General features: G+C 61.9%; 422 protein-coding genes, 5 tRNA genes, 2 other RNA genes and 7 pseudogenes (2 of these 436 cut by a window edge). 235 read left to right on the top strand and 201 right to left on the bottom strand.

Translation table 11 applies throughout. The features are described 5' to 3' along the window. From R6G97_RS19760 to R6G97_RS19790, 7 genes are all read left to right on the top strand, one after another. A protein-coding gene (locus tag R6G97_RS19760) for a PLDc N-terminal domain-containing protein (protein ID WP_043213707.1) crosses the window boundary here: on the top strand, window positions 1-57 show its 3' portion. Its footprint begins 156 nt before the window's first position; only the last 57 of its 213 coding nucleotides appear in the window; its start codon lies off the left edge, out of view; the stop codon is at window positions 55-57. A gap of 118 nt (window positions 58-175) precedes the next feature. Continuing rightward, window positions 176-673 (top strand): GNAT family N-acetyltransferase, encoded by a 498-nt coding sequence (locus R6G97_RS19765; protein WP_090342220.1) that lies wholly within the window; start codon window positions 176-178, stop codon window positions 671-673. 125 nt (window positions 674-798) lie between these two features. Then, complete coding sequence (locus R6G97_RS19770; protein WP_232092029.1) at window positions 799-2,895, top strand: sensor domain-containing protein; 2,097 nt, start codon at window positions 799-801, stop codon at window positions 2,893-2,895. Between the two features lie 244 nt (window positions 2,896-3,139). After that, on the top strand, window positions 3,140-4,018 hold the full coding sequence (locus tag R6G97_RS19775; RefSeq protein ID WP_043213699.1) for a DMT family transporter: 879 nt from the start codon (window positions 3,140-3,142) through the stop codon (window positions 4,016-4,018). A 278-nt stretch (window positions 4,019-4,296) separates the two neighbouring features. Further along, window positions 4,297-6,549: a catalase/peroxidase HPI gene (gene katG, locus R6G97_RS19780; RefSeq protein ID WP_317847394.1), complete on the top strand. Its 2,253-nt coding sequence runs from the start codon at window positions 4,297-4,299 to the stop codon at window positions 6,547-6,549. A gap of 250 nt (window positions 6,550-6,799) precedes the next feature. Next, window positions 6,800-8,011 (top strand): M24 family metallopeptidase, encoded by a 1,212-nt coding sequence (locus tag R6G97_RS19785; protein WP_043213695.1) that lies wholly within the window; start codon window positions 6,800-6,802, stop codon window positions 8,009-8,011. Between the two features lie 152 nt (window positions 8,012-8,163). Then, entirely contained in the window at window positions 8,164-9,492 is a 1,329-nt protein-coding gene (locus tag R6G97_RS19790; protein WP_090342229.1) for an MFS transporter, read from the top strand. A 159-nt stretch (window positions 9,493-9,651) separates the two neighbouring features. Here R6G97_RS19790 and R6G97_RS19795 read toward each other — a convergent pair whose 3' ends face one another. Then, a complete protein-coding gene (locus R6G97_RS19795; protein ID WP_253132681.1) occupies window positions 9,652-10,650 on the bottom strand; it encodes a GlxA family transcriptional regulator in 999 nt (332 codons plus the stop codon). Window positions 10,651-10,778: 128 nt separating this feature from the next. Between R6G97_RS19795 and pssA (R6G97_RS19800) the strand changes: the two genes are divergently transcribed. Next, on the top strand, window positions 10,779-12,149 hold the full coding sequence (pssA, locus tag R6G97_RS19800; protein ID WP_442800208.1) for a CDP-diacylglycerol--serine O-phosphatidyltransferase: 1,371 nt from the start codon (window positions 10,779-10,781) through the stop codon (window positions 12,147-12,149). Here the strand turns inward: pssA (R6G97_RS19800) and R6G97_RS19805 are convergent. The 3 genes from R6G97_RS19805 to R6G97_RS19815 all read right to left on the bottom strand — a co-directional run bounded on the left by R6G97_RS19805 (window position 12,133) and on the right by R6G97_RS19815 (window position 14,823). After that, the gene (locus R6G97_RS19805; protein ID WP_090342236.1) at window positions 12,133-12,642 is read right to left on the bottom strand and encodes an HvfX family Cu-binding RiPP maturation protein; all 510 of its coding nucleotides are present in this window, start codon (window positions 12,640-12,642) and stop codon (window positions 12,133-12,135) included. The genes pssA (R6G97_RS19800) and R6G97_RS19805 overlap by 17 nt on opposite strands. Window positions 12,643-12,799: 157 nt before the next feature. Further along, window positions 12,800-14,086 carry an ATP-binding protein gene (locus R6G97_RS19810; RefSeq protein WP_043213686.1) on the bottom strand — a complete coding sequence of 429 codons (1,287 nt, stop codon included), beginning with the start codon at window positions 14,084-14,086 and terminating at the stop codon, window positions 12,800-12,802. Further along, the gene (locus R6G97_RS19815; RefSeq protein WP_102082333.1) at window positions 14,083-14,823 is read right to left on the bottom strand and encodes a response regulator; all 741 of its coding nucleotides are present in this window, start codon (window positions 14,821-14,823) and stop codon (window positions 14,083-14,085) included. The genes R6G97_RS19810 and R6G97_RS19815 overlap by 4 nt, the downstream gene beginning before the upstream one ends. Window positions 14,824-15,039: 216 nt before the next feature. On the opposite strand from R6G97_RS19815, the gene R6G97_RS19820 reads away from it, so the two are divergent. Together R6G97_RS19820 and R6G97_RS19825 are read left to right on the top strand one after the other, a co-directional pair. Then, a complete protein-coding gene (locus tag R6G97_RS19820) occupies window positions 15,040-15,312 on the top strand; it encodes a DUF2790 domain-containing protein (protein ID WP_043213683.1) in 273 nt (90 codons plus the stop codon). Continuing rightward, window positions 15,302-15,832, top strand: a complete 531-nt coding sequence (locus R6G97_RS19825) for a thioredoxin family protein (RefSeq protein WP_052352489.1) — start codon at window positions 15,302-15,304, stop codon at window positions 15,830-15,832. The genes R6G97_RS19820 and R6G97_RS19825 overlap by 11 nt, the downstream gene beginning before the upstream one ends. A 31-nt stretch (window positions 15,833-15,863) precedes the next feature. Here the strand turns inward: R6G97_RS19825 and R6G97_RS19830 are convergent, their stop codons facing one another. Together R6G97_RS19830 and R6G97_RS19835 are read right to left on the bottom strand one after the other, a co-directional pair. Beyond that, window positions 15,864-17,009, bottom strand: a complete 1,146-nt coding sequence (locus tag R6G97_RS19830) for an MFS transporter (RefSeq protein ID WP_102082334.1) — start codon at window positions 17,007-17,009, stop codon at window positions 15,864-15,866. Window positions 17,010-17,116: 107 nt separating this feature from the next. Beyond that, window positions 17,117-18,799: an amidohydrolase gene (locus R6G97_RS19835; protein WP_317847396.1), complete on the bottom strand. Its 1,683-nt coding sequence runs from the start codon at window positions 18,797-18,799 to the stop codon at window positions 17,117-17,119. 232 nt (window positions 18,800-19,031) lie between these two features. Between R6G97_RS19835 and R6G97_RS19840 the strand changes: the two genes are divergently transcribed. Beyond that, complete coding sequence (locus tag R6G97_RS19840) at window positions 19,032-19,655, top strand: TetR/AcrR family transcriptional regulator (RefSeq protein WP_043213676.1); 624 nt, start codon at window positions 19,032-19,034, stop codon at window positions 19,653-19,655. A gap of 51 nt (window positions 19,656-19,706) precedes the next feature. On the opposite strand, the gene R6G97_RS19845 is transcribed toward R6G97_RS19840, so the two are convergent. Together R6G97_RS19845 and aroQ are read right to left on the bottom strand one after the other, a co-directional pair. Then, window positions 19,707-20,555 (bottom strand): shikimate dehydrogenase, encoded by an 849-nt coding sequence (locus tag R6G97_RS19845; RefSeq protein WP_317847397.1) that lies wholly within the window; start codon window positions 20,553-20,555, stop codon window positions 19,707-19,709. After that, window positions 20,552-21,001: a type II 3-dehydroquinate dehydratase gene (gene aroQ, locus R6G97_RS19850; protein WP_043213671.1), complete on the bottom strand. Its 450-nt coding sequence runs from the start codon at window positions 20,999-21,001 to the stop codon at window positions 20,552-20,554. Before aroQ ends, R6G97_RS19845 begins: the two co-directional genes overlap by 4 nt. Window positions 21,002-21,227: 226 nt before the next feature. Between aroQ and R6G97_RS19855 the strand changes: the two genes are divergently transcribed. The 3 genes from R6G97_RS19855 to R6G97_RS19865 are packed head-to-tail and all read left to right on the top strand — an operon-like array spanning window position 21,228 to window position 26,897. Beyond that, a complete protein-coding gene (locus R6G97_RS19855) occupies window positions 21,228-22,469 on the top strand; it encodes a TolC family protein (protein ID WP_232095236.1) in 1,242 nt (413 codons plus the stop codon). Window positions 22,470-22,527: 58 nt separating this feature from the next. Beyond that, on the top strand, window positions 22,528-23,742 hold the full coding sequence (locus R6G97_RS19860) for an efflux RND transporter periplasmic adaptor subunit (RefSeq protein WP_090342249.1): 1,215 nt from the start codon (window positions 22,528-22,530) through the stop codon (window positions 23,740-23,742). A gap of 14 nt (window positions 23,743-23,756) precedes the next feature. Beyond that, on the top strand, window positions 23,757-26,897 hold the full coding sequence (locus tag R6G97_RS19865; protein ID WP_317847398.1) for an efflux RND transporter permease subunit: 3,141 nt from the start codon (window positions 23,757-23,759) through the stop codon (window positions 26,895-26,897). Between the two features lie 31 nt (window positions 26,898-26,928). On the opposite strand, the gene R6G97_RS19870 is transcribed toward R6G97_RS19865, so the two are convergent. The 8 genes from R6G97_RS19870 to R6G97_RS19905 all read right to left on the bottom strand — a co-directional run bounded on the left by R6G97_RS19870 (window position 26,929) and on the right by R6G97_RS19905 (window position 35,486). Next, window positions 26,929-28,257 carry an MFS transporter gene (locus tag R6G97_RS19870; protein ID WP_090342257.1) on the bottom strand — a complete coding sequence of 443 codons (1,329 nt, stop codon included), beginning with the start codon at window positions 28,255-28,257 and terminating at the stop codon, window positions 26,929-26,931. Window positions 28,258-28,436: 179 nt separating this feature from the next. Then, a complete protein-coding gene (locus tag R6G97_RS19875; protein WP_145997246.1) occupies window positions 28,437-29,144 on the bottom strand; it encodes a hypothetical protein in 708 nt (235 codons plus the stop codon). Window positions 29,145-29,336: 192 nt separating this feature from the next. Next, on the bottom strand, window positions 29,337-31,487 hold the full coding sequence (locus tag R6G97_RS19880; RefSeq protein WP_182818832.1) for a TonB-dependent receptor: 2,151 nt from the start codon (window positions 31,485-31,487) through the stop codon (window positions 29,337-29,339). Window positions 31,488-31,555: 68 nt separating this feature from the next. Beyond that, a complete protein-coding gene (locus R6G97_RS19885) occupies window positions 31,556-31,963 on the bottom strand; it encodes a DUF2946 domain-containing protein (protein ID WP_043215091.1) in 408 nt (135 codons plus the stop codon). A gap of 78 nt (window positions 31,964-32,041) precedes the next feature. Further along, window positions 32,042-32,815: a ParA family protein gene (locus R6G97_RS19890; RefSeq protein ID WP_043215089.1), complete on the bottom strand. Its 774-nt coding sequence runs from the start codon at window positions 32,813-32,815 to the stop codon at window positions 32,042-32,044. 119 nt (window positions 32,816-32,934) lie between these two features. After that, window positions 32,935-33,285 (bottom strand): hypothetical protein, encoded by a 351-nt coding sequence (locus R6G97_RS19895; protein WP_182818834.1) that lies wholly within the window; start codon window positions 33,283-33,285, stop codon window positions 32,935-32,937. Between the two features lie 81 nt (window positions 33,286-33,366). After that, on the bottom strand, window positions 33,367-34,941 hold the full coding sequence (locus R6G97_RS19900; protein ID WP_317847399.1) for a sensor domain-containing diguanylate cyclase: 1,575 nt from the start codon (window positions 34,939-34,941) through the stop codon (window positions 33,367-33,369). A gap of 65 nt (window positions 34,942-35,006) precedes the next feature. Then, a complete protein-coding gene (locus R6G97_RS19905; protein ID WP_317847400.1) occupies window positions 35,007-35,486 on the bottom strand; it encodes a hypothetical protein in 480 nt (159 codons plus the stop codon). A 242-nt stretch (window positions 35,487-35,728) separates the two neighbouring features. Between R6G97_RS19905 and R6G97_RS19910 the strand changes: the two genes are divergently transcribed. The 3 genes from R6G97_RS19910 to dgt are packed head-to-tail and all read left to right on the top strand — an operon-like array spanning window position 35,729 to window position 38,547. Beyond that, a complete protein-coding gene (locus R6G97_RS19910) occupies window positions 35,729-35,920 on the top strand; it encodes a hypothetical protein (RefSeq protein ID WP_043215077.1) in 192 nt (63 codons plus the stop codon). Then, entirely contained in the window at window positions 35,914-37,284 is a 1,371-nt protein-coding gene (locus R6G97_RS19915; protein ID WP_317847401.1) for a B12-binding domain-containing radical SAM protein, read from the top strand. Before R6G97_RS19910 ends, R6G97_RS19915 begins: the two co-directional genes overlap by 7 nt. A gap of 42 nt (window positions 37,285-37,326) precedes the next feature. After that, window positions 37,327-38,547: a dGTP triphosphohydrolase gene (gene dgt / locus R6G97_RS19920; protein WP_070575457.1), complete on the top strand. Its 1,221-nt coding sequence runs from the start codon at window positions 37,327-37,329 to the stop codon at window positions 38,545-38,547. A 14-nt stretch (window positions 38,548-38,561) separates the two neighbouring features. Here the strand turns inward: dgt and R6G97_RS19925 are convergent, their stop codons facing one another. Beyond that, window positions 38,562-38,912: a response regulator gene (locus tag R6G97_RS19925; RefSeq protein ID WP_043215070.1), complete on the bottom strand. Its 351-nt coding sequence runs from the start codon at window positions 38,910-38,912 to the stop codon at window positions 38,562-38,564. A gap of 230 nt (window positions 38,913-39,142) precedes the next feature. Between R6G97_RS19925 and R6G97_RS19930 the strand changes: the two genes are divergently transcribed. The 5 genes from R6G97_RS19930 to R6G97_RS19950 are packed head-to-tail and all read left to right on the top strand — an operon-like array spanning window position 39,143 to window position 45,630. Further along, complete coding sequence (locus R6G97_RS19930; RefSeq protein ID WP_317847402.1) at window positions 39,143-42,598, top strand: response regulator; 3,456 nt, start codon at window positions 39,143-39,145, stop codon at window positions 42,596-42,598. Then, window positions 42,595-43,416, top strand: coding sequence for a CheR family methyltransferase (locus tag R6G97_RS19935; RefSeq protein ID WP_043215065.1), 822 nt, complete (start codon window positions 42,595-42,597; stop codon window positions 43,414-43,416). Before R6G97_RS19930 ends, R6G97_RS19935 begins: the two co-directional genes overlap by 4 nt. Next, window positions 43,413-43,988 carry a chemotaxis protein CheB gene (locus R6G97_RS19940; protein WP_043215061.1) on the top strand — a complete coding sequence of 192 codons (576 nt, stop codon included), beginning with the start codon at window positions 43,413-43,415 and terminating at the stop codon, window positions 43,986-43,988. Before R6G97_RS19935 ends, R6G97_RS19940 begins: the two co-directional genes overlap by 4 nt. Continuing rightward, window positions 43,982-45,208, top strand: a complete 1,227-nt coding sequence (locus R6G97_RS19945; protein WP_090342283.1) for a hybrid sensor histidine kinase/response regulator — start codon at window positions 43,982-43,984, stop codon at window positions 45,206-45,208. The genes R6G97_RS19940 and R6G97_RS19945 overlap by 7 nt, the downstream gene beginning before the upstream one ends. 44 nt (window positions 45,209-45,252) lie before the next feature. Continuing rightward, the gene (locus tag R6G97_RS19950) at window positions 45,253-45,630 is read left to right on the top strand and encodes a response regulator (protein WP_043215057.1); all 378 of its coding nucleotides are present in this window, start codon (window positions 45,253-45,255) and stop codon (window positions 45,628-45,630) included. Between the two features lie 1,003 nt (window positions 45,631-46,633). On the opposite strand, the gene msrQ is transcribed toward R6G97_RS19950, so the two are convergent. The 9 genes from msrQ to mrcB form a co-directional block, all read right to left on the bottom strand. After that, window positions 46,634-47,242, bottom strand: coding sequence for a protein-methionine-sulfoxide reductase heme-binding subunit MsrQ (gene msrQ / locus R6G97_RS19955; RefSeq protein ID WP_090346734.1), 609 nt, complete (start codon window positions 47,240-47,242; stop codon window positions 46,634-46,636). Beyond that, window positions 47,242-48,255 carry a protein-methionine-sulfoxide reductase catalytic subunit MsrP gene (msrP, locus tag R6G97_RS19960; protein ID WP_317847403.1) on the bottom strand — a complete coding sequence of 338 codons (1,014 nt, stop codon included), beginning with the start codon at window positions 48,253-48,255 and terminating at the stop codon, window positions 47,242-47,244. Before msrP ends, msrQ begins: the two co-directional genes overlap by 1 nt. Window positions 48,256-48,332: 77 nt before the next feature. Further along, window positions 48,333-49,184 carry a CDP-diacylglycerol--serine O-phosphatidyltransferase gene (gene pssA / locus R6G97_RS19965; RefSeq protein ID WP_043215775.1) on the bottom strand — a complete coding sequence of 284 codons (852 nt, stop codon included), beginning with the start codon at window positions 49,182-49,184 and terminating at the stop codon, window positions 48,333-48,335. A gap of 153 nt (window positions 49,185-49,337) precedes the next feature. Continuing rightward, complete coding sequence (gene ilvC, locus R6G97_RS19970) at window positions 49,338-50,354, bottom strand: ketol-acid reductoisomerase (protein ID WP_043215774.1); 1,017 nt, start codon at window positions 50,352-50,354, stop codon at window positions 49,338-49,340. Between the two features lie 58 nt (window positions 50,355-50,412). Then, a complete protein-coding gene (gene ilvN / locus R6G97_RS19975; protein WP_003250040.1) occupies window positions 50,413-50,904 on the bottom strand; it encodes an acetolactate synthase small subunit in 492 nt (163 codons plus the stop codon). A gap of 1 nt (window position 50,905) precedes the next feature. After that, the gene (locus tag R6G97_RS19980) at window positions 50,906-52,630 is read right to left on the bottom strand and encodes an acetolactate synthase 3 large subunit (RefSeq protein WP_043215778.1); all 1,725 of its coding nucleotides are present in this window, start codon (window positions 52,628-52,630) and stop codon (window positions 50,906-50,908) included. A gap of 409 nt (window positions 52,631-53,039) precedes the next feature. Further along, on the bottom strand, window positions 53,040-53,372 hold the full coding sequence (locus tag R6G97_RS19985; protein ID WP_043215773.1) for a YqcC family protein: 333 nt from the start codon (window positions 53,370-53,372) through the stop codon (window positions 53,040-53,042). Further along, window positions 53,369-54,142 carry a tetratricopeptide repeat protein gene (locus R6G97_RS19990; RefSeq protein ID WP_090346739.1) on the bottom strand — a complete coding sequence of 258 codons (774 nt, stop codon included), beginning with the start codon at window positions 54,140-54,142 and terminating at the stop codon, window positions 53,369-53,371. Before R6G97_RS19990 ends, R6G97_RS19985 begins: the two co-directional genes overlap by 4 nt. A 25-nt stretch (window positions 54,143-54,167) precedes the next feature. Then, on the bottom strand, window positions 54,168-56,489 hold the full coding sequence (gene mrcB, locus R6G97_RS19995; RefSeq protein WP_090346742.1) for a penicillin-binding protein 1B: 2,322 nt from the start codon (window positions 56,487-56,489) through the stop codon (window positions 54,168-54,170). A 153-nt stretch (window positions 56,490-56,642) separates the two neighbouring features. On the opposite strand from mrcB, the gene R6G97_RS20000 reads away from it, so the two are divergent. Together R6G97_RS20000 and R6G97_RS20005 are read left to right on the top strand one after the other, a co-directional pair. Next, window positions 56,643-58,205 carry a bifunctional aminoglycoside phosphotransferase/ATP-binding protein gene (locus R6G97_RS20000; RefSeq protein ID WP_182941816.1) on the top strand — a complete coding sequence of 521 codons (1,563 nt, stop codon included), beginning with the start codon at window positions 56,643-56,645 and terminating at the stop codon, window positions 58,203-58,205. 213 nt (window positions 58,206-58,418) lie between these two features. Continuing rightward, window positions 58,419-58,697: a TfoX/Sxy family protein gene (locus R6G97_RS20005; protein ID WP_043210034.1), complete on the top strand. Its 279-nt coding sequence runs from the start codon at window positions 58,419-58,421 to the stop codon at window positions 58,695-58,697. A gap of 185 nt (window positions 58,698-58,882) precedes the next feature. On the opposite strand, the gene R6G97_RS20010 is transcribed toward R6G97_RS20005, so the two are convergent. From R6G97_RS20010 to R6G97_RS20025, 4 genes and pseudogenes are all read right to left on the bottom strand, one after another. Beyond that, window positions 58,883-59,770 carry a ChaN family lipoprotein gene (locus R6G97_RS20010; RefSeq protein WP_043210035.1) on the bottom strand — a complete coding sequence of 296 codons (888 nt, stop codon included), beginning with the start codon at window positions 59,768-59,770 and terminating at the stop codon, window positions 58,883-58,885. 12 nt (window positions 59,771-59,782) lie between these two features. Then, a pseudogene (locus tag R6G97_RS20015) lies at window positions 59,783-60,496 on the bottom strand (heme ABC transporter ATP-binding protein); the annotation flags it as partial. A gap of 53 nt (window positions 60,497-60,549) precedes the next feature. Beyond that, on the bottom strand, window positions 60,550-61,533 hold the full coding sequence (locus R6G97_RS20020; RefSeq protein ID WP_317848170.1) for a FecCD family ABC transporter permease: 984 nt from the start codon (window positions 61,531-61,533) through the stop codon (window positions 60,550-60,552). Between the two features lie 50 nt (window positions 61,534-61,583). Further along, window positions 61,584-62,459, bottom strand: coding sequence for a heme/hemin ABC transporter substrate-binding protein (locus R6G97_RS20025; protein ID WP_043210041.1), 876 nt, complete (start codon window positions 62,457-62,459; stop codon window positions 61,584-61,586). A gap of 152 nt (window positions 62,460-62,611) precedes the next feature. Between R6G97_RS20025 and R6G97_RS20030 the strand changes: the two genes are divergently transcribed. Then, window positions 62,612-62,929: a Rieske (2Fe-2S) protein gene (locus R6G97_RS20030; RefSeq protein WP_070576466.1), complete on the top strand. Its 318-nt coding sequence runs from the start codon at window positions 62,612-62,614 to the stop codon at window positions 62,927-62,929. On the opposite strand, the gene sfsA is transcribed toward R6G97_RS20030, so the two are convergent. After that, on the bottom strand, window positions 62,919-63,632 hold the full coding sequence (sfsA, locus tag R6G97_RS20035) for a DNA/RNA nuclease SfsA (protein WP_070576470.1): 714 nt from the start codon (window positions 63,630-63,632) through the stop codon (window positions 62,919-62,921). The two genes, R6G97_RS20030 and sfsA, sit on opposite strands and share 11 nt — an antisense overlap. After that, window positions 63,632-64,804 carry a pyridoxal phosphate-dependent aminotransferase gene (locus R6G97_RS20040; protein ID WP_043210048.1) on the bottom strand — a complete coding sequence of 391 codons (1,173 nt, stop codon included), beginning with the start codon at window positions 64,802-64,804 and terminating at the stop codon, window positions 63,632-63,634. Before R6G97_RS20040 ends, sfsA begins: the two co-directional genes overlap by 1 nt. Before the next feature lie 211 nt (window positions 64,805-65,015). Here R6G97_RS20040 and dksA point away from each other — a divergent pair, with 211 nt between their 5' ends. From dksA to R6G97_RS20105, 13 genes are all read left to right on the top strand, one after another. Further along, on the top strand, window positions 65,016-65,462 hold the full coding sequence (gene dksA / locus R6G97_RS20045) for an RNA polymerase-binding protein DksA (protein WP_043210050.1): 447 nt from the start codon (window positions 65,016-65,018) through the stop codon (window positions 65,460-65,462). A 63-nt stretch (window positions 65,463-65,525) separates the two neighbouring features. Continuing rightward, window positions 65,526-66,413 carry a tRNA glutamyl-Q(34) synthetase GluQRS gene (gluQRS, locus tag R6G97_RS20050; RefSeq protein WP_090346753.1) on the top strand — a complete coding sequence of 296 codons (888 nt, stop codon included), beginning with the start codon at window positions 65,526-65,528 and terminating at the stop codon, window positions 66,411-66,413. 154 nt (window positions 66,414-66,567) lie between these two features. Continuing rightward, window positions 66,568-66,744, top strand: coding sequence for a hypothetical protein (locus R6G97_RS20055; RefSeq protein WP_003250005.1), 177 nt, complete (start codon window positions 66,568-66,570; stop codon window positions 66,742-66,744). After that, entirely contained in the window at window positions 66,728-69,703 is a 2,976-nt protein-coding gene (locus tag R6G97_RS20060; RefSeq protein WP_168166402.1) for a sensor histidine kinase, read from the top strand. The genes R6G97_RS20055 and R6G97_RS20060 overlap by 17 nt, the downstream gene beginning before the upstream one ends. A gap of 4 nt (window positions 69,704-69,707) precedes the next feature. Then, window positions 69,708-71,162, top strand: coding sequence for a sigma-54-dependent transcriptional regulator (locus R6G97_RS20065; RefSeq protein ID WP_043210058.1), 1,455 nt, complete (start codon window positions 69,708-69,710; stop codon window positions 71,160-71,162). Window positions 71,163-72,075: 913 nt separating this feature from the next. Further along, window positions 72,076-73,464, top strand: a complete 1,389-nt coding sequence (locus R6G97_RS20070) for a polynucleotide adenylyltransferase PcnB (protein ID WP_317847405.1) — start codon at window positions 72,076-72,078, stop codon at window positions 73,462-73,464. Between the two features lie 2 nt (window positions 73,465-73,466). Then, window positions 73,467-73,946, top strand: a complete 480-nt coding sequence (folK, locus tag R6G97_RS20075; RefSeq protein ID WP_043210062.1) for a 2-amino-4-hydroxy-6-hydroxymethyldihydropteridine diphosphokinase — start codon at window positions 73,467-73,469, stop codon at window positions 73,944-73,946. A 250-nt stretch (window positions 73,947-74,196) separates the two neighbouring features. Beyond that, window positions 74,197-74,997, top strand: a complete 801-nt coding sequence (gene panB / locus R6G97_RS20080; protein WP_043210064.1) for a 3-methyl-2-oxobutanoate hydroxymethyltransferase — start codon at window positions 74,197-74,199, stop codon at window positions 74,995-74,997. Continuing rightward, window positions 74,994-75,857 (top strand): pantoate--beta-alanine ligase, encoded by an 864-nt coding sequence (gene panC / locus R6G97_RS20085; RefSeq protein WP_317847406.1) that lies wholly within the window; start codon window positions 74,994-74,996, stop codon window positions 75,855-75,857. The genes panB and panC overlap by 4 nt, the downstream gene beginning before the upstream one ends. A gap of 141 nt (window positions 75,858-75,998) precedes the next feature. After that, the gene (gene pgi, locus R6G97_RS20090) at window positions 75,999-77,663 is read left to right on the top strand and encodes a glucose-6-phosphate isomerase (protein WP_043210071.1); all 1,665 of its coding nucleotides are present in this window, start codon (window positions 75,999-76,001) and stop codon (window positions 77,661-77,663) included. 256 nt (window positions 77,664-77,919) lie between these two features. Further along, window positions 77,920-79,854 carry an acetate--CoA ligase gene (acs, locus tag R6G97_RS20095; RefSeq protein ID WP_043210073.1) on the top strand — a complete coding sequence of 645 codons (1,935 nt, stop codon included), beginning with the start codon at window positions 77,920-77,922 and terminating at the stop codon, window positions 79,852-79,854. A gap of 31 nt (window positions 79,855-79,885) precedes the next feature. After that, window positions 79,886-80,755: an oxygenase MpaB family protein gene (locus R6G97_RS20100; protein ID WP_043210159.1), complete on the top strand. Its 870-nt coding sequence runs from the start codon at window positions 79,886-79,888 to the stop codon at window positions 80,753-80,755. A 78-nt stretch (window positions 80,756-80,833) separates the two neighbouring features. Beyond that, window positions 80,834-83,770 carry a DUF748 domain-containing protein gene (locus tag R6G97_RS20105; protein ID WP_317847407.1) on the top strand — a complete coding sequence of 979 codons (2,937 nt, stop codon included), beginning with the start codon at window positions 80,834-80,836 and terminating at the stop codon, window positions 83,768-83,770. Between the two features lie 119 nt (window positions 83,771-83,889). On the opposite strand, the gene R6G97_RS20110 is transcribed toward R6G97_RS20105, so the two are convergent. Beyond that, window positions 83,890-84,303 (bottom strand): VOC family protein, encoded by a 414-nt coding sequence (locus tag R6G97_RS20110; RefSeq protein WP_317847408.1) that lies wholly within the window; start codon window positions 84,301-84,303, stop codon window positions 83,890-83,892. Between the two features lie 60 nt (window positions 84,304-84,363). Between R6G97_RS20110 and R6G97_RS20115 the strand changes: the two genes are divergently transcribed. After that, the gene (locus R6G97_RS20115) at window positions 84,364-84,678 is read left to right on the top strand and encodes a putative quinol monooxygenase (RefSeq protein ID WP_317847410.1); all 315 of its coding nucleotides are present in this window, start codon (window positions 84,364-84,366) and stop codon (window positions 84,676-84,678) included. Window positions 84,679-84,789: 111 nt separating this feature from the next. Here the strand turns inward: R6G97_RS20115 and R6G97_RS20120 are convergent, their stop codons facing one another. The 16 genes from R6G97_RS20120 to rlmE all read right to left on the bottom strand — a co-directional run bounded on the left by R6G97_RS20120 (window position 84,790) and on the right by rlmE (window position 100,759). Then, window positions 84,790-85,143, bottom strand: coding sequence for a BON domain-containing protein (locus tag R6G97_RS20120; protein ID WP_043210081.1), 354 nt, complete (start codon window positions 85,141-85,143; stop codon window positions 84,790-84,792). A 258-nt stretch (window positions 85,144-85,401) separates the two neighbouring features. Then, window positions 85,402-87,507: a polyribonucleotide nucleotidyltransferase gene (gene pnp, locus R6G97_RS20125; protein WP_043210083.1), complete on the bottom strand. Its 2,106-nt coding sequence runs from the start codon at window positions 87,505-87,507 to the stop codon at window positions 85,402-85,404. A gap of 251 nt (window positions 87,508-87,758) precedes the next feature. After that, window positions 87,759-88,028, bottom strand: a complete 270-nt coding sequence (gene rpsO, locus R6G97_RS20130; RefSeq protein WP_011532144.1) for a 30S ribosomal protein S15 — start codon at window positions 88,026-88,028, stop codon at window positions 87,759-87,761. A gap of 149 nt (window positions 88,029-88,177) precedes the next feature. Next, complete coding sequence (gene truB, locus R6G97_RS20135; protein WP_043210085.1) at window positions 88,178-89,095, bottom strand: tRNA pseudouridine(55) synthase TruB; 918 nt, start codon at window positions 89,093-89,095, stop codon at window positions 88,178-88,180. A 3-nt stretch (window positions 89,096-89,098) separates the two neighbouring features. Beyond that, the gene (rbfA, locus tag R6G97_RS20140; protein WP_043210088.1) at window positions 89,099-89,497 is read right to left on the bottom strand and encodes a 30S ribosome-binding factor RbfA; all 399 of its coding nucleotides are present in this window, start codon (window positions 89,495-89,497) and stop codon (window positions 89,099-89,101) included. Window positions 89,498-89,612: 115 nt separating this feature from the next. After that, the gene (gene infB / locus R6G97_RS20145) at window positions 89,613-92,147 is read right to left on the bottom strand and encodes a translation initiation factor IF-2 (protein ID WP_043210090.1); all 2,535 of its coding nucleotides are present in this window, start codon (window positions 92,145-92,147) and stop codon (window positions 89,613-89,615) included. Between the two features lie 27 nt (window positions 92,148-92,174). Next, window positions 92,175-93,656: a transcription termination factor NusA gene (nusA, locus tag R6G97_RS20150; protein ID WP_043210092.1), complete on the bottom strand. Its 1,482-nt coding sequence runs from the start codon at window positions 93,654-93,656 to the stop codon at window positions 92,175-92,177. Window positions 93,657-93,715: 59 nt separating this feature from the next. After that, entirely contained in the window at window positions 93,716-94,174 is a 459-nt protein-coding gene (gene rimP, locus R6G97_RS20155; RefSeq protein WP_043210161.1) for a ribosome maturation factor RimP, read from the bottom strand. Window positions 94,175-94,303: 129 nt separating this feature from the next. After that, window positions 94,304-94,380: transfer RNA gene (locus tag R6G97_RS20160), tRNA-Met, on the bottom strand. Window positions 94,381-94,478: 98 nt separating this feature from the next. Further along, window positions 94,479-94,564, bottom strand: a tRNA-Leu gene (locus tag R6G97_RS20165). A 21-nt stretch (window positions 94,565-94,585) separates the two neighbouring features. Then, on the bottom strand, window positions 94,586-94,978 hold the full coding sequence (gene secG, locus R6G97_RS20170) for a preprotein translocase subunit SecG (RefSeq protein WP_317847415.1): 393 nt from the start codon (window positions 94,976-94,978) through the stop codon (window positions 94,586-94,588). A gap of 4 nt (window positions 94,979-94,982) precedes the next feature. Next, window positions 94,983-95,738, bottom strand: a complete 756-nt coding sequence (gene tpiA / locus R6G97_RS20175; RefSeq protein ID WP_102082016.1) for a triose-phosphate isomerase — start codon at window positions 95,736-95,738, stop codon at window positions 94,983-94,985. Window positions 95,739-95,804: 66 nt separating this feature from the next. Then, window positions 95,805-97,145 (bottom strand): phosphoglucosamine mutase, encoded by a 1,341-nt coding sequence (gene glmM / locus R6G97_RS20180; RefSeq protein ID WP_043210097.1) that lies wholly within the window; start codon window positions 97,143-97,145, stop codon window positions 95,805-95,807. Between the two features lie 16 nt (window positions 97,146-97,161). Continuing rightward, complete coding sequence (gene folP, locus R6G97_RS20185) at window positions 97,162-98,013, bottom strand: dihydropteroate synthase (RefSeq protein WP_043210099.1); 852 nt, start codon at window positions 98,011-98,013, stop codon at window positions 97,162-97,164. Between the two features lie 8 nt (window positions 98,014-98,021). Next, window positions 98,022-99,929, bottom strand: a complete 1,908-nt coding sequence (ftsH, locus tag R6G97_RS20190) for an ATP-dependent zinc metalloprotease FtsH (RefSeq protein ID WP_043210103.1) — start codon at window positions 99,927-99,929, stop codon at window positions 98,022-98,024. A 203-nt stretch (window positions 99,930-100,132) separates the two neighbouring features. Then, a complete protein-coding gene (gene rlmE, locus R6G97_RS20195) occupies window positions 100,133-100,759 on the bottom strand; it encodes a 23S rRNA (uridine(2552)-2'-O)-methyltransferase RlmE (RefSeq protein ID WP_043210105.1) in 627 nt (208 codons plus the stop codon). A 102-nt stretch (window positions 100,760-100,861) separates the two neighbouring features. On the opposite strand from rlmE, the gene yhbY reads away from it, so the two are divergent. Next, the gene (yhbY, locus tag R6G97_RS20200; RefSeq protein ID WP_023378620.1) at window positions 100,862-101,170 is read left to right on the top strand and encodes a ribosome assembly RNA-binding protein YhbY; all 309 of its coding nucleotides are present in this window, start codon (window positions 100,862-100,864) and stop codon (window positions 101,168-101,170) included. A gap of 12 nt (window positions 101,171-101,182) precedes the next feature. Here yhbY and R6G97_RS20205 read toward each other — a convergent pair whose 3' ends face one another. The 8 genes from R6G97_RS20205 to grpE all read right to left on the bottom strand — a co-directional run bounded on the left by R6G97_RS20205 (window position 101,183) and on the right by grpE (window position 111,607). Further along, complete coding sequence (locus tag R6G97_RS20205) at window positions 101,183-101,632, bottom strand: MFS transporter (RefSeq protein ID WP_317847417.1); 450 nt, start codon at window positions 101,630-101,632, stop codon at window positions 101,183-101,185. Beyond that, a complete protein-coding gene (greA, locus tag R6G97_RS20210; RefSeq protein WP_080642091.1) occupies window positions 101,610-102,092 on the bottom strand; it encodes a transcription elongation factor GreA in 483 nt (160 codons plus the stop codon). The genes R6G97_RS20205 and greA overlap by 23 nt, the downstream gene beginning before the upstream one ends. Then, complete coding sequence (gene carB / locus R6G97_RS20215; protein ID WP_043210112.1) at window positions 102,089-105,310, bottom strand: carbamoyl-phosphate synthase large subunit; 3,222 nt, start codon at window positions 105,308-105,310, stop codon at window positions 102,089-102,091. Before carB ends, greA begins: the two co-directional genes overlap by 4 nt. Before the next feature lie 106 nt (window positions 105,311-105,416). Next, a complete protein-coding gene (carA, locus tag R6G97_RS20220; RefSeq protein ID WP_043210113.1) occupies window positions 105,417-106,553 on the bottom strand; it encodes a glutamine-hydrolyzing carbamoyl-phosphate synthase small subunit in 1,137 nt (378 codons plus the stop codon). 320 nt (window positions 106,554-106,873) lie between these two features. Further along, on the bottom strand, window positions 106,874-107,680 hold the full coding sequence (dapB, locus tag R6G97_RS20225; RefSeq protein WP_043210115.1) for a 4-hydroxy-tetrahydrodipicolinate reductase: 807 nt from the start codon (window positions 107,678-107,680) through the stop codon (window positions 106,874-106,876). Window positions 107,681-107,693: 13 nt separating this feature from the next. Continuing rightward, window positions 107,694-108,818: a molecular chaperone DnaJ gene (gene dnaJ / locus R6G97_RS20230; RefSeq protein ID WP_043210117.1), complete on the bottom strand. Its 1,125-nt coding sequence runs from the start codon at window positions 108,816-108,818 to the stop codon at window positions 107,694-107,696. 207 nt (window positions 108,819-109,025) lie between these two features. Then, entirely contained in the window at window positions 109,026-110,951 is a 1,926-nt protein-coding gene (gene dnaK, locus R6G97_RS20235; protein ID WP_043210119.1) for a molecular chaperone DnaK, read from the bottom strand. A 101-nt stretch (window positions 110,952-111,052) separates the two neighbouring features. Then, window positions 111,053-111,607, bottom strand: a complete 555-nt coding sequence (gene grpE, locus R6G97_RS20240) for a nucleotide exchange factor GrpE (RefSeq protein WP_043210121.1) — start codon at window positions 111,605-111,607, stop codon at window positions 111,053-111,055. Between the two features lie 194 nt (window positions 111,608-111,801). Here grpE and recN point away from each other — a divergent pair, with 194 nt between their 5' ends. Next, entirely contained in the window at window positions 111,802-113,475 is a 1,674-nt protein-coding gene (recN, locus tag R6G97_RS20245) for a DNA repair protein RecN (RefSeq protein WP_043210122.1), read from the top strand. 127 nt (window positions 113,476-113,602) lie between these two features. Here the strand turns inward: recN and fur are convergent, their stop codons facing one another. After that, window positions 113,603-114,007 carry a ferric iron uptake transcriptional regulator gene (gene fur, locus R6G97_RS20250; RefSeq protein WP_043210124.1) on the bottom strand — a complete coding sequence of 135 codons (405 nt, stop codon included), beginning with the start codon at window positions 114,005-114,007 and terminating at the stop codon, window positions 113,603-113,605. Between the two features lie 97 nt (window positions 114,008-114,104). Here fur and R6G97_RS20255 point away from each other — a divergent pair, with 97 nt between their 5' ends. Then, complete coding sequence (locus tag R6G97_RS20255; RefSeq protein WP_043210127.1) at window positions 114,105-114,635, top strand: outer membrane protein assembly factor BamE; 531 nt, start codon at window positions 114,105-114,107, stop codon at window positions 114,633-114,635. 90 nt (window positions 114,636-114,725) lie between these two features. Here the strand turns inward: R6G97_RS20255 and R6G97_RS20260 are convergent, their stop codons facing one another. Together R6G97_RS20260 and R6G97_RS20265 are read right to left on the bottom strand one after the other, a co-directional pair. Next, the gene (locus R6G97_RS20260; RefSeq protein ID WP_043210129.1) at window positions 114,726-115,034 is read right to left on the bottom strand and encodes an RnfH family protein; all 309 of its coding nucleotides are present in this window, start codon (window positions 115,032-115,034) and stop codon (window positions 114,726-114,728) included. Beyond that, window positions 115,027-115,461 (bottom strand): type II toxin-antitoxin system RatA family toxin, encoded by a 435-nt coding sequence (locus R6G97_RS20265; RefSeq protein WP_043210130.1) that lies wholly within the window; start codon window positions 115,459-115,461, stop codon window positions 115,027-115,029. The genes R6G97_RS20260 and R6G97_RS20265 overlap by 8 nt, the downstream gene beginning before the upstream one ends. 163 nt (window positions 115,462-115,624) lie before the next feature. Here R6G97_RS20265 and smpB point away from each other — a divergent pair, with 163 nt between their 5' ends. Continuing rightward, window positions 115,625-116,107, top strand: a complete 483-nt coding sequence (gene smpB / locus R6G97_RS20270) for an SsrA-binding protein SmpB (RefSeq protein WP_043210132.1) — start codon at window positions 115,625-115,627, stop codon at window positions 116,105-116,107. A gap of 114 nt (window positions 116,108-116,221) precedes the next feature. Here smpB and R6G97_RS20275 read toward each other — a convergent pair whose 3' ends face one another. Then, window positions 116,222-116,989 carry an FCD domain-containing protein gene (locus R6G97_RS20275; protein ID WP_043210135.1) on the bottom strand — a complete coding sequence of 256 codons (768 nt, stop codon included), beginning with the start codon at window positions 116,987-116,989 and terminating at the stop codon, window positions 116,222-116,224. Window positions 116,990-117,243: 254 nt separating this feature from the next. Between R6G97_RS20275 and R6G97_RS20280 the strand changes: the two genes are divergently transcribed. From R6G97_RS20280 to R6G97_RS20325, 10 genes are all read left to right on the top strand, one after another. Beyond that, window positions 117,244-118,914: a lactate permease LctP family transporter gene (locus tag R6G97_RS20280; RefSeq protein ID WP_070576509.1), complete on the top strand. Its 1,671-nt coding sequence runs from the start codon at window positions 117,244-117,246 to the stop codon at window positions 118,912-118,914. Window positions 118,915-118,977: 63 nt separating this feature from the next. After that, a complete protein-coding gene (gene lldD / locus R6G97_RS20285; protein ID WP_043210138.1) occupies window positions 118,978-120,123 on the top strand; it encodes an FMN-dependent L-lactate dehydrogenase LldD in 1,146 nt (381 codons plus the stop codon). Window positions 120,124-120,195: 72 nt separating this feature from the next. After that, window positions 120,196-123,006, top strand: coding sequence for an FAD-binding and (Fe-S)-binding domain-containing protein (locus R6G97_RS20290; RefSeq protein WP_317847418.1), 2,811 nt, complete (start codon window positions 120,196-120,198; stop codon window positions 123,004-123,006). 180 nt (window positions 123,007-123,186) lie between these two features. Continuing rightward, window positions 123,187-123,480, top strand: a complete 294-nt coding sequence (locus R6G97_RS20295) for a hypothetical protein (RefSeq protein ID WP_043210142.1) — start codon at window positions 123,187-123,189, stop codon at window positions 123,478-123,480. Between the two features lie 89 nt (window positions 123,481-123,569). Continuing rightward, window positions 123,570-123,961: a transfer-messenger RNA gene (gene ssrA, locus R6G97_RS20300) on the top strand. Window positions 123,962-124,149: 188 nt separating this feature from the next. Next, window positions 124,150-125,406, top strand: coding sequence for an integrase domain-containing protein (locus R6G97_RS20305; protein WP_185279967.1), 1,257 nt, complete (start codon window positions 124,150-124,152; stop codon window positions 125,404-125,406). 964 nt (window positions 125,407-126,370) lie between these two features. Next, window positions 126,371-127,768 (top strand): YfjI family protein, encoded by a 1,398-nt coding sequence (locus R6G97_RS20310; RefSeq protein WP_317847419.1) that lies wholly within the window; start codon window positions 126,371-126,373, stop codon window positions 127,766-127,768. Further along, window positions 127,752-128,111 (top strand): hypothetical protein, encoded by a 360-nt coding sequence (locus R6G97_RS20315; RefSeq protein ID WP_185279966.1) that lies wholly within the window; start codon window positions 127,752-127,754, stop codon window positions 128,109-128,111. The genes R6G97_RS20310 and R6G97_RS20315 overlap by 17 nt, the downstream gene beginning before the upstream one ends. Then, window positions 128,089-129,069 carry an integrase domain-containing protein gene (locus R6G97_RS20320; RefSeq protein WP_185279965.1) on the top strand — a complete coding sequence of 327 codons (981 nt, stop codon included), beginning with the start codon at window positions 128,089-128,091 and terminating at the stop codon, window positions 129,067-129,069. The genes R6G97_RS20315 and R6G97_RS20320 overlap by 23 nt, the downstream gene beginning before the upstream one ends. Continuing rightward, complete coding sequence (locus R6G97_RS20325; protein ID WP_033701633.1) at window positions 129,066-129,341, top strand: hypothetical protein; 276 nt, start codon at window positions 129,066-129,068, stop codon at window positions 129,339-129,341. Before R6G97_RS20320 ends, R6G97_RS20325 begins: the two co-directional genes overlap by 4 nt. Window positions 129,342-129,409: 68 nt before the next feature. On the opposite strand, the gene R6G97_RS20330 is transcribed toward R6G97_RS20325, so the two are convergent. The 9 genes and pseudogenes from R6G97_RS20330 to hsdR form a co-directional block, all read right to left on the bottom strand. Next, window positions 129,410-132,448 carry a DEAD/DEAH box helicase gene (locus tag R6G97_RS20330; RefSeq protein ID WP_317847420.1) on the bottom strand — a complete coding sequence of 1,013 codons (3,039 nt, stop codon included), beginning with the start codon at window positions 132,446-132,448 and terminating at the stop codon, window positions 129,410-129,412. After that, window positions 132,449-134,494 carry an EH signature domain-containing protein gene (locus R6G97_RS20335; RefSeq protein WP_317847421.1) on the bottom strand — a complete coding sequence of 682 codons (2,046 nt, stop codon included), beginning with the start codon at window positions 134,492-134,494 and terminating at the stop codon, window positions 132,449-132,451. Beyond that, entirely contained in the window at window positions 134,491-135,255 is a 765-nt protein-coding gene (locus tag R6G97_RS20340) for an OmpA/MotB family protein (RefSeq protein ID WP_185279962.1), read from the bottom strand. The genes R6G97_RS20335 and R6G97_RS20340 overlap by 4 nt, the downstream gene beginning before the upstream one ends. Next, window positions 135,255-137,600, bottom strand: a complete 2,346-nt coding sequence (gene zorA / locus R6G97_RS20345; protein WP_317847422.1) for an anti-phage ZorAB system protein ZorA — start codon at window positions 137,598-137,600, stop codon at window positions 135,255-135,257. The genes R6G97_RS20340 and zorA overlap by 1 nt, the downstream gene beginning before the upstream one ends. 57 nt (window positions 137,601-137,657) lie before the next feature. Further along, a complete protein-coding gene (locus tag R6G97_RS20350) occupies window positions 137,658-138,734 on the bottom strand; it encodes an endonuclease NucS domain-containing protein (protein WP_185279961.1) in 1,077 nt (358 codons plus the stop codon). Window positions 138,735-138,751: 17 nt separating this feature from the next. Next, a complete protein-coding gene (locus R6G97_RS20355) occupies window positions 138,752-140,431 on the bottom strand; it encodes a restriction endonuclease subunit S (protein ID WP_317847423.1) in 1,680 nt (559 codons plus the stop codon). Beyond that, window positions 140,428-141,912: a type I restriction-modification system subunit M gene (locus tag R6G97_RS20360; protein WP_185279959.1), complete on the bottom strand. Its 1,485-nt coding sequence runs from the start codon at window positions 141,910-141,912 to the stop codon at window positions 140,428-140,430. Before R6G97_RS20360 ends, R6G97_RS20355 begins: the two co-directional genes overlap by 4 nt. A gap of 2 nt (window positions 141,913-141,914) precedes the next feature. Continuing rightward, window positions 141,915-142,316, bottom strand: a pseudogene (locus R6G97_RS25020) (HNH endonuclease); the annotation flags it as partial. Between the two features lie 435 nt (window positions 142,317-142,751). After that, window positions 142,752-145,124: an EcoAI/FtnUII family type I restriction enzme subunit R gene (gene hsdR / locus R6G97_RS20370; RefSeq protein WP_185279958.1), complete on the bottom strand. Its 2,373-nt coding sequence runs from the start codon at window positions 145,122-145,124 to the stop codon at window positions 142,752-142,754. Window positions 145,125-145,935: 811 nt separating this feature from the next. Here hsdR and R6G97_RS20375 point away from each other — a divergent pair. From R6G97_RS20375 to R6G97_RS20390, 4 genes are all read left to right on the top strand, one after another. Next, a complete protein-coding gene (locus R6G97_RS20375) occupies window positions 145,936-147,141 on the top strand; it encodes a tyrosine-type recombinase/integrase (RefSeq protein ID WP_049296426.1) in 1,206 nt (401 codons plus the stop codon). Between the two features lie 140 nt (window positions 147,142-147,281). Continuing rightward, window positions 147,282-152,180 (top strand): DEAD/DEAH box helicase, encoded by a 4,899-nt coding sequence (locus tag R6G97_RS20380; protein WP_317847424.1) that lies wholly within the window; start codon window positions 147,282-147,284, stop codon window positions 152,178-152,180. Between the two features lie 481 nt (window positions 152,181-152,661). After that, window positions 152,662-152,877 carry a helix-turn-helix transcriptional regulator gene (locus R6G97_RS20385; protein ID WP_054881519.1) on the top strand — a complete coding sequence of 72 codons (216 nt, stop codon included), beginning with the start codon at window positions 152,662-152,664 and terminating at the stop codon, window positions 152,875-152,877. Then, window positions 152,877-153,932, top strand: a complete 1,056-nt coding sequence (locus tag R6G97_RS20390; RefSeq protein WP_054881518.1) for an AAA family ATPase — start codon at window positions 152,877-152,879, stop codon at window positions 153,930-153,932. The genes R6G97_RS20385 and R6G97_RS20390 overlap by 1 nt, the downstream gene beginning before the upstream one ends. A gap of 205 nt (window positions 153,933-154,137) precedes the next feature. Here the strand turns inward: R6G97_RS20390 and R6G97_RS20395 are convergent. After that, window positions 154,138-154,245: pseudogene (locus R6G97_RS20395) on the bottom strand (IS3 family transposase); the annotation flags it as partial. An 857-nt stretch (window positions 154,246-155,102) separates the two neighbouring features. After that, the gene (locus R6G97_RS20400) at window positions 155,103-156,089 is read right to left on the bottom strand and encodes a bile acid:sodium symporter family protein (protein WP_043214969.1); all 987 of its coding nucleotides are present in this window, start codon (window positions 156,087-156,089) and stop codon (window positions 155,103-155,105) included. An 80-nt stretch (window positions 156,090-156,169) separates the two neighbouring features. On the opposite strand from R6G97_RS20400, the gene R6G97_RS20405 reads away from it, so the two are divergent. The 4 genes from R6G97_RS20405 (at window position 156,170) to R6G97_RS20420 (ending at window position 159,309) form a co-directional block, all read left to right on the top strand. Then, window positions 156,170-156,964: an AraC family transcriptional regulator gene (locus tag R6G97_RS20405; RefSeq protein WP_043214970.1), complete on the top strand. Its 795-nt coding sequence runs from the start codon at window positions 156,170-156,172 to the stop codon at window positions 156,962-156,964. Between the two features lie 20 nt (window positions 156,965-156,984). Further along, the gene (ampC, locus tag R6G97_RS20410) at window positions 156,985-158,130 is read left to right on the top strand and encodes a class C beta-lactamase (RefSeq protein ID WP_317847425.1); all 1,146 of its coding nucleotides are present in this window, start codon (window positions 156,985-156,987) and stop codon (window positions 158,128-158,130) included. A 334-nt stretch (window positions 158,131-158,464) separates the two neighbouring features. Beyond that, window positions 158,465-158,797: a hypothetical protein gene (locus R6G97_RS20415; protein WP_070572416.1), complete on the top strand. Its 333-nt coding sequence runs from the start codon at window positions 158,465-158,467 to the stop codon at window positions 158,795-158,797. 89 nt (window positions 158,798-158,886) lie between these two features. Next, on the top strand, window positions 158,887-159,309 hold the full coding sequence (locus R6G97_RS20420) for a group II truncated hemoglobin (protein WP_043214976.1): 423 nt from the start codon (window positions 158,887-158,889) through the stop codon (window positions 159,307-159,309). Here the strand turns inward: R6G97_RS20420 and R6G97_RS20425 are convergent. From R6G97_RS20425 to R6G97_RS20435, 3 genes are all read right to left on the bottom strand, one after another. After that, window positions 159,300-159,605, bottom strand: coding sequence for a hypothetical protein (locus R6G97_RS20425; protein WP_043214979.1), 306 nt, complete (start codon window positions 159,603-159,605; stop codon window positions 159,300-159,302). The two genes, R6G97_RS20420 and R6G97_RS20425, sit on opposite strands and share 10 nt — an antisense overlap. A 222-nt stretch (window positions 159,606-159,827) precedes the next feature. Next, the gene (locus R6G97_RS20430) at window positions 159,828-160,016 is read right to left on the bottom strand and encodes a hypothetical protein (RefSeq protein WP_043214981.1); all 189 of its coding nucleotides are present in this window, start codon (window positions 160,014-160,016) and stop codon (window positions 159,828-159,830) included. 138 nt (window positions 160,017-160,154) lie between these two features. Further along, entirely contained in the window at window positions 160,155-160,475 is a 321-nt protein-coding gene (locus R6G97_RS20435) for a YbjQ family protein (RefSeq protein ID WP_070572421.1), read from the bottom strand. A gap of 145 nt (window positions 160,476-160,620) precedes the next feature. Between R6G97_RS20435 and R6G97_RS20440 the strand changes: the two genes are divergently transcribed. Both R6G97_RS20440 and R6G97_RS20445 read left to right on the top strand, forming a co-directional pair. Continuing rightward, window positions 160,621-161,676 carry a tetratricopeptide repeat protein gene (locus R6G97_RS20440; protein WP_253132695.1) on the top strand — a complete coding sequence of 352 codons (1,056 nt, stop codon included), beginning with the start codon at window positions 160,621-160,623 and terminating at the stop codon, window positions 161,674-161,676. An 80-nt stretch (window positions 161,677-161,756) separates the two neighbouring features. Further along, on the top strand, window positions 161,757-163,361 hold the full coding sequence (locus R6G97_RS20445; RefSeq protein WP_317847426.1) for an ATP-binding protein: 1,605 nt from the start codon (window positions 161,757-161,759) through the stop codon (window positions 163,359-163,361). Here R6G97_RS20445 and R6G97_RS20450 read toward each other — a convergent pair whose 3' ends face one another. After that, window positions 163,362-163,799, bottom strand: a complete 438-nt coding sequence (locus R6G97_RS20450; protein ID WP_043214990.1) for a nucleoside deaminase — start codon at window positions 163,797-163,799, stop codon at window positions 163,362-163,364. Between the two features lie 154 nt (window positions 163,800-163,953). Here R6G97_RS20450 and R6G97_RS20455 point away from each other — a divergent pair, with 154 nt between their 5' ends. Both R6G97_RS20455 and R6G97_RS20460 read left to right on the top strand, forming a co-directional pair. Beyond that, a complete protein-coding gene (locus tag R6G97_RS20455; protein WP_182940914.1) occupies window positions 163,954-164,643 on the top strand; it encodes a type 1 glutamine amidotransferase domain-containing protein in 690 nt (229 codons plus the stop codon). A gap of 129 nt (window positions 164,644-164,772) precedes the next feature. Next, a complete protein-coding gene (locus tag R6G97_RS20460; RefSeq protein WP_317847427.1) occupies window positions 164,773-165,579 on the top strand; it encodes a CSS-motif domain-containing protein in 807 nt (268 codons plus the stop codon). Between the two features lie 18 nt (window positions 165,580-165,597). Here R6G97_RS20460 and hppD read toward each other — a convergent pair whose 3' ends face one another. Continuing rightward, window positions 165,598-166,674, bottom strand: coding sequence for a 4-hydroxyphenylpyruvate dioxygenase (hppD, locus tag R6G97_RS20465; RefSeq protein WP_043214998.1), 1,077 nt, complete (start codon window positions 166,672-166,674; stop codon window positions 165,598-165,600). A gap of 308 nt (window positions 166,675-166,982) precedes the next feature. Here hppD and R6G97_RS20470 point away from each other — a divergent pair, with 308 nt between their 5' ends. Continuing rightward, window positions 166,983-168,569, top strand: a complete 1,587-nt coding sequence (locus R6G97_RS20470; protein WP_043215001.1) for an EAL domain-containing protein — start codon at window positions 166,983-166,985, stop codon at window positions 168,567-168,569. Window positions 168,570-168,602: 33 nt separating this feature from the next. Then, window positions 168,603-169,490, top strand: a complete 888-nt coding sequence (gene rarD, locus R6G97_RS20475) for an EamA family transporter RarD (protein WP_043215003.1) — start codon at window positions 168,603-168,605, stop codon at window positions 169,488-169,490. Here the strand turns inward: rarD and R6G97_RS20480 are convergent. Beyond that, complete coding sequence (locus R6G97_RS20480) at window positions 169,453-171,024, bottom strand: TerC family protein (protein ID WP_043215005.1); 1,572 nt, start codon at window positions 171,022-171,024, stop codon at window positions 169,453-169,455. The genes rarD and R6G97_RS20480 overlap by 38 nt on opposite strands. Before the next feature lie 248 nt (window positions 171,025-171,272). Between R6G97_RS20480 and R6G97_RS20485 the strand changes: the two genes are divergently transcribed. After that, window positions 171,273-171,857 carry a LysE family translocator gene (locus tag R6G97_RS20485; protein WP_317847428.1) on the top strand — a complete coding sequence of 195 codons (585 nt, stop codon included), beginning with the start codon at window positions 171,273-171,275 and terminating at the stop codon, window positions 171,855-171,857. A gap of 2 nt (window positions 171,858-171,859) precedes the next feature. Here R6G97_RS20485 and R6G97_RS20490 read toward each other — a convergent pair whose 3' ends face one another. From R6G97_RS20490 to R6G97_RS20510, 5 genes are all read right to left on the bottom strand, one after another. Then, window positions 171,860-172,639, bottom strand: coding sequence for a helix-turn-helix transcriptional regulator (locus tag R6G97_RS20490; RefSeq protein ID WP_090342518.1), 780 nt, complete (start codon window positions 172,637-172,639; stop codon window positions 171,860-171,862). Between the two features lie 30 nt (window positions 172,640-172,669). After that, entirely contained in the window at window positions 172,670-173,707 is a 1,038-nt protein-coding gene (locus tag R6G97_RS20495; protein ID WP_139205731.1) for a lectin MOA-related protein, read from the bottom strand. A 154-nt stretch (window positions 173,708-173,861) separates the two neighbouring features. Next, on the bottom strand, window positions 173,862-175,280 hold the full coding sequence (locus R6G97_RS20500; protein ID WP_090342507.1) for a short-chain fatty acid transporter: 1,419 nt from the start codon (window positions 175,278-175,280) through the stop codon (window positions 173,862-173,864). Window positions 175,281-175,437: 157 nt separating this feature from the next. Continuing rightward, the gene (locus R6G97_RS20505; RefSeq protein ID WP_070572443.1) at window positions 175,438-176,094 is read right to left on the bottom strand and encodes a CoA transferase subunit B; all 657 of its coding nucleotides are present in this window, start codon (window positions 176,092-176,094) and stop codon (window positions 175,438-175,440) included. A 35-nt stretch (window positions 176,095-176,129) separates the two neighbouring features. After that, window positions 176,130-176,828 carry a CoA transferase subunit A gene (locus tag R6G97_RS20510; protein ID WP_043215587.1) on the bottom strand — a complete coding sequence of 233 codons (699 nt, stop codon included), beginning with the start codon at window positions 176,826-176,828 and terminating at the stop codon, window positions 176,130-176,132. Between the two features lie 119 nt (window positions 176,829-176,947). Between R6G97_RS20510 and R6G97_RS20515 the strand changes: the two genes are divergently transcribed. Then, window positions 176,948-177,853 (top strand): LysR family transcriptional regulator, encoded by a 906-nt coding sequence (locus R6G97_RS20515; protein ID WP_317847429.1) that lies wholly within the window; start codon window positions 176,948-176,950, stop codon window positions 177,851-177,853. After that, window positions 177,841-178,662 carry an aldo/keto reductase gene (locus R6G97_RS20520; protein WP_317847430.1) on the top strand — a complete coding sequence of 274 codons (822 nt, stop codon included), beginning with the start codon at window positions 177,841-177,843 and terminating at the stop codon, window positions 178,660-178,662. Before R6G97_RS20515 ends, R6G97_RS20520 begins: the two co-directional genes overlap by 13 nt. A gap of 50 nt (window positions 178,663-178,712) precedes the next feature. On the opposite strand, the gene R6G97_RS20525 is transcribed toward R6G97_RS20520, so the two are convergent. The 4 genes from R6G97_RS20525 to lexA are packed head-to-tail and all read right to left on the bottom strand — an operon-like array spanning window position 178,713 to window position 184,452. Continuing rightward, window positions 178,713-181,814 (bottom strand): error-prone DNA polymerase, encoded by a 3,102-nt coding sequence (locus tag R6G97_RS20525; protein WP_442800209.1) that lies wholly within the window; start codon window positions 181,812-181,814, stop codon window positions 178,713-178,715. Next, a complete protein-coding gene (locus tag R6G97_RS20530; protein ID WP_317847432.1) occupies window positions 181,790-183,208 on the bottom strand; it encodes a Y-family DNA polymerase in 1,419 nt (472 codons plus the stop codon). The genes R6G97_RS20525 and R6G97_RS20530 overlap by 25 nt, the downstream gene beginning before the upstream one ends. A 6-nt stretch (window positions 183,209-183,214) precedes the next feature. Beyond that, window positions 183,215-183,835, bottom strand: coding sequence for a translesion DNA synthesis-associated protein ImuA (gene imuA / locus R6G97_RS20535; RefSeq protein WP_317847433.1), 621 nt, complete (start codon window positions 183,833-183,835; stop codon window positions 183,215-183,217). Further along, window positions 183,835-184,452 carry a transcriptional repressor LexA gene (gene lexA, locus R6G97_RS20540; RefSeq protein WP_043215574.1) on the bottom strand — a complete coding sequence of 206 codons (618 nt, stop codon included), beginning with the start codon at window positions 184,450-184,452 and terminating at the stop codon, window positions 183,835-183,837. Before lexA ends, imuA begins: the two co-directional genes overlap by 1 nt. 93 nt (window positions 184,453-184,545) lie before the next feature. Between lexA and R6G97_RS20545 the strand changes: the two genes are divergently transcribed. After that, window positions 184,546-185,205, top strand: a complete 660-nt coding sequence (locus R6G97_RS20545) for an HAD family hydrolase (protein WP_090342393.1) — start codon at window positions 184,546-184,548, stop codon at window positions 185,203-185,205. Here the strand turns inward: R6G97_RS20545 and R6G97_RS20550 are convergent. Beyond that, window positions 185,202-185,528: a hypothetical protein gene (locus R6G97_RS20550; RefSeq protein WP_317847434.1), complete on the bottom strand. Its 327-nt coding sequence runs from the start codon at window positions 185,526-185,528 to the stop codon at window positions 185,202-185,204. The two genes, R6G97_RS20545 and R6G97_RS20550, sit on opposite strands and share 4 nt — an antisense overlap. Window positions 185,529-185,674: 146 nt before the next feature. Here R6G97_RS20550 and R6G97_RS20555 point away from each other — a divergent pair, with 146 nt between their 5' ends. Beyond that, window positions 185,675-186,403, top strand: a complete 729-nt coding sequence (locus R6G97_RS20555; RefSeq protein WP_317847435.1) for a DUF899 domain-containing protein — start codon at window positions 185,675-185,677, stop codon at window positions 186,401-186,403. Between the two features lie 940 nt (window positions 186,404-187,343). On the opposite strand, the gene R6G97_RS20560 is transcribed toward R6G97_RS20555, so the two are convergent. Both R6G97_RS20560 and ggt read right to left on the bottom strand, forming a co-directional pair. After that, entirely contained in the window at window positions 187,344-188,225 is an 882-nt protein-coding gene (locus R6G97_RS20560) for a LysR family transcriptional regulator (RefSeq protein ID WP_043211342.1), read from the bottom strand. Between the two features lie 78 nt (window positions 188,226-188,303). Further along, entirely contained in the window at window positions 188,304-190,133 is a 1,830-nt protein-coding gene (ggt, locus tag R6G97_RS20565; protein ID WP_182940926.1) for a gamma-glutamyltransferase, read from the bottom strand. Window positions 190,134-190,308: 175 nt separating this feature from the next. On the opposite strand from ggt, the gene R6G97_RS20570 reads away from it, so the two are divergent. Further along, the gene (locus tag R6G97_RS20570; RefSeq protein WP_253132700.1) at window positions 190,309-190,956 is read left to right on the top strand and encodes an ankyrin repeat domain-containing protein; all 648 of its coding nucleotides are present in this window, start codon (window positions 190,309-190,311) and stop codon (window positions 190,954-190,956) included. A 21-nt stretch (window positions 190,957-190,977) separates the two neighbouring features. On the opposite strand, the gene pobA is transcribed toward R6G97_RS20570, so the two are convergent. Further along, window positions 190,978-192,165: a 4-hydroxybenzoate 3-monooxygenase gene (pobA, locus tag R6G97_RS20575; RefSeq protein ID WP_317847436.1), complete on the bottom strand. Its 1,188-nt coding sequence runs from the start codon at window positions 192,163-192,165 to the stop codon at window positions 190,978-190,980. A gap of 168 nt (window positions 192,166-192,333) precedes the next feature. Between pobA and R6G97_RS20580 the strand changes: the two genes are divergently transcribed. Genes R6G97_RS20580 through R6G97_RS20590 form a run of 3 tightly spaced genes read left to right on the top strand, consistent with a single transcriptional unit; the run spans window position 192,334 to window position 194,610 of the window. Further along, on the top strand, window positions 192,334-193,230 hold the full coding sequence (locus tag R6G97_RS20580; protein ID WP_090342376.1) for a helix-turn-helix domain-containing protein: 897 nt from the start codon (window positions 192,334-192,336) through the stop codon (window positions 193,228-193,230). 55 nt (window positions 193,231-193,285) lie between these two features. Continuing rightward, complete coding sequence (locus R6G97_RS20585) at window positions 193,286-193,690, top strand: MerR family transcriptional regulator (RefSeq protein WP_043211252.1); 405 nt, start codon at window positions 193,286-193,288, stop codon at window positions 193,688-193,690. A gap of 20 nt (window positions 193,691-193,710) precedes the next feature. Next, window positions 193,711-194,610: a hydroxymethylglutaryl-CoA lyase gene (locus R6G97_RS20590; protein WP_090342373.1), complete on the top strand. Its 900-nt coding sequence runs from the start codon at window positions 193,711-193,713 to the stop codon at window positions 194,608-194,610. Window positions 194,611-195,149: 539 nt separating this feature from the next. On the opposite strand, the gene R6G97_RS20595 is transcribed toward R6G97_RS20590, so the two are convergent. Continuing rightward, window positions 195,150-195,680, bottom strand: coding sequence for an MgtC/SapB family protein (locus tag R6G97_RS20595; RefSeq protein WP_043211255.1), 531 nt, complete (start codon window positions 195,678-195,680; stop codon window positions 195,150-195,152). A 157-nt stretch (window positions 195,681-195,837) separates the two neighbouring features. Here R6G97_RS20595 and R6G97_RS20600 point away from each other — a divergent pair, with 157 nt between their 5' ends. From R6G97_RS20600 to mapR, 3 genes are all read left to right on the top strand, one after another. Beyond that, complete coding sequence (locus tag R6G97_RS20600) at window positions 195,838-196,077, top strand: DUF3203 family protein (RefSeq protein ID WP_043211257.1); 240 nt, start codon at window positions 195,838-195,840, stop codon at window positions 196,075-196,077. Window positions 196,078-196,196: 119 nt separating this feature from the next. After that, entirely contained in the window at window positions 196,197-197,603 is a 1,407-nt protein-coding gene (gene ccoG / locus R6G97_RS20605) for a cytochrome c oxidase accessory protein CcoG (protein ID WP_317847437.1), read from the top strand. Window positions 197,604-197,642: 39 nt separating this feature from the next. Beyond that, complete coding sequence (mapR, locus tag R6G97_RS20610; protein ID WP_090342361.1) at window positions 197,643-199,052, top strand: GntR family transcriptional regulator MpaR; 1,410 nt, start codon at window positions 197,643-197,645, stop codon at window positions 199,050-199,052. Window positions 199,053-199,106: 54 nt separating this feature from the next. On the opposite strand, the gene R6G97_RS20615 is transcribed toward mapR, so the two are convergent. The 6 genes from R6G97_RS20615 to R6G97_RS20640 all read right to left on the bottom strand — a co-directional run bounded on the left by R6G97_RS20615 (window position 199,107) and on the right by R6G97_RS20640 (window position 205,400). Then, on the bottom strand, window positions 199,107-199,853 hold the full coding sequence (locus R6G97_RS20615; RefSeq protein ID WP_043211264.1) for an SDR family oxidoreductase: 747 nt from the start codon (window positions 199,851-199,853) through the stop codon (window positions 199,107-199,109). Between the two features lie 178 nt (window positions 199,854-200,031). Further along, window positions 200,032-201,567 carry a DHA2 family efflux MFS transporter permease subunit gene (locus R6G97_RS20620; RefSeq protein WP_043211265.1) on the bottom strand — a complete coding sequence of 512 codons (1,536 nt, stop codon included), beginning with the start codon at window positions 201,565-201,567 and terminating at the stop codon, window positions 200,032-200,034. Beyond that, window positions 201,564-202,757: an HlyD family secretion protein gene (locus R6G97_RS20625; RefSeq protein ID WP_102082600.1), complete on the bottom strand. Its 1,194-nt coding sequence runs from the start codon at window positions 202,755-202,757 to the stop codon at window positions 201,564-201,566. The genes R6G97_RS20620 and R6G97_RS20625 overlap by 4 nt, the downstream gene beginning before the upstream one ends. Before the next feature lie 28 nt (window positions 202,758-202,785). Continuing rightward, the gene (locus R6G97_RS20630) at window positions 202,786-203,259 is read right to left on the bottom strand and encodes a MarR family winged helix-turn-helix transcriptional regulator (protein WP_043211269.1); all 474 of its coding nucleotides are present in this window, start codon (window positions 203,257-203,259) and stop codon (window positions 202,786-202,788) included. A 98-nt stretch (window positions 203,260-203,357) separates the two neighbouring features. Then, window positions 203,358-203,990, bottom strand: coding sequence for a response regulator transcription factor (locus R6G97_RS20635; RefSeq protein WP_102082599.1), 633 nt, complete (start codon window positions 203,988-203,990; stop codon window positions 203,358-203,360). 12 nt (window positions 203,991-204,002) lie between these two features. Continuing rightward, window positions 204,003-205,400, bottom strand: coding sequence for a sensor histidine kinase (locus tag R6G97_RS20640; protein WP_317847438.1), 1,398 nt, complete (start codon window positions 205,398-205,400; stop codon window positions 204,003-204,005). Window positions 205,401-205,590: 190 nt separating this feature from the next. On the opposite strand from R6G97_RS20640, the gene R6G97_RS20645 reads away from it, so the two are divergent. The 3 genes from R6G97_RS20645 (at window position 205,591) to R6G97_RS20655 (ending at window position 210,155) form a co-directional block, all read left to right on the top strand. Beyond that, on the top strand, window positions 205,591-207,213 hold the full coding sequence (locus R6G97_RS20645; protein ID WP_043211273.1) for an acyl-CoA synthetase: 1,623 nt from the start codon (window positions 205,591-205,593) through the stop codon (window positions 207,211-207,213). 20 nt (window positions 207,214-207,233) lie between these two features. Then, window positions 207,234-209,003 (top strand): acyl-CoA dehydrogenase C-terminal domain-containing protein, encoded by a 1,770-nt coding sequence (locus tag R6G97_RS20650; protein WP_090342347.1) that lies wholly within the window; start codon window positions 207,234-207,236, stop codon window positions 209,001-209,003. 150 nt (window positions 209,004-209,153) lie between these two features. Then, window positions 209,154-210,155: a FecR family protein gene (locus R6G97_RS20655; RefSeq protein ID WP_043211277.1), complete on the top strand. Its 1,002-nt coding sequence runs from the start codon at window positions 209,154-209,156 to the stop codon at window positions 210,153-210,155. Window positions 210,156-210,228: 73 nt separating this feature from the next. On the opposite strand, the gene R6G97_RS20660 is transcribed toward R6G97_RS20655, so the two are convergent. Next, window positions 210,229-211,548 (bottom strand): Na+/H+ antiporter family protein, encoded by a 1,320-nt coding sequence (locus tag R6G97_RS20660; RefSeq protein ID WP_043211279.1) that lies wholly within the window; start codon window positions 211,546-211,548, stop codon window positions 210,229-210,231. A 586-nt stretch (window positions 211,549-212,134) separates the two neighbouring features. Here R6G97_RS20660 and R6G97_RS25025 point away from each other — a divergent pair. From R6G97_RS25025 to R6G97_RS20675, 4 genes and pseudogenes are all read left to right on the top strand, one after another. After that, window positions 212,135-213,100: pseudogene (locus tag R6G97_RS25025) on the top strand (PDC sensor domain-containing protein); the annotation flags it as partial. A 102-nt stretch (window positions 213,101-213,202) separates the two neighbouring features. Next, window positions 213,203-213,958, top strand: a complete 756-nt coding sequence (locus R6G97_RS25030; protein WP_371906685.1) for a methyl-accepting chemotaxis protein — start codon at window positions 213,203-213,205, stop codon at window positions 213,956-213,958. Between the two features lie 90 nt (window positions 213,959-214,048). Next, complete coding sequence (locus R6G97_RS20670) at window positions 214,049-215,062, top strand: ABC transporter substrate-binding protein (protein ID WP_043211284.1); 1,014 nt, start codon at window positions 214,049-214,051, stop codon at window positions 215,060-215,062. Continuing rightward, the gene (locus tag R6G97_RS20675; RefSeq protein WP_043211287.1) at window positions 215,059-215,907 is read left to right on the top strand and encodes an ABC transporter permease; all 849 of its coding nucleotides are present in this window, start codon (window positions 215,059-215,061) and stop codon (window positions 215,905-215,907) included. The genes R6G97_RS20670 and R6G97_RS20675 overlap by 4 nt, the downstream gene beginning before the upstream one ends. Window positions 215,908-215,942: 35 nt before the next feature. Here the strand turns inward: R6G97_RS20675 and R6G97_RS20680 are convergent, their stop codons facing one another. The 4 genes from R6G97_RS20680 to R6G97_RS20695 form a co-directional block, all read right to left on the bottom strand. Continuing rightward, window positions 215,943-217,034: a DUF1615 domain-containing protein gene (locus R6G97_RS20680; RefSeq protein WP_415369156.1), complete on the bottom strand. Its 1,092-nt coding sequence runs from the start codon at window positions 217,032-217,034 to the stop codon at window positions 215,943-215,945. Beyond that, window positions 217,031-217,582, bottom strand: a complete 552-nt coding sequence (locus R6G97_RS20685; RefSeq protein ID WP_090342336.1) for a hydrolase — start codon at window positions 217,580-217,582, stop codon at window positions 217,031-217,033. Before R6G97_RS20685 ends, R6G97_RS20680 begins: the two co-directional genes overlap by 4 nt. A gap of 83 nt (window positions 217,583-217,665) precedes the next feature. Further along, a complete protein-coding gene (locus R6G97_RS20690; RefSeq protein ID WP_090342332.1) occupies window positions 217,666-218,385 on the bottom strand; it encodes a thioesterase II family protein in 720 nt (239 codons plus the stop codon). Window positions 218,386-218,395: 10 nt separating this feature from the next. Continuing rightward, the gene (locus R6G97_RS20695) at window positions 218,396-218,617 is read right to left on the bottom strand and encodes an MbtH family protein (RefSeq protein WP_043211294.1); all 222 of its coding nucleotides are present in this window, start codon (window positions 218,615-218,617) and stop codon (window positions 218,396-218,398) included. 166 nt (window positions 218,618-218,783) lie between these two features. Here R6G97_RS20695 and R6G97_RS20700 point away from each other — a divergent pair, with 166 nt between their 5' ends. Beyond that, window positions 218,784-219,401, top strand: a complete 618-nt coding sequence (locus R6G97_RS20700) for a LysE family transporter (protein WP_317847439.1) — start codon at window positions 218,784-218,786, stop codon at window positions 219,399-219,401. Window positions 219,402-219,404: 3 nt separating this feature from the next. On the opposite strand, the gene R6G97_RS20705 is transcribed toward R6G97_RS20700, so the two are convergent. After that, window positions 219,405-219,809: a hypothetical protein gene (locus R6G97_RS20705; RefSeq protein WP_043211298.1), complete on the bottom strand. Its 405-nt coding sequence runs from the start codon at window positions 219,807-219,809 to the stop codon at window positions 219,405-219,407. A gap of 218 nt (window positions 219,810-220,027) precedes the next feature. Here R6G97_RS20705 and R6G97_RS20710 point away from each other — a divergent pair, with 218 nt between their 5' ends. Next, entirely contained in the window at window positions 220,028-220,888 is an 861-nt protein-coding gene (locus R6G97_RS20710) for a CAP domain-containing protein (RefSeq protein WP_043211300.1), read from the top strand. Window positions 220,889-220,922: 34 nt separating this feature from the next. Here the strand turns inward: R6G97_RS20710 and R6G97_RS20715 are convergent, their stop codons facing one another. Next, window positions 220,923-221,900: a GlxA family transcriptional regulator gene (locus tag R6G97_RS20715; protein ID WP_090342325.1), complete on the bottom strand. Its 978-nt coding sequence runs from the start codon at window positions 221,898-221,900 to the stop codon at window positions 220,923-220,925. A 101-nt stretch (window positions 221,901-222,001) separates the two neighbouring features. Here R6G97_RS20715 and R6G97_RS20720 point away from each other — a divergent pair, with 101 nt between their 5' ends. Both R6G97_RS20720 and R6G97_RS20725 read left to right on the top strand, forming a co-directional pair. Then, window positions 222,002-222,613, top strand: coding sequence for a LysE family translocator (locus R6G97_RS20720; RefSeq protein ID WP_182818872.1), 612 nt, complete (start codon window positions 222,002-222,004; stop codon window positions 222,611-222,613). 47 nt (window positions 222,614-222,660) lie between these two features. Continuing rightward, window positions 222,661-222,990: a cupin gene (locus tag R6G97_RS20725; protein WP_043211307.1), complete on the top strand. Its 330-nt coding sequence runs from the start codon at window positions 222,661-222,663 to the stop codon at window positions 222,988-222,990. On the opposite strand, the gene R6G97_RS20730 is transcribed toward R6G97_RS20725, so the two are convergent. Then, entirely contained in the window at window positions 222,978-224,348 is a 1,371-nt protein-coding gene (locus R6G97_RS20730) for an MATE family efflux transporter (RefSeq protein ID WP_317847440.1), read from the bottom strand. The genes R6G97_RS20725 and R6G97_RS20730 overlap by 13 nt on opposite strands. A gap of 103 nt (window positions 224,349-224,451) precedes the next feature. Between R6G97_RS20730 and R6G97_RS20735 the strand changes: the two genes are divergently transcribed. From R6G97_RS20735 to R6G97_RS20745, 3 genes are all read left to right on the top strand, one after another. Continuing rightward, the gene (locus R6G97_RS20735) at window positions 224,452-225,066 is read left to right on the top strand and encodes a TetR/AcrR family transcriptional regulator (protein WP_182818868.1); all 615 of its coding nucleotides are present in this window, start codon (window positions 224,452-224,454) and stop codon (window positions 225,064-225,066) included. Between the two features lie 180 nt (window positions 225,067-225,246). After that, a complete protein-coding gene (locus R6G97_RS20740) occupies window positions 225,247-227,664 on the top strand; it encodes a glucose/quinate/shikimate family membrane-bound PQQ-dependent dehydrogenase (RefSeq protein ID WP_317847441.1) in 2,418 nt (805 codons plus the stop codon). Between the two features lie 135 nt (window positions 227,665-227,799). Continuing rightward, entirely contained in the window at window positions 227,800-229,068 is a 1,269-nt protein-coding gene (locus tag R6G97_RS20745; protein WP_043211311.1) for a carbohydrate porin, read from the top strand. A gap of 48 nt (window positions 229,069-229,116) precedes the next feature. Here the strand turns inward: R6G97_RS20745 and argE are convergent, their stop codons facing one another. Then, window positions 229,117-230,280 (bottom strand): acetylornithine deacetylase, encoded by a 1,164-nt coding sequence (argE, locus tag R6G97_RS20750; protein ID WP_182940950.1) that lies wholly within the window; start codon window positions 230,278-230,280, stop codon window positions 229,117-229,119. After that, complete coding sequence (locus R6G97_RS20755) at window positions 230,273-230,947, bottom strand: DUF1028 domain-containing protein (protein WP_317847442.1); 675 nt, start codon at window positions 230,945-230,947, stop codon at window positions 230,273-230,275. Before R6G97_RS20755 ends, argE begins: the two co-directional genes overlap by 8 nt. A gap of 300 nt (window positions 230,948-231,247) precedes the next feature. On the opposite strand from R6G97_RS20755, the pseudogene R6G97_RS20760 reads away from it, so the two are divergent. Next, a pseudogene (locus R6G97_RS20760) lies at window positions 231,248-232,604 on the top strand (flavin-containing monooxygenase). Beyond that, window positions 232,604-233,020, top strand: a complete 417-nt coding sequence (locus tag R6G97_RS20765) for a RidA family protein (protein ID WP_043211317.1) — start codon at window positions 232,604-232,606, stop codon at window positions 233,018-233,020. Before R6G97_RS20760 ends, R6G97_RS20765 begins: the two are co-directional and overlap by 1 nt. Window positions 233,021-233,131: 111 nt before the next feature. Here R6G97_RS20765 and R6G97_RS20770 read toward each other — a convergent pair whose 3' ends face one another. Together R6G97_RS20770 and sodC are read right to left on the bottom strand one after the other, a co-directional pair. After that, window positions 233,132-234,037 (bottom strand): LysR family transcriptional regulator, encoded by a 906-nt coding sequence (locus R6G97_RS20770; RefSeq protein ID WP_043211318.1) that lies wholly within the window; start codon window positions 234,035-234,037, stop codon window positions 233,132-233,134. A gap of 234 nt (window positions 234,038-234,271) precedes the next feature. Continuing rightward, window positions 234,272-234,787 carry a superoxide dismutase family protein gene (gene sodC, locus R6G97_RS20775; protein ID WP_043211320.1) on the bottom strand — a complete coding sequence of 172 codons (516 nt, stop codon included), beginning with the start codon at window positions 234,785-234,787 and terminating at the stop codon, window positions 234,272-234,274. 182 nt (window positions 234,788-234,969) lie between these two features. On the opposite strand from sodC, the pseudogene R6G97_RS20780 reads away from it, so the two are divergent. Continuing rightward, window positions 234,970-235,233 (top strand): annotated as a pseudogene (locus R6G97_RS20780) (short chain dehydrogenase); the annotation flags it as partial. A gap of 67 nt (window positions 235,234-235,300) precedes the next feature. On the opposite strand, the gene R6G97_RS20785 reads toward R6G97_RS20780, so the two are convergent. From R6G97_RS20785 to R6G97_RS20825, 9 genes are all read right to left on the bottom strand, one after another. Continuing rightward, window positions 235,301-235,525, bottom strand: coding sequence for a hypothetical protein (locus tag R6G97_RS20785; protein WP_043211321.1), 225 nt, complete (start codon window positions 235,523-235,525; stop codon window positions 235,301-235,303). Window positions 235,526-235,835: 310 nt separating this feature from the next. Continuing rightward, a complete protein-coding gene (gene ureG, locus R6G97_RS20790) occupies window positions 235,836-236,462 on the bottom strand; it encodes an urease accessory protein UreG (protein ID WP_317847444.1) in 627 nt (208 codons plus the stop codon). 11 nt (window positions 236,463-236,473) lie between these two features. Continuing rightward, window positions 236,474-237,148 carry an urease accessory protein UreF gene (locus R6G97_RS20795; protein ID WP_317847445.1) on the bottom strand — a complete coding sequence of 225 codons (675 nt, stop codon included), beginning with the start codon at window positions 237,146-237,148 and terminating at the stop codon, window positions 236,474-236,476. Then, on the bottom strand, window positions 237,148-237,693 hold the full coding sequence (locus tag R6G97_RS20800) for a HupE/UreJ family protein (protein WP_317847446.1): 546 nt from the start codon (window positions 237,691-237,693) through the stop codon (window positions 237,148-237,150). The genes R6G97_RS20795 and R6G97_RS20800 overlap by 1 nt, the downstream gene beginning before the upstream one ends. Before the next feature lie 19 nt (window positions 237,694-237,712). Further along, on the bottom strand, window positions 237,713-238,192 hold the full coding sequence (ureE, locus tag R6G97_RS20805) for an urease accessory protein UreE (RefSeq protein WP_043211326.1): 480 nt from the start codon (window positions 238,190-238,192) through the stop codon (window positions 237,713-237,715). Window positions 238,193-238,201: 9 nt separating this feature from the next. Further along, window positions 238,202-239,905, bottom strand: a complete 1,704-nt coding sequence (gene ureC / locus R6G97_RS20810; protein ID WP_043211328.1) for an urease subunit alpha — start codon at window positions 239,903-239,905, stop codon at window positions 238,202-238,204. Then, window positions 239,902-240,219, bottom strand: coding sequence for an urease subunit beta (locus R6G97_RS20815; protein ID WP_043211329.1), 318 nt, complete (start codon window positions 240,217-240,219; stop codon window positions 239,902-239,904). The genes ureC and R6G97_RS20815 overlap by 4 nt, the downstream gene beginning before the upstream one ends. Before the next feature lie 10 nt (window positions 240,220-240,229). Next, a complete protein-coding gene (locus R6G97_RS20820; RefSeq protein WP_043211330.1) occupies window positions 240,230-240,532 on the bottom strand; it encodes an urease subunit gamma in 303 nt (100 codons plus the stop codon). A gap of 10 nt (window positions 240,533-240,542) precedes the next feature. After that, a complete protein-coding gene (locus R6G97_RS20825) occupies window positions 240,543-241,376 on the bottom strand; it encodes an urease accessory protein UreD (protein WP_182940963.1) in 834 nt (277 codons plus the stop codon). 310 nt (window positions 241,377-241,686) lie between these two features. Here R6G97_RS20825 and R6G97_RS20830 point away from each other — a divergent pair, with 310 nt between their 5' ends. From R6G97_RS20830 to R6G97_RS20840, 3 genes are all read left to right on the top strand, one after another. Beyond that, on the top strand, window positions 241,687-242,706 hold the full coding sequence (locus R6G97_RS20830) for a branched-chain amino acid aminotransferase (protein WP_070574590.1): 1,020 nt from the start codon (window positions 241,687-241,689) through the stop codon (window positions 242,704-242,706). A gap of 226 nt (window positions 242,707-242,932) precedes the next feature. After that, window positions 242,933-243,613, top strand: coding sequence for a response regulator transcription factor (locus R6G97_RS20835; protein WP_043211335.1), 681 nt, complete (start codon window positions 242,933-242,935; stop codon window positions 243,611-243,613). Beyond that, complete coding sequence (locus tag R6G97_RS20840; RefSeq protein ID WP_102082587.1) at window positions 243,591-244,982, top strand: sensor histidine kinase; 1,392 nt, start codon at window positions 243,591-243,593, stop codon at window positions 244,980-244,982. Before R6G97_RS20835 ends, R6G97_RS20840 begins: the two co-directional genes overlap by 23 nt. A 77-nt stretch (window positions 244,983-245,059) precedes the next feature. On the opposite strand, the gene cysS is transcribed toward R6G97_RS20840, so the two are convergent. Together cysS and R6G97_RS20850 are read right to left on the bottom strand one after the other, a co-directional pair. Continuing rightward, window positions 245,060-246,442, bottom strand: coding sequence for a cysteine--tRNA ligase (gene cysS / locus R6G97_RS20845; protein WP_043211339.1), 1,383 nt, complete (start codon window positions 246,440-246,442; stop codon window positions 245,060-245,062). Window positions 246,443-246,451: 9 nt separating this feature from the next. After that, window positions 246,452-248,155, bottom strand: coding sequence for a glutamine--tRNA ligase/YqeY domain fusion protein (locus R6G97_RS20850; protein WP_070574585.1), 1,704 nt, complete (start codon window positions 248,153-248,155; stop codon window positions 246,452-246,454). A gap of 236 nt (window positions 248,156-248,391) precedes the next feature. On the opposite strand from R6G97_RS20850, the gene R6G97_RS20855 reads away from it, so the two are divergent. After that, the gene (locus R6G97_RS20855) at window positions 248,392-248,892 is read left to right on the top strand and encodes a peptidylprolyl isomerase (RefSeq protein ID WP_043215507.1); all 501 of its coding nucleotides are present in this window, start codon (window positions 248,392-248,394) and stop codon (window positions 248,890-248,892) included. Then, window positions 248,889-249,611 (top strand): UDP-2,3-diacylglucosamine diphosphatase, encoded by a 723-nt coding sequence (locus R6G97_RS20860; RefSeq protein WP_317847447.1) that lies wholly within the window; start codon window positions 248,889-248,891, stop codon window positions 249,609-249,611. Before R6G97_RS20855 ends, R6G97_RS20860 begins: the two co-directional genes overlap by 4 nt. A 42-nt stretch (window positions 249,612-249,653) precedes the next feature. On the opposite strand, the gene pvdQ is transcribed toward R6G97_RS20860, so the two are convergent. Next, window positions 249,654-251,969, bottom strand: a complete 2,316-nt coding sequence (pvdQ, locus tag R6G97_RS20865) for a bifunctional acylase PvdQ (RefSeq protein WP_317847448.1) — start codon at window positions 251,967-251,969, stop codon at window positions 249,654-249,656. A gap of 197 nt (window positions 251,970-252,166) precedes the next feature. On the opposite strand from pvdQ, the gene R6G97_RS20870 reads away from it, so the two are divergent. Continuing rightward, window positions 252,167-252,535: a fe2+ zn2+ uptake regulation protein gene (locus tag R6G97_RS20870; protein WP_043215512.1), complete on the top strand. Its 369-nt coding sequence runs from the start codon at window positions 252,167-252,169 to the stop codon at window positions 252,533-252,535. A 36-nt stretch (window positions 252,536-252,571) separates the two neighbouring features. Here R6G97_RS20870 and R6G97_RS20875 read toward each other — a convergent pair whose 3' ends face one another. Continuing rightward, a complete protein-coding gene (locus R6G97_RS20875) occupies window positions 252,572-252,766 on the bottom strand; it encodes a hypothetical protein (protein WP_043215515.1) in 195 nt (64 codons plus the stop codon). A 409-nt stretch (window positions 252,767-253,175) separates the two neighbouring features. Between R6G97_RS20875 and R6G97_RS20880 the strand changes: the two genes are divergently transcribed. Then, the gene (locus R6G97_RS20880) at window positions 253,176-253,556 is read left to right on the top strand and encodes a Mor transcription activator family protein (protein WP_043215517.1); all 381 of its coding nucleotides are present in this window, start codon (window positions 253,176-253,178) and stop codon (window positions 253,554-253,556) included. 123 nt (window positions 253,557-253,679) lie between these two features. Here the strand turns inward: R6G97_RS20880 and R6G97_RS20885 are convergent, their stop codons facing one another. From R6G97_RS20885 to R6G97_RS20895, 3 genes are read right to left on the bottom strand one after another with little or no spacing between them, the layout of a single operon-like run. Next, complete coding sequence (locus R6G97_RS20885) at window positions 253,680-257,354, bottom strand: translocation/assembly module TamB domain-containing protein (protein WP_317847449.1); 3,675 nt, start codon at window positions 257,352-257,354, stop codon at window positions 253,680-253,682. Continuing rightward, entirely contained in the window at window positions 257,351-259,093 is a 1,743-nt protein-coding gene (locus R6G97_RS20890; protein ID WP_090342285.1) for an autotransporter assembly complex protein TamA, read from the bottom strand. Before R6G97_RS20890 ends, R6G97_RS20885 begins: the two co-directional genes overlap by 4 nt. A 52-nt stretch (window positions 259,094-259,145) precedes the next feature. After that, window positions 259,146-259,796, bottom strand: a complete 651-nt coding sequence (locus R6G97_RS20895) for a GNAT family N-acetyltransferase (protein WP_317847450.1) — start codon at window positions 259,794-259,796, stop codon at window positions 259,146-259,148. A gap of 162 nt (window positions 259,797-259,958) precedes the next feature. Here R6G97_RS20895 and xthA point away from each other — a divergent pair, with 162 nt between their 5' ends. Next, window positions 259,959-260,771 (top strand): exodeoxyribonuclease III, encoded by an 813-nt coding sequence (xthA, locus tag R6G97_RS20900; protein WP_043215524.1) that lies wholly within the window; start codon window positions 259,959-259,961, stop codon window positions 260,769-260,771. Window positions 260,772-261,061: 290 nt separating this feature from the next. Here the strand turns inward: xthA and R6G97_RS20905 are convergent, their stop codons facing one another. The 6 genes from R6G97_RS20905 to R6G97_RS20930 form a co-directional block, all read right to left on the bottom strand. After that, the gene (locus R6G97_RS20905; protein WP_317847451.1) at window positions 261,062-262,063 is read right to left on the bottom strand and encodes a DUF6538 domain-containing protein; all 1,002 of its coding nucleotides are present in this window, start codon (window positions 262,061-262,063) and stop codon (window positions 261,062-261,064) included. 78 nt (window positions 262,064-262,141) lie between these two features. Continuing rightward, window positions 262,142-262,238, bottom strand: an RNA gene (ffs, locus tag R6G97_RS20910) — signal recognition particle sRNA small type. 119 nt (window positions 262,239-262,357) lie between these two features. Next, complete coding sequence (ligA, locus tag R6G97_RS20915; RefSeq protein ID WP_043215539.1) at window positions 262,358-264,712, bottom strand: NAD-dependent DNA ligase LigA; 2,355 nt, start codon at window positions 264,710-264,712, stop codon at window positions 262,358-262,360. 99 nt (window positions 264,713-264,811) lie between these two features. Continuing rightward, window positions 264,812-265,684, bottom strand: a complete 873-nt coding sequence (gene zipA / locus R6G97_RS20920) for a cell division protein ZipA (RefSeq protein ID WP_182818294.1) — start codon at window positions 265,682-265,684, stop codon at window positions 264,812-264,814. Between the two features lie 203 nt (window positions 265,685-265,887). Continuing rightward, window positions 265,888-269,376, bottom strand: a complete 3,489-nt coding sequence (smc, locus tag R6G97_RS20925; RefSeq protein ID WP_317847452.1) for a chromosome segregation protein SMC — start codon at window positions 269,374-269,376, stop codon at window positions 265,888-265,890. A gap of 3 nt (window positions 269,377-269,379) precedes the next feature. Continuing rightward, window positions 269,380-270,039, bottom strand: a complete 660-nt coding sequence (locus R6G97_RS20930) for a GntR family transcriptional regulator (RefSeq protein ID WP_070574271.1) — start codon at window positions 270,037-270,039, stop codon at window positions 269,380-269,382. Between the two features lie 268 nt (window positions 270,040-270,307). Here R6G97_RS20930 and xdhA point away from each other — a divergent pair, with 268 nt between their 5' ends. From xdhA to guaD, 4 genes are all read left to right on the top strand, one after another. After that, a complete protein-coding gene (xdhA, locus tag R6G97_RS20935; RefSeq protein ID WP_182818285.1) occupies window positions 270,308-271,762 on the top strand; it encodes a xanthine dehydrogenase small subunit in 1,455 nt (484 codons plus the stop codon). Further along, window positions 271,755-274,154, top strand: coding sequence for a xanthine dehydrogenase molybdopterin binding subunit (gene xdhB / locus R6G97_RS20940; RefSeq protein WP_090345974.1), 2,400 nt, complete (start codon window positions 271,755-271,757; stop codon window positions 274,152-274,154). The genes xdhA and xdhB overlap by 8 nt, the downstream gene beginning before the upstream one ends. A 74-nt stretch (window positions 274,155-274,228) precedes the next feature. Further along, window positions 274,229-275,074, top strand: coding sequence for a xanthine dehydrogenase accessory protein XdhC (gene xdhC, locus R6G97_RS20945; protein ID WP_102081740.1), 846 nt, complete (start codon window positions 274,229-274,231; stop codon window positions 275,072-275,074). Window positions 275,075-275,084: 10 nt separating this feature from the next. Then, complete coding sequence (guaD, locus tag R6G97_RS20950; protein WP_043215799.1) at window positions 275,085-276,389, top strand: guanine deaminase; 1,305 nt, start codon at window positions 275,085-275,087, stop codon at window positions 276,387-276,389. Here guaD and aqpZ read toward each other — a convergent pair. Together aqpZ and R6G97_RS20960 are read right to left on the bottom strand one after the other, a co-directional pair. Next, a complete protein-coding gene (gene aqpZ, locus R6G97_RS20955; protein ID WP_090346012.1) occupies window positions 276,386-277,084 on the bottom strand; it encodes an aquaporin Z in 699 nt (232 codons plus the stop codon). The two genes, guaD and aqpZ, sit on opposite strands and share 4 nt — an antisense overlap. A 238-nt stretch (window positions 277,085-277,322) precedes the next feature. Beyond that, window positions 277,323-278,078, bottom strand: a complete 756-nt coding sequence (locus R6G97_RS20960; RefSeq protein WP_043215798.1) for a GntR family transcriptional regulator — start codon at window positions 278,076-278,078, stop codon at window positions 277,323-277,325. A gap of 359 nt (window positions 278,079-278,437) precedes the next feature. Between R6G97_RS20960 and R6G97_RS20965 the strand changes: the two genes are divergently transcribed. Beyond that, the gene (locus R6G97_RS20965; protein WP_070574284.1) at window positions 278,438-279,787 is read left to right on the top strand and encodes an NCS2 family permease; all 1,350 of its coding nucleotides are present in this window, start codon (window positions 278,438-278,440) and stop codon (window positions 279,785-279,787) included. 98 nt (window positions 279,788-279,885) lie between these two features. Here the strand turns inward: R6G97_RS20965 and R6G97_RS20970 are convergent, their stop codons facing one another. From R6G97_RS20970 to R6G97_RS20995, 6 genes are all read right to left on the bottom strand, one after another. Next, window positions 279,886-281,304 (bottom strand): amino acid permease, encoded by a 1,419-nt coding sequence (locus R6G97_RS20970; protein WP_167358113.1) that lies wholly within the window; start codon window positions 281,302-281,304, stop codon window positions 279,886-279,888. 625 nt (window positions 281,305-281,929) lie between these two features. Beyond that, window positions 281,930-282,997 carry a 23S rRNA pseudouridine(2605) synthase RluB gene (rluB, locus tag R6G97_RS20975; protein ID WP_043214311.1) on the bottom strand — a complete coding sequence of 356 codons (1,068 nt, stop codon included), beginning with the start codon at window positions 282,995-282,997 and terminating at the stop codon, window positions 281,930-281,932. 212 nt (window positions 282,998-283,209) lie between these two features. Then, window positions 283,210-283,971 carry an SMC-Scp complex subunit ScpB gene (gene scpB, locus R6G97_RS20980; protein ID WP_317847453.1) on the bottom strand — a complete coding sequence of 254 codons (762 nt, stop codon included), beginning with the start codon at window positions 283,969-283,971 and terminating at the stop codon, window positions 283,210-283,212. A 23-nt stretch (window positions 283,972-283,994) separates the two neighbouring features. Continuing rightward, complete coding sequence (locus tag R6G97_RS20985; RefSeq protein ID WP_167358115.1) at window positions 283,995-284,693, bottom strand: segregation and condensation protein A; 699 nt, start codon at window positions 284,691-284,693, stop codon at window positions 283,995-283,997. Between the two features lie 125 nt (window positions 284,694-284,818). Next, a complete protein-coding gene (locus R6G97_RS20990) occupies window positions 284,819-285,448 on the bottom strand; it encodes an L-threonylcarbamoyladenylate synthase (protein WP_043214365.1) in 630 nt (209 codons plus the stop codon). Beyond that, window positions 285,445-286,320 (bottom strand): PHP domain-containing protein, encoded by an 876-nt coding sequence (locus R6G97_RS20995; RefSeq protein ID WP_317847454.1) that lies wholly within the window; start codon window positions 286,318-286,320, stop codon window positions 285,445-285,447. The genes R6G97_RS20990 and R6G97_RS20995 overlap by 4 nt, the downstream gene beginning before the upstream one ends. Window positions 286,321-286,387: 67 nt before the next feature. Between R6G97_RS20995 and R6G97_RS21000 the strand changes: the two genes are divergently transcribed. The 6 genes from R6G97_RS21000 (at window position 286,388) to R6G97_RS21025 (ending at window position 290,438) form a co-directional block, all read left to right on the top strand. Then, window positions 286,388-286,984 (top strand): septation protein A, encoded by a 597-nt coding sequence (locus R6G97_RS21000; protein WP_043214319.1) that lies wholly within the window; start codon window positions 286,388-286,390, stop codon window positions 286,982-286,984. A gap of 1 nt (window position 286,985) precedes the next feature. Further along, window positions 286,986-287,285 carry a YciI family protein gene (locus R6G97_RS21005; protein ID WP_090345991.1) on the top strand — a complete coding sequence of 100 codons (300 nt, stop codon included), beginning with the start codon at window positions 286,986-286,988 and terminating at the stop codon, window positions 287,283-287,285. 96 nt (window positions 287,286-287,381) lie between these two features. Then, window positions 287,382-287,768 carry a translation initiation factor 2 gene (locus R6G97_RS21010; RefSeq protein ID WP_090345993.1) on the top strand — a complete coding sequence of 129 codons (387 nt, stop codon included), beginning with the start codon at window positions 287,382-287,384 and terminating at the stop codon, window positions 287,766-287,768. 7 nt (window positions 287,769-287,775) lie between these two features. After that, window positions 287,776-288,453 (top strand): response regulator transcription factor, encoded by a 678-nt coding sequence (locus tag R6G97_RS21015; protein ID WP_043214326.1) that lies wholly within the window; start codon window positions 287,776-287,778, stop codon window positions 288,451-288,453. 170 nt (window positions 288,454-288,623) lie between these two features. After that, window positions 288,624-289,040, top strand: coding sequence for an LTXXQ domain protein (locus R6G97_RS21020; RefSeq protein ID WP_043214328.1), 417 nt, complete (start codon window positions 288,624-288,626; stop codon window positions 289,038-289,040). A gap of 60 nt (window positions 289,041-289,100) precedes the next feature. Beyond that, complete coding sequence (locus R6G97_RS21025) at window positions 289,101-290,438, top strand: sensor histidine kinase (RefSeq protein WP_317847455.1); 1,338 nt, start codon at window positions 289,101-289,103, stop codon at window positions 290,436-290,438. A 33-nt stretch (window positions 290,439-290,471) separates the two neighbouring features. Here R6G97_RS21025 and R6G97_RS21030 read toward each other — a convergent pair whose 3' ends face one another. Next, window positions 290,472-291,029 (bottom strand): nitroreductase family protein, encoded by a 558-nt coding sequence (locus R6G97_RS21030; protein ID WP_043214331.1) that lies wholly within the window; start codon window positions 291,027-291,029, stop codon window positions 290,472-290,474. A gap of 159 nt (window positions 291,030-291,188) precedes the next feature. Here R6G97_RS21030 and R6G97_RS21035 point away from each other — a divergent pair, with 159 nt between their 5' ends. Beyond that, on the top strand, window positions 291,189-292,643 hold the full coding sequence (locus R6G97_RS21035) for a TrkH family potassium uptake protein (protein WP_043214333.1): 1,455 nt from the start codon (window positions 291,189-291,191) through the stop codon (window positions 292,641-292,643). Here R6G97_RS21035 and R6G97_RS21040 read toward each other — a convergent pair. Further along, complete coding sequence (locus R6G97_RS21040) at window positions 292,600-293,655, bottom strand: AraC family transcriptional regulator (RefSeq protein WP_043214335.1); 1,056 nt, start codon at window positions 293,653-293,655, stop codon at window positions 292,600-292,602. The genes R6G97_RS21035 and R6G97_RS21040 overlap by 44 nt on opposite strands. A gap of 155 nt (window positions 293,656-293,810) precedes the next feature. On the opposite strand from R6G97_RS21040, the gene R6G97_RS21045 reads away from it, so the two are divergent. Further along, on the top strand, window positions 293,811-294,122 hold the full coding sequence (locus tag R6G97_RS21045; RefSeq protein ID WP_043214337.1) for a DUF962 domain-containing protein: 312 nt from the start codon (window positions 293,811-293,813) through the stop codon (window positions 294,120-294,122). A 5-nt stretch (window positions 294,123-294,127) separates the two neighbouring features. Here the strand turns inward: R6G97_RS21045 and R6G97_RS21050 are convergent, their stop codons facing one another. After that, window positions 294,128-294,940, bottom strand: a complete 813-nt coding sequence (locus tag R6G97_RS21050) for a UDP-2,3-diacylglucosamine diphosphatase (protein ID WP_317847456.1) — start codon at window positions 294,938-294,940, stop codon at window positions 294,128-294,130. Window positions 294,941-295,193: 253 nt separating this feature from the next. On the opposite strand from R6G97_RS21050, the gene R6G97_RS21055 reads away from it, so the two are divergent. Beyond that, a complete protein-coding gene (locus R6G97_RS21055; protein ID WP_090345996.1) occupies window positions 295,194-295,958 on the top strand; it encodes an AraC family transcriptional regulator in 765 nt (254 codons plus the stop codon). 146 nt (window positions 295,959-296,104) lie between these two features. After that, complete coding sequence (locus R6G97_RS21060; RefSeq protein WP_102081737.1) at window positions 296,105-296,995, top strand: DMT family transporter; 891 nt, start codon at window positions 296,105-296,107, stop codon at window positions 296,993-296,995. On the opposite strand, the gene R6G97_RS21065 is transcribed toward R6G97_RS21060, so the two are convergent. Then, window positions 296,996-297,277 (bottom strand): SelT/SelW/SelH family protein, encoded by a 282-nt coding sequence (locus R6G97_RS21065; protein ID WP_043214349.1) that lies wholly within the window; start codon window positions 297,275-297,277, stop codon window positions 296,996-296,998. It lies immediately after the preceding gene. 68 nt (window positions 297,278-297,345) lie between these two features. Here R6G97_RS21065 and R6G97_RS21070 point away from each other — a divergent pair, with 68 nt between their 5' ends. Continuing rightward, the gene (locus R6G97_RS21070) at window positions 297,346-299,532 is read left to right on the top strand and encodes a patatin-like phospholipase family protein (RefSeq protein ID WP_090345998.1); all 2,187 of its coding nucleotides are present in this window, start codon (window positions 297,346-297,348) and stop codon (window positions 299,530-299,532) included. A 38-nt stretch (window positions 299,533-299,570) separates the two neighbouring features. Here the strand turns inward: R6G97_RS21070 and R6G97_RS21075 are convergent, their stop codons facing one another. Together R6G97_RS21075 and recQ are read right to left on the bottom strand one after the other, a co-directional pair. Next, entirely contained in the window at window positions 299,571-300,008 is a 438-nt protein-coding gene (locus R6G97_RS21075; protein ID WP_043214353.1) for a MarR family transcriptional regulator, read from the bottom strand. 116 nt (window positions 300,009-300,124) lie between these two features. Next, window positions 300,125-302,263, bottom strand: a complete 2,139-nt coding sequence (gene recQ, locus R6G97_RS21080) for a DNA helicase RecQ (RefSeq protein ID WP_317847457.1) — start codon at window positions 302,261-302,263, stop codon at window positions 300,125-300,127. Between the two features lie 256 nt (window positions 302,264-302,519). Here recQ and R6G97_RS21085 point away from each other — a divergent pair, with 256 nt between their 5' ends. Both R6G97_RS21085 and R6G97_RS21090 read left to right on the top strand, forming a co-directional pair. Next, the gene (locus tag R6G97_RS21085) at window positions 302,520-303,107 is read left to right on the top strand and encodes a YecA/YgfB family protein (RefSeq protein WP_043214359.1); all 588 of its coding nucleotides are present in this window, start codon (window positions 302,520-302,522) and stop codon (window positions 303,105-303,107) included. Window positions 303,108-303,114: 7 nt separating this feature from the next. After that, window positions 303,115-303,480, top strand: a complete 366-nt coding sequence (locus R6G97_RS21090; RefSeq protein ID WP_043214361.1) for a YbaN family protein — start codon at window positions 303,115-303,117, stop codon at window positions 303,478-303,480. A 3-nt stretch (window positions 303,481-303,483) separates the two neighbouring features. On the opposite strand, the gene R6G97_RS21095 is transcribed toward R6G97_RS21090, so the two are convergent. Together R6G97_RS21095 and R6G97_RS21100 are read right to left on the bottom strand one after the other, a co-directional pair. Further along, window positions 303,484-303,825, bottom strand: a complete 342-nt coding sequence (locus tag R6G97_RS21095) for a cupin domain-containing protein (protein WP_052352502.1) — start codon at window positions 303,823-303,825, stop codon at window positions 303,484-303,486. Window positions 303,826-303,984: 159 nt separating this feature from the next. After that, a complete protein-coding gene (locus R6G97_RS21100; RefSeq protein ID WP_317847458.1) occupies window positions 303,985-310,440 on the bottom strand; it encodes a retention module-containing protein in 6,456 nt (2,151 codons plus the stop codon). 516 nt (window positions 310,441-310,956) lie between these two features. Here R6G97_RS21100 and R6G97_RS21105 point away from each other — a divergent pair. The 3 genes from R6G97_RS21105 to R6G97_RS21115 all read left to right on the top strand — a co-directional run bounded on the left by R6G97_RS21105 (window position 310,957) and on the right by R6G97_RS21115 (window position 316,036). After that, window positions 310,957-312,330, top strand: a complete 1,374-nt coding sequence (locus R6G97_RS21105; RefSeq protein WP_090345527.1) for a TolC family outer membrane protein — start codon at window positions 310,957-310,959, stop codon at window positions 312,328-312,330. Between the two features lie 75 nt (window positions 312,331-312,405). Next, window positions 312,406-314,541 (top strand): type I secretion system permease/ATPase, encoded by a 2,136-nt coding sequence (locus tag R6G97_RS21110; RefSeq protein WP_182943353.1) that lies wholly within the window; start codon window positions 312,406-312,408, stop codon window positions 314,539-314,541. A 142-nt stretch (window positions 314,542-314,683) separates the two neighbouring features. Further along, the gene (locus tag R6G97_RS21115; protein WP_043214847.1) at window positions 314,684-316,036 is read left to right on the top strand and encodes an HlyD family type I secretion periplasmic adaptor subunit; all 1,353 of its coding nucleotides are present in this window, start codon (window positions 314,684-314,686) and stop codon (window positions 316,034-316,036) included. Window positions 316,037-316,123: 87 nt separating this feature from the next. Here R6G97_RS21115 and uraH read toward each other — a convergent pair whose 3' ends face one another. Continuing rightward, a complete protein-coding gene (gene uraH, locus R6G97_RS21120; protein ID WP_043214849.1) occupies window positions 316,124-316,477 on the bottom strand; it encodes a hydroxyisourate hydrolase in 354 nt (117 codons plus the stop codon). 389 nt (window positions 316,478-316,866) lie between these two features. Here uraH and puuE point away from each other — a divergent pair, with 389 nt between their 5' ends. The 7 genes from puuE to R6G97_RS21155 all read left to right on the top strand — a co-directional run bounded on the left by puuE (window position 316,867) and on the right by R6G97_RS21155 (window position 323,843). After that, entirely contained in the window at window positions 316,867-317,793 is a 927-nt protein-coding gene (gene puuE, locus R6G97_RS21125) for an allantoinase PuuE (protein ID WP_043214851.1), read from the top strand. Then, entirely contained in the window at window positions 317,793-318,308 is a 516-nt protein-coding gene (gene uraD, locus R6G97_RS21130) for a 2-oxo-4-hydroxy-4-carboxy-5-ureidoimidazoline decarboxylase (RefSeq protein ID WP_043214853.1), read from the top strand. The genes puuE and uraD overlap by 1 nt, the downstream gene beginning before the upstream one ends. Window positions 318,309-318,401: 93 nt before the next feature. Further along, window positions 318,402-318,905, top strand: coding sequence for an ureidoglycolate lyase (locus R6G97_RS21135; RefSeq protein WP_043214855.1), 504 nt, complete (start codon window positions 318,402-318,404; stop codon window positions 318,903-318,905). Between the two features lie 45 nt (window positions 318,906-318,950). Continuing rightward, window positions 318,951-320,279: a urate hydroxylase PuuD gene (locus R6G97_RS21140; protein WP_043214857.1), complete on the top strand. Its 1,329-nt coding sequence runs from the start codon at window positions 318,951-318,953 to the stop codon at window positions 320,277-320,279. Window positions 320,280-320,434: 155 nt separating this feature from the next. Next, window positions 320,435-321,787, top strand: a complete 1,353-nt coding sequence (locus R6G97_RS21145; protein WP_043214859.1) for a nucleobase:cation symporter-2 family protein — start codon at window positions 320,435-320,437, stop codon at window positions 321,785-321,787. 134 nt (window positions 321,788-321,921) lie between these two features. Beyond that, a complete protein-coding gene (locus R6G97_RS21150) occupies window positions 321,922-322,707 on the top strand; it encodes an outer membrane protein OmpK (protein WP_043214861.1) in 786 nt (261 codons plus the stop codon). 353 nt (window positions 322,708-323,060) lie between these two features. Next, window positions 323,061-323,843 (top strand): outer membrane protein OmpK, encoded by a 783-nt coding sequence (locus R6G97_RS21155; protein WP_043214863.1) that lies wholly within the window; start codon window positions 323,061-323,063, stop codon window positions 323,841-323,843. Window positions 323,844-323,943: 100 nt separating this feature from the next. Here the strand turns inward: R6G97_RS21155 and R6G97_RS21160 are convergent, their stop codons facing one another. After that, on the bottom strand, window positions 323,944-324,858 hold the full coding sequence (locus tag R6G97_RS21160) for a DUF808 domain-containing protein (protein ID WP_317847459.1): 915 nt from the start codon (window positions 324,856-324,858) through the stop codon (window positions 323,944-323,946). Window positions 324,859-324,988: 130 nt separating this feature from the next. Between R6G97_RS21160 and R6G97_RS21165 the strand changes: the two genes are divergently transcribed. Next, window positions 324,989-325,600, top strand: a complete 612-nt coding sequence (locus R6G97_RS21165) for a TetR/AcrR family transcriptional regulator (RefSeq protein WP_043214865.1) — start codon at window positions 324,989-324,991, stop codon at window positions 325,598-325,600. A 179-nt stretch (window positions 325,601-325,779) separates the two neighbouring features. On the opposite strand, the gene R6G97_RS21170 is transcribed toward R6G97_RS21165, so the two are convergent. Further along, complete coding sequence (locus R6G97_RS21170) at window positions 325,780-326,220, bottom strand: GlcG/HbpS family heme-binding protein (protein WP_043214867.1); 441 nt, start codon at window positions 326,218-326,220, stop codon at window positions 325,780-325,782. A 258-nt stretch (window positions 326,221-326,478) separates the two neighbouring features. On the opposite strand from R6G97_RS21170, the gene gcl reads away from it, so the two are divergent. The 8 genes from gcl to R6G97_RS21210 all read left to right on the top strand — a co-directional run bounded on the left by gcl (window position 326,479) and on the right by R6G97_RS21210 (window position 336,032). After that, a complete protein-coding gene (gene gcl / locus R6G97_RS21175) occupies window positions 326,479-328,254 on the top strand; it encodes a glyoxylate carboligase (RefSeq protein WP_043214870.1) in 1,776 nt (591 codons plus the stop codon). A gap of 57 nt (window positions 328,255-328,311) precedes the next feature. Next, window positions 328,312-329,094: a hydroxypyruvate isomerase gene (hyi, locus tag R6G97_RS21180; protein ID WP_043214871.1), complete on the top strand. Its 783-nt coding sequence runs from the start codon at window positions 328,312-328,314 to the stop codon at window positions 329,092-329,094. 169 nt (window positions 329,095-329,263) lie between these two features. Beyond that, window positions 329,264-330,157 (top strand): 2-hydroxy-3-oxopropionate reductase, encoded by an 894-nt coding sequence (locus R6G97_RS21185; RefSeq protein ID WP_317847460.1) that lies wholly within the window; start codon window positions 329,264-329,266, stop codon window positions 330,155-330,157. Window positions 330,158-330,325: 168 nt separating this feature from the next. Further along, window positions 330,326-331,600, top strand: coding sequence for a glycerate kinase type-2 family protein (locus R6G97_RS21190; RefSeq protein WP_070576725.1), 1,275 nt, complete (start codon window positions 330,326-330,328; stop codon window positions 331,598-331,600). Then, a complete protein-coding gene (gene pyk, locus R6G97_RS21195; RefSeq protein WP_289717079.1) occupies window positions 331,597-333,012 on the top strand; it encodes a pyruvate kinase in 1,416 nt (471 codons plus the stop codon). Before R6G97_RS21190 ends, pyk begins: the two co-directional genes overlap by 4 nt. 183 nt (window positions 333,013-333,195) lie before the next feature. Then, the gene (locus R6G97_RS21200; protein ID WP_043215651.1) at window positions 333,196-334,071 is read left to right on the top strand and encodes an urea transporter; all 876 of its coding nucleotides are present in this window, start codon (window positions 333,196-333,198) and stop codon (window positions 334,069-334,071) included. A 44-nt stretch (window positions 334,072-334,115) separates the two neighbouring features. Continuing rightward, complete coding sequence (locus tag R6G97_RS21205; protein ID WP_289717078.1) at window positions 334,116-334,940, top strand: ion transporter; 825 nt, start codon at window positions 334,116-334,118, stop codon at window positions 334,938-334,940. A gap of 93 nt (window positions 334,941-335,033) precedes the next feature. Beyond that, window positions 335,034-336,032: a sulfate ABC transporter substrate-binding protein gene (locus R6G97_RS21210; RefSeq protein WP_289717077.1), complete on the top strand. Its 999-nt coding sequence runs from the start codon at window positions 335,034-335,036 to the stop codon at window positions 336,030-336,032. 70 nt (window positions 336,033-336,102) lie between these two features. On the opposite strand, the gene R6G97_RS21215 is transcribed toward R6G97_RS21210, so the two are convergent. Beyond that, the gene (locus R6G97_RS21215) at window positions 336,103-337,029 is read right to left on the bottom strand and encodes a class I SAM-dependent methyltransferase (protein ID WP_289717076.1); all 927 of its coding nucleotides are present in this window, start codon (window positions 337,027-337,029) and stop codon (window positions 336,103-336,105) included. A 149-nt stretch (window positions 337,030-337,178) separates the two neighbouring features. Next, window positions 337,179-338,078 carry a DMT family transporter gene (locus tag R6G97_RS21220; RefSeq protein WP_289717075.1) on the bottom strand — a complete coding sequence of 300 codons (900 nt, stop codon included), beginning with the start codon at window positions 338,076-338,078 and terminating at the stop codon, window positions 337,179-337,181. A gap of 133 nt (window positions 338,079-338,211) precedes the next feature. Between R6G97_RS21220 and R6G97_RS21225 the strand changes: the two genes are divergently transcribed. The 3 genes from R6G97_RS21225 to R6G97_RS21235 all read left to right on the top strand — a co-directional run bounded on the left by R6G97_RS21225 (window position 338,212) and on the right by R6G97_RS21235 (window position 341,398). Next, window positions 338,212-338,649 carry an Lrp/AsnC family transcriptional regulator gene (locus R6G97_RS21225; protein ID WP_043215643.1) on the top strand — a complete coding sequence of 146 codons (438 nt, stop codon included), beginning with the start codon at window positions 338,212-338,214 and terminating at the stop codon, window positions 338,647-338,649. A 471-nt stretch (window positions 338,650-339,120) separates the two neighbouring features. Next, entirely contained in the window at window positions 339,121-340,656 is a 1,536-nt protein-coding gene (locus R6G97_RS21230) for an NCS1 family nucleobase:cation symporter-1 (RefSeq protein ID WP_102081318.1), read from the top strand. Between the two features lie 13 nt (window positions 340,657-340,669). After that, window positions 340,670-341,398 carry an aspartate/glutamate racemase family protein gene (locus tag R6G97_RS21235; RefSeq protein WP_197853247.1) on the top strand — a complete coding sequence of 243 codons (729 nt, stop codon included), beginning with the start codon at window positions 340,670-340,672 and terminating at the stop codon, window positions 341,396-341,398. A 105-nt stretch (window positions 341,399-341,503) separates the two neighbouring features. Here the strand turns inward: R6G97_RS21235 and R6G97_RS21240 are convergent, their stop codons facing one another. The 5 genes from R6G97_RS21240 to R6G97_RS21260 form a co-directional block, all read right to left on the bottom strand. Further along, window positions 341,504-341,743: a hypothetical protein gene (locus tag R6G97_RS21240; RefSeq protein WP_090345516.1), complete on the bottom strand. Its 240-nt coding sequence runs from the start codon at window positions 341,741-341,743 to the stop codon at window positions 341,504-341,506. A gap of 7 nt (window positions 341,744-341,750) precedes the next feature. Then, window positions 341,751-342,203, bottom strand: coding sequence for a hypothetical protein (locus tag R6G97_RS21245; RefSeq protein ID WP_043215635.1), 453 nt, complete (start codon window positions 342,201-342,203; stop codon window positions 341,751-341,753). Between the two features lie 133 nt (window positions 342,204-342,336). Continuing rightward, complete coding sequence (locus tag R6G97_RS21250; RefSeq protein ID WP_043215633.1) at window positions 342,337-342,675, bottom strand: FKBP-type peptidyl-prolyl cis-trans isomerase; 339 nt, start codon at window positions 342,673-342,675, stop codon at window positions 342,337-342,339. A 72-nt stretch (window positions 342,676-342,747) separates the two neighbouring features. Continuing rightward, a complete protein-coding gene (locus R6G97_RS21255) occupies window positions 342,748-343,155 on the bottom strand; it encodes a GFA family protein (RefSeq protein ID WP_043215631.1) in 408 nt (135 codons plus the stop codon). Window positions 343,156-343,294: 139 nt separating this feature from the next. Further along, the gene (locus R6G97_RS21260; protein ID WP_317847461.1) at window positions 343,295-343,855 is read right to left on the bottom strand and encodes a hypothetical protein; all 561 of its coding nucleotides are present in this window, start codon (window positions 343,853-343,855) and stop codon (window positions 343,295-343,297) included. A 49-nt stretch (window positions 343,856-343,904) separates the two neighbouring features. Between R6G97_RS21260 and R6G97_RS21265 the strand changes: the two genes are divergently transcribed. Then, window positions 343,905-344,588: an SLATT domain-containing protein gene (locus tag R6G97_RS21265; RefSeq protein ID WP_317847462.1), complete on the top strand. Its 684-nt coding sequence runs from the start codon at window positions 343,905-343,907 to the stop codon at window positions 344,586-344,588. Here the strand turns inward: R6G97_RS21265 and R6G97_RS21270 are convergent. Next, the gene (locus tag R6G97_RS21270; RefSeq protein WP_317847463.1) at window positions 344,549-345,418 is read right to left on the bottom strand and encodes a hypothetical protein; all 870 of its coding nucleotides are present in this window, start codon (window positions 345,416-345,418) and stop codon (window positions 344,549-344,551) included. The genes R6G97_RS21265 and R6G97_RS21270 overlap by 40 nt on opposite strands. Before the next feature lie 101 nt (window positions 345,419-345,519). On the opposite strand from R6G97_RS21270, the gene R6G97_RS21275 reads away from it, so the two are divergent. Beyond that, window positions 345,520-345,744: a hypothetical protein gene (locus tag R6G97_RS21275; protein ID WP_110160040.1), complete on the top strand. Its 225-nt coding sequence runs from the start codon at window positions 345,520-345,522 to the stop codon at window positions 345,742-345,744. A gap of 48 nt (window positions 345,745-345,792) precedes the next feature. Here the strand turns inward: R6G97_RS21275 and R6G97_RS21280 are convergent, their stop codons facing one another. The 3 genes from R6G97_RS21280 to R6G97_RS21290 all read right to left on the bottom strand — a co-directional run bounded on the left by R6G97_RS21280 (window position 345,793) and on the right by R6G97_RS21290 (window position 347,404). Next, window positions 345,793-346,518: a hypothetical protein gene (locus R6G97_RS21280; protein WP_317847464.1), complete on the bottom strand. Its 726-nt coding sequence runs from the start codon at window positions 346,516-346,518 to the stop codon at window positions 345,793-345,795. Continuing rightward, the gene (locus tag R6G97_RS21285; protein ID WP_212627848.1) at window positions 346,515-346,760 is read right to left on the bottom strand and encodes a hypothetical protein; all 246 of its coding nucleotides are present in this window, start codon (window positions 346,758-346,760) and stop codon (window positions 346,515-346,517) included. Before R6G97_RS21285 ends, R6G97_RS21280 begins: the two co-directional genes overlap by 4 nt. Window positions 346,761-346,822: 62 nt before the next feature. After that, complete coding sequence (locus tag R6G97_RS21290) at window positions 346,823-347,404, bottom strand: hypothetical protein (RefSeq protein ID WP_232889755.1); 582 nt, start codon at window positions 347,402-347,404, stop codon at window positions 346,823-346,825. 239 nt (window positions 347,405-347,643) lie between these two features. Between R6G97_RS21290 and R6G97_RS21295 the strand changes: the two genes are divergently transcribed. Further along, window positions 347,644-348,195 (top strand): hypothetical protein, encoded by a 552-nt coding sequence (locus R6G97_RS21295; RefSeq protein WP_317847465.1) that lies wholly within the window; start codon window positions 347,644-347,646, stop codon window positions 348,193-348,195. On the opposite strand, the gene R6G97_RS21300 is transcribed toward R6G97_RS21295, so the two are convergent. The 13 genes from R6G97_RS21300 to R6G97_RS21360 form a co-directional block, all read right to left on the bottom strand. Next, complete coding sequence (locus R6G97_RS21300; RefSeq protein ID WP_317847466.1) at window positions 348,182-348,691, bottom strand: hypothetical protein; 510 nt, start codon at window positions 348,689-348,691, stop codon at window positions 348,182-348,184. The two genes, R6G97_RS21295 and R6G97_RS21300, sit on opposite strands and share 14 nt — an antisense overlap. Before the next feature lie 81 nt (window positions 348,692-348,772). Further along, on the bottom strand, window positions 348,773-348,934 hold the full coding sequence (locus R6G97_RS21305) for a hypothetical protein (protein ID WP_317847467.1): 162 nt from the start codon (window positions 348,932-348,934) through the stop codon (window positions 348,773-348,775). 2 nt (window positions 348,935-348,936) lie between these two features. Next, window positions 348,937-349,398, bottom strand: a complete 462-nt coding sequence (locus R6G97_RS21310) for a single-stranded DNA-binding protein (RefSeq protein ID WP_317847468.1) — start codon at window positions 349,396-349,398, stop codon at window positions 348,937-348,939. 10 nt (window positions 349,399-349,408) lie between these two features. After that, complete coding sequence (locus R6G97_RS21315; protein WP_317847469.1) at window positions 349,409-349,906, bottom strand: siphovirus Gp157 family protein; 498 nt, start codon at window positions 349,904-349,906, stop codon at window positions 349,409-349,411. Then, entirely contained in the window at window positions 349,903-350,655 is a 753-nt protein-coding gene (locus tag R6G97_RS21320; RefSeq protein WP_317847470.1) for a hypothetical protein, read from the bottom strand. Before R6G97_RS21320 ends, R6G97_RS21315 begins: the two co-directional genes overlap by 4 nt. Window positions 350,656-350,946: 291 nt before the next feature. Further along, a complete protein-coding gene (locus R6G97_RS21325) occupies window positions 350,947-351,303 on the bottom strand; it encodes a hypothetical protein (protein WP_233458187.1) in 357 nt (118 codons plus the stop codon). Next, on the bottom strand, window positions 351,300-351,521 hold the full coding sequence (locus R6G97_RS21330; protein ID WP_200928619.1) for a hypothetical protein: 222 nt from the start codon (window positions 351,519-351,521) through the stop codon (window positions 351,300-351,302). The genes R6G97_RS21325 and R6G97_RS21330 overlap by 4 nt, the downstream gene beginning before the upstream one ends. Continuing rightward, window positions 351,518-352,066, bottom strand: coding sequence for a hypothetical protein (locus R6G97_RS21335; protein ID WP_200928618.1), 549 nt, complete (start codon window positions 352,064-352,066; stop codon window positions 351,518-351,520). Before R6G97_RS21335 ends, R6G97_RS21330 begins: the two co-directional genes overlap by 4 nt. Further along, on the bottom strand, window positions 352,063-352,266 hold the full coding sequence (locus R6G97_RS21340; RefSeq protein ID WP_200928617.1) for a hypothetical protein: 204 nt from the start codon (window positions 352,264-352,266) through the stop codon (window positions 352,063-352,065). Before R6G97_RS21340 ends, R6G97_RS21335 begins: the two co-directional genes overlap by 4 nt. Next, window positions 352,263-352,682 carry a hypothetical protein gene (locus R6G97_RS21345; RefSeq protein WP_200928616.1) on the bottom strand — a complete coding sequence of 140 codons (420 nt, stop codon included), beginning with the start codon at window positions 352,680-352,682 and terminating at the stop codon, window positions 352,263-352,265. Before R6G97_RS21345 ends, R6G97_RS21340 begins: the two co-directional genes overlap by 4 nt. Window positions 352,683-353,077: 395 nt before the next feature. After that, window positions 353,078-353,263, bottom strand: coding sequence for a hypothetical protein (locus R6G97_RS21350; RefSeq protein ID WP_317847471.1), 186 nt, complete (start codon window positions 353,261-353,263; stop codon window positions 353,078-353,080). Next, window positions 353,260-353,445 (bottom strand): hypothetical protein, encoded by a 186-nt coding sequence (locus R6G97_RS21355; RefSeq protein ID WP_317847472.1) that lies wholly within the window; start codon window positions 353,443-353,445, stop codon window positions 353,260-353,262. Before R6G97_RS21355 ends, R6G97_RS21350 begins: the two co-directional genes overlap by 4 nt. Before the next feature lie 64 nt (window positions 353,446-353,509). Next, entirely contained in the window at window positions 353,510-353,962 is a 453-nt protein-coding gene (locus R6G97_RS21360) for a hypothetical protein (protein ID WP_317847473.1), read from the bottom strand. A 538-nt stretch (window positions 353,963-354,500) separates the two neighbouring features. Here R6G97_RS21360 and R6G97_RS21365 point away from each other — a divergent pair. Further along, window positions 354,501-354,827: a DUF1654 domain-containing protein gene (locus tag R6G97_RS21365; protein WP_317847474.1), complete on the top strand. Its 327-nt coding sequence runs from the start codon at window positions 354,501-354,503 to the stop codon at window positions 354,825-354,827. A gap of 59 nt (window positions 354,828-354,886) precedes the next feature. Here the strand turns inward: R6G97_RS21365 and R6G97_RS21370 are convergent, their stop codons facing one another. The 4 genes from R6G97_RS21370 to R6G97_RS21385 all read right to left on the bottom strand — a co-directional run bounded on the left by R6G97_RS21370 (window position 354,887) and on the right by R6G97_RS21385 (window position 358,362). Further along, window positions 354,887-355,123 (bottom strand): hypothetical protein, encoded by a 237-nt coding sequence (locus R6G97_RS21370; RefSeq protein WP_317847475.1) that lies wholly within the window; start codon window positions 355,121-355,123, stop codon window positions 354,887-354,889. Window positions 355,124-355,821: 698 nt separating this feature from the next. Continuing rightward, complete coding sequence (locus R6G97_RS21375; RefSeq protein WP_317847476.1) at window positions 355,822-356,142, bottom strand: STAS-like domain-containing protein; 321 nt, start codon at window positions 356,140-356,142, stop codon at window positions 355,822-355,824. Then, window positions 356,105-357,208 (bottom strand): ATP-binding protein, encoded by a 1,104-nt coding sequence (locus tag R6G97_RS21380; RefSeq protein WP_317847477.1) that lies wholly within the window; start codon window positions 357,206-357,208, stop codon window positions 356,105-356,107. Before R6G97_RS21380 ends, R6G97_RS21375 begins: the two co-directional genes overlap by 38 nt. 347 nt (window positions 357,209-357,555) lie before the next feature. After that, window positions 357,556-358,362, bottom strand: coding sequence for an XRE family transcriptional regulator (locus tag R6G97_RS21385; protein ID WP_063912525.1), 807 nt, complete (start codon window positions 358,360-358,362; stop codon window positions 357,556-357,558). 103 nt (window positions 358,363-358,465) lie between these two features. On the opposite strand from R6G97_RS21385, the gene R6G97_RS21390 reads away from it, so the two are divergent. From R6G97_RS21390 to R6G97_RS21545, 32 genes are all read left to right on the top strand, one after another. Beyond that, the gene (locus R6G97_RS21390) at window positions 358,466-358,681 is read left to right on the top strand and encodes a helix-turn-helix transcriptional regulator (protein ID WP_009397152.1); all 216 of its coding nucleotides are present in this window, start codon (window positions 358,466-358,468) and stop codon (window positions 358,679-358,681) included. A 30-nt stretch (window positions 358,682-358,711) separates the two neighbouring features. Continuing rightward, entirely contained in the window at window positions 358,712-358,900 is a 189-nt protein-coding gene (locus R6G97_RS21395) for a hypothetical protein (RefSeq protein ID WP_317847478.1), read from the top strand. A gap of 19 nt (window positions 358,901-358,919) precedes the next feature. Further along, window positions 358,920-359,099 carry a hypothetical protein gene (locus tag R6G97_RS21400; RefSeq protein ID WP_317847479.1) on the top strand — a complete coding sequence of 60 codons (180 nt, stop codon included), beginning with the start codon at window positions 358,920-358,922 and terminating at the stop codon, window positions 359,097-359,099. Window positions 359,100-359,266: 167 nt separating this feature from the next. Continuing rightward, window positions 359,267-360,004 (top strand): Rha family transcriptional regulator, encoded by a 738-nt coding sequence (locus tag R6G97_RS21405; RefSeq protein ID WP_317848171.1) that lies wholly within the window; start codon window positions 359,267-359,269, stop codon window positions 360,002-360,004. Continuing rightward, entirely contained in the window at window positions 360,004-360,843 is an 840-nt protein-coding gene (locus R6G97_RS21410; RefSeq protein WP_317847480.1) for a DnaT-like ssDNA-binding domain-containing protein, read from the top strand. Before R6G97_RS21405 ends, R6G97_RS21410 begins: the two co-directional genes overlap by 1 nt. Further along, a complete protein-coding gene (locus R6G97_RS21415) occupies window positions 360,833-361,639 on the top strand; it encodes an ATP-binding protein (protein WP_317847481.1) in 807 nt (268 codons plus the stop codon). The genes R6G97_RS21410 and R6G97_RS21415 overlap by 11 nt, the downstream gene beginning before the upstream one ends. After that, complete coding sequence (locus R6G97_RS21420; protein WP_317847482.1) at window positions 361,639-361,902, top strand: hypothetical protein; 264 nt, start codon at window positions 361,639-361,641, stop codon at window positions 361,900-361,902. Before R6G97_RS21415 ends, R6G97_RS21420 begins: the two co-directional genes overlap by 1 nt. Further along, window positions 361,892-362,083 (top strand): hypothetical protein, encoded by a 192-nt coding sequence (locus R6G97_RS21425; RefSeq protein WP_224455890.1) that lies wholly within the window; start codon window positions 361,892-361,894, stop codon window positions 362,081-362,083. The genes R6G97_RS21420 and R6G97_RS21425 overlap by 11 nt, the downstream gene beginning before the upstream one ends. After that, a complete protein-coding gene (locus R6G97_RS21430; RefSeq protein ID WP_317847483.1) occupies window positions 362,076-362,546 on the top strand; it encodes a hypothetical protein in 471 nt (156 codons plus the stop codon). Before R6G97_RS21425 ends, R6G97_RS21430 begins: the two co-directional genes overlap by 8 nt. Next, a complete protein-coding gene (locus tag R6G97_RS21435; protein ID WP_096010387.1) occupies window positions 362,543-362,842 on the top strand; it encodes a response regulator transcription factor in 300 nt (99 codons plus the stop codon). The genes R6G97_RS21430 and R6G97_RS21435 overlap by 4 nt, the downstream gene beginning before the upstream one ends. Beyond that, window positions 362,833-363,435, top strand: a complete 603-nt coding sequence (locus tag R6G97_RS21440) for a recombination protein NinG (RefSeq protein WP_317847484.1) — start codon at window positions 362,833-362,835, stop codon at window positions 363,433-363,435. The genes R6G97_RS21435 and R6G97_RS21440 overlap by 10 nt, the downstream gene beginning before the upstream one ends. Then, on the top strand, window positions 363,432-363,563 hold the full coding sequence (locus tag R6G97_RS21445; protein ID WP_269806472.1) for a hypothetical protein: 132 nt from the start codon (window positions 363,432-363,434) through the stop codon (window positions 363,561-363,563). Before R6G97_RS21440 ends, R6G97_RS21445 begins: the two co-directional genes overlap by 4 nt. Next, window positions 363,554-364,144, top strand: coding sequence for a hypothetical protein (locus R6G97_RS21450; protein WP_317847485.1), 591 nt, complete (start codon window positions 363,554-363,556; stop codon window positions 364,142-364,144). Before R6G97_RS21445 ends, R6G97_RS21450 begins: the two co-directional genes overlap by 10 nt. A gap of 129 nt (window positions 364,145-364,273) precedes the next feature. Next, on the top strand, window positions 364,274-364,600 hold the full coding sequence (locus tag R6G97_RS21455) for a hypothetical protein (protein WP_026034491.1): 327 nt from the start codon (window positions 364,274-364,276) through the stop codon (window positions 364,598-364,600). Continuing rightward, complete coding sequence (locus R6G97_RS21460) at window positions 364,597-364,908, top strand: hypothetical protein (protein WP_317847486.1); 312 nt, start codon at window positions 364,597-364,599, stop codon at window positions 364,906-364,908. The genes R6G97_RS21455 and R6G97_RS21460 overlap by 4 nt, the downstream gene beginning before the upstream one ends. 49 nt (window positions 364,909-364,957) lie before the next feature. Continuing rightward, a complete protein-coding gene (locus R6G97_RS21465) occupies window positions 364,958-365,566 on the top strand; it encodes a putative metallopeptidase (protein ID WP_317847487.1) in 609 nt (202 codons plus the stop codon). A 31-nt stretch (window positions 365,567-365,597) separates the two neighbouring features. Further along, entirely contained in the window at window positions 365,598-366,074 is a 477-nt protein-coding gene (locus tag R6G97_RS21470; protein ID WP_317847488.1) for a DUF2280 domain-containing protein, read from the top strand. After that, complete coding sequence (locus tag R6G97_RS21475; protein ID WP_061203090.1) at window positions 366,046-367,347, top strand: terminase large subunit domain-containing protein; 1,302 nt, start codon at window positions 366,046-366,048, stop codon at window positions 367,345-367,347. Before R6G97_RS21470 ends, R6G97_RS21475 begins: the two co-directional genes overlap by 29 nt. An 8-nt stretch (window positions 367,348-367,355) precedes the next feature. Next, window positions 367,356-368,780 (top strand): DUF4055 domain-containing protein, encoded by a 1,425-nt coding sequence (locus tag R6G97_RS21480; protein WP_317847489.1) that lies wholly within the window; start codon window positions 367,356-367,358, stop codon window positions 368,778-368,780. Continuing rightward, the gene (locus R6G97_RS21485) at window positions 368,770-369,816 is read left to right on the top strand and encodes a minor capsid protein (RefSeq protein ID WP_317847490.1); all 1,047 of its coding nucleotides are present in this window, start codon (window positions 368,770-368,772) and stop codon (window positions 369,814-369,816) included. The genes R6G97_RS21480 and R6G97_RS21485 overlap by 11 nt, the downstream gene beginning before the upstream one ends. Before the next feature lie 57 nt (window positions 369,817-369,873). Continuing rightward, the gene (locus R6G97_RS21490; protein ID WP_061550555.1) at window positions 369,874-370,242 is read left to right on the top strand and encodes a Gp49 family protein; all 369 of its coding nucleotides are present in this window, start codon (window positions 369,874-369,876) and stop codon (window positions 370,240-370,242) included. An 86-nt stretch (window positions 370,243-370,328) separates the two neighbouring features. Beyond that, window positions 370,329-371,039, top strand: coding sequence for a hypothetical protein (locus R6G97_RS21495; RefSeq protein ID WP_317847491.1), 711 nt, complete (start codon window positions 370,329-370,331; stop codon window positions 371,037-371,039). A gap of 12 nt (window positions 371,040-371,051) precedes the next feature. Further along, complete coding sequence (locus R6G97_RS21500) at window positions 371,052-372,020, top strand: major capsid protein (RefSeq protein ID WP_197853544.1); 969 nt, start codon at window positions 371,052-371,054, stop codon at window positions 372,018-372,020. 48 nt (window positions 372,021-372,068) lie between these two features. After that, entirely contained in the window at window positions 372,069-372,671 is a 603-nt protein-coding gene (locus R6G97_RS21505; protein WP_317847492.1) for a hypothetical protein, read from the top strand. 39 nt (window positions 372,672-372,710) lie between these two features. Continuing rightward, on the top strand, window positions 372,711-373,103 hold the full coding sequence (locus R6G97_RS21510; protein WP_317847493.1) for a protein singed: 393 nt from the start codon (window positions 372,711-372,713) through the stop codon (window positions 373,101-373,103). A 2-nt stretch (window positions 373,104-373,105) separates the two neighbouring features. Beyond that, the gene (locus R6G97_RS21515) at window positions 373,106-373,489 is read left to right on the top strand and encodes a glutamate 5-kinase (RefSeq protein ID WP_317847494.1); all 384 of its coding nucleotides are present in this window, start codon (window positions 373,106-373,108) and stop codon (window positions 373,487-373,489) included. Further along, a complete protein-coding gene (locus R6G97_RS21520; RefSeq protein WP_317847495.1) occupies window positions 373,489-373,908 on the top strand; it encodes an HK97 gp10 family phage protein in 420 nt (139 codons plus the stop codon). Before R6G97_RS21515 ends, R6G97_RS21520 begins: the two co-directional genes overlap by 1 nt. Beyond that, entirely contained in the window at window positions 373,905-374,327 is a 423-nt protein-coding gene (locus R6G97_RS21525) for a hypothetical protein (RefSeq protein WP_317847496.1), read from the top strand. Before R6G97_RS21520 ends, R6G97_RS21525 begins: the two co-directional genes overlap by 4 nt. A gap of 203 nt (window positions 374,328-374,530) precedes the next feature. Further along, window positions 374,531-375,058, top strand: a complete 528-nt coding sequence (locus R6G97_RS21530) for a KilA-N domain-containing protein (protein WP_317847497.1) — start codon at window positions 374,531-374,533, stop codon at window positions 375,056-375,058. 169 nt (window positions 375,059-375,227) lie between these two features. Continuing rightward, window positions 375,228-376,388, top strand: coding sequence for a phage tail tube protein (locus R6G97_RS21535; RefSeq protein ID WP_289331673.1), 1,161 nt, complete (start codon window positions 375,228-375,230; stop codon window positions 376,386-376,388). A gap of 69 nt (window positions 376,389-376,457) precedes the next feature. Then, complete coding sequence (locus R6G97_RS21540) at window positions 376,458-376,946, top strand: hypothetical protein (protein ID WP_317847498.1); 489 nt, start codon at window positions 376,458-376,460, stop codon at window positions 376,944-376,946. A 2-nt stretch (window positions 376,947-376,948) separates the two neighbouring features. Further along, window positions 376,949-377,191, top strand: a complete 243-nt coding sequence (locus tag R6G97_RS21545; protein WP_317848172.1) for a hypothetical protein — start codon at window positions 376,949-376,951, stop codon at window positions 377,189-377,191. Here the strand turns inward: R6G97_RS21545 and R6G97_RS21550 are convergent. Continuing rightward, on the bottom strand, window positions 377,188-377,796 hold the full coding sequence (locus R6G97_RS21550; RefSeq protein WP_317847499.1) for a hypothetical protein: 609 nt from the start codon (window positions 377,794-377,796) through the stop codon (window positions 377,188-377,190). The genes R6G97_RS21545 and R6G97_RS21550 overlap by 4 nt on opposite strands. 211 nt (window positions 377,797-378,007) lie before the next feature. Here R6G97_RS21550 and R6G97_RS21555 point away from each other — a divergent pair, with 211 nt between their 5' ends. The 16 genes and pseudogenes from R6G97_RS21555 to R6G97_RS21630 all read left to right on the top strand — a co-directional run bounded on the left by R6G97_RS21555 (window position 378,008) and on the right by R6G97_RS21630 (window position 391,933). Next, a complete protein-coding gene (locus tag R6G97_RS21555) occupies window positions 378,008-378,304 on the top strand; it encodes a hypothetical protein (RefSeq protein ID WP_070085613.1) in 297 nt (98 codons plus the stop codon). Between the two features lie 58 nt (window positions 378,305-378,362). Next, window positions 378,363-383,222, top strand: coding sequence for a phage tail tape measure protein (locus R6G97_RS21560; RefSeq protein ID WP_317847500.1), 4,860 nt, complete (start codon window positions 378,363-378,365; stop codon window positions 383,220-383,222). Then, window positions 383,219-384,133: a hypothetical protein gene (locus tag R6G97_RS21565; protein WP_317847501.1), complete on the top strand. Its 915-nt coding sequence runs from the start codon at window positions 383,219-383,221 to the stop codon at window positions 384,131-384,133. Before R6G97_RS21560 ends, R6G97_RS21565 begins: the two co-directional genes overlap by 4 nt. Next, window positions 384,133-385,773 carry a WD40/YVTN/BNR-like repeat-containing protein gene (locus R6G97_RS21570; protein ID WP_317847502.1) on the top strand — a complete coding sequence of 547 codons (1,641 nt, stop codon included), beginning with the start codon at window positions 384,133-384,135 and terminating at the stop codon, window positions 385,771-385,773. Before R6G97_RS21565 ends, R6G97_RS21570 begins: the two co-directional genes overlap by 1 nt. Continuing rightward, window positions 385,770-386,282: a DUF4376 domain-containing protein gene (locus R6G97_RS21575; RefSeq protein WP_317847503.1), complete on the top strand. Its 513-nt coding sequence runs from the start codon at window positions 385,770-385,772 to the stop codon at window positions 386,280-386,282. The genes R6G97_RS21570 and R6G97_RS21575 overlap by 4 nt, the downstream gene beginning before the upstream one ends. Window positions 386,283-386,369: 87 nt before the next feature. Then, entirely contained in the window at window positions 386,370-387,275 is a 906-nt protein-coding gene (locus R6G97_RS21580; protein ID WP_317847504.1) for a DUF4214 domain-containing protein, read from the top strand. Between the two features lie 100 nt (window positions 387,276-387,375). Then, the gene (locus tag R6G97_RS21585; RefSeq protein WP_317847505.1) at window positions 387,376-387,846 is read left to right on the top strand and encodes a hypothetical protein; all 471 of its coding nucleotides are present in this window, start codon (window positions 387,376-387,378) and stop codon (window positions 387,844-387,846) included. Then, the gene (locus R6G97_RS21590; protein WP_274119267.1) at window positions 387,843-388,025 is read left to right on the top strand and encodes a hypothetical protein; all 183 of its coding nucleotides are present in this window, start codon (window positions 387,843-387,845) and stop codon (window positions 388,023-388,025) included. The genes R6G97_RS21585 and R6G97_RS21590 overlap by 4 nt, the downstream gene beginning before the upstream one ends. Beyond that, window positions 388,022-388,471 carry a DUF1353 domain-containing protein gene (locus R6G97_RS21595; protein ID WP_317847506.1) on the top strand — a complete coding sequence of 150 codons (450 nt, stop codon included), beginning with the start codon at window positions 388,022-388,024 and terminating at the stop codon, window positions 388,469-388,471. Before R6G97_RS21590 ends, R6G97_RS21595 begins: the two co-directional genes overlap by 4 nt. 186 nt (window positions 388,472-388,657) lie before the next feature. Beyond that, window positions 388,658-389,107 carry a carboxymuconolactone decarboxylase family protein gene (locus R6G97_RS21600; RefSeq protein ID WP_217191372.1) on the top strand — a complete coding sequence of 150 codons (450 nt, stop codon included), beginning with the start codon at window positions 388,658-388,660 and terminating at the stop codon, window positions 389,105-389,107. Window positions 389,108-389,278: 171 nt separating this feature from the next. Beyond that, complete coding sequence (locus R6G97_RS21605) at window positions 389,279-389,488, top strand: hypothetical protein (RefSeq protein WP_317847507.1); 210 nt, start codon at window positions 389,279-389,281, stop codon at window positions 389,486-389,488. A gap of 23 nt (window positions 389,489-389,511) precedes the next feature. Beyond that, complete coding sequence (locus tag R6G97_RS21610) at window positions 389,512-389,718, top strand: hypothetical protein (RefSeq protein ID WP_317847508.1); 207 nt, start codon at window positions 389,512-389,514, stop codon at window positions 389,716-389,718. Window positions 389,719-389,837: 119 nt separating this feature from the next. Next, complete coding sequence (locus tag R6G97_RS21615; protein ID WP_317847509.1) at window positions 389,838-390,146, top strand: hypothetical protein; 309 nt, start codon at window positions 389,838-389,840, stop codon at window positions 390,144-390,146. Next, window positions 390,136-390,360 (top strand): annotated as a pseudogene (locus tag R6G97_RS21620) (hypothetical protein); the annotation flags it as partial. The gene R6G97_RS21615 and the pseudogene R6G97_RS21620, both read left to right, overlap by 11 nt. A gap of 442 nt (window positions 390,361-390,802) precedes the next feature. Beyond that, a complete protein-coding gene (locus R6G97_RS21625; protein WP_317847510.1) occupies window positions 390,803-391,210 on the top strand; it encodes a hypothetical protein in 408 nt (135 codons plus the stop codon). A 423-nt stretch (window positions 391,211-391,633) separates the two neighbouring features. After that, entirely contained in the window at window positions 391,634-391,933 is a 300-nt protein-coding gene (locus tag R6G97_RS21630; RefSeq protein WP_317847511.1) for a hypothetical protein, read from the top strand. Window positions 391,934-392,116: 183 nt separating this feature from the next. Here R6G97_RS21630 and R6G97_RS21635 read toward each other — a convergent pair whose 3' ends face one another. Continuing rightward, complete coding sequence (locus R6G97_RS21635) at window positions 392,117-393,235, bottom strand: SH3 domain-containing protein (protein ID WP_317847512.1); 1,119 nt, start codon at window positions 393,233-393,235, stop codon at window positions 392,117-392,119. 376 nt (window positions 393,236-393,611) lie between these two features. Between R6G97_RS21635 and R6G97_RS21640 the strand changes: the two genes are divergently transcribed. The 9 genes from R6G97_RS21640 to R6G97_RS21680 all read left to right on the top strand — a co-directional run bounded on the left by R6G97_RS21640 (window position 393,612) and on the right by R6G97_RS21680 (window position 405,391). Then, window positions 393,612-394,562: an ABC transporter substrate-binding protein gene (locus tag R6G97_RS21640; RefSeq protein ID WP_317848173.1), complete on the top strand. Its 951-nt coding sequence runs from the start codon at window positions 393,612-393,614 to the stop codon at window positions 394,560-394,562. A gap of 75 nt (window positions 394,563-394,637) precedes the next feature. Then, entirely contained in the window at window positions 394,638-395,489 is an 852-nt protein-coding gene (locus R6G97_RS21645) for an ABC transporter permease (RefSeq protein ID WP_070571041.1), read from the top strand. A gap of 11 nt (window positions 395,490-395,500) precedes the next feature. Continuing rightward, window positions 395,501-396,319 carry a quaternary amine ABC transporter ATP-binding protein gene (locus R6G97_RS21650; RefSeq protein ID WP_442800219.1) on the top strand — a complete coding sequence of 273 codons (819 nt, stop codon included), beginning with the start codon at window positions 395,501-395,503 and terminating at the stop codon, window positions 396,317-396,319. 12 nt (window positions 396,320-396,331) lie between these two features. Then, window positions 396,332-397,855 (top strand): histidine ammonia-lyase, encoded by a 1,524-nt coding sequence (gene hutH / locus R6G97_RS21655; protein ID WP_090343994.1) that lies wholly within the window; start codon window positions 396,332-396,334, stop codon window positions 397,853-397,855. Window positions 397,856-398,264: 409 nt separating this feature from the next. Further along, window positions 398,265-398,747, top strand: a complete 483-nt coding sequence (locus R6G97_RS21660) for a formate dehydrogenase subunit gamma (protein WP_102082767.1) — start codon at window positions 398,265-398,267, stop codon at window positions 398,745-398,747. Next, window positions 398,741-400,300: a formate dehydrogenase beta subunit gene (locus tag R6G97_RS21665; RefSeq protein WP_102082759.1), complete on the top strand. Its 1,560-nt coding sequence runs from the start codon at window positions 398,741-398,743 to the stop codon at window positions 400,298-400,300. The genes R6G97_RS21660 and R6G97_RS21665 overlap by 7 nt, the downstream gene beginning before the upstream one ends. Further along, window positions 400,297-403,182 (top strand): formate dehydrogenase subunit alpha, encoded by a 2,886-nt coding sequence (fdhF, locus tag R6G97_RS21670; protein ID WP_090343996.1) that lies wholly within the window; start codon window positions 400,297-400,299, stop codon window positions 403,180-403,182. Before R6G97_RS21665 ends, fdhF begins: the two co-directional genes overlap by 4 nt. Continuing rightward, window positions 403,179-403,394 carry a formate dehydrogenase subunit delta gene (locus R6G97_RS21675; RefSeq protein WP_070571044.1) on the top strand — a complete coding sequence of 72 codons (216 nt, stop codon included), beginning with the start codon at window positions 403,179-403,181 and terminating at the stop codon, window positions 403,392-403,394. Before fdhF ends, R6G97_RS21675 begins: the two co-directional genes overlap by 4 nt. A 179-nt stretch (window positions 403,395-403,573) precedes the next feature. Then, window positions 403,574-405,391, top strand: coding sequence for an ABC transporter ATP-binding protein/permease (locus R6G97_RS21680; RefSeq protein ID WP_182942665.1), 1,818 nt, complete (start codon window positions 403,574-403,576; stop codon window positions 405,389-405,391). Window positions 405,392-405,397: 6 nt separating this feature from the next. Here the strand turns inward: R6G97_RS21680 and R6G97_RS21685 are convergent, their stop codons facing one another. Beyond that, window positions 405,398-406,615, bottom strand: coding sequence for an MFS transporter (locus R6G97_RS21685; protein WP_317847514.1), 1,218 nt, complete (start codon window positions 406,613-406,615; stop codon window positions 405,398-405,400). Window positions 406,616-406,759: 144 nt separating this feature from the next. After that, window positions 406,760-408,043, bottom strand: a complete 1,284-nt coding sequence (locus R6G97_RS21690) for an arsenic transporter (protein WP_090344002.1) — start codon at window positions 408,041-408,043, stop codon at window positions 406,760-406,762. A 386-nt stretch (window positions 408,044-408,429) separates the two neighbouring features. Between R6G97_RS21690 and R6G97_RS21695 the strand changes: the two genes are divergently transcribed. The 5 genes from R6G97_RS21695 (at window position 408,430) to R6G97_RS21715 (ending at window position 413,462) form a co-directional block, all read left to right on the top strand. Continuing rightward, window positions 408,430-410,670: a TonB-dependent siderophore receptor gene (locus tag R6G97_RS21695; protein WP_317847515.1), complete on the top strand. Its 2,241-nt coding sequence runs from the start codon at window positions 408,430-408,432 to the stop codon at window positions 410,668-410,670. Between the two features lie 76 nt (window positions 410,671-410,746). Next, a complete protein-coding gene (locus R6G97_RS21700) occupies window positions 410,747-411,034 on the top strand; it encodes an iron transporter (RefSeq protein WP_102082756.1) in 288 nt (95 codons plus the stop codon). Further along, complete coding sequence (locus R6G97_RS21705) at window positions 411,031-412,560, top strand: PepSY-associated TM helix domain-containing protein (RefSeq protein ID WP_317847516.1); 1,530 nt, start codon at window positions 411,031-411,033, stop codon at window positions 412,558-412,560. The genes R6G97_RS21700 and R6G97_RS21705 overlap by 4 nt, the downstream gene beginning before the upstream one ends. Beyond that, entirely contained in the window at window positions 412,557-412,889 is a 333-nt protein-coding gene (locus R6G97_RS21710) for a DUF3325 domain-containing protein (RefSeq protein ID WP_317847517.1), read from the top strand. The genes R6G97_RS21705 and R6G97_RS21710 overlap by 4 nt, the downstream gene beginning before the upstream one ends. A 36-nt stretch (window positions 412,890-412,925) precedes the next feature. After that, window positions 412,926-413,462, top strand: a complete 537-nt coding sequence (locus R6G97_RS21715; protein WP_090344009.1) for a histidine phosphatase family protein — start codon at window positions 412,926-412,928, stop codon at window positions 413,460-413,462. 74 nt (window positions 413,463-413,536) lie between these two features. On the opposite strand, the gene R6G97_RS21720 is transcribed toward R6G97_RS21715, so the two are convergent. Both R6G97_RS21720 and R6G97_RS21725 read right to left on the bottom strand, forming a co-directional pair. After that, the gene (locus tag R6G97_RS21720; RefSeq protein ID WP_043215886.1) at window positions 413,537-414,322 is read right to left on the bottom strand and encodes a sulfite exporter TauE/SafE family protein; all 786 of its coding nucleotides are present in this window, start codon (window positions 414,320-414,322) and stop codon (window positions 413,537-413,539) included. A 140-nt stretch (window positions 414,323-414,462) separates the two neighbouring features. Next, window positions 414,463-415,086, bottom strand: coding sequence for a helix-turn-helix domain-containing protein (locus tag R6G97_RS21725; RefSeq protein ID WP_317847518.1), 624 nt, complete (start codon window positions 415,084-415,086; stop codon window positions 414,463-414,465). Between the two features lie 112 nt (window positions 415,087-415,198). Here R6G97_RS21725 and R6G97_RS21730 point away from each other — a divergent pair, with 112 nt between their 5' ends. Genes R6G97_RS21730 through R6G97_RS21740 form a run of 3 tightly spaced genes read left to right on the top strand, consistent with a single transcriptional unit; the run spans window position 415,199 to window position 417,848 of the window. Continuing rightward, the gene (locus R6G97_RS21730) at window positions 415,199-416,335 is read left to right on the top strand and encodes an NAD(P)/FAD-dependent oxidoreductase (RefSeq protein ID WP_182815881.1); all 1,137 of its coding nucleotides are present in this window, start codon (window positions 415,199-415,201) and stop codon (window positions 416,333-416,335) included. 12 nt (window positions 416,336-416,347) lie between these two features. Next, complete coding sequence (locus R6G97_RS21735) at window positions 416,348-416,725, top strand: RidA family protein (RefSeq protein WP_043215883.1); 378 nt, start codon at window positions 416,348-416,350, stop codon at window positions 416,723-416,725. 58 nt (window positions 416,726-416,783) lie between these two features. Then, window positions 416,784-417,848: a YkvI family membrane protein gene (locus tag R6G97_RS21740; protein ID WP_043215880.1), complete on the top strand. Its 1,065-nt coding sequence runs from the start codon at window positions 416,784-416,786 to the stop codon at window positions 417,846-417,848. A gap of 154 nt (window positions 417,849-418,002) precedes the next feature. Here R6G97_RS21740 and R6G97_RS21745 read toward each other — a convergent pair whose 3' ends face one another. Together R6G97_RS21745 and R6G97_RS21750 are read right to left on the bottom strand one after the other, a co-directional pair. Beyond that, window positions 418,003-419,262 carry a PDC sensor domain-containing protein gene (locus R6G97_RS21745; protein ID WP_317847519.1) on the bottom strand — a complete coding sequence of 420 codons (1,260 nt, stop codon included), beginning with the start codon at window positions 419,260-419,262 and terminating at the stop codon, window positions 418,003-418,005. Window positions 419,263-419,410: 148 nt separating this feature from the next. Continuing rightward, entirely contained in the window at window positions 419,411-420,289 is an 879-nt protein-coding gene (locus R6G97_RS21750; protein ID WP_317847520.1) for a LysR family transcriptional regulator, read from the bottom strand. A gap of 101 nt (window positions 420,290-420,390) precedes the next feature. On the opposite strand from R6G97_RS21750, the gene R6G97_RS21755 reads away from it, so the two are divergent. Continuing rightward, window positions 420,391-420,819, top strand: coding sequence for a PACE efflux transporter (locus tag R6G97_RS21755; RefSeq protein WP_070573973.1), 429 nt, complete (start codon window positions 420,391-420,393; stop codon window positions 420,817-420,819). Between the two features lie 13 nt (window positions 420,820-420,832). Here R6G97_RS21755 and R6G97_RS21760 read toward each other — a convergent pair whose 3' ends face one another. From R6G97_RS21760 to folD, 7 genes are all read right to left on the bottom strand, one after another. Next, a complete protein-coding gene (locus R6G97_RS21760) occupies window positions 420,833-421,897 on the bottom strand; it encodes a hypothetical protein (RefSeq protein ID WP_317847521.1) in 1,065 nt (354 codons plus the stop codon). Window positions 421,898-422,105: 208 nt separating this feature from the next. Continuing rightward, the gene (locus R6G97_RS21765) at window positions 422,106-422,795 is read right to left on the bottom strand and encodes a GntR family transcriptional regulator (protein ID WP_274094037.1); all 690 of its coding nucleotides are present in this window, start codon (window positions 422,793-422,795) and stop codon (window positions 422,106-422,108) included. A 14-nt stretch (window positions 422,796-422,809) separates the two neighbouring features. Next, window positions 422,810-423,514 (bottom strand): FadR/GntR family transcriptional regulator, encoded by a 705-nt coding sequence (locus tag R6G97_RS21770; RefSeq protein WP_070573979.1) that lies wholly within the window; start codon window positions 423,512-423,514, stop codon window positions 422,810-422,812. 62 nt (window positions 423,515-423,576) lie between these two features. Beyond that, window positions 423,577-424,890, bottom strand: a complete 1,314-nt coding sequence (locus R6G97_RS21775; protein ID WP_043213472.1) for a C4-dicarboxylate transporter DctA — start codon at window positions 424,888-424,890, stop codon at window positions 423,577-423,579. A gap of 238 nt (window positions 424,891-425,128) precedes the next feature. Beyond that, complete coding sequence (locus R6G97_RS21780) at window positions 425,129-428,047, bottom strand: NEL-type E3 ubiquitin ligase domain-containing protein (RefSeq protein WP_317847522.1); 2,919 nt, start codon at window positions 428,045-428,047, stop codon at window positions 425,129-425,131. Next, window positions 427,999-429,087: a dermonecrotic toxin domain-containing protein gene (locus R6G97_RS21785; RefSeq protein ID WP_317847523.1), complete on the bottom strand. Its 1,089-nt coding sequence runs from the start codon at window positions 429,085-429,087 to the stop codon at window positions 427,999-428,001. The genes R6G97_RS21780 and R6G97_RS21785 overlap by 49 nt, the downstream gene beginning before the upstream one ends. 136 nt (window positions 429,088-429,223) lie before the next feature. Then, the gene (gene folD, locus R6G97_RS21790) at window positions 429,224-430,078 is read right to left on the bottom strand and encodes a bifunctional methylenetetrahydrofolate dehydrogenase/methenyltetrahydrofolate cyclohydrolase FolD (RefSeq protein WP_043213476.1); all 855 of its coding nucleotides are present in this window, start codon (window positions 430,076-430,078) and stop codon (window positions 429,224-429,226) included. A gap of 288 nt (window positions 430,079-430,366) precedes the next feature. On the opposite strand from folD, the gene R6G97_RS21795 reads away from it, so the two are divergent. The 10 genes from R6G97_RS21795 (at window position 430,367) to R6G97_RS21840 (ending at window position 439,923) form a co-directional block, all read left to right on the top strand. Continuing rightward, a tRNA-Arg gene (locus R6G97_RS21795) sits at window positions 430,367-430,443 on the top strand. A 51-nt stretch (window positions 430,444-430,494) separates the two neighbouring features. Further along, window positions 430,495-430,570: transfer RNA gene (locus R6G97_RS21800), tRNA-His, on the top strand. 56 nt (window positions 430,571-430,626) lie between these two features. After that, window positions 430,627-430,711 (top strand) — tRNA-Leu (locus R6G97_RS21805). Window positions 430,712-430,901: 190 nt separating this feature from the next. After that, window positions 430,902-431,201: a DUF6388 family protein gene (locus R6G97_RS21810; protein ID WP_317847524.1), complete on the top strand. Its 300-nt coding sequence runs from the start codon at window positions 430,902-430,904 to the stop codon at window positions 431,199-431,201. A gap of 249 nt (window positions 431,202-431,450) precedes the next feature. Then, window positions 431,451-432,764 carry a trigger factor gene (gene tig / locus R6G97_RS21815; RefSeq protein ID WP_070573986.1) on the top strand — a complete coding sequence of 438 codons (1,314 nt, stop codon included), beginning with the start codon at window positions 431,451-431,453 and terminating at the stop codon, window positions 432,762-432,764. A 92-nt stretch (window positions 432,765-432,856) separates the two neighbouring features. Further along, entirely contained in the window at window positions 432,857-433,498 is a 642-nt protein-coding gene (gene clpP, locus R6G97_RS21820; RefSeq protein ID WP_043213484.1) for an ATP-dependent Clp endopeptidase proteolytic subunit ClpP, read from the top strand. Between the two features lie 108 nt (window positions 433,499-433,606). Continuing rightward, window positions 433,607-434,890 (top strand): ATP-dependent Clp protease ATP-binding subunit ClpX, encoded by a 1,284-nt coding sequence (gene clpX, locus R6G97_RS21825; protein ID WP_043213487.1) that lies wholly within the window; start codon window positions 433,607-433,609, stop codon window positions 434,888-434,890. A gap of 154 nt (window positions 434,891-435,044) precedes the next feature. Beyond that, a complete protein-coding gene (gene lon / locus R6G97_RS21830; protein ID WP_043213489.1) occupies window positions 435,045-437,441 on the top strand; it encodes an endopeptidase La in 2,397 nt (798 codons plus the stop codon). 153 nt (window positions 437,442-437,594) lie between these two features. Next, window positions 437,595-437,867: a nucleoid-associated protein HU-beta gene (gene hupB, locus R6G97_RS21835; RefSeq protein WP_317847525.1), complete on the top strand. Its 273-nt coding sequence runs from the start codon at window positions 437,595-437,597 to the stop codon at window positions 437,865-437,867. A gap of 184 nt (window positions 437,868-438,051) precedes the next feature. Beyond that, window positions 438,052-439,923 (top strand): SurA N-terminal domain-containing protein, encoded by a 1,872-nt coding sequence (locus tag R6G97_RS21840; protein WP_043213490.1) that lies wholly within the window; start codon window positions 438,052-438,054, stop codon window positions 439,921-439,923. A gap of 59 nt (window positions 439,924-439,982) precedes the next feature. On the opposite strand, the gene R6G97_RS21845 is transcribed toward R6G97_RS21840, so the two are convergent. Continuing rightward, window positions 439,983-441,023: a patatin-like phospholipase family protein gene (locus R6G97_RS21845; protein WP_043213492.1), complete on the bottom strand. Its 1,041-nt coding sequence runs from the start codon at window positions 441,021-441,023 to the stop codon at window positions 439,983-439,985. A gap of 159 nt (window positions 441,024-441,182) precedes the next feature. Here R6G97_RS21845 and R6G97_RS21850 point away from each other — a divergent pair, with 159 nt between their 5' ends. The 3 genes from R6G97_RS21850 (at window position 441,183) to R6G97_RS21860 (ending at window position 443,160) form a co-directional block, all read left to right on the top strand. After that, window positions 441,183-441,461, top strand: coding sequence for a hypothetical protein (locus R6G97_RS21850; protein WP_043213493.1), 279 nt, complete (start codon window positions 441,183-441,185; stop codon window positions 441,459-441,461). 14 nt (window positions 441,462-441,475) lie between these two features. Next, window positions 441,476-442,243: a CHAD domain-containing protein gene (locus tag R6G97_RS21855; RefSeq protein WP_102082608.1), complete on the top strand. Its 768-nt coding sequence runs from the start codon at window positions 441,476-441,478 to the stop codon at window positions 442,241-442,243. A gap of 119 nt (window positions 442,244-442,362) precedes the next feature. Then, window positions 442,363-443,160, top strand: coding sequence for an acyl-CoA thioesterase (locus R6G97_RS21860; RefSeq protein ID WP_102082609.1), 798 nt, complete (start codon window positions 442,363-442,365; stop codon window positions 443,158-443,160). Window positions 443,161-443,170: 10 nt separating this feature from the next. Here R6G97_RS21860 and R6G97_RS21865 read toward each other — a convergent pair whose 3' ends face one another. The 3 genes from R6G97_RS21865 to R6G97_RS21875 all read right to left on the bottom strand — a co-directional run bounded on the left by R6G97_RS21865 (window position 443,171) and on the right by R6G97_RS21875 (window position 446,000). Beyond that, window positions 443,171-443,539 carry an Mpo1-like protein gene (locus R6G97_RS21865; protein ID WP_102082610.1) on the bottom strand — a complete coding sequence of 123 codons (369 nt, stop codon included), beginning with the start codon at window positions 443,537-443,539 and terminating at the stop codon, window positions 443,171-443,173. A gap of 75 nt (window positions 443,540-443,614) precedes the next feature. After that, window positions 443,615-445,093, bottom strand: a complete 1,479-nt coding sequence (locus R6G97_RS21870) for a methyl-accepting chemotaxis protein (RefSeq protein ID WP_102082611.1) — start codon at window positions 445,091-445,093, stop codon at window positions 443,615-443,617. A gap of 109 nt (window positions 445,094-445,202) precedes the next feature. Further along, window positions 445,203-446,000, bottom strand: a complete 798-nt coding sequence (locus R6G97_RS21875; protein WP_090346865.1) for a TatD family hydrolase — start codon at window positions 445,998-446,000, stop codon at window positions 445,203-445,205. 159 nt (window positions 446,001-446,159) lie between these two features. Here R6G97_RS21875 and R6G97_RS21880 point away from each other — a divergent pair, with 159 nt between their 5' ends. The 4 genes from R6G97_RS21880 to greB all read left to right on the top strand — a co-directional run bounded on the left by R6G97_RS21880 (window position 446,160) and on the right by greB (window position 449,262). After that, entirely contained in the window at window positions 446,160-447,563 is a 1,404-nt protein-coding gene (locus R6G97_RS21880) for a transglycosylase SLT domain-containing protein (protein ID WP_043213505.1), read from the top strand. Window positions 447,564-447,675: 112 nt separating this feature from the next. Beyond that, a complete protein-coding gene (locus tag R6G97_RS21885) occupies window positions 447,676-448,113 on the top strand; it encodes a DoxX family protein (RefSeq protein WP_043213508.1) in 438 nt (145 codons plus the stop codon). 273 nt (window positions 448,114-448,386) lie between these two features. Continuing rightward, entirely contained in the window at window positions 448,387-448,695 is a 309-nt protein-coding gene (locus tag R6G97_RS21890) for a hypothetical protein (RefSeq protein WP_043213510.1), read from the top strand. A gap of 87 nt (window positions 448,696-448,782) precedes the next feature. Further along, window positions 448,783-449,262 carry a transcription elongation factor GreB gene (gene greB / locus R6G97_RS21895; RefSeq protein WP_090346863.1) on the top strand — a complete coding sequence of 160 codons (480 nt, stop codon included), beginning with the start codon at window positions 448,783-448,785 and terminating at the stop codon, window positions 449,260-449,262. Window positions 449,263-449,434: 172 nt separating this feature from the next. Here greB and R6G97_RS21900 read toward each other — a convergent pair whose 3' ends face one another. Together R6G97_RS21900 and R6G97_RS21905 are read right to left on the bottom strand one after the other, a co-directional pair. Further along, a complete protein-coding gene (locus tag R6G97_RS21900) occupies window positions 449,435-451,942 on the bottom strand; it encodes an ABC transporter permease (protein WP_253132776.1) in 2,508 nt (835 codons plus the stop codon). Next, entirely contained in the window at window positions 451,942-452,616 is a 675-nt protein-coding gene (locus R6G97_RS21905) for an ABC transporter ATP-binding protein (RefSeq protein WP_317847526.1), read from the bottom strand. Before R6G97_RS21905 ends, R6G97_RS21900 begins: the two co-directional genes overlap by 1 nt. Before the next feature lie 10 nt (window positions 452,617-452,626). On the opposite strand from R6G97_RS21905, the gene R6G97_RS21910 reads away from it, so the two are divergent. The 3 genes from R6G97_RS21910 to R6G97_RS21920 all read left to right on the top strand — a co-directional run bounded on the left by R6G97_RS21910 (window position 452,627) and on the right by R6G97_RS21920 (window position 454,653). Continuing rightward, on the top strand, window positions 452,627-453,232 hold the full coding sequence (locus R6G97_RS21910; protein ID WP_197853743.1) for an arylesterase: 606 nt from the start codon (window positions 452,627-452,629) through the stop codon (window positions 453,230-453,232). Between the two features lie 58 nt (window positions 453,233-453,290). Next, complete coding sequence (locus tag R6G97_RS21915) at window positions 453,291-453,572, top strand: hypothetical protein (RefSeq protein ID WP_043215816.1); 282 nt, start codon at window positions 453,291-453,293, stop codon at window positions 453,570-453,572. Window positions 453,573-453,678: 106 nt separating this feature from the next. Next, window positions 453,679-454,653 carry a L,D-transpeptidase family protein gene (locus R6G97_RS21920; RefSeq protein ID WP_043215815.1) on the top strand — a complete coding sequence of 325 codons (975 nt, stop codon included), beginning with the start codon at window positions 453,679-453,681 and terminating at the stop codon, window positions 454,651-454,653. Window positions 454,654-454,805: 152 nt separating this feature from the next. On the opposite strand, the gene oprI is transcribed toward R6G97_RS21920, so the two are convergent. Further along, window positions 454,806-455,057, bottom strand: coding sequence for an outer membrane lipoprotei OprI (oprI, locus tag R6G97_RS21925; RefSeq protein ID WP_003259780.1), 252 nt, complete (start codon window positions 455,055-455,057; stop codon window positions 454,806-454,808). Between the two features lie 492 nt (window positions 455,058-455,549). Between oprI and R6G97_RS21930 the strand changes: the two genes are divergently transcribed. Next, on the top strand, window positions 455,550-455,710 hold the 5' portion of the coding sequence (locus R6G97_RS21930) for a GNAT family N-acetyltransferase (RefSeq protein ID WP_043215814.1). It continues 121 nt past the right edge of the window; the window shows 161 of its 282 coding nt (coding positions 1-161); it begins with the start codon at window positions 455,550-455,552; its stop codon lies off the right edge, out of view.

Genomic DNA, 455,710 nt, shown 5'->3' on the forward strand with positions numbered 1-455,710 from the left:
TGGGCCTGGAAAGGGCCGCGAGCGGTCAAGGGCAGGGCGGTGCTGGAAGAACGATGATGGCCAGGGCCGCATCGCCTTGCGCCGCAGGCTGTCGCCAGTTCCCAGGGGGAATCCGGGGCGCAACGCGCCCCGCGAACTTCGCTAGAATCCCACCTCTTTTTCGCCGAGCCACACCATGCACGCCCCCCTCCAACTGCTCCAGACCTCCGCCGACCAGGCCGAGCTGATCCGCAACCTCTACCAGTTCTACGCCTACGAGTCCTCCGACTGGGAAGCCGAAGACGTCGAAGTGGACGGGCGCTTCTATATCCACGAAGAACACCTGGTCCGGTATTGGCAATCGCCCGGCTGGAGTGCCAGCGTGATCTTGGTCGATGGCTTCATCGCAGGCTTTGTGCTGATCGAGCGCAGTGAGCTGCCGGGGCTTGCGGCCACGGAACTCGCCGACCTGTTCATTCTCAAGCGCTATCGCCGCCAGGGCATCGGCAAGGCCATTGCCCAGCAACTGCTATGCAGCGGTACAGGAGACTGGCTGCTGCGCTGCTACGCCCAAGACCCGCCTGCAGTGGCGTTCTGTCGCGCTGTGCTGGCGGACTTGCCCCGTGCCTGGCGGGCTATCGCCCTGGACGATGAGCCGCTGCTGCTCAACTTTCTGGTCTCGCCCGTCCACTGAGCTGACCATAAATTTTTGTGACGCACTTCACAAAACGCTTTCGGCTAACGGCATAATGCCAGCACTTGATGACTTCGATCCGGCCCTGACAGGCCGGCATGTTCCGTGCTGCCATAAGGTAAATCATGACGCCAGTCAGCCCCGACCTCATGTACCGGCTGTTGATCCAAAGTGTGGCGGATTACGCCATCTACCTATTGACCCCCGATGGCAGGGTGGCCAACTGGAATCCCGGAGCGCAGCGGGCCAAGGGGTATTCGAGCGAGGAGATTGTCGGCAAGCATTACTCGCTGTTCTACCACGAGGATGAACGTGCTGCGGGGCTGCCGCAGCAGAACCTCGAGCAGGCCCGGCGCACCGGTCGCTTCGAGGCCAGCGGCCTGCGCCTGCGCAAGGACGGATCGGCGTTCCATGCCCATGTGGTGATCGACGCGGTGCACGACGACCAAGGGCAACTGGTGGGGTTCGCCAAGACCACCCGCGACATCTCCGAGCACCGGCGCCAGGAGGCCGAGCTGCGCCAGGCCAAGCAGTTGGCCGAGCAGTACAGCCAGGAAATGGCCGACCTGTCGCGTTTTCTCGACTCGGTGATCGCCAACATCCCAGCCAGTGTCATCGTCCAGGACCTCGACAGCCAGCGCATCCTGCTGGCCAACCAGCAAGCCGAGCAGCTGTTTGGCGCTCAGGGCACATGCATGGTCGGCCAGTTGCCCGAGCAGTGCCTGGCACCTGAAGCTGCCCAGTACCTGACCCAGCAGCTGGCCCGAGGCGCGCGCAGCGTCAAGGGTTATGCCGATGAGAGTCGCGTGGCCACAGCGCTCGGCCTGCGCACCTTGCGCAGCAGGACGTTGCTCAGCCAGAACCGCGAAGGGCAGGCTGACTACGTGCTGTTCGTGGCCGAGGATGCCACCGAGGAACTGGCGGCCCACGCCCAGATCCACTACATGGCGCACCATGATGCGTTGACCGGCTTGCCCAATCGCACCCTGTTCAGCGAGCGGCTCAAGCAGGCGCTGGGCCGCGGCCAGGACAGCGGCAAGTTGACCGCGACCCTGTGCCTTGACCTGGATAACTTCAAGAACATCAACGACTCCCTCGGTCACGCCTTCGGCGACAAGCTGCTGCGCGCGCTGGGCAAGCGCCTGCGCCGCGAGTTGCGCGAGCACGATACCCTGGCCCGGCTTGGCGGCGATGAGTTCGCCGTGGTCCTGGCCGGGCTGGATACCCGCGAGGCCGCCTGCCATACCGCCCAACGCCTGATCGAGGCGATCAGCCCGCCGTTTCGCATCGAAGGGCATCAGTTTTCGGTGGGCGTGAGCATTGGCATCGCCCTTGCGCCGGACGATCATGGCCAGGCCGAGCAACTGCTCAGCTATGCCGACATGGCCCTGTACGAGGCCAAGCGCAACGGCCGTAACCGCTACGAATGCTTCAGCGTCGAGATGGATGTCGCTGCCCGCCAGCGCCGTCTGGTGGAGACCGACCTGCGCACCGCCTTGCACCTGGGGCAGTTGCAGTTGCACTACCAGCCAGTGGTGGACCAGCAAACCAACAGCGTCACCGGCTACGAAGCCCTGCTGCGCTGGGAGCACCCCACCCGTGGCATGGTCATGCCCATGGACTTCATCCCCATCGCCGAGGAAACCGGGCTGATCCACGAGATCGGCACCCGCGCCCTGAATCTGGCCTGCCAGGAAGCCGCCACGTGGGAAGGCACCCAGACGGTATCGGTGAACCTGTCCGCCGTGCAGTTCAAGAACGCCAACCTGGTACAGACCGTGGCCCTGGCCCTGGCCGATTCGGGGTTGGCGGCGCAGCGGCTGGAACTTGAGATCACCGAGTCGGTTTTATTGGGCAACAGCGAGGAAAACGTACGCACTCTGCGGGCGCTCAAGGATCTGGGGGTGTCGATTTCCCTCGACGATTTCGGCACGGGATATTCATCGCTCGGGTACTTGCGCTCGTTTCCGTTCGACCGGATTAAGATCGACAAGTCGTTCGTCCATGACATGTGCGACAGCCGCGAAGCGATGTCGATCATTCGCGCCATCACCGAACTGTCCAACAGCCTGATGATCAAGACCACTGCCGAAGGGGTGGAATCGCCTGAACAGATGCGCCGCCTGGCGGCGGAAGGGTGCTCGCATTTCCAGGGCTACCTGTATGGCAAGCCGGCGCCAGCGAGCCAGCGGCTCAGGAGTGTCGTGCCCGTGCAAGGCTGAAGCTCGGCGGTGCTTGCTTGGCGGGTGAACTCGCCCCACAGGTTCGGTGTCGCTCTCAATTGCACCGCATAGGAGCGGGTTTACCCACGAACCGGCCGGAGCAGGTGGAGGCGGAACCCACACTGGCAAATCCGGTCGATCAGCGAACACAAACCCGTGCACGCCGATTTCTCATCCCGGTGCATCTCTTCTAGAATCCGCCCATACCTGCGCCGGCCCTGCCACGCGCGCCGTCGAGAGCGCCATGAGTTCCAGAACCCCGCTGTCCGGAGTCAACCAACCGCTGCGCGGCATCGCCCTGGTGGTCGTGGCAACGTTCCTGTTCGCCAGTCACGATGCGCTGTCGAAGTTCCTCGGTGGCTTGTACCCGATCGTCATGGTGGTGTGGGCGCGCTATCTGGTGCACACCCTGCTGATGGCGGGGATCTTCCTGCCCAAAGCCGGCATGGCAGTACTGCGAACCCGCCGGCCGCTGCTGCAGACCCTGCGAGCCCTGAGTCTGCTGAGCACCAGCCTGCTGTTCACTGCAGGCTTGCAGTATCTGCCGCTGGCCGAGGCGACGTCGGTCAACTTCCTGGCTCCGGTGCTGGTCACTGCGCTCTCGGCACCACTGCTAAAGGAGCGGGTCTCCCTCGGCCAATGGGTGGCGGTGGTGATGGGCTTTATCGGCGTGCTGGTGGTTGTGCATCCGGGCGGGGCGATGTTCACGCCGGCGATCCTCTTCCCCTTGGGCTCGGCACTGGGTTTTTGCTTCTATCAATTGCTGACCCGCAAGCTGTCCGCCTATGACTCCCCGACCACCAGCAACTTTTACGCCGGGCTGTGCAACACCCTGGTGCTCAGTGCCCTGGTGCCGTTCTTCTGGCAACTGCCCCACTGGAATCACGCCTTGCTGATGCTGGCCTTGGGCGGCTGCGGCATGACCGCCCATCTGCTGCTGACCCAAGCCTTCCGCTTCGCCGCCCCAGCCTTGCTGGCGCCGTTCAGCTACTGTCAGATCGTTTTCGCAGGGCTGTTGGGGCTGGTGATTTTCAGCCAGGTACCTGAAACCAGCAGCCTGGTGGGCATCGCCATCATCTGCCTGAGTGGGTTGGGCGCAGCCTGGATGCAGCGCGGCAAGTGAACCTCGGCCCCCGAAAGTCCCAGCCTATTACCCCCACATAGCCACTCTATTAGAAACCTGCCGCCGCTCGGCTAGTCTTCATTCTGCCCCGTGACAACGGCGGGTGGGCGTGGGCAGGGATACCCCTCGGGGCGCCTGCTTTTTCCGCCGTTGACGAGCCTGTGTCGGGCTTTCGCCGACGCGACCTGATGAGGGGGCGCATGAGCTTGCGTGCTCAGCCGATCGAACACCTGGCCTAGACCGGGAAATCTGGACAACCGACCCAAAGGTACACGCAGATGTCGAACGAATCGAAATGCCCGTTTCATCAAACCGCGGGTGGTGGCACCAGCAACCGTGACTGGTGGCCGGACCAGCTGAACCTGAAGATCCTCCACCAGCATTCTGCCAAGTCCGACCCGATGGATGCCGGTTTCGACTACGCCAAAGCGTTCAAGAGCCTCGACTTCCAGGCCCTCAAGCAGGACCTGCACGCCTTGATGACTGACTCCCAGGACTGGTGGCCCGCCGACTTCGGCCACTATGGCCCGCTGTTCATCCGCATGGCCTGGCACAGTGCCGGTACCTACCGCATCGGCGATGGTCGCGGCGGCGCAGGCTCTGGCCAGCAACGTTTCGCGCCGCTCAACAGCTGGCCGGACAACGTCAGCCTGGACAAGGCCCGGCGCCTGCTCTGGCCCATCAAGCAAAAATACGGCAACAAGATCTCCTGGGCCGACTTGATCGTGCTCACCGGCAACGTCGCCCTCGAATCCATGGGCTTCAAGACCTTCGGTTTCTCCGGCGGGCGCGCAGACGTATGGGAGCCGGACGAAGACGTTTACTGGGGCTCCGAGAAGGTCTGGTTGGGAGGCGACACGCGCTATGGCAAGGCCCAAGCCCCAGGCCAGGGCGACCTGGTGGCCGAGCCGCAGAAGCACGGTGAAGAAGAAAGCCGCACCCTGGGAGGGGAGCGTAACCTGGAGAACCCGCTGGCTGCCGTGCAGATGGGGCTGATCTACGTGAACCCGGAAGGCCCGGACGCCAATCCCGACCCTGTGGCCTCGGGCAAGGACATTCGCGAGACCTTCGGGCGCATGGCCATGAACGATGAGGAAACCGTGGCCCTGATCGCCGGCGGACATGCCTTCGGCAAGACCCACGGCGCCGGCCCCGCCGACAACGTAGGCCCTGAGCCAGAAGCCGCAGGCCTTGAGCTGCAAGGTCTGGGCTGGCAGAACAAGTTCGGTACCGGCAAGGGCGGCGACACCATCACCAGTGGCCTGGAAGTGACCTGGACGTCTACCCCGACCAAGTGGAGCAACGAGTACCTGGAGAACTTGTTCAACTTCGACTGGGAACTGACCAAGAGCCCGGCCGGTGCCCACCAGTGGCGGCCGAAGAACGGCGCCGGGGCAGGACAGATCCCCGATGCCCACGATCCTTCCAAGCGTCACGCGCCGGCCATGCTCACCTCCGACCTGGCCCTGCGTTTCGACCCGATCTACGAACCGATCGCCCGGCGTTTCAAGGACAACCCCGACCAGTTGGCTGATGCCTTCGCCCGTGCCTGGTTCAAACTGATCCACCGGGACATGGGCCCGCTGTCACGCTACCTGGGCCCGGAAATGCCCCAGGAGGTGCTGCTCTGGCAGGACCCGATCCCGCCGGTGGACCACCCGCTGATCGACGATCAAGACATCGCCGCCCTCAAAGCCAAGGTGTTGGCCTCGGGCCTGAGCGTCGGCGAACTGGTCTCCACCGCTTGGGCCTCGGCCTCGACCTTCCGGGGTTCGGACAAGCGCGGTGGTGCCAACGGCGGCCGCCTGCGCCTGGCGCCGCAGAAGTTCTGGGCAGCCAACCAGCCTGAACAATTGGACAAAGTGCTCAAGGCGCTGGAGAAGATCCAGAGTGAGTTCAACGCCTCGGGCAAGAAGGTTTCCCTGGCTGATTTGATTGTGCTGGCGGGCTGCGCCGCGGTGGAAAAAGCTGCCAGGGACGGTGGGCACACAGTCAATGTGCCGTTCAGGCCTGGACGCATGGACGCCTCCCAGGAGCAGACCGATGTCGAGTCGTTCGGTGTGCTCGAGCCCTTGGCCGACGGTTTCCGCAACTTCACCAAAGCCCGCTACAGCGTCAAGGCTGAAAAACTGTTGCTGGACAAAGCCCAGTTGCTGACCCTCACCGCACCGCAGATGACCGTGCTGATCGGTGGCCTGCGGGTACTGGGCGCCAATGTCGGTGGCAGCCGACACGGGGTCTTTACCGACAAGCCCGGTGTGCTGTCCAACGACTTCTTCCGCAACCTGCTGGACATGAGCGTGGAGTGGAAGCCGACCTCGGCGGACAACGAAACCTTCGAAGGTCGCGACCGCAAGACTGGCCAGGTGAAGTGGACCGGTACCCGCGTCGACTTGGTGTTTGGCTCCCACGCCCAGTTGCGGGCCTTGTCGGAGGTCTATGGCAGCAGTGATGGCCAGGACAAGTTCGTGAAGGACTTCGTCGCTGCCTGGGTCAAGGTGATGGAGCTCGATAGGTTCGACTTGAAGTGACCGTGGCTTGAGGGGCCTGTGCGCCCCCTATCGCGATACATGGCCGCCCCACAGGTGCTGCGCACGCCATTGCGCTGTGCCTGTGGGGCGGCCTTGTGTCTAGGTGATCCGCAAAAAGGCCGCCAAGGAGCGGTGGCCGTTTCGCCAATTTCAGGTCGGATAGATACAAAAGCGCCCTTGATCGTTCTGCTGCAATGCATCCCAGGCAACCGGCCTGAACAGCATGCCCATAACGACAAGGAAACCCACCATGCAAATGCCCAAGACCCTGAAGATCCACAATGGCGAGAAGGCCAAACCCACGTTCTGCGCCCAGGAATACGCTGCCCGCCAAGCCCGCCTGCGCGCCTACATGGCCGAGCATGACATCGAGGCGGCGATTTTCACCTCGTACCACAACGTCAACTACTACAGCGACTTCCTCTACTGCTCGTTCGGGCGCCCCTATGCGCTGGTGGTCACCCAGGACAAGGTGGTCTCGATCAGCGCCAACATCGATGGCGGCCAACCCTGGCGGCGGACGGTCGGCACCGACAACATCGTCTACACCGACTGGCAGCGCGACAACTTCTTCGTCGCCATCCAGCAGGCCCTGCCGCTGGCCTCGCGCATCGGCGTGGAGCATGACCATCTCAACCTACAGAATCATGCCAAGCTCGCTGCCTGCTATCCCAAGGCCGAGTTGGTCGACATCGGCGCGCCTTGCATGCGTATGCGCATGATCAAGTCCGCCGCAGAGCAGGCGTTGATCCGTCAGGGCGCGCGTATCGCCGATATCGGTGGCGCGGCAGTGGTCGAGGCCCTGCGCGATCAGGTGCCTGAGTACGAAGTGGCGCTGCATGCCACCCAGGCAATGGTGCGCGAGATCGCCCGCAGCTTCCCTGACGCCGAGCTGATGGACACCTGGACCTGGTTTCAGTCCGGGCTCAACACCGATGGTGCTCACAACCCGGTCACCAGCCGCACGGTGAGCAAGGGCGAGATCCTCAGCCTCAACTGCTTCCCGATGATCGCCGGTTACTACACTGCGCTTGAGCGCACCTTGTTCCTCGACCACTGTCCGGACGAGTACCTGCGCCTGTGGCAAGCCAACGTCGAGGTGCACGAAGCGGGCCTGAAGCTGGTGCGTCCCGGCATCCGCTGCTGCGACATCGCCCGCGAGCTGAACGAGATTTTCCTTCGTCATGACCTGCTGCAGTACCGCACCTTCGGTTACGGCCATTCCTTCGGCACCCTGAGCCATTACTACGGGCGCGAAGCGGGGCTGGAGCTGCGCGAGGACATCGACACCGTCCTCGAGCCAGGCATGGTGGTGTCGATCGAGCCGATGATCATGCTGCCCGAAGGGCACCCCGGCGCGGGTGGCTACCGTGAGCACGACATCCTGATCGTCAACGAGCACGGTGCCGAGAACATTACCCATTTCCCGTACGGGCCGGAGCACAACATCATCCGCAAGTGACCCTCGGGCACGGTCGCGGGCCTGCCCGCGACCTTCCCGCCAGTGACCGCTCGACCCTGCCGCCAATTACAAGAACAGAGGGTATCCGTCATGTCCCAGCGTCATTCCGTTGTGCCGAAATCTCGTTTGCTGCCCGCCCTGGGAGGTGCGCGATGATCACCATGAGCGCCCGTCACCTTGACCTCCCGGCACAGGACGCCGAACGCCAGGCGCTGCGCAAGGCCGCGCGAGCCAGCTTCATGGGCAACTTCGTCGAATGGTTCGACTATGCCGCCTATGGCTACCTGGCCACCATCATTGCCGCCACGTTCTTCCCCGATGCCGACAAGACCACTGGCCTGCTGGCCACCTTTGCAGTGTTTGCCCTGTCCTTCATCGTCCGGCCGTTGGGCGGGGTGGTCTGGGGACATTTCGGTGACCGCCATGGGCGGCGCAACGCGCTGTCGTGGTCGATCCTGATCATGTCGGTGTCGACGTTCTGCATCGGCATATTGCCCAGTCATGCGCAGATCGGCGTGTGGGCACCGTGCCTTTTGCTGCTGATTCGCCTGGTGCAGGGTTTTTCCGCCTCCGGCGAGTATGCCGGGGCCTCGGCGTTTCTGGCCGAATACGCGCCAGCAGGCCGTCGCGGGCTGTACACCAGCATCGTGCCGGCCAGCACTGCCGCCGGGTTGCTGTTCGGCGCCGCGTTCGTCGCCGCCTTGCATGCGCTGCTCAGCACCGAGGCCTTGCACAGCTGGGGGTGGCGCCTGCCATTTTTGCTGGCTGCACCGTTCGGCCTGGTGGGGCGCTATATCCGCATGAGTCTGCAGGACACGCCCAAATTCCTGGAGATGGAGCAGCGCCTGGAAAGCAAGGGCTGCGCGGGCGCCACACCGCTGCGCGAATTGCTGACCCTGCACCGGCGCAGTGTGCTGATCGGCATTGGCGTGACCTGCCTGAATGCGGTGGCCTTCTACCTGCTGCTCAGCTACATGCCCACATACCTGTCCAACGAAATGGGCATGAGCGAGCGCGACTCGTTCATTGCCTCGACGGTGTCGCTGGCAACTTACATCGGGTTGATCTTCCTGATGGGGCGCTTGTCGGACCGCTTTGGTCGCAAGCCCATGCTGGTGGTCGCCTCGCTGCTGTTTCTGGGGCTGACGGTGCCGCTGTTCAGTTTGCTCGATCATCAGCCGCTGTTGGTGATCCTGGCGATCCAGATCCTGTTCGGTGCGATGCTGGCGATGAACGACGGCACCTTGCCCTGCTTGCTGGCGGAGATTTTTCCCACACGTGTGCGTTTCAGCGGGTTTGCCTTGAGCTTCAACATCGCCAACGCGCTGTTCGGTGGCACCGCGCCGTTCATTGCCACCTGGCTGATCCAGGTCACTGGCAACAAGCTGGCCCCGGCGGGCTACCTGCTGGTCGCTGCGGTGGTGGCACTGGTGGCTATGCTGGCCTGCCGGGAAACGGCGCATCGTGCGTTGCAGGATTGACTGCGCAGAGCGCCCAGCGCTCCCAACCGGTAGGACGGGTGTTTGCGAGCAATCCAGAACCTGTGGGAGCGGGGTTCACCTGCGAACATCGGCGGAGCCGGTGCCAGGTGCCGCCGGGAAACCTTGTTCGAGGTGAACCCTACCTTCGTTAGCAACCCGTCAGTGCAACGACGCCTGTCGCCGCTCTCCGAGCGGTGACAGACCAAAGAACCGGCTGTAGCTCTTGGAAAAATGCGCAGGCGAGGTAAAGCCACAGGCCAGGGCGATTTCCCGCACCTGGGCGTCGCTGCGCAGCAGCATCTCCCGCGCCCGTGACAGACGTAGCTCCAGGTAGTACTGGCTGGGGGTGCGCTGCAGGTACTTGTGAAACAGCCGCTCCAGTTGGCGCACCGTCACCTCGTTGAGGGTTGCCAGCTCTTCCAGCCCCAGGGGTTCTTCCAGGTTGGCTTCCATGATCGCCACCACCTGGCTTAGCTTGGGTTGCGCATTGCCGAGGCGGGTGCGCAGCGGAACCCGCTGGCGGTCACGCTCACCACGCACCCGGTCGCACAGCAACAGCTCGGCCGCCTTGGCGGCGATGGCTTGGCCATCGGGCAGGCGGGCGACCAATTGCAACATCATGTCCATGGCGGCCACGCCGCCGGAACAGGTGTAGCGGTCGCGATCGAGCTCGTACAGTTGGTTGGAGATGACGATGCCGGGGAAACGCTCCTTGAGCGCTTCGATGTCTTCCCAGTGGATGGTGCAGCGGTAGCCTTTGAGCAGCTGCGCCCGTGCCAGCAGGTAGCTGCCCGTGCAAATTCCACCCAGGGGTACCCGCTGGCGGGCGAGTTGTCGCAACCAGTCGATCAGCCGGCGGCTGTCACGGTCGTTGGCAATGGGGTTGGCACCTACCACGAACAGGGCATCCAGTGCGGGTGCGTCGGCGATGCCATGATCAGGCAGCACGCGCATGCCGTTGCTGGCGGTCACAGGTTCCGGCGTGGCGGCGACGACTACGGTGCGAAACAACGGGCGGCAGGCGGCCAGGTTGGCCATGCGCAGGGTCTCGACCGCCGAGGCCAGGCCGATGGTGGTGAAGTTGGGTTGTACCAGAAAGCCGAACGTCCTGGGTGGGGGGAGGGGGGAGGCAGGCTGCGCAGAGCAGGGCTGGACCATGTGCGATTTACCTGTGCAAGCTGAGGCGTCGTTGTTTCCGGGCTATAAGAAAAAACCAGCCTTGAGGAATTCTTGTTGTTCTATGCCGTGGCCGGCCCGATAGTACACCCGGATGACAAGGGGCCGGAATGCCCACGACCCGGAGCCCCTTTTGCACAGGAGACGACCGCTTGAACCGTAAATCCGTGCCGGTACCCCAGGAAGGCTTCGCCCTGGCCCCCGGTACCATCGAGGTGTTGCCCGATGCGGCGAGCTACCGCACTCGCTTGCTTGAGCTGATTGCCAGCGCCACTCAACGTATTGTCATCGTCGCCCTGTACTTGCAAGAGGACGAGGCCGGCCAAGAAGTGCTCGACGCCTTGTACCAGGCCAAGGCGGCACGACCAGCGCTGGAGGTTCTCGTCGTCGTCGACTGGTTCCGGGCCCGGCGCGGCTTGCTGGGGGCGGGCCGGCAACCGGGCAACGCGGCGTGGTACCAGGCCCAGCGTCAACGCCGAGGCCTTGATGTGGTCATCCATGGTGTGCCGGTACAGACCCGCGAGCTGTTCGGCGTGCTGCACCTCAAAGGCAGCATCATCGATGACCAGGTGCTGTACACCGGGGCGAGCCTGAACAACGTCTACCTACACCGCTTCGACCGCTACCGGCTGGATCGATACCACCTGTTCCACAATGCCGGGTTGGCTGACGCCATGGCCGGCCTGGTGCGGCAGATACTGGCAAGTACCGCGACACCGCGCCTGGACTTGCCTGCACCGCCGACGACCAAACGCCTGCGTGGTGCGATTCGCCGGCTGCGAGCGCGTTTGAGGCACATGGCCTACGACCTGCCCGTGGCTCCGGCCCGGGAAGGGCTGCGGGTGATCCCTCTGTTGGGCATCGGCCGAGGCAATCCGCTCAACCGCAGCGTGTGCGCGCTGCTTGCGGCTGCGCGTTCGCAGATCGTGCTCAGCACACCGTACTTCAACCCGCCCCGTGTACTGATCGCCGAGATCGACCGGGCGCTGGCCCGTGGGGTGACGGTGGAGATGATCATCGGTCACCGAACCGCCAACGATTTCTACGTCGCCCCCGGGCAACCCTTCACCGCCAGCGCCGCCTTGCCCTATCTGTACGAGGACAACCTGCGCGCCTTCGCCCATCGGCGCCAGGGCGCCATTGCCAGCGGCCAGCTGCAGGTGCGGATCTGGAACGATCCGGGGCACACCTTCCATGCCAAGGGCGTGTGGATCGACGAACGCTACAGCTTGCTCACCGGCAACAACCTCAATCCCCGTGGGTTCAATCTGGACCTTGAGAACGGCCTGTTGATCGATGACCCCCAGGGACAGTGGCTCGCCCCCCGTGAGGCCGAACTCGAAAGGATCCGTCGGCACGCCCCCCGGTTGTCGTCGGCCGAGGAGCTGGGCGAGGCCGGCGAACACCCGCGCGAAGTGCTCAAGCTGCTGCGGCGGCTGCGCTACAGCCGCCTCGAGCCATTGATCAGGCGGGTGCTCTGACGCTCATTGGCTGGAACCGGCCGCGCAGCCAGTGATCCAGGCTCAGGCGGCCGGCCCCTTTGAGCAACAGTGGCAGCAAGGCCACCAGATAGATGACCGGCAGCTTGAAGTTGCCGTAGCCCTGGTTGGTAATCGCATAGCCCTGGGCAAGCTCGGCCAAGCTCGACCACTGCGCCGGCCAGTGCACCGCGGCGATAGCCACTACTGTCACCACCATCAGCACGGCCGAGGCCAGGCGCGTGCCCAGGCCGAGCAGCAGCAACAGCGGGCAGATCAATTCAGCCCACAGCGAGAGCTGCCAGTTCACATTGGCTGGCAATAGGTTGAACGGGAAGGGAAAACTCGCTTGCAGATCAGTGAACCAGTTGGCGCCGTTAAATTTCTCGATACCCGATTCGAAGAACTCCCAGGCCAGGAACAGGCGCAGGGGCAGGTCGGCGCTCCAGGTACCGAGGCGATCCAGGGCGTTAAAGGCGCGGGGCAATGCGTTCATGGTCAGGCTCTCTTGTCAGCAGGTTGGAGAACTCGAGCCCTGGGGGCTCGAGGTGTGACAAGGAGTGTGTGCGGCGAGGGTATCTGCAGTGTGTCCAGGGCAGTGGCGTTATGTATCGGCGTGTAGTCGAAGCCGGGGCCGGGACGCGGCCCCCACGTCATTTGAGCTCGATCTGCGCGCACAGCCCGCCGCCAGCGCGGTTGCTCAAGGTCAGTTGCCCTCCCATGGCCTGGGTCAGTTGCTGAGCGATCGCCAGCCCCAGGCCGGTACCTCCGGTGCTGCGGTTGCGGGAACCTTCCACCCTGTAGAACGGTTTGAGCACTTCGGCCAGCTCATCGGCGGGAATGCCAGGCCCTTCGTCGAGCACACGGATCAACGTGCCGTTCCCGGTGTGTTCCACCTCAAGCTGCGCGGCACCTGCGAACTTCAGCGCGTTGTCCACCAGGTTCACCAGCACCCGGCGCAGGGCATGGGGGCGGGTGTGGAGGGTGACATCGGTGGCACCCAGGCGCTCGACCTTGGCGCCGCTGTCCTGGTAATCGAAGACCAGGCTGTCGAGGAAGGCATCGAGCTTGATGCGGCAGGGCGCCTCGGTGCTGCTGTCCATGCTGCGCGCGTACGCCACGCCTTCGCGCACCAAGTGTTCCATGGCGCTCAGGTCGCTCCAGAGTTTGTCCTTCTCCAGGCCGTCGTCCATCACCTCCACCCGCAATTTCATGCGCGTGATGGGGGTTTGCAGGTCATGGGAGATGGCCGCCAGCAGTTGCATGCGCTCTTTGAGGTAGGCCGCGATGCGCGCCTGCAGGGCGTTGAAGGCGACGGCCGCGTAGCGCACCTCTCGGGGGCCGCTTTCGTCCAGTTGGGGGCCGGGTTTGTCCGGGTCCAGATCGTCCACCGCACGGGCCAGCCGGGTCAGTGGACGGATCGCCAGACGCACGGCCAGCCAGGTGCAGCCCAGCAGCACCGCCAGCTGGATCAACAGCACCACCGGCAGCCATTTGGCCAAGGGCACGCCGGCTGGCGTGACGTCGATGGTCAGCGGCGCGCCGTCCGCCAGGCGCAAGTGGGCCTGAAAATGCGCAATGGGGCCCGGGATCTCCTGGAAGGTCAGGCGATAATCCTGGCCGATCGCCTTGACGATCGACTCGGCGGCCATGGGCGGGTCCTCGCTGGCCATGGCCTGGCCACTGAGGCCTTCACTGAGTTGATAGCGATAATTTTGCCGTTGCAGGCGTGGCAGCCAGGCAGCACGTTCGTTTGCTGGCAAGCGCTCAAGGATCGCCACCGAGGTTGCCACGTCTTGCTCCAGGTTGTTGAGCATCATCGAACGGCTGCTGACATAGCGCTCGTAGAACTGCAGGCCGAACGACAGCCCGTAGGCCAGCACCAGCCCGGTGAGAAAGATCAGCGCCAGGCGCGAGGCAAGGGTACGGGGCCATCTCATGACGGCGACTCGAGTAACTGCACCGGCAGGGAGAACACATAGCCCTCGCTGCGTACGGTTTTGATGCAGGTGGGTTCGCGGGCGTCGTCGCCCAGACGTTGGCGCAGGCGGCTGACCAGCAAGTCGATGGAGCGGTCGAAGATATCCGCCTCGCGGCCCTGGGTGAGGTTGAGCAGTTGTTCGCGGCTGAGCACCCGCTGGGGGTGGTCGAGAAACACCCGCAGCAGGCGATACTCCGCGCCGCTCAGGGCCACCAGGGTGCCGTCGGTGTCGAGCAGGTGGCGGGCGGTGGTGTCCAGCCGCCATTGGCCGAAGCCGATCAGCCGGCTGCTTTCGCTGATGGTCAGGTTGGGCGGCAGCATCCGCGTGCGACGCAGCACGGCGTTGATGCGCGCCAGCAGTTCACGCGCCGAGAAGGGTTTGGTGAGGTAGTCGTCGGCCCCCATCTCAAGGCCAATGATGCGGTCGGTCTCATCGTTGCGTGCGGTGAGCATCAACACAGGCGTGTTGCGGTGCTTGCCGGCGCGCAGTTCACGGCACAGCAGCAGGCCGTCGTCGCCGGGCATCATGATGTCGAGCACGATCAGGTCGACCGCGTTGTTCTCCAGGAAGGCGCGCATTTGCCGGCCATCGGCGACGATGCTGGTGCGCAGGCCGTTCTTCTTCAAGTAATTGCCGACCAGCTCGCGGATTTCGCGATCGTCGTCGACGATCAGGATGTGATCGACATGTTCCATCGGAGGGTTCCTGTACAGGGTTGGATAGGCGCAGTGTACCGAGCGTTGTGGCCCTTGCGGACCGGGCTTTGTATTGCAGTGTATCCGTCGGCGGTGCAGATACAGCACAAGGCAATAGGAGGCCTTTGCGGACACAGCCCGGATACCCGCCAGCGGTGAAATGGCTCTCGACCGGGGAAGACTCCCCACCGCATAAACACTCGCAGGAGAGATGCCATGACCACCAAGACTTTTGCCATCGCCGCCTTGTTTGCCTTGTCCAGTTTGGGCGCCATCGGTGCCCAGGCAAGCCCGCAACCGATGCAGGACAACGTGATGCAATACCGCTATGGCGATCATCTGGATATTCAGAAAGTACTCTCTACCCAGGACGACCAGGCCAACGCCTGTGGCGTGGTCACCACCCGCATGGATTACCTGGACTCCCACGGCCAGCGTCAGAGCGTCGAGTACCGTACCTACGCCACCGGCGGCTGCCATGAAAATTGACCGGCGCATGCTGATCAAGGTCGGCGGGTTGGGCATGGGACTGGTTGGGCTTGGCCTGGCCGGTTACCTGGCGGCGCGGGACGGGCAGGGCGCCATGCCTTCGCTGGCCGGCGCCAGCCAGTGGCTGAACTCGGCGCCGCTGGATGCCCCGGCGCTCAAGGGCAAGGTGGTACTGGTGGATTTCTGGACCTGGGATTGCGTCAACTGCCAGCGCAGCCTGCCCTATGTCAACGACTGGTCTCGGCGCTATGCCGACCAAGGGCTGGTGGTGATCGGGGTGCATACGCCGGAATACGACTATGAGCATGATCTGGGCACCCTGCGCCAGAAGGTGGCCAGTCTAGGCATCGGTTATCCGGTAGCGGTGGACAACGACTACCGGATCTGGAACGCCTGGGGCAACCAGTTCTGGCCAGCCCATTACTTCATTGACCGTCAGGGACAGGTGCGCCATGTGCATTACGGCGAAGGCGGCTATGACGGTCAGGAGAAGGTGATACAGGCGTTGCTGGCTGAGTGACCGCGTATCTTGGGGCGCTTGGCGCCCCTTTTCATAGGGCCTTCTGCCGCTCGCGCATGCCCGCCATGCACTTGAGCAGAAAACCGATGGTCACCGCACTGGCTGCGGTGATGAAGATCGAAGGCTTTCCGGTCACCTGCAACAGCATCGAGATGAACGCTGGCGCAACTGCAGCCGCACTGGCCAGCGTGATCGGCACCAGTGGGGTGAACTGGCCTTGGGGGTCGTTGGTGGCGATGGCGCCCATGTAGTAGCTCAACGCCAGGGCCCAGCCGAAGTTCAGGATGAACAGCGCCACGAACAGGCTGATCGCGCTCGGTGTACCCCCGGCGAGCAGGACGATGGCCAACAGCACCAGCAACGAGCCAAGGCCGATCATCGGCCCGCGGCTGACCCGTGCCCCCAACAGGCTCGGCAGACCCGAGCCAGGCAGGCCGCCCAGCACGCCCATGCCGAATGCCCAACCCACCTCCACGGCGCTCAGGCCTTGGTCATGCCCCAGCTGATCGAGGAAGCCCCAGACGCTGTAGATCGCCAGTTGCAGGAACAACATACCCAGCAATGAATAGCGGCCGATGCGCGCCGATCCCTGACCGCTGGCGGCCAGCACGGTGCCGCGGGTGACGGCGTGGCAGACCGGTAAGGCGATGCAACTGACGCTGATCAGGCCGAACCAGCCCGCCATCGAGGCGATTGCCAGCGAACTGCCGAACGCTTCGGCCACCAGCGGCAGGGTGGCGGCTGAGAACGCGAAGATGCCTGTCTGCAGGAACAGCACCAGGCCAAAGGAGCGGTCCTGTCCCGGCAGGCGGCCGAGGTCGTTGAGGGCATTGGCGTACAACAGGCCCCCGCCAATCCCCGCGAGCAGGCGCCAGGCAAGTACCGGGGTGAAGCTGGCGCTTTGCGCCGTGAACAGATTACAGGCCAGCGCCAGCAGCGCGGCCAGTAGATAGACGCGGCGCTGGCTACCTTGCCGAGCCAACAAGGGGCTAAGCAGGGTACCCAGGACCAGGCCACCCATTTCCATGGCGATCACCAGGCCTTGCTGGCTGAGGGAAAGGGCCAGGCGTTCGGCCAGCAGGCCGATGAACATGGGTTGAACGCCAATTACGATGATGGCCGTGCTGGCGATGAAGATCAGAGAAGCACGCTGGAGCCGGGAATTGTTGTTGTGCATTGTGGGGTCCCGATGAATGAAATGGCTGATGCGTGTCGCAGTGGAGCGCCCCGCAGCCCGCGCGTTGGCGCGACACTGCGAAGCGGCTTGGGACGAAGGGCCTGGGCTCAGGTCAGGGCGCGGCTCAGCTGGTCATGGGTGACTTGGCCGTTCATCAGGGTCAGCAGAACCTCGGTCTTGCCGATCTGGTAGCGGTCCAGCTCGAACAAGTCCTGTTCCAGAATGATGATGTCCGCGCGCTTGCCTTCGCTGATCGAGCCGATCTCTTTCTCCAGGCCCAACTGGTAGGCGCCATTGATGGTGTAGGCGGCGATCAGCTGGGGGATGCTCAGCTTCTCGTGGATGTCCGGCATCACCGGGGCATCGGGCTCGCCCGCCAACTGCCGGGTATGGCCGGACTCGATGTGCTCCACCGGTCGATGCTGGCAGCGGCACTGGCAGGCCAGCCCGTCCATGCCGATGGACACGGTCACGCCCTGTTCGATGAAGCTGCGGAACCTGTACATCGAGGCCCAGCGCTGCGGGCCATAGGACTTCTGGATCGCCTGGGTATAGGCGTCGACCACACCCCACTGCAGCTGGGTATTGGCCATTACGCCGATGCGGCGAAAACGCGGGATGTCGTCCGGGTGGGTGAGGAACGCGTGGGTGATCACATGGCGACGGTCACGTGGCGGGTTGCTCGCGCTGACACGCTCGAACACATCCAAGGCCATGCGCACGGCGCCATCGCCCACGGCGTGGACCATCACATCGATGCCGTTGAGGTCGGCCTCGCGCACGTGCCGCTCGAAGGTTTCCTCCGGCATGGTGGTGCTGCCGCAGCTGTGCGGCTTGTCACAGTAGGGCTCGAGCAGGTAGGCGGTGTGGTTCATCTCGGTGCCGTCGAGCATCAGTTTCAGCGCCTGGGCCTTGACCAGAGGGCTTGCGTACTCAGCGCGCAGGGCCTTGAGACTGGCCACCGGGTCCGGGTCGGTGCCCATGTCGATGTAGCTGCCGACCACCCGGAGCTTGAGGCGTTGCTCGTCTTCCAGGCGCATCAGAGTCTGGTACAGCAGCGACTGATCGCCGCTCGGGTCGAGGAAGCCTGCGTCGAACACGGTGGTGATGCCGGCGGCGACCAGTTTCTCCTGCCACAAGGCGATCGAGCGCAGGTACAGATCGATGCCGACAGGCAGATAACCCAGGTCGCTCAGGCGCTGCATCAGTAGCGAATAGGCCGCGCCATCGACGATCAGGCCGGTGGGTTCGCCGGTGTGCGGGTCCTTCTCGAACCAGCTGGCGCCTTCTTCCACCGGTGGCGTGTCACGGTCGATGCCTGCCAGCTCCAGGGCCTTGGAGTTGACCCACATGGAATGGTAGTCGGTGGACAACAGGCACACTGGCTTGTCGGCACAGATCGCGTCCAGGGTTTCGCGGCGCAGCATGTCCCCAGGCACCAAGGCCTGGACCCAACCCATGCCGGTGATGGCCTTCTCGTTGGGGTTCTCGTCCACGTAGCGCTTGAGCGCAGCCAGCACCTGATGGGGGTCTTCATGGTTGACGAAGGCCTGATGGGCGAACGCGGTGGTGGAAAAGTGCCAGTGGGATTCGACGAAACCTGGCAGCACCAACTTGCCCTGGGCGTCGAGCATGCGCGTGGCAGGGCCCTTGAAAGCCAGCACGCTACGGTCGTCGCCGACATGCACGATACGCTCGCCGCGCACCGCCACGGCGCTGGCCCAGGGGCGGTGCGGATCGACGGTGTAGATACGGGCGTGGTGGATGATCAGGTCGGCATGTTCAGTCATGGCGGTACTCGTGGGGCTGGGCGAGGGAGGGCCGCGGACGACAGGCGAGGGTAGGCATTGCAAGGCTCCCGCTGGTTGTTGTTGTCGGGCAGGGTGCGGCCGGTACGGCGTGGTCAGTCGATCACGTGGAAATATTCTTTAATCCATAAAAACTTTTAGTCAATAAAATTTTTAATCGAATGAGTTTGCCGTTATGCTGGGCGCCCACCCGCCAACGCCAGCCAGGAGAGCCATGAGCGGATTGCGCGAACAACAAAAGGCCCTGCGCCGCCAGGCCATCAGTCAGTCGGCCCTTAGCCTGTTCGAGAGCCAAGGGTTCCAGACCACCACCATGGAGCAGATCGCCCGTTCGGCGGCGGTCTCGGTGCCTACGGTCTTCGCCTATTTCGGCAGCAAGCAGGAGATCCTTCTGGAGAAACTGCGCGAGGCGGATCACCGCGCCATCAGCGCCGCGCGCCAGCGCATCCCCGAGCTGGACGACCCGATCGACACCATTTGCTATTTCGAGCGTTGCCTGACCGAGTTCGCCTTCGAGGTGCTGTCGCCTGCGTTGTGGCGCGAGATCCTGCCCCAAGTGATTGCGCTGCTTGGGCCTGATCAGTCGGCGTTGCCTGCGCCCTACAAGCGGGTCAACGATGCGTTGGTGAGCGAGATCGCTGCGCTGTTGGACGAGCTGCGCGGGCTGGGCAAGTTACGCGCCGATCTGGATGTCGACTATGCCGCCTTCATGCTCAACGACTATGGGCACCTGCAACTGCTGCGCCTGTGCCGCAGCGAGCCCATGGACTTGGAGCGGTACTGGCGCGAGGTGCGTGAATCGACTGCGTTCATGGTGCGTGGGATGCTGCCCGCCTGATGACGTGCAATCTGCTTCGCGGGTACGGCGATGTACCCGCGAGCAGGTACCTCACCCCAGGCGTGCGAAATGCGCTTGCATGCGCCCGGCATCGGCGATTCGGCCGGTGAACAGCTCGAATGCCTTGACTGCCTGGAATACCGCCATGCTGCTGCCATCGAGCGTGCGACACCCCAGCGCCCGGGCATGGCGCAGCAGCTCGGTTTCCAGCGGGAAATAAATGATTTCGGCCACCCACAGCTGGGCATGCAGCAGCGCCACGGGCAGGGGTGTGCCGGGCAGCTTGGCCATGCCCACCGGGGTGGTGTTGACCAGCCCGTCCGCCGTAGCCATGGCGGCAGCCAGGTCCGTGCCAAGTGACGCCCGGCCTTCGCCGAAGCGGGCGCTGAGGTTACCCACCAGCGCCTGGGCGCGCGCGCTGTCCACATCGAACAGCACCAAATGGCGTACGCCTTCACCAAGCAGCGCATGAGCCACCGCCGAGCCCGCGCCGCCGGCGCCCATCTGTACCACCTGGTCACGTGCCACATCCGGCAGGCCCCGGCGCAGGCCTTCGGCAAAGCCCAGGCAGTCGGTGTTGTGGCCGACCCGCTTGCCGTCTTTGAGCACGACAGTGTTCACCGCACCGATGCCTTCAGCCTCTTGCGACAGCTCATCGAGCAGCGGCAGGATCGCCTGCTTGAACGGGTAGGTGATGTTGAGGCCGGTAAACCCGGTGCGCTGGGCCGCATCCAGCAGGCCGGGCAAAGCGCTGTCATCCAGGCCCAGCTGGTCGGCGTCGATCAACCGGTACAGGTAGCGCAAGGCTTGGGCGTCGCCCTCGTGCTCGTGCAGCGCCGGGGTCCGCGAGGCTTGGATACCACGGCCGATCAGCCCGGCCAGGACAGTGTTCGGGTTCATCCGCGTGGCTCCTTGAGCAGTTGGGCGAAATGCGTCAGGGCCAGGCGGTAGCCGTGGCTGCCAAGGCCACAGATCACGCCCACGGCGATCGATGACACGAAGGAGAGGTGACGGAACGGCTCGCGCTTGTGCACGTTGGAAAGGTGCACCTCGATGACTGGCAACTCGCTCGCCGCCAAGGCATCGCGAATGGCTACCGACGTGTGTGTCCAGGCGCCGGGATTGATCAGAATGCCGGCACAGCGTCCGCGTGCGGCGTGTGTCCAGTCGATCAGCTCGCCTTCATGGTTGGTCTGGCGAAATTCGATTTCCAGGCCGAGCGCGTGTGCGCAGTCGGCACAGCCTTGGGCCAGGTCGGCGAGGGTTTCCTGGCCATACTGGTCGGGCTCGCGGGTGCCGAGCAGGTTCAAGTTGGGGCCGTTGAGCACGAGGATTCGGGGCGTCATGGCGGGGCATCGCTTTGTTGTTTTTGGATGCCTCGATATATGTACCACCTGGTTAGTTTCGTCAATTTCCTTCGTTTGCCCCGCAGCGAATGTGTGCGGTTATCGGATAGTGTCGTCCTTCGGCCTCCCTTTCAAAATTGTAATTTTGCCGCCACCGAGCCGATAGGCGGCGCTCTTTACAGTCCCTCGCCATGCTTTCCGACGCTTGCCGACGAGGACTTCAAACGTGCCGCGCAACCGGTTCATCCCCCGCAGTACCGCCTTGTTCTGTCTACTGCTGGCTGGCCTCGCTGCGCCCAGCCTGCGCGCTGAGCAGCGCCTGAGCCTGCCCCAGGCGATCGAGGCCGCCTTCGCCCAGAACCCCGACCTTGCTGCCGCCGGCCGCGAAATCGGTATCGCCGAAGGTGAGCGGCGCCAGGCGGGGCTACTGCCCAATCCAGAGTTGTCCTGGGAAGCCGAGGACACCCGCCGCGATACCCGAACGACCACCGTGACCCTCAGCCAAGCCCTGGAACTGGGCGGCAAGCGCGGCGCACGCATCGACGTGGCCGCCGCCGGCCAGAGCGTCGCCCAGCTGGAGTGGGAGCGCCAGCGCAATGGCCTGCGTGCCGATGTGGTGCAGGCCTTCCATGCCGCCTTGCGCGCCCAGACCGCCCTGGAGTTGGCGCAGCAATCCCAGGCCTTGATCGAGCGCGGCCTGCGGGTCGTGCAAGGGCGGGTGAAGGCGGGACAGTCCTCGCCGGTCGAGGCCACCCGCGCCCAGGTTCAGCTGGCCCAGGCGCAGGCGCAGGTGCGCCGTGCCGAGTCGCAGCGCGTCGTCGCCAATCAGTCTTTGGCGCGGCTGACCGGCAGCCCGCAGGCGGCCTTCGCTCGCCTGGATACGAGCCAGCTGTCGCCGGGCCCGGCACCTCGCGCCCAGACCTTGCTCGACAAGGTGTCGCAAACCGCCGAGTGGCGCCTGGCAGAAGCGCAGATCCAGAGAGGGGAGGCGTCCCTCGGCTCGGAAAAAGCCAAGCGCATCCCCGACCTGACCGTGAGCCTGGGCAGCCAGTACAGCCGTGAGGAGCGTGAACGGGTCAACGTGGTCGGTCTGTCCATGCCCCTGCCGTTGTTCGACCGCAACCAGGGCAATGTGCTGGCTGCCGCGCGCCGCGCCGACCAGGCCCGTGACCTGCGCAACGCCGTGCAGTTGCGCCTGCACAGCGACACCCGCAGCGCCGTCAGCCAGTGGGCGTCGGCAATGCAGGAGGTGCAGGCCTATGACCGCACCATCCTGCCTTCGGCGCAGCAGGCTGTGGACACCGCCACCCGTGGTTTCGAGATGGGCAAGTTCGCCTTCCTCGATGTGCTCGATGCCCAGCGCACGCTGATCGAGGCACGTGGGCTGTACCTGGAGGCCCTGGCCTCGGCAACCGATGCCCGTGCTCAGGTCGAGCGCATCTACGGCGACCTTGGCCCAGACCGTTGACCGAGGCCTGTCTCGCCCGTCTGCACCGATGCCATCGGCAATCCCTTTAGGAGCAACCATGCAAAACACCCGCAAACTCGCCATCCTGGCCGCTGCCATCGCCGTGATCGGCCTGGGCGGCCTGGCCTGGACCCAATCCATCGGCCAGGCTCCTCAAGACACCCAGGGCGAAAACAACCCTACCCATGACAGCCCGCAGCAAGACGATGGTCATGCTCACGCCGAGGGTGGCGATGAAGGGCATGAGGAACAGGAGGGCAGCCTGCACCTGTCCGCCACCCAGATCGAAGCCGCTGGTGTGCAGTTGGTCGCTGCCGCGCCGATGACCTTGGGCACCGCTATCAGCTTCCCTGGCGAGATCCGCTTCGACGAGGACCATACCGCTCATGTAGTGCCCCGTGTGCCCGGGGTGGTGGAATCGGTGCACGCCGACCTGGGCCAGCCAGTCAAGCGTGGACAAGTCCTGGCGGTGATCGCCAGCCAGCAGATCTCCGATCTGCGCAGCGAGCAGCAGGCTGCCCAGCGCCGCGTGGAACTGGCGCGGTTGACCTTCAAGCGCGAACAACAGCTGTGGCAGGAACGTATCAGTGCCGAACAGGACTACCTGCAAGCCCGCCAGGCCTTGCAGGAGGCCGAAATCGCGCTGACCAACGCCCAGCAGAAAGTCGCCGCCGTCGCTCCGGCCGGCGCAGGCAATCGCTACGAGCTGCGCGCCCCCTTCGACGCCGTGGTGGTGGAGAAGCACCTGACCGTCGGCGAAGTGGTCGACGAGACCAGCAACGCCTTCACCCTCTCGGATCTGAGCCGGGTCTGGGCCACCTTTTCGGTCACCCCGCGTGACTTGGGCCGGGTCACGACCGGGCGGACGGTCACCGTGAGCGCGCCGGATCTGGGGGCTCAGGTCCAAGGCCAGGTCAACTATGTGGGCAGTCTGCTGGGCGAGCAAAGCCGCGCAGCCACTGCCCGTGCCACCTTGGCCAATCCCAACGGCGCCTGGCGTCCGGGGCTGTTCGTCAATATCGCGGTGAACGTCGAGCGCTTCGATGCCGCCGTGGTGGTACCAGAGGCAGCGCTGCAAACGTGGGAGGAACAGACCGTCGTGTTCGCCCGCACCGACGAGGGTTTCCAGGCCCGCCCGGTGAAAACCGGCCGACGCGACGCAGGCCAGGTGGAAATCACCGACGGCCTGGCGGCCGGCACCCAGGTGGCGGCCGCTGGCAGCTTCGTTCTCAAGTCTGAGCTCGGCAAGGGCTCGGCCGAGCACAGCCACTGACTGGGGACCTCTTCATGTTCGAACGCCTGATCCAATTTGCTATCGAGCAGCGCCTGGTGGTGATGCTCGCTGTGGTGCTGATGGCTGCCGTCGGCATCAACAGCTACCAGAAGCTGCCGATCGATGCGGTGCCGGATATCACCAATGTCCAGGTGCAGATCAACACGGCCGCGCCCGGCTACTCGCCGCTGGAGACCGAGCAGCGCATCACCTTTGCCATCGAGACCGCCATGGCCGGCCTGCCGGGGCTCAAGCAGACTCGCTCGCTGTCGCGCTCGGGGCTGTCCCAGGTGACGGTGATCTTCGAAGACAGCACCGACATCTTCTTCGCCCGCCAGTTGGTCAATGAGCGCCTGCAGGTGGCCCGCGAGCAGTTGCCCGCCGGCATCGAAGCGGCCATGGGGCCGATCTCCACCGGGCTGGGTGAGATCTTCCTGTGGACCGTCGAGGCCGAGCCAGGGGCGCTCAAGGACGACGGCACGCCCTATACGGCGACTGACCTGCGGGTGATCCAGGACTGGATCATCAAGCCACAACTGCGCAACGTGCCGGGTGTGGCCGAGGTCAACTCCATCGGCGGCCATGCCAAGCAATACCTGATCGCTCCGGACCCAAAACGTTTGGCGGCCTACAAACTCACGCTCAACGATTTGATCGGCGCCTTGGAACGCAACAACGCCAACGTCGGCGCCGGCTACATCGAGCGCAACGGCGAGCAACTGCTGATCCGCGCCCCGGGTCAGGTGGCTTCGGCTGAGGACATTGCGAACATCGTCATTTCCAGTGTCGACGGCGCGCCGATCCGCGTCAGCCATGTCGCCCAAGTAGGCCTGGGCCAGGAGCTGCGCTCCGGTGCGGCCACCGAGAACGGCCGCGAAGTGGTGTTGGGCACGGTGTTCATGTTGATCGGCGAGAACAGTCGCACGGTGTCCCAGGCGGTGGCGCGCAAGCTGGCCGACATTAACCGCACGCTGCCCAAGGGGGTGATGGCCGTGACGGTCTACGACCGCACCAACCTCGTGGAAAAGGCCATCGCCACGGTCAAGAAGAACTTGGTGGAGGGCGCGATCCTGGTGATCGCGGTCTTGTTCCTGTTCCTGGGCAATATCCGCGCGGCGTTGATCACCGCGATGGTCATTCCGCTGTCGATGCTGTTCACCTTCACCGGCATGTTCAACAACAAGGTCAGCGCCAACCTTATGAGCCTCGGGGCCTTGGACTTTGGCATCATCGTCGACGGCGCGGTGGTGATCGTCGAGAACGCCATCCGCCGACTGGCCCACGCCCAGCAGCGCCACGGCCGCATGCTGACCCGCGCCGAGCGCTTCCATGAGGTGTTCGCTGCCGCCCGCGAAGCGCGCCGACCGCTGATCTATGGCCAGCTGATCATCATGGTGGTGTACTTGCCGATCTTTGCCCTGACCGGCGTCGAGGGCAAGATGTTCCACCCCATGGCGTTCACGGTGGTGATGGCCTTGCTGGGGGCGATGATCCTTTCGGTGACCTTCGTGCCTGCGGCCATTGCCCTGTTCGTCACCGGCAAGGTCAAGGAAGAAGAGGGCGTTGTGATGCGCACCGCCCGCCAGCGCTATGCATCTGTCCTGGCCTGGGTCCTGCGCCAGCGCACGCTGGCCTTCGCCGGCGCCGCCTTGCTGGTGGTGTTGTCCGGTGCATTGGCCAGCCGCATGGGCAGCGAGTTCATCCCCAGCCTCAGCGAGGGCGACTTCGCCCTCCAGGCCCTGCGGGTACCGGGTACGAGCCTGAGCCAGTCGGTGCAGATGCAGCAGCGCCTGGAACAGATCATCATCGCCCAGGTGCCGGAGGTGGAGCGGGTATTCGCCCGCACTGGCACTGCCGAGATCGCCTCTGACCCGATGCCGCCGAACATCTCCGATGCCTATGTGATGCTCAAACCGCGCGAGCAATGGGCCGATCCCGGCAAGCCGCGCGAAGCGCTGATCGCCGAAGTACAGCGTGCCGCGGCCAGTGTGCCGGGCAGCAACTACGAGTTGTCCCAGCCGATCCAGTTACGATTCAACGAGCTGATTTCCGGCGTGCGCAGCGATGTGGCGGTGAAAGTGTTCGGCGATGACATGGACGTGCTCAACCGGATCGCCGCGCAGATCGCCGCTAGCTTGCAACAAGTGCCGGGCGCCTCCGAGGTCAAGGTGGAGCAGACCACCGGCCTGCCGGTGCTGACCATCGACATCGATCGCGACAAGGCCGCCCGTTACGGCCTGAACGTGGGGGATGTGCAAGACGCCATTGCCATCGCCGTCGGTGGCCGTACCGCCGGTACCCTGTACGAAGGCGACCGACGCTTCGACATGGTGGTGCGCTTGTCCGAAACATTGCGCACCGATGTCGACGGGCTGTCGGGCCTGCTGATCCCCGTTCCGGCCAGCAGCGCCGCGGGAGCTGCGCAAATCGGGTTCATCCCGCTGTCGCAGGTGGCCACGTTGAATTTGCAATTGGGGCCGAACCAGGTCAGCCGTGAGGATGGCAAGCGGGTGGTGGTGGTCAGCGCGAACGTGCGTGGTCGTGACCTGGGTTCGTTCGTCGAACAGGCCGAGCAACGGCTGATCGACGAGGTGCAGATTCCAGCGGGCTACTGGACCCGCTGGGGTGGCCAGTTCGAGCAGTTGCAGTCGGCGACCGAGCGCCTGCAGGTGGTGGTGCCGGTTGCATTGCTGCTGGTGATGGCGTTGCTGCTGATGATGTTCAACAACCTCAAGGACGGCTTGCTGGTGTTCACCGGCATCCCGTTCGCCTTGACCGGCGGTGTGTTGGCGCTGTGGCTACGTGACATCCCGCTGTCGATTTCCGCCGGGGTCGGGTTCATCGCATTGTCCGGGGTCGCGGTACTCAACGGACTGGTGATGATCGCCTTCATCCGCAACCTGCGTGAGGAAGGGCGCACGCTGCATGCGGCGATCGAGGAAGGGGCACTGACTCGCCTGCGACCGGTACTGATGACCGCTCTGGTGGCCTCGCTGGGGTTCATCCCCATGGCCCTGGCCACCGGGACCGGCGCCGAGGTGCAGCGACCGCTGGCGACCGTGGTGATTGGCGGCATCCTGTCGTCCACCGCCTTGACCTTGCTGGTGCTGCCGGCGTTGTACCAGTGGGCGCACCGGCGTGAGGAGGCGGCTTGAGCCGCCCCACACGCCGCACTTTGCTCAATCGCTAGGGTATCGCGCGCGCAGGCTGGCGCTCGCCGGCGTCCTCGTGCAGAGAGATCCGCGAGGTCTCCGGCAGTGCCAAGCCGCCCACCAGCGCCACCAATGCGATCACCACCAGGTAAAAGGCCGGCGCCAGGCTGCTGCCGGTCTGGCTGATCAGCCAGGTGGCCACCAGAGGCGCGGTGCCGCCGAACAGGGTGTAGGCCACGTTGTAGGTGATCGCCGAGGCGGTGTAGCGGGTGCGGGTCGGGAAGGTCTCCGACAGCAACGCCGCGGTGACCACGCCACTGAGCAAGGCACCGACGGCCAGCAGGATCACCCCCAGCAACGCGCCGGACATCGAGCCGGAACTGGCCAGCCAGTAGGCCGGGAATACCGCCACCATCACCCATAGGCAGGTGAAGCCGATGGTCTTGCGCCGCCCGACCCGGTCGGAGAAGGCGCCGGCCAGCGGGCAGCCGACCGCGGCGAACAGCAGCGCCACGGTGGTCACCAGCAGCGACTGGGCGCGGCTCAGGTTGCCGACCATCTGCAGGTAGGTAGAGAAGTAAGTGGTGAACATGTAGAACGACAGCGCGGTCAGCGAAATGAACGCGCCCAGGTTGCGGATCGCCCTGCCGTGGTGGCGCAGGGTTTGCTTGAGCGGCGAGTGGCTGTGTTCCTTGCCCTCGGCCATGGCCTCGCGAAAGGCTGGGGTTTCCTCCATCCGCCAGCGCAGGTAGAGGCCGACCAGGCCTAAAGGCGCGGCGATCAGGAACGGAACACGCCAGCCCCAACTGCTCATGGCCTCGGGGGTCAGGCTCGCCTCCAGGGTGTAGGCAATCACTGCCGCGCAGGCGAAGGCGGAAAAGGTCGAGACCGGCACAAAGCTGCCGTAGAAGGCCCGTTTGTCCTGCGGTGCATGTTCCATCAGATAGGCGCAGGCGCCGGCGTACTCGCCGCCTGCGGAAAAACCTTGCAGGCAGCGCGCCACGGTGAGCAACAGCGGCGCCGCCAGGCCGATGCTGGCGTAGGTCGGCAGCAGGCCGATCAGGGTGGTTGAGCCGGCCATCAACAGGATGGTCAGCGACAGGATGCGCTTGCGACCCAGCCGATCGCCCAGCGCGCCGAACACGATACCGCCCAGCGGTCGCAGGGCGAACGCTACGGCGAATACGGCAAAGGTCTTGAGCAAGGCGACGCTGGCATCTTCGCCTGTGAAGAACAGGCTGGCGATCAGCGTGGCGAGAAAGCCATAGACGGCGAAATCGAACCATTCGACGAAATTGCCGATGGCCGAGGCGGCGATCACCCGGCGCAAGGTGGCGGGGGATACCTCATGGGGTACGGACATTGGGATGTTCTCCGGTCTTCAAAGGCAGCCTGGGCGCAAGTGCCGTGGTCAGGCCACGGCATCGTTGTTGTGAAGACCAGTAGAACGGCAGGCGGGAGGGCGCGCTTTTTCGTGGGCGACATCGGGATACCTGTTTTGGCCTGCAGGGCGCCGGAGGGCGTTCTGTGCAATCGAGACGGCTATTGGCGGCCGACTTTCCAGGGGGCGTATTCAACGACCGCATGATTTTCTGCAGGCGCCTGCGCCTCCAGCATGAAACTAGGCATGTCACGCAGGTCGAGTTGCATGCAGCGACGGCTCAGGTCGGCTTGCAATTGCCCATCCAGGCGAAAGGCATCGGTTCGCTGCGGTACGGGGGCCAGATCAACCAGGCAACCGGTGACTTTGCCCTGGGCGTCGGCCTGGTAGCGGATGACCGCCTGGCCAACGCTGTCGACGGGTTGCTCACGCATCAGTTGCTGCCAGAAAAATGCCTTGCGCGCTTCATGGATCCGCCAGGGGTGATCGCTGGCCAATGTCGGCCAGGGCGCGACTATCACGATGGGGGCAGTGATCTGGACGGTCTCTTCGCCTCCATACAGCTCGCTCGGCACCAAGGGATAAATGGTCTTCCAGCATTGCCGTTCGACTGCGCGGGCCAGAACCGGATAGGCGGAACGGACCACTTCAGCAGGCAGCTTGGCGGCGTACTCCGGTTTGCCGGGCTGGGTTGAACAGGCGACGGGGCGGGACTGGCGATCGAGGGTGACCTTGAGATCGACTGCCCCGCTAAGCTTGCCTTGGGTTGCGGTCGTTACGTCGTTGGCAAGGACAGACTGCATGGCCTCGATAAAGGGCTTCTCGGCTGGGGTGACGGTCGATGCCTGGCAGGCTGCGAGCGAGAGCATGCTTGCCCATAAACACAAGTGGAGCGGGTAGGCGTGTAAGAAAGCGGGTCGCACGGGAACATCCTTGGTCGATAGCCAAAGCGTTCATGCTCCGGCGTAGTGAGAGAGGCGTGCGGGATCTTAAAGGGGTTGAGCAATGGCGGAAAAATACAATGTGTATTGAGATTTTTCCGCCAGCTTTCGGTCCGCCACTCAGAAGCGCAAGTCCATCGCCACCTCGACGGTACGCGGCGCGCCCATGTAGTACTGCCCGCCATACGCCTGTTTGGCATACAGCTCATCGGTGAGGTTGCGCACCCGAGCGGTGAGGGTGGTGTGCGCGTCCAGCCGATAGCGGGCAAAGCTGCCCAGCAATGTGTAGGCCGGCGCTTGCAGGGTGTTGGCGTTGTTGGCGTACACCGAGTCGACGTAGCGCACGTCCACGCCCGCCGACCAAGCCGAGGTGAAGCTATAGGTCAGCCACAGGTTGGCGACGTTGGCTGGCACGTTGACTGGGGTGTTGCCTTTGCGCGAGACCGACTGGCCGCCGGCCGCTTCGTTGAAATCGTCGTATCGGGCATCGACATAAGCGTAGTTGCCCTCGGCCAGCAGCTTGGGCGTGACCTGCAGCCGCCCCGACAGCTCGATGCCGCGGGAAGTCTGCTGGCCAGCCTGGACCATCACGTTGGGGTCGTTGGAATCGCGCACGGCAAAGTCCTTGCGCACGATCTGGTACACCGCCACCGTCGCTGCACCCCTTCCGTCGAGGAAGTCGAACTTGCTGCCAGCCTCCCACTGCTCGCCCTTGGAGAGGTCGAACAGGCCGACGTTGGAGTAGGTCGCTGCGGCCAGCGAGCCGGCGGGCAGGTCGGCCGCGGTGCTGTACTGCATGTAAACGCTCGCAGCAGGTGTCAGCTCGTAAGTCAGGCCGATGCGCCCGCTCAACGGCTCCCAGCGGCGCTCGAAGAAGGCCGGGCTGGTCGGCGAGACAGGACCATAGTTGGTCACTTGCATGTCCAGGTAGTCGTAGCGCAGACCGGTGAGCAGGGCCAGGCGGTCGGTCAGTTGCAGGCGGTTCTCGGCGAACAGGGCGCGGTTGGTCACCTCGTTGTGACGCTGCTTGGTCAGGCCTGCGTTCACGCCGGGGATGTCATCGAAGCTGCCCGGGTCGAAATGCGCTGGATCGACGACATCACGCCAACTACCCGAAGTGGGGTAGAGGGTCTGGCGCATGCGCGAATAGTCCAGGCCCAAGGACCACTGACTGGCGAGGCCCAGCACTTGATCATCGTGGCGCAGTTCGATGCGGTCACCCAGCAGACGCTGTTCGTGGCGTTGCAGGTAGGGGCTCGAGCGCACCACGTTACCTGCGTCGTTGTAGGCGTAGCTTTCGAGGTTGCGGTAGTCGCGCTGAGCGTTGTAGTGGTACAGGGTGTTCTGCACGCTCGTCGTGTCGCTGATCTGGTAATCGAGGATCGAACGCAGCCAACGAACCCGCTGCTCATAGCGGCCATCGGCGACGTTGTAGTTCTCGAAGCGCCGGCTGCGGTCGATCTTCATCGTGCTGCGCCCGGGCAGGATGGGCGAGCCCCAGTAGGGGCTGTCTTCCTTGTCTTGCTGGTATTCCAGGGCCAGGGTGTGGGTGAGGTCGGGGGCAAGGTCGCTGAGCACGGAGAAGGCCAGGCTGTCGGTCCAGCGTTCGTTGCGGTCCACGTATCCGTTTCCATGGCCACGGCTGAAGTCCAGTCGGGCGAAATGCCGGGCGTCGGCCGGGTTGCTGGCCAGGGCCTGGTTGATGCCGAAGGCGACTTCCGAATCGTCGTAGCTGCCATAGCGCACCCGGCCGTCGAAGGTCTGTTCATCACGGCTGGCCAGCTTGGTGATCGTGTTGATCGAGCCTCCCACGGCGCCTGTGCCATGCAGGAACGACGACGGCCCGCCGATCAGTTCGACCCGGTCGACGACCCAGGCGTCCACCGGGCGGGTGGCGCTGCTGTAGCCCAGGTTGATGCCGTTGTAGAGCTGGGTGACCTGGTTCTGGGTAAAGCCCCGGTAGGACACGAACCCACCGTAGCCCGGATTGGCCGACGCGTTCACGCCGGTCATGGTGTTGAGTACGTCCTGGGTGTCCTTGGCATCACGTTCCTCGATCACGCGGCGGTCCGAAACGCTCACCGAGGCTGGCGTCTGCCGCGCAGTCAGGCCCAATCGGGAGCCGGTCTGGATCGGCTCGTCCAGTTGCACGCCACTGGGTGCCTCGCGTTCGCCATCGATGGTGGTGGCGGTCAGTTCGACGGGGTTGGCTCCCGCCCAGGCGTAGCTGCAGGTGCCCATCAGGAGCACCAGGGAAGTATTGCGGATCATGTTGTCAGGGATTCCACGCAAAGGTCATGGCTGGCCACGACCGTGCACGCGAAAGCACCCGGTCGAGGTCAGGCTGAAGTTGCTGCTGCGAGGAAATCGGAGGGGGAGGCGCGAGGGTTGAGGGCAGGGCGCAGGTAGCGCGGTGGCGGTTGCGCCCAGCTGCGCACCACGATCGGCGAGGGCGAATTGCCTTGGGCCTGGGTGAAAGTCCAGGCGCTGCTGGTCAGCGGTACTGCCAGGGCGAAGGAAGAGCACACTGGGCAATCGAGCTGCGCCATGTGCGAGTCGCTGCCGCTGTCGCCTAGGTCGACGGCCGGGCCGTGGTCACTCGACAGCGAGCAGAACCCGCCTTCCAGTCCGGACAGGCGAAGGCCACTCATCTGGCCATGGTGCAGGCCGCACAGCAATAGGCTGAACAGGACGCTGGCATAGAGCGTCCAGGCGGTCAACACACGTGTCCGGCGCAAGGTTTTCATGGCGGCGAATCTACCATTCGGACGAACGGTCGTGATGTGGTGGATTGTCGCAGCATGGCGCCCAGATGCTGCGCCGGTTCAGGCTGCCCGCTCCAGCACATCCAGCAGATCGACGAACTCCTGGGACAAGCGGTGTCGGGGCGCCAGGTGTACAAGCGGCATCGCCGCTTCATGGGATTGGCGCATCTTGATCGAACTGCTCAAGTACACCGGCAGCACCGGCAGCCCCTCGGCGCGCAACTGATCGACCAGGGTTTGGTGCAGGGCCGTACGCCCGGCGAACTGATTGACCACCACCCCTTCGACCACCAAGTTGGCGTTGTGGTCCTGGCGCAGTTCCTCCACTTCCACCAGAACACTGCGTAGCGCCTGGCGCGAAAAACTGTCGCAATCGAACGGGATGAGTAGCCGCTCGGCCGCCACCAGGGCACTGAAGGTATAGAAGTTCAGGGCTGGGGGCGTATCGATGTAGATGCGCTCGTAATCATCCGACAGCTGCACGAGCAATTTGCGTAGCTTGTTGATTTTGAATTTGCTTTCGAGCTTGTGCTGCAGGTCGGTGAGGTCCTGGCTGGCGGTGACCAGGTGCAGGTTGTCATAGCGTGTTTCGGTGATCGTCACGCGGTGCTTATTGCCGGCCGCCGTGGTGGTCAAGGTCTGGCGGAAGAAATCGGTGATGCCGGCAGGGATTGCATCGTGGGCAAGGCCGGTCAAGTAGTAGGTGGCGTTGGCCTGCGGGTCCAGATCGACCAGCAAGGTTCGATAACCTTCGGCGGCGCTGGCGGCAGCGAGGTTACAGGCGATGCTGGACTTGCCTACACCGCCTTTGTGGTTGAACACGACACGACGCATGGTACTTCATCCCTGATAGGTTGCAGATCGAGGTCAATCCTATGACCGTAAGATGACAGTATTAAGACAAGGCTTGTTACATGTCGGGCAGAGGCCCTGTACTAGAGCAGGTGCAGGCCTCAGGGTGCTTCACGATCATCGTGGATGTCCGAACCGCCCGAGGTGCCGGCGTCATCGACATCGCCGCTGTTGCCGGTGCCCGGGCCTTGGTCGCCCTTGCTGCCTTGGGAGGTGCCGTCGCCGCCGGTGTTGTCGGTGTCGTTGGCATCGGTGCCACCGTTGCCGCTGCCCGTGGCATCACCTGGAGTGCCAGAGCCCATGGCACCGCCGTCGCGATCGATGGTGCCGGTGCCGGGTATCTGCTCGCTGGGAGTGCGTACGGTATTGGCAGTGCCGGCCGCCAGCGCCAAAGGCGCGCTGGCGCCCAGACACAGGGCAAGGCTCAATGAAAGCAGGTGTGGGTGTCTCATGGCACGTCTCCTGGGTCAGGTCTGCGTGCATTGGAACCCTCGATGCCAAGGTGGGTGCCGAAACCGCGACGGACGGTGCCCTCAGTCACTGGTCATCACGCGATTGCGCCCGGCCTGCTTGGCCGCGTAGAGCGCCCGGTCGGCGCGGTTGAGGGCTTCGCTGGGCGCCTCGTTGCTGTCTGCTTCCCAACGCGCCACGCCCAGCGAGAGCGTCACCGCACCCACCGGCTCGATGGGGGTATCCTGCACGCCCTTGCGCAAGCGCTCGGCCACGGCGAGGGCGGCTTGCAGGCTGGCGTCGGGCAGTAGCATCAAGAACTCTTCGCCGCCGGTGCGGCACAGCACATCGCCTTCCCGGCAACAGCGGCGCATCAGTTCGGTCAGTCGACGCAGCACCTGGTCGCCCACCTCATGCCCATGGCCATCGTTGACCTGCTTGAAGTGGTCGATGTCCAGTGCCACGACGCAAAAGTCACAGGCTTCAGCCTCCAGCAGCGACAGGCTGAAGTCCAGGTGGCGACGGTTGCCCAGGCCGGTGAGCGGATCGGTCTGGGCTGCCCGGTTGAGCCGGCCGATGCGCTCCTGCAACAGGTTCAAGCCAAACAGCAGCGCTCGCTTGAGCTCGGCGGCTTCGAAGTACCAGGCCTTGACCCGTTGCAAGCCCTCGGCCGTTCCGGGACGGTCCAGGGCGCGTGCACTGGCGGCCAGTTGTTGCAATGGTCGAGTGATGGCCACGGTCAGCCACCAGAGCACCAGGCAGCCCAGCAGGGCCAGCGGCGCGGAAATGCCGACCACATCGAGTATCAGGCGCTTGAGTGGGGCGACGGTTTGCGCCAACGGCTGCTGGGCAACGATGCCCCAGCCCGTGCTGGGCACGGTGGCGAAGCCCGCCAGCATGTCCACGCCGGTGCTGTTGCGCACCTGCTGCGTGCCATTGCCCAGGGCCTCCAGTTCATCGATCAACGCATTGCCTTGGACCACTGTGCCCACGCGCTCGGCATCCGGGTGATAGAGCAGGCGTCGGTTGCGATCGACCGCATAGAGGTAGGAGCCATCCTTGTAGAAATGCTCGCCTAGCAGGCTTTTGAGAATGTTGTGCTCGCGCAGGTACAGCGTGCCGCCTACATAACCAAGGTAGCCACCCTTGGCGTCGAAGATAGGTTGCGATAGCACCACTACCAGGTTGCTGGCGGTGGAAAGAAACGGCGTCGACACCAACGCGTGCCGTTCGCGCAGTGCCTGGGTGGCGCCAGGGGTCTGCAGGCGGGCACCGATCATCTTTCGCAGCGGCGCCGGTGAAATGGCCTGCAGGACGCCTTGGGCATCGACCACGAACGTCGAGTTGAAGGCGCTGCTCTGGCGCAGCAGCCGTTGGGTTTCGTTCTGCATCGCCAAAGCATCGTCGAGCTGGCGGCCCTGGACCGAAGCACTGAAGGCCAGTTGTTGCAGGGCGTTACCGAGGAACATCTCGGTGATCGAGGCCAGTTTCGCGGCGTACACCCGATTGGCTTCCAGCGCATGGTCGATCAGCAGCTGGCGCTGCACGCGGTAGCTGGCGAAGTAGCTGGTCAGCAGCATCACGGTGGCGGTGAGTGCCGCAAGTACGAGAATCAGCGTGCGCAGATCCAGGCGCAGGCCTTTCTTGGTGTGTGGCAATCCTGACCTCTTGGGCGGGGAAGAGAAACAACCTTACCTGTTACAGGGCTCAGTCGCAGCCGTTTTCACTCCTGGGAGGTTTCCAGCTCGCTCAGTTCGTCCTCGACCTTCTGCATGCGTTGCTCGGCCAGGGCCTGCACCTGCTCGTCGCTGGCGCTTTCGCGCATAAAGGCGGTCAGCTTCTCGCTAAGGCGCTTGCCTTCGTCGCTGTTCTCCAGCGCCTTGGCTTTCTGCGGATCGTGTGTGGCGGCGACGATGAGGTCGAATTCGGCATCGCTGAAGTGCTGTTCACTGTAGAGCTTGAACAGGTCCTGACGCTGGTCCTCGGCGGTGAGGTGCTTGCGCAGCACGGCCTGGATCTGTTGCTCGGACAACTGCGGATGTTTGGGTGCGAGCAGTGTGGCGATCTTCTCGATGTTGTGCTCGTAGGCTTCCTGCAGCGGCAGGTTGGCCAGGATCTTTTCTTCGCGGGTGGGTTTCTGGTCGCAGGCGGCGAGAGTGGCGAGCAGCAGCAAGGGGAGCAGCAGGCGAGGGAAGCGAGCCATGAGGTAAGCCTTGGTCAGGTTGGACGGCAAGTGTACTTCAGAACACCGACAGGCTTTCGATCCATCGACAAGAAGGTCTGTGTCGGTCGTTCAGTCGTGCGTTGTAAGAAGGCGCTTGGCTTTCCAGGCGTTGTCTAAACACTGCGTTTTTGACAGGTCGGAGTGGCCTGGCTGAAGGTGTCCAGACCGAGGCAAAGGATGCCAACGGCTAACGAAAGGCCCTCATCACCTGGGATGCGACCATGAAGAAATGCGTAGTGTATGGCGATCTGATGTCTGATCGCGCCGCAGAGCAATACCCCACGATCACCCTTTGTGACGGCTGCATCGAAGACGACCGCAAAGCCGGTGAAGCCGGCCAGATACTCTTCGTGCAGGGCGAGTCCGAGGACGGCGAGTGTGACTGGTGTGCCCGAGAACTCGGCGAATGCTGATCGGCGCGGGACGTGTACCGGTGCTGTTCGTGTCCGCCGGCCTGCTGCGCCCCAAGAAGCGGGATCACGCCCTGGCCCGTCGGCAGCTGTACCTGAACTACGGCGCGTTAGGTCTGGCGACCCTGTGTCAGCGAAACGGTCTCGAGACCCTGTTGGTGCATGGCGAACACGAGGCTCCCGTTGCGCTCGCCGAGCGTCTTCACCGGCAAGGGTTGCTCCGGGTCGATGCGCCGTTGATGCTGTCGATGACCAGCTTCCATGCTCTGGAGTGGGCGCGCGTGTTCTGTTCTGCGGTCAAGGGCATGGAGCCACGGGTGCGTATCGTACTCGGTGGGCGATGGGTGACAGGGCCTGACCGGCAATGGCTGCACGGCAAGCTGCCGCTGGTCGATCGGATCGTTCAAGGCTTGGGTGAAGACCTGTTGCCTTCGTTGCTGGGGTTTCAGGGTGCATGGGATGGGCGGGCCGCTGGGCTCAACCATCTGCTGGTCGAGGGGCATCATCGTTATCAGCCCAGCATCGAGACCTCGCGCGGATGTGGCAAGGGCTGCACTTTTTGCCAAGAGCGAGACGTCCCGCTGCAAAAGCTCAAAGCCCCTGAACGGATCGCCGACGAGCTGCGCCAGCTTGCAGGCGACTATGGCGACCACGGCATCCATCCGTACTTCCAGTCGTCCTTCTTCCTGCCCAACCCGCGATGGGCCCAGGCGCTGGCCGAACAGGTCCAGCGCTGTAATGCCAGGATTCTCTGGCGCTGCGAGAGCCGGGTCGATGGCATCAAACCCGAGATAGTCCCAAGCCTGGCTGCGGCGGGCATGAAAGTCATCGACCTTGGCCTTGAGTCGGCGGCGCCCGAGCAGATCCTGGCGATGAACAAGGCCCGGGACCCGGCGCGCTACCTAGGGGCGGCGTCAAAATTACTGCAGGCCTGTGCCCGTCACGGCATTTGGGTCAAGGTAAACGTGATGCTTTACGCCGGTGAAACGGCGCACACCCTTGAGCAGACCCGACAGTGGCTCGATGCCCATGCCCATTGCATCAAGGGCGTGTCGGTCGGGCCAGTGGGGGTCTATGGCCCGCCCAGCCATTGTTCTGAGTTTCTGACGGCACTAAGGGCACGGGGCGCGACACCTGTCGACCCAGCAAGCGCCGAGGACTATGGCATCACGCAGTTGAACCTGAGCCCTGAACTGGACGCTGAGCAGGTGGAGCGCGAGAGCCTGGCGCTGTCCAGGCGCTACATGGCAAAGCAGGATTACTTTGATCTGAAGCGCTTTTCCTATTACCCACGCGATTACAGTGAGCAGGCGTTCGAGGCGGATGTCGCGACATCGGATGCGGCCTGCTTGCCGTTTCGGCCATAGCGGCCACGATGAGACTTACGTACAACCGAGGAAAGGGATGACATGTACGACAGCGATGTAAAGGCCTACGCCAAGGAACAAGAAATCGAAGCTGCAAAATTGGAGTACCGAGTCTTCGTCCATGACGATGGACGATCCAATGGGCGTCAGGAACTCATGCGCGACTATGCCAGGGTCCTGTACTCCTCTTCCTTCCGGCGCTTGCAAGGCAAGATGCAACTGCTGGGTATCGACGCCGGGCGCTTCAACCGCAATCGCCTCACCCACAGCCTGGAGGTCGCACAGATCGCGCGTTCGATAGCCATTGACCTGGCGCTCAATGACACTGTCGTCGCCGAGACTGCAGCGCTGGCCCATGACATCGGCAACCCGCCATTCGGGCACCATGGAGAAAAAGTGCTCAACGAACTGTGTGGCGACTGTGGCGGATATGAAGGCAATGCCCAGGCCTTTCGTATTCTGCGTACCCTGGAGCGCAAGCATCATTTGTACGACGGGCTCAACCTCAATGTCCGTACGCTGATGGCGGTGACCAAGTACTTTCATCGCCGGGAGGACAATCCGGCGAAGTTCCTCTACGACGAGGATTACCAGTTCCTCTGTGCCGAACTGGCGAAGCAGGGTTTCGAAGGCAGCAAAAGCATCGACGCCCAGATCATGGACCTTGCCGATGAAATCGCCTATGCCGCCCATGATCTGGAGGACGCCTTGAGTTTTGGTCTGATCAGCCTGGGAGAGATCCTGCACGAGTTCAAGATCAGCGACACCTTCGCCGAGGCGTATCCAATGATGGAGCAACTGGCGCAGGCGGTGCAGAACGATGCGATGTGCTCGCATCGACTGGGGTCGTCGGAAGAGTACGCCATGGTGTTGAAGAAGGAGCTGACCTCCAAGATCGTCAACACGCTGTGTTCGGACATCGGCCTGGTGGATGGCAAACTCGGTTACACGCGTTATGCCAAGTTGGCGGAGGGCCTCAAAAAACTCTTGTTCAAGGCCATCCTGCGCAAGAAAGACGTACAGCTCTACGAAAAACGAGGCGAGCAGGTGATCAAGGGGCTGTTCGAGGTGTACAGCGATGAGCGTTATAACGAGAAAAACAGGTTGCTGCCGCCGGAGCTTCGCTCACTCAAGGCGGACAGGCACAGGCTGATCATCGACTACATCGCAGGCATGATGGACCTGTACGCCATCCAGGAATACGAGCGCTATTTTGGCAAAGGCAGTCTGGATCGCTACTATTTCGGCGAGCGCCGACCCTAGGGCGGCGCCTGCGCTCAAGGCGTTCCCAGTATCCCCATCACCTTGTCGCGCAACTGATCGATACCAAAGGGCTTGCCAATCAGGTGCATGCCCTGCGGTACATCGAAGCTCTCGGCAAAACCACTGGCAAACAGCACGGGCAGCGCTGGACGCAGTGCTCGGGCCTTGGCTGCCAGTTCCTCGCCGCGCATGTCCGGCAGGCCTACATCGGTCATCAGTAGTGCCAATGGCTGGTTGGCGTCCTCGAGGATCTTCAAGGCCGCGGTGGCGTTCTCGGCTTCGATGGCGGTGTAGCCCAGTTCGTCGAGCACTTCGACCATCAACATCCGAACGATGTCGTCGTCTTCGACTACCAGAAGTTGCATGGGGGCGTCCTGTTCAGATGGGTTGTCCTTACTTGTGTGGGTGCGTACGTTGCAGAAGTTCCCCAGCATAACGGCCCCTGTCGATCGATGGAACGATTGGCGCCAGCAACCTTCAAATACTGGCTAACTGCCCTGTCAGAGCGGGCAAAGCTGGTTAGACTCGCTATAGCGTCCGCCTTGCGTAGTGGCCGCGATCCTTTCAATGGACTTTTTTACCCGGGCGTTTTCAGATGATTCAAGCAGCCTCGATGGATCAACAGAGCTTTCGCAAACTGTTGAGCCGCAACGTAGGGCTCCCCCTGGGGGTAGGCCTGCTGGGCGCCGTGGCTTTCGTCGCGGTGATCAACTACCTGCTCTCGGCCATGCAATGGGTCGAGCACACCGATCGGGTGATCGGCAATGCCAACGAAACCGTCAAACTGTCGATCGACATGGAAACGGGTATGCGCGGGTTCCTGATCACCGGGGACGAGCGCTTCCTCGACCCCTACGAAGTGGCCAAGCCTCGCATTTTCACGAGTCTGAAGGCCTTGCGAGCGATGGTGCAGGACAACCCGCAACAGACAGAGCGCATTGACCGCCTGGTGGCCCTGCAACAGGCCTGGAACGATTTCAGCAGCCAAATGATCGCCTCGCGGCGCAACCAGGGCGATTACCAGACTTCCATAGGCAATGGCCGCGGAAAGCGCTTGACCGATGAAATCCGCAAGGAGTTCGACGATTTCATCGTCACCGAGCAGCAACTGCGCATGGCGCGCAACGAGAAGGTCAACAGTGTCACGGTCTGGGCGATCACGGCCTTTGTGTTGTTCATCGTCACGCTCAGTGCCTTGCTGGCGTATCTTGGCCGTCGCGACCTGCTGCTGCTGTCGAACAGCTACGTGGACAACTTGCAGGCCCAGCGCCGCGCCACCGAGCGCCTGGAGCACCAGGCATGGCTGCGCAGCGGCCAGACCCAGCTCGCCGAACAGGTCCTGGGCCAACTGACCCTGGCGATGCTCGGCGACAATATCCTGCGCTTTTTCGCCAGTTACCTGGGCAGCGTGGTGGGGGCCTTCCATGTACGCGATGAACAAGGGCAACTGGTGCGTGTGGCCAGCTACGGCCTGGACACCGAACAGGCCCAAGGGCCATTGACCGCTGGTCAGGGGGGCCTGTTGGACGAGGCGGTCCGTCAACGGGCGCCGTTGCGCCTGGACAACCTGCCTGAGGACTACCTGCGGCTGAGCTCGAGCCTGGGCAGCGGTCTGCCACGCAGTGCCTTGCTGCTGCCGACCCACGACGATGGTCAGGTCAATGGCGTGTTGGAGCTGGGGTTCCTGCGGCCTTTGCAGGAGCGCGATGTGGAGCTGCTGCAGCAAGTGGCGGGCAGCCTGGGCATCAGCATAGAAAGCGCACGCTACCGACATCGCCTGCAGCAGGTACTGGCCGAGACGCAACAGCTCAACGAAGAGCTGCAAGTGCAGCAGGAAGAGCTCAAGACCGCCAACGAGGAGCTTGAGGAGCAGTCCCGCGTACTCAAGGAGTCCCAGGCGCATCTGGAGATTCAACAGGCGGAGCTTGAGCAGACCAACGAGCAGTTGGCCGAGCGCACCGATGCCCTGGGCCGCAAGAATGGTGAGCTCAATCAGGCGCAGTTGGAGCTGCAGGCCCGAGCCGAGGATTTACAGCGCACCAATCGCTACAAGTCCGAGTTTCTCGCCAACATGTCCCACGAACTGCGCACGCCGCTCAACAGCTCGTTGATCCTGGCCAAATTGCTGGCCGAGAACGCGCAGGGCAATTTGAGCAGCGAACAGGTCAAGTTCGCCGAATCCATCTATTCAGCGGGCAACGACTTGCTCAATCTGATCAACGATATTCTCGACATTGCCAAGGTCGAGGCGGGCAAGCTCGAAGTGCGGCCACAGGCCACCCAGGTCGATAGCCTGGCCGATGGCTTGCGCAGCTTGTTCCAGCCGCTTGCCCAGGACAAAGGCTTGGCGTTCGACGTACGACTTGAGCCGGGGGTACCGGCAACGCTGCTCACCGACCGTCAGCGCCTGGAGCAGATCCTGAAGAACCTGCTGTCCAACGCCATCAAGTTCACCGAGCACGGAAAGGTCAGCCTGACCATCGACCAGCATCAGGACCGTAGTGTCGTCTTCACAGTCCGTGACACCGGCATCGGCATCGCGACCGACCAGCACCAGGCGATCTTCGACGCCTTCCATCAGGTCGATGGCACCAGTAACCGCCGTTACGGCGGCACCGGTCTGGGGCTGTCGATCTCTCGTGACCTGGCGCGGTTGCTGGGCGGGCAGATCAAGGTCGAGAGCGCGCCAGGGCAGGGCAGCGCGTTCAGTCTTGTCCTGCCCGAGCAGCTCGAAGCCGATGAGGTAGGACCCTCTGCGCCGCGGGTGAGCGCGCCGGCGCCGACGCCACCGGCAACGCTGCCTGCCGCGCCGCCACCTGCCAAGGCACCGGCTTTTGCCGATGACCGCGAGCAGGCGCCGTTCGCCAACCGCTGCATCCTGGTGGTGGAGGACGAGCCAAGTTTCGCCCGTATCCTCTATGACCTTGCCCATGAACTGGGGTACAGCTGCCTGGTGGCCCAAGGGGCCGACGAGGGTTACGCGTTGGCCGCCCAGTACACGCCGGATGCCATTTTGCTGGACATGCGCCTGCCCGATCATTCGGGGCTGACGGTGCTGCAACGGCTCAAGGAACAGGCCAGCACCCGGCACATCCCGGTGCATGTCATCTCGGTGGAGGATCGCATCGAGGCGGCCATGCACATGGGCGCGGTGGGTTATGCAGTCAAACCGGCCAGCCGTGAGGAACTCAAGGCGGTGTTCGGTCGCCTGGAAGCCAAACTCACCCAGAAGCTCAAGCACATCCTGCTGGTGGAGGACGATGATCTGCAGCGCGAGAGCATCGCCCGCCTGATCGGCGATGAGGATGTCGAGATCACTGCAGTGGCTCTGGCACAGGATGCCCTGGCGCTGCTTCGCGAAAACATCTACGACTGCATGATCATCGACCTCAAGCTGCCGGACATGCTTGGCAACGAGTTGCTTAAGCGCATGACGTCCGAGACGATCCGGTCCTTCCCGCCCGTGATCGTCTACACCGGGCGCAACCTCACCCGTGAGGAGGAGGCGGACCTGCTCAAGTACTCGCGCTCGATCATCATCAAAGGCGCACGCTCGCCTGAACGGCTGCTCGATGAGGTCACGCTGTTCCTGCACAAGGTCGAATCGCAGCTCTCCCATGAGCGCCAGCGCATGCTCAAGACCGCACGCAGTCGTGACAAAGTGTTCGAAGGGCGCAAGATCCTTTTGGTGGACGATGATGTGCGCAATATCTTCGCCTTGACCAGCGCCCTTGAGCATAAGGGCGCCATCGTCGAGATCGGTCGCAATGGGCATGAGGCCATCGAGCGTCTGGAGCAGCACCCGGACATCGACCTGGTGCTCATGGACGTGATGATGCCCGAGATGGACGGCTACGAGGCCACTCGGTTGATCCGCCAGCAAGCGCGCTGGCGCAAGTTGCCGATCATCGCCGTGACCGCCAAGGCCATGAAGGACGACCAGCAACGCTGCCTGCAGGCTGGCGCCAATGATTACCTGGCCAAACCGATCGAACTGGACCGATTGTTCTCACTGATCCGTGTATGGCTGCCGCAACTGGAGCGAATTTGAGTAACGAACGCAACACCGATATCGAGATCCGGCTGTTGATCGAGGCGATCTACCTCAAGTACAGCTACGATTTTCGCGATTATTCCGGCGCTTCGATCAAGCGCCGGATCCTGCACGCCGTGCGCCAGTTCGATTGCCGCACGGTATCGGCCTTGCAGGAGCGGGTCTTGCACGATCCGGCAGCATTCATGCAGTTGCTGCAGTTCCTGACGATTCCGGTCAGTGAGATGTTCCGCGATCCTGAGCACTTTCTGGCCGTGCGCAGGGAGGTGGTACCGCTGCTGCGCACCTGGCCGTCGCTCAAGGTCTGGATCGCCGGTTGCAGCACGGGTGAGGAGGTCTACTCGATGGCGATCCTGCTGCGCGAGGAGGGTTTGCTGGAGCGCACCATCCTCTATGCCACCGACATCAACCCCCATTCACTGGAAAAAGCCAAGCAGGGTATCTACCCCCTGAAGGCCATGCAGACCTACGCCGAGAACTACCGCAAGGCTGGAGGGCGCCGGGACTTGTCCGAGTACTACACGGCCGCCTACGGCAACGCGATCATCGATAGCAGCCTGCGCGAGAACGTGACTTTCGCCGACCATAGCCTGGCCACCGACAGTGTGTTTTCCGAAACCCAATTGGTGTCGTGCCGCAATGTCCTGATCTATTTCAACAAGGCGCTGCAGGATCGCGCCTTGGGCCTGTTCCATGAGTCCTTGTGCCATCGTGGGTTCCTGGTACTCGGCAGCAAGGAGTCCTTGGATTTTTCCGCCTACAGCGAGCGCTTCGAAGCGCTCGTGCGGCCTGAACGGATCTATCGCAAGTCATGAGTGGCGTGGCGGCGGTGGTCATCGGTGCCTCGGCGGGCGGCGTTTCGGCGCTGTTGCAAGTATTAGGCGGGCTGCCCGAAGGTTTTGCCATTCCGGTGCTGTGCGTATTGCACCTGCCCGATGATCGCCACAGCCAGCTGGCCACGGTGTTGCAGCGACGCTTGCATCGACCGGTACATGAGGCCCGGGACAAAGAGCGCATCGTCGACGGGGTGATCTATGTGGCCGGACCCGGTTACCATTTGTCGATTGAACGCGACCTGACCCTGTCGTTGAGCCAGGAAGACCCGGTGCATTTCTCCCGCCCGGCAATCGATTTTCTGTTTCAGTCGGCGGCGGATGCCTATGGCGCCGGCCTGCTCGGCGTGCTGCTCACCGGTGCCAACGAAGACGGTGCCGAGGGTTTGCTTCAGATCAAAAACAGCGGGGGCCGGACCGTGATCCAGGACCCTCGCGACGCACAGGTCGCGCAGATGCCGGAGGCCGCGCTGGCCTTGCAGCAGCCCGACCATATTCTTTCCCTGAGTGGTATCGGGCATTTGCTCGCTACCCTGGAACCGCGCGCATGCTGAGCGATATCACCGCCAAACTGTTGATCGTTGACGATCTGACGGAAAACCTGTTGGCCCTCGAAGCCCTGATCCAGGGTGAGGACCGCGAAGTGCACCGGGCCCAGTCCGCCGAGCAGGCGCTGTCGTTGTTGCTCGAGCATGAATTCGCGCTGGCCATTCTCGATGTGCAGATGCCTGGCATGAACGGGTTCGAGCTGGCCGAACTGATGCGTGGCACCGAAAAGACCAAGAACATTCCGATCGTCTTCGTCAGTGCGGCCGGTCGCGAGATGAACTACGCGTTCAAAGGCTATGAAAGCGGCGCGGTGGACTTCATGCACAAGCCCCTGGACACCCTGGCGGTCAAGAGCAAGGTCTCGGTCTTCGTCGACCTGTTCCGCCAGCGCAAGGCGCTGGGGCGTCAGCTGGAGGCCCTGGAGCGCAGCCGCCAGGAGCAGGCGCAACTGCTGGCCGAGCTCGAAGTGGCGCGTGGCGAGCTGGAGCGCGCGGTGCGCATGCGCGACGACTTCATGTCGATCGTCTCCCATGAGGTGCGCACGCCGCTCAATGGCCTGATTCTGGAAACCCAACTGCGCAAGATGCATCTGGCCAAGGGCAATATTGCGGCGTTCAGTGAAGATCGCTTGCGGGCGATGGTCGAGCGTGACGAACGGCAGATCAACAGCCTGATCCGCTTGATCGAAGACATGCTCGATGTGGCCCGCATCCGTACCGGCAAGCTGTCGATCCGACCCAAGGCGTTCGACCTGGCGCAACTGGTGCGAGGGCTCGTGGAGAATTTCGCGGCACAGGCCGCGGCCCTGGAAACCCATCTCGAACTGGAGCGTTGCGAGGCGTTACCGGGAGAGTGGGACGAGTTCAGGATTGAGCAAGTGGTGGCCAATCTGTTGTCCAATGCCTTGCGTTACGGCGAACGGCGACCGGTGCGAGTGCGAGTGTTCGAGCACGACGCCATGGCCTGCGTGCAGGTGCAGGATCAAGGGATCGGCATCAGCGCGGCCAATCAGCAGCGTATTTTCCAGCAGTTCGAACGCGTCGCGACGCAGCAATCCAGCGCGGGCCTGGGGCTGGGGCTGTATATCTCCGAACAGATCGCCCAGGCCCATGGCGGACGCATTCATGTCGACAGCGAGGAAGGTAAAGGCGCGACGTTCAGCCTCTACCTGCCGCTGGCGGCACAACGTCGACAAAGCGACCAGACGCAGGCAACCTCTGCCTGAGGTGACGGTCTGATGGCCAAGTTATTGAATCCCAAGGCGAAGTCATGAGTGAAGATGCACAAGATGTCGTATTGGTCGTCGAGGATGAACCGGCGATTCGCATGATCCTGCGTGATTATCTGGCTGGGGAGGGGTATCACGTGCTGGTGGCCGAAGACGGTGAACAGGCCTTTGCCATCTTGGCGAGCAAGCCGCATCTGGATTTGATGGTGACGGATTTTCGTTTGCCGGGTGGGATTTCGGGGGTGGAGATCGCTGAGCCTGCGGTCAAGTTGAGGCCGGACTTGAAGGTGATTTTCATCAGTGGGTATCCGGCGGAGATCCGCGAGTGCCAGAGCCCGATTGCGCGGCGGGCGCCGATACTGGCCAAGCCGTTCGATCTGGATAGTTTGCGGGAGCAGATTCAGATTCTTTTGCAGTGAATCGTTGGTTTCTGTTGGTTTCTTGTTGGTGGGCTTATCCGATTGTTTTATCGACAGGTAGTCACCTTTCTGCCTTTACGGCGGGTCACTTTGGGTCTTGGCCAAAAGTAACCAAAAGCCGCGCGCCCTGCATCCGGCCCGGCGCTTCTCACCGGGTCCCCTCGCTGCGGTGTCTTGCGGGGCTACGCCAGCCTCCATCTCGCGACTTGGGCTACGCCGAAGGGCGCTACGCGCCTGCCCCTACAAACACCTCCACTCGGCCTGCTGATGGGGCGCAAGTTACGGGCGGCGCCTGGGCTGGCGTTGTTTCATTCAGTGGTTTTTGTGGTGAGCTTTTGGGCCTATTCGCGGGTAAATCGGGGCGCCGAACCGCCGCACACACAGGCTCACAGCTCTTGAGAACGGCGCTGTGCCTGTAGGAGCGGCGGCGCTCCTACCCGCAAATAGGCCGGAACAAACAGCCAAACAATTAACTTGTTTGCCGTTGCTTTTGATGCGCGATAGTCCAGACACCACCCATCGCGACCTCAGAAGGCCGAGTGAAGGTGTCTGAAGGGGCAGGCGCGCAGCGCCCTTCGGCGGTAGCCGAAGACGCGAGATGGAGGCTGGCGTAGCCAGCCGGAGGCCGCGAAGCCCCGCAAGACACCGCAGCGAGGGGACCCCGGAGCGCAGCGCAGGGGCCGGATGTGGGAGCCAGCGGTTTTTGCCTACTTTTGCCCAAGAGCAAAAGTAGGTCGCCGTAAAGGCGAAAAGCGCCGACCCGTTCAACTTCAACCGCTTAACTCGCTGCGATCTCTCGTAGCGGGAGGCGAATCATACAGCGTTAAAACCTGCTGTCAACTGCCTTTTTCACCGCTGCCGATCAGAAGACCGAAGCCCTTCCGATACTACCTGAAGCGTTCAACTCGTTGATTATCAAGGAGTTTTGCGTTTCGACTGCGTCGGAAGTGGGGCGCATTATAAGGGGATTCGAAACCCCGTCAACAGTTATTTCAAGAAAGTTTCAAACCGCCCTGCCCCGCCCCAGCAAACGAGGGACACGACGCCACACCGGCGGAATACGCACAAACATCAATACTGCCCCGACGGCGGCGTATATCACCCACTCTTGCAGATCTGAGCGAACGATCCAGAGGAAGTGCAGCAATCCCAACCCGAGAATCCCATAAGCCAACCGGTGCAACTTCTTCCATCGCGCGCCGAGCCTCCGCTGACTGTAACGATTCGACGTCGCCGCGAGCGCCAGCAGGCCAAGAAAGCCCAACACTCCCACAATGATGTAAGGCCGCTTGCGCAGCTCGACACCCAATTGCCCCCAGTCCAGCCCGAGGATGAACACAATATAGGAAGCCATGTGCAGGACGACGTAAGCGAAGCACCACAACCCGAGTTGCCGCCGCACGACTATCCAAGCGGGCCACCCTGTGAGTCTCTGCAACGGCGTCATGCTCAAGGTGACCAGCAAGAAGGTCAACGCGCCAAGACCCAGGCGATCTACCAAGATTTTGCCAGGGTCTGGTCCCAGCAGATTCATCGCCGCTTCATATAGCCACCAACCGGGAAACGCACACCCCACCAGGAAAATGGCCAGTCGAAACCAGGGATAACGCATCAGTAGTTCTTCCGCAGATCGAGCCCCGCATACAGCGACGCCACTTCATCGGCGTAGCCATTGAACATCAGGGTATCGCGCACATTGGGACTGAACAGCCCACTGGGCAAACGCCTTTCCCTGGCCTGGCTCCAGCGCGGGTGGTCGACCATCGGATTGACGTTGGCATAGAAACCATACTCCGTAGGCGCAAGACTCTCCCAGGTGGTGCTTGGCCGCTCTGCCACCAGGCTCATGCGCACGATGGACTTGATACTCTTGAACCCGTACTTCCATGGCACTACCAGGCGCAACGGCGCGCCGTTCTGATTGGCCAACTCCCGGCCATACATGCCTACCGCCAGAATCGCCAGGGGATGCATCGCCTCGTCCAGGCGCAGCCCCTCTACATAGGGCCAATCGATCAAGGCAAAGCCTGAGCGCTGCCCAGGCATGCTCTGTGGATCCTGCAGCGTCTCGAAGCGTACGTAGCGCGCCTTGGAGTTCGGCTCGACCTGCTTGAGCACCTGTGCCAATGGAAAGCCCAGCCAGGGGATGACCATCGACCAGGCCTCGACACAACGCAACCGATAGATGCGCTCTTCGAGCTGGTAGGGTTTGACGAAGTCTTCCAAGGCATAGCGACCGGGCTTGGCCACTTCACCATCGACCACCAGAGTCCAGGACTCGGTCTTAAGCGCACCGGCATTGGCCGCTGGGTCCCCCTTGTCGGGGCCGAACTCATAGAAGTTGTTGTAGTGGGTGGCGTCCTTGAACGGCGTGATCGCTTCGTCCTTGACCGTCACAGCCTGCCAGCGCGCGGCTGCCAGCTTGTCTGTGAACCAGGCAGGCGCGGCACCAGGCGCGACGTCGGCATAGCGCGACGCCTCGACAGCCGAAGCAGCACGCGGCAACGCGCCAAGGGCCAGCCCTGCCAGGGAAGCCCCAAGCATTGAACGCCTGGAAAGATAGAGTCTTTCGGGGGTGATCTCCGACGCTTTGCAATCGGACGATGTGGGAGACTTGATAAGCATGACGGCTCCACAGCACAGGCAACGGATGTACCTGTAAGACTATGGAGCCGGAGGGTTATTCCAACATTAACGCTTTGTCAGCTTTTGCGGCGACGACCACGCAGCAGATACTGCACAGGGCCGGAAATCGCATAGCCGAGGAAGATCAGCAGCAGGATTCGGGGCGGGTCGCTGAACACCACCGCGAACACCAGCACCACAGCGAGAATGGCCACGAAGGGCACGCGCCCCTTGAGGTCCAGCTCCTTGAAGCTGTTGTACTTGATGTTGCTGACCATCAGCATGCCGGCAGCGGCCACCAACAAGGCGACCAGGAACGACAGCTTGGAGCCCTGGATGCCATAGTCACTGAAGGCCCATACGGTGCCAGCGACCACACCGGCGGCAGCCGGGCTGGCCAGGCCGATGAAGTAGCGCTTGTCAGCCGTGCCGACTTGGGTATTGAAGCGCGCCAGACGCAATGCCGCACCAGCGACATAGATGAAGGCGACCATCCAGCCGACCTTGCCCATGTCGCCCAGCGCCCAGACGAACGCCAGCAAGGCAGGCGCAACGCCGAAGGCCGCCATGTCCGACAGCGAGTCGTACTCGGCACCGAAGGCGCTCTGGGTGTTGGTCATGCGCGCAACACGACCATCGAGGCTATCGAGGACCATGGCCACGAAGATGGCGATCGCGGCGAACGCGAAGTACTTGCTCGCTTCACGCGGGTCGCCGGCACTGAGGTAACCGTGCGCGCTGATGGAGCTGACGATGGAATAGAAACCGGCAAACAGGTTGGCGGTCGTGAACAGGTTGGGTAGCAGGTAAATGCCACGGTGACGGACCTTGCGCCCTTCGGCGTCATGCCCTTCTTCAATATGCTCATCGACAGGTAGCAGGCTTTCGGCGTCGGAGGGCTTATTCGGCTCTTCGGGACGTTCGCTCATGAAAAGTACCTTGCAACTGGGGTGGAAAATATTCGACACGGGCCTGCGAAACAGGTTCTGACGGCAAGCCACTGGTCGCTTTATACCAGAAGCAGGCCGCGTAAACGAAAAAACGCGGCCGAAGCCGCGTTTTTCATGTTACCGACGCAAGACTTAGTTCTTGGTCTTGTCGACGATCTTGTTGGCCGCGATCCAAGGCATCATGGAGCGCAGTTGCTCGCCGATGACTTCGATGCCGTGAGCGGCGTTGTTACGACGCTTGGCGGTCATCGATGGGTAGTTGGTGGCGCCTTCGGAGATGAACATCTTCGCGTACTCGCCGTCCTGGATGCGCTTCAGAGCGTTGCGCATGGCCTTGCGGGATTCTTCGTTGATGACTTCCGGACCGGTGACGTACTCACCGTATTCGGCGTTGTTGGAGATCGAGTAGTTCATGTTGGCGATACCGCCTTCGTACATGAGGTCAACGATCAGCTTCAGCTCGTGCAGGCACTCGAAGTAGGCCATTTCCGGCGCGTAGCCCGCTTCGACCAGGGTTTCGAAACCGGCCTTGACCAGCTCGACGGTACCGCCGCACAGAACGGCCTGCTCACCGAACAAGTCGGTTTCGGTTTCGTCCTTGAAGGTGGTTTCGATGATACCGGTACGGCCGCCGCCGACGCCCGAGGCGTACGACAGAGCAACGTTCTTGGCGTTGCCGGAGGCGTCCTGGTAGACGGCGATCAGGTCAGGGATGCCGCCGCCCTTGACGAACTCGGAGCGAACGGTGTGACCCGGAGCCTTCGGCGCGATCATGATCACGTCCAGGTCGGCACGCGGAACGACTTGGTTGTAGTGGATCGAGAAGCCATGGGAGAAGGCCAGGGTAGCGCCCTTCTTGATGTTCGGCTCGATTTCGTTCTTGTACAGGGCGCCTTGGAACTCGTCCGGGGTCAGGATCATGACCAGGTCGGCAGCGGCGACGGCAGTAGCAACGTCAGCGACTTTCAGGCCGTGGGCTTCTGCCTTGGCAACGGTGGCCGAACCTTTACGCAGACCGACGGTAACGTCCACACCGGAGTCCTTGAGGTTGCACGCCTGGGCGTGCCCCTGGGAGCCGTAACCGATGATGGCGACTTTCTTGCCCTGGATAATGGAAAGGTCGCAGTCTTTGTCGTAATAAACTTTCATGAAATACCCCTGTTATATCTCGGCTCCACGGAGCCATCACTGATTCTTGTATGCGTATTCAGATACTGAGCACTTTGTCGCCACGGGCAATGCCGGTGACGCCGCTGCGCACGGTTTCCAGGATCGACGCGGTGCCAATGGCCTGGATGAAGCTGTCCAGCTTATCGCTGGTACCGCTCAGTTGCACGGTGTACACACTGGCGGTGACATCGACGATCTGGCCACGGAAGATATCCGTGGTGCGCTTGATCTCGGCGCGCTGGGCGCCGGTGGCCTTGACCTTGACCAGCATCAGCTCGCGCTCGATGTGAGCACTCTCCGACAGATCGACGAGCTTGACCACTTCGACCAGTTTGTTCAGGTTCTTGGTGATCTGTTCGATCACTTCGTCATGACCAACGGTCGTCAGGGTCAGGCGCGACAGAGTCGGGTCCTCGGTCGGCGCCACGGTCAGGCTTTCGATGTTGTAGTTACGCTGGGAGAACAGACCGACCACGCGAGACAAGGCACCGGGTTCGTTTTCCAACAGCAGGGAAATGATGTGCCGCATATCAGGTACGCTCCGTCTTGCTCAGCCACATGTCACGCATCGAGCCGTCCTTGATCTGCATCGGGTAGACGTGCTCGGTCCTGTCGACCGCGATGTCGATGAACACCAGGCGGTCCTTCATCGCGAAAGCCTCTTCCAGTTTTGGCTTGAGGTCCTTCAGGCTGGTGATGCGGATACCCACATGGCCATAGGCCTCAACCAGCTTGACGAAGTCAGGCAGCGACTCCACGTAGGAATGCGAGTGACGGCCGCTGTAGGCCATGTCCTGCCATTGACGAACCATGCCCAACACACCGTTGTTCAGGTTGACGATCTTCACCGGCAGGTCGTACTGCATGCAGGTGGACAGTTCCTGGATGTTCATCTGGATACTGCCTTCACCGGTCACGCAAGCCACGTCCTGGTCAGGGAAGTTGAGCTTGATGCCCATCGCCGCCGGGAAGCCGAAGCCCATGGTGCCCAGGCCGCCGGAGTTGACCCAACGATTTGGCTTGTTGAAACGGTAGTACTGCGCCGCGAACATCTGGTGCTGGCCGACATCGGAGGTGATGAAGGCATCGCCCTTGGTCACTTCGCACAGGGTTTCGATCACGGTCTGCGGCTTGATGACGCTGCCATCGCCCTTGTCGTAAGGGAACAGGCCGCGGTCACCTCGCCACTCGTCGATCTGCTTCCACCAGGCATCGAGTGCCGCCTTGTCAGGCTGCTCGCCGATCTCCTTGAGGATGGTGAGCATCTCGGTGAGCACACTTTCGACCGGGCCAACGATCGGCACGTCGGCCTTGATCATCTTGGAGATCGACGCCGGGTCGATGTCGATGTGAATGATCTTGGCGTTCGGGCAGAACTTGGCCGGGCCATTGACTACGCGGTCGTCGAAACGCGCACCGACAGCGAAGATCACGTCTGCATTGTGCATCGCCATGTTGGCGGTGTAGCTGCCGTGCATGCCCAGCATGCCGATGAACTGACGATCGGTGCCCGGGAAGCCACCCAGCCCCATCAGGGTATTGGTGACCGGCAGGTTCAACGACTTGGCAATCTCGGTAAGGGCTTCGGAGCCGCCGCCAAGAATGACGCCACCGCCGGAATAGACCACCGGACGCTTGGCTGCCAAGAGCATCTCGGCCGCTTTGCGGATCTGGCCGGAATGACCGCGGACAGCCGGGCTGTAGGAGCGCAGCTTGACCTTCTTGGGATAGACGTACTCGAACTTCTCGGCCGGGTTGGTCATATCTTTTGGAATGTCGACCACGACCGGGCCTGGACGGCCGGATTGCGCCAGGTAGAAGGCTTTTTTCAGGACTTCGGGAATTTCCGAGGCATGCTTGACCATGAAGCTGTGCTTCACGATCGGCCGGGAAATACCAATCATGTCGGTTTCCTGGAAGGCATCGGTACCAACCATGGTGCTAGGCACCTGACCGGACAGGATGACCATCGGGATCGAGTCCATATAGGCAGTGGCAATGCCGGTGATGGCATTGGTCGCGCCTGGGCCGGAAGTCACCAGCACCACGCCGGCCTTGCCGGTTGCACGGGCGTAACCGTCCGCCATATGGGTGGCAGCCTGTTCGTGACGAACCAGGATGTGGTTGATCTCCGGTTCCTTGAACAGGGCGTCGTAAACATGAAGGAGAGCACCGCCAGGGTACCCATAGATGTGCTTAACGCCTTCGTCACGCAAGAAGCGGACGACCATCTCAGCGCCAGATAAAAGCTCCACGTTGTTCACCTCTAAAACGCCAGAATACCGCCCTCAAATGGACGGGTCTTAATAGGTTTACTGCCAAGCAGAGCATGAGCGAACGTCAGCACTGACTGAGCAAGTATTGGGAGCGCCCCAGAGTGTTGCGGGGGGTTCCCACCCAGCGCGAGGTAACGCGTTGCGGGGTGTTACAAGTCGGCGCGGGTGTGCGCCTCATGATCTGCTTAGCGGGTCTGCTTCTGGCAGTCCCTCTACAGCGGAATCTGGATTCTTCTGATTCGTCGCGCGCAAGTCAAGAAAAATTATTGCCAATTTTTCCCCAGGATGAATTCCTGCCACCACGAAAAAGGTGGTCAGCAGCAGGAAAATAAAGATTTCCAAAAAAAAGGGCCACAATCTGCGGCCCTTATAGGAAAAAAAGAAGAAATCAGGCGGAAGGACTGATCAATTGGTCAAATGCTGCCAGCAGACGTCTAAGCTCGCGACTCTGCTCTGGGCGATCGACGAACACCGTTTCGGCCATGACCAGAATGCCAGAGGCATTGGGCAACGGGTGACCGTGCTCGATGATCAGCTTCATACGCGGCAGGAAAATCCATTGCAGCCACTGCTCGAAGGTCATTACATCCACCGCGAACGGGACCACGCTGGCCAGCGCTTCGGCGCTGGGCACCTGTTCGCTCCACCAGCCCTGGACCTGCAATTCGCGCTCGATCAACAACAGATGATCGGCAATATCGAGGATGCGTTGCTCCATCACGAGGTAGTCCGCGCCTTCTGCCGCGCCAATGCCGCACCCTGGCTGTCCCCTTGCTTCTCACGGGCCTGGGCGATGGTGTTCCACAGCTCGGCCTGCAGGTCGGGACGCCCATTGGCGTAGGTCAGCGCACGACGTGCCAGTTGCTCAGCCTGCGCCGAGTCGCCCTGGGCCAGGCGCACCTGGGCCAGACGGAACAGTACCTGCGGCTCGCGCGGAGCGATGCGCTGGGCACGCTCCAGGCTCGAGGCGGCACCGTTGAAGTCACCACCGCCCTGTTGCTGCTGAGCGGTGGTCAGCAGCGCCAGCACCGGCCCATCGAGCTGCTCATCGGCCGACAGCCCGCCGGTGGCGTTGCTGCGCGGAATACCGGTCGGAGCGCTGGGCGTGCTGGACGCGCTGTTCATCGAGGCGATGTCGAACGGCTCGTCGGCAATCGGGTTGGGGTTGGTGGCGATCGGGCCGCTGCTCACAGGGCCAGGGGTGATTGGCCCAGTGCTGATTGGCGCAGCCGTACCGGCCGGGAAGGCCTGGATGGGCGCTGCGCCAGCGCCTTGCGGGATCACCACGGTCACACCGGAATCCTCAGGCAGGGACTGCGCCTGGCTGGTGCCTCCGCTGGGCTGGCGGGCAACGTTACGGTTGCTCGCAATTCGCTCACTGTTCGATACCCGGGTGCTCGAGTCCACCACGGGGATATTGCCGCGCGGAACGCTGGAGCACCCCTGGAGCACGGCAATCGCCGTCAAGGCAGGAAACAACCACTTGTTCACTTCACACCCTCTTCAAAGCTAGCGCTCAATTCATCCATCCCTTGACCCAGTCCATGACGGACTCCACTGGGTCTTGCGGGCCACCACAGGCAGCGCCGGCAGGCGGTTCACTTCCACGAATATACGGCATCTGCACCGCCCCCGGACAGCTACCGTCCGACCCCTGGCCGCTGTACGGGTCGATCCAGGCTTGCACCACGTTGTCCGGTTGCGGCATGTCCAGCGGCAGCGGGTCGGCTTTCTTCATGAAGCTGGTCCATACCTGCAAGGCACCCGTGGCACCGGTGAACGGCGTCTTGCCGTTGTCGTCGCGGCCCAGCCAGACCACCGCCAGCAAATCCTGGCTGAAGCCGGAGAACCAGCTGTCGCGCGAATCGTTACTGGTACCGGTCTTACCTGCCAGGGTCAGCGAACGGGGCAGCACGTTGTAGACCGAACGGCCGGTACCCTCGCGCATCACCCGCTGCATGCCGTTCTGCACCAGATAGATGGCACCTGGATCGAAGGTCTGCTGGATCTGGAACGGGTAGCGCTTGAGCGGCTCGCCTTCGGCGGTGAGCACACTGCGGATACCACGCATCGGCGTGTTGAAACCGCCATTGGCGATGGTCTGGTACATGGTCGCCACCTGCATCGGCGACATGCCGCCCGCGCCCAGCAGCATGGACGGGAACGCCGGCCAGTCGACCTTCACGCCCAGCCTGCCAATGGTCTTGATCACGTTGGGCACGCCCACTTCCAGACCGATCTTGGCGGTGGACAGGTTGTAGGAGTTGGCCAGCCCTTGGTACAGGTAGATGGTGCCGTGGGGGCGACGATCGTAGTTTTGCGGACGCCAGACCTGGCCGTCAGCGCCTTTGACCGAGAACGGCTCGTCCTGCACCCAACTGGTCAAGGTGTACTTGCTGGGTTGTTCCAGGGCGGTCAGGTAGACCGCCGGCTTGACCAGCGAGCCGATCGGCCGTACGGCGTCGATGGCGCGGTTGAACCCGGCGAAGCCGGCCTGCCGGCTGCCGATCAGCGCCTGCACCTCACCGGTTTCCGGATTGGTCACCACCATCGCCGACTCGACCTCATCGGCACCCTTGCGCCCGGCCAGGCGCTTGAAGGTCTCGCTCATGGCCGTCTCGGCCTTCATCTGCAGGATCGGATCGAAGCTGGTGAAGATACGCAGGCCTTCTTCGGTCAAGTCTTCGTCGCGATAGTCCTGGCGTAGTTGGCGCTTGACCAGGTCGAGGAAAGCCGGGAAGGAACTGTCGGCCAGACTGCCGCGCTTGGTCACGCCCAGCGGCATCTTTTTCGCCGCTTCGGCCATCTCCTGGCTGACCACGCCCTGCTCGGCGAGCAGGTCGAGCACCAAATTGCGTCGGGTGAGCGCACGCTCGGGATAACGACGCGGGTTGTAATAGGACGGCCCTTTGACCATCCCCACCAGCAAGGCGATCTGGTGCAGCTTGAGCTCCTGCAGCGGCTGGCTGAAGAAGAACTGGCTGGCCAGGCCGAAGCCGTGCACCGCACGCTGCCCATCCTGGCCGACGAATACCTCGTTGAGGTACGCCTCGAGGATCTCGCGCTTGTCGTAGTGCAGCTCCAGCAGCATGGCCATCATGGCCTCGTTCAGCTTGCGGCTGAGGCTGCGCTCGTTGGTCAGAAAGAAGTTCTTCACCAACTGCTGGGTCAGGGTACTACCGCCCTGGCGCATGGCGCCTGCGGAGGTGTTGACCCACAAGGCACGGGCGATGGATTTGGGCGATACGCCATGGTGGCTGTAGAAGTCGCGGTCTTCAACGGCGACCAGGGTTTCCAGCAGATAAGGCGGAACCTGGTCGATCTTGATCAGGATCCGGTCTTCGAGATTCTTGGGATAGATGCCGCCAATCATCAGCGGTTCGAGTCGCACCACATCCAGCTTGCCACCATTGGCACCGGACAGCCCGGCGACATAATCGCCGGAGAAACGCACGCGCACGAACTGCGCAGGTTCCATGCCCTCGTAGAACTGGAAGCCTCGGGTATTGAGGTCGACCGTGTTGCCGTTGACCGAGGCCGCGCCCGGGCCGTTGGCGGCCGCTTCACGACGATAGCCCAGGGCATCGAGCTCTGTGAGGAAGTCGTTGCGGCTCAACTTCTGGCCGACGAACAGCTCCAGCGGACGGGCGTATACCTTGGCCGGGATGGTCCAACGCTTGCCGGAGAACTTCTCCTGGACGACAGCATCGAGATAAACCGCGAAGCCGGCAAGCACCACCAGGCCGACCAGGCTGAGCTTGAGCGCCCAGCCCAGCCAGGCGCGGGAGCGGCCGGTCGGGCGTTTCTTGGGGGTACGGGAGTTTCGGGTACGAGTCATGGCGGCGGATTATACGCACTTTGATAAAGGCTAGTGGCCTGCGGGACGAAACGGAAAGCTCGCGTTCATCCGCCAGGATTTCCAGCTGTTTGCAGGGACGGCACCATTGACCATAATGGCGCTTTCGAATTCCCTGCCCCAGAAGGATTGCCCGTGAGCCAAGCCCTGATCAGCGCGCTGCAGAACCCCGCCCTCTATGCCCACCCGGTGGACGGGTTCCAACTCATCGAGACGCATATCTCCTGGGTGCTGCTGACCGGCGAGTACGCCTACAAGATCAAGAAGCCGATGAACTTCGGCTTCCTGGATTTCACCGAGCTGGACCAACGCCGTCACTTCTGCAACGAAGAGCTACGCCTGAACCAGCGCCTTACCGAGGGCCTGTACCTTGAAGTGCTGCCGATCACAGGAACGGCCGATGCTCCCCAACTGGGCGGCGCCGGCGCACCGATCGAGTATGCCTTGAAGATGCGCCAGTTCCCCCAAGGCCAGATGCTCAGTACCTTGCAGGCCAATGGCGAACTCAATGCCAGCCACATCGACCAGATGGCCCGCCAGATCGCCGAATTCCACCTGCAGGCGCCCAAGGTATCGGTCGACCATCCGTTAGGCACACCTGACAGTGTCATGGCACCGGTCGAGCAGAACTTCGAGCAGATCCGTCCGTTCCTCAGCGACAAGGCCGACCTGCAACAACTGGACAACCTACAGGCGTGGGCCCGCAGCAGCTTCGAGCGGCTTCACGGGTTGCTCGAGGCGCGCAAGGCCCAGGGGTTTATCCGCGAGTGCCATGGCGACATCCACCTGGGCAACGCCACGCTGATCGACGGCAAGGTGGTGATCTTCGACTGCATCGAATTCAACGAGCCGTTCCGCCTGACCGACGTCTATGCCGACACCGCTTTCCTGGCCATGGACCTCGAAGACCGCGGGCTGAAATGCCTGGCCCGTCGTTTCATCAGCCAATACCTGGAGCTGACCGGCGACTACGAAGGCCTGGAACTGCTCAACTTCTACAAGGCCTACCGCGCCCTGGTGCGCGCCAAGGTCGCACTGTTCAGCATGCCGGCCGATGCCGACGGCGTGCAGCGTGCCACCACCCTGCGCACCTACCGCAACTATGCCAACCTGGCCGAAAGCTACAGTGCCATTCCATCGCGGCTGCTGGCCATCACCCATGGCGTCTCGGCCGTGGGCAAGAGCCACGTGGCCATGCGTCTGGTCGAAGCCCTGGGCGCGATTCGTGTACGTTCGGATGTCGAGCGCAAGCGCCTGTTCGGCGAGCAACAGCAACAAAGCGCTGGCCAACTGCAGGCCGGCATCTATGACCAGGACGCCAGCCGCGCCACGTATCAGCGCCTGCATGAGCTGGCGGCGATCATCCTGCGTGCAGGCTTCCCGGTGGTGCTCGATGCCACCTACCTCAAGCTGGCCCAGCGCCAAGCCGCGGCCCAGGTTGCCAACGAAACGGGCGTTCCGTTCCTGATCCTCGATTGCCAGGCGCCCGACGCGGTCATCGCCAGCTGGCTGGCCCAGCGCCAGACCGAGGCTAACGACCCCTCCGATGCCACCCTGGAAGTGGTCAAGGCCCAACAGGCCAGCCGCGAACCGCTGAGCGCCGAAGAACTGCCCCACTGCAAGCGGGTGGACACACAGGAAAGCGCCAGCATGGACCAATTGATCGAGCAGATCCGCCAGCGTCTCCCAGGCATTTGAACGATTCATGAAGGGCTGCTCTTGCAGCCCTTTTTGCATGCCATCGCGACCGGGTAAAGCCACGCTCACAGATGCCAACGCCCGGTTTTCAGGGTGGCCCTCGTCGGGGGTCGATGGCAAAAGGCCGCGTATTTCCCAACCCCCGCTACACTCCTCTGAAACCTGCTCGCGATTTATCCCAAAGACCTCGTTCAGCCATCGCAAGGAGGCCCGATGAACGATGAATTGCAGCATCTGAGAAATCTTGGCAAGACCTCCGCGCAATGGCTTCATGCCGTCGGCATCCACAGTGCATCGGACTTGCGCCGCCTGGGCGCGGTAGGCGCCTACCAGGCTGTGAAGTCGCGGGGGTTCCGGGCATCGAAGGTGTTGTTGTACTCCATCGAGGCGGCACTGCTGGACATGCACTGGAATGATTTGCCGGTCGAGCGTAAACAAGCGCTCGATGAACAGCTGGACGCCAAAAGCCCTGTGCAAAAAAAATCAAAATAGGCGGGATGGGGGGATTGACCTATAAATGAGAATCGTTATGATTATCACAACTGGTCGCGAGACTGGTTGGATAACCTGAAAAGTCCTTGGTTCGGACGCTCAGATTATCTCCTCATCAGGCTAATCACGGTTATTGACCCGGCACTTTGCCGGGTCTTTTTTTGCCTCCGATAAACAAAGTCCGATCAACGACGCAATCGGGCGCAGTAGTCCTGTTCAGGCAAGGCGGCCGTGTACCAGACGTAGTCGGCCATGCCCGGCTCGACTTTTTCGCCCACCTCCACCAGTAACAACACTTTGGATTCGCCCTCTGCGCCCAGATCAGCCAGGTGCAGTGGCACACCCAAGTCCTTGCGCGCATGGTAGCTGCCGGTCAGCAACAGGGCCGGTTGTGGCGCGCCAAGGACGCGTTCGGCGATGCGGCGGTCGCGTTGCTGCTGCACGGCAAGCATGGCCGGCAGCTGGTTTTCCGGCAGCAATCCACAGTGTCCGGCGCGCACCTGGTCTAGCAGCGCAGCCTTGACCGCAGGTGCATTCGAGCGCGGCCCCTGCAACACCGGGGTGTCCCGATAAGCCTGACGCAACTCCTCCGGCGAAAGATTGGCCGCCAGCAGCGCAATCTGCCGATGCAAAGCCTCCTGCACGATCGGCCCATACCATTGCCAGTCCCAGCCGTCCTGCCAGGCCAGGGCTTTGGGCAAATCCTCAGGCATGACCGCCTGCCCTTGCACGGCATCGATCAGCGGTTGCTGCGAAGGCTGCAGCATCTCCAGCAACAGACTGCCCTGGGGGCGACGGGCCTCCAAGGCTCGCAACAGCCACAGCTGCAACGCGTGGTGATCGGGATTGTCGTGCTTCTCTCCCACCAGCACCCGAGGCGCCGGGGCCAGGTACGCAACTAGCTGCTCTGGCGTGAGCTGCTCACCCGTGGCCAGGTCACGGATTTGCCCCAGTTGTGCGCTATCGCGTCCTTCGCCGGCTTGCCACGCCGGCAAGTCGGGCAGGCTGGCCTGGCAGCCGGACAACACCAAAGCCAGCAGGATCGATAGGCCGGACAGCACGGGATGGCGCATGGGCAAAGCCTCCTAGCGGGTGATGATCAACGGATGACCGAGCTCCGGGTGCGGCTGCACCAGCACATCGATTCCAAATACCGCCTTGAGCGCGTCAGGCGTCAGCACCTGCTGCGGGGTGCCCAGCGCATGGCAGCGTCCCTGCTCCAGCAACAGGATCTGGTCACAGTAGCGCGCGGCGAGGTTGAGGTCGTGCAGAATCACCATCACCGCCGCGCCCTGGTCGGCAAAGCGCCGCACCGCTTGCAAGGTGGTGTGCTGGTGCAAGGGGTCCAGCATCGAAGTGGGCTCGTCCAGCAGCAGGGTGGCGCCCTCCTCCCCCGGCCACAGCTGCGCCAGCACCCGGGCCAGGTGAACCCGCTGGCGCTCGCCACCGGACAGCGCCAGGTAGCTGCGATCGACCAGGTGCAGGGCATCAGCCGCACCCAAGGCGGCGTGGACGATTTCCTGGTCGCGTTGCTGACCACTGGCGTGAGGCAGCCGGCCAAGCCCGACCACTTCTTCGACACCAAATGCAAACCCAAGGGTGGAAACCTGCGGCAGTACCGCCAGGCAACGAGCGCGTGCTTGGCCTGGCCAGTCCGCCAAGGTGCGACCACGCAAACGCACCTGCCCCTGACTGGGAGCCAGCTCGCCGCACAGCACGCCCAACAGGCTACTTTTGCCGGCCCCATTGGGGCCCAGTACACCCAGGACCTGCCCAGGACGCACGTGCAAGTCGATCGCCTGCAGCACGTCCTGGGTTCCGCGCCGCAAACGTACCCCTTGGGCTTCCAGCATCAGCTTCGCCCTCGTATCAACAAGAACAAGAAGAACGGCGCGCCGAGGAACGCAGTAACGATGCCAATCGGCGGCTCCGCCGGTGCCAGCGCCAGCCGGGCCACCAAGTCGGCGAACAAGAGCAAGGCGCCCCCTGCGAGCAACGAGGCAGGCAGCAGCACCCGATGGTCGGGGCCTGCCAGCAAGCGCATCAAGTGCGGCACTACCAAGCCGATGAAACCGATCAACCCCGCAGCCGCCACCGCAGCCCCCACGCCCAGGGCAGTACAGAACACCAGCTCACGCTTGAGCGACTCCACATCGATGCCCAAGTGCCGGGCCTCGGACTCGCCCAGCAACAGGGCATTGAGCGCCTGGGCGCGGCGTGGCAGCCACAGCGCAACCGCTGCTGTCACCAGCAGCAAGGGCCACAGGCGCTCGTAGCTGGCACCGTTGAGGCTGCCCAGGTTCCAGAAGGTCAAGGTGCGCAGCGTGGCGTCATCGGCCAGGTAGGTGAACAAGCCGACCGCCGAACCGGCCAATGCAGTCAGGGCGATGCCTGCGAGCAGCATGGTGGCGACGCTGGTTTGCCCGTCGCGCCGGCCCAGGCGATACACCAGCGCGGTCACACCGAGGCCGCCCACGAAGGCACAGCCCGACAACAGGTAAGGCGAGAACCACTCTGGGATCCCGCCCAGCCAGCTACCACCGACAATCGCCACCGCCGCCCCCAGCGCTGCTCCACTGGCCACCCCGACCAGCCCAGGATCTGCCAGAGGGTTGCGGAACAGCCCCTGCATCGTCACGCCGGACAGCGCCAGCACCGCGCCCACAGCCAGCCCCAGGAGGGTACGAGGCAAGCGGATCTGCCCAAGGATCATCTCGGCTTGTTCCAGCCCCTCGGCGTGAACCGGCACACCCAGCAGTCGCAGGCCCGCACGCAGGGTATCGAACAGCGGGAGGCTGACCGGCCCAAGCGCCAGCGACAACCAAACGGCCAACAGGCAAGACAGCGTCAGACAGACAAACAGCGCGCGGGACTGAACGCGGCCTCTCATTGGGCCTTGGCCACCGGATAGAAGGCCTCGGCCAGTGCGGTCAAGGTGGCTGGCAAGCGCGGACCAAGACCACCGACGAGCAAGGTCGGGTCCAGCGCTACCAGGCGCCTCTCTCGGACTGCCCGGGACGTGGCCAGCGCGGGGTTTTCCTTGAGCAACGCCTGCAGCGCCTGCTCGCCCTCGAGGCTGCGATCGGAGAGCACCAGCACATCTGGATCCAGCGCTGCCAGAGCCTCGACCGAGAAGTTCTTGTAACCCGGATGCTCGGCCAGGTTACGGGCACCGGCCTGGCGTAGCAGCCAGTCCCCCGATGTGCCCAGGCCTGCGATCAGGGGCTTGGCACCTGCATGCCCGACCAGCAGCAGAACCCCTGGCGCCTTCTGGCTGGCCTGGGCCTGCTTGACCCTGGCTTGCAGCGCATCGAGTTGCCGGTGGTAACCGGCGGTCAGCTCGGCGGCTTTCTGTTCGGCCCCCAGCAAACTGCCTAGGCGTTGGAGGTTATCGTCCACGGCGTCCAACTCGGCCTTGCTGGAGAACAACTCCACCCGCACCCCGGCCTTGCGCACTTGCGCCAGCACCGGCGGCGGCCCCATCTCCTCGGTGCCGACCAAGACATCCGGGCGCAGGCTGAGAATCCCTTCGGCGGACAATTGCCGTTGATAGCCGATGCTAGGCAGCGATTTGAGCGACTCAGGGTGCTGACTGGTGGTATCGACCCCCACCAGTTGCCGCTCCCCCCCCAGGGCGCTGATCCATTCACTCAAGGCGCCACCCGCACTGACCCAGCGCTGGGGTAGCTCGGCGGCCAATGCCTGGGTGGCAAGTACAAGACTTGCACACAGGACGATCAGGGCAGCGGGACGACGCATCATCGTTTTCCTTTACAGAAGGCGGGCCGCGCGCCTTGTAGCGGGCGACGGAACTGCGCACCATAGGCAGCCTGGCGCAGCGACTGCGAGCAATTTGATAATTGTTCGCATTGAGGCGTCAAGCCATCCCTTTGTCACATGAGCTGTCTGCTTCAATGCATTTCCTTTGCGCATCCCTCGATCTCGCCGAAGGCCACAGCCGCGCATTCAGCGTAGCGGGCGAGCAAGTTTTCGGCGTACGGCGTCAGGGCCAGGTTTACCTTTATCGCAACCGCTGCCCCCACAAGGGCATTCCATTGAATTGGGAGGCGGATGCTTTTCTCGATCAGAGCGCCAGCCTGATCCACTGCGCCCATCACGGCGCGTTGTTCCTGATCGAAAGCGGCGAATGCGTGGCCGGCCCCTGCGAGGGCGAACAGTTGCAGGCACTGGCCTGCCTTGAAGACAGCCAGGGCATCTGGCTCAAGGCGTGAGCAGCACCGGCAATGGCCTGTCGATGACGATCTGCTCGGCGTCCAGGCGCGTGCCGTAGGCCAGCACCTCCACGCCATCGGCCACTGCAGTGCGCAGGGCCTGGGCATAAGCCGCGTCGATTTCCTCGGCCGGACGCACCGCCTCGACACCGGTCAGGTTCACGCAATACAACTGCACCGCACGGATTCCCTGGCGCGCCAGGGCTGCGAGCTCGCGCAGGTGCTTGGCGCCGCGCTGGGTCACCGCGTCGGGAAAAGCTGCGACCGGCGTGTCCGGGTAGCCCAGGGTCACACTCTTGACCTCCACATAAGCCGGCCCCTCGGCGAACTCCAGACGAAAGTCCACCCGGCTGCCTTCCTCGCCATACGCCACTTCGCGCTTGAGCGCCGTGAACCCGGCCAGTTCGGTGATACGTCCGGCGCGCAGCGCTTCCTCCACCAAGGCATTGGCCCGCCCCGTGTTGACACAGGCCAGGCGCCCCTGGGGCGTCTCGCTGATCTCCCAGGTGCCGGGCAACTTGCGTTTGGGGTCGTTGGAGCGGCTGAACCAAACCTGCCCGCCCTCGCGCATGCAATTGAGCATCGAGCCGGTGTTGGGGCAGTGGATAGTCAGTTGCTCACCGCTGGCCAACTCGATGTCGGCCAGGAACCGTTTGTAGCGGCGCAACAAGCGCGCCTGTTCGAGTGCAGGGAAGAACAACATCAGCCTTGCCAGCTCCTCAGGCCACGTGCGATGCGTTGCACGGCTTCCTCAAGACGCGGCAGGCTCTGGGTGTAGGCGAACCGCACATGATGACCGGCCTGGTGACGACCGAAGTCCAGGCCCGGCGTGAAGGCCAGGTGCTCGGTTTCCAGGAAGTGCTGGCAGAAAGCGAAGGCATCGCCACCAAAGGCACTGATATCGGCATACAGATAGAAAGCGCCCTGCGGCTCCACGGCGATGCCGAAGCCCAGCTCGCGCAGCGCCGGCAGCAGAAAGTCCCGGCGGCGGGCGAACTCGGCACGACGTTCTTCCAGAATGGCCAGGGTCTGAGGTTCGAAGCAAGCCAGCGCGGCATGCTGGGCCATGCTCGGCGCACTGATGTAGAGGTTCTGCGCCAGCTTCTCGAGGTCCTTCACCGCGCTGGGCGGTGCGACCAGCCAGCCGAGGCGCCAACCGGTCATGCCGAAATACTTGGAAAAACTATTCAAGACGAACGCCTGGTCGTCCACCTCCAGCACGCTCGGTGCGTCCATGCCATAGGTGAGGCCATGATAGATTTCGTCCACCACCAGATGCCCGTGGCGCTCGCGGGTAGCCTTGGAGAGGCTGGCCAACTCGTCACGCTCGAGCACTGTACCCGTGGGGTTGGCAGGCGAGGCCACCAAGGCACCGACAGTGTCTTTGTCCCAGTAGCGGTCGACCAGGTCGGCCGTCAGTTGATAATTGACGTCCGGCCCTACCGGTACCAGTTGCGCCCCACCTTCGACCAGACGCAGGAAGTGGCGGTTGCACGGGTAGCCGGGGTCGGCCAGCAGCCAGTGCTTGCCCGGATCGACCAACAGACTGCTGGCCAGCAGCAACGCACCGGATCCGCCCGGGGTGATGAGGATCCGTTCAGGGTCGACGCTCACCCCGTAGCGCTGGTCGTAGAAACCTGCAATCGCCTCGCGCAGGGCGGGCAGGCCGCGGGCCGCGGTGTAGCGGGTGTGGCCCGAGGCCAAGGCCGCCTGGCCAGCCGCCACGATGGGCGTGGCGGTGGTGAAGTCCGGCTCGCCGATCTCCAGGTGGATGACATCATGGCCAGCCGCCTGCAGCTCATTGGCGCGCGCCAGCAACGCCATGACGTGGAAGGGTTCGATAGCGCGACTGCGTGCACTGTAGGGCTGAGCCATGGGCCTTCTCTCAATTGGGTCTAAACTGGTGATTCTACCCCTGCGAGGCATCGAACGTGCGGCTCGCACCGCTGTCAACTCCTAGGATCGGGCGGGGTAGCGCACCCCCGATCTATCTGGTAAGTTCGGCGGCTCGCAGTCGCAGGGCCGGCGGGTGCCGGAGATGGAGCAGCCTGCGCATTGGATCAGATGAGTGAGAGGCGGTCTATTCATGTCCACCGTAGAAAAGCAAAAAGCCGGTCAAACCATGTACGGTGTCGAACCCTATAAGGAAACGCCGGGCGAAGAGTACATGGGTGAACCCATGCGCAAGCATTTCACCAAACTCCTCAGTGCCTGGAAGCAAGAGCTGATGACCAGTGTGGATCGGACTGTAGACCACATGAAGGATGAAGCAGCCAACTTCCCGGACCCTGCCGACCGTGCCAGCCAGGAAGAGGAATTCGCCCTCGAACTGCGCAACCGGGATCGTGAACGCAAGCTGATCAAGAAGATCGACAAGACCCTGCAATCGATCCAGGACGAAGAGTACGGCTGGTGCGAAGCCTGCGGCGTCGAGATCGGCCTGCGTCGCCTGGAAGCGCGCCCAACCGCCGACCTGTGCTTCGACTGCAAGGAACTGGCGGAGAAGAAGGAAAAGCAGGTCGGCAAGGCCTGACCTGATTCCCACCTGAACGGGGCGCTCGATGCGCCCCGTTTCATTTATATAGCCTGCAAACCCATGAACGACTCCAGCTATATCGGGCGCTTCGCCCCCACCCCCAGCGGCTTTCTGCACTTCGGATCGCTCGTCGCGGCGCTCGCTTCCTGGCTCGATGCCCGCGCGGTGGGCGGACGCTGGTTGTTGCGCATGGAGGACACCGACCCGCCTCGGGAAATGCCCGGTGCACGGGATGCCATCCTGCAGACCCTGGAGCGTTACGGCCTGGAGTGGGACGGCGAGGTCGTCCACCAAAGCCAGCGCCACGAAGCCTATGCCGAGGTGGTCGAGCGTCTGATGCGCATGGGCCTGGCCTATGCCTGCACGTGCTCGCGCAAACAACTGGAGGGTTATGGCGGGGTGTATCCGGGGTTGTGCCGAAACGCCGGACATGCCCGCGAAGGCGCGGCGATCCGCCTGCGGGTGCCGGAGTTGATCTACCGCTTCACCGATCGCGTCCAGGGGGCTTTCGAGCAACACCTGGGACGTGAGGTGGGCGATTTCGTCATCCAGCGCCGGGACGGGCTCTACGCCTACCAACTGGCCGTGGTGCTGGACGATGCCTGGCAAGGCGTCACCGATATCGTGCGGGGCGCCGATCTCCTGGACAACACACCTCGCCAGCTCTACCTGCAGGAATTGCTGGGCTTCTCCCAGCCACGCTACCTGCACATCCCGCTGATCACTCAGCCGGACGGCCACAAGCTGGGTAAATCCTATCGCTCGCCACCACTGGCGGCCGATCAAGCTACGCCCCTGTTGTTGCGCGCCTTGCGGGCCCTGGGCCAGGCCACAGAGCCTGGCATGGAGCGCGCCAGCCCCGCCGAGGTGCTGACGGTCGCACGGCAGCAGTGGCGCCCCGAGGCGATCGCCCACAAATTGACGGTGCCGGAGGCTGACCTGCGCTGATCGAGCGTTCGCGCAGGCCCGTTGTAACAAGCGCGGTGCAAAAACCCAATAAATTCAAATTGTTGCCGAGCGAGGATGAATCCCGCTAGCATCGTCCCAGCCATTTGCGCCAATAATAAGTCCAAGCCCGCAGCGCCCAACCTTCGAGGCCAGCATGTACATCTATCGTTTGGTCCTGCTTCTGGTCGTGGGGATCTACCTGTTTTCCCCGGCCATCATGGACTGGTGGATCGAGCCGACCGGTGCCTGGTACCGACCCTACCTGCTCTGGCTGATCCTCATCGTCGTCACCTTCATTTTGCAGAGCCAACGAGATGCCGATGAGCTTTAGCCTGACCCAGATGATCCTGATCAGCGCCGCTTACCTGCTGGTGCTGTTCGGTGTGGCCTGGATCAGCGAGCGTGGGCTGATCCCGCGTTCGATCATCCGCCACCCGCTGACCTACACCCTGTCCCTGGGCGTCTATGCCAGTGCCTGGGCCTTCTATGGCTCGGTGGGCCTGGCCTATCAGTACGGCTATGGCTTCCTGGCCTGTTACCTAGGGGTATCCGGGGCCTTCCTGCTGGCGCCGGTGCTGCTCTATCCCATTCTAAAGATCACCCGCACCTACCAGCTCTCGTCGCTGGCCGACTTGCTGGCGTTTCGCTTTCGCAGCACGTGGGCCGGCGCGCTCACCACCATCTTCATGTTGATCGGTGTGCTGCCCCTGCTGGCCCTGCAGATCCAGGCGGTGGCCGACTCGATCAGCATCCTCACCGGCGAGCCGGTCAAGGCTCGGGTAGCCTTCGCATTCTGCGTGTTGATCATCCTGTTCACGATCTTCTTCGGCTCGCGCCACATCGCCACGCGTGAAAAACACGAAGGCCTGGTGTTCGCCATCGCCTTCGAATCGGTGATCAAGCTGCTGGCCCTGGGCGGTATCGGTCTGTATGCGCTGTATGGCGTATTCGGCGGTCCGCACCAGCTGGAGGTCTGGCTGCTGCAGAACCAGACTGCGCTGGCCGCACTGCACACGCCGCTGCAGGAAGGTCCGTGGCGAACCCTGCTGCTGGTGTTCTTCGCCTCGGCCATCGTCATGCCGCACATGTACCACATGGCCTTCACCGAAAACCTCAACCCGCGCTCGCTGGTCAGCGCCAGCTGGGGCCTGCCGCTGTTCCTGCTGCTGATGAGCCTGGCCGTGCCGCTGGTGCTCTGGGCCGGCCTGCGCCTGGGCGCGAGCACCAATCCAGAGTACTTCACCCTGGGCCTGGGCATCGCCGCCGATAACCCAGCGCTGGCCCTGCTCGCCTATGTCGGTGGCCTCTCTGCCGCCAGCGGGCTGATCATCGTCACAACCCTGGCCCTCTCGGGGATGGCCCTCAACCACTTGGTGCTGCCGCTCTATCAGCCACCGGCCGAGGGCAACATCTACCGCTGGCTGAAGTGGACCCGGCGCGCCCTGATCGTCGCCATCATCGCGGCAGGCTTCGTCTTCTACCTGACCCAGAACAATCACCAGAGCCTGGCCAACCTGGGCATCGTCGCTTTCGTCGCCACCTTGCAGTTCCTGCCGGGCGTGCTTTCGGTGCTGTACTGGCCGACTGCCAACCGCCGCGGCTTCATCGCCGGCCTGATGGCGGGCATCGCGGTGTGGATGGTGACCATGCTGCTGCCGCTGCTGGGCAATCTGCAGGGCTTCTATATCCCGCTGCTGGACATGATCTACGTGCTGGACGACACCAGCTGGCACATGGCAGCCATCGGCTCGTTGGCCGCCAACGTCCTGCTGTTCACCCTGATCTCGCTGTTCACCAATGCCAGCAGCGAAGAAGTCAGCGCTGCCGAGGCCTGCGCCGTGGACAACGTGCGCCGGCCACAACGGCGTGAGCTACATGCCGCCTCGCCCCAGGAGTTCGCCACCCAATTGGCCAAGCCCCTGGGCGCGAAGGCCGCGCAGAAGGAAGTCGAGCAGGCCCTGCGTGACCTCTACCTGCCCTTCGACGAACGCCGCCCCTATGCCTTGCGCCGCCTGCGCGACCGCATCGAGGCCAACCTGTCGGGCCTGATGGGGCCGAGCGTGGCCCAGGACATGGTCGAGACCTTCCTGCCCTACAAATCGGGCAACGAGAACTACGTCACCGAAGACATCCACTTCATCGAAAGCCGCCTGGAAGACTACCACTCGCGCCTGACCGGCCTCGCCGCCGAGCTCGATGCCCTGCGCCGCTACCACCGCCAGACGCTGCAGGAGCTGCCCATGGGCGTGTGCTCTTTGGCCAAGGACCAAGAGATCCTGATGTGGAACAAAGCCATGGAAGAGCTGACCGGCGTGGCTGCCATGCATGTGGTCGGCTCGCGTCTGGTCACTGTCAGCGAGCCTTGGCGCGGGCTGTTGCAGAACTTCATCAACATCCCCGACGAACACCTGCACAAGCAGCGCCTGGCCCTGGACGGACAGACCCGCTGGCTCAACCTGCACAAGGCGGCCATCGCCGAGCCCTTGGCACCGGGCAACAGCGGCCTGGTGCTGCTGGTCGAGGACCTGACCGAAACCCAGGCCCTGGAAGACAAACTGGTGCACTCAGAGCGCCTGGCGAGCATCGGTCGCCTGGCTGCGGGCGTGGCCCATGAGATCGGCAACCCTATCACCGGCATCGCCTGCCTTGCGCAGAACCTGCGCGAAGAGCGTGAAGGCGATGGAGAGATCATCGAACTCTCCAGCCAGATCATCGAACAGACCAAACGCGTTTCGCGCATCGTCCAGTCGCTGATGAGCTTCGCCCATGCAGGTGGCAGCCACCAGAACAGCGAGGAGCCGGTGTGCCTGGCCGAAGTCGCGCAAGATGCCATTGGTCTGCTGGCGTTGAACCGGCGCAATTTCGAAGTACAGTTCTTCAACCTCTGCGACCCGGATCACTGGGCCGAGGGTGATCCCCAGCGCCTGGCCCAGGTGCTGATCAACCTGCTTTCCAACGCCCGCGACGCATCCCCGCCCGGCAGCGCCGTGCGTGTGCGCAGCGCTGTGTGTGAGCACACTGTCGACCTGATCGTCGAGGACGAAGGCAGCGGAATCCCGAAAAACATCATGGACCGGCTGTTCGAGCCCTTCTTCACCACCAAGGACCCTGGCGAAGGCACTGGACTGGGGCTTGCTCTGGTCTATTCCATCGTGGAAGAGCATTATGGGCAAATCACCATCGACAGCCCGGCCGATATCGAACGCCAACGTGGTACCCGGATCCGCGTGACCCTGCCAAGGCATGTCGTAGCGACGTCCCCTGAAATTCGAGACCGTCGAGAGAATTGAATCAATGCCGCACATTCTGATCGTCGAAGACGAAACCATCATCCGCTCGGCCTTGCGTCGACTGCTCGAGCGGAACCAGTACCAAGTCAGCGAAGCCGGCTCGGTGCAGGAAGCCCAGGAACGCTTCAGCATTGCCACCTTCGACCTGATCGTCAGCGACCTGCGCCTGCCCGGCGCCCCGGGCACCGAGTTGATCAAGCTCGGCCAGGGCACACCGGTGCTGATCATGACCAGCTATGCCAGCCTGCGCTCGGCGGTCGATTCGATGAAAATGGGCGCGGTGGACTACATCGCCAAGCCCTTCGATCACGACGAGATGCTCCAGGCCGTGGCGCGCATCCTGCGCGACCGGCAGAACGCCCCGGCACCTGCCGCCGTCAGCGCCGCCGAGCCGCGCGCCAACGGCAAGGCAGTCGCCGCCGACAAGGCCAGCCCGGCCTCGGCCAACGGCGAGATCGGCATCATTGGCTCGTGCCCACCGATGCAGGACATGTTCGGCAAGATCCGCAAGGTCGCGCCTACCGACTCCAATGTCCTGATCCAGGGTGAATCCGGCACCGGCAAGGAGCTGGTCGCCCGCGCCCTGCACAACCTGTCGCGTCGCGCCAAAGCCCCGATGATCTCGGTCAACTGCGCGGCCATCCCGGAAACCCTGATCGAGTCCGAACTGTTCGGCCACGAGAAAGGCGCGTTCACAGGTGCCAGCGCAGGCCGTGCCGGCCTTGTCGAAGCGGCCGACGGCGGTACGCTGTTCCTCGATGAAATCGGCGAGCTGCCACTCGAAGCCCAGGCCCGCCTGCTGCGTGTGCTACAGGAAGGCGAGATCCGTCGGGTCGGCTCGGTGCAATCGCAGAAGGTCGATGTCCGTCTGATAGCCGCGACCCATCGCGACCTGAAGAACCTGGCCAAGGCAGGGCAGTTCCGCGAAGACCTTTATTACCGCCTGCACGTGATTGCCCTGAAGCTTCCGGCCCTGCGCGAGCGCGGCAGCGACGTCAACGAAATCGCCGATGCCTTCCTGGCCCGCCAGAGCGCTCGCATCGGCCGAGACGATCTGCACTTCTCCGCCGAGGCCGAGCAAGCGATCCGTCATTACAGTTGGCCAGGCAACGTACGCGAGCTGGAAAACGCCGTGGAGCGCGCGGTGATTCTCAGCGAGAGCGCGGAAATCTCCGCTGATCTGCTGGGCATCGACATCGAGTTGAGCGGCCTGGAGGACGAAGGGCCGTTCGACACCGCTCCGGCCGTGGCCGGCGCCGGTACCAACAACGCCAGCCATGAACCAACCGAGGACTTGTCCCTGGAAGACTACTTCCAGCATTTCGTCCTCGAGCATCAGGATCACATGACCGAGACCGAGCTGGCCCGCAAGCTGGGCGTCAGCCGCAAATGCCTGTGGGAACGACGTCAACGCCTGGGTATTCCACGGCGCAAGAGCAATGCCACTAGCGACAATTGATCCGCCCCTCCCCGCTACAGAGGCAGGAGGGTTTTCTCCTGCCTGCGCCTTCCTCCCCAAAACACCACGCAGCTCGTGAGAAACCCACTGTCTTGTGGTGCTCACTCGCGCCTATTCGTGGACGAACCCGCTCCTACAGGTACAGCGTGTCGATGAATGCGCCACGAAACCTGCGGGAGCGGGTGCCGCCACGAAGAAACCTACTCGCCGCACTGACATCGGCGTTGCCGGTGTTCCTCGGTAACAGCGCAGTTGCCCAAGGAATCTGTTACCCCACCCGCCCAGGCGTAACATCAGCCGAGGCGTACGGTAACGAAATTTCGACATTTTCTGCATGACACCGAAAGCACAGAACCCGCAAAGCCTTGATTTTGCTGGGTTTAGCAAAGTTGGCACGGCACCTGCTATATGTCTGGTACAAGAACAATAACAAGCACTGCAATCCAGAATAAGAACAAGACGAAACGGCTCACGCACAATAAAAACAAGACGGCGGAGGCGCAGCTAACTGATTCTTTTGGAGAGGAGTTGTGTTTGGGGCTTGCCCCACAGCCAGGCAGAGAACAACAAAAACTGCACTAAAAAGCAGCGCCTGAACTGGTTGGATCGAACGATCAGCATAACATCAGCGACCAAAGCAATCCGTTTGCTCTTCACCCCCGGGTTGGGGGTCGTCCACAAGCTTTGAGATTTGTGGGCAGGGCATCAACAAAAACAAGAAGCCCGGCAGAAAAACAATAAGAGCACGCAACGACTTTCCTGGGGAGCTTCGGCTCCCCATGTCGTTTCTCCCCCTCCAGCATCACCGCCAAAGCAGCGCCTACACCATTCCCCGAGTAAATGCTAGAATCCCCGCCCATCATGCGGCCATTCTCCTATTCTTGGCCGAACATTCCTTCAAACAGTGCATCCCATGCTGAAGAAGCTGTTCCAGTCGTTCCGTCCTCCTATCCGTGGTCAGCACCACAGGCGCACCACGCCTGAAGTGATCAACAAGAGCCAGCACTCGCTGCAACGCAGCCAGTTCAGCCGCCACGCGGTGAGTATCGTCGAGCGCCTGCAAAGCGCCGGTTACCAGGCCTATCTGGTCGGCGGCTGCGTCCGCGACCTGCTCCTGGGTATCAATCCCAAGGATTTCGACGTCGCCACCAGTGCCACTCCTGAGCAAGTCCGCGCAGAGTTTCGCAACGCTCGAATCATTGGCCGCCGCTTCAAGCTGGTCCATGTGCATTTTGGCCGTGAGATCATCGAAGTCGCCACTTTCCGTGCCCATCACTCCGAAGAAGATCAAAGCGATAGCCACCGCTCGTCGCACAATGCCAGCGGGCGCATTCTGCGCGACAACGTTTATGGCACCTTGGAAGACGACGCCCAGCGTCGTGACTTCACCATCAACGCGCTGTACTACGACCCGGTCAGCGAACGGATCCTCGACTATGCCAACGGCGTGCACGATATCCGCAACCGCCTGCTGCGCCTGATCGGTGACCCTACCCAACGCTACCAGGAAGACCCGGTACGCATGCTGCGAGCCGTGCGCTTTGCCGCCAAGCTCGATTTCGGCATCGAAAAGCACACGGTTCAGCCGATCCGCGACCTGGCTCCGCTGCTGCGAGAGATCCCGCCAGCGCGCCTGTTCGAAGAAAGCCTCAAGCTGTTCCTTTCCGGCCAAGGCGCAATCACCTTCGAGATGCTGGTGGACCTGCACCTATTCGACCCACTGTTCCCGGCCAGCGCCCATGCGCTGGAAGAACGCCCGACCTACACCCACACCCTGATCAGCCAGGCGCTGTCCAACACCGACCTGCGGGTCAAGCAAGGCAAGCCGGTCACCCCGGCCTTCCTGTTCGCTGCCCTGCTCTGGCCGGCGCTGCCGGGCCGCGCGCTGTACCTGCAAAGCCAGGGTGTGCCGCCGATTCCGGCCATGAACAACGCCGCCCACGACCTGATCGCCGAACAGTGCGCACGCATCGCGATACCTAAGCGTTTCACCCTGCCGATCCGCGAGATCTGGGACATGCAGGAGCGTCTGCCACGCCGCAGTGGCAAGCGCGCCGACATGATGCTCGACAACCCACGCTTCCGCGCCGGCTACGACTTCCTGTTACTGCGCGAAAGCGCCGGCGAGGAAACCGACGATCTGGGCCAATGGTGGACAGACTATCAGGACGCCAACGACAGCGAACGTCGCGACATGATCCGTGACCTGGGCAGCCGCGACGACGGTGCCGGTGCCGCGCCCCGCAAACGCAAGCGCAGTGGCAGCAAGCGCAAGCGCAGCGGCGACGAAAACTGGGATTGAACATGACGACCCGCGCCTACATTGGCCTGGGCAGCAATCTGGCCGAGCCCGCCGAACAATTGCGAAGCGCCCTGCAGGCGCTGGACAACGTCGAAGGTACCCGCCTGGCAGCCACCTCGGCTTTCTATACCAGCGACTCCCTGCTCCCCGGCCAACCGCGCTACACCAATGCCGTGGCCGCCGTGGACACCCATCTCGCGCCACTGGCGTTGCTCGACGCCCTTCAGGCCATCGAGCTTGACCAAGGCCGCGAGCGCAAGGAGCGCTGGGGGCCCCGTACCCTCGACCTGGACGTCCTGTTGTTCGGCGACCAAGTCATCGACGTGCCACGCCTCAAAGTCCCGCACTACCACATGCAGGCGCGCCCTTTCGTGCTCTATCCCCTGGCTGAGCTGGTACCCGCCGATTTCCACCTTGCCGACGGCCGTAGCCTGGCGCAATTGCTTGAGGCCTGCCCCTTCGTGGGTCTGGAACGCCTGTAATCCGGGCGTTTCGGACAACGGTAACGCCAGTAACACCCTGATCGTAACAATGCGGTAACAGGGTGATTGACTTCCCCCCCCTCGCTCACGACTATAGGCGTCCCGTGGCACCAAAGTGCCGCCTTTTTACCTATTTAGGCTCGGACGGACCTGTGCCCGAACATCACACACGATGATGTGCCGCTCCGGAAGATGATTACACGCGTTGTACGCAGTCGTTTTTCACAGCGCCTGAACGAGGATTTCCTACATGCCTGAAGTAACCCTGACCACCCTGCACGGCCTCAAGGCCAAGGGTGAGAAAATCGCCATGCTGACGTGCTACGACGCGACCTTCGCCAAGGCCGCCTGCGCAGCCGGCGTGGAAATACTGTTGGTGGGTGACTCCCTGGGCATGGTCCTGCAGGGCCATGACAGTACCCTGCCGGTCACGACCGCCGAAATGGCCTACCACACTGCCTGCGTCAAGCGTGGCAACGAGGGCGCCCTGATCCTCGCCGACCTGCCGTTCATGGCCCACGCCACACCTGAGCAGGCCTTCGCCAACTGCGCCACCCTGATGCAGGCCGGCGCCCACATGATCAAGCTCGAAGGCGCCGCCTGGCTGGCAGAGACCATCCGTCTGCTGGCCGAACGTGGCGTGCCAGTGTGCGCGCACATGGGCCTGACTCCGCAGACCGTCAATGTGCTAGGCGGCTACAAGGTTCAGGGCCGCCAGGAAGCCCAGGCTCGGCAAATGCGTGCCGACGCCATCGCCCTGGAACAAGCCGGTGCGGCCATGCTGCTGCTGGAGTGCGTGCCCAGCGACTTGGCCGCCGAGATCACCCAGGCGGTCAGCATTCCGGTCATCGGTATCGGAGCCGGCAGCGCCACCGACGGTCAGGTGCTGGTCCTGCATGACATGCTCGGGCTATCCCTGAGCGGGCGTGTGCCCAAGTTCGTGAAGAACTTCATGGAAGGCCAGCCGGATATTCACAGCGCCCTGGCTGCCTACGTGCAAGCGGTCAAGGCAGTCAGCTTCCCAGGTAGCGAACACGGGTTCAGCGCATGAATACAGTCAAGACCGTTCGAGAACTGCGCGCCGCCGTGGCACGCGCCCGCGGCGAAGGCAAGCGGATCGGCTTCGTGCCGACCATGGGCAACCTGCACAGTGGCCATGCCGCACTGGTGACCAAAGCCGCCCAGCGTGCCGATTTCGTGGTCGCGAGCATCTTCGTCAACCCGCTGCAGTTTGGCGCCGGCGAAGACCTGGACAAATATCCCCGTACCCTCGCCGCCGACCAAGAGCGCTTGCTCGAAGCCGGGTGCCACCTGCTGTTCGCGCCCACCGTCGAGGAGATGTACCCCGACGGCATGGCAGTGCAGACGCGCGTCAGCGTGCCGCAACTGTCCGAAGGCTTGTGTGGCGCCAGCCGCCCTGGACACTTCGAAGGCGTCGCCACCGTGGTCAGCAAGCTGTTCAACATGGTCCAGCCCGACCTTGCAGTGTTCGGCGAAAAGGACTTCCAGCAGTTGGCGGTGATCCGCGCCATGGTGCGCGACCTGAACATGCCGATCCAGATCATCGGCGAGCCCACCGTGCGCGCCGAGGATGGCCTGGCGCTGTCATCGCGCAACGGCTACCTGAGCCCGGAGCAGCGCGCTGCTGCGCCTGCGCTGTACCGAACCTTGAAGACCATGGCCGAGGCCATCACCAAGGGCCAGCGTGACTATCCCGCTTTGATTGCCGAGGGGCAGGTGCAACTGGTTGCCGCTGGGTTCCGCCCAGACTACCTGGAAGTGCGCCACGCCATGACCTTGCGCCCGGCAATGATCGATGACCGCGACCTGGTGATCCTGGCTGCGGCCTACATGGGCACTACCCGCTTGATCGACAACTTGTACCTGCACCTGGACGAAAAGACTGCGTGATACCTGGGGCGGAAGCTCGTGAGGGGGCGCAAAGCCCCCCATTCCTTCCTGACAGCCAATGCCTATAATGATGGCCAGCCTGCAACTGCCAGCAACTGTCTGTTGTCCAAGGCCCATCACGCACCAAGGAAAGCATCCGCAATGGCGTATTACCGTACCCCCCACGATGTGACGGCGCTGCCCGCCTGGCAGGCGCTCCAGCAACACCGCGACGCCATGCAGGGTTTCAGCATGCGCGAAGCCTTCGCAGCCGATCCCAAGCGCTTCGATCAGTTTTCCCTCAGCAGCTGCGGCCTGTTCCTCGACTACTCGAAAAACCTGATCACCGAGCAGACCCGCGATCTGCTGGTGAACCTGGCCAACCAGGTCGGGTTGGCCGATGCCATCAAGTCGATGTTCAGCGGCGAGATCATCAACGCCTCCGAAGGTCGTCCGGTCCTGCACACCGCCCTGCGCCGCCCGGTGGGCGACAAGCTCAGTGTCAATGGCGTCAATGTGATGCCGGAAGTACACAAGGTCCTCAACCAGATCACCGAACTGGTGGGCCGTATCCATGACGGCCTGTGGCGCGGTTACAGCGAAAAGCCCATCACCGACGTGGTGAACATCGGTATCGGCGGCTCCTTCCTGGGGCCGGAGCTGGTCTCCGAAGCCTTGCTGCCCTACGCCCAGCGTGGCGTGCGCTGCCATTACCTGGCGAACATCGACGGCAGCGAGTTCCATGAGCTGTCGGCCAATCTGCGTGCCGAGACCACCCTGTTCATCGTCTCGTCCAAATCGTTCAACACCCTCGAAACCCTGAAGAACGCCACCGCCGCGCGTACTTGGTACCTGGCCCAGGGCGGTTCCGAGGCCGAGTTGTACCGCCACTTCATCGCGGTATCGAGCAACAAGGCCGCCGCCGTGGCCTTCGGTATGCGCGAAGAGAATATCTTCCCGATGTGGGATTGGGTGGGTGGGCGCTACTCGCTGTGGTCGGCCATCGGCCTGCCGATCGCACTGGCCATCGGCACCGCAAACTTCAAGGAGCTGCTGTCCGGGGCCTATACCATGGACCAGCACTTCCAGACCACGCCGTTCGATAAGAACATGCCAGTGCTGCTGGCCCTGCTGGGCGTGTGGTACGGTAACTTCTGGGGCGCCCAGAGCCACGCGATCCTGCCGTACGACCATTACCTGCGCAATATCACCAAGCACCTGCAGCAGTTGGACATGGAATCCAACGGCAAGAGCGTGCTGCAGGACGGCACCCCGGTGAAAACCGATACCGGTCCAGTGATCTGGGGCGGCGTCGGCTGCAATGGCCAACACGCCTACCACCAGCTATTGCACCAGGGCACCCAGTTGATCCCGGCCGACTTCATCGTCCCGGTGGTGAGCTTCAATCCGGTGGCCGACCACCACCAGTGGCTGTACGCCAACTGCCTGTCCCAGAGCCAGGCGCTGATGCTCGGCAAGACCCGCGAGGAAGCCGAGGCCGAATTGCGCGCCAAAGGCCTGAATGAAGCGGACATCGAGAAGCTGGCACCACACAAGGTGATTCCGGGCAACCGCCCGAGCAATACCTTGGTGGTAGAGCGCATCAGCCCTCGTCGCCTCGGCGCGCTGGTGGCCATGTACGAACACAAGGTGTTCGTACAGAGCGTCATCTGGGGTATCAATGCCTTCGACCAGTGGGGCGTGGAGTTGGGCAAGGAGTTGGGCAAGGGCGTATACCAACGCCTGGTCGGCAGTCTGGAAGACAGCGCTGAGGATGGCTCCACCCAAGGCCTGATCAACTACTTCCGCGGTCGCCACCGCGGTTGATATAGGGTCGCTTTCACGGTACTGCATATCACTCGCAGATGTGCCCAGCGCCCCGTGGGAGCGGCTTTAGCCGCGAGTGCCGACCCGGCCTGTGCCATGCACCGGTACGCCTGCTTCGCGGCTAAAGCTCCACAGGTACGCTGACCACGCAACTCAATCACCGGGGCGGCCCTCCAGGGAACACCCCTACCTTCTACACTGTCCATCGAATAGCCGCTGCAGTCCCTCGCCCCTCACAAGAGCAGGACAACCCGCCATGTTCGATATCCGCAACTACCCCCAGGCCCTGGCCGTGAGCCAGTCCGCCGCCCTCTCCCCCGACGACTACCAGCGCCTCTACCGCCAGTCGATCGAAGATCCCGATACCTTTTGGGCCGAACAGGCCAAGCGCCTGGACTGGATCAAGCCTTGGTCGAGTGTGCAGCAATGCGATCTGAAGACCGGCAAGGCGCGCTGGTTCGACGGTGGCCAGTTGAACGTCAGCTACAACTGCATCGACCGCCACCTGGCCACCCGCGGCCAGCAGACGGCGTTGCTGTGGGAAGGTGACGACCCCAAGGACGCCAAGGCCATCACCTACCGCGAGCTGCACCGCCAGGTCTGCCGTCTCGCCAATGCCCTGAAGGCCCGTGGGGTGAAGAAAGGCGATCGTGTGTGCATCTACATGCCGATGATCCCTGAGGCGGCCTATGCCATGCTCGCCTGCACCCGCATAGGCGCCATTCACTCGGTCGTGTTCGGTGGTTTCTCACCCGATGCCCTGCGTGATCGCATTCTGGACGCGGACTGCCGCACGGTGATCACCGCAGACGAAGGGGTTCGCGGCGCCAAGCGCATTGCGCTCAAGCAGAACGTCGACAAGGCCCTGGCCAGTTGCCCGGCGGTCAGCAGCGTGCTGGTGGTACGGCGCACCGGGGCCGATATCGCCTGGAGCGAGGGCCGTGATCTCTGGTATCACGAAGCCACGGAACAGGCCGATGACGACTGCCCGCCCGAGGCCATGGAAGCTGAAGATCCACTGTTCATCCTCTATACCTCCGGCAGTACCGGCAAACCCAAGGGCGTGCTGCACACCACCGCTGGTTACCTGCTGCAGGCCACGCTGACCTTCAAGGTGGTGTTCGACTATCGTGATGGCGAGGTGTTCTGGTGCACCGCCGATGTCGGCTGGGTCACTGGCCACAGCTATATCGTCTACGGCCCCCTGGCCAACGGCGCCATCTCGCTGATGTTCGAAGGCGTGCCCAATTACCCGGACACCTCGCGCTTCTGGCAGGTGGTCGACAAACATCAGGTGAACATCTTCTACACAGCCCCCACCGCCCTGCGCGCACTGATGCGCGAAGGTTCGGCGCCCCTACAGAACACCTCCCGACAAAGCCTGCGCCTGCTCGGCAGCGTGGGCGAGCCCATCAATCCGGAAGCCTGGGAATGGTACTTCGAGGCGGTGGGCCAGAAGCGCTGCCCCATCGTCGATACCTGGTGGCAGACCGAGACCGGCGGCATCATGCTCAGCCCGCTGCCAGGCAACACCCACCTCAAGCCGGGCTGCGCTACGCAACCTTTGTTTGGCGTGCAACCGGTGCTGCTGGACGAAAAAGGCAAGGTCATCGAAGGCCCAGGCGCAGGCCTGCTGGTGATCAAAGCCAGTTGGCCCGGGCAGATCCGCAGTGTCTATGGCGACCATCAACGCATGGTCGACACCTACTTCAAGCCCATGCCCGGCTACTACTTCACCGGTGACGGCGCCCGTCGCGATGCCGATGGCGATTATTGGATCACCGGGCGCGTCGACGATGTGATCAACGTTTCCGGCCACCGCATCGGCACCGCCGAAGTCGAAAGCGCTCTCGTGCTCCACGACAGCATCGCCGAGGCCGCCGTGGTCGGCTACCCGCACGACCTCAAGGGCCAGGGCATCTATGCCTTCATCACGCCCATGAACGGCGTCACCCCGGACGACACGCTCAAGAACGAGTTGCTGGCCTTGGTCAGCAAGGAGATCGGCAGCTTCGCCAAACCCGAGCTGATCCAGTGGGCGCCGGCATTGCCCAAGACCCGCTCGGGCAAGATCATGCGGCGTATACTGCGCAAAATCGCCTGCAACGAGCTGGACAACCTGGGCGATACCTCGACCCTGGCCGACCCGACCGTGGTCCAGGGCTTGATCGACAATCGCCTCAATCAATAGACGGCCGCCCATGGCGGCCTGCGGGACCGCCATGGAAGCCTTACGCCGCCGCATCGAAACTCAGGTCATGAGCCTCACCGGGCTGGCCCTAGGCCAGCTCGACCTGGAATCCCCCAAAGGTGACCCGGGCCTGTTCGGCCCGCAGAGCATCAGTTGGCAGGTGCACGGCGACTTCCCCAGCATGCTCGTCGGCGGTATCAGCGCCTTGATGCTGCAACTGCTGCACCCTTTGGCCCTGGCTGGGGTGTGGGACCATTCCAACTTCCGCCAGGACCTGCTCGGTCGCCTGCGCCGCACCAGCCAGTTCATCTCCGGCACCACGTTCGGCTCGACCCGCGATGCCGAATGGCTGATCGAAAAGGTCCGCACCATCCACCTCAAGGTGGTGGGCACTGCCCCCGACGGGCGCCCCTATGCCGCCAGCGACCCCGACCTGCTGACCTGGGTCCATGTCGCCGAGGTCAGTAGCTTCCTGGCCGCCCACCTGCGCTACCGCAACCCCCATCTCAGCCGCGAGGCCCAGGACGCCTACTACAACGAGATCGCCCTGATCGCCGAACGCTTGGGGGCACGCGATGTACCGCGCTCGTGTCAGGCAGTCGAAGACTACTTGCAATGCATGCGCCCACAGCTGCTGTGCGACGCACGCAGTCATGAGGTGGTGGATATCCTGCTTGATGCCCCAGCTCCCAGCCGCATGGCGCAACCGGTCGGCAAATTGATGCTCAATGCCGGCATCGACCTGCTGCCGGACTGGGCCCGCGATATGCTCGATCTGCACCAGAATCCTCTTCAGCAGCGCATGATCCGCCTGGGCATCAATCGCATCGCTCCGGTGCTGCGCTGGGCCATGCGCAACGGCTCGGCACACCGGGCAAGACGGCGTATGGGACTCGAGTGAGGTTTTTGGTCGCTTCGTCGGAACCGTTTTAACGTGCCATACTCCAAGGCACCCCGCTTCAGACAGATGACGTCTTACATGCCCAAAGGATTGACGCGCGCCTTCGGCGCCATGCTGGCCCTCGTGGCCCTGTACAGCCTGCTTGGCTTTCTCATCATCCCCGGTGTCGGCCTGCGCATCGCCAACCAGCAACTGGCGCAATACGCCACGGTGCCGGCACACCTGCAACGTATCGAGTTCAACCCGTTCAGCCTCGAGCTCACGCTCTGGGGTCTGCAGATCGGCGAACCGGGCAAGGAGCAGGTGGGCTTCGAACGCCTCTATGCCAACCTCTCGCTCGACAGCCTGTGGACCAAGGCCCTGCACTTGGAGGCTGTCGAGCTGGACAAGCCACGCAACGAGGTGCTGTTCGCCAAGGATGGCAGCCTCAACCTGACCCAGCTGTTCAAACTGCCGCCCAGCGAGCCCAAACCTGAGGAGCCCGCAGGCGACCCCTTCCCGCTGCGCATCGGCAGCATCAAGCTCAACGAAGGCTATTTGCACTTCCAGGACCTGCGACCGAGCGAACCCATCGAGTTCCTCTACGACTCCATGAACCTGGAACTGAAGAACCTCAGCACCCTGCCCGACGACAATGCCGACATGGCGTTGGTGGCCATTGGCCCCAATGGTGGACGTATCGACTGGAGCGGTACCCTGAGCCTGGCCCCTATCGCCTCCGAAGGAACCCTCAAGGTCACCGAAGGCAGGATGAAAGCCTTCTGGCCCTATGTGCGCGATGCGGTTCCCCTGGTGCTGGAAGAAGGCATGGTCAGCTTGGACACTCACTACAAGCTCAATCTGTCCAAGGAAACCGAGCTGCTGCTGGACAACACCTCGGTGCGCGTCGCCCCCTTCGCCATCAAGGCACCGGACGGACGCCCGCTGGCGCGTCTGGCCAGTCTGGACGTGAGCGAAACTTCCATCGATTTGGCCAAACAACAGATCATCGTCGGCAAGATCCGCAGCGAAAAGCTCGAGACCTGGGCCGCCCTCGAACGCGACGGCCAGCTTGACTGGCAAAAGCTGTTCGCCAGTCAGCCGGCCAAGGCCACCCCGAAGGAAAAAGCCGAACCTGCCGCTGCCGAGCCGAGTGCCGAGGAAAAGGCCGCCAAGGAGCCGAGCAAGCCCTGGCAGGTGCTGCTCAAGGATGTGCAACTGCGCAACTATAAGGTACACCTGGCCGACCGTAGCCAGAAGGAGCCTGTGGCACTGGATGTGGGCCCGCTCAACGCCGACCTGCAGAACTTCGACAGCCTCAACCAGTCGCCCTTCACACTCAAGCTCGACACCGGGGTCGGCAAGCAAGGCAAACTGCAGGCGGCCGGCCAAGTCAATCTGGCGCCGGTCACCGCCAAGCTGGATGTCAGCACCCGTGATATCGACTTGCGCATGGCCCAGGCCTACATCAGCCCGTTCATCCGCCTGGAATTGCGCAGCGGCATGCTTTCCAGCGACCTGAAGGTCGATCTCAAGAGTACCGAACCACTGGCCTTCAGCGTCGGCGGCAAAGCCCAGGTCGGCCAGCTGCACACCTTGGACACCATCAAAAATCGCGACTTCGTCAAATGGCAGCAACTGGATCTGAGCGGTCTGTCGTATGTCCATGGCGATGCCCTGTCGATCGACAAGGTGGCGCTGTTGCAGCCCTATGCACGCTTCATCATCAATGAAGACCGCACCACCAACGTCGACGATCTGCTGATCCCTCAACCGGCCAGCGCACCCGCAACCAGTCAAACCAAGCCGGCCACTGCCAGCACTGAAAAGCCGCTGGGCATCCGCATCGGTGGCATCGACATCAACGATGGCTCGGCCAACTTCGCCGACCTCACCCTGACCCCCAACTTCGCCACTGCCATCCAGCAGCTCAACGGCCAGATCGGCACCATCGATAACCGAAAGCCGGCACCGGCCAAGGTCGATGTGAAAGGCAAGGTCGATCGTTACGCACCGGTGACCATCAAAGGTGCGCTCAACCCGTTCAACCCACTGGCCAGCCTGGACATCGCCACCAGCTTCAAACGCGTCGAGCTGACCACGCTGACGCCCTACTCCGGCAAGTTCGCGGGCTTCCGCATCCGCAAAGGCCGACTGAACCTGGACCTGCACTACCTGATCACCAACGGCCAACTCAAGGCTGAAAACAAGGTGGTGGTCGAGCAGCTGCAGCTGGGTGAGAAGGTCGACAGCCCCGATGCCGTGGACCTGCCGATCCGCCTGGCAGTCGCCCTGCTCACGGACACCGAAGGCAAGATCTCCATCGAGCTGCCGGTGACCGGCGACCTGAACAATCCACAGTTCAGCGTCATGCCGATCATCTGGCAAACCTTGCGCAATCTGGTGCTGCGCGCAGCCCAGGCACCGTTCAAGTTCATCGGCGGCCTGATTGCCGGCGGTGGCGCCGAGGATCTGGGTAATGTGGCATTCGCGCCAGGCTCCAGCGACCTCAGTGCCGACGCCCAGTCCGCACTGGACAAACTGGCCAGTGCGCTCAAGGAGCGCCCAGAACTGCGCCTGGAAATCGAAGGCACCAGTGCTCAGAGCAGCGATGGCCCGCTGATCGCCAAGCAACGCCTGGAGCGCGAGTACCAGGCGACCTGGTACAAGATCCTCCAGCGCCGCGGCGACAAGGTGCCAGCCAATGCATCGATGCTGGTGGTCGACGACAGTGACAAACCGGCGATGCTCGAGGGTATCTACCGCGCCCGTCTCAAACAGCAACCTCCGGCCGAATGGCAACAACTGAGCCGCGACGAACGCACCGCCAAGCTGCACGATGCGGTGATCAAGTCCTGGGCTGAAAGTACCGCGCTGTTGCGTCAGTTGGGCCAAGATCGGGCTGGCAGCATCAAGGACTACCTGGTGGACAAAGGTCAGTTGGAAGACGACCGGGTGTACTTCATCGATACCAACCTGGGCCAGGCTGAAAGCGATGGGCGGGTCATCACGCCATTGCACTTGGATGCCGAGTAGCCCGCCCCTGCAGGCACCTCGGGGTGCCCTTGGCCACCGGTGTCATCTTCGCGGGTAAACCCGCTCCTACAGAGGGTGTAGTGGCCCTGTAGGAGCGGAGCTACCCGCAAACCCTACCTTCAGACCAGCCGCTGTCCGGAAACCGCCGGGTGATACAGCGGCTGCACCTTGTTGCCGGCCGGGTCGAGGACATGGAAGCTACGCGCACCATCGCCATGATCGAATGGGCGATCCAGCAGGGTCACACCGTGCGCCTTGAAGTACAGGTACCAAGCGTCCATCTCCTCCACGCTGTCGACAATGAACCCATAGTGGTCCAAGGTCTGCAGGCCGTTGGCCGCACCCGCACCGCGCCCCAGGGACAGGTTGTCGTTACCGCAGGTCAGGTAGACCAGATCTTCGTGAGCCCGGTGCAGCACTTCCATACCAAGCAGGTCGACGTAGAAACGTTCGCACTCTTCCAGGTTGGGAACCAGCAGGGCGAGATGACGCAGACCATTCAGACGGCCAGGACGGGCAGGAAGATCAGACATGGACGCGGCTCCTTTTATGTATACAATTTGCGATCAAATTTAAAACAAAAGGATCGCTTTGTGTACAGCATCTTCATCAAGACCCGTGTAAAGAACGGCAGCGCTGAACAATTTCTGAACGCCATCAAGGTCAATGCGGCGGCCTCGGTGGCCAATGAGCCAGGTTGTCTGGTGTTCGATGTGTCACAGGACCGTCTCGATCCGGACGTGATCTACCTCTATGAGATCTATCGCGACGACGCCGCGTACGAGGCGCACACCCAAACCGCGCATTTCCGTGACAGCCGGCCATTGGTTGAGCCGCTGATCGTCGAGCAGGAATGCTTCGAGAGTGATGTGATCACGTTCAACCCTGTGCGTTTGGGCGGTGAATGAAAGTCGAAGGCCGCTGTACGGCCCTGTCGCTCGCGTCAACGCTAGCGAAAGGGGCGCACAGCGGCCCTCGATGAAAAGGTGGCCAAATCCTTTTGGCCGACGGGACAATCCTTACTCGGTTTTCAGGCCGTCAGCCGACACAGCCTGGACACCCTTGATAGCCTTGGCGATGGCAATCGCCTGTTCTTTCTGCGAGGCGGTGATCGCCACGTCAGAAGACAGGGAGACCACACCCTTATTGGTTTCGACCTTGATGTCGCTGCCAGGGATGCCTTTCTCTGTCATCAGGTCGGCCTTCACTTTGGTGGTGATCCAAGTGTCTTTAGTCTCTTCCTTGGCCTTGGTCACTTCACCGGCCGCCAGCGTCATTGGGGACGACTGGGCGGGCTGCTGGGCAAATGCCGCATTAGCCATGGTCAGAGTCAGGGCGGTGGCAGTAGCGGCAGCAATGGCGAATTTCTTCATGTGAGTCACTCCTGTTGTTCGAAAGGTCTGCGCCGTGGTTCCTGGCAGCAGGTAAACCTACCGTTGCATGTGCTGTGCCAGCTTTTCCGGATAAAAAATCTCTTTAAATTCAAATAGTTAAAATAATCGATTCGGATTGCGATCGTGCAATTTGCAAGGGCAGGCAAAATCCTGCATGCAAGATGCAAGTGGACCAAGGAAAAATCGAGGCGAAAAAAAAAAGGACCCTATTGGGTCCTTTCTTTCGCCTGAAGAGGCTTAGACGCCGGAGGCCTTGGCAGCCGCAACGTCCTTGATCGACAGTTTGATACGGCCGCGGTTGTCCACGTCCAGTACCAATACTTCGACTTCCTGACCTTCTTTCAGAACGTCTGTGACCTTCTCTACACGCGCATCGCTGAGCATGGAGATGTGCACCAGACCATCTTTGCCCGGCAGGATGTTGACGAAGGCGCCAAAGTCGACGATGCGCTCGACCTTGCCCAGGTAGATCTTGCCGATCTCGGCTTCAGCGGTAATGCCCAGGATGCGCTGCTTGGCCGCTTCGGCCGCTTCCTTGGTCTCGCCGAAGATCTTGATCGAACCGTCGTCTTCGATGTCGATCGAAGCCTTGGTCTCTTCGCAGATAGCGCGGATGGTCGCGCCGCCTTTGCCGATGACGTCACGGATCTTGTCGGTGTCGATCTTCATCGCCAGCATGGTCGGTGCGTTGGCCGACAGCTCGCTGCGCGACTGGGCGATGATCTGATTCATCTGGCCGAGAATGTTCAGGCGCGCTTCCAGGGCCTGGCCCAGGGCGATTTCCATGATCTCTTCGGTGATACCGTTGATCTTGATGTCCATCTGCAGTGCGGTAACGCCTTTGGCGGTACCAGCAACCTTGAAGTCCATGTCGCCCAGGTGGTCTTCGTCACCCAGAATGTCGGTCAGGACTGCGAACTTGTCGCCTTCCTTGACCAGACCCATGGCGATACCGGCTACAGGCGCCTTCATCGGTACGCCTGCATCCATCAGTGCCAGGGAGGCACCGCAGACCGAGGCCATGGAGCTGGAGCCGTTGGACTCGGTGATTTCCGATACGACGCGGATGGTGTATGGGAACTCGCTGTCGCTCGGCAGCATGGCCTGAACGCCACGACGAGCCAGACGGCCGTGGCCGATTTCACGACGGCCAGCGCCGCCCATGCGACCGCACTCGCCTACCGAGAACGGTGGGAAGTTGTAGTGCAGCATGAAGGCGTCTTTCTTCTCGCCTTCCAGGGTATCCAGCAGCTGGGCATCACGGGCAGTACCCAGGGTCGCGACGACCAGGGCCTGGGTTTCGCCACGGGTGAACAGGGCCGAACCGTGGGTCTTGGGCAGAACGCCGACTTCGATGTTCAGCGGGCGCACGGTGCGGGTGTCACGGCCGTCGATACGCGGCTTGCCGTTAACGATGTTCTCGCGGACGGTGCGGTATTCCAGTTCGCCGAAGATGTCCTTGATTTGGCCGGCGGTTGGGCCGGTTTCTTCATTGGACAAACGGGCGACGGCCTGGTCGCGCAGCTCACCCAGACGGTTGTAGCGATCGGCCTTCAGGGTGATGGTGTAGGCCTGGGAGATGGCCTCGCCGAACTCGGCGCGCACCAGGTTCAGCAGCTCGGTGTTGGCTGGGGCTGGCTGCCAGTCCCAAGTCGGCTTGCCGGCTTGGGCAGCGAATTCCTTGATGGCCTGGATCACGGCCTGGAACTCGTCGTGAGCGAACAGCACAGCGCCCAGCATCTGGTCTTCGGTCAGCTCTTTGGCTTCCGATTCAACCATCAGTACAGCGGATTCGGTACCGGCCACGACCATGTCGAGGCTGGAGGCTTCCAGTTGCTCGTACGTTGGGTTCAGCAGGTAGCCGGTGCTTTCGTGGAAGGCAACGCGGGCTGCGCCGATCGGGCCTTCGAACGGGATACCGGAGATGGCCAGGGCAGCCGACGTACCGATCATCGCAGCGATGTCCGGATCGGTCTTCTTGCTGGTGGAAACCACGGTGCAGACAACCTGCACTTCGTTCATGAACCCTTCAGGGAACAGCGGGCGGATCGGGCGGTCGATCAGGCGCGAAGTCAGGGTTTCTTTCTCGGAAGGACGGCCTTCACGCTTGAAGAAGCCACCTGGGATCTTACCAGCGGCGTAGGTCTTTTCCTGGTAGTGCACGGACAGCGGGAAGAAGCCCTTGCCTGGATCTGCCTGCTTGGCACCGACCACGGTCACCAGCACGGTGACGTCGTTGTCGACGGTGACCAGCACGGCGCCGGTCGCCTGGCGGGCAATGCGGCCCGTCTCGAGGGTTACGGTCGACTGACCGAACTGGAATTTCTTGATTACCGGGTTCACGGTTTCCTACCTTTTTTCAGTGGCTCTGGGGGGAACTTGTTCTTGCGAATTCTTGGGCAGAACGGGGAATCGGCCCCATTGACCGTCCAGATACAACACGAGGCTGGGAGCCTGGCCGCTGCGCGGTAAAACCGCTCAGCACAACCAGGCTGCCAACCTCGGAGATACGCGTGGCGTGCCTGACGCGAGTGCTGCCAGGCAGCACTCCCGAAACCTGCGACACGCCATGCACACCACTGGCCAGGACGCTATTAGCGACGCAGACCCAGGCGACCGATCAGGGCGCTGTAACGAGTGGTGTCTTTGCCCTTCAGGTAGTCCAGCAGCTTACGACGCTGGTTAACCATACGGATCAGACCACGACGGGAGTGGTGGTCTTTCTCGTTGGCCTTGAAGTGGCCTTGCAGCTTGTTGATGTTGGCGGTCAGCAGAGCAACCTGCACTTCCGGGCTACCGGTATCGCCGGCGGCTTGCTGGTATTCGGCAACGATCTGAGCTTTTTCTTCAACGCTGAGGGCCATTTGGCTTCTCCTGATAAACGGATCCCGCGGACGGTCTCCAATAGGCCAGGGACGAATCCCTGTATTAATGAGTAGAGGTGTGACCGTGCCTATTAACAGCCACCCTCGGTTCCGTACGCTTGGGCCAGGGCTTGGACGTACGGTTTCGATCATTCCGACCGAATCAGTCGACGCGGCGCAATACGCCCGTCTTCGCTCACCTCACCGATACCGATGAAGCGTTCATTGTGATCCTGTACTCGGACCATGCCGAACTGCGGCGCATCCGGCGCACGAACCGCCTGGCCATGCAGCCAGTAGAACGCGCTGTGCTCGGAGAGACGCACCAGTGGCCAATCCTGCAATCCGCTGTCGGACGGCATCAGGAAGCGATCAAGCGCTTCGTTGCCACCTTCGGCGTGGGCCTGCTCGAGCTCATCGAGGGTCACGGTCTGTGCCAGCTCGAAGGGGCCGGCCTGGGTACGGCGCAGTTGCGCGACGTAGGCACCACAGCCCAACGCCTCACCGATATCCTCCACCAGGGTGCGGATATAGGTGCCTTTGCTGCAACCGACCGACAGGCGAACCCGAGTGCCTTCGCACTCGATCAACTCCAAGCGGCTAATAGTAACAGAACGCGCCTCGCGCTCCACTACCTCTCCTGCACGTGCCAGCTTGTACAGCGGCTGGCCGTCACGCTTGAGGGCCGAGTACATCGGCGGTACCTGACTGATTTCACCGCGAAAACGTGGCAAAACAGCTTCGATATCTGCACGACCAACGGTCACATCGCGGGTTTGCAAGACCTCGCCTTCGGCATCGGCGGTACTGGTAGTCTGCCCAAGTTGCATGACTGTCTCGTAGCCCTTGTCGGAGTCGAGCAGGTACTGGGAGAACTTGGTAGCCTCGCCGAAGCACAACGGCAGCACGCCAGTGGCCAACGGGTCGAGGCTACCGGTATGGCCAGCCTTCTCGGCATTGAGCAGCCAGCGGACCTTCTGCAACGCGGCGTTGGAGGTGAACCCCAACGGCTTGTCGAGCAGGATGATGCCGCTTACGTTGCGGCGGATTCGTTTGACCTGAGCCACCGATTACTCCTCGGCGTCCGGCTTGTCGGCATCCTTGTGCAGGCGATCTTCCGCCACTGCACGCTCGATCAGCGCCGACAGGTGGGCACCGCGGCTGACGCTCTCATCGAAGTGGAAATGCAGCTGCGGTACGCTGCGCAGTTGCATGACACGCCCCAGGTGCAGGCGCAGGAAACTCGCTGCACTGTTGAGGGCCTTGAGGGTCTGCGGCACGGCATCGGCGCCATCCTGGCCCATGACGGTGATGAAGACCTTGGCATGGCCCAGGTCACGGCTGACATCCACGGCGGTGATGGTCACCAGGCCGACACGCGGATCCTTGACTTCACGACGGATCAGTTCGGCCAGCTCGCGCTGCATCTGATCGCCGATGCGTTGGGTACGGCTATATTCTTTTGCCATTCTTGCTACCTGTAACTAAAGCGGCAAACGCCCGGACAGGCTGGAGCCTGACCGGGCGTTACCTTCAGAGGCGCCGCAAACCGCCCAAGGGCGGGGCTTGCGCCCGGCACGGCCCTTACAGGGTACGTGCCACCTGGACTTTCTCGAAGACTTCGATCTTGTCGCCGACCTTGACGTCGTTGTAGCTCTTGACGCCAATACCGCACTCCATGCCCGAACGAACTTCGGCAGCATCGTCCTTGAAGCGACGCAGCGATTCCAGTTCGCCTTCGAAGATCACCACGTCCTCGCGCAGTACGCGGATCGGACGGTTGCGGTACACGGTACCCTCGATGACCATACAGCCAGCGATGGCGCCGAACTTCGGCGAGCGGAACACGTCACGTACTTCGGCGACACCCAGGATGTTCTCGCGAACATCGCTGCCGAGCATGCCGGTCAGGGCCTTCTTGACGTCTTCGATGATGTCGTAGATCACGTTGTAATAACGCATATCCAGACCTTCCTGCTCGACGATCTTGCGCGCACCGGCATCGGCACGAACGTTGAAGCCGAACAGCACCGCGTTGGACGCCAGCGCCAAGTTGGCATCGCTCTCGGTGATACCACCGACACCGCCACCAATCACGCGCACCTGAACTTCGTCGTTGCCCAGGCCCGACAGCGAGCCCTGCAGCGCTTCCAGAGAACCACGCACGTCGGTCTTGAGGACGATGTTGAGCGTCTTCTTCTCTTCCTGACCCATGGTCTCGAAGATGTTTTCCAGCTTGCCGGCGTGAGCACGGGCCAGCTTGACCTCGCGGTACTTGCCCTGACGGAACAGGGCGACTTCACGGGCTTTCTTCTCGTCGGCGACCACGGACAGCTCGTCACCGGCTTCCGGAGTGCCGTCCAGACCGAGAATTTCGACCGGGATCGACGGGCCGGCTTCCTTCACAGGCTTGCCGTTCTCGTCGAGCATGGCACGCACGCGGCCATAGTTGGAGCCGCACAGGACCATATCACCCTGACGCAGCGTACCGTCCTGAACCAGGATGGTAGCGACCGGGCCGCGGCCCTTGTCCAGGCGCGACTCGACCACGACACCACGACCAGGTGCGGTTGGCGTGGCGGTCAGCTCGAGGATCTCTGCCTGCAGCAGCACGGCCTCGAGCAGTTCGTCGACACCGGTACCCATCTTCGCGGAAACCTTGACGAACGGAGTGTCACCACCCCAATCCTCGGAGGTCACGCCTTCAACAGCCAGTTCGTTACGAATGCGATCGATGTCGGCACCCGGCTTGTCGATCTTGTTAACCGCAACCACCAGCGGAACACCGGCAGCCTTGGCGTGTTGGACGGCTTCGCGGGTCTGCGGCATCACGCCGTCGTCCGCCGCCACTACCAGGATCACGATGTCGGTGGCCTTGGCACCACGGGCACGCATCGCGGTGAACGCGGCGTGGCCAGGGGTGTCGAGGAAGGTGACCATGCCACGATCGGTTTCGACGTGGTAGGCACCGATGTGCTGGGTAATGCCGCCGGCCTCGCCTGCAGCAACCTTGGCACGACGGATGTAGTCGAGCAGCGAGGTCTTACCGTGGTCGACGTGACCCATTACGGTCACTACCGGTGCACGCGGCTCGGTCTCGCCTTCGAACTTCAGCGATTCTGCCAGGGAGTCTTCCAGAGCGGTGTCGCTGATCAGGGTCACCTTGTGGCCCAGTTCTTCGGCTACCAACTGAGCGGTTTCCTGGTCGAGCACCTGGTTGATGGTGACCGGGGTCCCCAGCTTGAACATGAACTTGACGACTTCAGCGGCCTTGACCGACATCTGTTGTGCAAGTTCGGAAACAGTAATCGTCTCGCCGATGGTCACGTCACGGATGACTGGACCGGTCGGGTTCTGGAAACCATGCTGGTTGCGCTTCTTCGGTTTGCCTTTGCCACCGCGACCGCGACGGAAACCATCGCTCTCTTCGTCGGTGGTACGTGGGGCCGCGCGAGGGGTCGGCGCCTTTTCCTTTTCCTTGACCTTGACCTTGATGGAAACGCGCGGGGCTTCGCCACGGCGCTCACCACCACGACGGTCTTCGTCACGGACACGGCTTTCGTTGCGACGAGTCTCGTCCTTCTTGCGCTCAGCGGCACGCGCAGCGGCATCTTCGGACGCAGGTGCCTCGGCAACAACCGGAGCCGGGGCCGCTACCGCTGCAGGCGCAGCTTTCTCGACAGGCGCTTGGGCTGCGGTTTCAGCCGCTTGACGACGCGCCTGCTCCTCAGCGCGCTGGCGAGCTTCGGCGTCCGCCTTCTCGCGTGCGGCATTCTCGGCTGCACGGCGCTCCTCCAGCTCGCGCTTCTGCTCAGCCTGGATTTCCTCCGGGCTGCGCTGCACGAATACTTTCTTCTTGCGTACTTCTACGCTGATGCTTTTGCTACCGGCGACACGCAGGGTGCTGGTGGTCTTGCGCTGCAAGGTGATCTTGCGCGGCTCTTCCGCCTTGCTCTTGTGGCTGCTTTTCAGATGAGTCAGCAAAACCTGCTTCTCGTTATCGGTCACTACCTGACCGGCGTCGGTGTGCGGCAGACCTGCCTCACGCATCTGCTGCAGCAGGCGCTCTACCGGTGCCTCGACCTCTTGGGCCAGTTCTTTCACCGTGACTTGCGTCATGCACTTCTCTCCTCAGGCCGCGCCTAATTACTCGAACCAATGGGCTCGGGCGGCCATGATCAACTTGCCGGCACGCTCTTCGTCGATGCCGTCGATGTCGAGCAGATCGTCAATCGACTGCTCGGCCAGGTCTTCGCGGTTAACCACGCCGCGCACCGCCAGTTCCGCCGCCAGATCCTTGTCCATACCCTCGAGGGAGAGCAGGTCGTCGGCCGGATGGGCGTCTGCCAGTTTTTCTTCGGTAGCGATGGCCTTGGTCAACAAACGGTCCTTGGCACGAGCGCGTAGCTCGTTGACGATTTCCTCGTCAAAGCCATCGATGTTGAGCATTTCTTCCAACGGTACGTAGGCAATTTCTTCGAGGCTGGTGAAGCCTTCGTCGACCAGCACTTGGGCCAGCTCCTCGTCGACTTCCAGTTCCTCGATAAAGTTGCGCAGGATGTCGCCGGTTTCTGCTTGTTGCTTGGCCTGGATGTCCTTCTCGGTCATCACGTTCAGGGTCCAGCCGGTCAACTGACTGGCCAGGCGAACGTTCTGACCACCACGGCCAATGGCTTGGGCCAGGTTGTCTTCGGCGACTGCGATGTCCATTGCATGGGCATCTTCATCAACGATGATCGCCGCGACTTCAGCCGGCGACATGGCGTTGATGACGAACTGCGCCGGGTTCTCATCCCACAGGACGATATCCACGCGCTCACCACCCAGCTCGCCGGATACGGCCTGGACGCGCGAACCACGCATGCCGATGCAGGCACCTTGCGGGTCGATGCGCTTGTCCTTGGAGCGGACGGCGATCTTGGCACGCGACCCCGGATCACGGGAGGCGGCCATGACTTCGATGAGACCTTCAGCGATCTCTGGCACTTCGATGCGGAACAGCTCGATCAGCATCTGCGGCGCGGTGCGCGACAGGATCAGCTGAGGGCCGCGGTTCTCGGTGCGGATTTCCTTGAGCAGTGCACGCAGGCGGACACCGACACGGAAGGTTTCGCGTGGGATGATGTCCTCGCGGGCCAGCAGGGCCTCGGCGTTGTTGCCAAGGTCAACGATGACGTTGTCGCGGGTCACCTTCTTGACGGTGCCGGAGATGATCTCGCCAACACGCTCACGGTAGGCATCGACCACCTGGGCGCGCTCGGCCTCGCGGACCTTCTGCACGATCACCTGCTTGGCGGTCTGGGCGGCGATGCGGCCGAATTCGATCGACTCGATCTTCTCTTCGATCACGTCTCCGACCTTGGCATCAGGGTGGGTCTCGTGGATCTTGCTCAACCAGGTTTCGATCGCCGGATCATCCAGATCGGCTTCGTCAACCACGGTCCAGCGACGGAAGGTCTCGTAGCTACCGGTGTGGCGGTTGATCTCCACACGCAGGTCGACTTCGTCCTCAAAACGTTTTTTGGTTGCAGTGGCCAGGGCCACTTCCAGCGCTTCGAAAATGACGCCGGGTGGTACACCCTTTTCGTTGGATACCGATTCAACAACCAGCAGTACTTCTTTGCTCATCGTACGCCTCGCCTTGCGCAAGCCATTGGGCCCGGATAGTCCGCCGGGCCCGGCACGTCTCAGTCAAAACTGGGAATAATATTGGCCTTGTCGATCGAGTCGATCGGCAACAGGAACTCATGGTTGTCCACCTGGACCACCACATCCTGATCCTCCACACCGCGGAGAAGGCCCTGGAAGTTACGACGACCTTCGAAGGGCGTACGCAGCTTGATCTTCACTTGTTCGCCGGCATGCGAGGCAAACTGTTCCAGAGTGAACAGCGGGCGGTCCATGCCAGGAGAGGATACCTCGAGGGTATATTCGTTGGTGATCGGATCTTCCACATCCAGAATGGCACTGGCTTGGCGACTGACAGCTTCGCAATCGTCCACCAGGATTCCGCCTTCCTTGTCGATATAGATGCGCAGGACCGAATGCTTACCCTGGGAAACGTATTCGATCCCCCAGCATTGATAGCCCAGACCCTCGACCACCGGGGCCAACAAGGCCTGCAACTGTTCTAGCTTGCTCGACACCTGAACCCCCTCGTGCATGCTGTGCAAATAAAAAATGGGCAAAGCGCCCATCCCTGAAAGCGCCGTTGGACAACGGCGCAAGAACTGTTCAGCTAGCAAAAAGCCCCTGAAAAGGGGCTCCGCTGAAGCTGGTTGCGGGGGCTGGATTTGAACCAACGACCTTCGGGTTATGAGCCCGACGAGCTACCAAGCTGCTCCACCCCGCGACAAAGCTGGGGCGAAAGTATAAGACCGAACCCGCTACAGGGTCAATCTAACCTCCACCTGCAAGAAAGCCCGCTAAAGCGGGCTCTCATGCTTCAATTGGTACCGAGAAGGGGACTCGAACCCCTACACCCTATGGGCACAACCACCTCAAGGTTGCGTGTCTACCAATTCCACCACCTCGGCAATACTACTTCTTGAAACCCGTTACTTCTGCTCTTCGGTTGGAGGAGTTACGTCACCAGCGTTGGTGGCTTCACTCTTCTTCTCCTGGAGCACCGGTACATCATCATTTACTGCCGGCTTCTGCTCTTTGACTTCCAGAACCGCTGGATCTGGCAGACCTGCTTGAGTCAGCTGATGAGCTTTCTCTTTAGCGAAGTATCCTAACCCAAGAGCAGTCAAAAAGAAAGTGGCAGCAAGTATAGCAGTAACTTTACTCAAAAAGGTAGCGGAACCTTGGCTTCCGAACACAGTATTTGAAGCACCTGCGCCGAAAGATGCACCTGCTTCCGCACCTTTACCCTGTTGCAACAGAACCAGCACTACCACAGCCAGTGCAGCCAACAGATGAAAAACAACTACGACTGTTTCCAGCATTTGTTCAGTTTCCTGCGGCGCGACAAATTGCACCGAATTCGTCTGCGTTCAGGGACGCTCCACCAATGAGCCCCCCATCGATATCCGGCATGCCGAACAGTTCGGCCGCATTGGCCGCCTTCACGCTGCCGCCATAAAGAAGCTGCACTTTCGCGGCAACTTCGGCGTCCTGCGCCGCCAGCTGGGCTCGAATGGCTGCATGCACATCCTGAGCTTGCTGAGGCGTCGCCGTCAGACCTGTACCGATGGCCCAAACAGGCTCATAGGCAATTACAGCGTTGGCAAAAGCGGCAACACCGAATTCATCGATGATACTGCTCAGCTGACGCCCAACCACTTCCAGCGTCTTGCCTGCCTCGCGCTCCTCAAGGGTTTCCCCCACACAGAGCACAGGCTTCAAACCACTTGCCTGAGCGGCTGCGAACTTGCGATTGAGTACTTCATCGCTTTCGCCAACGATCTGGCGACGCTCCGAATGCCCGACCAGCACAAGCTTGCAGCCTGCTTCAGCCAGCTGACTCGGCGCAATCTCGCCAGTCAGCGCGCCCTGCTCGGGCTGTACAGCAGAATTCTGTGCGCCGACGGTGATTCCCTTGCCCTGCAACCCTTCAATCACTTGATTGATGAACAGCGACGGCGGAAACACCGCGACTTCCACTCCGCTCGGCAAGGCCAGATTGCTCAAGCCTTCGGTCAGCTCAGCGACGCTGGCGCGGGTACCGTGCATCTTCCAGTTACCAGCTACCATGGGGCGACGCATGCTTTACCTCGTCGGTCAAAGTGGGCGCAGATCTTACCCAACCGGATCTGCGCTGGCAAGCCTATTTCAGGCACAAACTTCAGCGACCAATTTGGCCAAGGCTTCGGCATGACCGCGGACCTGGTTTTCGTCGTCGCCTTCGACCATCACTCGCACCAGAGGCTCGGTACCGGACTTACGCAGCAGCACACGCCCGCGCCCGGCCATGGCCTCGGTGACCTTGGCGCTGGCCTCTTGCACGGCAGGGTTCTCCAGTGGGTCCACCTTGCTCGCGCCAAAGCGCACATTGATCAGCACCTGCGGGCACTTGCGCAGCCCCTGGCGGGCCTGAGCAAGCGTCTCGCCCCGGCGCTTGAGCGCCAGCAACACCTGCAGCGCGGCAATGATCGCATCTCCGGTGGTGGTGTGATTGCAGCACACGACGTGTCCAGAATTCTCGCCGCCGAGCTGCCAGTCGCGCTCGAGCAGCTCGGCCATCACATAACGATCACCCACCTTGGCCCGGGCAAACGGAATGTCCAGGTCCTTGAGCGCCAGCTCCAAGCCCAAGTTGCTCATCAGCGTGCCGACCACACCGCCCTGCAGCTTGCCTCGATCTTTCAGGTCGCGGGCGATGATGAACAGCAGCTCGTCACCATCAACGATGGCGCCGGTATGGTCGACCATCAGCACACGGTCGCCATCACCATCGAAGGCGATCCCAAGGTCGGCATGGCCCACCAATACGGCGGCCTGCAGCGACTCGATATGGGTCGAGCCGCAGCCTTCGTTGATGTTCAGCCCGTCAGGCTGGGCATGCAGTACGGTGACGTCGGCGCCGAGCTCACGGAACACGCTTGGCGCCACCTTGTAGGTAGCACCATGAGCACAATCGACCACCAGCTTGAGCCCCTCGAAGTTGGTACTGGTGGGCACGCTGCTCTTGCAGAACTCGATGTAACGGCCCGCCGCGTCGTTGATGCGGGAAACCTTGCCCAGCTTGCTGGACTCGACCACAGTCATCGGCTGATCGAGCAGTTCCTCGATCATCAGCTCGACCTCGTCGGGCAATTTGGTGCCTTGGCCGGAGAAGAACTTGATGCCGTTATCATCGTGTGGATTGTGCGAAGCACTGATGACAATGCCGGCCTCTGCATGGAAGGTTCGAGTCAGGTAAGCGATCGCCGGAGTCGGCATGGGGCCGAGCAACATCACATCGGCACCAGCGGCAGAGAGGCCCGCTTCGAGCGCGGACTCGAACATGTAGCCCGAAATCCGGGTGTCCTTGCCCACCAGGACGCGGCAATTGCCCTGCTTGCGGAACGCCATGCCCGCTGCCCACCCCAACTTCAGCATGAAGTCAGGGGTGATCGGGTATTCGCCGACGCGGCCACGAATACCGTCGGTACCAAAGTATTTTCTGCTCATAGGGACTCCAATGTTCTTATTCGGCGTTCTGCACCGCAGTGATCATTCGCACCACGTCGACGGTCTCGGCCACATCGTGCACACGCAGGATGCTGGCTCCCTTGGTCATGGCCAATGCGGCCAGCGCCAGGCTGCCGTAAAGCCGCTCGCCAACGGGGCGATCGAGCGTGAGGCCGATCATGCTCTTGCGCGAGACACCGACCAGCAACGGCCGGCCCAGGCGATAGAGCACTTCCATGTGTTTGAAGAGGCTGAGGTTGTGATCGAGCGTCTTGGCAAAGCCAAAACCCGGATCGAGGATGATTCGGTCAGCGGCAATCCCTGCGACGGCGCATGCGGCCATCCGCTCTTCAAGATAGCGCGTCACGTCAGCGGAGACATCGTCGTAATGCGGATTGTCCTGCATGGTGCCCGGCTCGCCGCGCATGTGCATCAGGCACACCGGCAGACCCGTGTCGGCGGCAGCATCCAGGGCACCATCACGCTCCAAGGCCCGTACGTCGTTGATCAATCCCGCACCCAGCCGAGCGGATTCGCGCATGACTGCAGGCGTGGAGGTATCGACCGAGATGATGACGTCGAGCCGGCTGTTGATTGCCTCGACCATGGGCGCCACTCGCTCCAGCTCTTCGGTCGGCGACACCGCTCTAGCGCCGGGACGCGTGGACTCGCCGCCGATGTCGATCAGCGTCGCGCCGGCAGCCACCATCGCCTCGGCATGGCGCAAGGCCTCGTCGCGCTGATTGAAGCGCCCGCCATCGGAGAAGGAATCAGGGGTGATATTGAGGATACCCATGACATGGGTACGGGACAAATCAAGAACCCGGTTGCCGCAAGGCAACCGGGTCGGGTACTGCTGTGAGGTCATAGATGCCCTTAGTGTTGAGCCGCTGGACCGCCGATTGGCGACTCCGGACGATCATCTTGGGAGGCCTGGTTGCCGGAGGTGCCGGCATCATTATCCCAATCGCGCGGTTCACGCGGCGTACGACCGGCCATGATGTCGTCGATCTGATCGGCATCGATGGTCTCGTACTTCATCAAGGCTTCGGCCATGGCGTCGAGCTTGTCGCGGTTGTCGGTGAGGATCTGCTTGGCGGTGGCGTAGCAATGGTCAATGATGCTGCGCACTTCGGAGTCGATCAGCTTGGCAGTCTCACCCGAGACGCTGGCATGCTGGCTCGCCGCACTGCGACCGAGGAACACCTCGCCCTCTTCTTCGGCATACATCAGCGGGCCGAGCTTCTCGGACAAGCCCCACTTGGTAACCATATTCCGGGCAATCTGGCTGGCGCGCATGATGTCGTTGGACGCACCGGTTGTGACGCCATCGAAGCCCAGGGTCATTTCTTCAGCGATACGGCCACCGTACAGCGAGCAGATCTGACTGACGAGCGCCCGCTTGGAAAGGCTGTAGCGGTCTTCCTCAGGCAGGAACATGGTCACACCCAGCGCACGACCGCGCGGAATGATCGAGACCTTGTAGACTGGGTCATGCTCGGGAACGAGACGACCGACAATGGCATGACCTGCCTCATGGTAGGCGGTGTTCTGTTTTTCCTTCTCGGACATGACCATGGTCTTGCGCTCGGCACCCATCATGATCTTGTCCTTGGCCAGCTCAAACTCCTTCATCTCAACCAGACGCTTGCTGGCGCGCGCGGCGAACAGAGAAGCCTCGTTGACCAGGTTGGCCAAGTCGGCACCGGAGAAACCTGGCGTACCGCGGGCGATGACGGCGGCGTTGACGTTCTCGCCAACCGGCACCTTACGCATATGCACCTTGAGGATCTGCTCACGACCGCGGATATCCGGCAGACCGACCACCACCTGACGGTCGAAGCGACCGGGTCGCAGCAGCGCAGGGTCGAGCACGTCAGGACGGTTGGTGGCAGCGATGACAATGATGCCATCGTTCATTTCAAAGCCGTCCATCTCCACCAGCAACTGGTTGAGGGTCTGCTCACGCTCGTCGTGACCGCCGCCCATGCCGGCGCCACGGTGGCGGCCAACGGCGTCGATCTCATCAATGAAGATGATGCAAGGGGCGTGCTTTTTCGCCTGCTCGAACATGTCGCGCACACGGCTGGCGCCTACACCGACGAACATCTCGACGAAGTCGGAACCGGAAATGGTGAAGAACGGCACCTTGGCCTCGCCCGCGATGGCCTTGGCCAGCAGCGTTTTACCGGTACCGGGCGGGCCGACCATCAGCACACCACGCGGGATGCGACCACCCAGACGTTGGAATTTGCCCGGATCGCGCAGGAACTCGACCAGCTCGCCGACTTCCTCCTTGGCCTCATCGCAACCCGCGACGTCGGCCAAAGTGGTCTTGACCTGGTCTTCGGACAGCAGGCGCGCTTTGCTCTTGCCAAAACTCATCGGGCCGCCCTTGCCGCCCGCACCGCCTTGCATCTGGCGCATGAAGAACATGAACACGGCGATGATGACCAGGATCGGGAAGCTGGCCACCAGCAACTGAGTCCAGATGCTCTGCTGTTCCGGCTGCTTGCCTTCAACCACGACATGGTTGTCGACCAAGTCGCCGATCAGGCCATTGTCGGTGATGGCCGGACGAACGGTCTTGAAGTTGTCGCCATCGGTACGCTTGCCGGTGATGACATAGCCGTCGACGGTAACACGCTCGACCTTCCCGTCCTTGACCTGCTGAATGAAGTCGGAATAGTTGAGGGTCTGCGGCTCGTTCGGGCTGGAGAAGTTGTTCATCACCGTCACAAGGACAGCCGCGATGATCAACCACAGGATCAGATTCTTTGCCATGTCGTTCAATTAGCTACCCTCTGAGGTCGGCGCACGACGCAGCCGTGCCTCGCATGATATTCACCGCCCTAACTTACTACATTACCTACGCATCCGCAGGCGCCGTCTGTAACCCTTTGTGAAAGCTAGACTACACGAAGTTCGGACGATCCTGACGGAACCGCCGATTGGAAATAACTATCGGCCGATCCGCAAAACGCCTCTCACGCCCCCTTGAAGCCGCGTCCCAACAGGTACTGCTCACGGGAGCGATCACGCGACGACGACGGTTTGCGCATCTGCACCTTGTCGAACTTGCCACGTACGTCCTTCAGGTACTGGTCGAAACCTTCGCCCTGGAAAATCTTGATCAGGAAATCCCCACCCGGGCGAAGCACGCGGCACGCCAAGTCCAGGGCCAGCTCGCAGAGGAACATGGCACGCGGCATGTCCACGGCGGGCGTACCACTCATATTGGGGGCCATGTCTGAAATCACAAGGTCCACATGCGAATCGCCCACCGCCTCGAGGATCCGTTGCAGCACTTCATCCTGGGTAAAGTCGCCCTGAATGAAGGTAACGTCGGGGATCGAGTCCATTTCCAGGATGTCGGAGGCGATCAGCCGCCCTTGACCACCAATCAGACGACTGGTCACCTGCGACCAGCCACCCGGCGCGGCACCGAGATCGATCACGCTCATGCCGGGGCGGATCAGCTTGTCCTTTTCCTGGATCTCCAGCAGCTTGTAGCTCGCGCGCGAGCGATAGCCATCCTTCTGCGCCTGCTTGACGAAAGGATCGTTGAAATGCTCTCTCAGCCAGTTATGGCTGCTCTTGGAACGTTGCGCCACGGGGCACCTCGATGATTAGCGTCGTGATTGACTGGGCGGAGCCACGGGCCCTCGGGTAAAATGGCCGCCAATTTTACAGAATCAGACGAAAAGGGTCAGATTATGCCGCTCAATAACGAGCAGAAGAAACAATACAAATCGATTGGTCACGACCTGAAGCCGGTCTTGATCGTCGCGGGCAATGGCTTGAACGAAGGCGTCATCGCCGAACTGGAACGCGCACTGACCGATCATGAACTGATCAAGGTCGAAATCCGCTCGGAAGATCGCGAAGAGCGCGCTGCCGCCATTGCCGAACTGTGCAAGGCCGGCCGCGCCGAACTGGTACAGACCATCGGCAAGAAAGCGCTGATCTATCGCAAAAATCCGCAGCCGAACAAGCAGCTGTCCAATATCCACCGTTACAAGTGACGGTGGCTCCGGTCAGTGGCGCGATGGACGCGCCCTGACCGGGACCGGTTGGGCCACCAGCACGATGCCGGAGAAGCCCAGCACTAAAAAGCAGAACATCTGCCAACGCTCACCCACGGAAATCCCGTAGCGCAGCGTGTAATAGCCAACACAGGCACCGAAGCCGAGCAAAATCATCTGCCCACGGAACTGTCGCCACCAGGCCGCCAGACCGTCTACCCTCGCCAATACCGCCAGCTGGGTCATCAGGCCAAGCAGCGCGACGCCGATCAACCAGCGGTCAATCTGGGCAGCCACATCCTGCACCAACAAGGGCGCAAGGCCCGTCACCTTGAGTGCCGGCACCAATCCCACATGAAAAACCCACAGGCCACCGACCCAGAATACCTGGGCCAGTTGCCAGAGGATGCCCTCAAGGGACGGCGCGCGTAGGCGCCGGTCAGATGTGCTTGACTTCGACAATCTCGTACTCGACCGTGCCGCTTGGCGTGTTGACGACGACGGTGTCACCTTCTTCCTTGCCGATGATGGCACGGGCAATCGGCGCGCTCGCCGAGAGCTTGCCCTTCTTGATGTCCGCCTCATCCTCACCCACGATCTGGTAGGAAACCTGATCGCCGGTCTCAGTGTTCTCCAGGTCCACGGTGGTACCGAAGATCACCTTCCCGGTGTGGGCAATGGTGGTGACATCGATCACCACCGAGTTCTGCAGACGCCCTTCAATATCGCGGATACGCGCCTCGACCATACCCTGCTCTTCACGAGCGGCATGGTATTCGGCGTTTTCCTTGAGGTCGCCCAGCTCCCGCGCTTCACCGATCGCCTGGCTCAGGCGCGGACGCTCGGTCTTGCTCAGGAAGAGCAGTTCCTCTTCCAGGGCGCGAGCGCCCTGGACGGTCATTGGGTACTTGGTAATGCTCATGCTTTGAGTCCTGCGTGCAGATCCTGCAAGCGGCGAACGGTCTTCTCGGGACCGAATTTCAGCGCTTCACAGATGGCTTCACCAGCCGCAATGGTGGTCGTGCAGTAGATCTTGTGCTGCAGCGCATTGCGACGAATCGAGTAGGAATCGGCGATCGACTGACGACCTTCGGTAGTGTTGATGATCAGCGACACTTCGTCGTTCTTGATCATGTCGACCACGTGCGGACGACCTTCGGTCACTTTGTTCACACGGCGCACCTTCAGGCCAGCCGCCTCGATGACCTTGGCGGTGCCTGCGGTAGCAACCACTTCGAAGCCTAGGGCGATCAGGTCGCGAGCGACACCCGCAACCTGCGGCTTATCGTCGTCACGCACGCTGATGAAGGCGGTACCACCGCTTGGCAGCACTTCGCTGGCACCCATCTGGGCCTTGGCGAAGGCTTCACCGAAGCTGTCGCCGACACCCATGACTTCACCAGTGGATTTCATCTCAGGGCCGAGGATCGGGTCAACACCTGGGAACTTCGCGAACGGGAAGACGGCTTCTTTGACGCTGTAGAAGTTCGGAATGATTTCCTGGGTGAAGCCCAGCTCTTTCAGGGTCTTACCAGCCATGACTCGAGCCGCGATCATCGCCAGCGAAGTGCCGATGCACTTGGAGACGAACGGTACGGTACGCGAGGCGCGTGGGTTGACTTCGATCACGTAGATCTTGTCACCCTGCAGGGCCAACTGCACGTTCATCAGACCGACGACACCCAGCTCCAGAGCCATTTTCTTGACCTGAACGCGGACTTCGTCCTGCACTTCCTTGCTCAACGAGTAAGGTGGCAGCGAGCATGCCGAGTCACCGGAGTGAACACCGGCCTGCTCAATGTGCTGCATGATCGCGCCGATCACCACGTCAGTACCGTCGCAGACCGCATCCACGTCCATTTCAATGGCGCAGTTGAGGAAGTGGTCGAGCAGTACCGGACTGTCGTTCGAGACCTGCACCGCTTCACGCAGATAGCGCTTGAGCTCGTCCAACTCGTAGACGATCTCCATGGCACGACCGCCCAGTACGTAAGAAGGACGCACCACCAGCGGGTAGCCGATGCCGCCAGCGGCGCTGATGGCTTCTTCTTCGCTGCGCACGGTGGCGTTTGGCGGCTGCAGCAGGCTCAGACGCTGAACCATCTGCTGGAAGCGCTCGCGGTCTTCGGCGCGGTCGATAGCGTCCGGGCTGGTACCGATGATCGGTACGCCGGCTTCTTCCAGGGCGCGGGCGAGTTTCAACGGGGTCTGGCCGCCGTAGTGAACGATGACGCCCTTCGGTTTCTCGACGCGGCAGACTTCCAGCACGTCTTCCAGGGTCAGCGGTTCGAAGTACAGACGGTCGGAAGTGTCGTAGTCGGTGGAGACGGTTTCCGGGTTGCAGTTGACCATGATGGTCTCGTAACCATCTTCACGCAGCGCGAGGGCAGCGTGTACGCAGCAGTAGTCAAACTCGATACCTTGGCCGATACGGTTCGGGCCACCACCCAGGATCATGATCTTGTCACGAGTCGATGGGTTGGCCTCGCACTCTTCCTCATAGGTCGAGTACAGGTAGGCGGTGTCGGTGGCGAACTCGGCAGCGCAGGTGTCGACGCGCTTGTACACCGGGAACACTTCGAGCTTGTGACGGTGACGGCGCAGGTTCTTGTCGGTGATGCCGAGCAGCTTGGCCAGACGCTGGTCCGAGAAGCCCTTGCGCTTGAGGCGCAGCATGTAGTCCTTGTCGATCGACGACAGAGCCAGGGTCTTGACCTTCTCTTCTTCCTTGATCAGGTCTTCCATCTGCACCAGGAACCACATGTCGATGCCGGTCAGGTCGAAGATCTGCTCGCAGGTCATGCCAGCGCGCATGGCGTCGGCGACGTACCAGATACGCTCGGCGCCTGGCACGGTCAGCTCGCGCTTGAGGATACTGTTGGCTTCCGGGTTGGCCAGGTCGACTTTCGGGTCGAGGCCGCATGCACCCACTTCCAGACCACGCAGGGCTTTCTGCAGGGACTCCTGGAAGGTACGGCCAATGGCCATGACTTCACCCACGGATTTCATCTGGGTGGTCAGGCGGGCGTCGGCTTTGGGGAACTTCTCGAAGGCAAAGCGCGGCAGCTTGGTGACGACATAGTCGATCGACGGCTCAAAGGACGCCGGGGTACGGCCGCCGGTGATGTCGTTCTGCAGTTCGTCGAGGGTATACCCCACCGCCAGCTTGGCGGCGATCTTGGCGATCGGGAAGCCAGTGGCCTTGGAGGCCAGCGCCGAGGAGCGCGATACACGCGGATTCATCTCGATCACGACCATGCGGCCGGTGTTCGGGCAGATACCGAACTGGACGTTGGAACCGCCGGTTTCGACGCCGATCTCGCGCAGTACCGCCAAGGAGGCGTTGCGCATGATCTGGTATTCCTTGTCGGTCAGGGTCTGCGCTGGTGCAACGGTAATGGAGTCACCGGTATGCACACCCATCGGGTCGAAGTTCTCGATGGAGCAGACGATGATGCAGTTGTCCTTCTTGTCACGGACAACCTCCATTTCGTATTCCTTCCAGCCGATCAGCGATTCGTCGATCAGCAGCTCCTTGGTCGGCGAAAGGTCCAGACCACGGGCGCAGATCTCTTCGAACTCTTCACGGTTGTAGGCGATGCCGCCACCTGTGCCACCCATGGTGAAGGACGGACGGATGATGCACGGGAAGCCCAGGCGCTCGAGCACCGCATTGGCTTCTTCCATGCTATGGGCGATACCGGAGCGCGGGCACTCAAGGCCAATGGCCTTCATCGCCTTGTCGAAGCGCGAACGGTCTTCGGCCTTGTCGATGGTGTCGGCATTGGCACCGATCATCTCGACGCCGAATTTTTCCAGAACGCCGTGGCGCTCCAGGTCCAGGGCGCAGTTCAGCGCGGTTTGGCCGCCCATGGTCGGCAGCAGTGCGTCAGGGCGCTCTTTTTCGATGATCTTGGCCACCGACTGCCACTTGATCGGCTCGATGTAGGTGGCATCGGCCATGGCCGGGTCGGTCATGATGGTGGCCGGGTTGGAGTTCACCAGGATGACGCGGAAACCTTCCTCGCGCAGGGCTTTACAGGCCTGGGCGCCGGAGTAGTCGAATTCGCAGGCCTGGCCGATCACGATCGGGCCAGCGCCGAGAATCAGGATGCTTTTGATGTCTGTACGTTTTGGCATGGTTGTCACTCAAATCCGCGGGTCAGTCGGCAAGCCGTCTTGAACAATCTGGGTCAGGCGCTTCCGGGCGCGGCACTTGCCGCCCCGGGGCCTTGATGCAGGATGCTCAGCGGCGCTTGGCCATGGCATCGATGAAACGATCGAACAGTGGCGCGACGTCGGTCGGGCCTGGGCTCGCTTCAGGGTGGCCCTGGAAGCTGAACGCGCTCTTGTCGGTGCGCTCGATGCCCTGCAGGGTACCGTCGAACAGCGACTTGTGGATGGCGCGGACGTTGCCCGGCAGGGTGGCTTCGTCGACGGCGAAACCGTGGTTCTGGCTGGTGATCATGACCACGCCGGTGTCCAGATCCTGGACCGGGTGGTTGGCACCGTGATGGCCGTGGCCCATCTTGACAGTCTTGGCGCCAGAAGCCAGGGCTAGCAACTGGTGGCCGAGGCAGATACCAAAGACCGGAATATCGGTCTCGAGGATGTCCTTGATCGCCTGGATCGCGTAGTCGCATGGCTCGGGATCGCCAGGGCCGTTGGACAGGAATACGCCATCCGGATTAAGGGCCAGGACTTCGCTGGCAGGGGTCTGGGCCGGCACGACGGTCAGGCGGCAGCCACGGGCAACCAGCATGCGCAGAATGTTCAGCTTGACGCCGTAGTCGTAGGCCACCACGTGATAGGGCAGGTCCGCAGCTTCCAGAGTCGGGTGGCTGTCGGTTGCCAGATTCCACACACTGGAGCGCCATTCGTAGCGTTCCTTGGTGGAAACTTCCTTGGCCAGGTCCATACCCTTGAGGCCTGGGAAGGCGCGAGCAGCGGCGATGGCGGCTTCTTCGCTGATGTTGTCACCGGCGAGGATGCAGCCGTTCTGGGCGCCCTTTTCGCGCAGGATTCGGGTCAGGCGACGAGTGTCGATGCCAGCGATGGCGACGACATTATTGGCCTTGAGGTAGTCAGGCAGCGACTGGGTGTTGCGCCAGTTGCTGGCCAGCAGGGGCAGGTCACGGATAACCAGGCCAGCGGACCAGACACGGTTCGACTCGGCGTCTTCCGGTGTAGTACCGGTATTGCCAATGTGCGGGTAGGTCAGGGTAACGATTTGCTGCGCATAGGAAGGGTCTGTAAGGATTTCCTGGTAGCCGGTCATAGCGGTGTTGAATACCACCTCACCAACGGTCTGACCGTCGGCACCGATAGCTTCACCGCGGAAAATACTGCCGTCGGCAAGGGCGAGTATGGCTGGCTTTGTCAAGAAGACCTCCCGTAAATCAAGCATGAAAGGGCGATCGCAGGTTGCAAAAAAGCGGAGTGACGTATGGACACGTCACCCCGCTTTCATGTGCTGAATTCAATTCGCTGCGCGCTTTTAGTGGACACACTAAAGCTGTAGCTTACAGAAAATTACGTTTTAGGTCTACCGCGTATGTGTCTCTGAAACACAGGAATGCGACAGGCTGACATCGGCGACTCCTTCACGGGTGGCCCGCCCTCCCACAAAAACCGCGCCGCACATCAAAGCGACGCTATTGCTGTAGGAGCGGGCTTGCCCGCGAGGCGCCTCTCTAACTTGCTTTAACGCAGCTCGAGCACGTCCTGCATGTCGTACAGGCCTGGCTCGCGCCCCTCCAGCCATAGCGCGGCACGCACCGCCCCCTTGGCGAAGGTCATGCGGCTGGAGGCCTTGTGAGTGATCTCCACGCGTTCGCCTTCAGCGGCGAACAACACGGTATGGTCCCCCACTACATCACCGGCGCGCACCGTGGCGAAGCCGATGGTCTTACGATCGCGGGCACCGGTCTGCCCCTCACGCCCATAGACCGCCACTTCTCCCAGATCACGACCCAACGCCTGGGCAACTACTTCTCCCATACGCAAGGCAGTACCCGAAGGTGCATCGACCTTGTGGCGGTGGTGCGCCTCGATGATCTCGATATCCACCTCGTCGCCCAACACCCGCGCGGCGGTATCCAGAAGCTTGAGGCAAAGATTGACGCCGACGCTGAAATTGGCGGCAAAGACAATCGGAATCTCCTTGCCCGCCTCGGCCAACTGCTCTTTTTCCTCTGGCGTGAAACCGGTAGTACCAATCACCATCGCCTTGCCTGCCTTGCGACAGAAGGCGAGGTTCTTCAGCGTCACCGACGGGTGAGTGAAGTCGATCAGCACATCGAATTCGTCAGCGACCTTGGACAGATCACTGGAGATTTCCACACCGATCCGCCCCAAGGCCGCCAGTTCGCCGGCATCGGCCCCGACCAGAGAGCTGTCCGGACGATCAATGGCCGCCGTCAGGCCAGCCTGGGGCGCCTGTTGCTGCACAGCCTCGACAAGGGTCTTGCCCATCCGTCCCGCCGCGCCCATTACCGCAATACGTCGCATAGCCTGTTCCTTGTCAGAGATCGCCGAAGAAGCGCTTCACACCCTCGAACCAGCCACTGGCCTTGGGCGAATGGGAGCTGTCGCCCTGCAACGAGTCGCGCAGCTCCTCGAGCAGCTCGCGCTGACGTCGACTGAGGTTGACCGGGGTCTCCACAGCCACTCGGCACAGCAGGTCGCCAGCCCCGCCACCGCGCACAGGGGCTACGCCCTTGCCACGCAGACGGAATTGCTTGCCGGTTTGAGTGCCTTCCGGAATCTTGAGCTTGACCCGACCATCGAGGGTGGGCACTTCCAGCTCACCACCCAGGGCCGCATCGGTGTAGCTGATCGGCACCTCGCAGTACAGGTGCTTGCCGTCGCGCTGGAAGATAGCGTGCTCACGCACACTGATGACGACATAGAGGTCACCGGTCGGACCACCATGGGTCCCCGCCTCGCCTTCGCCAGAAAGACGAATGCGATCGCCGGTATCGACACCCGCCGGCACCTTGACCGACAGCGTCTTGTATTCCTCGACACGTCCCTCGCCATGACAGGCGGTGCAAGGATCGGTGATGATCTTGCCTTGGCCATGGCAGCGCGGGCAGGTTTGCTGCACCGAGAAGAAGCCCTGCTGCATGCGCACCTGACCGATGCCGCCACAGGTTGGGCAGGCCGACGGGGTCGACCCCTTCTTCGCACCGGAACCATCGCAAGGCTTGCAGTTGACCAGGGTTGGCACACGGATGCTGACCGTAGTGCCGCGCACGGCCTCCTCGAGGTTCAGCTCAAGGGTGTAGCGCAGGTCGCTGCCGCGCTGCGCACCGCCACGGGAGCCGCCGCGCCCACCACCGAAGAAGTCACTGAAGACATCACCGAAGATGTCCGAGAAGTTAGCGCCACCAAAGCCGGCACCGCCACCACCCATGCTCGGATCGACGCCGGCATGTCCGTACTGGTCGTAGGCTGCGCGCTTGCTGGCATCGGACAGAACCTCGTAAGCCTCGTTGGCTTCCTTGAATTTGTCTTCCGATTCTTTATCGCCCGGGTTGCGGTCCGGGTGGTACTTCATCGCCAGGCGGCGATAGGCCTTCTTGAGGTCACCTTCGCTGGCGCCGCGCTCGACACCCAGGACCTCATAAAAATCACGCTTTGCCATAGGTCATTGCACTCTTGGGGGCATTCGGCGCGTTCATGCGCTTGCTGCGCCACGCCGTCAGCACCTGCCACCACACGATTGCGCCCTGACAGATGCTGTAAAAATTCTCGAATTCCAGACACACCAACGCGGGAGCAAGCCCCCGCGCGGCGACATCCTACCAGCTCACCGACATCAGACGATGAGCTGGCCGACAACATGCAGGGATTACTGCTTGTTGTTGTCTTTTACTTCTTCGAACTCGGCGTCGACCACGTCATCGTGCTTGGCTTCCGGCTCGGCCTGCTGTGCGCCGCCCTGAGGCTGTTCGGCCTGTTGCTCGGCGTACATCTTCTGGGCAACCGGCGCGGAGACCTTGGACAGTTCCTCGACCTTGGCATCGATGGCAGCCTTGTCGTCACCCTTCAGGGCAGCTTCCAGTGCAACCACAGCCGCTTCGATCGCCGCTTTCTCTTCGGCAGTGGCCTTGTCGCCAGCGTCGGTGACCATCTTGCGGGTCGAGTGAACCAGCGCATCACCCTGGTTACGAGCAGCGGCCAGCTCTTCGAACTTGCGGTCTTCCTCGGCGTTGGCCTCGGCGTCACGCACCATGCGTTCGATTTCCTCGTCGGACAGACCCGAGTTGGCCTTGATCACGATCGACTGGGACTTGCCAGTGGCCTTGTCCTTCGCGCTCACGTGCAGGATGCCGTTGGCATCGATGTCGAAGGTCACTTCGATCTGCGGAACACCACGCGGGGCCGGCGGAATGTCGGCCAGGTCGAATTTACCCAGCGACTTGTTCTGCGCAGCCTGCTTGCGCTCACCTTGCAGCACGTGAATGGTCACGGCGCTCTGGTTGTCATCAGCCGTCGAGAACACCTGCGACTTCTTGGTCGGGATGGTGGTGTTCTTCTCGATCAGCGCAGTCATCACGCCACCCATGGTTTCGATACCCAGGGTCAGCGGGCTGACGTCCAGCAGCAGAACGTCCTTGACGTCACCGGCCAGGACCGCGCCCTGAATGGCAGCACCCATGGCGACGGCTTCGTCCGGGTTGACGTCCTTGCGCGCTTCCTTGCCGAAGAAGTCGGCAACGGCCTTCTGTACCAGCGGCATACGGGTCTGGCCGCCGACCAGGATCACGTCGTCGATCTTGCTGGCGTCGATACCGGCGTCCTTCAGAGCGATGCGGCAAGGCTCGATGGTACGGTTGACCAAGTCCTCGACCAGCGACTCCAGCTTGGCGCGGGAGATCTTCACGTTCAGGTGCTTAGGACCGGTCGCATCTGCAGTGATGTACGGCAGGTTGACGTCGGTCGACTGAGCGGAGGACAGCTCGATCTTGGCCTTTTCAGCAGCTTCCTTCAGACGCTGCAGAGCAAGCGGATCGTTCTTCAGGTCCATGCCGGACTCTTTCTTGAACTCATCGACGAGGTAATCGATCAGGCGCATGTCGAAGTCTTCGCCACCCAGGAAGGTGTCGCCGTTGGTGGCCAGTACTTCGAACTGGTGCTCACCGTCGACTTCAGCGATTTCGATGACCGAAACGTCGAAGGTACCACCACCGAGGTCATACACGATGACAGTGTGGTCACCCTTGGCCTTGTCCATGCCGTAGGCCAGTGCAGCGGCGGTCGGCTCGTTGATGATGCGCTTGACGTCCAGACCGGCGATGCGACCGGCGTCCTTGGTGGCCTGGCGCTGGCTGTCGTTGAAGTAGGCCGGCACGGTGATGACCGCTTCGGTCACTGGCTCGCCGAGGTAGTCTTCGGCGGTCTTCTTCATTTTCTTCAGGACTTCGGCGCTGATCTGCGGCGGAGCCATTTCCTTGCCGCTGGCTTCGACCCAGGCGTCACCGTTGTTGGCCTTGACGATCTTGTACGGAACCAGCTTGATGTCTTTCTGCACGACATCTTCTTCGAAGCGACGGCCGATCAGGCGCTTCACTGCGAACAGGGTGTTGTGCGGGTTGGTGACGGCCTGACGCTTGGCCGACTGGCCAACCAGGATCTCGCCATCGTTGGCGTAGGCCACGATCGAAGGGGTGGTACGCGCGCCTTCAGCGTTCTCGATGACTTTGACGTTACCGTTTTCCAGAATGGAGACGCACGAGTTGGTGGTCCCCAGGTCGATACCGATGATTTTGCCCATGTTTACTCTCCCGAAACTTGAATTAGGTTGCAGCGGCTACATTGGCCAACTGCGGTAATACTTGAATGCTTGACACCTAGATGGGGATGCCCGGAAGGATTTCAAGCCTTTTCATCAATCGACGGCTGGGGGGCTGCCGGCGCCTTGCTGACCACCACCATGGCGGGACGCAGCAGCCGGCCATTGAGCAGATAGCCCTTCTGGAACACCTTGAGCACGCTGTTCGGCTCGACGTCGGCGCTTTCCTGCATGGCCATGGCCTGGTGGTGCTCGGCGTTGAACGGCTCGCCGTGCGGGTCGACAGCCTCGAGGTTGTAACGCTTGAGGGTGTCGTGGAACATCTTCAGGGTCAGCTCGATGCCTTCGCGCATCGGCTTGATGGTCTCGTCGTCGGCGCTGGACAGCTCCAGGCCACGCTCCAGGCTGTCGATCACCGGAAGCAAGTCGCCCGCGAACTTCTCCAGGGCGAACTTGTGGGCCTTCTCGACATCCTGCTCGGCGCGACGGCGGATGTTCTGCAGTTCGGCGGCAGCGCGCAGGGACTGATCCTTGGCGGCGGCCAGCTGCTCCTCGAGCACCTGGACGCGGGCACCGAGATCCTCTGCACCAGCCTCTTCGGCGTTAAGGTTCTTCTCATCCAGCTGTTCGTCAGCCATTAGGTTTCTCCTCCGCAATTTCTGATATGCGAGCCCAGGCTCGTCTTGTCTTGCCGGCTATATGGGGCCGGAAAAACAAGGTTCAAGGGCCAACGCTGTTTTCCCATGACGATATTGATCGCCCGGCGGGCATTGTCAGCCCGACGAAAAGCACTGTATAAATAACCAGACATGACCCTTCGGGAGCCGCCCTCATGCTGGTGCACCTGTCCATTCACAACTACGCCATCGTCGAGCACCTCGACCTCGAACTTGCCCGCGGCATGAGCGTGATCACCGGCGAAACCGGCGCCGGCAAGTCGATCATGCTCGACGCCCTGGGCCTGGCCTTGGGCGATCGCGCCGACAGCGGCGTGGTACGCCCTGGCGCAGACAAGGCGGACATCCTCGCCACATTCGACCTGGACGAGATTCCTGAAGCCCGTGCCTGGCTGGCCGAGCGCGACCTGGACAACACCGGTCCCTGCATCCTGCGCCGGGTCATCACTGCCGAAGGACGCAGCCGCGGCTATATCAATGGCACCCCTTCCCCCTTGGGCGATCTCAAGGCCCTGGGCGAACTGCTCATCGATATTCATAGCCAGCACGAACACCAGTCTCTGTTGAAAACCGACACCCATCGTCGCCTTGTGGACGAGTACGCGGGCGCCATCGACCTGGCCCGTCAGGTACAACTGGCTGCCCAGCGCTGGCGCCAGACCCGCCAGGAGCTGGAGCGCCTGTCCAACTCCGGCGACGAGCAACGCGCCCGTCACCAATTGCTCAGCTATCAACTCGAAGAGCTGGACAACCTTGGCCTGGGCGAAAATGAACTGGAGCAACTGGAACAGGAACATAAAAGCCTGACCAACGCCGAGGCCCTGTTCGGTATCTGCCGCCAGGTGATCGACCATTGCAGCGAAAGCGATTCCGGCAATGTGCTCAGTGCACTGACCACCAGCCTCAATCGCCTGACCGCCGTCGCCAACGCGCCCAAAGCGCTGGGCGAGGCCGCCAATCTAATCGCCAGCGCACAGATCCAGGTCGAGGAAGCCGTGGGCGAACTCAACCGCTTCCTCGATCACTTCGATGCCGACCCCATGCGCCTGCAAGCCCTGGAGGAACGCCTCGACACTATCTACACCCTGGCACGCAAGCACCGCGTGCACCCGACCGAGCTTCCTCACCTGCAACAGCGCTTGATGGACGAGCTGGAAGGGCTCAACGCCAGCGACGAATCGATCGAGCGCCTGGGCGAGGAACTGGCCGCCTATGCCCAGCATTACCAGACCAAAGCCCTCGAGCTCAGTGCGTTGCGCCAGCAGGCGGCCAAGCAGCTCGCCACGGCCGTTGAACAGGAGATCCAGCGCCTGGGCATGCCCGGCGGGCGTTTCTGTATCGAACTCACGCCCTATGAAGGCAGCGAGCTTTCGCCCCATGGCCTGGAGGTGGTCGAGCTGCTGGTGAGCGCCAACCCGGGCCAGCCACTCAAGGGCTTGGCAAAAGTGGCGTCAGGCGGCGAGCTGTCGCGGATCAGTCTGGCGATCCAGGTGATCACTGCGCAAACCTCGCGCATCCCCACCTTGGTGTTCGATGAAGTGGACGTTGGCATCGGCGGCCCTACCGCAGAAATTGTCGGCCAGCTGTTACGTCGGCTGGGCGAGCGCGGCCAAGTCCTGACCGTGACCCACCTGCCCCAGGTCGCAGCCCAAGGGCACCATCATCTGTTCGTGCACAAGGTACGCAACAGCGATACCACTCATACAGCAGTGGCCAACCTGGGCAAGCGCGAGCGGGTCGAGGAGGTGGCGCGGATGTTGGGCGGCATCGACCTCACCAAGGAATCGCTGGCCCATGCGCGCAAAATGGTGGTCACAGGTAAGGCCTGAGTTGTTCGGAAATTAAGGCGCAGCGCTGGCGGGATCGGGCCTATGTATGAATAACAACGAGTCCCCCGCAACCTAAAAACAAAAGGCGACCCGAGGGCCGCCTTTGTTTTGTTAACGATATAAATCGTTACTTTTTCTTGCGCACATAGAGGACCAGGTTATGGTCAACCAGCTCGTAGCCGTGCTGGGCAACGATCTCTTTCTGGCGCTTTTCGATCTCTGTATCCACGAACTCGATGACTTCACCAGAGTCCACGTTGACCATATGGTCGTGGTGGCCGCCGTCAGCCAGCTCGAAGACCGCATGACCGCCGTCGAAGTTGTGGCGAACCACCAGACCCGCCGCTTCGAACTGGGTCAGTACGCGATACACGGTTGCCAGACCGACGTCTTCACCGGCTTCCATCAGTGCCTTGTAGACGTCTTCGGCGCTCATGTGGCGCTGCTCCGTGGAGTCGAGCATCTGTAGAATCTTGACTCGAGGCAGGGTCACCTTGAGACCGGCTTTGCGCAATTCGCTATTTTCAACCATGGTCAGCTTTCTCGCCGATGCTGCTTCGCAGCTTCTCTTAATACGGGTATGATCGGGGTTTACGTTGTCCAGCCAAGATAGTGGAAGTCGCCCACCGATGCAAAACACCAAGCTCTTGCTAACCAGCCTCACCCTAGTGGGACTGCTCGCACTCGCCGGTTGCTCGTTTCCCGGGGTTTACAAAATCGACATCCAGCAGGGCAATGTCGTTACGCAGGACATGATAGACCAATTGCGCCCCGGAATGACCCGCCGCCAAGTAAGGTTTATCATGGGTAACCCACTGATCCAGGACACGTTCAATACCAATCGCTGGGATTACCTCTACAGCCTGCAGCCTGGCGGCGGCCAGCGTCAGCAAGAGCGCATGAGCATTTTCTTCAACGACAGCGATCAATTAGTCAGCCTGTCCGGCGACTTCATGCCAGGCGTGAGCCGCGACCAGGAAATCCTCGGCGGCAGCGGCGACACCACCGTCAGCCCAGCCACTCAACCGGCCCAGCCAAGCCAACCGGAAGAAAAACCGGCCAAGCCAGGCTCGTTGGAAGAATCGATCCAGAAAGAAATCGACACTATCGAGACCACGCCGGTCCCGACACCAGCACCGCTGGAAACCTCCCCGCAATAAGCGCGGCGAGACAAAAAAGCCCGGGCAATGCCCGGGCTTTTTATTGCCTGATCGACTTAAGGACCATTGTGTGCCCAACAAGCATCAGGCCTATCCCTGCCGCGCAGCTCTCGCCTTGGCGGCACGCAGCTTGCGCACTTCCTTCGGATCCGCCAACAACGGCCGGTAGACCTCCAGACGATCCCCCTCCTCGACCTGATGCGCAAACGGATCATTCACCACCTTGCCGAAGATCCCCACCGGGCAAGCCTCGACGTCCAAGCCCGGCACTTGCTCGGCGAGCCGAGAGTGGAGCAACGCCTGATGTACGGTTGTGCCTGCGGGCACCACGCACGTCAGCAGCCACTGACGCTCGGCAGTGGCGTATACGACCTCGATGTTCAGGTTTGCCTCAGCCATTGAGTTGCTTGGCCCGCTGGCAGAATGCATCGACCAGCGTGTTGGCCGCCTGGTTGAACAGAGGGCCGAGGGTAGCGCGCACCAGAGGGCCGGCATAATCGAAGGACAGGTCCAGGCTGATCTTGCAGGCCTTATCGCCCAATGCCTTGAACACCCACAGGCCATGCAACTGGGTGAACGGCCCTTCCTCCAGATTCATTTCGATCGACTGCCCAGGTACCAGCACATTACGTGTGACGAACTGCTGGCTCATGCCGCCCTTGGCCACTTCCAGCTTCGCCCGCATGTGCGTGTCGCTGGCTTCGATCACGGTCGAGGCCGAGCACCACGGCAGGAATTTCGGGTAGCTGGCCACGTCATTCACCAGATCGTAGAGCGCCTGGGCAGGGTACGGCAGCAGGGCAGAGCGTTGAATATGGGTAGTCATCCAGGCGTCACTTCCAAGGCAGGGCGGCAGCGCTTTCTAAGCACATCGAAAACAGTTCCCTTCGAGGGAACAGGCCCTGCATTGTCCGGGATTCATCCTACAGGCTCAAGCACACCTAAACCCCGTAGCCGCCGACGCAGCGACTGCCTATAATGCGGCCCCTATGGCTAAGCAAAAGAAACATCCGACCGGGACCATCGCGCAAAACAAAAAAGCGCGACACGATTACTTCATCGAACACAAGTTCGAGGCCGGACTGGTCCTGTCCGGTTGGGAAGTAAAGAGCCTGCGGGCCGGCAAGGCGCACCTGACCGACAGCTACGTGCTGCTCAAGGACGGCGAAGCCTGGCTGTTCGGCAGCCACATCACCCCGCTGACCACCGCCAGCACCCACGTCATCGCCGACCCCACCCGCACCCGCAAGCTGCTGCTGAACAAGCGCGAGCTCGAACGCGTGGAGGCTGCCGTGGCACAGAAGGGCTACACCTGCGTAGCCCTCTCGCTGTACTGGAGCAAGCACCTGATCAAGTGCGAAATTGCACTGGGCAAGGGCAAGAAGGAGTTCGACAAGCGCGACACCCTGCGCGAGCGCGACTCCAATCGCGAGATCCAGCGCACGATGCGCAACAAGGGCAAGGGCGAGTAAGCCCTCCCTGCCTGTGCAAGTCTATTCGCGGGTAAACCCGTTCCTACAGGGACAGCGACGGCGACCCTGTAGAAGCGGGTTTACCCGCTAAACGCCTACACAAAGCAACCCATCTCAACGCCCGCTGCGTCGCTCTGCGCGTGCTACACGCTGGGCCTCCTGCTGCGCTTCTTCGAGCACTTCCTGCACGTACAGAATGTGCCGGCTCGAGACCTCCCGCGCATCGTCTGCCCTACCCTCGATGATTGCCCGATACAACTCGCGATGCTGACTGATCAGCATGTCGCGGGTCTCGCTGCGCTGTTGGTACATACCGCCGATATTGGTCACCACGTTGCGCTTGAGCAGGTCGAACAAGCCGCGGATGGTATGGAGCAGCACTGCATTGTGACTGGCCTCGGCGATCGCTAGGTGAAAACGCGCATCGGCCGCCCCCTCCTCCGCCCGACTGACCTCGTCGACACGGGCATAGCAGTCCTGCAGCGCATCGAAGGCAGCCTTGAGCCGCTCACGGTCAGGCTCCGTGGCCCGCTGGGCCGCATAGTAGGCACAGGAAGCCTCCAGCGTATGGCGAAACTCCAACAGGTCGCGCTGAGCCTCGGGGTTGCGCTCGAGCAGCTGCAGCAACGGATCGCTGAACGTTGACCCCAGTGCCTCGGCCACATAATTGCCACCGCCCTGGCGACTGACCAACAACCCTTTAGCCACCAGCTTCTGGATCGCCTCGCGCAACGAAGGCCGGGATACGCCAAACTGCTCCGCCAACACGCGCTCGGCCGGCAGGCGCTGCCCTGAGGTCAGCGTACCTTCGAGAATCATCCCTTCCAACCGATCGACGATGTCGTCGGACAGGCGCCGTTGGCGGACCTGATCAAAAACCATCACATGCTCTCCACAATCCCCACGCACTTAGGGGGGCGTCCATTCTCGCCGATCCACAGCGTATCGACACCCATCAGTTGACGATTTCCCCTGCCCATCAGCCGGCCATTCATCGGCATCCGACCAAAGTTTTGCCCAGGACAAATTGACACAGCCTCGATAGCGCTTTTAACCTAGCGACCAGTCATTGTAAATTGGTATTACCAATTATCCAATGCCAGTGCCTGACCAACAACAATTAGGGGCCACCCCATATGCAAACCTGGCAACAACTCTATAGCCCGCTTGGTAGTCTTGGCCTGTCCGCGCTGGCGGCGGTCATTCCCATCGTGTTCTTCTTCCTGGCCTTGGCGGTGTTCCGCCTCAAAGGTCATGTCGCCGGCAGCATCACGCTGGCCCTGTCGATTCTGGTTGCGATCTTCGCCTTCCAGATGCCTGTCGACATGGCCCTGGCCGCTGCAGGCTACGGCTTCCTCTACGGCCTGTGGCCGATTGCCTGGATCATCGTTGCCGCGGTGTTCCTCTACAAACTCACGGTCAAGAGCGGCCAGTTCGAAGTGATCCGAAGCTCCGTGCTGTCGATCACCGATGACCAGCGCCTGCAGGTGTTGCTGATCGGCTTCTGCTTCGGCGCCTTCCTCGAAGGCGCGGCCGGCTTCGGTGCCCCGGTGGCCATCACTGCCGCGCTGCTGGTGGGCTTGGGCTTCAACCCGCTGTATGCTGCCGGCCTGTGCCTGATCGCCAACACCGCCCCGGTGGCGTTCGGCGCCCTGGGCATTCCAATCATCGTTGCCGGTCAGGTCACCGGAATCGACGCCTTCCACATCGGCGCCATGACGGGCCGCCAGCTGCCACTGCTGTCGCTGTTCGTGCCCTTCTGGCTGGTATTCATGATGGATGGCCTGCGCGGCGTGAAGGAAACCTGGCCAGCCGCCCTGGTGGCCGGCCTGAGCTTCGCCATCACCCAGTACTTCACCTCGAACTTCATCGGCCCTGAGCTGCCGGACATCACCTCGGCACTGGCCAGCCTGATCGCCCTGACCCTGTTCCTGAAAGTCTGGCAGCCCAAGCGCGCCTTCGCCGAAGCCAAAGGCAGTGTCGGCGCGGCCGTGGTCAGCAGTGGCGGTAGCCAACCTTCGCCATACAGCTTCGGCGAGATCTTCAAGGCCTGGTCGCCGTTCCTGATCCTGACCGTGCTGGTCACCATTTGGACCCTCAAACCGTTCAAGGCAGCCTTCGCCCCGGGCGGCGCGATGTACAACTTCGTGTTCAACTTCGCCATCCCGCACCTCGACCAGTTGGTGATCAAGACCGCGCCGATCGTCACCGCGCCGACCGCCATGCCGGCGATCTTCAAGCTCGACCCGATCTCCGCCACCGGCACAGCGATCTTCCTCTCGGCACTGATCTCGATGTGGGTCCTCAAGATCAACGTAAAAACTGGTCTGACCACTTTGAAGGAGACGTTCTGGGAGCTGCGCTGGCCGATCCTGTCGATTGGCATGGTCCTGGCCTTCGCCTTCGTCACCAACTACTCGGGCATGTCCTCGACCATGGCCCTGGTGCTGGCCGGTACGGGTGCTGCATTCCCGTTCTTCTCGCCGTTCCTGGGCTGGCTGGGTGTGTTCCTGACGGGCTCCGACACGTCGTCCAACGCCCTGTTCAGCTCACTGCAGGCCACCACCGCGCACCAGATTGGGGTCAACGACACCCTGCTGGTGGCCGCCAACACCAGCGGCGGCGTGACCGGCAAGATGATCTCCCCGCAGTCCATCGCCGTGGCCTGCGCCGCCACCGGGTTGGTGGGCAAGGAGTCTGACCTGTTCCGCTTTACCGTCAAGCACAGCCTGTTCTTCGCCACCATCGTCGGCCTGATCACCCTAGTCCAGGCCTACTGGCTCACCGGCATGCTGGTTCATCACTAAAGTGAAAGGTGCCGGGCGCCTTGGCGCGCCCGGCAACGATCCCCACCCACGCTGCGAGAATCCATGATCATTTCCGCCTCCACCGACTATCGCGCCGCGGCCCAACGCAAGCTGCCTCCGTTCCTCTTCCACTACGCCGACGGCGGTGCTTACGCCGAATACACCTTGCGCCACAACGTCGAGGATCTGGCCAGCATCGCCCTGCGCCAGCGCGTATTGAAGAATATGTCCGAGTTGAGCCTGGAAACCCGGCTGTTCGACGAAACCCTGAGCATGCCCGTGGCCCTGGCACCGGTCGGTTTGACCGGTATGTACGCGCGCCGTGGCGAGGTCCAGGCCGCACGGGCGGCGGCGGCCAAGGGCATTCCCTTTACTATGTCGACGGTCTCGGTGTGCCCCATCGAAGAAGTTGCCCCGGCGATCGACCGGCCCATGTGGTTCCAGCTTTATGTCCTCAAGGATCGCGGCTTCATGCGCAACGCCCTGGAGCGGGCCAAGGCCGCTGGGGTCAAGACGCTGGTGTTCACCGTCGACATGCCGGTGCCCGGCGCCCGCTACCGTGATGCCCACTCCGGCATGAGCGGCCCGAACGCGCCGCTGCGTCGCATCTGGCAAGCGATGACTCACCCGCAGTGGGCGTTGGATGTAGGCCTGCTGGGCCGTCCACACGATCTGGGCAATATTTCGAAGTACCGCGGCAACCCCACAGGCCTGGCGGACTACATCGGCTGGCTGGGTGCCAACTTCGACCCGTCCATTTCCTGGAAGGATCTGGAGTGGATCCGCGAGTTCTGGGATGGCCCGATGATCATCAAGGGCATCCTTGATCCCGAGGATGCCAAGGACGCAGTGAAGTTCGGTGCCGACGGCATCGTCGTCTCCAACCACGGCGGCCGCCAACTCGACGGGGTACTGTCCAGTGCCCGCGCCCTGCCGGCGATTGCCGACGCGGTCAAAGGCGACATCAAGATCCTTGCCGACTCCGGTATCCGCAATGGCCTGGACGTGGTGCGCATGATCGCCCTGGGCGCTGACACTGTGCTGATCGGTCGCGCCTTCCTCTATGCGCTGGCCACCCATGGCGAGGCCGGGGTGAAGAATTTGCTCGATCTGTTCGAGAAAGAAATGCGCGTGGCCATGGTCCTGACCGGTGCCAAATCCATCAGCGAAATCACCCGCGATTCGCTGGTCCGCGAACTGGGCGCCTGACGCCTGCACGAAACTGCCTGATTGACCGGGGCACGCAGCGCGACAGACGCTGTGGCCCCGAGAGGAGATTGCATGAGCTTGCCCGCCGCGTTCCTGCGAGATGCCCAGCGCCTGATTCCCGCCGAGCGCCGCTTCGATGACCCGACCTCGACCCTGGCGTTCGGCACCGACGCCAGCTTCTACCGGCTCATCCCAAAGCTGGTGGTGCGCGTCGAATCCGAGGACGAGGTGGTGGGCCTACTGCACCTGGCCCAGCGCGACCGTGTGCCGGTCACTTTCCGGGCTGCAGGCACCAGCCTGTCCGGCCAGGCCATCAGCGATTCGGTGCTGATCGTTCTAGGCGATAACTGGAACGGTCGTCAGATCCGTGGCCAGGGCGAGCAGATCCGGCTGCAACCCGGCGTCATCGGTGCCCAGGCCAACGCCTGGCTCGCGCCTTATGGGCGCAAGATCGGCCCGGATCCGGCCTCGATCAACGCCTGCAAAATCGGCGGCATCGTCGCCAACAACGCCAGCGGCATGTGCTGCGGCACCGCTCAGAACACCTACCACACCTTGGCCGGTATGCGCATGGTGCTGGCCGACGGCACCTGTCTGGACAGCGAGGACCCGGCCAGTGTCGCTGCCTTCAGCCAAAGCCACGCGTCGTTGCTGGACGAACTCGCCCGCCTGGGCCGCGAGACCCGGGCCAACACGGCGCTGGCCGAGCGCATCCGGCACAAGTACCGGCTGAAGAACACCACCGGGCTGTCACTCAACGCTCTGGTGGACTACGACCAACCGCTGGATATCCTCCAGCACCTACTGGTCGGCTCCGAAGGCACCCTGGGCTTCATCAGCGCGGTCACCTACGACACCGTGCCCGATCACCCGCACAAGGCCAGCGCCCTACTGGTCTTCCCCTCGGTGGAAAGCTGCTGCCGCGCCGTGACCGTGCTCAAGCCACAGCCGGTGTCCGCCGTGGAGCTGCTTGACCGGCGTAGCCTGCGTTCGGTGCAGGACATGCCCGGCATGCCTGCCTGGGTGAAGGGGCTGTCGACCAATGCCTGCGCCTTGCTGATCGAGTCCCGCGCCGCCAGCCAGAGCCTGCTCCACGAGCAGCTCAGCCAGATCATGGCGGCCATTGCCGAGTTCCCCCTGGAGCAACGCGTGGATTTCAGCGAAGACCCGGCGGTGTACAACCAGCTGTGGAAGATCCGCAAGGACACCTTCCCCGCCGTCGGCGCGGTGCGCCAGACCGGCACGACGGTCATCATCGAGGACGTGACCTTCCCCATCGAGCAACTGGCCGAGGGTGTCAATCGCCTGATCCAGCTGTTCGACAAACACCGCTACGACGAGGCGATCATTTTCGGCCACGCCCTGGAAGGCAACCTGCACTTCGTCTTCACCCAGGGCTTCAACAGCCCTGAGGAAGTGGCGCGCTACCAGGCCTTCATGGATGACGTAGCACAACTGGTGGCCGTGGAGTTCGGCGGCTCGCTCAAGGCCGAACACGGCACCGGACGCAACATGGCGCCCTTCGTGGAGCTCGAATGGGGCCAGGACGCCTATCAGTTGATGTGGCAGCTCAAACGCCTGCTGGACCCCAACGGCATCCTCAACCCCGACGTGGTGCTCAGCGAAGATCCAGATATCCATCTCAAGCACCTAAAGCCCCTCCCTGCAGCCGACGAGATCGTCGACAAATGCATCGAGTGCGGCTTCTGCGAACCGGTGTGCCCCTCCAAAGGGCTGACCCTGAGCCCGCGCCAGCGCATTGTCATGTGGCGTGATATCCAAGCCAGGACCCGTGCTGGCCTCGATACTCGGGAGCTACTGAAAACCTATCAATACCAGGGCATCGATACCTGTGCTGCCACCGGCTTGTGCGCCCAGCGTTGCCCGGTGGGCATCAATACCGGTGAACTGGTGAAGAAACTGCGAGGCCAGGCTGCCGCACATGGCCAGGCCGCCAACTGGCTCGCAGAACACTTCACTACCGCTCTGCGCGGCGCTCGACTGACCCTGGCCGCCGCCAACGGTACGCGCAAGCTGCTCGGCGCCCCACGCCTGAGCCGCTTGAGCGCCTCCCTGCGCAAAGCCAGCAATGGGCGCCTACCCCAATGGACCCCCGCCATGCCCCAAGCGGTTCGCGCCGTCGATATCGCGCCGGCAAGCCATGATGCTCGCCCACGGGTGGTCTATCTCGCCGCCTGCGTCTCGCGGGTGATGGGGCCGTCAGCCGGGGATCGAGAGCAAAGCTCGCTGCTGGATAAAACCCGCGCACTGCTGGAAAAAGCCGGCTATCAGGTGGTGTTCCCCGAGAACGCCGACAGCCTGTGCTGCGGCCAGCCCTTCGCCTCAAAAGGCTATGCCGAACAGGCCGAGCACAAGCGCCAGGAACTGATCAACGCGCTATTGCACGCCAGCCGTGGCGGCCTCGACCCGATCTACTGCGACACCAGCCCCTGCACCCTGCGCCTGGTCCAGGATTTGGCCGATACCCGCCTGGACCTGTACGACCCGGTGCGCTTCATTCGCACTCACCTGGTCGAGCGCCTGACGTTCACTGCGCAGGACGAGCCCGTCGCTGTGCATGTCACCTGCAGCACCCAACATCTGGGCGAAAGCCAGGCGCTGATCGACCTGGTGCGTCTGTGCAGCAAGCAGGTGGTGATCCCCGAGGGCATCCATTGCTGCGGTTTCGCCGGCGACAAAGGCTTCACCACACCGGAACTCAACGCCCACTCGCTGCGCAGCCTGAAAGATGCCGTGCAGTACTGCAGCGAAGGCATCTCCACCAGCCGCACCTGCGAGATCGGTCTGTCCAGCCACAGCGGCATCGACTATCACGGGCTGGTCTATCTAGTGGACCGCGTCACGCGAGCGCGCAGCCTTTAAGGCCGCCAGGGCGGCCTGACTGCCTCTCACGCATGAACCCGCCCCCCTGTGGGAGCGGGTTTACCCGCGACGAAAACATCCGGCAGCAACAGTACTACCCATCAAATGGAACCCAGGCAAAACCTGCGCAGTCCACCGTTACAGGCCCACCTTCCAGAGGCCATCACGAGGAGACACCCCATGAAAGGTACTGCGCTTTCCGCCCTGTTCGCGGCCGCAACCCTGCTGGCCTCGCCGGTGTTCGCCGACGAAGACCTCTGCGCCATCAACCTGCAAAAAATCGACGACAACATGGCCACCCTCGGCACGACCTCCGAAGGCTTGGACAAAGCCATCACCGAGCGCGTCGACAAGGCCAAGGCCGCCCAGGCTTCCGGCGACACCAAGGAATGCATCGCCATCACCAGCCAGGTACTCGAACGCATGGAAAAAACCGAGAAAGGCAGTGGCTCCAGCAGCGGCAGCGGCTCCTGACGCGCAATCGGCGCAGCTGTCGACGCCGGGCGTGCAAACGCGTATACTGCACCCACGTGTCGAAAGGCACGTCAGCTAGAGCTGAGTGTGGGGCCGATTAGGATTCGACGCCGGTATCGAAACTCTAGGTGCATGCCGAGTTGGTAACAGAACTCGTAAATCCACTGTTGCAACTTTCTATAGTTGCCAATGACGAAAACTACGAGGGCTACGCTCTCGCTGCGTAAGCAGCTGAGCCCGCTCTCCTGGTAGCTTCGGCTCCAGCAATCACCAGGGGATGCCTGTAAACCCGAAGTGATTGTCATACAGAACAGGATCGCCGCGTAGTACGTTGTGGACGAAGCGGCTAAAACTTACACAACTCGTCCAAAGCACCCTGCCCGTCGGGCGGCTGCGGATTAACTCAGTAGACACGGCTAAGCATGTAGTACCGACAGCGGAGGACTGGCGGACGGGGGTTCAAATCCCCCCGGCTCCACCAAATTATCAAACAAAGACGTCCACGGACGTCTTTTTTTGTGCCTGGAAGTTAGTTAAATCAAGGGTTTACTGCTCTTTTGAGGGCCACAACGGTTTTTTGAGTTCCAGCCATCCCGGTATTCCCGGTGGTATTCCAGCCTACCTGGGGCTAATCTTGGGAATACCAAAAGGTGTCAGGGAGCTTCTCCCATGTGCGCTCAAACAGCTCGTCTCTCCGACCGCCAGCTCAAGACGGTCAAGCCCAAAGACAAGGACTACGTCCTCACGGATGGCGACGGTCTGCAGCTTCGCGTCCGGGTCAACCGCTCGATGCAGTGGAATTTCAACTACAGGCATCCGATCACCAAGAATCGAATCAACATGGCGCTCGGCTCCTATCCTGAGGTCTCTCTGGCGCAAGCACGGCGGAAAGCGGTTGATGCTAGGGAAGTACTTGCTCAGGGGATCGACCCCAAAGCTCAGCGCAATGATCTCGCACAGGCCAAGCTAGCCGAGACGGAACATACGTTCGAGAAAGTAGCTACCGCCTGGTTCGAGCTGAAAAAGGACTCGGTCACGCCGGCCTATGCCGAGGACATCTGGCGTTCACTCACTCTGCACGTTTTCCCGAGCATGAAATCGACTCCGATCTCGGAAGTGAGCGCACCGATGGTGATCAAGATCCTTCGCCCCATCGAAGCCAAAGGCAGCTTGGAAACCGTGAAGCGGCTTAGCCAGCGCCTCAACGAGATCATGACCTACGGGGTCAATTCGGGAATGATCTTCGCGAACCCGCTCAGCGGGATTCGGGCGGTGTTCAAGAAACCGAAGAAAGAAAATATGGCGGCGCTTCCACCCGAGGAGCTTCCTGAGCTGATGCTGGAAATTGCGAACGCCAGCATCAAGCGCACGACCCGCTGCCTGATCGAATGGCAGTTGCACACCATGACTCGCCCTGCCGAGGCAGCGACTACTCGCTGGGCAGACATCGACTTTGAAAAGCGAGTCTGGACTATCCCACCGGAGCGGATGAAAAAGCGCCGCCCGCACAGCATCCCGTTAAGCGATCAAGCCATGTCATTGCTGGAGATACTGAAGTCCCACAGTGGTCATCGAGAGTACGTCTTCCCGGCAGACCGAAACCCCCGTACTCATGCCAATAGCCAGACCGCCAACATGGCGTTGAAACGCATGGGCTTCCAGGACCGCTTGGTCAGCCACGGCATGCGCTCGATGGCCAGCACCATATTGAATGAACATGGGTGGGACCCGGAGCTCATCGAAGTGGCGTTGGCGCACGTCGACAAGGATGAGGTACGCAGTGCCTACAACCGAGCCGACTACATCGAGCGACGCCGGCCGATGATGGCTTGGTGGAGCGAGTACATTCTGAAGGCGTCGACGGGCAATCTCTCGGCCAGCGCAATGAATGTGCCCAGAGATCGGAACGTAGTACCTGTCCGATAGGACGGCGACAACGGCGACACTGGCGACAGACCGCGTGCCATCTACATCCTTGCCGTCTGAGCGGATGGCGACAGTCGCCAACTCGCCTCGATTTTGGCTTCTCCGGCTAAGCCCGTGAGCATGGGGAGGCTTCGCATCCCCATGCTCACGGGCTAACACTAGAAAAGCGACAAACGGCTACTTTGCCACTGACAGCCACCGACTTCCAAAGCACGCCAGAGGAGGTATCTGGCGCATTTCCATGTGCCCTTCACCAATTGACCCGTGCTGCGGTGACCGATAGAACGAAGGTTCAAAGCGCTGCCTTAGGCAGCACCCCAGATGACCAGAGCCTTCAAGGTCATGCCGCTAACCCGGTGGTTCATCCTAAAGTGCGATTCGCGCCCGGAGGCTCGCACGGTCATTCGCCAGAATGATGGACGCCCTCTAAACAATCCGCCTAGTGCGGCTGCCCGCTAACCCTTTAGCCCTGCAGCAACGAACCTGCTCGGCCAACGTTTTGCGCCAACCGCGCGCCCGTCTCTTTTTCCAGAAAAGAGACGGGCGCTCCTACCACTGCTGCAGCCCTCATCGCACATGGCTTCGCGGCAATTTCCCTCGTGACAATCGGCGTGACAAACGCCGATGTCACCAGCCACAGCGCTGTAGATGATGGTGCCGCAGACCAGGGAATGAACTGCACCTGACTGACAGTCAGGCATGCCCCGGTCATCGCATTGCTGCGTTCACCCGACTCAGGATCTCGCGGCGCTGGTCTCGTCAGCCAGTGCAGCCTCCACCCGCCCACCGCTATCGGTGCTCAGGAGGCCAGATCATGAGATGCCCTTGCTCCTGGTCGTAAGGAGCCGCCAGTCCCGCGTCAGTGGACACCCTCACAGGTCGCAGGGGCCTTGATCCCTGATAACACTCAGCATTCTTGGCGGGATGACGTGAGGGAGAGATCGGTAATTTATGGAGGACGGCTATGCAACTGTGCGAAGTACAAGGGCCACCACGCCCCTTGTTGGAACAGCAGATTACGCCCCTACCCTATCCGGTCGCGGCGCTGGGCGATCTTTTGGGCCCGGCCGTGGAGCGTATGGCCGATGTGATCGGCGTGCCCTGCGCCATGGCCGCGCAATCCGTTCTGGCCACGGCAGCTTTGGCGAGCCAGGCGCACGGCAATGTTCACCTCGACGGCCGAGTCTATCCGTTGTCGCTGTACTTGCTGACGGTGGCTTGCTCGGGTGATCGCAAAAGCGCGGTGGACCATATTGCGCTGCAGGCCGTACGCGACTGGGAAAGACAGCAGTGGATCGCTTATGGCGAACAGCTCAAGGCGCACCGTGCTGCAATGAGCCTCACCGCGAAGTCACCGACCCTGAAAAAGTCAGCACAGCTAGCGCTGGACGGCCAACCTGAACCTGTCCAACCAAGACTGCTTACTGCTGAGCCGACCATTGAGGGCCTAGTCAAAAGCCTGTGCCACGGCTTGCCCAGCATGGGGCTGTTCAGCGATGAGGGGGGGCAGTTTTTGGGCGGCAGCACCATGAGCAAGGACAACATGATCAAGGCGATCACTCACTTGGCGACGCTGTGGGACGGCAGCCCGATTGATCGGTCGCGCGCGATGGCAGGGGAAAGTCTGCGAGCCTATGACCGCCGTCTCAGCATGCACTTGATGCTGCAACCCCGCCTGGCCGACCGCTTGCTTCAGGACGCAGATATCAAAGACCAGGGCATCCTGGGGCGCTGCCTGATCAGTTGGCCCGAGCGTCTGGTTGGACAACGGCTGTACAAAGCCATCGACCTGACCCGAGATCCAAAGGTGCACCTTTACCAGCAGCGCATTGCCGCGCTGATGCAGAAGCCTTGGTCACGCCACAAAGATGGTGGCCTCCACCCTGCGGCCCTGGAGTTGAGCCCCCGAGCCCGTGAGGCCTGGATTGCCATTCACGACACCATTGAATGCGAGTCAGGAGAATTCGGCGAGTTGGTCAACGTACAAGCTGCCGCGGGCAAAGCCGCCGCGAACGTATTACGCATGGCTGGTGTGATGGCGGTGGTTGAGGAATCGACTTTATTGGAAGACATGCACATTCAGCGCGCCTCTACGCTGATGGACTACTACCTGGCCGAGAACCAACGACTGACTGAACAAGAACCGCTGAATAAGCTTCGTGCAGAGGCCGATTGCCTGCTGCGCTGGTTGATAAAGAAGAACTCGCCACCGTTTCGCCTCCGCGATATCACACGCAACGGCCCTCGCTTTGCCCGTAAAAGCACGCGGCACACCTTCGAGTTATTGCTGCAACTGGTTGCCCATAACTGGCTGAACAATGACGGGGACATATTCGAGGTGCGCCATGTTCCGGCTCAATGACGCCGTGCGCCGCTATCGAGCGCAACATCGCTCGCCGACCGAGTTACGGAGTGTCGCCGCCACTGCCACCACTCTGTCGCCACGTGCCAATCCAGATGCGGCGGGGGTTGTCGCCAGTGTCGCCGCTGTCGCCGCTCCAACATCTGAGTCAATCGACCTCGCTCGGCTTATCGAGCAGTTGCAAGAAGAAGGGGCTCTGCTGCAACACAGCGAGAACGCTCTTCTCGTCCGCCCAGCACACTGGGGACAGTTGGACTGCATCGGTCCCCACTGGAAAGCCCTGCTGCTGCACCTACAAACCAACGATCAAGGTGAAGATAATGGCGCTGGTCGGTCGGCGTGACGGTCGCAACTTTGGCTATGGTCGCCAACTGAGCTATGCCGGGCGGCAGGCACTCGAGGATATGTTCGCAGGCGGCCACTTCGCCACCGTGAAAGCACACAGCGATCGCTGGCAAGCCTTCGTGCGCTGGTGCCGGTCAGAGAACGGCCCCGGTTACAACGATGCGCGCCAGATTGATCGACATACGCTGGAGGACTACGTCGCATACCTGCGCCAGCAGGTCCAGCAAGGCGAGCTGTGTATCGCCACCGCGCAAAACCACCTGAGCAGCGTTAACCGCACCCTTGCTGCGCTGCGCGGTGATCAGGATGTGAGGATCGCCAGCCCGAGTCAGGCGTTGGGACAGCAGCGCTCGAGCGTACGCACTCGCGCGCCGGATGGCCAAGATCACCAACAAGTGCGGCGACTGGCTGAGGTGCTTGGTGAACAGCAACACGATCGGGTGGCCGCCATAGTCCTTTTAGCTCGAGCAACCGGCATGCGCCTGCGCGAAGCGATCCTGGCTGACCTGCCACGCTTACACCGCGAAGCCGAACGCTTAGGCCGCATCAACATCCAAGACGGCACCAAAGGCGGCCGTTCAGGCTCATCAGCGCCACGATGGGTCGTGGCCAATGAAGCGGTGAAAGCGGCCCTGCAGTTGGTTCGTCAGGCATTGCCGACCGGCAGCAGCAACTTGCTGGCCCGAGACGAAAGCTACGCCATATTTCTGCACCAAACCGTGCTCCCCGCCCGCGAAACGCTGCACGCACACGGGCTGAAGGGTTTTCATGAACTGCGCGCAGCCTACGCATGCGAACGTTACGAGCAGCTCACGGGCCAGGCCGCACCGGTCAATGGCGGCCACTGCTATCGCATTGACCGTGACCTTGATCAACAGGCGCGCCAACAAATCAGCCTAGAGCTCGGGCATAACCGGATCGATGTGGTGTCGGCCTACATTGGCGGGAGAACATGAGCAAACCCTTCGATATGACGCTGTTCCTGAGCGGCGTACTGACCGGTTCGAAGGCCACACAGCAACGTCACCTACGCCAAGCACGAGTCATGCAAGCAGCCATTCAACAGCGATGGCAACGCGATAATCCCTGGACCTGGCAGCTCAAGCATGTACGCTGGTTCCTCACTCAGCACCTGAAAGACCACTCCGACGCCACCCGGTATTACTATCGACTCACCGCCCTATTGATCTGGAAGCGATTAGGGAGCGGCCGAGGATTGCTGATCTGACGCTCGAATCGAGGGTAGGCAGTCCATCAATAAATCTATCCCCCTTTCACCTCGCCCGTACAGATTCTTTAAAGGCCCATCGACTGAATCATCTCACCTTCACTGACCGACTCCGGCGTCACAACAGCATCCTTGAGCATCAGTTTTCCGCGCAACAAGCGGTCAAGGTGCACATCGAATGAATCAAACTGGGGATGAGTGACAGCAGGCAGGTGAATGAATACCGGTTTGGTCTGGCCGATCCGGTAAACCCGGTCAGATGCCTGTGCCTCTTTGGCCGGGTTCCAGTGGCGCTCCAGATGCACCACATGATTGGCCCCGATCACGGTCAGACCGACCCCCGCAGCGACTGGCGACATGATCAGCACATTGAAACCGCTGTGGGCTTCAAATTCGGCAATCATCCGCTTGCGCGTCATGTCTTCCGCACGTGTCGCGACCGCTTTGGTATCGCCATTGATCACAGATACATTCAAGCCATAGATCTGGTCCAGCCAGAGCTTGAGGACTCGCTGCAGACGCTTGGTCATCATGAATAAAATGACCTTTTCACCCTTGCTACGAATCTCATCGAGCAACTGCAGCATCACCGCCAGCTTGCCGGACTCCATCATCAGTTGCCGCGCTTGCTTGCCGTCCTCGCTGTACAGCGCCGGCTCATTCTCCAGGCGTGGGTGCAGGGAAATCGAGCGCAGCTGAGTCAATGCCGCCAGTGCGGTACCCCGCATATCCTCAGCACTCGCACGTCGCGCCCGGTAGCTGTTGAGGACTTCATCGTAGAACTGTAACTGGTTGCCTTTCATCACCACACCCAACTGCGTCGCATGCCGTTGCAGGCCATGATCAGCTTGCTCGACACCACTGAGGATGGTCTTGGTTGGCAGGCCCTTGAGCTGATCCTCTTTCACCCGCCGCAGCATGAATATGCCAACCGCACGCCGTAGCTGCTCGCCTAAATACGTCCGGACCTCATCTCGCTCATCATCGCTGGCAGCCAGGATCGGCTTGATCCAGGTATCGCGGAAGTTTTCCCAGCCCCCCAGCAAACCGGGCTGCACCGTATGCATCAGGCACCAGAAATCGCCCAGGCTGTTTTCTACCGGCGTGCCGGTTGCCAGCAGTTTGAAATCCGCCTTGAGCCCTTTGGCCGCAATAGTCTGTAGCGCATTGGGGTTCTTGATGTTCTGCGCCTCGTCGAAGATGACCACGCCCCAGTCGATACGGCACAGAGAGAACTGATAATCGCGCAGGGTCTGGTAGGTCGTCAGTACCAAGCGGCGATCCATATCCAGACGATGCACACCAGCTTCCGGCCCTACATGCAGCGCATAGCGAATGCTCTGTTCATCCATCATGCCACTGCTGTCATCGATCATAGACGCCAACTGCACCGATTCGCGCTCAGCACCGTTGACGCGATAGTCGCGCAGACTTCGCCCCGACTGCAGCACCACCACATCGCGGAAGGGAATGCCGGCGAAAGTCTTGCCGACTTCATCCTCCCAGTTTTCCAGCAGGCTCAGCGGCGCCACCACCAGAACTGGTTTCTGTGGCTTGTCAGCCGCGCGCTGACTGGCCAGATATTCCCCGACCGTAACCAGCGACATGTAGGTCTTGCCGAGGCCCATGTCATCAGCCAGCAGACCGCCCTGCAGGCGATACAGGTCATCCGCTTCATCCTGCAACGCAGCGCCCATCAGTTTCAACATCCACTCGATCCCCTCACGCTGATGAGGGAACGGTTGCCGGGCGTAAACCGACCAGTCGGGCACAGTCAACGGCGTTGCAGCAGCCGCCTTGTGCAATAGTGCCGAATTTATCTCGTCGGCATCCTTGAGAATGACCCCGACCTTTTCCTTGCCTTCCGGGGGCTCGTACTCCTCGTCACGCGATTCGCTATCGCTGACCGGGTGCATGTTCTGGCGAGCCTTGGCCAGCTCCTGCTGAACGGCCGGGGCATCGGAGATATCGATCACTTCGCCAGCAAACGCCACACTCGTCGCGCCCTGTTCATTAGCCGCCTGCAGTACCCCTTCGAAGCGCTGCAAATCCTCGGGAGACTGAATCAGCTTGCCCAGAATAGCGGCAGGTGCCGGGCGTTTGTCCAGTGCAAACCAGTCATTCTTAGTTGCATCCAGCGCGCCGAAGTCCATGTGCTGAAGCTTGCCGATGCCCGCAACCCGGGCGGAGAAGCCCACCTCCAGATTGACCAGCGCAGCATCGAGAAACGCCGTGGGCGTCGCAATAAACTCGTTTACCTGGTTAGCCGGAATACGCTTGTTCGCCAGCACATTGCGGATACCCTCCATCCTCGCCTGATCCACCAACAGCACACGATTGTCAATCCGCAGCACGCCGCCATCGGCCGTCATGTCCAACTGCGACCAGCGTTTCTCCAACTGATCAGCAGTGGAGCCATCCCCCAGGCTAGGGCAGAGCTGAAGGCTGCCATCTGGCAAGCGCGTGGCGATAACCCCGATGTTCTCCGGCACCACCACATCCAGCCGCTCGAAGTGGCTCAGGTCAATGCGCATACCGCTGCGTGCGGCGGTCTGCAGTTCAGCCATCAAACGCAGATTGGCCGCCTCACCACGCTGTTCCGGCAGCAGCGCCTCATGCCGCTCCCAGGCCTGCAACCCCATCATTTCAGCCGGCGTCAGCCAGTAGCACTCACTGCTGGTCAGGAACAAATAAGGGCCTTTGCGTGTGAAGCTGGCAGCACCATCCGGCATTTCCAAGGTGATCGCCACACGAAAACCACTGTTGCCTGTGCGTCCACTGATCGAGGTCAGAAAGCGCCCCGGCAAGCGCCTTGGCAAGCGCAGGATTTCCGCCTGCTCAAGGTCCATCCCCGAAACATCTTCGGCACCGATGTGGAAACCGTTAGCGGTGGTTTCAGCAATGCCCTGCTCAGTCAGCATGTTGAACACGATCAACTGTACTTTTGCCAGCGCACTACCCTGCCCAGTTTGCAACGCCTGGAAGGCGGGCGTGGGCATGAAGAAGTTCAAGCCATTGGAGTCCGGTTGCGACTGAAAGCCCTGCTGAGTACTCAGCGCGCCATCCCGCTCACCGATGAGCGAGCGGAAAATATCCATCAACCCCATCTATTCGGCCCCTTCCTGTTCATCCAACGCCTCAAGCGCGAGACGTGCTGCCTCATTCACCGTCCAGCCGTACTGCTCATCACGCACGCACATGTCCTTCAATGGGCCATACAAGATCTGATTGATTTCTCGCGTTTCGACACCGAACACATTCGCCGCATAGCGGACTTTATCGCCTGGGTTATCCACAAAGTAGCGCAGTATCTTCAGGGCCGAGGGTTTCAACCCTGCCAGCCGTCCTTCGCTTGCCTGCATCGGAGGAGCCGTGACAGGAGCATTCACTACGGAAGGACTTACATAGCGCGTCACTACGGGATAATGCTGCTGAGTGCCTTGCCGTACTGAAGAAGACGGAGAAGACGTCACAGCACGCGAAGCCAATGGTTCTTGTGCAGGAGTAGCTCTGGATTCTCTCGTTACCTGTGCTATAGGCGCACGCCCCTGAGGCGCTGGCAGCATTGTCGCCTCAGTCCTGTCAGCAGCGGAACGCGCCGACTCTGCAGGAGAATCTAGCTGTCGAGGAGCCGGCACTGCCGTTCGCCTGGCATTGACCACAGGCATACCAAACTTGCGCAGGTAAGACTGGTAGTCACTGCGATTGAGCAACTGCTCGATATCCAGAGCGATACCGTTATCAGCCAGGAAACTGAACACTCTGTTCTGCCAGGAAAGCGGCGGGTGATGCGTGAAGGCATCATAGGGCAGGCTGGGATAAAGCAGCTTGTAGGCTTGAGGAATAGCCGTGGTCAGATCAGCGTGACTGAAACTTGAGCGCTCATAGGAGCGCAGAGCCTCGCCCGGCGAGGCGAGATAAACCCAAACTCTGAAGCTGTGCGAGCCCTCAACCAGGTGGAAATCTCCGCAATCGAGATAGATCACCGCCTTGTCGTTCATCTGCCCGTCCATACGCGCAAATGTGGTCTTGACCTCTTTGCCGAGGATGCGGTTGACTGAATGCTGCGCCCGCCCACCAAGCAGCAAACGGGTATTGCGGATCAGCTTGAGCTTGAAGAGGCCTTCCAGGAACTGCTTGCGTGCAGGGAACATTCGCTGCAGATCGTCGTTCTGAGTTTCGATACCGAACTGTTCCACCGCCTGCAAAAACAGACGCAAGTCTTCCTTGGACAACCAACCCCGAACCTTATGCACCCGCTCGTCACCGAGGAACTGCCACCACTCTCGGTAATTGGCCGAGTTGCGGGAAATACGCGGATCCCCCGCCAGATTGAGGATAAAGTTCAACCAGGCATCGCCCGGTTCCTGCCCGACGCGGTCGATCAAAATCTCCAGCGCGATATGGCCGATTCGCCGCTCGCCCTCGTAGGGCGCCTTGGCCACAGAGGGTTTCTGCAGTTCGTCCAGCACCGGGTCATACTCACCGTGCGAAAGCCCTCGCAGGGTCTCCAGGTAGAAGTGCGCCCGGCAGATATCGCCATAACGCCCATCGTCAAAGCCCTGAAGACCCAGAGCCTCAAAGGTTGCACTCAGCTCATGGCCGCTGTCGCGAACCTGCTCGACCAGTTGTACCGGGCCGTCAAGCGGCAACAACCAATGTCCATCACGCTTGAGGGTTAACAGCGGATCGGCTTGCGGCCCGCTGACTCTGGGTTCAGGCAACAATTGCAGTTGCTGCTGCAAAACCTGCTCAAGCTTCTCACGCAGCCCCTCGTGCTCGTCCAGCTTGTCGAAGCGACGGAAGTAGAACTGCGCCAGTTGCTGCAGAGTAATGCGCGTCAGCCTCGGCTGCTGCGCCTCCACCAGCACAGTGAGCAAGCGGACACTGAACAGGCGCCTGCCGATAACCTCGTCGTTCAACCACAGCCAGGTCAGCGCTCGCGCAGTAAGCCGGCGTTTGAGCAACGCCGGCAAGCCATCAAAACGCCCGGTGCTGGCCATATCGCGCAAACGGGCCAGCATTGCCTCGAACGCATCACCCTGCCCTGTCGCTGCCGCCATCCTGGCCCCCTTTTCGATCAGAGTCTGCCAGACTTCAATTGTCCTGGCAGGCCACTCGACCACGGGCATATGCAGCGGGGGCAACTTCACGGCTGCACCTCTTCCAGGCGCTCACGCACCTGCTCGTACTCAGCGCTGTCCGGGCGGCGAATGGTGAAGCGGATGTCAATACGGCGGTTACGCTTGAAGTCTTCTTCCGCCTGCTGGTCTACCACCACCGGCCGGGTTTCACCGTAACCACTGACCGAGAACAGCGGCTTGCCATCCTTGTTGTTCAGGTTGGCCAGTTGCTCATCACCCGGCAGGGCAGCGCCCCAGAACTGCCACAAAGAAATGGCGCGGAAGGTTGAGAGCCCCCAGTTGCCCTTGCCCATAAACCCCGGGAACGGCCGATTGTCGGTATGGCCCTCGATGAAGATGGTATCGAGATACTCAATCCTGTCATCACGGGCGATCACCTCATGGATCACCTTGCCGATCTCCAGCGCACGTTCCTGGTAAGCGGCATGAATGTCATAGGCGCCGCTGTCGAACCCGAGCAGATCGTTGGGAATACTCAGTACCGTATGATTTTCGCTGACCTCGACCTTGATGCCGCGACGGCGCAGGGCCTCAACCGCTTCATCCAGAATGGTGCGGCGCACCTGCTCAGCTTTTTTCAGTTCGACGATTTCTTCCTCGAACTGAACCTGCCGCTCCTTCAGCTCCTGCTGAATCTCCATCAACTGCAGGATCAGAATCACCGAGGCCAGAATAAAGATCACTAGCAACGCCGACATGATGTCCGAGAAGGACATCCAGTACGGATTTTCCTCGTCGACGCTGACCTCTTTGGCTTTGCCCAGACGCATTAGCGTGCCTCCAGCTCATCCAGAATGCTGCTCATGTTCTGCACGATGCGGTGCATCTGATCCGCATAGTTCTGAGAGACCTCATTCCACTTGTTCATGCGGTCATCCGTCTGCACGCGCACCTCACCGGCATAGCTACGCAGCCACTCCTCGGCCTGCTTCTCCACCGCCTCGACCTGCTCACGCAGCGCCACGCCCAGCGAGGTAAACTCATGGCGCACCCCGGCGAGGAACTCCTGCTGGGTCGTTTTCATATCGCCAAAGCCGTTACGCGCCTCGCTGGCAGCCTGTTCAAAGCGCTGAGCGCCTTCCAGGAGGGTGCCCTGCAACTGCGCCAGGATCGTCGCCTGCTGCTGCAGCTGGCCGGCCAGTTCGGCGTTCTGCCCGCCTGCCTGCTCGATGCGTGCAGTCACCTGTTCCAGGCGCTGGCCCAACAGTTCGGCGGCCGAGCGCACGTTGGTCGATAGCAGGCCAAGCTGATTGGCACTGCTGTCCATATGCTTGCTGCTCTGCGCAGCCGCCTCGGTTGCCTGCTTGAGCTGGCCGAGCAACCGCTGGTGCTGCTCCGCCATCAGACGGCTCTGCTGCTGAGTGGCCTGCATGGCACTGGCCAAACCGGCCAGCAACTCCTGCTGCTGCAGGGCAACCTGCTCAAGCTGCTGCTGGAAGCGCTCCTGCCGCGCCTGCTCGCGAGCCTCGGCCTGCTCACCCTGGGTGCTGATCTGCGTGGTCAGGCCACCCAGCAGCTTGTCCACGGTGCTCTGTAATTCACGTTGTTGCTGCGCCGCCGCCTCGTTGAGTGCATTGATCTGCTGCTGGCTGCTCTGCCCCAGGCTGCCCAGCATCAGCTGCTGGCGTTCGAGCAGCTCGGCCTGTTGCTGCTCATGCCGTTGCGCGCGAGCCTGCTCACGCTGCTCGGCGGCGCCCAACTGCGTATCGAGCTGAGTGTTGAGGTTCATCATCAAACGGGAGAACACCTTCTCCAGATTGCTATGGCGCTCGTTGCCGGCCTCGGCCATCGCCTGCATCTGCTCACGGGTCGAATGGGAGAACTGCTCCAGCATCGCCGTCTGGCTGCTGCTGGCCTGCCCCAATACCCGCTCGAACAGCGCCTGGCGCTCTTCGTCACGCTGCTGCGCCGCACCCAGTTGACTCTGTAGCTGGCCGCTCAGGCCCGCCATCAACTCGCTGAAGCGCTGCTCCATCTGTGCCTGACGATCATCAGCAGAACCGCTAATGCGCTGCAATTGCGCCTCGAAGGCCGAGCTTTGCTGCTGCGCCACCGCCATCTGCTGGCTCTGCTGCTCGCTGAGGCTGCTGAACAACTGATTCAGCTGCTCGCTCATGCCACTCACGGCGGCATTCACATTAGCCGCTGCCTGCTGCATCTGCTGGCCCTGCTCACGGCCAACCGAGGTCATGCCTTCCATAAAGTTGCCTACCAGGCTTTCCAGCACCTGAGTGGACTGCTGGCTGGTGGTGCTGACCAGGGTCTGAATGGCCGGCGCCATGATGTTGTTCAGGGCATCAGTGAGTGCGGTCTGCATCGCCTCGTTCATGCCGGTCAGGGTTTCCTGCAGGCGCTCGCCGATGCGCTCGTGCAGCTCCTGCAGCGCCTCCTTGCTCTCCTTGCCGTATTCGGCGATGTGCACCAGCGACTGCTCGGCGGGAATGCGCGGATACAGCGCATCCACATCGTGCTGCAGCGCTTGAATCCCCTGCAGCGCCGCACGCTCGAACATCTTCTCGATGAAGTTGAGCAACAGGCTGAACAGCACACCCCAGACTGACGTCATAAAGGCCACGGCAGCACCGGAGATCAGCTTATTGATCCCGCCCTTGAGCGCTTCGATCTCGTCCGTACTGCCAACCAGCCCTTCCAGACCGACAGTCAGGCCGACGAAGGTACCCAGCACGCCGATAGCCACCAGAAAGCTTGGCGCCGCCGCCAGCAAGCGGCTGGCAGTCAAGCCGCCGGCCAGCGTGCGCGGGTTGAAGAAGTGCTCGGCATCCAGCGTGTTGAACAGCTGCTTCTGGTCTGAGGACAGAACCAGGCTCTCGTCGAATTCACGCCAAAGTATGCTCACATTGGGCGCATTGAGTTCACCGGCCTTGTGCAGGGTTTCCCGGCGGTTCTGTGCCAGCGTCTCCTTGCTCTGCCCTTCAAGAAGCGAGTGCAGTGCCTTCATTCGCGCCTTGAACCGGGAGTAATGCACTACCAGCGCTACCAAGGAGCCAAAAAAGAGTACGAAGGTGACAGACCAGAACCAGGCACTGATGCCATTGGGGTTGGCGCTGAACATATGGGCGAAATCGGGGATCAGGTGTTGCAGCAGATCCAGCATGGTGGTGTATCCAGTGAAGACAAACGATTAAGAAGAAATGCCTGGCAGGGCATCGCGCTACTGGGCGAAGCGCTCCTTGAGCCGCTCCACCGTCCAGCGCCATTTCGGCGTGGTCGGGCGGCAGATAGTGTTCTGGTTGCCGAACAGGCCGACTTCCCGCACGGCCTCATTGAGCGGCAGGCTGTACAGCCACTCGACGGGCACGAAGTATTCGCAGCGCTGCGGGTCATCGACATAGGCGCGGTGGTAGTCGGCTTGCAGCAGCTCCAGCGCCGGGCGCTCGACGCCGCCCTCGCTGAGGCAGAAGTCCTTGGCCGCCGTGGCGTGGCCGGTTACGCGGGCGACGCCGACATAGCCCGCGCCGGGCACGTTGACCCAGAGGCGGTCGCCGGGGCCGACCAGTTTCAGGCTGTTGCTGTACCAACTGCCGCCGCCGCCGCAGACAAAACCGTAACGCCGAGCCTCGGCCCAGTCGCGCGTGCTGCTATGGCCGAACGAGGCGTAGAACTCGCCATTCCAGGGTTCGGCCGGCATGCCGGGCTTGCTGACGCTGCTGGCCTGCGGTGCTTCGCTGGGGTCGAGCAGCCAGGCGCGGCTGATCAGTTGCTGCTCACCCAGTTGGAACACCTGGAAACACAGCACGTTGATAGCGATATCGCGCTCGCTCAGGTAGCCGACGATGCGCTCGCTGCTGGTATCCAGCTCCGCGGCAACGATGACAATCTGATGGCTCTGGTTCAGCGCCTCAGCCTCCAACGGCGCGCCGAAGCGCGCCTGAAAGTCCGCCGCCAGGTCGGCGCCGGGTTTGAAACGCTGGTAAATGGCTTCGATCTCGTTGGCCTGCAAACGCTCCACCCACACCGCATAGTCCAGCGCCTGCGCCACCACCTCACGCGGGGTGCGCTCGCGCTTGAGCTCGATCAGCACCAGCGAAGCATCCGGCGCCAGCGCCAACAGGTCGATACGCCCGCCCTGGCCGGTGCTTTCCTGCCGGCCAATCAACAGCCAGTCCTCGGAGAGCAGCGCCGGGGCACTGACGATCATGTCTTCGAGGAACTGCTCGCTGGCCAGCACGGCACTTTTCAGCGGCGCGGGCTGTGCGTCGACGGTCCAGATCTGAGTGCGAATGGGCATCCGTGCGTTCCTGTTGCCTAGGCCACGGCCTGCTCGACCAGCGCACTGGTCAGATGCTCGTGCACCTGCCGAGCCTGGTTAATGCGGGCTTTGAGTTGGTCGCAGAGGGCCATCAGCTGGTCGACTTTGGCGACTATGCGGTTTTGTTCCTGGAGCGGGGGAAGCCCCATCGGTGTGTCCAACACATCCTCACGTGAGATGCCTGGGATCGCTATACCAATGGACTTACTTTGAAAATGCTCAGCCATCGAGAGCAGCAAATATCGTGTGAACTGCGTGTCGAGCAGAACTGGGCGAATGGCCATAAGCTGGCGACTAATCGCGAGCTCTTCCTGGTCTACAAAGTTGGTTTTACCGACTCCAGAGCCTTTGACTGTCAACAGTATGTCCCCCTGGATTGAGGTGGCTCGCCGCTCATAAGTGAATCGCGTTGGCTGCGGATGGACCTCACCAAATTCCGCAGGACCTGTGAGATACGGAATGGCCCCGTCCTGCAGGGTGTCAAAGTACTCATCAGGTCCTAGATGCTGCCCAGAAATCAGCTCAATGAGTTCACCGAATCTGACAAGCTCCCATCCATTTGATATTTCACGCAATCGCTCATCTGCGCCAACCTGTGGCAGCGGCTTCGGCTTCTTGATTTTCCCTTCTGCTGCTAGCCGCACCTTTTCTTCGGCAATGCGCTTGAGCAGTTCACTGGCCGGCTCATCACTAGGATCTTGCTCCACCAGCTTACCCATCACCGCCAGTTGCAGCAGGGTTTGCTTTAAGGAGTCGATACTGGGTTCGGTGGTGAACAGGGTGTGGAAGTACTCGGTCAGGCGCTGCCAGCTTTGGGCAAAGTCTTCGGCATCGCTGGCCTGAGTCAGGCTGCTCAACAGCGTCTGCACCAGTTGGGCATGGGCGCTTTCGGCATCGCCCTGCCGGGCTTCTAGCCGGTCGCACAGGGCCATCAGCTCATCGACTTTGGCGACGATGCGGTGTTGTTCGGGTAGCGGCGGGAGTGGAAACGGATTTGTCTCAACAAAGTCTTTTGGCAACCGTTTCTGGCCTGCCGTCCCTGTCATCTTGGTTTCGCCAACAAGCAAGAACTTCGGCGACTTCAGATAGGCCAGCACAAATCGTGGATCAAGTGTTCCGCCGACAGGGCGAACAATGTGCAGTTCGGTAGTCCCGGCTCCCAGTCCATTCACGAGTTTTGAAAAGACGCATGCCTTGCTGTTTTCAAAACAAGGCGTAATTTTTGCCACACCAATATCACCCTCTGCGAAATGCGTGAAGCCTTGTTTCACTTCACCCCATAGGCGAGGCTCTTGCGCATGCTGATCATCGAAGCGCGTACCAATAAAGGTCATAGGCACAAACGAGACCTCAAGTGAATCTGCCGCAGCATTGCGGGGGTTAACAAATGCCACTTGTGCTAATGTCCCCCAACTCCAACCTGCTGGTAGTTCAAACGGCTCGGCTTCCTCGCCAAATTCAGCCAACGTCTTCTGCTTCTTGACCTTCCCCTCCGCCACCAGCCGTGCCTTTTCCTCAGCAATCCGCTTTAGCAACTCACTGGCCGGCTCATCACTCGGATCTTGCGGCACCAGCTTGCCGCGCACCGCCAGTTCCAGAATCAGCTCACGCAGTTTTTTGATGCCCTTTGGTGCCCCCGCCAGCAGCGGCAGGTTATCGGTCAGCACAGTACTCATGCGTCACGCTCCGCCGCCTGTGCGGCAAAGGCCTCGGCCAGCACGGCCTTGAGCTGATCGCGCAGCTCACCAATCTCACCTTGCAGCGCGGCGTAGTCACGCAGCAACTCGTCCGGGTTGTGGCTGATCTGTTCGCCGATGTGAGGGTTCTTGCAGTCGAGGTTCCAGTTGCGGCTTTTCAGATCGTCGATGCTGACCTTCCAGGCGAACTCGTTCTCCTGGCGTGCGGCAAAGCCATCGGCCTCGCTGCCCCACCAGGCTTCCTCGACAGCAAACTCTTCGACTCGCATGGGTTTGGTCTTGGAGTAGCTTTTGTAACCTGCTGGGTACTGGTGCTCGTAGAACCAAACGTCCTTGGTGGGCGTGCCCTTAGTGAAGAACAGTAGGTTGGTCTTGATGCCGGTGTAGGGGTTGAACACGCCGTTGGGCAGGCGAACGATGGTGTGCAGGTTGCATTCGGTCAGCAGCTTTTCCTTTATGCGACTCTTGATGCCTTCACCAAAGAGGAACCCGTCGGGCAGCACCACGGCGGCGCGGCCACCGTCCTTGAGCAGGTGCATGATCAGCACCAGGAACAGGTCGGCGGTTTCGCGGGTGCGGAAGGCCGTGGGGAAGTTGGTTTCGATGCCGTCTTCTTCCATGCCACCGAACGGCGGGTTGGCGACGATGCACTCGACCCGCTCCGCCGGCCCCCAGCTGATCAGAGGACGCCCCAGGGTGTTGTCGTGCCTGATCTGGTTGGGCACCGCGATGCCGTGCAGGATCATGTTGGTGGTAGCCAGCAGGTGTGGCAGCGGCTTTTTCTCCACGCCGAAGATGCTCGACTGCAGGGTGCGCTCGTCCTCGGCGGTTTGCACATAGCGCTTGCGCTTGTGCTCGATGCTGCAGGTGAGGAAGCCGCCGGTGCCGCAGGCCGGGTCCATGACCTTTTCGTCCAGCTTGGGGTCGACCATGCGCACCATGAATTCGGTGACCGGGCGCGGGGTGTAAAACTCACCGGCATTGCCGGCGTTCTGCAGGTCGCGCAGCAGTTGCTCGTACATGTCGCCAAAGGCGTGGCGCTCCTGCGCCTTGTTAAAGTCCACCCCTTCCTGAATCTTGTTGATTACCTGGCGGATCAACTGGCCGGACTTCATGTAGTTGTAGGCATCCTCGAACACGCCACGCACCACATAGGTGGCCGGCGTGGTGCTGTATTCGTGGAGGTTCTGCAACTGCGGGAACAGGTTGTTGTCGATGAAGTCCTTCAGGGCATCACCGGTGATGCCCTCCGGGTTGGCCGCCCAGGTACGCCAGCGGCAACTCTCGGGAATCGGCGAACGGTAGTCGTCATCGAGCAGCTCCCACTCCTGCTCGCGGTCGTCGAATATTTTCAGGAACAGCATCCACACAAGCTGGCCAATACGCTGCGCATCACCGTCGACGCCGACGTCCTTGCGCATGATGTCCTGGATGGATTTGATGGTGCTGCTGATGGACATGCTTACTTCCTGAAAAGGTGTTCACGGTGCCAGGCCAGATAGTCGCGATGCTGCGGCTTGATCTGGCGCAAGCGCAGACAAGGGGTGATATTGAGCGCACGGGCGCTGTCGGGGTCGAGATCCTCGCCAAGGAGAATCTGCCCCTGATCGTCAAAGCTGATCAGGCCACGGTCGAAGGCCAGATCAAGATTGGGGGTGAGCAACAGCCCGTTGAACGGATCAAGCCGCTCGGCCGGGCTGGCAGCACGCCAGGGTTTGATATGCGAGGCCCGCAACAACTCCGGTACGCAGCAGTCGGTAATCGCACAGCCGCCCCAGTAGGCCAGCAGGTCGTCGCGGTAGCCGCTCTGGCCGATGCGCGCTTTGATCAGGGCATCGCGTTCGGTGTCGGTGAGGTTGGGATCGTTTAGAAATTCCTCTGTTGAGACCGAAGATTTAGGAGTCGCGGACTGGAGGGCAGAAACAGAGGATTTATAACCGAGTAGATCAAGCAGTTGATGAAGGTCGGCCTCTGTAGCGATATCCAATGCAATTGCTAATTTACTGTCAGAGCCAGCTACGGTGGGATAACCCGTCATGTTGGTGTTTCGATACCCGGTATTTGGCAACGAAGGGGAAAGTACCTTGATGGAGTCCCATTTATCTGCGGTGGCATGTTCTGGATGAATGAGGAAGGGCTGCTTGGCAACAGGAGCACCCGTTTTGCTCATTTTGACGAATACACGACCGTTAAAATCAGGTCGCTCATACCCGTTAGCATGTTGATTTTTGACGGTCAGAACAAAGCCCTTACGGATGAGCGCAGCTGCGATTTCAAATGAATTAAGTTTGGGCATCGGTTATCCGTAGAGCTGTCGCTCAAGCTCCTGAATGGCCTGCTGATAGCCCGGTTTGCCGCCAAAGGCCTTGACCAGCTCAATCGGCGCACCGATCTGGCTGAATGGCGCCAGCTGAAGAATCTTGATGTCTTCGATGTGCTCGACGCCGGTGTCGGCGTATTTGTCGAGCAGGGCTTCCAGTACCTGGCGGGCGGCGCCGGAGTATTTGGCGAAGTAGTTGCGTTTTTTCACCTGCTCGGCGCGCTCCTTGCGGGTGAGCGGCGGCTGGTCGAAGGCGATATGGCAGATCAGGTCGAACGGATCGAGCGGCTGGCCGCGCTTGGCTGAGACTTCGTCGTCCAGGGCTTCCCACATCACGCCTTGAGCGGCCAGTTCATCGATGATGACTTTCTTCTGTTCGGCATCGCTCCAGCGGCGCAGGAAGTCATCCAGCGAGGCAAACTGTTTCTTAACGCAGGTGCGGGTGTAGTCGCGTAGCGATTCGGTGATCAGCTTGCCGTCCGGACCGTAGTACTGCACGCGCTCGGCAATGACGTGCACGGCGACGTTGTTGATCACGTATTTGACGCGCTTCTTGCCGCCATCGTCGTCAGCGCCGCCGGTGGTTTCGTCACCTTCTGTTGGCCCAGCGCCACCGTCGATCACGTCACCCTCTTCGCCCTCGGTTTCTTCCGGCGGCACCGGTGAGGAGTCGCCCTCGGGGTTGTAGATTACCACCGGCTCCCCGTCGAAGGCCGGGTCGGCAAACAGTTCGGTGGCTTTCTTGAAATCCATGATGGTGAACCAGTACTTGCCGTAATCCTCGTTGATACGGGTGCCACGACCGATGATCTGCTTGAACTCGGTCATGGATTTGATGTGCTGGTCGAGCACCACCAGTTTGCAGGTCTGGGCATCAACGCCGGTGGTCATGAGCTTGCTGGTGGTGGCGATCACCGGGTAGCGCGACTCGGGGTTGATGAAGTTGTCCAGCTCGGCCTTGCCTTCCTTGTCGTCGCCGGTAATGCGCATCACGTATTTGCGGTTTTCCTCAACGCGCTTGGGGTTGAAGTTGACCAGGGCCTGGCGCATGCGCTCGGCGTGGTCAATGTCGTCGCAGAAGATGATGGTTTTCTGGAAGGGGTCGGTGGCGATCAGGTATTCGGTAACCTTGCGGGCGACCAACTGGGTGCGCGCTTCGATCACCAGGTCGCGGTCCATGTCCTTGAGGTCATAGACGCGGTCTTCGATCAGCTCACCGTTCTTGTCGCGCGTGCCCTTGGGCGGACGCCAGCCTTGCAGGTCTTTGTCGAAGTCGATGCGCACCACTTTGTACGGGGCGAGGAAGCCATCTTCGATGCCTTGCTTGAGGGTGTAGCTGTACACCGGCTCACCGAAGTAGGTGATGCTGGAAACCTCTCTGGTCTCCTTCGGTGTAGCAGTCAGGCCGATGTGGGTGGCACCGGAGAAGTAGTCGAGAATCTCGCGCCAGGCCGAGTCTTCGGAGGCGCTGCCTCGGTGGCATTCGTCGATCACCACGAGGTCGAAGAAGTCGCGGGAAAACTGCTTGTAGATATTCTTCTCTTCTTCGTTGCCGGTCACGGCCTGATACAGCGACAGGTAGATTTCGTAGGACTTTTCGATCTGCCGTTTGGCAATCTTGGTCATCGCCTGGCCGAAGGGCTTGAAGTCGTTGTTCTTGGTCTGGTCGACGAGGATGTTGCGGTCGGCGAGGAAGAGGATGCGTTTCTTCTGCCCGGACTTCCACAAGCGCCAGATAATCTGGAAGGCGGTGTAGGTCTTGCCGGTGCCGGTGGCCATGACCAGCAGGATGCGATCCTGCCCGCGCGCCACGGCCTCGACGGTGCGGTTGATGGCGTTCATCTGGTAGTAACGCGGCATGCGTCCGGAACCGTCGTCGTAATACGGGGCTTCGGCTTTCTGCTGGCTTTCGCCACTCAGGCCCTTCCACTGGCAGTAGCGCTGCCAGAGCTCATCGGGGCTGGGGAACTGCTCCAGGCTCAGCTCGGTTTCCTTTTGCGTGCCAGTGCCACTGCGATCATGGAAGAGGAAGCCGTCTCCGTTGCTGGAGAATACGAACGGCACATCCAGCGCCTCGGCATAACCGAGCGCCTGCTGCATACCGGCGCCGAGCGCGTGCTTGTTGTCCTTGGCCTCGATAACCGCCAGCGGCAGGTTGGCCTGGTGATACAGGATGTAGTCGGCGCGGCGCGATTCGCCTCGGCTGTGCAGCTTGCCACGGACGATGATGCGCCCCTTGGTAAAGCTGACTTCCTCACGAACCTGCTTGTGCAAATCCCAGCCCGCCGCGGTGATGGCCGGTGTGATGTATTTGCTGCAGATGTCACGCTCAGTCAGTGAATTCTTGTCCATGTATCCGTCCCGTTGAACTGCCTTGACCTCGCATATCTGGTTGGCGAGGCGATTATTGGGACGGCGTAAAAGTGTACGCTAGAACCCTTGATTACGTCCCTGATGGCTCTTTGACCTAACTGTGTGCGAACGACGTCACAATATCTATCCAGCCAGCATGGGTAAAGCTCGCGTCCCATCAAAACGCGGCTTTTTTGCACAGAGGTAGCACCAGTATTCCACTCAAGCTATTCGCGCGGCGTTGTGACGTCAGCGCATGGCGAAATGAACATCCCACGTGCGATTGGATCACGCCGCTGGATCATCCCTATCCCCCGTCTGTCCTGAAGCTGCCGGAGGCTGCCCACGGTGAGAAAGCAAAGGCAGTTGCGCTCACAGAACAGCGGATGCGAGTAATCCAATAGGCCATCGATGCTGCCGTCACGTAGCATGCGATGCTGAGTCCGAGGTCGATCTGAGCAAATTGCGATTCTGAAGTCTAAACGCGAGCGCTCGTGCGCCCCTCAATGCTCCGGAGTCCCGAGTTCAAATTTCGTGACGCAGTATTCCAAAAGGTATTCCATAGAAAAGACAAACCGAATTTTTATGTTGTTTTTAAATAAGATAAAAAGTCATTTCAGATTCCCCCGGCTCCACCAATTTTTCTTCCCAGGAAGACCCAGAAAAGCCGTAAAGCCTAAAGAAATCAAAGCTTTACGGCTTTTTTATTGCCCACGCTTTCCCACCTAATCCCAGGGCAACCCGCGGTTGACGGGGGCATATATGGGGGCATAAAACGCTCATCAGCTCGCTCGGAGAGGATGTGCCCCCAATGCCCCTGAAAGACACCAACTGCCGCAACGCCAAGCCCCAGGACAAGCCGTATCGCCTGTACGACGAACAGGGGTTGTACCTAGAAGTGCAACCCAACGGAGGCCGTTACTGGCGCTTGAAGTACCGCTTTCTGGGAAAGGAAAAGCGCCTTGCGCTTGGTGTTTATCCTGAGGTCGGCCTGCAGGAGGCCCGACGCAAGCGTGATGATGCACGCGTTCAGCTTGCCGGCGGCCAAGACCCTTCGCTGCAAAGACGCATGGCCAAGGTGGTCAGCCAGCTCGATCACCAACACACCTTTGAATCGGTCGCAAAGCAATGGCTCACTATTCGCGAGTCAACCTGGGATCCGGAGTACACCCGCACGGTACGGCAGCGCCTTGAGCTCAATGCCTACCCCTGGTTGGGAAAACTCCCAATCAGCAGCATCAGCACACCCATGCTGGTCGAAAACCTGCAGCGCATTATCAAGCGCGGTGCTCGCGAGACGGCCCGTCGTGTTGCCCAGATCTACAAACAGATTTTTGAGTTCGCCGGAGCTGCCGGCATCACCCCGCCCAACCAGATAGGGAATCTCTCACGGACGCTCCCAGCCAAGCGGGTGAAACACTTTGCTGCCGTGACCGATCCTGAAAAACTCGGTGCACTGCTCAAAGCACTGGATAGCTACACGGGAACAATGCCTGTTTGTTGTGCACTCAAACTGGCCCCATTGCTGTTCTGCCGACCCGGTGACCTGCGCCACATGGAGTGGTCGGAGGTCAATCTGGATGCGGGCGAGTGGTTGATACCCGGCCACAAGATGAAAGGGCTCACTGCCACCAAACAGGATCGTCCGGATCATTTGGTTCCCCTGAGCCAGCAAGCAATCGCTGTTCTGCGCGAGCTGAAACCACTCACCGGCAGACATCGGTACGCCTTCCCCTCGGCACGAGGAGGCGACCGGCCGATGTCCAACAATGCCGTACTCAGCGCGTTACGCCGCATGGACATCAGCGGCGACGAAATGACTGGGCACGGTTTTCGTGCGACAGCGAGAACCATAGGCGCTGAGGTGCTGGGGTTTCGCCCCGATCTTCTGGAGCATCAGCTTGCTCACACGGTAAAAAATCCGCTGGGACGTGCGTACGATCGAACCACCTTCTTGCCGGAGCGGCGTGAAATGATGCAGATCTGGGCCGACTTTTTGGACTCGATAAAACGCTGAATGCAAGCGCCCCCATCAGCCAGCAAGCCTTCAAGCTAATACAAGCACTATCTTATCGCTCCAGTACTGGCTGAATTGCTAAACTGCGCCGATTTGGCGCCTGTAGTGCGCCAGGCGCAGTCCAAAAGGAATTCCTACCGATGTCAGCCTTATCAGCTTTGCTGAATACCTACCGCAGCGCTTCTGTCACCGAACGCGAAAAAGGTACTTATTTCGAAGAGCTGATTTGCACTTACCTCCGCAACGAAGCCACCTACCGCGACCTGTACGACAAGGTATGGGCATATGCGGAGTGGGCGAAGGAGCAGGGCCTTAGCGGTAAGGACGCGGGCATCGACCTGGTGGCGCGCACCCAAGGTACCGGCGAGTACCACGCCATCCAGTGTAAGCTGTATGCCGTGGATTACCGCGTTCAGAAGAAGGACATCGACAGCTTCTTCACTGCCTCGGGCAAGGCGCCGTTCTCGCACCGCATCATCGTAGCCACTACCAACAACTGGAGCGAGCACGCCGAGGACGCGTTGCAGGGCCAGCAGCCCCCGGTCAGTAAGATCGACCTGCAAGCCCTGGAAGACAGCCAGATCGACTGGGCCAAGTACCAGCCCAATCAAGCCGTCGCGCTCAAGGCCAAGAAGCAGCTGCGCGAGCACCAGCAAACCGCGCTGAATGCCGTGGCCGCTGGCCTCAAGGACGCCGAACGCGGCAAGCTGATCATGGCCTGCGGCACCGGCAAGACCTTCACCAGCCTGAAAATTGCCGAGCAGCAGGCCGGCAAGGGCAAGCGTGTATTGTTCCTGGTGCCCAGCCTGTCACTGCTATCGCAAACCCTCACCGAGTGGACGCAGGAAAGCGCAACCCCGCTCCACAGCTTTGCCGTCTGCTCCGACAGCGACGTAGGCAAGAAGCGCAAATCAGAGGATGACGCGGTTCAGGTGTTCACCCACGAGCTGCGCTACCCGGCCACCACCAAGGCGGATCGCCTCGCAGCGGAAATGCTCAAGCGCCACGATGCCGAACACATGAGCGTGGTGTTCTCCACCTATCACTCCATCGACGTAATCAGCCGCGCCCAGGCTGATCATGGCCTGGCCGCTTTCGATCTGGTGATCTGCGACGAAGCGCACCGCACCACGGGTGCCACCTTTGGCGACGATGACGAAAGCAACTTTGTGCGCGTTCATGATGCCGACTACATCCGCGCCACCAAACGTCTGTACATGACCGCTACGCCGCGCATCTATGGTGACAACGCCAAGCTCAAGGCCGAGTCTGGCGAAGTCACCCTGTGCTCGATGGATGACGAAGCGCTCTACGGCAAAGAGCTGTTCGTCATCAACTTCTCCGAGGCCGTTCAGCGCGGCCTGCTCACCGATTACAAGGTGCTGGTACTCACCGTCGAGGAGAGCACCATCAGCCGCCGCCTTCAGGAGATGCTGAAGGACGAGAACAACCAGCTCAAGGTAGACGACGCCGCCAAGATAGTCGGTTGCTGGAAGGCGCTGGCCAAGCAGGGATTGGCCGAAAACTTGGTGGGTGATGATCAGCCCATGAGGCGCGCTGTAGCTTTCTGCCAGGTCATCTCGCCCAATTACAAGGGCACCAAGCACAAGGTCAGCTCGATCAACATCGCCAGCATGTTCCAGTCGGTGGTGGAGGCTTATCAGGAGTCAGAAAACATCGATGAGGCCTCACGCATCATCTGCGAAGCCGCACACGTCGATGGCGGCATGAACGCTAGTGCCAAGGAAGCCAAGCTCACCTGGCTTAAGGAAGAACCGCCAGCCAACACCTGCCGCATCCTCAGCAACGTGCGCTGCTTGTCTGAAGGTGTGGACGTACCGGCGCTGGACGCCGTGCTCTTCCTCACCCCGCGTAACTCCCAGGTGGACGTGGTGCAATCGGTGGGCCGGGTGATGCGAAACGCACCGGGTAAAAAGCGCGGCTACGTGGTGCTGCCCGTCGTCATTCCGGCCGGCATGGAGCCCCACGAAGCGCTCAATGACAACCAGACCTATAAAGTGGTCTGGCAGGTGCTTCAGGCACTGCGCTCGCACGACGACAGCTTCGACGCCATGGTCAACAAGCTTGACCTGATCGGCTCTGACCCGCGCAAGATGGAAGTCATCGCCATCACCGACAAGGCCGAGAAAAAGGCCAGGAAAGCTAGCGGCACCAGCAACGGCCAGGCAGGCAAAGGGCAGTACGGCATTGGTGAGAAACGTACTAAGTACGATGTCGAGGGTCAGATGACCCAGCAGGCCGAGCTGGCCTATGAGGTGGGGGAAATCGAGAAGGCCATCTACGCAAAGATCGTCTCCAAGTGCGGCAACCGCCACCACTGGGAAGACTGGGCCAACGATATCGCCAAGATCGCCCGCACCCATATCGATCGTATCCAGGGCATTTTGGAAAACCCTGAATATATCCAAGAGAGAGCGACTTTCGAGGCCTTCGCTGCTGAGCTGCGCGATGATCTCAACGACAGCATCAGCGATGGCGAGATCGTCGAAATGCTCGCCCAGCATCTGGTAACCAAGCCGGTGTTCGATGCGCTGTTCGAGGAGTACAGCTTCGCCAGCCACAACCCCATGTCCAAAGCCATGCAAGGCGTGCTGGACGCGCTACATGAGCATCACTTGGCCAAGGAAGCCGACACTCTAGAGAAGTTCTACGCCAGCGTGCGTCAGCGTGCTGCCGGTATCGACAACGCCCAGGGCAAGCAGAAGATCATCGTCGAGCTGTACGACAAGTTCTTCCGCAACGCCTTCCCCAAGATGACCGAGCGCTTGGGCATCGTTTACACCCCGGTCGAGGTGGTGGACTTCATCCTCCACAGCGTCAATCACCTGCTGCAAAAAGAGTTTGACCAAACCCTCGGCAGCAAGGGCGTTCACATCATCGACCCCTTTACCGGCACTGGCACCTTTATCACCCGTTTGATTCAGTCGGGTCTGATCAAGCCGGAAGAGCTAGCGCACAAGTACAGGCACGAGATCCATGCCAACGAGCTGGTACTCCTGGCCTACTACATCGCCGCCATCAATATCGAAGCCGCCTACCACGGAGAAGTGATCGACGAGTACACCCCGTTTGAAGGAATCTGCCTGACCGATACCTTCCAGATGTATGAGAAGGAAGATCTGGTAGAGGCACTGCTGGTGGACAACAGTGCCAGGCGTAAGCGGCAGAAGGCGCTCGATATTAGAGTGATTGTGGGTAACCCACCGTACTCCATAGGACAGGGCAGCCAGAACGATAACAACCAGAACGTAAGCTACCCGGCATTGGATCGCCGCATTGAGGAAACTTACGCTGCGCTTTCTGAGGCCACTCTTTCAAGAGGCCTCTACGATAGTTATATCCGCTCTATTCGCTGGGCCAGTGACCGCATCGGCAATGCTGGCATTATCGGCTTTGTGACCAACGCAGGTTTTTTGGACGCTGCCTCACAGGATGGAATGCGTAAGTGCCTAGCGGATGAGTTTTCCAGCCTCTATGTGTTCCACCTGCGTGGTAACCAGCGAACCAGCGGTGAAACCTCTCGTAAGGAAGGCGGCAAGATCTTCGGCAGTGGCAGTCGCGCCCCTATCGCCATCTCACTGCTGGTAAAGAATCCAGACGCACAGTTTCAAGGCCAGATTTTTTTCAACGACATCGGCGATTACCTGAGTCGAGAAGAAAAACTAGAGAAAATTGCAAACTACGCCAGCGTGGCTGGTATTGAGCAATGGCAGCAGATCACCCCGGACGAGCATGGCGATTGGCTTAAGCAGCGCGACGATAGTTTTGGTCAATTCATTGCTATAGGGGATAAGAAAAATGATGGCATCAAGCTTTTCGACAGTTTCTCGCTTGGTGTTGTGACTGCACGCGACGCTTGGGCCTATAACGCCAGTCGTATGAAGCTAGAAGTCAACATGAGTAGTATGATCGGCTTCTACAACTCTGAAGTGGCTCGCTTTGAGGCGGCATATAAAGGGCTGGACACCAAGGCTCGACAAGAGCTGGTCAACAACTTTATTGATGTCAATCCGGCACGTATCAGTTGGTCTCGTGCTTTGAAACAAAACCTCGGGAAGGGTCGCACGTTCACGTTTGAAAGCGAATGTTTGGTGACCGGTCTTTACCGACCATTCACTAAGCAGTGGCTGTATTTCAACCGCGCCTTTAACGAGATGGTGCTACAGATGCCGCGCCTTTTCCCCAGTGCTAGCGCGGAAAATCTGGTGATTGGCGTTTCTGCTTCTGGCGAGAAAGTTGCCTTTAGCGCCTTGATTTCACGCCATGTGCCAAGCCTTCACTTCATAGACATTGAAGGTTCACAGTGCTTTCCGCTCTACCTCTACGACGAAGCAGCCCAAGCCTCAACAGACGACCTCTTTGCTGAACCAGTTGAAGGCGGCCTGCGCCGCCGTGACGCTATCACCGACGCTAGTCTGGTTCACTTCCGGAGCGCCTATCCCGACGAGCAGATCAGTAAGGAAGACCTGTTCTACTACGTCTACGGCATCCTCCACTCCCCAGACTACCGCGAGCGCTTTGCCGACAACCTGAGTAAGGAGCTGCCACGCATTCCGGCAGTGAAGGAAGCAGCCGACTTCTGGGCGTTCAGTAAGGCTGGGCGCGCTTTGGCCGACCTTCACCTGAACTACGAAACCGTCGCGCCCTACCCGCTGACCATCGAGGCCAAAGGCACACTCTCCGCCGCTGACTACCGAGTGGAGAAGATGAAGTTCGCCAAAAAGGGCGACAAGACCACCGTCATCTACAACCACCGCATCACCCTAAAGGGCATTCCTGAAGCGGCGTGGGATTACGTCGTCAACGGCAAAGCCGCACTCGATTGGGTGATGGAGCGCCAAGCGGTGCGTACCGACAAGGCCAGCGGCATCGTCAACGACGCCAACGACTGGGCCGTGGAAACCATGGGCAACCCCAAGTACCCACTCGAGCTGTTCCAGCGCGTGGTCACCGTCAGCTTGGAAACTCAGAAAATCGTCAAGGCGCTGCCCAAACTCGATATCGGCACAGATGACTAGTTGAGTCAGATAGAACACTAAGCATTCAGTCACTACTGCCTTGGTTGGGCCACCCTTTCCCGACCAAGGTAGAGCACCTGCTGATTGCCAGCCCGGCACTCTCATGTTAAATAGTGTCCGTCTCAAGCGTTCCCTATCGATCCGCAACGGGCCGCCACGTCGCCCCGGTAACGACGTTAAAAACTTTCGCCTCGTTCGCATCAGCTGAATGGGCCGCATCAGCTGCCTTTGGCTGATTTGCGTACCTGGTCAGAACACTCGCAGTCCGTTCTGTCCCTAGAAGCCTTAGTACCCTAGAACTTCTGTAGCCCACAACGACCTCCGACGCTACCGACCATGAATCTCGGAAACGCGCATATACCTATGCGTGTGGCAAATGCCCCTGCTCGCTATATAGCCAGCCGATACCCGTCTTTTACCCTTTTTAGCAGTAGTGCCGGAGGACGCTGCCCCACGCTTCAGAACCTCGGACTCAAAACCTATGGCAAAGCACGTTAGCAACTTTGACGACGTCGGCGACGATGACAAGATTCTTCGTTTGCGCGATGTCGAAGCAATCGTCGGCCTAAAACGTTCAACGATCTATCGGAAAATATCGGAAGGCCTTTTCCCGCGACAGCGCCTTTTGTGCGGCTCCAGCGTCGGTTGGCGTAACAGCGAAGTCCAGGCTTGGATTCGGCAAAGGGAGGCGCTGTAATGCAGCGCCGAACACCTCAACAACCGGGCTGGACGATAGAACTCACAGCAGCGGTCGATATTCCAGCGGAAAAAATCCAGTGGATTTGGCCAGGCTGGCTGCCAAAGGCAAAGTTATCCATTCTTGCCGGCGCAGGTGGATGCGGCAAAACCACGCTGGCAATCTCGCTGGCCGCCACGCTCAGCAGAGGTGGTGACTGGCCAGACGGCAGCAAATGTGAGGCAGCAGGCAACATCGTAATCTGGAGCGGCGAGGATGGTATCGCTGATACGATCATTCCCCGCCTTACGGCTGCAGATGCAGACCTAACCCGCGTGCACGTTATCGAGGGGCTCAGAGATCAACGTGGGAACAGACGACAGTTTGATCCTGCAGCCAACTTTTCCCTTTTGGATGAAGCAGCCGCAAGGATTGACGGCGTTTCATTGCTGATTTTCGACCCACTGATCAATCTCATTCGTGGGGATATGCACCGGGCAAACGAAGTTCGGCAGGGGCTACAAATGGTAGTGGATTTCGCAGAGCAGCATTGTTGCGCTGTCCTCGGTATATCTCACCTGAGCAAAGGTACATCCCAGTCATCCGTAGCTGATCGCGTAATCGGCAGCCAGGCATTCTCAGCGCTTGCTCGCACGGTACTGGTGGCTGGGAAAGCTCAAAATTCCGAAGCGCGAGTGCTTGTCCGACCGAAATCCAACGTCTCGATTGATAGTGGGGGGATAGAGTACTTCGTTGAGCCCTTAGTGATAAACGAGCAGTTGGAAACAACCTGCATCCGGTGGGGAGAGGCCGTCGAAGGTAGTGCTGAAACTATTTTGGCGGATATCGAGCGAGCGGACGGCGAAAGACCAGCATCAGCTACTCAAGAGGCGTGCAGCTTTCTCGAGGAGACGTTGCAAGCTGGGCCTGTTGCAATCAATGCGTTGATGGCTTTAGCTGAAGAACGTTGCATTTCTTCGGCGTCACTTCGCAGAGCCCAGAAACAGCTAGGTATACGTTCACACAAAACAGGTATGCAGGGCGGATGGGCATGGGAGCTTCCCACCGCTTCCTGAAGGCGCTCAACGCACGTCGAAGGTGCTCAATACTTGTGTTGAGCACCTTCGTTTTTATTGAACGCCTTCGACTCGCGAGAGAGTCTGTATGCCTGATTCCTCAGATAAAATCCCGGCACGCCAGTCGCACAGGTCGACCACGACTACTTCCCAATGAAATAGAGATTGCCGTTCTTGTTGTAAATCGTGAATCGCCCCTGGTTTTCTAGACACTCTCCAAGCTCAGGAAATAGCGTTTCTCATACTCTACTGGAGACAGCTGCATAGCACTGCTGTGTCGGCGTTTAGGGTTATAGAACATCTCGATGTAATCGGGCTTGGGCTTTCAGGCTGTGTGAATATCCGGGTTTGGTGGGGGCGCCACCGGCGCTTTTCGCCTTTACGGCGACCTACTTTTGCTCTTGGGCAAAAGTAGGCAAAAACCGCTGGCTCCCACATCCGGCCCCTGCGCTGCGCTCCGGGGTCCCCTCCGCTCCGGTGCCTTTCGGGGCTTCGCGGCCTCCGGCTGGCTGCGCCAGCCTCCATCTCGCGACTTCGGCTAGCGCCGAAGGGCGCTGCGCGCCTGCCCCTACAGACACCTCCACTCGGCCTTCTGAGGTCGCGATAGATGGCGTCTGGACTATCGCGTATCAAAAGCAACGGCAACGGCAACGGCAACGGCAAACAAATTAATTGTTTGGGTGTTTATTCCTGCCTATCTCACGGCCGAACCGCCGCTCCTGTAGGCACAGCGCCGTTCTCAAGAGCTGCGGTGAGCCTGTGTGAACGGCGGTTCGGCGCCCCGATTTACCCGCGAATGGCCCAAAAGCTCACCACAAAAACCATTGAATAAAACAACGCCAGTCCAGGCGCCGCCCGTAACTTGCGCCCCATCAGCAGGCCGAGCGGAGGTGTCTGTAGGGGCAGGCGCGTAGCGCCCTTCGGCGTAGCCGAAGTCGCGAGATGGAGGCTGGCGTAGCCAGCCGGAGGCCGCGAGGCCCCGTAAGACACCGCAGCGAGGGGACCCGGTGCGAAGCGCCGGGCCGGATGCAGGGGCGCGCGGCTTTTGGTTACTTTTGGCCAAGACCAAAAGTGACCCGCCGTAAGGGCGGAAAGGTGACTAACCGTCGCCAAATCAAACGGATAAGCCCACAAACCACCAAACCACCAAACCACCAAACCACAAAACCATCAGGAAACCGCCGAAACCCCCTCAACCCCACGCGCAGCGTACTTCTGAGCCAACACCGCACACACCATCAGCTGAATCTGATGAAACAACATCAACGGCAAGATCATCGCCCCAATCCCACCGCCCACGAACAAGACCTGAGCCATCGGCACTCCCGTAGCCAGGCTCTTCTTCGACCCGGCAAACAAGATGGTGATGCGATCTTCCACACTGAACCCCAACACACGCCCCAACAGCCGGGTCACGAACAACACCGCTGCAAGCAAGATCCCGCAGACGACGAACAGCCCCGCCAAATGCTGTGCCGAGACCGTATGCCAAAGCCCGGTGACCACCGCATCGCTGAAAGCCGTATACACCACCAGCAGGATCGAACCTTGGTCGACGATCTTCAGCCACCGTGCATTGCGCTTGACCCATTCCCCGATCCAGCGACGGGCAACCTGCCCTGCCACGAACGGGACCAGCAGTTGCAGCGTGATCTTCAACACCGCGTCCAACCCCGACCCGGTGTCGCCCTCGGCACCGAGCAGCAGCATCACCAGCAACGGTGTGAGGAAGATCCCCAGCAAGCTCGATGCCGCTGCGCTGCAGATCGCCGCCGGAATGTTGCCGCGCGCCAGGGAGGTGAAGGCAATCGCCGACTGCACTGTCGCCGGCAAGGCGCACAGATAGAGCACGCCCAGATACAGCTCGTTGCCCACCAACGGCACGAACAGCGGCTTGAAGGCCATGCCCAGCAACGGGAACATCACGAACGTGCAGGCGAACACCAGCAAGTGCAACCGCCAATGGCTGGCGCCAGCGATGATCGCTTCGCGCGACAGCTTGGCGCCGTGCAGGAAGAACAGCAGGCCAATCGCCAAATTGGTCAACCAGCCAAAGAACACCGCGCCATCGCCTGAACACGGCAAGAAGGTGGCGATCAGCACGACCCCAAGCAAGGCTAAGGTGAAGTTATCGAAGATTTTTCTGACGTACTTCATGGTTTATTCCGAGTTGTATTTATGCAGGAGCAAACGATAAGGTCTCGCCTTCCCTACCGCTAACGCCGGAACCCCCACTAGTGTCGCTGAACGGACATCCCGAGGCCTGCCTCGACCAGCTCGAATGCCTACCACGACAGGTCTATGGCCAGGCCGAAAGCCTCCCCAACATTGCCTTGGGCTATCGTCACCGGCATCCATGGGGGCAACTCTCCCACGCCCGCAACGGCATCCTGCGCGTGCACACGCCCGAAGGCCTGTATCTGGTGCCCCCCCAACGGGCCGTCTGGATCGCCGCACAGGTTCCCCACCGTGTGGTCTGTGAGCCCAACACCTGTATCCGTAGCCTGTATATCGAACCTGCCGCCCTGCCCTGGCCGGCCATGGCCTGCCGGGTGGTGGTAGTGGAACCGCTGCTGGGCGAACTGATCCAGGCGTTCTCGCAATTGCCCGTGCACTATGACGAGTCAGGCGCCGATGGGCGTCTGGTGCAGGTGCTGCTCGACCGTCTGGCCAGTGCCCAGGAAGAACAGATGCTCCTGCCGCTCCCTCGCGATCGTCACTTGCGTCAGATCTGCCGTCGCCTGCAAGCCTCGCCCGACGATACCCGCAGTCTGGCCGACTGGGCGCTGCGTCTTGGCATCTCGGAAAAGACCCTCAGCCGGCGCTTTCTGCGCGAGACCGGCCTGACCTTCCGCCTATGGCGTCAACGGGTGCGCCTGCTAAGTGCCTTGCCAGCGCTGGAGCGCGCAGAACGGGTCACTGACGTGGCCTTGGCTTGTGGCTATGCCTCGCTTTCAGCATTCATCGCGGCCTTTGGCGAGCATTTCGGCCAATCGCCAGGCGAGTTCCTGCGACGCCACACACCTTACTGAATCTGAAAAGGATCTTTTGCATGAAGCCACTGCCCTACGTGCGCTTTGCACTCGCTTTGAGCCTCGCCACCGTGACCGGGCACAGCCTGGCCGACGCGCTGCACACACAGGTCGATGAGGTTATCGAGCCCTTGATGCGTGAACACGACATCGCGGGCATGGCCGTGGCCGTGATCGCCGATGGCAAGGAGCACTACTTCACGTACGGCGTGGCCAACAAGGCCAACGCCCAACCCGTGAAACGCGACACGTTGTTCGAGGTCGGCTCGCTCAGCAAGACCTACACCGCCACCCTCGTTGCGCTTGCCAGCGCCCAGGGTACGCTGGCGCTGGATGCCCCCGCCAAACGCTACCATCCGGCCCTTGAAGGCACGTCCCTGGGTGAGGCCAGTGTGCTGGAACTGGGTGCCTACAGCGCCGATTGCCTACCGCTGCAATTCCCCGACAACGTGCAGACCGAAGCGCAGGTGCAGGCCTTCTATCAGCACTGGAAACCGCGTGTTGCACGGGCCACTCAGCGCTGTTACTCCAACCCCAGCCTAGGCCTGTTTGGTGATCTGGCGGCGCGTGCACAGAAACAATCGTTCGCCAAGATCATGACCGAACAACTCTTGCCTGCACTAGGCCTGACCGATACCTACCTTGCCGTATCTGGCACTGCACAACAGCGTTATGCCCAGGGCTACAACGCCAGCAACCAGCCGGTGCGGGTCAATCCAGGACCATTGGCGGACGAAGCCTATGGAATCAAGACCACCGTGAACGATGCCGCACGCTATGTGCGCCTGCAGTTGAACGCCGACTCGCTGGCGCCATCGCTGCAAAAGGCGATCGCCCTCACCCAGGCGGGCTACTTCAAGGTCGGCCCGATGACCCAGGGCCTTGGATGGGAGCGCTACCGGTATCCAGTCGCCTTGGAAACCTTGCTTAAAGGCAATAGCTCTGAGGTAGCTCTCAACCCCCAACCTACCGTCCGTTTGCAACCGACCCTGCCCACCGAACCAGCCGCTTGGTACAACAAGACCGGTGCCACCGGAGGTTTCGGTGCGTACTACGCCTTCATCCCGGCCAAGGGGCTGGGGATCGTCCTGCTCGCCAACCGCAACTACCCAAATGAAGCCAGGGTACGCGCGGCCTACCAGATCCTTTCCGCCTTGGAACACTGAGACACGAAGCAGCCACTTCAGCCCCAGAACACGCTCGAGGCGCTGCGCGTGATCGATTGTCGGACAACATGTAGTGCCAAAAAATATTCACTACAAACCTGTTGACGTCGTTCATCAGCCTTGGGCATGATGAGGCCGTCTCCCTGATCGGGAGCGGTGGCAAGGGTGTTCCAGACGGCCTGCGCGGTAACGCAGGCCGTCCGTGGAGAGGGAAACTGTCCAAAAGGCAGCGTGAGAAGGCCCCTGTTGCAATGCTGCTGTAGCAGCCGTGTTAGTGCGCTACACATCGTGGCGCCGAGTGAAAAATCACTGACTGATGGGTAATGGGGGCTTTATGATGAATTTGAACAACAATCCTACGATCGACCAATTGGCCCAGCTGTTCGCCGCGCGCAAGGACAGCCTCGATGACCACCTACTGTGGGTCAGCCAGACTGGCGAGGTACGCCTCGACCGTCTGCCACCCAACACGGTCGAAGATGAATTCGAATCGCACATGCCCAGCATGCGCGCCCGCTTCAAGGTCTACCGCCGTGGCCAAGGCTATGTCGGCAAGAAGGCCGCCGCCGACACCGAGTTCGTCGGCCGCGTCCTGCAGACCCTACAACAAGAATGGCCTACCGCCCGTGAGCGGCAGGCAGTCAAGGTGATAGACCCATTGAACTGAGTCGTACCACCCTTCTTTGAGCCCGGCCCTGCAAGGCCGGGCTTTTTCATGCCTGTTACACTGTGCGCTCCTGTTTGTTGGAGCCTGCGATGAATATCCCTGCCTATGGCACCGGCGACGCGTCCTACCTGGCCGCTGGCGGCATCGACGGCCTGCGCCGTCTGGTCGATGATTTTTACCGATTGATGGACCAGCGCCCTGAAGCATCCAGCGTGCGGCGCATGCACCCTGACAACCTTGAAGGCTCACGGGACAAACTGGCCTGCTTTCTGAGCGGTTGGCTCGGTGGACCACGCCTGTACAGCGAGCGCTATGGCTCGATCGCCATTCCCTCATTCCACGCACAATGGCCAATCGACGAAGAGCACGCCAACGTCTGGCTAAGCTGCATGGAACAAGCCATTGCCTTGCAGCCTTGGGCCAAGGATTTTGCAGAGTACCTGTTGCGCCAGCTGCGCGTGCCGGCCGAGCGTATCGTCCAGGCCAGCCGCAACCGCCGCGCTCAGGCCTGAAGTCGCCGGGCCCTGGCCGCGGGCAACGGCACGGCGCCGGTGGCCAAGGCCCGAGCGCGCTCCACGCCCCAGACCAGGGCACGGGTCATGGTCTCACCGGGGCGCGCGGGATAGTACTCCTCCAGCAGGGCTTTGCCGTTCCCAGCATATAGCCCGAGAAACAATTGCGTGGCACCCAACCGCGACAACCGCACCTGGATATCGAGCACGGTGCCATCACTCAGGACTTCGTCATGGCAGCGGCTGTGCAACTGGGCATCGGCCCATTCCCAATAAGTCTGTTCCCTGACACGCATGCATTCACCTCCTTGTGCTGAAAATCGGCGCAAGAAAAGCACAGCCGTGACCGCCCGGCGAGTACGACCCACCGATGCCATGAGCAAGATCAACAAACAGGATGAAAAGCTGCCAGCGAACGTGATGCAGTTCTCCGATCGATCAGGCAAGCGTCGGCGCAGGAGCCAAAGTGCCCTCGCCTGACCGCTATATTGCTGGCCAGGCGAGAACGCTGGGCGGGGTTACTTCCGGGTCCGGAACCGGGGCGTGAAACGGCCCTTTTTGACGCGCTGCAAATGTGCAGGCTTAAGTTGTTCCGATTCATCCAGGGTCATGTTGGCGAACCCCAGGCGCAAGAACGCCTGGCCACACCACACTTGGCTGTTGATCGGGAACGCATCGTTCATGTCTTCGGAAAAGGATTCGCTCATGCCCTGCTCCCTCCAATGATGGCTGCGCCAGCAAGCACTCTGCTTGCTCAGAAGCGGCGGCCCGTTGAAATGGAGACTAGTCGGTCATTTGCAGACCTTCCGGACAATCCGGCATCACCCGACCAGTGGCAAAGTGCCCTACTTCAGGCGGACTGCCGTACCGGTTGCGAATACCACGACCATGCCGCCTTGGACTGATGGCATGCTGATTTCGAAATCCACACCCAGCACTGCATCGGCTTGCAATTGACGTGCCCGCGCCTTCAGCTCCTCGGTGGCCTGCTCACGCGCCTCGCGCAGGGCGCTTTCCAGAGTCTGGGAACGGCCGCCGAAGAAATCACGAAAGCGAGCAAAGAAATCGCGCACGAAGTTGATGCCTTGCACCGATTCGGCGCTGACCACACCCAGGTATTCGGCGACGGGGCGGCCTTCGAGCTGGCTGGTGGTGCTGATGATCATGAAACGGCTCCTTGGCCACAGTTGGAAACGCGCGAATCTTAACAGACCTTTCCATACGATCTGGCCTGGCCAGCTGCCGCACGGGCGTTGCAATTAGTGTCCGGCTGTCCCAAGCTCTGCCATTCCCGCCGCCACGGACCGCCCGATGCCCAACCGCCGTCGTTACCTGATTGCCCTGCTCTTGCTGGTCCTGGTATCGGGTGTCATCGGCTACCTGAGGCGTGACCCGCAACCCACTGCCCCTGCCATCCCTGCCCACAGCTATGCCAAGGCCTTGCGCCAAGCTCATGATGGCGAGCCGGGTGCAGCGCGGGTGCTCTACCAGCAACTGCAGCGCAACGACCTGGCGCCGATCCGCCGGGCAGCCCTGCACGCCGAGCTGCCCAACTACCCCTCCCCCCAGGCACTGAAACTCGCTCGCCAGGACCTGGAGCACGACGACCCGATGGTTCGCCGCGCCGCCATTACCAGCATTCGCCGGCTGTTACCCGCAGCTCAACGTAGTCTGGTTCTGGGCCCGTTGCTGGAGGACGAGGACCAAGGCGTGCGTTTTGCTGCGGTGGATGCCTTGCTGGGCCTCGATCCCGATGCAATCGGTTTGTACTTCGGCCCCTTGCAGGACACCTTGGAGCAGTACCAGCAGGCACTGGAGGCCCAGCCCGACGACGCCGCCGCGCAAGTGCACCTGGCGCGTCTGTATCTGCATGAAGATGCCTACGACCAGGCCGCCGCCGCCCTGCAACGCAGCCTCAAGATCGCCCCTGAGAACCTCGACGCACTGGCCACGCAGGTCCGACTGCTCGAACGCCAGGGCCAGCACGACGCCTCTCGTCAAGTGCTCGCCAAAGCCTTGGCCCTGCGCCCGGACTCAGCCTTCCTGCAGCATCAGCTGGGCCTTTGGCTGACCCGCCACGATCAAAAAGAGTACGCCCTGCTCGCCTTCTCACGCGCCGTCGAGCTGGAGCCGGACAACCTCGACTACCGCTACAGCCTGGCCGTCACTCTGCATGACCTGGAGCAGGTCGAGGCTGCGCAGAAACAGCTGGAGACCGTGCTGAGCCGGGAACCTGCGAATCGGCGTGCGCGGGTGCTGTTGATTCAGTACTGGAAGGAAACCGGGCAACTGCAGAACGTACAGGTGCTGCTGGCCGAACTCGAGCGGCAGAACCCGGACGATCCGTTGCTCCAGCAAGGTTTGTAGGACGCCGCTCATCTGCGGCGGAACCCCTGCTCTCTGTTCGTGGTCCAGTGGGTATCGGTGACCAGAGTCAGGAGAATCCCTTGGCCGCTGCGGTGCTCATAGACGAACGGGCTCTCATCCTGGGGCCCGCGCAGATCGCTGCGCAGATGTCTCGCCTGCTGACAGGTGCAGGCTTCGTGTGCCTGTGCACCGACAATGTCACGCGCCTGGGCGAATGGCTGGCCGAAGGTGTAGGCCTACTGATTGCCGCCAACAGCACGCTGCCGACAGACCCGCAATCGCCACTGCAAGTGTTCATCGACCAACAACCGGTGTGGTCGGACCTGCCTGTTCTGCTGCTGCTCGATACCCCCCCTTCAGGTACCGACCCTCCCACCTCACGACTGGGCCATCTGCTGCAATTGCCATCGCCTGTCGACGATACCCAGCTCCTTCAGATGAGCCAGGTGGCCCTGCATGCACGGCGCCGGCAGTACCGTGCCCGTGACCGCCTGTGCGAACTGCAACAGCGCCTCGATGACCAACGGCAACGGCCTAAGGAGGAGGATCGGGCATGGCGCCAGACCCGGAAGATGGACGCCGTAGGCCAGCTGGCTGGCGGCATCGCTCATGACTTCAACAACTTGCTCACCAGCATCGGCGGCAGCTTCGAACTGATCGAAAAGCGCTTGCTCCAAGGACGTACGGAGCAGTTGGGAGGCGTACTGCGCATGGGACGCGAAGCCGTGGCACGCGCCGCTCGCCTCACCCATCAGTTGCTGGCGTTCTCTTCTCGGCAGTCCTTGCAACGAAAAATCATCGATCTGCGCAGCCTGCTCCAGCGAGAATCCCTGCAAGCCAAGCTCAACGTATCCGTGATGTTGCAGCTGATCCTGCCAACGAATCTTTGGTTGGTCGAGGCAGACGAGATGCAATTGCGTGAAGTACTGGACAACCTGGTACTAAACGCCTGCGAAGCCATGCCAAGCGGTGGTCAGCTCGACATCGAAGCCAGCAATCAGCATATCGACGATGCCTGTTTCAGCGGCGGTGGACTGTCCGATGGCGACTATCTGCGCCTGAGCATCCGTGACACCGGCCATGGCATGTCGCAAGGCACCCTTGAACGTGCCTTCGAGCCGTTCTTCAGCACCAAACCGATCGGTCAGGGTATCGGCCTGGGCCTGTCGATGGTCTACGGTTTCAGCAAACAGTCTCACGGCCATGTGGTGCTGCACAGCCAGATTGGACACGGTACCCAGGTCGACCTTTACCTGCCACGCTATCGCGGCCAGGCAAAGCCCAAGACAGATACGCACCCCATGAAAGCCGTCGACGGCAATCGTGATGTGCTGATCGTCGAGGACGATCCTCATGTACGAAACCTGGTTTTCCAGGCGCTGCGCGAAGAGGGTTTCCCCTGTCAGGCGGCCTGCAATGCCGATGAAGCCCTGCAACTGCTGAACTCGCCAAGGCAGTTTGCTTTGCTGATCAGTGATGTAGGGCTACCAGGAATGAACGGTCGTCAACTCGCGCAGATCGCCCGTAAACGGCGGCCTGGCCTGCAGGTGCTGTTCATCACCGGCTATGCCGAGACCGCCATGGCTCGCGACGACTTTCTCGACCCCGGCATGCAGCTGATCTGCAAACCGTTCGAACTGAGCCAGTTGCAGGCCCGGGTCATGCAGATGCTCGGCGAGGCCTGATCAACGACCGATGTCTTCATTCCACAGCGCTGGATGGTTTTCGATGAAGTCGCGCATCATCTGCTCGCACGAGGCATCCTGCAGCACTTCTACGCGTACTCCCCGGCTTTGCAGCAATTGCTCTTCACCCATGAACGTGCGGTTCTCTCCCACCACCACATGGCCGATGCCATAGAGCAAGATGGCGCCACTGCACATCGGGCAAGGCGACAGCGTCGTGTACAGCGTAGCCTCGCGGTAGACCTGCGCGTTTTGGCGACCGGCCCGTTCCAGGGCATCCATCTCGCCGTGCAGGATGGCACTGCCGCATTGCACCCGGCGGTTATGCCCACGCCCGATGATCCGCCCCTCATGAACCAGCACCGAGCCAATGGGGATGCCCCCTTCGGCAAGTCCTTGGCGCGCCTCATCGATGGCCGCCTGCATGAATGTGTCCATACTGCCTCCTGTCATGCCGCCATGCTCGACGGTCTGCCGAGCAGGCTAGCACACGCGCCGGGCCGTGGCTTTCCCGCCATGGGCGTCTATGCTCATTAGGTTTTCTTCTGCCCCGGGCAGATCCGGGCCCTTTGCTGGCGCTGGGAGTGTGGTCATGAGCAAGAAAATCCTGGTTGTGCTGACCAATACGGCGAAATATCCAACGCTGCGGCGCGCCACCGGTCTGTGGCTGGGCGAAGCGGTGCACTTTGTCGACGAGGTCCAGAAGGCCGGCTATGCCGTCGACTACGTCAGCCCCGCCGGGGGCTATGTACCGATCGATCCCCACAGCCTGCAAATGGCGCCCGAGCTCGATTGGCAGTGGTATGACGACAAAGCCTTCATGAATCGCCTGGGCAGCACCCTTTCTCCCGGCCAAGTCAAGGCCGACAGTTATTGCGCGATCTACTACGCCGGCGGCCATGGCGTGGTCTGGGACCTTCCCGACAACGCGCCGCTGCAGGAACTGGCCCGACGCATCTACGAGGCCGGAGGGGTGGTGGCTGCGGTGTGCCATGGCGTGGTCGGCTTGCTCAACATCAAGCTCAGTGACAACAGCTTGTTGGTCAGGGGGCGACAGGTCACCGGGTTCTCCAACACCGAGGAGAAACTCGCCGAGTTGGACAAGGTCGTTCCGTTCCTGACGGAAAACGAACTGGTCGCCCGTGGCGGCAAATACAGCAAGCACGAGGACCCTTGGGCTGCCTTCGTCGTCAGCGACGACCGGCTGATCACCGGGCAGAATCCGGCCTCGAGCCGGCAGGTAGCGCAACAGGTGCTGGAGCGACTGAAAAAGCCGGCATGACTCCGACAACGTCTTTTGCCATGTACCGCTGCGCAAACGGATCGCAGCTACAGTCCACCGGCTACCTGCCCCGTTAATCTTTCCGGCTTCTGTCCATTCAGGACAGTCTGGTCGGAGGGTTACATTTCGATGTCGAGGTTCACTCACGCAGGCCGCAGCCTGCTCGAGATACTGCTGGTCCTGACGATCGGACTGGTCCCGATGGTGTCAGGCCTGCTAGTGATGGTGTACCAGCTGGAAAGAAAACTCGAAGAAAACGCCTTGGTGTCCGTTCAGGAGGCCATCTTCACCGTCGACCGAGTATTGGACCATTTGCAAACAGCCGCCTCCACTGCACTGCCGCTGGCTGGACAGCCCTGTGCGAAGGTTCTGGGGAAGCTCGAACGGCTGGTGGCTGGCGATCCGCGCATTCGCTCGCTGGTGCTGACCCAGGATGGCCAGGCCTACTGCAGCACGATCGAAACCACTTCGTCCTACAGCCCTGCCTTTTCCACTCCCAGCGCCCATGTGCAGCTCAACTTCAACTCGCCGGTCACACCCAATGACGTGGTCGTCGAACTGCGTCTGACCTATGCCAACCCAGGAGTGATTGCCACCGCCTACGACCTGGAGCTGCGCAACGAACTACGCGGGTTCCAGGATGGCCTGGTGCTGCTGTTGGAATTTGGGGAGACATACCTGTGGAGCGCAGGCGATAGCCGAGAAGCCCAACGCCCTTCGCAAGCGGAGTTCTTTCGCAGTGCGATGTCGAGCAAGCATGGGTACACGGTCAAGGGAGGTTATCCCCAAGGCCATACCAGCCAGGAGATTCGTCAATCGATGTTGCAGATACTCCCCTCACTCGCCCTGATAGGGTTGCTGACGGGGGCAATGATGTATTGGGGAATTTTCAGGAATCGTGCCAGTGGCAGGCACGCTGCGTCATCCCGGGGATGACCCAGCGTGCCCTGGGCCTTATTCGACGTTCAGGACGCCGCGGCGAACCTGGTCACGCTCGATGGACTCGAACAGCGCCTTGAAGTTGCCTTCACCGAAGCCGTCGTCACCCTTGCGCTGGATGAACTCGAAGAAGACTGGGCCGAGCAGGGTCTCGGAGAAGATCTGCAGCAACAGACGCTTGTCGCCCGCCTCGGAAGAGCCGTCGAGCAGGATGCCACGGGCCTGCAGCTCGTCGACTGGCTCGCCATGACCTGGCAGGCGCTCTTCGAGCATTTCGTAGTAGGTCTGTGGAGGCGCGGTCATGAAGCGCATGCCATAACCTTTGAGGGCATCCCAGGTCTTGATCAGGTCATCGGTGAAGAAGGCCACGTGTTGGATGCCCTCACCGTTGTACTGCATCAGGAACTCTTCGATCTGCCCCGAGCCCTTGGACGATTCTTCGTTCAGCGGAATACGGATCATGCCATCGGGCGCCGTCATGGCACGCGAGGTCAGGCCGGTGTATTCACCTTTGATGTCGAAGTAGCGGATCTCGCGGAAGTTGAACAGTTTCTCGTAGAAACCGGCCCAGTAGGCCATACGGCCGCGATAGACATTATGGGTCAGGTGGTCGATGAGTTTGAGGCCCGCACCTTTCGGATTGCGGTCAACGCCCTCGATGAACTTGAAGTCGATGTCGTAGATCGAGCTGCCTTCTTCGAAGCGGTCGATCAGGTACAACGGCGCTCCGCCAATACCTTTGATCGCTGGCAGACGCAGCTCCATTGGACCGGTTTCGATTTCGACCGGCTGCGCACCCAGCTCCAGGGCGCGGGCGTAGGCTTCGTGGGCATTGCGAACACGAAATGCCATGCCGCAGACCGATGGGCCGTGCTCGGCGGCAAAGTACGAGGCGATGCTCTTGGGTTCGTTGTTCAGGATCAGGTTGATGCCGCCCTGACGATACAGGTGCACATCTTTGGAACGGTGGGTAGCCACCTTGGTGAAACCCAGCATCTGGAAGACCGGCTCCAGAACGCCTGGGGTGGGGGAAGCGAATTCGATGAACTCAAAGCCCATCAGACCCATCGGGTTGTCGAAGATATCAGCCATGTTGGTGTCCTCATCTATAAGCGAAAAACAGTGAAATCAGGTGCTTTGGATGTCGGACAGGCGTGGTGGCGAGCAGGGTATGCCGCGCACGCTGCGGGCAAGGAAGTCACCAATGATGAGTTTGAACCCTTGATATGTCATATGGACCCATTCTCGGCGGGCTTGATCCTCCGGAACGCGGAGAACCTTATTCTTGTATTCGTAAACGGATTCTACAGTGCGTAAAATCATTTGTCGCGCTTTAGTTCACCGCTTCGGCCGACAAACGGCTATCCTCTGCCCATTGTTTTTCATCAGATTAGATCAGCATGCCTTTCAAGGTTAAACGCTCCGCCCGTCGGGGCTGGCGAGTCCTGCTTCCCTGGGCCGTCGGCGCGCTGCCGCTGCTGTGTGGCCTGGCAATCATGCATTGGCAGGCCCAACGCGAGTTGCAAAACACCAGCCAGGCCACGACCCGACAAGTGGTAGAACAGGTCGAACATATCCTCGACAACATTTCCAACGCCGCCAAAGAGCTATTGCCGCTGGTCGGCCGCCCCTGCGACGAAATCGACCTGGCTCTGCGCAGCCAAGTCACCCGGAACGCCTTTGTGCGCTCCACCAACCTGTTCCACAACAACACCCTCTATTGTTCCTCGCTGTTCGGCAACTTCGACGAGCCGGTAGATGCGCAAGACTATACCGACGGTCGCCTCTGGCTGATGAGCGGCAACTCGGTTACGCCCAACCACCCCTTGCTGGCCTATCGCGCCAGCAACGCTGGCAGCGGTGCGATCGCCACCGTCGATGGCGACCACCTGACCAGCGCACTGCAGTGGGTCAGTTCTGGAGAAGAACTGCAGCTTCAGGTCGGCGACCACTGGATGGGCAAGGACGGTGTGGTACACAAAGGCACGCCGCCAGCAGCGGCCATCGCACCCTCGGTACAGGCATCGATCCGCTACCCGTTCAGCGTTCATGGCGGCTATGGAACAGGGAAGAAAGTCCAGTTCGTCTCCGAACACTATCCGGCCCTGCTCAGTCTGTTGCTATTGCTCGGCGTCCTCGCCGGCATCGTCTGCCACTGGCAGATACGGCGTGCCTCGTCGCCTCGAGCCGAACTTAGCCGAGCCCTGGAGGCCGATGAATTCCTCCCATACTTCCAACCCGTGGTGCGCAAGGACGACTACCGCTGGGCTGGGGTCGAAGTCCTGATGCGTTGGGACCACCCACGCGAAGGCCTGGTGCGTCCCGACCTTTTTATTCCCTATGCCGAGCACAGCGGCCTGATCGTCCCCATGACCCGCGCTTTGATGCTGCGTACCGCCCAGGCCCTGGCGCCGTATGCCGCACTGCTGGAGGATGGATTTCACATAGGCATCAACATTACCGCCGATCATTGCCGCGACTTGGAGTTGCTGGATGATTGCCGCACCTTCCTCCAGCACTTCCCGCCGGGGCGCGTGGTGCTGACCTTGGAGCTGACCGAGCGCAAGCTGATCGAAGCCACCCCCATTACCCTGGAGTTGTTCGAGAAACTTCATGACATGGGAGTGATGATCGCTCTGGACGACTTCGGCACGGGCCAGTCGAGCCTCAACTACCTGCGCCAGTTCAAGGTCGACTACCTGAAGATCGACCAGAGTTTCGTGGCCATGATCGGCGGCGACGCGTTGTCCCAGCACATTCTCGACACCATCATCGAACTCTCAGGCAAGCTGGGCCTGGGCATCGTGGCCGAAGGAGTCGAGACCGAGGTTCAACGCGATTACCTGGCCCGGCACCAGGTAGGCTTCCAGCAAGGCTACCTGTTCGGCCGACCGATGCCTGTGGACGACTTCCTCCAAGCCCTGGCCGCCCGCCCGGGGAGCTCGCGGTTGCCGCACAGCATACGGCCTGAGATCATGCCCAACTGATCCACACGCTCATATCCATTAACAGAGGCATTCGTGTCAAAAGGCATCGTTTCGTCCGTCATGGCGTCCTGTCTGTTCGCCGTGATGTATTTCTATACCTCCCTGATGGCTCCACTGGATGGCGAGGAGATCTTCGGCTGGCGCACGCTGCTCACGCTCCCCTGCCTCACCCTGTTCATGCTGGCCACCAAGGACTGGAAACTGGTCGGTGGCTTGCTCGCTCGGGTCAAACAAACGCCGACATTGCTACTGGGGATGATCGGCACGTCCTGGCTGATGGGCGTGCAGCTATGGCTGTTCCTCTGGGCGCCTTTGCATGGGCGCAGCCTGGAGGTTTCCATGGGCTACTTTCTGTTGCCGCTGGCCATGGTCCTGACTGGTCGACTGGTCTATGGCGAGCGCCTTTCGCGCCTGCAAAAAGTTGCGGTAGCGTGCGCCGTCCTGGGCGTGGGGCATGAGCTGTACCAGAATGGCAGCTTTGCCTGGGAAACCCTGGTGGTGACCATTGGCTACCCAATCTACTTCGTCCTGCGTCGGCGCTGCCGCACCGATCACCTGGGCGGTTTGTGGTGCGACATGTTCCTGTTACTGCCGTGGGCGCTGTACTTCGTGATGCAGCGCCCGCTCACGCCGGCCGACTTGGCCGAACATCCGGGCCTCTATGGCTTGATCCCGTTGCTCGGCGCGATCAGCGCCTCAGCCCTGATCGCCTACGTGCTGGCCAGCCGCTTGCTGCCATTTAGTCTGTTCGGGCTGCTCAGCTACGTGGAGCCGGTGCTGTTGGTCGGCGTAGCCCTGCTGCTGGGCGAGACCATCGGCCCTGACCAGTGGCTGACCTACCTGCCGATCTGGGCCGCAGTGCTGGTGCTGGTGCTTGAAGGCTTCAAGCACCTGCTACGCCAGCGTCGTCGCTCGGTGTAAGGCGAACCTGGCGCACCCTGCGCTCCTCCACTGCCATCACCGTCAGCGTCCAGCCATCGCAGGCCAGACGATCACCGACCACCGGCAGACGATCCAGCAAGCTCATGACCAGACCCGCGAGGGTCTGGTAATCCTCGGTAGCGCGGGCGCTGAAACCGGTACGCGCCTGTACTTGGCTCAGGTTCAACGCACCGCTGACCACAAACGCCCCGCCCTCTTCGACGATGCCTGGCCCAGTCACTTCACTGGCGTCAGGCAGTTCTCCGGCGATCGACTCAAGGATGTCGGTCATGGTCAGCAAGCCTGTGAAGTCACCGAACTCATTGACCACGAAGGCGATATGCGTGGAATGTGCGCGCATCTGCTCCAAGGCATTGAGGATGCTGAAGCTCTCCAGCAGGTTAAGCGGCGCACGTGCCAGGCGCTCCAGGTCAGGTCGCCCACCGGACAGCAATTCCTTGAGCAGTTCTTTCTTGTGCACGAAGCCCAACGGCTCTTCGATCCGCCCATCACGGATCAGCGGCAGACGTGAATAGGGCGAGTGGGCCAGCGCTTGGGCGATGGCATCGGCAGGCAGGGCCAGGTCGATGGCATCCACCTTGACGCGCACGGTCATCACGGTGCGGATCGGCCGCTCGGCCAGATTCAGCACGCCACTGATCATCACCCGCTCGCGACGGTCGAAGACCACCTGTTCACCACCGCCTTCGACCAGATCGGCGATCTCATCGCCCACTTCGTCCGCCTCCACCCGGCGCCCGCCCATCAGCCGTAGGACGGCATGGGCAGTTCGCTCGCGCAGCGGTCGATGCTGTTGCAAGCTGCGCTTGCGACGCGCACGCGCCAACTGGTTGAACAGCTCGATCAGCAACGAGAAGCCGATGGCCGCGTACAGGTAGCCTTTCGGAATGTGGAAGCCCAGGCCCTCGGCTGTCAGGCTGAAGCCGATCATCATCAAGAAGCCCAGGCACAGCATGATCACCGTGGGGTGGGCATTGACGAAGCGGGTCAGGGGCTTGCTGGCGACGATCATGATGCCGATGGAGAAGATCACTGCGATCATCATCACCGATAAATGCTCGACCATACCCACTGCGGTAATCACCGCGTCGAGGGAGAACACCGCATCCAACACCACGATCTGCGCCACGATGGGCCAGAACGCCGCATGCCGGGTAGCGCCGTTGGTCTGCACCACATGCCCTTCCAAACGCTCATGCAACTCCATGGTGGCCTTGAACAACAGGAACACACCACCGAACAGCATGATCAAGTCACGACCCGAAAAACTCTTGCCCAGCACCTCGAACAATGGCGCGGTCAAGGTGACCATCCAGGAAATGCTGGCCAACAGGCCCAGACGCATGATCAAGGCCAGGCTCAGGCCAATGACCCGCGCACGGTCGCGCTGATGCGGCGGCAGCTTGTCGGCCAGGATGGCGATAAACACCAGGTTGTCGATGCCCAGCACCAGTTCGAGCACGATAAGCGTGGCAAGGCCCAGCCAGGCCGTAGGATCGGCTAGCCATTCCATTGCGAAGTACTCATGCGGGAGGCGTCACAGGGACGTGGGAAGGAAGGCCGATATGGCCAGAGACTGGGGGGCTCCGAGAAGGTGCTCATGGTGACCTTGATGGCTAATTGGGATGTTGATCCTACAGTCACCGCGGCTTTTTCTGACAGGGTGAAACTATTACAAAAGCTGTAGGGAACTTTTCTTCAATACCCTGCCTGCCCCCTTCGGCCACGATGGTGCGTCCCACCACTCAAGGAATATTTCTCATGAGCCTGTCCCTGTCCATGGCTGCTTTCGCTCTGGCGGCGTCCATTTCACCCGGCCCGGTCAACATCGTTGCCCTAGGCAGTGGCGCTCGCCATGGCCTGCGCGCAAGCCTTGGCCATGCCGCCGGAGCGACCCTGGGCTTTTGCCTGTTGTTGGTGCTGGTTGGCCTGGGCCTGCATGAACTGCTGCTGCGCTGGCCGTTGCTGGGCCGCTTGCTGCATGGTGGCGGGGTGCTTTTCTTGCTGTACATGGCCTGGAAGCTGGCCTGTGACAATGGCCAGTTGACTACCGAGCATCAGGACGACGCGCCTTCAGCCTGGCATGGCGCGGCCATGCAGTGGCTCAACCCCAAGGCCTGGCTGGCCGCTGTGGCAGGCATTGGAGCCTATACAGGGGGTGAGCAGCATTTGTTATGGCTGTTTGCCTGGACCTATGGGCCGATCTGCTTCGTCTCGATTGCCAGTTGGGCCTGGGCCGGCAGTGTGATTCGCCAGTACCTGGGCAACCCTGGGCATATGCGCATGTTCAACCGGGCACTGGCAGCTTTGTTGCTCGCCAGCGCGTTGTACCTGGCCTTGGGCTGACCCTAGCGGCCCGAGCGATAATGCCCAGGGGTCGCCGCCAGGTGCTGCTTGAATGCCCGTTGCAGATGCGCCTGATCGGCAAAGCCTGCCTCCGCCGCTACTTCGGCGATCGCCCGCCCCTGGCGTAATTGGGCCCGGGCGTGCTGCACGCGTTGGTCGAGCAGGTAGCCATGGGGTGTCAGGCCGAAACGCTGACCAAAGGCGCGGATCAGGTAAGCCCGCGACAGGCCGACGGCAGCGCAGATATCTTCGATCGTCAAAGGGTCGAGCCGATGAGCGCGGATGAACGCAGCAGCAGCTTCCAATCGGGGATTGAACTGTATCGGCGGTGTCGGCTCGTCGTCGAGGTCACCCCGCAATGTCCTGAAAAACGCGGCCAGGCAGGCTTGACGGTCTGCGCACTGGTCATCGAACAGTGTGGCAAAGACCTCAAGCAGCCGGCCGTACAGCACCGGTGAGGTGCTGTACGTCGCCAACGGCAGTTCAAAGCCCTGGGCCTGTAGCCACGGCAGGTCGACGAACAGCATCAGGTAGGACCAAGGCTCGTCCTTGATGGGGTTGCAAGTATGGACCACTCCGGGGTTCATCAGCACCGTGGTGCCTGCACTTACCTCCCGTCGTACGGTGCCCGTCACGTAGGTGCTGCGCCCGCCGGTGATAACGCCAATCGAAAAGCTCTCGTGGGAATGGGGCGCATAGCACACCTGGCGGCCATCCCCCACTCGCCGGGCTTCAACGAAGGGTAAAGCCGGATCCCGCCAGAACCGCGACACCTCGATCATCGCTGCGCCCTCATCGCGCCTGGAAAAACGTCAAAACATGATGTGATACGGCGTATAGGCCCACTCTGATGCACGCTGAACAGCGCCGGTTTGCGGCTCGAGCAGTTGCAGGCGCAGCCATTGGTCGATGAACAGATTCGCCGCATGGGCACCTTTGGCATTCTGCCCGAATACGATGCCCACCGAGTAGGGATACAGATTGTTTTCCAAGTACGCCGTTTTGGCGGCCTTGGATTTGTAGGCCAAGGCGAAATCATCGCAATCGAACACCTCTGGCTTGTACTTGAAATACTTGAGGCCTGACTCAACCCAGATGCCGCGCGCTTGTTGAGCGGATATGGCCTCGTAGTACGAATCCACGGACGTCTGATACGTCAAAGTCGTATTGGGCCAGGTCGCTTTGATCAACTCTCTCACCCTGACAAGCGGAATCGACAATTTGTGCAAAGAGAACCGAAGCTGGTCATCGTCGGAGACGTCGCTTTCAGGCACCAGCTTAACCCACCCCCACTTACCAGCAGGCGCCTGCACGGCCATACGCGTGCTGCCGATTTCACAGCTCAGCGTGAAAGCAAACATTTGTCGATGGTTGACGATTGTGGTCCCACTTCGCTTGATCCTGAAACGCAGGCGCGGATAGTCCGTCCAAACCTTGAACCCCGCGAATACATAGTCTCCAGCGGTCGAGTTGCCATCGGCGAAGAAGGACCAGCCGACCATCTTCTTTTCCGCGGACATCGACAGGTTTTGACTGGTCGGGTCCAGATGCACCACCAACGGCACTAGTTCAGCGCCATATCGTTCCGGCTCACCCAGATACACCCACCCCCAATCATCGGACTTTGCATGAACGCACAGGACACGCCCATGTTGATCACGCAGCACCATGCGGTCAGTGGCCTTGATCTGCTTAAGGCCCAGCGCACGGGTCAGCTCTGCCGTGAAATCCGGGGCGGTGGTATCAGGCTCCGGTGGCGGCTCGACGGGTTCAGGGCGCGGCAATATCTGACCAACGAGTGGGCTGTTGGCATCATCGGGTTGACCGGGGACAAGTTTGTGAATGGGCATGGGTAATTGCTCGTCGACTTGAAATGAGTCGACAACATGCGCGAGACCTGAGCCAGCCATCAGCGGGTAAACATTCCAGAGACCACTGACAAGGCGCACTCATCAGGCAAAAAAAGGGCGGTTCTCACCGCCCTCTTCCCACACTCTGCAAACCTTACGGCATGACCGGTGGCACATAGTGCAAAGTCGTGCCCAGGGCCCACAGCAACACCAGCACCAACGGCACGTGCACCAGCAATTGTACGAATGAAAAGCCGATCAGGTCCCGCGCCTTGAGCCCCAGCACGCCCAGCAGAGGCAGCATGTAGAACGGGTTGATCAGGTTGGGCAAGGCCTCGGCGGCGTTGTAGATCTGCACCGCCCAGCCCAGGTGGTACTGCAGGTCGTTGGCCACCAGCATCACGTAGGGCGCCTCGATGATCCATTTGCCGCCGCCGGACGGGATGAAGAAGCCCAGCACTGCCGAGTACACCCCCATGAGCACGGCATAGGTGTCGTGGGAGGCGATCTGCACGAAGAACGTAGAGATGTGGTGCGCCAGGGTCTGTTCATCCACGCCCTTGACCTGAGTGAGGATCGCGGCGATCGAGCCGTACAACGGGAACTGGATCAACACCCCGGTGGTGGTCGGCACCGCGCGGGTCACAGCATCGAGGAAACTGCGCGGACGCCAGTGGAGCAAGGCGCCGAGCATGATGAACAGGAAGTTGTAAGTATTCAGGCCGGAGATGGCGGTGATCGCAGGTTTGGTGGCGAATTCTTGGTACAGCCAACCGCCAGCCAGGGCAACCAGCAGCAGGGTCAGTATTGGGCTGTACTCCAGCCACTCGCCCGGACGGGTGCGTTGGGCCACCGGTGCCGCGCTGAAGCTTGGGTCGACGCCGCATTGCTCGGCGGTGCGGGCACTGTTCGGCCCTGGCGCAGTGGCATAGGCAATGGCCAGCGAAACGATCACCAAGGCCGCCAGCATGACGCCGGATTGCCAGAGGAAAATGGTCTCGGTGAATGGAATCACCCCCGTAATGGCGAGGATCGACGGCGGCAGACTGGCCGGGTTGGCCTGCAACTGTGCAGCCGACGACGAAAGCCCTAGCGCCCAGACCGCACCCAGGCCCAGATAGGCGGCAGCGCCTGCGGCACGGTAATCCATCTTCAGGTCCTGGCGCCGGGCCAGGGCACGAACCAGCAGACCGCCGAATACCAGCGACAGCCCCCAGTTGAGCAAGGATGCGAGCATCGAGATCAGCGCTACCCAGCACACCGCCGAACGACCGTTCTTCGGCAACCTGGCCAGGCGGTCGATCAGCCGCGCGGCGGGCGGCGAGCTGGCCACCACATAACCACCAATGACCACGAAAGCCATTTGCATGGTGAATGGGATCAGGCTCCAGAAGCCATCGCCGAACGCCTTGGCGGTATCGGTAGGCTTGGCGCCCATGACCATCGCGCCCAGGCACACCAACACAACGGCCAGGGCGGCGAATACCCAGGAATCGGGGAACCAGCGTTCGGCCCAATTGGAGCAACGCAGGGCAAAACGGGCGGAGCGGCTGTCTTGGATTTCAGCGGCCACGGGATTTTCCTTTTATTTGTTTTTTTGATTTTCAAGCACTGAAGCAGCACAAAGCCCTGTGGGAACAGACTCACCCGCGAAGACGTCCGTTCAGGCGACGGTGTCGCCTCGACTGACGCTTTCGCGGGCAAACCCGCTCCCACAGGGCCGATGTTTCTTAGAAGGTCATTTCCTTCACGTCATCCGGCACGATCAGCTTGCCGGCGGTCTTCTCGATGATTTCCTCCACGCTGACCCCCGGGGCGGTCTCGCGCAGGATGAACGCGCCGTCTTCGATTTCCAGGTAGGCCAGGTCGGTGAGCACCTTGCGGATGCAACCGGCGCCGGTCAGCGGCAGGCTACAGCGCGGCAGCAGCTTGGATTCACCATCCTTGGAGGCATGGGTCATGGTGACGATGATGTTCTCGGCACCAGCTACCAAGTCCATGGCGCCGCCCATGCCCTTGACCAGCTTGCCAGGAATCATCCAGGAGGCGATGTTACCCTCCACGTCAACTTCGAACGCTCCCAGCACGGTAAGGTCGACGTGGCCGCCACGGATCATGGCGAAGGATTGCGCGGAGTCGAAGATCGATGCACCGCGGCGGGCGGTGACGGTCTGCTTGCCGGCATTGATCATGTCGGCATCGATCGTGCCTTCGGTGGGGAACTCGCCCATGCCGAGCAGGCCGTTTTCCGATTGCAGCATCACGTCCATGTCGGCGGGCACGTAGTTGGCCACCAGGGTGGGGATGCCGATACCGAGGTTGACGTAGTAACCGTCCTTCAGTTCACGGGCGACGCGTTGCGCCATCTGTTCGCGGGTCAGTGCCATGGTCAGGATCTCTTTGTTGTTCTGTGGACGGCGCGTTAGGCCTTGACGGTGCGCTTCTCGATGCGCTTTTCGAACGTGCCGACGATGACCCGGTCGACATAGATGCCGGGGGTGTGGATCTCGCTGGGCAGCAACACGCCCGGTTCGACGATCTCCTCGACCTCGACCACGGTGATCTTGCCGGCGGTGGCGGCCAGCGGGTTGAAGTTCTGCGCGGTGTTGCGGTACACCACATTGCCGTAGTGGTCGGCTTTCCAGCCCTTGACGATGGCGAAATCGCCCGTGATGGATTCTTCGAGGATGTACTTACGCCCCTTGAATTCACGCACTTCCTTGCCTTCGGCGACGGGAGTGCCGTAGCCGGTGGCCGTGTAGAAGGCCGGGATGCCGGCACCGCCTGCGCGCATCTTTTCGGCCAGGGTGCCTTGAGGGGTCAGCTCGACTTCCAACTCACCGCTGAGCAGTTGGCGTTCGAACTCGGCGTTTTCGCCGACATAGGATGCGATCATCTTGCGGATCTGACGGTCTTCCAAGAGGACACCCAGGCCGAAGCCGTCGACGCCGCAGTTGTTGGAGACCACGGTCAGGCCTTTGACGCCGCGGCGCTTGATTTCAGCGATGAGGTTTTCGGGGATGCCGCACAAGCCGAAGCCGCCGGCCAGTACCGTCATGTTGTCGGTCAGGCCTGCGAGGGCCTCTTCATAGGTTGCTACGCGCTTGTCCAGTCCGGCCATGCTCAGTCGCCTTTTGTAGTTGTTGGAACCGTGGAGGCATCTTCACCGCTGTCGACTGATTTGTTAATTTTGTTTTCGTCATCGATTGATAACTTTTTCAAAACAAAATCGGGTTCGTCATGAACGTCAAGCAGTTACGCGCCTTCATCACCGTGGCCAAGTACCAGAGCTTCGCCCAGGCCGGCGAACATCTGCATGTCTCCCAGCCGGCCTTGAGCCTGACCATCAAGGCCCTGGAGGACAACCTCGGCGGTGCGCTGTTAACCCGCACCACCCGCAGCGTCAGCCTCACCCCCGAAGGTGAAGTGCTATTGCCCTTGGCCCGGCGCCTGCTGGCAGATTGGGATGACACCGAGGAAATGCTACGCCAGCGCTTCACCCTGCAATTGGGGCGGGTCTCGGTGGCGGCCATGCCCGCCTTTGCCGGCAACCTGCTGCCGCGCTCGCTGAAGGTGTTCCGCCAGCGCTACCCCAAGGTCAACGTCACCGTGCATGACGTGATCAACGAACAGGTGCTGGAGCTGGTGCGCCATCGCCGCGTCGAGCTGGGTATCGGTTTCGAGCCGGAAAACCTCGACGGTTTGCGTTTTCATCCCCTTTATCTGGACCGCTTCGTGGCGGTGGTACCCGCCGACTCGCCACTGGCAAGCCAACCTCAGGTCACCTGGCAGGATCTGCTGGCCCAGGATTTCATTGCCTTGCAGCGTCCTTCGGCGGTGCGTCTGCTGATGGAGCAGAATGTAGCAGCCAGCCACGGCAAACTGACTGCGGCGTTCGAGAGCCATCAACTGTCGACCGTAGGTCGCATGGTCACCAACGGCCTGGGCGTGAGCGCCGTGCCAGCGCTGTGCATCAACCAGATGCAGGAGCTCGGCGCGCGCTGCGTGGCCCTGGTCGAGCCCCGCGTGGAGCGCCGTATCGGCGTCATTGCCCTGGCCGACCACAAACTTTCCACGGCAGCGCAAGCGTTGCTCGACGTCGTGCTTTCCCACACCGATCCACAGGAGGTGACATGCGTTTCGTGAATCTGGCAGACGCCAGCGTCCCGGCCATTGGCCAAGGCACCTGGTACATGGGCGAGGACCCACGACACAAGGCCGCCGAGGTGGCCGCCCTGCAACAGGGCATCGAACTGGGCCTGACACTGATCGACACGGCGGAGATGTACGCCGAAGGTGGCGCCGAGCAGGTGGTCGGCCAAGCCATCGCCGGACGCCGAGAACAGGTATTCCTGGTCAGCAAGGTCTACCCGCACAATGCCAGCCGCCGCGGCATTCCCGCTGCCTGCGAGCGGAGCCTGACGCGTATGGGTACCGACTGCATCGACCTGTACCTGTTGCACTGGCGTGGCCAGTATCCGCTGGAGGAAACCGTCGAAGCCTTCGAGCGCCTACGCGAGCAGGGCAAGATCCGTCGCTGGGGCGTGTCCAACTTCGACCTGGAGGACCTGCTCGAGCTGGACAATCCCGACTGTACCACCAACCAAGTGCTGTATAACCCGGCTCAACGAGGCATCGAGTTCGATCTGCTGCCATGGAGCCAGACACATCGATTGCCGACCATGGCCTACTGCCCGCTGGCCCAGGCCGGGCGTTTGCTGCAACACCCGGTACTGGCCGAGATCGCCGAGCGGCATGGGGCCACACCGGCCCAGGTGAGCCTGGCCTGGGTGACGCGCAACGAAGGCGTCATCGCCATCCCCAAGGCGGTGGAGCCACTGCATGTGCGGCTCAACGCGGCGGCGGGCGAACTGAGCCTGACCGACGAGGACTTGCAGGCGATCGACAAGGCATTTCCGGCGCCGACGCGCAAGCAGCACCTGGCGATGGTCTGAGCGTTCTTCGGGGCTGCTTGGCCCGGCGCTCTCCGCGATCGGGTTCGAGGCTAGTGAAAATCCCGGCTGCGCACATCCAGCCCCTGCAACAAGGGGCTGATGTCCTCAAGGCGCCGGGCAATCAAGTGGCGGACGCCCTTCTCCTGCTCCAGCCGTCCGCTCACCTTGAGCAGTTGCGACCCGACCAGTGCCCTGCGTTGGCGCTCAGCCAGGTCACGCCAGACCACTACGTTGACCATGCCGTGCTCATCCTCGAGGGTAACGAACGTCACGCCGCTGGCGGTCTGCGGCCGCTGTCGCCCTACCACCACGCCGGCCACGGCGATGCTGTCCCCATGCTCGACATCCGCCAGCTCGGCAGAGCTGCGACATCCCAATGCCCGAAGATTTCGTCGCAACAACGCCAGAGGATGTGGCCCTAGGGTCGTGCCCAGGGTGGCGTAATCGGCAAACAGGTCCTCGGCCACGCTCGGCACCGGCAACTCCACCGCCACTTCTGGCGCAGCCTCCACCTGGGCGAACAACGGCAGCTGCGCCTGCACGGCCGCCACCTGCCAACGTGCCTGATGACGGTCGCGAGCCAAAGCACGCAAAGCACCGGCATCGGCCAAGCGGGCACGGGCGCGGCTGTCGAGCTCGGCGCGCAAGCACAAGTCCTCGACATCACGCCAGGGCTGACGCGCCCTCGCCTGCTCGAGGCGTCGGGCATCGGCCTCGCTGAACCCGCGTATCTGCTGCAACCCCAGGCGAATCGCCAACGCGCCCTCACCGTGCGGTTCCAGGGTGCAGTCCCATTCGCTGTGGCACACGTCCACCGGTCGCACCTCGATGCCCTGGCGACGCGCCTCCTGCAACAGCTGATCAGGGCTGTAGAAGCCCATGGGCCAGCTATTGATCAGCGCGCAGGTGAAGATCGCTGGCTCATGGCACTTGAGCCAACTGCTGGCATAGCAGAGCAAGGCGAAGCTGGCGGCATGGGACTCGGGGAAGCCATAACTGCCAAAGCCCTTGATCTGCTCGAAGATCCGCTCGGCAAAGGCCCGCTCGTAGCGGTTCTTCAACATGCCATTGATCAATCGTTCACGGTGCGGCTCCAGGCCGCCGTGGCGTTTCCAGGCAGCCATGCTGCGGCGCAACTGGTCCGCCTCGCCCGGGGTGTAGTCGGCGGCGATCATGGCCAGCTCCATCACCTGCTCCTGGAACAACGGCACCCCGAGGGTACGCTCGAACACAGCTTCCAGTTCGGGTGAGGGATAGGTCACTTTCTCCTGCTTCAGGCGTCGGCGCAGGTAGGGGTGGACCATGTCACCCTGGATCGGCCCGGGCCGGACGATGGCCACCTCGATCACCAGGTCATAGAACTTCTTGGGTTTGAGGCGCGGCAGCATGGCCATCTGCGCCCGCGACTCGATCTGGAACACACCCATGGTCTCGGCGCGGCTGATCATGGCGTAGGTGGCGGGGTCTTCCTTGGGGATAGTCGCCAAGGTCAGGTGCCGGTCTCGGTGACGGGCCAACAGGTCGAAGCAGCGGCGCAAGGCGCTGAGCATGCCCAAGGCCAGCACATCGACCTTGAGCAGGCCGACCAGGTCGAGGTCGTCTTTGTCCCACTGGATCACCGTGCGCTGCGCCATGGCGGCGTTCTCCACCGGCACCAGGCGGTCCAGCGGCTGCTGGCAGATGACGAAGCCCCCTGGGTGCTGCGACAGGTGCCTGGGAAAGCCGATCAGCTGGCCAGCCAGCACCAGGATGCGTTGCAGCGAAGGGCTCTGTGCCTCGAAACCCGCCTCGGCCAGGCGCTGGGCATCGGGGATGCGGTCGCTCCAGCGCCCGCAGCACTTGGCCAGGGCGTCGACCTGGTCGGCCGGCAGCCCCAGGGCCCGGGCCACATCACGTATCGCGCCGGCGGCATGGTAGGTGTTGACCACTGCCGTGAGCGCCGCCCGGTCACGGCCATAGCGACGGAACACATACTGGATGACCTCTTCCCGGCGGTCATGCTCGAAGTCCACGTCGATGTCCGGCGGCTCGTTGCGCTCACGGGACAGGAAGCGCTCGAACAGCAGCCGATGCTCCATCGGGTCCAGTTCGGTGATGCCCAGCACGAAACACACCACCGAGTTGGCGGCAGAGCCCCGCCCTTGGCAGAGGATGCCCTGTTTGCGAGCGAAATCGACGATGTCGTAGACGGTGAGAAAGTAGCTTTCGTAACCCAGTTCGGTGATCAGTCGTAACTCTTTGTCCAAGGTGTCCAGCGCCTTGCGGCTGACACCTTGCGGCCAGCGTTCGGGCAAGCGCGACTGGCACAGATGGCGCAACCAGCTGGCGGGGGTGTGTCCTTGCGGCACCACTTCGCTGGGGTACTGGTATTTCAGCTCATCCAGGCCGAAGCGACAGCGGTGGGCAATGACCTGGGTTTCGGCCAGCAGGTCGGGCGGATACAGCTCGCCAAGCTCGGTCAAGGTGCGCAGGTGACGCTCGCCATTGGGGTACAGGTAGCGGCCGGCCTCTGCCAGGGTGCAATGCTGGCGGATTGCGGTCATGCAGTCCTGCAGGGCGCGCCGGCCCCGGACATGCATATGTACGTCGCCGCACGCCACCGCGCGAATCCCCACCTGGCCCGCCAGGACGTGCAGTTGTTGCAGACGCCGGGCATCGTCGCACCCTCGATGCAGGTGCACCGCCAGCCACAGCCGCTCGCCGAACAGCGACTTCAGCCATAGCCCATTGGCCGGTGCATCCCCGGGCTGGGCAACCCACAGCGCCAGCAGACCCTGGCAATGGGCTTGCAAGTCCTCGCGGAGCAATTGGTAGGTGCCTTTTTCCGACCGGCGTCGCGCCCGAGTGATCAGTGCGCAGAGGTTCTGGTAGCCCTCGAGGCTTTCGACCAGCAGCACCAGCTTGGCGCCCCCATGAAGCTGTACTTCGCTCCCGACGATAAGCCGTACACCCTCCTGCCGGGCTGCCTGCCAGGCGCGGACGATGCCGGCCAGGGTGCATTCGTCGGTGATCGCCAGGGCCTGGTAACCCAAGGCCTTGGCCCGCTTGAACAGCTCGTCGGCACTGGAGGCCCCGCGCTGGAAGCTGAAATTCGACAGGCAATGCAGCTCGGCGTAATCCAACCCACTCATGCGAACCACCCCTGCAGCCACAACTGCCCGGGCTTGCTCAGGTCGTCATAGGCCCACCCCTGCAAACCATCACGGGTCTCTATGCGGTAGTAGTCACGACGCACGTCGCCGCCGTCCCACCAACCCGACTCGATACGCTCGGCCCGCCCCAACCGGCGCAAGCCTGCTTCGCTCAGCGGCTGGGGCTCAGGTAGCAGCCAGCCAGGGCGGCTGCCTGGCGCGACCGGCAATACGCCCAAGGCCCCCTGCTCCACCGGCTGCCAAGCGCATTCGGGACGGTGATCGGCTTCGGCGCTCAGCGCCTTGACCGCATCGTCGCCCAGGCGCGCCCGCAGGCGTTCGCGCAGCTGCTCCCAGGGTTGGGCCTGTTGGGCCCGAGGGTCGAACAGTGCCTGGTGCTGGGGCACGAAAGGTGGCAGGTCCTCGGCCAGTAAACGAAGGTTACGTACCGGCGCAGGAATGCGCAGCGACTCCAAGCGCCCGCGTGCCAGCTCGAACAGCCTGGCAGCATCGCGCTCGGCGGCCAGCAGACCGACCTTGAGCTCGGTCGCCGGCCCTTGGACATGTTCCAGGTACAGGTGGAAGCGCTGGACGCCGCAGTCCCGCCCCGCGAGAAAGACCGCCAGGTCGCTCAGCAGACGGCGCAAGGGGAACAACAACGCCTGGTGCGATTCGACATCGAAGTTCAGCTCCAGCCGCACCTCGAAGCGCTCCGCTGGTTGATGGTAGGCCAGGCCCAGGCTGCGCAGGCCGAGCAACTGGTCCAGGTGCACCTGCACCTGGGCGGCAAAGCGCCGGGCCAGCGCATCGCGTGGCAGGGCCAGGACTTCACCGAGATGGCGCAGCCCCATGCGGGCGAACGCCGTCGCCGCCTCCGGGGGCAGACCGATCTTGTCGACAGGCATGCATGCCAGGGCAGCCCGGGTATCCTCCACCGTCATCACTGCCAAGCCGTCATGACCATTGGCGAGCACGCGCGCGGCCACCGGGTTGGTGGCCAGGACAATACGGTGACGCAGCCCCAGTTCGTCCAGCTCCAGACGCAATCGAGCCTCGAACGCCGGCCAGGGCCCGAACAGCCCCAGACTTGAACCGACCTCCAAGAGCAATGCCCGCGGGTAGTGCCGACTGACCTGGCCACTGAAGCGGTAGGCCCAAGTGGCGAGCAACTGCTGGAGCTGCTCGATGCGCGCAGGGTCGGCCTCCACGCACGTGAAGCCATCAGCCAGGGCACGGGCGGTCGTGAGGGTTTGCCCGGCCCGCAGGCCCAGCGCCGCAGCCGCCGCATTGACCGATTGCACCACCCGCCGCTGCTGCGGCCCGCCGATCAGCACCAGGGGGGCGCCAGGGTCGTCACGCTCACGCAGGACGCTGTCCAACGCCAGTTGCGGAAACACGATACACGCCCACAGCATGCTGCATCAGCTCCGCACCGGGCAGGCGATGGGCGCTGCCGGCGACAAGCCGCCACGGCATTTGAGCACCCGCCATTGGGCAGGCCGGGTGTCGATGGCAATACGCAAGGCTGCTGGCGAAGGATTGTGCAAAGCCTGCTGCCCGCGGCAGACGAACGCCAGGGCCTGCCCTGTCTCGGCAGCCACCTGCAAGCGCCGCAGGGCTCGGTCATCGGCACGCCCAGGCCAGCACAGCACGGCCGCGCAACTGCCGGAGCGCAGGCACTGCTCGGCGGCCCACAAGACTTCGGCCGCAGGGGCCTCGACCTGGGCCAACCAGCGCAGGTCGACACCGGCCGCCTGCCAGGCCGGCGCATAGGGAATGAACGGTGGTGCCACCAGCACCACCCGGCCGCCTTCACCGGTCAGGCGCGCCAGGCTTGGCCAGAGCAATTGCAGCTCACCGCAGCCAGGACTGGCCAGCAGCAGTTCCGTGAGTGCAGCAGCCGGCCAGCCGCCTTCGGGCAGCCGATCGTCGAGCGAGGCATGGCCGGTAGGCTGCAGGCCCTGAGGCCGTGCCTGGACCTGGCGCCCGCGCCAGATCCGACGCTGGTCAAGCAGGCGATCGAGGTCGACTACCGCGCCCATCAGTCACGCCTCAGCAGGCCACAGAACACGCCTTCGATGACGAAATCCCGACCCGACGCCACATCGATTGGCGCATAGGCAGGGTTGCGTGGCAGCAGGCGATAGCCTCCGGGGATGCGCTGAAGGCGCTTGATGGTCACCTCGCCATCCAGGCGGGCGACCACGATCTGCCCGTCGCGGGCCTCGCCCTGCTGGCGGATGCCGACCAGATCGCCATCGAAAATGCCGTCGTCGATCATCGAGTCGCCGCGCACCTTGAGCAGGTAGTCGGGCGTACGACGGAACAGGCTGGGGTCGAGCAACAGCTGCTCGTGGATGTCCAGGTCGGGACCGATCGGCGCGCCCGCCGCCACTTGGCCAAGCACCGGGATTTCGAGGATCTCGGGCCGACGCAGCGGCTCGGCCAGCCGGATGCCGCGGGCCTGGTTAGGTGTCACGTCGATGAAGCCGGCCTGGCTCAAGGCGGTGATGTGCTTGCGCGCCACGCTGCGCGAGGCAAAACCGAAGCGCTGGGCGATGTCGGCCAGGCTGGGGGGCTGGCCGTGATCGGCGATGCGCTCGCGGATGAATTCGAGAATGGCGCGGCGTTTGGGGGTCATGTTATCCATGGAGTACATTTGTACTCTTTTCGGCGTACAGTGAACAGCCCCCTTCGTCGTCCGGTTTGGCTATCATGGCCGGGATTGACGTTTTCCCCTTTTGGATACCCGATGCTGACCGCCCTGCTGTTCGACCTCGATGGAACCCTCACCGATACCGATACCCTGCATTTGCAGGCCTTCCGCCAGTTGCTGCGCGAGCATGACGGCCGCGAGCTGAGCCAAGCGCAGTTCGAGGCCCAGGTCAGCGGGCGGGCCAACGGAGAGCTGTTCGCCGAGCTTTTTCCTCTCTGCAGCCCGGCCCAATGCCTGGCCCTGGCCGAGCGCAAGGAGGCGTTATTCCGCGAACTGTCGCCTCGGCTGACGCCCATGCCCGGACTGGCACGCCTGATGACCTACGCCCGGCAGCATGAAATCGGTATGTGCGTGGTGACCAATGCGCCCCGCCTCAATGCCGAGCACATGCTGGCCGCCATGGGCCTGGAGGGATGTTTCGGACATGTACTGGTGGCCGAGGAACTGGCCCGCCCCAAGCCCGACCCGCTGCCCTACCTGACTGGCCTGCAGCGCCTTGCAGCCACGGCCAGCCAGGCCCTGGCCTTCGAGGACTCTCTGCCCGGCGTAAAGGCTGCCAGCGATGCAGGCATCTTCACAGTGGGCATCGCCACTACCCAGACTGCCGAGCGATTGCTCGCTGCCGGGGCGCGATTGGTGGTCGAAGATTTCAACGACACGCGGTTGTGGGCGTTGATAGACGAGATGGCCGGCTAGCGTCGACGGTAGCTTTTGTTGCCCGAGGGTGTCAGGCAATACACCCCGCCTCGCGGGCCCGTGCAGTAGTTGCCACTGCCGCATCCGCAGCCTTCGTCGCTGGCGCGCAATGACTGCACTGCCGGGTGCGCGGTACGGCTCCCGTATAACGCGCTGCAGTTTTTCTTCGAAGCGCTGATCGAACCGTCGTTGCACAGGAAGATCTCGCCGTCACACCCTGCAATCCCACCCTTGCGACCCGAGCACGGGGTGTTAGCCGCCTGGGCCGACGTGATGCCGAGCAGAAGAGTCAACAGAAATAACGACAGACAACGCCAGCGCATGCACAGCTCCTTGTGATTAATGGCCTGATGATATCACTCGAATTCATCCGGGCTACTGCACCATTCATCGTGAGGGGGCAAGCCTTTGTCGAATCCAACAGCCGCCATTCGACCATTCGCTGAATCCCTCACGTGGAGCCAGCGTCATGAACAATCCAGACATCAAGCACCCAGTGGTGACCCGAAGCGAGTGGCTCGCCGCCCGGCGCCAGCTCTGGCTGCATGAAAAAGCCCTTACTCATCAGCGTGACGAAGTGGCAGCGGCCAGGCGGGCCTTGCCGTGGGTCAAAGTCGAACAGCCTTACCGCTTCCACGGGCCCGATGGCGAGGTGGGGCTGACGGACCTGTTTGCCGGGCGCAGCCAACTGCTGGTCTATCACTTCATGTTCGCCGACGGTTGGAGCGAGGGCTGCCCGGGGTGTTCGTTCCTGGCCGATCATTTCGACGGTGCCAACCTGCACCTGGCGCACCATGACGTTTCGCTGGTCGCGGTGTCGCGGGCGCCCTATGGGCAGTTCCAGGACTTCCGGCGGCGGATGGGGTGGCGGTTTCCTTGGTTCTCGTCACACGGTGGCAGTTTCAACGAGGACTTTGGGGTGAGTGTCGCCACGGATGGGTCTGGGCAGTACAACTACGAGGCCTATGCGGGGAGCGAGCAGGAGCTGCCAGGGCTCAGTGCGTTCTACCGGGACGGGAATGGGGCGGTCTATCACACCTATTCTACGTATGCGCGGGGGCTGGACATTCTGGTGGGGGCTTATAACTTTCTCGACATTGCGCCGTTGGGGAGGAATGAGGGGGGGACGATGGATTGGGTGCGGCATCATGATCGGTATGAGGTGGGGACGCGGGCTGGGCAGTGTTGTCATGAGTGAGGGCTTGGGCTTGGGCTTGGGCTTGGGCTTGGGCTTGGGCTTGGGCTTGGGCTTGGGCTTGGGCTTTCAGGCTGGGTGAATATCCGGGTTTGGTGGGGGCGCTACCGGCGCTTTTCGCCTTTACGGCGACCTACTTTTGCTCTTGGGCAAAAGTAGGCAAAAACCGTTGGCTCCCACATCCGGCCCCTGCGCTGCGCTCCGGGGTTCCCTGCGCTCCGGTGCCTTTCGGGGCTTCGCGGCCTCCGGCTTGCTACGCCAGCCTCCATCTCGCGACTTCGGCTACCGCCGAAGGGCGCTGCGCGCCTGCCCCTACAGACACCTCCACTCGGCCTCCTGAGGTCGCGATTGGTGGCGTCTGGACTATCGCGTAGCAAAAGCAACGGCAACGGCAACGGCAACGGCAACGGCAACGGCAACGGCAAACAAGTTAATTGTTTGGGTGTTTGTTCAGGCCTATTCGCGGGTTAATCGGAGCACCGAACCGCCGATCCTACAGGCACAGCGCCGTTCTCAAGAGCTGCGGTGAGCCTGTGTGAGCGGCGGTTCGGTGCTCCGGTTTACCCGCGAATGGCCCAAAAGCTCACCACAAAAACCACTGAACGAAACAACGCCAGCCCAGACGCCGCCCGTAACTTGCGCCCCATCAGCAGGCCGAGCGGAGGTGTCTGTAGGGGCAGGCGCGTAGCGCCCTTCGGCGGTAGCCGAAGTCGCGAGATGGAGGCTGGCGCAGCCAGCCGGAGGCCGCGAGGCCCCGTAAGACACCGCAGCGAGGGAACCCGGTGCGAAGCGCCGGGCCGGATGCAGGGGCGCGCGGCTTTTGGTTACTTTTGGCCAAGACCAAAAGTGACCCGCCGTAAAGGCGGAAAGGTGACTAACCGTCGCCAAATCAAACGGATAAGCCCACAAACCTCAAAACCAACAACCAACAACCAACGCCAAATCAAATCTCGTGCGCCGCAAGCAACTCCATGAGCACCTCGGCCAACGCCCGAACCATTCCATCCGCCGTCGGCCGATGCACCACCACGATCTCGTAGCTATCGACCTCCGGCAACCCCTGCTCCACTCCCAACACCCGGTGCTCCGCCGTCGCCGCCCGCGGCGGCAACAGACTGATCCCCATGCCATCGGCCACCGCCGCCTGTATCCCGCTCAAGCTGGAGCTGGTAAAGCTGATACGCCAACGCCGCCCCATCCCCTCGATCGCGGTAATCATGTCATCGCGATACAACCCCCGCGGCGGAAAAGTCACCAGTGGGATCGGGTCGAGTTCGAAGGCCGGTGTCCGGGCACTGTCGATCCACTGCAATCGCTCAGGCCAGCACGCCACCCCTTCCCTCGCATTACGCCGCTGCTTGAGCAACACCAGATCCAATTCGCCGTTGTCATAGGCTTGGCTCAGGTCCCGGCACAACCCGCTGGTAACCTCCAACTTGACCTGAGGATGGCGTCGACTGAATGCCGACAAGGCATTGGTGGTGCGCCCACCGACGAAATCCTCAGGTACTCCCAAGCGCACCGTCACGCCAACCATCGCCCCCGCCAGGGCTTCGAGCATCTGGTCGTTCAGCGCCAGCATGTGCCGGGCATAACCCAGCAGTGTCTGCCCTGCGTCCGTGGGCAGCACGTCGCGGTTGCCTCGCACCAGCAGGCGGTGCCCCACCATGTCCTCCAGCCGGCGTACTTTCTGGCTGATGGTCGACTGGGTGGAGTGCAAGCGCGTCGCCGCCGTGGTGAAACTGCCGCAGTCGGCCACCACGACAATGGCGCGCAGCAGGTCGAGGTCGAACAGGGCCCTATTCGGTTTAACGCTGATAGACATCGGTGTATTCAACTTCTGAATGACAGACCCGACTTCTAGCACGCCCATACACCGCCGGCAACCGCACGCGCCAGCGCGTCAGTCGCCCAGCGCCGTCCCTTCGCGCCGAGGATCGGCACCCGCCGACCAGCCGTCAGCGGTGCGCTGGATGATCTGCGTCCCGCTGGTCATCGTCATCGGTGTCACCTCATGGCCGCGGGCTTGAAGCGCCTGTATCAGGGCTGGGCTTGCCAACCCCGCTTCCACCTCGGTGCCGAGGTTGCGACTGCCGAAGTTGGGCAGATTGATGGCCGCTTGGGGATCGAGCTTCCAATCCAACAGGCCGATCAATGCCTTGTTCACGTAACCGATGATCTGCGAGCCACCGGGTGAGCCCAGACTGGCCAGCAGTTCGCCGGACTCACGTGTGAATACCAGTGTCGGCGACATCGAGGACAGCGGTCGCTTGCCGGGAGCGACCGCATTGGCGACGGGCTTGCCGTCTGCGCTGGGTACGAACGAGAAGTCGGTCAGGTGGTTGTTCAGCAGAAATCCTTTGACGAACAGGTGCGAGCCAAAAGCGGCCTCCACGGACGTGGTCATGGCAACCGCACCGCCCAGATCGTCGACGGCCGAGACATGGGAGGTGGCAATGCGCAAGGGAGACCGGTCAGGCGACAGGGCCAAGTTGTTACCCGGCGGTGTACCGGCCTCGGCGTGCTTCATGCTGCTCGGGCCGATCAGCCGGGCACGACTCGCCAGGTACGCCTTGTTGGTCAGCCCTTGGAGATTCACCGCCACATAGTCGCTATCAGCCAGATACTGAGCACGGTCGGCGTAGGCCAGGCGCTCGGCCTCGGCAATCAGGTGAACCGCCATGGGCGCGGGTTCCAGACCCGCCACCGACGCCGCCTGCGTCGGTGCCATGCTGGCCAAGTCCAGCGACGGTGTGGCCGACTGCAGGGCTTCGAGGATGCCCAGGGTCTGCAATACCGCGACGCCACCGGAGGATGGCGGTGGCATGCCGCAAATGCGCCAGATCTTGTAGGGCCCACAGACGGGCGTGCGCTCCTTGGCCTGGTAGCGACGCAGGTCTTCGAGCGACAGCAGGCCGGGGTTGGCATGGCCGCGCACAGCCTCGACCATCGCCTGGGCAATGTCGCCGGTGTAGAACGCATCAGGCCCCTGCGTGGCGATCAGTTCCAGCGTCTGTGCAAGCTCGGGGTTCTTCAGAAGCGTGCCGACCGCCAAGGGCTTGCCTTGGGCATCGAGAAAATAGCGGGCCATGCCGGGCGAGCCGGCGACATAGGTGTCCGCTGCCAGCAGTGTGTGCAATCGCTTGGACATCGGGAAACCGTCGCGGGCCAAGGCGATGGCCGGGGCAAACAGGTCGCGCCATGGCAGTCGACCATGCTGTTCATGGGCCAAATGCAAGGCGCGCAGCACGCCGGGTACGGCCACTGAGCGGCCGCCGATCTGGGCGTCACGAAATGCCATGGGCGTACCGTCAGACTTAAGGAACAGGTTCGGCGTAACCTGCGAGGGCGCGGTTTCACGACCGTCGAAGGCCTGGACCTGGTGCCCGTCCCAATAGAGGATGAACGCCCCTCCACCGATACCGCTGGACTGCGGTTCGACCAAGGTGAGCACCGCCTGCATGGCGATGGCAGCATCGATGGCGCTGCCACCTGCGCGCAACACCGAGCGCCCTGCGTCACTGGCCAAGGGGTTGGCGGCGGCAGCCATGTGCCGGCTGGCATGAGTCGGCTTTAACCCGGCGCGGTAGCCGGAGTCGAGCTCGGGTGGCAACGGCAAGACCGAGGGCGTTTCTGCCGTTCGTCCACCCCAGCCACAACTGGTCAAGGTCGCCAGGCAACACAGAGCCGTGACACGCACTACAACGGGTAAAGGCCTTTTCAAGAAGGACATCCTGTAATTCGAGGGCAGGCGCAGGGCGCCAAAACCAGCGATTTTAGCCGAACCTGCGCAAAAGCCCGAAAACAGGGGTATATCCAGAAATGCACTGATGTTCATGCGCAGAATTAACTTCAAGCACTCAAGGGTATTTCCTAGGATGAAGACCGGTCATTCAGGAGCCTCTCCCATGCGCTTGCCGTTCGCCGCCCTCTTCGCCTTGCTCATCAGCGTTGTCGCCCACGCCGAGACCCTTGCCATGGATACCCAACTGCTCGATGCCGCCCAGCGTGGCGATGCTTCTGCCGTACGCCGTCTGCTCGATGAAGGCGCCAACGTCGATGCGCGGGACGCTCGGCGCCGCACCGCGCTGCTGGTGGCCACCCACGCCAATGAGGTCGCGACAGCCAAGGTGCTGATAGAAGCTGGCGCCGACGTCAATGCCAAGGACGACATCCAGGACAGTCCTTATTTATATGCCGGGGCCCGTGGTCTGAACGAGATCCTGCGATTGACCCTGGATCACGGTGCCGACCTCAAGAGCACCAACCGCTACGGTGGCACCGCGCTGATTCCCGCCGCCGAACGCGGCCATGTGCAGACCGTACAGATGCTGATCGACGCAGGTGTCGACGTGAACCATCTCAACCGCCTGCACTGGACCGCCTTGCTGGAGGCGGTGATCCTTGGCGATGGTGGCCCGCGTCACGTGGACATCGTCCGCCGGCTGCTGGCGGCCGGGGCGGACCCGGCGATCGCCGACAAGGACGGCGTGACGGCACTGGAGCACGCGCAGCAGCGAGGATATCGGGAGATCGTGGCGTTACTGGAGAAATGAGGGCGAATGGAGCCGTCCGCCCTACTCCACCGCCTCGAACGGCAACCCCACATAGTTCTCGGCAATGTTCACCAACCCGGCCGGCGAGCTGAGGTAATACTCCCGGTCAGCTTCCTGCATCTTGCGGTCCCAGTCATCCTGATGCTCGCCGAAGTCATGCAGCAACTGGGTCATGAACCAGCTGAAGCGCTCACCCTTCCACACCCGGCGCAGGGCCAGGGGCGAGTACTGAGCCAGCAGGTCGGTACGCCCTTCGCGGTAGACCTTGACCAGGATCCGGGAGAGGTAATTGACGTCCGACGCCGCCAGGTTAAGCCCCTTGGCACCCGTGGGCGGGACGATGTGCGCGGCATCGCCGAGCAAAAAAAGCCGGCCGAACTGCATGGGCTCGACCACCTGGCTGCGCAGCGGTGCGATGCTTTTCTCCAGCGCCGCCCCGGTGACCAGTCGTGCCGCCACGTCCTCTGGCAGCCGCGCCTTGAGCTCTTCCCAAAAGCGCTCGTCGCTCCAATCTTCCACACGCTCTTGCAGCGGCACCTGCAGGTAGTAGCGGCTGCGGGTGTGGGAACGCTGGCTGCACAGCACGAACCCGCGCTCATGGTGGGCGTAGATCAGCTCGTGGTTGACCGGCGGCGTATCGGCCAAGAGGCCCAGCCAGCCGAACGGATAGACACGCTCGTATTGCTTGAGCACCCCCGCAGGGATGCTCTGGCGCGACACACCGTGGAAACCATCGCATCCGGCAATGTAATCGCAGTCCACGCGCAGGCGTCGGCCGTCCTGCTCGAAAGTGACAAAGGGCTGTGAAGAGTCCAGCCCGTGCAACTGCACCTGGCTGGCCGAATAGACGATCGGCGCACCGCTGGCCTGGCGGGCCTGCATGAGGTCACGGGTGACCTCGGTCTGGCCGTACACCATGACTGTTTTGCCGCCGGTGAGGGCCTTCAGGTCAAGGCGTTGGCGACGACCGCCGACTAGCAGCTCGACGCCCTCATGCACCAGTCCTTCACGATCCATGCGTTCGGCGACACCCGCCTCGCGCAACAGGTCGACCGTGCCTTGCTCCAGCACGCCGGCACGGATGCGGCCGAGCACGTAGTCTGGGGTCTGACGTTCGAGGATCACGGTGTCGATGCCAGCTCTGTGCAGCAACTGGCCAAGCAGCAGGCCGGACGGACCAGCCCCGATGATTGCAACCTGAGTCTTCATTGTTGTTGTCTCGTCGTATCGATGCCGGTACTGGCAACGCATGCCTTGGCATCTGCAGATTTGGGTTTGCACCTGCATTTTTACTGGCCACTGCAGGGCAAAAAGTGTGAAATCCCGTGCATTAACTGCACTTTTGCAAATTTCGTTCGATTAACGGACAGACATGCCATGACCACCCGACTTCCCGGAGTGCCACTGTTCCAGCTCTACGGCGAAAACCAGGCCTGGCCCGGTGCCGACTTGCTGCATTGCGAGTCGATCCCTGCGCGCAGCCGTTTGCACCACTGGGAAATCAAGCCCCATCGCCATGCCGAGCTGTTCCAGCTGCTTTACGTGCAAAGGGGCCGGGCGCAGGTACAGATCGAAGGCCAGCGCAGCGAAATCCACGAAGCGGCGATTCAGGTGGTCCCTCCGCTGACCGTGCATGGGTTTCGTTTCAGCGCCGACATCCAGGGCCACGTGCTGACGTTCGGCACCGCCCTGGTGGCCGATCTGGAGCAGCGCCTCGGCGCACCCCTGGCAGTGCTGACGTCGGTGGGTTGCTACCCGCTGGGCAAGGACCGTATCCGCCTGCACGGTCTGATCGACACGCTGCAACAGGAATACCAGGGCCACGCGCCAGGGCGGGCCGCCATGCTGCAGGCGCTGCTCACCGCACTGATGGTGTGGATCAGCCGTCGCCAACAACTGGGCCAGGCCCCGCGCAACCGAGATGAACGCGACCGGCAATTGCTAAGCCGATACCTGCGCTTGGTGGAAGCCCATTACCGCGAGCACCTGTCGGTCGAAGACTTCGCGGCGAAGCTGGGTATTTCCAGCCTGCGTCTCAACCAGCTGTGCCGGGACCTGGCCGGGCAGACCGCTCTGCAAGTCGTTCACCAGCGCCTGTTGCTGGAAGCACGACGCAACCTGGTGTACACGCGCATGAGCATCGGCCAGCTGTCAGACCGCCTGGGCTTCACCGACCCGACCTACTTCGCCCGGTTCTTCAAGCGCCTGTCCGGCCAGACGCCAAATGGCTTCCGGCGATCGGCCCAATCCCAGGGGCCAGCAGCACCTGCTTGACGTTTACGTCAAGCAGCCTTTAGGTTAGCGGCTATCACCTCTTCCGAGCCCAAGCATGAGCAGCCAGACCTACAGCATCTCCGACCTGTCCCGCGAGCTGGACATCACCACCCGCGCGATTCGCTTCTATGAGGAGCAAGGCCTGCTGAGCCCCGAACGTCGAGGCCTGGAGCGCATCTATTCGGCGCGCGACAAGGTCACCTTGAAGCTGATCCTGCGCGGCAAGCGCATCGGTTTCTCCCTGGCCGAATGCCGGGAGCTGATCGAGCTGTATGACCCTACCAGCGGCAATCTCAAGCAGCTCAACAGCATGCTGGCCAAGATCGCCGAGCGCCGCGCTCAGTTGGAACAGCAGATGCTCGATATCCAGCAAATGCACCTGGAGCTGGACACTGCCCAGGAACGCTGCGAACAGGCCCTGGCCGCCACCCTCAACCAGCACAATCACAATAACCGTTGACCTGACACAGGAACCCCGCCATGTCATTGCCCGAGAAAGTCCGCCTGGTCGAAGTCGGCCCGCGCGACGGCCTGCAGAACGAAGCCCAGCCCATCAGCGTCGCGGACAAAGTGCGCCTGGTGGACGAGCTCACCGAGGCCGGGTTGTCCTATATCGAGGTGGGCAGCTTCGTCTCGCCCAAATGGGTACCGCAGATGGCCGGCTCAGCCGAGGTGTTCGCCGCCATCAAGCAACGCCCAGGCGTGACCTACGCCGCCCTGGCGCCCAACTTGCGCGGTTTCGAAGACGCCCTGGCAGCTGGGGTGAAAGAAGTGGCGGTATTCGCCGCCGCATCCGAGGCCTTCTCACAGCGCAACATCAATTGCTCGATCAGCGAGAGCCTCAAGCGCTTCGAGCCGATCATGGAGGCGGCGCGCAGCCATGGCGTGCGCGTGCGCGGTTATGTGTCGTGCGTGCTGGGCTGCCCTTACGAAGGCAAGGTCAGCGCCGAGCAGGTCGCGCCGGTGGCGCGGGCACTGCATGAGATGGGCTGCTACGAAGTGTCTTTGGGCGACACCATCGGCACCGGTACCGCTGGCGAAACACGCCGGTTGTTCGAGGTGGTCTCGGCCCAGGTGCCACGTGGGCAATTGGCCGGGCATTTCCATGACACCTACGGCCAGGCCCTGGCCAATGTCTATGCCAGTCTGCTCGAAGGCATCCAGGTCTTCGACAGTTCCGTGGCGGGCCTGGGCGGCTGTCCGTACGCCAAGGGCGCGACCGGCAACGTTGCCACCGAGGATGTTGTGTACCTCATGCAAGGCCTGGGAATCGACACCGGCATCGACCTGGAGCGCCTGATCGCGGCCGGCCAGCGCATCAGTTCGGTGCTGGGCCGCGTCACGGGGTCGCGGGTTGCACGGGCGCGTAGCGCTCAATGAGTCATACGGGTGTCACATGTGTGTGGGTGAGTGTTACCTCACCCCCGTTTGCCAGCAAAAAATCGGGTAACAGGGAAACAAATCGACAGATTTTCAGGTGGCCCGGCTTCTGCGAATTCAGACAAGGCATTGATTTTAAATGATTTTAAAAAGTTGGCATGGCATCTGCTTTATCTCTGGCATAACAAGAACAACAACGTGACACCCAATAAAAACAATAGGTAACGGCTCTGACATAACAAGAACAACACGGCAGAGGCGTAGCAAGCAGATTTTTTTGGAGTAGGCACGCTTTTCAGAGGGTTCGCCCTCGCGGTCTGACACAGAACAATAAAACTACCTGCAAGGTAGCGGCAGTCAGCATCGGATCAGCAATGATGAAAGCAGGTCAGCGCTCAAAAAAATACGTTTGCTCTTGTGCCCCGAGTGGGGGCCACCCGCACTACCGAGGCAATGGCTGACAAAAACAACAACAGGCCAGTCTCCAATAATAAAAAAAAGAGCAGGCAACAACGCTTTGAGGGGAGCTTCGGCTCCCCTCAGTGCTTCCTGTCACGCTCCTCCTCCTGCTTCCCTTCATCCTCGCCTTCAAGCTTCTCCACCAACAACGGCATGCTGCCCAGCACCAGCAGCGCCAGCACCGTGCTGATCACGGCAGTGGCCTCACGCCCCACACCCGCGGCCGTGCCGATGGCGGCGGTCATCCACAATCCGGCGGCGGTGGTCAGGCCTTTCACATGGCTGGTCTCCTGGCCGTTCCCTTTGAGAATCGTCCCGGCGCCCAGAAAACCGATCCCCGCGACGATCCCCTGGACCACTCGGCTGAGCGCCTGCTCGTCAGCGCCGGCCATGCTCGGCGCCAGGACGAACAGCGCCGCCCCCAGGCACACTAACATGTGCGTGCGCACGCCCGCGGACTTGCCCTTGTGCTCGCGCTCGAAGCCCAGCACCGCGCCCAGCACGGCGGCCATCAACAAGCGCACCAGGATCTGGGTGACCTCGCGCAGGTCGGCGATGTCGGCGAACTCGGCTTGTATGGCCAGCCATACCGTGTGCCACCAAGGGTGCATGTCAGACCTCCAGGTCGTGGGAGCGACGCTCGTACCTCTCAAGGGATGGACCGTTGGGCTTGCCGGGAGTGCAACCGAATCCACTGAGCGCAGCGATGCAGCAACCACCTGTTTGGCGCGGTCACAACTGCAGACCGCCAACCAAGAGGACATCGCCATGCCCGTAGAAATCGACGAAAGCACCCGCCGCTGTACGTTGATCGGCGAAGACCTACGCCTCGAGGCCGAAGGGCCGGACATCGAGATCGTCACGGATGAGCAGTTGCGCATGTCGGTGGCCCTGCTCGCCAACCAGCGCGTCCCCATCACCGAAGCCGAGGCCGACGCGCTCACCGTGGCCGGTGCGGTGGATAGCCGCAGGCATCTGAAGGCAAGCACGCCAGGCTCCGTGATCTGAGGCCTGCGAGGTACCAGCGGTTCATCTGATACGGTTTTTATCGCGCCACCTGAGTCTGTGCTGGAAACAGATCGCGCCCCATAGTGACCGGGCCTGATCGAGACTCAAGAGCACAAGCCATGAGCGATAGAATCCCGTACCGCGTGATTGACGTTGACGCGCCCGCCAGCCCGCGCAAGCGCCTGGGCGACAGCGGCATCCATACACGCAGTTTCACCGGCCTGTACCGCAACCTGCGCATTGGCTTTGCCGGTGCGCTGTTCGTGCTGTTCTTCGGCACCGCCTGGCTGGACTGGAACGGCCGCCAGGCTGTGCTGTGGGACCTTGCCGAAAGCAAATTCCATATCTTCGGCGCCACCTTCTGGCCTCAGGACTTCATCCTGCTCTCGGCGCTTTTGATCATCTGCGCCTTCGGGCTGTTTGCCATCACGGTGTTCGCGGGCCGTGTCTGGTGCGGCTACAGTTGCCCGCAGAGTGTATGGACCTGGCTGTTCATGTGGTGCGAGAAGGTCAGCGAAGGTGACCGCAACCAGCGTATCAAGCTCGCCGCAGCCCCCTGGAACCTTGAAAAGCTTGCGCGCCGCACCCTAAAGCACAGCCTGTGGTTGGCCATCGGAGTGCTCACAGGGCTGACCTTCGTGGGGTACTTTACGCCCATCCGCCCTTTGGCCGAGGCGCTGTTCACCTTGCAGTTGGGCGGCGTGGCGCTGTTCTGGGTGGTGTTCTTCACCGCCGCCACCTACCTCAACGCCGGCTGGCTGCGCGAAGCGGTGTGCATGCACATGTGCCCCTACGCACGTTTTCAGAGCGTGATGTTCGACAAGGACACCCTGGCGGTGGCTTACGACCCTCGCCGCGGCGAGGCCCGTGGCCCGCGCAAGAAAGGCAGCGACCCGCGCACGCAGAACCTGGGCGATTGCATCGACTGTACCCTGTGCGTGCAGGTGTGCCCCACCGGCATCGATATCCGCGACGGCCTGCAGATGGCCTGCATTGGCTGCGCCGCCTGCATCGACGCCTGCGACAACGTGATGGATAAGATGGGCTATGCCCGTGGCCTGATCGGCTACAAGTCCGAACACACCTTGCAAGGCGGCAAGACGCACTGGCTGCGCCCACGCCTGCTAGGCTACGCCAGTGCCCTGGTGCTGATGATCGGTGCCTTGGTGGTGGCCCTGAACCTGCGCCCGATGGTGTCGCTGGATGTGATCAAGGACCGCGGCCTGTTCCGCGAGAACGCTCAAGGCCAGATCGAGAACATCTACTTGCTCAAGGTCATCAACAAGACCCAGTCTCCCCAGCGCTACGAACTGCGTCTGGTGGACGCCGAGGGCTTCGCGCTGAACGGCAAGACGGCCTTCGTCATTCCCGCCGGAGAAATGAGCGAGCTGCCGGTATCGGTCGCATTGCTGGCCGACCGCCCCGCCAGCAGTGCCCAGCAGATCACCTTCGAAGTCCGCGACAGCGATGAGCCGACGATCTACAGCCGCGCCGACAGCCGCTTCGTCGCGCCACTGAACCGTTGATCCCTTACACTGACTTGTCACCTTGACTGCCGAGCCACGATGAAACGCTACGAACGATTCGCTGACGACATTGCCGAACTGATCCGCTCCGGCGTCCTGGGGCCCGGCCAACGTGTACCTTCGGTGCGCTACGCCAGCCAGACCCACGGCGTCAGCCCGTCCACGGTGTTTCAGGCCTACTACTTGCTCGAGCGCCGTGGCCTGATTCGCGCCCGGCCGCGCTCAGGCTACTTCGTCAATGCCCACGCACCCCGGCCGTTCAGCGAACCCCAGGCCTTGGCACCGGTCAGCGAATCCACCCAGGTGGACGTCAGCGCGCTGGTGTTCTCCATCCTCGACTCGATCAAGGATCCGCATACCGTGCCGTTCGGCTCGGCCTTCCCCAGCCCGGAACTCTTCCCCCTCCAGCGTCTGTCGCGCTCGCTGGCGAGCGCCAGCCGAGCCATGGACCCGCGCATGGTGGTCACCGACCTGTCGCCGGGCAATCCGCAACTGCGCAGGCAGATCGCCCTGCGCTACATGGTCGGTGGGCTGATGCTGCCCATGGAGGAGCTGCTAATCACCAACGGCGCCCTGGAGGCGCTCAATCTGTGCCTGCAGGCGGTCACCGAACCTGGCGATCTGGTCGCAATCGAAGCCCCGGCCTTCTATGCCTGCCTGCAGGTGCTCGAGCGCCTGAAGCTCAAGGCCGTGGAAATCCCGGTGCATCCACGTGAAGGCATGGACCTGGCCGTACTGGCGCAAACCTTGGAGAAACACCCGGTAAAAGCCGTCTGGTGCATGACCAACTTCCAGAATCCGGTGGGCGCAAGCATGCCTGAGGCGAAGAAGCAGGCGTTGGTGGAGCTGCTGCGCCGCCACCAGGTGCCGCTGATCGAAGACGATGTCTACGCCGAGCTCTACTATGCCCAGCAAGCGCCCAAGCCGGCCAAGGCCTTCGACACCGAGGGCCTGGTGATGCACTGCGGTTCCTTCGCCAAGAGCCTGGCACCGGGCTATCGCATTGGCTGGGTGGCTGCCGGGCGCTTTGCCCAGAAGATCGAGCGGCTCAAGCTGATGACCTCGCTGTGCGCCTCGATGCCCGCCCAGGCTGCGATCGCCGACTACCTGCAACACGGCGGCTACGACCGCCACCTGCGCAAGCTGCGCTATGCCCTGGAAGGCCAGCAGTTGAGCATGCTGGCCGCCATCGCCCGGCATTTCCCGGCACAGACCCGGGTCAGCCACCCCAGCGGTGGTTACTTCCTGTGGCTTGAACTGCCGGAGCAGATGGATGCGCTCAAGTTGTTCCACATGGCCCTGGCCCAGGGCATCAGCATCGCCCCAGGGCCAATCTTCTCGCCCACGCGGCGCTTTGGTAACTGCATCCGCCTGAACTACGGCAGCCCTTGGAATGAGGGTGCCGAGCAGGCCATGGAGACGTTGGGGCGGATCGTGAGGTCGTTCTGATCGCGCAGCAGGGTCTGCTTCGCAGCCCACCGCGGTGCGCGCTCCCCCAGCTACTTAGCGCCCACCACCCAGGTCAATGAAACTACCTGTCGAATAGGACGCTTTGTCCGACAGCAGCCACAGGATCGCCTCGGCCACTTCCTCCGGCCGTCCTCCACGCCCCATGGGCAAACCCGGTTCGAGTTTGGATACCCGGTCCGGATCGCCACTCAACGCATGGAAACCTGTGTGGATGTAGCCAGGCCGTACGCCATTGACCCGCACGCCCTCGCCTGCCACTTCCTTGGCCAGGCCGACGGTGAAGGTGTCCAGTGCACCCTTGGAGGCGGCGTAGTCGACATATTCGTGGGGAGCCCCAAGGCGCGCCGCCACGGACGATACATTGACGATCGCCCCGCCCTGCCCACCATGACGGCGGGCCATGCGCAGCAATGCGTGCTTAGCGCACAGCATTGGGCCGACCACGTTGGTCTTCATCACCTTGAGCAGGCGGAACTCAGACATCTCCTCCACCCGACTCTGCTGGCCGATGGTGCCGGCGTTGTTGACCAGCGCGGTAACCGGACCAAGCTCCTGGTCGACGCGATGGAACAGCTGCGCCACTTCATCTTCGACACTGGCATCGGCTCGCACGGCGATGGCCGTGGCCCCGAGCGCACGCACCTGGGCCAGCACCTGTTCGGCGGCCTGGTCGTCGGCATGGTAGTTGATGCAGATGCGATAACCCTGCTGCGCCGCCAGCAAGGCGGTGGCGGCGCCGATGCCACGGCTGGCACCGGTGATGACGATGACGTTCTCCATGAATCTGCCAATTGCCTGGAAATGAACGTTCGACAATAGAAGAAATGCAGAGGGTTGTGAATGCCCGCCTGAACGTTAGCGGTCGCACGCGTGCAGAGCCCCTTCGCGGGCGAGTCCACTGTCACAGGGAGCAACCCGGGCCAGGCGCGAGTGGCTCATCCGCGAAGAAGCCGTTGCATCAGTGTCCGGCCGACGCTGGTCCCGCCTTGGCGGTGAACGGCGGCCGTGCGAGCCATACCAGCAGGATCAGCCCTGCGAACACCCAGGTCATCAAGGTGAAGTAATCCACCGTCGACATCATGTAGGCCTGGCCGTTGAGGATCCGTTCCAGCTGCGCATAGCTCTGCGGGTTGGCCCCGCCCAACTGCTCCAGCATGTGCTGGGTGGAAGGATCGTACTGACTGATGTGCTCGCTCAGGTACGCGTGGTGCTGGTCGGCGCGGCGAATCCAGATCCAGGTGGTCAGCGAGGCGGCGAAGCTGCCTCCGAGGGTGCGCAGGAAGGTCGCCAGCCCCGAGCCATCGGCGATCTGGTGAGGCGGCAGGTCCGACAGCAGGATGCTCAAGGTCGGCATGAAGAACAGCGCCACGCCGATGCCCATGAACAGTTGCACCAGTGCCACGTGCTGGAAGTCCACCTCGCTGGTGAAGCCGGCGCGCATGTAGCAGCTGGCGCCGATCGCCAGGAACGCCAACCCCGCCAGCAAACGCAGATCGACCCGGTGCGCATACTTGCCCACGAATGGCGACAGGACCACAGGCAGCAGGCCGATCGGCGCCACTGCCAAGCCCGCCCAGGTGGCGGTGTAACCCATCTGGGTCTGCAACCATTGCGGCAGGATCAGGTTGATGCCGAAGAAGCCCGCATAGCCAAGCACCATCACCAAGGTGCCGACACGGAAATTGCGGTGCACGAACAAACGCAGGTTGACCACCGGATGACGATCGGTGAGTTCCCAGATGATGAAGACCGCCAGAAATACCACCGAAATCAGGCTGCCGATGACGATGAACGAGGATTCGAACCAATCCAGGTCGTTGCCTTTGTCCAGCACCACCTGCAAAGCGCCCACGCCGATGATCAGCGTCAGCAGGCCGATATAGTCCATCGGCTGACGGCTGGTGACCACGGGTCGCGCGCGCATCTGCTGGCGCACCACGGCCGCGGCGAACAGGCCGATGGGGACGTTGATGAAGAAGATCCAGGGCCAGCTGTAGCTGTCGGTGATCCAGCCACCGAGAATCGGCCCGGCAATCGGCGCCACCACCGTGACCATGGCCAGCAAGGCCAGCGCCATGCCCCTTTTGGCGGGCGGGTACACGGCGATCAGCAGGGTCTGGGTCATCGGGTACAGTGGCCCGGCGACCACACCCTGCAGCACGCGGAAGGCCACCAGTTCCGGCATCGACTGGGCGATGCCGCACAGGAACGAGGCCAGCACGAACAGCAATGTGGCCCACAGGAATAGCTTCACCTCGCCGAAGCGCCGGCTCAGCCAGCCCGTCAGCGGCAAGGCGATGGCATTGCTCACCGCGAACGAGGTGATCACCCAGGTGCCCTGCTCGTAGCTCACCCCCAGGTTGCCGGAGATGGTCGGCAGGGCCACGTTGGCGATGGTGGTGTCGAGCACCTGCATGAAAGTCGCCAGCGACAGGCCGATGGTCGTCAGCAGCAGGCTCGGCGGAGTGAACTGCGCGGGCGCGTCCTTGCTCATCGCTGGGCCGTCTTGCCGGTGGCGCTGTTCTCGTGGATCAGCCGGGCGATCAGGTTGTCGGCTTCGACCAACTGGCGATCGTACACCTGGGTGGTGTAGCTGGCTTGCTGTGGCGGCTGCTGGGCCAGCGCCGGGCCGCTCTGGTCATGCAGATCGACCTCGACAACGGTGGACAGGCCAATACGCAGGGGGTGGTCCTTGAGCTGTTCGGGGTTCAGGTGAATACGCACCGGTACCCGTTGCACGATCTTGATCCAGTTGCCGGTGGCGTTCTGCGCCGGCAACAGCGCAAAGGCGCTGCCGGTACCGGCGCCCAGGCTGTCCACGGTACCGCTGTACTTCACGTCGCTGCCATAAAGATCGGCAGAGATTTCCACCGGCTGACCGATGCGCATGTCGCGCAGTTGGGTTTCCTTGAAGTTGGCATCGATCCAGACCTGGTCCAGCGGGATCACCGCCATGGTCGCGACACCCGGCTGCAGGCGCTGGCCCAGTTGCACGGTACGCTTGGCCACGTAGCCGGTGACCGGTGCTACCAATGTGGTGCGGGCATTGTTGAGGTAGGCCTGGCGCAGGTCGGCGGCGGCAGCCATTACCTCGGGGTGCGAGGAGACTACGGTGTCGTCGACCAGTGCAGTGCTGGTGTTCAGTTGCTGGCGGGCGCTGTTCAGGGCGCTCTGGGCGACGGTCAAGTCGTCGCGAGCGTGGGAGATTTCCTCAGCGGCGATTGCCCCACTGTCTGCCAGCACCTTGCGCCGGTTGTAATTGTCCTGGGCTTTCTGCAGCTCAGCCTGACGCGTCTGCAATTGCGCCTTGAGCGCATCGACATTGCTGTACAGGCCCCGGACCTGACGCACAGTGCGCGCCAGCTTGGCCTCGGCGGCCTGCAAGGCGACCTCGCTGTCGGCCGGGTCGAAGCGCAGCAGGACCTGGCCTTCGTGCACCAAGTCGCCATCATCGGCACCGATGCTGGTGACGGTACCAGTCACCAGCGGCGTGATTTCCACCACGTTGCCATTGACGTAGGCGTCGTCGGTGCTTTCATGCCAGCGCCCGACCAGGGTGTACCAGCCCCAGGCGGCGGCACCGGCAAGGATCAGCACCAGCAGCAAGCCAAGCAACCAGGCCTTGCGCTTGCCTGTGTTGTCCGGCGCAGGTGCTGGGGTGGAGGTGTCAGCGGAAGTGGCCATGACAATACCTTGGATGAGTCGTGAGGGATCAACGATCGGCGAAACGGCTGATCGTCAGGGGGTCGCCGGCGCTGATCAGCACCTTGGCAAGCAAGCCTTCAAGGGCCTTGAGCTCTTCGGGCTCGAGCACACCGACCAGCTCGTTCATCGCCGCCGCGCCGATCTCCGGCAGCCGGTCGGCCAGGCGCTGACCCTCGGCAGTCAACGCCAGGCGCACCTGGCGACGGTCTTCTGGGCAGCGGTTACGCACGATCAGCTCCTTCTGCTCGAGGCGATCGAGCATGCGGGTCATCGAGCCGCTGTCCAGGCCCAGGTAGCGACACAGCTCGGCCGGCGTGTCCACTTGGTACTGGGTGACGATGATCAGCACCTTGAACTGGGCGGCAGTGACGCCGTCGGCTTCCAGGTGAGAGTCGAGGATGCGGTCCTTCAGGAGCGCGGCGCGACCAAGCAGCAGGCCGATGGTGCAGGTCTGGAAGTTTTCCGGAGAGAAATGGGACATGACAGGCTGCTCAGGCAATTGTTTAAAAATATTACTGCCTAGGCAGTGAATGTCAAAGCCTTAAATAGCCTGCTATGTAAATTTTCGTACAGAAGCCCTCAGGACTCCTGTAATCCCAGCGCCGCGACCTGCCCACAAGCGATGGCCATGCCCACCAGCTCAGGAAGGCTCGCAGCCTGCAGGCGCTTCATCACCCGCCCTCGATACAGGTCGACGGTCTTGACGCTGACGCCCAATTGCTCGGCGATTTCCCGGTTGCTCAGCCCTTGGGCCAAGGGTATGAACACGTCGCGCTCACGGGGCGTGAGCCCGTCGATCCGCGCCTGCACGGCGGCCAGGGCTTCGCTGCCCTGCTGTCGGCGACGGACCTGGTCCAGGGCGGCTTGCACGCTGTCGAGCAGCAATTGGTCGTTGTAGGGTTTTTCGATGAAGTCGCAGGCACCGGCCTTGAAGGCCCGTACCACGATGGGCACATCGGCGTGGCCGCTGACGAAGATCACCGGGATGTCGAGCCCGCGCTCACGTAGCGCCGCCTGTACCGCCAGCCCGCCCAGGCCTGGCATGCGCACATCTAAAAGCACGCAGGCCGGCTCGCGGTCATCGCAGACATCGAGAAACGCCTGCCCCCCTGTGAACGGCAGCGCGCGCAGGCCTACCGACTCCAGCAACCAGACCGTCGAGTCGAGCATGCCCTGGTCGTCATCGACCACATACACCTTCGCTTGCACCACTGGCCCCTCTCCTTATCCGTTGTTCGCCGGCAGACGACAGCACAGCACCAAGCCACCCGCCTCGCCCGACCGCGCCTGTAGGCTGCCACCAAAGCCCTCGACAATGCTCCGGCTCATGCTCAACCCCAATCCCAGGCCATCGGCCTTGGTCGTGGTGAACGGAGTGAAGATCTCATCCAGGCGTTCCACTGCCACGCCCGGGCCCTGATCGCAGACCTCCACCAGCAGCCCGTCGTCCACGGCCTTGGCGATGAGCAGGATACGCGAGGCCTGCGTCCCGTGCTGCTCGCGGTTGGCGTCGATAGCATTGCGCAGCAGGTTGAGCAGCACCTGCTCGAGCAATACCCGGTCGGCGTACACCTTGGGCAACTGCGGGCCCAGGCGCTGTTCGATGCGCACCTGGGCCTGCCCGGCCTCCCAGGCGCACAGACGCAACGCCTCACCCACCACATCGGCGATATCCAGCGCCTGGAGATGACGCGGCCCCTTGCGCAGGAAGGCCCGTAGGCGACGGATCACCTGCGCGGCATGGTTGGCCTGGGCGTTGATACGTTGCAAGCCCTGAGCGATGCGTTCGCGGGCCTGGGGGTCATGGTCGAGGTTGTGCAGGTAACGCAGGCTGGCGTTGCTGTAATTGAGCACCGCTGCCAGCGGCTGGTTGATCTCATGGGCAATGCCCGAGGCGAGCTCGCCCAAGGTGGCGACGCGGGCGCTGTGGGCCAGGGTCTCCTGGGCTTCGATGCGCAACGTGATGTCGCGCGAGACGGCGACGATTTCCACCACCGTGCCGGTATAGGTCTCGCGGATCGCCCGACAGGCAATCTCGAACCAGCGGTAACGGCCATCGGCATGGCGCACCCGACAGGTCAGGGTGTGGTAGCCCTCCACTTCCAGCGCCGCGCCGGCCTGCAGCAGCACCTGACGCCGCTCGCTGGGGTGCAGCAAAGTGTGCACGGCGCTGCCGCGCAGTTGTTCAGGCCACAGGCCGAGCAAGCGGAACGCCGCCGGCGTGGCATCGAGAAAACGCCCGTCCGGGCTGTGCCGGGAAATCAAGTCGGTGGTGTTTTCAGTGATCAGTCGGTACAGACGCCGGGCACGGCTGGCTTCGCGCGCCTCGCGACGTTCATCACTGGCGTCGCGGCAGCGGGCCACGACCTGCTGGCCGTTGTCATCGGGAATGAACGTCCAAAGCAGGATGCGCTCCCCAACCTCGGCCTCCACTTCGACGATGGCACGGCGTTGACGCAGACATGCCTTTACCAGAGCGGCGGTATTGGTGGGCAATGCCTGCGTGTCCTCGCCGAACAGCGTCTGGAACGCGGAGTTGAACGCCAACGGGCGTGCGTCGGAGGCCAGCAAGAGGCTCGGTTGCGGGTCCTTGGCCAGCAAGGGCGATAGGGTCGTATTCACCGTAGAAGGCTCTTCTTATAGTAGTTTTACTATATTGCTATAGTCGATCTTCCAGCTACCATAGCGGTTCGCGTAAAAATGCGACAGGGGCAGCAGCCATCGGCCTGCTCCCTTTCCCTGATCAGAGCTAACAATCAGCCACCGGGGGCCATGCGCACAGGCTGCGTCTGCCTCCTTACAGGACCACCGCATGTCGATCTATTCCCAGGGCCTGATGCCCACTGCTGTCAATCATGTCGCCCTCACCCCCTTGAGCTTCATCGAGCGAACCGCCGCGGTGTATGGCCGCTATCCGGCGGTGATCCACGGCGCCATCCGTCGTGACTGGGCCCAGACCTACGCCCGTTGCCGACGCCTGGCCAGTGCCTTGGCCGGGCGCGGTATCGGCCGGGGCGACACCGTCGCAGTGATGTTGCCGAACATTCCGGCAATGCTCGAAGCGCACTTTGCCGTGCCGATGATCGGCGCGGTGCTCAACACCCTCAACGTGCGTCTGGACGCCGAGGCCATCGCCTTCATGCTGCAGCACGGCGAAGCCAAGGTGCTGATCACCGACCGCGAGTTCCACAGCGTGATCGAAGGCGCCCTGGCCCTGCTCGAACACCCTCCCCTGGTGGTCGATGTGGACGATCCAGAATACGGTGAAGGCCGCGCCGTCAGCGATCTGGATTACGAGGCGCTGCTGGCCGAAGGCGATCCAGCGTTCGCCTGGGAATGGCCCGATGATGAATGGCAGGCGATTTCTCTGAACTACACCTCCGGCACCACCGGCAATCCCAAAGGCGTGGTGTATCACCATCGCGGCGCCTACCTCAACGCCCTGGGCAACCAGATGACCTGGTCCATGGGTCAGCATCCGGTGTACCTGTGGACACTGCCGATGTTCCACTGCAACGGCTGGTGCTACCCCTGGACCGTCACCGCCCTGGCCGGCACCCATGTGTTCCTGCGCCGGGTCGATCCACAGAAGATCCTCAACCTGATCCGCGAGCACCGGGTCAGTCACCTGTGTGGCGCGCCCATCGTGCTCAACGCCCTGGTGAACGTGCCCGACGCCGACAAAGCCGCCATCGGCCACCCGGTGCAGGCAATGGTCGCGGGCGCTGCGCCACCAGCCAAGGTGATCGGTGCGGTCGAGCAGATGGGCATCCGCGTCACCCACACTTATGGCCTGACCGAGGTCTACGGCCCGGTCACCGTCTGCGCCTGGCACGAGGAGTGGGATGAACAGCCGCTGGAGCAGCGGGCTCGGATCAAATCCCGCCAAGGTGTGCGTTATCCGACCCTGGATGGGCTGATGGTGGCCGATCCACAGACCCTGCAACCGGTGCCGCAGGACGGCACGACCCTGGGCGAGATATTCATGCGCGGCAACACGGTGATGAAGGGCTATCTGAAGAACCCCGAGGCCACCGCCGAGGCCTTCCGTGGTGGTTGGTTCCATACCGGCGACCTGGCCGTCTGGCATGCCGACGGCTACGTCGAGATCAAGGATCGGCTCAAGGACATCATCATCTCCGGCGGCGAGAACATCTCCACCATCGAAGTCGAAGATACCCTCTACAAGCATCCGGCAGTGCTCGAAGCCGCCGTGGTGGCCCGCCCGGATGAAAAGTGGGGCGAAACACCCTGCGCGTTCGTCGCCCTCAAGGCAGGGCAAGCCAGCACCCGGGAGGCAGACATCATCCAGTGGTGCCGCGAGCACCTGGCCGGTTTCAAGGTGCCCAAGACCGTGGTGTTCGGCGAGCTGCCCAAGACCTCCACGGGCAAGATCCAGAAATACGTCCTGCGCGACCGGGCCAAGGCCCTCTGACTATCCACGCGAGCCCCGACATGACTGATTACAACGCGCCTCTGCGCGACATGCGTTTCGTCCTGCACGAAGTCTTCGACGCTCCGGCCCTGTGGGCACGCTTGCCCGCTCTGGCCGAGCGGGTCGACGCCGACACCGCCGATGCCATCCTCGAAGAGGCGGCAAAGATCACAGGCCAATTGATCGCCCCCCTCAGCCGTAACGGCGATGAGCAAGGCGTACGCTTCGACGACGGCCAGGTGATCACCCCTGACGGCTTCCGCCAGGCCTGGCAGACCTACCGCGAAGGCGGCTGGGTCGGTCTGGGTGGCAACCCTGAGCATGGCGGCATGGGCATGCCGAAAATGCTCGCCGTGCTGTTCGAAGAGATGCTCTACGCCGCCGATTGCAGCTTCAGCCTGTACTCGGCGCTGAGCGCCGGCAGTTGCCTGGCGATCGATGCCCATGCCAGTGACGACCTCAAGGCTATCTACCTGCCACCGCTTTACAGCGGCCAATGGGCGGGCAGCATGTGCCTGACCGAGCCACACGCCGGAACTGATCTGGGGCTGATCCGCACCCGCGCCGAACCCCAGGCCGACGGCACCTACCAGGTCAGCGGCAGCAAGATCTTCATCACCGGTGGCGAACAGGACCTGACCGAGAACATCATCCATCTGGTACTGGCCAGGCTGCCGGATGCGCCGGCCGGTCCAAAGGGGATTTCGCTGTTGCTGGTGCCCAAGTTCCTGGTCAACCCGGACGGCTCGCTCGGTGCGCGCAACGCCGTGCAGTGCGGCTCGATCGAACACAAGATGGGCATCAAGGCTTCGGCGACTTGCGTGATGAACTTCGACGGCGCCACCGGCTACCTGGTCGGCGAGCCGAACAAAGGCCTGGCGGCGATGTTCACGATGATGAACTATGAGCGCCTGTCCATCGGTCTCCAAGGTATCGGTTGCGCCGAAGCCTCGTACCAAAGCGCTGCGCGCTATGCCAAGGACCGCCTGCAAAGTCGGGCCGCCACTGGCCCGCAGGCCAAGGACAAGATCGCCGACCCGATCATTCATCACGGCGACGTACGGCGCATGTTGCTGACCATGCGCGCCTTGACCGAAGGCGGACGGGCCTTCGCCACCTACGTAGGCCAGCAACTGGACCTGGCCCGCTATGCCGAGGACGCGGGCGAACGGGAGCAGGCCGTGCGTCTGGTGGCGCTGCTGACGCCGGTGGCCAAGGCGTTCTTTACCGACAACGGCCTGGAGAGCTGCGTGCTGGGCCAGCAGGTGTTCGGTGGCCATGGCTATATCCGCGAATGGGGCCAGGAACAGCGCGTGCGAGATGTGCGGATCGCACAGATTTACGAGGGCACCAATGGCATCCAGGCACTCGACCTGCTCGGGCGCAAGGTGCTGGCTGACGATGGCCAGGCGCTGGCCGGTTTCCTGGCAGAAGTGCGCACCTTCTGTGCCGACGCACCGGCGCACCGGGAGGCCTTGCAGGACGCCCTGGACCGCCTGGAGCACACCAGCCACTGGCTACGCGAGCAAGCATCCAATGATGCCAATCTGGTCAGTGCCACCGCCGTGGAATACCTGCACCTCTTTGGCCTTACCGCCTACGCCTACATGTGGGCACGCATGGCCGCCGTGTCCCTGCGCAACCTCGAACAAGACCCTACCTTCCATGGGGCCAAGCTGTCGTGCGCGCAGTTCTTCTTCCAACGCCTGCTGCCGCGCAGCCTGGCCTTGGAAGTCAGCATCATGGCTGGCAGCGGGAGTCTGTACGGCATGACCCCTGAGCAGTTCTGATCCGACAAGGGGCGCTCCGCGCCCCTGCTTATCGGCGCGAGAAGTCGGCTGATGCCGACAAAAAACCCCACAACTGATAGTCATTCGCCATTATCTCGGTTCTCGCCACCCCCCTGTGGAGGGTAGAATGCCGCAAAACCGGGAGCCACGATGAACCAAGACCGCCTCAACCCAGACGATGCCCTCGCCGATGCCGCCGCGCACTGGTGCATGCGCGTGCATGCCGAAGATTGCACGCCAGCCGAGCGCGAGGCGTTCAAACGGTGGCTTGCGGCCGATCCGAGGCACCTGGAGGAATACGAGGCGATGCTGGAGATCTGGCAGACCGCCGAATTGCTGCCTCGCACCACCACGGTGGTCGACTTCAACCCCAACGCCCGTCAACCGGCTCGTGCGCGCAACTGGCGCCCTCTGGCCTCGGCGGCGGCGATCGCCTTGCTGGCCCTGCCCCTGGCGGGTTGGGTCGGCTGGGAACAAGGCTGGCTGCCCAATCGTTACCAGCACGTTCAAAGCACCGACCAGATGCGCCAGGTCACGCTCAGCGACGGCAGCGTTGTCGAGCTCAACCTGCACAGCGAACTGCGCTACCTCAATTACAAGGATCAGCGCCAGGTCACCCTGGTCCAGGGCGAGGCGTTCTTCAAGGTTACGCACGACAGCACCCACCCGTTCATCGTTCGGGCGGGTACCGGCCAGACACGGGTGACCGGCACCCAGTTCAACGTCTGGAAGTATGAAGATCAGGTCAAGGTGACCTTGGTGGAAGGCTCTGTGCTGGTCAGCAGCAACGGCAACGATGGTGGCTACCGACTGGGCCCCGGCATGCAGGCCAGCTACCGCGCCGGCGACTTCGAACCGGCGCTCGCCCAGAGCGACGACTCAGGCAACAGCCTGGCCTGGCGCAGCGGCAAGTTGATTCTCGACAACCTGAGCCTCGCCCAGGCCCTACCGGTGATAAACCGCTACCTGGACACCCCCCTGCAACTGGCTGACGAGAGCACCGGCACCATTCGCGTCAGTGGCGTCTACAGCATCCATGAGGTCAAGCGATTGGTGGACAATCTGCCCAAGGTACTGCCGATCTACCTGACCCGCAGCAAGGACGGCAGCACCGTCCTCAATCGTATTTCCCCGCCGCCTGGACGCGGCTGACGCCGCAGCGTGCCAGCCTAGCCCTCTAGGTGCGGGCCGAACCTGCGATGGGCTGCAGGGCAGCCCGGGTTCTTCAAAGCACCATCGCCGCCAGCCAGCCAAAGGCCAGCAACGGCAGGTTGTAATGGATGAAGGTCGGCACCACGGTGTCCCAGATATGGTGATGCTGGCCATCCACGTTGAGGCCCGAGGTCGGGCCCAGGGTCGAGTCCGACGCGGGCGAACCGGCATCGCCCAGCGCACCGGCGGTACCGACGATGCACACCGTGGCGACCGGGTCGAAGCCCAGCTGCACGCACAGCGGCACGAAGATCGCGGCCAGGATCGGCACCGTGGAAAACGACGAGCCGATGCCCATGGTCACCAGCAGCCCTACCAACAGCATGAGCAGGGCACCGATGCCCTTGCTGTGGTCGATCCACTGCGCCGAGGTTTCCACCAGGCTCTTCACCTCACCGGTCGCCTTCATCACCTCGGCAAACCCCGAGGCGGCAATCATGATGAAGCCGATCATGGCCATCATCTTCATGCCTTCGGTGAACAGGTCGTCGGTGTCCTTCCAGCGCACGATGCCCGAGAGCGAGAAAATCAAAAAGCCCACCATCGCCCCGATGATCATCGAGTCCAGCCAGAGCTGGATGATGAATGCCGCGGCGATGGCCGCGCCTGCCACCAGCAAGGTCAAGGGGTTGTAGCTGACGCTGACCTGCTCGACCTGTTCGATGCGATTCAGGTCATAGTCACGCTTCTTGCGGTAGCTGAAGAACACGGCCAGCAGCAATCCGGCCAGCATGCCGGCGGCCGGGATGGCCATGGCATGGGTGACATTCACCCCACTGACGTCCACCCCTGCACGACTGACGTTGGCCAGCAGGATCTCGTTGAGGAAGATGTTGCCAAAGCCGACCGGCAGGAACATGTACGGAGTGATCAGGCCAAACGTGATCACACAGGCGATCAACCGGCGGTCGATGCGCAAGCGGGTCAGCACATAGAGCAGCGGTGGCACCAGCAGCGGTATGAAGGCGATATGGATGGGCAGTATGTTCTGCGACGAGATCGCCACCACCAGCATCAGGCCGATCAGCAGCCACTTGAGCCCACCCGCGTTGCCATGCCCCTGGCGATCGACCATCGCCAGGGCGCGATCGGCCAGGGCGTGGGCCAGCCCGGACTTGGCGATGGCGACGGCGAAGGCCCCCAGCAGCGCGTAAGACAGCGCCACCGTGGCGCCACCGCCCAGGCCACTGTTGAAAGCCTTGAGCGTGCCTTCGGTGCCCAGGCCTCCGACCAGGCCACCGGCCAGGGCGCCAATGATCAGGGCGATGACCACATGCACGCGGGACAGGCTCAGGATCAGCATGATGCCGACCGCGGCAATGACAGCATTCATTGTGTGGGTTACCTCGTAACGACGGACAAAAAGCGGACGCGCCGGCGACAGGCTGCCTCAAGGCAGTGGCCGGGCCAGGGGATATTGTTATGAAGGGCGCACACTCTGAAGCACGCTCGGTCGCTTGTCAAAGCGCTCAACGTCGCGACCTGACGCAACAGGCTCAGGCAATACGAATTTTTATTGAACGCTTGAATAAAGAAAGCCTGGGAGGCGCCGACACAGGAGGCAGACCCCCGATTTATAACAAGGGATTCGCCCGAAAATGCCTCTGCGACAACTCTCCATCCAGTGGAAGATCACCCTGCTGGCCGGGCTCTGCCTGGCCACCATCGTCACGGTACTGATCGGCCTTTCGCTTTACCGCATGGACCATAGCTCCGACCTGGTCAAAGCCAGCAGCATGCAGATGCTCACCGAGTCGGCCCAGGCGCGCATCGAGTCGCAAGGCGAGGTCCAGGCCTTGAACATCCGCCGCCAGTTCATGGATGCCTACCAGTACGGCGCAGGGTTTGCCCGTCAGGTGCTGTTCCTGCGCGAGCAGGCCGAAAAGCGCTTCCTGGACGCCTACGACCTGCGCGAAGACATGACCCGCCAGGTGCGCGCTGCGCTTCAGGCCAACCCCGACCTGCTGGGCCTGTCGCTGGTGTTCGAGCCTGACGCGCTGGATGGCAAGGACAAACTGTTTACCGGTCAGGCCGAACTGGGCAGCAACGAGACCGGCCGCTTCGCCCTTTACTGGTCGCAACCGCGTGCCGGCCAGCTGACCTCCATGGCCCTGCCCGAGCAGGACATGGCCAACACCGAGATCGGCCCGAGCGGCGAGCCGAACAACACCTGGTGGGTCTGCCCGCGCAGCACCGGCAAGGTCTGCGTGAGCGAGCCGTACTTCTACACCATCGAAGGCCAGCAGGTGCTGATGACCAGCATCGTGTTCCCGCTGATCGTCGCCAACAAGGTGATCGCCACCTTGTCCATCGACATCAACCTCAACAGCCTACAGGCCCTCAGCCAGGATGCCAGCCGCAACCTCTATGAAGGCCGCACCACGGTCGGCATTCTGAGCCCTGCAGGCCTGCTGGCCGGCTACAGTGCCGATGCCAGCAAACTGGCCCACCGCTTCGACCAGGTCGACACCGCCCAAGGCGCCAGCCTCGTGGGCAAGCTGCCCGAAGGCAAGCTGCAGATTTTGCGCAACGAGCAGCGTCTGAAGGTGCTGGCCGCGTTCGAACCGATCCCTGGCGGCAAGCCTTGGGGCGTGCTGCTCGATGTGCCGGAAAGCGCCCTGACAGGCCCGGCCGAGACGCTCAAGCAGGAACTCGACAGCCTCAACACCAGCGGCACCTTGCTGGAGCTGGGCCTGGGTCTGGCCGTGGCGATTGCCGGCCTGTTGCTGGTGTGGCTGATGGCCCGGGGAGTCACCCGGCCGATCCTGGGCGTGGCCGCCATGCTCAAGGACATCGCCAGTGGTGAAGGCGACCTCACCCGTCGCCTGACCTATGACAAACGCGATGAACTGGGCGAGCTGGCCGGCTGGTTCAACCGTTTCCTCGACAAGCTGCAACCGACCATTGCCGACGTCAAAGCGTCGGTCCAGGCTGCCCGTGGTACCGCCGACCAGTCCGCGGCCATCGCTGCCGAAACCAGCTCCGGCATGGAACAGCAGTACCGCCAGGTCGACCAGGTGGCCACTGCCTCCCACGAAATGAGCGCCACCGCCCAGGATGTCGCCCGCAGCGCGGCTCAGGCGGCCCAGGCCGCACGCGAGGCCGACCAGGCGACCCGCGAAGGTTTGGCGGTGATCGACCGCACCACCACCAGCATCGACGCCTTGGCCGCCGACATGAGCGGCGCCATGGCCCAAGTCCAAGGCCTTGCACAGAACAGCGAGAAGATCGGCTCGGTGCTGGAGGTGATCCGTTCGATCGCCGAACAGACCAACCTGCTGGCCCTCAACGCCGCCATCGAGGCGGCCCGTGCCGGCGAGGCCGGACGTGGCTTTGCTGTGGTCGCCGACGAAGTGCGCAACCTGGCACGCCGCACCCAGGAGTCGGTGGAAGAAACCCGCCAGGTGATCGAAGCCCTGCAGGCCGGGACCCAGGAGGTCGTCGGTGCCATGGACAACAGCCATCGCCAGGCCCAGGGCGGCGTCGAACAGGTCGGCCAGGCGGTCACGGCCCTGCAGCGCATCGGCCAGGCCGTGACGGTGATCACCGATATGAACCTGCAGATCGCCTCGGCCGCCGAGGAGCAAAGCGCGGTGGCCGAAGAGATCAACAACAATGTCGCGACCATTCGCGATGTCACCGAATCGCTGTCCGGCCAGGCCAACGAGTCGGCGCGGGTGAGCCAGTCGCTCAATGACCTGGCCAACCAGCAGCAGCGACTGATGGATCAGTTCCGCGTCTGAATCCTGCATCGCCGGGGCCGCTGCGCGGCCCTTGCAACCTCGTCGTCTACACTTGCCACAACCCAAGGACCGGCAACCGACGAGGCTCTGATGAAACGAATTCCAACGCTGCTGGCCGGCCTGCTGCTTGCCGTGGGCCTGGCCAGCACCGACAGCGCAGCCGCCGAGGAGCGCACGCCGATTCACTTCGGTGCCATCGGCTGGGAAAGCGGCGCCCTGACCACCGAGATCCTGCGCCTGATCGTCGAACACGGCTTCGGCTACCCCACCGATACCCTCCCCGGCAGCACCGTCAGCATGGAAGTGGCCTTGGCACGCAACGACCTGCAGGTGATCGCCGAGGAATGGGCCGGACGCAGCCCCGCCTGGGTCAAGGCCGAACAGGCCGGCCAGGTATTCGCCCTGGGCGATACAGTGAAAAATGCCGAAGAAGGCTGGTGGGTGCCGGCCTATGTGATCAAGGGCGACCCGGCCCGCAACCTGAAGGCGCTGGCGCCGGATCTGCGTAGCGTCGAAGACCTCAAACGCTACCCTCAGGTGTTTCGCGATCCGGAAACACCGGAAAAAGGCCGCTTTCTCAATAGCCCCAGCGGTTGGACCTCCGAAACAGTCAACAGCCAGAAGCTCAAGGCCTATGGCCTGGATACCCTCTACAACAATTTCCGCAGTGGCTCCGGCGCCGCCCTGGATGCGGAAATCGGCTCGGCGATCCGTCGCGGCCAACCTGTGCTGTTCTATTACTGGAGCCCTACGCCGCTGATGGGCCGCTATGACCTGGTCCGACTCGAGGAACCGCCGTTCGACCCCGTAGCCTGGGCAACCCTCACCGACGCGAAAAACCCACACCCCAAAGGCAGCCGTTCGCTGCCCGCCAAATTGTCGATCGGTGTGTCGGCGCCCTTTCGCGAGCACTACCCAGACCTGGTGGCGGTGTTCGAGAAAGTCGACCTGCCCATCGACCGCCTGAACAAAGCCCTGGCCCACATGAGCGAAACCCGCCAGTCACCACGTGAGGCTGCCTTGATGTTCCTGCGCGACCATCCAGCGGTCTGGAAGGCCTGGCTGCCCGCCGAGGTCGCCGCCAAGGTCGAGGGCGCGCTGTGAGCGCAGGGTTTCCCGATGCCTGGCAGTTCTCCTTCGCCGAATGGGTCAACCGCCTGGTCGACTGGCTGGTGCTGCGCTATGGCGATCAACTGCGCAGCTTGTCCGACCATTTGCTGCAATTGCTGGTGGGCCTGGAAAGCCTGTTGCGCTTGCTGCCCTGGTGGCTGCTGCTCCTGCTGGTCGGCCTGCTCGCCTGGCACGCCAGCCGCAGCCTGACACGCGCGCTGGTGCTCAGTGCCCTGCTGGCGCTGATCGGCATGATCGGGTTATGGGACAAGCTGCTGCAAACCCTGGCGCTGGTGCTGGTCAGTACCGGCTTGTGCGTGCTGATCGGAGTACCCCTAGGGGTCGTCCTGGCGACCCGTCCCTTGGCACGGCGCCTGGTGCTGCCGGTGCTGGACGTGATGCAGACCTTGCCGGCCTTCGTGTACCTGATCCCGGTATTGATGCTGTTCGGCCTGGGCAAGGTCCCGGCCGTGTTCGCCACCTTGGTCTACGCCCTGCCCCCCTTGGTACGCCTGACTGAGCTGGGCCTGGCGCAGATCGACCCATCACTGCTGCAAGCGGCCCACGGCCTGGGCGCCAACCGCTGGCAACGCCTGCGCCGCATCGCCCTGCCCCTGGCGTTGCCGAGCATCATGGCCGGGCTCAACCAGTCGGTGATGATGGCGCTGTCGATGGTGGTGGTAGCCTCGATGATCGGCGCCCGAGGCCTGGGCGAGGATGTGCTGTCCGGGATCCAGACACTCAATGTTGGCCAAGGTGTTGAGGCAGGGCTTGCGATCGTCGCACTGGCCATGGTCATCGACCGCATCAGCCAGGCCTACGGGCAACCACGACGTTGAGCAATGAGGCCGCCAGCGGCCCCAAGGCGTCAGGCTCAACGCTTCATGCAGCGCTGGTAACGCTCATCGACCCTTCCTGCGAACCATGCGGTGGTCAGCTTGCGAGTGATCTTCGGGCTCTTGAGTTCGATTCCCGGCAGCACCGCACGCGGCAACGGTTTGCCCGCCTTGGCGTCCGCCAGGGCGAACACGCCTTGGTACAGATCGGTGTCCTCGAACGCCAGGCTGTCACCTTTCTCCAGCTGGCTGCGAATCTGCGGGTTGCGCAGCCCCAGCTTGACGCCCAACTTACGCGCCGCCTGTTCAGTGCTGCCCGGCATGATCGAGCCTGGCGCAATCAGGTCGCCATCGAGCGCCAGCGTCACACCACTCGCCCGGCTGAGCGCCGCCTGGAACGCCGCGTTGCGGCTGGCGTACCAGCCCGCGTTGAAATCTGCGAAGCGATACAACTGGCGTTGATAGTGGCTGGGATACCCCAGCAGGTGGGCAATACCGAAGTACAGACCGCCACGGCGGGTGAAGACCTCCTGGCGAATCGTGCCCTCATAGCTGTAGGGATAATCCTTGGCATTGCGCTCGGCGAACTCGATGCTGACCTGCATCGGCCCACCGGTACGGACCGGGTTCAGACCGCCCAGCAGCGTACGCCCCAGCGGCAGGCCGGCGATGAAGTCATCGAACAGGCCGCTCAACTGCTTTTCGCTGCGCACGGCCATCAAGCGTTGCTGGTAAGTCTTGCCATTGCCCGACGGGGTTTTCAATGCCCCATCGACCAGCAATTTGGGAATGTGCAGCCGCGCGGCGCGCCGATCGATCTCTTCGCGGGCGATGCGGCCCAGGTTCGGCACCTGAGGATCGGCATTGAACGTCGACTCCTGCTCGGTCACCGCCAGCACCGCGCACAGGTTGCTCTTGCTTGGATTAATACGCTGGGCAGCGAAGGCAGTCTGGATATCCCGGGCCCAGCCGTCCCTGTCCTTGATCGATGCCGGCAGCAGACGCTTGACCTGAGCCTGCACCTGGGCCGGATCGGCCTCGGAAACTTCAGGCGAGGTCGTACACCCCTGCAATACCCCCAGGACCACCAAGCCCAGTGCGGCCAGCCTGCCGCTCGTCCTGGCAGTCAAGGCTGTTCGCCCACCAGGTAAGTCTTGCTGAGGTGGCGGAACAGCGGATGATCGGCGCTGCCCATCAACTCGAACAACACCATCTCGCGGGTCACCACCTGGGCGCCGGCATCGCGCATGCGAGCCAGGCCCGCCGCCTTGCTGGCGGGGATGCGGCTGTCGCAGGCATCCTCGACCACGAACACCTGCTTGCCCAGGCCCAAAAGGCCCAGCACGGTCTGCAACACGCAGACATGGGTTTCCATGCCACAGACGATCACCTGCTCACGCGCCATCAGGCTGGCCGGCAAGCACTCGGCGGCCACGCAAGAAAAATGCTGCTTTTCCACGATCTGCGCCGCCGGCGATGCGGCCTTGAGTTCGGCCAAGGTCGGGCCAAGGCCTTTGGGGTACTGTTCGGAAATCACCGTCGGCAGCTCCAGCTCGGCGGTCGCCGCCAACAGCCAGCGTGCCCGGGCGCGGGTGCCTTCGGGGTCGCTCATGGCGTTGATGAGTTTTTCCTGGATATCGACGACCAGCAGCGTGGCCTTGCGAGGATCGATCAGCATTGTCTGCCCTAGCCTGTGAAAATGGGCAGCCCAGGGTGGGCTGCAAAGCCCACTAGGCTGGCCGAGGCAAAGGGCGACGTCAATCACGCACAGTGTCGAAGCGGCGCCAAGGCATCGGCCAAGAGGCCCAGTACCTGGTCTTCGTGCTGATGAATGAAGAAGTGGCCACCGGGGAAGATATCAAGGGTGAACGCACCCTGCGTCTCTTGTCCCCAGGCCTGCAATTGCTCCTGGCTCGCCCGGTCGTCTTCGCCACCCAACACATGCAGCGGGCAGTCCAGGGGCGGACGCTGACGGTAGACATAGCGCCCGCACAGCAGAAAATCCGCACGCAAGATCGGCAAGGTGAGGCTCATCAGTTCCTGGTTGGCCAGCACCTCTTCGGGCGTGCCCTGCAGCTTGCGCAACTCTTCGATCAATTCGTCGTCGCGCCGAGGTTCACGCCATTGCACGCCGTCATAGTCCTCACGGCGGCTCGGCGCCGCGGTACCGCAGGCAAACAACGCGAGCGGCGGCGGGCAACCCTGGGCCTGCAGCGCGTGGGCAAGCTCGAAGGCCAACAGCGCACCCAGGCTGTGGCCCAACAAGGCATAAGGGGCACGGGCCGATGCGCGGTGTTCGGCAGCCAGTTGCCGGGCCAGGGCCTGCATGTCGGTCTGCAAGGGCTCGCCCAGGCGCATGCCGCGACCGGGCAGTTCCACCGGGCACACCTGCAGCCAGGCCGGCACCTTGCGACGCCAACGGCGATAGACCATGGCGCTGGCGCCGGAGTACGGCAGGCACAGCAGATTCACTGCATCCACAGGCAACGCCTCATTGAACCTGGGCCTGGGCCATCTTCTGACGCAGGCTCAGCGGCCGCATGTCGGTCCAGACTTCATCGATGTAGGCCAGGCAGTCTTTTTTCAGGCCGCTCTTGCCCACGGCACGCCAGCCGTTGGGGATCGCCTTGTAGTCAGGCCAGATGGAGTATTGCTCTTCGTGGTTGACCACTACCTGGAACACGATATCGTCGCGGTCGAATACGGACGTCATTGCCTGTCTCCTTGAATGATGAGGGCCGCTGCGCGGTGCGCAGGGCGGCTATCCAACAAACGAAAGGTCGACGGCGAAAATTAGTCGCTGTCCGTGCTTTGCAAGCAGCGTGTAGGGTGGCATAAATCCAGATCCCCTTTGGCGATGCCTATTCGGAGATCCCCCCATGCTAGGCGTGACCGACTACGGTGCTTTCGTTGTTGCGTTCCTCATCCTCCTGGCCATCCCCGGGCCTGGCAACTTCGCGCTGATCACCGCCACCGGCAAGGGTGGCATCAAAGGTGGGCTGGCCGCGACCTTGGGCGTGATCCTGGGTGATCAGGTCTTGATGTGGTTGGCGGTGGCCGGTGTCGCCACGCTGCTGGCAGCCTACCCTGCGGCCTTCCATGTGGTGCAGTGGGCGGGGGCGGCCTACCTGGCTTGGCTCGGCCTGCGCATGGTGCTGAGCAAGCCGGGGGGCGCCCCGCGCGAGAGCCGCATGGCCAGCGGGCACTATCTGCGCCAGACGATGATGATCACGCTGCTCAACCCCAAGGCGATCATGTTCTACATGGCGTTCTTCCCGTTGTTTGTCGACCCGGTGCGCCACCAGGGCGTGGTGACTTTTGCCTTCATGGCGGTGACCGTCGCCGCGCTGACCTTCCTGTATGGCCTGATCGCGGTGCTGTTGACCCATCACCTGGCCGAGCGCATGCGCGCCAACCCACGGGTGTCCAATCTGCTGGAGCGCCTGGCAGGCGCCTGCCTGGTGTGGTTCGGGATCAAGCTGGCGGCGATGCGCTGAAAATCAGGCGTCGCGCAGCAGGTCGTGGGCATCGAGCAGACGGAAGGCCACCTGCGGGTTGCGCTCGAGGCCTCGGCGGATGGCGGCCGGAATGGCCTGGCGGGTCTTGCGGCACAGCCCGGGCTGTTCCTCCAGTTCGATACTGATACCGCGCATGGTGCGGACTTCGTTGTAGCCAGGGGCGATGCGCAGGCGAATCCCCAGCTGCTCGTACAGGCGCACCTGTAGACGCTCCAGATCGTCCAGGTCCCTGAGGTGCTCCAGGCGCTCTAGCAGGCGCTTTTCTTCCTGGCGGGTCAACAGCAGGATCCGCTGGGCCTGGGGTGGGCTTTCGTGCAGCCGCTCGCGCCCGCAATCGCAGAGGCCCGGTGGGCAGGGTTGGCGAAGGGGAAGCTCGGTGATGGTCATGGAGCAAGCATAGATCTTTCCCTGTCCAACTTCATGAGTGCGTTGCGATCGGCTGATTACACCGACACCGCACTTTTCGAGCAGCCAGGGGTCTACCCCCTCTTTTGCCGTACGCAATCGATTGCCGGCCGTTTTTTCACCATGCACAAAGCGGGGCCAAACGCCGTGTGCTTGTGTAGGATGGGCAGCTAGGCGCTGCCAGTCATAGGGAGATTTTCATGCGCGTCCTGTCATCCGTTGCCCGCTTTGCCGCCCTGACGCTGGGCCTTGTCGCCTCCACCGGTGCCTTGGCCTTTACCGGTGAAGAAGGTCAACTGATCGAGTCGATCAATGCCTATCGCAGCCAAGCCCAGCGCTGCGGCGGCGAGGCCTCCCTGGAGCTGCCGCCGCTCAACAGCGACACCCGCCTTGCGCTTTCGCCGGAAGGCACCCGGGACCTGCAACAGGCCATGAGCCGCGCCGCCTATCCCATGGTCAACGTCCAGGCGATCAGCCTGTCCGGCCCACGCGATGCCCGGGCGGCGATGAATGCCATCGAGGAAAGCTTCTGCCAGGTTGTCCTTGACCCACAATTCGTCGACATCGGTGTCAGCCAGGAAGGCCGTGACTGGCGCATCGTCTTGGCCCGCCCCCTGCTCAGCGGGCGCCTGGGTGACTGGCAGGCCGAAGGCCAGAAACTGCTGCAGGCGATCAACGCCGCACGCAAAGCGCCGCGCCAATGCGGCGGTCAACCCTTCGCCGCTGCCCCTGCCCTGAACTGGAACAACACCTTGGCCGGTGTCGCCGCCAACCACACCCGGGCCATGGCCAACCAGAACTTCTTCGACCATATCGACCGCGACGGCCGTACCCCTGGCGACCGGGCGGAGCTGGCCGGCTACCTGTACCGGCAGATCGGCGAGAACATCGCCGCCGGTCGTGACACGGCAAACAAGGTGGTCGATGGCTGGCTGGCCAGCCCCGGCCATTGCGCCACCCTGATGAACCCCGACTTCACCGAGCTGGGCGCCGCCTATGCGGTGGACCCTAAGAGCGATGCGGGTATCTACTGGACCGGGTTGTTCGGGTCGCCGCAATGATTGCCGTGGAGGTGTTCGCAACGCCGGGGGAGACTCACTCCCCTGGCCTTCCCGAGGCGCGCAGCGTCAACGCCGTACAGCCAAACCTGCGGCGTACGCACTTGCCCAGGTAACTGACATCCCCCAACCCCACCTCATCGGCGATCTGCGCCAAGCCGTGACTTGAGTTGAGCAACCGCCAGCGCGCCTGCTGCAGGCGCATCTCGAGCCACCAGGCCTTGGCCGTCATGCCGTGACTGGCCTGGAACTGGCGGTCCAGCTGGCGCCGGCTGATGCCCAGTTCTGCCGCCAGCTGTTCAAGGGTCAGGTTCGAGCCCAGGTGATGACGCATCAACGCGATAGCACGCTGCACCGCACGCCCCTGCCCTGGCTCCTGCTCCAGGGAGCGCAAGGCATGGCGACTGTCGCGGGTCTCGTCCACGAGCATGTCGGCCAAGCCCTTGAGTGCCCGCGCCCGGCCACAGGCACGCGACAACAGTTCCACCGCCAGGTCGATGGCCGCCGTGCCCCCAGCACAGGAGATCCGTGCGCCATCGAAGCAATACAGCTGCTCGCGCAGCACCTGCACGGACGGGAACGAGGCGCGAAACTCCGTCTCGTGGCGCCAGTGCACCACCACTTTGTGGCCATCGAGCAAACCACAGGCCGCCAGCAGAAACACCGCATTGTCGACGCCTACCAGCTTCAGCCCCGCCCGGACAGCGCGCTTGAGCAAAGCCCGGTAACGCGGAGCCAGCGCCGCCGTCGCCGCGGCGTTGCGCCCGCCGAACAGCACCAGGTAGTCATGGCCTTTGAAGTCCACCGATTGCGCCGTGGCCTGCACCTGAACCACCGCGCCGCTGCTCGAGGGCACAGGATCGGCAGTCAGCCCGAGCAAAGTCCAACTGCAATAGCGCTGGCGACTGTAGTCTTCGTCGTCCGCACTAAAGCGCAGTTTGTCGAGGAAAGCCCCGAACGGTAGCAAGGCGAATTCCGGCAGGGGAAGGATCAACAGACGAATGTCAGGGGTCATGCAGGGCACGTCCAAAGATAACCGCAGAAAGTCCAGATATTACCTTAGCAATCTCGACGCTTACCCTAGACTGGCGCTCTTCACCCCCAAAGGCTTTCTCCATGGCGCTGGATATTTGGCTCATCTATCTGCTGGCCAGCATTGGCTTGTCCCTGACCCCTGGCCCGAACAGCCTGCTGGCCCTGACCCACGGCGCGCTCTATGGCGCCCGTCGCACCCTGTACACCATCGTGGGAGGCGTGTTCGGATTCAGCGCGCTGATTGCCTTGGCGATGTTCGGCCTCAGTGCCCTGCTGCATACCTCAGCCTCGCTGCTGCAGGTGCTCAAATGGGTCGGTGGGGCCTATCTCTTGTGGCTGGGCATTCAGCTCTGGCGTAGCCCGGCGATGCGCCTGGAGCTTGCTGAGGGCGCCACGCGTCTGGGCAACCGCGGGCTGTTCCGCCAGGGCTTTCTGTCGGCCATGGCCAACCCCAAGGTGTTGTTGTTCTATGGCGCCTTTTTGCCGCAGTTCATCGACCCTCAACGCGGTCTGGCGATGCAGTTCGTGATCATGGCGGCGACCTTTGCCAGCGTGGAGTTCGTGGTCGAATACCTGCTGGCGCGCCTGGCCTTTCGCGTGCGCCCTTGGCTGGCCAAGGGGGGGCGTGGCTTCAATCGCTGCTGCGGGACGCTGTTCGCGCTGATCGGCGTGGCGCTGCCACTGGGGCGCTGAGCCGATCTACACTCAGGGGCCTCACTGGCTTAGCACGCGAGGCCCCAATGCCCGAAAACCTGTTCACGGCCCTTCCTCCGCTCGCCCCCCAGGCGAGCGAGCAGTTCGACGAGCTTCTGCGCCGGCCGGGTCTGCGCATCGAGCGCATCGTCTCCAGTGGCCAGGCCAGCCCGCCTGGCTTCTGGTACGACCAGGCCGAAGGTGAATGGGTACTGCTGCTCACCGGCAGCGCCGGGCTCAGGCTTGAGCATGAGCCCCACGAGCGGGTGCTGCGCCCCGGCGATCATCTGGATATCCCGCCCCATTGCCGGCACCGGGTGGAGTGGACCGAGGCCGGTGTGGCGACGGTCTGGCTGGCAGTGTTCTACGGCAACTGAGGCTGAACCCCCTCTGTCGGGCCACCCTGCAACTGGTAGAAGCGCCAAGGCAGCAGCAACGCCGCCACCGCCAGGCCGCAGGCAAAACCGACCCAGACCCCGACCGGCCCCAACGGCGAATGGAACGCCAGGGCGTAGCTGAGCGGCAATGCCAACAGCCAATAGCTGACCAAGGTCACGCCCACCGGCCAGCGGTAGTCCTGCAATCCGCGCAGGGCTCCCAAAGCTGTGGACTGCAAACCATCGGCGATCTGCATGGTCGCGACCACCACGAACATCGGCACCGCGATGGCGATCACCTGCGGGTCGTCACTCATGGCCTCGGCGATCGCCCGGCCAAACACCATCAGCAGCAGGGTACTGGCCACCATCCAGGCGCTGACACTGATGAAGGTGGCGCTGCCAATGGCCTTGATACGCGCACGCTGGCCTTGGCCCTGGGCCTGGCTGATGCGGATGCTCACCGCCGCGGCCATGCCCAACGGCAGCATGTACAGCAACGAGCCGATCGACTGCACCACCTGATTGGCGGCCAGCGCCGCCGTGCCCAGCCAGCCGAACATCCAGGCCGCGATCACCACGGCGCCAGCCTCGGCCAGGTAGCCCAGCCCCAGCGGCCAGCCCTCTCCCATCAGCGTGCGCCACCCCAACCGGGGGCCCAGGGAGGCTCGCCGGTAGACCGATAGCGAAGGCGCCAGACGCCAATAGGCAAATGCCAGCAGCACAGCCAGGGATTCGGCCAGCACGCTGGCGATACCGGCGCCCAACAAGCCCAGAGCCGGCAAGCCGAAATGTCCGTGGATCAGGCCGTAGCTCAAGGGCACGTTGAACACGACCGCACTCATCACCACCAACACCGCGGCCCACGGGCGACCGACGGCCTCCAGCACGTCCTTGAACACCACGGCCAGGCAGAACGGAATCAAGAACACCGCCATCGCCTGCCAGTACGGCGCCAGTACCTTTACGTCCGGCAACGGCACGCCGGCCCATTGCAGCACCGGCAGGCTGCCCAGCATCGCCAGGCAGCCGAGGGTGCCGACCAACAGGCCGTAACCCAGCCCCGCACGCAGTGTGCGTGCCACGCCCTCGGCATCGCCGGCACCGAAGGCATGGCCCACCCGCACACTGAGGGTGGCGAGCATGCCGTAGAGCCCAGCGTGAAAGATCAACCCGGCGCTGGCCGTGAGCGAAACACAGGCCAGTACCAGTGTCCCCAGCGAGGCCAGCATCAGGGTGTCGGTCAAGCTGATCAGCTCACTGGCCGAGAGTCCCAGCACCAGCGGCAAAGCCAGGCGCAGCAAGCCCGGCAATTCGGCAAGCCATGTACGTTGAGGGTGCTGCAGGGACGCGGACATGGGACAAACCTCCAATTAGCATACGCCGCGTATGCTAATACCCCTTATTGACATACGCAACGTATGCTAATTTGCGTCCACTGTTATCTCCCAGGAGCTGCCGATGCCCGCCCCTCGCCGAACCCGAGCCGCCATGAGCGCCGAAACCACCGAGCGTTTGATCGCTGTTGCCCGCCGTCAATTCGCGGAAAAAGGCTTCACCGCCGTGGTCATGGACGAACTGTGCGCCGAGGCTGACCTGACCCGGGGCGCCTTGCATCACCATTTCGGCGGCAAGGCCGGGCTGTTCACCGCCGTGGTGACGCACCTGCTCGACGAGATCAACCAAGCGCTCGATGAGCGTTTCGCCACCCATACCGATCCTTGGGAGGGCTACCTGGACACCTGTCTGCACTACTACGACCTGCTCCATGATCCCGCCCTGCGCCGCATCCTGCTGCAGGATGCTCCCGCCGTACTCGGCCCCCGCCTGCGCGAACTCGAGGAAGAAAGCTACATCGGCCCCATGGCCGCCGGATTGATGGAGCTGCAGCACGCTGGGGTGCTGCGTGACTTCGACCCGGTGGCCATGGCGCATCTGATCAACGGCGCCATGGGCGACAGCGGTATGTGGGTGATTGCCCAGGACGACCCACAAAAGGCGGCAGAACGTGTCAAGACAGCCCTCAGATGCCTCATGGAAGGGCTTCGCCGCGCCGAACCAACGGTTTCACACTGATCACCCGAGGCGCTTGGGTAGACGCTGTTTCAGCGATTTTTCGTTCATGATCTAAGCTTTTAAGCGTTATTGGAGAGTTCCGGCCCTGCGACAATCTGACCTGAAAAATAATGTACTAACTTGTTAATTAGCTTGCTAAGGGCCTAAACTGCGCGCAGTCCACCTGCGAGATCCCTGGCAATGACACAAACACCTCGCGCCTCTGGCGCCTCAACCTTCATCCTGATCGGGCTCGGCGTGATCATCGCCCTGCTCGGCCTGCTTCTGGCCGTCGGCGGCGTCAAGCTAGCCATCCTTGGCGGTTCTTGGTACTTCCTGCTCGGCGGCCTGGCCATGGCCATGGCCGGCGGGCTCATCGCCCGCCGCAAGCCCGCCGGTGCCTGGCTGTTCGCCGCTTTCCTGGTCGGTACGGCGGTCTGGGCCGTGCTCGATGCAGGCTTGGCGTTCTGGCCGCTGTTCTCGCGGTTGTTCATGTTCTCGGCTATCGGCCTGGTCGTGACGCTGGTCTATCCGATGCTGGTGCGCGCCAGCGGTGGCAGCAGCGGCCGTGGTGCCTACGCCGTGGCCGGCGTGCTGGCCGTCGCCTTGGCGATTGGCGTTGGCAACATGTTCGTCGCTCATCCAAGCGTCGCCCCTACCGGCAAAGGCCCTGGCATGACCCCGGTCGAACCCGGCCAGGCACAGAAAGACTGGGCGCACTACGGCAATACCGAAGGCGGCAGCCGCTTCGCCGCGCTGGACCAGATCAATCGTGACAACGTGAACGAACTCAAGGTCGCCTGGACCTATCACACCGGCGATGTGGCGCTGAGCGACGGCAACGGTGCCGAAGACCAGCTGACCCCGCTGCAGGTGGGCGACAAGGTATTCATCTGCACCCCGCACAACAATCTCATCGCGCTGGACGCGGACACCGGCAAGGAGCTCTGGAAGAACGCGATCAACGCCCAATCCAAGGTCTGGCAGCGTTGCCGCGGCCTGGCCTACTTCGACGCCACCGCCCAGATCGCCCAGCCGACCCAGCCCGACAGCTCGCCGATCGCCGCCGTCAAACTGCCCGCCGGCGCCAACTGCCAGCGCCGCCTGCTGACTAACACCATCGATGGCCGCTTGATCGCCGTCGATGCCGACACCGGCGCGTTCTGCGAAGGCTTTGGTAACAACGGCCAGGTCGACCTCAAGGCCGGCCTGGGCGATGTCCCGGATTCCTACTACCAGCTGTCCTCCGCTCCTCTGATGGCCGGCACCACCGTGGTGGTTGGCGGCCGGGTGGCCGACAACGTCCAGACCGACATGCCAGGCGGCGTGATCCGTGGCTTCGACGTGATCACCGGGCAAATGCGCTGGGCCTTCGACCCGGGCAATCCAGAGGACCGCAACGCCCCGCAAGGCGACAGCACCTACGTGCGCAGCACCCCCAACAGCTGGGCGCCGATGTCTTATGACCCGGCGATGAACACGGTCTTCCTGCCGATGGGCAGCGCCTCCACCGACCTCTACGGCGTCGAGCGCAGCGAGCTGGACCACACCTATGGCGCGTCGGTACTGGCTTTGGACGCCACCACCGGCAACCAGAAGTGGGTGTTCCAGACCGTGCACAACGACCTGTGGGACTTCGACCTGCCCATGCAGCCGAGCCTGATCGATTTCACGCGGGACGATGGCAAGACCGTCCCGGCGGTGGTGATCGGCACCAAGGCCGGGCAGATCTACGTGCTCGACCGTGCGACCGGCACGCCGCTGACCCAGGTCGACGAAGTGCCGGTCAAGCCGAGCAATATCCCTAACGAGCCGTACTCCCCGACCCAACCCAAATCGGTGGGCATGCCGCAGATCGGTGCACAGACCCTGACCGAATCGGACATGTGGGGCGCCACCCCGTATGACCAACTGCTGTGCCGCATCGATTTCAAGAAGATGCGCTATGACGGCCTGTACACCGCGCCAGGCACCGATCTGTCGCTGAGCTTCCCAGGTTCGCTCGGTGGCATGAACTGGGGCAGCATCTCCACCGACCCAGTACATGGCTTTATCTTCGTCAACGACATGCGTCTGGGTCTGTGGATTCAGATGATCCCGTCGCAGAACAAAGGCCAGGCCACCTCCGGTGGCGAGGCGCTGAACACGGGCATGGGCGCCGTTCCCCTCAAGGGCACGCCTTATGCTGTGAACAAGAACCGCTTCCTGTCCGTGGCCGGTATTCCGTGCCAGGCACCGCCTTTCGGCACCCTGACCGCCATCGACATGAAGACCCAGCAGATCGCCTGGCAAGTGCCGGTCGGCACTGTCGAGGACACCGGCCCACTCGGTATCCGCATGCACCTGCCGATCAAGATCGGCCTGCCGACCCTCGGCGGTACGCTGTCCACCCAAGGCGGCCTGGTGTTCATCGCCGGTACTCAGGACTTCTACCTGCGCGCCTACGACAGCGGCAATGGCAACGAGATCTGGAAGGCTCGCCTGCCCGTCGGCAGCCAGGGCGGCCCGATGACCTACGTCTCGCCCAAGACCGGCAAGCAGTATGTAGTGGTCACTGCCGGCGGTGCGCGGCAATCCCCTGACCGTGGCGACTACGTGATGGCCTATGCCCTGCCGTAAACCGCGCCGCCTTCTTCGCGGATAAACCCTACCCCACCGAGACCGCGTCGCTCCCTTCGCCGGTTCTCACAAAGACTCCGAGCAGCCTTTGTGGGACCGGCGAACGGGCCCTCACAGACAACCCGAGACTCCGTAATGCCCCGCGTTATTCGCATCACCCCCGCTCTTGCGCTGGCCCTGGCCAGCACCACCGCCATGGCCGACGGCGACCTGATGACCCGCAACACCCTGACCGGTGACTGGGGCGGCTTGCGCCACCAGCTCGAGGAAGATGGCATCAGGTTCACCGGCGACTACAGCGGCGAAACGGCCTACAACGCCCACGGTGGCCTGCACCGTTCGGCACGCTACTCGCAGAACCTCAAGCTCGGCGTACAGTTCGACCTCTCGAAGCTGTACGGCCTGGACAATGCTGGCAAGGTCCAGCTGACGGTCAACGACCGCCGCGGCAACAGCGCCTCCGAGGACCTGGTGGGCAACCGCCTGCCGATCCAGGAAAACTACGGCGGCCTCTACACCCGCCTGACCGAGCTCAGCTACGAGCGCACCCTGTTCACCCCGGCACTCAACGTCAAGCTCGGTTACATGGCCATGGGCAACGACCTGGGCGGGCTCGACAGCGGCATCCTGTGCAACTTCATGAACGCCGGCTTCTGCGGCCACCCGCTGAACATGTCCGGCGGCAGTGGTTGGACCAACTACCCCAACGCGCATCTGGGCGTGAGGGTCAAATACGACTTGTCGCCAGCCTGGCAGGTGCGTGTGGCAGCGTTCAACGTCGACCCCGAAAGCAACGGCAACGCCAGCCGCGCCTGGCACCTGGGGCCCAAGCACACGACCGGCACCGTGGTCCCGGTCGAGCTGGTGTACAAGCTGCAAGGCCAACTGCCTGGCGAGTACAAGCTCGGCTACTACTACGACAGCTCCGATGCCAAACGCATCGGCCGCAATGACCAAGTGTCCGGGCGCAGCGGCCATTACCTGCTGATCGACCAGGCGGTGTGGAACGACCCTGCCCTGCCGGGCCGAAGCTTGCACGCCTTCGGCCAGTATTCGGCCTCAAGCAAAGCGGCCTCGCCGTTTACCAAGTGGTATGGCGCAGGCGTCGTGCTGTACAAGCCGTTCGAAGGGCGCCCGCGCGATACCCTGGCGCTGGGCTACGGTCGCGCCGTGCCCAACCCCCGTAGCCGCGATGTACTCGAGGACGCCGCCCAGGCCGATGGCCAGGACTTCCCCAACCTGGACAGCGCCGAACAGCTGATCGAGCTGAGCTACGGCTACCAGGCCACACCCTGGCTGAACCTGCGGCCGGATGTGCAGTACATCATCGAGCCGGGCGCATTCTCCGGGCAACGCATCGACAACGCGTTGGTGGTGGGACTGCAGGTCAAGGCGAGCTTCTGATCGATTGCACCTCGGGGCGCGGCGAAAGGGGCGCACGCGCCCCAAGGCTCATCGACCCGCGCTCAGGTGCTGCACCAGGCGAAGCAACATGGCATCGCAGGCCTTCAACTGCTCGACACTGATGAACTCATCGGGCTTGTGCCCCTGATCCATGCTGCCAGGCCCGCAGACCACCGTCGCAATGCCCGCCTGATCGAACAGCCCACCCTCGGTACCAAAGGCCACGGTGCCAAACTCCTCGGAGCCGCTGAGCAGCGCGACCAGTTGCGCCGCCTCGCTGTCGGCCGGGGTCGCCAGGCCAGGGTAGGCACTGAGCGGCTTCAGGCGAATGTCACTGTCTGCGCTGACCGCACGCATGCGCGGCAGCAGTTCGGCCTCGGCGTAGGTCTGCAACTGGTCGGCCACGGCCTGGGCCTCGAAGCCCGGCAAGGCGCGCACCTCGAAGTCGAACTCGCACTCGGCCGGGACGATGTTCAGCGCCCGCCCTCCTTTGATCATGCCGGTCTGCACCGTGGAAAACGGCGGGTCGAAGCGTTCGTCATGGTGCTCGGGACGCGCCAGGCCATCGCCGATCTCGCCGAGCTTGCCGATCAGGCGCGCGGCGTATTCGATCGCATTGACCCCATAGGGCGCGTACGCCGAATGGCACGCGGCGCCGTGCACCTGGCAACGCATGGCCAACTTGCCTTTGTGGCCCAGCACTGGCTTGAGCTCGGTAGGCTCGCCGATCAGGCACAGGCGCGGTTTGTGGGGACGTTGCTCGAGGGCTGCCAGCATGGAGCGCACGCCTAGGCAGCCGACCTCCTCATCGTAGGAAAACGCCAGATGCACCGGCCATTTCAACGGCTGCGCGAGAAACGCCGGCACCGCCGCCAGCACCGAAGCGATGAAACCTTTCATGTCCGCCGTACCGCGCCCGTACAGACGCCCGTCACGTTCGGTCAACGCGAAAGGCTTGACTGTCCAGGCCTGGCCATCGACCGGCACCACATCGGTGTGCCCGGACAACACCACGCCACCCTGGTCCTTAGGGCCTATGGTGGCGAACAAGTTGGCCTTGGTGCCCTCTTCGTTGTGGAACAGCTCGCAGTCCACACCCAGCCCGGCCAGGTAATCACGAATGAAACCGATCAGCTCCAGGTTGGATTCGCGGCTGACGGTGGCAAATCCCACCAGCCGGGCCAGCAGTTCGCGACTGCTCGACTCACTCATCGCCTGGCACTCCATAGCTTGGCGCGGCGGTTGGGTTCAACGCACGGGTCACGTAGTCCTGCATCTGCGGGCGGTAGTCTTGCCACAGTTTGTCCAGCGCGCCGATAGGATCCTCGTCCGCCCAGTCCACCCGCAGGTCTACCAGCGGCCAGGTCAGCTCACCGGCAATCTTCATCGCTGCCGAATGCACCGGCCCCGCTTCGCCGCCAGCGGCCATGGCCGCGTGCATCGCAGCCAACATACGATCGGCCAGGTGCCCGGCCGTTTGCTCGAAGGCTGCGACCATGGCCTCGATCACCTGGATCGAGGACAACAGATTGCCTGCTGCCGCGCACTGCTCGCCGGCCACTGCGTTGTGCACGCCGAGTGCTTCCTTGCCAGTGAACAATGCCACCTGCCCCTGGCTGTCGATCACCGTCACCTGCCGGTATTCGCTCCAGCCATTGGCCGTGAGCACCCGGTCCAGCGCGGCCGCCGGCAGTTTCCCTTGCTCCAGGGCATCGAGTATTTGCGGGCCCAACGCGGGCAAGGTGATGTTCTGCGTGGCCACCGCGCCGACACCTGCACGTACCCAAGGACAACGTGCGCCTACTGCGATGCTCGATGAGCTGATGGCGATACCGAGCTGGCCGGTTTCCTGGCAACGGCCGATGATGGAAAAGGTCATGTTCTATGGCTCCTGAGGGTCTGTCCAATGCACAGCGAAAACAACTTTTCGCGCGAATGGGAGCATTCTGGGCAGAAGCCATTGACCCACGAAACCAACTTTTTCCTAGGACCAGAAAAGGAAAAAACTAAGGCCATAAAACATCAATAAAAACGGCACTCAAATAAACAGGAAACATAGCTCAACGCCGCGCCGATCAAGGCCTTCGGTAATTTATAGGCAATCATTAGCTAAATAATATTTTCGCGTTGCAAAGCACATCCCTAGTCTGGCCTCAGGCAAAGGCGGTACCCCACCGACCTGAATAAAACCGCCTTCCAAGAAGGGCTCAGACATGACATTGAACAACATCGAAATCGACACTCTCGTGGTCGGCGCCGGCCAGGCTGGCGTGGCCATGAGCGAACACCTGAGCAAACTCGGCGTGCCGCACCTGGTGCTGGAGCGCAAGCGCATCGCCGAGGCCTGGCGCACCGGGCGCTGGGATTCGTTGGTGGCCAACGGCCCGGTCTGGCACGACCGCTTCCCGGGCCTGGAATTCGACCTCGACCCGGATGCCTTCGCCGGCAAGGACCAGGTCGCCGACTACTTCGAGACCTACGTGCGCAAGTACAACCTGCCCGTACGGACCGGCATTGAAGTGAAGAAGGTGGTACGCAACGCCGACTGCCCAGGCTTCACCATCGAAACCAACGAAGGCGTGATCCGTGCCAACCGCGTAGTGGCCGCGACCGGTCCTTTCCAACGCCCGGTGATTCCGGCCATCGCCCCGAAGGACGAGCGCCTGCACCAAATCCACTCGGCCGCCTACTACAACCCCGAGCAACTGCCCGAAGGCGCTGTGCTGGTGGTGGGCGCTGGCTCCTCCGGCGTGCAGATCGCCGAAGAGCTGATGCGCGCCGGGCGCCAGGTGTACCTCTCGGTCGGGGCCCATGACCGTCCGCCACGGTCCTACCGCAACCGCGACTTCTGCTGGTGGCTGGGTGTGCTGGGCGAATGGGACGCCGAGATCGCCAAACCGGGCCGCGAACACGTGACCATCGCCGTCAGTGGTGCCCGCGGTGGCCATACCGTGGACTTCCGCGCCCTCGCCCATCAGGGCATGACGTTGGTCGGCCTGACCCAGTCGTTCGAGAACGGCGTGGTGCGCTTCCAGGACGACCTTGCCGACAACATCCGCCGTGGCGATGAGAACTACCTGGCCCTGCTGGATGCCGCCGATGCCTATATCGAGCGTAACGGCCTGGACCTGCCGCAGGAGCCAGAAGCCCGCAAGCGTCTGCCCGATCCTGAATGCGTCAGCCACCCGCTGCGCGAGCTCGACCTGGCCGAGGCCGGCGTCAACACCATCATCTGGGCCACCGGCTACGGCGTGGATTTCAGCTGGCTGCAGGTCGACACCTTCGATGCCAACGGCAAACCGCTGCACCAGCGCGGCGTGTCCCGCGAGCCGGGTGTGTACTTCCTCGGCCTGCCCTGGCTGTCGCGCCGCGGCTCATCATTCATCTGGGGCGTCTGGCACGACGCCAAGCATGTGGCCGGCCACATCGCCACCCAACGCACATACCAGGCCTACCGCGATCGCGAACAGCGTGAAGCGGATGCCGAGCAGTCCCCAACCTCGATCCAGAAAGTCAGCACCCTCGGAGCGCACTGATGCCTACCCATACCCGTATCCGCATGTTCAACACCAAGGCGACCTACCCCAATCAGTCGCTGGACAACGACCTCTGCCAGGCAGTGCGTGCCGGCAACACGATCTATGTGCGCGGCCAGGTCGGTACCGACTTCGAAGGTCGTCTGGTAGGCCTGGGCGATCCTCGTGCCCAAGCCGAGCAAGCGATGAAGAACGTCAAGCAGCTGCTTGAAGAAGCCGGTTCGGACATGTCGCACATCGTCAAGACCACCACCTACATCACCGACCCCCGCTTCCGTGAGCCGGTGTATCAGGAAGTCGGCAAATGGCTCAAAGGCGTGTTCCCGATCTCCACCGGACTGGTGGTGGCGGGCCTGGCCCAGGCTGAATGGCTTATGGAGATCGATGTGATCGCCGTGGTGCCGGACCAGGCGTAACACCCTGGCGTTTGCGGGGTTGCTTTGCAGCCCCCTTTGGGGGGCAAGCCCGCTCCCCTCAGGCGACAAGGCCTTGGGGAGCGGGCTTGCCCGTTCAGGGCTCATGGAAGCTCAAAGCTTGGCCAGTTCCTCCCGGCAGAACTCGACGAACAATTGCGCAGGTTTGGTCAGTTGGACCCGCTTCAACCGCGCCGCCGCCAGCCCCGACAGGGCCACCGGCTCGGCGATGTCCAGCGTCACCAGCCGCTGTCCATCGTAGGTGTATTCGGAATGTGGCCGGGTCACCAGCAACGAAAACCCGAAACCCTGCCCAACCATCCCCCGCACCATCTCGATCGATGGCGAACTGAAGACAATGTTCGGCGTCAGGCCCATCTCGTTGAACAGGCTGACGAAATAGGTGCGGCTCGGCGCGACATCGAGCAGGATCATCGGCTCCGGGCACAAGTCACGCAGCGACACCTGAGCCTGACCTGCGAAGCGGTGCTTTTCAGGAAGCAGCACGTAGGGCTTTTGCGGCGGCATCAATGGCTCGGCTTCGATGGTGCCGTCCAGGTCATGGTCGTAGAGAAAAGCCAGATCGAATGTGCCGGCGGTCAGGCCCTGGATCAGGTCCTGCTGCTCGCCATCGCGCAGGCGGATGTCCACGCCCGGATAACGCTCACGAAAGCCTGCGATCAACCTGGGCAGATACAGCGGCGCCACCGTCTCGAAGCAGCCGATATCGATCTGCCCGGCCACGGTGTCGTTGTCGGCCAAGGCGTTCTGCTCGAACTCGTGGGTCATCTGCAGCAGCGCCTTGGTCTTGGCATAGAAGCGCTTGCCGCTGGGGGTCAGCGAAACGCCCTGGGCATGGTGGCGGATGAACAACTGGACGCCGAAGCTCTCTTCCAGGCTTTTGATGGCCGTGGAGATCGACGGCTGCGCGATGTACAGCTGGCGCGATGCCTCGGCGACGCTGCCGGCCTCCACGGTGGTGACGAAATACTTGAGTTGACGCAAGGTATAGGAAGCCACAGGTACCTCTCTGACGCCGCATGCGGCGTAGCGGATTTTTCCTGCCACCTTACCTTAGCGCTGGGCCCACAGGCGCGTGGGTGAGCAAGGATTTGCCTATGGGTTGAAGATATTTTTCATGGCACGAGCGCAGCCGTGAGGTTAAACGTGTGACGCGCAAAAGGGCCGCAGAGCGGCCCCTCCGAAAAGCCCTGGCTGTTCAGGGCGGTTACGACGCGTATACCTGGGATGCGCTTACTGCACCACCCCGCACGCTACCCGGGCGCCGCCACCGCCCAGTTTCTCAGGATGGTCGCTGTGGTTGTCACCACCGGCATGCACCATCAGGGCATGCTCCTTGAAATCGTCCACCTTGAGTCGAGGTGCCAAAACTGGAGTCGTAGCCTTGCCGTCGGCACCGACATACAACGCTGGCAAGTCGCCGCGATGGCCGCCTGCGTCGTACGGGCCTTTGTGAGCGTTGGTCGCCGCCGGATCCCAGTGGCCCCCGGCGGCGCCGGCCGGCACGGACTTGCCGTTCTCCTCGGCCGCGTCGCATGAAGGGCGCTGGTGCAAGTGGAAGCCGTGCACACCCGGAGGCAGGTCGGCAAGATCCGGGGTGAGCAATGCCCCGTACGGGGTCTGCTCGAGGGTGACCGTCCCGATCGACTTGCCTGGGCCGTCCGGGCCGGCAAGCTGCAATTCCACCTTCTGGTCGGCCTGAGCAAGGCCGGCGGTGACCAGCAAGGCGGTCATTACCAGTGCTTTCATGTGATTTCTCCTTGGTTTGGAACAACGGACGTCTTACCTGCAGAACACGCCACCTGACAGGTGGACTGCGTACGCTGCCAGCGATTCCATTCGATCGCAGTCAGACGTACTTCTGTCTTGTGTAAGGAACCTCTACGAGGTTTGCGTTTTCTACCCGACATCCACTCAAGGAGGGCTGCACCATGCTCGATCCCGCAACCGGCATGCAACCAGGCGAACGCTACACCGTCGATAACGAGGAGCGTACCTGGCAATTCACGGGTTTCTTCCTCGATGGAAAGTACTATCTCGACACCGACCTCAACACCGCCGTCGGCTGGCTGGAGGGTACTCGGTTCTACTATGACGACCTTGACCCGGATGGCCAGCCGATCTTTGCGGATCGACTGGCCGGCACCATCGAGGATCTGGTGTTGACTCTGGTCGATGGCGCGACGCTCAAGCTCGAAGGCTCATTGCAGGGTCATCCGAGCGACGCACGCAAAGGCCTCTGAACCGCTCGAGACCTCCGGGTCAATCGAAGTCCCAGTAAGGCTGGCAGTGCCCGACTTCGGTCCAGCCCGTGCCCTCCGGGCACTCTGGCCCGAAATCCCAATAGCTGAGCAGGGCATCGCCGGCGATGGCGCCGGTCTGGACAATTGGAGACGGCGTAGCGGCCCCAGGAGCGGACTCGGTGCTGTGGGCGAACGGGGTCAGGCCCGCGGTGAACAACAGAGCGATTACGGCACGTTTTTTCATATCGTTTTCTCGTGTGTTTCTGACGTCGATGAAGCAGGCGAACCGTCATGATCTGCCTGCCGACCGGTGAGGGATCTCGTCCTTCACCTACGCCCACTGTCGTCTGGCAACGCCCCCTCTAGCACCAGGAAATCTACTCGGTCATTACGCTGAATCGATGTCGCGTTCGAGCGCCTTCCTACGCCTGCCCTCAAGACATCGTTCAGCTCTTTTCGCATTCCAGCGACTGCGCTGATGGGGCGAGTCACCTTCAAACTCACTCTGACGACGCTGATCTGGCCACCAGCCTCGTTCGACCATTGGGCCGCACTCAAGGAGCGCCACCTCCCAACATCCCACGCTCTACGATGAAATCGATCACCGCCTTCAACCCCTCACCCTTCTTCAGATTGCTGAAAGTCCACGGTCGCTCGGGGCGCATGCGTCGGGTATCGCGCTCCATCACCTCCAGCGAAGCACCGACATGAGGCGCCAGATCGGTCTTGTTGATCACCAGGAAATCCGACTTGGTGATGCCTGGCCCTCCTTTGCGGGGAATCTTCTCGCCTTCGGCGACATCGATGACATAAATCGTCAGGTCAGCGAGTTCCGGACTGAATGTCGCACTGAGGTTGTCGCCTCCGCTTTCGACGAAGATCACATCGAGATTGCCAAACTTACGCGTCAGCGCCTCTACGGCAGCCAGGTTCATCGAGGCGTCTTCGCGGATCGCCGTATGCGGACAACCACCGGTCTCCACCCCGACAATACGCTCAGGCTCCAAGGCACCGGCCTCGGTGAGGATGCGCTGATCCTCCTTGGTGTAGATGTCGTTGGTCACGACCGCGAGTTGGTAGTGGTCACGCATGGCCTTGCACAAGGCTTCGAGCAATGCGGTCTTGCCGGAGCCGACCGGTCCGCCGACGCCGACGCGCAGGGGGTTTTGATGACTTTGCATGAAGGTCTTCCTCAAGAACGGAACAAACGGGTGTATTGGATTTCATGACAGGAAGAGGCAATGGCGAGCCGCGGCAGGCTGCCGCCGAGCTGGTCATCGTCCAGCGCCAGGGCGCGATCGAGCACGGCAGGCAGCGCCTGCCCCAGGTCGCGCAGTAGCGTCTGGGCCGCCTGCTGGCCGAACGGCACCAGCTTGACCCCGGCCATCACCGCGCTTTCGAGCCAGGCAAAGCCGTGGCCCAAGGCCAACTGACGCAACGGGATGGACCAATGCACGCCAAGCCAGGCCATGCCGCTCAGTTGGCTCAGGTCGAGACTGACCCGCCAGTCCGGGGCCTGCCCCAGCTGCCAGCCATCGAGCAGCCGCGCCAGCGCACTGCCACGCTGCTGTTCTTCCAGCCGCAACTCGGCAGTCTCACGGTTGGCCAGCACGAAGCGGCTCCAATGCGCGAAGGCGCAGGCATCATTTGCCTGGCAGGCGTGATAGAGCCGCGCCAACACTGGCCAGTCGAGGTAGCCGAGGGTGTCGTTCAATTGCTCGCGTTGCCAGGCAGCGAAGGTTGCAGTGTCGCGCACCCAACCGGCCTCCACGGCCCACTCCAACCCCTGGGAGTAGGTGAAACCGCCTACCGGCAGGCCTGGACTGGCCAGTTGCAGTAGGCGCAGCAGCGCGAGGTCGACGTCCATCAACCGGCCAGCACCAAGGCCGCCCCCGCCAGCATCCCCCCACCGATGGCCTTCTGCAGGCCCGTGTGACGACGCAACAGGCAGCCGACGGCAAATCCCACTGCCAGCAGCAGCGTGCTGACGAGAACGAAACCTGAGCCGAACAGCCAGAATGCGCTGGGTGTAGCCTCCACGCCATGGGCCCAGCCATGGAACAGGGCGAACATCGGCATGATCACTGCCAGCAGCCTTTGCCGACTGGGCAGCAACAAGGCGCCTGCGATCACCCATACCGACACGGCGATCATCGCTTCCATACCCAGCACGTCACCAACCAGATGCCCGCACACCGCCCCACCGACCATCGCCGCCAAGGCGGCCAGCGGCAGGCCCAGGCTTCGGCGCGTCAGGGCCGCCAGCACACCGGTGCCCAGCAACATCAACAGATGATCGAGACCGGTCAGTGGATGCAACAGGCCGTCGCGCAAGGGGCTACTGTCGTGACCAGGGTGGGCGAAGGCCGGCAGGGCCACCAGCAGCAGGACAACGGCTAACGTCTTTTTCATTGAAAACTCCCAGGTTGGCTCAGCAATGGGCAGGCAAGCGCACGAACTGATGGTCGTGGCCGTGATGATGGGGCGCGCTCTGGTAGGCCCCAGCTTCAGGTTCGAAAGGCGCCTGCTCGGTCACCACGCTCAAGCCCAGGCCGCGCAGCATCTCGTCCAGGACATGATCGTGCTGGAAACGCAGCAGGCCAGGTTCGATCTGCAACGGCACATGGCGGTTGCCCAGGTGGTAGGCCGCGCGGGCCAGCAGCAGCGGGTCGGTGCAACGCACCGTGGACACCTGCTCGGGCGCGGCAAGCACTTGCACTACATGGTGACCTTCGGCGTCACCGAGCAGCTCGCCGCCACGCAGCAGGTGACCACGCTCAAGCATCAGGCCTGCCTCTCGGCCGTCGTCCAGGGTGATACGCAGGCGGCTTTTGATGCGGCAATCCACGTCCAGGGTAACGGTGCCGGTCACAGGGCCTGCTTCGTTGAGTCGACGGGTCAGGACAATCATGGGTTTTCCTCAGAACAGAAAATAACGCTGGGCCAACGGGAGTTCGCGGGCCGGTTCGCACACCAGCAGCTCGCCGTCGGCGCGCACCTGATAAGTCTGGGCATCTACCTCGATAAGCGGTTGCAGGCTGTTGTGGACCATGTCGGCCTTGCGTACCCGCCGACAGCCGCGGGCCACACCGATCAGACTGCGCAGACCAAGTGTCTCGGCCAGGCCCCTGTCCATGGCCAATTGCGGCAGGAAGGTCATGCGCGTGGCCTGCCGGGCCGCGCCGAGTGCGCCGAACATCGGCCGGTAATGCACAGGTTGCGGCGTGGGAATCGAGCCATTGATATCGCCCATCGGCGCCGTGACGATCATTCCGCCCTTGAGCACCAAGGCCGGCTTGACGGCGAAGAAGGCCGGCGACCAGAGCACCAAGTCAGCAAGCTTGCCCACCTCCACCGATCCCACCTCATGGGCGATGCCATGGGTCAGGGCCGGGTTGAGGGTGTACTTGGCGATGTAGCGCTTGACCCGGAAGTTGTCGCTGTAATCGCTGTCAGGCGACAACGGCCCGCGGCGCAGCTTCATCTGGTGCGCCACTTGCCAGGTGCGCAGCACCACCTCGCCCACCCGGCCCATGGCCTGTGAGTCCGAAGAGGTCATCGCGAAAGCCCCCATGTCATGGAGGATATCCTCGGCGGCAATGGTCTCGCGGCGTATGCGCGACTCGGCGAAGGCCACATCCTCGGCAATGCTCGGGTCCAGGTGATGGCAGACCATGAGCATGTCCAGGTGTTCGTCGACGGTGTTCACGGTATAGGGCAGCGTCGGGTTGGTCGAAGAGGGCAATACATTGGCCTGCCCGGCTGCGCGGATGATGTCCGGCGCATGACCGCCCCCGGCACCTTCGGTGTGGAAGGTGTGGATGGTGCGATCACCGATGGCGGCCAGGGTGTCTTCGATACACCCGGACTCATTGAGCGTGTCGGTGTGGATCGCCACCTGGATGTCCAGCGCCTCGGCCACGCCCAGGCAGCAGTCGATGGCAGCCGGCGTGGAGCCCCAGTCTTCGTGCAGTTTCAGGCCCACCGCTCCGGCGGCGATCTGCTCCTGCAAGGCTTCGGGCCGCGAAGCATTGCCTTTGCCCAACAAGCCGATGTTGATCGGCAGGCTGTCGGCGGCCTGGAGCATGCGCGCCAAGTACCAGGGGCCGGGCGTGCAGGTGGTGGCATTGGTGCCGGTGGCCGGCCCGGTGCCGCCCCCGATGAACGTGGTGACGCCACTGATCAAGGCTTCCTCTACCTGTTGCGGGCAGATGAAGTGGATGTGCGAGTCGATGCCACCGGCAGTGATGATCTTGCCCTCGGCAGCGATCACTTCGGTGCCCGGCCCGACGGGGACGGTGACCCCTGGCTGGACATCCGGATTGCCCGCCTTGCCGATCGCGGCGATACGCCCATGACGCACGCCGATATCGGCCTTGACGATGCCCCAGTGATCGATGATCAAGGCGTTGGTCAGCACCAGGTCCATCGCCTCGGCGGCGAGCATCTGGCCCTGGCCCATGCCATCGCGGATAACCTTGCCACCACCGAACTTGACCTCTTCACCGTATACGGTGAAGTCCTTTTCCACCTCGACCCACAGGGCGGTATCGGCCAGGCGCACACGGTCGCCGACCGTCGGGCCGAACATGTCGGCATAGGCCTGCCGGGATATCCGACTCATACCCTGCCCTCCAGTGCGCCCATGACCCTGCCCTGGAAGCCGTACACCTCCCGCTTGCCGGCGTAGGCGACCAACTGAACGGTGCGGGCCTGTCCAGGCTCGAAACGCACGGCGGTGCCGGCCGGGATATCCAGGCGATAGCCACGGGCCACCTCACGCTCGAAGACCAGGCAATCATTGACCTCGTAGAAGTGGTAGTGCGATCCGACCTGCACCGGACGGTCGCCATGGTTGGCCACGCTGACGCTGACAGTCGGGCGGCCCTTGTTGAGTTCGATGTCGCCGTCAGCGACCTGGATTTCTCCGGGGATCATGCTCGGCTCCTCAGACGATGGGGTCATGCACGGTCACCAGCTTGGTGCCGTCGGGAAAGGTCGCCTCGACCTGAACGTCGTGGAGCATCTCGGCCACGCCCTCCATTACCTGCGCCCGCCCCAGTACTTCACGGCCCAGGCTCATCAGCTCGGCGACACTGCGCCCATCACGGGCGCCTTCGAGCACAGCGGCGCTGATCAGCGCCACCGCCTCCGGGTAGTTGAGCCTCAAGCCACGGGCCAGCCGCCGCTCGGCCAGCAACGCTGCGGTGAACAACAGCAGTTTGTCTTTCTCTCTTGGGGTCAGCTCCATGGCCTCTCTCTCAGGTGGCCCAGATGCGCGGCGGGCACGGCGCCAGGCCGAGGACAGCCGGACGCAGCAGGTGCCAGAGGCGCTGCAGGGTGGATTGCAGGTGTTGGTTGTCATGGTCGAGCAGGCGGATCACCAGCAAGGGCCCCAGCAAGGTGGCGCCAGCAGGATTGCCCAAGCCCTCCAGTGCCTGGCGCACGCGCTCGAGCAGCGCTGGATTGGCGGGCGCTGCGCAAAACGTAGCGACCAGCGGGTAGCCGCCAAGCTTGTCCAACCCCCCGGCTTCGATGCGCAGCCGCTCCTGCAGCCCAGGGTCATCTGCCAGTTCGATGCACAGGCTGCTGTCGAGTGCGCCCTGCTCGAAGCGCTCGCCCATGACCGGTCGCCCCAGGCACAGGGTTTCCCAGGCCAGCAACCGTGCACCGGGCTCGAGCGTGAAGCGGCTATCGAGCCTGGCTCGCGCGCCACTGAAGAAGATGCTGTCCTGGGGCAGCCATTCCAGCGTGCTGCCCGCCGCCAGGTGGAACCGCTGCGTGAGCCGTGCCGTAGGCCCGATGCTGCGGTAGAACTTGCTCGCCCCCGGCATGGTCAGCAGTGCGTGGCTGCCAGGTTCTAGATGAACCTCCAATTCCAGCCGGTCACCGGCGACGATGCCACCTGGCGGATGCAGGACATAGACATGACAGGGTGCACCTTCGGGATGGAACGGACGCTGCACCAAAAGAGGACCGAAGTGCCGTCGCGCACCAAGGCGGGTCACCCCTTCGCACTGGATGAAGCGCAGTTGGAGACAGGCGCTCCAGCCAGGTTGCTGCTCGAGTTGTTCCTTGCGCTGCGCCAACGACATCCACAAGCCCCCGAAAACACGCGGCCTTGCGGCCGTGAAGCGGGTCAGAAGCAGCGCTGGATGCCCTGCAGGCCTGACCACTTGATCAAATTCTTTGGCAGGGACATAGCAGGTAACGGGCCAACTCTTCGCTTGAGGCTGGATGAAAAGATTCAGCGCACCGCGTCGTCGCAAGGGCTGACCAGCCGGTCGCCCGTCTGGGCAATTCATGACTGGACGTTTCGGATCCGCGGCGGATGTATTATCGTGGCGAGGTGCGCATATAAAAGCAGCCTGAGCGATCAGGCCCTAGGCAATACAAGAGGGTGTCATGAGTAACGAGAGCATTAACTGGGACAAGCTGGGCTTCGACTATATCAAGACCGACAAGCGCTACCTGTCCGTATGGCGCAACGGCGAGTGGGACAAAGGCACCCTGACCGAAGACAACGTGCTGCACATCAGTGAAGGCTCCACCGCCCTGCACTATGGCCAGCAATGCTTCGAAGGCCTGAAGGCCTATCGTTGCAAGGACGGCTCGATCAATCTGTTCCGCCCTGACCAGAACGCCGCCCGCATGCAGCGCAGCTGCGCCCGACTGCTGATGCCGCAAGTGCCGACCGATGTGTTCATCGAGGCCTGCAAGCAAGTGGTCAAGGCCAACGAGCGCTTCGTACCACCGCACGGCAAAGGCGCCCTTTACCTGCGTCCGTTCGTCATCGGCACCGGCGACAACATCGGCGTGCGCACCGCGCCGGAGTTCATCTTCTCGATCTTCGCCATCCCGGTCGGCTCGTACTTCAAAGGCGGCATGAAACCGCACAACTTCACCATCTCCAGCTATGACCGCGCCGCCCCGCAAGGTACCGGCGCCGCCAAGGTCGGTGGCAACTATGCGGCCAGCCTGATGCCAGGTGCCGAAGCGAAGAAGAACAACTTCGCCGATGCCATCTACCTGGACCCGCTGACCCACAGCAAGATCGAGGAAGTCGGTTCGGCCAACTTCTTCGGCATCACCAAGGACAACGAGTTCGTCACCCCGAAATCGGCCTCCGTCCTGCCGGGCATCACCCGTCTGTCGCTGATGGAACTGGCCGCCTCGCGCCTGGGCCTTAAAGTGGTCGAAGGCGATGTCGAGATCAACAACCTCGATCGCTTCGTCGAAGCCGGGGCCTGCGGTACCGCCGCAGTCATCACGCCGATCGGCGGGATCGAGTACAACGGCAAGCTGCACGTCTTCCACGACCTGGAAAAAGTCGGCCCTGTCACCCAGAAGCTCTACAACGAGCTGACCGGCATCCAGAGCGGCGACGTCGAAGCGCCAGCCGGCTGGATCGTCAAGGTCGCCTGAGGCTCCGTCCTCCCTTGAAAAACGGGGCATGCCAGCAATGGCATGCCCCGTTTTCATTTTCCATACCCGCCTTTGGCGGTGCGCCCGTTCACCAAGGTCAAAGGGGGATCTCGGCCCCGCAGACTCAGGCCGATCAGGTCTTGATGCAACAAATGAATTTTTCTTAAATCGCGCAATGTCTATTCTTTGGCACAATCAAGCCTCCAATCGCTGCCCAGGTACTAGCATGCCCCGCGTACTGACCATCGAAGACGACGCCGTCACCGCCCAGGAGATCGTCGCCGAACTGTCCAGCCATGGCCTGGAAGTGGACTGGGCCGACAATGGCCGTGAAGGCCTGTCCAAGGCCATCGGTGGAGGCTACGACCTGATCACCTTGGATCGCATGTTGCCCGAGGTCGATGGGTTGACCATCGTCACTACCCTGCGCAACCTCAAGATCGCCACCCCTATCCTGATGATCAGCGCCCTCTCCGATGTCGACGAGCGCGTGCGCGGCTTGCGCGCCGGCGGCGACGACTACCTGACCAAGCCGTTCGCCTCCGACGAGATGGCCGCACGGGTCGAAGTACTGCTGCGCCGCAACAGCGTGCCGGTGACCCAGACCCGCCTGCAGGTCGCCGACCTCGAGTTGGACCTGATCAGCCACGAAGCGCGCCGCGGCGAGCAGACCCTCAACCTGCTACCCACCGAATACAAGCTGCTGGAATACCTGATGCGCCATGCCGGCCAGGTCATCACCCGGATGATGATTTTCGAAGAAGTCTGGGGCTACCACTTCGACCCTGGCACCAACCTGATCGACGTGCACATCGGTCGCCTGCGCAAGAAGATCGACCCGCCTGGCCAGAACCCGCTCATCCGTACCGTGCGGGGCTCCGGCTATGCCATTGCCGAACCCGTCTAAGGGCTGGAGCTCCTCCACCAGCCGCCTGCTGGCGCTGTACAGCTTCCTGTTCGTGGCCTGGAGCAGCATCCTCATGGGGGTGCTGTACTTCGAGGTCTCAAGCTACCTGAACAAGCTCACCCGCCACTCCATGCTGCAACGCCAGCACCTGTTCTCCCACATGAGTGGCAAGCAGCTCGACGATGCGCTGATCGCAAGCCAGGCGTTCGAGGAGCGCGGTTTCGACGCCTACGGCCTGTTCGACGCCCAGCTCAACCCCATTGGCGGGCGTGTGCGCTTCATCCCACCGGAGCTCGGGCTCGATGGCGAAGTCCACGAACTCAAGCGATGCCTGGATGCCGACGACCCACACCTGCCCCGCGACAGCTGCGACGCCGTGGCGATCCGCATCAAGGATGGACGCTGGTTGGTGCTGGTCCGCGACAACGGCTCGCTGTTCGTGGTTACACGGATCATCCTGCATGCCTTGCTCTGGGGCATCTCCCTGACCTTGATCCCCGGTTTCGCCGGTTGGTACCTGCTGCGCAGGCGACCGCTCAAACGTATCAGGGCGATCCAGGCCCAGGCCGAGCTGATCGTCGCAGGTGACCTCACCCATCGCCTACCGCTGTCGGCGCGGCGTGACGAGCTGGACATGCTGGCGGCCATCGTCAATGCCATGCTCGACCGCATCGAACGGTTGATGCACGAGGTCAAGGGTGTTTGTGACAACATCGCCCATGATCTGCGCACGCCGCTCACTCGCCTGCGTGCGCAGCTTTACCGGATCCGCCAGCAAGGCGGTGACAACGCGCCCGAGGCCCAGGCCTTGGAGCAGGCAATTGCCGAGACCGACACGCTGATGGCGCGCTTTCGCGGACTGTTGCGCATCAGCGAACTGGAAGACCGTCAGCGCCGCGCCGGGTTCGTCGAACTCGATCCCCACGCCTTGCTGCTGGAGCTCTTCGACTTCTACCTGCCGCTGGCCGAAGATGGTGGCATCCGCCTGACCCTGGAGCAGCCCGTGCAGTTGCCGGCGCTGCACGGGGACCGGGAACTGCTGTTCGAGGCGCTGGCCAATCTGGTGGGTAACGGCATCAAGTTCACACCGGAGGGTGGACAGGTACGGATCCAGGCGCGTGAGTATGCCAGCGGCCTGTATATCGCCATCGAGGACAGTGGACCGGGGATTCCGGAGCAAGAGCGCGCGGCAGTGTTGAAGCGTTTCTATCGCAGTGAGGAAGGCCATCGCCACCCGGGGTTCGGGCTGGGGCTGTCGATAGTCGCGGCGATCGTCGACCTGCATGGGTTCCGGCTGGAGGTGGGAAGCAGCGAGCTGGGCGGGGCGAAGCTGACGCTGCATTGCCCGTTGGCGGGGCCAGCCAAGTAACGACTGGGGCCGCCTTGCGGCCCTTCGCGGGTTGACCCGCGAAAAGCTGCAAAAAGCAGCCCCAATCAACGCATCGATCAGTCAGCCAGGCGCCAGGTGGTACCGCCCTTGCCGTCTTCCAGGACCACGCCCATGGCGGTCAGCTGGTCACGGATACGGTCGGACTCGGCCCAGTTCTTGTCCGCACGCGCCTGCAAGCGCGCCTGGATCAGCGCTTCCACTTCAGCGGCGTCGACCTTGCCCTCAGCCCCGGCGCGCAGGAAGTCATCGGCGTCCAGTTGCAGTACACCCAGCACATCTCCCAGCTCACGCAGACGACCCGCAAGACCGGCAGCGGCCTCAGGATCGCTGTCACGCAGGCGGTTGATCTCGCGCACCAGGTCGAACAGCACGGCGCAGGCCTCCGGCGTACCGAAATCGTCGTTCATCGCCACGCTGAAACGCTCGACGAACTCCTCGCCTCCCTTGGCCTCGACACGCGGCAGACCACGCAGCGCGTGGTAGAAGCGCTCCAAGGCCCCCTTGGACTCACGCAGGCTGTCCTCGGAGTAGTTGATGGCGCTGCGATAGTGGCTGGCCACCAGCAGGTAGCGCACCACCTCAGGGTGATACTTGTCGAGCACATCACGGATGGTGAAGAAGTTGTTCAACGACTTGGACATCTTCTCGCCGTTGATACGGATCATGCCGCAGTGCATCCAGGCATTGGCGTAAGGCTTGCCGGTGGCCGCCTCGCTCTGGGCGATCTCGTTCTCGTGGTGCGGGAACTCCAGGTCGCTGCCGCCGCCGTGGATGTCGAAGCTCTCGCCCAGGCAGCAGGTGGACATGACCGAGCACTCGATGTGCCAGCCCGGACGGCCCGGCCCCCACGGCGACTCCCAGCTCGGCTCGCCCGGCTTGGCGGCTTTCCACAGGACGAAGTCCAGCGGGTCCTGCTTGGCTTCGCCCACTTCGATCCGCGCGCCGATGCGCAAGTCTTCGATCTTGCGCCGCGACAGCTTGCCGTAGCCGACGAACTTGCCGACCCGGTAGTACACGTCGCCATTGCCCGGTGCGTAGGCATAACCCTTGTCGATCAGGGTCTGGATCATTGCGTGCATGCCGGGGATATGGTCGGTGGCGCGCGGCTCCTGATCCGGCGGCAGAATGTTCAGACGGCGCTCGTCTTCGTGCATGGCATCGATCATGCGCGCGGTCAGCTCATCGAAGCGCTCGCCGTTGTCATTGGCGCGGTTGATGATCTTGTCGTCGATGTCGGTGATGTTGCGCACATAGGTCAGCTCGTAGCCGCTCTTGCGCAGCCAACGGGTGATCAGGTCGAAGGCGACCATGCTGCGGCCGTGGCCCAGGTGGCAATAGTCGTACACGGTCATGCCGCACACGTACATGCGCACCTTGTTGCCGTCCAGGGGCTTGAAGGCTTCCTTGGTCTTGCTCAGGGTGTTGTAGATGGTAAGCACGGCGATTCCTTAGCTGCCCCAGGAGTCACGCAGGGTGACGGTGCGGTTGAACACCGGACGGCCCGGCTGGCTGTCCTTGAGGTCGGCGCAGAAGTAGCCTTCGCGCTCGAACTGGAAGCGGTCCTCAGGCGCGGCCTGGGCCAGCGACGGCTCGGCGCGGCAGCCGGTCAGCACCTGCAGCGAATCCGGGTTGATGTTGTCCAGGAAGCTGCCGCCCTCCTCGGTCTTCTCCGGGTTCGGCGAACGGAACAGGCGGTCGTACAGGCGCACCTCGCACTCCACGCTGCCTTCGGCCGGAACCCAGTGGATCACGCCCTTGACCTTACGGCCCTCGGGGTTCTTGCCCAGAGTGTCCGGATCATACGAGCAGCGCAGTTCGACGATATTGCCGTCGGCATCCTTGATGGCCTCGTCGGCACGGATCACGTAGCTGCCGCGCAGACGCACCTCGCCAGCAGGCTCCAGGCGCTTGTAGCCTTTGGGCGGCTCTTCCATGAAGTCGTCACGGTCGATGTACAGCTCACGGGAGAACGGCAGCACGCGCACGCCCATGTCTTCTTTCGGATGGCGCGGCAGTTCGAGTTGCTCGACCTTGCCTTCCGGGTAATTGGTGATCACCACCTTCAGCGGACGCAGCACGCACATGGCGCGCGGCGCGGTGCGGTCGAGGTCGTCACGGATGCTGAACTCGAGCATGGACATGTCGACCACGCCGTCGGAGCGGTTGGTGCCGATCATCTCGCAGAAGTTGCGGATCGAGGCCGGCGTGTAGCCGCGGCGGCGGAAGCCCGACAGGGTCGACATGCGCGGGTCGTCCCAGGCATCGACGTGCTTTTCGTCAACCAGTTGCTTGAGCTTGCGCTTGGAAGTGATGGTGTAGTTGAGGTTCAGACGGCTGAACTCGTACTGGCGCGGGCGCGCCGGCACCGGCAGTTTGTCCAGGAACCAGTCGTACAACGGACGGTGGCTTTCGAACTCCAGGGTGCAGATCGAATGGGTGATGCCCTCGATGGCGTCCGATTGACCGTGGGTGAAGTCGTAGTTGGGGTAGATGCACCACTTGTCGCCGGTCTGGTGATGGTGGGCATGACGGATGCGGTACAGGATCGGGTCGCGCAGGTTCATGTTAGGCGACGCCATGTCGATCTTGGCGCGCAGCACACGCTCGCCATCCTTGAACTCGCCGGCCTTCATGCGCGCGAACAGGTCGAGGTTTTCCTCGACGCTGCGGTCGCGGAACGGGCTGTTGCGGCCCGGCTCGGTCAGGCTGCCGCGGTATTCCTTGGCTTGCTCAGGGGTGAGGTCGCAGACATAGGCATCGCCCGATTTGATCAGCTCCACGGCCCAGTCGTGCAATTGATCGAAGTAGTCCGAAGCGTAGCGCACCGGGCCTGCCCACTCGAAGCCCAGCCATTTGACGTCACGCTGGATGGAGTCGATGTACTCCTGGTCTTCCTTGGCCGGGTTGGTGTCGTCGAAACGCAGGTGGCAGACGCCCCCGAACTCCTGGGCCAGCCCGAAGTTCACGCAAATCGACTTGGCGTGGCCGATGTGCAGGTAACCGTTGGGCTCCGGCGGGAAACGGGTGACGATGCTGCTGTGCTTGCCCGAGTCCAGATCGGCCTGGACGATCGGCCGCAGGAAGTTTGCAGGGACGGCGGGGGCGCCTTTGGCAGCGGCGTTGGGCGCGTTTTCGGCAGTGGGCTTGCTCATAGGATCCTTGAATGCTGGTATCCGGCCTGGGTAGGCCGATTGAATCAAAGGGCCTATCATAGCCGAAGCAGTCAAGCTGCTGACAGCCGGGCACCGACAAACTGGCGCGATTTGTCGCAAGCCATGCAAAATGGCCGACGCGCGCCTTGTGTCGCAGTCGCCCGATCCTGCGTCAGGTGACAGTACGCGCCCTGCGCAGCCCATTTTCCGAATGCCTTTCAAAGAGCGAATTCAGCATGTCCAAAGTCAAACTGAGCACCAACCACGGCGACATCGTCCTGCAACTGGACGGCGAAAAGGCACCGAAAACCGTCGAAAACTTCGTTCAGTACGTCAAGGACGGTCACTACAACGGCACCGTGTTCCACCGCGTGATCAACAACTTCATGATCCAGGGTGGTGGTTTCGAAGCGGGCATGAAGCAAAAGCCAACCCGTTCCCCGATCCAGAACGAAGCCGACAACGGTCTGAAGAACGCCAAGTACAGCATTGCCATGGCCCGCACCATGGAACCGCACTCCGCCTCGGCGCAGTTCTTCATCAACGTCGCCGATAACGATTTCCTCAACCACAGCGGCAAGAACGTCCAAGGCTGGGGCTACGCCGTGTTCGGCGAAGTGATCGAAGGCCGTGACGTGGTCGACGCGATCAAAGGCGTCGCCACCGGTTCCAAGGCCGGCCATCAGGACGTGCCGAAGGACGACGTGATCATCGAGAAAGCCGAGATCATTGAGTGATTCTGCTGATCTCCGATCTGCACCTGCAAGAAGAACGCCCGGACATAACCCGGGCGTTTCTTGATCTGCTCGACGGCCGTGCCCGGCATGCCAAGGCGCTGTACATCCTCGGCGACTTCTTCGAAGCCTGGATCGGCGACGATGCCATGACGCCTTTCCAGCAGTCGATCTGCCAGGCCCTGCGTCGGCTAAGCGACAGCGGCACGGCGATCTACCTGATGCACGGCAACCGCGACTTCCTCATCGGCCAAGCCTTCTGCGAAGCGGCGGGCTGTACTCTGCTGGCTGACCCCAGCGTGGTGCAACTCGGTGGCGATCCGGTGTTGTTGATGCATGGCGACACCCTGTGCACCCGCGACCTGGCCTACATGAAGCTGCGTCGCTACCTGCGCAACCCGCTGAGCCTGTGGATCCTGCGTCACCTGCCGCTGTCCACTCGGCAGAAGCTGGCGCGTAAGCTGCGCAGCGAAAGCCGGTCGCAGACACGCATGAAGTCCACCGAGATCGTCGACGTCACACCCGAGGAAGTTCCCAAGGTGATGGCAGCCCATGGCGTGCGCACCCTGGTGCATGGCCATACCCACCGGCCAGCGCTTCACAAGCTGGTGGTCGAAGGGCAGCCGGCTCGACGCATCGTGCTGGGTGACTGGGACCGCCGTGGCTGGGCCTTGCAGGTCGATGACCAGGGCTTCCAGCTGGCCCCGTTCGACTTTCCTTGATTCGGGGCCGTCGTGATGGGGCGCCAAGCGCCCCTTCTTGACTCAATGACCTGCGCCGGCCACCACAGCCTGGTCCCCCTCGCTGATCACATACTGGCGATACTGCGGATCAGCCTTGATCTGCGCCTCGGTGAACGGTATCGGTGCCAAGCGCTTGGCAGAGAACGCACGGGTCTGGTCACTGGCATAGGGCGATGCGGCCTCGCTTGACTGTGAAAACGCCAGCAACCCAAGCGCCTGCGGCCCCTGCCGGGTGAAGCTGACCAGCTGCAGATAGCTGGTGCCACTGACGACCTGCTGTTTGCCCGCTCCCGCAGGGACACTGTACATCGCGTTGTACACCCCAAGCTCCTGAGGCCCACCCGGCACAGGTGTGCCATCGGCGGACTGCTGAATCTGTCCCCATTGGCGATCGACACTCACACCCGCCTCATCCAACCGTGCCAACGAAGCCAGCGCTGCTTCATGTACACGCTTACTCACCGACGCTTGCTCCACCGCCAAGCCGCGCGGTGTATGCTGCGGATCGACCGGATCGAAGGCTACACGCCAGCTTTCAGGATGCTCTGCCATCGCCTCGACGATGTTGGCAAAGTGCAGAAGGCCCACGCCGCTGTCCAGGTCGGCCTTGCCATTCCAGGCGCCCAGACTTGCGCACACCGCTTGCACATCGGATGGCGCCACCTGGCACCAGGCCAGCAGGTCCGGGAGCACGAGATTAGCGGCATACACCTCATCATCCAGCACCATGCGTTGCAGCTCGGCCATCCCGAGTTTGCCGGGCCCTTGCAGGCGCTGCAGGGCAAAGCGGCTGCGCAGGCCCAGCGGCTGACCTTCGCGGCTGACCAACGGTGAGTAACCAGTCAAGGGTTGCGCAGGGTTGGCAAGCCAGGCCGGGTCGTTGGAGTTCTGCACGAAGTCGCGGCGCTCCAGGCTTGGCAGTAGCCGCGCCGGGAAGATGCCGGGTTGAGCAGCTTGCACATCGGTCTTCCATTGGCACACGCTGCGCGAGCCATCCAGCACTACCAGTGGCTCGGTTGCTGCCGGATCGCCGCAGCGCGCCAGCAACGCCTGGTCCACATAAGGCACCACCGACTGATTCAGATACGCAGCACGCCCCCCGGCATCGACAGCCAGGGTGTTGACCCATGGAACGCCTTGGATCTGCCCCACCGCCTGTTTGAGGCGGTCCAGGCTGTCGGCACGGTTGATCGCATCCCACTGCTGCAACACCCGGGTGTTCTCCAGGTTCGCGTCGCGCAGGCTATAGGCGTGTTGCCGGTCCCAGTCCAGCCGGCCAGGCCACTGCACCACCGGACCGAAGCTCGAGGTATAGACGTGTCGCTGGACTCGCTGCAGTTGGCCATCCTCACCCTTGACCGTCACGCTCAAGGTCTGGCGGGTCAGTGGCACGGACTTGCCATCGAGCAGATAGCGAGTGGGGTCCTTCGGGTCGAGTTGCAGGCGGTACAAGGTGAAGTGCTTGGACGTATCGACGGTATGGGTCCAGGCCAGGTGGCGGTTGAAGCCGATATTGATCAATGGCAATCCCGGCAATGCGGCGCCCATGACATCCAACTGCCCCGGGATGGTCAGCTGCATCTGATAAAAACGCATGCCTCCCTCCCATGGGAAGTGTGGATTGGCCAGCAACAGGCCGCCGCCGGTGGACGAACGCTCGGCGCCGACCGCTACCGCATTGCTGCCTCGGGCCGAGGCGAACTGCGCCTGGCGCGCCAAGGCGGCGCTGAAGTCCCGCCCCTCCCCTCGCTCGGCCGCTTGCGGCGGTGAGGCCGCCACCAGCGCCTCGACGAATTGACCGATGCCCCCCTCTGCCAACAACCGGCGGGTGAGCTTGGCCAGGTCCAGGCTGGTGATCGGCCGCAGCCAGTCGCCACTGCCGCATTCAACCGGCAGCCCCTGGCCCTTGCGCTCGGCAAGGGCGCGGTTGTAGCCCGCGGCATACCCCTCCAGCCGCTGACGCACCAGGTCTGGCTGGGCCTGGAGGAAGGCGTTGACCACCGAGTCGGTATTGAGCCAGGCGAAGAACGTATCGCTGTCGAGGTTCTCACGCTGCTCGATCGTCTTGCCCCGGGCACCGAAGTAGCGCGCGCGCTCACCATTGACGGTCAGCACTTCGTTGGCCAGCAGGCAAAGGTTGTCTTGGGCATAGGCATAACCGATGCCATACCCCAGGCTTCGTTCGTCCTTGGCCAGGATATGCGGGACGCCAAAAGTGGTCCGGCGGATCTGCGCCGATGCCTCGCCAGTGGCTTCAAGGGCTTGCGCGGCAAGGCCTGAGCTGAGCAGAACGGCTGCCAGCCCAAGGTGGTTCAGGTGACGCGGGAGTATGGACACGGGCACTCCTGGGATTGGAAGGGTCATCCCGATCAGACGAACAGCCCGGTGAAAATTTTACGCAAGACAACCCAGAGCGACGTCTTCAACACAAAGCAGCGATTTTTTTCGCCAAGGGCTGCAGTTTTGCCCATCTCATTCGTCTATTAAGTGAGGCACTCATGATTTCGGGACAGCCCACGAAAAGGAGCATTCACATGTACGACCCACAACCTGCGTTGCAGAGCGGCCCTCGCCTGGCCACGACCAGAGCGGTCGCGGGCGCCGAGGTGCGTGCCGGTAACGAGCAGATCCGCGAATTGCTGCGAACCTTTGGCCTGCGTACCAGCCTGATCCGCCTCAAAGTCATCGATGCCCTGCACGCCGCCGATCGCGACGGGCGCAGCATCGGGGTGCGCGGCGTCCATGCGCAGTTGGAACAGCTGGACATCCCACTGTCGTTTCTCAGCGTGCGCGAGGTGCTCAAGCGGCTGTGCGCCGAAGGCGTGATCAGCCTGGGCAACGACAAGTGCTACAGCCTCAACCCCGAGGCCCGGGCCGTGCTGGAGCAAGCCACCGCCCGTTGACCCCATGGCCGGCCGCGCTTGGCCGGCCCGCCTGCTTCAAGGCTTGGGCCCGACCTTGCGACGCAGGATTGCGTTGATCACCACCACGACTACGGCGATGGCGATGGCGATGTACTGGAAGGTCTGCTCGGTAATGGTCCCCTGCTTTTGCAGATAGGACAGGCCCAGCATGATGCCCAGCACCACCAGGATGATCAGGATCGAGTATTTCAAGCGTTGCACATGTGTCATCGAAGGTTCCTTGCGACATCAGGGACATATGGCTCGCGACGAGCCGAGGCCATGATACAACGTCCCCCCCATAGGCGGCGCTTTTGCATCTAGCCCTTCCCCGGCACTTGCATCATGGGGTGAAGGTAGGCTGACCCTCCGATGCGCAATGCAAACTGAAAATACGAGTCATCAAGGCCTTCAGGGCTTTGTTGACGCCACATCCTACGTATTCGACCCTCGCTGCCTGCACAACCTCACGCCAGAAGGCTACACCCGCCGATCCGCTTGGCGCCTAGCGACCCCACTCGTGGCTGCCGGAGAATCAAGCTCAGGCCGACGACGACTTCGCCCATTGAGGCAAAGCCCGCCCGCCTTTCGACATGGACCACCATGCCCTGCGCCTGCTTATTTCTCCGAGGAATCACCAATGGAACTGCCAGACCTCAATCGCATCGATATTTCCCAACTGCCTCACTCCCTGCAATCGCTGATCGAATGCATCGGCATAGAAAACGCCTACCGACTGACTTGCGCTTATGGCGGGCGCCCTAAATACATCCCCAAGCATCTGGAACGTACCAAGCTTGCCGATCTATTGCCTCCAGAGGCCTTGCAAAGCCTGATCAAGCGTTTTGCCGGTGTCGCCCTGGAAATTCCGAAGCCGGATCACTTCATGCGTCAACTGCGCAACCTGCAAATCAAACAGGAAAGTGCTGACGGTCTTTCGCGCAGTCTGTTGGCGGACAAGTACGGCTTGAGCTTGCGCCAGATCGGCAATATCCGCCGACAGGAAGATCACGCGAGCTGAGACCTGCTGGCCTAAGTGCCACAGCAGCACGAGGCCCAACTGTTTGAGCGCCTCTCAAAAGCAAAGCGCCCCACCCCTTGAAGGATGAGGCACTCGACACGTTTGCTGAAAGCTGTGAAGGGTTCAAAAATCGCGCTTGTAGAAGATATCCAAGGAACTGGCCAAGCCGCTGGCCGCTTCCAGGAAAACCCTTCTGCTCAGTTTGTAGCGCAACGCGATGGTATTGGCCGGCTCGAACACCCCGACGCCGTAGCGCAAGCTCAGCCGCTCGGTGATGTTACCGCTGGCCACCACGCTGGTGCTGTTGCCCGAGCCTTCGGAGCCTAGTTGGAAGTCCTCGATGCCGAGACTCGAGGCCAGGCCACCTGTCAATTCCTCCCCGCCCAGCAGGCCAAGCCCGAGGGCCGCCTGGGCCAGCATGTTGTTGTCTTCGCCCGTGGCAGTCAGAGGGCGGCCCAGTACCAGGTAGGACAGTGCCTGTTCCTGGCTCATGGCAGGCTCGGAAAACACCTTGGTGGTCGGCTGCTCGGCATTGCCACTGAGGCGAATGCCAGCGATGACGTCGTCGACCCGACGGATCGCTTCGATATCCAGGTACGGCTGGTCGATCGGACCGGCGAACAACAGCCGTGCCCGACGGATGATCAAGTTCTGGCCATATTTGCGGTAGCGACCGTCGGCCAGGCTGAGTTCACCGCGAGTATCCATGTTGTTGCCGATGTGCACATGCCCGAGCAGGTTGGCCGTCAGACCAAAGCCTTTGAACGACAGTTTGTCCTGCCCCACGTCCACATCGACGTCCATGGCGATCGCCATGGGCGGCGCACCTTCTTCGGTCTGATCGCCGACGATCACCGTGTCATCCGAAACCTTGACGGTCGATGGCGGCAATTCGCGCACAGTGATCTTGCCCTTGGGCACCTTCACCTTGCCAGCGACCGCCAGCTTGTCATCGACCAGCCGGATGGTCAGGTCTGGCGCAACTTCAAGAGCCGCATAGGGCTCGACGTTGACAGGCAATTGCTGGCCCCTCAAACGCAAATCCATGGCCAGGGCCTGGCCCCAGGTCAGGTTGCCCTCCAATTGGCCACGGCCGGCCTCGCCGCTTTGCCAATTGCCGTTCAGCTGTACCTGCTCACCGGCGATCAGCGCCTGCAGCGAAAGGTTCTTGAGGCTGACCGGCAACTGCGCTCCACTGACTTCGCCACCACTGAGCGCCAGGTTGCCGTTGACCTGCGGGCTCAACAGGGTGCCGGAAAAACGACCGCTGCCATTGAGCTGACCGGTGAGGCGCTCGACCATCGGCACGAAGGGACGCGCCACGGACAAGTCCAGGCCCGTCAGGCTGAAATCCCCTGACAGCGGCTTGTTCTTGCCCAGCGGGTCGATTCGGGTGCTCAGGCTCAGCTCACCCAGGCGCTCGCCGCGAAAATCCAGGCGGGTGTCGACCCGACGGGGAGCAAGGGTACTGTCCAGACGCAGCACCTGGTACGGGAAGTCGATCCAGCGGTCCTGGTCGCGAACCCGCAGGGTGCCGCCACTGGCATCGACGCGGATGTTGCCCTTGGGCCCGGCGTCTGGAATGTCCAGATTGATGTCTGCATTGAGCAGGCCCTGCCAGGCGAAATCCTTCGGCAACCACTGGGCCAGGCTGTCCAGCGGGAACTGCTTGAGGTGATAGCGCAGCCGCGGCTCGGGCATCAACCGCTGGTCCTCGCCACACAGGCTCGCCTGCCCGGCGCGCCAGCAATGGGTGCCCAGATCAAGCTGACCGCTGGCCAGGCGCTGCAGTTTTGCCGGAGCCTGCAAGCGCCAATCCTGGCCACCGGCCTGGATACGCCCGTCTGCCAGACGGCCGCGCCAGTCACCCTTGGCCAGTTGACCGTCCAATGCCAGATTCAGCTTGAGCTGCGGCCCGTCGAGCGCGAGGGTGACTGCTTGCTGGCGGATATCCCCTTTGCCGTTGATGTCCAGATTGCCCAAGGCCGTTTCGTCCAGGCGGATATTGCCAGCTTTCAAGGTAACCAGGGCGCGTTGCGCGCTGTCTAGCTTGGCGTCGAGGTCCAGGCGTTGGATCCGATTCTGCGCCTGGCCAAGTTGTTGTCCTTGGAGGGTCAAGGTCCCTTGCGGCGCTTGTAATGTACCGGCGACATCCAGGCGGCCATTCACCCGCCCTTGAAGGTGCGGCCAGAGCTGGCCCAGGCGTGGCAGATCGAGATCGATGCGACCGGCCAAGCGCTGTTGCAGGCTGCCACTGCCATTGATGCGGTTATCGCCCAACTGCACGGCAAGAGTTGCGAGTGTCCAGCGCTCGTCCGCACCGTCGGCCTCCACCTTGAGCACGGCGGGTTGCCCCCGCAAGCGCCCCTTGAGATCAAGCTGAGCCTGCACCTGCAGGTGCTCGTTCTTCAGCTCGCCTTTGCTGCGCAGGGGCCCGCCCAGGGAGCCTGGCATCTCCGCCAGCCAGAACGCAGGGTCCAGCGCTGACAGTTGCACATCCACATCCCAGGCCAGTGTGTCGGCGAATCGAACGGCAACACTACCGGCAGCCTTGCCCTGCCCGGCCGTCAAGGCAAACTGCGGCAAGCGCACCTGGCTCAGGTCGCCCTCGAAGGGGCTGGCCACGTTGAACGTTCCGGCGGGGCCGTCGAGGTCACCCTTGAAGTCACCTTTGTAATTGCCGTCTCGGTATTGCACCTGGGCATTGAAGCGTTTGAGGGTAACCTGAGGTGGCTCCTCCAAGGGATAGAGGCGCAACCAAGGAAAATCCTGCCAGTCGATGCGGGCGTCGGCCTCAAGCCCTTTTTGCCAGTCGGCGCTGGCCTGCAGCTTGACCCGTTGGGTCTCGCTGGCGTTGAGGTCCAGCGCATCCAGGCGAGCGCCCTTGGCATCCACCTGCCCGCCCAGTACCAGGCCAATGGGGCCTTGTTCGGCAGGCAGGCTGGCGGAACCTGCCAGGCGATAGCCCTTGAGCAGATCGCCCGTGGCGTCGAGACGCAGTTGGTTTAGTTGAAGGGTGTCGGGCAATGATGCCGAAGGCTTGAAGCCATCGGCGCGAAGGCTCAGGGTAGCCGGTAGGTGTTCAGCCAATGCCTGCAACTCGCCGCTCAGGCGGGCATCGAGGTAGCCACTGCTGATGGCTTCGAGCGTCAAGGTCTTCTGCAATTCACCCTTGGCTGTCAGCGCCAGCTGCCAGGGCTTACCGTCCACGGCGGGTAACTGCACGGTGCCGGCCACTTGCAACGGCCAATCGCCTTCAGGCTGAAGATCGCCCTGCAGGTTCAGGTGCAAGTCGTCCCGTTGCAGTTGCAAGGTGTCGATGCGCAGGCCGCCGACAGTCCAGTGCGCAGCCAGTTGCAGGTCACCCAGCAGGTCGTTGCCGTCCAGGCGCAATTGCCCGACTTTGACCTCACCCAGCTCGATGGCGATCGGCAGACGCAAGGCGGGCAGTTGCAATGGCCCGCTGTCTGCCGCTGCCTCTGCGGGCGCAAAGGCCATGTCGATACGCTCGGCCTGCAGGCGGTCCACGCACAGTGTGGCGCGCAACAGGCAGGCTGGCGACCACGTCAACCGTGGCGCCTGCACTTCGATCCGGTTGTCGCCATCGGCCCAGACCAGTCGGCTGGCCTGCCAGTTGCTGCCCAGGCGTCCCTCGAAATCGTTGACCTCAAGCCCCGGCACACGCCCCAGTGCCCAGCGGCTGCCCATCTCCGAGCCCAACAGCAGGCCTAGGGCCAAGGCAATGAGCAGCAGCAACGCCAGCAATGTCAGAAGGATGGGTTTGAACACACGAGTCACAGCTCAGGCCCCATGGAGAAATGCAAGCGGAAACCACCGTCCTCATCCAGCGCTCGGGCCAGGTCCAGGCGCAACGGCCCGACCGGCGAAACCCAGCGTACGCCGATGCCGACGCCTGTCTTGAGGCTGGGCAGTTCCAGCGTATTGAATGAATTGCCTTGGTCGATGAACGTCGCCACACGCCACTTTTCGGCGACTGAGTACTGGTACTCGGCGCTGCCTGCCACCAAGTAGCGGCCGCCGATTCGGTCGCCGTCGCTGTTTTTCGGAGACAAGCTCTGGTAGTCGTAGCCGCGCACGCTCTGGTCGCCACCTGCGAAAAAGCGCAACGAAGGCGGGATGTTCTGTTTGTAGCCATTGGTAGCGCTACCGCCGAACTGCACACGGCCAAGCAGGCGGTGGCGCTGGCCGAGGGTGGTCAGGCCCTTGAGCAGCACGTTCCCGTGCAGCAGGTTGGTGTCGGACACCAGCCCTTCTTTTGCCCCTTGCAGGTCGAACTGCAGCCGGTAGCCGTTGTGCGGATCGATGCGGTTGTCGCTACGCAGGTAGGAGAAACTGACCCCGGGCATCAACAGGTTGCTCAACCCCGAATCATCACCCAAGCGGTACTCTTCGCGCTGGTACTTGAGCGAGACGACCCGCTGCCAACCGCTGGGCAGCTTGCTGTGCCACTCTGGGCCCACGGTCAGCAGTTTACTCAGGGTGTCGGTTCCGGCGATCTCCTCGTTTTGGTAACCGCCGGCAAAGCGCAGCTTGTCGGTCAGCGGTGGGTCCAGAGGCACGTCGTACCACAGACCGACGTTTTGCCGCGGCGCGGACAGCTCGGTTTCCCAGCCATAGCTGTGCCCTTCGGCATTGACCCAATGACGGGTCCAGTTGGCCTTGCCGCGTGGCCCGACGTCGGTCGAGAACCCCAGGCCCAGCCCCATGGTACGAGGCTTACGGGTTTGCAGGTGAACGTCCACCGGGATTTCCTCATTGACCGCCGCGGTCGGCGCCGCGTCGACGCGTACGCCTTCGAAATAGCCACTCGATTGGAGGTCGTTGTTGAGCTCGGCGATCAGCTCGGAATCATAGGGTGTGCCAGGTTTGAAGGAGACCATGCGCTGCAGCAGGTCGTTGTCCAAGGGCGTATCGCCGCCGAACGTGACAGCCCCCATGCGGTAGCGGGGACCACTTTGGTAGATGAGTTCGATATCGGCCACGCCCGCCTGGGGGTCGACCGACAGGCGCTGACGGGTGAAGTGGCCGCTGAAGAAACCATAACGCGATGCCTGGTTCTGGATCAGACGCTTGGCGTCTTCGTAGACCCCGTGGTTGAGTGGCTCGCCTGGGCGCAACGCCTTGCTGTCGGGAATGCGAAATGCCCTGAGCTCGCTGGCCGGGCCTTCGATACGCACGGTGACGTTGCGCAAGTGCACAGGCTCGCCGGGCTCGATGCTGATGATCAGTTGCGGGGGATGGTCCTTGTCGCTCGGTGGCTTGACCTCGGTGTCGATCTGCGCCTGGTAGTAGCCCAGGGCCTGGGCGGCCTTGCGCGCCTGCTCCTGAGCACCACGACTGAAGCGTAGCAAGGCTTCTTCGTCACGGTTGCCGAGGCTGCCAATGTAGTTTTCGATATTGCTCTTGAGCGCTTTGTTGGCCGGTTTTACCTGCACCTTCAATTCGCTCTGGGCCCATGCTGCGGTACTGGCGGCCCAAAAAATCAGGCCCCAGGTTAGTCTTCCTGAATACGTCATGGGGCGAATGCTACCAGAGGCGACCCGTTCAGGGTGCCGCTTGTCGAACGTCTTACCCAATCGCAGTCTCCACGTACATCGGGTTGGGACGCATGAAAACGCGCTCACGGATCGGCCCTACCGCAATTTCACCCACCTCCTGATAGCCCACACGCTGGTAGAACGCCAGAAAATGAGCATTTCCAGTATTGAGCACCACGCCTTGGCTCTGCGGGTCTTCGCTGCACCAGTCATGAACAGCTTGTAACAATTGTTCACCATAACGTTGCCTCTGGTACCGAGGATGCACGCCCACCAGCGACAGCACATGCACCCTGCCCGGCGGCAAGGCACTGGACAGCGCCGCTTGGTAATCCAGGTAACGCCGGGTGCAGCGTATGCCTGTGCCGAGGATCATGCGCAGACGCCAGGCCCAACTGTCGGTCACCCCCAGGCGCCGCAGCGAAGGTGCAATCAGCGCCAGACCGACCAAACGATCGTCCACCAGCAAGCCGATGGCTGGCAGTTGAAGGTAGAAGTGCTGTCGCACCCATTCACGCAGCATCATTCGAAGACGCCGCTCATACCCTGGGCGCTGGGCCTCGAAGACATAGGCGAGCGTGGGATCGTGACGATAAGCGTGATAAAGGAGCGAGCGCACCTCGCGGTGGTATCCATCATCGAGCAGACAGACACAGGCCGAGGCAGCAGTGACGTCGGGCATTGCAGGTGATCCTCCTGGAACGGACTTGGACGGGCCGGTAAACGCCTTGAGTGTATCGTTTCAGCTGCCTTGGCACGTTAGCAGCCAGGGCCATAGGGTGCCATGCTGGTGGTGGTCGCCGATGTCAGCTAGCATCCCTGCTTTTATCAGGATTATCTTTCAATGAAGATCGTCTCGTTCAACATCAATGGTTTACGCGCGCGCCCCCATCAACTGGCGGCGCTGATCGACAAGCACCAGCCGGATGTAATCGGCCTGCAGGAAACCAAAGTCAGCGACGATCAGTTCCCGTTGGCCGAGGTACAGGCCCTGGGCTATCACGTGCACTATCACGGCCAGAAAGGCCACTACGGCGTCGCCCTGCTCTCGCGTCGGGAGCCTCTGTCGTTGTTCAAAGGCTTTGCCAGCGACGAGGAGGATGCGCAACGGCGTTTCATCTGGGGCACCTTTGCCGATGCACAGGGCACCCCCATCACTGTCATGAACGGTTATTTCCCGCAGGGAGAAAGCCGAGATCACCCCACCAAGTTTCCGGCCAAGCAACGGTTCTATGGTGACTTGCAGGCATTGCTCGAAAGCCAGTTCAGCAGCGAGCAACCCTTGCTGGTGATGGGCGACATGAACATTTCGCCCCAAGACTGCGATATCGGTATCGGGCCTGACAACGCCAAGCGCTGGCTGCGCACGGGCAAATGCAGTTTCCTGCCTGAGGAGCGTGAATGGATGGAGCGGCTCAAGGGCTGGGGATTGGTCGACAGCTTCAGGCATTTGCATCCTGAGGTGGATGACCGGTTCAGTTGGTTCGACTATCGCAGCCGGGGGTTCGAGGATGAGCCCAAGCGGGGGCTGCGCATCGACTTGATCATGGCGTCGCAGGGGTTGGTGTCGCGGCTCAAGGCGGCTGGGGTCGATTATGAGTTGCGGGGAATGGAGAAGCCTTCGGATCATGCGCCTATTTGGTTGGAGTTGGGGTGAGGGGCTTGGGCTTGGGCTTTCAGGCTGTGTGAATATCCGGGTTTGGTGGTGGCGCCACCGGCGCTTTTCGCCTTTACGGCGACCTACTTTTGCTCTTGGGCAAAAGTAGGCAAAAACCGCTGGCTCCCACATCCGGCCCCTGCGCTGCGCTCCGGGGTCCCCTCGCTGCGGTGTCTTGCGGGGCTCTTTCTCGGTCACTTGCTTGACCGCTTCGATCTTGAATTCTTCGGGGTAACGCTGACGACTCATGGCACCTCCTATTTGGGCCTCATTATGAGGCTTGGAGGTGTCTACGAAACCAGGGGCGATTCAGACCACATCATCCAGATAGAGCTGGCATAGCTCATTGAGTCTCGCCCCGGTGTACAGGCCGAGCAGTGGCAGCCAGTACTTGTGCGGCTGAGCTGAGTTGGCTGATGCGTAAACCTGCTTCGAGAACAGACGGCGCAGATCGTCCTCGCTGAAGACGCTGCGCTCCTCGCTGACCTTGCCGCGCTTTCTGACTCGAAGCCCATCGAACGGGTTGCGCTCGCAGTAGCCCTCACGGATGGCATAGGAGAAAAGGTCGTCAGGTTCTTCACGTAGTTGTTGAACGTGGTGAGGCTGATCGTGCTGATGGCAGTCTCGATGATCTGCTCCAGCGATTGTCCCTCGGGAAGCTGATTCATCCTCGGCGGCAGCTTGAGTGCCACCTCTCGGAACTTGCGGGCATCCTGGCGAGTGATGAGATCGACCGGCAAATCACCCACGATCCGAGTCATTAGCTCAGCCACGGAACGCTTGTCGGATAGCGTCTTCGCAGCCAAGCCTTCATGAGACTGCTGCTCCAGGCACTCCTGAACCACCTTAGAGAAGCGTGGAGCGTTGCTTGGCGCATCCGCTATCAGCCTATCTGGCTGCCCCTGCTTGGCTCTTGAAGGGGCACTGCCGGGCTTCAGCGGCCCTCTCACCTTGCCTCCCTCCCCTAGCTCCAAAGGCTTCTGCGCAAGCGCAACCAACTGCTGCTGACGGAGCCACGCACCCCAACTAGCAACTCGCTTACCGCCCGCCTCCCAGGCACCACGCAGGGAGTCGAGGGATGGCCGAATGCCTTGAAACGCCTGGGTGTAGAGCTGCTGAACCTGAAGGAGCAATTCACGCCCACGGATCAAGGCTTCGCGCTTGCAGCGTGTCTGCAGCGAACGGCGGATCTCGGAACAAGGGAAAAGCGGACGGAGAACTCCAGGCACCACGATTCTGAAATAGAAGATCGAGTGTCGGGATAACCAGAGGTAAGAAGGGACGGAAAACACGGTGGATCACCCTATGGATCACTGGCGTGATCAGAGCGAAAAACCGTTAGAAATCAAGGAGATACGTCATGGAGGCGGCCCCACCAGCCACACCCCGGCACACGATGTTCCCGCTATGGCTGCTCCCTTCCGGGCCTGACCAGGTTAACGGGTAATCGTTGCGGGGGGACCGATGGGGCCACCACGACGGCTCGCCATGTGACGAGCCGCGCCATTGTACCGGTCTGGGGCGAAGTTACAACCTCTGCATCGAGAAAAAACCATCATTTCTCAATGACTTGTCCCCTCCGCTGGTCAGACGGCGATGCCGTGACCCTCAAGGAAGGCGACAAACGCTTCCTCATCCAGCACCTTGACACCTAGCTCGCTGGCCTTGGCGAGCTTGGAGCCCGCACCGGGCCCGGCGACGACGCAATGGGTCTTGCTGGAAACCGATCCTGCCACCTTGGCACCGAGGCTTTCCAGCTTGTCCTTGGCGATGTCACGGCTCATGCGTTCCAGGGTGCCGGTCAGCACCCAGGTCTGCCCGGCCAGGGGCAGCCCTTGCGCGACCCTCTTCTCGCTGGCCCAGTGCATGCCGAAGTCGAGCAGTTGCGCTTCAATGGCACGGGCCAGCTGCTGGTTGGCCTCGACTCTGAAGAACTCCCGCACCGCCTCGGCCTGCTTGGTGTTCAGAGCCTGGCGCAGGTCAATACCATCGGCTTCGATGATCTTGTCCAGGGTACCCAGCTTGTCCACCAGTTTTTCCGCGCCCGTCGGCCCAACCGAGGGGATATCGAGCTTGGCGATCATGCCCGCCAAGGTAGTACTGGCGGCGAACTCGGCCGCCAGTTCGCCCTCATCCTGCAACTGCATACCACTGTCGAGCAACTGCTGGATGACCTCACGGTTGTGGTCATCCTCGAAGAAGTTATGGATCTCGTAAGCGACTTCCAGGCCAATGTCAGGCAGATAGGTCAGCACCTGCGGCAGCGCCTTTTGCACCCGCGCCAGGCTGCCCAAGGAGCGGGCCAGGACTTTGGCGGTCTCCTCGCCGACATCCGGAATCCCCAAGGCGAAGATGAAGCGCGCAAGGCTGGGCTGCTTGCTGGCCTGGATCGCCTCCAGCAACTTGTTGCTGGACACTTCGGCAAAGCCCTCGAGCTCGACGATTTGCTCGAACTTAAGGTCGTACAGGTCGGCCGGAGAGCGGATCAATCCTTCGTCAACCAATTGCTCGACGCTCTTTTCGCCCAGGCCGTCGATATCCATGGCTCGGCGCGAAACGTAATGGATGATCGCCTGCTTGAGCTGGGCGGCACAGGCCAGGCGCCCTACGCAGCGGTAAACCGCGCCTTCACTGGTGGTCTCCTTGCCTTTGCTGCGCTTGACCAACTGGGTGCGCTCGACTTGCGAGCCACAGACCGGGCACTGACTGGGCACAACCACCGGACGGGCGTTGTCGGGACGGCGCTCGATCACCACCTGCATCACTTGCGGAATGACGTCACCGGCCCGACGGATGATCACGCTATCGCCAATCATCAGACCCAGGCGGGCGATTTCATCCATGTTGTGCAGCGTGGCGTTGGAGACCGTGACACCAGCCACCTTCACCGGCTTGAGCCGCGCCACGGGGGTGACGGCGCCAGTGCGGCCGACCTGGAACTCGACGTCGAGCACTTCGGTGAGTTCTTCCATGGCCGGGAACTTGTGGGCGATGGCCCAACGCGGCTCCCGGGCTCGAAAGCCCAGCTCGCGCTGGGCAGCCAGGCTGTTGACCTTGAACACCACACCGTCGATCTCGTAAGGCAGATCGTTGCGGCGGGCGCCAATGTCGCGGTAGTACGCCAAGCATTGCTCCACCCCTGCGGCATGGCGCAGCTCGCGACTGATGGGCAAGCCCCAGGTCTTGAGCTTCTCCAGGATACCGATATGGCTGTCGGCGATGGCCTCGGAGACCTGGCCCAGGCCGTAGCAGCAGAATTCCAGGGGACGGCTGGCGGTAATCTTGGAGTCCAGCTGGCGCAAACTGCCGGCAGCGGCGTTGCGCGGATTGGCGAAGGTCTTGCCGCCGCTCTCGGCCTGGGCGGCGTTCAGGCGCTCGAAGCCGGCCTTGCTCATGTACACCTCGCCGCGCACCTCAAGCACCGCCGGCCAGCCTTCGCCATGCAGCTTGAGCGGGATGTTGCGAACAGTACGCACGTTAGCGCTGATGTCCTCGCCCGTGGTGCCATCCCCCCGAGTGGCGCCCTGCACCAGTTGGCCGTCGCGATACAGCAGGCTGACTGCAAGGCCATCGAGCTTGGGCTCACAGCTGTAATCGACCGCGGCCTGCTCAGCGAACAGATCGCCGGCCGGCAGATCCAGCCCCTCCACCACGCGCCGATCGAAGTCGCGCAGGTCGTCTTCCTCGAAGGCATTGCCCAGGCTGAGCATAGGAATTTCGTGGCGCACCTGGCTGAACGCCGCCAGCGCCGCCCCGCCGACGCGCTGGGTTGGCGAATCGGGCGTCACAAGGTGCGGATACTCGGCCTCCAGCGCCTTGAGCTCGTTGAACAGACGGTCGTATTCGGCGTCAGGCACGCTCGGCTCGTCCAGCACGTAATAGCGGTAATTGTGCTGTTCGAGTTCGGCACGCAGTTCATGGATACGGTTTTCGGCGTTCATCGTTCATCTTCTCTTGCAACGCAAAAGAGCAGCACAGGGCTGCTCTTTTTGCTCAAATCGGGCGGGCAGGATCAAGGCAGGTCCGCCCGCTGGGGGCCATCAACGCTTCTGGGTCAGCGCGCGACGCTCGAACTCGACGATGCGCTGGCGGTAGTGCTCGATGGTCTGGGCGGTCAGTACGCTACGCTGGTCATCCTTGAGCTCGCCGTTGAGTTCATGGGCCAGCTTGCGGGCGGCAGCGACCATCACGTCGAAGGCCTGCTTGGGGTGACGCGGGCCTGGCAGGCCCAGGAAGAAGCTCACCGCGCGAGTGCTGAAATGGTCGATATCGTCCAGATCGAACACCCCTGGCTTGACCGCATTGGCCATGGAGAACAGCACTTCGCCGTGACCGGCCATGCTCTCGTGCCGATGGAAGATGTCCATCTCGCCGAAACGCAGGCCGCTTTCGAGGATGTTCTGCAGCAGGGCCGGCCCCTTGAACCCCCCCTCGTCGCGGGAGATCACGCTGATCACCAGTACTTCCTCGGCCGGAGGCAGTTCTTTGACTGTATTGCCCGCGCCTGCACCGTTGTGGCGGCTGTGTTCGGTAGGACGATCATCATCGGCGTCGGCAAACAGGTCCGGCTCACGCGGCTCGGCAGCCAGGTTCAGGTCGCCCTGCTGTGGCTCGCTGGCGCGCTTGCCACGTTTGTTGGTTTTGGCTGGCTTGGGCTCACGCTCACGCGCCGGGGCGCTGACCGAAGGCAGATCGCTTTCGTCCAGCTCGGGTTCTTTTTGGGTTTCCAGTACGCGTGCAGGGCCCAGTACCTCGGCGCTGCCCTCGTCGTCCGGCAGATTGGAGTAGCTGCGATCCAGACGGAATTTCAACTTGCCCTTGCCGCCGCGCATGCGGCGCCAGCCGTCGAAAAGAATACCGGCGATGACAATGACGCCGATGACGATCAGCCATTCGCGCAGACCGATTTCCATGTAATCCCGTGCCTCTAAAAAATATGCTTGAAAACAAAGGCTTCAAAGCCCTTTAACACGTGGCGCCAACTCTATGTTCTGACAGGCGTTTTACCCACGCAAAAAATAAGTGACATAAAGCTAGCACGACCAAAGGCAACTTTACACCGTCTGTCGCACATGTCGGGGGGATTTCCCCACGTATCCTGCCTTATCTTCGCTCATCAGGCATCGACCATGGCCAACGCTTCCTCCACATCAACTGCAACAAGACGTGAGCAGCCTGGCTCGTGCATGGTCACCCCCATCAATTGATCGGCCATTTCCATGGCAATCTTGTTATGGGTGATGTAGATGAATTGCACGCTTTCGCTCATTTCCTTCACCAACCTGGCGTAACGTCCGACGTTGGCATCGTCCAGCGGCGCATCGACCTCGTCGAGCATGCAGAACGGTGCCGGGTTCAGCTTGAAGATGGCGAACACCAGTGCGAGGGCGGTCAACGCCTTCTCGCCACCGGACAGCAGATGGATGGTGCTGTTCTTCTTGCCCGGCGGGCGCGCCATGATCGTCACCCCAGTATCGAGTAGATCTTCGCCCGTCAGTTCCAGGTAAGCACTGCCGCCACCGAAAACTTTTGGAAAAAGTGCCTGCAAACCGGCATTTATCTGATCAAAGGTATCCTTGAAGCGATTACGGGTTTCCTTGTCGATCTTGCGGATGACGCTTTCCAGTGTCTCCAATGCTTCCACCAGGTCGGCATCCTGGGCGTCCAGGTAACGCTTGCGTTCGGACTGCTGCTGGTATTCCTCGATGGCCGCCAGGTTGATTGCGCCCAGGCGCTGGATGCGCCCGTCCAGTTGCTCGAGCTCTTGCTCGGTGCCCTGCTCGCTCGCCTCGGGCTCGAGGGTGGCGAGCACACCCTGCAAGTCATAGCCATCGGCCAGCAGTTGCTCCTGCAGCGTCTTGCGACGCACATCCAGGCCCTGGGACTCCAGGCGGGACTGCTCAAGCTGACCGCGCAGCAACTGAGCCTGTTGCTCGGCCTGGGTTCGACGGCGCTCGGCATCGCGCAGTTCACGGTCGGCTTCATCCATATGCAGACGAGCCTGGCGCATTTCCTCATCGACGCTCATTCGCCGCTCCAGCAGCTCTTCGAGCTTCAGGCGCTGTTCTTCCAGCGGCGCTTCGCCCTCCTCCAGATTGAGGCTCAGTTGCTCCTGGCGCTCGCTCAGGCGTGCCGCCTGTAGCTCCAAACGCTCCAGGGCCTGACGGGTGGAATCATGCTGGGCCCGCAGGGAGCCCAGGCGCACCGCCAACTGATGGGCATGATCCTTGTACTGACGAGCCTCCTGACGGATACGATCGAGCCCTTCGCGCAGAGTGTCGCGCCGGGCCATCAGTTGCTCGCGCTGCTCGGTGTCTTGAGCCATCCGCTCCAGGGCTTCCTGTAACAGCAGACGGGCCTCGCCCAGTTGCTCATGCTCTATGGCCCGCTGCTCTTGCAGCTCGGCCAATTCTTCTTGCAGCCGGCGGCAGCGCAGCTGCACCTGCTCGGCGCGGGCTCGCCCGGCCGAAAGCCGCGCCTTGAGTTCGCCGAGCTGGCGGTTTTCGTCCTGACTGCGTCGGCGCAGCTGTTCACGCTGCGCTTCCAGGTCGCGCTGTTGTCCGCGCAGGTCCTGAAGGTGTTGCTCCAGTTGCTCCAGACGCGACTGGAGTTCGAGCTGCTCATGCCCCAGGCGTTCGATTTCCTGGCCACGGGCCAGAACCCCGCCTTGGGACTCCCCGCCCCGGCTGATCCGCAAAAAGTGTCGACCGATCCAATATCCGTCTCGACTGACCAGGCTCTGACCTTCCGCCAGCCCGGCTCGCAAGGCCAAGGCCTGTTCGAGACTCTCCACGGGACGTACCTGACCGAGCCAGAGCGCAAGATCGGTGCGGCCCTCGACTTTGTCCAGCAGGCTGCCCGGCAGTCGAGCCCCCTGCGTGCTCGCCAGCAGCAGCCGCAGTTCGCCCTGCTCCAGGGCAGTGAAATCCAGTGAGGCGAAGTCTTCGACCAACACTGCTTGCAGATCGGCACCCAGCACGGTCTCGACCGCCAGCTCCCAGCCTGGCTCGACCCGCAGCCCTTCAGCCAGCCGCGGCTTATGCTCCAGCCCTTGGCCGCGCAGCCAGTCACTGGCACCCGCACCGGGCTCCAGGGCCGCCTGCTGCAATGCTTCCAGAGATGCCAGGCGCCCGCCTAAACGTTGCAGTTCGCCTTGGGACTGCTGATGAGTCTCAGTAGCCTGTTGCAACTGCTCGCGTACCGCGTCGAGCTGCTCGAGCACCTGTTGCTCGCTCATCTGAAGCGTTTCGAGCTCCAGTTCGCTACTTGCCACTTGCTCGGTCAACTCGAACAACGCGGCGTCTTCGGGTTCGGCCGCGAGCTGCTCGCGCTCTTCCTCCAGCTTGCGTTGACGCTCGGCCAAACGCTCCAGGCCAGCCTCCAGCTGCTGCAAACGGGACTGTTGCACTTCAGCCTGGCGCCGCGGCTCGGCGGACTGGGTATTGAAACTGTCCCATTGCTCCTGCCAGGCGTGCATGCCCAGCTCAGCCTCCTCGAGGGTGGCGGTCGCCTCTTCGGCGCTAGCCAAGGTCAGTTCCTGCTCGGGTTCGAGCATCGCCAGCTCTTCACCCAGGGTCGCCAGCAACGTGCGGTCATGCCCTAGGTGCGACTCAGTTTCCAGGCGGGTGCGCTCGGCTTCCTTGAGGTCGTCTTGCAATTGGCGCAAGCGTTGCTGGCCATGCTGGATGCTCTGCTCCACACGGGCGATGTCGCCGGCGACGGAATAGAAGCGACCCTGGACCTGATTGAAGCGCTCTGACAGCTCATGATGGCCGTCACGCAGGCGCTCGATACTCGCATCGGCATTGCGCTGCTCGGCCACCAGGGCTTCAAAAGCCACCTCCTGATCGCCGATGACCGCTTCGCGCTGGCGCACGCGCTCATCCAGCTCGCGCCAACGCAGGGCTGACAGGCGCGCCTTGAGTTGGCGCTCCTGAGCCTTGTACTCCCGGTATTTCTCGGCGGCCTGGGCCTGGCGGTGCAGGCGTTCAAGCTGGCGTTCGAGCTCCTCGCGAAGGTCGGTCAGGCGCGCCAGGTTCTCCTGGGTACGACGAATGCGGCTCTCGGTTTCGCGGCGACGCTCCTTGTATTTGGAGATGCCTGCGGCTTCTTCGATGAAATTACGCAGCTCCTCTGGCTTGGCCTCGATGAGCTTGGAGATCATCCCTTGCTCGATGATCGAGTAGCTGCGCGGCCCGAGGCCGGTGCCGAGGAAGATGTCCGTGATATCACGCCGCCGGCATTTGGTGCCGTTCAGGTAATAGGTGTTTTGCCCGTCGCGGGTGACCTTGCGGCGGATGGAAATCTCGGCGTAGGCGGCGTACTCGCCCAGCAACGTAGTCTCGCTGTTGTCGAACACCAGCTCGATGCTGGCCTGGCTCACCGGCTTGCGGCCGGATGAGCCATTGAAGATCACGTCGGTCATCGACTCGCCGCGCAGGTTCTTGGCCGAGCTTTCGCCCATCACCCAGCGCACCGCATCGATGATGTTGGATTTCCCGCAGCCATTGGGACCTACCACGGCGGCCATGTTGCTGGGGAAATTGACCGTGGTCGGATCGACGAACGACTTGAACCCGGCCAATCGAATGCACTTCAGGCGCATCGATCAGACCTGCGCCAGGGCCGCCAACACCAGCTCGCAACTGCGCTGGCTGTAGGCGACCAAGACCTCGCGGATACGTGCCTGGTCGCGGGCGACCACGGCTTCGAGCAGGCGAGCGAACAGTTCGAGGTAGTCGACCATGTTGGCCTGGCGCTGGTCCAGGGCCAGGTAATAGGCGCGGCTCATGGCAGGCTGCAGGTTTTCGACGGTTTCCTGCAGATAGGGATTGTCGGCGAACGGATAGGCTGCGCGCATCACCGCGAAGCTCTCGGCGACGAAGGTTTCGATGTCCTGGTTGGCATGGGCCCGCTGCAAGCGCTGCTGGATCTCGAGGAACGGCTCCAGATCACGCTCATGGCGCCAGCTGCTGGCCACCGCGTTGCCCAGCAGAATGTAGAACTCGCCCATCAGAGTGCACAGGCTGCGCACGCCACGTTCGTCCAGTTCGGTGACGTGGGCGCCGCGGCGCGCCAGGATCGCCACCAAATGTCGGCGTTCGAGGATCAACAGCGCCTCGCGCACAGAGCCGCGGCTGACGTTGAGCGCCTGGGTGACCTTCAGTTCCTGGATCCGTTCGCCCGGCTTGAGTTCGCCGCGAATGATCCGTTCGGCCAGGTAATGGGCAATCTGCTCGGAGAGGCTGTCCGGCGCCTTGAACGTCATGGTTTTCCTTCAGAATCTTGAACGGGGCACAAGGAGGCGATTGTAGCCTACTTGCCCGGCCGTCGCGCAGGGGTTCGCTGCGCTTTAATTCGACCTGTGGACGTGCTGCGAAGCCGGCGCGTTCTATGCTTTGAATATGACGATCTTGTCCCGTCGGGACGTGGCGCACGCAATTTCTTGACCTTTGAGTCAGAAATTTATTGACCAAATGGTCAAGCGTGCTTAGAGTCCGACCGAACAACAATAAAACCATTGCGAGGCCTTCCCCGTGATCCAGTTTCTCGTCAACCAGGAGCTGCGTAGTGAGCACGCCCTGGACCCGAACATGACGGTGCTGCAATACCTGCGTGAGCACCTGGGCAAACCCGGCACCAAGGAAGGCTGCGCCAGTGGCGACTGCGGCGCTTGCACCGTGGTGGTCGGCGAGCTGACCCAGGACGACCAGGGCCGTGACACGCTGCGCTACCGCAGTCTCAACTCATGCCTGACGTTCGTCTCGTCACTGCACGGCAAGCAGCTGATCAGCGTCGAAGGCCTGAAACACCAGGGTGAACTGCACAGCGTGCAGCGAGCCATGGCCGATTGCCATGGTTCCCAGTGCGGCTTCTGCACTCCAGGCTTCGTCATGTCCCTGTTCGCCCTGCAAAAGAACAGCGACGGCCACGATCTGCACCAAGCCCAGGAGGCCCTGGCAGGCAACCTGTGCCGCTGCACCGGCTACCGCCCGATCCTTGCCGCGGCCGAGCAGAGCTGCGCCCAGCCTTGCCGCGACCAGTTCGACGAGCATCAAGCCCAGACCATCGCCCGCCTCAAGGCGATCGCCCCGACCGAAACCGGTGAGCTCAACAGCGGCGACAAGCGCTGCCTGGTGCCACTGACCGTGGCCGACCTTGCCGACCTGTACAGCTCGCACCCTGAGGCGCGTCTGCTGGCCGGCGGCACCGACCTGGCCCTGGAAGTCACCCAGTTCCACAAGTCGCTGCCGGTGATGATCTATGTCGGTCACGTGGCCGAACTCAAGCGCATCGAAAAAACCGAGACCCACCTGGAAATCGGCGCCGCCACCCCGCTGACCGACTGCTACGGCGCACTCAACGAGGAGTACCCCGATTTCGGTGCCCTGCTGCACCGCTTCGCCTCGCTGCAGATCCGCAACCAGGGCACGCTGGGCGGCAACATCGGCAACGCGTCGCCGATCGGTGATTCGCCACCCCTGCTGATCGCCCTCGACGCCCAGGTGGTTCTGCGCCAGGGCGAGACCCAGCGCACCCTGGCGCTGGAAGACTACTTCATCGACTACCGCATCACTGCGCGCCAGGACAGCGAGTTCATCGAGAAGATCATCGTCCCGCGTGCCAGCGCAGACTGGACGTTCCGCGCCTACAAGGTTTCCAAGCGCCTGGACGACGACATCTCGGCGGTGTGCGCGGCGTTCAACCTGCGTATCGAGGACGGTGTGGTGCGCGAGGCGCGGATCGCCTTCGGCGGCATGGCGGCCATTCCCAAGCGCGCCCGCGCCTGCGAGGCCGCACTGGAGGGCAAGGCCTGGGACCAGGCCAGCATCGAGCAGGCCTGCCTGGCCCTAGACGAAGACTTCACCCCGCTCTCGGACTTCCGCGCCAGCAAGCAATACCGCCTACTGACCGCACAGAACCTGCTGCGCAAGTACTTCATCGAACTGCAATCGCCGTACATCGAAACCCGGGTGACCGCTTATGTCTAACCATCACGTAGCCAAAAGCCAGGCCGAGATGGCCGAACTGTTCAGCCAGGACCTGACCACCGGGGTCGGCCGCAGCATCAAGCATGACAGCGCCGACAAGCACGTCAGCGGCGAGGCGGTGTACATCGATGACCGCCTGGAATTCCCCAATCAGCTGCACGTCTATGCGCGTACAGCCGACCGCGCCCATGCGCGCATCCTGCGCATCGACACCACGCCGTGCTACGCCTTCGAAGGGGTACGCATCGCAATCACCCATGAAGACATCCCGGGCCTGAAGGACATCGGCCCAGTGGTCGCCGGCGACCCGCTGCTGGCCATCGACAAGGTCGAGTTCTTCGGTCAGCCAGTGCTTGCTGTCGCCGCCCGAGACCTGGACACCGCACGCCGCGCCGCCATGGCGGCGATCGTCGAGTACGAAGACCTCGAACCGGTGCTGGACGTGGTCGAGGCCCTGCGCAAAAAGCATTTCGTGCTGGACAGTCACACCCACCAGCGCGGCGACTCGGACAGCGCCCTGGCCACCGCCCCCCACCGCCTGCAAGGCACCCTGCACATCGGCGGCCAGGAGCACTTCTACCTGGAAACCCAGATTTCCTCGGTGATGCCCACCGAGGACGGCGGCATGATCGTCTTCTGCTCCACCCAGAACCCCACCGAAGTGCAGAAACTGGTGGCCGAGGTGCTGGACGTGCCGATGAACAAGATCGTCGTCGACATGCGCCGCATGGGCGGCGGCTTTGGCGGCAAGGAGACCCAGGCCGCCAGCCCGGCCTGCCTGTGCGCGGTGATCGCGCGCCTGACCGGTCAGCCGACCAAGATGCGCCTGCCGCGCGTCGAAGACATGATGATGACCGGCAAGCGTCACCCGTTCTACGTGGAGTACGACGTCGGCTTCGACGACACCGGCCGCCTGCACGGCATCAACCTGGATCTTGCCGGCAACTGCGGTTACTCGCCTGACCTGTCCGGCTCGATCGTCGACCGCGCCATGTTCCACTCCGACAACGCCTACTACCTGGGCGATGCCACCGTGCATGGTCACCGCTGCAAGACCAACACCGCATCCAATACCGCCTATCGCGGCTTCGGCGGCCCACAGGGCATGGTCGCCATCGAACAGGTGATGGACCATATCGCCCGCCACCTGGCGCTCGACCCGCTGGCCGTGCGCAAGGCCAACTACTACGGCAAGACCGAACGCAACGTCACCCACTACTACCAGACCGTCGAGCACAACATGCTCGAGGAGATGACCGCCGAACTCGAGGCCAGTGCCGACTACGCCGAGCGCCGCGAGTCGATTCGTCGCTTCAACGAGCACAGCCCGGTGCTCAAAAAAGGCCTGGCACTGACCCCGGTGAAGTTCGGAATTTCCTTCACCGCGACCTTCCTCAACCAAGCCGGCGCGCTGATCCACATCTACACCGACGGCAGCATCCACCTGAACCACGGCGGCACCGAGATGGGCCAGGGCCTGAACACCAAGGTCGCACAGGTGGTGGCGCAGGTGTTCCAGGTCGATTTCGAACGCATCCAGATCACCGCCACCAACACCGATAAGGTACCCAACACGTCGCCGACCGCCGCCTCCAGTGGCGCGGACCTCAACGGCAAGGCCGCGCAGAACGCCGCTGAAATCCTCAAGAAGCGCCTGACCGAGTTCGCCGCGCGGCATTACAAGGTCACCGAAGAGGATGTGGAGTTCCGCAACGGCCACGTGCGGGTGCGCGACCAGATCGTCAGTTTCGAGCAGTTGGTGCAACAGGCCTACTTCGCCCAAGTATCGCTGTCGAGCACCGGTTTTTATCGCACGCCGAAGATCTACTACGACCGCGACCAGGCCCGCGGCCGCCCGTTCTACTACTTCGCGTTCGGCGCTGCCTGTGTCGAGGTGGTCGTCGATACCCTGACCGGCGAATACAAGATGCTGCGGGCCGACATCCTGCACGACGTTGGCGCCTCGCTGAACCCAGCCATCGACATCGGTCAGGTCGAAGGTGGCTTCATCCAGGGCATGGGCTGGCTGACCACCGAAGAGCTGGTGTGGAACGCCAAGGGCAAGTTGATGACCAATGGCCCAGCGAGCTACAAGATTCCGGCGGTGGCGGACATGCCGCTGGACCTGCGCGTGAAGCTGGTGGAAAACCGCAAGAACCCGGAGGACACGGTGTTCCATTCCAAGGCCGTGGGCGAGCCGCCGTTCATGCTCGGCATCGCCGCCTGGTGCGCCATCAAGGATGCCGTGGCGAGCATCGCCGACTACCGCGTGCAACCGCAGATCGATGCACCGGCGACGCCTGAGCGGGTGCTGTGGGGCTGCGAGCAGATGCGCAAGGCGGTAGCCGCCGAGCAGCCCGCCGAGCAGGAACTGGAAACCGTGACTCACTGACAACGCGAATCCCTGTGGGAGCCGGTTCATCCGCTTCCACAGGGGGCCGTGGCGCAACTTAGAGAGGCTGCATCATGCACCAATGGATCAACGCCCTCGCCGACCACCAGGCCCGCGGTGAAGCTTGCATTCTGGTGACCATCATCGAGGAGCGCGGCTCGACGCCACGCAACGCCGGCTCGAAGATGGTGGTCAGTGCCGCGGGTCTGTTCGACACCATCGGCGGCGGACATCTGGAATACAAGGCGCTGCACATCGCCCGACAGATGCTCGCGGAGCAGCGCACCACCCCGCATCTGGAGCGCTTCAGCCTGGGCGCGAGCCTCGGCCAATGCTGCGGCGGCGTCACGGTGCTGCTGTTCGAACCGATGGCCGCAGTGCAGGCGCAGATCGCAGTGTTCGGCGCGGGCCATGTCGGCCGTGCTCTGGTACCCTTGCTCGCCGCGCTGCCCTGCCGGGTACGCTGGATCGATTCGCGCGAGCATGAGTTTCCCGAGGTCATCCCCAATGGCGTGACCAAGGTCGTCAGCGAGGAACCGGTCGACGAAGTCGCCGAGCTGCCAGCGGGCAGCTATTGCATCGTCATGACCCATAATCACCAGCTCGACCTGGAACTGACCGCCGCCATCCTCAAGCGCAATGATTTCACCTGGTTCGGCCTGATCGGCTCGAAGACCAAACGGGTCAAGTTCGAGCACCGCCTGCGCGAACGCGGCTACGACGACGCCGTCGTGGCGCGGATGCGTTGCCCTATGGGCCTGGCTGAGGTCAAAGGCAAGCTGCCGATCGAGATCGCCGTGTCCATCGCCGCGGAAATCATCGCCACCTACAACGCCTGCTTCGGCCAGCATGACGCTGCCGCCAATTCAGGCCCAATCGCCCAATTGCTGCCGCCCTCCCGGCGCAGCCAAGCCAATTGACGAGACCGTTATGAGCGCAACCCGCAAAGCCTACCGAGCCGCCATTTTGCACAGCATCGCCGACCCGGCCGAGGTGGGCCTCGACGCCTCCCATGAATATTACGAAGACGGCCTGCTGGTGGTCGAAGATGGCCGCATCAGTGCACTGGGTCACGCCAGCGACTTGCTGCCCAGGCTCGGCACCGACGTCGAAGTGATCCATCACCAGCACGCTCTGATCACTCCAGGCTTCATCGATACCCATATTCATTTCCCACAGACCGGCATGATCGGCTCCTACGGCGAGCAGTTGCTGGACTGGCTGAACACCTACACCTTCCCTTGCGAAAAGCAGTTCGCCGACAAGGCCCATGCCGACCAGGTGGCCAAGATCTTCCTCAAGGAACTGCTGCGCAACGGCACCACCAGCGCGCTGGTGTTCGGCAGTGTCCATCCCGAGTCGGTCGATGCCTTGTTCGAAGAAGCCCAGCGTCTGGACCTGCGTCTGATCGCCGGCAAAGTGATGATGGATCGCAACGCCCCGGACTACCTGACCGACACCGCCGAGTCCAGCTATGCCCAAAGCAAGGCGCTGATCGAGCGTTGGCACGGCAAGGGCCGACTGCACTATGCGGTGACCCCGCGTTTCGCACCCACCAGCACCCCCGAACAACTGGCTCTGGCCGGCCAGTTGCTCAAGGAGTACCCGGGTCTGTACATGCACACCCACCTGTCGGAGAACGTCAAGGAAATCGACTGGGTCAAGGCACTGTTCCCTGAGCGCAAGGGCTACCTGGACGTCTACGACCACTACGAACTGCTGGGCGAGCGCTCGGTGTTCGCCCACGGCGTGCACCTGTGCGACGCAGAGTGCCAGCGCCTGGCCGACACCGGTTCGGCTGTGGCCTTCTGCCCCACCTCCAACCTGTTCCTGGGCAGCGGACTGTTCAACCTGCCTCAGGCCGAGCGCTTCAAGGTCAACGTGGGCCTGGGCACCGACGTGGGCGCAGGCACCAGCTTCTCGCTGCTCAACACCTTGAACGAGGCCTACAAGGTCATGCAGCTGCAGGGCGCGCGCCTGCACCCGTACAAGTCCCTATACCTGGCGACGCTCGGCGGTGCCCGCGCCCTGCGCCTGGACGACCGCATCGGCAGCCTGCGCCCAGGCAACGATGCCGACTTCGTGGTGCTCGACTACAAGGCCACCCCACTTCTGGACTACCGCATCCAGCAGTCCAACAGCATCGAAGAAACCCTGTTCGTGCTCACCACCTTGGGCGACGACCGCACCGTGCGTGAAACCTACGCCGCCGGTCGCTGCGTGCACCAGCGCTAAGGCTCCCGAGCCAGCCCTCGGTACAGCGCGCCGCCGATCGCCGCCCCGATCAGCGGCGCCACCCAGAACAACCACAACTGCTGCAACGCCCAGCCCCCGACGAACAGGGCTGGGCCGGTGCTGCGTGCGGGATTGACGGATGTGTTGGTCACCGGAATGGAAATCAGGTGAATCAGCGTCAACGCCAGGCCTATGGCGATGGGCGCCAACCCCGCTGGCGCGCGCGTGTCGGTGGCGCCCATGATGATCACCAGGAACATCGCCGTCATCACCACCTCGCTGACAAAGCCCGCCGCCAGCGAGTATCCCCCCGGCGAATGATCGGCGTAGCCATTGGAGGCCAACCCCGATGACAATTCAAAGCCCGCCTTGCCACTGGCAATGAAGTAGATCACCGCTGCCGCCAGGATCGCCCCGATCACTTGGGCAATCACGTAGGGCACGAACTCCTTGGCCGGAAACCGCCCGCCCACCACGAGCCCGAACGATACCGCAGGGTTGAGGTGGCAGCCGGAGATATGGCCGATGGCAAACGCCATGGTCAGTACAGTCAGGCCGAATGCGAAGGCGACACCGAGGATACCGATGCCGGTCGGAAAGCTTGCGGCCAGCACCGCACTGCCGCAACCGCCAAGGACCAACCAGAAAGTGCCGACCAGCTCGGCACCCATGCGCTTGCCCAGGGACATACTCATGAACCAATCCTCAAGTAGTGGAATGCACTGGATGCGCAAGCCCAACTGCTTGATGAAGGTTTGCAAAAAACAATCTAGCAGAGCCTTGGCCAAAGGCCAGCAGCCCTCGTACACCGCATCAGCCCTGGCTTCCCGCCCCATTAGCGATCATTGCGGGGCTGAAATGAAAAACGCCACCGCTCCGGTTGGGGAACGATGGCGTTGGTAGCAGCGGTCTGCCCGTAGACCGGGCAAACGATCAACCTTTGACCGATACCTTCGGCTTTTTCAGCAAATGCGAGAACACAGCATGCAGGTCGTCGGAGGCGCCCTCCTCGTCCAGGTTCAGTTTGGTGTCGATGTGATCCATGTGATGCATCATCAGATTCACTGCCAGCTCCGCGTCACGGGCCTCGATGGCATCGATCAGTTGCATGTGCTCGTCGTAGGAGCAGTGCGAACGGTTGCCGCTTTCGTACTGTGCGATGATCAGCGAAGTTTGCGAAACCAGGCTGCGCTGGAAACTGATCAGGGGGGCATTGCCAGCGGCTTCGGCCAGTTTGAGGTGGAACTCGCCGGAAAGGCGGATACCCGCGCCCCGGTCGCCACGAGAGAAGCTGTCGCGCTCCTCGCGTACCATCTGGCGCAGTTCGTTCAGTTGCTCGATCGTGGCGTGCTGCACGGCAAGCTCGGTGATTGCGCGCTCGACCATGCGCCGGGAGAAGAACACCTGGCGCGCCTCTTCCACCGTAGGGCTCGCCACCACTGCACCGCGATTGGGCCGCAGTAGCACCACGCTTTCGTGGGCCAGACGCGACAAGGCACGACGGATGATGGTGCGGCTGACGCCGAAGATCTCGCCCAGCGCTTCCTCGCTCAACTTGGTGCCCGGTGCCAGACGCTGCTCGAGGATCGCCTCGAAAATATGCGCATAGACGATGTCGTCCTGGGTACCGCTGCGGCCGGCCTTGCCATTGCGCGCAGGTTTCTTCAGAGGTTGCAGCTGTTCGTTCATGGGTTCTCGAGCACGAGGATCCGCCAGTCGGGACCTTGACTGTAATACCTGTCAGAGGGTGGCTGGCAAGTCCTGGATAGAAAATAAAGGGACCAAGGTATCGGCCTATTGTACACAGGCCATTCGATTTCTGCAGGTGGCCTTTTCCCATATAGCCACTACGCGACAGATCGCGCACACAAAAAATAAAACATTATTTGCATTATTTGTACACAACAGCATAATCCAGCGAGCAACTTTCTGACTCGAAAGTCAACAAATCGATCAGACGTCTGCCAATCCCCTCGCGGAACCGCCCAAGTGCATTGGCGCAGGACCAAGGTTCCGAAACAACAAGAAAGACTTGAGGAGTACTCGCTGTGGAAAGCCGCAAATCCGAAGCCCCTACGCTGGATCTCGCTCCACCGCTCGAAACGAGTTGGCTGGAACGGATTTTCAAACTCAAGCGACACGGCAGCACCGTCAGGACCGAGCTGATCGCCGGGGTGACCACCTTCATCACCATGGCCTACATCATTTTCGTCAACCCCAACATCATGGCCGATGCCGGTATCGACCATGGTGCGGCCTTCGTTGCCACCTGTATCGCCGCGGCCTTGGGCTGCCTGTTGATGGGCCTCTATGCCAACTGGCCGGTGGGCCTGGCCCCCGGCATGGGGCTCAACGCCTTCTTCACCTACACCGTGGTCGGCACCATGGGCTACACCTGGGAGGCGGCATTGGGTGCAGTGTTCGTGTCCGGTGTGCTGTTCATGGCCCTGACTCTCTCGCGCGTGCGCGAATGGTTGCTCAATAGCATTCCGGTCAGCCTACGCCACGCCATGGGCGCGGGGGTCGGCCTGTTCCTGGGGCTGATCGGCCTTAAAACCGCCGGTATCGTCGTCGACAGCCCTGCCACGCTGATCAAGCTGGGTTCTCTGCACGAGCCTGGCCCACTGCTGGCGGCGGTATGTTTCCTGATGATCGCGGTACTGAGCTACCACCGCGTGTTCGGCGCGATCCTCATCAGCATCATCACCGTCACCCTGGCAGGCTGGGGCCTGGGACTGGTCCAGTATGGCGGGGTGTTCTCCCTGCCACCGAGCCTGGCTCCGACCTGGATGGCCATGGATGTAGCGGGCGTATTCAATGTCAGCATGATCAGCGTGGTGCTGGCGTTCCTGTTCGTGCATATGTTCGATACCGCCGGCACCTTGATGGGTGTGGCCCAACGCGCCAACCTGGTCGGTGAAGATGGCCGCATCGAGAACCTGTCCCGTGCACTGAAGGCCGACAGCGCCTCCAGCGTGTTCGGTGCTGCCGTCGGCGTACCACCTGTGACCAGCTATGTGGAAAGCGCCGCAGGCGTCGCCGCCGGGGGGCGTACCGGCCTGACGGCCGTGGTGGTTGGCCTGCTGTTCGTCGCCGCCATGTTCTTCGCACCGCTGGCCGGCATGATCCCCGCCTACGCCACCGCAGGGGCGCTGATCTATGTGGCCATGCTGATGATGGGCAGCATGGCACACATCCACTGGGACGAGGCGACCGACAGCATTCCTGCGATCGTCACCGTGATCATGATGCCGCTCACGTTCTCGGTCGCCGACGGCATCGCCCTGGGCTTCATCAGCTACGTGGCGCTCAAGGCCGGGACCGGCAAGTTCAAGGATATTTCTGCCAGCCTGTGGGTGCTCTGCGTGATCTTCATCGCCAAGTTCGTGTTCCTCTGAGAGCCTGGCGCTGCCGAGGGCGCCTCGAACCCTCTCTCGCTCAAACAAAAAACCCGATGGCAGTTCCCTGCCATCGGGTTTTTTAGTGGGTAACCGATTTACTTGGCGACGGACCCGGCGGCGCCGGAGGCCTGTCCACTCCGCTTGCTCTTGAGCATGTAGAAGGCATACATCACCACCAGCCAGACCGGAATCGCATACACCGAGACCTGGATACCAGGGATCTGCAGCATGATGCCCAGGATCAGCACCACGAAGGCCAGGCACAGGTAGTTGCCATACGGGTACCAGAGCGCCTTGAACAGCGCCTTCTGCCCGGTGCGGTCCAGGTGCTGACGGAATTTGAGGTGCGAGTAGCTGATCATCGCCCAGTTGATCACCAGCGCAGCCACCACCAACGACATCAACAGCTCCAGCGCATGTTGCGGCATGAAGTAGTTCAGCAGCACCGCCACCAGCGTCACGCCGGCCGAGGCCAGGATCGAACGGACCGGTACGCCGCGCTTGTCGATCTTGGCCAGGCTTGCCGGGGCGTCGCCTTGCTCGGCCATGCCGTAGAGCATGCGAGCGTTGCAGTAGGTCCCGCTGTTATAGACCGACAGCGCCGCAGTCAGGACCACGAAGTTCAGCAGGTGCGCCGCCACGTCGCTACCGAGCAGCGAGAACACCTGGACGAACGGGCTGCTGCCATAGCTGCCGCCGGAGGCATCGATGCTCGCGACCAGGCTATTCCATGGGGTCAGCGACAGCAGGATCACCAGCGCGCCGATATAGAAGATCAGGATGCGGTAGATGACCTGGTTGATCGCCTTAGGAATCACGGTCTTTGGCTTGTCGGCCTCGGCAGCGGTGAAGCCCAGCATTTCCAGGCCACCAAAGGAGAACATGATGATCGCCAGAGCCATCACCAGGCCACTCACGCCATTGGGGAAGAAACCGCCATGGGCCCAAAGGTTGGTCACCGAAGCTTCAGGACCACCGCTGCCGCTGGTGAGCAGATAGGCACCCAGGCCGATCATGCCGACGATGGCGAGTACCTTGATGATGGCGAACCAGAACTCGGCCTCGCCGAACACTTTCACGTTCATCAGGTTGATCGCGTTGATCAGGATGAAGAAGCCCGCCGCAGTGACCCAGGTAGGGATCTCCGGCCACCAGTAGTGAATGTACTTACCGACCGCGGACAGCTCCGACATGCCGACCAGAATGTACAGCACCCAGCAGTTCCAACCGGACAGGAAGCCCGCGAAACCGCCCCAGTACTTGTGGGCGAAGTGGCTGAAGGAGCCGGCAACCGGCTCTTCGACGATCATTTCGCCCAGTTGGCGCATGATCATGAAGGCGATGAAGCCGCAGATGGCGTAGCCGAGAATCATCGACGGACCGGCGGACTTCATCACGCCGGCAGAGCCCAGGAACAATCCGGTACCAATTGCGCCACCCAGGGCAATCAGCTGGATATGGCGGTTCTTCAGGCCACGCTTGAGCTCGCCTGAAGGCATGTTTTGTCCACTCATGAACGAAGTCACCTGCTTGTTTTTATCTGTGACGGAATCGGACCCACCGCGCTCGTGGCGCAGCGGAATGGGCAAGGTGGTTACCTTGGGTTTCTTGGACGGGGGTGATGACACCGAGGGACAGGCCCCGGGCGACTCAACCAGGCGTCAGCAAGAGTGCGCGGTACGCATTGGGGTCACAGGTAAAACGCGGCGCATTGTATACCCCTGCGTACGCGCAGGCGTCAACGCGTTGCGTCATTTCCTGATGAAAAAACGCAGCGATCCTGGCGGGAAGGCCTGAAAAGGCAAGATGATCGGCGTACATGGCGCCTCCATTTGTTGTTTTCGATGCCCAGCTCTACGGCCAGGCCCTGCACACGGCATGGGCGCTATATCAGCGTGCGGCGACGGGTTGAACAAGGGGGCGAGTGGCAAAGAAACAGCTCTGGAACGCGGCACTTGGCAGAATTTGTTTACATGCACAGGTGTACCGGCAAAAACGGTCGAAATTCGTAAAGATTTTGTTACAAGCCGGTCGATAGGGTTTCCAGACCCCATAAAAAATCGCGTCGGATCAACATGTTAGATTTCTAGAGGCGCAAAAAAGGGGCCACGAGGGCCCCTTTCCTATGACGCTGAGCAATCAGCCGCGTGGCTTGCCGCGGCCACGGCCTGCTGGCTTGTCGGCCTCCGGCTTGGCCGGACGCTTACGCATCTCACTGGGGCGTTCGGCAACCGTGCTGCTGCGACCGCCCTTGCGTGGCGCCTCTTCACGGGTCGGACGTTCACGCGCAGGACGCTCGGCTTGGCCATCTTGGGCGGGACGCAGGGTACGCACACGTTCGCCACGACCGAGCGGCCGGGTGGACTTGCGCTGCATGCGCTCGAGCTTGTCCTTGGCCTTGAGGTTCAACGCTGGCAACGCCACCGGCTGCAGGCCGACTTCCGCTGCCAGGATGTCGATCTCGCCCTGGGTCATTTCGCGCCAACGCCCCATCGGCAGGTCGGAATTGAGGAACACCGGACCGAAGCGCACGCGCTTGAGGCGGCTGACCACCACGCCTTGGGATTCCCACAGGCGACGTACCTCACGGTTGCGACCTTCCATCACCACGCAGTGGTACCAGTGGTTGAAGCCTTCGCCGCCCGGAGCTTTCTGGATGTCGGTGAACTTCGCCGGACCATCTTCGAGCATCACACCCGCCTTGAGGCGATCGACCATGTCGTCGTCGACCTCACCGCGCACACGCACCGCATACTCACGGTCCATCTCGTAGGAGGGGTGCATCAGGCGGTTGGCCAGTTCACCGTCTGTGGTGAACAGCAGCAGGCCGGTGGTGTTGATGTCCAGACGGCCGATATTGATCCAGCGCCCTTCTTTCGGACGTGGCAGGCGGTCGAACACCGTCGGACGGCCTTCCGGATCGTCACGGGTGCAGATCTCGCCGTCAGGCTTGTTGTACATGATCACGCGGCGGGTGGCCTCGGCGGCCTCCACACGCTTGATCAGCTTGCCATCGACGGCAATGGCATCGTGCAGATCGACACGCTGGCCAAGGGTAGCCTCGACGCCATTGACCTTGATACGGCCCTGGCTGATCCAGGCCTCGACGTCACGACGCGAACCGACGCCGATACGCGCCAGCACCTTCTGCAGCTTTTCGCCGGACGGAGGGGTGGATTGGGTTTCTTGCAGGTCTTGGTCACTCATCTGGGCACCTCCCGGTGTAGTAGTGAAAGCGTTTTTTGGCGAAAGATGCGCCAAAGGGGCGCGCATCATACGCGGTTCGGCGGACGAACGCACTGGAGACTAACGGTTTATCGCGATTGGGCTGTGAGTTTCCGCCCGAAGGTGCTGCAGCGTCACCCGCAGCCCCGCTGCACCTATGAGCGCGGGTTCATCCGCGAACGGGCCAGAGCGATCTATGACTCAGGCTCATCCTCGACGTTGGCAGCCTCATTCCGCAGATCATCGAAATCGGTCTTGAGCCCATCTTCCATCGCATCGAGCTCCACCAGCAGCGTCCGGAAGCTGGTCTCCTCCCGAGGCGGCGCCTCGCCCTCCTCGTCCTCACCCACGCTCGCATCGGCCAGCGCCTGCAGGTGCGCAGGCACGGGTGCGTCATCCGGATCCAACAACGGCTCGGTGTCCATTTCGCGCAGTTCGGCCAGAGCCGGCAGCTCATCGAGGCTCTTGAGGTTGAAATGTTCGAGCAATGCCTTGGTGGTGGCGAACATCGCCGGTCGGCCGGGTACCTCACGATAACCGACGATACGGATCCATTCACGCTCCATCAGGGTCTTGATGATGTTGCTATTGACCGCCACACCGCGCACATCCTCGATTTCGCCGCGGGTGATCGGTTGGCGATAGGCAATCAGCGCCAAAGTCTCCAGCAGCGCCCGGGAGTAGCGCTGCGGACGCTCCTCCCACAGCCGGCCGACCCAGGGCGCAAAGTCCTCGCGGATTTGCAGGCGATAGCCGGTCGCCACTTCCTTGAGCTCGAAGGCGCGGCCATTGCAGGACTTGGCCAGGATTTCCAAAGCCTTCTTGAAGACAGCAGGCGCGGGGCGCTCGGCCTCTTCGAGCAACTCGTACAGGCGCTCGAGCGATTGCGGCTTGCCAGAGGCAAGGAGGAAGGCTTCGATCAGCGAGGCCAGGTCACGGGGTTCGTTCAGGTTCATCGGTAGGAAAGGCTTGCTCGTGGTCACTCGGCCCGGGCACGGACATGGATCGGGGCAAAGGGGTCATTCTGCACCAGTTCGATGAGCGATTCCTTCACCAGTTCGAGAATTGCCATGAAGGTGACGACCACCCCCAACTTGCCTTCCTCGGCGGTAAAGAGCTCGATGAACGGCACGAAGCCGCCACCCTTGAGTCGTTCGAGCACTTCACTCATGCGCTCACGGGTCGACAAGGTCTCGCGGGTGATCTGATGGCTTTCGAACAGGTCGTTGCGCCGCATCACCTGGGCCATGGACAGCAGGATTTCCTCCAGAGAAACATCGGGCAACAGCTTGCGAACCTTGGCCTGAGGCGCCTCCAGGCGCGGCACGACAATCTCCCGGCCTACCCGCGGCAGCTCATCGAGGCCTTCGGCGGCGGCTTTGAAGCGCTCGTATTCCTGCAGCCTGCGGATCAGCTCGGCACGTGGATCGCCCTCCTCCTCCTCGACCTCGCTGGAGCGCGGCAGCAGCATGCGCGATTTGATCTCGGCAAGCATGGCAGCCATCACCAAGTACTCTGCGGCCAACTCCAGGCGCACGCTCTTCATCAGCTCGACGTAGGACATGTACTGGCGGGTGATCTCCGCCACGGGGATGTCGAGGATGTCGATGTTCTGCTTGCGGATCAGATACAGCAACAAGTCCAGCGGGCCCTCGAAGGCTTCAAGGAACACTTCCAGTGCGTCAGGAGGGATGTACAGGTCCAGCGGCAGTTCGGTGAGTGCCTCGCCATAGACCAGCGCCAGTTGCAGCTGTTGCGGCGCCTCGCTGTCAGCGACCGGGGCCGGGGCCTCTTGCACCGTGCTCACGCGGGCGCCAGGAACGGCGCAGGGTCGCCACAGCCAACACGGATGACTTCCGGCTCGTCACCTTCCAGGCTGATCACGGTGGAAGCTTTGAGGTCACCGAAGCCGCCATCGATGATCAGGTCCACATGATGCTCAAGGCGCGCACGGATCTCGTAGGGGTCGGTCATCGGCTCTTCATCACCGGGCAGGATGAGGCTCACGCTCATCAAGGGTTCGCCCAATTCCTCGAGCAGTGCCCGGGCAATGGGGTTGGAAGGAACCCGCAGGCCGATGGTCCGACGCTTTTCATGCAACAACAGCCTGGGCACTTCCCGCGTGGCATTGAGGATAAAGGTATAGGGACCGGGAATGTGCGCTTTGAGCAGACGGAAGGTCGCTGTGTCGATCTTGGCGAACAACCCCATTTGCGAAAGGTCGCAACACAGCAGTGTGAAGTTGTGGTTCTTGTCCAGCTGGCGCAGTCGTCGGACCCGCTCCACGGCAGTCTTGTCGCCGATCTGGCAGCCCATCGCGTAGGCCGAGTCGGTCGGATAGACCACGACACCGCCCTTGCGGATGATCTCGACGGCCTGTTTGATCAGGCGCGCCTGCGGGTTTTCCGCATGAATCTGGAAAAATTGGCTCACGTAGTCGTCCTGTTCATACCGCCAAAGGCTGTTTGGCTGAATCGGCGCCACAAAGGTGGCAGATCCTCGGGCAATGGCCGGTAGGCACCGATCTCGCCCCAGGTGCCGGGGCCGTGGAAGTCACTGCCAGCACTTGCCAGCAGGCCGAACTCACGGGTGAGGATGGACATCGTGCCCACCTGCTCGGCCGGCATCATCCCGTTGACCACCTCCAACGCCTGCCCGCCTGCCTGAATATAGTCTGCAATCAGCCGTCTGCGCTTACTGCGAGTCAACTCGTAATGCATCGGATGGGCCAGACTCACCCAAGCGTTGGACCGACGCAGCGTGGCGACGGTTTCCTCCAGGGTCGGCCAATGCAGCTTGACGTCGCCCAGCTTGCCGGCGCCCAGCCACTTGCGAAACGCCTCACCGCGGTCTTTGACGTGGCCGGCACGCACCAGGAACTCGGCAAAGTGCGGACGCGCCGGGGCATTGCCGCTGTCGCCCAGCTCCTGCTGCACCGCCCTGGCGCCTTCGAGCGTGCCGGGCATGCCCTTGGCCGCGAGCCGTCGGTCGATTTCCTCGGAGCGCAGCCAACGGCCACGGTGCAAGGCCTCGATAGCCTCGAGTAGCGGCGGTGCATCGAGCGGGAAGTCATAGCCCAGCACATGGATCGTGGCGCCCCCCCAGGTACAGGACAGTTCCACTCCACTGACCCAGCGCATGCCGTTGGCGTGGCAGGCCTGACGCGCCTCGGCCAGGCCTTCTATGGTGTCGTGGTCGGTCAGTGCCAACGTCTGCACCCCGTGCTCGTGGGCCCGGGCGACCAGGGCCGAAGGCGACAAGGCGCCGTCGGAGGCCGTGCTGTGACAGTGCAGATCAACATTCATGGAGGAGCGCTTTCGCTGGAATCGATGTTTGTTATTATGCCGTCACATCCCGCTTCTGGCTGCCACTGTGAAACAATTCATCGATTTCATCCCGCTGTTGTTGTTCTTCATCGTCTACAAACTCGACCCGCGCGCGGTCGAAATCGCTGGTCACAGCGTCGAGTTCGGCGGCATCTACAGCGCCACGGCGGTGCTGATTCTCAGCTCCCTGGTGGTCTACGGCGCGCTGTTCCTGCGCCACGGCAAGCTCGAGAAGGGGCAGCTGCTGACCCTGGTCGCCTGCCTGGTGTTCGGCGGCCTTACCCTGGCCTTCCACAGCGAAACCTTCCTCAAGTGGAAAGCACCGGTGGTGAACTGGCTGTTCGCCCTGGCCTTCGCCGGCAGCCACTTCGTCGGTGACCGGGTCCTGATCAAGCGCATCATGGGCCACGCCCTGAGCCTGCCCGAGGCAATCTGGACGCGCCTGAACCTGGCCTGGATCGGCTTCTTCCTGGTGTGCGGTGCGGCCAACCTGTTCGTCGCATTCACCTTCCAGGACTTCTGGGTCGACTTCAAGGTGTTCGGCAGCCTGGGCATGACCGTGATCTTCCTGGTGGCCCAGGGCGTGTACCTGTCGCGCCACCTGCATGACAGCGACCCCTCCACTTCCAAACCTAAGGATTGACATGCTCTACGCCATCATCGCAAGCGACGTCGAAGGTTCCCTGGAAAAACGCCTGGCTGCCCGCCCGGCGCACATCGAGCGCCTGCAGCTGCTCAAGGCCGAGGGACGTGTGATCCTGGCCGGCCCGCACCCGGCGATCGACAGCAACGACCCAGGCGCCGCAGGCTTCACCGGCAGCCTCATCGTCGCCGAATTCGACTCCCTGACCGCCGCCCAAGCCTGGGCCGATGCCGACCCGTACATCGCCGCCGGCGTGTACGACAAAGTCGTGGTCAAGCCATTCAAGCAAGTCCTGCCTTGATCGGACCGGGCCTCATGACAGGTTCATGAGGCCCGCGCTCATCTATTACGACCTGCGGCCGACAACCTTCTGAACCGATAGGAATCAGGAGTTCCAATGCGCCGAGGTCCGATGTCACTGCTGCTTTGCCTGCTGTCGCTGTCCCCTTTCGCCATTGCCGAAGAACCACTGTCGTTGACTGCCGCTGCGCAGATCACCGAGCTGCAGCAACGTCTGCAGGACAGTGAACAGCAACGCGCCGCGCTCAACCAGCAATTGCAAGACACCCAAAACGGGCAAGACAATACCCAGCTCGCACGCCTGCGCCAGGAAAACCAGCGCCTTAAGCTTTCGCTCAAGGAGCTGCAAGCCAGCGCCCCGGTACCGCTGCTCAGCGACCAGCAGTTATGGTTCGTGATCGGCTCGGCCGTTGCACTGTTTTCGGCTGTCTGCGGTATCTTAGCCAGTGGCGGACACAGAAGACGCCGTCAATGGTTGAATTGAGTGAGTCATGAGCGAGCTGTTACTGATTGATGATGACCAGGAACTCTGCGAGCTGCTCGGCAGTTGGCTGAGCCAGGAAGGGTTCGACGTACGTGCCTGCCACGATGGCCAGAGCGCGCGCCAGGCCTTGGCTGCCCATGCGCCGGCGGCCGTGGTGCTGGACGTGATGCTGCCTGATGGCAGTGGCCTGGAGCTGCTCAAGCAACTGCGCACCGAGCATGCGGAGTTGCCAGTGCTGATGCTGTCGGCCCGCGGCGAACCCCTGGACCGCATCCTGGGCCTGGAGCTGGGCGCCGACGACTACCTGGCCAAGCCCTGCGACCCACGCGAGCTCACCGCCCGCCTGCGCGCGGTGCTGCGTCGCAGCCACCCGGCAGCCACCAGCACCCAGCTCGAAGTCGGCGACCTGACCTTCAGTCCTGCGCGGGGCGTGGTCAGTGTCGATGCTCGCGAAATGACCCTCACGCTTTCCGAAAGCCGCATTCTCGAGGCATTGCTGCGCCAGCCTGGCGACCCACTGGACAAACAGGAACTGGCGCAGATCGCCCTGGGCCGCAAGCTGACCCTCTATGACCGCAGCCTGGACATGCACGTCAGCAACCTACGCAAGAAAGTCGGCCCGCACCCTGATGGCCGACCTCGCATCGTTGCCCTGCGTAGCCGCGGTTACTACTACAGCCTGTAGCGGCAAGCGATGAGCTGCAAGAAGGCAGCCTCCCCACGGATCTGTCTTGTAGTTTGCAGCTTGCAGCCCAAGCCTTTACCAAGTCTTTACGCTCACCTGACCGCCCTTGACCTTGCTTTCCCTAGACTGGGCTCATCCGGTAACCACCGGCCCATGAAAGGAGAAACACCATGCGCAAGACCCTTATCGCTCTGATGTTCGCCGCCACCCTGCCGACCGTGGCCATGGCCATGCCCGAAGGCGGTCCGCACCACGGTGGCTGGCATCATCGCGGTGACGCGCCTTTCGCCCAACTGGACCTGAGCCGCGACCAGCGCCAGCAGATCGGCAAGCTGATGGGCGAGCAAATGAAGCACCGCCGCGACATCACCGAACGTTACATCGCCAAGCTGCCGGCTGCCGACCAGAAGGCCATGAAAGACGAGATCAAGGCCAGCCACGACAAGACCCAGGCCGATATCCGCGCGTTGCTCAAGCCCGACCAGCAGAAGAAGTTCGACGAGCTGCAAAAGGAACGCGCCGCCCGCAAGGCCGAGTGGCAGGAGTTCCAGGCCTGGAAAGCTGAAAAAGGCACCAAGGCCCAGTAAGCTGTCAGCCCTGCGCCCGACCCGCCTCCCGGCGGGCCGGGTTTTTCTTGCTTTCAGGAGGTGCTCTTGCGGTCATTGTTCTGGCGCATCCTGGCCAGCTTCTGGCTGGCCATCGCCCTGGTCGCCGGCCTGTCGATCCTGCTTGGCCACATGCTCAACCAGGATGCCTGGATCCTCAGTCGCCATCCGGGCCTCAATACCCTGGCCAGCCGCTGGACCCAGCACTATGAGCAGGAAGGCCTGGAGTCTGCCCAGCGCTTTCTGGAACGGCGCAAGCACCGCTTTGGCATCAACGTGCAGGTGCTCAACGACAGTGGCGAGGCCGTGGTCCCGGGCACTTTCCCACGTCGCGCCGCCGCCTTCGAGGCCCGTCAGCACAATGACCAGCGCCGTCTGCCCTGGCGTCGCCTGACCCAGGAATACACCAGCCCGGACAGTGGCGAGACCTACCTGTTGATCTACCGCATTCCACATCCGGCGCTCAACGCCTGGCACCGCGAGAGCCTGCTGTGGCCGCTCAGCGCCTTGGGAATCGCCCTGGTGGTGCTGACGCTGTTCAGCCTGTTCGTCACGCTGTCGATCACCCGCCCGCTCAGCCGGCTGCGAGGGGCGGTACACGATCTGGGACAAACCAGCTACCAGCAGAACAGCCTGGCGCGACTGGCGGCCCGGCGTGACGAGTTCGGTGTACTGGCCAATGACTTCAACAAGATGGGCGCGCGGTTGCAAAGCCTGATCGGCAGCCAGCGGCAACTGCTGCGCGATGTCTCCCACGAGCTGCGCTCACCCTTGGCGCGGCTGCGCATCGCCCTGGCCTTGGCCGAACGTGCCGAGCCTGAGCAGCGCCAGGCCCTATGGCCGCGACTGACCCGTGAGTGCGATCGCCTGGAAGACCTGATCAGCGAAATCCTCGCCCTGGCCAGGGTCGACGCCGAGCAGTCCCATGCCGAGCCAGTGGACCTCAACGCCCTGCTGGGCAGCGTGCGCAAGGACGCCCAGCTCAGCGTCCCGGAGCAGGAAATACGCCTGGAGGCCACCCCGGGGCTCACCCTGCAAGGCTGGCCGACACTGATCGAGCGTGCCGTGGACAACCTGGTGCGCAATGCCTTGCGCTTCAACCCGCCAGGTCAGCCGATCGAGATCCATGCCGTTCGCGAGGCTGGGCGGATCGTACTGAGCGTACGTGACCATGGGCCCGGGGTGGCCGATGAGCACCTGGCGCAGTTGGGGGAGCCATTCTTCCGCGCTCCTGGGCAGGAAGCACCTGGGCACGGCCTGGGACTGGCCATCGCCCGACGGGCGGCGGAACGCCACGGCGGGAACCTAGTGCTAGGCAATCATCCGCAAGGCGGGTTTGTCGCGACGCTGGAGCTGCCCTGCGAGATGATTACCGACTGAAAGGACCCAGGGCCGTGCAGCGGCCCTGGTGAATCACTCGCCCCAGGCGTTGACGAAGTCGGCGGTAGCCAGCACCGGAGCGGTCCGTGGCTCAGCCATGGGCGTGCCGACATACAGGTAGCCGATCAGCTCCTCGTTGTCGGCAAGCCCCAGGCCTTGGTGCACATGAGCATCGAACGCCATGTCGCCGGTACGCCACACAGCGCCGATCCCCTGGGCATGAGCGGCGATGAGAATGCCATGGGCAGCGCAACCGGCGGCAAGGCGTTGCTCGGATTTGGGCACCTTGAAGTGGTCCTGCAGGCGAGCCACCACCACGATCAGCAAAGGCGCACGCAGCGGCATGGCCCGCGCCTTGTCCAGCGCGGCCTGGCTGGCGTCGCCCTTCTTCTGTACCGCCTCGGCGAACAGCTCACCGAGCTTTTCACGAGCCGCACCCTCGATGGTCAGGAAGCGCCATGGGCGCAGCTGGCCATGGTCCGGGGCGCGCAAGGCCGACTGGAACAGCGCTTCGCGCTGGGCGGCATTGGGCGCCGGGTCGGTCAGGCGTGGCACGGAAACACGGTTGAGCAATGCGTCGAGAGCCTCCATGGGCTACCCTCCTGGCAGATTGAAAAAGTGCGGCCATTCTCAAGCTGCACGCCGCAAGCTGCAAGCCGCAAGAAAAACGTCCTCTCACGCTTACCGCTTGCAGCTTGCAGCCTGCCGCTTAAAATGGCGCCCTTTCCGTTTCGAGTCAGAGCAGATCACATGGCGTTGCCGACCTTAAGGATCATTGGTTTCATCATCGGCATCTTCCTGATCACCCTGGCGGTCAGCATGGTCGTGCCCATGACGACCCTGGTGGTCTTCGAACGCACCAGCGACATGCCTTCGTTCCTCTGGTCGAGCCTGATCACCTTCATCGCCGGCCTGGCGCTGGTCGTTCAGGGGCGGCCAGAGCACGTCCACCTGCGCCCACGCGACATGTACCTGCTGACGGTCAGCAGTTGGTTGGTCGTGTGCGTGTTCGCCGCCCTGCCGTTCCTGTTGACCCAGCACATCAGCTACACCGACGCTTTTTTCGAAAGCATGTCCGGCATCACCGCCACTGGCGCCACGGTGCTCAGCGGGCTCGACAACATGTCCCCAGGCATCCTGATGTGGCGCTCGATGCTGCACTGGCTCGGCGGCATCGGCTTCATCGGCATGGCGGTAGCGATCCTGCCGCTGCTGCGAATCGGTGGCATGCGCCTGTTCCAGACCGAATCCTCCGACCGCTCTGAAAAGGTCATGCCGCGCTCGCACATGGTCGCCAAGTCGATCGTGGCGGTGTATGTCGGCATCACTGTGTTCGGCAGCCTGGCGTTCTGGTGGGCAGGCATGCGGCCGTTCGATGCCATCAACCATGCCATGTCGGCGATTTCCACCGGCGGGTTCTCCACCTCCGATCAGTCCCTGGCCAAGTGGGACATCCCAGCCGTGCACTGGGTGGCGGTGGTGGTGATGATCCTGGGCAGCGTGCCGTTTACCTTGTACGTGGCCACCTTGCGCGGTAACCGCAAGGCCTTGATCCGCGACCAGCAGGTCCAAGGCCTGCTCGGTTTGCTGGTGGCCACCTGGCTGGTGCTGGGCACTTGGTACTGGGCCACCACCAATCTGCACTGGCTCGACGCCTTGCGCCATGTGGCGCTGAACGTCACGTCGGTGGTCACCACCACTGGGTTCGCCCTGGGCGACTACAGCTTGTGGGGCAACTTCTCGCTGATGCTGTTCTTCTACCTGGGCTTCATCGGGGGCTGCTCCGGCTCCACCGCCGGCGGCATCAAGATCTTCCGCTTCCAGGTCGCCTACATCCTGCTCAAGGCGAGCCTCAACCAGTTGATCCACCCCCGCGCGGTCATCAAGCAAAAATACAACGGCCACCGTCTCGACGAAGAGATCGTGCGCTCGATCCTGACCTTCTCGTTCTTCTTCGCCGTCACCATCTGTGTCATCGCCCTGCTGCTGTCGTTGCTGGGCGTGGACTGGATGACCGCGCTGACCGGCGCCGCGGGCACCGTCTCCGGCGTCGGGCCGGGCCTGGGCGAGGTGATTGGCCCTGCGGGCAACTATGCGACCCTGCCGGATGCGGCCAAGTGGATTCTTTCAGGCGGCATGCTGCTCGGCCGTCTGGAAATCATTACGGTGCTGGTGTTGTGCATGCCGGCGTTCTGGCGTCACTGACCGACTCTGCCTCAAGGCGGGCGCGATACTCGCTTGGGGTGACATCGAACCAGCGGCGGAACGCCCGGTAAAAGTTGCTCGGATCGGCAAACCCCAGCAAGTAGGCGGTTTCCAGCAAAGTCATGCCGGGCTGGGCCAGGTACTGTTCGGCGAGTTCCCGGCGGGTGTCGTCGAGCAAGGTCTGGAAGCTGGTGCCCTCCTCCTGCAAGCGGCGCTGCAGGGTACGCTGGGACAGGTGCAACGCCTGGGCGAGGGTTTCGCGCTTGGGCTCACCCTGGGGCAGGACGCGACACAACACCTGGCGCACCCGATGGGTCACCCGGCTTTCCGAGAAGCGTGCCAGGTACTCCCCAGCGAATCGGTCGTGCAGCACGGCCATGGCCTCGTTGGCCGTCGGCAGCGGGGCCTCCATGTCCGCCCGCTCGAACACCAGCGCATCATGGGGCGCACCGAACACCAAAGGGGCATGGAACGCCGTCTTGTAGGGCTCGACGTTCTTCGGCTGTGGCCCCTGGATCAACACCCGGCGCGGCTGGATGGCACGCCCACTGAGCCAGGTGCACAAGGACAACGCGCAAGCCAGCGACGCCTCGGCGCTATGGCGGGTGGGAGGCAGGTGGTCGCCATGCACGGTCAGCACCAGCGCGTAACCCTCCGGCTCCAGGCGAAAGCTCAGATCGGCGCTCTCGGCGATGATTCTCTGATAACGCACCAGGCGTTCGAATCCCTCGGCCAGGGTGCGGCTGGACATCAGCGCATAACCCACTACATGGAACGATGCCGGACGCACCACCCGGGCCATGTTCAGGCCAATCGCCTCATTGCCCGAAAGCTCCACCGCCAGCTGCCACAGGCGGGTCATGGCGTCCTGGGGAAAGCGCGCGTCAGGATCGTCCAGGGCCGCAAAATCCAGCCCGAGCTGCTTGAACATGGCCTGGCAATCGAGCCCTTCCAGCTCGAGCGCTTTGACAATCCCTGATGCCCAGCTGGCTGACGTGGTTCTCTCGCTCATGGCAGGCTTCTTTTGCTGACCGCTTCATGCGGCGAATCGAAAAGATACTCAATTGGCGCCTTTGGTCACTGGCCGGCTCCGACAATCACTCTAGACTCGATTCAGGCTCCGCGCCGTGTATCTGTTCACAACGCGAACCTGACGGGAGTACTGCCATGACCCCTACCGCACATTTTCGAAGTTTTGCCGAGTTCTACCCCTATTACCTGGGCGAACACAGCAACCCCACTTGCCGCCGCCTGCACTTCGTCGGCACCAGCCTGGTCATCGCCCTGCTCGCCTACACCTTCGCCAGCGGGCGCTGGCAACTACTGCTGGTCGTACCCTTTGCCGGGTATGGCTTTGCCTGGATCGGTCATTTCTTTTTCGAGAAGAACCGCCCGGCCACTTTCAGCCATCCGCTGTACAGCCTGCTGGGCGACTTCGCCATGTTCCGCGATATCCTGCGCGGCAAGATCAGCCTCTAAGGCAGCTAGGCCGTCTCACGTAGCGCGGCCAAGCGCTCGGCCTCGCGGGCCTGGGCATCGGCCAGGCGATAGAGTTCGATCTGCCCATCCCAGTGCTCGATCAGCGCCGTGCATGACTCCACCCAGTCGCCGCAATTGAGGTATTGCACCTCTCCTACCTGGCGAATCTCGGCGTGATGGATATGACCGCAGACAACGCCGTGCAAGCCCCGCCGGGTGCATTCGTGGGCGATGGCATCTTCGAAGTCACTGATGAAGTTCACCGCCCCCTTGACCTTGTGCTTGAGGTACGCCGACAGCGACCAGTAGCCGTAGCCATAGCGGGCCCGCCACTGGTTGAGCCAACGGTTGAGTACCAAGGTGAATTCATAGGCCCGATCACCCAGGAACGCCAGCCAGCGATGGTAGCGAGTAATCACATCGAACTGGTCGCCATGGATCACCAGCAGGCGCCGGCCATCGGCGGACAAGTGTTCGGCCTCGTCCACCAATTGGATGTTACCCAGGATCAACTTGGAGTAGCGCCGCAGGAATTCGTCGTGGTTGCCAGTGACATAGATGACCTCGGTGCCGCGTTTGCTCAGGGTGAGCAACCGACGGATGACATTGGTATGGGCCTGGGGCCAGTAGATGCCACCGCGCAGCTTCCAGCCATCGATAATGTCCCCGACCAGGTAGATGCGGTCGGCCTGGTACCCCTTGAGAAACTGCGACAAGTGTTCGGCCTGGCAATCGCGGGTACCTAAGTGCACATCGGAAATCCACAAGGTGCGCACGCGTTGCTTGCGCGACGGGCGGGCGAGTTCGGCATGGGTCATGGGCAGGCTCCTGCGCTGTTTGCTGGAGACTGGCAGTTGCGGATGACAGGTTGGTGGCAGCGGCGTGACGGATTCCCCGGGCAACAGCCCGGTGTGTACACTAGGGCTCGAATGCAATGTGTTCACGAAACGGAGCGGGCAAGCGCAGCGTGTTAGCGTATACGAGCATTCCAAACCCCGTTTCAACGCAGTGTGGGCGAGTGCGGATACATTTCGCACAGAGCCTAGCGCCCTGCCCCGCGAGGAAGCTCCCATGACCGCCGGCCCGATCCTCTCCCTGCGCCACTACCGCCACGACCTGATTGCCCACAGTCACGACCATTCACAACTGGTGTTCGGCCTGGGCGGCCGCCTGGATTTCGAGGTGCAGGGCCATGGCGCTTTAGTCCAGCGCCAGGGCCTGATGGTGGTGCCAGCCGGCGCACATCACACCTGCGGCAGTCCATCCGGCAGCGACTGCCTGGTGCTGGATGTTCCTGATGAACACTGGTTGTACGAGCAATTGGGCCGCCACGCCGATGCCAGCCGCCGCCTGCTGGATCGTCCAGGCCCTCTGAGCCTGGACAGCCGGCAGCAACAGTTGGTCGACTGGCTCGCCAGCAGCCCGGTGGATGACCCCTTGATCGCCCAGCAGGGCGCAGTCCTGCTGCTGGCCAGCCTCAATGCGCACACCCTGCCGGCGAGCGTCCAGCGGCGCCTGCCCTACGCGGCATTCGATGCGCACATCGAGCAGCACGCGGCCCACCCGCTGCAGGTGGCCGACCTGGCACGCCTGGCCGGTTTGTCTAGCGCCCGCCTGCATGCGCGCTTCGCCAGCGAATGCGCGATGACGCCGATGGACTACATCCGCCAGCGGCGATTGCTCAAGGCGCGACGTTTGCTGCAGCAGACCTGCCTGCCGATCGGCGAAATTGCCGCGCAGGTCGGTTACAGTTCCCAGAGTGCGTTTTCTGCCGCCATGCTGCGCGACTTCGGCCGCTCGCCCATGGCCTTGCGCCGCGAGCCTGGCGACAACTGACGCGAGGATCTCGACAGACAGTACGCGACAGCCCTCGTAGACTGGCCCTGGAATATCGAGCCAGCGGGTTGTTCGCCGGCCGCCTGACCCATCGCCGGATACACCCGCTCGACCGCGCCTGGGCCACTGTCATCACAAGGACTACCATGAACCACCGCACCGCCCTTGGCGCCCTGCACATCGGCGCCCTTTTCTTCGGCCTTACCGGCGTCTTCGGCAAGCTGGCGACCAGTGCCAGCCCCACGACCATCGTCTTCGGACGCGCCGCCTTCGCCGTGCTCGCTCTGGCACTGTTCGCCAGCCTCGCCGGCCCCGGTTGGCAACGCCTCAGCGCCCAGGATGCGCGCCGGCTGCTGCTCGGCGGCGTGCTGCTGGCCGGGCATTGGGTCAGTTTCTTCATTGCCGTCAAGGTCGGCGGCGTGGCCATCGCCACCCTCGGCTTCGCCAGTTTCCCCGCCTTCACAGTGATTCTCGAAGGCGTGTTGTTCCGCGAGCGTATACGCCGCAACGAGGCCGTGCTGGTGGTGCTGGTAAGCATCGGCTTGGTCCTGGTCACCCCTGCCTTCGACCTGCAAAGCGAAGCGACAGGCGGGCTGCTGTGGGCGTTGCTCTCGGGATTGCTGTTCTCGCTGCTGTCGCTGACCAATCGCGCCGGTTCCGGACGGCTGCCGGCGGTACAGGCGGCGCTGTGGCAGAACCTGGTGGTCGGCCTGTGCCTGCTGCCCTTCGCCGGCCCAGGCCTGAACCAGGTAGCGACCATGGACTGGCTGTGGATCGCCCTGCTCGGCATCTTCTGCACAGGCGTCGCCCACAGCCTGTTCGTCGCCAGCCTGGCAGTGATCAAGGCGCGCACCGCCGCCGTGGTGTTCGGCATGGAGCCGGTCTATGGCATCGCCGTCGCCTGGGTGGTGTTCGCCGAAACGCCGACCGTGCGCATGTTGGTGGGCGGTGTGCTGATCATCTTCGCCATCGTGCTCTCCAGTCGCATGGCCGCCGAGCAACCGCCCAGGCAGCGCTCACTGGCCGAAAGCGCCTGATCAGCGATCGTTATGGCCCAGGTCGCGCTGCGGGTCGATCTGGTCGCGCAGTCGCTGCTTGAGCACCTTGGCCTCGGGGAAGCCACCATCGGCCTTGCGCTCCCAGAGCTGGATGCCATCGCAGGTTATGCGGAACACGCCACCGGTACCCGGCTCCAGGGCCACGCGGCCCAGGTCGTCGGCAAAGGTGCTGAGCAACTCCTGAGCCAGCCAGGCCGCACGCAGCAGCCATTGGCATTGGGTGCAATAAGTGATGACGATTTCAGGCTTGGGCTGCGTCATGGCAACGCGTCTCCTTCGGGATGAGCCGCTTATACTAGCGGTCTTTGACCACGGTTTTGAGACTCACGATGCGCCGCCTGCTGTTCTGCCTTTTGCTGATAGTCACCAGTTTCACTACCCTGGCCGCTGAAGTCGCCCGGCCCAAGGTCGGCCTGGTGTTGTCAGGTGGCGCGGCCCGGGGCATTGCCCATATCGGCGTGCTCAAGGCTTTGGAGGAGCAAGGTGTACGCATCGACGCTATCGCCGGCACCAGCATGGGGGCGGTGATCGGCGGGCTGTATGCCTCCGGCTACAGCGTCGAGGAGCTCGAGAAACTCGCCACCACCCTCGACTGGCAGCAGGCGCTGTCCGATGCACCGCCACGCAAGGACGTACCGTTCCGGCGCAAGCAGGACGACCGCGATTTCCTGGTCAAGCAGAAGCTCAGCTTTCGCGACGATGGCAGTCTTGGCCTGCCCCTGGGCGTGATCCAGGGCCAGAACCTCTCCCTGCTGCTGGAAAGCAAGCTGGCCCACACCGCCGACACCCGTGATTTCGACAAGCTGCCGATCCCTTTTCGCGCCGTAGCCACCGACATCGCCAGTGGCGAAAAGGTGGTGTTCAGCCGCGGCCACCTGCCCCAGGTGATCCGCGCCAGCATGTCGATCCCGGCCGTGTTCGCCCCGGTCGAACTCGACGGCCGCCTGTTGGTGGATGGTGGCATGGTCGACAACATTCCCGTCGATGTGGCGCGGGACATGGGGGTGGACCTGGCCATCGTGGTCGACATCGGCACCCCCTTGCGTGACCGCAAGCAACTGGCCACGGTGGTCGACGTGCTCAACCAGTCGATCACCTTGATGACCCGACGCAACTCCGAGGAGCAATTGGCCAGCCTGCACCAAGACGATGTCCTCATCCAGCCCTCGCTCGCCGCCTTCGGCGTGACCGATTTCGGCCGCGCCCAAGACATGATCGATGCCGGCTATCGCGCCGCCCGGGCCTTGGACAACCGCCTGGCCAGCCTGCGCCGCGCCGAGGGCGATACCGGGCTGGCCGTGGCTCGCTCGCCACGCCAGCGCCGGCCGATCATCACCGCGATCAGGGTGGAGAACGATTCGAAGGTCAGCGACGATGTGATCCGTTACTACATCCGCCAACCCTTGGGCGAGCCCTTGGAGCTGGATCGTCTGCAGACAGACATGGGCACTCTGTACGGCTTGGACTACTTCGACCGGGTGCAGTACCGCGTGGTGCACAAAGGCGATGACAACACTCTGGTGATCAATGCCCGCGGCAGGCGTGGCGGCACCGATTACCTGCGCCTGGGCCTGAATCTTTCGGACGACATGCGCGGCGACAGCGCCTTCAACCTCGGCGCCAGCTACCGGGTCAACGGTATCAACCGGCTAGGCGCCGAGTGGCTGACCCGTGCCCAGATCGGCGACCAGCAGGAGCTCTACAGCGAGTTCTACCAACCCCTGGATGTGGGCTCGCGCTATTTCATCGCGCCCTATCTGGACTTCGGCTCGCAGAACATCGAGGCGACCCTGGACAACGACCCGATCGCCGAATACCGCCTTGAGCGCTACGGCTTCGGCCTCAACCTCGGTCGACAGATCGGTACCTATGGCGAAGTACGCGTGGGGGTGGGCAAGGCCTGGGGCGAGGCCGAGGTACGCATCGGGGACCAGGACCTGCCTTCGGTCAGCTTCAACGAAGGTTTCTACGAGCTGAAGTACTCCTTCGACACGTTTGACAACGTGTACTTCCCCCACAGCGGCGAAGACATCGGGCTGGCCGTGCGCCAATACGACAAGTCGCTGGATTCGGACGAGCAGTACCGCCAGTGGGAGTTCAAGCTGGACAAGGCCTTCAGCAGCGGGCCGAACAGCCTGGTGCTGGGCGGGCGCTATGGGCGCACCCTGGATGACGCCCAGGTGGTGACCTCAAGCTTCGTGTTCGGTGGGGCCAGGCAGTTGTCGGGCTTTCGCCAGGACTCGGTGTCGGGGCAGAACATCAGCCTGATGCGCATGGTCTACTACCGCCGCCTGACGCCCCGCGCCTACCTACCGCTGGACTTCCCATTGTACTTGGGGGGCTCGCTCGAGCGTGGCCGGGCCTGGAACAACGACAACGAGTTCGACAGCGGGTACATCAACGCAGCGAGCATCTTCCTGGGCCTGGAGACACCGTTGGGGCCGTTGAACATCAGCTATGGAGCCAACGATGAACATCAGAAGGCGGTGTACCTGAACCTGGGTCATACCTTCTAAACCAGTGGAGCCGCCGTGCGGCCCCACGTGGCATGGATTCAGGATTTTTCGAGGTTGGCGAGAATCTTCGCATGCACCCGCATGCAGACTTCCAGATCAGCCTCGTCGACCCCTGTGAACAACTCCTGACGCAGGGCGTTGGCGATGGTCTCGATCTGGTCGATCAGCGGCTTGGCCGGTGGGCACAGCAGGATTTTCTTCGCCCGACGGTCTTCCATCACCGCCTGACGGCGCACCAGGCCTTGGCTCTCCAGGCTGTCGAGCAACCGCGCCAGCGTCGGCCCCTCGACCCCGACGCTCTGGGCCAGCTCGCGCTGGGTCGGGGACTCTTCGAAGCGGGCCAGGTGCAACAGCACCAACCAGCGTGCCTGGGACAGGTTGAGCCCGGCAAGGCGGCGGTCCAGTTCGGCGCGCCAGCCACGGGACATCTGGGCCAGCTGCATGCCGAAGCGGTGTTGGTTATCGGTCAGGGGCATAAGCGACTCTATGAACAGAACTAATTATTAGCCAGCTAATCATGCCCGACGCCAACAGGCAAGGCTGCAGCGCGCGGGAATGTCCGATAATCGTCAAAAAGCGTGACGAGGGTCAGTCACAGCTCGAACTCCGCGGCCAATGCCGCACGCACACAATGCAGCACGCCTTCAGGTACGCGCTGGCCGAACAATGGTGACACTGCCGATACCGGAGGCAGTTCGCCTTCGCCGTCAAGGAAGGCATCCTGCACTTCCATCAGCAGGTCTTCGGGCAGATCCAGAGCCTGCTCAAGGCTCAACTCCTGGCGACCAAGGGCCTCGGCCAGCAGGCTGTAGACATTCTTCTCACTGCAATTGAGCTGGCCGGCGATCTGCGCCGGCGTCATGCCGGCACGGGCCAGGCTGACCAGCTCGTGGCGAAGGTCGAGCACCACCTTCGGCGCCTGATCCCCCGTACCGCCATTGAGTACCTCGAGGAACGCTTCGCCGTAACGCTCCAGCTTGCGCGCACCGACGCCACTGACCTGGGCCATGTCGCTGAGGCTGGTAGGTTGGCTGCGCAGCATCTCCAGCAGGGTCGAGTCGGGGAAGATGACATAAGGCGGCACGCTGTGCTCCTCGGCCAGCTTGCGCCGCAGGGCTCGCAGCGCCTCCCAGAGCTCGCGCTCCTCGGCACGCACCAGCTGGCTGGCAGGGCTGCCGCCACCGGAGGATTTGGCCACGACCTGTGGTTTGAGGTCGCGGCGCAACTGCAAGGTGACTTCGCCGCGCAACAAGGGCCGGCAATTGTCCGTCAGACGCAGCCCACCGTAGCCTTCCAGGTCGATGTCCACCAAGGCACGTGCCACCAGCTGGCGGAACAGCGAACGCCATTCGTGTTCGCTCAGGGCCTTGCCGACGCCGAACACCGACAGCTTTTCATGACCGAAACTACGCACCTTCTCGGTATCCTTGCCCACCAGCACATCGACCAGATGGCCCACCCCGTAGCGCTGACCAGTGCGGTATACCGCCGACAGGGCCTGGCGCGCAGGCTCGGTGGCATCCCAGGTCTGGACCTGGTCTACGCAATTGTCGCAATGACCGCAGGGCTGTTCGAGCACTTCGTCGAAGTACGCCAGCAGTGTCTGGCGGCGACAGCGGGTTTCTTCACACAGCGCCAGCATGGCGTCGAGCTTGTGCTGCTCGATGCGCTTGTGGCGCTCGTCGCCTTCGGAGTTCTGCAGCATCTGCTTGAGCATCACCATGTCCTGAAGGCCGTAGGCCATCCAGGCGTCAGACGGCAGGCCATCACGGCCGGCACGGCCGGTTTCCTGATAATAGGCTTCCATCGATTTGGGCAGATCGAGGTGGGCGACGAAGCGTACGTTAGGCTTGTCGATGCCCATGCCGAAGGCAATGGTGGCGACCATGATCAAGCCTTCCTCGTTGAGGAAGCGATGCTGGTTGGCCGCACGGGTCTCGGCGGCCAGGCCGGCGTGATAAGGCAGGGCTGGGAAGCCCTGCTCGCAGAGGAAGGCGGCTGTCTCGTCGACTTTCTTGCGCGACAGGCAATAGACGATGCCGGCATTGCCACGGCGCTCTGCGAGAAATGCCATCAGCTGCTTGCGCGGCGCTTCCTTGGGCACGATGCGGTAGAAGATGTTGGGCCGGTCGAAACTCGACAGGAATCGCTCTGCGCCCTGCAGATGCAGGCGCTGGACAATCTCCTCGCGGGTACGCATGTCGGCCGTTGCAGTCAGGGCGATCCGGGGTACCTGGGGGAACAGCTCGGCCAGTTGGCCCAGTTGCAGGTATTCCGGGCGAAAATCATGGCCCCACTGCGAGACACAGTGAGCTTCATCGATGGCAAACAGCGCGATATCCAGGGTCCGCAGAAACTCCAGCATGCGTGGCTGCACCAGGCGCTCGGGGGCCAGATACAGCATCTTCACCTCGCCACGACGCAGGCGCCCGGCCAGCTCGCGTTGCTGCTCGGCACTCAAGGTCGAATTCAGCGCAGCGGCCGCCACCCCCAGTTCGTCGAGGGTGGCGACCTGGTCGTCCATGAGCGCGATCAGCGGTGAAACCACGACAGCAAGGCCCGGACGCAGCAAGGCCGGCACTTGGAAACACAAGGACTTGCCGCCGCCGGTGGGCATCAGCACCAGGGCATCGCCGCCACTGGCCACGCATTCGATGATCGCTGCCTGGCGCCCCCGGAAACTGTCGTAGCCGAAGATGTCCTTGAGGACGCGCTGAGCCTGTTCGAGCATTGGAAACTCCAAAATCGCCGTACCATCCTGGACACAGGCTGGACGAAAAATCCGCCGGACACACTTGCCAATGCGTAAGCGGCTTTTGCCGGAATGCCGGGGAAACGGCACCCTGGGTGAAAAATCGCGAAGTATACCCCAGTGCCCGCTCGCGCAGGATGCCTTGACTGCTTCCCCACGACAGACGTTCCCTTGGCCCCCAGCCGCCGCAAGGTGCTAGAATTCGTTATCGTTTATTCCCCAAGGTAGCCCTGTAATGTCCTTCGCCGAGCAACTGACCCGCCTGCAAGCCTTCCTCGACGCCGACGAGCTGCACGAAGAAGCGCTGGACTACGTCGCCGCCCATGGCTACCTGACCGCACTGTCGATCTGCTCCGAGGAAGTTCCCGAGCGCGAATGGATCGACGCCCTGTTCGCTGAAGAGCCCCACTACGCGAGCGATGCCCAGCGCACCGAGATCGAGGCGACCCTGGTGGCCCTCAAGGCCCACATCGGCCGCCAACTGGCCAGCGACGACGAGTTCGAGCTGCCATGCGACCTGGACCTGACCGACGAGCCGGACGACTCCGACCTGCGCGGCTGGTGCATCGGTTTCATGGAAGGCGTCTTCCTGCGCGAGGAAGCCTGGTTCGAGAACGCCGAGGAAGAAGTCAGCGAAATGCTGCTGCCGATCATGGTCGGTTCGGGCCTGTTCGACGAGCAACCGGAGTTCGAGGACATCGCCCGCAATGCCAGCCTGCAGGATGACATGATCGTGCAGATCCCCGAGGCGCTCACCGCGCTGTTCCTGCTGCTGCACGCCCCTGACGAGAAACCTGCCCTGCTCAAGCCGCGCCACCACTAAGGTGGCCATGCGCTACCTGTTGCTGGCCATCGGCTGGCTCAGCGTTGCGCTGGGGGTGGTGGGGATCTTCCTGCCGGTGCTGCCTACCACCCCTTTCCTGCTGCTGGCTGCGGCGTGCTTCGCGCGCAGCTCGCCACGCTTTCACCACTGGTTGATCAACCACCCCAAACTGGGTCCGTGGATCCGCGATTACCTCAGTGGCGAAGGCATCCCGCTCAAAGGCAAGGTCTACGCCATCGGCCTCATGTGGGCGAGCATCGGCCTTTCCTGCTACCTGGTGCCCCTGTTCTGGGCACGGGCCTTCATGCTCACCAGCGCCGTGTTGGTCAGCCTGTACATTCTCAAGCAAAAGACCCTGCGCCGCCCCGGTTGACGCTCAATCGCTGAGCGACGACGGTTCGGACTCCACCACCAGCAACAGACACCCCCTGGGCGAACGCAACCAATGCTCGGAGCCTGCGGCGTAGACCAAGCTGTCGCCCGCGCGAAACACCTGACCATCGACATCCATGACTTCGCCCTCCAGCACCTGCAGCAACTCGGTGGCTGCGTGCCGGTGCGGCACTGAGCGGCTGCCGGGCGCCATTTTCATCCAGTAGGCCTGCCAGGGGCCGGTATCGGCCAGGATTTTCCAGCTGACGCCTTCCAGGCGCTGACCGCCCAAGAGCATGGGCTGCCACTGGACCTGGCTGGGGGTATGGGATTCGCGTAGGGACATGTGGACTGATTCCGAGGTGGGCTCGATCACAGTCTAGGGAGCTGACGCAGGCCCGGTGCTGCAGGTACGACCAGGGCGTATGCCCTGGCGTCGCATTTGTGCCTGGATCGAGAGGCGAGCCCGCGCCTGCAGGCGCGGGTCTCACGCCGCCCGTAACATTCAGACAGTATCCACTTTCAATGAGTGGTCATTGAGCATCCCATTGATGATAGTTGCAGTGTCCTGCCCCGAGGCGATCACCCCACCCGCGCCGGCCGTGACACCATAATGCTGAGCCAAGTCGACCCCGGCCAGCTCGATGGTCTGGGTGGGCGCCGCGCCCGCCACACTGCTGACTTCGATGGTCGAGACCACATTGGTTCCGGTACCGGTGACCTTGAAGTGCAGGTAGTCGTCCAGCGAGGCGGACGTGGCATGCTCTCCCTGAAGCAGCTGCGACAGGTCGAGGCGATCACTGCCGGGGATGAAGTCAGTGACGGTGTCGTGCCCCACATCCCCCTTCTGCCACACAAACGTATCGTTACCGCCCCCTCCGGTGAGCCGGTCATTGCCCAGCCCGCCGATGAGGACGTTGTTGCCGCTATTGCCGATCAGGAGGTCGTTGTAGTCGGAGCCGATCAAGTTATCGATGCCATTGAGGGTGTCGATACCAGCGCCCCCGGTATCCTGCGCCCCCGTGAGGTTCAGGTTGACCGTCACCGCGCCGGGGGCCGAGGCGTAGCTGGCGGTATCGGTACCTGCACCGCCATCGAGCAGATCATTGCCCGGGCCGCCGATCAGCAGGTCATTGCCTTCCCCGCCGTAGAGCTTGTCATCACCACCGCCACCGACCAGCACATCGTTGCCAGCAGCACCGTGCAGGGTATCGTTCCCCGCGCCGGCAACCAGGGTGTCGTTGTCGGCAGTGCCGGTGAGCACACTGCCGCCCTGGTAGGTGATGTCGGCATTGCCCGTCGCGCTGCCGCCGTGGCCATCGCTCACCGTGTAAGTGCCGTTGTAGGCATCCTGCTCGGCATTGCTGTAATCGATCGACATCGTCAGTAGGTAGTTCACATTGCCGTGGCTGCCATTGCCGCTGGACAAGTTGATCATGTGGATGGAGTACGTTCCGTCGTGGCTGGCAGTGAAACCTTTGTCATTGTCGATGGCCTGGTAGCTACCGCTTTCGTCCTTCCATGCCATGGCGACCTGACTTGCCGACACGTCATGGTGCAGGTTCAGGGTCTCACCTTTCTTGAGCGTGACCGTCAAAACATCCTGGGCGTTGGCGAAGTTGCCGTTGGGCGAGGCCAGGAAGCCGCTCACGATCAGCGCGGCCGCCATGCTGTCGGCCGGCCCACGGAACTCGCTGCGCGCAAGGTCACGCACCCGGTTGGACAAGTTGCTGCCGGTACCAGTGAAGTCGGCCACAGGCGTGTCGCTTCCCACGCCAAAACCTGCGCCGTTGGGGGAAAACCGAGTGTCGAAGTAGGTCGAGGACACCGAGAGCTTGTCGTGATCAGGGTCGTTGTCATTGGCCAGCAGGGCCTCGGCCGGCACCGTCATCCCAGTGCCGGCGATATTGGTGATGAGATGGTCGGCCCCAGCCACAGGAGGCGCGTTCGTCACCTGCGGTTCACCGATCCAGGGCTGGCTGTCCTGTACCTTGATGCTGACGGTGGTGGTGCTTTCATCGCCGTCGGCGTCGCGGATGGTGTAGACGAAGGTGTCGGTCGCGCCATCGCTGCCCACGCTGTTGGGGTTGGCGTGGTAGCTGGCGCTGCCGTCGGCCTTGAGGATCAGGTAGCCATAGTTGCCCATGATCTGTGTGCCAACCTCACCATGGGCGGCGGTCGAAGTGTCGCTGCCAGCGCGCACGCCAACCACGACGTTGCCATTGGTCACCTTGTCCGCGCCCAGGTCATCGTTGTACAGCACATTGCCGGTGACCACCCCGCCTTCATGCACGATCGACTTCGCATCGGCGATGGCCTGGGGCACGTCGTCGACGATGTTGATGACGATCTGGCTGGTGATGGTATTGCCCTGCTGATCCTTCGCCTGGTAGGTGAAGGTCTCGGTCGTGGAATTCGGACCATCGTTGACGCCACCTGGGGTCCTCGGCGCCGAGGTGAGGGTGTAGGTGTAGGTGCCGTCTCCGTTCAGATGAATCTGACCGTATTGCCCGACGGCATTGCCCACCAAGGTGTAGGTCAACGCACCGACCCCGCCTTGCACCGCACCGATCAGGGTGCCTGTCCCGGTCTCACCCGTGGAGGTTGAATCGCTGCCAGTGACAGTCCCGGCCGCCAGGTCCTTGCCATCCTGATTCAGGTCCAGGGCTTTTTCATAAACCGTTACATCGCGGTCTGGGCCGATCACCGAAAGCGGATTGCCCTGCACATTGAGAGTGACGGTCGTGGTGCTCTCGTCGCCATCGGCGTCGCGGATGGTGTAGACGAAGGTGTCGGTGGCACCGGCACCCGGCACGCTGTTGGGGTTGGCGTGGTAAGTCGCCCAGCCGTTGGCGTTGATGACCAGGTAGCCGTAGTTACCCATGACCTGAGTGCCGACATCGCCATGTGCGGAAGTCGAGGTGTCGCTGCCGGCGCGCACACCGACCACGACGTTGCCATCGATGACCTTGTCCGCACCCAGGACATCGTTGTAAAGCACATCACCACTCACCGTGTCGCCCACGCGTACGGTGGCCGAGTCGGCGTTGGCCTTGGGCACGTCGTCGACGATGTTGATGACGATCTGGCTGGTGATGGTGTTGCCCAGTTGATCCTTCGCTTGATAGGTGAAGGTCTCGGTCAGGGTGTTCGAGCCATCGTTGGCGCCACCTGGGGTCTTCGGCGCTGAGGTCAGGGTGTAGGTGTAGGTGCCGTCTCCGTTGAGATGGATCTGACCGTATTGCCCGACGGCATTGCCCACCAAGGTGTAGGTCAACGCACCGAGCCCGCCTTGCACCGCGCCGACCAGGGTGCCTGTCCCGGTTTCACCCGTGGAGGTTGGGTCGCTGCCGGTGACGTTGCCAGCCGCCAGGTCCTTGCCGTCCTGGTTCAGGTCCAGGGCTTTTTCGTAAACCGTTACATCGCGGTCTGGGCCGATCACCGAAAGCGGATTGCCCTGCACATTGAGAGTGACGGTCGTGGTGCTCTCGTCGCCATCGGCGTCGCGGATTGTGTAGACGAAGGTGTCGGTGGCACCGGCACCCGCCACACTGTTGGGGTTGGCGTGGTAAGTCGCCCAGCCGTTGGCGTTGATGACCAGGTAGCCGTAGTTACCCATGACCTGAGTGCCGACATCGCCATGTGCGGAAGTCGAGGTGTCGCTGCCGGCGCGCACACCGACCACGACGTTGCCATCGATGACCTTGTCCGCACCCAGGACATCGTTGTAAAGCACATCACCACTCACCGTGTCGCCCACGCGTAGGTTGGCCGAGTCGGCGTTGGCCTTGGGCACGTCGTCGACGATGTTGATGACGATCTGGCTGGTGATGGTGTTGCCCAGTTGATCCTTCGCTTGATAGGTGAAGGTCTCGGTCAGGGTGTTCGAGCCATCGTTGGCGCCACCTGGGGTCTTCGGCGCTGAGGTCAGGGTATAGGTGTAGGTGCCGTCTCCGTTGAGATGGATCTGACCGTATTGCCCGACGGCATTGCCCACCAAGGTGTAGGTCAACGCACCGAGCCCGCCTTGCACCGCGCCGACCAGGGTGCCTGTCCCGGTTTCACCCGTGGAGGTTGGGTCGCTGCCGGTGACGTTGCCAGCCGCCAGGTCCTTGCCGTCCTGGTTCAGGTCCAGGGCTTTTTCGTAAACCGTCACATCACGGTCCGCCCCACTGACCGACAGTCCACTATCCAGCACCTTGATAGTGACGGTGGTGGTGCTCTCGTCGCCGTCGGCGTCGCGGATGGTGTAGACGAAGGTGTCGGTCGCACCGGCACCCGCCACACTGTTGGGGTTGGCGTGGTAAGTCGCCCAGCCGTTGGCGTTAATGACCAGGTAGCCGTAGTTACCCATGACCTGAGTGCCGACATCGCCATGTGCGGAGGTCGAGGTGTCGCTGCCGGCGCGCACACCGACCACGACGTTGCCATCGGCCACTTTGTCCGCCCCTATGTCATCGTTGTAGAACACGTTGCCGGAGACGACACCGCCCTCATGGACGGGTGCCGAATCCGGATTGGCCTCGGGCACGTCGTCGACGATGTTGATGACGATCTGGCTGGTGATGGTGTTGCCCAGTTGATCCTTCGCTTGATAGGTGAAGGTCTCGGTCAGGGTGTTCGGGCCATCGTTGACGCCACCTGGGGTCTTCGGCGCCGAGGTCAGGGTGTAGGTGTAGGTGCCGTCTCCGTTCAGATGGATCTGACCGTATTGCCCGACGGCATTGCCCACCAAGGTGTAGGTCAATGCACCGACCCCGCCTTGCACCGCGCCGACCAGGGTGCCTGTCCCGGTCTCACCCGTGGAGGTTGGGTCGCTGCCGGTGACGTTGCCAGCCGCCAGGTCCTTGCCGTCCTGGTTCAGGTCCAGGGCTTTTTCGTAAACCGTCACATCACGGTCCGCCCCACTGACCGACAGTCCGCTGTCCAGCACCTTGATAGTGACGGTGGTGGTGCTCTCGTCGCCGTCGGCGTCGCGGATGGTGTAGACGAAGGTGTCGGTCGCACCGGCACCCGCCACACTGTTGGGGTTGGCGTGGTAGGTGGCGCTGCCGTCAGCATTGAGGATCAGGTAGCCATAGGTGCCCATGATCTGGGTGCCGACATCGCCATGAACAGGTGTCGAGGTATCGCTGCCAGCCCTTACGCCGACCACGGCCTTGCCCTCAGGAGCACCATCGGCCCCAACCACATCGTTGTGCAATACGTTGCCGGTGACCACCCCGCCTTCGTGCACGATGGATTTGGTATCGGGATTGGCTTGAGGCACATCGTCGACAATGTTCACGTCGATGCTACCGCTAGCACTACTGCCATCGCTGTCGGTCGCAACGACGGTAAAGCTTTCGCTCACACTGTTGGCGCCATCGACGTTCGGGTGCGCCTCATTGTCGGTCAGGGTGTAGCTGTAGCTGACGACGCCGGTGGCCGGGTTGTAGCCGGTCACGGTCAGGGTATTGCCCAGCGGTGTGGTGATCGATTGCGGGAAGCCCGCCACCACCCCGCCATTGACCAGGGTGATTCCCCCAACGACCAGCGTTTGCAGGCCATCGGCTGCTGTGACGGTAAAGGTCCCGCTTTGCGTCAATGCCGAGGCATCGGGGGCACTGCCGTCGCCCAGGTGCTTCTCGTGAACGGTGAGCTCGCCCCCTTTTACAGCCAGCCCATCGAGGGTAACCGAGTCGTTGAGGTTGGTGACATTGAGCACCAGCGTCGCCGTGCTACTGTCCCCGTCCGCGTCGGTCAAGGTGTAGGTGAAGTGCTCCACGCCCGAGCCGCCACCGTGCAGGTTGATGAAGTCCGGGTCGTTGGTGTTCAGCGTGTAGGTGTAGGACCCGTCCGCCGCCAGCACCAAGGTGCCATAGGTGCCGACATAGGTACCGGCGGTGATCGGCCCGGATGGCACACGGTCGGCCCCCTGCACATCGTTGCTCAGCACATTGCCGGTCAAGGTGGTCTGCTGCTCGGTCGCCACCGTGGGGTTGCTGTCGTCCAGGGCTTTGGGCGCGTCGTCGACGATGCGAACGTCCAGGGTGCCACTGGCCACACTTCCATTGGTGTCGCTGACATGCACCGAGAGCTGCTCGCTGACTGCCTGTGCGCCTCCGGCGGTCGCCAGGGTGTAGCTGTAGCTGACCGTACCGGTGACCGGGTCATAGCCGGTGATGGTCAGGACATTGCCCAAGGCGGTGGTCAGCGACTGGCCGACACCCGTTACCACGCCTCCGGTGACGACATTGATACCACCGACATTGAGGTTGAACACGCCATCGGGCGCCGACACAGTGAAGCTGCCGCCCTGGGTCAAGGCACCAGGGTTACTGGCAGAACCGTGCGGCAGATGGGCCTCTTGCAGGGTCAGCTCGCCTCCGGCGACGTCCAGTCCGTGCAGGGTGACCGGATTATCGGGATCGTCTGGGCCATCGGTTACCGGTCGGCGATCATCATCGAAGCGCGTATCCCCGGCATCGGGAATCGTGAACTCAGGGATGCCATTGAACCCTGCGGTGGGGAAACCAATCACCGGGTCGACGCGCCCGGCCACCTCGGTCAGCAATACGAAGCTATGGCCACCGCCCACCGCACCGGGCGCGCCGGTGCTGCTGGGGCCTGCCGCCGTGGCCTCGGCCTCCTGGCTCGGGTCAGCACCTGCGGCAATTGCCTGTTGCAAGCGCTCGACATCACTCAAGTCAGCCTCACTGGGCGCTATCGCTTCAGGGCCCTGCACATGCTCCGCGGGGTGGGCCAACAGCTCCGGCCGCAGCTCAAGGCTGCTGTCGCGCCCCAGGGTGAGCTCGCCACCGTTATCCAGGTGCACGGCTACAGCCCCCGCGGCGCCGGTCTCGAGTTGTTCTCCGGCATACAGCCGGTCACCTTCGATCAAGACCCGACGGGTGCCGTCCTGACCGACCGCGAAGACTTGCCCGACAACCTTGCTGACCACACCAAGTGATTTAGCCATGAACCAATGCCTCCATTGCCGAGTGATTCCCGCAACGCGAGGCTTTTGGAGGAAGGAGGAATTCGCGGCGTTGACCATGCACGCAGCGATGCGTCGATAACTGCGCCAGGCCCCGATTTCACGGGGGATCAAGGCTTATGGATGATAGTCGACGATGAACCTGGCAAAACGCGATGGCAAAATGACAGATGTCAATAAAATGTCGCCAAATAACGTCCTGCCTCCCTCCCCTCGTTAGATCCCTGCCCTCTGCTGCAAGAAAAACGGGAACTTTTCTCAGAGGCCCGAAAAACAAAGCGTGTGCGCTTATTCAACGGACGACCTGAGTAGAACAATGTCCGGTATTTCTTAGAGCGCATAAGTTTTTTTTCGCATAAATCTTATGAGGAAATCTTCTTAGTTCGCCTGGTAAATGTTCTTAGCTCTGTTGTTACAAACCTGAAACGGTTTGACTCTTATTTTTCGTCATTTTTTTGGCGATTGCAGGACTTTTTCGAGACCAGGGAGATGTACTCCATGCGCGTTCTAACCCCCATCACCAGTGCAATTCTGTTGGCCATGGCATGCGCCAACTCTCAGGCGATGTCGATCACCGAGGCTGTCCAGAACGCGGTGGACCAACATCCCGAAATCAGCGCCAGCCGTAACAGCCGTTTGTCGGCTGATGAAGATGTGAAGTTCGCGCGTGGGGGCTACTACCCCAGTGTCGACCTTATTGCAGGCTATGGTCGCCAACGCTCCGACAACACCAATACCCGTGGCTTCAACCCTGATGGTTCGCGCAACCACAACAAGGAAACCCTCAGCTACACCCAGTCGGAACTGCGTCTGCGGCAGATGCTCTTCGATGGATTCAATACCGCCAACGAGGTGGGCCGTACCGAGGCAGTGGCCAACTCCCGTGCCTACTTCACCCAGGCGACGGCCGAAACAGTGGCATTGCGTGCGATCGAGGTGTACCTGGAGGTGCTTAAGCGTCGCGAACTGGTGACCCTGGCCAAGAACAACCTGCAAGCCCACCTGCGGGTCAACGACCAGATCGGGCTTCGCAGCGAACGCGGCGTGGGCAGTAATGCCGACCTGGACCAGTCCCGTGCCCGCCGGGCCTTGGCCGAAAACAACCTGGACACCGCCGAAGTCGACTTGGCCGACGCCGAGGCCAACTTCTACAGCGTGGTCGGACGCATGCCCGATGAGCTCGAAACGCCGGTCACCATCAAGGGCGAGGTGCCCACCACCCTGGAGCAGGCACGCCAGGGCATGTTGGAGAACAACCCCTACCTCAAGTCGGCCCAGGCCGACGTGAATGCCGCCGAGCAACAGTACGAAGTGGCCAAGTCGCCCTTCTACCCACGCCTGGACGCCGTGCTGGCCACCGGCGCCAACAACAACATCGCCGGCCAGCGCGGCCATGACAACAACGATTGGCAGGCCGGTGTCGAGCTCAACTACAACCTGTTCCGCGGCGGCAGCGACAAGGCGCGCCTGCAGTCGGACGCGCACAAGATCAACCAGGCCATGGACATCCGCAACAATGCCCTGCGCGAGCTCAACGAGAACCTGAGCCTCGCCTGGAACGCCATGAACAATGCGCGCAAGCAGACCCCGACCGCCCGCGAATACGCCGAAACCACCCAACGGGTGCGCGCCGCCTACCAAGACCAGTTCGGCCTTGGCCAGCGCACCCTGCTCGACCTGCTCGACAGCGAAAACGAGCTCTACAACGCCAATCGTCGTTACACCGAAGTGCGCTATACCGAGGAGTTCTCCATGTATCGCGTGCTGGCGAACATGGGCGAGCTTCTGAGCAAGCAACGTATTTCGCTGCCGCCTGAGGCCATCGCCAAGACCGAAGTGCGTAACGAAGCCCGGTTGCCCGACATGCGGTAGTTCGTGCGTACTGCTGGCTGTTCATCCAGAAAGGATTGGTTTCCACCGCGGCAGGAGTAGACCATCGTGACCAGTATGCAAAGCGCGCAACCGCGCCTGGATGTTGATGATCCTTTGCTCGATGGCCTGCTGATTCTGTGCAAGCTGCACGGCTGCCCCGCCAGCCGTGCCGGTTTGTGCAGTGGCCTACCCTTGGCCGACCAGCGCCTGCCCCTTGAACTGCTGCCCCGCGCCGCTGCCCGCGCAGGGCTTCAGGCACGGGTACTGGAACGCACTCTGGCCAACATCTCGGAACTCAACCTGCCGGTTTTGTTGATGCTCAAGAACGGGCGTAGCGCCGTGCTGCAGCGCTGGGGCAATGATGGCCGGGCATTGATCCTGCCCTGTGAAGCCGAAGGTGGCGAACAATGGGTCGAACGCGAATCGCTGGAACAGGCCTATGCCGGTCAGGCGTTGTTCGCCCGCCCTCGACACACCTTGGAGAACCTGCGCACGCCCCTGATCCCGCGGGTTGACGCCTGGTTTCGCGATACCCTCAAACATTCGCGCTGGCTGTATGGCGATGCCCTCTTGGCCAGTCTGCTGATCAACCTGCTGGGGCTGATGGTGCCCTTGTTCGTCATGCAGACCTACGACCGGGTGGTGCCCAACCAGGCGCTGTCGACCCTCTGGGTACTGGTCGTCGGCCTGTTCATTGGCACGGCTTTCGAACTGGTGCTGCGCATGGTGCGCGCCCATCTGCTGGACCAGGCCGGCAAGAAGACCGACCTGATTCTCTCGGCCACCCTCTTCGAACGCATCACCGGCATGTCCATGAAGGCCCGGCCCGCCACCATCGGCGGCTTCGCCCAGAGCATTCATGACTTCCAGGGGCTGCGCGAATTCCTCACCGCCGTCACGCTCACCAGCATCATCGACCTGCCATTCGTGGTGCTGATGCTGCTGGCGATCGGCCTGCTCGGCGGCTGGCTGGTGTTGATCCCGCTGATCGCTTTTCCCGTGGCCGTGGCGTTTGCCCTGTTCATCCAGGTGCGCCTGCGCGACACCGTACAAAAAAGCCTGAGCCTGGGCTCGGTCCGCCAGGCCCTGCTGATCGAGACCCTCGGCGGGCTGGAGACGCTCAAGGCCTGCGGTGCCGAAAGCGAGCGTCAGTACCAGTGGGAACACACCAACGGCGCCATCGCCCGCCTCGATGCCCATGCCCGCAATCTGTCCTCCCTGGCCAGCAACGGCACGCTGTTCATCCAGCAGTTCTGTGGCATGGCCACCATTGTCGCCGGGGTCTACAGCATCATCGCCGGCAACCTCAGCGTCGGCGCATTGGTGGCCAGCTACATGCTCGGCAGTCGGGTCCTGGCGCCATTGGGGCAGATCGCCGGCCTGATCACCCGCTATCAGCAAGCCCAACTGACCATGCGCAGCACCGACGCCCTCATGGCCCTGCCCCAGGAGCGCCAAGCCGAGCACCAGGCCTTGGAACACACCACGCTCAAAGGTGGTCTTGCCCTCAACCACGTGAGCTTTCGCTACCCAGGGCAGAGCGCCCTTGCCCTGCAGGACGTGCACCTGACTCTGCAGCCCGGCGAGCGCATCGGCATCATCGGGCGCAGCGGCTCGGGCAAGAGCACACTCGCCCGCCTGCTGATGGGCTTTCATCATCCGGAAGAAGGCCAGGTGCTACTGGACAACCTCGACCTGCGCCAGCTGGACATCGCCGACCTGCGCGTGCAAATGGGCTATGTCGCCCATGACCTGCCGCTGCTGGCCGGCAGCCTGCGCGACAACCTCACCTTGGGTGCCCGCCATGTCAGCGACGCGCGCATGCTCGAGGTGGCAGAGCTGACCGGCGTCAGCGAACTGGCCCGCCTTCACCCGCAAGGCTTCGACCGCCCGGTGGGTGAGCGTGGCCAGTTGCTGTCCGGCGGCCAACGCCAGTGCGTGTTGCTGGCGCGGGCATTGCTGCTGGAGCCGCCGATCCTGATCCTCGATGAACCCACCAGCCACATGGACAACAGCAGCGAGGAGCAACTGCGTCAACGCTTGCTGGCTTGTGTTGCGGGTAAGACCGTGGTGTTGGTCACCCATCGCACGTCCCTGCTGAGCCTAGTGGACCGGCTGGTAGTGCTGGACAACGGCAAGGTCGTCGCCGACGGGCCGAAGGACGCGGTCATCGACGCCCTGCGAAAAGGCCGCATCGGTGCTGCCGTATAGGAAGCAAACAAAGCCCGCGGATTCCGCGAGCCAGACGGGAGCAGGTTTATGCAAGGTGCGTTACCGCCGCGTGGGCGGACGAGCCCGCCCACAGGCCCCGGGCAAATCCATGAGTATCGCGTGGGTCAAAGAGAGGTAGGTCATGTCCCTGAGCCAGAGCATCCGCAGCCCCCACGGCAACGACAAGCGCGCCGAACGCGACTATATGCCGGAGCTGGCCGGCGCCACCTTGCAGGACTCCCCTCGCCTGTCGCGACTGACCGTGTGGCTGACGGCCGCCCTGCTGCTCGCAGCGCTGGCCTGGGCCCACTTCGCGGTGGTCGATGAGGTCACTGTGGGCGAAGGCAAGGCCATCCCGTCGAGCAAGGTCCAAGTGGTGCAGAACCTCGAAGGCGGTATCGTCACCGAGATCTTCGTGCGCGAAGGCCAGATGGTCGACAAAGGCGCCACCCTGCTGCGCCTGGACGACACGCGGTTTCTCTCCAACAAAGGCGAAAGCGAAGCCGACCGCTATGCCCTGACAGCCCAGGTCGAGCGTTTATCGGCCGAATCCGAAGGCCGCCCGTTCAACCTTTCGGACGAAGTGCGCGCCAAGGCGCCCCAGGTGGCCGAAGACGAAACGGCCCTGTATGAGTCGCGCCAGCGCCGCCTGGCAAGCGAGAAGCAGACCCTCAACGAACAACTGCGACAGAAGACTCAGGAGCTGGCCGAATTTCGCTCCAAGGTGGACCAGTACCGCTCGGCCCTGGGCCTGCTGCAACAGGAACTGAACATGTCCACCCCGCTGGTGGGCACCGGGGCGATTTCACCGGTGGAGATCCTGCGCCTGAAACAACGCGCCGTGGAGGCACGCGGTCAGCTCAATGCCACCAGCCTGGCGATCCCCCGGGCCGAAGCGGCCGTGGCGGAGATCAAGAGCAAGATCCAGGAGTCCGACGCCACCTTCCGCTCCGAGGCCGCCAAGGAGCTCAACGACAAACGTACGGAGCTGTCGAAGATCACCGCCACCAGCATCGCCATCGACGACCGGGTTAACCGGACGACGGTGGTTTCGCCAGTGCGCGGGATCATCAAGCTGCTCAAGGTCAATACCATTGGCGGCGTGGTACAGCCCGGCAGCGATCTGGTCGAGATCGTGCCGATCGAAGACAACCTGCTGATCGAGGCCAAGGTGCGCCCGCAGGATGTCGCCTTCCTGCACCCAGGGCAGACGGCGATGGTCAAGTTCAGCGCCTATGACTACACCATCTATGGCGGGCTCAAGGCCAAGCTCGAGCTGATCGGTGCCGATACCGTGACCGACGACAAGGGCAACGCCTTCTACCTGATCCAGGTGCGAACCGAAAAGAACCACCTGGGCGGGGACAACAAACCCTTGCTGATCATTCCGGGCATGGTGGCAACCGTGGACATCATCACCGGGCGCAAGAGTGTGCTCGATTACCTGTTGAAGCCGGTGCTCAAGGCCCGGACAGAGGCGCTGCGCGAACGCTGAACAGGCAGTTGCCAAACAGCAGGCAAAAAAAAGCCCGCCAGTGTGAGAGCGGGCATAAGGACCTACGAAGATTCTTCTAGCGACCAACTAGCTTCCACGATAGGTCGAGTAACTGTACGGCGAGATCAGCAGCGGCACGTGGTAGTGCTCTTGCTTCTCATCGATACCGAAGCGCAGGACGACCACATCCAGGAATGCGGTCTCCGGCAATTTCACGCCACGGGCGCGGTAGTAGTCACCGGCGCTGAATTGCAGCTGGTAGACACCCGTGCGGTAGTCTTCACCCTGCAGCAGCGGCGCGTCGACGCGGCCATCGCTGTTGGTCAGGGCAGTGTTCACCAGCTCCAGTTGCTGGCCTTCGACACGGTACAGCTCAACCTTGATCGAGCTGCCCGGGCAGCCGTGAGCGGCATCCAGTACGTGTGTGGTCAAACGTCCCATTTGCTTGTCGCCTCTTGTCGTATGCGTGGGCAAAAAATACACGGCAATCACCGCGCCAAGGGCCTGCGGTGTGCGGGAATGGCGCCATTAAGACACTTTCTCGATAAATTGTACACAATTTTTTGAACCCCTCTTGCACACCCCTCCCGCCCTCTCGATAAATACGGCATTCACCGCAAAGACAGGCCCCATGCCGACCTCAATGTCGTTATCTGACCGTTCAGGCAGGTTTCTTGCAACCCATTCCCAGCCGACAAAAGGGAAGAAATGCGGAAAAACAGGCTTACAAATGATTTCAGAACTTGTATACAATCACCCTCATCCGGTGGTGCGACATCCCGACGCGGTCCGCCCACCACCCGCACTAACGTACAAGAAGGAAGACTGCAGTGAGCGCTGACTACCCTCGCGACCTGATCGGTTACGGCAACAACCCACCTCACCCGCACTGGCCGGGGAACGCACGCATCGCTCTGTCCTTCGTGCTCAACTATGAAGAAGGTGGCGAACGCAACGTCCTGCACGGTGACAAGGAATCCGAAGCCTTCCTGTCCGAGATGGTTGCCGCTCAGCCTCTGCAAGGCGTGCGCAACATGAGCATGGAGTCGCTCTACGAATACGGCAGCCGCGCCGGCGTCTGGCGCCTGCTCAAGCTGTTCAAGGAAACCGGCGTTCCGCTGACCATCTTCGCTGTGGCCATGGCTGCCCAACGCCACCCCGATGTGATCCGCGCCATGGTCGAAGCCGGCCATGAGATCTGCAGCCACGGCTACCGCTGGATCGACTACCAGTACATGGATGAGCAGCAAGAGCGCGAGCACATGCTCGAGGCCATCCGCATCCTCACCGAACTGACCGGTGAGCGTCCGCTGGGCTGGTACACCGGCCGCACCGGCCCGAACACCCGCCGCCTGGTGATGGAGGAAGGTGGCTTCCTCTATGACAGCGACACCTACGACGATGACCTGCCCTACTGGGAGCCGAACAACCCGACCGGCAAGCCGCACCTGGTGATCCCCTACACCCTGGACACCAATGACATGCGCTTCACCCAGGTCCAGGGCTTCAACTGCGGCGAACAGTTCTTCCAGTACCTCAAGGACGCCTTCGACGTGCTCTACGCAGAAGGCGCCGAGGCGCCGAAGATGCTTTCGATCGGCCTGCACTGCCGCCTGGTCGGCCGCCCGGCTCGCCTGGCTGCGCTCAAGCGCTTCGTCGAATACGCCAAGAGCCATGACCAGGTCTGGTTCGCCCGCCGCGTGGACATCGCCCGCCACTGGCACGCCACCCACCCGTACAAGAACGAGAACGCCTGATGACCGCTTTCAAGACCCTCAAGCCATCGACCCTGGACCGCGACGCCTTCGTCAAGGCCTTCGCCGACATCTATGAGCACTCGCCGTGGGTTGCAGAAAAAGCCTACGACCTGGGTCAGCTGGGCGAACTGGACGAGATCGAGGCGCTGCACCAGCGCATGAGCGACATCCTGCTCAGCGCCAACCATGAGGATCAACTGGCGCTGATCAACGCTCACCCGGACTTGGCCGGCAAGGCCGCCATCCAGGGCGAGCTGACCGAATCCAGCACCAATGAACAGGCCGGCGCCGGGATCCACCAGTGCACCGCCGAAGAGTTCGCCCGTTTCACCGAACTCAACGACGCCTACAAGGCCAAGTTCAAGTTCCCGTTCATCATGGCGGTCAAAGGCAGCAACCGGCACCAGATCCTGGCCGCTTTCGAAAAGCGCATCCACAACGACGCCGATGCCGAATTCAAGGAAGCCCTGGCGCAGATCAACCTGATCGCCCTGTTCCGCCTGCTGCAACTTTAAAAGATGGTGCGATGGCCGCCCCGAGCGCGCGACACACTCGCCCCGGGGCTCGGCCCACACCCTAAACAGAACACAGAACAAAGAGATAACCGCATGCGCACTTTAGTGATCGAGCCCCTGACCAAAGAAGCCTTCGCCCCTTTCGGTGACGTGATCGAAACCGACGGCAGCGACCACTTCATGATCAACAACGGTTCGACCATGCGCTTCCACAAGCTCGCCACGGTCGAAACCGCCGAGCCCGAGGACAAAGCGATCATCAGCATCTTCCGCGCCGATGCCCTGGAGATGCCACTGACCGTACGCATGCTGGAACGCCATCCGCTGGGCAGCCAGGCTTTCATCCCGCTGCTCGGCAACCCCTTTCTGATCGTGGTCGCGCCAGTTGGCGATGCACCTGTATCAGGCTTGGTCCGTGCCTTCCGCAGTAATGGCAGGCAGGGCGTTAATTACCATCGCGGCGTCTGGCACCACCCGGTGCTGACGATCGAAAAGCGGGATGATTTCCTGGTGGTTGATCGCAGTGGTTCCGGCAACAACTGCGACGAGCATTACTTCACCGAGGATCAGATGCTGATCCTCAATCCCCACCAATAAGAAAAGGTCGGTCATCGTCTCGGTGATCGGCAAGAGGTACATACTGTGGAAGCACACCTTCACGAATGGCTGAACCTGAGCATTCGCTGGGTTCACATGATCACCGGTATCGCCTGGATCGGTGCATCGTTCTACTTCGTCTGGCTGGAAAACAACCTGAACCGGAGCAATCCGCGCGAAGGTCTGTCGGGTGACCTCTGGGCCATCCACGGCGGTGGTATCTACCACCTTGAGAAGTACAAGCTCGCACCGCCGAAGATGCCGGAGAACCTGCACTGGTTCAAATGGGAAGCCTATTTCACCTGGATGTCCGGTATCGCCCTGCTCTGCGTGGTGTTCTACTGGAACCCGAGCCTCTACCTGCTGGCACCGGGCAGCACCCTGAGCGGTGCCGAAGGCGTGGCCATCGGTATCGGCTCGCTGGTCGCCTCCTGGTTCATCTACGACTTCCTGTGCGATTCGCCCCTGGGCAAACGCCCTGCCCTGCTCGGCGCCGTCCTGTTCGTGCTGATCATCGCGGCCTGCTTCGGCTTCAGCCTGGTGTTCAGCGGTCGTGGTGCGTACCTGCACACCGGCGCGATCATCGGCACCATCATGGTCGGCAACGTGTTCCGCATCATCATGCCGGCCCAGCGCCAGCTGGTGGCCGCCATCGAGAAGAACGAAACCCCTGATCCGGTCCTGCCGGCCAAGGGTCTGCTGCGTTCGCGCCACAACAACTACTTCACCTTGCCGGTGCTGTTCATCATGATCAGCAACCACTTCCCGAGCACCTATGGCAGCCAGTACAACTGGCTGATCCTGGCCGGGATCGCTGTGGCTGCGGTACTGATCCGTCACTACTTCAACACCCGTCACGAAAGCAACAAATACGCCTGGACCCTGCCTGTCGGCGCCCTGGCGATGATCTGCCTGGCCTACGTGACAGGTCCGAAGCCGATGCCGACCGCACCTGAGCAAGCCGCGGCGAAGGTCGAGTACCAACCGCTGCCAGCGACTGCCATCGGTGGCAAGACCGCTGCCGAGCAACGTGCCGAAGACGCCGCCAAGGCTGCCCAGGCACCTGCCGCCCCGGCCGAAGCTCCTGCCCAGGCAACCGCCCAGGCCGCCCCGGGTGGGTTCGAGAAGATCCACACGGTCATCCAGGAACGCTGCACCGTGTGCCACTCGGCCAAGCCGACCAGCCCGCTGTTCAGCGCTGCGCCCGCCGGCGTGATGTTCGACACTCCGCAGCAGATCCAGGCTCAGGCCGCGCGCATTCAGGCGCAGGCTGTCGCCAGCCAGATCATGCCGCTGGGCAACATCACCCAGATGACCCAGGAAGAACGCAACATGGTCGGTGCCTGGATCGCCAAAGGCGCTCCGGTCAACTGATCGAAGCTGCAAGCTTCAAACCTCAAGCTGTAAGTAGTAGGTAACAAGCAAGCATCGAGCCCTGAGCCTCAAGCGGGAACCCCAAGCTTTTTAAAGCTTGCCGCTTGAAGCTCGCGGCTTGGATCCGAGAATAAAAACAAAACTCGAGGTGCTGCATGTCCGAGTCCCGCAAGGCGTACATCCCCGTTGCGCCCCCACGACAGCCTCTGCCCCTGTTCCAACTGATCCTGGTGGGTCTGCAACATGTACTGCTGATGTACGGAGGTGCGATTGCCGTGCCTTTGATCATCGGCCAGGCCGCCGGACTGTCTCGTGAAGAAGTCGCTTTCCTGATCAACGCCGACCTGCTGGTCGCTGGCGTTGCCACCATGGTCCAATCGTTCGGTATCGGTCCCGTCGGCATTCGCATGCCGGTGATGATGGGTGCCAGCTTCGCTGCCGTCGGCAGCATGGTCGCCATGGCCGGCATGCCCGGCGTAGGCCTGCAGGGGATCTTCGGCGCGACCATCGCCGCCGGGTTCTTCGGCATGCTGATCGCCCCGTTCATGTCCAAGGTCGTGCGGTTCTTCCCGCCGCTGGTCACCGGTACCGTCATCACCTCGATCGGCCTCTCGCTGTTCCCGGTTGCGGTCAACTGGGCCGGTGGCGGTCATGAAGCCGATACCTTCGGCTCGCCGATCTACCTGCTGGTCGCAGGCCTGGTGCTGGCTGTGATCCTGCTGATCAACCGCTTCATGCGGGGGTTCTGGGTCAACGTCTCGGTGCTGGTCGGCATGGGCCTGGGCTACGTCCTGGCCGGTTCGATCGGCATGGTGGACCTTTCCGGTCTGTCCGAGGCACCATGGCTGCAAGTGGTGACCCCACTGCACTTCGGCATGCCGACCTTCAGCCTGGCTCCGATCCTGTCCATGTGCCTGGTGGTGGTGATCATCTTCGTCGAGTCCACCGGCATGTTCCTTGCACTGGGCAAGGTCACCGACCGTGAAGTCACCCCTGGCATGCTGCGTCGTGGCCTGATGTGCGACGCCGGTGCATCGTTCGTTGCAGGTTTCTTCAACACCTTCACCCACTCCTCCTTCGCCCAGAACATCGGTCTGGTGCAGATGACCGGGGTACGCTGCCGCTACGTCACCATCGTCGCCGGCGCCCTGCTCATCCTGCTCAGCCTGCTGCCGAAGGCGGCCTTCCTGATCGCCTCGATCCCGCCCGCTGTACTGGGTGGCGCGTCCATCGCCATGTTCGGCATGGTCACGGCCACAGGGATCAAAATCCTTCAGGAAGCGGACATCTCCGACCGCCGCAACCAGCTGCTGGTCGCAGTCAGCGTGGGCTTTGGCCTGATCCCTGTGGTCCGTCCGGAGTTCTTCGCGCAGATGCCGCACTGGATGGAACCCATCACCCACAGTGGTATCGCCATGGCAACGGTCAGCGCCTTGGTGCTGAACCTGCTGTTCAACATACTGGGTGGCGCCGAGCGCGCCGTGCATAACGCAGCCCACCAGCATTGAGCCAAGGGCGGCAATCCTGCCGCCCTGCTCTTTCATGCAGTAACCGCAACACCGGTGACCCACGCACGTGGGTCGCAGGGGGCGCGCTTGCGCGTCACAAACCACAAACAAGAACAAGAACCGGGAATCTCAACATGAAACGCATCACTTCGTCCCTGTTGCTGGGCAGCAGCCTGCTGGCCACCCTCCCCGCTGTCGCGGGCGACTTGTTGGAGTGGCACGGCGAAAGCCTGACCTACCTGTACGGCAAGGACTTCAAGGTCAACCCAGGCATTCAGCAGACGGTGACGTTCGAACACGCCAACCGGTGGAAGTACGGCGACACCTTCCTGTTCATCGACAAGACCTTCTACAACGGCCAGGCCGATGCCAGCAAAGGCCCTACCACCTACTATGGCGAATTCAGCCCTCGCCTGTCGCTGGGCCGGATCTTCGACCGCAACCTCTCGTTCGGCCCGGTCAAGGACGTGCTGATCGCCATGACCTACGAGCGCGGTGAAGGTGACAACGAAGCCTATCTGATCGGTCCTGGCTTTGCCCTGAACGTGCCGGGCTTCAACTACTTCAACCTGAACTTCTATGTACGTAATACCGAAGGCAGCCGCCCGGGTGATAACGTCTGGCAGATCACGCCTAACTGGTCCTACACCATCCCCGTGGGCAAGTCCGACATCCTCATCGATGGCTACATCGACTGGGTGGTGGACAACGACGAGACCCGTCGTGGTACCTACCACGCTAACTTGCAGTTCAACCCACAGGTCAAATACGACCTGGGCAAGGCGCTCAACTGGGGCGCCAAGCAGCTGTATGTGGGTATCGAATACAGCTACTGGAAAGACAAGTACGGCATCGACAACAGTGGCAACATCGACAGCAATCAGAGCGTCACCAGTGCCCTGGTGAAAGTGCACTTTTAAAAGTTGACTCGTAGTTCAGGTTTTATGCCATAGTTACTCCCGGACGGAGTACTTGAGACCGGGCGCGCAAGTGGGTAATCTGCGCGCCCCCTCGATCAGGGCAGGAAGGATCCTGCCCGCGTTTACTGACCGCTCAGTCAATGAATTAGGGCGGTTGGCCAACGTGTTGCCAGCCTGAAACACCCATTTCATCCGTTCAGAACGTAGTCGAGCAGGATGGTTGTGACCAACCGGAAATGTTGGCGCAGCTCTTGCCCATTAGCTGTGGCCAATCGAAAAAAACTGACTCAAAAGACAAAAAATGCGCCTCAAGAGCGCTGACAACAGATCCACTCAAGGGAGCGACCTGCGCAATGCGTACCATCAACAGCCTGATTCTTGCCGGCGGCCTGCTGGCTTCCGGTGCCAGCTTCGCCGGCGATCTGCTGCAATGGCAGAACAACAGCCTCACCTACCTGTGGGGCAAGAACTTCAAGGTGAACCCTGAAACCCAACAGACCGTCACCTTCGAACATGCCGACGGGTGGAAGTACGGCGATAACTTCATCTTCGTCGACAAGATCTTCTACCAAGGCAAGAAAGACGCGAACAACGGCCCCAACACCTACTACGGCGAGATCAGCCCGCGTCTGTCGTTCGGCAAGATCTTCGACCAGAAGCTCGAGTTCGGCCCGATCAAGGACGTGCTGCTGGCCATGACCTATGAGTTCGGCGAGGGCGACACCGAGTCCTACCTGATCGGTCCCGGCTTCGACCTGGCCATCCCAGGCTTTGACTACTTCCAGCTGAACTTCTACCAGCGCACTACCGACGGCAGCCGTCCGGGTGACAACGTCTGGCAGATCACCCCGGTCTGGTCCTACACCATTCCCGTAGGTTCGTCGGACATCCTCATCGACGGCTTCATGGACTGGGTCGTGGACAACGACGAGAACCGCCGTGGCGACTACCACGCGAACCTGCACTTCAATCCGCAGGTCAAGTACGACCTGGGCAAGGCGCTGAAGGTGGGTGAGAAGCAGTTGTACGTAGGTATCGAGTACGACTACTGGAAGAACAAGTACGGCATCAAAGACAGCGATGGCTTCACCACCGATCAGAACACCATGAGCTTCCTGCTCAAGTATCACTTCTGATCTGAGTGGAGGGGCTGCTGCGCGGCCCAGTCGCAACAAGGCCGTTCCTCACAGGCGTGGGAACGGCCTTGTGCCGTCACGAACTGGGCTGCGGCCCTCGCTAGCGAGCGGGCCGCAGCGCCCGCCAAACCTTGCCCAGCACGCCCACCAGCGCCAGCACCACACCGCCAGCCACCACACCGGCCACGCCATTGAGCAAGCCGCCGGTCAGCGACCCGCCCCGCCCTTCGCTGAATGCCTCGATGGCGTGATGCAGCGGCTCGATGCCATGCACCAGGATGCCCCCACCGACCAGGAACATCGCCGCGGTGCCGATCACCGAGAGGCTTTTCATCATGTACGGCGCAGCCCGCAGGATGCCATTGCCCACGGCGCGGGCCAGGCTGGACGTCTTGGTCGTCATCCACAAGCCCAGGTCGTCGAGCTTGACGATGCCGCCCACCAAGCCGTAAACGCCGATGGTCATCACCACGGCGATGCCCGAGAGCACGACGATCTGCTGCGTCAGCGGCGAATCGGCGACGATGCCCAGGGTGATGGCGATGATTTCCGCCGAGAGGATGAAGTCGGTGCGCACTGCACCCTTGATCTTGTCTTTCTCATAGGCCACCAGGTCGATGTTCGGATCGGCCATGGCCTCGTTGCGCGCGTTGTGCTGCGCCTGGTCTTCGTCCTTGCTGTGCAGAAACTTGTGCGCCAGCTTCTCGAAGCCCTCGAAACACAGGTAGGCGCCACCGAGCATCAGCAAGGGTGTCACCGCCCAAGGGATGAACGCACTGATCAGCAACGCCGCCGGCACCAGGATCGCTTTATTCACCAGCGAGCCCTTGGCCACCGCCCACACCACCGGGATCTCGCGATCTGCACGCACCCCGGTGACCTGCTGGGCGTTGAGCGCCAGGTCGTCGCCCAGCACCCCTGCGGTCTTCTTCGCCGCGACCTTGGTCATCACCGAAACGTCGTCGAGCACCGTGGCGATATCGTCGATCAGTACCAGTAGACTGCTTCCTGCCATGATTGCCTGCATCCCGTGGATTGAGTGGGTCGATTCTAGCCGAAAGAGGCCGCCTTGAGCGCCCGACAAGGCGGGTGCTACCATGCCGAACCCTCTCTTAGAGGTGGCCAGACAAAGGAAGATTCCCGACATGAGCACCATTCGCGAGCGCAACAAGGAGCTGATCCTGCGCGCGGCCAGCGAAGAATTCGCCGACAAGGGCTTCGCCGCCACCAAGACCAGCGACATCGCCGCCAAGGCCGGCCTGCCCAAGCCGAACGTCTATTACTATTTCAAATCCAAGGAAAACCTCTACCGCGAGGTCCTTGAAAGCATCATCGCGCCGATCATGCAGGCCTCCACGCCGTTCAACCCCGACGGCGACCCCAAGGAAGTGCTCAGCGGCTACATCCGCTCTAAGATCCGCATCTCTCGCGACCTACCCCATGCCTCGAAGGTGTTCGCCAGCGAGATCATGCACGGTGCCCCGCACCTCTCGCCCAACCAGGTGCAGCAGCTCAACGATCAGGCGCGGCATAACATCGAATGCATCCAGCACTGGATCGAGCGCAAGCAGATCGCCCCGGTCGACCCGCATCACCTGATGTTCAGCATCTGGGCGGCGACGCAGACCTATGCCGATTTCGACTGGCAGATCTCCGTGGTCACCGGCAAGCCCAAGCTGGCCGACAGTGACTATGACGCAGCGGCCGAGACCATCATCCGGCTGGTGCTCAAAGGCTGCGAGCCCGAAGCCGCCTGACCCGATTGCGGGCTGCGATGCAGCCCTTTCGCGACAAAAAGCCGCACGCAGCTCGCGTCATGCCCCTGCGACAAAAGGCCGCTCCCCAGGCACAAAGCCCCCCTTACGAGGGCAGCGATGAACCTAGGGAGCGGCCTTTTTTCGCGACAGGGGCGCGAAGCGGCCCCTGGATTAAACACTTATGCAGCTACGCCAGCATCGGCCTTCAGCCCCGCCTCCTCGATCGCACTGATCGCGCATTGCTCGTCGATATCCGACGTATCCCCGCTGATCCCTACCGCACCCAGCACCTTGCCCGCCTGGTCACGAATCAGCACACCACCAGGCGCCGGTACCACCGGGCTTTCGCCCAAGCCATTGAGCGCGGCGAAGAATGCCGGGCGTTGCTGCGCATCCAGCGCCAGCAGGCGCGAGCCCTTGCCCAGAGCGACAGCCCCCCAGGCCTTGCCCATGGCCACCTGCGGACGCAGCAGGCTGGCGCCATCTTCGCGCTGCAGCGCCAGCAGGTGCCCGCCAGCGTCCAGTACCGCCACCGTCAAGGGAGCGGCGTTGATCTTGCGACCCGCTGACAGCGCGGCGTTCACCAGGCTGACGGCGACTTTGAGGGTCAATGCGTTCATGGAAAGGTCCTCTTCTTGTTGTGAGAAGCCCTAAGGGCAGTTGAAAACCGGATAGAGACAATAGAACACAACGGCGAGATTTTTTGTATACAATAATTTTAGACGATCGTGCACGATCAGACGAAACGCCGTTTTCAAAGGCTTCCCGACGAAAGCCACTTCCGCTGATGAAAATGGATTGACCTAAAGCGTCGAGCGTGAATACACTCTGTCGCAAAGCAAGTTGTATACAATTACAAAATCGATGAGGCACAAACCATGAGCAAAATGAGAGCAATCGATGCAGCCGTTCTGGTCATGCGCCGTGAAGGTGTAGATACCGCGTTCGGCATCCCGGGGGCTGCTATCAACCCGCTGTACTCGGCCCTGAAGAAAGTCGGTGGCATCGATCACGTCCTCGCTCGCCACGTCGAAGGCGCTTCCCACATGGCCGAGGGTTACACCCGCGCCAACCCGGGCAACATCGGTGTGTGCATCGGCACCTCCGGCCCTGCCGGTACCGACATGGTGACCGGTCTGTACAGCGCTTCGGCCGACTCCATCCCAATTCTCTGCATCACCGGCCAAGCGCCTCGTGCTCGTCTGCACAAGGAAGACTTCCAGGCCGTTGACATCACCAATATCGTCAAGCCAGTCACCAAGTGGGCCACCACCGTTCTGGAGCCAGGCCAGGTGCCTTACGCCTTCCAGAAAGCCTTTTACGAAATGCGCACCGGCCGTCCAGGCCCTGTGCTGATCGACCTGCCGTTCGACGTGCAGATGGCCGAAATCGAATTCGACATCGACGCCTACCAGCCACTGCCAGTCCACAAGCCAGCCGCCAGCCGCGTCCAGGCTGAAAAAGCCCTGGCCATGCTCAACGAAGCCGAGCGTCCGCTGATCGTTTCCGGCGGTGGCGTGATCAACGCCGATGCCAGCGAGAAATTGGTCGAGTTCGCCGAACTGACCGGCGTACCGGTCATCCCGACCCTGATGGGCTGGGGCACCATTCCTGACGATCACCCGCAGATGGTCGGCATGGTCGGCCTGCAGACTTCGCACCGCTACGGCAACGCCACCCTGCTCAAATCCGACCTGGTGTTCGGTATCGGTAACCGTTGGGCCAACCGTCACACCGGTTCCGTCGACGTCTACACCGAAGGCCGCAAGTTCGTTCACGTGGACATCGAGCCGACCCAGATCGGTCGCGTTTTCACCCCGGACCTGGGCATCGTTTCTGACGCTGGCGCCGCACTGGATGCCTTCCTGGAAGTGGCCCGCGAGTGGAAAGCCGCCGGCAAGCTCAAGTGCCGTCGCGAGTGGCTGGAAGATTGCCAGCAGCGCAAGTCGAGCCTGCAGCGCAAGACCCACTTCGACAACGTGCCGGTCAAGCCGCAGCGCGTCTACGAAGAAATGAACCAGGTCTTCGGCAAGGACACCTGCTACGTCAGCACCATCGGTCTGTCGCAGATCGCCGGTGCCCAGTTCCTGCACGTGTACAAGCCGCGTCACTGGATCAACTGCGGCCAGGCCGGCCCGCTGGGCTGGACCATCCCGGCTGCCCTGGGTGTGGTCAAGGCAGACCCTTCGCGCAAAGTCGTCGCGCTGTCCGGTGACTACGACTTCCAGTTCATGATCGAAGAGCTGGCGGTAGGCGCCCAGTTCAACCTGCCATACGTCCACGTGCTGGTGAACAACGCCTACCTGGGCCTGATCCGCCAGGCGCAGCGTGGCTTCGACATGGATTACTGTGTACAACTGGCGTTCGAGAACATCAACGCCACCGAAGCGGGCAGCTACGGCGTCGATCACGTGGCCGTGGTCGAAGGCCTGGGCTGCAAGGCACTGCGCGTGTTCGAACCGGCTGAAATCGCCCCTGCCCTGCTCAAGGCGCAGAAGATGGCCGAAGAGTTCCGCGTGCCGGTGGTGGTCGAGGTGATCCTCGAGCGCGTGACCAACATTTCCATGGGTACCGAAATCAACGCGGTCAACGAGTTCGAAGACCTCGCCCTGGTCGGCAACGACGCGCCTACCGCGATCTCGCTGCTGGACTGACCGCCTGACGCCCCCGCGCCGGCTGTGCCGGGGGCCTTCTTCTGCAAGGAGACAACCATGCCTCGCTTCGCTGCCAACCTGTCCATGCTGTTCACCGAGCAGGACTTCCTGGCCCGCTTCAAGGCCGCCGCCGACGCTGGCTTCAGCGGTGTCGAATACCTCTTCCCGTACGATTTCAGCGCCACCGAGATCAAGCAGCAACTCGACGCCCACGGCCTGACCCAGGTGCTGTTCAACCTGCCGGCCGGCGACTGGGGCAAAGGCGAGCGCGGCATCGCGTGCAACCCTGAGCGTGTCGAAGAATTCCGCGCCGGTGTCGACAAGGCCATCGAATACGCCAAGGTACTGGGCAACACCCAGGTCAACTGCCTGGCCGGTATCCGCCCGCAAGGCCCGGACTGCGCCACCGTCCGCAAGACCTTCGTCGACAACCTCAAGTACGCCGCCGACAAGCTCAAGGCTGCAGGTATCCGCCTGGTCATGGAAATGATCAACACCCGTGACATTCCGGGCTTCTACCTGAACACCACCAAGCAGGCCCTGGAGATCCAGGCCGAAGTCGGCAGCGACAACCTGTTCCTGCAGTACGACATCTACCACATGCAGATCATGGAAGGTGACCTGGCTCGCACCATGGAAGCCAACCTGAAGCTGATCAACCACATCCAGCTGGCCGATAACCCCGGCCGCAACGAACCAGGCACCGGCGAGATCAACTATCGCTTCCTGTTCGAGCACCTGGACCGCATCGGTTACCAGGGCTGGGTGGGCGCGGAATACAAGCCGCTGACCACCACCGAAGCAGGCCTGGGCTGGCTGAAAACCCACAACGCAATCTGAAAGCCGAGTACAGCCCCTGTGGGGTAGCAGACACCGTGGACGCGGGTTCACCCGCGTACACCGGCCAAGCCGGTGCCATCCACCGAAGTGTCTGCTTCGCGGGTAAACCCGCTCCCGCAGAGACCGCGGCTCACTTGAGATTTCTACAAATATAAAGAGGCACATTCTCATGGCTAAAATCGGTTTCATCGGCACCGGCATCATGGGCAACCCAATGGCCCAGAACCTGCAGAAGGCAGGTCACAGCCTGTTCGTCTCCACCCACCACGACGCCGCCCCTACCAATCTTGTCGCCGCAGGCGCCGTCGCCCTGGCCAACCCGAAGGAAGTGGCCCAGGAAGCCGAATTCATCATCGTCATGGTCCCGGACACCCCGCAGGTCGAATCCGTCCTGTTCGGTGAGAACGGCGTTGCCGAAGGTGCAGGCCCGAACAAAGTCGTGATCGACATGAGCTCGATCTCCCCCACCGCCACCAAAGTCTTCGCCGAGAAGATCAAGGCCACCGGCGCTGCCTACCTGGATGCCCCGGTCTCCGGCGGTGAAGTCGGCGCCAAGGCCGGCACCCTGAGCATCATGGTCGGCGGCTGCCCGAAGGCCTTCGAACGCGCTCTGCCGCTGTTCGAAGCCATGGGCAAGAACATCACCCGCGTCGGCGGCAACGGCGACGGCCAGACCGCCAAGGTCGCCAACCAGATCATCGTCGCCCTGAACATCCAGGCCGTCGGCGAAGCCCTGCTGTTCGCCGCCAAGAACGGCGCAGACCCGGCCAAGGTTCGTGAGGCGCTGATGGGCGGCTTCGCGTCCTCGAAGATCCTGGAAGTGCACGCCGAGCGCATGATCAAAGGCACCTTCGATCCAGGCTTCCGCATCAACCTGCACCAGAAGGACCTGAACCTGGCCCTGCAAGGCGCCAAGGAGCTGGGTATCAACCTGCCCAACACCTCCAACGCCCAGCAAGTGTTCAGCACCTGCGTCGCCCTAGGCGGCGGCAACTGGGACCACTCGGCGCTGATCAAAGGCCTGGAGCACATGGCCAACTTCTCGATCCGCGACGAGAAATAAGCTTCAAGCTGTAAGCCTCAAGCGGCGAGCGAACGCAGATCTGCATTTCGCTCGCGGCTTGTAGCTTGAAGCTTGCAGCTCTGGGGACCGCCCCTGGTTCGGCCTGCACGGAGGCAGTTCCAGGGGCGTTTTCGATTCTGCAGAACAATAAGATTTTGGGAGCCTGCCATGTCGGTCGATCCACAAAGAATTCTCCGCGAGCTGTTCGACACAGCCATCGCCGCCGCTCACCCCCGCCAGGTTCTTGAACCCCACCTGCCCGCAGACCGCAGCGGCCGCGTCATCGTCATCGGTGCCGGCAAGGCGGCCGCGGCCATGGCCGAAGTGGTCGAGAAGAGCTGGAAGGGCGAGGTGTCCGGCCTGGTCGTGACCCGCTACGGGCACGGCGCCAACTGCCAGAAGATCGAGGTGGTCGAAGCCGCCCATCCGGTTCCCGATGCCGCCGGCCTGGCCGTGGCCAAACGCGTGCTCGAACTGGTCAGCAACCTCACTGAAGACGACCGGGTGATCTTCCTGCTCTCCGGCGGTGGCTCGGCCCTGCTGGCCCTGCCTGCCGAAGGCCTGACCTTGGCCGACAAGCAGCAGATCAACAAAGCCCTGCTCAAGTCCGGCGCCACCATCGGCGAGATGAACTGCGTGCGCAAGCACCTCTCGGCGATCAAGGGCGGCCGCCTGGCCAAGGCGTGCTGGCCCGCCACTGTCTACACCTACGCGATCTCCGACGTACCGGGCGACCTGGCCACGGTCATCGCCTCCGGCCCCACCGTGGCCGACCCAAGCACCTCGGCCGACGCCCTGGCCATCCTCAAGCGTTACAACATCGAAGCGCCCCAGGCAGTCATCGACTGGCTCAACAATCCAGCGTCGGAAACCGTCAAGGCCGATGACCCGGCGCTGGCACGCAGCCACTTCAAGCTCATCGCCAAGCCTCAGCAGTCCCTGGAGGCAGCAGCGGTCAAGGCACGCCAGGCGGGCTTCAGCCCGTTGATCCTGGGCGATCTTGAAGGCGAATCGCGCGAAGTGGCCAAGGTCCATGCCGGCATCGCCCGTCAGATCGTATTGCACGGCCAGCCACTGAAGGCGCCCTGCATCATCCTCTCTGGCGGCGAAACCACCGTCACCGTACGCGGCAACGGCCGTGGGGGGCGCAATGCCGAGTTCCTGCTGAGCCTCACCGAGAATCTCAAGGGCCTGGCGGGCGTGTACGCCCTGGCCGGTGACACCGACGGCATCGACGGCTCCGAAGAAAATGCCGGCGCCATCATGACCCCGGACAGCTACGCCAACGCCGAGGCCTTGGGCCTGTCGGCGTCCGACGAGCTGGACAACAACAATGGCTATGGCTACTTCGCCGCACTGGATGCGCTGATCGTCACCGAGCCGACCCGCACCAACGTCAACGACTTCCGTGCCATCCTGATCCTCGAGACCCAGCCATCATGACGCCTGATAAGAAAGTCAAAATCCTCGCGACCCTCGGCCCTGCGATCAAAGGCATCGATGACATTCGCCAGCTGGTCGAGGCCGGGGTGAACATCTTCCGCCTGAATTTCAGCCACGGCGAGCACGCCGACCATGCGCTGCGCTACCAGTGGATCCGCGAAGTCGAGCAGCAGCTGAACTACCCGCTGGGCATCCTGATGGACCTGCAGGGGCCGAAACTGCGCGTAGGCCGTTTCGCCGACGGCAAGATCCAGCTGCAACGCGGCCAGGCCCTGCGCCTGGATCTGGACAAGACCCCAGGCGACAACCGCCGGGTCAACCTGCCCCACCCGGAAATCATCGCCGCGCTGGAGCCCGGCATGGACCTGCTGCTCGACGACGGCAAGCTGCGCCTGCGGGTGACCGCCAAGCACAGCGATGCCATCGACACCGAAGTGGTCGCCGGCGGTGAGCTGTCCGACCGCAAGGGCGTCAACGTGCCCCAGGCCGTGCTCGACCTCAGCCCGTTGACCGAAAAAGACCGCCGCGACCTGGCCTTCGGCCTGGAACTGGGTGTCGACTGGGTCGCCCTGTCGTTCGTCCAGCGCCCCGAGGACATCGTCGAGGCCCGCCAGTTGATCGGCGACCGCGCCTACCTGATGGCCAAGATCGAGAAGCCATCGGCGGTGGACCAGTTACAAGCGATCGCCGAGCTGTCCGACGCGATCATGGTCGCCCGTGGCGACTTGGGCGTGGAAGTACCCGCCGAGAGCGTGCCGCAGATCCAGAAGCGCATCATCAACACCTGCCGCCAGCTTGGCCGTCCGGTGGTGGTAGCCACGCAGATGCTCGAGTCCATGCGCTTCTCCCCTGCCCCGACCCGCGCCGAGGTCACCGATGTGGCCAATGCCGTGGCCGAAGGCACCGACGCAGTCATGCTGTCGGCGGAGACGGCATCGGGTGAGTACCCGCTGGAAGCCGTGCAGATGATGAGCAAGATCATCCGCCAGGTAGAAAACGGCCCGGACTATCAGGCCCAGCTCGAGGTCGGCAGGCCCAAGGCCGAAGCCACGGTGTCGGATGCCATCAGCTGCGCGATCCGTCGCATCAGCGGCATCCTGCCGGTGGCCGTGCTGGTCAATTACAGCGAGTCGGGTTCCTCGACCCTGCGCGCGGCGCGCGAGCGTCCACGTGCTCCGATCCTCAACCTGACGCCTAACCTGGCCACCGCCCGTCGCCTGAGCGTGACCTGGGGCGTGCATTCGGTAGTCAATGACCGACTGCGTCAGGTCGACGAGATCTGCTCCACGGCCCTGGAGATCGCCCAGGCCCAAGGCATGGCCAGCCGTGGCGACACGCTGCTGATCACCGCCGGTGTGCCTTTCGGCAAGCCAGGGACGACTAATACCCTGCGGATCGAGACCTTGGCCTGATTCACCCTGGGGCGCCTGCGCCCCTGATCGCGGTCCTCGCCAGCGCCCTGCGGATGTGCATTCCCGTGGGGGCTGGCGAAGCCTGCGATCGAGGGCCCAGCCCTGCCCATGAACAACAACCGGCGGAAAATCCGAGGCCCAGAAGAGGCCTACCGCTTCCCTTCCCACCTTCCTGACTGCCCCATGTACACCAAGAATTTCGTCAACCCGTGCCCCGACTGGGCCACGGCTTTGCTCAACGGCTTCAGCCAGGTTCTGCTGCTGCGCAATCCTTTTTGCGGCCTGTGCTGCCTGCTGGCCCTTCTGCTGACCGCCCCGAACCTGGTCGGCGGTGCCCTGCTCGGCGCCCTGGCCGGGTTGCTCACCGCCCAGCGCCGCGGTTATGAGCGCGCCGACCGCCAGGCCGGGCTTTACAGCTACAACGGTGTGCTGATCGGTATCCTGATCGCCGCCCTGCTACCCTGGTCGGCCATCGTGCCGCCACTGATCATCGCCGCCGGTGGTCTTTCCAGCATCCTCACACACCAATGGCGCAAACGCGGCGGCAAACTGCTCGTCGCCTATACCGCACCCTTCGTGCTGCTCGGCTGGGGCACCTTGCTGATGACAGAACCGATGCCCGCCTTGTTCACCGAAGCCAACCCGCTGTACGCCCTGCTGCGTGGCGTGGGCCAGATCTTCCTGCTGGACAATCCGTTGGCCGGCCTGTTGATCGTCATCGGCATGCTCGTGGCCAACCCCTACGCCGCGCTCTGGGCTTTGCTGGGATCGGCCATCGGCGGTGGTGTCGCTTTGCTGGCAGGCGAAGCCCAGGCGGCCTGGATGGGGCTGTACGGCTTCAACGCTGCGCTCGCCGCGCTGGCCTTCAGCCGTCAGGGCGAGCGCTTCTGGGTGACCTTGCTGGCCATTGCCCTGGCTTTGCTGTTGCAACCTTTGTTCAACCAGATGCCGATCGCCGGCCTGACCGCGCCCTTCGTCACCGCCTGCTGGTTGATGCATGTGGGCAGCCATTTGCTGCAACTGAGCCAACGTCGCAACGTCGATCGCTTGCACAGCTAAATCGCACCCCCTAGGCTCTGCCCATCGCACAAGGGAACGAGCCCATGGAAAACCCTGCGAGCCTGCGCGAGCGGCTCTACGTCATCGTCTTCCAGACCGACACCGTCGCCGGCCGGCGCTTCGACAAGATCCTGCTCTTGATCATTCTCGCCAGCCTGGTGACGGTGATCCTCGACAGCATCGACGAGGTCCATCAGGGCTATGCCGGCATGCTGGCCATGATCGAATGGGGCTTCACGGCGATCTTCCTGGTGGAGTACCTGGCCCGGCTGTACTGCTCGCCCAAGCCTCTGCGCTACGCCTTCAGCTTCTACGGACTGGTCGATCTGCTGGCGATCGTGCCGGGGATCATCGCCCTGTACTACAGCGACGCCCAATACCTGCTGATCGTGCGGGTCATCCGGATGCTGCGGATCTTCCGCGTACTCAAGCTCAGTCCCTACCTCAAGCAGGCTCATTACCTGCTGGCGGCGCTGCAAGGCAGCAAGCAGAAGATCATCGTCTTTCTGGTGAGCGTCTCCACCCTGGTGACGGTGTTCGGCACACTGATGTATGTCGTCGAAGGCCCTGAGCACGGGTTCACCAGCATTCCCAAAGGCATCTACTGGGCCATCGTCACCCTCACCACGGTGGGCTTTGGCGACATCGTGCCCAAGACTCCGCTGGGCCAGGTGCTGTCGTCGCTGGTGATGATCACCGGTTACTCGATCATCGCGGTGCCCACCGGCATTTTCACCGCCGAGCTGGCCAACGCCTTGCGCGGCGAACAGCTGCAACACGACTGCCCCACCTGCCGCAAGCACCCCCACGAGCACGGCGCTGCATTCTGCTCACGCTGCGGCAATGCACTGTTCCCGAAAAACGAATAAGCAAAGAGCCATTTGGTCTTTAAGGCCTCAAGAACCAAAGGTTATAGTCGCTGGCAAATTGCCAAACATTTGAACCAGAACAAGGATAGCTTCGTGAAAAAGCTCTTCACCGCCTCGCTGCTCGCCGCAGGACTCGCCTTGGGCAACCTGGCCCAGGCCGCTCCCACCCTGCTGAACGTTTCCTATGACGTGATGCGTGACTTCTACAAGGACTACAACCAAGCGTTCCAAAAGCACTGGGAAGCCGAGCACAACGAGAAGGTCAACGTACAGATGTCCTTCGGCGGCTCGAGCAAGCAGGCGCGGGCAGTGATCGATGGTCTGCCGGCCGATGTCATCACCATGAACATGGCCACAGACATCAACGCCCTGGCCGACAACGGCAAGCTGGTGCCGGACAACTGGGTTTCGCGCTTGCCGAACAACAGCGCGCCCTTCACCTCCGCCACCGTGTTCATCGTGCGCAAAGGCAACCCGAAGGCCCTGAAGGATTGGCCCGACCTGCTCAAGGACGGCGTGCAGGTGATCGTACCCAATCCCAAGACCTCGGGTAATGGCCGCTACACCTACCTCTCCGCCTGGGGCTATGTACTCAAGCAGGGCGGCGACGAAGCCAAGGCACGCGACTTCGTCGGCAAGCTGTTCAAGCAGGCTCCGGTGCTCGATACCGGTGGCCGCGCCGCTACCACCACCTTCATGACCAACCAGATCGGCGATGTGCTGGTGACGTTCGAGAACGAAGCCGAGATGATCGCCCGCGAGTTCGGCCGCGACCAGTTCGAAGTGGTCTACCCGAGCGTGTCGGCCGAAGCCGAACCGCCGGTGAGCGTGGTCGACAAAGTCGTCGAGCGCAAGAAGTCACGCGCCGTAGCCGAGGAGTACCTCAAGTTCCTGTGGTCGCCGGCGGCCCAGGAGATCGCTGCGCAGAACTACCTGCGTCCGCGTGATGCCACTGTCCTGGCCAAATACACCGACCGCTTCCCGAAAGTCGACTTCCTGTCGGTGGAGAAGACCTTCGGTGACTGGCGCACCGTGCAGAAGACCCACTTCAACGACGGCGGCGTGTTCGACCAGATCTACACCAGCAATTAAGCGAAAAAGGGGGCCTGGAGCCCCCTTTTTCATGGCGTGGTTTGCGCGACAAAGGATGGCGCAGCTTGCTTTAGGCCTGACGGAACACCAGCGCCTTCAGCCCACCTTCCGGATCCGCATCTGGAAACTCCGGCGGGTTGTCTAGCCGCTCGACGAATGCCAGCCCTGGCGCATGCTCGGCCATGCCCTCGATCAAGAAACCCGGCCCGATGCCTGGATCATTGACACAGGCCAGCACCGTTCCCCCTTCCGTCAACAACTCTGGCAAGCGTCGCAGGATCTTGGCGTAGTCCTGGGTCAGTACGAAACTGCCTTTCTGGAAGGTGGGCGGATCGATGATGATCAGGTCATAGGGCCCGTACTTGCGCACCTTGCCCCAGGATTTGAACAACTCATGGCCCAGGTACGCGACGCGGGATGAGTCATGATCATTGAGCCGGTGGTTCTCCCGTCCCCGGGACAACACGGCCTTGGCCATGTCCAGGTTGACCACCTGCTGCGCACCGCCGGCGATCGCCGCCACCGAGAACCCACAGGTGTAGGCGAACAGGTTGAGCACTCGCTTGCCCGCGGCCTGCTGGCGCACCCAGCGACGGCCATAGCGCATGTCCAGGAACAGTCCGTTGTTCTGGCGCACCCCTAGGTCGAGCAGGTATTTGAGCCCGTCTTCCACCACCACCCGTTGCTGGCAAGGCTCGCCCAGCAGCCATTGGCCAGGGCTCTCGGGCAGGTAGCGGTGCTGGATGAGGATGGCCTGGCCAGTCCATTGCGGGCGCTCGGCGAGGCTGCGCAGCATCGCTTGCAGTTCTGCCAGCTGGCCCTCGGGCGGCTCACGGAACAACGCCACCAGCAGCACGCCTTCCAACCAATCGACCGTGATCTGCTCAAGCCCCGGCCAGCAGCGGCCACGACCATGGAATAGGCGGCGGGTCTCTTGCGGGGCGGAGTCGAGGGCGGCGAGCAAGTGCTGCTCGAGGGTAGGGATCGGCGAGGTCATGATCGGGTCGCAAGCAAAAAGAAGGCATTCTACCTAATAGCGCTCGCTTGGGCTTTTGAGGCTGCTACGCGGCCCAACGCAGGCGTTGCTAGGAGCAGCCTTGTTTCGCGGGGGGCGCAAAGCGCCCCCGGTGGTTCAGGAGCCTTCGATCATTGGCCCTTCAGCGCGACCCTGCCCGAGCGGAACCACCACCCCTGCTGCATCCCTGCTGCAGCCAGCAAAATCGCCGCCACACCCAGCCACTGCAGCGGCGCCAGACGATGATCGAAGGCCACCCAGTCGACCAGGATCGCCGCGATCGGGTAGATGAACGACAACGCGCCGGTCAGGGCGGTAGGCAGGCGCTGGATAGCGCTGTACAGCAACACGTACATCACGCCGGTGTGCACGACTCCCAGCGTCAGCAGGCTGGCCAGTGCCGACGTCTCAACGGGTAGCCCCTCACCGCCGGCCCACGGCGCCAGCAACAGGATGCCCGTGGTCACCTGAATCAGCGCGATCAGGTGCGGCGGCGTACCGCTCAGGCGCTTGATGATCAAAGCGGCCACGGCATAGAGAAAGGCCGCGCCCAAAGCCAGGACGATGCCCAGCAGATAGTCGCCCGCCCCACCCTGGCCGTTGCCATGGGCGCTGACGATGGCCAGCATGCCGAGGAAGGCCAGGCTCAACCAGGTCATTTTGGGTAGGGTGATCTTTTCATCCAGGAACAACGCTGCCAGCCCGACCAGCATGAACGGCTGCACGTTGTAGACCGCCGTACCAATGGCGATCGAAGCCTTGGAGTAGGAGGCGAACAGCAGCACCCAGTTGCCCACGATAGCCACGCCACTGGCCACCGCCAGCAGGAAGGTAGCGCGAGTCAACACACCGGGTTTGAGAAAGCCCATGGCAGCGCAGATCAGCAACAGGGTGACGGCGCCGAACACGCAGCGCCAGAACACCACTTCCAGCACCGGTTGACCGGACACCAGCACGAACCAACCGATGGTCCCGGAAATCAGCATGGCGGCGACCATTTCCAGCGAGCCGCGGCGCAACGAATTGTCCATCTCACACCTCCTGTCGAACATGGCCACAGTATGCCCAGTGCCCTAGCGTGCCATCCAGCGGATAAAAAAGGCGATTTCGTCATCTTGCCTTTACTATCAAGGCAGAAAACAAAAAACGCCTAACGAGGTACCCATGACCGATGACATCGACCAACTGCTGATCAATGCGCTGATGGAAGATTCCCGCCGCTCGCTCAAGGCCCTGGCCCAGGTCAGTGGCCTGTCGGCCCCCAGTGTCAGCGAACGCCTGCGGCGCCTGGAGGAGCGTGGTGTACTGCGCGGCTACACCGTCGAGGTGGATCCGCGCAGCTTCGGCTACCAGTTGCAAGCCATCGTACGGATCCGCCCGCTGCCGGGTCAGTTGCAGGAGGTGGAGCGGCAGATCATCGCCATCCCCGAGTTCACCGAGTGCGACAAGGTCACCGGGGAAGACTGCTTCATCGCACGCTTGCACGTGAGGTCAATGGAGCAACTCGACACGCTGCTCGATCGCATCAATGTGCTGGCGGAAACCAATACCGCGATCATCAAGAAAACCCCGGTTAAACGCCGACTGCCGCCAATGGCTTGAAGTGGGATTTACGAAAAGCGTTATTGACATTTATCGATCGATAATTTGTACACAAGAATGTCACCTAAAGTGTCATTTTTGTGTGCACTTTTGTCCGTCATCCACTCACTCCCCTACACACTTCCCACCTAAAAATCTGACCAATCGATCAACTAACAGCGACGACGAGAAATAAAACCTGTTCAATTGGTCAACATATATTGCGCTTAATTCATCGACTTAACTTTCAGCGGGTTAAGTTGCAAAAGGCCATACCCGTAAAGTTGGTTTTTACCTGGCATGGAACTCGCTTTTGTGTGCCTATGTTTTGTATACAAATCAGACAAAACATACATACAAGAACTCGCAGCGCCTGCCTTACACAACAGGCCGTTGCGCGCAGAACCCAGTGATGCCAACGCTGCACCGACGAGATGGCGAGCCCGTGCGCTGCCCGCTCATCGCAGTCCACGCGCATCAGGAGCCTGACGCATGAGTACCAGCCTCAACCTAGCCCCTGAACTATCCGTTGCCAGCACCGCCTCCCCCTCTCTTCCATTGAATGGCCATTCGCCGGCGCTTGAACTCAGCCCGCGCCTGCATAACAGAGACCTCGCCCCTACTCGTATCGAGGGCCGTCGCTGGGGCCGCTACAGCATCTTCGCGCTTTGGACCAATGACGTGCACAACATCGCCAACTATTCCTTTGCCATGGGATTGTTCGCCCTCGGCCTGGGCGGCTGGCAGATTCTTCTGTCCCTGGCGATCGGCGCAGCGCTGGTGTACTTCTTCATGAACTTGTCCGGGTACATGGGACAGAAAACCGGCGTACCCTTTCCGGTGATCAGTCGCATCGCCTTCGGCATCCACGGCGCGCAGATACCGGCGCTGATCCGGGCGGTGATCGCCATCGCCTGGTTCGGTATCCAGACCTACTTGGCGTCCGTCGTGTTGCGCGTATTGCTCACTGCCGTGTGGCCGCAGCTGGCGGCCTACGACGATAACAGCCTTCTTGGCCTGTCGAGCCTGGGCTGGGTGTGCTTCGTGGCGATCTGGCTGGTGCAACTGGTGATCCTTGCCTACGGCATGGAGATGGTGCGCCGCTACGAGGCCTTCGCAGGCCCGGTGATCCTCTTGACCGTGGCGAGCCTTGCCGGGTGGATGTACTTCCAGGCCGATGCCCGCATCGCCTGGTCGGTGGCCGAACCGCTGACCGGTTATGAGATGTGGCGCAACATCTTTGCCGGCGGCGCGCTATGGCTGGCCATCTACGGCACGCTGGTGCTGAACTTCTGCGACTTCGCTCGTTCCTCGCCATGCCGCAAGACCATCCGTGTGGGCAATTTCTGGGGCCTACCGGTCAATATCCTGGTGTTCGCCACCATCACCGCGGTGCTGTGCGGCGCACAGTTCCAGATCAACGGCCAGGTCATCGACAGCCCCACCCAGATCGTCGCCTCCATCCCCAGCACAGCTTTCCTGGTTCTCGGCTGCCTGGCCTTCCTGATCGTCACCGTGGCGGTGAACATCATGGCCAACTTCGTCGCCCCGGCCTTCGTGCTGAGCAACCTGGCGCCACGCCATCTGAACTTCCGCCGCGCCGGCTTGATCAGCGCCACCCTGGCGGTGCTGATCCTGCCTTGGAACCTCTACAACAGCCCGCTGGTGATCGTGTACTTCCTGTCAGGTCTGGGCGCCCTGCTCGGCCCCTTGTATGGCGTGATCATGGCGGACTACTGGCTGCTGCGAAAAGGCCAGGTCAATGTACCCGAGCTCTACAGCGAGAATCCCGCGGGGGCCTACTTCTACACGCGGGGCATCAACCTGCGCGCCGTCGCGGCCTTCCTGCCGGCAGCCCTGTTGGCCATCGTGCTGGCACTGGTGCCCCACTTCCACAGCGTCGCGCCGTTCTCCTGGCTGATCGGTGCCGGCACCGCAGCCACCCTCTACCTGCTGGTCGCCCCGCGCAACCGCCAGTACCTCGACGTCAGCGGTGAAGCCATCGCCGTCGACCACAGCAGCCATTGATAGGGAAATCTCCATGCGCATTCTGATTGCCAACGTCAACACCACCACCGCCATCACTGACGCCATCGCCGAGCAAGCTCGCAGAGTGGCCTCCCCAGGCACCGAAATCGTCGGCCTCACGCCTTGGTTCGGCGCGGAGTCCGTGGAAGGCAACTTCGAGAGCTATCTCGCCGCTATCGCCGTGATGGACCGGGTGCTCAATTTCGATCAACCCTACGATGCCGTGATCCAGGCCGGCTATGGCGAGCATGGCCGCGAAGGCCTGCAGGAACTGCTCGACGTACCGGTCGTGGACATCACCGACGCCGCCGCCAGCACCGCCATGTACCTGGGCCACAAATATTCGGTGGTCACCACCCTGGACCGCACCGTGCCGCTGATCGAGGACCGCCTCAAGCTCTCCGGGCTGTACGACCGCTGCGCCTCGGTACGCGCCAGTGGCCTTGCCGTGCTGGACCTGGAAGCCGACCCGCAGCGAGCCGTGCAAGCGATCGTCGAACAGGCCGAACGCGCCGTGCGTGAAGACAAAGCCGAGGTGATCTGCCTGGGCTGCGGCGGCATGGCCGGGCTCGATGAACAGATCCGTCAACGTACGGGGGTACCGGTAGTAGATGGGGTCAGTGCAGCGGTGAGCATCGCCGAATCCCTGGTGAGGCTGGGCTTGAGCACCTCGAAAGTACGCACTTATGCGACACCCCGAGCGAAGAAAGTCGTGGGTTGGCCGATGATGTTCGGACGTTAAGCCGTCACTGGACGGCTGTCGCTTCCACACCTGCGCCATTGCAAGTGTGGAAGCGAGCTTGGGCATTACCGACCAGCAAAGGTGGATTCCAGCCGGCCAGGCACATCACTTCATGTGCTGATCTCGACGCCAGAAAAGACACATCCCCATGATCATTGCAAAAATCTTGCATAGCATGAGGTCAATGCCGCAAAACGTCTCGAGATGTATATAGAAGAGGCTGGCCAGCCCTCCCATGAATACGGCGACGCCCAACCATTTGCGCAACCTGGGCGCTTTTAGCCGCTGGTCGATGAAGAACGCCGCCACGAACATCGATACAAGAGAAAATGCATTTTCGTGCATTGGAGGCTCAATGCTTGAGGATCATTGAGGTGGACAACTGCCGAGGCCCGAGACCGCCGTGAACGCTGGCATCGATACCAATCAATCTGTCTCCCACGTGATAGTGCCGCAATCGTTCAGCGACAATAGCGGGGACATTGATTTTGGCTGCCACAGCGGTCCGCTGACGTCGGGCTGTGCCCGGGATCAAGCTGGTTAACGTCCAGCGCTGAGCATTGAGTGCGTCGCATTGATCACGGTTCAGAGGCTTTGAAATCGAAACTTTCAGAAGGCAGGGACGTTCCCTTGCCTGCATACGGTCATAGACCTTTATTACTCTTTCGATGATGCGATCGTTTACCTGTCGTGCCACGTCGAAGTAAAGCGCCCCGAATTGAGAACGTCGCATCACCTCAAACTCCAGAACGTCAAAGACCACACCCCGATAGCCGATCATTTGATGAATGTTCGTGAATTGCATGTGCCCACCTTAGCGTTCAAAGTCATCGCTCGAACGCAGAAGGTGCCTTGCCGGTGGAGCGAGCAATACCCGTCGTTTCGTTGTTTACCGGATGACTTTTCCTCACCTGCAACGCGGGTAAGACGCGGATGACTCAGTCATCGCGCGTCAATACTTCCAGCAACTCGATTTCGAACGTCAAGTCCGAATGGGGCGGGATCGAGCCCACGTTGCGCTCGCCATAACCCAGGTGCGCCGGCACTATCAGCTTGCGCTTGCCGCCGACACGCATGCCCATTAGGCCCTGGTCCCAGCCTTTGATGACGCGGCCGGTGCCAATAACGCACTGGAACGGCTTACCCCGCGTCCAGGAGGAGTCGAACTCGCTGCCATCGGCCAGCCAGCCGGTGTACTGGGTGGTGATCAGCGCGCCCTTGACCACAGCCTTGCCGTCGCCTTCCTGGATATCGATGATTTGCAGTTCGCTGCTCATGGCGGTTTCCTTGAAGCGGATTTGTGGCCGCCCTTTTCTCAGGAATGTGCCACTTTGGCAAGGCTTGATGCGCTAGCCAAGTTGCTCGAATGCCTCCTGGCCGGTCAATTCCTTGGTCTGGTTGGCGAAGCAGTACCAGGCGGGTTTCTGCTCGATGAAAATCTGCAAGTCGAAAGCCCAGGCTTCTTCGCCGTCCAACAGGCCTACCGGGATGGCATAGAAATCGTTGGCTTTGAGACGGTAGTACAGATGTGTGCCGCACCGGCCACAAAAACCACGCTGGGCCCAGTCGGAAGAGTCGTAGACGCTTGGCGTGCGGCCTTCGATCGTTGGAGGGTGGCTGCAATGGACGACCAGTAGCGGGCCGCCGGTCCACTTGCGGCACATGCTGCAGTGGCAGGCGCTGATGTGGGTGTTGTCGACGGTCACTTTCAGGTGGGTTTCGCCGCAGAGGCAGGTGCCTTGTTTTTCCAGGGTCATGGTGAGGCTCCTTGCATTTGGGACTGGGAAGTATAGGTGGTGATTCTATTTGGGCTTGGGCTTGGGCTTGGGCTTTCAGGCTGTGTGAATATCCGGGTTTGGTGGGGGCGCCACCGGCGCTTTTCGCCTTTACGGCGACCTACTTTTGCTCTTGGGCAAAAGTAGGCAAAAACCGCTGGCTCCCACATCCTTCAACTGCCGGTAGGGCCTCACGCAGCAGCGCATCCCGGTCGGCCAGCTTGTTCAGGGCGTTCCCGCACCACTCGGCTAGGGTGTCAACCTGGGCACGCAGCCGCTCAACCTCGGCAGGGTCGGCGTGGGTCACTGGCTTGAGCGCCAAGCCAATGAATGGCGCGGCCTGCCAATACAACGAGGCGCAGAACCCCGCCATATAGCTGTCAGCGTCATGGCCATGGTTAGCAACTGCATCGAATGACTCCACAGCAAGCGACTCTATGGTGTTCGACCCGCCTTCGGCTGTGAATTCTCCTAGGCGATAGGCTTCCATCAGGCGGTGCATGTCGCTGGTGATCGGCACCGGCTCGCCCTGGAGCTGCTCGGCTGGCTGGGCCAGGATCTCGCTTAGCGCCCGCCAGTCCTCTTTGTACATGGTGAACATGCAGATATTGGATATGCGCTCAGCCAAAGCACGCGGCACGCTGACCATCTCGGTGTTGCTGGATCGGTTTTCTGTGGGCATGGGAAAGCCTCAAGTATAAGATGCGCGCCTGTCGCACGGAGGACGCGCAATGTCGGGAACTGATAGCTTTAAGAATCTATACAAGAAGATGGATGCCACGTCGAAAACTAGGTTTCATGCCTCTCGGCGCCTGCGCCTGCATGCGAAGCTTTCGACCTATACGGTCGTCATCCTGTCTCTGGTTCTGATCCTGGTATCTCTAATGCAGGCCTACGATCTAGGCGCAAATATCAAAAGGAAGGAGGTAGTCCTTCTTCAGGTTTTTGCATCGATCGCGGTGCTTGTGTATTCGCTGCTGATCGAGAAAAACGACTTTTCCAACAGGTCAGAGAAGATGTATTCCTGCGCCTCTAAGCTAGGCGAACTGAAGCAGGAGGCTCACCCACATAAAACTGCAGGTACCTTCGACCAGAAGAAATATGACGAGAGTTGGAAGGGGTACCACGACGTCCTGAAGCTTTACGAGACCCACTCGAACAACGATTTTCGAGGCGATTACCTCCGGGCAAAGCTTGAAATGCCTGAGGACTACCCTATGGATGGATGGCAGAAATTTACGATGTCGGCAAAGGTTTGGGGCTCTTACGTCTTGAATTTCGCAACCTACCCCATGGTTGCTGCTGTTTTGGTTCTTGCCCTTTATTGGGTCTGGGTTGGATTTGGGCCTGCAACTGGTGAGCCTGTAGCGACTCTTCAGTCGCCACAGAAGCAGTCGATGTCTTCGGCTAAGTAGTCGAAATCAAAATCCGTCTGCCTGGCGCGCTGGTCCGCTGACCAGGCAAGCGACCTATAGTTTGGCCGATCCTGCCGGAATACCTGGCCGAATCGTTCTTCGGTGCCAGACCACCAGATCACCCTGGACGGGTCTTGCTGGATGGTCCTGATCAGCTTGGCCTCGTTCTTTTTCCAGCACAGGTCGCAGTTGCCGTAGTCCGAATCCATGCCCAGGTCGAAAGGCTGTTCGGCCCAGAATGCCGCCACGTCTTCCTTCATGATGCCAGCGACGTAGGATGGGCAGACGCTGTCCCACCGGGCATTGCCGCGCTCGTTGGCGGTCATCATCCGGCTGTAGCGGCGGGGTTCGTCGTAGCGGATGCCTACGACACAGTCCCATTCGTCGTAGCCCAGGGCGCGCATGTGCTTCTCGCCAATTTTCACCTTCAGGTAAGCGGTGCACATGTTGTTGCTGAAGTTCGGCAGAACCGCAGGCAGGTTTTTCTCTGCTTTCCGGTAGGCCTCGTAGTACTCGAGCATCATCGTGAACGGCTCGCCGTTTCGGCTGGCCGTCTCGAAGTCGACGATCTTGTACCAGGGCGCGTCGTCCGGCTGGCCGTACACCCGGCACCACTCCATCCAGACGATGTGGACGCCCCAGTGCTTGGCCATGGCGTCGATGAAGACCAGCGTCTCCTCGCGCTCCTTGCCGGTGTTCTGGAAGAAGGCGTGCACGTCTGCCGGTAGTTTGCCGCCGTGGGCCTCCAGAATTTTCCAGAGCATGTGCCCGCTGGTGCGGCCACCACTGACGCCGATTTGCGCCGGCCCGGTGATCTGGTAGGGGTTCATAGGCAATCTCCATTGCAGGCGCCGCCCTCTCCGAGGTGGCGTGATTCGTTGAAGTGGGGTATTCGTGTGGTACGGCATGGAGCCGGATTAAGGAGACACTGGTGCGTTACAACTTGAGTGACAGCATGATCAAGGTCGGCATGACTCTTGATGAGGTTACGGAAATCGTTGGCGAAGAAGCGCTTGGAGGGTGGGGAAAACGCGGACTCATGGGTAGGCCCGAAAGACAAAAGAGCTTCTATTTCATGGACCAAACGAAGTGGTGCGTTGTCTGGTTCGACGATTCAGATGTGGTAGTTGCAAAGACTACGATGGACATCCGTTGAGTGCTTAACGACGCTAAGCGGGCATAACCAATGCCCGCGAGGCGTCGGCTACAACGCCATTTCCGTCTGTGAATTTCGCTGCCAGATCGGCGTGCTATTGTGAGCCTCGATTCGGTCTGCGATCACGCTGGCGCGCTGCCCGGCCGATGGCGGGGTGTACATGCCGAACCGGCTGATGCTGCCGCCATTAACCGCAGCGTTGGTGCTGTCTGCTGATGACAGGGGCAGGCTCTGGAAAATCGCGGGGTCAAGCATGCGCAGGCCGTGCAGGCGGCATTGGGGCCGGCCCTGGTTGTCGCAGATGGCATCCATCGCTGATCCAATCCGCTTCCACCACGATGCGGTGCCGGGAGAGCGCCACTGGCCGGAGCTGCCCAGCGCGACCGTTCGCCAGGCCTTTGCCAGGCGCTGCAGTCGCTCGATCGACTCATGCATGTGCCAGACCGGCACGCCCGGCAGGTGGTCGGGCCATTGCTCGAGCAAACGATCATTGGCATCTTCGTCGCCGTCGATCACGTCAGGGATCAGCGCCCAGTCGAAGCCGGGGTGCCTGTGCCAGTCATCCACCCAGCGGGTGTATCCCTCGACATCGACTTGGCCGCCTTTCTTCCAGACCGTGAACGCGCCGTTGTCGAAGACGAAGGACTGACAGGCCTCGGCGACGATGCCCATGTCATCCTGCCGCGGGAACGGCACCAGGGCGTGCCGGCCAGCCAGCAGTCGTGCTGCATCCTGCCGCGTGCCGCCTATCGGCGTGCCGTGGTAATGGATCATCCGCTCAACCTCACCGTTTCGACCTCGACACCCTGGTGCACGGCCTTGATCACCTGGTCACCGCCGAATCGATCTGCGAGATGGTCAGCGATTTGCTCGTGCCAGCCCTGTTTGATCAGCGCGGTGGCGGTCTTGATGTGCTCGACACGGATCATCGCCAGGCTACGAATTTCCAGGCTGTAGACGATCACCTCTGCATCGCTTGGGCAGACCGCGGTGAATGTGTGGCGATAGATGTTCATGGGCGTTCCTCGCCGGGGAGGCGTTATCGTTGAATAGGGGAAGGCGCTGGCGGGCAGCGCAGTCAGGCGGCGGCGGATAACGGCTGGGCTAGCGCCTTCTGAACTGCCTCGACGATGCGAAGCAGATAGGTGTATTCGTGGTTTTCCTCGACCGCCTCTTCCTGGAGGGTGTGCCACCACTCTTCTCCGAAGATATCGGTGAGCAGGTCGTTGTGGTGCCAAGTCTCGTTTGGCACCTCCAGGCCTCCGAGGATCTCTACCTGGTCGAACAGACGTCGCGCCTCGTCCTTGTCCATGGATAGGTCGCGACGCGCTTTAATCACAGTTCTCCTTGCCAGTGCCTCCAGAGCGTTGCCACTGAACTTGGTCGAACTGATACCACGGTCAAGGCAGTTCAGTACGTAGCCTGCATTGCAGTTGGTGACGAACTCGCCAACTGTGCGCGGACCCATGCCGCCCCAGTAGGCATTCCAACTCTTGTCCCAGCAGCTAATGGTGATCTTGCCCTGAGCTGTCTGATAATTCGGATCCTTCTCGGTCGGACAGTCGCGGCGACCGAAGTCCTCCAGAAACACACTGATCGGATCAAGGCGCGGAACGCCACTGATGACGAGCTTGGTTACTGTCGAGGTTTCGACCTTCATGTCGATCTCCTGAGCATGCGCCGCCCTCCGTGCTGGTGGCGGCATGGTGGCAATATGATTTCAAATTTGGTTAAATCGCCGAGTCGGAGAGGGGCCCTCTCCCCTCATAATCCGGCACGAAGGCATCTGCATTGCAGGTGCCTTTTTTGTTTGTGCTCACCGAGGCAGGGCGAGATTGGCCTAGTGGCAATTTGGTTTGGGATGGGGTTACATACCGAAATCGTGTTTGGAGATGTGGTATGGCTGGAAACCCGATTTGGCTGACCTTGGCTACAGCGATGCTTGGCGGTGGGATTGTTTCCGGAACTATTAGCTTTCTGCTGGAAACCAGGAGGTCAGAAAAAAACTTACTGCGGCTAAAACTGGAGGAGGTGCACACAGAGTTTGACAGGGCCTCCAGAAATTTGACCGCCGTCCATGGACTCCTAAAGCAGTATGCGAATGGCGAGTCGGACCTTCAGGGCTTTATGCGCGATGCCACTGCATACGTCGAAAAATTGTCGGAACCCCGCGGAGAGAGAGTTTCATCTCTTTGTGCAATCTATTTCCCAGAGCTAGTGATCTGTCACAAGTCGTTCCTCAAGGCAAAGGACCGCTTCTCGGCATTGATGAATGACCGCAAGGGCCTCATGTCTAGGTCTGAGGAATTTGTCTTCGCTGTTTCCGACTCATATGGTTTTCTGAAGGAGATGGACGAGGCAATGCGTAGCGGGATTTACAGATCGGCTAATCGGATCAATCTGTCGATAGGATCGCGACTCATCAATGCGATAGGACTTATGGGTAGATAACCTCATCACCCGGATCCTGCTGAATCATCAGCATGCTCTTCCGATCGAAGGCCAGGGCCAGACGCGGCGAGATGCTGATCTGGTGCCGCGGCGGGGTGAGAAACTTCGCCGCGTGCAGCCGGCCCAGAGCGTGGATGCCGTGGATCAGCGCTTCCATCATCTGGCTGTAGGTGGCGTCTGCCCAGCCGCATATGGCGCGCAGGTGCTGGCCGGTTCGCTTCCTGGCTGAAAGCCGCAGCGCCTCGGTGCGCGCCACATTCCGGTGAGCTTCGATTTCGTGGCGCGCGATCCTGAATAGTGCGTGATGCCCGAGCGCTTCGATGTGATGAATCATCAGCGTCATCGCCTCGCCCTGTTCCTCGATCCCGGCCCACTCCATCAGCTCGAGCAGGGCCTGTTTAGTCCCTGGTCGAACCTTCAAGCGCAGGTCTTCTTCCTGCAGGCGCTCGGCCTTCTCGCGTCGGCGTCTGTCGCGCTCCGCCTGGTCCAGTGCCATCGTCGATACCTCCCAAGCCGCTGGGCGGCAGATTAATGTGTTGCTGGCGCCGGCCGTACCGGACGCGGGCGGTGATGCGTTTCAAGAGATGAGCTCCATGTCTCGATCGTTCCAGCCTGCCAGCCACCAGCCGCAGTCGACGGTCATCCAACCATAGGGCTGGGAGTGCTTCGACTGTCCGTTGTCGCGGCAGGCACGGCCCAGGTAATAGGCCGCAGGGTGAGGGGCATGCTGGTGCTTCATGGCTACGCCCCGGCGAGGTGAGGTATGGGCGCGAAGGGGATGTCGTCGTCGAAGGCGTCAGGCGGCACGCCTTGCTGGCTCGGCTGCGGGGCAGGGCGCTGCTGCCGTGGTTGCTGTGCTGGTTGGTTGCCCTGTGATTGCTGCGGTGGACTTCCGGCAAACTTGATGATGATCACTCGCCCGGTGAGTTTGACGCCCTGCGTCTGGTCGGACTTCGTGAAAACCTCGACATGCGCGTCGTCGATGGTGAAATGCACCTGCTGGCCTTTGACCAAGTACTGAGCCATGGCCTCGGCCTGCTTGCCCCAGAGCGTGGCGTCTACCCACTGCACGGGCCGCCTTCCGTCTTGGCCTTTGCGGCCATAGTCGCAGGCGATAGCCAAGTTGCACACAGCGTCGCCGCTGGCGGTGTAGCGCAGCTCAGCGTCTCGGCCAATGCGGCCGATATCGGTAAGTGTTGGCATGAGTTATCTCTTACTTGATACGAATCGAAGACTTGCCGCGCTCCAGATGGGCGCCCTTTACCTCCTGGCCGGACTTGATCCGTTCGGAGATAGCTCTTTTGTCAGGGACATAGGTCACGCGCGAATCGACCAAGTCGTCAGGGAGCGCCTTTTCGTCGTCGATGATTACCGACTCGCGACCCTTGGCAAGCGTGATGGTGAATAGGGGGCAGCTAATCTTGGTTATGTCCGCTGCCTCCATGTTCTCGCGCAGGTAGTCGATGATCTGCCCCTTGCGGTTGGACATGATCCGCTTTCGCTCCTGAAGGCGTTCGATTTCGGAATCCACGGCCTCGATGTCACCATCCATGTTCAGGATGATTCGGCTTATAGCCAGCGCCTTGTCGTTGAACTCAGCTTCAATGGCGCCCATGGTGTCGCGCACAGCGATGGCCATGTCTTCGTCAGCCCCATCCATTAGGACGGTCAGCTCTTTGAATTGGCCGGTCAATTCATACAGAGTGCTCATGCGGCCTGCTCCTTCTTCTGGGCGCCCTCTATGAAGGCTTTGCGCTCTTCGTATGCCTCGGTCAGGCGCCGAAGGAACGCTGTTTCGTTGCGTGCGGTGGCGCTCTTCACGTATCTGGTATTGAGCATCTTCAGCTCATGCAGGGTGACGGCGCCTGCTAGGGTTTCTACAGCGGACTTGAGCCACTCCAGTCTTTCTTGCTTCTGGCGCTCTTCCTCGGCAGCTTTATCCTCTGCCTTCTCAATGGCCACCTCGCTGCGTACCGTCTCGACGTAGGAGGCGTCATCGAACATACCCATGTGGATGTCAGCCGCGAAGCCGAGAGGCTGAAGGCACTTACCGATAGCGTCGGTGAGAGACTTCTTCGCAGCCTCCCAATCCGTAATGATCTTGCCCTGCTGGAGAAGAACAAACGGTGTGTGCCCATAGTGCTCGACAGTGCATTTCTGCCCGTCTTTCCCCAGGTACCAAAGCTGAATCTTGATCGTGTGCAGCTTGGCATTGATTCGCGGCGCATCCGGCCATTCCTTGGTAGGAGCTGAAAGCGGGGCGCCCTCATCGAAACGATCCTCAAGCACCGTCCAGCCCCATCCCTCGCCGCAAGGTCCGAATACTTCGGTCGCTTTGCGCATGAGGTAAGTGGGCTTGATTGCGGTGCCTTTGAAACCGCCCATCCCAGTGAAATTTTTCGTTGCACTGGGGTCGGTCGTGTCAACCTGGTCCCAGATGCGCATGTTTGCATTGGACATTTGTCACCTCGCGCCAGGCCGGCGCCGTGAGTTGGAATATGAGAAATGCCAGGTCACCCAGGCACGGAGGTACGCTCCAGGCCCTGGCTGCGGTGGATGGTTGCGCGCTCTCGCCGCTTACGCTCCCTTGCGGGCACGGTTATCCCCGCGGGGCCCGCCGTACTCGGGTGCGTGTGATTCAGGAAGTGATGGTGCCGGCCAGAGTGCTCAGGAGGAGCCAGCCGGTGCAGAAGGTTAGGGCGATGAAGCTGCCGCGCCAGGTGGCGATACGGCGTGCACGTTGGTAGCTGGTCATGGCCAAGGCCTCAGATGCTTGCGTACAAGCTCATGCAGAGCCTTGCCGTCACGGCTGATCTTCTGCCCGCGCAATTGCCATTTGCGCGTGCTTGGCCAGCAGTCGATGATTTTGTTACCGGGAAGCTTAAGCACGACGTGATAGCCGTTGTTGTGCTTCGAGTGCTGGACGCCAGTGTTTTGCAGCCACGCCTCGAACTGAGCCATGCTCTGCAACTTTCGCGCTTTATTGTCACCGGAACTGCTTCCGCCACAATCCCGACATTCCCGTGGGTATCCGACATCATCGCCGATGAGCTGGCAGCAGATAGAGCAGTGGCTGCCGTCGGCGATGTTGTCCTCGTAGAAGCTCATGCCCGCACCTCATACCCTACCGTCCACTCGCCGCACATCCACCAGCTGCGGGTGACTGCCTCGGGGTTCTCGATGAAGGCCTCAGCTGCGGCTTTCTTGGCGTCGAACAGGGTCGGCCCCTTGAACAGCATGAGGATTCGCCCCTCTGGCAGGGCCATGGATTCCTGAACCTCGGCCACCTGGTCGTCAATCAGTGACGGGAAAACTGGAGTTGTCATGATGCCTCCTGCTTGCGGTAGCCAAGGCGATACAGTTCCTCGCCAATCTCGTAATAGGCGTTGTATTCGCTTCCCAGGCCGATTTTTAGGTCTTTAATCAGCGTGCGTGCGAACTCAGATCGCTCCTCTTCCTCGATCTGCTCTGGTGTCTTCAGCGGCATGAATACCTGCGTGCCAGAGGCCGTGCGCAGAACGTCAGCCTGGAATTCGTACTTCTTCGGGCCTTCCTCGAAGCGATGGATCGGCTGCCCGTGCTCGTTGATGCCGAAGACCTTCGTCTTGAAGTACTCAAGTCGTGACTCGTTCCAGAGCACCTCGCAGATCGTGCCAACAGGTGGCGGGCCTTCCCCATCCCATTCGGGTCGCTTGATCAGGGGCCGATGACAGTCCTCGATGGTTAACCCGTACGAGGTGTGGACCGGAACCGTCCAGCCCTTGTTCTTGTTGAACAGCAGCAGGGCGCTTCCGACTTCGCGCAAGAAATTCTGATCAACCGGGTCAAAGTGGGTTGCCTCGGGATTGCCTTCCCAGTCAATGCCGCTCATGCAGCCTCCTTGCGCCGCTCAGCAATACGCCGGATGCGCTCGCAGTAGTGTTTGAACTCGTTGGAGTCTATGGCCAGAAGAGAGAAGTAGGCGACGACCATGGATTCAGCCTTGCCGTCTTCCACCGGGCCTGAACCCGGCAGAAGCATGGTTTCTATGGCGCCTTGGATAGCGCTGACCGCGATGCTGTGAGGGCTCATTCCGCCTCCTCGGCCTGGGCCAGAACTCCTTGCTCAGCAAAGGGAGCGAGCAGGTCAGCAGCGATTTGGCGCAACGTTGCGTCAGGATCTGCCACCGAAAGCAGCTTGTGCGTGCTCGCCTGGGCGTCTGACCCATTCCGGCGGTGACCGTCCAGCACCAGGTGCCCCAGTGCAGAGTTGCTGCGAGACTGGGCAAGTTGGTCCATGGCGAACTCGTCCACGGCCAAGGCGAAGCGCTCGTAGGTCACGCCTTGCTGTGGTCGCATACGACGCTGGAACAGGAAGTCAGAGCCCCGCATAAGCTGGTCGATGCCTTCCTCGATCCAGTGGCGCTCTGCAAGCTCCTGCGGCGTTTCACTCACCTCAGGAGGCAACTGGTTGTCGTACTGCCATTGTGCTGCTCGAAGTGCGCCCATGGCGTCCTCCTGTTGAGTTGGCAACCGCATGGATCAGGTGCCGGGCACCAGTGACCAAGCTGGGCGTGAAAAGCCAAGCCCGGCACCTGTCGATGCGGTCGATGTGAAGGGAAGGGGATGCGGGGTGTATCGGTAGAGGGCTTTCTCCACACCATCAGCCAATGGCTGACTTAGCCCGGCGCCGGGATAGGTGCGATTTACAAAAGCCCTCTCCGATGCACCCTGCGATGGGGAGCAGGGCATCGGGCCGTCTTTCCGGCTGTCACCGCACAACCATTGAGCCCGTCATGCGGAAGGGCTATCCCTTTATGCGCTTGGGAGTCCAGCGGCCGGCTAACCCCGGTCAGGATTCATTTCCCGTCTGGCCCTGTCGCCAAGGCCAGCCAGTGAAATCGTCATGCTGCGAACAGCTCTTGCTGCTGAGGCACCGGCATCAGGTAGGCAACCAGTTGATCGGTTGGCCACTCGGTGACGTCGGTCCAGTCGGCATGCATGACCTTGAACACTGTCGGGTGCAGCCACTGCCCTTGCTTCTTGTCCGGGCTGATGCAGAACTTGAAGCCCTGGTCGCGCAGGCTCATGCCGCCTCCTTGCAGTCAGCCGCAGTCATGCGCTGCCCATCTGCCAGCTCAACGACGCACACGCCGTTGCGGTAGCCACGCTCCGTGTTGAGCCTGTTCGCTTCGCGGATGCAGGCGCTCAGATCGCTGTCGGTGAAAACCTGCAGCTCGCCTCGCAGGGTGATGCGAATGACCTTGTTCATCGTGTGCTCCTACAGTGGATTCCCCCTGATGCGCCCCGCTTGAGGCGCACCGGGGAATCGCCTGTCACTTGTGTGCTTCGGGATCTTTGATGTGCTTGTCGAAGAGCTTCTTATGACGCCTGGCAAATCGAGCCACATGAGCAATCGCAAGCAGGGCGATACAAAACAGCGCCAGCGGCCATAGCCGTGCGATCACGTAGGCTGCCAGTGGTGTCCAGAATGCAATGATGAATAGTGAGAAGAAGACATCTGTCCGCGTTTCACCCTTCTTGTCCTTCCACCACAGATAAGTGCCTCCGGATCCCTTTGTGTCGTAGGGCGTCCACCCACGAAGACGAGCGATCAACTCAAGAATCGGATTGCGCCCAGGCGAGCTGTCATCGATCCAGGCCCACGAATGACGCCATGCCTTTCCGAGAAGAGCGACAGCTGAAAATGTCAGAGCGATCCCCAGACCAAGTGCCATGCAAGCCAGAAGCTGTCCTGGCAAGGTCTCGAGGAATTGCGGTGGGTTCATAGTTCTTCCTCCTGTTGATTTCCCTGATACCCCTCGTGAGAAGGGCATCGAGGAAATCTGCCGCGACCCGCTACTGGCGTCGGTCGCTGGCTCAAATCGAATGTCGTGCTGACCGATGCGCCGGCATGCCGGGCGCTACAGCTCAACGGGTGTTCCAGGTCGCTGTTACCCGCCACCTGCGACTGGGCGATGATTTCTTTCCATACGTTTTCTGGTTCGGGCTGCCAGGGCTATTCGATACAGCGCAGCAGGGTGGGAGTCGCCCACGCCCGGTGCGTTAGTCGTTTCGCTGGCTGGAAGCCTTTCTGCGATTGGGTTGTTAAAGAGCGGTGAGGCTTGAGGGCCTCTGCAGTCCCTCGTGAGTGACTGCTGTGTTGAGGCAAATATCACGCAATGTGTTTTTTATGTCAACACGAAATGTGATTTATTTTTTCGAGGCCGTGTTGAAAATCTTCCAAGCGAAGCGTGTTCACCTTTCACAGGGCGTGATGTATGCTTCGCTAAATACTGGATGGATGTACAGTTAACGGAGGAAGGTATGGCCAAGCAGAAGAAGTCGAACCCGCAAGCACGCCATGAGATGACCGGGCTGGAACGCTTGGGGCTGCGGGTCTCGTCGATGATCAATCACCCCATCGCGCAGGCTCAGCGTTGGGTGACTATCCATCGCCTGGACACGGACGGTGACATGGAGTGGGAGGAGGTGATGGGCATACTGGCCGAGACGCCAGAACTGGACCTGACGTTCAATGACGACGAGAGCGTGACGGTACGGTGGGAGCCGCAGACCGCAGACGATCGAGACGATCTGGTTGTGGAGCGAGATTGGGAGGAGGAGAGGGTGGAGGAAGAGGCGCCTTTCTGACAGGCACAAAAAAGCCCGCGCTATGCGGGCTTTCGTGCCTGGTGGTGGAGCGCTCCCACTCAGGCGCCAGGGCTGTCCGAATTCTGCTTAGCGATCAGCTCGGCCAGCAACTCGGCAATGGAGTCGCTGTTATCCATCAGCACCTCCAGATGCTCGTTGATCCGGCCATGCGCTTCTGTTGCCCCTCGCTGGTCGAGCCAGATCCCAACCTCCTCGATGGCGGCGCCAAGCGCGTTGATGTTCTGGTTGAGGCGGTAGAGCAGCGCCGCTGTAGGGTCGTCAGGAAGGTCGGCCATAGCGATTCCTCCAAGTGGTGAGGAAATCGTAGCAGGCAACAAAAAGCCCGCTCAGTGGCGGGCTCTCTGCGATAGGGCTGATCTTTCAGCTTGGTCGGATTTTAGGGCAAGGGGTGGCGGAATGCCAAGCATGAAAAAACCGCCGACACGGGAAGCGCAAGTATGAAAAGCCCGGCGCTGGGCCGGGCAAATCAATATCTGGTAGGCATATCAAGCCTATCGAGTTCCGCCCGGAGCTTGTCTTTAAGCTGAGCGGATGTGGAGGTTATATTGCGCACCGTAGTGGACAGCGGCCGCTCTGCGGCCCTAGTGACGGACTGAAATGCACCCCCAGTTACTGCCTGCTTGAACAATAGAAAATCCTGACCAGCAGACGGCCATAAAAACATTCCGTAACGACTTATTCTGGAGGATATGTCTCTGACCTTGCTGTTGATAAGCACTCCCGATGCGCCCGAGTCTGATCCAGGCTTCATCCAATAATCAAGCGACAAAGCTGCGAGATCTTCGAGATCCCTTAGGATTTGTTCAACCCGCTGTCTCTTCTGATCAGATTCTCGCTGCGCGTTTGCCTTCGACTCGGTGTCTTTCCTGACCTGCTCAGAATTGGCATTAACCCGCCACTGATGGACCGCAGTACACACTGAAATAAACAAAGCTAACCATGCAGGAACGTCGCCATTATCCATGACAACAGGTCACGCGTGTGCCGCATCAATGTACTGCCAAATCTCATCTATCACGAAGGGGTCTTCCTGATAGCGAAATTTCAGTTTTTTGTGTAGCGCTTCCTTCGTGAACTTTTTGAGGCGAACAAGCCCCCCAAACGCTTCCTCCAGAAAAGATGAGCCGTAGCCCATGGACCCATCGAGATCCACCTCAACCACGTCATACTGGTTTAGCTTGGGCACCAGTAGGTCATCCCTGAAGACTTCTCCCGAAAAATCGCCGTCTACGCGGTAGCGCCCGGCAGGGTACTCACTAAACTCTTTGGCGATTGCTATCGTTGTCATGTTCATCTTCCACAACCTGCGTTTCCGTTAGTGGCACAGACCATTGGATGACTGTCCCTTGGATTGATTCAGCGTAAGCGCTCTCCTTGTGCTTGGGAGGCTTGCTGCGGAAATCAAAACCAACCGCGCCCATATTGCTGTAGACATCCAGGCGACCGCCAAGATCTTCGGCGGCCCGCAGAATGTTGCGCTGCAGGCCCTTTCCACGGTGCGTTTGCTTGGTTCTCGTTCGACCCAGCTCCAGGGCCCGTCGAATCATGTTTCTATCACGTTTCCCCTCGGACAGCGTTGTCAGCCTCAAGATGTCTTGAATTTGCTCAGCCCATTTTTCAGGCAATGTGACAGGTATGCCAAGACCCAAGTCACAAAAAGCGACATGCAGCCATCCCTCAAGGACCTCGGCGAATACCCACCACCTGCGCTCATCAGCAGCAGCAATGCCGCTCAACTGATCGCCACGAGGTCTGATATAGGCGTGATGAACAGCATTGTCCATAGCTTCTCCGACGCCTGAGACAAGCTTCATGTACCCAGCAGGCACCTGCGCCCTGATCACCTTCATCAAAGAGTCCGCGCTTGCTTGGTTCACGCTCACGTCGGATGCGTATCGCCAATTTGCGACCGTGGTGTCTTCCTTGGTGATCTCGAGACGGTGCTGGCGCCCGAGAAGACTCAGAAGACCGATCTGCTGAAAGGCTTTCTCTACCGTTTTGTCTTTAGGATAGCCACATGTCAGTGTGCATTTGCCCTGAAGCGACCGGCTCAACCGATCAATCTCTGCAAGCATCAAGAGCGCGCCGCAGCAGTTCACTTTTTCCGTTTTTGCAAAAATGATCCTGACTGCCTTGTGCGCAAGACACGCCTTCCTCAGACTCTTTAGAAAGATAGCGAGCTCGGCTTGGACATTTCGGTTGAAGAGTCCAATTTCTTTCGGCGCCACAACCGGTTCAGGGCGAACCCTTTGGTCATCGGCCCTACGTGATGCTCTAGCTTTCCCTCGCAACCTTGAAGCTGCACGATATCCTGCTATACGCCTCTGGCGAAGGAGATAATCATCAGGTTTTAGTTTCACCTTGCATTCCTTTATCGTGCCACTTTGGCACTCCATGCTTTCCGAGTTCTGACTACAAGTCGCCACCGCCCCAGACCATTCAGCCTTTCCTCGGCCAATGTTCCCTGGCTGCTGCCAGTTTTTGCTGGGTGATTCGATCAGCTTTCGAGGCGGAGGCATTGTACTTTCTCAGCACTTTGCGCAGTGCCCGGCACTCGTCTTCTTCCCATGCCCACAAGATCCCATTACTCATGCGGTATCTACTCGCTCGGCGATTCGCACCAGTTCCACCGCAGACCATTTCAGGTCCGAGGCCCGGCCTTGGAGGTCGCGGCGCAGCTCTTGGTTTGGCTTGGTGAGGAGCATGGCTATACCAGGTGCGCGTTCCAGACCAGCAGCACGCGGGCCTGGATGTAGGTCATGTCCCGGCGGATCAGCCGATCCTTATGCCTCGGGTTGTCCGAAATCATCTCGAAGTGCTCCTCATCAGCCACCTGCAGGCGCTTGATGTAGAGCAGGTCATCCCAGACGAAGAGGTAGATCCCGTCGCCCACGAACTCGCGGACGTTGATATTCACGATCAGCGGGTCACGGTGCTTGATGGTGGGCTCCATCGACTGGCCCCAACCGGTGACCACTTTCAGGTGGAAGTGCTCTTCGAACTCGACGCCCAGCTCACGGAGATGGCTCGGGCTGACGCGGATGTCTTTGAGCAGCTCTGGAAAGTCGTGCGCGCTCTGACCGCCGCCCATTGATGCTCGGACATCGTAGTGGGCAATCCACACCTCATCACCTACCAGGCCTGGCCGGGAGAAGTCAGCCTCAATCACGTTTGACGGTTGCGGCTCCTCAGCTGCTGCGAGAAGCCGGCGGCGCGCCTCTTCGGAAAAGCCTTTTCCGCTCTTTGCGAGCATCTGCTTCACAAGATCGGCCATGCTCCGCTCAGGCGCGGCAGTTGGTTCTGGCGCCGGCGAATTCAGGAGCAGCTCGGACTGGTCCACGCCCAAGGCTGCTGCCATCGAGGCGATATCGGCCAGGGTCGGCTCGCGAGTGCCGACCTCATAGTTACCAACCCGGGATTGTGATTTCCAGCCGCAGGCCTCCGCAAGTTGGGCCTGGGACATCCCTTTGGCTTTTCTCAGGCGCTTGATGCGCTGGCTCAATGATTCGTTCATGCGCGGAATTTCATCACGAAACGAAATACCCAGCTTTCACTTATTGTGATTGCAATTAACACGATGCGTGTTTATCCTTCGGTCATCAATGGAGGAAGACCGTATGAACCAAGTCCGAACGATCCGCGAAAGGGCTGGCGTTACCCAGGCAGCGCTGCGCCGTCAGCTCGGCTGGAATCAGTCCCGCCTGGCGAATTACGAATCAGGCCTCAGGAATCCGGGCCTTCAAGAGGCGCGCCAGATCGTGGAAGCGCTGAACGTCCTGGGCGCCAGTTGCGCCCTTGATGATGCGTTCCCGCCGGCACAAGTCGCCGCCTAACTAATTCCAACTGCAAGGAGCTACTCCCGCATGTACGCCAACCGCAATCACCTGCATGACCGCGAGATCAAGGTCCGGGTCGACGAGGACACATTCAACCTAATTCAGGCGCTAGCGACGTTCCATCGCACTCAGCGTGCGGTTCTTTGTCGCGAGCTTCTTGAAGCGCAACTTGCCGCCCTGTCTTCGGAGACTACAGGCGAACAAGCGGTGGCCTGAAGGCCCTTAGGAGGGGCCAATGCCTATCGAACAGATCGGCTTGGACCAGGCGCTGATGAGCCAGCTTGAGCAGGAAGCAAAGCGACGGGGCGTCAGCCCTGAAGACCTTGCTGCAGAGCTGATTCGGAAAGAACTGGCAAGCCGAACGAAGCCTCGTAATCCGCGAGGCAATGTAAAGCCGTTCCACGTCAGGTCCTGATCAGGCCCTGATAAGCCCGAATTGCGGGCACAAAAAAGCCGGGATTGCGGCCCGGCCTTTTCAACTGCATATGACTGGAGTCGATTATGCATATCCAACCACCCGATGTACAGGGCCTCCCGAGGCCCGCGCCACAAAATGCTGCCAGCGGTTTCGTGGCGCGCACGATGTCATCCAAAGAGATCGCCAGCTTGACCGGCAAGCGCCATGACAACGTCAAGCGCGACATCGTTGCGATGCTGAAAGACCTCAAGGTCGATCCCCTCAGTTTTGAGGACATCTATCTCGATGGGAGAAACCGTGAGCAGGTGCAGTACATGCTCGACCGCGAGCATACCGATTGCTTGTTGACTGGATACAGCCCTGCGCTGCGTATGAAGGTGATTCGCCGCTGGCGGGAACTGGAAGGCCAGTCAGAAGCGCGCCAGGCTGTGACAGCTAACGGCACCAAGGTGATTGGCGAAATCGCCATCATGGAGTGCTTCACCCGTCTGCTTAAGCCCGCACCATCGAGCCAGCTGGCGATGCTTACCAAGATCGCCGAGAACAACGGCCTCGACCCCCAATTTCTGCCGGGATATGCCATCGACTCGCCACCGGACGCCACGGGTGGCAGTTCGATGCCGACCATGGCGGTAACAACTCTGCTCAAGCGTCATGGCGTGAACAAGTCAGCTCCTGCCTTCAATCGCGCCCTTGCTGGCCTAGGCATTCTCCAGGCGAGAACCCGCCAGAACAGCAAGCGCGAGCCCGTGTGCTTCTGGTCTGTGACTGATAAGGGCCTGCGGTACGGGAAAAACATCACCAGCCCGCAATGCCCGCGGGAAACACAGCCGCACTGGTACATCGATCGTTTCGAAGAGCTCGTCGACCTGGTCGACCTGGTCGGCGTGGGAGCCAAGTAATGGCCGGAGACTGGATCAAAATGCGAGTAGATCTTCAGACCCATCCGAAAGTTTTCCGCATGGTGTCCGCATTGCGTGCGGACAGATTGCGGGTTATTGGCGGACTGCATGTCGTCTGGAGCATCTTTGACACCCATTCTGCTGACGGTGTGCTGCACGGCTACACCACGGATGCGATGGATGCCGTGATCGGCTGGCCGGGCTTCACTCAGGCCATGGTCGACGTCGAATGGGCTGATGTCGAGGACGACGGAAGCCTTGTCATGCCTCGCTTTGACGAGCACAACGGGGCCAGTGCAAAGCGTCGAGCCAACGACAGTGAGCGCAAAAGGGCATCTCGAAAGGGCGAATCTGTCCGCAATGTGTCCGCAAGTGATGCGGACAAAATGCGGACCAGAGAAGAGAAGAGAAGAGATATAAAGAACTCTCTCAGCGCGGGCGAGGAAATTCCCGCCACCGGGGTCGGCGAGCAAGATTTCGAAGCCCCCTCGCAACCTGTCGACCCGAAAGCCCCTGTCGAGATGACCCTGGACTGGGTGCCTGACGCCAAGTCTCTCAAGACCTACTGCGTGCACTACGGCGTGTCGGTCGATCTGTTCACCCCTGAGGCCATCGCGCCGTTCACCGCACACCACGAATCCAGTGGTGGCCTGCAAACCCAGGGCAAGTGGGTGCAGATGCTGGTCAAGTGGGTGAAGAACGACCAGAACCGTGCGAGCAATGTTAGACCGTTCCCGAGCAAGCCCGCAGCGCAGCAAGCAAGCCGCCACCACGGCTTCGCTGATCGCGACTACACCGCAGGCCTGAAACAGCGGGAGGACGGTAGCTATGCGCTCTGAAAACGTCGTCCAGATCGACCAAGGCACGGTCGTTGCCCGCATCCAGCCAGCTGAGTGCGAGAAGCACGGCCCCTTCGAGCAGAAGGTCACCATGCTGCTCGGCAAGGCACTGCGCAGCCTCTGCCCTGAATGCGCTCGCATTGCCAAGGAGGAGCGCGAGGCGCGCGCAGAGGCCGAGCAGGCCCTGAACGTGCGCCTGGCGATCTCCCGCAAGCTAGGCGACTCGCTGATCCCGAAACGCTTCGCTGATCGCTCTCTGGCGAACTACAAGGCCGAGCACAAGGGCCAGGCCGAGGCGCTGCGCTTCTGCCGGCACTACGTGAAGACCTTCGACCAGATCGCCGAGAACGGGCGCTGCATGGTGCTGCTGGGCAAGCCTGGCACCGGAAAGACCCACCTGGGCGCCGGCATGGCGAACGACCTCATGCGCAATACGTCGCACTCGGCCGTTTACCGCACTGTCGGTTCGGTCCTGCAGGCCATCCGCGCCACCTACGACCGCTCCAGCGAGGCGACCGAGGCGAGCATCCTGGCCAGCCTCATCGAGCCATCCCTGCTGGTGCTGGACGAAGTCGGCGTGAGCAAGGAGCAGCCGAGCGACTTCGAGCTGACGACCCTGTTCGCGATCATCAACGGCCGTTACGAGCAGGTGAAGCCCACGGTGGTCATTTCCAACCTGGACGGCAGCCAGCTGCCAATGGCCATGGGCGAGCGCTGTGTCGACCGCTTGCGCGAGGGCGGAATGATCGTTGTCCCGTTCGAGTGGGAATCCCATCGCGGCAAGGAGGGTATCTGATGACCCCCGCACAAGGAATCACAGTCGCCCAGCTCAAGGCCGAGAACGAAGACTACAAGTCCGGGCAGGAGCGCTATGAGCAGATCATTGAAGATCTCAAGGCCGAGAACGAGGCGCTACGCAAGGATGCCGAGCGGTACCGCGGCGTTCGCCGTGTCGCCAACCATCAGGGCTTCACTGACGAGCAGTTCGACCAGCAAACCGACTCCAGGGTTTCCCGCTTCGACGCAGCCATGGCCAAGGAGGCGAACCATGATCGATAACCGCCGGCTGCTAATCATCCAGGTGGCCCTGTCCATGCTCGAGCAATGGTATTCGACTTGGGAAGGGTTCAAGGGGCACCACGATGGCGGCATCCGTCGCCTGGCCCTTCATTCGAAGGCTCGGGGTCTGGTCTATCACGACCGGGCTTTGCTCAAGGCGGAGGATGCGTTCAATGGCTGAAAAAATCAGTGTCAACTGCCAAGCCAAGCTCTCCGAGGCCGTGACCATGCTCACCCGTCTGTTCCGCGACAAGAAGTTCGTCGTGGTCACCATGCGTCCGGGCAAGGATCGCACCCTGGACCAGAACGCCCTGTGGTTCGCCATGTACGACCGCATCGCAAAGAGCACCGAGATGGGCGACATCGAGGATGTGCGCCGGTACTGCAAGCTGCACTTCGGCGTGCCGATCATGCGCGCTGGCTGCGATGAGTTCCGCACCGGCTGGGCCGAGTCGTTCATCCACCTGCCGTATGAGGTGAAGCTGCGCCTGATGGGGCCGTGCGCGATGTTCGGGCCGGATGGCTTCCCGGTCACTCGGTTGTTCGACCGGGCCCAGGGCTGCCAGTACACCGACCGCATCGTGGCAGAGTTCGCGCCGCAGGGTGTGGTGTTCAGCGACTTGCTCAGCGAGGAGGCGGCATGAAGAGCCAGGAAGCAAACCTCAAGCGGAACAAGGACCAAGGCGTTTTCGCAGCGCCCGGCTGGCGGGGGCTGTATGGCCATGGCCTGACGCGGCGCGGGGTGCAGTGCGTGGTTCTCGCTGCAACAGGAAAGAGCGGAAAGCAGATCGCTCGCGAGCTCGGCATTTCGCCGGGAACGGTCACCAGCAGGATGGCAGACGCTCGCTTGCACCTGGGGGCCTCCAACCGCACGGAACTGGTCGCTAAGGCAGTTGCGGCAGGGATCATCTACGCATCGGAGGCCGAGCCATGCGCGTAGCCGAGATCAAGCCGAAGAAGTGCAAGGCGCCAGGTTGCGGCAAGCTCTTCAAGCCGACAATGACCACGCAGAAGGTGTGCAGCATCGCCTGTGCCAAGGCCATGGCCAAAGATCCGAAGCTGCAGAAGGTTGCGGCCAAGGCAATCACCAAGCAGGCCCGGGAAGACCTCAAGGAACGCCGGGAGAAGCTGAAGACCCGCCGCGAGCACATGACCGAGGCGCAGACCGCGTTCAATGCCTACATCCGGGAGCGCGACGCCGGTCTGCCGTGCATCAGCTGCGACTCGCTGCCGAGCGACCACGACCTCATCACCGGTAGCCGCTGGGATGCGGGCCATTACCGGTCAGTAGGAGCCTGCCCGGAGCTGCGGTTCGAACCGCTGAACGTCCACCGCCAGTGCGTGAAGTGCAACCGGAACCTGTCGGGTAACGCGGTCGAGTACCGCATTCGGTTGGTGAAGCGCATCGGCGCCGACCAGGTTGATTGGCTCGAAGGGCCTCATAAGCCCCAGCGCCTAACCATCGAAGACCTGCAGACCATCAAGGCCCTGTACAGGCAAAAACTCAAAGACCTACGGAGGGCAGCAGCATGAACTGGACACCAACCGACAGCGGCCAGCTGCTGATTCTGGCCATGGTTATTTTCGGCGGGTATGCGCTCGCGCGCGCTGCCGTCATCAGAGCCAAGCGTAAGCGCGAGGAGGGCGGCCCATGCAGCTGAACAGCGCCCGCCAGGCCTGGCACGACTGCCTGCACACCCCATGGGACAGCCAGGGCGTATTCATCGAGCAGCTCGGGCTGCTGGGCACGATGGTCCAGACGACGGAGAAGCAGCGCAAGGCCAGCCATGCTGTGCACCAGGCGCTGGCTGGGGGAGTGCAGGCTGCAATCTACAAGCTGCCCGGCAGTCTGCGCGCCTTCGGAAACTTCATGTACGCCCCGAGCTGCAGTGACGACGAGCGGGAGGTGGCCGAGGAAGTGATCTTCAGCATGGCCATGGCCAGGTCCGGACGAATGACCGCGGCCAAGCGCGAGCGCTGCGAATATGTGGCCAAGGGCGTCATGTTCCGGTACCGGCGGATGCACCAGGGCGGGCAGTCATCGGCCCAGGACCCGTTCGCGAGCGCGGAGTGGTTCAAGCGCTGGATCGATGAAACCTATGGCGTGACGCTGCCATCCTGCGCCTGGGCCCGCGACTGGGAGCCTTTCGTGCAGATCTGCTTCGAGGTTTGCGAGGACATCGACAAGCGCGCTCTGTCGCCGGTGGCAGCCGCAATCTACCAGATGAAGGAGGCCGCTTGAGGCCCTATTGCGTTCCCGCACGGCTGGTGGCATGATTTCGCCATCCTGATAATTTTGCCTTTGGCAAAAACTCAAACGAACCCGGCCATCGCGCCGGGTTTTTTGTTCATGCACAGCGAGAGGTCGAGCATGGAGTTCTTCCACCGACTGCTCGAGAAGTTCGACTGGATGATTGCGGGCCTATTGGGGGCCTTGGTAGCGACCCGCTGGCACAAGGACGACCTGACCGACCGAAAGGCCTGGCTGCTCTTCCTGTTCACTGGTATGGCCTGCGCTCACTACCTCACTGGGATGGTCAGCAATTACTTCGGTATCACCGAGCCCCGTAGCGTTGCGGGCGTGGGTTTTCTTCTCGGCACCTTCGGCGGTTCTCTCATTGCCGCCATCAACCGAGCGATCAAAGCCGCCGATCTATGGTCTGTCATCAGGTCCAAGTTCGGAGGGCCTAGCTCATGACATACGAATACATCAACGCCATCGCGGCTGGCCTCATCGCCATCTGGGCAACCTGGTGCGTGCTGAGCGGCAAGGTCCGGGACGGAGTGATCGGCAAGGTGCTGTACGCGATCATCGCCATCAGCGGATACGCCATCCTGGCCCGATCCGAGCGCATGTTCTTCACCGCCAACACAGCCTGGGCCACGCTGATGGTATCGCTGGCCCTGGCGGGTATACGGCACATGTTCATGCTTACCTACTGGCCGCGTGTGAAGCGCTGGATCTGCCGACACCTACAATGCGAAGGCTGCAAGCCGGTTGAGTGATCGGCGCCACAAAACAGATGTGCGCCGTTTCGTGGCGCCGGGAGTGCACATGAGCAGACCGATGCCGCCGGCCGACCTGCTCGACTCCTTGTGGCTGACACTGCGCCCCGCTCCTGAAGTTTGGGAGTGGATACAGGCCGAGATACTCGCTACCACCGGTAGCATCCACAACGAAGAGCACGCTCACCTCATGGACGCCAACATCGGCGTGCTGTGGGCGTCGTCTGCTTTCGCCAAGAAGGGGCGGGCGGTGCTCGGCCAGGCTGAGCAACTGATGATCCGCGCTGGAGGGTGGCAGAAGGCTCGCCAAGAGCAGCAGATGCGTGACTGGTTCGGAGAAGAGCCGGATTTCCTCATCACGCTGGCTGCGGATTACTGCTCCCAGTGCTCGGACACCGAGTTCTGCTCCCTAATCGAGCATGAGCTTTACCACGTAGCCCAGAAGGTCGATCAGTACGGCGCGCCCAAGTTCACCCGGGACGGTCTACCCAGCCTGACGATCCGTGGCCACGATGTGGAGGAGTTCGTAGGTGTGGTTCGCCGCTACGGTGCCAGCCACGACGTACAGCAGCTGATCGACGCTGCAAGCCGGCCGCCCGAGGTGGCCAAGATCAACATTTCGAGGGCCTGCGGAACCTGTCTACTGAGGTCGGCCTGATGTGAGACAGGCATGAGACGGAATCCAACCTATGGCAGCCCTGACAAGCGATGTGAAAGCCTTCATCGTTCAGGCTTTGGCGTGCTTTGACACGCCCACCCAAGTCTCACAAGCCGTCAAGCAAGAATTCGACATTGATGTGACCCGCCAGCAGGTCGAGCAGCACGACCCAACCAAGCGCGCCGGGGCGAACCTGGCGGCCAAATGGCGAACGCTATTCGAAGATACCCGCAAGCGTTTCCGCGAGGAGACATCCGAGATCCCCATTGCCAACCGGGCGTTCCGGCTGCGCGTGCTTGGGCGGATGGCTGAGAAGGCCGAGAGCATGAAGAACATGGCTCTGACTGCCCAGCTTCTGGAGCAGGCGGCCAAAGAGGTCGGTGATGTCTACGTGAGCCGCCAGACCAAGAACGAGAATCCTCACGACAACGTACCGCCCACCCGGGTGCAGGTCGATGTGGTGGATGCGAGGAAGCCTGATGCCGTCGTTGAACGTTCCGCAGGCTAGCTTCCTCCGGATGGAGAACAAGTTTCGCGGCTTCGTAGCTGGGTTCGGATCGGGCAAGACCTGGGTAGGCTGCGCGGCGCTGTGCAAGCATGTATGGGAGTGGCCCCGGATCGACTCCGGCTACTTCGCGCCGACCTACCCGCAGATCCGCGACATCTTCTTCCCGACCATCGAGGAAGTCGCCTTCGACTGGGGCCTGAAGGTCAAGACGAAGGAGAGCGACAAGGAAGTCGAGTTCTACAGCGGCGGCCAGTACCGCAGCACGACCATCTGCCGCTCAATGGAGAAGCCGCAGACTATCGTGGGCTTCAAGATCGGGCACGCCCTGGTCGACGAGCTCGATGTTCTGCCCGCGCTCAAGGCCGAGCACGCCTGGCGCAAGATCATTGCCCGGATGCGCTACAACGTGCCCGGACTGAAGAACGGCGTGGATGTGACGACTACCCCCGAGGGGTTCAAGTTCGTCTACCAGCAGTTCGTGAAGCAGCTGCGGGAGAAACCGGCCCTGCAGGGCATGTACGGCCTGGTGCAAGCCAGCACATTCGACAACGAGCTGAACCTGCCGCCCGACTACATCCCGTCGCTGATGGAGTCGTACCCGGCCCAGCTGATCCTGGCCTACCTAAACGGCCAGTTCGTCAACCTGAACTCCGGGTCGATCTACCACGCCTACGACCGGAAGCTGAATTCCTGCTTCGACACCGTAGAGCCTGGAGAGCCCCTGTTCATCGGCATGGACTTCAACGTCGGCAAGATGGCGGCGATCGTCCATGTCAAGCGGCCTGACGGAAAGCCCAGGGCCGTGGATGAGCTGATCGACGGCTTTGATACCCCGGACATGATCCGGCGCATCAAGGAGCGCTACTGGCGGCACAACGGTCGGGACTACGAGAAGACCTGCGAGATCAGGATCTATCCGGACGCCTCAGGCGGGTCGCGCAAGTCGGTGAACGCCAGCGAGACGGACATTGCCATCCTGCGGCAGGCTGGCTTCAGCGTGATCGCTCCAGATGCAAACCCGCCGGTGAAAGACCGCATCAACGCCATGAACGCGATGTTCTGCAACGCGAATGGCGAGCGCCGATATCTGATCAACCCACTGCGCTGCCCGACCTATGCAGACGGCCTGGAGCAGCAGGTATGGGCTGCCAACGGTGAGCCCGACAAGAAATCTGGCGTGGACCACGCGAACGACGCGGGTGGCTACTTCATCCACCACGACTACCCGATCAGCAGGCCGGTTACCCACGTACCAATCACGTTCACTTTCTGAGGCCACCCATGCCGAACTTTATTCCCCGGGCCGAGTACTCGGAGGCCTTGCCCGGCTGGCAGCTGGTCAAGCGCTGCGTGGCCGGCGCCCGAGAGGTGCGCAAGCACGACGAATACCTGCCGATGCCGGACCCGGAGAACAAATCACCGGAGAACCTGGCGCGGTACAAGCAGTACAAGAAGCGGGCGATGTTCCTGAACATCACCGGGCGCACGCGTACCGGCCTGCTGGGCGCGGTGTTCCGCAAGACTGCCGAACTGCAACTGCCCGCCGGCGTGGAGTACCTGAAGGAGAACGCCAGCGGCGACGGCACGAGCCTGGAGCAGCTTTCCAAGCGCTCCGTGGGTGAGTGCCTGGATACTGGGCGTGGTGGCTTCCTGGTGGACTTCCCGCCAGTTGAAGGTGTGTCCTCCATGGCCGACATGCAGGGCCGGCGTGCACTGATCCACCACTACGGCGCGACCTCGATCATCGACTGGGAAGAGCAGGTCATTGATGGCGTGCTGCGCCTGGTCTACGTCTGTCTGCTGGAATGCGTGTCCGAGTTCAGCCGGGAGAACCTCGATCGCATCAAGGAAGAGCAGTACCGAGTCCTGCTGCTGGTAGATGGAAAGTACGTCCAGCGCCTCTACAGCAAGGACGGCAAGACGTACACCGAGACCCAGCCGCTCGACAAGAATGGCCAGCCGTTCGATCACATCCTGTTCAGCTTCTACGGAGCCGAGGACAACGACGCCAGCATCGACAAGTCGCCGCTTGAAGACCTGGCTGATGTGAACATCCTGCACTACGGCAACAGCGCCACGGTGGAGGAGAGCGGGTTTATCAGCAGTCAGCCCACGCTGTTCATCACCACCGACATCAGCGCGGACGATTTCGCCAAACTGAACCCCAATGGCATCCACATCGGCTCTACCCGCGGCTTCAGCCTGGGTAAGTCCGGTGACGCAAAGCTTGTCCAGGCAACCGAGAGCCAGCTGGCTCGCACGCTGATGAAGGACAAGGAAGAGCAGATGCTGATGATCGGCGCCCGCATCGTGCAGAAAGCAGGCGGCGCCGAGACGGCCGAGGCTGTGCGCATCCGATACAGCTCAGACAACAGCGTGCTGGGCACTATCGCCGGGAACGTGTCGGAGGCCCTGAGGCGGGCCATCCTCGATGCTGAGCGCTTCATGATGGGCGAGCCGGACGAGGACGGGACGGTCTTCTGGCTCAACCAGTCGTTCTTCGACGAGACGATGACCGCCCAGGACATCCTGGCCCAGGTCCAGCTCTGGCAGCAGGGCATCATCGCGAAGTCCGACCTGCGCACCAACCTGCGCCAGGGCGGCGTGCTTGAGGCCGATCGCACCGATGAGTTGATCGACGATGAACTGGCCGAGCAGCCGCCGGTGACCGGCAACGATACCGGAGGCGGTGAGGATGAGCAGTGACGGCTACCTTTCCGACGCAGCGACTCGCCACCAGGTGCACGTGCAGCGTTACGCCGGGGGAAGCCTCAAGCGCCTGGCCAAGTTCATCACCAAGGCCATCAGCGCCGCCAAATCTCGCGTATCAGAAGGTTTGAGCCGTTACGGCACCCAACGGTACGAGAAGCAGATCAAAGTGCTACAAGGCGAGCTGGCTGACGTTTACGGCGAGATGAAGCAGCAGGCCGTGCTAGACCTGACGGAGTTCGCCGGGTACGAGGCCGAGTTCAACATGACCCTGCTGGGCAAGGTCGTGAAGACAGTCGTGCAGATGAACAAGCCCAGCATTGAGCAGGTCGCCGCCGCAGCGCTGGCCGATCCGCTTGATCTGGAGGTCGGCAAGGGGCGGCAGCGCATCAGCATCGCCGGCGCGCTCGACCAGTACGGCACCAAGAAGAGCGCCGAGATCATCAGCGAGATTCGCATGGGCTCGGCGCTGGGTGAGACGACAAGTCAGATCACCCGCCGGCTCACATCGCTCGGCGTGCAACAGCGCGACCAGGCTGGTGCACTGGTGCGGACCATGACCAACCACATCGCCAGTTCAGCGAGGTCGCAGGTCATGGCCGACAACGACGACATCCTGAAGGGTAAGCGCCGGGTCGCCACGCTGGACGGCAGGACCACGCCGCTCTGCCGTGCGCTGGATGGCACGGTGGTGCCCATGACAGCGCCGTCGCCGCCGTTCCACTGGAACTGCCGGACCACCGAGATCCCAGTCCTCAAGGATGAGTTTGCCCGAGATATCCCTGGCTCAACTCGCCCAGCGGTAGGCCCGGACGGTGCCGAGCAGGTCAGCAGCAAGACCACCTACGGCGAATGGCTTGCACGCCAGTCGGCAGCGTTCCAAGAGGATGTGCTCGGCCCAGCTCGCTACAAGCTGTTCAGCAAGGGCGAGCTCACCATCGACCGGTTTGTCGACGATGACGGCCGCACCCTGACCCTCAAGCAGCTGCGCGAGCGTGAGCCGATGGCATTCGAGCGGGCCGGCCTGAACTGATCCGCGCCACAAAACACATCATCGCGCTTTCGTGGCGCGCCATTATTGGAGAGCACCATGAGCGACAAAGATATCGAGCAAGAAATCCTTGCGAAGGGCAAGACCGCTGCGAGGGTCACACCTGCTGACGTACAGGCGAACATCGTCGGCGAGTACTACTTCACCGCATCTGAAGGCGTGCAGGCTGCTCTGCATAAGCAGGATGAACTGACGCGCCTCACCGGTGCGCACGGCGAGTTGGCTCTGCTCACCTTCTGCGTTCTGGTGCTCAAAAACGGGTTCACCGTCACTGGCGAGTCGGCATGTGCCAGCCCTGAGAATTTCGACGAAGAGATCGGTCGCAAGATTGCTCGGCAGAACGCTGAGCAGAAGATCTGGCCCTTGATGGGCTACGAACTGAAGCAGCGCCTGCGCGACGCCAACTGACAGCAGCACGATTTCCAAGCCCTGGCTGAGCCGGGGCTTTTTTGTACCCGCAGGCAGGGCCTGCTCAACGTCTCTGGGAGACAGCAATGACCTTGAAATTCCAACTGGACAGCCTCGAAGGCGTCGAAGAATCGGTAGCAGCCCTGTACGTCGAGAAGGACGGCAAGTTCGTCCTTGGCATCGATGGTCTGCCGCAGCAGGAGGATGTCACCGGCCTGAAGGCCAAGGTGGAGGAGCTCCTGGGCGAGAAGAAGGCCGCCGAGAAAGCCCGCCGCGAGGCCGAAGACAAGGCGCGAGCCGAAGCTGAAGAAGCCGCCCGCAAGTCGGGCAACGTCGAGGAGCTCGAAAAGTCCTGGTCCGAGAAGTACAACCGCCGCGAAGCTGAACTGACCGGCACTCTCGAAAGCGAACGCGCCACCCTTCAAGCTCAGATCCGGGATCTGACCGTGGGCCGCACCGCCACCGAGATCGCGACTGCTCTGGCCGTGCCAGGCAGCGCCAAGGCATTGCTTCCCCACATCGAACGCCGGCTGAGCGTCGAGCAGCGCGACGGTAAGCCAACCGTTGTCGTGCTGGACGCTGCCGGCAAGCTCTCGGCGGCAACGCTGGACGAGCTGAAAGCAGAATTCACCAACGATCCGGCCTTTGGCCCGCTGATCGCTGGTAGCAAGGCATCTGGCGGCGGGGCCGGGGGTGCTGGAAAGGGCGGCGGGGCCGCAAAAGGAAACATCGGCGGCACCAAAGAGGAACGTACGGCGGCGATCGCTGGCCGGTTCCCAGACCTCCCACTGAAATAAGGAAAAACACCCATGTCCCTGACCCAAATGCAGGTCTTCAACGAGTACATCATGCCGGCGACCATCGAGACGCTGGACCAGATGCTCGTTGCGTTCAACGCCGCCAGCCGCGGCGCCATCGTGCTGTCCCCGGACGGCTTCACCGGCGACTTCCTCCAAGAGTCGTTCTTCCAGACCCTGGCTGCTGCCCAACGCCGGGTTGATCGCTACGCAGCCAACGGCGCCGCTCCGATCACCGACCTGACCGAGCTGAAAAACACCTCGGTGAAGGTGGCCGGCGGCTTCGGCCCTGTTCGCTACGAGCCATCGCAGATGACATGGCTGGAACGCCCGACCGCCCAAGGCGTCGAGGTGGCATCCCGGGCGTTCGCTGAGATCCTGCTGAAGGACCAGCTGAACACCGCCATCGCCGCTTTGGTTGCAGCGATCACTGCCCAGGCCGCAGCCGTCAACGATGTCTCGGCAACCGCCGGCATCACTCAGGTCGGTCTGAACAACGCCCACGCCAAGTTCGGTGACGCCAGCCAGAACCTGGTAACCCAGGTGATGCAGGGCACCACCTACCACAAGCTGATCGGGCAGGCCCTGACCAACTCCGAGCAGCTGTTCCAGGCCGGCAACGTCCGCGTTGTCGACATCCTCGGCAAGGTCTCGGTGGTAACCGATGCCCCGGCACTGATGCAGGCCGGCACCCCGAACAAGGAAATCATCCTGTCCCTGGTTCAGGGCGCAGCACTGGTGCACGACGGCCGCAACATGGTCAGCAACGTGTCGACCACCAACGGCAAGGAGCGCATCGAGACCACCCTGCAGGTGGACTACGACTTCGGCCTGGGCCTCAAGGGCTACACCTGGGATCAAACCAACGGCGGCAAATCCCCGACCGATGCCGAGATCGCCACCGGGACGAACTGGGACAAGACCGCCACCAGCATCAAGCACACCGCCGGTGTTGCTCTGATCGGTGACGCTTCCAAGTAACCTTGATGGCGGGCTGGGCCTATGGCCTGGCCTGCTGGGGATAAGCGCATGAGTAGAAACAACATCTGGTATCTGGCTGGACCATTCCACCAGTACCAGGAGAACGTCAAGGAGCTCGCCCGGGAACATGGGCTGGTCATCGTCGACGCCAATGTGGCGGAGGGGCGCAAAGGCGCTGCCAAGGACGTTCCCGAGGTAACCATTCGCCCAGAACTGCAGGCCATGGCGGTGGTCGTCGAGGCCGGAAATTTGGCCCAGGACGTTGTCGATCGCTTGACTGCTGAGCTGGCTTCCATCGGGGTGATCGTCGAATCGTTCGCCATTCAGAGCCTGGAGCGCCCGGCGGGTGACCTGGGCGAAACCGCATCACGCCTGTTCGAAGTGCTGGAAGCAGTGAATGCCGGCATTTCCAGCCTCAAGCGTGAGCGCGACGGCGAAGTGCAGAAGGTCGTAGGCCTGGAGCAGGAGAAGGCTGAGCTGCTGAAGCAGAATGCCGAACTGATCAAGCAGGTCGAGGCCCTCAAGGCAGCGAACGCTGACCCCGAGGTCGAGGCGCTGAAGGCGAAGCTGGATCAAGCGGGCGTCTCCTACCGAGCCAACGCTTCGAAAGAGTCGCTGCAGAAGCAGGTCGCCGAGCTCAACCAGCAGTAACACCGGGGCTGCGGCCCCAATCATTCAAACGGAGGCCGGATGGCTACCTACATCACTGTGGCCGACGTAGATGCCATTCTTGGGCCTGAGTGGGCAGCTCCAGAGCTGAAGGACGAGGCGGTCTTCGAGGCGAATGCCTACTTGACTGCGCTCAACCTGGTCGGCATCGACATGGACAACATTCCTGACGATGTGAAGCAGGCGGGCGCCCGGCTGGCCAAATGCGCATCCCAAGGCAAGCTTTACCAGCAGCAGACCGAGGGCTCGCTTGAGGCGAAGACCGTCAAGGCTGGCTCGGTAACGACCAGCAAGACCTTCGGCTCGATCGACAAGACCAGCGCGGCCGCCCAGCCTGCCTGTGTGCAGCTGGCACTGGCCCTGCTGACGCCCTGGCGCAGCAATCCGTTCGCCTTTGCTGTGAAGAGGGGATAGCCATGGGTCTCCGCGACGAAATCCAGGCAGACCTGGCCGAGACCTTCGACGAAGACTTGGCCGATGCGGTCGTACCGTTCTCCGGCACCTACTTTGGGCCTGGCGTGTGGGACCCAGTTAACGAGACGACCACGGCTCAGCCAGTTGCCTACACCGGGCGAGGCGTGCTCGACAGCTACGACAGCCATCGCGTCGACAACATCAACATCAAGGTTGGCGACGTGCTGCTGATCTGCCTGGCCAATGAGGTCACCGACAAGCCCATGGTCGGCCACCAGATCACCGTTGCCGACCTGGTGACAGGAGAGGAGGTTTCCTGCCGGGTAGAGCGCGTCGAGTCGGATCCTGCATCGGCTCATTACGAAATCCAGTTGCGGAGGTCTTAATGAAAGGCTGGAGCATTCCCCCAACAGCGTTCATCGATCAGATTGAAAGCGACCTGACCAAGCAGGCTCGCATCATCGCCATGGCCCTGTTGGGCGAGGTTGTGAGGCGCTCACCGGTGGATACCGGGCGCTTTCGCGGCAACAACATCGTCAGCATTGGGCAGCCGGTGTTTGCCAATACCGACAATATTGACAAGATCGGGACGGACACCATCCGCGCAGGCAAGTCGGTGCTATCCGGCCTGAAGCCGTTCACCGTGATCTACATTCAGAACAACCTGCCGTATGCAGAGCGCCTGGAAAACGGCGGATACAGCGGGCCGACGGATAAGGTCAACGAGCAAGGATTCAGCAGGCAAGCGCCTGCAGGAATCTACGGACTGGCCTTCGAAGGCGTAGCAGCGGCGTACTCCTCATGACCTACGAGCAGATCAGGCTGGCCGTCGTCAGCCGCATGGCCGCCTTTCAAGGCATCGAGCAAAAGCGGATCTTCTACCCGAATGCTCAATTGCCGGCCGAAAATCTCGACACCTCGGGTGCGTTCAAGCCACCTGCTACTGGCCTTTGGTGCCGCCTACACATCGGCCACGCGACGGCCTTCATGGCTGGCATGGGCGACCGCCCGTACACGCGTAAGCCGGGGATCATCACTGTTCAGTGCTTCGCCCGGTTGCGTACAGGCATCAAGGGCCTCAACGAACTGGCCGACGCCCTGGAGGCTCATTTCGCCTACTGGTCATCCGGCGACCTTGAATGCCTGGAGGCCAGCCAGGTAGACGCAGGCGAGTTCGAAGGCTTCTACCAGATCAACGTGAACACCCGGTTTCGCGCCGGCTGATCAATTTATGCCGCAAGGCAACTGAATCCCTGTAGGGATAACCATGCCAGCTAGGGCCGTACAGCCGAACGGTGGATGTTCGCTCATCCGTCCGCCCCGGCTGCGTTTCTTTTCAGGTCACAGCTAGGGGGCACCCGAAAGCGCCTTCCCTGGGGCGTTGCTGTGGCCGATCTATTCCCCAGGGCTCATCGCAGGGTATGAATATGAACAACGTTATCCCACTTCACTATCGAGGCCATCCCGTGCGCTTCAATGCTGACGGCTGGCTCCATGCAAGCAAGATTGCTGAGCGTTTCGGCAAGCGACTGGATCGCTGGCTGGAAAACGCTGGCACTCTCGAGTATGTCCAGGCCCTTGATGAGGTGATCTCTGGACAGGAATCCGAAATCGTAGATACCCGGAAATCCGGGTATGTAAAAACCAGCCGCGCACGGGTAGATCGTGGTGGCGGCACCTGGCTTCATCCGAAGCTAGCCGTTGCGTTTGCTCGATGGTGCGACCCGAAGTTTTCTGTTTGGTGCGACCTTCACATTGACGCACTCCTGCGCGGTGAGCTGAACGAAAAGCAGCAGTTCGACCGCGCCTGTCGCGCACTGGATGACGGCAAGGGCATCGCCAGCCTTAGCGGCCGCGAGCTGGCCAGATGGAGGCGAAAGAAACCTCAACTGGAGCATCAGGTCGCCTATTGGCGTGATCAGCTGCAACTTACCCTCGGCCTAGACGCTGCGTGAAATTTTAGTATTGCTCAAAGGGGATGACCAAAGTGATGAACCCTTTGATAAAGCCCTCGCTACCTCTGCATTGAGTATTTAAATGTGAGATTGCATCACATTTAGCCTGAGACAACCCCGACACCCCGCCTTGAGCGGGTTTTTTTATGCCCGCAGAAAGGAGACTCAAATGAGTTCTGGCGCCCGGCAAACAACGTACTTGATCCCGGAGGTCACTCCGGGCGTAACTCCAACTACCGGCGCATGGGATACCCTGCGCCTCACCGGCAACACCCTGTCGCCCACCGTCAACACCCAGGCCAGTGACGAGATCACCGACCAGCGCATCAGTCAGGGGTCGGTCGCCACCAGCGTCGATATCCAGGGCGATCTGTCTGCCGAGCTGTCCTACGGCACCTTCGACAAGCTGCTGGAGGCGGCCTTCTACGGCACATGGACTGGCAACGTCCTGACGGTTGGCAGTACTCGCCGGACCTTCACTGTCGCCAAGAACTTCGATGACGTGAGCGTATTCACCCTGTTCAAGGGTATGCATGTCTCGACCTTCGGCCTGGATATCCCGTCCGACGGCAAGATCACCGCCACGTTCAACCTGATGGGCCTGGACTACGCCGACGGCGACACCAGCACTGTGGGCACTATCAGCCCGCCCACTACCACGCCGTTCATGTCCAACAGCAACGTTGGCACTCTGCTGGTAGACGGTCAGTCGCTGGAAGGTCAGGCGTGCGTATCGGCGCTGTCGATCAACCTCGACAACACCCTCCAGACGCAGCGTTGCCTGGGTACCTCTCGACTTGGCCCGGGCGCGCACATCGCCACCGAAGCCGCGATCACGGGCAGCATCACCCTGGCCTGGTCGCAGCGGGCCTGGTCGATCTGGAAAAACTCGTTCACCCGCAAGCCGGTGGCTGTGCAATTCCCGATTACCGACTCGCTTGGCAACCAGTACGTTCTGAGCTTCCCGGCTGTAGAGGTCGACGGCGACCTGCCGAATGGCGGAAAGCGCGACCTGATCGAAGTTACCCTGAACTACACCGTGGCCAAGCAGGCGCCGACTATCACGCGAATTCCGTTCGTGGCCGTGACCAGCGTCACTGTCACACCAGATACCGACACCCTGGCCATCGCGGAAACCTCGCAGCTGTCAGCTGTCGTGGCGCCTGGTGCAGCCAGTCAATCCGTTGCCTGGTCCAGCTCCGACCCTGCCGTAGCAACGGTCAGCGCTACCGGCCTGGTAACTGGTGTGGCCGCAGGCACGGCGACCATCACTGCCACCAGCGTCATCGACGGCACCAAGAAAGACACCTGCGATATCACCGTCTCCTAACCTTTTGGCCGCTCCGGGTATAACGCCGCTCGGAGCGGCCCTTTTTGGCGTGGCGTGAGGAATTCAAGAATGGCCCTGAAGCTGAACAAGAAACCCGAAGCCGTAGGCGCAACCAAGTGGCTCGACTACGACAAAGACACCAAGGTCGAGGTCGCCGGCCTCGACAACCCCGAGTATCAGATCGCCTTGGAGCGTGCTCGTCGCCGCCTGCGCAAAAACGACGAACAGTTCGAGCAGGGTGACGTAGGCGTGGTGAGTGGTGAGAAGACCGAGCACAGCACCCAGTGCATGCTTCTGGCCCACTTCATCCTGAAGGACTGGAGTGGCGCGCAGGACGAGAACGGTAACCCTCTGAAGTACTCGCCCGACGTGGGCGCGCAGATGCTCGAGGGCGATGTCGATTTCTTCCTGTTCGTTCTCAAGGGCGCCGCCGAGTTCTCTGCCGAGAGCAAGCAGGAGGTCGAAGAGATCGCGGGAAAGCCGTCGCGCGCTTCGAGTGGGAGCGGGAGTTCGGCGGCGAGAACCCGGAAAAGCGGGCAGAAACCTACCGCCGACTGAAGATCCCGGTGCCGATCGAACCGGATCGCGACCCGATCACAGCCTACCTGTTGAACACGTTCCGCAACGTCTGTCGAGGTCGGCGATACCTGTCCACGATGACCGGTGCACACCCACTCCGGTTGTCGGCTCGGGAGATCAACGACTGGCTAGAGGCTCACCCGGCTCCCATGCCAAGGCATGAGGTTGATGAGGTGATGTTTGCGCTGGATGAATTGGTCATGAGCGAGAAGGACGAGGGCTAGCCATCAAAATCATACAGCTTCATTGATGCGGAGAAGTTCCGCATAAGCTGAATGCCCACAATCTGACCGCCGATATAGAGTCGTCCGTCTTCATGGCTGATTTCATCTTGTAGCTTTCGCTGCTGCAGCATAAGCGTTATCGCTCGGGAGATGGGTTCCATTCCGTCAGGATAGGGCCCAGACCTGGGTTTGCGGATGATTGCGTCTGGCAACTGTTCAGCAACGAACCCGGCTCCGGAGTGGAGTTGGTAGCCCTTAAGCAAGCCATCACATTCGGAGAATCCGACGTGGAAAATAGTTGTGGTTTGGAGATCAGCGCTGGCACCCCACCTTGCAAGTTCAGACTCAAAGATACGCTTGAGGCGATGTGGGGCTTCAGCGTTGAGCCCCTCAATGCCGAGGGGACTCAATTCCTCATTGATACATCCAAGCCAGGAAGAAAGTATTCCGGCGACGCCCGTCCCGGCCACAACAAGATTCAAGTGCGGGATGCAAAATGCCTTCGATGTGGTTCCGATTGCCTGGCCTGCCGTATTGACGACAAGGGTGTCCGTTGCGATCAAAGCCTGATCGGGGTCGCTCAGATCAATAATGATGGCTGACACTTGGCCTCTCCCTAGCAAAAGGCAGAACGCTACTACGCCTCAGTCCAGCTTCGTTACTGGCTTTCCATCCATGCTGGTTGGATGGCCAGATGACCGAGGGCCGGGAGGAGTAGGGCGCTAAAACCAGACTGGGGCCGAACCCTGCCCACGCGGGGTTTTGGCGCTTCCTGCTGATGGTGGTAGATTGCTGCCATCATGTTGGAGGATTGCCATGGAGATGTTGATTGTTTGGCTTGCTGTAGCTGCAGTTACGGCTTATTTCGCGAAACAAAAAGGGCGCAGTGCTGGCGCGTGGTTTGCTCTGGGCTTTCTGTTCTCGATCTTTGCGCTTATAGCAATTTGGCTAGTGAATCCTATTGGCGTTGACGATGCTAAGAGCATAGAGATCGCCAAGAAATATGGATCATCCTCAAGGTACCGAAAGTGCCCTTATTGCGCCGAGGTGGTGCAGCGCGAAGCCATAAAATGCAAGCACTGCTCATCTGATCTACAACCGGTTCCTGACTGAGCTGAAATTTAATAGAAACCCGCCTAGCGCGGGCTTTTTTTTGCCCGGAGAAAAGGCGATGAGCCAAACGTCCCGTCTTTCGATTGAGATCGATAGCCGAAATGCAGAGCAGAAGGCCTCGGATGTAAAGAAAGCGCTAAATGCGCTGGAAGACGCCGGACTCAGCATTAAGCCAGCCATGGATCGGGCGGGCGACGCCATGGGCAAGGCGGGTGAAAGTGCAAAAGGCTCGTCCATCAATGTCGCGGCGATGGAGCGCCAGGTAAAGTCGCTATCTGGCGTGTTGATAGGACTGGCAGGTCCGCTGACGGCTGCGTTCAGCGTGCAAAAGATCGCCGCTGCCGCACAGCACTACGCCGACCTTACCAACCGCCTGCGGTTGGTGACTGACGGCACGGCACAGTTGGCACAAGCGCAGAATGATGTGCTTCGGGTGGCGCAAGCCTCGCGCCAGTCGCTGGAGTCCACGTCAACCATTTACCAGCGTATTGCCCAAAACGGCAGGGCGCTGGGGTTGAGCTTCGCCGATGTGGCCAAGGTTACTGAAACCGTAGCCAAGTCCGTAGCGATGAGCGGTGCTTCAGCTGCCTCGGCTGATGCTGCGCTGGTCCAGTTTGGCCAGGCGCTCGCCTCTGGCGTACTGCGCGGCGAAGAACTGAACTCGATCCTGGAGCAGACTCCGGCGCTGGCTCAGACCATTGCGCGCGGATTGGGCGTTACGGTTGGACAGCTTCGCGCCATGGGGGCTGAGGGTCAGCTGACCTCTGATAAGGTCATCAAGGCCATTGAAAATCAGAAGGACGCCGTCGACAAACTCGCAGCAAGCATGCAGGTCACAGTCAGCCAGGCGATGACTGCCTTCACCAATTCACTTACAACGACCATCGGGAAGCTGGATGAGGCTACCGGGGCCAGCAGCAAGCTGGCGGCCGGTATTCTCGGGATTTCCGAAGCCATGGATCGCTATCGATCTGGCGAGTTCATGGACTTCTTCACGGCAGATAAAAAGACCGTTGAGGGCTTCAATAACGAGATAAGCACATCTCTGGCAAGGCTTCGCGACCTGGATCAGGTCCGCTCGAAGCTTAATAAGAGCGACCCGTCAGACACCGTATTTTTCAACTTCAAGTTCTACAACAAGCAGGAGCTGGATGCCGAGATCGCCGGCCTGAACAGCAATATTGGCAAGGCACAAGCGGCCATCAAGATCTTGCAGAAAAGCTCTGCTGACCTCAGTGCGCAGGCCCCGAAAGGCGAGGCGGCAGCCGCAGGACTTTCCGCGGCAGCAAAAAGCTACACCGACTCCCAGCAGAAGGCTCTCGCCAAGCTGCAGGACAACAGTGATGCGGTCAAGGAGGCTAACCGCTACATTGCTGAGCACACAGAGCTGACCGAGGCCGACAAGGCTGCGATCCTATCTAATGCTTACGCCGCTGAGGCGCAGAAGAAGGCCAACAAGGCGGCGGCGGCGGCAACCCGCGAGGCGAACAAGGCCTACCAAGAAAACGCCGGGCAAAAGATGCTCGACGACGCCCGCCAACGTTACGCGGTCCTGATGCAGCAGAAATCGGCCATTGATGACCAGGGGAAGGGTGCGCGTACGCTTGGCGTGGAAGCCAAAAAGCTGATCGAGCTCGAAACCGAGATCGCCCAGCTCAAGGAGAAGAAGACGCTGACGGCGGCGCAGAAGCAGGTACTGGCCATGGCCGACCTGAACCTGGCGCAGCAGAAGCAGAACGCGGCGCTCGAGCAGGCGAACAAGCTGGATCAGCAGCGCCTGGAGAACGCAGCCAAGCTACTGTCGTTCCAGGATCAACTGAATGACTCGCTCGAAACCGAGCAACAGGGCTTGGATGCCCAGATCGCCGGCCTTGGCTCAGGGAAAAAACTGCAGGAGCGCATTCGAGAAGACCTGAAGATCCGTCAGGACTACCAGAAGCAGCTGGCCAAGCTGCAGCGCGACTATCAGCGGATCGTTAACCCGACCGCTGAGCAGACTGATCTGTACGAGAAGGAAACCAGGGCGCTCAAGAGTGCGCTCGACAAGCGCTTGTCCATGCAGGAGGACTATTACCGGAAGCTAGACATTGCCCAGTCCGACTGGTCCGTCGGCGCGAATGACGCGTGGTACGACTACCTTGATGAGGCCTCTGACATCTCCAGTCAGACCTACGATCTTTTCTCCAACACCTTCCATGGCATTGAGGATGCTATCGCCGATGCTGCCACGTCCGGAAAGCTGTCGTTCAAGGGACTGGCCGACTCGATCATTGCGGATCTGGCACGCATGGCTGCCAGGGCATATGTCACCATTCCATTGCTCAGTGCCCTTGGCCTTGGCGGATCATCTGCTGCCGGCCTGGCCGGCTCCGTATTGTCTGGAGGCGGCGGTGGCGGCATGAGCCTTTCCAGCATTTGGAATGCCGGAAGCAGTGCCTACAGCGCTATTACTTCCGGCTTTGGCAGCGCAGTGACAGCTGGCTGGAGTGCTGGCCAAGGCTTTTTGGGCGGCATGCAGAGCGCGATCAGCGGCGGCTACAACTACATCAGCAGTGGCCTGAGCGGGTTGTTTGGTGGCGGCGCTGCATCCAGCCTGGCAGGAGGCGCGGGAAGCAATGTCGGCTACGGGCTTGGTCAGTCGCTGGTATCTGGCAATATTGGGTCGTCGACCATGGCCACTTCATCGGCTGGCGGACTCTCTGCGTCGGCACCCTACCTTAGTGCCATTAGCGGCGCCATCATGGGGTATCAAAACTCCGGCGTAAAAGGTGCGGCGGCTGGTGCGGCGGGGGGATACTTAGGCGTAAAGGGCGGGGCGGCGGTAGGATCATATTTTGGACCGATCGGGACTGCCGTAGGGGCGGTGATTGGTGGCATCCTTGGGTCCGTAGGCGGCTCCAAACTGTTCGGCGGCGACTGGGTCACCAAGGACACCGGCCTTTCGCTGGCAGTTGAAGATGGCGACTTTCTCGGTAAGCGGTACGAGTACCAGAAGAAAAAAGGCGGCCTGTTCGGCAAGAATAAGAAGCGCACCCGCTATTCGGCGCTTGATCCGGAAACCCAGGCCGCCCTGGACGCGACCTATGACGCCACAGAGGGCTCGGTCCTCGATCTGTTCGACCGTCTCAATGTCGAGCTGAATGATGGTGTGCTGGATGGCTTGAACATCGGTGCGCAGAAGATCAGCACGAAGGACAAAACGGCCGAGGAGATCCAGGCCGAAATCGCCAAGTGGTTCGGCGGTGTGGCCGACTCGATGGTTTCTGCTGTCGATGCTGCTACAGCAGCTGGCCTTGGCGGCTACAACTTCGAAGGCCTCACCGCGTTCGTGCAGAACCTGGAGGGCGTCAACGAGGTTGTACGCTACTTGAACGTCGGCATGTACGACATGTCCGTGGCGGGCGGCAAGCTGGCTGAGCAGCTGACGGCGATTGCGGGCGGGCTGGATGTGTTGCAGAGCAATGCTGCGACCTATTACGGCGCGTTCATCGGCGAGTCGGAGCGCATGGACGACACGCTCGATGCCGTCACCCGGGCGTTTGTTGCAGCGAACCAGACGCTGCCAGAAACCCGTACCGGCTTCCGCGACATGGTCGAGTCGATCGACACGACAACGCAGGCCGGCATGCAGATGTTTTCAACGCTCATGGCGTTGTCGGGCCAAGCCTCTACGTACTACGACATTCTGGAACAGCGTGCGAGCAACAGCGTGAATGCCGCTTTCGCAGCCGTACAGCGGGCCGTCGAGGCCGAGAAGAAGGCCGCACAAGAGGCGTACAACTCCCGGGTGTCGTCGATCAACGACATGCTGGCTACCGCTCAAGAAGCGGCGTCCACATCGAAGTCGATCAACAGCGCACTGGAGAACGCCCTGAAGGCGCTGCGCGGCACGTCTGACGAGTCTGTCCAGATGATGCGCGGCCAGGCCAAGGCCACCGTCCAGTCTGCCCTGGCAATCGCAAAGGCGGGCGGTTCGCTGTCCAGCTTCACCGGCCTGGAAGACGCTCTCTCGGTCATCAGCAGCAACGACACGTCGCTGTACGGAAGCCTTGAAGAGTTCAACCGCGAGCAAGGCCGAAACGCCAACCTCGTCGCTGAACTGAACGCCCTGAACGGCAAGCAACTGTCGTCGTCCGAGCAAGCCGTCAAAACCCTGCAAGACCAGCTCAAGCAGGCCCAGGAGGCATACGAGGCGCAGACTGCGGGCCTGGACGCACAGCTCGAATGGGCGCAGCAGCAGATTGATGCCTTGAACGGGGTGGACAACAGCGTCAAGTCCGTTGCCGATGCAGTCAAGGAAATGAACGCGGCAGTTGTCGCGGCCATCGCCTCAATCAGCGGCAAGTCCACTCCTCAGAATGCTGGCGTGCTGATCGACACCATCTACAAGGACGTACTTGGTCGGCCGGCAGACGCAGGCGGTAAGCAGTACTGGACCGACCAACTGGCGAGCGGCGCCCTGAACAATACGAACATCGTCGGCGCGATCAAGAACGCGGCAGCCATCGAGGCTGCGTACGCGTCTGCCGGTATCGCCATGAACGAGGGGGCTTCGTACTGGGCGGGCCAGCTCACCAGCGGCGCAATCACGCTCGACCAGCTAAACGAGGCAGTCCGCAACGCGGCCAAGGCCAACGGTTCAATCCCGGCCTTCGCCACGGGCGGCATGCACTCGGGCGGTATCCGGCTTGTCGGTGAGCGTGGTCCAGAGCTGGAAGTCACAGGACCGGCGCGCATCTACAACGCCAGTCAGACGGCAGCGATGCTGAAGGGCGGGGACGGCTGGAAAGAGGTCGTCGCTGCTATTCAGGTACTGCAGCAGTACGCGTACCAGACCACCAAAAACACCGGAAACACGGCCCAAGAGCTGCGTCAGCAGAACGAGGCCGGCGTACTCATTCAAGGAGCAACCGCATGAAGGTCGTCCCGCCAGTCGAGATAACTGACGCGAAGATCGTCAGCTACAACGTGCCCGAGAATGACTACCCGGAGTGGACGGCTGGCACGTACACGCAGGGCACGCGGAGGATCATTGCGGCCAACCACCTGATTTACGAGGTGCTGGCCGCTTCAACTACCGACAGCCCAACGGACGGGGTGGCGAAAGCTACCCCTACGTGGATGATCGTCAGCCCAACCAACCGCTGGAAGATGTTCAACAAGCGTAACGGCAACACATGGATGATCGGAACGGCAACTACCAACCCAGAGAGCATCGACATCACCATCCGGCCAGGCCAGCGGATCAACTCCATTGGCCTGGTCGGGGTCCTGGCGACGACCCTGCAGGTGCAGATGATCGTCGGCGGGCAGGTGATCTACGACGTCACGCAGTCAATGTCGAGCAAGGACAGCAACTCGTCTTGGTACCAGTACTACTTCGGCCCCTTCGTTACCCGCGTCAACTTCGCCCGGCTGGACTTGCCAGCCCAGGCAGACGCCGATATCCGCGTCATCGCCAGCTCTCCAGGCGGCACCGCGCAGATCGGCATGCTCGTAATGGGCTGGGCCAGAGAACTTGGCTGGGCGCGCTGGGGCACCGGCCTCGGGTTCGACAGCTATTCCTCGGTCAAGGAAGACGACTTCGGCAATGTCACGATCACCCCGAGGGGTGGCCGTGATTCCGTCGATTTTGACGTGGCCATGTACACAAATCAGGTTTCGACCGCCAAGCGGGTTCTGACCGAAGTCAAGGACACTGCGGCGCTCTACGTCGGCAGCGAAATCGTTGACCCCACCATCATTGTTGGCCGCTTCGACAGGTTCTCCCTGGTCCTGTCGAACGTGGCTATTTCCGAATACTCCCTTGAAGTCAGGAGCCTCATGTAATGGCAGTCACAGCCCCCGCAATTACACCATTGCCAGATCCGCCGCTGCCAACAGATGCGCCGGCTGTATTTGACACAAAGGCAGGCGCATCGCTTTTGGCTCAGCAGGCCATGGTGCCCCAGATCAACACATCGCTGAATTGGATCGCCGAGCAGGTAAATGCAGCAGAAGGCTTCAAGAATGCTGCCGCAGGCTCAGCGGGCGCAGCGGACGACTCAGCCAGCGCGGCCAACACTGCCAAGCTGGCTGCCCAGCAAGCTGTGACCGACGCCGAGCAGGCCGGCGCCGCCCAAGTGGAGCTGGCCCAGGACCAAGTAGCGCTGTCTGTCGCCGCCAAGGATGAGGCCCAAGCGGCTGCCCAGGCCGCGGGAAGCGCTGCAGGACTGCCGTCAGAGCGTGTGCCTTACTCCGTTTTGCAGGTCACCTCTGATGGCCGCAGTGCTTGGGGCGCCCGCGACCGGATCGGCGAAGTGGTCACGGCCGTCAAGGCGCAGGACGCAAGCTATATCCAAACCGGAAGCGTTTACCTGCAGGCCTCATATCCTGAGTTGTTCCAACTACTTGGGAAAATAACAACCCCAGGTGTGTATTCGTTCCAGGGCGTAACCAACCCCAGCGGCTATACGGTCGTTGATATTGCTACAGATGGAAATGGCACTTGGATAGCCGCTTGTTCAGAAACGACGGGCACCTCTGTGTCACTGCTAGGTTATGTATTGCGCAGTGTTGACGACGGCAAAACCTGGACTCCGGTCTCCATCCAAAGGGTGAGGGTGCGAGCGGTTGGGTATGTAAATGGTGTCTGGGTAGTGGTAGGGGGGCACTATGAAACATCCAGCGAAAACGTATCATTTTCAACAAGCAAAGACGGTGGAGCCACTTGGGCGACGGGTGATAACACCAACACCCGTACCGCCAGTAGCAATGCGCGCATGTTTCTGGAAGTTGGCGAGAGCGGTGGTCTGGTCTTGACGGGTTCGTACCAAGACATTTACGGGGCGTGGTCGATTTGGACATCGCTGTTTTTAAACGCCCCTTCAGGTGCGCAATGGTCCGCTTGGGCAGGCACTGCAGGTCTGGCAACCCTTACCGCCGGCGCCGGCGGTGCCGCACGGTCGGGTGCCTACAATGTTGTGGTGACAACACTGGGGAAAATGTCCAGAGCGCTGGTGAGCGCAGCGGCCACCAGCACCGGCAGCGCAGTCAACACCGGTGTGACCGCTGACCTGAAGGCAGTAGCGGCCAAGGCAGGAACGATAATCGCTGTCGGAGCGTCAGGAACCATAATCAGAAGTACCGACGATGCCGCAACGTTCAGGCCGTCAGCCGTTTCTGGGTCACCTGATTTCCGTTCGATTGAGGGGGTAGGCGGGGGCGTCTGGATCGCGGGAACCTCGGCAGGTGTTCTCTGGATCAGCCTTGACGACGGCTTCACCTTCACGCAGACCACGCCCAGCGGCGTGGCGACGGCCGTGACTCGGATCAAGGCGGCAGGAAATACCGTCGTTCTCAACAGCGGTACGGTCATTCGCCGCAGCGAAAGCCTGTACAGCTATGACCAAAACACCCAGTTCATCGTACCGGCGGTGGCCGCACCCAGCGGGCTGAAGTCGTTCATCAAAGCGCGGGAGGCTGCATGAAACTGTACCTATGGAACGAGCAGGGATTATATGCGGGTACGGTAGAGGCTGAGCCGTCCGGTGCCATGCCGTTACGCAGCACTCCCACCGCGCCTCCCAAGCTTACCGGCACCCAAGTCGCTCGCTGGACCGGCGCAGGCTGGGAGAAGCTGGCGAACGCGCCAGAGCCTGAGCCGCTTCCCGAACCGGACTGGCTCGCTCTCATCGCCGCGCGGCGCTACCAGGCCGAGATCGGCGGCATCGAACTCGCCGGCCTGCCCATCGCCACCGATGACCGCAGCAAGCTGCTCATCAACGGCGCGGCTGCCCGAGCGGCGCGAGACAGCGGCTACACGCTCAAGTGGAAGACGGACGAAGGCTTCATCGATCTGCCTGCCGACCAGGTGCTGGTCATGGCCGACGCGGTGGCCGATCACGTGCAGGCCTGCTTTGACCGCGAGGCGGAATTGCTGGCAGCAGTAGCTGACGGGTCGATCACCGCCGAAATGCTGGAGCAAGGCTGGCCCTGATACCCGCTGAGCGGAAATGTTTCCTACGCATGTGTCGTGGTGGCACAATGAATCTCCATCCCTGTCAGCACCACCAAGGAAGGCTTCATGGCCACTCTCGATAATTCGCAATACATTACCGCACTCTACATCGCTGCATTCGGTCGAGCGCCTGACAAAAGCGGCTTGGCCTACTGGACTGCGCAGATGGAAGCGGGATTGTCTTTTGATAGCGTAATCAGCAGTTTCCTTAACAGTCAGGAAGCCACGTCCCTTGTTGGTCAAGGGGTAAGTGATCAGGCCTTTTTGAGCACATTGTATAGCAACGTGCTGAGCCGCGCCCCGGATACTGGTGGTGCGCAATACTGGCAGGGTCGCCTGGACAACCTAGAAGATCGCGCTGCGCTGGTGAAAGAATATATCTCCTCGATCAGCGACAGCACGGGGGACGACACAAAGTTGCTGCAGAATAAAATTGTGATTGGTCAAAAGTTTGCGGCCTCGGCATCAGGCGATAACACCATTTACGCCAAGGCAATGATGACCTATGTGACTAGCGAGACAGACGCGCTGACAACTGGCCAAGCGCTGAATGACTACTTCGACAACGGAGCACCCGCTACTGGAGGCGGAAGTTCTTATGGTAACGATTTTAAACTCGAGTTTGGTTACGTTGGTAACTTCTTTATTAGCTCAACCGTAACTGCGGGCGCCGGTGTCGAAGAGCCTAACTTGGCAGGGATGAGCATAGATATCGGAGAAGGTACGATCAAAATCACTTCCGAAAGTGGTTCCGGTTTTTTTGCAAATGGAGTGACTTTGAAAATCTCTGATGCAAATGGCACTCTTCCGGCATTTACTGGCTTCAATATTATATCCAATACTTGGACAGTGAATCCTAGCGCGGATTTTGATCCATCCAACATTTCGGTAACTGCCGATGCTGTCACTATCACTCTGACTGGGCTGAATGTCGGAGCGAACACCAGCCTAGAGTTTTCTTTGCTTAGCTAATCATTAAGCGTACGCATGGCATTTCAATAGCCTGACAGTCGTAGCGCGCAAATCTTTTAGAGCCCGCCTAGTGCGGGCTTTATTTCGCCTGGAGAAACCCATGCTGAAACAAATCCGCGCCTCGGCAATTGCCCCGGCGCTCAAACTGCTGCCTGCGAAAATGTCGGGCCGGCGTGCTGAGCAGATGCTGCTGAGCATCGGGCTACAGGAAAGTCGACTGATCCATCGCCGGCAGATCGGCGGCCCGGCCCGAGGCCTCTGGCAGTTCGAAAAGGGTGGCGGTGTCCGTGGCGTGCTCAAGCACCCCAGCACCCAAGCCCTGGCGCGCTCCGTATGCCAGGCCCGTGGTGTGCCGGTGACCGACGCCGCTGTCTATACCGCGCTGGAGCACGACGATGTGCTTGCTGCCGCGTTCGCCCGGCTTCTGCTGTGGACCGATCCTGCGCCGCTGCCTGCGGTGGGTGAGGTTCAGCGGGCATGGGCCTTGTACCTGCGCACTTGGCGCCCGGGCAAGCCGCACCGGCAGACCTGGGACGCTCTGTATGCCCAGACAATGGAGGAGGTGGCATGACGAAAGCCATTCTGCTGGCTGCTCTGCTCGTGCTCCAGGGCTGCGCCGTCCAAGCCCTGAGCTACGCCGCCAACACGTACTGTGCTGCTCCAGCTGATGTGCGCACTGCCAACCGCATCCTGGTCAACGCCTCGATCGCGCCCAATCGGGTCGAAGTCACCTGCGGCGGTGCGCCATGACCGGCCGCTTCCTCGACCCGCTACTACTGCGGGCGTACGACAAAGGCGAATGGGTGCTGACCAACGATTTCCGGTACCAGGCGCTCGACGGCACAATCTACACAGCGCCGCGGTACTTCATCACCGACCTGGCTTCGGTGCCTTGGGTCGTAAAGCCGCTTTTCCGTGACATCGAGGACCGCGAGGCCGGGGTCATCCATGACTGGCTTTATTGCGAGAACCAGCTACCCCGCGCCGTGTGCGATGCGCTGTTCTACGAGATGCTGCTCGCCCTGGGCGCAGACAAGCGACGGGCTGGCTTGATGTACGCCGGTCTGCGGGTCGGCGGTGGATCGCGCTATGCGGCGTGCAAGGGTGGGGTGAAGGATGAGGATATGGCTTGGGCGCTGATGAGAGAGGAAGAACGGAATCTGGCCTCTCGACAGCGCTTGAGCGAAGCCGAATAGCCGGCCTGGCTTGTGAGGCGGTGATCGACGGTTTTGGAAAATTCTCTCCAAGCAAGGAAGCAGGGAGGCAGAAAAGCGCCCTAGCCACCTATTGGAACCCAGAAATTACAGCGGATTGGACCCATGAGCAGAGCCGCGTACGCAATAAAATGCGTCTGTGTTTACGAAAGCGCTTATGGAGTATGTATGACTCGTATGAATTGGTTTGAAAAGTCTCCCGGTGCAGCAAAAGCGCTGACCGGTTTACACCACTATGTAACCACCGGAACGAATCTACCTCCGGAGTTGATACATCTGGTCTTCCTTCGGGTATCACAGATCAATGGTTGCGCGTTCTGCATCGATCTTCACTCTCGCGACTTGATCAAAGGCCGCATGTCAGTTGACAAGGTGCTGCTAGTCGCGGTTTGGCATGAGGCGGAACACTTATTCTCTGATCTAGAGCGCGCTGCATTGAAGTGGGCAGAAGAGGTGACCAATGTGGGAGAAACCCATGTTTCGGACGAGGCCTACGCTGCCGCCTCCGCGGTCTTCAACGAGCGAGACTTGGTGGATTTGACTGCCACGATTGCTGCAATGAACGCTTTCAACAGGATGGGGGTTACGTTCAGACTCAAGCCTGCCGCGAAGGGGTAGCTGTCAACCGCCTAACCCTGCGAAGGAAGTCGCCAAGGTGGAGCTCGGTTTTCCGCCTTATCGGGGTGTGAAGTCAGGGTCAATTGTAGCCGCATCGCCTCGATCCACTGAATAGCGGGCACTGGGGCGAAGCGGCCTATAATGCACTGACTTCCACCAAAGGATTAATCCGTGAAAAGAATGCTGGAGGGGATGGCGCTCGCTGGTGAGCCCTTGCTACTGAAAGCTCTGGAAGCGGTCCGGGCCCATCGTGATGCGGAAACAGGTTGCGCGCCGCCTGAAGAGGTCGAACGTCTACGCCTATTGGCGCATTCGCTATACCAAGCGGTTCTCGATTACCAGTTAATCCAAGCAGGTCGGGCACCGGCTACTATTCAGTGATGGCCTTCTCAGGATGGAGCCCGATGAAGTGTAAGCCGCCGATGCTTTACCCTGACCATCCCATGTACACCGACGCCGTGGACGCTATGAAGCGTTATCACGAAGCCCAGGCTTCGGGTGAGCCGGCGGAAGAGGTGGAGCGTCTGCGGCTGATTGCCGAATCGCAATTCCAGGTGGTCACCGACTACCAGCTCAAAGCGTTAGGCGGCCCTGCGGGCCCGATTCACTGATCGGGCCGCATGTGTCGAACTCCTTCCTGAGCAACCACGCATAGTCCGCCGAGCGGTACTGGCGCGCTTGCGTTTCCTGATGCTGAGATACTGTATCCATATACAGTATCTGGTGCAGCATGTACTTCCTCCTCGTTCGGCGCCGAGAGCTCGGCGTAGCAATTCCAAACGAAAAGCTCGGCAAGATCCAGGCTATGCGCGCAGACGTTCATATCGAGTACAGCCACAGTGCTGTGCTAGGGCGACCATCAATACAAGCCTGGGTCTTCAATTCCGCACCAAGCGGCGACATCATCCCGCGACTGCACGATGCATGCGTGAACGGCATGGCCCAGCTCGGCATGAACATCACCGGCCTGGAAGAGATTGACGGGGTGTTGTATGCCCAGTCGTGGTGGTGCCGGGCGGTTGGCGATTATGGCAACTGAGCTTCCGCATGCCTGGTTGGCCGAGCTGAACGACCAGGTTGCCCTGGTGGCAGATCCTGATGGGCGCGCAGCCGTCCTCAGCGAGATGGCCTATGCCGCGCGCCGGCGGCGGGAGGTCGATGACGATGACCTGGTCGACATGCTGGAGATCGTCGAGTCGGCCAGGCTGTGGGCGCTGGCCGAACATGAAGAGGCCTGGGCGATCGGCCTGTTCTGTAAGTAGCTATATAGAAGAAGGAGCCGAACAGGTTTCTCCCATCTTCTAGCCAAGAGAAACACCGGCAGTGCCATACCGGAGTGCTGCCTTTTTCCTGCCTAAAAAATGACCAGCTCTGTGGTCATCCCGCCTTCATTGCTGAATTTTTGCTTTAGCAAATCTTCAAGCGTCCTTTGGGCCCTGTAAACACTGGGTCTTCCCGAATAATCGACCCGATCCATCATCGGTGCAACGCTAAATCGCCGAGAGGGCTCGGGGCGTGTGGTTTGTGGTGTTAAGGCTGTTTCTAAGGGCATTCTGGACTACGCATTTTTGTACCATCTTCCGGGGTTTTGAGGGCGTTTTGGGTGTGACAGTGGTGGGATGTACCACCGCCAATTACGTTCGTACCACCGAAAATAGGGCAACGATCAGAGCAAGGAAAAAGGCCGATGGTACGGTGAGCGATACCGTCCAGATCCGCCTCGAGAAAAACGGTGCCCTAGTCTACCAAGAAGCCCAGGCGTTCGCCCGCAAGCAGGCAGCGCAGGCTTGGGTGAAGCGACGGAAGACCGGGTTGGCTGTCCCTAGAGCGATCGTGCGGGCCAGCCGGGAGGGCCACGCTATCAAGGAAATGATAAACCGCTACTTGGTCGAGGCCGAGAGCAAGCGGCGCACCCTGACTGCCATCAAGAACAGCTACCTCAGTGAGACGGTCGACTCGGCAAACACCCAGCAAGCGCTGGTTGACTATGTGGCGCAAGATCCCGGAAGGGGAGGGGCTAAGCCGCAGACGGCGGGCAATGACTTGGCGCACTTGGGGTCGGTGTTGTTGTTGGCCAGGGCCAATTCCTCTACCCGTACATAGTGCTTGAAGAGACACCGTCCGGTCAGTAACGCCAGTTCTACGGAGCGATAGCGGCTCTCAACATGAACTGTATGCGCGGCACGGGACGGGTGGGTAATTTCCAGAATCATTCGTTGCGGTGGTTCTTGATGGCCGGTCGGCCAAACGAGATAAATCGCAGCCTGGTAACCCCGGAAGCTATATCGATAGACCTCATGACTGATCGGTAAATGCATGTGTTCCTCGCATCCGAAAGGGATTTGCTCACGGCTTATAGGTGGGACTGGGGCAAAGGAAGCATGGTTCGGCCGGCTGAAAGGGGTGGTTGACGTTTGGTCACAAGCCGAGCGGCTGCCAACCGTCAGGAATGGTTAAGGAGAACTCGTCTCGTTTGACTCCTTCCACTAGGGTGAAGGAGGGCTAAAAACGTCGTAGGAGGGCGACATGAGAATACGCGGACAGGTGTTCTGGTCATGGGCGGACCCGACACTTCACTGTAGAACCCATGAAGAGACGCTGAGTGATGGAACACTCATTGATGTACAGGTGCGGCTTTCCCGAACGGGGGCTACCCAAATGTTCATAGGTGTTTATGCCCCGTCAGGCATGGCGCTTTACGAAGAGTCGTTTGATACACGCCCAGGTGAATCTATGACCCGAGCCCTTGCATGGGGTGTCGGACGTGCTCGTAAGGTCGCAGTGGAAAGCAATCCGGATTTCGATGTGTGCACAAAAAGGGCCTGAACAGCGAATACTCATGGGGCAAAAATGGGGCAAACCGAGCGCCATTCTATGCCCCTCTATGCCCTTTGAGTGTCTAGCGAGCACATACAAAAAAGCGCCCAAGCCTTTCTGTACGGGGCTTGGGCGCTTTTTCTGGTTAATACCCAAGCACAATTGGCGTGTGGTGGCTTCACTCATTTCCAATTAATCTTCTCTAACTTTCCTTAGGTACTTTGTCGAGATGTATCCGTCTATCCAGTATCCATCAATTTCATATGTCACAAATAGCCAGGTGCGATCCTCTTTACCTAGTACGACTACAATGGCATTCTTCGGTAACTTTAAAATTATCTCCGACTTCGTGCTCGGTTTGGAACGAAAATTTACATCTGAGCCGGTCACCAAGCGTATATCTCCTGGTTTTCCTGCAAGTTCTTTCCGGATGAAATTTCGAATCTTGGCGAGAGACTCTGTTTGGGGTAGGCGAGCATTAAGGTCAACAACTGAAGCTCGAATGCTTTCCCATTGTGCTGTCGCCTGTATAGAGCTAAAGAATATAATAACTAAAAGATTTATTAGCCAGGTCGGGAGGCGCGAAACATCGTCGGTTGCAACCGCGTCGGATTGTACAACCCGAGCCTCTCCTGTCGAGATGACTGAAATGGTCGCATGGCCTTCCGCTTTAACGTGTTTAAGCGGTCGCTTTTGGTCTGAGTCAGGTTCCTCTTCTGCTACCGTGCGTCGCCTTTCGAGCTCATTTAGTAGGGCATCGATGCTTAAGTTTGAAAATGGTGATCCGGTCTTTGAAAATGAATTCTGAAATAACTTGCCAAAATGACTATGTTCTAGAGGAGTGCGGTACTGTTCTATAACTTTTGCAAACTGGACATCCATTATTGGAGAGCGGAACTGTTCCAAAATCTTGGCCATTTGGGAGGTGAAGGGAGTCCCCGCCTGCTCCAGAATTTTGGCTATCTGAGGGGTGAGAGGTGTCTGCTCCAGGACCTTGGCCATCTGAGGGGTAAGGGGGGATCGTGCCTGCTCCAGAATCTTGGCCATATGCGGTGTGAACGGGGTTCCTACCTGCTCCAGAATCTCGGCTATATGAGGGGGGAGGGGATAGCGTGCCTGCTCTAGGACCTTGGTCATCTGAGGGGTGAGGGGGGAACGTGCCTGCTCAAGGATTTTGGCCATCTGAGGGGTGAAGGGAGACCCTACCTGTTCAAGGATCCTGGCCACCCCCGAACCGAATGGGGAGCGAATCTGCTCCAATAGCATGGCAATACGGCCATTGTTAGTTTGCTCGGAATTATATTCACCCATTGGGTATCCCTTTCTATGCCGCTTGATGATGTGTTCAGATTAACTTGAGATGAGGTAGGTCTTCTAGGCTAACTGGCGTTGCAACAGTTGATTTTGAAGGATTACATTGTCCATCGTTAGGCAGGTCGAGCACCAGCCTATCCCCTCTATGCCCTTTGAGTCTCACGCCAAAGCCCGTAATAGCCCGCACGCGTTGGGGTGGGTTTTTGCGCTTTTCGCTCTGGAACAAACTGGTGCAGTGCTGAAGATGTAAAAAATTATTTGGAGCTAAGCGCGTAGGTCCCACTGTGTAAAGTCTAATATATTTGCCATGTACATTGATCTTAGGCTGCGCGCTTTCAGTTTTTCCTGCCAGTAAGTATGTCTTTGGTCTGCTCTGCTGACTACGACACTTTCTTTCGGGCTGCTGGCGTCCGCTGGCGTCAGCCAGGCGGCCGGCTGGTGCGAGTCTGGCAAACCGGTGAAATTCGCCGGCTTGAACTGGGAAAGCGGGATGCTGCTCACCGACGTGATGCAGTTCGTGCTGAAAAATGGTTATGGCTGTGATACCGACAGCCTGCCGGGTAATTCCATTTCCATGGAAAACGCCTTGAGCAGCAACGATATCCAGGTGTTTGCTGAAGAGTGGGTAGGGCGCAGCGAGGTCTGGAACAAGGCTGCGGCGGCCGGCAAGGTCGTCGGCATCGGCTCGCCGGTGGTTGGTGCGGTCGAAGGCTGGTATGTGCCGCGTTATGTGATCGAAGGCGATGCCGGGCGCAATCTCGAAGCCAAGGCGCCAAACCTCAAGAGCATCGCCGATCTCAAGCAATACGCCCAAGTCTTCAAGGACCCGGAGGAGCCGGACAAAGGGCGCTTCTACAATTGCCCGGCTGGTTGGACCTGTGAGCTGGACAACAGCGAAATGCTCAAGCGCTATGGTCTGGAAAACGCCTATACCAACTTCCGCCCGGGCACCGGCCCGGCACTGGATGCCGCCGTTCTGTCGAGCTACAAGCGCGGCGAGCCGATCCTGTTCTATTACTGGTCGCCGACCCCGCTGATGGGCCAGGCCGACCTGGTCAAGCTGGACGAGCAACCCGGTGTGGATAAATCCGTGACCATCAAGGTTGGGGTGTCGAAGGCCTTCCACGAGCAGGCGCCGGAACTGGTGGCGGTGCTCGAAAAGATCAATCTGCCGATCGACCTGCTGAACCAGAACCTGGCGCGCATGAGCAAGGACCGTATCGAGTCGCCCGAGCTGGCCAGGTTGTTCCTCAAGGAACACCCCGAAATCTGGCACAGCTGGGTCAGCGAAGACGCTGCCAAAAAGGTAGGCGCAGCACTCTGAGCCTGTGGGGTCGTCCGGCTCCTGCCGGACAGGCCACGCGACGGTCCGCTCCATGCACTTGCTCGAGACAATTCCATGTTTCCGAAAAACTTCACGTTTTCCATTGCCGACTGGGTCAATGGCTGGGTCGATGCGCTGGTAAGCAACTACGGTGATGTGTTCCGGCACATTTCCGACACTCTGTTGTGGGCCATCGTCAACCTCGAAGGCCTGCTACGCGCAACTCCTTGGTGGCTGGTCCTGGCCATCGTCGCGGGCATCGCCTGGCACTCCACCCGTAAAGTCGTGACCACGGTGGTGATCGTCGGCTTGCTGTTCCTGGTCGGTGCGGTAGGCCTGTGGGACAAGCTGATGCAGACCTTGGCGCTGATGCTGGTGGCCACGCTGATCTCGGTCCTGGTCGGTATTCCGCTGGGTGTCCTTTCGGCGCGTAACGATCGGCTGCGGGCGGTGCTGATGCCATTGCTCGACATCATGCAGACCATGCCCAGCTTCGTGTACCTGATTCCGGTCCTGATGCTGTTCGGCCTGGGCAAGGTGCCGGCGATCTTTGCCACCGTCATCTATGCCGCTCCGCCGCTCATTCGCCTGACCGATCTAGGCATTCGCCAGGTGGACGGCGAGGTCATGGAGGCGATCAATGCCTTTGGTGCCAATCGCCTGCAGCAACTGTTCGGCGTGCAGTTGCCACTGGCATTGCCGAGCATCATGGCCGGGATCAACCAGACCACCATGATGGCCCTGTCGATGGTGGTCATCGCCTCGATGATCGGTGCTCGTGGCTTGGGTGAAGATGTGCTGGTCGGCATCCAGACCCTGAACGTGGGCCGCGGCCTCGAAGCGGGCCTGGCCATCGTGATTCTGGCGGTCGTGATCGACCGTATTACCCAGGCCTATGGCCGGCCACGGCATGGGGTGGGCAAATGAGCGACAAGCCGATGATGAACAAGATCGAAGTCAAGCATGTCTTCAAGGTTTTCGGTGCTCGCGCCGAAGATGCCCTGCAAATGATCCGCCAGAAAAAAGCCAAGGATCAGGTGCTGGCTCAAACCGGCTGCGTGGTCGGGGTCAACGATCTCTCGCTGTCCATCGGCAGCGGCGAGATCTTCGTGATCATGGGGCTGTCGGGTTCGGGCAAGTCGACCCTGGTGCGTCATTTCAACCGCCTGATCGAGCCGACCAGCGGCGAGATCCTGGTCGATGGCGAGAACATCCTGCAATACGACATTCAAGCCCTGCGCGAATTCCGCCGGCACAAGATCAGCATGGTGTTCCAGAGCTTCGGCCTGTTGCCGCACCGCACCGTGCTGGACAACGTCGCGTATGGCCTGAAAGTCCGTGGTGAGAGCAAGGCAATGTGCGCTGAGCGAGCGCTGCACTGGATCAACACCGTGGGCCTCAAGGGCTACGAAAAATCGTACCCGCATCAGTTGTCAGGTGGCATGCGTCAACGCGTCGGCCTGGCCCGAGCCTTGGCCGCCGATACCGGCATCATCCTCATGGACGAAGCCTTCAGTGCGCTCGATCCGCTGATTCGCGCCGAAATGCAGGACCAGTTGCTTGAGCTGCAGAAAACCCTGCACAAGACCATCGTCTTCATCACGCACGATCTGGATGAAGCGGTGCGTATCGGCAACCGCATTGCCATTCTCAAGGACGGTCGCCTGATCCAGGTCGGCACACCGAAGGAAATTCTCTACCAGCCTGCGGACGAATACGTCGATCGTTTCGTGCAACGCCGCGTAGCTTCGCTTTAAGGAACCGCGTGTATGTCGATTGCCGAAAGAATCATCATCGCCGAAGCGCCTATGCGCTGGCAGGATGTGGTAGCCGTGGCGCGGCATGGGGCGAAGCTTGAGCTGGCCCCATCGGCCTGGGCGCGGATCGAGAACGCCCAGGCGATCGTCCAGCGCATCGTTGCCAGCGGTGAGCGCGCCTATGGCGTCAATACCGGGCTTGGCGCCCTGTGCAATGTGTCGTTGCAGGACGAACAACTCAGCCAGCTGTCGCGCAACACCTTGCTCAGCCATGCCTGCGGCGTGGGTACGGCGCTGTCGGACGAACAGACCCGGGCGATCATGTGCGCGGCGATCATCAATTTCTGCCAGGGCCGTTCCGGCTTGCAGCGCAAGGTGGTCGAGGCGCTGCTGACGCTGCTCAACGAGCACATCACCCCGCAGGTGCCGAAACAGGGTTCGGTGGGCTACCTGACCCACATGGCCCATATCAGTATCAGCTTGTTGGGCGTCGGCCTGGTCAGCTACCGTGGCCAGATCGTGCCGGCGCAGCAAGCCTTGGCCGAGGTCGGCCTGTCACCGCTGAAACTGGGAGCCAAGGATGGTCTGTGCTTGGTCAACGGCACCCCGTGCATGACCGGCCTGGCCTGCCTGTCCCTGGACGACGCCACGCGCTTGAGCCAATGGGCCGATGTCATCGGCGCCATGAGCTTCGAGGCCCTGCGTGGCCAGTTCGATGCCTTCGACCCTGAAATCATCGCGATGAAACCGCACCCGGGCATGCAGCGTGTGGGCAGCAACTTGCGCCGCCTGCTGGACGGCAGCGAGATCATTGCCAGCAGCCGTGGCATTCGCACCCAGGATGCCTTGAGCATTCGCTCGATTCCGCAGGTGCATGGCGCCGCGCGCGATCAGTTGGCACACGCGGCGCGGCAGATCGAGACCGAACTCAACTCCTCTACCGACAACCCGATGTTGCTGGGTACACCCGAGTCGTACCGGGTGGTTTCCCAGGCCAACCCGCACGGCCAGTCCGTGGCCATGGCGGCCGACTTGCTGGCCATCGCGGTGGCCGAGATCGGGGCCATTGCCGAGCGTCGTCTCGATCGCCTGATCAACCCGTTGGTAAGCGGTTTGCCGGCTTTTCTGGTCAGCCAACCGGGTGTGAATTCGGGCATGATGATTGTTCAGTACGTGGCCGCTTCACTCTGTGCTGAAAACCGTCAGCTGGCACAACCGGCAGTCATCGACAACTACGTCACCTCCGGGCTGCAAGAGGACCACTTGAGCATGGGCACCAATGCCGGGTTGAAGCTGCACCGGGCTCTGGAGAACTGTACGCAGATCCTCGCCATCGAATACCTGTTGGCGGCCCAAGCGTTCGAGTTCCTCAAGCAGCAACGCTTTGGCGCCGGTACCCACATTGCCTGGCGGTTGTTGCGCGAACGGGTCCCGGCCTATGCCCAGGACCGTTGGCTGGCCCCGGATATCGCCAGCAGTGCATCGATCCTGAAGGATCCGGTCCTGCTTGGCGCTGCGTTCCCCGACCTGTTGTGACAGATGTAAGCGCCTGACGCTCCCATGGCTTCGAATCGTGCAGGTCACATGCCGATGCAATATCGGCAAAGTGCCAGCTGAGAGAGCGTTGGGCGTGACAATCGTTCTTCTGCTTGGCGGCGTTGTGCTTTGGCTTTGGAAAACCAAGGCGCCGCAAGACGCCAGGCAGATTCGATCGCAGAGGTACCATCCCCGCGTCGGTTTCAGAATGAGCCCTGTCGCTTGGGCGCAACCTTCCAGCGCCAGGGGTGCCATGCTTGCAGGATGCCTACGGACCCACTGCGCGCAGACGCAGGGCCTAGGTACGGAGGGCGCCCGGTGACCATGTGACCGTGACATGGACGGTGCGCCGCAGCAGAAGACGCCGGACGCTTGCCCTGCAGCGGTCCGTGATGCCGAGGTCCGCTGTATGCCTGAAGAGACGCTTCACCTGCCATTGATCCAGCGCGTGCTGGAGCGCTACAAGGACACCGCCGGTGCCTTGCTGCCGGTCCTCCATGCCATCCAGGAAGACGTAGGCTACGTGCCTGACGTCGCCGTCCCTGAAATCGCCCATGCCCTGAACCTCAGCCTGGCTGAGGTGCGCGGGGTGATTAGCTTCTATCACGATTTCCGTACTTCGCCCCCGGCGCGCCATACCTTGCGCCTGTGCCGGGCCGAGTCCTGCCAGAGCCGGGGCGCCGAGGCGCTGGCCGCGCAATTGCGTGAGCAGTTGGCGCTGGACGATCACGGCACCACCGCCGATGGCGCCATCAGTCTGCGGCCGGTGTATTGCCTGGGTGCGTGCGCCTGTTCGCCAGCCCTGGAACTGGACGGGCAACTGCACGCGCGCCTGACCCCTGAGCGCCTGAGCGCCTTGGTCAACGGCTGCCGGGAGGAAGAAGCATGCTGAAGCTATTCGTTCCGTGCGATTCGGTCGCCCGCGCGGTAGGCGCCGACCAGGTCGCCGACGCACTGGCCCGCGAGGCCGAGCGCCGACAGCTGCCGGTGGACATTCAACGCACCAGCTCTCGCGGCCTCTATTGGCTGGAGCCGCTGGTCGAAGTGGAACAAGCCGGCGAGCGCCTGGGCTTTGGCCCGGTTGCCGCCGAAGATGTGCCGAGCCTGCTGGATGCCTTGGTGAGCGAGCCGGCGGGCCATTCGTTGGCCCTTGGGCCGGTGGCCGAGATCCCTTATCTGAAAACCCAGCAGCGCCTGCTGTTCGCCCGTGCCGGTATCACCCGGCCCTTGTCGCTCGAGGACTACCGCGCCCACGGGGGCTTCGAAGGCCTGACCCGGGCCGTGGCGCTCGATGGCGCGGACGTGGTCGCGGCTGTGCTCGACTCTGGCCTGCGTGGCCGGGGTGGTGCGGCATTCCCGGCAGGTATCAAGTGGCGCACCGTACGTGACGCGCAGGCTGCGCAGAAATACGTAGTCTGCAATGCCGACGAAGGTGACTCCGGCACGTTCGCCGACCGCATGCTGATGGAAGGCGACCCCTTCCTGCTGATCGAGGGCATGGCCATCGCCGGCCTGGCCGTCGGCGCCACCAAGGGCTACATCTATGTGCGTTCGGAGTATCCGGATGCGATCCGTGCACTGAATGCCGCTTTCGACATCGCCCGCGCGGCAGGCTACCTGGGCGATGACGTCGCCGGCAGCGGCCTGGCCTTCGACCTGGAAGTGCGGGTCGGCGCCGGCGCCTATATCTGCGGCGAGGAAACCGCGCTGCTCGAGTCCATCGAGGGCAAGCGGGGGATCGTGCGGGCCAAGCCACCGTTGCCAGCCCTCGAAGGCCTGTTCGGCCTGCCAACCTTGGTGCACAACGTGCTCACCCTGGCCTCGGTGCCGGTGATCCTGGCTAAGGGTTCGGCGTTCTATCGCGACTTTGGCATGGGCCGCTCGCTGGGCACCATGCCGTTCCAACTGGCTGGCAACATTCGCCACGGTGGGCTGGTGGAGCGTGCCTTCGGTCTTACCCTGCGTGAGTTGGTGGAAGGCTACGGTGGCGGCACGGCCAGTGGCCGGCCGCTCAAGGCCGCACAGGTGGGCGGGCCGTTGGGCGCCTGGGTGCCGCCCAGTGGCTTCGACACGCCGCTGGACTACGAGGCCTTCTCTGCCATGGGCGCGATGCTGGGTCATGGCGGTGTGGTGGTAGCTGACGACACGCTGAACATGGCCAGCATGGCCCGCTTTGCCTTGCAGTTCTGCGCCGAGGAATCCTGCGGCAAATGCACCCCTTGCCGGATCGGCTCGACCCGCGGCATGGAAGTGGTGGATCGGCTGATCGCCAGCACCGACATGGCCGAGCGTGAAGACCAGGCGCTATTGCTGCGCGACCTGTGCGACACCCTGCAGTACGGCTCGCTCTGCGCCATGGGCGGGATGACCTCGTATCCGGTGGCCAGTGCCCTCAAGTATTTCCCTGCTGACTTCGGTCTGACCACCACGGAGGCCGCCCAGTGATCAATTTCTTCGACCCCACCAACGACCTCGACTTGGGAACCCCCGCGCGCGAAAGCGACGTGCAGGTCAGCCTGGTCATCGATGGCCGTGAGATCAGCGTGCCTGCCGGCACCTCGGTGATGCGCGCCGCGGCCTTGCTTGGCACCACCATTCCCAAACTGTGCGCCACCGACAGCCTGGAAGCCTTCGGCTCCTGCCGCATGTGCATGGTCGAAATCGAGGGCATGCGCGGCTACCCGGCTTCGTGCACGACGCCGGTGAGCGAAGGCATGGTGGTGCGGACCCAGACCTCGCGCCTGGCCGATCTGCGGCGCAATGTCATGGAGCTGTACATCTCCGACCACCCGCTGGACTGCCTGACCTGTTCGGCCAACGGCAACTGCGAATTGCAGACGGTCGCGGGCCAGGTCGGCCTGCGCGAGGTGCGCTACGGCTACGACGGTGCCAACCACCTGAAGGAGAAGAAGGACGTCTCCAACCCGTACTTCGACTACGAGCCGAGCAAGTGCATCGTCTGTAGCCGCTGCGTGCGCGCCTGCGAAGATATCCAGGGCACCTTCGCCCTGACCATCACCGGTCGTGGTTTCGAGTCCCGCGTGGCGGCGGCCGGTGGTGACGACTTCCTGAGCTCCGAGTGTGTATCCTGCGGCGCCTGCGTGCAGGCCTGCCCGACCGCGACCCTGAGCGAGAAGAGCCTGATCCAGCTGGGCCAGCCCGAGCGCGCGGTGATCACCACCTGCGCCTACTGCGGCGTGGGCTGTTCGTTCCGCGCCGAGATGAAGGGCGACCAACTGGTGCGCATGGTCCCGGACAAGAACGGCGGCGCCAACCACGGCCACGCCTGCGTCAAGGGCCGCTTCGCCTGGGGCTATGCGACCCACCCGGATCGCGTCACCAAACCGATGATCCGCAAGCACATCAACGACCCGTGGCAAGAGGTCAGCTGGGACGAGGCGGTCAACTATGCCGCCAGCGAGTTCCGGCGTATCCAGCTCAAGCATGGACGTGACTCCATCGGCGGCATCACCTCCAGCCGTTGCACCAACGAAGAAGCGTACCTGGTGCAGAAGCTGGTACGCGCCGCCTTCGGCAACAACAACGTCGATACCTGCGCGCGGGTGTGCCATTCGCCGACCGGCTATGGCCTCAAGCAGACCCTGGGCGAATCCGCCGGTACCCAGAGCTTCGACTCGGTGATGCAGGCCGATGTGATCCTGGTGATCGGCGCCAACCCCACCGACGCCCACCCGGTGTTCGGCTCTCAACTCAAGCGCCGGCTGCGCCAGGGCGCGCGGCTGATCGTCATCGACCCACGGCGCATCGACCTGGTGGATTCGCCCCACGCCCGCGCCGAGTTGCACCTGCAACTGCGTCCGGGTACCAACGTGGCCATGCTCAACGCCCTGGCCCATGTGATCGTCACTGAAGGCTTGGTGGACCAGCCGTTCGTCGATGCTCGCTGCGAGGCGCAAGACTTCGCCCGCTGGCGTGATTTCGTCAGCCTGCCGGAAAACGCCCCGGAGACGCTTGGCCCGGTGTGCGGCGTGCCTGCCGAGCAGATCCGTGAAGCCGCCCGCTTGTACGCCACCGGCGGCAACGCGGCGATCTACTACGGCCTGGGGGTCACCGAGCACAGCCAGGGCAGTACCGCAGTGATGGGCATCGCCAACCTGGCCATGGCCACCGGCAACGTCGGCCGTGAAGGCGTGGGCGTGAACCCGCTGCGGGGACAGAACAACGTGCAGGGCTCCTGCGACATGGGCTCGTTCCCTCACGAGCTGCCGGGCTACCGGCACATCTCCAACGAAACCGTGCGCGCCGAGTTCGAACAGGCCTGGGGCGTGACCCTGCAGCCTGATCCGGGCCTGCGCATCCCCAACATGTTCGAGGCGGCCCTCGATGGCAGCTTCAAGGCGCTCTACTGCCAGGGCGAAGACATCGCCCAGAGCGACCCCAACACCCAGCACGTCACCGCGGCCTTGATGGCCATGGAGTGCGTGGTGGTGCAGGACATCTTCCTCAACGAGACGGCCAAGTTCGCCCACGTATTCCTGCCGGGCAGCTCCTTCCTGGAGAAGGACGGCACCTTCACCAACGCCGAGCGCCGCATCTCGCGGGTGCGTAAGGTCATGGACCCGCTGGCCGGCAAGGCCGACTGGGAAGCCACCGTCGCCCTGGCCAACGCCCTGGGCTATCGGATGGACTACCGTCATCCGTCCGAGATCATGGACGAAATCGCGCGCCTGACGCCGACTTTCCACCGGGTCAGCTATGCCGAGATCGACCGCCATGGCAGCTTGCAATGGCCGTGCAACGACGCAGCGCCCGACGGCACCCCGACCATGCACATCGACCAGTTCGTGCGTGGCAAGGGGCGCTTCATGCTCACCGGCTACGTGCCTACCGACGAGAAGGTCAACAGCCGCTTCCCGCTGCTGCTGACCACTGGCCGTATCCTCAGCCAGTACAACGTCGGCGCCCAGACCCGACGTACCGGCAACGTCGCCTGGCACGCCGAAGACCGCCTGGAGATCCACCCCAACGACGCCGAGGCTCGTGGTATCAGCGATGGCGATTGGGTGGGCGTGGGCAGCCGGGCAGGGCAGACCGTACTGCGCGCCAAGGTCAGTTCCCGCGTAGCACCGGGGGTGGTGTACACCACCTTCCACTTCCCCGAATCCGGCGCCAACGTGATCACCACCGACAACTCCGACTGGGCCACCAATTGCCCTGAGTACAAAGTGACGGCGGTAGAGGTGGTCAAGGTGTTCCAGCCCTCGGAATGGCAGAAGCGTTACCAGGCGTTCAGTGACGAGCAACAGCGCCTGCTCAAGGAGCGTCGCCAGGCCGAGAAATCCGAGAAAGCCGAGGTGCGTCGATGAGCGGTCATGACAGCCTGGTCAAGATGGCCAACCAGATTGCCCAGTACTTTGCCAGCGAGCCTGACCGGGCGCTGGCAGTGCAGGGCGTGAGGCAGCATTTGCAAAGCTTCTGGACGCCGGCGATGCGTCGGCAGTTGGGGGAGCGACTGCAGGCTGATGGCGGGGAGGGGGTGGATCCGTTGGTGAAGGAGGCGCTGCAGCAGGCGGCGTGAGGCCGTAGACCAGCAGGGCTGCTTTGCAGTCCGATCGCGGGGCAAGCCGGTGCGCAGGTTAGGCGCTTCGACGTGTCCCGCGATTGGCGCCTGGCAAACATGAAAAGTCCGTCATGGATGCCAGATAAATCGTCGGGGAATGCTACGCTCGCAAAAACCTCGCAAATGGATACCCCGCTATGGACATGAACTGGCACCAGGCCCTGCAAGAAAGCCTGAGCTGGCTCGCAATCGCCTCCATCATCACCCTCATCGGTTTCACCGCCGCTGGCGCTTTGGCGGTGCGTTTTACGCGTTGGGGGCGTCAATTCTGGTCCCTCGCCGGGCCTTACTTCAGTTTCAGACGCAGTTGGCGCCCGCTGTTGGTGTTTGCCCTGTTGCTGGTGCTGACGCTGTTCTCGGTGCGCCTGAACGTGCTGTTCTCGTTCTGGTACAACGGCTTCTACAGCGCCTTGCAGGCCCTGGACCAGACAGCCTTCTGGTACCTGCTGGGCGTGTTCGCGGTGCTGGCCACCATCCATGTGCTGCGCTCGCTGTTCACCTATTACGTCACCCAGGCGTTCAACATTGATTGGCGTGTCTGGCTCACCGAGCGCCTGACCGCAGACTGGATGAAGGGCGATGCCTATTACCGCGGGCGGTTTCTCGCCGAGCCGGTGGACAACCCTGACCAGCGTATCGAACTGGACGTCAACGCGTTCGTCACAGGTTCGGTGTCCTTGGCCTTGGGCGCCGTCAGTGCGCTGGTCTCGCTGGTGGCGTTCACCGCGATCCTGTGGGGGCTGTCGGCGCCCTTGACGCTGGGTGGGGTGGAAATCCCCCGGGCGATGGTATTTGCGGTGTACCTGTATGTGATCGTCGCCACGTGGATCGCATTTCGCCTCGGGCGGCCGCTGATCCGCCTGAATTTCTTGAATGAAAAACTCACCGCGAACTTCCGTTATGCCCTGATGCGCCTGCGTGAAAACGCCGAGAACATCGCTTTTTACCAGGGTGCTCAGGTCGAGCGTGGGACCTTGCTGGGACGCTTTGGCGCACTGATCGTCAACGTCTGGGCGCTGGTCTATCGGAGCCTGAAGTTCAATGGCTTCAACCTGGGCATCAGCCAGGTCGCCGTGGTGTTTCCGTTCATTCTCCAGGCGCCGCGGTTTTTCAGTGGGGCGATCAAGCTTGGGGATGTGATGCAGACCTCCCAGGCGTTTGGCCAGGTTCAGGATTCGCTGTCGTTCTTCCGTGAGTCCTACGACACGTTTGCCCAATATCGCGCCACTCTTGACCGTCTCACCGGGTTTCTCGACGCCAACCAACAGGCCAGCACGCTTCCTCGGGTCACCACCCAGGAACAGGCGCAGGGGCTGGAGATCGCCGGCTTGCAGGTATTGCGCCCGGACGGCCATACGCTGATCGCCGACTTGGACCTGCGTCTGCGTGCCGGCCAGGCGCTGTTGATCAAAGGGCCTTCGGGCAGCGGCAAAACCACCTTGCTGCGCGCCCTGGCTGGCCTGTGGCCTTACGCCGAGGGTGAGGTCAGACGGCCGCTGGGCAACCAGGCGTTGTTCCTGTCGCAGCGCCCATACGTGCCGTTGGGTGACTTGCGGACCGCTATTGCTTATCCCGCGCTTGCGACAGCCGCAGACGATGCGCGCATGCAACAGGCCCTGCGTCAAGTCAACCTGGCCCACCTGGCCGAGCGCCTGGAGGTCAGCAACGATTGGTCGAACATTCTCTCGGTGGGCGAGCAGCAGCGCCTGGCCTTCGCACGGTTGTTGTTCAACCGGCCACAGGTCGTGTTCCTCGACGAGTCCACCTCAGCGATGGATGAAGGGCTGGAGCATGCGTTGTATTCATTGCTGCGCTCCGAAATGCCTGACACCTTGCTGGTCAGTGTCGGACACCGCAGCACGCTGGCGACGTTCCACACTCACCGCCTGGAAATGGATGGGCAGGGTGCTTGGTCGTTGCTTGAACAGCAGCCGACCCAAGACGTGCTGGCTTAGCGGGGCTCAGCCCGCGCTCGCGCCACGCAGCAGCGCCACCCCGGCGAGGGTGGCGCTGGCGAACGCGGCGCCGACCAGAAACGTCGCCTGGTAGCCGACCCCATCCCACAGCAGGCCGGCCATCACGCTGGCAATCAGCAGGGCCACACCCGACAGCAGATTGAACAGGCCAAATGCTGTGCCGCGTAGGTTCGCCGGTGCGCTGTCGGCGATCAAGGCACTGAAGATGCCTTGGGTGAAGCCCAGATGCAGCCCCCACACCACCACTCCCAATGCCAGCCCGGCCCAGCCCGGCAACAAGGCCAGCGCCAGGTCGGCGGCAATCAGCAAGCCCAGCCCCATCATCAGCACGCCCCGGCGGCCGACGCGGTCCGACAGCGCACCCGCGGGGTAGGCCGACAGCGAATAGGCCAAGGCCATCAGCACCAGCACCGCCGGTGCCCAGAGTGGCGCCAGGCCCATGTCCTGGGCGCGCAGGAGCAAGAAGGCCTCGCTGAAACGCGCCAGGGTGAACACCATGACCAGACCGATCAGCCGCCAGTACGCCGGGCCCAGTCGCGCCAGCTCGTCCAGTGCCAATGGCGAGCGCACCGCCCGCCCAGGGGTAGGGGCCTCGGGCTCGTGGACGCAGGCGATCAGCACGAAGACGGCGAGCAACGCTGGAATCACCGCCACCCAGAACACTGTCTGGAAGTGGCTGGCGGTCAGCCACATCAGCGCGATCGCCAGCAGCGGCCCGACAAAGGCGCCCACGGTGTCCAGCGCCTGGCGCAGGCCGAAAGCCGCGCCGCGCAGCCCAATCGGCGTGATATCGGCGATCAGTGCGTCACGCGGTGCTCCGCGGATTCCCTTGCCGATACGGTCGACAAAACGCGCTGCGGTCAGCCATTCCAGGCCTGAGGCCAATGGAAAGACCGGTTTGGTCAAGGCCGCCAGGCCATAGCCGAGCACAGTGAGCAGCTTGCGTTTGCCCAGCCAGTCGCTGAGCGCGCCGGAAAACACCTTGGTGATCGACGCCGTCGCCTCGGCCACGCCCTCGATTAACCCCACCGCGACCACCGATGTGCCCAGCACCGACACCATGTACAGCGGCAGCAAGGCGTGGATCATCTCCGACGAGATGTCCATGAACATCGAGACGAAGCCCAATGCCCAGACGCTGCGGGGGATGGAGGGGAGTGCCCGGCTGGGCGGTGATGAATCGAAGTTGTCAGCGCCACGCATCGCAGACCTCGGAATCCGTGCCGCGTCCGAATGGACGCGACCGTATTCACTGTAGGACATGGGGACTGGCGATTGAGATAACGTGAGTGGCCAAGGCGCAGGTGTGCTGCCACGTGAGCCGGCGGCATCGCAGGACTTTCGGGCTCAGAGGCTTAGCCGCAAGGCCAATGCCGAGAGGGTGACAAGCAGCACCGGCAGGGTCAGCAGGATGCCGACCTTGAAGTAGTAGCCCCAGGTGATACGCACGCCTTTGCGCGCCAGCACATGTAGCCACAGCAGGGTTGCCAGACTGCCGATCGGGGTGATCTTCGGGCCCAGGTCGCAGCCGATGACGTTGGCGTAGATCATCGCCTCGCGCACCACGCCTTGAGCGTCGCTGGCATGGATCGACAGGGCGCCGATCAGTACGCTGGGCATGTTGTTCATCACCGAAGACAGCAGCGCTGCGACCAACCCGGTGCCCAGAGTGGCAGCCCACAGGCCTTGGGCGGCCAGGCGATCGAGCAGGGCGGTGAGCGAGTCGGTCAGCCCGGCGTTACGCAGGCCGTAGACCACCAGGTACATCCCCAGGGAAAACACCACGATCTGCCAAGGCGCTTCGCGCAGCACGCGGCGGGTGGCGATCACATGACCGCGGGCGGCCACGATGAACAGCACGGCGGCGCAGGCTGCCGCCACGGCACTGATGGGGATACCCAGCGGCTCCAGGACGAACAGGCCTGCCAGCAGTGCGACCAATACCCACACGCCGACGCGGAAGGTGGCGCGGTCGCGGATGGCCATGGCCGGGGGCTTGAGGTCGTCGAGCGCATAGTGCGCCGGGATGTCTCGCCGAAAGTACAGAAACAGCACCAGCAAGGTGGCGAGCACCGCAGCCAAGTTGACCGGAAGCATCACCGAGGCATAGGTCGAGAAGCCCAGGCCGAAATAGTCGGCCGAGACGATGTTCACCAGGTTCGACACCACCAGTGGCAGGCTCGCCGTATCGGCAATGAAACCTGCGGCCATCACGAAGGCCAGGGTGGCCGCGCCGGAGAAGCGCAAGGCCATCAGCATGGACATGACGATCGGGGTGAGGATCAAGGCGGCCCCATCGTTGGCGAACAGCGCCGATACCGCCGCTCCCAGCAGCACGATGAACATGAACAGGCGTCGCCCGTCGCCGCGCGCCCAGCGCGCCACGTGCAAGGCAGCCCATTCGAAGAAGCCCGCTTCGTCCAGCAACAGGCTGACGATGATGATGGCAATGAAGGTGGCAGTGGCGTTCCAGATGATCGCCCAGACCGTGGGGATATCCTGCAGCGATACAGCACCCACCAGCAAGGCGAGCAACGCGCCGAGGCTGGCGCTCCAGCCAACACCCAAGCCTTTGGGTTGCCAGATGACCAGAATCAAGGTGAACAGAAAGACAGCGGCGGCAGCTAGCATCGTGCGCGCTCCTTGGCAGCAGGTGACGCACTGGCGGTTTCGTCTGCCAGGCGCTGGGGGAAATAGGACGGCGTGAGCATGCAACAACGATTGCTTCAAAATATGCGGAAAAACAAATATATGGAATTTCATATATTCGGGCAACGGCCTTGCCGCCGCGACGCCTCTTAGGAGAGTGGATTACCCCGTCGTAGAGCCATCGGCTGAGGCGTTTGAAAGTTCCTCGGCAATCTGTAAATTTCGTAAATAAGATTTAAACCCATTTGAGAATCATTATATTCAGCCTCCCTGTGGACCCGGCAATTTGCCTGCAAGGTCGGTGGGCGAGGGCTCGTCGGCTGGCGGGCCGGGTCGTGCCTTTGCCCATGAACCGCAGGAGATGCCCCATGCAACCCAGAACTTCACCTAACAGCCTGGCCCTGGCCTTCGTCGCGCTGGCCTCGCCAGCCATGGTGGCGACCGCGGCCCAGGCCGAGGAGAGGCCGGCCGGTGAAGTAATGGAAGTGCCGATCGACAGCAATGCGCTGGTGATCCAGGACACCCTGGTCACCGCCGAGCGCGAGGCTCGTCAGGCGCTGGGTTCGTCGATCATCACTGAGGAGGACATCAAGCGTCATCCGCCGGCCAATGACCTGTCCGAGCTCATCCGCCGCGAGCCTGGGGTCAACCTGACCGGCAACAGCGCCAGCGGCGCGCGTGGCAACAACCGCCAGATCGACCTGCGCGGCATGGGCCCGGAAAACACCCTCATCCTCATCGACGGCAAGCCCTCCAGCGCCCGCAACTCGGTGCGTTACGGCTGGAACGGCGACCGTGACACCCGTGGCGAGACCAACTGGGTGCCGGCAGAGGCCGTCGAGCGCATCGAAATTCTTCGTGGCCCGGCCGCAGCACGTTATGGCTCCGGTGCCATGGGCGGTGTGGTGAACATCATCACCAAGCGCCCCACCGAAGCATTCAAGGGCAACGTCAGCCTGTTTACCCAGTTGCCTGAGGACAGTGCAGAAGGCGCTAGCCGACGGGCCAACTTCAACCTCAGCGGCGGCCTGACCGAGAACCTGGGTTTTCGCCTCTATGGCGGCCTGGCCAAGACCGATGCCGACGACCTGGACATCAACGCCGATCACGCCAACAGTGCCTTGGTGGCCGGCCGGGAAGGGGTGCGCAACAAAGACATCAACGGCCTGTTGAGCTGGAGGCTCAACGACGAGCACCGCCTTGAAGTCAGCGCCGGCTACAGCCGCCAGGGCAACCTCTTTGCCGGCGATACCATGAACAGTAACGGGGGTGGCAACCTGGAGCTTATGTCCGAGCTGTATGGCCATGAAACCAACGTCATGCAGCGCGGCACCTATGACCTGACCCACCTGGGCGACTTCACCTGGGGGACCAGCAAGACCGTGCTGGCCTACGAGTACGTGCGCAACTGGCGCCTGAACGAAGGCCTGGCCGGCAGCGTCGAGGGGGCGCCCAACGATGCCGGCTCGGCCATGTCGCGCCTGCGCAACACACGCTTGAGCAGCGAAGTGAACCTGCCGTTCGCCCTGGGCAGCACCGAGCATGTGCTGACCCTCGGTGGCGAGTACCTCTATGAGTCGCTCAACGACCAAGGCTCGTTCCGTCCGCAGAGCTTCGACCCCAGCGGCGGCGGCGACGACACGATCATTGGCTTCGACCGCAGCGACACCAAGATGACCGCCCGCAGCTATGCGTTGTTCGTCGAAGACAACATCATCGTCGGCGATACCACCATCACCCCGGGCCTGCGCTTCGACCATCACGAGCGCTTCGGTGACAACTTCAGCCCGAGCCTGAACCTGTCGCACAAGCTCACCGATGCGCTGAGTGTCAAAGGCGGTATCGCCCGGGCGTACAAGACCCCGAACCTGTACCAGTCCAACCCGAACTACTTGCTCTACAGCCGCGGCAACGGTTGCAGCACGCAGCAGAGCAACTCCGGTGGCTGCTACCTGCAGGGCAACGACGACCTCAAGCCCGAGATCAGCGTCAACAAGGAAATCGGCCTGCTGTACGACCGTGGCACCTGGCGCACCAGCGCGACCTACTTCCGTAACGACTACCAGAACAAGATTATCGGTGGCACCGACGTGGTCTACGACATCAATGGCGGGCGCCGCGTGACCCAGTGGGAGAACGCGGGCAAGGCGCGGGTGGAAGGGATCGAGGGCAACTTCTTCATGGCACTGACGCCGAGCCTGGACTGGAACACCAACCTGACCTGGATGCTCGACAACGACAACCGTGACACCGGCGAGCCGCTGTCGGTGATTCCCGAGTACACCGTCAACAGCACCCTAGACTGGCGCGCGACCGACAAGCTGTCGTTCCAGGTGGCGGGTACCTACTTTGGCAAGCAGAAGTCACCGACTTACAACTACCGCACTCAACAGGACTACGACAAAACTGCCCAGCAGGACGTGGACGCCTACGGCCTGGTGGATGTGAGCGCAGGCTACAAGTTCAACGCCAACTACGACGTGCGCGTGGGCGTGAACAACGTCTTCGACAAGCAGATCCTGCGCGGCGGCAACGCCAGCAGCTCGGGGGCCAACACCTACAACCAGCCAGGGCGTGCGGTGTTCGCGGCGCTGAACATCTCGTTCTGATACGCAAGAGGGCCGCTGTGCGGCCCCTCGCGGCGCGTCAGTCCCATTTCGACCTGAGCGGCGTTAGGAGCTATCGATGAACACCTACCCCACCTGGCTGGCCATTCTCTCGCGCAGCGCCGCTGCACTGCTTGGCGGCTACGCCTTCACCTATGCCGCCACGGCCTGCCTGGCGCGGTTGCTACCGCTGGCGCCGGGCGATGCGGTAATCGTCGCCACGCTGGCGTCGTTCATGTTCTACACCGCTGCGATCCTGTGGGCCTTCGCCAGCCGCGACGCCCTGCATGCCTGGGCGCCGCTGGGGCTGTCCGCGCCTCTGGCGCTGGTGGGCTTCTGGCCCCAGGCGATGGAGTGGCTGGCATGAAGAACAGCTTCACCCAATCCATGTCCTGGCTGCACACCTGGGCCGGGCTGGTCTTCGGCTGGTTGCTGTTCGCCATTTTCCTCACCGGCACCTTGGCGGTGTTCGACAAGGAGCTCAACCACTGGATGCAGCCGGAGATCGCTGCCAGTGGGGTGCCCCAGACCGATGCCGCCGAGCGGGCCATTGCCTACCTGCAGGCCCATCAGCCGAAGGCCGACAACTGGGGGATCAGCCTTCCGACCGAGCGCTCGCCGGGCCTGCGTGTGTCCACCGGCGACCGGCGCCATGGTGTCGGCGTGCAACTGGACCCGCAGACAGGCGAGCCGATCAACGTGCGTGACAGCGTCGGCGGCAACTTCTTCTTCCGCTTTCACTTCACGCTGGATTTGCCGCGCAACTGGGGCATCTTCGTGGTCGGTGCGCTGGCCCTGGTGATGCTGGCGGCGTTGGTCACTGGCATCGTCATCCACAAGAAGCTCTTCAAGGAGTTCTTCACCTTCCGCCCGAACAAGGGACAACGGTCCTGGCTGGATTTCCACAACGCCAGTGCGGTGCTGTTGCTGCCGTTCCACCTGATGATCACCTACACCGGGTTGGTGATCTTCATGCTGATCTACATCCCGGCCGGGATCGATGCCTTGTTCGAAGGCGACCCTCGTGCCTACTTCCAGGCCCAGGGCAGCGGCCGCCAGGAGGCGCCGCAGCGCGCGGCCAGGCAGCCGGCAGAGCTGGTCGAGATCGCCCCGTTGCTGGCCCAGGCCCAGGCGCGTTTGGGGCCGATCGGGGGGCTGAACATCCGCCATCCGAACACCACCGGTGCTCGGATCGAGATCCGTCCCGAGCTTGGCAACCGCATTGCCCTGACCAAGGGCCAGGCCATGGTTTTCGACGGGGTGAGCGGCCAACTGCTCAGCGATGTCCCTGAGCTGCGTCCGGCGCCTTTGACCCAGCGGGTAATGATCGGCCTGCACTTCGCCCAGTTCGGCGGCTACCCCATGCGCTGGTTGTACTTCGTTTGTGGCCTGGTCAGTTGCGCGATGATTGCCAGCGGCCTGGTGCTGTTTTGCATCAAGCGTGGGCGCAAATACACCAATGCGACGGCCGAGGCCTCAGCGCGCCGGTGGTATCGGCTGGCCGAGGTGTGCAATGTCGGGTTCATCAGCGGCTTGTTGCTAGCCTGCGCCGGTTTGTTGTGGGCCAGTCGCCTGTTGCCGGTCGAACTGCCCCAGCGCGAAGCCTGGGAGGTGCGGGTGTTCTTTGCCGGCTGGTTGCTGGCCCTGCTGCATGCTGGCTTGCGCCCGGCCAAGCGCGCCTGGGTCGAGCAGTTGAGCGCGGCGGCGCTGTTGTGCATGGGGCTCGGTGCGCTGGGGGCATCTGCCGGCACGGCGGATCATCTGCGGCTGGGCGTGGAGGTGACCGGCATGGTGCTGGGCGTGGGACTGGGCCTGGTGGCCTTGCGTGTTGCGCGGGCCACGCCGGCACCGGTCAAGGCGAAGGCAGGGCGGGCCATGGAGGCCGAGGGATGATGAGCATGATTCTCGGCGCGGTGCTGTTCGCCTACGCGGGCATGACAGGCCTGTGCCAGGGGCTGGAGCGACATTACAAGCAGGTGTGGGGGCGCACGTGTCCCCGCGTGCTGCGCCTGGGCTTGCGAGGGGGCGGTTGGGCAGGGTTGTTAGCCAGCCTGTTGTTGTGCGCACAGACATGGGGATGGGCCATGGGGCCGGTGGCTTGGTTCGGGATGATCTCCCTGGCGGCGGTGTTGCTGGTGATGCTGCTGCCTTACTGGCCACGCATGTCGGTCTGTCTGGTGGGGCTGCTGCCGCTGTGGGGGCTGGGGCAGGCATTTGTCTGATAGGCTAGCTGGCCCACCTCATGTCGAGAGCCCTTGGTGAAAGCCGCGCGCCTGACCCTCATCTGCCATGCCCTGACCTCAGCCCAGAAGGTCGGGTGTTTCCCCAGCCCTGACGAGCACATTTTGCCGGTAGCTCAATGGCCCTCGCTTCCAGCCTGCACCGGCTTTCTGAGTGCGCCGGAGCGCCGGGCGCAAGAAACCTGTGCAGGCCTGGGGGCGCGCCCGATGGTCGAGCCCGCCCTGGCGGACTGCGACATGGGGGCCTGGCAAGGCGTGGCGCTCAAGGCATTGCAGGCCGAGCAGCCGCAGGCGCTGGCTCAATGGCTGCAAGACCCCCATTGCGCGCCCCCTGGCGGTGAGTCCGTCGCGCATCTGTGCCAGCGCGTCGCGAGCTGGCTGGAGGCGTTCGATACGCCGGGAGAGTGGCTGGCGGTGACGCATCCGCTGGTGATGCGGGCAGCGATGGTGCATGTGCTTGGCGGTCCGCTGGCGGCCTTTGCGCTTATCGACGTGCCAGCGCTTTCACGCATGCACTTGAGCCGGGCGGGGAAGTGGCGGTTGCGTTTGGGTTGAACGCTTGCCAGTGCCTACGAATATCGCCGGTGTCTGAGGATCCTGCGAAACGGGCGCGACGCGCGCCCATCCTTTCAAAACGCGAGCTTGTAGCCGATCAGCAGCAGCATCCCCGCCAGGCACGGGCGTAGCAAACGGTCGGAAATACGCCCGGTGAGATGGCTGCCCAGGTAGATGCCTGGCAGCGAGCCGAGCAGCAGGTAGCCCAGCAGCGACCAGTCCATATTGCCCATGCCCGCATGGCCAAGGCCGGCCACCAGCGTGAGCGGTACGGCATGGGCGATCTCGGTGCCCACCAGGCGGCGAGTGACCAGGAAGGGATACAGCAGGAACAGCGCCACGGTACCCAGGGCGCCTGCGCCGATGGACGTCAGGGTGACCATCACGCCCAGCACCACGCCCGTGAGCACGGTAAGGGTATTGAGGCTGCGGTCGCTGAGGTGGTAGTGATCGCCTGCGTGGCGGCTGGCGAAGGCCTGCAGGCGTGATTTGAACAGGATGGCCAGGGCGGTGAGGATCAACACCACGGCCAGGCCTTGCTTGATCACCGCGTTGAGCGCGGAGGTGTCGGCATGCAAGGTGTGGAGGAACCACAGCGTCAACGCCGCCGCGGGCACGCTGCCCAGGCTCAGCAGGCCGGTGATCTTCCAGTCGACGTTCTTGTTGCGCGCATGGACCCAGACGCCACTGGCCTTGGTGATCGCCGCATACAACAGGTCAGTGCCGACGGCAGTGGCAGGGCTTATGCCGAACCAGAGCAGGATGGGGGTCATCAGCGAGCCACCGCCGACGCCGGTCATGCCGACGATGAAACCTACAACCAGCCCCGCGATGGTGAAACCGAAAGAACCTACATCCATACGCTACTCGACGCCCAAGCTTGCCCGTGATCGGATGGCTGCCAGCATAAAGGTTTTTTTATAACCGAATAGACTTGTTCGTTATTAGGTTATAACTGGGCGTCTTTTGCTTCGTCCGGACGGATGAACCGGGGGGCCGTTCATCGGTCGGTCATGACCACCATCACCTGTGCATCCCCACCGTCTTCGCTTTCAGACAGATAGATATGCCCGACCTGGCTGTCGAAATAGGCGGTTTCCTGCGGGCCTATGCTCACCGCTTCACCCGTTTCGAACAGAATGCGCACTCGACCGCGCAGCACCAGGACGAACTCCTGGCCCGTATGGCGGATGAAATCATCGAACTGGCCACGTTCGCGCGCAATGATGCGGGCGTAGGCGGGCGTCATGCGGCGCTCAGGGAAGGCGCCAGCGATGGGATGGTAGTCATAGGTGCCGGTGGAGTAACCGGGGGCCGCGGGCAGCGAGTCGACCACCACGGTCGCCGGCACCGGCGTCTCCACCGGGCCGCTGGCACGAAACAACTGGGCGATATCTAGCTTCAAGGCGCGGGCGGCGGCAGCCAGTTTTTCGTAGCTCACCGAAACCTGCGCCAGTTCCATCTTCGACAAGGTGGAGACCGGTACGCCACTGAGCGCCGACAGTTGTTTGAGTGTCATGTGCTGCGCCTTGCGTACCTGGCGCAGGCGCGCGCCGACCTCGGCGCGATCGAGCAGGGGGAGGGCGCCAGCGCGCTGGGCGGCGGACGTGCGGTCTTCGGGCATCGGGACTCTCGTGTGCGGCTTTGGTCGGCATCTTACCTTGGACGCTTGCGCGAACCGAAATTCTCATATATTAGAATTCTCATAAATGATAATTCGCGCGACAGGAGCGCCCATGGCACAGATCTACGACACCTTGATCATCGGCGCGGGCATTGCCGGTGCCTCCCTGGGCTACCGCCTGGCTGGTCAGGGCCGGGTACTGCTGCTCGAACGGGAAATGCAGCCGGGCTATCACGCCACCGGCCGTTCGGCCGCCATGTTCATGGAGGCCTACGGAACGCCGCAGATCCAGGCCCTGACCCGCGCCAGCCGTGCGTTCTACGAGCATCCGCCGGAAGGCTTCTGCGAGCATCCGCTGCTCGAGCCACGCGGCTGTTTGTATGTCGCCAGCACCGAGCAACGCGAACTGCTCGAGACCACCTACGCACAGAACCTGGCCAACGGGACCGACGTCAGCCTGCTCGACCGTGAGGGCGCCTTGGCCCTGGTGCCGAGCTTGCGCGAGGGCATCCTCGCCGGTGCAGTGCATGAACGCGGTGCTATGGACCTGGACGTGCATGCCTTGCACCAGGGCTTTTTGCGCGGCTATCGCGCTGCCGGGGGCGAGCTGCGTTGCAATGCCGAACTGGCCCGGGCCTATCGCCTCGACGACCTCTGGGAGGTGGAGCTGGTCGATGGCGGTCATCTGCAGGCCCGGCAGTTGGTCAACGCCGCAGGCGCCTGGGCCGATCAAGTGGCCGAGCTGTGTGGTGTGGCCAAGGTTGGTCTGCAGCCGTGCCGGCGCAGTGCCTTTACCTTCCCGGGCCCGGATGGGCAGGACTTCAGTCGTTGGCCAGCGGTGATCGGGGTCGATGAAAGTTTTTACTTCAAGCCTGATGCCGGACAGTTGCTCGGTTCGCCTGCCAACGCCGATCCGGTCGAGCCGCAGGATGCCGCGCCCGAGGAGCTGGACGTGGCCCTGGGCATCTACAACATCGAAGCCATGACCACGTTGCACATCCGACGTCCGAGCCACAGCTGGGCGGGGCTGCGTTCGTTCGTCGCCGATGGCGACCTGGTGATCGGTTTCGACCCACGCACGCCCGCGTTCTTCTGGCTGGCGGCGCAAGGCGGCTATGGCATCCAGTCAGCCGCTGGTGCGTCGCGCCTGGCGGCTGACCTGCTGCTGGGCATGCCCCTGTGCCCAAGCCTGGTGGCGCAGGGCGTTTCACCGGAGCGTTTGTCTCCGGCTCGTTTTCCACAACCGTGATAGGAGATTCCCATGAGCAATGACATCCAGCGTTTTCCCAGCAGCCTGCCGTTCCCGTTCTCACGCGCGGTGAAGGCCGGCGGCTTTTTGTTCCTGTCCGGGCAGGTGCCGATGAGCGCCAGCGGTGAAGTGGTCCGCGGTGACATCCAGACGCAGACCCGCGCGGTCTGCGAGCGCATTGGCGAAAGCCTGGCCGCCTGTGGCGCACGCTTCGATCAGGTGGTGAAGGCCACGGTATGGCTGTCGGACATGGCTCACTTCGCGGGCTTCAACGAGGTCTACAAAGAAGTCTTCGGCGACGCCTTGCCGGTACGCTCGACCGTGGCCTCGGCCTTGGCGCTGGGGGTGGATGTGGAGATCGAAGTGCAGGCGTTCATCGGCCAGGACTGAGGCGAGCCGGGGCACGACACCCCTTTGTACGACAACAACAATAAAGCCAGAGGTTCACATGCAAGAGCAGCTGAAGATCGCCGGTGCCTTCATCGGCGTGATCGTGGGGGCGGGCTTCGCGTCCGGACGGGAACTGTTGCTGTTCTTCGTCGATTTTGGCATCTGGGGCTTGGTCGGGGCGTTGGTCAGCGCCGCGTTGTTCACCTTCCTGGGCATGGCCCTGGCGGGGCTGGGCAATCGCCAGCAGGCAACGTCCCACAAGGACGTGATACAGGCCATTTGCGGGCGTCACCTGGGGTTGTTCGTCGATTGGCTGATCACCTTTTTCATGTTTGCCGTCACCGTGGTCATGTTGGCTGGTGGTGGCGCCTTGCTCGAGCAGCAGTTCGGCGTGCCGGCCCTGGCGGGCAGTGTGCTGGTGACGGTGCTGGTGGTGGCCATCGTGTGCCTGGATGTGCAGAAGGTGATCGTCGCCATTGGCGCCATCACCCCGCTGTTGATTCTGGTGGCCTCGGCGATTGCCTTGTACGCCGTGCTCTCGCGCGAGCAGAGCTTCGCTGAACTCGACCACTTGGCCAGTCAGCAAGAGGCCGGCACCCGGCACTGGTTGCTGGGGGCATTCCTCTATGTGTCCTACAACATCGTGGCCGGTGCGCCAATCCTGGCCATTCTCGGCGGGTCGGCCAAGGGTGAGAAGACGGCCATCTGGGGCGGTCTTATCGGGGGCGCGGCGCTCGGGGGGCTGATGTTGGTGATGAGTGCAGGGCTGCTGTCGCGCCTGGATAGCGTGGCCGAACTGCCCATGCCGATGTTGTCGATCGCCAATGAAGTTTCGCCGCTGCTGGGGATGGTGATGTGCCTGATCATCTTCGGAATGATCGTCAACACGGCCGTGGGGACGTTGTTTTCCTTCCTGTCGCGACTGTTGCCAGCCGGGACGACGACGTTTCGCTGGGGGGCGGTATTGACCGGGGTGGCTGCGTTCGTGTGCAGCCTGGTTGGGTTCATCAGCTTGGTGGGCGAGGTGTATCCCTTCTTCGGTTACCTGGGCTTCGTGCTGATGGCCGCGGTGCTATTGGGCTGGGTGCGTCGGGGCAAGGTGCGCAAGGTGGCGCTGGCCTGACGAGGGGCTGCTGCGCAGCCAAAACCCATTCCCACAGGGTTTTGCGCAGAATCGGTAGGAGCAGGCGAGGCCGCGCCGGCTCCCACGGGTACTGCGCCGAGCCTGAGAACGGCGCGATACCTGTGGGAGCGGGTCTACCCGCGAAGGACCCGCCTCAGATCCTGAAGCTGCCCACCAGTTGCTTCAACCGCCCCGCTTGCTGGCTCAGGGCATCGCAATGGCGCAGGGTTTCGTTGAGGTTCTCTACCCCTTGCTGATTGAGGCTGTTGATCTGGGTGATGTCCAGGTTCAGGCTCTCGACCACTGCGCTCTGCTCCTCGGTGGCGGTGGCCACCGACTGGTTCATGCCGTCGATCTCGCCGATGCGCTGGGTCACGCTGGCCACGACGAAGCGGTTGAACGACGTGGCCAGCTCGCCGAACTCGTCCTTGTGCTGCACCGCCAGGCGGCGGGTCAGGTCGCCTTCGCCTTCGGCGATGTCCTGCATGGCGCGGCCCATGGTGGTCAGCGGACGCATGAGCACCGGGATGAGCAGGCCCAGCAGGCCGGCGATGGCAGCCACGGCGATGAGCATGGCGATGATCGCCGAGGTACGGAACTGGCTCAGTGCGGCGTAGGCTTTGTCTTTGTCGATGGACAGACCGATGTACCACTGCGCCGAAGGCAGGCCTTCGACCGGAGCGAAGGAGATGATTCGATCCTGGCCGTTGAGGGTGACGTCCTGCATGCCTGGCTCGACCTTCAAGGCGGCATCGGGGTAGATGTCCTTGAGGTTCTTCATCAACTGGTGCTTGTCGGGGCTGACGATGACCTGGCCGTTGCGATCGGCGAGGAAGGCGTGGCCGATGCCGCCGAAGTCCACGGCGTTGATGATGTCCACCAGGGTGTTGAGGCTCAGGTCACCGCCGACCACACCCAGCAGCTCGCCGGTGCTCTTGGCCTTGACCGGCATCGCGATGGTGACCACCAGACCACCGACGGACGCCTGGTAGGGCGGGGTCAGCATGGTCTGGTTGGCGGCCACCGCGGCGCTATACCAAGGCCGTTGGCGCGGGTCGTAGCCGTCGGGCATCTTGGCGTCCGGACGCTGGGTGAACACGCCATTGTTCTGACCGAAGTAGGTGAACTGGAAGTTATTGGTGTAGGAAGGCTGGTCGACCAGGCCGGGCAGTGTTTCGCCGGCGCCCTGCTGGGCAATGTCCTGGGCCAGGTTCTCAAGTACCAGGATGCGTCCGGACATCCAGTTCTGCACGCTGCTGGCAGTCTGCGCGCCGGCCTGGCGAACAGACGACTCGATGTTCTGGCGGATGATGTTGCGTTGCAGGTAGTCGTTGTAGAGGGTGAACAGGGCAAATGCCAGGACGACCACGGCGCAGGCGCTGAGCAGGATCTTGTGGCGGAATTTCAGGTTCATGTTTCGAGACCTTGGACCAATGAAGGGAGGACGCCGCACGCTTTTGGCGCGATGGGCGGTACCTGTCACCTCGGTATCGGCCGGTTCCTACAAAAATTGATGAACCATACGTCGTAGAGCCGACGAATCGCGCAGAACATGGCCGCACTCAGCGTGTCGCCAAAAGCTCCACCAGAATGCGCGCCGCCTGGCCTAGGGGCTGTTGCTTGAGCCAGAACACCCGCACTGGCAGTTCCAGGGCGTTCTGGGTGTTGCGAAAATCCAGGCGCACCAACCGGCCGGCTGCGAACAGCGGGGCGGCGCGGGCCAATGGAAAGTCCCCCCAGCCAAGGCCGGCTTCGACGATCTGCATGGCCAGGTCGAGGCTGTTACAGCGCCAATGGGTTGCACTGATCAGCGAGCGCGGGTCGGACAACGGCAGATCGCGGCTGCACACCAGTATCTGGCGCACATCGAACAGGTCCTCCAGATTGTGGATGCGCCCACTGCGCAACGCCGGATGGTGCGGGGCCAAGGAGGCGACCAAAGGCTCCACCGCAACGTGCTGGAAGCTGCGGCGAGGGTCGACCTGCAATCCGGCGAAGGCCATGCACAGGCTGACCCGGCCGCTATCGAGCAGGTGCAACGCTTCTTCTTGGGGAGCGGCAAGCAGTTCGATGTCCAGCAGGGGATAGCGCTCGCTCAAGGTGGCGATGGCGGTGAGCAATCGGCGCTGGTCGATGTTCGGCACCACGGCGATGGCCAGGCGGCTTTCCAGCCCTTGGGACAATTCCAGCGCATGGGCTTGCAACAACCCCAACTGCTCGGCGATCAACCGCGCATGGGGCTCCAGGGCACGGGCCTGCGCGGTGGGACGTGCTTCGCGGGAACCCCGCTCGAACAAGGGGTAGCCCAGGTCCGCCTCAAGATTGCCGATGGCCATGCTCACCGCCGATGGGACGCGCTGCAAAGCTCGGGCGGCGGCCGAGAAGGAGCCGCGATCGAGCACGGCGAGAAACAGCTGGATGTTGTCGCTGGAAAAATTCATAGGCAGCCTCCTGTCAGTAAATCTGAAAGCTGCCGACTTTTACTGTCAAGTCGATTGATTCATCCTTTGGCCACTTCGTGATTCACCAGGGGTAGAAAACCGTGCAAGGATTCAAACGAAAACTAGTCTATGTGACCTTCTATGAACTGATCGGCCTGTGCATGTCGACCCTGGGGCTGGCCTACCTTTCCGATACCCAGGCCAGCCACACCGGGCCGTTGGCGGTGATGATCACCACCATCGCGATGATCTGGAACCTGATTTTCAATACCCTGTTCGAGTGGTGGGAAAGCCGCCAGGCCAAACGCGGCCGCAGTGTGGCACGGCGCATCGCTCATGCCGTCGGTTTCCAGTTGACGCTGATCGTGTACCTGATCCCGCTCATCGCTTGGTGGCTGGACATGACTTTGCTCGAGGCCTTCTTGGTGGACCTGGCCTTCATCATCCTCATCCCGTGCTACACCTTTGCCTACAACTGGGCCTTCGATCGGGTATTCGGGTTACCGACCTCGGCGATGGCGACTGCTTGAGCGAGCGATTGCGTCAGGGCGGCAATCGAATCAGCAGGGGCTCCTGCTCTTGCACCGGCGCTTGCTGCAGTTGTTGTTCTTGCGGCTTCGGGGCGCTGGCCAGCAGGCTGTCCTCGACTTGGCCGGACAGGTAGTACACGCCCGACATCGCACCACTCTGGCGATTCTCCATCAAATCGTGCCATTCCTCGTTCAGCGCCACATTCAATATCACCCGCAGTTGTTCGACCATCTGCGGGTGCTCCTGGTCGTGGGTGACCATGCCGTAGCCGGCCGCCGCCAGGGAAATTAAGGTCCCGGCTGCCTTGCCCACGGCCGCGGCGACGGCACTGGCGATACCTCGTGGCGCCAGGGTGGCGCCGAGTTTCTCGCTGGCCCGGTTGGCCACCGAAGACAACCCGGCCTCGGTTTGCCCAGGCGCTTTGGCCGCTTGTTGGTGCAAGTGCTGGCGCAGCGCCTGCCAGGCAGGTTGCTGAGCCAAGGATTGGGCCCTGAGTAATTGATAGAGGGTGGCATCGCGGGCAGCCGGTGGTCCCAGGGCGATGATCTTGATGCGGTTAAGCCGCTGGCTGACCTGGTCGGGCGGCGCGTTGTAGCGCTGGATGATGGTCGGCAGTTGCTGGCCGAACAGCTGCAGGTACAACTCGCTGGCGCGGTCGCGGATCCCCTCGGGGTTGATCTGTTCGGCGACCGGTTCTATCACCCGCTTGTGGTATTGCTCCTGCAGGTACATCGCCAGGCGCCGTTCGGGCGGCTCGGCACCATTGCCGCTGTTCATCTTGTACCAGGCGACTTTGAGCGTCAGCCATTGCTGCGTCCAGTAGCCGGTGAACCAAGGGATGAAATCGCTTTCGGTGCGTCGTTGCACTTGGTCTTTCCAGACCCGCATCGAACGCCTTGCATAGTCATTGGCCGAGCCGGTGGCCGCCACCGAGGCTTCGATCAGTTCCTGGTCGATCCGTTGCCACAGGGCCGGCGTCATGGTCACAGGCGGTGGCGGGGCAGGGGGGCGCTTGACCGCGCACCCGGCGAAGGTCAGCAGTAGGCACGACAGCAGGAGCAGGGTACGCGTGTTCACGCGGCTGGCCTTCCTGGGGAAAAGGCAGGGTTGTCACAGAAGTATAGGCAGGGGCAACCAGGGGCCGCTGTGCAGTCCATCGTGCAGCCCTGCAAGGAGGGGAGCGGGTCTACCCGCGAAGCGGCCTCTACCGCATCCGTGGGTGAGCCCGCTCCCACAGCGATCGCCACTCGCGCTGTACGAGCGGCCGGGAGAAGAAGGGCTGGTGTCAGGCTGGGGCGCCCAGGTCAAGCTTGGCTTCCAGATGGTCCAGGTGTTCATTCATCAGGGCCAGGGCGGCATCGATATCGCCGTTTTCCACGGCATCAATGATCGCGGCGTGCTCCTGCCAGGCGCAGTGCTCGCAGCAGGGCGACTCATAGCGGGCGATGATCAGCGAGGTCATGGGCACCAGGCCGTTGAGAAAGCGCGCCAGCGGTGCGTTGGCGGCCATTTGCGCAAGCTTGAGGTGGAATTCGCCGCCCAGGCGGATCGCCGTGCAGCGCTCGCCGCGTTCATGGTGCAGGCGCTCGCGCTCGACCAGTTGACGTAATTGGCGGATCTGCGTGGGCCGGGCGCGTTGGGTGGCCAGGCTGATCAGCGTGGTTTCGGCCAGACGCCGGGCGCTGAGGACCTGGCGCGCCTGCTGGGGATCGGGGGTGGCCAGGTGGGCGGTATGGCTGGGGCGCTGCACCACTACCTGCTGGTCGGACAGGCGCCCGAGCACCCGGCGGATCACCGTGCGGCTGACGCCGAAGGCATTGCCCAGTGCCTGCTCGGGGAGGGCGCTGCCGGGCGGCAGGCGCTGCTCGAGGATGGCATCGAACAGACGTGGATAGATCTGCTCGGCCGAAAGACGGGTTTCTCCGTTGGCGAGCAGGGCTGGCAGGCGAGGGGCGGCGTGGGCGCAGGCAGTCATGGTCGCTCCTTGGGTCATTGACCCGGGTGTTCGTCGGGAATGTTCAGCTCGATGCCCATGCGCTGGCCTTCTTCGAGGATATGCCGGCGCATCTGGGCACTGGCCTGGGCGCTGTTCTTGTCACGGATGGCGCGTACCACCGCTTCATTTTCAGTCAGTCGTGCGGCCAGGTGCTCCGGAGAGTTGCGCAGCATTTCTGTGCTCTGCTTGAGCGCATTGCCGGTCTGCTGCACCACGCTCTGGAAGATCGGGTTGGTAGTCAGGCCGAACAACGCCTCGTGGAAGGCGATGTAGGCGTTGACACCGGCTTCGCTGTCGCCGGCTTCCAATGCCTCGCGCATATCCATCAGGGTCAGGCGCAGTTGGCCGATGTCCTGGCTGTTGGCTGACTGGGCGACCAGACCGACGATGAACGGCTCGAGGGTGTAGCGCAGCTCCAGCACATCGGCCAGGCTTGCGGCTGCCACGGTATCGCTGGCCGGCTCTTGCCCGGCGGCCTCGGCATCGAGTACGAGCACGCCTTTGCCTGGCATCGAGCGCACCAGGCCAAGGGTTTCCAGCACAGTCACGGCTTCGCGCAGGCTGGGACGGCTGATGCCCAGCTGTTCGGCCAGCTCGCGCTGGCCGGGTAACATTTCGCCAGTGCGCCACTGACCGCTGGCCAGGGCCTGGCGGAGTTTCTCCACCACTGAGTTGACGACGGTTGATGAGCTGATCACGGTTCGCTCCCTAGTTGCATCATGTCTCCTGGCGGCCGGCTCAGTGCCGGCCGCTGCGGTTTTCAAAATTCCTGCTGGTGTGCATGAGGGGGTTGCTTGCGCGGGGTCGGGGCGAAGCCCGGCTTACCGGCCAGCACGTTGTTGGCACGCTCCAGGTCGATGTCTCGCTCCCAGCGGGCGATGGCCACGGTAGCGACGCAGTTGCCGATCAGGTTGGTCAATGCCCGGCCAATGCCCATGAACCAGTCCACCGCCAGCACCAGCACCAAGCCCACCACAGGAATGGCCGGTACCGCGGTGAGGGTGGCTGCGAGGATCACCAAGGCTGAGCCTGGGATGCCATGTGCGCCTTTTGACGTCACCAGCGATACCAGCAGAATGGTCAGCAGGTCGGTCATGGCCAGCGGCGTGCCCGTGGCGTTGGCGATGAACACGATTGCCAGGGTCAGGTAGATGGAAAAACCATCGAGGTTGAAGGAATACCCGGTAGGGATCACCAGACCCACAGTGGAGCTGCCGATACCCAAGTGTTCGAGCTTGCGCATGATCTGCGGCAGCACGGCGTCGGAGGAGGCGGTGCCCAGCACGATGGTCAGCTCTTCACGCAGGTATTTGATGAACGGCAGCAGCTTCAGGCCCGACAGGCGCATTACGGTGCCGAGGATGATCAGCACGAAGCCCGCACAGGTGAGGTAGAACAGCGCGACCAAGCCGCCCAAGTGCTGCAGCGACTCCAGACCGTACTTGCTGGTGGTGAAGGCGATGGCGCCGAACACGCCCAGCGGTGCCAGGCGCACGATCATGCCCATGATGCGGAACACCACATGGCTGAGTTCGTTGATCAGCCGCGATATGCCGGAGGCGGATTCGCCCACCAGATTCAGTGCGCTGCCGAACAGTACCGAGAACAGCAAGACTTGAAGGATGTTGTTGTCCGCGAAGGCGCCGATCACCGAGGTCGGGATCAAATCCATGAAGAAGGCCGTGGCGCCGTGGATGTGCTGGCTGCGTTCGGCCAGGCTGGCGGCGTCGGCGCTGGACAACTGTTCAAGATGGATGTTGGCGCCGCTGCCGATACCGCTGGTGAAGGCGAACACCAACCCGATCACCAAGGCGATGGTGGTGAGCACTTCGAAGTAGATCACTGACTTCAAGCCAATGCGCCCGACCTTCTTGAGATCGCCCGCGCCGGAGATGCCGCTGACCACCACGCAGAAGACGATCAGACCGATGAGCATCTTGATCAGTTTGATGAAGCCGTCACCCAAGGGTTTTAGCTGCAGGGACACTTCGGGGAAGCTGAGGCCACAAGCGATGCCAAGGGCGAGGCCTAGCACGACTTGGAGGAAGATCGAACGCGAGCACCATTTGAGCATGGGAGGGATCTCTGATCGGTGTCCTTGCTTCGGTGCCGGCGACGGCGAAAGAGCGCAGGACTTAATTATTGTGGTCTTACCGGTATGGTCAGTGCGGGATCATAAAACCGCGAAAAAAGCCCTTTTGCAAGGTTTTTTGGCCTTACCGGTCTGACCAGTTGGCGCTTTTCGGCGCCCATAGCTCTAACTCGGGGGTTTGAAGGGCTGCGGTGGAGTGCGCCGGCACTCCACCGTGTCGTCAGGCCAAATACGTCTTGGCCAGGGTCTCGGTAAGTTGGCGAATCAATGCTGTGTCGGCATCCCTGCGCGTTTGCAGCAGCAGTTGGGCTGCGCGGTTATAAAGGGCGCCTTCGTCGCGATAGCGGCTGGAAACCAAGTCGATACGTTGCACCGCGCCGTTTTGCCGCCAGGCAATGTCCGGGCGTTCACGCTCCAGTGCATCGATGAAGCTCGGAGGTACCTGGGGACCTGTGTAGGTGCTGACTTCGCCTGGTTCGCTGAGCGTGTCGAAATAGGCGCTGGCACCATCCCATTCGTTGGCCAGATGTTCGAATGCCTGTTGGCGCAAGCGCTTGATCCAGTCTCGCCAGAACGGTTGCTCGTCGGCCCATTGGACCAGTCGAGGAATATCCGCTTGGGTCGTGATCATCTGAGCGAGTTGGTCCAGCGTGGCCGGGCTCAGCTGTGCAAGGTAGTCGAAACTGATCTCGCCGGGTTGTGGAGGGAGTTCCAGGCGCTCGCGCAATCGCATCCTGGCATGCAGTGCCATTTCCAGTTCGTCGAGTAGAAAGGTGGGTTCGCGCAATTGCGTGTCACTGATATCGTCTACAGCGTGCAGGGGCGTCTCGTCGGCGGAGCGTCCCGCAATGAGCGCCTTGCGCCTGGCAACCCGTGCGTCATAGAGATCACTGATGCGCTCGTCCAGCAGCTGTTGGCGCAGCAGTGAGCGGCAAATGGAAATGGCCACCTTGTCGCTGGCATCCCCTGGGGCGGCGTTGAGCGACTGCTGCCATACCAGGACCTGCGTCTCGACTTGCTGGAACAGCAGACTGGCCTGGTCGACGCAGCCGTGAGCGGCTTCGTTGATCAGGTCGATGATGCGTTCATGGACTGGGGCCTGGCCCCAGAGATTGTCGCCTTCGCGTGCAGATAGCCGCTCGACGATGACGTGCATGCGTCGACGCATGGCGTTCGGGCTGGCTTGATAGTCCCGGGTGTCTTCGACACGTCGAAAGAGCTCATACAGCGGTCGCCACTCAGGCTCCTGCAATGTGGCCGCGACATGATCGCCGACGGCTTGCGGCACTGCGGCAAGCCAATCCAAATGATCGACCCGCGCAGCGGTTGCCAGGCCGGCATCGTTGAGTCGTTGCAGGGCCTGCTCACTGAAGGGATTGTTCTGGAAGGCATGGTACATCTCGGCTTCACCTGCCCTGACCGCAACAGCGAATGCGCTATCGCGAAGATCAGGTGCGTCGTGCAACTGATTGTTGCTCAGGTCCACGGCGCGCAGGGTCAACGGTCGCTGCCCGAGCAACGCTTCGATGCCGGCTGGCCATTCAGCAATGCCGGTCTGCTCCAGGTCCAACCGTTCCAGATGCGTCCAGCCGGTGATGTCTGGCGCAAGATCCAAGGGATTTTCCTGCAGGAACAAGATGCGCAACCGGCTCAACTGCGCCAAGGCTGCACGGCTTGCGTTATCCAGGGTGATGTCGTTGTGGCCAAGGCTCAGTTCGACCAGTGCGGGCCAGCGTTGCAGTGCCTGGAAGTGCTCGGCGCCGAGGAACAGCTCGTTCATTTCGGCCTGCAGCCCCATCAGGTTGGGCAGTTGCGCAAGCTGCTCCAGCGCGGCTACCGGTAGGTCTCCAATAGCGCTGCTCAAGTTCAGGGCGCGAAGCTTGGTCAGTCGGCCCAGGATGGACAGATTGGCGTCAATGGACAGGTCGAGGTTGTTCTCCGAAAGGTCCAGCAACTGGACGTCCGTCAGCCCGCCCAATTGCTCTGGCAGCGTGTACAAACCGTTTTCGCTGAGCTCCAGTTCGCGAACCTGGGGAAAGGCGGCAAGGAATGCGCCCAGGCTATCGGTACCGCCCCGCCACAAGCCGGTTACGTTCAGCTGGCGAACCTGTGGCAGTTGTACCGGCAGGGATGGCAAGGCGCCCAGGTACTCTGCATCGATGCTCAGGATGACCTCGTCGAGGCTCCCATTGGCGTCGTTGTTTTCTCGTCGCCACGCCCGGCGGATGCGTTCGGCCGTGGCTTGGCGCGCAGTCCTGCGTTCCTGGGCTTCATCGGCGGCGATGCCGTCGGTGTCATGAACCCAGCCTTGCAAGGTGCTATCCAGTTGTCGGTATTGGTCACGCAGATTCTGCATCAGACGGTTGAAGGCGATGGGGTCGTGACCGGTCTGTTCACGCAGCCGGGCGCGTAGTGTTTCCCGATCATTGTCCAGGTTGGAAGGGAACAATTGATCGAACTGCTCATCAGCGGTCAACCAGCCCCGGCCACGACCACTCAAGGCATAGCCAAGGCGAGGGCTGCCCGGCAGTCGTGTGGGCAGGCGGTACCAGGGGCGGACAGGCTGCATGCCAAGGTCACGGGCGGCCTGCTCCCGGTCTGCGGTCGCCAGATCGAAAAGTCGGTCGCGCAAAGTCTCCGACTCATGGATCTGCAGGCCCAGATTGTCGCGTTCGCTGTCGGGGAGGGCCTGGAGGATCGCTCGGAACAGGTTGTCTCGGTTGGCCAGGCTCTGGCCGTCCTTGTCGAACGGCTCATAGCCATCGGCGCGGCGTACGAGGATCTTGAGTGGAGCTTGTGCTGCACCTGCCGTCTCCAGCAGTGAACCACCCAGACGACCTTCGCGCAGCTCGAGATGTACTTGGCCAGACCATCCGCAAAGCCGTTGCAGCGCACCGAACACCAATGCATCGCGATCTTCGAGGCTGTCGCTGGCCTGATGAAAGGCCACCAGCGCGCGGTTGATGCGTGAGGCCCGCAGGTAAAGGCGAGCGGTTTCGGACACATTGAGCGGTATCCGGCCAGTGCGCTGCATCTGGCTCAAGTCACGGGTCTGGGCCTGGGCCAGGATTTCCCGACGCAGTGTTGGGCTCAGTGAAGGAAAGTCCTGGGCGAGGTCCGTGCGCGGGCGCTGAAACATTCGTCAGGCCATTGCTTGAACGCAAGCGGCAAGCGGGCGTTCTTGTCTAATGTCGGCTGCCATAGGTCGCGCGGAGCGGGGAACAGGCGCTTGAGCCAGTTGAAAGAGTGACCCTCTTCAAGTACCGGCGTGACCGTTTGCAGATCTTTGTAGGGATATCGCGGAAACAAGGTCTGGCGTAGTTGGATCGCCAATCCAGGTTGCTCGGCATGGGCGACATAACGCATGAAGAAGCGCCGCTCGTTGTCTTTGCGCAGCAGTCGAGTCAGCGCCTTGCCTGCTGCTCGCAGCGAGCCATATTGACGCAGTGGCTGGCGTGGGTGGCCAGGCAAATACAACAGACACGGTTCTACACCCGCGATGGGCTGCTGGCGGATCAGTAAGGGGCCATACAAAGGCGTCCCGCACAGCTCCAGGTACCCGCACTCCAGTGACCAGGGTTTGCCATCGCTGTGAAGCAGGAACGATTCGCCGGCCAGCGCGGCATCTGCCAGCATCCGGCCTCGGCTATCGAGATGCTTTTGCAGCTCGGCCATTGTCGTATCGGCTTCGAAGGCTGTGCGATCCTGCTGAAGTACCAGGCTGCGAAACACTGGGGTATCGACATGTTCGGCCAGATGATTGCGGTAGCGTTGTCCCAGGTCCAGGTTCCGGGCGCCTTTCACGAACAATGTGCTGTCCACGGCCATCGGGCCGGGGGCGTTCTTGGAAAGATACAGCGTCACTGATGTGTCGCTGTCGAAGTTCTGCAGGGCCGCTTCGAGCCACGACATGTCGCGCTTTTCGGCGTTGTTCCAGAGCCACCCTTGGTCAGGCGCGGGCAGCTCTCGGTCGGGGTACCAGTGGGACATGGCATCGTCGAGCAACGGACGGCAGAAGTCGTCGATGGGCTGCACCTGTTTCAGTGCCCGATCCAGCGCGCGGGTGGCCTGATGGCTCTGGCGTATCTGTTGTTCAAGTCGTTGGCGTTGGGCTGGGGTAGCTGATTTCAGCCAGCCTGGCAGGCGGGCGTCTATGAAGCTGAAGTGCGATAGGCTCATGGCGGTACCTCTGATATCAGAAGCGGCGAGCCTAGGGCGATGCGAGGAAGCGCAAGGGTTAGATAAGTACCGCGGACCGGTCGTGCCCGGAAAGAAAAACGGCACCTCGAGAGGTGCCGTTGGTGCAGAGGGCGAACTACTTGTGCAGTTCTTCTGCCGCGTAAAGCGTGTTTTCCAGCAGGCAGGCACGAGTCATCGGGCCTACGCCGCCCGGTACAGGCGTGATCCAGCCGGCGCGGGGCAGGGCGGTCTCGAAGACCACGTCGCCCACCAGCTTGCCATCTTCCTGGCGGTTAATGCCGACGTCGATGACGATCGCACCTTCCTTGATCCATTCGCCCTTGACCAGGCCCGGTTTGCCGGCGGCGACTACCACCAGGTCAGCACGGCCTACGTGGCCAGGCAGATCTTGGGTGAAGCGGTGGCAGACGGTGACGGTGCAGCCGGCCAGCAGCAACTCCATGGCCATCGGGCGACCGACGATATTGGAGGCGCCGACGATTACAGCGTTCATGCCGTACAGGTCCTGACCGGTGCTTTGCAGCAGGGTCATGATGCCTTTTGGCGTGCAGGGGCGCAGAAGCGGAATGCGCTGGGCCAGGCGGCCGATGTTGTAGGGGTGGAAACCGTCGACGTCTTTATCTGGGCGGATGCGTTCGAGCAGCAGCGAGGCATCCAGATGCTCCGGAAGTGGCAATTGCAGGAGAATGCCGTCGACGGCCGGATCGTCGTTGAGGCGGTCGATCAGGTCGGTCAGGGCTTGCTGCGAAGTCTCGCTGGGCAGGTCGAAAGCCTGGGAAATGAAGCCGACCTCTTCGCAGTCCTTGCGCTTGTGCGAAACATAGACTTGGGAAGCAGGGTCGGTACCGACCAGGATCACCGCCAGGCCTGGGGTACGCAGGCCCTGCTGGCGACGCTCCACGACACGTTGAGCGATCTGCTGGCGCAGGTTGGCGGCGATCGCCTTGCCATCGATTAGGTGTGCAGTCATAGACGCGTGATTAACCATCGAGAAGGGAACATAAAAGAGGGCGCATTCTCGCACGACACGGCCCGAGGGCAAAGGCGGGTGGTCGGCCAAATCCCCTAACCCCTTAAATAAACTAAATTTTTTTGAAAAAAGTGTTGACGACCTTCCGGCTCGTCTATAACATTCGTCGCACTTGTCGGGCAGAGCCTAGCACTGGTTAGCAAGGTCAGGCAGAATGAGCGGATTTGCTAGCTTGTTCGGTACGGCTGAAAGTTGATTTGCAATCGTAACAGAAAGCAGATTGAATATGCGCCCGTAGCTCAGCTGGATAGAGCATCCGCCTTCTAAGCGGATGGTCGCAGGTTCGAGTCCTGCCGGGTGCGCCATTAGGCAGCTTTGGCACAGCAAGTGATGTTTTGACGCAATACCGCAATATGGTGGGCGTAGCTCAGTTGGTAGAGCGCTGGATTGTGATTCCAGTTGTCGTGGGTTCGATTCCCATCGTCCACCCCATATTCTCGAAGGCGCCTTGATTGTATAATCTGGCGCCTTTGCTTTAAGTGCTCCACGCGGACGTGGTGAAATTGGTAGACACACTGGATTTAGGTTCCAGCGGCGCAAGCTGTAAGAGTTCGAGTCTCTTCGTCCGCACCATCCTTGGTTTTGCCGCCTTTCGTTGAGTCGCGCTAAACCCATAAAGAAGCCGCCTGGAGCGGCTTTTTTATTGTCTGCAGTTTCTTCAAGCATCAGTGCCCGGCGTGTGGTACTGGTGCTGCTCGGGCAAAAATTGTTAGATTTCAGCCGGTTGAAATAGGGCAAGCGGGCCCGATATAGGAGCTGTCGCATGATTGCAAAAGAAGCTCGCCAGGCATTGGCACTGCAGCGTTTCGCTGAGGCCAATCCGCAATTGCTCGAGGAGATCCGCGAGCTTGGTGCGCATGAACAGGCCCAGCAGATCCAGTGGGCGTTCGAGGATGCTGCGCAAGAGCAGGGTGTCGAGCCTTGGGAGCTGGCATTGCAATTGATCGCTCAACGCCCCGAGGAGCTGCAAGTCATGCGCTTGGAGGTGCACCGTGAGGTGGCCGAGGCGCTAGGGATGAGCTGGGAAGAGTATTGCCAGTTCAACGAGATCGACTCCGACTGAGCTCTGCCTTTATATAGCTGCATTGTTTGACAAGTTTTTACAGCGCAAGCGACGTGCAACCGCCGTTGCGTGCAAGCGATACGCGGGGGCTTCGGCGGCGCGCCGTGCGGGGCCTTCAATGAAATTGACCGGTGTGGTTCTCCGTCATCTGGGGTGGGGTGACTTCTGATGCGCGAGTCACTAGAATGCTTGCCCTTGATTCTGGAGTCGGGCTATCGCCGGCTAACGTCTGTGCAACGAGGAATATCCATGCAAGTTTCTGTTGAAAACACTTCCGCTCTCGAGCGCCGCATGACCATCGCCGTTCCGGCCGAGCGCGTCGAGAACGAAGTCAACAAGCGTCTGCAGCAGACTGCCAAGCGCGCCAAGGTCGCCGGCTTCCGCCCAGGCAAGGTGCCGATGAGCGTCATTCGTCAGCGTTTCGAGGCCGATGCCCGTCAGGAAGCGTTCGGTGACCTGGTCCAGGCTTCCTTCTACGAAGCCATCGTCGAGCAGAAGCTGAACCCGGCTGGTGCTCCTGCTGTCGAGCCCAAGTCCTTCGAGAAAGGCAAGGACCTGGAATTCGTCGCCATCTTCGAAGTCTTCCCAGAGTTCACCGTTAGCGGCCTGGAGTCGATCAAGGTCGAGCGCCTGAGCGCCGAAGTCGCTGACGCGGACCTGGACAACATGCTGGAAGTGCTGCGCAAGCAGAACGTACGTTTCGAGGCCGTTGAACGTGCCGCCCAGAACGACGATCAGGTCAATATCGATTTCGTTGGCAAGATCGACGGCGAAGCTTTCGCGGGTGGTTCGGCCAAGGGCACCCAGCTGGTGCTGGGCTCCGGCCGCATGATCCCAGGCTTCGAAGACGGTCTGGTTGGCGCAAAAGCGGGCGAAGAACGCGTTGTCAACGTGACCTTCCCTGAGGACTACCAGAACCTGGACCTGGCCGGCAAGGCTGCCGAGTTCACCATCACCGTCAACAGCGTTTCGGCACCTCAGCTGCCTGAGCTGAACGAAGCCTTCTTCGCCCAGTTCGGCATCAAGGAATCGACCCTGGAAGGCTTCCGCGCCGAAGTTCGCAAGAACATGGAGCGTGAGCTGCGTCAGGCAATCAAGGCCAAGGTCAAGAACCAGGTCATGGACGGTCTGCTGGCCGCCAACCCGATCGAAGTGCCGAAGGCTCTGCTGGAGAACGAAGTCAACCGTCTGCGCGTGCAGGCTGTTCAGCAGTTCGGCGGCAACATCAAGCCAGAGCAACTGCCGGCCGAGCTGTTCGAAGAGCAAGCCAAGCGCCGTGTGGTCTTGGGTCTGATCGTTGCTGAGGTGGTCAAGCAGTTCGAGCTGAAGCCGGACGACGCCAAGGTCCGCGAAATGATCGAGGAAATGGCCTCGGCCTACCAAGAGCCGGAGCAGGTCATCTCCTGGTACTACAAGAACGACCAGCAACTGAACGAAGTCCGTTCGGTTGTGCTGGAAGAACAAGTTGTAGATACTGTCCTGCAGAAAGCGACTGTGACCGACAAGTCGGTCTCGTACGAAGAAGCTGTCAAGCCAGCACAGGCTCCTGCCGCCGCTGAGTGATAGGTCTTCTCTCGTAGGAAACCCCCACAAGCCAGCCTTCGAGCTGGCTTGTGCGTATTCAAGCCATGACTATTTGGGAGTGAGTGCAGGACATGTCCCGCAATTCTTATATTCAACAGAGCTCCGACATCCAGGCCGCGGGCGGTCTGGTCCCGATGGTTATCGAGCAGTCCGCCCGTGGCGAGCGCGCCTACGACATCTACTCGCGCCTATTGAAGGAGCGTGTGATTTTCCTGGTTGGTCCCGTAGAGGACTACATGGCCAACCTGGTGGTGGCACAACTGCTGTTCCTTGAAGCGGAAAACCCGGACAAGGATATCCATCTGTACATCAACTCGCCGGGTGGTTCGGTCACCGCCGGCATGTCGATCTACGACACCATGCAGTTCATCAAGCCGGACGTCTCGACCATCTGCATCGGTCAGGCCTGCAGCATGGGCGCATTCCTGCTGGCGGCCGGCGCTGCAGGCAAGCGTCACTGCCTGCCGAACTCGCGCGTGATGATTCACCAGCCATTGGGTGGCTTCCAGGGCCAGGCGACCGATATCGAGATCCATGCCCAGGAAATCCTCAACATCAAGGCGCGTCTGAACGAGCTGCTGGCCCATCACACTGGCCAGGATCTCGAGACCATCAAGCGCGACACCGAGCGCGACAACTTCATGAGTGCCGCGCGCGCGGCCGAGTACGGCCTGATCGACTCGGTCTACGACAAGCGGCAACTGGCGTCCTGAACCAAGGTGCCAGAGCGGGTGGGCGCCGTTGGCGCCTACCTGCGGACTTGAAAAAGCCCGCAATTGCCTTCATCTTGTGTTTCATGCCTACCGGATTGGATCGATCGAATGACTGACACCCGTAACGGCGAGGACAGCGGCAAATTGCTCTATTGCTCCTTCTGCGGCAAAAGCCAGCACGAAGTGCGCAAATTGATTGCCGGGCCCTCGGTATTTATCTGCGACGAGTGCGTCGACCTGTGCAACGACATCATCCGTGAGGAGGTGCAGGAAGCCCAGGCCGAAAGCAACGCGCACAAATTGCCATCGCCGAAAGAAATCAGCGGTATCCTGGACCAGTACGTCATTGGTCAGGAGCGCGCGAAAAAGGTGCTGTCCGTAGCGGTGTACAACCACTACAAGCGCCTGAACCAGCGTGACAAGAAGGGCGACGAAGTCGAACTCGGCAAGAGCAACATCCTGCTCATCGGGCCGACTGGCTCGGGCAAGACCCTGCTCGCCGAAACCCTTGCACGCCTGTTGAACGTACCGTTCACCATCGCCGACGCCACCACCTTGACCGAAGCCGGTTACGTGGGTGAGGACGTCGAGAACATCATTCAGAAACTGCTGCAAAAGTGCGACTACGACGTGGAAAAGGCCCAGATGGGCATTGTCTATATCGATGAGATCGACAAGATCTCGCGCAAATCGGACAACCCGTCGATCACTCGCGACGTGTCGGGCGAGGGCGTGCAGCAGGCGCTGTTGAAGCTGATCGAAGGGACTGTGGCTTCCGTGCCGCCTCAGGGTGGTCGCAAGCATCCGCAACAGGAATTCCTGCAGGTTGATACCCGCAATATCCTGTTCATCTGCGGCGGTGCGTTCTCGGGCCTGGAAAAGGTCATTCAGAACCGCTCCACCAAAGGTGGCATCGGTTTTGGCGCTGAAGTGCGCAGCAAGCAGGAAGGCAAGAAGGTCGGCGAGTCCTTGCGTGAGGTCGAACCGGATGATCTGGTCAAGTTTGGCCTGATTCCGGAGTTCGTCGGCCGTCTGCCGGTGCTGGCAACCCTCGACGAGCTGGATGAGGCTGCACTGATGCAGATCCTCACCGAGCCGAAGAACGCCTTGACCAAGCAGTATGCCAAGCTGTTCGAGATGGAAGATGTGGACCTCGAGTTCCGTAGCGACGCGCTCAAGGCGGTTGCTCGCAAGGCGCTCGAGCGCAAGACCGGCGCCCGGGGCCTGCGTTCGATCCTCGAAGGCGTGCTGCTTGACACCATGTACGAGATTCCTTCGCAGAAGGATGTCAGCAAGGTGGTGATCGACGAGAGCGTCATCGATGGCACCTCGCAGCCTTTGCTGATCTACGAGAACAGCGAGCCGCAAGCCAAGGCCGCACCTGACGCCTGAGTCGGGTGAGCCAAGTCGAGCAAGAAAGGGGCCTATGGGCCCCTTTCTGCTTTTCCGATCTCAACGCTTGTAATTTTATGGACCTGCCCCCACATTAGGTCCAAGCATCATTTCCACCGGTTTCCGGCCATAAGGCCGCTGTAGAGGCGAAATCATGAAGACCACCCTCGACTTGCCTCTTTTGCCATTGCGCGATGTCGTTGTTTATCCGCATATGGTCATCCCGCTGTTCGTGGGACGCGAGAAGTCCATCGAAGCCCTTGAGGCGGCGATGACGGGCGAGAAGCAGATCCTCCTGCTGGCCCAGAAGAATCCTGCCGACGATGACCCGGGCGAAGATGCCCTGTATCGCGTCGGTACCATTGCCACTGTCCTGCAATTGCTGAAGCTACCCGACGGTACCGTCAAGGTGTTGGTCGAGGGCGAGCAGCGCGGCGCCGTCGAGCGTTTCACGGAAGTGGAAGGGCATGTCCGTGCCGAAGTCACCCTGATCGATGAAGTCGAGGCCGCCGAGCGCGAGTCGGAAGTCTTCGTGCGCACGTTGCTGTCGCAGTTCGAGCAGTACGTCCAGTTGGGCAAGAAGGTCCCGGCTGAAGTCCTGTCCTCGCTCAACAGTATCGAAGAGCCCGGCCGCCTGGTCGACACCATGGCCGCCCATATGGCCCTGAAGATCGAGCAGAAGCAGGAAATCCTCGAAATTGTCGATCTACCGACCCGGGTCGAACATGTCCTGGCATTGCTCGATGCAGAGATCGACCTGCTGCAGGTCGAGAAGCGTATCCGTGGCCGGGTCAAGAAACAGATGGAGCGCAGCCAGCGCGAGTACTACCTGAATGAGCAGATGAAGGCCATTCAGAAGGAGCTCGGCGATGGCGACGAGGGCCACAACGAAGCCGAGGAGCTGAAGAAGCGTATCGAAGCTGCTGGCCTGCCCAAGGACGCCTTGGCCAAAGCCCAGGCCGAGCTGAACAAGCTCAAGCAGATGTCGCCGATGTCCGCAGAGGCCACTGTGGTTCGCTCCTACCTGGACTGGCTCGTGCAGGTGCCTTGGAAAGCCCAGAGCAAAGTACGTCTGGACCTGGCCAAGGCCGAGGAAATCCTCGATGCCGATCACTATGGCCTGGAAGAGGTCAAGGAACGCATCCTTGAATATCTCGCTGTGCAGAAGCGCGTGAAGAAGATTCGCGGCCCTGTGCTTTGCCTGGTAGGTCCACCTGGCGTTGGTAAAACCTCCCTGGCCGAATCGATCGCGGCTGCTACCAACCGCAAGTTCGTGCGCATGGCCTTGGGCGGTGTGCGTGACGAAGCCGAGATCCGAGGCCATCGTCGCACCTACATCGGTTCCATGCCGGGTCGTTTGATTCAGAAAATGACCAAGGTGGGTGTACGCAACCCGCTGTTCCTGCTCGACGAGATCGACAAGATGGGCAGCGACATGCGCGGCGATCCCGCCTCGGCATTGCTGGAAGTGCTCGACCCTGAGCAGAACCACAACTTCAACGACCACTACCTGGAGGTCGACTACGACCTCTCGGACGTGATGTTCCTGTGCACCTCGAACTCGATGAACATTCCGCCGGCGCTACTCGACCGGATGGAGGTCATCCGCCTGCCGGGCTACACCGAGGACGAGAAGATCAATATCGCGGTCAAGTACCTGACGCCCAAGCAAGTGAAGGCCAATGGCCTGAAGAAGGGTGAACTGGAGATCGATGTCACGGCGATCCGCGACATCATTCGTTACTACACCCGCGAAGCCGGCGTGCGCGGTCTGGAGCGCCAGATCGCCAAGGTCTGCCGCAAGGTGGTCAAGGAGCACACCGGCGAGAAGCAGCTCAAGGTCAAGGTGACCGGCGAGCAGCTCGAACATCTGCTGGGCGTGCGCAAGTTCCGCTACGGCCTGGCAGAGCAGCAGGATCAGATCGGCCAGGTCACCGGCCTTGCCTGGACCCAGGTGGGCGGCGAACTGCTTACCATCGAAGCCGTGGTCATCCCCGGCAAGGGCCAGTTGATCAAGACCGGCTCTTTGGGCGACGTCATGGTCGAATCGATCACCGCCGCGCAGACCGTGGTACGCAGCCGTGCCCGCAGTCTGGGCATCGCCGCCGATTTCCACGAGAAGCACGATGTGCACATCCACATGCCCGAGGGCGCTACGCCTAAGGACGGCCCAAGTGCGGGTATCGGCATGTGCACGGCGCTGGTCTCGGCACTTACCCAGATTCCGGTGCGCGCCGATGTGGCCATGACCGGTGAAATCACCCTGCGTGGCCAGGTTCTGGCCATCGGTGGCTTGAAGGAAAAACTCCTCGCGGCACACCGCGGTGGGATCAAGACGGTGATCATTCCAGAGGAAAACGTTCGTGATCTGAAGGAGATTCCGGAAAATATCAAACAGGATCTTCAGATCAAACCGGTCAAATGGATTGACGAAGTCCTCCAAATTGCGCTGCAATACGCCCCGGAGCCCTTGCCAGATGTGGCTCCGGAGATTGTCGCGAAAGATGAAAAGCGCGACGGCGATGCTAAGGAAAGAATTAGCACGCACTAGTACGTATTTCGCTGGGGGGCTTTCCTTGACAGTTTTTTCGGGGCCTTGCTATAAAACGGCACGCCAGTGTCAATAGGCCGCCCAGTGCTCGTTTCATAAGCTTTTCATTACATACTTAGAAACAAACTCAATAGAGATATAAGGGGACTTAGAGTGAACAAGTCGGAACTGATTGACGCTATCGCCGCATCCGCTGACATTCCGAAAGCTGTAGCTGGCCGTGCGCTGGACGCAGTCATCGAATCCGTCACCAGCGCCCTGAAGCAAGGTGACGATGTTGTACTGGTTGGCTTCGGTACCTTCTCGGTCAAGGAGCGCGCTGAGCGCACCGGCCGTAACCCGCAAACCGGCAAGGCGATCAAGATCGCTGCTGCCAAGGTTCCAGGCTTCAAGGCTGGCAAAGGCCTGAAAGACGCCGTCAACTAAGTCGTCTCTTTCAGCCGGACCTGGTCACACCAGGCCCGACCGCGTGACGGCGGGGCCGCAAACGTTCCCGTTGGCACGCTAGCTTTGAAAAGGCGCATCCCACAGGATGCGCCTTTCTTCTATCAGGACTCTACCCACGCTCCACGGTTGTCGACGCAGTGGTACAACCGTTTCTGGGGGACGCATGCTGCAGAATATCAGGGACAATTCACAAGGTTGGATTGCCAAGACCATCATCGGCCTTATCGTCGTGCTGATGGCGCTGACCGGCTTCGAGGCCATTTTCCAGGCCACCAGCCATAGCCAGGACGCCGCCAAGGTGAACGGCCAGACCATCAGTCAGAACGAGCTGAGCCAGGCCGTCGACATGCAGCGCCGCCAGCTGATGCAACAGCTGGGCAAGGATTTCGACCCAGCACTGCTGGATGAAAAGATGCTGCGCGAAGCTGCGCTCAAAGGGCTGATCGAGCGCAAGCTGCTGTTGCAGGGTGCCGAGGACGCCAAGTTCGCCTTCTCCGAGGCCGCGCTGGATCAGCTGATCCTGCAGACACCGGAGTTCCAGGTCGACGGCAAGTTCAGCGCCGAACGTTTCGATGCGGTCATTCGCCAGATGGGCTATGGGCGCATGCAATTCCGCGAGATGCTCGCCGAGGAAATGCTCATCGGGCAATTGCGCACCGGCCTTGCCGGCAGCAGCTTCGTCACCGACAAACAAGTCGAAGCCTTCGCTCGCCTGGAGAAGCAGACCCGTGATTTCGCTTCGCTGACCTTCAAGGCCGACCCGGCCGCCGTCAAGGTGAGCGACGACGAGGTCAAGGCGCACTACGACCAGCACGCCAAGGAATTCATGACACCCGACCAGGTGGTCATCGATTACATCGAGCTGAAGAAGTCGGCCTTCTTCGACCAGGTACAGGTCAACGAGGACGAACTCAAGGCCCTGTACGAGAAGGAAATCGCCAACCTGGCCGAACAGCGCCATGCCGCGCATATCCTCATCGAGGTCGACGACAAGGTTTCCGATGCACAGGCCAAGGCCCGTATCGAAGAGATCCAGCAGCGTCTGGCCAAGGGAGAGGACTTTGCCACACTGGCCAAGGAATTCTCCAAGGACCCAGGTTCGGCCAGCAATGGCGGTGATCTCGGCTTCGCAGGCCCAGGCGTCTACGACCCAGCCTTCGAGGATGCCCTGTACAAGCTGAACAAGGACCAAGTATCGGCACCGGTGCGCACCGAGTACGGTTACCACCTGATCAAGCTGCTAGGTGTGCAGGCACCGGAAGTGCCGACCTTTGCAAGCCTAAAAGACAAGCTGACCCGCGAACTCAAGACCCAACAGGTCGAACAGCGCTTCGTGGAAGTGACCAAGCAGTTGGAAGACGCCGCGTTCGAGGCCTCTGACCTGGCTCAGCCGGCCCAGGACCTGGGCCTGAAGGTTCAGACTTCGGCCGCATTCGGTCGGGAAGGCGGTGAGGGCATCACGGCCAACCGTTCGGTCGTCCAGGCCGCTTTCAGCGAAGAAGTGCTGGAAGAGGGCGCCAACAGCAATGCCATCGAGCTGGATCCGGAGACTGTGGTCGTGCTGCGTGTCAAGGAGCATCGCAAGCCGGAGCAACTGCCGCTGGAGGCTGTGGCCAAGAACATCCGCGAGCACCTGGCCAAGGAGAAGGCGACTGCCGAGCTCAAGGCCAAGGCTGACAAGCTGATCGCTGGCCTGCGCGATGGCGCCATCCCGCTGACCTCCGAACAGGAAGGCCAGAAGTGGAAGACCCAAGAGGCCGTTACGCGTGGCCAGGACGGTATCGATCCGGCCGAACTGCAAGCGGTATTCCGCCTGGCCAAGCCTGCCTCCAAGGATAAGCCGGTCTACGGCAGCGTGGTCCTCGGCGATGGCAGCCTGGTGGTGTTGCAGCTCAAGGGGGTCAACGAAGGCGCTGCAGCCACTGACGAGGAGAAAGCGCAGATCCGCCGTTACCTCGCTTCGCGTGCAGGCCAGCAGGACTTCGCGGCCTACCGTAAGCAACTAGAAGCCGCGGCTGACGTCACTCGTTACTGAGTGCTATCGCCGCAACAAGACAGGCCGCTCATGCGGCCTTTCTTGTTTTTTGGGAGGGGCTAACGCCGCTCACCTTCGTAGATGTCCATCGTGTCCCGGGCAATTTCCCGTCCCAGGGCGATCAGTTCCGGCGCCTTGTAGAACTCGAAGAAGCGGCACACCCGCTTGGGCACGTTGATCAGCACGTCTGGCGGATAGCCGGCGATCTTGTACTGAGCGAGGGAGGTCTGCATGACTTCGAAGCTCTGGTTGATCAAGTCGAGCAAGGACGCAGGCCCTACGTTATCGACGATGAAGGAACCGGTGGCGGACCTGGGCGCGCCGCCACGTTCGGGGGCCGCTGCCGGCTGCTGGCCTTCCGGGTCTGCAGACTCGCCAAGCCAGGGGTCGCTGGCGTTCAGTCCCTCGGCAACGATTTCCTGTTCGATGCGCATCAATTGTTCGGCCGGTTTGCGGCGAAAGGGCAGACGTGAGCCCAACGAGCTGATGACCGCGTCGAACCGCATCTTGAACGCTGCAGGCCGCTCGATCACCGGCAATTGGTATTGTTTCTGGTTGGTGGCATTGAGGTTGACGGCGATGATCAGGTCGCAATGGCTGGACACCACCGGCACGATCGGCAGCGGATTGAGAATGCCGCCATCGACTAGCATGCGGTTACCCTGCATCACCGGTGTGAACAGGCTGGGGATCGCCGCCGAGGCCCGCATGGCCTGGTGCAGGCAGCCTTCCTGGAACCAGATCTCCTGCTGGTTGGTGAGGTCCGCTGCCACCGCCGTATAGGGAATGGACAGTTGTTCGATGTTCACCTCGCCGACGATCTTGCGGATCTGGCCAAACACTTTGTCGCCGCGGATCGCGCCTAAGCGAAAGCTCACATCCACCAGGCGCAGCACGTCGAGGTAGTCCAGGCTCTCGATCCAGCTGCGGTATTCATCCAGTTTTCCGGCAGCATAGATCCCACCGATCACCGCACCCATCGAACAGCCGGCGATGCAGGCGATTTCGTAGCCGCGTCGCTCTATCTCCTCGATCACGCCGATATGCGCATACCCGCGTGCGCCCCCCGATCCCAGTACCAATGCCACGCGTTTGCTCATGACTGTCCCCCTACTGCTGTGCAACCATGGTCCAACAATGCACCCATTGTTGCCTGTGCTTCAATGTAGACCGTGCTGGGCTACGCTGAGCAGGGCACTTTTCGCTTGCCTGAGCGTCGAACGGCCACTCTTTTTGTTCAAACTTGAGGTTACTGACTGATGAAAGCCTGGATCTGCCTTCCCCTGATCGCCCTTGCCCTCACCGGTTGCGCGGGCAAGACGGCGTACCGTGACAGCTGTGCGACTCAGCTCGATGCTGCATGGAAGGAGCTGGACCTGGCCAAGGCCGAAGGGTTTGCCGGCACCGTCAGCTATTCCAAGGCCCTGTCGCTGTTGACCGGCGCCAAGACGCAGCAGCAGTTCGAGGCCTTCGAAGGCTGTAGCCGCAAGGCCGAGAAGGCGCGTTTTTACATCCGTGAGTCCCGCGCGGGTCGTTGATCCAGGAGGGCTGTATGGCCGCCATGCTCGATCATGTCATCGCCCAGGTGCTGGCCTTGCAGGTCCGTCTGCTGGCATGCCGGGAGCGGCTGGCGGCCGATGTCGACAGCGAAGCCTTGCACGACCTGCGTACAAGCCTGCGGCGCCTGCGGAGCCTGCTGCGGCCTTTGCGGGGGCTGCCCGGTGTCGAGCAGTTGGAGGACGCCGCGCGCTCGCTGGGGGCGCTCACGACCCCCTTGCGGGACCGTGAGGTGCTAGCGGCCCACCTGATCGGCCAAGGGCACCAGCAGGCTGGGGCGCGTCGTCTGGAGGGCAGGGCGGGCATCTTCGCCAGTGTGGCCGTGAGTCGTCAGCTCACCCGGGTGCTGGCGATCATCGACACCTTTCCGTTATTCCTGCGGGCTTGCGCGCGCGAAGGCTTGGCCAGTGGCCTGGACAAGCGCATCGACAAGCGCCTGAACAAACAATGGCGCAAGCTCGAGAAAGCGCTTGACGACCCCAGCCACGACCGTCATCGCCTGCGTTTATTGATCAAGCGGGTGCGCTATGGCGACGAGGCGTACCCACAGCTGGAGCACGCCGGAAACAAACTGCAACGCCTGCTCAAGCGCACCCAGGCCGACCTGGGCGATTGGCACGACCGTGTGCAATGGCTTTTGCTGGCGCGTGATCACGCCGATCTGGCGCCCTTCAAGAAAGCCTGGGAACGCGAGCTGCATGAGGCCGAGCAGAAGGCCGATGCCACCCTTGAGGCCTTGCGGGCAGCCGTGGCGCGTCGATAGCCATAGGGAATGGCCATTATGCGGGCTGTCAGCCAGACACTCGCTGGCTAATATCGGGGCACGTCCTGACGCGGGCACGTCCCGTGGCAGCCAATCAAGCCCCGGTGCAGGAGCCGAACATGAATTTCACGCAATTGCTCAGCGCCGTGCGCGAGTGTCCCGAATCTGTCAGTGTGCCGGCCAGTTGGGGCCAGGGGCGCGCGGTATTTGGCGGGCTGATGGTCGCGCTGATGCATGAGGCGATGCGTGCCAAGCTTGGTGAGGGACGTCCGGTGCGGTCGTTGGCTGTCACCTTTGTTGGGCCAGCGACGCCGCAGGTGCCGATCAGTTTCGAGGTCGAGGTGTTGCGTGAGGGCAAAGCTGTCAGCACGCTGCTGGGACGCGCGGTGCAGGAGGGGCAGGTGGTGACCCTGGTACAGGGCAGCTTCGGAGATGGCCGTCCTTCGGCAATCGAGGTCAAGGCTCAGCCTGCCGTGGACATGAAGCCGCTAGAGCAGTCTGCCGCCGAATTGCCCTATATCAAAGGCGTGACGCCTGAGTTCATGCGTCATGTGGCTTTGCGTTGGGCCATTGGCGGCCTGCCGTTCAGCGGTAACGATGATCGACGGATGGGCGGTTGGGTACGCCTGCGCGATATGGCCGACGGGCCGGCGAGCGAAGCGCATCTGCTGGCAATGGTCGATGCCTGGCCGCCCAGTCTGCTACCGCATCTTAGACAACCTGCCGCAGGCAGCACCCTGACCTGGACGATCGAGTTCATTCAGCCAGCGCCCAAGCTGTCGACCTTGGACTGGTGTCGTTACTGTGTCGAGACCGAGCACGCCCGCGATGGCTATGGGCACGCTTCGGCCGCCCTGTGGACAGCCGAGAACGAGCTGATTGCCTTGAGCCGACAGACCGTGACGGTGTTCGCCTAGATCTGGGCAGCTAGCGGCGATGCTTGTGGCGCTCGCGCCAGGCACGCCACCAGGCACCGCTCAGCAGAAAGCGCGGAAAGGTGATGAATTGTTCGGTCAGTACACGCTGAACGGCGTCCTTGCGGCTGGCGAAGGGTTCGGGTTGCTCGGTTTCCAGACGATGGCCGTGGCGCTGCAGTCCAAGGCCAGCGGCCAGGGCGATCAAGCCGATGGCCAGTTGGCCGAGGTCCAGGCCAAATACCCCGCCGAGCATCAACAGGGCGCCCAGGATGAACAATGGGACGGCGATCAGATGCAGCACCAGGTTGGTCGGATGCCGGTGATTGTGATGGTAACCACGCCATTGCCAGGCGTGCAGATTGGGCAGGCGTTTGCTCATGGGCATTTCCTCTCGGTCATGCCCAAAGCTTAGTGTGGCCCTACGGCGAGGGCCAATCGAGGCGGGTTATCGGCCTTATAGCTTGAGCTGGCCGATGGCTTTGTTCAGCTCGGCCGCCAGGGTCGCCAGCTCGTTGCTGGTGGTGGCAGAACCGACGGTCTGCTGGACCGTTTCCTCGGTGACGTCACGAATGCTCACCACCGCCCGGTTCATCTCTTCGGCCACCTGGCTTTGTTGTTCGGCGGCGACGGCGATCTGCGTGTTGCTCTCGCGCATTTGCGCGACGGCACTGGTGATCTCCAGCAACGCCTCGCCTGCCTCTTGGGCCTGTTTGACACAATCGTCGGCCTTGTAGGAGCTCTCCTGCATGAAATCCACGGCATCACGGGTACCTGCCTGCAGGGCGGACACCATGCCGGTGATTTCATCGGTGGAGGTCTGCACGCGCTTGGCCAGGTTGCGCACTTCGTCCGCCACCACGGCAAACCCACGTCCCAGGTCGCCTGCCCGGGCCGCCTCGATCGCAGCATTGAGGGCCAGTAGATTGGTTTGCTCGGCGATGCTATGGATGACGCCGACTACGCCGTTGATGCGCTGGCTGTCCTCGGCGAGCTGGCGAATCATTTCGGCGGTTTGCTGAACACCGCTGGACAGGCCGGCGATGGAGTCCTGCACACGTGTGACCACCGCCTGGCCGCTGCCGGCCAGGGTATCGGCGGTTTGCGACAGGTCACGGGTGGCGCCGGCATGCTGGGCAATGTGATGGACCGTGGCGGACATCTCGTTGATGGCGGTGGCAGCCTGGTCGGTCTCGCTTTGCTGGCCGATCATGCCGTGGCGCACCTCGTCCATGCTCGCTGCCAGGCGTGCTGCGCCGCTGTCCAATTGCGCTGCGGTACGAGCTACCGTGCTGACCACCCGGTGGTAGGTGGCTTGCATTGCATTGAAGGCGCCTGCCATCTGGCCGACTTCATCGCCACAGGACAGCGGGACACGGGCCGACAAGTCGCCAGTCTTCTCCACATGCAGCATCACGTCTTTGAGCGTATTGAGCTGGCTGAGCAAGAAACGGATCAGCAACTGCGAAGCGCAGAGCATCGCCAACATCAGAATCAGCACGCAGACCGCGTATTGGGTGAAGCGCTCGAAGAACACCTGGCGCAGGCTGGGGGATTCGGCCAGCACAGCGATGCGCTGCTCTGCCCGGTGGATCACTTGGGCGCCCTGCAAGGGATTGTTGCCCAGGACCCAGGCATTGGGCAGGGCGACCCAGCCTTGTGCATCGACCAAGGCCTCACGCGGCTGGTTGGCGATGACCGGCGTCTGCCCGGACTGCCACATCACGGCCTGGGAGGGTTGGGGCAGTGGTTGCCCTTCAGGCCAGGCCGCGATCAGCTCGGCCTGGGCAATGGCCTGGTTGCGCGCGCCTTCTGCACGGGCTTGCTGCTCCAGGTAAACCGCGTAGAGCACCAGGAGCAGGGTCGTGACGAAGGCCACCGCATTGACGGCCCAGAACTTGTACTTCAGGGAAATATTGCTAAGCCAGGCACCCATGGATAGGTCTTCTCTGAGTTGAGCGGAAACATTATTGGCAAGGTGCCATCATTGTGTCCGCTCGTCCCAGCGCCTGCCTTGATATGCGTCAACAAACCCCAGCCCGGCTTCAGGGCAGCTGGAAGAATGCTTTGGCGGTGGCAGTGGTGTGCGCGGCTGTCTGTTCCAGGGATTCTCCCCTGTGCAGCGCAACCTCTCGCAGGACTTCGGGCAGGAAAGCAGGCTCGTTGAGGCCCTTCTTTGGCTTCGGACGAAGGCTGCGCGGCAGCAGATAGGGTGCGTCGCTTTCGAGCATCAGGCGGCCTTCGGGAATATTGCCTACCAGCGGGTGAAGATGGGTGCCGCGGCGCTCGTCGCAAATCCAGCCCGTGATACCGATGTGCAAGTCCAGATCCAGGTAGGCGAACAAGGCTTGGCGCTCGCCGGTGAAGCAGTGCACCACGGCCGCTGGTAGGTGGTCACGATAGACTTTGAGGATCGCCAGCAGCCGTGCGCTGGCCTCTCGCTCATGGAGGAACACGGGCAAGCCCAGCTCGGCGGCCAACGCCAACTGAGCCTCCAGCGCTTTCTCTTGTTGCGGGCGGGGGGAGAAGTCGCGGTTGAAATCGAGCCCGCACTCGCCCACGGCCCGCACCCGCGGCTGGGCCAGCAGTTCACGCAGCAAGCGCTCGCTGGCGTTGTCCCAATGGCTGGCATCGTGTGGGTGGATACCGGCTGTGGTGAACAAGCGCAGGCTTTCCGGATCGAGCTGCGAAGCGAGCGTCAGGGCCTGTTCGCTGACCTGGAGGCTAGTCCCGGTGAGCACCATCTGGACCACGCCCGCCTGTACGGCCCGCTCGACGACAGCGGCCTGCTGGTCATGGAAACTGCTGTTGGTCAGGTTGACGCCAATATCGATCAGTTGCATCTTTCTACCTCGTGCCGCGGGCCGGCCAGCATAGCAAAAAACGGGTAATTCGTAAGAAATCCCAGAACTTCAAGTGGTTGTCGTGGTCTTTTAGCGTCATTTGTCATGGACGGACCTCGCTGTATGACACCCGCTCCCAGCCCCCGGACAGGTTCTCGCATGCTGCGATCACTGCTGATACCGCTGCTTGTCGGCTTGACCCTGGCCCCAGCGGCCAATGCGCGGCTGCCGGGGCCCCAGCAGCATGTTCCGGCCAGCCAAGTTCGCGACCTGGCACAGATCCGCAGCAGCAAAGTCCTCAGGGTTTTGGTCAACCAGAGTCGCAACAGCTCGGGTGAAGTCAAAGGCGAGCCGGTGGGTGTGGAGCACCACCGCTTGCGAGGTCTCGAGCACTACCTAAATGCTCGGGCCCGGGACGGTCAGCAAATCCGCCTCAAGCTCATCCCCCGCGCCAAGGAACAATTGCTTGCCGCCCTGCAGCGTGGCGAGGGCGATTTGGCGGCCCCTGGCGAGCTGCTCGATCCTGCGCTGGTGCGTGGGGTCAGTGGCAGCGTAGCGGTCCGGGACCAGGTGCAATTGATGCTGGTCGGACGCAAAGGGGAGCGCGGCTTCACCCGGGTGGATCAGTTGTCCGGACGAACTGTCGCGTTGACCAGTGCCAGCGCCGCCGGCGCGGTGATCACCCAGATCAACCAGCAACTGGCGTTGCGCAAGCGTGCACCGATCAAGGTGGAGTGGGTCGATGCCAGTCTGGCGGTGGAAGATGTGCTGGAGATGGTCCAGGCAGGCATTTATCACCTGACCGTGGTGGAGCGCCCGATTGCCCAGCGCTGGGCTCGGGTGATGCCGCGCTTGCGGCTGGATTCGCGCGTGAGCCTGGGCCAGCCTCAGGCGATGCGCTGGTATGTGCGACGTGACGCCAGCATGTTGCTCGCCACGGTGGATCGCTTCCTGGAAGGCTACCGAGCACCGGCGAACCAGGACGCAGCCTTCGAGCGTATCTACCGGCGTCAATACCGTGTGCATGACCCGCTGGCGAGAAAGGACCGCAAGCGTCTGGAGTCGTTGCGCACGGTGCTGCAGAAGCATGGCGCTGCGCAGCAGATCGACTGGCTGAACCTGGCGGCGCTGGCGTTCAAGGAATCCACCTTCAACCCGGCGGCTCGCGGAGGTGGTGGCGCGCATGGGCTGATGCAGATCACGCCGGCAGCGGCTCGCCGCGTGGGGGTGAGTGACATCGCCTCGGTCGACGGCAATGTGCAGGCGGGCGCCCGGTATCTGGCATTGATCCGCCGCAAGTTTTTCGCCAGCCCCCAGCTCAACGAGCGTGAGCGCATGGCGTTTGTCCTCGCCGCCTACAACCTTGGACCGGAACGGGTCCAGGCCATGCGCGCCGAGGCGCGGCGCCGCGGGCTAAATGGCAATCAGTGGTTCTTCCAGACCGAGCGCATCGCCATGGAGCAGGTAGGCATGGGGCCGGTCAACTTCGTCAATAGCGTCAATAAGTACTTCTTGGCTTTCAATCGGCAGCGGGAATCGCTGGAGCGCGTCGCGAACCGCTAACAAATCGAATATATAGATGTAAATAGGCCGTTTATTGCGCTTTTTGTATCTATTTGGATGATTAGAATGGCGCCATCTGCACACATCATCCCTTGATTCAGGAAGCATCGAAATGAACAACACACTCAACGCCCTGTTCGTTACCCGCGCCGGCACTGGTCTGAGCGTCATCCGTATCCTGGTAGGCATCATCTTCTTGGCCCACGGTGCCCAGAAGCTGTTCGGCCTGTTTGGCGGCTACGGGCTGGAAGGCACCGGCCAATGGATGGAAAGCATCGGCCTGGCCCCAGGCTACCTGATGGCTCTGTTGTCGGGCAGCGCCGAGTTCTTCGGTGGCCTGGCCCTTGTGATTGGCTTGCTGGCACGGCCTGCGGCACTGGCGCTGTCCGTGACCTTGGTGGTAGCGATCCTCTCGGTGCACATCAACAATGGCCTGTTCATGGCGAACAATGGCTACGAGTTCGCCCTGGCGCTACTGGCGGGTACGGTCGCGGTGTTGATCGAAGGCGCAGGCCGCTTCTCCCTGGACCGGCTGATCGCTCGCCACTGATCTGCGGCTAACATCGAACCCGCTTTCCAGGTGTACGGGTAAGCGGGTTTTTTCATGTGAAGGGGCAGACCTGCGAAAGTCTTAGCGTTTAGCTGCTATCGGTATCTTGTAACTTATCGCGTCACGCTCTAGCATACCGACTGCGCCGATTTAAACAGCTACTTGCGGGGCGCGGGATAACTCTTTTGGTCATCCGAAATACCGCTAAAGCGCTGGTTCGGTGACGCCTCCCACCGCTGCCCAGCGGGATTTGCGAGGCGCAGAGATATCTCCATGAGTTGTCCACGTACCAGTGTCTGCTTGAGTCCATTGCCTGCCAGCCAGGCTTCCCGTACACCGCGCATCCTGCTCGGTGGCCAGCATCAACCCACACTTTTACGCAACCTTGACGGCTTGTCGCGGCGCAAGGGGCAAGCGCGTGCATTTCTCGTGCAGTTTGCCGAAACCTGTGACGGCTTTGCCCAGTTTGGCAATGACCGTTTCGACCTTGCGGTGATCCAGGCGCCCTTGGCCGCCGACGCCGCCGAAGTCATCGGCCAGCTGACACGTATCGCGCGCCAGGGGCTAATCACCCGCCGCTGAGCTGCGTGTCGTCCACGGGATTTTTCGCTAAGCTCGGAGCCCTCCGCTGGTGTGCGTCAGCGGAGGATGCACTGAGGAGAATGCCGCTTGAGCACCAACATCATCACCACTGAAGGTCATGAGGCTCTGAAGAAAGAGCTCGATCACCTGTGGCGAGTCTATCGTCCCGAGATTACCCAGAAGGTCACCTGGGCCGCCTCCCTGGGCGACCGCAGCGAGAATGCGGACTACCAGTACAACAAGAAACTTTTGCGAGAGATCGACCGCCGGGTCCGGTACCTGCGCAAGCGGCTTGAAGACGTCAAGGTGGTGGCCTATTCGCCGCAGCAAGAGGGCAAGGTGTTCTTTGGTGCCTGGGTGGAAATCGAAAATGACGAAGGCGAGGTGCTCAAGTTTCGGATTGTGGGGTATGACGAGATCTATGGGCGCAACGACTATATTTCCATCGACTCACCCATGGCGCGGGCGCTGCTCAAGAAGGAAGAGGGTGATGAGGTGGTGGTGAAGACACCTACGGGGGAGGCGATCTGGTACGTCAATCGTATTTTTTATGGGATTGATGGGTAGTCGGGTTGTGCTGTTTTCAAGAGGCTTCGCGCGAACGCATCTCATACAGACCTTCGATTGAGGGGGCATTACCCAGAGGGCCGCGATGCGGCCCATCGCAGGTTTCGCCAGCGCCACAGTTCCTCGCGGCCTTCGCCAGAATCAGATAGCCACACCCTCTGAAAGCCCAAGCCTACCCCTCCCGCAATACCACCAACGGACTTGCATTCAAGGCCCGCCGCGTCCCGACGACTCCAGCTCCGCCTACCACGACAGCTCCCACCACCGGCACCACCAGCAACCAGGGATGTGGCCCCCACGCCAGATCAAACGCATATCGGTAGAGCACCCAAGTAATCAGCTCGCACCCTAGCGCAGCCAACAACCCACTCACCGCTCCAAGCAAGCCGAACTCGATCCGCCTTGCCTTGACCAGTAACGGCCTGGCGGCCCCTAGCGCGCGCAACAACGCCCCCTGGCGAATACGTTCGTCCAATGTCGCCTGGAGCCCGGCGAATAGCACCGCCAGCCCCGCCGCCAGGACGAACAACAGTACGTATTCGACCGCCCATGTCACCTGCGCCAGGATGCTGCGCAACTGCGCCAGCAGCGCATCGACCTGGAGAATGGTCACCGCCGGAAACGCCCGTGACAGAGCAACGGCTTCCTGGTCGTGCCCTGGCGCCAGGTAGAAACTGGTCAGGTAGGTCGCCGGCAGCCCTTGCAAGGTTCCAGGCTGGAAGATCATGTAGAAGTTGGGCTGGAAGCTGTCCCAGTGCACGGCACGCAAGCTGGTCACCCGCGCCTGGCGTTGCTGGCCGCCGATATCGAAGTCAAGCAGATCTCCGAGCTTGAGTTTCAGACTGTCGGCAAGCTGGGCTTCCACCGAAACCCCAGGCAACTCGTCTGCAGCAGGTGATGCTTGCCACCAGTGGCCGGCGCTCAGGGTGTTGCCTGGAGGCAGTTCGGCGGCCCAGGTGAGGCTGAGGTCACGCTGCACGGCGCGCTCGGCGGTGGACTCCTTGCTGACCAACTGGCGCACCGGCTGACCGTTGATGTGCGTCAGACGTCCCGGTATCACCGGATACAGGGGAGCTGAGCTGGCGTTGATCGCCTGCAGTCGCTGGGCGAAAGGGTCGCGCTCGTCAGGCAGGATATTGAGGGCGAAGTGGTTGGGGGCGTCATTGGGCAGTTGAGCTTGCCAGGTATCGAGCAATTCACCTCGCAGCAGTGCGACCAAGGCCATGGCCAGCAGGATCAGGCCGAAGGCTAGCGTCTGGCCGGCGGCAGCCAGTGGATGGCGCAGCAGTTGACCCAGGCCCAGACGCCAGGCCAAGGGAGCACTGGCCAGCACTCGTCGCAGGCTGCGCAGGCCTAGCAGTAGCAGGCCACCAAGCAGCAAGGCGGCGAAGACGCCCCCGGCGAGCAAGGCCGAAGTGAGTAAAAGGTCCAGGCTCAAACGCCACATGATCAGCCCCAGGGCAAACAGGGCTGCGCCGTATACCAGCCAGCTGCTCGGCGGCACGGGCAGCAAGTCGCGGCGCAATACACGCAAGGGTGGGACGCGGCCAAGGGCGGCCAGCGGCGGCAGGGCGAACCCGGCCAAGGCCACCAGGCCAGTGCCTATGCCGGCCAGGGCTGGGGTCATGCCGCCAGCCGGCACCTCGCTCGGCATCAGCCCTTGCAACAAACGGAACAGCCCCAGCTGCGCCAGCCAGCCGAGCAAGGCGCCGGTGGTCGCGGCAATCAGGCCGAGCGCGGCCAATTGCAGGCAGTACATGCCCAGTGCCTGATGTCGGGAAAGCCCCAGGCAACGCAACAAGGCACTGGCATCCAGGCGGCGGGCCGCATAGCGACTGGCAGACAGCGCGACGGCAACCCCGGCCAGCAATACCGCCACCAGGCTGGCCATGTTCAGGTAGCGCTCAGCCTTGCCCAGCGCACCACCGACTTGCTGGTTACCATCACGTGTGTCGAGCAGGCGCTGGTTGGCGGCCAAGGTCTTTTTCACCTCCCCACGGTACTGCGCCAGCGCCTCGGGAGTACCGCGCCACAGGTCGCGGTAGCTGACCCGGCTTCCCGGCTGGATCACACCGGTGGACTGCAGGTCCGCTATGTTCATCAGCACGCGTGGTGTGAGGCTATAGAAGTTGTTGGCGCGATCGGGTTCGTAGGTCAGCACACGGCTCATACGCAAGGTCTTCATGCCGACGTCGATGCTGTCGCCAATCGATAGCCCCAGCGCCGCCAGTAGACGTGCCTCGACCCAGGCTTCGCCAGGTGCGGGGCCGCCGCCAGGGGTTTCCTCGGCATAGGGCGTGGCGGCACTGCGCAGCTGGCCGCGAAGAGGGTAGGCGGCGTCGGCGGCCTTGATGCTCGATAGCTGGATGCCGCTGTCGCCGCCGACCACGCTGGTGAACTCCACCACATGAGCGTGCTGCAGGCCGGCCGCCTTGCCTGCGCTGATTTGCTTGTCTCGGGCCGGCGAGCCGCCTTGCAGCACCAAGTCAGCACCGAGGAATTCGCTGGCGCGTAATTGCATGGCACCGTTTAGGCGCGCGCCGAAGTAGCCGATGGCAGTGCTGGCTGCCACCGCCACCAGCAGGGCGAAAAACAGCACCCGAACTTCCCCGGCGCGGGCATCGCGCAGTAACTGCCGCAGGGCCAGGCGACAGAAGAGGGAGAAGGGCAGGCGGCTCATCAGGACTCCACCGGGCGGCCGGCATCCAGGCGGATCAGGCGTCGGCAGCGTTGGGCCAGGCGCTCGTCATGGGTGACCAGAACCAGTGTGGTCCCACGCTCCTTGTTCAATTCGAACAACAAGTCGCTGATGCGTTCGCCGGTATGGCTGTCCAGATTTCCGGTCGGCTCGTCGGCGAACAGCACCGCAGGCTGGGCTGCAAAGGCGCGGGCGATCGCCACCCGTTGTTGTTCGCCACCGGAGAGTTGGCGTGGGGTGTGGCTCAGGCGTTTGCCCAGGCCGACCCGCTCCAGCAGGGTCCGGGCTTGCTCGCGTGCATCGCGGCGGCCATCGAGCTCCAGCGCAAGCATGACGTTTTCCAGAGCGTTGAGGCTGTCGAGCAACTGGAACGACTGAAACACGAAGCCCACATGCTCGGCGCGCACCCGGGCACGCTGATCTTCATCGAGAGGGCCCAGGTCATGGCCGGCGAGTATGACCTTGCCCGCACTGGGGCGGTCGAGGCCGGCGAGCAGACCGAGCAGGGTCGATTTACCCGAGCCCGAGGCGCCTACGATGGCCAGGCTGTCGCCTTGCGCAAGGGACAATGACAGGGCGTGGAGGATGGTCAGGTCACCTTCCGCGCTGGGGACCACTTTGCTAAGGTTCTGCGCAACGAGAATGCTGGGGCCCATGGAGAATCCGATGCGAGTGTGGTGGTTGAGTGCCGGTCTGGCCCTGTATTGCCTGGCCCAAAGCGCGGCGGCAGGTACACTGCTGGTCGTTGGGGATAGTATCAGCGCCGGTTTTGGCCTGGATAGCCGCCAAGGATGGGTTTCCCTGCTGCAGCAGCGCCTTAAGGAGGAGGGTTATACCGACCAGGTGGTCAATGCCTCGATCAGTGGAGACACCAGTGCCGGGGGCCAGGCGCGGCTGCCGGCGCTGCTTGCGGCGCACAAGCCGAGCCTGGTGGTACTGGAGCTTGGCGGCAACGACGGACTGCGAGGGCTGCCGCCCCAGCAATTGCAACAAAATCTTGCTTCGATGGTCGATCAGGCGCGTGAGGCGGGCGCCAAGGTGGTTCTGCTGGGTATGCGGCTGCCGCCCAACTATGGTGTGCGTTATACCAGCGCCTTCGCTCAGGTCTATGAGCGCTTGTCGATCCAGAAACAAGTCCCCCTGGTGCCGTTTTTCCTTGAAGGGGTCGGCGGTGTGCCGCAGATGATGCAGGCCGATGGTATCCACCCGACCGTAGGGGCCCAGCCGCGCTTGCTGGAAAATGCCTGGCCGGCGATAAAACCCTTGTTGTGAAGCTTTTATCGGGGCCGGCTTTCGGCTAATGTTGCGCCCCCCGCTTCGAGAGCCCCCAATGCCGCGCCCTGCCTGGTCTTTGTACGCCTATCAACTGATCGAGCCCGATGAACAGCTCGACCTGTTCGCTTGCCAGGAGGTTCGCGTTCACCTGGTGGCGCGTCAGCTCGAGCTTGGCGTGCCCGTCGATCGCACGCTGTGCGGTGGGCTGTTGCCAGCGCAACCGCGCTGGTCCGCAGTGGAGCGGTCGGTCTACCGCGATGGTCGCCTTTGTGCGTTGTGCCGAGCGATTCTCGATGCCCAGCGCCGTGGCATGCGTCCGGTGTGGCCGGAACTCTGAGCACCTTTCATCATCTGAAATGCCAGCATGAACCCGATGCCTCCCGCTTGTCCTGGGGTAGGTGTACAATCGATCCTCTTGACCCATCTTTCGAAGGATTTACCGGATGTTGCCGCGCCTTCCCGCCGTCACCCGTAGCTTGTCCCTGGCCGCCCTGTTGGTGGCCGGTCCAACCGTTGCGCTGGAATTGCCGTTGCCACCTGCCGGTGAAGATATCGTCGGCCAGGTCCAGGTGATCAAAGCCAAGTACGAAGACACCTTTGCCGACATCGGCACCGCCAATGACCTGGGCTACCTCGAAATGATCGCGGCCAACCCGGGCGTGGATCCATGGCTGCCGGGCGCTGGCACCGAGATCATCCTGCCGACCCGCTACATTCTGCCGCCAGGTCCGCGTGAAGGCATCGTCATCAACCTGGCCGAATACCGCATGTACTACTACCCGAAAGGGCAGAACGTGGTGCACACCTTCCCGCTGGGTATCGGTCGCGAAGGGTGGGGCTCGCCCATCGCCAACACCAAGATCACGGCCAAAACCCCTAATCCGACCTGGACGCCACCCGCCTCGATCCGTGCCGAACACGCCGCCGACGGTGACATCCTGCCTGCCGTGGTGCCGGCCGGCCCGGACAACCCACTGGGGCCGTTCAAGTTCACCTTGGGTGTACCGGGTTACCTGATCCACGGTTCGAACAAGAAGTTCGGTATCGGCATGCGTACCAGCCATGGCTGCTTCCGTATGCTCAACAACAACGTGCTGGAACTTTCCAAGATGGTCCCGGTGGGTACGCCAGTACGTATCATCAACGAACCCTACAAGTTTGGCATCAGTGGCGGAAAGGTCTATCTCGAGGCTCATACACCGCTCGATGATCATGGCAATCCATCGGTGGTGGATAAACATACTGCGGTCATCAATGCTCTGCTCAAGCGCGAAGACCTGGCCAACAACTTGCGCATGAACTGGGACATGGTGCGCGACGTGGTGGCTGCCGAAGATGGCATGCCAGTGGAAATCGCGGTGCCGGTCAATGGTGGGACAGCGCCGATGGTTTCGAGCATTCCCCCGGAGCTGCAGTAAGGGGGATGTCTCTTTCGGGAGGTGCTCCCGTTAACCCGAATCGAGGCCTGCCTTAGTGCAGGCCTTTTTCGTTTTTGCCGTTTGCTTTTCAGGCGGGAATAAAAAAAGCCGACCCACTAGTGGGTCGGCTCCATAACAATCCGTGAGGATTATTACTTGCGGCTGGCTTTGTCCAGCATGCGCAGAGCGCGCTCGTTGGCTTCGTCAGCGGTCTGCTGAGCCTTCTGAGCGGCAGCCAGAGCGTCATCAGCCTTACGGTAGGCTTCATCAGCACGAGCTTGAGCGCGAGCTGCTGCGTCTTCAGTCGCAGTCAGACGAGCTTCGGTTTCTTTGGATACGCTGCTGCAACCGGTAGCCAGAACTGCGGCCAGAGCCAGAGCAGAGAATTTCAGAACGTTGTTCATCGTGTTCCCCTTCAAGGACTTTCTATTAAAGAGCCATCTCTCGGAAAAGAGAAACTGGCCGGCGTACATAGTACCCATTACTTGTAGTAAGTAAACTGACTAAGCGCAAGAACTGCAAAAAAAATGTTGCCGCCCCCAAAAGGTGACAACCTTTGTATGGCATTTGTGAAAATTTGGCGCAGCGGCTGCAAGCATTTGTAGAGCGGGAACTTTTTGGTGAACTAATGGTGACTTTAACTGTCGGTCAGCGTCATAGGCCTAGAACACTGTGTACGCGGCCGCGAAGCGACCCGGCAGGGGTTATCTCGTACTTTTTCCCCGTGCCACCTTGAGCAATCCCGCTTCCGGCGCCTACTATTTGTAGGGTGCCCGCGCAGCAGAACGATTCGGATCGCCTTACGGTCCAAGGGGCAAGGGTGGCGTAGAGGTTCCTCCGCCGGAAACACCATCGGTTAAGGTAAGGGTCTGCCGACAGACCTGCGAGGAGTAGTGATGAGCGAAGCGTTGACCATCCACCATGACCAGGCCGGTCATCAGTTCGAGACCAATGTGGACGGTCACCGTGCCTATCTGACGTACATGGACTTGGGCAAGCAGACGCTGGATATCTACCGTACCTTCGTGCCCAATGCCCTACGGGGGCGAGGCATCGC

The sequence above is a fragment of the Pseudomonas sp. HTZ2 genome, assembly GCF_033173945.1.
In the GTDB taxonomy this organism is placed as follows: Bacteria; Pseudomonadota; Gammaproteobacteria; order Pseudomonadales; family Pseudomonadaceae; genus Aquipseudomonas; species Aquipseudomonas guariconensis.

Bases quoted from the DNA above. Each gene is read 5' to 3' on its own strand.
- R6G97_RS19765 (WP_090342220.1), top strand. From the start codon at position 176: ATGCACGCCCCCCTCCAACTGCTCCAGACCTCCGCCGACCAGGCCGAG.
- R6G97_RS19770 (WP_232092029.1), top strand. From the start codon at position 799: ATGACGCCAGTCAGCCCCGACCTCATGTACCGGCTGTTGATCCAAAGT.
- R6G97_RS19775 (WP_043213699.1), top strand. From the start codon at position 3,140: ATGAGTTCCAGAACCCCGCTGTCCGGAGTCAACCAACCGCTGCGCGGC.
- katG (WP_317847394.1), top strand. From the start codon at position 4,297: ATGTCGAACGAATCGAAATGCCCGTTTCATCAAACCGCGGGTGGTGGC.
- R6G97_RS19785 (WP_043213695.1), top strand. From the start codon at position 6,800: ATGCAAATGCCCAAGACCCTGAAGATCCACAATGGCGAGAAGGCCAAA.
- R6G97_RS19790 (WP_090342229.1), top strand. From the start codon at position 8,164: ATGATCACCATGAGCGCCCGTCACCTTGACCTCCCGGCACAGGACGCC.
- R6G97_RS19795 (WP_253132681.1), bottom strand. From the start codon at position 10,650: ATGGTCCAGCCCTGCTCTGCGCAGCCTGCCTCCCCCCTCCCCCCACCC.
- pssA (WP_442800208.1), top strand. From the start codon at position 10,779: ATGCCCACGACCCGGAGCCCCTTTTGCACAGGAGACGACCGCTTGAAC.
- R6G97_RS19805 (WP_090342236.1), bottom strand. From the start codon at position 12,642: ATGAACGCATTGCCCCGCGCCTTTAACGCCCTGGATCGCCTCGGTACC.
- R6G97_RS19810 (WP_043213686.1), bottom strand. From the start codon at position 14,086: ATGAGATGGCCCCGTACCCTTGCCTCGCGCCTGGCGCTGATCTTTCTC.
- R6G97_RS19815 (WP_102082333.1), bottom strand. From the start codon at position 14,823: ATGGAACATGTCGATCACATCCTGATCGTCGACGACGATCGCGAAATC.
- R6G97_RS19820 (WP_043213683.1), top strand. From the start codon at position 15,040: ATGACCACCAAGACTTTTGCCATCGCCGCCTTGTTTGCCTTGTCCAGT.
- R6G97_RS19825 (WP_052352489.1), top strand. From the start codon at position 15,302: ATGAAAATTGACCGGCGCATGCTGATCAAGGTCGGCGGGTTGGGCATG.
- R6G97_RS19830 (WP_102082334.1), bottom strand. From the start codon at position 17,009: ATGCACAACAACAATTCCCGGCTCCAGCGTGCTTCTCTGATCTTCATC.
- R6G97_RS19835 (WP_317847396.1), bottom strand. From the start codon at position 18,799: ATGACTGAACATGCCGACCTGATCATCCACCACGCCCGTATCTACACC.
- R6G97_RS19840 (WP_043213676.1), top strand. From the start codon at position 19,032: ATGAGCGGATTGCGCGAACAACAAAAGGCCCTGCGCCGCCAGGCCATC.
- R6G97_RS19845 (WP_317847397.1), bottom strand. From the start codon at position 20,555: ATGAACCCGAACACTGTCCTGGCCGGGCTGATCGGCCGTGGTATCCAA.
- aroQ (WP_043213671.1), bottom strand. From the start codon at position 21,001: ATGACGCCCCGAATCCTCGTGCTCAACGGCCCCAACTTGAACCTGCTC.
- R6G97_RS19860 (WP_090342249.1), top strand. From the start codon at position 22,528: ATGCAAAACACCCGCAAACTCGCCATCCTGGCCGCTGCCATCGCCGTG.
- R6G97_RS19865 (WP_317847398.1), top strand. From the start codon at position 23,757: ATGTTCGAACGCCTGATCCAATTTGCTATCGAGCAGCGCCTGGTGGTG.
- R6G97_RS19870 (WP_090342257.1), bottom strand. From the start codon at position 28,257: ATGTCCGTACCCCATGAGGTATCCCCCGCCACCTTGCGCCGGGTGATC.
- R6G97_RS19875 (WP_145997246.1), bottom strand. From the start codon at position 29,144: ATGCTCTCGCTCGCAGCCTGCCAGGCATCGACCGTCACCCCAGCCGAG.
- R6G97_RS19880 (WP_182818832.1), bottom strand. From the start codon at position 31,487: ATGATCCGCAATACTTCCCTGGTGCTCCTGATGGGCACCTGCAGCTAC.
- R6G97_RS19885 (WP_043215091.1), bottom strand. From the start codon at position 31,963: ATGAAAACCTTGCGCCGGACACGTGTGTTGACCGCCTGGACGCTCTAT.
- R6G97_RS19890 (WP_043215089.1), bottom strand. From the start codon at position 32,815: ATGCGTCGTGTCGTGTTCAACCACAAAGGCGGTGTAGGCAAGTCCAGC.
- R6G97_RS19895 (WP_182818834.1), bottom strand. From the start codon at position 33,285: ATGAGACACCCACACCTGCTTTCATTGAGCCTTGCCCTGTGTCTGGGC.
- R6G97_RS19905 (WP_317847400.1), bottom strand. From the start codon at position 35,486: ATGGCTCGCTTCCCTCGCCTGCTGCTCCCCTTGCTGCTGCTCGCCACT.
- R6G97_RS19910 (WP_043215077.1), top strand. From the start codon at position 35,729: ATGAAGAAATGCGTAGTGTATGGCGATCTGATGTCTGATCGCGCCGCA.
- R6G97_RS19915 (WP_317847401.1), top strand. From the start codon at position 35,914: ATGCTGATCGGCGCGGGACGTGTACCGGTGCTGTTCGTGTCCGCCGGC.
- dgt (WP_070575457.1), top strand. From the start codon at position 37,327: ATGTACGACAGCGATGTAAAGGCCTACGCCAAGGAACAAGAAATCGAA.
- R6G97_RS19925 (WP_043215070.1), bottom strand. From the start codon at position 38,912: ATGCAACTTCTGGTAGTCGAAGACGACGACATCGTTCGGATGTTGATG.
- R6G97_RS19930 (WP_317847402.1), top strand. From the start codon at position 39,143: ATGATTCAAGCAGCCTCGATGGATCAACAGAGCTTTCGCAAACTGTTG.
- R6G97_RS19940 (WP_043215061.1), top strand. From the start codon at position 43,413: ATGAGTGGCGTGGCGGCGGTGGTCATCGGTGCCTCGGCGGGCGGCGTT.
- R6G97_RS19945 (WP_090342283.1), top strand. From the start codon at position 43,982: ATGCTGAGCGATATCACCGCCAAACTGTTGATCGTTGACGATCTGACG.
- R6G97_RS19950 (WP_043215057.1), top strand. From the start codon at position 45,253: ATGAGTGAAGATGCACAAGATGTCGTATTGGTCGTCGAGGATGAACCG.
- msrQ (WP_090346734.1), bottom strand. From the start codon at position 47,242: ATGCGTTATCCCTGGTTTCGACTGGCCATTTTCCTGGTGGGGTGTGCG.
- msrP (WP_317847403.1), bottom strand. From the start codon at position 48,255: ATGCTTATCAAGTCTCCCACATCGTCCGATTGCAAAGCGTCGGAGATC.
- pssA (WP_043215775.1), bottom strand. From the start codon at position 49,184: ATGAGCGAACGTCCCGAAGAGCCGAATAAGCCCTCCGACGCCGAAAGC.
- ilvC (WP_043215774.1), bottom strand. From the start codon at position 50,354: ATGAAAGTTTATTACGACAAAGACTGCGACCTTTCCATTATCCAGGGC.
- ilvN (WP_003250040.1), bottom strand. From the start codon at position 50,904: ATGCGGCACATCATTTCCCTGCTGTTGGAAAACGAACCCGGTGCCTTG.
- mrcB (WP_090346742.1), bottom strand. From the start codon at position 56,489: ATGACTCGTACCCGAAACTCCCGTACCCCCAAGAAACGCCCGACCGGC.
- R6G97_RS20005 (WP_043210034.1), top strand. From the start codon at position 58,419: ATGAACGATGAATTGCAGCATCTGAGAAATCTTGGCAAGACCTCCGCG.
- R6G97_RS20010 (WP_043210035.1), bottom strand. From the start codon at position 59,770: ATGCGCCATCCCGTGCTGTCCGGCCTATCGATCCTGCTGGCTTTGGTG.
- R6G97_RS20025 (WP_043210041.1), bottom strand. From the start codon at position 62,459: ATGATGCGTCGTCCCGCTGCCCTGATCGTCCTGTGTGCAAGTCTTGTA.
- R6G97_RS20030 (WP_070576466.1), top strand. From the start codon at position 62,612: ATGCATTTCCTTTGCGCATCCCTCGATCTCGCCGAAGGCCACAGCCGC.
- sfsA (WP_070576470.1), bottom strand. From the start codon at position 63,632: ATGTTGTTCTTCCCTGCACTCGAACAGGCGCGCTTGTTGCGCCGCTAC.
- R6G97_RS20040 (WP_043210048.1), bottom strand. From the start codon at position 64,804: ATGGCTCAGCCCTACAGTGCACGCAGTCGCGCTATCGAACCCTTCCAC.
- dksA (WP_043210050.1), top strand. From the start codon at position 65,016: ATGTCCACCGTAGAAAAGCAAAAAGCCGGTCAAACCATGTACGGTGTC.
- gluQRS (WP_090346753.1), top strand. From the start codon at position 65,526: ATGAACGACTCCAGCTATATCGGGCGCTTCGCCCCCACCCCCAGCGGC.
- R6G97_RS20055 (WP_003250005.1), top strand. From the start codon at position 66,568: ATGTACATCTATCGTTTGGTCCTGCTTCTGGTCGTGGGGATCTACCTG.
- R6G97_RS20060 (WP_168166402.1), top strand. From the start codon at position 66,728: ATGCCGATGAGCTTTAGCCTGACCCAGATGATCCTGATCAGCGCCGCT.
- R6G97_RS20065 (WP_043210058.1), top strand. From the start codon at position 69,708: ATGCCGCACATTCTGATCGTCGAAGACGAAACCATCATCCGCTCGGCC.
- R6G97_RS20070 (WP_317847405.1), top strand. From the start codon at position 72,076: ATGCTGAAGAAGCTGTTCCAGTCGTTCCGTCCTCCTATCCGTGGTCAG.
- folK (WP_043210062.1), top strand. From the start codon at position 73,467: ATGACGACCCGCGCCTACATTGGCCTGGGCAGCAATCTGGCCGAGCCC.
- panB (WP_043210064.1), top strand. From the start codon at position 74,197: ATGCCTGAAGTAACCCTGACCACCCTGCACGGCCTCAAGGCCAAGGGT.
- panC (WP_317847406.1), top strand. From the start codon at position 74,994: ATGAATACAGTCAAGACCGTTCGAGAACTGCGCGCCGCCGTGGCACGC.
- pgi (WP_043210071.1), top strand. From the start codon at position 75,999: ATGGCGTATTACCGTACCCCCCACGATGTGACGGCGCTGCCCGCCTGG.
- acs (WP_043210073.1), top strand. From the start codon at position 77,920: ATGTTCGATATCCGCAACTACCCCCAGGCCCTGGCCGTGAGCCAGTCC.
- R6G97_RS20100 (WP_043210159.1), top strand. From the start codon at position 79,886: ATGGAAGCCTTACGCCGCCGCATCGAAACTCAGGTCATGAGCCTCACC.
- R6G97_RS20105 (WP_317847407.1), top strand. From the start codon at position 80,834: ATGCCCAAAGGATTGACGCGCGCCTTCGGCGCCATGCTGGCCCTCGTG.
- R6G97_RS20110 (WP_317847408.1), bottom strand. From the start codon at position 84,303: ATGTCTGATCTTCCTGCCCGTCCTGGCCGTCTGAATGGTCTGCGTCAT.
- R6G97_RS20120 (WP_043210081.1), bottom strand. From the start codon at position 85,143: ATGAAGAAATTCGCCATTGCTGCCGCTACTGCCACCGCCCTGACTCTG.
- rpsO (WP_011532144.1), bottom strand. From the start codon at position 88,028: ATGGCCCTCAGCGTTGAAGAAAAAGCTCAGATCGTTGCCGAATACCAG.
- rbfA (WP_043210088.1), bottom strand. From the start codon at position 89,497: ATGGCAAAAGAATATAGCCGTACCCAACGCATCGGCGATCAGATGCAG.
- infB (WP_043210090.1), bottom strand. From the start codon at position 92,147: ATGACGCAAGTCACGGTGAAAGAACTGGCCCAAGAGGTCGAGGCACCG.
- nusA (WP_043210092.1), bottom strand. From the start codon at position 93,656: ATGAGCAAAGAAGTACTGCTGGTTGTTGAATCGGTATCCAACGAAAAG.
- secG (WP_317847415.1), bottom strand. From the start codon at position 94,978: ATGCTGGAAACAGTCGTAGTTGTTTTTCATCTGTTGGCTGCACTGGCT.
- tpiA (WP_102082016.1), bottom strand. From the start codon at position 95,738: ATGCGTCGCCCCATGGTAGCTGGTAACTGGAAGATGCACGGTACCCGC.
- glmM (WP_043210097.1), bottom strand. From the start codon at position 97,145: ATGAGCAGAAAATACTTTGGTACCGACGGTATTCGTGGCCGCGTCGGC.
- folP (WP_043210099.1), bottom strand. From the start codon at position 98,013: ATGACCTCACAGCAGTACCCGACCCGGTTGCCTTGCGGCAACCGGGTT.
- ftsH (WP_043210103.1), bottom strand. From the start codon at position 99,929: ATGGCAAAGAATCTGATCCTGTGGTTGATCATCGCGGCTGTCCTTGTG.
- yhbY (WP_023378620.1), top strand. From the start codon at position 100,862: ATGCCGCTCAATAACGAGCAGAAGAAACAATACAAATCGATTGGTCAC.
- greA (WP_080642091.1), bottom strand. From the start codon at position 102,092: ATGAGCATTACCAAGTACCCAATGACCGTCCAGGGCGCTCGCGCCCTG.
- carB (WP_043210112.1), bottom strand. From the start codon at position 105,310: ATGCCAAAACGTACAGACATCAAAAGCATCCTGATTCTCGGCGCTGGC.
- dapB (WP_043210115.1), bottom strand. From the start codon at position 107,680: ATGCGACGTATTGCGGTAATGGGCGCGGCGGGACGGATGGGCAAGACC.
- dnaJ (WP_043210117.1), bottom strand. From the start codon at position 108,818: ATGGCAAAGCGTGATTTTTATGAGGTCCTGGGTGTCGAGCGCGGCGCC.
- dnaK (WP_043210119.1), bottom strand. From the start codon at position 110,951: ATGGGCAAAATCATCGGTATCGACCTGGGGACCACCAACTCGTGCGTC.
- grpE (WP_043210121.1), bottom strand. From the start codon at position 111,607: ATGGCTGACGAACAGCTGGATGAGAAGAACCTTAACGCCGAAGAGGCT.
- recN (WP_043210122.1), top strand. From the start codon at position 111,802: ATGCTGGTGCACCTGTCCATTCACAACTACGCCATCGTCGAGCACCTC.
- fur (WP_043210124.1), bottom strand. From the start codon at position 114,007: ATGGTTGAAAATAGCGAATTGCGCAAAGCCGGTCTCAAGGTGACCCTG.
- R6G97_RS20255 (WP_043210127.1), top strand. From the start codon at position 114,105: ATGCAAAACACCAAGCTCTTGCTAACCAGCCTCACCCTAGTGGGACTG.
- R6G97_RS20260 (WP_043210129.1), bottom strand. From the start codon at position 115,034: ATGGCTGAGGCAAACCTGAACATCGAGGTCGTATACGCCACTGCCGAG.
- R6G97_RS20265 (WP_043210130.1), bottom strand. From the start codon at position 115,461: ATGACTACCCATATTCAACGCTCTGCCCTGCTGCCGTACCCTGCCCAG.
- smpB (WP_043210132.1), top strand. From the start codon at position 115,625: ATGGCTAAGCAAAAGAAACATCCGACCGGGACCATCGCGCAAAACAAA.
- R6G97_RS20275 (WP_043210135.1), bottom strand. From the start codon at position 116,989: ATGGTTTTTGATCAGGTCCGCCAACGGCGCCTGTCCGACGACATCGTC.
- R6G97_RS20280 (WP_070576509.1), top strand. From the start codon at position 117,244: ATGCAAACCTGGCAACAACTCTATAGCCCGCTTGGTAGTCTTGGCCTG.
- lldD (WP_043210138.1), top strand. From the start codon at position 118,978: ATGATCATTTCCGCCTCCACCGACTATCGCGCCGCGGCCCAACGCAAG.
- R6G97_RS20290 (WP_317847418.1), top strand. From the start codon at position 120,196: ATGAGCTTGCCCGCCGCGTTCCTGCGAGATGCCCAGCGCCTGATTCCC.
- R6G97_RS20295 (WP_043210142.1), top strand. From the start codon at position 123,187: ATGAAAGGTACTGCGCTTTCCGCCCTGTTCGCGGCCGCAACCCTGCTG.
- R6G97_RS20305 (WP_185279967.1), top strand. From the start codon at position 124,150: ATGTGCGCTCAAACAGCTCGTCTCTCCGACCGCCAGCTCAAGACGGTC.
- R6G97_RS20310 (WP_317847419.1), top strand. From the start codon at position 126,371: ATGCAACTGTGCGAAGTACAAGGGCCACCACGCCCCTTGTTGGAACAG.
- R6G97_RS20315 (WP_185279966.1), top strand. From the start codon at position 127,752: ATGTTCCGGCTCAATGACGCCGTGCGCCGCTATCGAGCGCAACATCGC.
- R6G97_RS20320 (WP_185279965.1), top strand. From the start codon at position 128,089: ATGGCGCTGGTCGGTCGGCGTGACGGTCGCAACTTTGGCTATGGTCGC.
- R6G97_RS20325 (WP_033701633.1), top strand. From the start codon at position 129,066: ATGAGCAAACCCTTCGATATGACGCTGTTCCTGAGCGGCGTACTGACC.
- R6G97_RS20330 (WP_317847420.1), bottom strand. From the start codon at position 132,448: ATGGGGTTGATGGATATTTTCCGCTCGCTCATCGGTGAGCGGGATGGC.
- R6G97_RS20340 (WP_185279962.1), bottom strand. From the start codon at position 135,255: ATGCGTCTGGGCAAAGCCAAAGAGGTCAGCGTCGACGAGGAAAATCCG.
- zorA (WP_317847422.1), bottom strand. From the start codon at position 137,600: ATGCTGGATCTGCTGCAACACCTGATCCCCGATTTCGCCCATATGTTC.
- R6G97_RS20350 (WP_185279961.1), bottom strand. From the start codon at position 138,734: ATGCCCATTCGCACTCAGATCTGGACCGTCGACGCACAGCCCGCGCCG.
- R6G97_RS20355 (WP_317847423.1), bottom strand. From the start codon at position 140,431: ATGAGTACTGTGCTGACCGATAACCTGCCGCTGCTGGCGGGGGCACCA.
- R6G97_RS20360 (WP_185279959.1), bottom strand. From the start codon at position 141,912: ATGTCCATCAGCAGCACCATCAAATCCATCCAGGACATCATGCGCAAG.
- hsdR (WP_185279958.1), bottom strand. From the start codon at position 145,124: ATGGACAAGAATTCACTGACTGAGCGTGACATCTGCAGCAAATACATC.
- R6G97_RS20375 (WP_049296426.1), top strand. From the start codon at position 145,936: ATGCCCCTGAAAGACACCAACTGCCGCAACGCCAAGCCCCAGGACAAG.
- R6G97_RS20380 (WP_317847424.1), top strand. From the start codon at position 147,282: ATGTCAGCCTTATCAGCTTTGCTGAATACCTACCGCAGCGCTTCTGTC.
- R6G97_RS20385 (WP_054881519.1), top strand. From the start codon at position 152,662: ATGGCAAAGCACGTTAGCAACTTTGACGACGTCGGCGACGATGACAAG.
- R6G97_RS20390 (WP_054881518.1), top strand. From the start codon at position 152,877: ATGCAGCGCCGAACACCTCAACAACCGGGCTGGACGATAGAACTCACA.
- R6G97_RS20400 (WP_043214969.1), bottom strand. From the start codon at position 156,089: ATGAAGTACGTCAGAAAAATCTTCGATAACTTCACCTTAGCCTTGCTT.
- ampC (WP_317847425.1), top strand. From the start codon at position 156,985: ATGAAGCCACTGCCCTACGTGCGCTTTGCACTCGCTTTGAGCCTCGCC.
- R6G97_RS20415 (WP_070572416.1), top strand. From the start codon at position 158,465: ATGATGAATTTGAACAACAATCCTACGATCGACCAATTGGCCCAGCTG.
- R6G97_RS20420 (WP_043214976.1), top strand. From the start codon at position 158,887: ATGAATATCCCTGCCTATGGCACCGGCGACGCGTCCTACCTGGCCGCT.
- R6G97_RS20425 (WP_043214979.1), bottom strand. From the start codon at position 159,605: ATGCGTGTCAGGGAACAGACTTATTGGGAATGGGCCGATGCCCAGTTG.
- R6G97_RS20430 (WP_043214981.1), bottom strand. From the start codon at position 160,016: ATGAGCGAATCCTTTTCCGAAGACATGAACGATGCGTTCCCGATCAAC.
- R6G97_RS20435 (WP_070572421.1), bottom strand. From the start codon at position 160,475: ATGATCATCAGCACCACCAGCCAGCTCGAAGGCCGCCCCGTCGCCGAA.
- R6G97_RS20440 (WP_253132695.1), top strand. From the start codon at position 160,621: ATGCCCAACCGCCGTCGTTACCTGATTGCCCTGCTCTTGCTGGTCCTG.
- R6G97_RS20450 (WP_043214990.1), bottom strand. From the start codon at position 163,799: ATGGACACATTCATGCAGGCGGCCATCGATGAGGCGCGCCAAGGACTT.
- R6G97_RS20455 (WP_182940914.1), top strand. From the start codon at position 163,954: ATGAGCAAGAAAATCCTGGTTGTGCTGACCAATACGGCGAAATATCCA.
- R6G97_RS20460 (WP_317847427.1), top strand. From the start codon at position 164,773: ATGTCGAGGTTCACTCACGCAGGCCGCAGCCTGCTCGAGATACTGCTG.
- hppD (WP_043214998.1), bottom strand. From the start codon at position 166,674: ATGGCTGATATCTTCGACAACCCGATGGGTCTGATGGGCTTTGAGTTC.
- R6G97_RS20470 (WP_043215001.1), top strand. From the start codon at position 166,983: ATGCCTTTCAAGGTTAAACGCTCCGCCCGTCGGGGCTGGCGAGTCCTG.
- R6G97_RS20480 (WP_043215005.1), bottom strand. From the start codon at position 171,024: ATGGAATGGCTAGCCGATCCTACGGCCTGGCTGGGCCTTGCCACGCTT.
- R6G97_RS20485 (WP_317847428.1), top strand. From the start codon at position 171,273: ATGAGCCTGTCCCTGTCCATGGCTGCTTTCGCTCTGGCGGCGTCCATT.
- R6G97_RS20490 (WP_090342518.1), bottom strand. From the start codon at position 172,639: ATGATCGAGGTGTCGCGGTTCTGGCGGGATCCGGCTTTACCCTTCGTT.
- R6G97_RS20495 (WP_139205731.1), bottom strand. From the start codon at position 173,707: ATGCCCATTCACAAACTTGTCCCCGGTCAACCCGATGATGCCAACAGC.
- R6G97_RS20505 (WP_070572443.1), bottom strand. From the start codon at position 176,094: ATGGCACTGACCCGCGAACAGATGGCGCAACGCGTCGCCCGTGAACTG.
- R6G97_RS20510 (WP_043215587.1), bottom strand. From the start codon at position 176,828: ATGGCCGGACTGGACAAGCGCGTAGCAACCTATGAAGAGGCCCTCGCA.
- R6G97_RS20515 (WP_317847429.1), top strand. From the start codon at position 176,948: ATGAACGTCAAGCAGTTACGCGCCTTCATCACCGTGGCCAAGTACCAG.
- R6G97_RS20520 (WP_317847430.1), top strand. From the start codon at position 177,841: ATGCGTTTCGTGAATCTGGCAGACGCCAGCGTCCCGGCCATTGGCCAA.
- R6G97_RS20530 (WP_317847432.1), bottom strand. From the start codon at position 183,208: ATGCTGTGGGCGTGTATCGTGTTTCCGCAACTGGCGTTGGACAGCGTC.
- imuA (WP_317847433.1), bottom strand. From the start codon at position 183,835: ATGGGCGCGGTAGTCGACCTCGATCGCCTGCTTGACCAGCGTCGGATC.
- lexA (WP_043215574.1), bottom strand. From the start codon at position 184,452: ATGTACTCCATGGATAACATGACCCCCAAACGCCGCGCCATTCTCGAA.
- R6G97_RS20545 (WP_090342393.1), top strand. From the start codon at position 184,546: ATGCTGACCGCCCTGCTGTTCGACCTCGATGGAACCCTCACCGATACC.
- R6G97_RS20550 (WP_317847434.1), bottom strand. From the start codon at position 185,528: ATGCGCTGGCGTTGTCTGTCGTTATTTCTGTTGACTCTTCTGCTCGGC.
- R6G97_RS20555 (WP_317847435.1), top strand. From the start codon at position 185,675: ATGAACAATCCAGACATCAAGCACCCAGTGGTGACCCGAAGCGAGTGG.
- R6G97_RS20560 (WP_043211342.1), bottom strand. From the start codon at position 188,225: ATGTCTATCAGCGTTAAACCGAATAGGGCCCTGTTCGACCTCGACCTG.
- ggt (WP_182940926.1), bottom strand. From the start codon at position 190,133: ATGTCCTTCTTGAAAAGGCCTTTACCCGTTGTAGTGCGTGTCACGGCT.
- R6G97_RS20570 (WP_253132700.1), top strand. From the start codon at position 190,309: ATGCGCTTGCCGTTCGCCGCCCTCTTCGCCTTGCTCATCAGCGTTGTC.
- pobA (WP_317847436.1), bottom strand. From the start codon at position 192,165: ATGAAGACTCAGGTTGCAATCATCGGGGCTGGTCCGTCCGGCCTGCTG.
- R6G97_RS20580 (WP_090342376.1), top strand. From the start codon at position 192,334: ATGACCACCCGACTTCCCGGAGTGCCACTGTTCCAGCTCTACGGCGAA.
- R6G97_RS20585 (WP_043211252.1), top strand. From the start codon at position 193,286: ATGAGCAGCCAGACCTACAGCATCTCCGACCTGTCCCGCGAGCTGGAC.
- R6G97_RS20590 (WP_090342373.1), top strand. From the start codon at position 193,711: ATGTCATTGCCCGAGAAAGTCCGCCTGGTCGAAGTCGGCCCGCGCGAC.
- R6G97_RS20595 (WP_043211255.1), bottom strand. From the start codon at position 195,680: ATGCACCCTTGGTGGCACACGGTATGGCTGGCCATACAAGCCGAGTTC.
- R6G97_RS20600 (WP_043211257.1), top strand. From the start codon at position 195,838: ATGCCCGTAGAAATCGACGAAAGCACCCGCCGCTGTACGTTGATCGGC.
- ccoG (WP_317847437.1), top strand. From the start codon at position 196,197: ATGAGCGATAGAATCCCGTACCGCGTGATTGACGTTGACGCGCCCGCC.
- mapR (WP_090342361.1), top strand. From the start codon at position 197,643: ATGAAACGCTACGAACGATTCGCTGACGACATTGCCGAACTGATCCGC.
- R6G97_RS20615 (WP_043211264.1), bottom strand. From the start codon at position 199,853: ATGGAGAACGTCATCGTCATCACCGGTGCCAGCCGTGGCATCGGCGCC.
- R6G97_RS20620 (WP_043211265.1), bottom strand. From the start codon at position 201,567: ATGAGCAAGGACGCGCCCGCGCAGTTCACTCCGCCGAGCCTGCTGCTG.
- R6G97_RS20625 (WP_102082600.1), bottom strand. From the start codon at position 202,757: ATGGCCACTTCCGCTGACACCTCCACCCCAGCACCTGCGCCGGACAAC.
- R6G97_RS20630 (WP_043211269.1), bottom strand. From the start codon at position 203,259: ATGTCCCATTTCTCTCCGGAAAACTTCCAGACCTGCACCATCGGCCTG.
- R6G97_RS20645 (WP_043211273.1), top strand. From the start codon at position 205,591: ATGTCGATCTATTCCCAGGGCCTGATGCCCACTGCTGTCAATCATGTC.
- R6G97_RS20650 (WP_090342347.1), top strand. From the start codon at position 207,234: ATGACTGATTACAACGCGCCTCTGCGCGACATGCGTTTCGTCCTGCAC.
- R6G97_RS20655 (WP_043211277.1), top strand. From the start codon at position 209,154: ATGAACCAAGACCGCCTCAACCCAGACGATGCCCTCGCCGATGCCGCC.
- R6G97_RS20660 (WP_043211279.1), bottom strand. From the start codon at position 211,548: ATGAATGCTGTCATTGCCGCGGTCGGCATCATGCTGATCCTGAGCCTG.
- R6G97_RS25030 (WP_371906685.1), top strand. From the start codon at position 213,203: ATGGAACAGCAGTACCGCCAGGTCGACCAGGTGGCCACTGCCTCCCAC.
- R6G97_RS20670 (WP_043211284.1), top strand. From the start codon at position 214,049: ATGAAACGAATTCCAACGCTGCTGGCCGGCCTGCTGCTTGCCGTGGGC.
- R6G97_RS20685 (WP_090342336.1), bottom strand. From the start codon at position 217,582: ATGCTGATCGATCCTCGCAAGGCCACGCTGCTGGTCGTCGATATCCAG.
- R6G97_RS20695 (WP_043211294.1), bottom strand. From the start codon at position 218,617: ATGACGTCCGTATTCGACCGCGACGATATCGTGTTCCAGGTAGTGGTC.
- R6G97_RS20700 (WP_317847439.1), top strand. From the start codon at position 218,784: ATGCTAGGCGTGACCGACTACGGTGCTTTCGTTGTTGCGTTCCTCATC.
- R6G97_RS20705 (WP_043211298.1), bottom strand. From the start codon at position 219,809: ATGACCATCACCGAGCTTCCCCTTCGCCAACCCTGCCCACCGGGCCTC.
- R6G97_RS20710 (WP_043211300.1), top strand. From the start codon at position 220,028: ATGCGCGTCCTGTCATCCGTTGCCCGCTTTGCCGCCCTGACGCTGGGC.
- R6G97_RS20715 (WP_090342325.1), bottom strand. From the start codon at position 221,900: ATGACCCCTGACATTCGTCTGTTGATCCTTCCCCTGCCGGAATTCGCC.
- R6G97_RS20720 (WP_182818872.1), top strand. From the start codon at position 222,002: ATGGCGCTGGATATTTGGCTCATCTATCTGCTGGCCAGCATTGGCTTG.
- R6G97_RS20725 (WP_043211307.1), top strand. From the start codon at position 222,661: ATGCCCGAAAACCTGTTCACGGCCCTTCCTCCGCTCGCCCCCCAGGCG.
- R6G97_RS20730 (WP_317847440.1), bottom strand. From the start codon at position 224,348: ATGTCCGCGTCCCTGCAGCACCCTCAACGTACATGGCTTGCCGAATTG.
- R6G97_RS20735 (WP_182818868.1), top strand. From the start codon at position 224,452: ATGCCCGCCCCTCGCCGAACCCGAGCCGCCATGAGCGCCGAAACCACC.
- R6G97_RS20740 (WP_317847441.1), top strand. From the start codon at position 225,247: ATGACACAAACACCTCGCGCCTCTGGCGCCTCAACCTTCATCCTGATC.
- R6G97_RS20745 (WP_043211311.1), top strand. From the start codon at position 227,800: ATGCCCCGCGTTATTCGCATCACCCCCGCTCTTGCGCTGGCCCTGGCC.
- argE (WP_182940950.1), bottom strand. From the start codon at position 230,280: ATGAGTGAGTCGAGCAGTCGCGAACTGCTGGCCCGGCTGGTGGGATTT.
- R6G97_RS20755 (WP_317847442.1), bottom strand. From the start codon at position 230,947: ATGACCTTTTCCATCATCGGCCGTTGCCAGGAAACCGGCCAGCTCGGT.
- R6G97_RS20765 (WP_043211317.1), top strand. From the start codon at position 232,604: ATGCCTACCCATACCCGTATCCGCATGTTCAACACCAAGGCGACCTAC.
- sodC (WP_043211320.1), bottom strand. From the start codon at position 234,787: ATGAAAGCACTGGTAATGACCGCCTTGCTGGTCACCGCCGGCCTTGCT.
- R6G97_RS20785 (WP_043211321.1), bottom strand. From the start codon at position 235,525: ATGAAAAAACGTGCCGTAATCGCTCTGTTGTTCACCGCGGGCCTGACC.
- ureG (WP_317847444.1), bottom strand. From the start codon at position 236,462: ATGCAAAGTCATCAAAACCCCCTGCGCGTCGGCGTCGGCGGACCGGTC.
- R6G97_RS20795 (WP_317847445.1), bottom strand. From the start codon at position 237,148: ATGGACGTCGACCTCGCGCTGCTGCGCCTACTGCAACTGGCCAGTCCA.
- R6G97_RS20800 (WP_317847446.1), bottom strand. From the start codon at position 237,693: ATGAAAAAGACGTTAGCCGTTGTCCTGCTGCTGGTGGCCCTGCCGGCC.
- ureE (WP_043211326.1), bottom strand. From the start codon at position 238,192: ATGATTGTCCTGACCCGTCGACTCAACGAAGCAGGCCCTGTGACCGGC.
- ureC (WP_043211328.1), bottom strand. From the start codon at position 239,905: ATGAGTCGGATATCCCGGCAGGCCTATGCCGACATGTTCGGCCCGACG.
- R6G97_RS20815 (WP_043211329.1), bottom strand. From the start codon at position 240,219: ATGATCCCCGGAGAAATCCAGGTCGCTGACGGCGACATCGAACTCAAC.
- R6G97_RS20820 (WP_043211330.1), bottom strand. From the start codon at position 240,532: ATGGAGCTGACCCCAAGAGAGAAAGACAAACTGCTGTTGTTCACCGCA.
- R6G97_RS20825 (WP_182940963.1), bottom strand. From the start codon at position 241,376: ATGTCGTTGGCGCAGCGCAAGGAACAACTCGAGCAGCAACCTGGCTGG.
- R6G97_RS20830 (WP_070574590.1), top strand. From the start codon at position 241,687: ATGAGTAACGAGAGCATTAACTGGGACAAGCTGGGCTTCGACTATATC.
- R6G97_RS20835 (WP_043211335.1), top strand. From the start codon at position 242,933: ATGCCCCGCGTACTGACCATCGAAGACGACGCCGTCACCGCCCAGGAG.
- R6G97_RS20840 (WP_102082587.1), top strand. From the start codon at position 243,591: ATGCCATTGCCGAACCCGTCTAAGGGCTGGAGCTCCTCCACCAGCCGC.
- R6G97_RS20850 (WP_070574585.1), bottom strand. From the start codon at position 248,155: ATGAGCAAGCCCACTGCCGAAAACGCGCCCAACGCCGCTGCCAAAGGC.
- R6G97_RS20855 (WP_043215507.1), top strand. From the start codon at position 248,392: ATGTCCAAAGTCAAACTGAGCACCAACCACGGCGACATCGTCCTGCAA.
- R6G97_RS20870 (WP_043215512.1), top strand. From the start codon at position 252,167: ATGTACGACCCACAACCTGCGTTGCAGAGCGGCCCTCGCCTGGCCACG.
- R6G97_RS20875 (WP_043215515.1), bottom strand. From the start codon at position 252,766: ATGACACATGTGCAACGCTTGAAATACTCGATCCTGATCATCCTGGTG.
- R6G97_RS20880 (WP_043215517.1), top strand. From the start codon at position 253,176: ATGGAACTGCCAGACCTCAATCGCATCGATATTTCCCAACTGCCTCAC.
- R6G97_RS20890 (WP_090342285.1), bottom strand. From the start codon at position 259,093: ATGACGTATTCAGGAAGACTAACCTGGGGCCTGATTTTTTGGGCCGCC.
- R6G97_RS20895 (WP_317847450.1), bottom strand. From the start codon at position 259,796: ATGCCCGACGTCACTGCTGCCTCGGCCTGTGTCTGTCTGCTCGATGAT.
- xthA (WP_043215524.1), top strand. From the start codon at position 259,959: ATGAAGATCGTCTCGTTCAACATCAATGGTTTACGCGCGCGCCCCCAT.
- ligA (WP_043215539.1), bottom strand. From the start codon at position 264,712: ATGAACGCCGAAAACCGTATCCATGAACTGCGTGCCGAACTCGAACAG.
- zipA (WP_182818294.1), bottom strand. From the start codon at position 265,684: ATGGAAATCGGTCTGCGCGAATGGCTGATCGTCATCGGCGTCATTGTC.
- smc (WP_317847452.1), bottom strand. From the start codon at position 269,376: ATGCGCCTGAAGTGCATTCGATTGGCCGGGTTCAAGTCGTTCGTCGAT.
- R6G97_RS20930 (WP_070574271.1), bottom strand. From the start codon at position 270,039: ATGACGTTCAAGGCGCCGGACAGCCTCTCCGAGCAGATTGCCCATTAC.
- xdhB (WP_090345974.1), top strand. From the start codon at position 271,755: ATGTCTAACCATCACGTAGCCAAAAGCCAGGCCGAGATGGCCGAACTG.
- xdhC (WP_102081740.1), top strand. From the start codon at position 274,229: ATGCACCAATGGATCAACGCCCTCGCCGACCACCAGGCCCGCGGTGAA.
- guaD (WP_043215799.1), top strand. From the start codon at position 275,085: ATGAGCGCAACCCGCAAAGCCTACCGAGCCGCCATTTTGCACAGCATC.
- aqpZ (WP_090346012.1), bottom strand. From the start codon at position 277,084: ATGAGTATGTCCCTGGGCAAGCGCATGGGTGCCGAGCTGGTCGGCACT.
- R6G97_RS20960 (WP_043215798.1), bottom strand. From the start codon at position 278,078: ATGAACGAACAGCTGCAACCTCTGAAGAAACCTGCGCGCAATGGCAAG.
- R6G97_RS20970 (WP_167358113.1), bottom strand. From the start codon at position 281,304: ATGAGTGGACAAAACATGCCTTCAGGCGAGCTCAAGCGTGGCCTGAAG.
- rluB (WP_043214311.1), bottom strand. From the start codon at position 282,997: ATGAGTGACCAAGACCTGCAAGAAACCCAATCCACCCCTCCGTCCGGC.
- scpB (WP_317847453.1), bottom strand. From the start codon at position 283,971: ATGAACCTGAACGAACCCCGTGACCTGGCCTCGCTGATCGAAGCCTTC.
- R6G97_RS20995 (WP_317847454.1), bottom strand. From the start codon at position 286,320: ATGAATGTTGATCTGCACTGTCACAGCACGGCCTCCGACGGCGCCTTG.
- R6G97_RS21005 (WP_090345991.1), top strand. From the start codon at position 286,986: ATGCTCTACGCCATCATCGCAAGCGACGTCGAAGGTTCCCTGGAAAAA.
- R6G97_RS21010 (WP_090345993.1), top strand. From the start codon at position 287,382: ATGCGCCGAGGTCCGATGTCACTGCTGCTTTGCCTGCTGTCGCTGTCC.
- R6G97_RS21015 (WP_043214326.1), top strand. From the start codon at position 287,776: ATGAGCGAGCTGTTACTGATTGATGATGACCAGGAACTCTGCGAGCTG.
- R6G97_RS21020 (WP_043214328.1), top strand. From the start codon at position 288,624: ATGCGCAAGACCCTTATCGCTCTGATGTTCGCCGCCACCCTGCCGACC.
- R6G97_RS21030 (WP_043214331.1), bottom strand. From the start codon at position 291,029: ATGGAGGCTCTCGACGCATTGCTCAACCGTGTTTCCGTGCCACGCCTG.
- R6G97_RS21035 (WP_043214333.1), top strand. From the start codon at position 291,189: ATGGCGTTGCCGACCTTAAGGATCATTGGTTTCATCATCGGCATCTTC.
- R6G97_RS21040 (WP_043214335.1), bottom strand. From the start codon at position 293,655: ATGAGCGAGAGAACCACGTCAGCCAGCTGGGCATCAGGGATTGTCAAA.
- R6G97_RS21045 (WP_043214337.1), top strand. From the start codon at position 293,811: ATGACCCCTACCGCACATTTTCGAAGTTTTGCCGAGTTCTACCCCTAT.
- R6G97_RS21050 (WP_317847456.1), bottom strand. From the start codon at position 294,940: ATGACCCATGCCGAACTCGCCCGCCCGTCGCGCAAGCAACGCGTGCGC.
- R6G97_RS21055 (WP_090345996.1), top strand. From the start codon at position 295,194: ATGACCGCCGGCCCGATCCTCTCCCTGCGCCACTACCGCCACGACCTG.
- R6G97_RS21060 (WP_102081737.1), top strand. From the start codon at position 296,105: ATGAACCACCGCACCGCCCTTGGCGCCCTGCACATCGGCGCCCTTTTC.
- R6G97_RS21065 (WP_043214349.1), bottom strand. From the start codon at position 297,277: ATGACGCAGCCCAAGCCTGAAATCGTCATCACTTATTGCACCCAATGC.
- R6G97_RS21070 (WP_090345998.1), top strand. From the start codon at position 297,346: ATGCGCCGCCTGCTGTTCTGCCTTTTGCTGATAGTCACCAGTTTCACT.
- R6G97_RS21075 (WP_043214353.1), bottom strand. From the start codon at position 300,008: ATGCCCCTGACCGATAACCAACACCGCTTCGGCATGCAGCTGGCCCAG.
- recQ (WP_317847457.1), bottom strand. From the start codon at position 302,263: ATGCTCGAACAGGCTCAGCGCGTCCTCAAGGACATCTTCGGCTACGAC.
- R6G97_RS21085 (WP_043214359.1), top strand. From the start codon at position 302,520: ATGTCCTTCGCCGAGCAACTGACCCGCCTGCAAGCCTTCCTCGACGCC.
- R6G97_RS21090 (WP_043214361.1), top strand. From the start codon at position 303,115: ATGCGCTACCTGTTGCTGGCCATCGGCTGGCTCAGCGTTGCGCTGGGG.
- R6G97_RS21095 (WP_052352502.1), bottom strand. From the start codon at position 303,825: ATGTCCCTACGCGAATCCCATACCCCCAGCCAGGTCCAGTGGCAGCCC.
- R6G97_RS21100 (WP_317847458.1), bottom strand. From the start codon at position 310,440: ATGGCTAAATCACTTGGTGTGGTCAGCAAGGTTGTCGGGCAAGTCTTC.
- R6G97_RS21105 (WP_090345527.1), top strand. From the start codon at position 310,957: ATGCGCGTTCTAACCCCCATCACCAGTGCAATTCTGTTGGCCATGGCA.
- R6G97_RS21110 (WP_182943353.1), top strand. From the start codon at position 312,406: ATGCAAAGCGCGCAACCGCGCCTGGATGTTGATGATCCTTTGCTCGAT.
- R6G97_RS21115 (WP_043214847.1), top strand. From the start codon at position 314,684: ATGTCCCTGAGCCAGAGCATCCGCAGCCCCCACGGCAACGACAAGCGC.
- uraH (WP_043214849.1), bottom strand. From the start codon at position 316,477: ATGGGACGTTTGACCACACACGTACTGGATGCCGCTCACGGCTGCCCG.
- uraD (WP_043214853.1), top strand. From the start codon at position 317,793: ATGACCGCTTTCAAGACCCTCAAGCCATCGACCCTGGACCGCGACGCC.
- R6G97_RS21135 (WP_043214855.1), top strand. From the start codon at position 318,402: ATGCGCACTTTAGTGATCGAGCCCCTGACCAAAGAAGCCTTCGCCCCT.
- R6G97_RS21145 (WP_043214859.1), top strand. From the start codon at position 320,435: ATGTCCGAGTCCCGCAAGGCGTACATCCCCGTTGCGCCCCCACGACAG.
- R6G97_RS21150 (WP_043214861.1), top strand. From the start codon at position 321,922: ATGAAACGCATCACTTCGTCCCTGTTGCTGGGCAGCAGCCTGCTGGCC.
- R6G97_RS21155 (WP_043214863.1), top strand. From the start codon at position 323,061: ATGCGTACCATCAACAGCCTGATTCTTGCCGGCGGCCTGCTGGCTTCC.
- R6G97_RS21160 (WP_317847459.1), bottom strand. From the start codon at position 324,858: ATGGCAGGAAGCAGTCTACTGGTACTGATCGACGATATCGCCACGGTG.
- R6G97_RS21165 (WP_043214865.1), top strand. From the start codon at position 324,989: ATGAGCACCATTCGCGAGCGCAACAAGGAGCTGATCCTGCGCGCGGCC.
- R6G97_RS21170 (WP_043214867.1), bottom strand. From the start codon at position 326,220: ATGAACGCATTGACCCTCAAAGTCGCCGTCAGCCTGGTGAACGCCGCG.
- gcl (WP_043214870.1), top strand. From the start codon at position 326,479: ATGAGCAAAATGAGAGCAATCGATGCAGCCGTTCTGGTCATGCGCCGT.
- hyi (WP_043214871.1), top strand. From the start codon at position 328,312: ATGCCTCGCTTCGCTGCCAACCTGTCCATGCTGTTCACCGAGCAGGAC.
- R6G97_RS21185 (WP_317847460.1), top strand. From the start codon at position 329,264: ATGGCTAAAATCGGTTTCATCGGCACCGGCATCATGGGCAACCCAATG.
- R6G97_RS21190 (WP_070576725.1), top strand. From the start codon at position 330,326: ATGTCGGTCGATCCACAAAGAATTCTCCGCGAGCTGTTCGACACAGCC.
- pyk (WP_289717079.1), top strand. From the start codon at position 331,597: ATGACGCCTGATAAGAAAGTCAAAATCCTCGCGACCCTCGGCCCTGCG.
- R6G97_RS21200 (WP_043215651.1), top strand. From the start codon at position 333,196: ATGTACACCAAGAATTTCGTCAACCCGTGCCCCGACTGGGCCACGGCT.
- R6G97_RS21205 (WP_289717078.1), top strand. From the start codon at position 334,116: ATGGAAAACCCTGCGAGCCTGCGCGAGCGGCTCTACGTCATCGTCTTC.
- R6G97_RS21215 (WP_289717076.1), bottom strand. From the start codon at position 337,029: ATGACCTCGCCGATCCCTACCCTCGAGCAGCACTTGCTCGCCGCCCTC.
- R6G97_RS21220 (WP_289717075.1), bottom strand. From the start codon at position 338,078: ATGGACAATTCGTTGCGCCGCGGCTCGCTGGAAATGGTCGCCGCCATG.
- R6G97_RS21225 (WP_043215643.1), top strand. From the start codon at position 338,212: ATGACCGATGACATCGACCAACTGCTGATCAATGCGCTGATGGAAGAT.
- R6G97_RS21230 (WP_102081318.1), top strand. From the start codon at position 339,121: ATGAGTACCAGCCTCAACCTAGCCCCTGAACTATCCGTTGCCAGCACC.
- R6G97_RS21235 (WP_197853247.1), top strand. From the start codon at position 340,670: ATGCGCATTCTGATTGCCAACGTCAACACCACCACCGCCATCACTGAC.
- R6G97_RS21240 (WP_090345516.1), bottom strand. From the start codon at position 341,743: ATGCACGAAAATGCATTTTCTCTTGTATCGATGTTCGTGGCGGCGTTC.
- R6G97_RS21245 (WP_043215635.1), bottom strand. From the start codon at position 342,203: ATGCAATTCACGAACATTCATCAAATGATCGGCTATCGGGGTGTGGTC.
- R6G97_RS21250 (WP_043215633.1), bottom strand. From the start codon at position 342,675: ATGAGCAGCGAACTGCAAATCATCGATATCCAGGAAGGCGACGGCAAG.
- R6G97_RS21255 (WP_043215631.1), bottom strand. From the start codon at position 343,155: ATGACCCTGGAAAAACAAGGCACCTGCCTCTGCGGCGAAACCCACCTG.
- R6G97_RS21260 (WP_317847461.1), bottom strand. From the start codon at position 343,855: ATGCCCACAGAAAACCGATCCAGCAACACCGAGATGGTCAGCGTGCCG.
- R6G97_RS21265 (WP_317847462.1), top strand. From the start codon at position 343,905: ATGTCGGGAACTGATAGCTTTAAGAATCTATACAAGAAGATGGATGCC.
- R6G97_RS21270 (WP_317847463.1), bottom strand. From the start codon at position 345,418: ATGAACCCCTACCAGATCACCGGGCCGGCGCAAATCGGCGTCAGTGGT.
- R6G97_RS21280 (WP_317847464.1), bottom strand. From the start codon at position 346,518: ATGATCCATTACCACGGCACGCCGATAGGCGGCACGCGGCAGGATGCA.
- R6G97_RS21285 (WP_212627848.1), bottom strand. From the start codon at position 346,760: ATGAACATCTATCGCCACACATTCACCGCGGTCTGCCCAAGCGATGCA.
- R6G97_RS21290 (WP_232889755.1), bottom strand. From the start codon at position 347,404: ATGAAGGTCGAAACCTCGACAGTAACCAAGCTCGTCATCAGTGGCGTT.
- R6G97_RS21295 (WP_317847465.1), top strand. From the start codon at position 347,644: ATGGCTGGAAACCCGATTTGGCTGACCTTGGCTACAGCGATGCTTGGC.
- R6G97_RS21300 (WP_317847466.1), bottom strand. From the start codon at position 348,691: ATGGCACTGGACCAGGCGGAGCGCGACAGACGCCGACGCGAGAAGGCC.
- R6G97_RS21305 (WP_317847467.1), bottom strand. From the start codon at position 348,934: ATGAAGCACCAGCATGCCCCTCACCCTGCGGCCTATTACCTGGGCCGT.
- R6G97_RS21310 (WP_317847468.1), bottom strand. From the start codon at position 349,398: ATGCCAACACTTACCGATATCGGCCGCATTGGCCGAGACGCTGAGCTG.
- R6G97_RS21315 (WP_317847469.1), bottom strand. From the start codon at position 349,906: ATGAGCACTCTGTATGAATTGACCGGCCAATTCAAAGAGCTGACCGTC.
- R6G97_RS21320 (WP_317847470.1), bottom strand. From the start codon at position 350,655: ATGTCCAATGCAAACATGCGCATCTGGGACCAGGTTGACACGACCGAC.
- R6G97_RS21325 (WP_233458187.1), bottom strand. From the start codon at position 351,303: ATGAGCTTCTACGAGGACAACATCGCCGACGGCAGCCACTGCTCTATC.
- R6G97_RS21330 (WP_200928619.1), bottom strand. From the start codon at position 351,521: ATGACAACTCCAGTTTTCCCGTCACTGATTGACGACCAGGTGGCCGAG.
- R6G97_RS21335 (WP_200928618.1), bottom strand. From the start codon at position 352,066: ATGAGCGGCATTGACTGGGAAGGCAATCCCGAGGCAACCCACTTTGAC.
- R6G97_RS21340 (WP_200928617.1), bottom strand. From the start codon at position 352,266: ATGAGCCCTCACAGCATCGCGGTCAGCGCTATCCAAGGCGCCATAGAA.
- R6G97_RS21345 (WP_200928616.1), bottom strand. From the start codon at position 352,682: ATGGGCGCACTTCGAGCAGCACAATGGCAGTACGACAACCAGTTGCCT.
- R6G97_RS21350 (WP_317847471.1), bottom strand. From the start codon at position 353,263: ATGAGCCTGCGCGACCAGGGCTTCAAGTTCTGCATCAGCCCGGACAAG.
- R6G97_RS21355 (WP_317847472.1), bottom strand. From the start codon at position 353,445: ATGAACAAGGTCATTCGCATCACCCTGCGAGGCGAGCTGCAGGTTTTC.
- R6G97_RS21360 (WP_317847473.1), bottom strand. From the start codon at position 353,962: ATGAACCCACCGCAATTCCTCGAGACCTTGCCAGGACAGCTTCTGGCT.
- R6G97_RS21365 (WP_317847474.1), top strand. From the start codon at position 354,501: ATGGCCAAGCAGAAGAAGTCGAACCCGCAAGCACGCCATGAGATGACC.
- R6G97_RS21370 (WP_317847475.1), bottom strand. From the start codon at position 355,123: ATGGCCGACCTTCCTGACGACCCTACAGCGGCGCTGCTCTACCGCCTC.
- R6G97_RS21375 (WP_317847476.1), bottom strand. From the start codon at position 356,142: ATGAACATGACAACGATAGCAATCGCCAAAGAGTTTAGTGAGTACCCT.
- R6G97_RS21385 (WP_063912525.1), bottom strand. From the start codon at position 358,362: ATGAACGAATCATTGAGCCAGCGCATCAAGCGCCTGAGAAAAGCCAAA.
- R6G97_RS21390 (WP_009397152.1), top strand. From the start codon at position 358,466: ATGAACCAAGTCCGAACGATCCGCGAAAGGGCTGGCGTTACCCAGGCA.
- R6G97_RS21395 (WP_317847478.1), top strand. From the start codon at position 358,712: ATGTACGCCAACCGCAATCACCTGCATGACCGCGAGATCAAGGTCCGG.
- R6G97_RS21400 (WP_317847479.1), top strand. From the start codon at position 358,920: ATGCCTATCGAACAGATCGGCTTGGACCAGGCGCTGATGAGCCAGCTT.
- R6G97_RS21405 (WP_317848171.1), top strand. From the start codon at position 359,267: ATGTCATCCAAAGAGATCGCCAGCTTGACCGGCAAGCGCCATGACAAC.
- R6G97_RS21410 (WP_317847480.1), top strand. From the start codon at position 360,004: ATGGCCGGAGACTGGATCAAAATGCGAGTAGATCTTCAGACCCATCCG.
- R6G97_RS21415 (WP_317847481.1), top strand. From the start codon at position 360,833: ATGCGCTCTGAAAACGTCGTCCAGATCGACCAAGGCACGGTCGTTGCC.
- R6G97_RS21420 (WP_317847482.1), top strand. From the start codon at position 361,639: ATGACCCCCGCACAAGGAATCACAGTCGCCCAGCTCAAGGCCGAGAAC.
- R6G97_RS21425 (WP_224455890.1), top strand. From the start codon at position 361,892: ATGATCGATAACCGCCGGCTGCTAATCATCCAGGTGGCCCTGTCCATG.
- R6G97_RS21430 (WP_317847483.1), top strand. From the start codon at position 362,076: ATGGCTGAAAAAATCAGTGTCAACTGCCAAGCCAAGCTCTCCGAGGCC.
- R6G97_RS21435 (WP_096010387.1), top strand. From the start codon at position 362,543: ATGAAGAGCCAGGAAGCAAACCTCAAGCGGAACAAGGACCAAGGCGTT.
- R6G97_RS21440 (WP_317847484.1), top strand. From the start codon at position 362,833: ATGCGCGTAGCCGAGATCAAGCCGAAGAAGTGCAAGGCGCCAGGTTGC.
- R6G97_RS21445 (WP_269806472.1), top strand. From the start codon at position 363,432: ATGAACTGGACACCAACCGACAGCGGCCAGCTGCTGATTCTGGCCATG.
- R6G97_RS21450 (WP_317847485.1), top strand. From the start codon at position 363,554: ATGCAGCTGAACAGCGCCCGCCAGGCCTGGCACGACTGCCTGCACACC.
- R6G97_RS21455 (WP_026034491.1), top strand. From the start codon at position 364,274: ATGGAGTTCTTCCACCGACTGCTCGAGAAGTTCGACTGGATGATTGCG.
- R6G97_RS21460 (WP_317847486.1), top strand. From the start codon at position 364,597: ATGACATACGAATACATCAACGCCATCGCGGCTGGCCTCATCGCCATC.
- R6G97_RS21465 (WP_317847487.1), top strand. From the start codon at position 364,958: ATGAGCAGACCGATGCCGCCGGCCGACCTGCTCGACTCCTTGTGGCTG.
- R6G97_RS21470 (WP_317847488.1), top strand. From the start codon at position 365,598: ATGGCAGCCCTGACAAGCGATGTGAAAGCCTTCATCGTTCAGGCTTTG.
- R6G97_RS21475 (WP_061203090.1), top strand. From the start codon at position 366,046: ATGCCGTCGTTGAACGTTCCGCAGGCTAGCTTCCTCCGGATGGAGAAC.
- R6G97_RS21480 (WP_317847489.1), top strand. From the start codon at position 367,356: ATGCCGAACTTTATTCCCCGGGCCGAGTACTCGGAGGCCTTGCCCGGC.
- R6G97_RS21485 (WP_317847490.1), top strand. From the start codon at position 368,770: ATGAGCAGTGACGGCTACCTTTCCGACGCAGCGACTCGCCACCAGGTG.
- R6G97_RS21490 (WP_061550555.1), top strand. From the start codon at position 369,874: ATGAGCGACAAAGATATCGAGCAAGAAATCCTTGCGAAGGGCAAGACC.
- R6G97_RS21495 (WP_317847491.1), top strand. From the start codon at position 370,329: ATGACCTTGAAATTCCAACTGGACAGCCTCGAAGGCGTCGAAGAATCG.
- R6G97_RS21500 (WP_197853544.1), top strand. From the start codon at position 371,052: ATGTCCCTGACCCAAATGCAGGTCTTCAACGAGTACATCATGCCGGCG.
- R6G97_RS21505 (WP_317847492.1), top strand. From the start codon at position 372,069: ATGAGTAGAAACAACATCTGGTATCTGGCTGGACCATTCCACCAGTAC.
- R6G97_RS21510 (WP_317847493.1), top strand. From the start codon at position 372,711: ATGGCTACCTACATCACTGTGGCCGACGTAGATGCCATTCTTGGGCCT.
- R6G97_RS21515 (WP_317847494.1), top strand. From the start codon at position 373,106: ATGGGTCTCCGCGACGAAATCCAGGCAGACCTGGCCGAGACCTTCGAC.
- R6G97_RS21520 (WP_317847495.1), top strand. From the start codon at position 373,489: ATGAAAGGCTGGAGCATTCCCCCAACAGCGTTCATCGATCAGATTGAA.
- R6G97_RS21525 (WP_317847496.1), top strand. From the start codon at position 373,905: ATGACCTACGAGCAGATCAGGCTGGCCGTCGTCAGCCGCATGGCCGCC.
- R6G97_RS21530 (WP_317847497.1), top strand. From the start codon at position 374,531: ATGAACAACGTTATCCCACTTCACTATCGAGGCCATCCCGTGCGCTTC.
- R6G97_RS21535 (WP_289331673.1), top strand. From the start codon at position 375,228: ATGAGTTCTGGCGCCCGGCAAACAACGTACTTGATCCCGGAGGTCACT.
- R6G97_RS21540 (WP_317847498.1), top strand. From the start codon at position 376,458: ATGGCCCTGAAGCTGAACAAGAAACCCGAAGCCGTAGGCGCAACCAAG.
- R6G97_RS21555 (WP_070085613.1), top strand. From the start codon at position 378,008: ATGGAGATGTTGATTGTTTGGCTTGCTGTAGCTGCAGTTACGGCTTAT.
- R6G97_RS21560 (WP_317847500.1), top strand. From the start codon at position 378,363: ATGAGCCAAACGTCCCGTCTTTCGATTGAGATCGATAGCCGAAATGCA.
- R6G97_RS21565 (WP_317847501.1), top strand. From the start codon at position 383,219: ATGAAGGTCGTCCCGCCAGTCGAGATAACTGACGCGAAGATCGTCAGC.
- R6G97_RS21570 (WP_317847502.1), top strand. From the start codon at position 384,133: ATGGCAGTCACAGCCCCCGCAATTACACCATTGCCAGATCCGCCGCTG.
- R6G97_RS21575 (WP_317847503.1), top strand. From the start codon at position 385,770: ATGAAACTGTACCTATGGAACGAGCAGGGATTATATGCGGGTACGGTA.
- R6G97_RS21580 (WP_317847504.1), top strand. From the start codon at position 386,370: ATGGCCACTCTCGATAATTCGCAATACATTACCGCACTCTACATCGCT.
- R6G97_RS21585 (WP_317847505.1), top strand. From the start codon at position 387,376: ATGCTGAAACAAATCCGCGCCTCGGCAATTGCCCCGGCGCTCAAACTG.
- R6G97_RS21590 (WP_274119267.1), top strand. From the start codon at position 387,843: ATGACGAAAGCCATTCTGCTGGCTGCTCTGCTCGTGCTCCAGGGCTGC.
- R6G97_RS21595 (WP_317847506.1), top strand. From the start codon at position 388,022: ATGACCGGCCGCTTCCTCGACCCGCTACTACTGCGGGCGTACGACAAA.
- R6G97_RS21600 (WP_217191372.1), top strand. From the start codon at position 388,658: ATGACTCGTATGAATTGGTTTGAAAAGTCTCCCGGTGCAGCAAAAGCG.
- R6G97_RS21610 (WP_317847508.1), top strand. From the start codon at position 389,512: ATGAAGTGTAAGCCGCCGATGCTTTACCCTGACCATCCCATGTACACC.
- R6G97_RS21615 (WP_317847509.1), top strand. From the start codon at position 389,838: ATGTACTTCCTCCTCGTTCGGCGCCGAGAGCTCGGCGTAGCAATTCCA.
- R6G97_RS21630 (WP_317847511.1), top strand. From the start codon at position 391,634: ATGAGAATACGCGGACAGGTGTTCTGGTCATGGGCGGACCCGACACTT.
- R6G97_RS21635 (WP_317847512.1), bottom strand. From the start codon at position 393,235: ATGGGTGAATATAATTCCGAGCAAACTAACAATGGCCGTATTGCCATG.
- R6G97_RS21645 (WP_070571041.1), top strand. From the start codon at position 394,638: ATGTTTCCGAAAAACTTCACGTTTTCCATTGCCGACTGGGTCAATGGC.
- R6G97_RS21650 (WP_442800219.1), top strand. From the start codon at position 395,501: ATGATGAACAAGATCGAAGTCAAGCATGTCTTCAAGGTTTTCGGTGCT.
- hutH (WP_090343994.1), top strand. From the start codon at position 396,332: ATGTCGATTGCCGAAAGAATCATCATCGCCGAAGCGCCTATGCGCTGG.
- R6G97_RS21660 (WP_102082767.1), top strand. From the start codon at position 398,265: ATGCCTGAAGAGACGCTTCACCTGCCATTGATCCAGCGCGTGCTGGAG.
- R6G97_RS21665 (WP_102082759.1), top strand. From the start codon at position 398,741: ATGCTGAAGCTATTCGTTCCGTGCGATTCGGTCGCCCGCGCGGTAGGC.
- R6G97_RS21675 (WP_070571044.1), top strand. From the start codon at position 403,179: ATGAGCGGTCATGACAGCCTGGTCAAGATGGCCAACCAGATTGCCCAG.
- R6G97_RS21680 (WP_182942665.1), top strand. From the start codon at position 403,574: ATGGACATGAACTGGCACCAGGCCCTGCAAGAAAGCCTGAGCTGGCTC.
- R6G97_RS21685 (WP_317847514.1), bottom strand. From the start codon at position 406,615: ATGCGTGGCGCTGACAACTTCGATTCATCACCGCCCAGCCGGGCACTC.
- R6G97_RS21690 (WP_090344002.1), bottom strand. From the start codon at position 408,043: ATGCTAGCTGCCGCCGCTGTCTTTCTGTTCACCTTGATTCTGGTCATC.
- R6G97_RS21695 (WP_317847515.1), top strand. From the start codon at position 408,430: ATGCAACCCAGAACTTCACCTAACAGCCTGGCCCTGGCCTTCGTCGCG.
- R6G97_RS21700 (WP_102082756.1), top strand. From the start codon at position 410,747: ATGAACACCTACCCCACCTGGCTGGCCATTCTCTCGCGCAGCGCCGCT.
- R6G97_RS21705 (WP_317847516.1), top strand. From the start codon at position 411,031: ATGAAGAACAGCTTCACCCAATCCATGTCCTGGCTGCACACCTGGGCC.
- R6G97_RS21710 (WP_317847517.1), top strand. From the start codon at position 412,557: ATGATGAGCATGATTCTCGGCGCGGTGCTGTTCGCCTACGCGGGCATG.
- R6G97_RS21720 (WP_043215886.1), bottom strand. From the start codon at position 414,322: ATGGATGTAGGTTCTTTCGGTTTCACCATCGCGGGGCTGGTTGTAGGT.
- R6G97_RS21725 (WP_317847518.1), bottom strand. From the start codon at position 415,086: ATGCCCGAAGACCGCACGTCCGCCGCCCAGCGCGCTGGCGCCCTCCCC.
- R6G97_RS21730 (WP_182815881.1), top strand. From the start codon at position 415,199: ATGGCACAGATCTACGACACCTTGATCATCGGCGCGGGCATTGCCGGT.
- R6G97_RS21735 (WP_043215883.1), top strand. From the start codon at position 416,348: ATGAGCAATGACATCCAGCGTTTTCCCAGCAGCCTGCCGTTCCCGTTC.
- R6G97_RS21740 (WP_043215880.1), top strand. From the start codon at position 416,784: ATGCAAGAGCAGCTGAAGATCGCCGGTGCCTTCATCGGCGTGATCGTG.
- R6G97_RS21745 (WP_317847519.1), bottom strand. From the start codon at position 419,262: ATGAACCTGAAATTCCGCCACAAGATCCTGCTCAGCGCCTGCGCCGTG.
- R6G97_RS21750 (WP_317847520.1), bottom strand. From the start codon at position 420,289: ATGAATTTTTCCAGCGACAACATCCAGCTGTTTCTCGCCGTGCTCGAT.
- R6G97_RS21765 (WP_274094037.1), bottom strand. From the start codon at position 422,795: ATGACTGCCTGCGCCCACGCCGCCCCTCGCCTGCCAGCCCTGCTCGCC.
- R6G97_RS21775 (WP_043213472.1), bottom strand. From the start codon at position 424,890: ATGCTCAAATGGTGCTCGCGTTCGATCTTCCTCCAAGTCGTGCTAGGC.
- R6G97_RS21780 (WP_317847522.1), bottom strand. From the start codon at position 428,047: ATGTTTCAGCGCCCGCGCACGGACCTCGCCCAGGACTTTCCTTCACTG.
- R6G97_RS21785 (WP_317847523.1), bottom strand. From the start codon at position 429,087: ATGAGCCTATCGCACTTCAGCTTCATAGACGCCCGCCTGCCAGGCTGG.
- folD (WP_043213476.1), bottom strand. From the start codon at position 430,078: ATGACTGCACACCTAATCGATGGCAAGGCGATCGCCGCCAACCTGCGC.
- R6G97_RS21810 (WP_317847524.1), top strand. From the start codon at position 430,902: ATGATTGCAAAAGAAGCTCGCCAGGCATTGGCACTGCAGCGTTTCGCT.
- tig (WP_070573986.1), top strand. From the start codon at position 431,451: ATGCAAGTTTCTGTTGAAAACACTTCCGCTCTCGAGCGCCGCATGACC.
- clpP (WP_043213484.1), top strand. From the start codon at position 432,857: ATGTCCCGCAATTCTTATATTCAACAGAGCTCCGACATCCAGGCCGCG.
- clpX (WP_043213487.1), top strand. From the start codon at position 433,607: ATGACTGACACCCGTAACGGCGAGGACAGCGGCAAATTGCTCTATTGC.
- lon (WP_043213489.1), top strand. From the start codon at position 435,045: ATGAAGACCACCCTCGACTTGCCTCTTTTGCCATTGCGCGATGTCGTT.
- R6G97_RS21840 (WP_043213490.1), top strand. From the start codon at position 438,052: ATGCTGCAGAATATCAGGGACAATTCACAAGGTTGGATTGCCAAGACC.
- R6G97_RS21845 (WP_043213492.1), bottom strand. From the start codon at position 441,023: ATGAGCAAACGCGTGGCATTGGTACTGGGATCGGGGGGCGCACGCGGG.
- R6G97_RS21850 (WP_043213493.1), top strand. From the start codon at position 441,183: ATGAAAGCCTGGATCTGCCTTCCCCTGATCGCCCTTGCCCTCACCGGT.
- R6G97_RS21855 (WP_102082608.1), top strand. From the start codon at position 441,476: ATGGCCGCCATGCTCGATCATGTCATCGCCCAGGTGCTGGCCTTGCAG.
- R6G97_RS21860 (WP_102082609.1), top strand. From the start codon at position 442,363: ATGAATTTCACGCAATTGCTCAGCGCCGTGCGCGAGTGTCCCGAATCT.
- R6G97_RS21865 (WP_102082610.1), bottom strand. From the start codon at position 443,539: ATGAGCAAACGCCTGCCCAATCTGCACGCCTGGCAATGGCGTGGTTAC.
- R6G97_RS21870 (WP_102082611.1), bottom strand. From the start codon at position 445,093: ATGGGTGCCTGGCTTAGCAATATTTCCCTGAAGTACAAGTTCTGGGCC.
- R6G97_RS21875 (WP_090346865.1), bottom strand. From the start codon at position 446,000: ATGCAACTGATCGATATTGGCGTCAACCTGACCAACAGCAGTTTCCAT.
- R6G97_RS21880 (WP_043213505.1), top strand. From the start codon at position 446,160: ATGCTGCGATCACTGCTGATACCGCTGCTTGTCGGCTTGACCCTGGCC.
- R6G97_RS21885 (WP_043213508.1), top strand. From the start codon at position 447,676: ATGAACAACACACTCAACGCCCTGTTCGTTACCCGCGCCGGCACTGGT.
- R6G97_RS21890 (WP_043213510.1), top strand. From the start codon at position 448,387: ATGAGTTGTCCACGTACCAGTGTCTGCTTGAGTCCATTGCCTGCCAGC.
- R6G97_RS21900 (WP_253132776.1), bottom strand. From the start codon at position 451,942: ATGAGCCGCCTGCCCTTCTCCCTCTTCTGTCGCCTGGCCCTGCGGCAG.
- R6G97_RS21905 (WP_317847526.1), bottom strand. From the start codon at position 452,616: ATGGGCCCCAGCATTCTCGTTGCGCAGAACCTTAGCAAAGTGGTCCCC.
- R6G97_RS21910 (WP_197853743.1), top strand. From the start codon at position 452,627: ATGCGAGTGTGGTGGTTGAGTGCCGGTCTGGCCCTGTATTGCCTGGCC.
- R6G97_RS21915 (WP_043215816.1), top strand. From the start codon at position 453,291: ATGCCGCGCCCTGCCTGGTCTTTGTACGCCTATCAACTGATCGAGCCC.
- R6G97_RS21920 (WP_043215815.1), top strand. From the start codon at position 453,679: ATGTTGCCGCGCCTTCCCGCCGTCACCCGTAGCTTGTCCCTGGCCGCC.
- oprI (WP_003259780.1), bottom strand. From the start codon at position 455,057: ATGAACAACGTTCTGAAATTCTCTGCTCTGGCTCTGGCCGCAGTTCTG.